The organism is Pseudoclavibacter helvolus (assembly GCF_014191305.1).
GTDB classification, from domain to species: domain Bacteria; phylum Actinomycetota; class Actinomycetes; order Actinomycetales; family Microbacteriaceae; genus Pseudoclavibacter; species Pseudoclavibacter helvolus.
Map to the genome: position 1 here is coordinate 56,805 of NZ_JACHWJ010000004.1, position 447,054 is coordinate 503,858.

The 447,054-nt window shown below is 66.6% G+C and carries 427 protein-coding genes, 3 tRNA genes, 5 pseudogenes and 1 riboswitch (1 of these 436 cut by a window edge); of the genes and pseudogenes, 262 read left to right on the forward strand and 173 right to left on the reverse strand.

Annotated elements, in window-relative coordinates; all coding sequences use genetic code 11:
• The 5 genes from FHX72_RS12520 to FHX72_RS12540 all read left to right on the forward strand — a co-directional run.
• On the forward strand, window positions 1–582 hold the final stretch of the coding sequence (locus FHX72_RS12520; protein WP_183625536.1) for a tyrosine-protein kinase domain-containing protein. The gene continues 882 nt to the left of window position 1, outside the view; the window shows 582 of its 1,464 coding nt (coding positions 883–1,464); the start codon falls outside the window, past its left edge; it ends in the stop codon at window positions 580–582.
• 220 nt (window positions 583–802) lie between these two features.
• Window positions 803–1,828: a glycosyltransferase gene (locus tag FHX72_RS12525; protein WP_221186940.1), complete on the forward strand. Its 1,026-nt coding sequence runs from the start codon at window positions 803–805 to the stop codon at window positions 1,826–1,828.
• Window positions 1,825–3,078, forward strand: coding sequence for a polysaccharide pyruvyl transferase family protein (locus FHX72_RS12530; protein ID WP_183625540.1), 1,254 nt, complete (start codon window positions 1,825–1,827; stop codon window positions 3,076–3,078). Before FHX72_RS12525 ends, FHX72_RS12530 begins: the two co-directional genes overlap by 4 nt.
• A 42-nt stretch (window positions 3,079–3,120) precedes the next feature.
• Entirely contained in the window at window positions 3,121–4,557 is a 1,437-nt protein-coding gene (locus FHX72_RS12535; protein WP_183625542.1) for a lipopolysaccharide biosynthesis protein, read from the forward strand.
• A 138-nt stretch (window positions 4,558–4,695) separates the two neighbouring features.
• Window positions 4,696–5,733, forward strand: a complete 1,038-nt coding sequence (locus FHX72_RS12540; protein WP_183625544.1) for a glycosyltransferase — start codon at window positions 4,696–4,698, stop codon at window positions 5,731–5,733.
• Window positions 5,734–5,827: 94 nt separating this feature from the next.
• Here the strand turns inward: FHX72_RS12540 and FHX72_RS12545 are convergent, their stop codons facing one another.
• From FHX72_RS12545 to FHX72_RS12560, 4 genes are all read right to left on the reverse strand, one after another.
• Complete coding sequence (locus FHX72_RS12545; RefSeq protein ID WP_183625546.1) at window positions 5,828–7,180, reverse strand: O-antigen ligase family protein; 1,353 nt, start codon at window positions 7,178–7,180, stop codon at window positions 5,828–5,830.
• Window positions 7,177–8,037, reverse strand: a complete 861-nt coding sequence (locus FHX72_RS12550) for a glycosyltransferase (RefSeq protein ID WP_183625548.1) — start codon at window positions 8,035–8,037, stop codon at window positions 7,177–7,179. Before FHX72_RS12550 ends, FHX72_RS12545 begins: the two co-directional genes overlap by 4 nt.
• 10 nt (window positions 8,038–8,047) lie before the next feature.
• The gene (locus FHX72_RS12555) at window positions 8,048–9,178 is read right to left on the reverse strand and encodes a polysaccharide pyruvyl transferase family protein (protein ID WP_183625550.1); all 1,131 of its coding nucleotides are present in this window, start codon (window positions 9,176–9,178) and stop codon (window positions 8,048–8,050) included.
• 78 nt (window positions 9,179–9,256) lie between these two features.
• The gene (locus FHX72_RS12560) at window positions 9,257–10,327 is read right to left on the reverse strand and encodes a glycosyltransferase family 4 protein (RefSeq protein WP_276510510.1); all 1,071 of its coding nucleotides are present in this window, start codon (window positions 10,325–10,327) and stop codon (window positions 9,257–9,259) included.
• A gap of 502 nt (window positions 10,328–10,829) precedes the next feature.
• Between FHX72_RS12560 and FHX72_RS12565 the strand changes: the two genes are divergently transcribed.
• Window positions 10,830–12,140 carry a UDP-glucose dehydrogenase family protein gene (locus tag FHX72_RS12565; RefSeq protein WP_183626031.1) on the forward strand — a complete coding sequence of 437 codons (1,311 nt, stop codon included), beginning with the start codon at window positions 10,830–10,832 and terminating at the stop codon, window positions 12,138–12,140.
• Window positions 12,141–12,148: 8 nt separating this feature from the next.
• On the opposite strand, the gene FHX72_RS12570 is transcribed toward FHX72_RS12565, so the two are convergent.
• Window positions 12,149–12,691 carry a YdcF family protein gene (locus FHX72_RS12570; RefSeq protein WP_183625554.1) on the reverse strand — a complete coding sequence of 181 codons (543 nt, stop codon included), beginning with the start codon at window positions 12,689–12,691 and terminating at the stop codon, window positions 12,149–12,151.
• A 193-nt stretch (window positions 12,692–12,884) separates the two neighbouring features.
• Here FHX72_RS12570 and FHX72_RS12575 point away from each other — a divergent pair, with 193 nt between their 5' ends.
• The 5 genes and pseudogenes from FHX72_RS12575 to FHX72_RS12595 form a co-directional block, all read left to right on the forward strand.
• Complete coding sequence (locus FHX72_RS12575) at window positions 12,885–13,802, forward strand: UTP--glucose-1-phosphate uridylyltransferase (protein ID WP_183625556.1); 918 nt, start codon at window positions 12,885–12,887, stop codon at window positions 13,800–13,802.
• A gap of 274 nt (window positions 13,803–14,076) precedes the next feature.
• Window positions 14,077–15,531, forward strand: a complete 1,455-nt coding sequence (locus FHX72_RS12580) for an acid phosphatase (RefSeq protein WP_183625558.1) — start codon at window positions 14,077–14,079, stop codon at window positions 15,529–15,531.
• 203 nt (window positions 15,532–15,734) lie between these two features.
• On the forward strand, window positions 15,735–16,391 hold the full coding sequence (locus tag FHX72_RS12585) for a DUF4760 domain-containing protein (protein WP_183625560.1): 657 nt from the start codon (window positions 15,735–15,737) through the stop codon (window positions 16,389–16,391).
• A gap of 234 nt (window positions 16,392–16,625) precedes the next feature.
• Window positions 16,626–17,012 carry a VOC family protein gene (locus FHX72_RS12590; RefSeq protein ID WP_183625562.1) on the forward strand — a complete coding sequence of 129 codons (387 nt, stop codon included), beginning with the start codon at window positions 16,626–16,628 and terminating at the stop codon, window positions 17,010–17,012.
• 74 nt (window positions 17,013–17,086) lie between these two features.
• Window positions 17,087–17,560 (forward strand): annotated as a pseudogene (locus FHX72_RS12595) (transposase); the annotation flags it as partial.
• 19 nt (window positions 17,561–17,579) lie between these two features.
• Here the strand turns inward: FHX72_RS12595 and FHX72_RS12600 are convergent.
• Genes FHX72_RS12600 through FHX72_RS12620 form a run of 5 tightly spaced genes read right to left on the reverse strand, consistent with a single transcriptional unit; the run spans window position 17,580 to window position 22,156 of the window.
• On the reverse strand, window positions 17,580–18,353 hold the full coding sequence (locus FHX72_RS12600) for an IclR family transcriptional regulator (protein WP_183625564.1): 774 nt from the start codon (window positions 18,351–18,353) through the stop codon (window positions 17,580–17,582).
• Window positions 18,354–18,379: 26 nt separating this feature from the next.
• Window positions 18,380–19,213, reverse strand: a complete 834-nt coding sequence (gene kduI, locus FHX72_RS12605; RefSeq protein ID WP_183625566.1) for a 5-dehydro-4-deoxy-D-glucuronate isomerase — start codon at window positions 19,211–19,213, stop codon at window positions 18,380–18,382.
• 43 nt (window positions 19,214–19,256) lie between these two features.
• Window positions 19,257–20,564: a TRAP transporter large permease gene (locus FHX72_RS12610; RefSeq protein WP_183625568.1), complete on the reverse strand. Its 1,308-nt coding sequence runs from the start codon at window positions 20,562–20,564 to the stop codon at window positions 19,257–19,259.
• Window positions 20,561–21,088, reverse strand: coding sequence for a TRAP transporter small permease subunit (locus FHX72_RS12615; RefSeq protein WP_183625570.1), 528 nt, complete (start codon window positions 21,086–21,088; stop codon window positions 20,561–20,563). Before FHX72_RS12615 ends, FHX72_RS12610 begins: the two co-directional genes overlap by 4 nt.
• Before the next feature lie 3 nt (window positions 21,089–21,091).
• Window positions 21,092–22,156 carry a TRAP transporter substrate-binding protein gene (locus tag FHX72_RS12620; RefSeq protein WP_183625572.1) on the reverse strand — a complete coding sequence of 355 codons (1,065 nt, stop codon included), beginning with the start codon at window positions 22,154–22,156 and terminating at the stop codon, window positions 21,092–21,094.
• A 134-nt stretch (window positions 22,157–22,290) separates the two neighbouring features.
• Between FHX72_RS12620 and FHX72_RS12625 the strand changes: the two genes are divergently transcribed.
• The 5 genes from FHX72_RS12625 (at window position 22,291) to FHX72_RS12645 (ending at window position 27,478) form a co-directional block, all read left to right on the forward strand.
• Window positions 22,291–23,310 carry an alcohol dehydrogenase catalytic domain-containing protein gene (locus FHX72_RS12625; protein ID WP_183625574.1) on the forward strand — a complete coding sequence of 340 codons (1,020 nt, stop codon included), beginning with the start codon at window positions 22,291–22,293 and terminating at the stop codon, window positions 23,308–23,310.
• Between the two features lie 2 nt (window positions 23,311–23,312).
• Window positions 23,313–24,062, forward strand: a complete 750-nt coding sequence (locus FHX72_RS12630) for an SDR family oxidoreductase (RefSeq protein WP_183625576.1) — start codon at window positions 23,313–23,315, stop codon at window positions 24,060–24,062.
• On the forward strand, window positions 24,059–24,700 hold the full coding sequence (locus tag FHX72_RS12635; protein WP_183625577.1) for a bifunctional 4-hydroxy-2-oxoglutarate aldolase/2-dehydro-3-deoxy-phosphogluconate aldolase: 642 nt from the start codon (window positions 24,059–24,061) through the stop codon (window positions 24,698–24,700). Before FHX72_RS12630 ends, FHX72_RS12635 begins: the two co-directional genes overlap by 4 nt.
• A complete protein-coding gene (locus FHX72_RS12640) occupies window positions 24,697–25,644 on the forward strand; it encodes a sugar kinase (RefSeq protein WP_338110128.1) in 948 nt (315 codons plus the stop codon). The genes FHX72_RS12635 and FHX72_RS12640 overlap by 4 nt, the downstream gene beginning before the upstream one ends.
• 64 nt (window positions 25,645–25,708) lie before the next feature.
• A complete protein-coding gene (locus FHX72_RS12645) occupies window positions 25,709–27,478 on the forward strand; it encodes a glycoside hydrolase family 35 protein (protein WP_183625579.1) in 1,770 nt (589 codons plus the stop codon).
• 216 nt (window positions 27,479–27,694) lie between these two features.
• On the opposite strand, the gene FHX72_RS12650 is transcribed toward FHX72_RS12645, so the two are convergent.
• Entirely contained in the window at window positions 27,695–28,144 is a 450-nt protein-coding gene (locus tag FHX72_RS12650; protein WP_068481774.1) for a hypothetical protein, read from the reverse strand.
• Window positions 28,145–28,626: 482 nt separating this feature from the next.
• On the opposite strand from FHX72_RS12650, the pseudogene FHX72_RS19950 reads away from it, so the two are divergent.
• The 3 genes and pseudogenes from FHX72_RS19950 to FHX72_RS12675 all read left to right on the forward strand — a co-directional run bounded on the left by FHX72_RS19950 (window position 28,627) and on the right by FHX72_RS12675 (window position 30,788).
• Window positions 28,627–29,819: pseudogene (locus FHX72_RS19950) on the forward strand (IS3 family transposase).
• Window positions 29,820–30,091: 272 nt separating this feature from the next.
• Window positions 30,092–30,436: a hypothetical protein gene (locus FHX72_RS12670; protein ID WP_068483663.1), complete on the forward strand. Its 345-nt coding sequence runs from the start codon at window positions 30,092–30,094 to the stop codon at window positions 30,434–30,436.
• A gap of 145 nt (window positions 30,437–30,581) precedes the next feature.
• Window positions 30,582–30,788: a hypothetical protein gene (locus tag FHX72_RS12675; protein ID WP_068483660.1), complete on the forward strand. Its 207-nt coding sequence runs from the start codon at window positions 30,582–30,584 to the stop codon at window positions 30,786–30,788.
• Window positions 30,789–30,857: 69 nt separating this feature from the next.
• On the opposite strand, the gene FHX72_RS12680 is transcribed toward FHX72_RS12675, so the two are convergent.
• Window positions 30,858–31,097 (reverse strand): hypothetical protein, encoded by a 240-nt coding sequence (locus FHX72_RS12680; protein WP_183625585.1) that lies wholly within the window; start codon window positions 31,095–31,097, stop codon window positions 30,858–30,860.
• Between the two features lie 195 nt (window positions 31,098–31,292).
• Here FHX72_RS12680 and FHX72_RS12685 point away from each other — a divergent pair, with 195 nt between their 5' ends.
• The 4 genes from FHX72_RS12685 (at window position 31,293) to FHX72_RS19745 (ending at window position 33,894) form a co-directional block, all read left to right on the forward strand.
• Window positions 31,293–31,553, forward strand: a complete 261-nt coding sequence (locus FHX72_RS12685; RefSeq protein WP_183625587.1) for a hypothetical protein — start codon at window positions 31,293–31,295, stop codon at window positions 31,551–31,553.
• Between the two features lie 31 nt (window positions 31,554–31,584).
• On the forward strand, window positions 31,585–32,085 hold the full coding sequence (locus FHX72_RS12690) for a hypothetical protein (protein ID WP_183625589.1): 501 nt from the start codon (window positions 31,585–31,587) through the stop codon (window positions 32,083–32,085).
• A gap of 132 nt (window positions 32,086–32,217) precedes the next feature.
• Window positions 32,218–33,279: a hypothetical protein gene (locus FHX72_RS12695; protein ID WP_183625591.1), complete on the forward strand. Its 1,062-nt coding sequence runs from the start codon at window positions 32,218–32,220 to the stop codon at window positions 33,277–33,279.
• 12 nt (window positions 33,280–33,291) lie between these two features.
• A complete protein-coding gene (locus tag FHX72_RS19745; protein ID WP_338110129.1) occupies window positions 33,292–33,894 on the forward strand; it encodes a helix-turn-helix transcriptional regulator in 603 nt (200 codons plus the stop codon).
• Between the two features lie 11 nt (window positions 33,895–33,905).
• Here the strand turns inward: FHX72_RS19745 and FHX72_RS12705 are convergent, their stop codons facing one another.
• Both FHX72_RS12705 and FHX72_RS12710 read right to left on the reverse strand, forming a co-directional pair.
• The gene (locus FHX72_RS12705) at window positions 33,906–34,502 is read right to left on the reverse strand and encodes a hypothetical protein (protein WP_183625593.1); all 597 of its coding nucleotides are present in this window, start codon (window positions 34,500–34,502) and stop codon (window positions 33,906–33,908) included.
• Between the two features lie 832 nt (window positions 34,503–35,334).
• A complete protein-coding gene (locus tag FHX72_RS12710) occupies window positions 35,335–35,514 on the reverse strand; it encodes a hypothetical protein (protein ID WP_183625594.1) in 180 nt (59 codons plus the stop codon).
• Window positions 35,515–36,177: 663 nt separating this feature from the next.
• Between FHX72_RS12710 and FHX72_RS12715 the strand changes: the two genes are divergently transcribed.
• From FHX72_RS12715 to FHX72_RS12730, 4 genes are all read left to right on the forward strand, one after another.
• The gene (locus tag FHX72_RS12715) at window positions 36,178–36,513 is read left to right on the forward strand and encodes a response regulator transcription factor (RefSeq protein WP_183625596.1); all 336 of its coding nucleotides are present in this window, start codon (window positions 36,178–36,180) and stop codon (window positions 36,511–36,513) included.
• Between the two features lie 50 nt (window positions 36,514–36,563).
• Window positions 36,564–37,427 (forward strand): endo alpha-1,4 polygalactosaminidase, encoded by an 864-nt coding sequence (locus FHX72_RS12720; RefSeq protein WP_183625598.1) that lies wholly within the window; start codon window positions 36,564–36,566, stop codon window positions 37,425–37,427.
• A gap of 284 nt (window positions 37,428–37,711) precedes the next feature.
• Window positions 37,712–38,635 carry a helix-turn-helix domain-containing protein gene (locus FHX72_RS12725; RefSeq protein ID WP_183625600.1) on the forward strand — a complete coding sequence of 308 codons (924 nt, stop codon included), beginning with the start codon at window positions 37,712–37,714 and terminating at the stop codon, window positions 38,633–38,635.
• A 228-nt stretch (window positions 38,636–38,863) separates the two neighbouring features.
• Window positions 38,864–39,883, forward strand: coding sequence for a hypothetical protein (locus tag FHX72_RS12730; protein WP_183625602.1), 1,020 nt, complete (start codon window positions 38,864–38,866; stop codon window positions 39,881–39,883).
• A 138-nt stretch (window positions 39,884–40,021) separates the two neighbouring features.
• Here FHX72_RS12730 and FHX72_RS19750 read toward each other — a convergent pair whose 3' ends face one another.
• Both FHX72_RS19750 and FHX72_RS12740 read right to left on the reverse strand, forming a co-directional pair.
• Complete coding sequence (locus FHX72_RS19750; RefSeq protein WP_183625604.1) at window positions 40,022–40,942, reverse strand: helix-turn-helix domain-containing protein; 921 nt, start codon at window positions 40,940–40,942, stop codon at window positions 40,022–40,024.
• Window positions 40,943–41,230: 288 nt separating this feature from the next.
• Window positions 41,231–42,340 (reverse strand): LCP family protein, encoded by a 1,110-nt coding sequence (locus tag FHX72_RS12740; RefSeq protein ID WP_183625606.1) that lies wholly within the window; start codon window positions 42,338–42,340, stop codon window positions 41,231–41,233.
• Between the two features lie 315 nt (window positions 42,341–42,655).
• Between FHX72_RS12740 and FHX72_RS12745 the strand changes: the two genes are divergently transcribed.
• Window positions 42,656–44,272 (forward strand): sugar transferase, encoded by a 1,617-nt coding sequence (locus FHX72_RS12745; protein WP_235812806.1) that lies wholly within the window; start codon window positions 42,656–42,658, stop codon window positions 44,270–44,272.
• A gap of 109 nt (window positions 44,273–44,381) precedes the next feature.
• Window positions 44,382–44,726 carry a PqqD family protein gene (locus tag FHX72_RS12750; protein WP_068492603.1) on the forward strand — a complete coding sequence of 115 codons (345 nt, stop codon included), beginning with the start codon at window positions 44,382–44,384 and terminating at the stop codon, window positions 44,724–44,726.
• Window positions 44,727–44,753: 27 nt separating this feature from the next.
• Here FHX72_RS12750 and FHX72_RS12755 read toward each other — a convergent pair whose 3' ends face one another.
• A complete protein-coding gene (locus FHX72_RS12755) occupies window positions 44,754–45,743 on the reverse strand; it encodes a nucleotidyltransferase family protein (protein WP_183625608.1) in 990 nt (329 codons plus the stop codon).
• 393 nt (window positions 45,744–46,136) lie between these two features.
• Here FHX72_RS12755 and FHX72_RS12760 point away from each other — a divergent pair, with 393 nt between their 5' ends.
• The 7 genes from FHX72_RS12760 (at window position 46,137) to FHX72_RS12790 (ending at window position 53,210) form a co-directional block, all read left to right on the forward strand.
• Complete coding sequence (locus tag FHX72_RS12760; protein WP_183625610.1) at window positions 46,137–46,793, forward strand: hypothetical protein; 657 nt, start codon at window positions 46,137–46,139, stop codon at window positions 46,791–46,793.
• A gap of 71 nt (window positions 46,794–46,864) precedes the next feature.
• Window positions 46,865–48,013 carry an ATP-binding protein gene (locus FHX72_RS12765; protein ID WP_183625612.1) on the forward strand — a complete coding sequence of 383 codons (1,149 nt, stop codon included), beginning with the start codon at window positions 46,865–46,867 and terminating at the stop codon, window positions 48,011–48,013.
• Entirely contained in the window at window positions 48,010–48,744 is a 735-nt protein-coding gene (gene lepB / locus FHX72_RS12770) for a signal peptidase I (RefSeq protein WP_183625614.1), read from the forward strand. The genes FHX72_RS12765 and lepB overlap by 4 nt, the downstream gene beginning before the upstream one ends.
• Window positions 48,745–49,047: 303 nt before the next feature.
• Window positions 49,048–49,920 carry a glycosyltransferase family protein gene (locus FHX72_RS12775; RefSeq protein ID WP_183625616.1) on the forward strand — a complete coding sequence of 291 codons (873 nt, stop codon included), beginning with the start codon at window positions 49,048–49,050 and terminating at the stop codon, window positions 49,918–49,920.
• Window positions 49,921–50,080: 160 nt separating this feature from the next.
• Entirely contained in the window at window positions 50,081–51,064 is a 984-nt protein-coding gene (locus tag FHX72_RS12780) for a GDP-mannose 4,6-dehydratase (RefSeq protein ID WP_183625618.1), read from the forward strand.
• Window positions 51,065–51,156: 92 nt separating this feature from the next.
• The gene (locus FHX72_RS12785) at window positions 51,157–52,113 is read left to right on the forward strand and encodes a GDP-mannose 4,6-dehydratase (protein WP_183625620.1); all 957 of its coding nucleotides are present in this window, start codon (window positions 51,157–51,159) and stop codon (window positions 52,111–52,113) included.
• 317 nt (window positions 52,114–52,430) lie between these two features.
• The gene (locus FHX72_RS12790; RefSeq protein ID WP_183625622.1) at window positions 52,431–53,210 is read left to right on the forward strand and encodes a hypothetical protein; all 780 of its coding nucleotides are present in this window, start codon (window positions 52,431–52,433) and stop codon (window positions 53,208–53,210) included.
• A gap of 26 nt (window positions 53,211–53,236) precedes the next feature.
• On the opposite strand, the gene FHX72_RS12795 is transcribed toward FHX72_RS12790, so the two are convergent.
• Entirely contained in the window at window positions 53,237–54,469 is a 1,233-nt protein-coding gene (locus FHX72_RS12795) for an O-antigen ligase family protein (RefSeq protein ID WP_183625624.1), read from the reverse strand.
• A gap of 233 nt (window positions 54,470–54,702) precedes the next feature.
• Here FHX72_RS12795 and FHX72_RS12800 point away from each other — a divergent pair, with 233 nt between their 5' ends.
• The 9 genes from FHX72_RS12800 to FHX72_RS12840 all read left to right on the forward strand — a co-directional run bounded on the left by FHX72_RS12800 (window position 54,703) and on the right by FHX72_RS12840 (window position 65,773).
• On the forward strand, window positions 54,703–55,812 hold the full coding sequence (locus FHX72_RS12800; protein ID WP_338110130.1) for a glycosyltransferase: 1,110 nt from the start codon (window positions 54,703–54,705) through the stop codon (window positions 55,810–55,812).
• A gap of 114 nt (window positions 55,813–55,926) precedes the next feature.
• Window positions 55,927–57,528 (forward strand): polysaccharide biosynthesis tyrosine autokinase, encoded by a 1,602-nt coding sequence (locus tag FHX72_RS19755; protein WP_183625628.1) that lies wholly within the window; start codon window positions 55,927–55,929, stop codon window positions 57,526–57,528.
• Entirely contained in the window at window positions 57,528–58,070 is a 543-nt protein-coding gene (locus FHX72_RS12810) for an arsenate reductase/protein-tyrosine-phosphatase family protein (protein WP_183625630.1), read from the forward strand. Before FHX72_RS19755 ends, FHX72_RS12810 begins: the two co-directional genes overlap by 1 nt.
• 16 nt (window positions 58,071–58,086) lie before the next feature.
• On the forward strand, window positions 58,087–58,644 hold the full coding sequence (locus tag FHX72_RS19760; RefSeq protein WP_183625632.1) for an acyltransferase: 558 nt from the start codon (window positions 58,087–58,089) through the stop codon (window positions 58,642–58,644).
• Complete coding sequence (locus FHX72_RS12820) at window positions 58,641–59,639, forward strand: glycosyltransferase family protein (RefSeq protein ID WP_183625634.1); 999 nt, start codon at window positions 58,641–58,643, stop codon at window positions 59,637–59,639. The genes FHX72_RS19760 and FHX72_RS12820 overlap by 4 nt, the downstream gene beginning before the upstream one ends.
• 65 nt (window positions 59,640–59,704) lie before the next feature.
• A complete protein-coding gene (locus tag FHX72_RS12825; protein WP_183625636.1) occupies window positions 59,705–60,667 on the forward strand; it encodes an RNA-binding protein in 963 nt (320 codons plus the stop codon).
• Window positions 60,664–61,419 carry an acylneuraminate cytidylyltransferase family protein gene (locus FHX72_RS12830; protein WP_183625638.1) on the forward strand — a complete coding sequence of 252 codons (756 nt, stop codon included), beginning with the start codon at window positions 60,664–60,666 and terminating at the stop codon, window positions 61,417–61,419. The genes FHX72_RS12825 and FHX72_RS12830 overlap by 4 nt, the downstream gene beginning before the upstream one ends.
• The gene (locus FHX72_RS12835) at window positions 61,416–63,662 is read left to right on the forward strand and encodes an N-acetylneuraminate synthase family protein (RefSeq protein WP_183625640.1); all 2,247 of its coding nucleotides are present in this window, start codon (window positions 61,416–61,418) and stop codon (window positions 63,660–63,662) included. The genes FHX72_RS12830 and FHX72_RS12835 overlap by 4 nt, the downstream gene beginning before the upstream one ends.
• Window positions 63,663–63,664: 2 nt before the next feature.
• A complete protein-coding gene (locus tag FHX72_RS12840) occupies window positions 63,665–65,773 on the forward strand; it encodes a glycosyltransferase family 4 protein (RefSeq protein ID WP_183625643.1) in 2,109 nt (702 codons plus the stop codon).
• A gap of 20 nt (window positions 65,774–65,793) precedes the next feature.
• Here FHX72_RS12840 and FHX72_RS12845 read toward each other — a convergent pair whose 3' ends face one another.
• The 4 genes from FHX72_RS12845 to FHX72_RS12860 all read right to left on the reverse strand — a co-directional run bounded on the left by FHX72_RS12845 (window position 65,794) and on the right by FHX72_RS12860 (window position 70,847).
• Entirely contained in the window at window positions 65,794–66,525 is a 732-nt protein-coding gene (locus tag FHX72_RS12845; protein WP_183625645.1) for a glycosyltransferase family 2 protein, read from the reverse strand.
• Between the two features lie 66 nt (window positions 66,526–66,591).
• Window positions 66,592–67,551 carry a glycosyltransferase family protein gene (locus FHX72_RS12850; protein ID WP_183625647.1) on the reverse strand — a complete coding sequence of 320 codons (960 nt, stop codon included), beginning with the start codon at window positions 67,549–67,551 and terminating at the stop codon, window positions 66,592–66,594.
• Between the two features lie 286 nt (window positions 67,552–67,837).
• Window positions 67,838–69,781: a glycosyltransferase family 2 protein gene (locus tag FHX72_RS12855; protein WP_338110131.1), complete on the reverse strand. Its 1,944-nt coding sequence runs from the start codon at window positions 69,779–69,781 to the stop codon at window positions 67,838–67,840.
• A 31-nt stretch (window positions 69,782–69,812) separates the two neighbouring features.
• Window positions 69,813–70,847 (reverse strand): glycosyltransferase, encoded by a 1,035-nt coding sequence (locus tag FHX72_RS12860; protein WP_183625649.1) that lies wholly within the window; start codon window positions 70,845–70,847, stop codon window positions 69,813–69,815.
• A 174-nt stretch (window positions 70,848–71,021) separates the two neighbouring features.
• Here FHX72_RS12860 and FHX72_RS12865 point away from each other — a divergent pair, with 174 nt between their 5' ends.
• Together FHX72_RS12865 and FHX72_RS12870 are read left to right on the forward strand one after the other, a co-directional pair.
• Window positions 71,022–71,990, forward strand: coding sequence for a glycosyltransferase family 2 protein (locus FHX72_RS12865; protein ID WP_183625651.1), 969 nt, complete (start codon window positions 71,022–71,024; stop codon window positions 71,988–71,990).
• A gap of 20 nt (window positions 71,991–72,010) precedes the next feature.
• Complete coding sequence (locus FHX72_RS12870; RefSeq protein ID WP_183625653.1) at window positions 72,011–72,856, forward strand: alpha-1,2-fucosyltransferase; 846 nt, start codon at window positions 72,011–72,013, stop codon at window positions 72,854–72,856.
• Here FHX72_RS12870 and FHX72_RS12875 read toward each other — a convergent pair.
• Window positions 72,853–74,664 carry an ABC transporter ATP-binding protein gene (locus tag FHX72_RS12875; RefSeq protein WP_183625655.1) on the reverse strand — a complete coding sequence of 604 codons (1,812 nt, stop codon included), beginning with the start codon at window positions 74,662–74,664 and terminating at the stop codon, window positions 72,853–72,855. The genes FHX72_RS12870 and FHX72_RS12875 overlap by 4 nt on opposite strands.
• Before the next feature lie 135 nt (window positions 74,665–74,799).
• Window positions 74,800–75,849: an acyltransferase family protein gene (locus FHX72_RS12880; RefSeq protein ID WP_183625657.1), complete on the reverse strand. Its 1,050-nt coding sequence runs from the start codon at window positions 75,847–75,849 to the stop codon at window positions 74,800–74,802.
• A gap of 115 nt (window positions 75,850–75,964) precedes the next feature.
• On the opposite strand from FHX72_RS12880, the gene FHX72_RS12885 reads away from it, so the two are divergent.
• From FHX72_RS12885 to FHX72_RS12895, 3 genes are all read left to right on the forward strand, one after another.
• On the forward strand, window positions 75,965–76,150 hold the full coding sequence (locus FHX72_RS12885) for a glycosyltransferase family 2 protein (RefSeq protein ID WP_183625659.1): 186 nt from the start codon (window positions 75,965–75,967) through the stop codon (window positions 76,148–76,150).
• 93 nt (window positions 76,151–76,243) lie between these two features.
• The gene (locus FHX72_RS12890) at window positions 76,244–77,554 is read left to right on the forward strand and encodes an ISL3 family transposase (RefSeq protein ID WP_183625661.1); all 1,311 of its coding nucleotides are present in this window, start codon (window positions 76,244–76,246) and stop codon (window positions 77,552–77,554) included.
• Between the two features lie 21 nt (window positions 77,555–77,575).
• Window positions 77,576–78,202 (forward strand): glycosyltransferase, encoded by a 627-nt coding sequence (locus tag FHX72_RS12895; protein WP_183626041.1) that lies wholly within the window; start codon window positions 77,576–77,578, stop codon window positions 78,200–78,202.
• Here FHX72_RS12895 and FHX72_RS12900 read toward each other — a convergent pair whose 3' ends face one another.
• The 3 genes from FHX72_RS12900 to mptB all read right to left on the reverse strand — a co-directional run bounded on the left by FHX72_RS12900 (window position 78,203) and on the right by mptB (window position 82,064).
• Window positions 78,203–79,072, reverse strand: a complete 870-nt coding sequence (locus tag FHX72_RS12900; protein ID WP_183625663.1) for a glycosyltransferase family 2 protein — start codon at window positions 79,070–79,072, stop codon at window positions 78,203–78,205.
• A 176-nt stretch (window positions 79,073–79,248) separates the two neighbouring features.
• Window positions 79,249–80,307 (reverse strand): acyltransferase family protein, encoded by a 1,059-nt coding sequence (locus FHX72_RS12905; RefSeq protein WP_183625665.1) that lies wholly within the window; start codon window positions 80,305–80,307, stop codon window positions 79,249–79,251.
• Window positions 80,308–80,555: 248 nt separating this feature from the next.
• Complete coding sequence (gene mptB, locus FHX72_RS12910; protein WP_183625667.1) at window positions 80,556–82,064, reverse strand: polyprenol phosphomannose-dependent alpha 1,6 mannosyltransferase MptB; 1,509 nt, start codon at window positions 82,062–82,064, stop codon at window positions 80,556–80,558.
• 153 nt (window positions 82,065–82,217) lie between these two features.
• On the opposite strand from mptB, the gene FHX72_RS12915 reads away from it, so the two are divergent.
• The 3 genes from FHX72_RS12915 to FHX72_RS12925 all read left to right on the forward strand — a co-directional run bounded on the left by FHX72_RS12915 (window position 82,218) and on the right by FHX72_RS12925 (window position 84,873).
• Entirely contained in the window at window positions 82,218–83,312 is a 1,095-nt protein-coding gene (locus FHX72_RS12915) for an acyltransferase family protein (protein ID WP_183625669.1), read from the forward strand.
• Window positions 83,313–83,407: 95 nt separating this feature from the next.
• Window positions 83,408–84,007 (forward strand): hypothetical protein, encoded by a 600-nt coding sequence (locus tag FHX72_RS12920; protein ID WP_068483129.1) that lies wholly within the window; start codon window positions 83,408–83,410, stop codon window positions 84,005–84,007.
• Window positions 84,004–84,873, forward strand: coding sequence for a hypothetical protein (locus tag FHX72_RS12925; RefSeq protein WP_183625671.1), 870 nt, complete (start codon window positions 84,004–84,006; stop codon window positions 84,871–84,873). The genes FHX72_RS12920 and FHX72_RS12925 overlap by 4 nt, the downstream gene beginning before the upstream one ends.
• Before the next feature lie 69 nt (window positions 84,874–84,942).
• Here FHX72_RS12925 and FHX72_RS12930 read toward each other — a convergent pair whose 3' ends face one another.
• Complete coding sequence (locus FHX72_RS12930; protein ID WP_183625674.1) at window positions 84,943–85,632, reverse strand: hypothetical protein; 690 nt, start codon at window positions 85,630–85,632, stop codon at window positions 84,943–84,945.
• Window positions 85,633–85,915: 283 nt separating this feature from the next.
• Between FHX72_RS12930 and FHX72_RS12935 the strand changes: the two genes are divergently transcribed.
• The 12 genes from FHX72_RS12935 to lysS all read left to right on the forward strand — a co-directional run bounded on the left by FHX72_RS12935 (window position 85,916) and on the right by lysS (window position 97,670).
• A complete protein-coding gene (locus tag FHX72_RS12935; protein ID WP_183625675.1) occupies window positions 85,916–86,284 on the forward strand; it encodes a hypothetical protein in 369 nt (122 codons plus the stop codon).
• A gap of 538 nt (window positions 86,285–86,822) precedes the next feature.
• Window positions 86,823–86,969: a hypothetical protein gene (locus FHX72_RS12940; protein ID WP_183625676.1), complete on the forward strand. Its 147-nt coding sequence runs from the start codon at window positions 86,823–86,825 to the stop codon at window positions 86,967–86,969.
• 76 nt (window positions 86,970–87,045) lie between these two features.
• Window positions 87,046–87,624 (forward strand): ElyC/SanA/YdcF family protein, encoded by a 579-nt coding sequence (locus tag FHX72_RS12945; RefSeq protein ID WP_183625677.1) that lies wholly within the window; start codon window positions 87,046–87,048, stop codon window positions 87,622–87,624.
• Window positions 87,625–87,725: 101 nt separating this feature from the next.
• Window positions 87,726–88,211: a PH domain-containing protein gene (locus FHX72_RS12950; RefSeq protein ID WP_183625681.1), complete on the forward strand. Its 486-nt coding sequence runs from the start codon at window positions 87,726–87,728 to the stop codon at window positions 88,209–88,211.
• Window positions 88,211–90,874, forward strand: coding sequence for a PH domain-containing protein (locus tag FHX72_RS12955; protein WP_183625689.1), 2,664 nt, complete (start codon window positions 88,211–88,213; stop codon window positions 90,872–90,874). Before FHX72_RS12950 ends, FHX72_RS12955 begins: the two co-directional genes overlap by 1 nt.
• Window positions 90,871–91,608 carry a DUF2520 domain-containing protein gene (locus FHX72_RS12960; RefSeq protein ID WP_183625691.1) on the forward strand — a complete coding sequence of 246 codons (738 nt, stop codon included), beginning with the start codon at window positions 90,871–90,873 and terminating at the stop codon, window positions 91,606–91,608. Before FHX72_RS12955 ends, FHX72_RS12960 begins: the two co-directional genes overlap by 4 nt.
• Window positions 91,609–91,636: 28 nt before the next feature.
• A complete protein-coding gene (panC, locus tag FHX72_RS12965) occupies window positions 91,637–92,491 on the forward strand; it encodes a pantoate--beta-alanine ligase (protein ID WP_183625693.1) in 855 nt (284 codons plus the stop codon).
• A gap of 8 nt (window positions 92,492–92,499) precedes the next feature.
• Window positions 92,500–93,306: a hypothetical protein gene (locus FHX72_RS12970; RefSeq protein ID WP_183625695.1), complete on the forward strand. Its 807-nt coding sequence runs from the start codon at window positions 92,500–92,502 to the stop codon at window positions 93,304–93,306.
• Between the two features lie 265 nt (window positions 93,307–93,571).
• Window positions 93,572–94,360 carry a hypothetical protein gene (locus FHX72_RS12975; protein ID WP_183625697.1) on the forward strand — a complete coding sequence of 263 codons (789 nt, stop codon included), beginning with the start codon at window positions 93,572–93,574 and terminating at the stop codon, window positions 94,358–94,360.
• A 62-nt stretch (window positions 94,361–94,422) separates the two neighbouring features.
• Window positions 94,423–95,118 carry an arsenate reductase/protein-tyrosine-phosphatase family protein gene (locus FHX72_RS12980; RefSeq protein ID WP_183625699.1) on the forward strand — a complete coding sequence of 232 codons (696 nt, stop codon included), beginning with the start codon at window positions 94,423–94,425 and terminating at the stop codon, window positions 95,116–95,118.
• 132 nt (window positions 95,119–95,250) lie between these two features.
• Window positions 95,251–96,030 carry a hypothetical protein gene (locus FHX72_RS12985; protein ID WP_183625701.1) on the forward strand — a complete coding sequence of 260 codons (780 nt, stop codon included), beginning with the start codon at window positions 95,251–95,253 and terminating at the stop codon, window positions 96,028–96,030.
• A 140-nt stretch (window positions 96,031–96,170) separates the two neighbouring features.
• On the forward strand, window positions 96,171–97,670 hold the full coding sequence (gene lysS, locus FHX72_RS12990) for a lysine--tRNA ligase (RefSeq protein ID WP_068483166.1): 1,500 nt from the start codon (window positions 96,171–96,173) through the stop codon (window positions 97,668–97,670).
• A 356-nt stretch (window positions 97,671–98,026) separates the two neighbouring features.
• On the opposite strand, the gene FHX72_RS12995 is transcribed toward lysS, so the two are convergent.
• From FHX72_RS12995 to FHX72_RS13010, 4 genes are all read right to left on the reverse strand, one after another.
• On the reverse strand, window positions 98,027–99,109 hold the full coding sequence (locus FHX72_RS12995) for an aromatic acid exporter family protein (protein WP_183625703.1): 1,083 nt from the start codon (window positions 99,107–99,109) through the stop codon (window positions 98,027–98,029).
• A gap of 182 nt (window positions 99,110–99,291) precedes the next feature.
• Window positions 99,292–100,404 (reverse strand): RCC1 domain-containing protein, encoded by a 1,113-nt coding sequence (locus FHX72_RS13000; protein WP_183625704.1) that lies wholly within the window; start codon window positions 100,402–100,404, stop codon window positions 99,292–99,294.
• Window positions 100,405–101,030: 626 nt separating this feature from the next.
• Complete coding sequence (locus FHX72_RS13005; protein WP_377604640.1) at window positions 101,031–102,812, reverse strand: BCCT family transporter; 1,782 nt, start codon at window positions 102,810–102,812, stop codon at window positions 101,031–101,033.
• A 72-nt stretch (window positions 102,813–102,884) separates the two neighbouring features.
• A complete protein-coding gene (locus FHX72_RS13010) occupies window positions 102,885–103,673 on the reverse strand; it encodes an HAD-IIA family hydrolase (RefSeq protein ID WP_068477198.1) in 789 nt (262 codons plus the stop codon).
• 99 nt (window positions 103,674–103,772) lie between these two features.
• Here FHX72_RS13010 and FHX72_RS13015 point away from each other — a divergent pair, with 99 nt between their 5' ends.
• The 3 genes from FHX72_RS13015 (at window position 103,773) to FHX72_RS13025 (ending at window position 106,670) form a co-directional block, all read left to right on the forward strand.
• Window positions 103,773–103,952: a hypothetical protein gene (locus tag FHX72_RS13015; RefSeq protein WP_068477200.1), complete on the forward strand. Its 180-nt coding sequence runs from the start codon at window positions 103,773–103,775 to the stop codon at window positions 103,950–103,952.
• Between the two features lie 75 nt (window positions 103,953–104,027).
• Window positions 104,028–105,308: an MFS transporter gene (locus FHX72_RS13020; protein WP_183625706.1), complete on the forward strand. Its 1,281-nt coding sequence runs from the start codon at window positions 104,028–104,030 to the stop codon at window positions 105,306–105,308.
• 144 nt (window positions 105,309–105,452) lie between these two features.
• On the forward strand, window positions 105,453–106,670 hold the full coding sequence (locus FHX72_RS13025) for a hypothetical protein (RefSeq protein ID WP_221186943.1): 1,218 nt from the start codon (window positions 105,453–105,455) through the stop codon (window positions 106,668–106,670).
• Between the two features lie 79 nt (window positions 106,671–106,749).
• Here the strand turns inward: FHX72_RS13025 and FHX72_RS13030 are convergent, their stop codons facing one another.
• Window positions 106,750–107,769 (reverse strand): DDE-type integrase/transposase/recombinase, encoded by a 1,020-nt coding sequence (locus tag FHX72_RS13030; protein ID WP_156475621.1) that lies wholly within the window; start codon window positions 107,767–107,769, stop codon window positions 106,750–106,752.
• A 579-nt stretch (window positions 107,770–108,348) separates the two neighbouring features.
• Between FHX72_RS13030 and FHX72_RS19765 the strand changes: the two genes are divergently transcribed.
• The 3 genes from FHX72_RS19765 to FHX72_RS13045 all read left to right on the forward strand — a co-directional run bounded on the left by FHX72_RS19765 (window position 108,349) and on the right by FHX72_RS13045 (window position 114,583).
• Window positions 108,349–110,913, forward strand: coding sequence for a LuxR C-terminal-related transcriptional regulator (locus FHX72_RS19765; protein ID WP_183625710.1), 2,565 nt, complete (start codon window positions 108,349–108,351; stop codon window positions 110,911–110,913).
• Window positions 110,914–111,165: 252 nt separating this feature from the next.
• Window positions 111,166–111,897 (forward strand): hypothetical protein, encoded by a 732-nt coding sequence (locus FHX72_RS13040; RefSeq protein ID WP_183625712.1) that lies wholly within the window; start codon window positions 111,166–111,168, stop codon window positions 111,895–111,897.
• Window positions 111,898–112,051: 154 nt separating this feature from the next.
• On the forward strand, window positions 112,052–114,583 hold the full coding sequence (locus FHX72_RS13045; RefSeq protein WP_183625714.1) for an ATP-dependent Clp protease ATP-binding subunit: 2,532 nt from the start codon (window positions 112,052–112,054) through the stop codon (window positions 114,581–114,583).
• A 65-nt stretch (window positions 114,584–114,648) separates the two neighbouring features.
• On the opposite strand, the gene FHX72_RS13050 is transcribed toward FHX72_RS13045, so the two are convergent.
• Together FHX72_RS13050 and FHX72_RS13055 are read right to left on the reverse strand one after the other, a co-directional pair.
• The gene (locus tag FHX72_RS13050; RefSeq protein ID WP_183625716.1) at window positions 114,649–115,599 is read right to left on the reverse strand and encodes a permease prefix domain 1-containing protein; all 951 of its coding nucleotides are present in this window, start codon (window positions 115,597–115,599) and stop codon (window positions 114,649–114,651) included.
• 3 nt (window positions 115,600–115,602) lie between these two features.
• Window positions 115,603–115,938: a PadR family transcriptional regulator gene (locus FHX72_RS13055; RefSeq protein WP_068477214.1), complete on the reverse strand. Its 336-nt coding sequence runs from the start codon at window positions 115,936–115,938 to the stop codon at window positions 115,603–115,605.
• A gap of 108 nt (window positions 115,939–116,046) precedes the next feature.
• Here FHX72_RS13055 and FHX72_RS13060 point away from each other — a divergent pair, with 108 nt between their 5' ends.
• A complete protein-coding gene (locus tag FHX72_RS13060) occupies window positions 116,047–117,336 on the forward strand; it encodes an MFS transporter (RefSeq protein ID WP_068492848.1) in 1,290 nt (429 codons plus the stop codon).
• A 158-nt stretch (window positions 117,337–117,494) separates the two neighbouring features.
• Here FHX72_RS13060 and FHX72_RS13065 read toward each other — a convergent pair whose 3' ends face one another.
• A complete protein-coding gene (locus FHX72_RS13065; RefSeq protein WP_068477217.1) occupies window positions 117,495–118,424 on the reverse strand; it encodes a Ppx/GppA phosphatase family protein in 930 nt (309 codons plus the stop codon).
• Window positions 118,425–118,491: 67 nt separating this feature from the next.
• On the opposite strand from FHX72_RS13065, the gene FHX72_RS13070 reads away from it, so the two are divergent.
• From FHX72_RS13070 to FHX72_RS13080, 3 genes are all read left to right on the forward strand, one after another.
• Entirely contained in the window at window positions 118,492–118,995 is a 504-nt protein-coding gene (locus FHX72_RS13070) for an amino-acid N-acetyltransferase (protein ID WP_183625718.1), read from the forward strand.
• A gap of 76 nt (window positions 118,996–119,071) precedes the next feature.
• Complete coding sequence (locus tag FHX72_RS13075; RefSeq protein ID WP_183625720.1) at window positions 119,072–119,713, forward strand: hypothetical protein; 642 nt, start codon at window positions 119,072–119,074, stop codon at window positions 119,711–119,713.
• 123 nt (window positions 119,714–119,836) lie between these two features.
• Window positions 119,837–122,080, forward strand: a complete 2,244-nt coding sequence (locus tag FHX72_RS13080) for a bifunctional metallophosphatase/5'-nucleotidase (protein WP_183625722.1) — start codon at window positions 119,837–119,839, stop codon at window positions 122,078–122,080.
• A gap of 113 nt (window positions 122,081–122,193) precedes the next feature.
• Here FHX72_RS13080 and radA read toward each other — a convergent pair whose 3' ends face one another.
• Window positions 122,194–123,522, reverse strand: a complete 1,329-nt coding sequence (gene radA, locus FHX72_RS13085) for a DNA repair protein RadA (RefSeq protein ID WP_068477228.1) — start codon at window positions 123,520–123,522, stop codon at window positions 122,194–122,196.
• Between the two features lie 120 nt (window positions 123,523–123,642).
• Here radA and FHX72_RS13090 point away from each other — a divergent pair, with 120 nt between their 5' ends.
• From FHX72_RS13090 to FHX72_RS13100, 3 genes are all read left to right on the forward strand, one after another.
• Complete coding sequence (locus tag FHX72_RS13090; protein ID WP_183625724.1) at window positions 123,643–124,599, forward strand: diacylglycerol kinase family protein; 957 nt, start codon at window positions 123,643–123,645, stop codon at window positions 124,597–124,599.
• 60 nt (window positions 124,600–124,659) lie between these two features.
• Window positions 124,660–124,746: transfer RNA gene (locus FHX72_RS13095), tRNA-Ser, on the forward strand.
• Between the two features lie 170 nt (window positions 124,747–124,916).
• Window positions 124,917–125,249, forward strand: a complete 333-nt coding sequence (locus tag FHX72_RS13100) for a DUF6301 family protein (protein WP_183625726.1) — start codon at window positions 124,917–124,919, stop codon at window positions 125,247–125,249.
• Between the two features lie 30 nt (window positions 125,250–125,279).
• Here the strand turns inward: FHX72_RS13100 and FHX72_RS13105 are convergent, their stop codons facing one another.
• Window positions 125,280–126,062, reverse strand: coding sequence for an FCD domain-containing protein (locus FHX72_RS13105; protein WP_183625728.1), 783 nt, complete (start codon window positions 126,060–126,062; stop codon window positions 125,280–125,282).
• 251 nt (window positions 126,063–126,313) lie between these two features.
• Here FHX72_RS13105 and FHX72_RS13110 point away from each other — a divergent pair, with 251 nt between their 5' ends.
• Window positions 126,314–127,615: a cation:dicarboxylate symporter family transporter gene (locus tag FHX72_RS13110; RefSeq protein ID WP_183625730.1), complete on the forward strand. Its 1,302-nt coding sequence runs from the start codon at window positions 126,314–126,316 to the stop codon at window positions 127,613–127,615.
• A 102-nt stretch (window positions 127,616–127,717) separates the two neighbouring features.
• Here FHX72_RS13110 and FHX72_RS13115 read toward each other — a convergent pair whose 3' ends face one another.
• A complete protein-coding gene (locus FHX72_RS13115) occupies window positions 127,718–129,232 on the reverse strand; it encodes an FAD-dependent oxidoreductase (RefSeq protein ID WP_183625732.1) in 1,515 nt (504 codons plus the stop codon).
• On the reverse strand, window positions 129,229–130,170 hold the full coding sequence (locus FHX72_RS13120) for a CPBP family intramembrane glutamic endopeptidase (protein ID WP_183625734.1): 942 nt from the start codon (window positions 130,168–130,170) through the stop codon (window positions 129,229–129,231). The genes FHX72_RS13115 and FHX72_RS13120 overlap by 4 nt, the downstream gene beginning before the upstream one ends.
• 219 nt (window positions 130,171–130,389) lie before the next feature.
• On the opposite strand from FHX72_RS13120, the gene FHX72_RS13125 reads away from it, so the two are divergent.
• The gene (locus tag FHX72_RS13125; RefSeq protein ID WP_183625736.1) at window positions 130,390–130,800 is read left to right on the forward strand and encodes a hypothetical protein; all 411 of its coding nucleotides are present in this window, start codon (window positions 130,390–130,392) and stop codon (window positions 130,798–130,800) included.
• A gap of 10 nt (window positions 130,801–130,810) precedes the next feature.
• On the opposite strand, the gene FHX72_RS13130 is transcribed toward FHX72_RS13125, so the two are convergent.
• On the reverse strand, window positions 130,811–131,173 hold the full coding sequence (locus tag FHX72_RS13130) for a hypothetical protein (protein ID WP_235812690.1): 363 nt from the start codon (window positions 131,171–131,173) through the stop codon (window positions 130,811–130,813).
• Entirely contained in the window at window positions 131,170–131,532 is a 363-nt protein-coding gene (locus FHX72_RS13135; protein ID WP_068479482.1) for a bleomycin resistance protein, read from the reverse strand. The genes FHX72_RS13130 and FHX72_RS13135 overlap by 4 nt, the downstream gene beginning before the upstream one ends.
• A 781-nt stretch (window positions 131,533–132,313) precedes the next feature.
• Here FHX72_RS13135 and FHX72_RS13140 point away from each other — a divergent pair.
• Window positions 132,314–133,252 carry a DUF808 family protein gene (locus FHX72_RS13140; RefSeq protein ID WP_183625738.1) on the forward strand — a complete coding sequence of 313 codons (939 nt, stop codon included), beginning with the start codon at window positions 132,314–132,316 and terminating at the stop codon, window positions 133,250–133,252.
• Window positions 133,253–133,340: 88 nt separating this feature from the next.
• On the opposite strand, the gene FHX72_RS13145 is transcribed toward FHX72_RS13140, so the two are convergent.
• The 5 genes from FHX72_RS13145 to FHX72_RS13165 form a co-directional block, all read right to left on the reverse strand.
• Entirely contained in the window at window positions 133,341–134,816 is a 1,476-nt protein-coding gene (locus tag FHX72_RS13145) for a lipopolysaccharide biosynthesis protein (protein WP_082775240.1), read from the reverse strand.
• Window positions 134,813–135,799, reverse strand: coding sequence for a glycosyltransferase family 2 protein (locus FHX72_RS13150; protein ID WP_183625740.1), 987 nt, complete (start codon window positions 135,797–135,799; stop codon window positions 134,813–134,815). Before FHX72_RS13150 ends, FHX72_RS13145 begins: the two co-directional genes overlap by 4 nt.
• 58 nt (window positions 135,800–135,857) lie before the next feature.
• Entirely contained in the window at window positions 135,858–136,616 is a 759-nt protein-coding gene (locus FHX72_RS13155; protein WP_183625742.1) for a glycosyltransferase family 2 protein, read from the reverse strand.
• Between the two features lie 97 nt (window positions 136,617–136,713).
• Complete coding sequence (locus tag FHX72_RS13160) at window positions 136,714–138,897, reverse strand: hypothetical protein (protein WP_183625744.1); 2,184 nt, start codon at window positions 138,895–138,897, stop codon at window positions 136,714–136,716.
• Window positions 138,894–140,024, reverse strand: coding sequence for a glycosyltransferase family 2 protein (locus FHX72_RS13165; protein WP_167349950.1), 1,131 nt, complete (start codon window positions 140,022–140,024; stop codon window positions 138,894–138,896). The genes FHX72_RS13160 and FHX72_RS13165 overlap by 4 nt, the downstream gene beginning before the upstream one ends.
• Before the next feature lie 202 nt (window positions 140,025–140,226).
• Between FHX72_RS13165 and FHX72_RS13170 the strand changes: the two genes are divergently transcribed.
• Window positions 140,227–141,381, forward strand: coding sequence for a glycosyltransferase (locus tag FHX72_RS13170; protein ID WP_082775239.1), 1,155 nt, complete (start codon window positions 140,227–140,229; stop codon window positions 141,379–141,381).
• Between the two features lie 2 nt (window positions 141,382–141,383).
• Here FHX72_RS13170 and FHX72_RS13175 read toward each other — a convergent pair whose 3' ends face one another.
• The 3 genes from FHX72_RS13175 to FHX72_RS13185 all read right to left on the reverse strand — a co-directional run bounded on the left by FHX72_RS13175 (window position 141,384) and on the right by FHX72_RS13185 (window position 144,415).
• Window positions 141,384–142,913 (reverse strand): aminoglycoside phosphotransferase family protein, encoded by a 1,530-nt coding sequence (locus FHX72_RS13175; RefSeq protein WP_068492313.1) that lies wholly within the window; start codon window positions 142,911–142,913, stop codon window positions 141,384–141,386.
• On the reverse strand, window positions 142,910–143,425 hold the full coding sequence (locus FHX72_RS13180; protein ID WP_156475673.1) for a hypothetical protein: 516 nt from the start codon (window positions 143,423–143,425) through the stop codon (window positions 142,910–142,912). The genes FHX72_RS13175 and FHX72_RS13180 overlap by 4 nt, the downstream gene beginning before the upstream one ends.
• 99 nt (window positions 143,426–143,524) lie before the next feature.
• Complete coding sequence (locus FHX72_RS13185; protein ID WP_183625746.1) at window positions 143,525–144,415, reverse strand: LysR family transcriptional regulator; 891 nt, start codon at window positions 144,413–144,415, stop codon at window positions 143,525–143,527.
• A gap of 136 nt (window positions 144,416–144,551) precedes the next feature.
• On the opposite strand from FHX72_RS13185, the gene putP reads away from it, so the two are divergent.
• Complete coding sequence (gene putP / locus FHX72_RS13190; protein WP_068479437.1) at window positions 144,552–146,054, forward strand: sodium/proline symporter PutP; 1,503 nt, start codon at window positions 144,552–144,554, stop codon at window positions 146,052–146,054.
• Between the two features lie 121 nt (window positions 146,055–146,175).
• Here the strand turns inward: putP and FHX72_RS13195 are convergent, their stop codons facing one another.
• A complete protein-coding gene (locus tag FHX72_RS13195) occupies window positions 146,176–147,891 on the reverse strand; it encodes an amidase (RefSeq protein ID WP_183625748.1) in 1,716 nt (571 codons plus the stop codon).
• Window positions 147,888–148,946: an agmatine deiminase family protein gene (locus FHX72_RS13200; RefSeq protein WP_183625750.1), complete on the reverse strand. Its 1,059-nt coding sequence runs from the start codon at window positions 148,944–148,946 to the stop codon at window positions 147,888–147,890. Before FHX72_RS13200 ends, FHX72_RS13195 begins: the two co-directional genes overlap by 4 nt.
• Before the next feature lie 83 nt (window positions 148,947–149,029).
• Between FHX72_RS13200 and FHX72_RS13205 the strand changes: the two genes are divergently transcribed.
• The 6 genes from FHX72_RS13205 (at window position 149,030) to FHX72_RS13230 (ending at window position 155,962) form a co-directional block, all read left to right on the forward strand.
• Window positions 149,030–149,671, forward strand: coding sequence for a TetR family transcriptional regulator C-terminal domain-containing protein (locus tag FHX72_RS13205; RefSeq protein ID WP_183625752.1), 642 nt, complete (start codon window positions 149,030–149,032; stop codon window positions 149,669–149,671).
• The gene (locus FHX72_RS13210) at window positions 149,661–151,481 is read left to right on the forward strand and encodes a DEAD/DEAH box helicase (RefSeq protein ID WP_068492327.1); all 1,821 of its coding nucleotides are present in this window, start codon (window positions 149,661–149,663) and stop codon (window positions 151,479–151,481) included. The genes FHX72_RS13205 and FHX72_RS13210 overlap by 11 nt, the downstream gene beginning before the upstream one ends.
• 179 nt (window positions 151,482–151,660) lie before the next feature.
• Window positions 151,661–153,097, forward strand: coding sequence for a GH1 family beta-glucosidase (locus tag FHX72_RS13215; protein ID WP_338110132.1), 1,437 nt, complete (start codon window positions 151,661–151,663; stop codon window positions 153,095–153,097).
• The gene (locus FHX72_RS13220; protein ID WP_183625756.1) at window positions 153,094–153,765 is read left to right on the forward strand and encodes an HAD family hydrolase; all 672 of its coding nucleotides are present in this window, start codon (window positions 153,094–153,096) and stop codon (window positions 153,763–153,765) included. The genes FHX72_RS13215 and FHX72_RS13220 overlap by 4 nt, the downstream gene beginning before the upstream one ends.
• The gene (locus FHX72_RS13225) at window positions 153,762–154,406 is read left to right on the forward strand and encodes a GyrI-like domain-containing protein (protein WP_338110133.1); all 645 of its coding nucleotides are present in this window, start codon (window positions 153,762–153,764) and stop codon (window positions 154,404–154,406) included. Before FHX72_RS13220 ends, FHX72_RS13225 begins: the two co-directional genes overlap by 4 nt.
• Window positions 154,407–154,531: 125 nt before the next feature.
• Window positions 154,532–155,962: a cation:proton antiporter gene (locus tag FHX72_RS13230; RefSeq protein ID WP_244964284.1), complete on the forward strand. Its 1,431-nt coding sequence runs from the start codon at window positions 154,532–154,534 to the stop codon at window positions 155,960–155,962.
• Window positions 155,963–156,034: 72 nt separating this feature from the next.
• Here the strand turns inward: FHX72_RS13230 and FHX72_RS13235 are convergent, their stop codons facing one another.
• Genes FHX72_RS13235 through FHX72_RS13245 form a run of 3 tightly spaced genes read right to left on the reverse strand, consistent with a single transcriptional unit; the run spans window position 156,035 to window position 159,217 of the window.
• The gene (locus tag FHX72_RS13235; RefSeq protein ID WP_183625760.1) at window positions 156,035–156,931 is read right to left on the reverse strand and encodes a glycine betaine ABC transporter substrate-binding protein; all 897 of its coding nucleotides are present in this window, start codon (window positions 156,929–156,931) and stop codon (window positions 156,035–156,037) included.
• A 43-nt stretch (window positions 156,932–156,974) separates the two neighbouring features.
• The gene (locus FHX72_RS13240; RefSeq protein WP_183625762.1) at window positions 156,975–157,952 is read right to left on the reverse strand and encodes an ABC transporter permease; all 978 of its coding nucleotides are present in this window, start codon (window positions 157,950–157,952) and stop codon (window positions 156,975–156,977) included.
• Complete coding sequence (locus FHX72_RS13245; RefSeq protein WP_183625766.1) at window positions 157,949–159,217, reverse strand: betaine/proline/choline family ABC transporter ATP-binding protein; 1,269 nt, start codon at window positions 159,215–159,217, stop codon at window positions 157,949–157,951. Before FHX72_RS13245 ends, FHX72_RS13240 begins: the two co-directional genes overlap by 4 nt.
• A gap of 484 nt (window positions 159,218–159,701) precedes the next feature.
• On the opposite strand from FHX72_RS13245, the gene FHX72_RS13250 reads away from it, so the two are divergent.
• On the forward strand, window positions 159,702–160,544 hold the full coding sequence (locus FHX72_RS13250) for a CPBP family intramembrane glutamic endopeptidase (RefSeq protein ID WP_082775235.1): 843 nt from the start codon (window positions 159,702–159,704) through the stop codon (window positions 160,542–160,544).
• Between the two features lie 564 nt (window positions 160,545–161,108).
• Here FHX72_RS13250 and FHX72_RS13255 read toward each other — a convergent pair.
• The 3 genes from FHX72_RS13255 to FHX72_RS13265 form a co-directional block, all read right to left on the reverse strand.
• On the reverse strand, window positions 161,109–163,610 hold the full coding sequence (locus tag FHX72_RS13255; RefSeq protein WP_183625768.1) for a glycoside hydrolase family 65 protein: 2,502 nt from the start codon (window positions 163,608–163,610) through the stop codon (window positions 161,109–161,111).
• Complete coding sequence (locus FHX72_RS13260) at window positions 163,607–164,404, reverse strand: HAD family hydrolase (RefSeq protein WP_068492338.1); 798 nt, start codon at window positions 164,402–164,404, stop codon at window positions 163,607–163,609. Before FHX72_RS13260 ends, FHX72_RS13255 begins: the two co-directional genes overlap by 4 nt.
• Window positions 164,405–164,570: 166 nt before the next feature.
• Window positions 164,571–165,227: a helix-turn-helix domain-containing protein gene (locus tag FHX72_RS13265; RefSeq protein WP_183625770.1), complete on the reverse strand. Its 657-nt coding sequence runs from the start codon at window positions 165,225–165,227 to the stop codon at window positions 164,571–164,573.
• Window positions 165,228–165,285: 58 nt separating this feature from the next.
• On the opposite strand from FHX72_RS13265, the gene FHX72_RS13270 reads away from it, so the two are divergent.
• The gene (locus FHX72_RS13270) at window positions 165,286–166,236 is read left to right on the forward strand and encodes an NAD(P)/FAD-dependent oxidoreductase (protein WP_068492340.1); all 951 of its coding nucleotides are present in this window, start codon (window positions 165,286–165,288) and stop codon (window positions 166,234–166,236) included.
• Between the two features lie 30 nt (window positions 166,237–166,266).
• Here FHX72_RS13270 and FHX72_RS13275 read toward each other — a convergent pair whose 3' ends face one another.
• Together FHX72_RS13275 and FHX72_RS13280 are read right to left on the reverse strand one after the other, a co-directional pair.
• Entirely contained in the window at window positions 166,267–168,672 is a 2,406-nt protein-coding gene (locus tag FHX72_RS13275; protein WP_183625772.1) for a PhoX family protein, read from the reverse strand.
• Window positions 168,673–168,807: 135 nt separating this feature from the next.
• Window positions 168,808–169,464, reverse strand: coding sequence for a GntR family transcriptional regulator (locus FHX72_RS13280; protein ID WP_338110136.1), 657 nt, complete (start codon window positions 169,462–169,464; stop codon window positions 168,808–168,810).
• A 394-nt stretch (window positions 169,465–169,858) separates the two neighbouring features.
• Here FHX72_RS13280 and FHX72_RS13285 point away from each other — a divergent pair, with 394 nt between their 5' ends.
• From FHX72_RS13285 to FHX72_RS13295, 3 genes are all read left to right on the forward strand, one after another.
• Window positions 169,859–170,893, forward strand: a complete 1,035-nt coding sequence (locus FHX72_RS13285) for an LLM class flavin-dependent oxidoreductase (RefSeq protein ID WP_068479409.1) — start codon at window positions 169,859–169,861, stop codon at window positions 170,891–170,893.
• Between the two features lie 155 nt (window positions 170,894–171,048).
• Complete coding sequence (locus FHX72_RS13290; RefSeq protein ID WP_068479407.1) at window positions 171,049–172,518, forward strand: NAD-dependent succinate-semialdehyde dehydrogenase; 1,470 nt, start codon at window positions 171,049–171,051, stop codon at window positions 172,516–172,518.
• A gap of 277 nt (window positions 172,519–172,795) precedes the next feature.
• The gene (locus FHX72_RS13295) at window positions 172,796–173,875 is read left to right on the forward strand and encodes a hypothetical protein (protein ID WP_183625776.1); all 1,080 of its coding nucleotides are present in this window, start codon (window positions 172,796–172,798) and stop codon (window positions 173,873–173,875) included.
• Window positions 173,876–174,003: 128 nt separating this feature from the next.
• Here the strand turns inward: FHX72_RS13295 and FHX72_RS13300 are convergent, their stop codons facing one another.
• From FHX72_RS13300 to FHX72_RS13310, 3 genes are read right to left on the reverse strand one after another with little or no spacing between them, the layout of a single operon-like run.
• Entirely contained in the window at window positions 174,004–174,777 is a 774-nt protein-coding gene (locus tag FHX72_RS13300) for a DNA-formamidopyrimidine glycosylase family protein (protein WP_183625778.1), read from the reverse strand.
• A complete protein-coding gene (locus tag FHX72_RS13305) occupies window positions 174,764–175,456 on the reverse strand; it encodes a pentapeptide repeat-containing protein (RefSeq protein WP_068479401.1) in 693 nt (230 codons plus the stop codon). Before FHX72_RS13305 ends, FHX72_RS13300 begins: the two co-directional genes overlap by 14 nt.
• Window positions 175,457–175,483: 27 nt before the next feature.
• Window positions 175,484–180,373: an Lhr family ATP-dependent helicase gene (locus tag FHX72_RS13310; protein WP_183625780.1), complete on the reverse strand. Its 4,890-nt coding sequence runs from the start codon at window positions 180,371–180,373 to the stop codon at window positions 175,484–175,486.
• 126 nt (window positions 180,374–180,499) lie between these two features.
• On the opposite strand from FHX72_RS13310, the gene FHX72_RS13315 reads away from it, so the two are divergent.
• Window positions 180,500–180,679 (forward strand): PspC domain-containing protein, encoded by a 180-nt coding sequence (locus tag FHX72_RS13315; RefSeq protein ID WP_068479399.1) that lies wholly within the window; start codon window positions 180,500–180,502, stop codon window positions 180,677–180,679.
• A 56-nt stretch (window positions 180,680–180,735) separates the two neighbouring features.
• On the opposite strand, the gene FHX72_RS13320 is transcribed toward FHX72_RS13315, so the two are convergent.
• Window positions 180,736–181,434 (reverse strand): alpha/beta hydrolase, encoded by a 699-nt coding sequence (locus FHX72_RS13320; RefSeq protein ID WP_183625782.1) that lies wholly within the window; start codon window positions 181,432–181,434, stop codon window positions 180,736–180,738.
• Window positions 181,435–181,465: 31 nt separating this feature from the next.
• Between FHX72_RS13320 and FHX72_RS13325 the strand changes: the two genes are divergently transcribed.
• The 14 genes from FHX72_RS13325 to FHX72_RS13390 all read left to right on the forward strand — a co-directional run bounded on the left by FHX72_RS13325 (window position 181,466) and on the right by FHX72_RS13390 (window position 195,230).
• Window positions 181,466–182,002 carry a DUF4916 domain-containing protein gene (locus FHX72_RS13325; protein WP_068479473.1) on the forward strand — a complete coding sequence of 179 codons (537 nt, stop codon included), beginning with the start codon at window positions 181,466–181,468 and terminating at the stop codon, window positions 182,000–182,002.
• A 28-nt stretch (window positions 182,003–182,030) separates the two neighbouring features.
• Window positions 182,031–182,573 carry an EVE domain-containing protein gene (locus tag FHX72_RS13330; protein WP_068479395.1) on the forward strand — a complete coding sequence of 181 codons (543 nt, stop codon included), beginning with the start codon at window positions 182,031–182,033 and terminating at the stop codon, window positions 182,571–182,573.
• A 122-nt stretch (window positions 182,574–182,695) separates the two neighbouring features.
• On the forward strand, window positions 182,696–183,385 hold the full coding sequence (locus FHX72_RS13335) for a GntR family transcriptional regulator (RefSeq protein ID WP_244964239.1): 690 nt from the start codon (window positions 182,696–182,698) through the stop codon (window positions 183,383–183,385).
• Window positions 183,386–183,535: 150 nt separating this feature from the next.
• Window positions 183,536–184,735 (forward strand): branched-chain amino acid ABC transporter substrate-binding protein, encoded by a 1,200-nt coding sequence (locus tag FHX72_RS13340; RefSeq protein ID WP_082775232.1) that lies wholly within the window; start codon window positions 183,536–183,538, stop codon window positions 184,733–184,735.
• A 57-nt stretch (window positions 184,736–184,792) separates the two neighbouring features.
• Window positions 184,793–185,683 carry a branched-chain amino acid ABC transporter permease gene (locus FHX72_RS13345; RefSeq protein ID WP_068479389.1) on the forward strand — a complete coding sequence of 297 codons (891 nt, stop codon included), beginning with the start codon at window positions 184,793–184,795 and terminating at the stop codon, window positions 185,681–185,683.
• Between the two features lie 4 nt (window positions 185,684–185,687).
• On the forward strand, window positions 185,688–186,818 hold the full coding sequence (locus FHX72_RS13350; RefSeq protein ID WP_156475669.1) for a branched-chain amino acid ABC transporter permease: 1,131 nt from the start codon (window positions 185,688–185,690) through the stop codon (window positions 186,816–186,818).
• On the forward strand, window positions 186,815–187,816 hold the full coding sequence (locus FHX72_RS13355) for an ABC transporter ATP-binding protein (RefSeq protein WP_183625784.1): 1,002 nt from the start codon (window positions 186,815–186,817) through the stop codon (window positions 187,814–187,816). Before FHX72_RS13350 ends, FHX72_RS13355 begins: the two co-directional genes overlap by 4 nt.
• Window positions 187,813–188,523, forward strand: coding sequence for an ABC transporter ATP-binding protein (locus FHX72_RS13360; protein ID WP_068479387.1), 711 nt, complete (start codon window positions 187,813–187,815; stop codon window positions 188,521–188,523). Before FHX72_RS13355 ends, FHX72_RS13360 begins: the two co-directional genes overlap by 4 nt.
• A gap of 89 nt (window positions 188,524–188,612) precedes the next feature.
• A complete protein-coding gene (locus FHX72_RS13365) occupies window positions 188,613–189,797 on the forward strand; it encodes an NAD(P)/FAD-dependent oxidoreductase (protein ID WP_068479385.1) in 1,185 nt (394 codons plus the stop codon).
• Window positions 189,794–190,072 carry a (2Fe-2S)-binding protein gene (locus tag FHX72_RS13370; protein WP_183625786.1) on the forward strand — a complete coding sequence of 93 codons (279 nt, stop codon included), beginning with the start codon at window positions 189,794–189,796 and terminating at the stop codon, window positions 190,070–190,072. The genes FHX72_RS13365 and FHX72_RS13370 overlap by 4 nt, the downstream gene beginning before the upstream one ends.
• Window positions 190,069–191,553, forward strand: coding sequence for an FAD-dependent oxidoreductase (locus tag FHX72_RS19465; protein ID WP_068479381.1), 1,485 nt, complete (start codon window positions 190,069–190,071; stop codon window positions 191,551–191,553). Before FHX72_RS13370 ends, FHX72_RS19465 begins: the two co-directional genes overlap by 4 nt.
• The gene (locus FHX72_RS13380; RefSeq protein ID WP_183625787.1) at window positions 191,550–192,491 is read left to right on the forward strand and encodes a dihydrodipicolinate synthase family protein; all 942 of its coding nucleotides are present in this window, start codon (window positions 191,550–191,552) and stop codon (window positions 192,489–192,491) included. The genes FHX72_RS19465 and FHX72_RS13380 overlap by 4 nt, the downstream gene beginning before the upstream one ends.
• Before the next feature lie 200 nt (window positions 192,492–192,691).
• Window positions 192,692–193,699: a proline racemase family protein gene (locus FHX72_RS13385; protein ID WP_068479376.1), complete on the forward strand. Its 1,008-nt coding sequence runs from the start codon at window positions 192,692–192,694 to the stop codon at window positions 193,697–193,699.
• A 13-nt stretch (window positions 193,700–193,712) separates the two neighbouring features.
• Entirely contained in the window at window positions 193,713–195,230 is a 1,518-nt protein-coding gene (locus FHX72_RS13390; protein WP_183625789.1) for an aldehyde dehydrogenase (NADP(+)), read from the forward strand.
• On the opposite strand, the gene FHX72_RS13395 is transcribed toward FHX72_RS13390, so the two are convergent.
• Window positions 195,200–196,123, reverse strand: a complete 924-nt coding sequence (locus FHX72_RS13395) for an LLM class flavin-dependent oxidoreductase (RefSeq protein WP_338110137.1) — start codon at window positions 196,121–196,123, stop codon at window positions 195,200–195,202. The two genes, FHX72_RS13390 and FHX72_RS13395, sit on opposite strands and share 31 nt — an antisense overlap.
• Window positions 196,124–196,136: 13 nt before the next feature.
• Here FHX72_RS13395 and FHX72_RS13400 point away from each other — a divergent pair, with 13 nt between their 5' ends.
• Window positions 196,137–196,478, forward strand: coding sequence for a hypothetical protein (locus FHX72_RS13400; protein WP_183625793.1), 342 nt, complete (start codon window positions 196,137–196,139; stop codon window positions 196,476–196,478).
• A 603-nt stretch (window positions 196,479–197,081) separates the two neighbouring features.
• Here the strand turns inward: FHX72_RS13400 and FHX72_RS13405 are convergent.
• The 3 genes from FHX72_RS13405 to FHX72_RS13415 form a co-directional block, all read right to left on the reverse strand.
• Window positions 197,082–197,240: a hypothetical protein gene (locus FHX72_RS13405; protein WP_183625795.1), complete on the reverse strand. Its 159-nt coding sequence runs from the start codon at window positions 197,238–197,240 to the stop codon at window positions 197,082–197,084.
• A 78-nt stretch (window positions 197,241–197,318) separates the two neighbouring features.
• Complete coding sequence (locus FHX72_RS13410; RefSeq protein WP_221186944.1) at window positions 197,319–198,323, reverse strand: ATP-grasp domain-containing protein; 1,005 nt, start codon at window positions 198,321–198,323, stop codon at window positions 197,319–197,321.
• Window positions 198,320–199,723, reverse strand: a complete 1,404-nt coding sequence (locus tag FHX72_RS13415) for a M20 family metallopeptidase (RefSeq protein ID WP_338110138.1) — start codon at window positions 199,721–199,723, stop codon at window positions 198,320–198,322. The genes FHX72_RS13410 and FHX72_RS13415 overlap by 4 nt, the downstream gene beginning before the upstream one ends.
• 135 nt (window positions 199,724–199,858) lie before the next feature.
• Here FHX72_RS13415 and FHX72_RS13420 point away from each other — a divergent pair, with 135 nt between their 5' ends.
• The 3 genes from FHX72_RS13420 (at window position 199,859) to FHX72_RS13430 (ending at window position 201,201) form a co-directional block, all read left to right on the forward strand.
• Window positions 199,859–200,152: a hypothetical protein gene (locus FHX72_RS13420; protein WP_156475666.1), complete on the forward strand. Its 294-nt coding sequence runs from the start codon at window positions 199,859–199,861 to the stop codon at window positions 200,150–200,152.
• Complete coding sequence (locus tag FHX72_RS13425) at window positions 200,149–200,526, forward strand: UBP-type zinc finger domain-containing protein (protein WP_068479350.1); 378 nt, start codon at window positions 200,149–200,151, stop codon at window positions 200,524–200,526. Before FHX72_RS13420 ends, FHX72_RS13425 begins: the two co-directional genes overlap by 4 nt.
• A 99-nt stretch (window positions 200,527–200,625) precedes the next feature.
• Entirely contained in the window at window positions 200,626–201,201 is a 576-nt protein-coding gene (locus FHX72_RS13430) for a TetR/AcrR family transcriptional regulator (protein WP_156475665.1), read from the forward strand.
• A 39-nt stretch (window positions 201,202–201,240) separates the two neighbouring features.
• On the opposite strand, the gene FHX72_RS13435 is transcribed toward FHX72_RS13430, so the two are convergent.
• Window positions 201,241–202,041 carry an alpha/beta hydrolase gene (locus FHX72_RS13435; protein WP_338110139.1) on the reverse strand — a complete coding sequence of 267 codons (801 nt, stop codon included), beginning with the start codon at window positions 202,039–202,041 and terminating at the stop codon, window positions 201,241–201,243.
• Window positions 202,042–202,057: 16 nt separating this feature from the next.
• Window positions 202,058–202,558, reverse strand: coding sequence for a GNAT family N-acetyltransferase (locus FHX72_RS13440; protein ID WP_183625799.1), 501 nt, complete (start codon window positions 202,556–202,558; stop codon window positions 202,058–202,060).
• Window positions 202,559–202,743: 185 nt separating this feature from the next.
• Between FHX72_RS13440 and FHX72_RS13445 the strand changes: the two genes are divergently transcribed.
• Window positions 202,744–202,887 carry a hypothetical protein gene (locus FHX72_RS13445; RefSeq protein WP_156479783.1) on the forward strand — a complete coding sequence of 48 codons (144 nt, stop codon included), beginning with the start codon at window positions 202,744–202,746 and terminating at the stop codon, window positions 202,885–202,887.
• A gap of 24 nt (window positions 202,888–202,911) precedes the next feature.
• On the opposite strand, the gene FHX72_RS13450 is transcribed toward FHX72_RS13445, so the two are convergent.
• The 3 genes from FHX72_RS13450 to FHX72_RS13460 all read right to left on the reverse strand — a co-directional run bounded on the left by FHX72_RS13450 (window position 202,912) and on the right by FHX72_RS13460 (window position 206,074).
• Entirely contained in the window at window positions 202,912–204,387 is a 1,476-nt protein-coding gene (locus FHX72_RS13450) for an HNH endonuclease signature motif containing protein (protein ID WP_183625801.1), read from the reverse strand.
• Window positions 204,388–204,484: 97 nt separating this feature from the next.
• Window positions 204,485–205,003: a DUF6630 family protein gene (locus FHX72_RS13455; protein WP_183625803.1), complete on the reverse strand. Its 519-nt coding sequence runs from the start codon at window positions 205,001–205,003 to the stop codon at window positions 204,485–204,487.
• 27 nt (window positions 205,004–205,030) lie between these two features.
• A complete protein-coding gene (locus FHX72_RS13460) occupies window positions 205,031–206,074 on the reverse strand; it encodes a threonine aldolase family protein (protein WP_338110140.1) in 1,044 nt (347 codons plus the stop codon).
• Window positions 206,075–206,138: 64 nt separating this feature from the next.
• On the opposite strand from FHX72_RS13460, the gene FHX72_RS13465 reads away from it, so the two are divergent.
• Window positions 206,139–207,167 carry a pirin family protein gene (locus FHX72_RS13465; protein ID WP_183625806.1) on the forward strand — a complete coding sequence of 343 codons (1,029 nt, stop codon included), beginning with the start codon at window positions 206,139–206,141 and terminating at the stop codon, window positions 207,165–207,167.
• A gap of 18 nt (window positions 207,168–207,185) precedes the next feature.
• Here the strand turns inward: FHX72_RS13465 and FHX72_RS13470 are convergent, their stop codons facing one another.
• From FHX72_RS13470 to FHX72_RS13480, 3 genes are all read right to left on the reverse strand, one after another.
• On the reverse strand, window positions 207,186–208,391 hold the full coding sequence (locus FHX72_RS13470; protein ID WP_183625807.1) for a mechanosensitive ion channel domain-containing protein: 1,206 nt from the start codon (window positions 208,389–208,391) through the stop codon (window positions 207,186–207,188).
• A gap of 93 nt (window positions 208,392–208,484) precedes the next feature.
• Entirely contained in the window at window positions 208,485–208,958 is a 474-nt protein-coding gene (locus FHX72_RS13475) for a SprT-like domain-containing protein (protein WP_183625808.1), read from the reverse strand.
• A 10-nt stretch (window positions 208,959–208,968) separates the two neighbouring features.
• Entirely contained in the window at window positions 208,969–209,541 is a 573-nt protein-coding gene (locus FHX72_RS13480) for a hypothetical protein (protein ID WP_082775225.1), read from the reverse strand.
• A gap of 218 nt (window positions 209,542–209,759) precedes the next feature.
• Between FHX72_RS13480 and FHX72_RS13485 the strand changes: the two genes are divergently transcribed.
• Genes FHX72_RS13485 through FHX72_RS19770 form a run of 4 tightly spaced genes read left to right on the forward strand, consistent with a single transcriptional unit; the run spans window position 209,760 to window position 212,338 of the window.
• Window positions 209,760–210,347 (forward strand): DUF3060 domain-containing protein, encoded by a 588-nt coding sequence (locus FHX72_RS13485; protein ID WP_183625809.1) that lies wholly within the window; start codon window positions 209,760–209,762, stop codon window positions 210,345–210,347.
• Window positions 210,347–210,658 (forward strand): DUF4190 domain-containing protein, encoded by a 312-nt coding sequence (locus tag FHX72_RS13490; protein ID WP_221186945.1) that lies wholly within the window; start codon window positions 210,347–210,349, stop codon window positions 210,656–210,658. The genes FHX72_RS13485 and FHX72_RS13490 overlap by 1 nt, the downstream gene beginning before the upstream one ends.
• A gap of 49 nt (window positions 210,659–210,707) precedes the next feature.
• Window positions 210,708–211,418, forward strand: coding sequence for a response regulator (locus FHX72_RS13495; protein WP_183625810.1), 711 nt, complete (start codon window positions 210,708–210,710; stop codon window positions 211,416–211,418).
• Window positions 211,415–212,338, forward strand: coding sequence for an ATP-binding protein (locus tag FHX72_RS19770; RefSeq protein ID WP_183625811.1), 924 nt, complete (start codon window positions 211,415–211,417; stop codon window positions 212,336–212,338). Before FHX72_RS13495 ends, FHX72_RS19770 begins: the two co-directional genes overlap by 4 nt.
• Before the next feature lie 22 nt (window positions 212,339–212,360).
• Here the strand turns inward: FHX72_RS19770 and FHX72_RS13505 are convergent, their stop codons facing one another.
• Window positions 212,361–213,257, reverse strand: coding sequence for a spermidine synthase (locus FHX72_RS13505; RefSeq protein WP_282857072.1), 897 nt, complete (start codon window positions 213,255–213,257; stop codon window positions 212,361–212,363).
• Window positions 213,258–213,341: 84 nt separating this feature from the next.
• Between FHX72_RS13505 and FHX72_RS13510 the strand changes: the two genes are divergently transcribed.
• Both FHX72_RS13510 and FHX72_RS13515 read left to right on the forward strand, forming a co-directional pair.
• On the forward strand, window positions 213,342–213,806 hold the full coding sequence (locus tag FHX72_RS13510) for a Fur family transcriptional regulator (RefSeq protein ID WP_183625814.1): 465 nt from the start codon (window positions 213,342–213,344) through the stop codon (window positions 213,804–213,806).
• A gap of 55 nt (window positions 213,807–213,861) precedes the next feature.
• The gene (locus FHX72_RS13515) at window positions 213,862–215,358 is read left to right on the forward strand and encodes a catalase (RefSeq protein ID WP_068479326.1); all 1,497 of its coding nucleotides are present in this window, start codon (window positions 213,862–213,864) and stop codon (window positions 215,356–215,358) included.
• A gap of 86 nt (window positions 215,359–215,444) precedes the next feature.
• On the opposite strand, the gene FHX72_RS13520 is transcribed toward FHX72_RS13515, so the two are convergent.
• The 3 genes from FHX72_RS13520 to FHX72_RS13530 form a co-directional block, all read right to left on the reverse strand.
• Entirely contained in the window at window positions 215,445–216,263 is an 819-nt protein-coding gene (locus tag FHX72_RS13520) for a hypothetical protein (RefSeq protein WP_068479324.1), read from the reverse strand.
• Between the two features lie 233 nt (window positions 216,264–216,496).
• The gene (locus FHX72_RS13525) at window positions 216,497–218,989 is read right to left on the reverse strand and encodes a lamin tail domain-containing protein (protein ID WP_183625815.1); all 2,493 of its coding nucleotides are present in this window, start codon (window positions 218,987–218,989) and stop codon (window positions 216,497–216,499) included.
• A gap of 200 nt (window positions 218,990–219,189) precedes the next feature.
• Window positions 219,190–219,477: a DUF1540 domain-containing protein gene (locus FHX72_RS13530; RefSeq protein WP_068479317.1), complete on the reverse strand. Its 288-nt coding sequence runs from the start codon at window positions 219,475–219,477 to the stop codon at window positions 219,190–219,192.
• Between the two features lie 428 nt (window positions 219,478–219,905).
• On the opposite strand from FHX72_RS13530, the gene rpoB reads away from it, so the two are divergent.
• The 51 genes and pseudogenes from rpoB (at window position 219,906) to FHX72_RS13785 (ending at window position 264,286) form a co-directional block, all read left to right on the forward strand.
• Complete coding sequence (gene rpoB, locus FHX72_RS13535) at window positions 219,906–223,394, forward strand: DNA-directed RNA polymerase subunit beta (RefSeq protein ID WP_068479315.1); 3,489 nt, start codon at window positions 219,906–219,908, stop codon at window positions 223,392–223,394.
• 48 nt (window positions 223,395–223,442) lie between these two features.
• The gene (locus tag FHX72_RS13540; protein WP_068479313.1) at window positions 223,443–227,321 is read left to right on the forward strand and encodes a DNA-directed RNA polymerase subunit beta'; all 3,879 of its coding nucleotides are present in this window, start codon (window positions 223,443–223,445) and stop codon (window positions 227,319–227,321) included.
• 126 nt (window positions 227,322–227,447) lie between these two features.
• Window positions 227,448–229,433: an ICP22 family protein gene (locus tag FHX72_RS13545; RefSeq protein ID WP_183625816.1), complete on the forward strand. Its 1,986-nt coding sequence runs from the start codon at window positions 227,448–227,450 to the stop codon at window positions 229,431–229,433.
• Complete coding sequence (locus FHX72_RS13550) at window positions 229,430–229,918, forward strand: LpqN/LpqT family lipoprotein (protein WP_183625817.1); 489 nt, start codon at window positions 229,430–229,432, stop codon at window positions 229,916–229,918. Before FHX72_RS13545 ends, FHX72_RS13550 begins: the two co-directional genes overlap by 4 nt.
• A 16-nt stretch (window positions 229,919–229,934) precedes the next feature.
• Window positions 229,935–230,453: a hypothetical protein gene (locus tag FHX72_RS13555; protein ID WP_183625818.1), complete on the forward strand. Its 519-nt coding sequence runs from the start codon at window positions 229,935–229,937 to the stop codon at window positions 230,451–230,453.
• A 262-nt stretch (window positions 230,454–230,715) separates the two neighbouring features.
• Window positions 230,716–231,090, forward strand: coding sequence for a 30S ribosomal protein S12 (rpsL, locus tag FHX72_RS13560; protein ID WP_068479306.1), 375 nt, complete (start codon window positions 230,716–230,718; stop codon window positions 231,088–231,090).
• Window positions 231,090–231,560 carry a 30S ribosomal protein S7 gene (rpsG, locus tag FHX72_RS13565; protein ID WP_068479304.1) on the forward strand — a complete coding sequence of 157 codons (471 nt, stop codon included), beginning with the start codon at window positions 231,090–231,092 and terminating at the stop codon, window positions 231,558–231,560. The genes rpsL and rpsG overlap by 1 nt, the downstream gene beginning before the upstream one ends.
• 54 nt (window positions 231,561–231,614) lie before the next feature.
• Window positions 231,615–233,729, forward strand: a complete 2,115-nt coding sequence (gene fusA / locus FHX72_RS13570) for an elongation factor G (RefSeq protein WP_183625819.1) — start codon at window positions 231,615–231,617, stop codon at window positions 233,727–233,729.
• Between the two features lie 120 nt (window positions 233,730–233,849).
• Entirely contained in the window at window positions 233,850–235,043 is a 1,194-nt protein-coding gene (gene tuf, locus FHX72_RS13575) for an elongation factor Tu (RefSeq protein WP_068479300.1), read from the forward strand.
• Between the two features lie 245 nt (window positions 235,044–235,288).
• Window positions 235,289–237,394: an acyltransferase family protein gene (locus FHX72_RS13580; RefSeq protein WP_183625821.1), complete on the forward strand. Its 2,106-nt coding sequence runs from the start codon at window positions 235,289–235,291 to the stop codon at window positions 237,392–237,394.
• Between the two features lie 388 nt (window positions 237,395–237,782).
• Complete coding sequence (gene rpsJ / locus FHX72_RS13585) at window positions 237,783–238,091, forward strand: 30S ribosomal protein S10 (RefSeq protein WP_068479296.1); 309 nt, start codon at window positions 237,783–237,785, stop codon at window positions 238,089–238,091.
• An 8-nt stretch (window positions 238,092–238,099) separates the two neighbouring features.
• Window positions 238,100–238,753 (forward strand): 50S ribosomal protein L3, encoded by a 654-nt coding sequence (gene rplC / locus FHX72_RS13590; RefSeq protein WP_068479294.1) that lies wholly within the window; start codon window positions 238,100–238,102, stop codon window positions 238,751–238,753.
• A gap of 6 nt (window positions 238,754–238,759) precedes the next feature.
• Window positions 238,760–239,407: a 50S ribosomal protein L4 gene (rplD, locus tag FHX72_RS13595; protein ID WP_183625823.1), complete on the forward strand. Its 648-nt coding sequence runs from the start codon at window positions 238,760–238,762 to the stop codon at window positions 239,405–239,407.
• A complete protein-coding gene (rplW, locus tag FHX72_RS13600; RefSeq protein ID WP_068479290.1) occupies window positions 239,404–239,703 on the forward strand; it encodes a 50S ribosomal protein L23 in 300 nt (99 codons plus the stop codon). The genes rplD and rplW overlap by 4 nt, the downstream gene beginning before the upstream one ends.
• Window positions 239,704–239,728: 25 nt before the next feature.
• Window positions 239,729–240,568 (forward strand): 50S ribosomal protein L2, encoded by an 840-nt coding sequence (gene rplB, locus FHX72_RS13605; RefSeq protein ID WP_068479288.1) that lies wholly within the window; start codon window positions 239,729–239,731, stop codon window positions 240,566–240,568.
• Window positions 240,569–240,579: 11 nt separating this feature from the next.
• On the forward strand, window positions 240,580–240,861 hold the full coding sequence (gene rpsS, locus FHX72_RS13610; RefSeq protein WP_068479286.1) for a 30S ribosomal protein S19: 282 nt from the start codon (window positions 240,580–240,582) through the stop codon (window positions 240,859–240,861).
• 24 nt (window positions 240,862–240,885) lie between these two features.
• Window positions 240,886–241,269: a 50S ribosomal protein L22 gene (rplV, locus tag FHX72_RS13615; protein ID WP_068479284.1), complete on the forward strand. Its 384-nt coding sequence runs from the start codon at window positions 240,886–240,888 to the stop codon at window positions 241,267–241,269.
• Window positions 241,269–242,027: a 30S ribosomal protein S3 gene (rpsC, locus tag FHX72_RS13620; protein ID WP_068479282.1), complete on the forward strand. Its 759-nt coding sequence runs from the start codon at window positions 241,269–241,271 to the stop codon at window positions 242,025–242,027. Before rplV ends, rpsC begins: the two co-directional genes overlap by 1 nt.
• A gap of 2 nt (window positions 242,028–242,029) precedes the next feature.
• Window positions 242,030–242,446 (forward strand): 50S ribosomal protein L16, encoded by a 417-nt coding sequence (gene rplP / locus FHX72_RS13625; protein WP_068479279.1) that lies wholly within the window; start codon window positions 242,030–242,032, stop codon window positions 242,444–242,446.
• Between the two features lie 2 nt (window positions 242,447–242,448).
• The gene (gene rpmC, locus FHX72_RS13630) at window positions 242,449–242,778 is read left to right on the forward strand and encodes a 50S ribosomal protein L29 (protein ID WP_068479277.1); all 330 of its coding nucleotides are present in this window, start codon (window positions 242,449–242,451) and stop codon (window positions 242,776–242,778) included.
• Window positions 242,778–243,074 (forward strand): 30S ribosomal protein S17, encoded by a 297-nt coding sequence (gene rpsQ / locus FHX72_RS13635; protein WP_068479275.1) that lies wholly within the window; start codon window positions 242,778–242,780, stop codon window positions 243,072–243,074. Before rpmC ends, rpsQ begins: the two co-directional genes overlap by 1 nt.
• 39 nt (window positions 243,075–243,113) lie before the next feature.
• Window positions 243,114–243,482, forward strand: coding sequence for a 50S ribosomal protein L14 (gene rplN, locus FHX72_RS13640; RefSeq protein ID WP_068479273.1), 369 nt, complete (start codon window positions 243,114–243,116; stop codon window positions 243,480–243,482).
• Between the two features lie 3 nt (window positions 243,483–243,485).
• Window positions 243,486–243,830 (forward strand): annotated as a pseudogene (gene rplX, locus FHX72_RS13645) (50S ribosomal protein L24); the annotation flags it as partial.
• A gap of 134 nt (window positions 243,831–243,964) precedes the next feature.
• On the forward strand, window positions 243,965–244,552 hold the full coding sequence (gene rplE / locus FHX72_RS13650) for a 50S ribosomal protein L5 (protein WP_068479269.1): 588 nt from the start codon (window positions 243,965–243,967) through the stop codon (window positions 244,550–244,552).
• Window positions 244,553–244,677: 125 nt separating this feature from the next.
• Window positions 244,678–245,076, forward strand: a complete 399-nt coding sequence (gene rpsH, locus FHX72_RS13655) for a 30S ribosomal protein S8 (protein ID WP_068479267.1) — start codon at window positions 244,678–244,680, stop codon at window positions 245,074–245,076.
• A 6-nt stretch (window positions 245,077–245,082) separates the two neighbouring features.
• Complete coding sequence (rplF, locus tag FHX72_RS13660; RefSeq protein WP_104286260.1) at window positions 245,083–245,619, forward strand: 50S ribosomal protein L6; 537 nt, start codon at window positions 245,083–245,085, stop codon at window positions 245,617–245,619.
• Window positions 245,620–245,621: 2 nt separating this feature from the next.
• Window positions 245,622–245,993: a 50S ribosomal protein L18 gene (gene rplR, locus FHX72_RS13665; RefSeq protein WP_068479263.1), complete on the forward strand. Its 372-nt coding sequence runs from the start codon at window positions 245,622–245,624 to the stop codon at window positions 245,991–245,993.
• A gap of 32 nt (window positions 245,994–246,025) precedes the next feature.
• The gene (gene rpsE, locus FHX72_RS13670) at window positions 246,026–246,718 is read left to right on the forward strand and encodes a 30S ribosomal protein S5 (protein WP_068479462.1); all 693 of its coding nucleotides are present in this window, start codon (window positions 246,026–246,028) and stop codon (window positions 246,716–246,718) included.
• Window positions 246,718–246,906 carry a 50S ribosomal protein L30 gene (rpmD, locus tag FHX72_RS13675; RefSeq protein WP_068479261.1) on the forward strand — a complete coding sequence of 63 codons (189 nt, stop codon included), beginning with the start codon at window positions 246,718–246,720 and terminating at the stop codon, window positions 246,904–246,906. The genes rpsE and rpmD overlap by 1 nt, the downstream gene beginning before the upstream one ends.
• Window positions 246,903–247,376 (forward strand): 50S ribosomal protein L15, encoded by a 474-nt coding sequence (gene rplO / locus FHX72_RS13680; RefSeq protein WP_068479260.1) that lies wholly within the window; start codon window positions 246,903–246,905, stop codon window positions 247,374–247,376. Before rpmD ends, rplO begins: the two co-directional genes overlap by 4 nt.
• A gap of 72 nt (window positions 247,377–247,448) precedes the next feature.
• A complete protein-coding gene (secY, locus tag FHX72_RS13685; protein WP_183625827.1) occupies window positions 247,449–248,807 on the forward strand; it encodes a preprotein translocase subunit SecY in 1,359 nt (452 codons plus the stop codon).
• Entirely contained in the window at window positions 248,804–249,427 is a 624-nt protein-coding gene (locus tag FHX72_RS13690; protein WP_183625829.1) for an adenylate kinase, read from the forward strand. Before secY ends, FHX72_RS13690 begins: the two co-directional genes overlap by 4 nt.
• A 231-nt stretch (window positions 249,428–249,658) precedes the next feature.
• The gene (locus tag FHX72_RS13695) at window positions 249,659–250,831 is read left to right on the forward strand and encodes an acyl-CoA dehydrogenase family protein (RefSeq protein ID WP_244964241.1); all 1,173 of its coding nucleotides are present in this window, start codon (window positions 249,659–249,661) and stop codon (window positions 250,829–250,831) included.
• A gap of 8 nt (window positions 250,832–250,839) precedes the next feature.
• Entirely contained in the window at window positions 250,840–251,991 is a 1,152-nt protein-coding gene (locus FHX72_RS13700) for a CoA transferase (protein WP_183625833.1), read from the forward strand.
• A gap of 142 nt (window positions 251,992–252,133) precedes the next feature.
• Window positions 252,134–252,352, forward strand: a complete 219-nt coding sequence (locus FHX72_RS13705; protein WP_183625835.1) for a hypothetical protein — start codon at window positions 252,134–252,136, stop codon at window positions 252,350–252,352.
• Window positions 252,353–252,432: 80 nt separating this feature from the next.
• On the forward strand, window positions 252,433–253,272 hold the full coding sequence (gene map / locus FHX72_RS13710; protein WP_183625837.1) for a type I methionyl aminopeptidase: 840 nt from the start codon (window positions 252,433–252,435) through the stop codon (window positions 253,270–253,272).
• A gap of 131 nt (window positions 253,273–253,403) precedes the next feature.
• Complete coding sequence (gene infA / locus FHX72_RS13715; protein ID WP_066056559.1) at window positions 253,404–253,625, forward strand: translation initiation factor IF-1; 222 nt, start codon at window positions 253,404–253,406, stop codon at window positions 253,623–253,625.
• A gap of 69 nt (window positions 253,626–253,694) precedes the next feature.
• A complete protein-coding gene (gene rpmJ, locus FHX72_RS13720; protein ID WP_008361054.1) occupies window positions 253,695–253,808 on the forward strand; it encodes a 50S ribosomal protein L36 in 114 nt (37 codons plus the stop codon).
• A gap of 193 nt (window positions 253,809–254,001) precedes the next feature.
• Window positions 254,002–254,376 (forward strand): 30S ribosomal protein S13, encoded by a 375-nt coding sequence (gene rpsM / locus FHX72_RS13725; RefSeq protein WP_068479246.1) that lies wholly within the window; start codon window positions 254,002–254,004, stop codon window positions 254,374–254,376.
• Between the two features lie 42 nt (window positions 254,377–254,418).
• A complete protein-coding gene (gene rpsK / locus FHX72_RS13730; RefSeq protein ID WP_068479244.1) occupies window positions 254,419–254,817 on the forward strand; it encodes a 30S ribosomal protein S11 in 399 nt (132 codons plus the stop codon).
• Window positions 254,818–254,966: 149 nt separating this feature from the next.
• Window positions 254,967–255,962, forward strand: coding sequence for a DNA-directed RNA polymerase subunit alpha (locus FHX72_RS13735; RefSeq protein WP_068479242.1), 996 nt, complete (start codon window positions 254,967–254,969; stop codon window positions 255,960–255,962).
• A 45-nt stretch (window positions 255,963–256,007) separates the two neighbouring features.
• Window positions 256,008–256,580, forward strand: coding sequence for a 50S ribosomal protein L17 (gene rplQ / locus FHX72_RS13740; RefSeq protein WP_183625839.1), 573 nt, complete (start codon window positions 256,008–256,010; stop codon window positions 256,578–256,580).
• A 115-nt stretch (window positions 256,581–256,695) separates the two neighbouring features.
• On the forward strand, window positions 256,696–257,619 hold the full coding sequence (locus FHX72_RS13745; RefSeq protein WP_183625841.1) for a tRNA pseudouridine synthase A: 924 nt from the start codon (window positions 256,696–256,698) through the stop codon (window positions 257,617–257,619).
• 34 nt (window positions 257,620–257,653) lie between these two features.
• Window positions 257,654–257,983, forward strand: a complete 330-nt coding sequence (locus FHX72_RS13750) for a hypothetical protein (RefSeq protein WP_068479236.1) — start codon at window positions 257,654–257,656, stop codon at window positions 257,981–257,983.
• Between the two features lie 192 nt (window positions 257,984–258,175).
• The gene (rplM, locus tag FHX72_RS13755; RefSeq protein ID WP_068479234.1) at window positions 258,176–258,619 is read left to right on the forward strand and encodes a 50S ribosomal protein L13; all 444 of its coding nucleotides are present in this window, start codon (window positions 258,176–258,178) and stop codon (window positions 258,617–258,619) included.
• A 26-nt stretch (window positions 258,620–258,645) separates the two neighbouring features.
• Window positions 258,646–259,131: a 30S ribosomal protein S9 gene (gene rpsI / locus FHX72_RS13760; RefSeq protein ID WP_082775222.1), complete on the forward strand. Its 486-nt coding sequence runs from the start codon at window positions 258,646–258,648 to the stop codon at window positions 259,129–259,131.
• Window positions 259,132–259,146: 15 nt separating this feature from the next.
• Window positions 259,147–260,511, forward strand: coding sequence for a phosphoglucosamine mutase (gene glmM, locus FHX72_RS13765; protein ID WP_068479232.1), 1,365 nt, complete (start codon window positions 259,147–259,149; stop codon window positions 260,509–260,511).
• A 267-nt stretch (window positions 260,512–260,778) separates the two neighbouring features.
• Window positions 260,779–261,036, forward strand: a complete 258-nt coding sequence (locus FHX72_RS13770) for an HPr family phosphocarrier protein (RefSeq protein WP_068479230.1) — start codon at window positions 260,779–260,781, stop codon at window positions 261,034–261,036.
• A gap of 106 nt (window positions 261,037–261,142) precedes the next feature.
• Window positions 261,143–262,672 carry a PTS mannitol transporter subunit IIBC gene (locus FHX72_RS13775; RefSeq protein ID WP_183625843.1) on the forward strand — a complete coding sequence of 510 codons (1,530 nt, stop codon included), beginning with the start codon at window positions 261,143–261,145 and terminating at the stop codon, window positions 262,670–262,672.
• A 40-nt stretch (window positions 262,673–262,712) separates the two neighbouring features.
• Window positions 262,713–263,147, forward strand: a complete 435-nt coding sequence (locus tag FHX72_RS13780) for a PTS mannitol transporter subunit IIA (RefSeq protein ID WP_068479227.1) — start codon at window positions 262,713–262,715, stop codon at window positions 263,145–263,147.
• Window positions 263,147–264,286: a mannitol-1-phosphate 5-dehydrogenase gene (locus FHX72_RS13785; protein ID WP_183625845.1), complete on the forward strand. Its 1,140-nt coding sequence runs from the start codon at window positions 263,147–263,149 to the stop codon at window positions 264,284–264,286. Before FHX72_RS13780 ends, FHX72_RS13785 begins: the two co-directional genes overlap by 1 nt.
• A gap of 366 nt (window positions 264,287–264,652) precedes the next feature.
• On the opposite strand, the gene coaA is transcribed toward FHX72_RS13785, so the two are convergent.
• Window positions 264,653–265,603, reverse strand: coding sequence for a type I pantothenate kinase (coaA, locus tag FHX72_RS13790; protein ID WP_068479223.1), 951 nt, complete (start codon window positions 265,601–265,603; stop codon window positions 264,653–264,655).
• A 60-nt stretch (window positions 265,604–265,663) separates the two neighbouring features.
• On the opposite strand from coaA, the gene glmS reads away from it, so the two are divergent.
• The 10 genes from glmS to FHX72_RS13840 all read left to right on the forward strand — a co-directional run bounded on the left by glmS (window position 265,664) and on the right by FHX72_RS13840 (window position 275,530).
• On the forward strand, window positions 265,664–267,514 hold the full coding sequence (gene glmS, locus FHX72_RS13795; protein WP_068479221.1) for a glutamine--fructose-6-phosphate transaminase (isomerizing): 1,851 nt from the start codon (window positions 265,664–265,666) through the stop codon (window positions 267,512–267,514).
• Between the two features lie 6 nt (window positions 267,515–267,520).
• Complete coding sequence (locus tag FHX72_RS13800) at window positions 267,521–267,895, forward strand: holo-ACP synthase (RefSeq protein WP_183625847.1); 375 nt, start codon at window positions 267,521–267,523, stop codon at window positions 267,893–267,895.
• A complete protein-coding gene (locus FHX72_RS19775; protein WP_183625849.1) occupies window positions 267,892–269,763 on the forward strand; it encodes an alanine racemase in 1,872 nt (623 codons plus the stop codon). The genes FHX72_RS13800 and FHX72_RS19775 overlap by 4 nt, the downstream gene beginning before the upstream one ends.
• Window positions 269,764–269,776: 13 nt before the next feature.
• Entirely contained in the window at window positions 269,777–270,355 is a 579-nt protein-coding gene (gene tsaE, locus FHX72_RS13810) for a tRNA (adenosine(37)-N6)-threonylcarbamoyltransferase complex ATPase subunit type 1 TsaE (protein WP_082805769.1), read from the forward strand.
• 10 nt (window positions 270,356–270,365) lie between these two features.
• Window positions 270,366–270,974, forward strand: coding sequence for a tRNA (adenosine(37)-N6)-threonylcarbamoyltransferase complex dimerization subunit type 1 TsaB (tsaB, locus tag FHX72_RS13815; protein WP_068494798.1), 609 nt, complete (start codon window positions 270,366–270,368; stop codon window positions 270,972–270,974).
• Entirely contained in the window at window positions 270,974–272,554 is a 1,581-nt protein-coding gene (gene tsaD / locus FHX72_RS13820) for a tRNA (adenosine(37)-N6)-threonylcarbamoyltransferase complex transferase subunit TsaD (RefSeq protein ID WP_068494795.1), read from the forward strand. Before tsaB ends, tsaD begins: the two co-directional genes overlap by 1 nt.
• On the forward strand, window positions 272,551–273,075 hold the full coding sequence (locus FHX72_RS13825) for a hypothetical protein (RefSeq protein ID WP_183625851.1): 525 nt from the start codon (window positions 272,551–272,553) through the stop codon (window positions 273,073–273,075). The genes tsaD and FHX72_RS13825 overlap by 4 nt, the downstream gene beginning before the upstream one ends.
• Window positions 273,076–273,219: 144 nt before the next feature.
• Window positions 273,220–273,831, forward strand: a complete 612-nt coding sequence (locus FHX72_RS13830; RefSeq protein ID WP_156479781.1) for a DUF4190 domain-containing protein — start codon at window positions 273,220–273,222, stop codon at window positions 273,829–273,831.
• A gap of 155 nt (window positions 273,832–273,986) precedes the next feature.
• A complete protein-coding gene (locus tag FHX72_RS13835; protein ID WP_183625853.1) occupies window positions 273,987–274,682 on the forward strand; it encodes a hypothetical protein in 696 nt (231 codons plus the stop codon).
• Between the two features lie 101 nt (window positions 274,683–274,783).
• On the forward strand, window positions 274,784–275,530 hold the full coding sequence (locus tag FHX72_RS13840; protein WP_183625855.1) for a hypothetical protein: 747 nt from the start codon (window positions 274,784–274,786) through the stop codon (window positions 275,528–275,530).
• 101 nt (window positions 275,531–275,631) lie between these two features.
• Here the strand turns inward: FHX72_RS13840 and FHX72_RS13845 are convergent, their stop codons facing one another.
• Window positions 275,632–276,822 (reverse strand): THUMP-like domain-containing protein, encoded by a 1,191-nt coding sequence (locus FHX72_RS13845; RefSeq protein ID WP_183625857.1) that lies wholly within the window; start codon window positions 276,820–276,822, stop codon window positions 275,632–275,634.
• A 137-nt stretch (window positions 276,823–276,959) separates the two neighbouring features.
• On the opposite strand from FHX72_RS13845, the gene groES reads away from it, so the two are divergent.
• The 9 genes from groES (at window position 276,960) to FHX72_RS13890 (ending at window position 287,538) form a co-directional block, all read left to right on the forward strand.
• Window positions 276,960–277,253 (forward strand): co-chaperone GroES, encoded by a 294-nt coding sequence (gene groES, locus FHX72_RS13850; protein ID WP_068479200.1) that lies wholly within the window; start codon window positions 276,960–276,962, stop codon window positions 277,251–277,253.
• Between the two features lie 120 nt (window positions 277,254–277,373).
• The gene (gene rarD, locus FHX72_RS13855; protein WP_244157524.1) at window positions 277,374–278,312 is read left to right on the forward strand and encodes an EamA family transporter RarD; all 939 of its coding nucleotides are present in this window, start codon (window positions 277,374–277,376) and stop codon (window positions 278,310–278,312) included.
• Between the two features lie 129 nt (window positions 278,313–278,441).
• Window positions 278,442–279,947 carry an IMP dehydrogenase gene (gene guaB, locus FHX72_RS13860; protein WP_183625859.1) on the forward strand — a complete coding sequence of 502 codons (1,506 nt, stop codon included), beginning with the start codon at window positions 278,442–278,444 and terminating at the stop codon, window positions 279,945–279,947.
• A gap of 81 nt (window positions 279,948–280,028) precedes the next feature.
• The gene (locus tag FHX72_RS13865; RefSeq protein ID WP_068494782.1) at window positions 280,029–281,153 is read left to right on the forward strand and encodes a GuaB3 family IMP dehydrogenase-related protein; all 1,125 of its coding nucleotides are present in this window, start codon (window positions 280,029–280,031) and stop codon (window positions 281,151–281,153) included.
• 89 nt (window positions 281,154–281,242) lie between these two features.
• Window positions 281,243–283,087 (forward strand): glycerol-3-phosphate dehydrogenase/oxidase, encoded by a 1,845-nt coding sequence (locus FHX72_RS13870; RefSeq protein ID WP_183625861.1) that lies wholly within the window; start codon window positions 281,243–281,245, stop codon window positions 283,085–283,087.
• Window positions 283,087–284,037, forward strand: a complete 951-nt coding sequence (locus FHX72_RS13875; RefSeq protein WP_082805768.1) for an SURF1 family protein — start codon at window positions 283,087–283,089, stop codon at window positions 284,035–284,037. Before FHX72_RS13870 ends, FHX72_RS13875 begins: the two co-directional genes overlap by 1 nt.
• A gap of 5 nt (window positions 284,038–284,042) precedes the next feature.
• Entirely contained in the window at window positions 284,043–284,582 is a 540-nt protein-coding gene (locus tag FHX72_RS13880; protein WP_183625863.1) for a DUF3817 domain-containing protein, read from the forward strand.
• Between the two features lie 52 nt (window positions 284,583–284,634).
• The gene (guaA, locus tag FHX72_RS13885) at window positions 284,635–286,242 is read left to right on the forward strand and encodes a glutamine-hydrolyzing GMP synthase (RefSeq protein ID WP_183625865.1); all 1,608 of its coding nucleotides are present in this window, start codon (window positions 284,635–284,637) and stop codon (window positions 286,240–286,242) included.
• A 405-nt stretch (window positions 286,243–286,647) separates the two neighbouring features.
• Window positions 286,648–287,538 (forward strand): FHA domain-containing protein, encoded by an 891-nt coding sequence (locus tag FHX72_RS13890; protein WP_244964242.1) that lies wholly within the window; start codon window positions 286,648–286,650, stop codon window positions 287,536–287,538.
• 41 nt (window positions 287,539–287,579) lie between these two features.
• Here FHX72_RS13890 and FHX72_RS13895 read toward each other — a convergent pair whose 3' ends face one another.
• The 11 genes from FHX72_RS13895 to FHX72_RS13945 all read right to left on the reverse strand — a co-directional run bounded on the left by FHX72_RS13895 (window position 287,580) and on the right by FHX72_RS13945 (window position 297,992).
• Entirely contained in the window at window positions 287,580–287,774 is a 195-nt protein-coding gene (locus FHX72_RS13895; RefSeq protein WP_183625867.1) for a hypothetical protein, read from the reverse strand.
• A gap of 696 nt (window positions 287,775–288,470) precedes the next feature.
• A complete protein-coding gene (locus FHX72_RS13900) occupies window positions 288,471–289,172 on the reverse strand; it encodes a M15 family metallopeptidase (protein ID WP_167350000.1) in 702 nt (233 codons plus the stop codon).
• A gap of 182 nt (window positions 289,173–289,354) precedes the next feature.
• Complete coding sequence (locus tag FHX72_RS13905) at window positions 289,355–290,263, reverse strand: zinc ribbon domain-containing protein (protein WP_068494774.1); 909 nt, start codon at window positions 290,261–290,263, stop codon at window positions 289,355–289,357.
• Window positions 290,264–290,339: 76 nt separating this feature from the next.
• A complete protein-coding gene (locus tag FHX72_RS13910) occupies window positions 290,340–291,902 on the reverse strand; it encodes an AAA family ATPase (RefSeq protein WP_183625869.1) in 1,563 nt (520 codons plus the stop codon).
• A 51-nt stretch (window positions 291,903–291,953) separates the two neighbouring features.
• Entirely contained in the window at window positions 291,954–292,568 is a 615-nt protein-coding gene (locus FHX72_RS13915) for a hypothetical protein (protein WP_183625871.1), read from the reverse strand.
• 218 nt (window positions 292,569–292,786) lie between these two features.
• A complete protein-coding gene (locus FHX72_RS19955) occupies window positions 292,787–293,026 on the reverse strand; it encodes a zinc-ribbon domain-containing protein (RefSeq protein WP_420892904.1) in 240 nt (79 codons plus the stop codon).
• On the reverse strand, window positions 292,984–294,756 hold the full coding sequence (locus FHX72_RS13925; protein WP_183625875.1) for a hypothetical protein: 1,773 nt from the start codon (window positions 294,754–294,756) through the stop codon (window positions 292,984–292,986). The genes FHX72_RS19955 and FHX72_RS13925 overlap by 43 nt, the downstream gene beginning before the upstream one ends.
• A 20-nt stretch (window positions 294,757–294,776) precedes the next feature.
• Window positions 294,777–295,250, reverse strand: coding sequence for a hypothetical protein (locus FHX72_RS13930; RefSeq protein ID WP_183625877.1), 474 nt, complete (start codon window positions 295,248–295,250; stop codon window positions 294,777–294,779).
• Between the two features lie 236 nt (window positions 295,251–295,486).
• Window positions 295,487–296,560 carry an IS630 family transposase gene (locus tag FHX72_RS13935; protein ID WP_183623125.1) on the reverse strand — a complete coding sequence of 358 codons (1,074 nt, stop codon included), beginning with the start codon at window positions 296,558–296,560 and terminating at the stop codon, window positions 295,487–295,489.
• A 49-nt stretch (window positions 296,561–296,609) separates the two neighbouring features.
• Window positions 296,610–297,464: a Bax inhibitor-1/YccA family protein gene (locus FHX72_RS13940; RefSeq protein WP_183625879.1), complete on the reverse strand. Its 855-nt coding sequence runs from the start codon at window positions 297,462–297,464 to the stop codon at window positions 296,610–296,612.
• 108 nt (window positions 297,465–297,572) lie between these two features.
• Complete coding sequence (locus FHX72_RS13945; RefSeq protein WP_183625881.1) at window positions 297,573–297,992, reverse strand: DUF3054 domain-containing protein; 420 nt, start codon at window positions 297,990–297,992, stop codon at window positions 297,573–297,575.
• 38 nt (window positions 297,993–298,030) lie between these two features.
• On the opposite strand from FHX72_RS13945, the gene FHX72_RS13950 reads away from it, so the two are divergent.
• The gene (locus tag FHX72_RS13950) at window positions 298,031–299,059 is read left to right on the forward strand and encodes a glycerophosphodiester phosphodiesterase family protein (RefSeq protein ID WP_183625883.1); all 1,029 of its coding nucleotides are present in this window, start codon (window positions 298,031–298,033) and stop codon (window positions 299,057–299,059) included.
• Window positions 299,060–299,188: 129 nt separating this feature from the next.
• On the opposite strand, the gene FHX72_RS13955 is transcribed toward FHX72_RS13950, so the two are convergent.
• Complete coding sequence (locus tag FHX72_RS13955; RefSeq protein ID WP_183625885.1) at window positions 299,189–300,145, reverse strand: aldo/keto reductase; 957 nt, start codon at window positions 300,143–300,145, stop codon at window positions 299,189–299,191.
• Window positions 300,146–300,203: 58 nt separating this feature from the next.
• Between FHX72_RS13955 and FHX72_RS13960 the strand changes: the two genes are divergently transcribed.
• The 5 genes from FHX72_RS13960 (at window position 300,204) to FHX72_RS13980 (ending at window position 308,838) form a co-directional block, all read left to right on the forward strand.
• Window positions 300,204–302,663 (forward strand): ATP-dependent helicase, encoded by a 2,460-nt coding sequence (locus FHX72_RS13960; RefSeq protein WP_183625887.1) that lies wholly within the window; start codon window positions 300,204–300,206, stop codon window positions 302,661–302,663.
• Between the two features lie 165 nt (window positions 302,664–302,828).
• A complete protein-coding gene (gene sucC / locus FHX72_RS13965) occupies window positions 302,829–303,998 on the forward strand; it encodes an ADP-forming succinate--CoA ligase subunit beta (protein WP_183625889.1) in 1,170 nt (389 codons plus the stop codon).
• Between the two features lie 32 nt (window positions 303,999–304,030).
• Entirely contained in the window at window positions 304,031–304,915 is an 885-nt protein-coding gene (gene sucD / locus FHX72_RS13970) for a succinate--CoA ligase subunit alpha (RefSeq protein ID WP_068479974.1), read from the forward strand.
• Window positions 304,916–305,113: 198 nt separating this feature from the next.
• Complete coding sequence (locus FHX72_RS13975) at window positions 305,114–306,982, forward strand: ATP-binding cassette domain-containing protein (protein WP_183625891.1); 1,869 nt, start codon at window positions 305,114–305,116, stop codon at window positions 306,980–306,982.
• Complete coding sequence (locus FHX72_RS13980) at window positions 306,979–308,838, forward strand: ABC transporter ATP-binding protein (RefSeq protein ID WP_183625893.1); 1,860 nt, start codon at window positions 306,979–306,981, stop codon at window positions 308,836–308,838. Before FHX72_RS13975 ends, FHX72_RS13980 begins: the two co-directional genes overlap by 4 nt.
• 290 nt (window positions 308,839–309,128) lie before the next feature.
• Here FHX72_RS13980 and FHX72_RS13985 read toward each other — a convergent pair whose 3' ends face one another.
• Window positions 309,129–309,437: a chorismate mutase gene (locus tag FHX72_RS13985; protein ID WP_068494752.1), complete on the reverse strand. Its 309-nt coding sequence runs from the start codon at window positions 309,435–309,437 to the stop codon at window positions 309,129–309,131.
• 32 nt (window positions 309,438–309,469) lie between these two features.
• Between FHX72_RS13985 and FHX72_RS13990 the strand changes: the two genes are divergently transcribed.
• The 4 genes from FHX72_RS13990 (at window position 309,470) to FHX72_RS19120 (ending at window position 314,728) form a co-directional block, all read left to right on the forward strand.
• The gene (locus FHX72_RS13990; protein ID WP_183625895.1) at window positions 309,470–311,035 is read left to right on the forward strand and encodes a cell division protein PerM; all 1,566 of its coding nucleotides are present in this window, start codon (window positions 309,470–309,472) and stop codon (window positions 311,033–311,035) included.
• 61 nt (window positions 311,036–311,096) lie between these two features.
• Window positions 311,097–311,705, forward strand: a complete 609-nt coding sequence (gene purN / locus FHX72_RS13995) for a phosphoribosylglycinamide formyltransferase (protein ID WP_183625896.1) — start codon at window positions 311,097–311,099, stop codon at window positions 311,703–311,705.
• Window positions 311,702–313,357, forward strand: coding sequence for a bifunctional phosphoribosylaminoimidazolecarboxamide formyltransferase/IMP cyclohydrolase (gene purH, locus FHX72_RS14000; RefSeq protein ID WP_183625898.1), 1,656 nt, complete (start codon window positions 311,702–311,704; stop codon window positions 313,355–313,357). The genes purN and purH overlap by 4 nt, the downstream gene beginning before the upstream one ends.
• Before the next feature lie 69 nt (window positions 313,358–313,426).
• On the forward strand, window positions 313,427–314,728 hold the full coding sequence (locus FHX72_RS19120) for a dimethylarginine dimethylaminohydrolase family protein (protein ID WP_244964244.1): 1,302 nt from the start codon (window positions 313,427–313,429) through the stop codon (window positions 314,726–314,728).
• Window positions 314,729–314,837: 109 nt separating this feature from the next.
• Here FHX72_RS19120 and FHX72_RS14010 read toward each other — a convergent pair whose 3' ends face one another.
• On the reverse strand, window positions 314,838–315,314 hold the full coding sequence (locus FHX72_RS14010; RefSeq protein ID WP_183625900.1) for a GNAT family N-acetyltransferase: 477 nt from the start codon (window positions 315,312–315,314) through the stop codon (window positions 314,838–314,840).
• An 86-nt stretch (window positions 315,315–315,400) separates the two neighbouring features.
• On the opposite strand from FHX72_RS14010, the gene FHX72_RS14015 reads away from it, so the two are divergent.
• The 4 genes from FHX72_RS14015 (at window position 315,401) to FHX72_RS14030 (ending at window position 321,738) form a co-directional block, all read left to right on the forward strand.
• The gene (locus FHX72_RS14015) at window positions 315,401–316,618 is read left to right on the forward strand and encodes an NADP-dependent isocitrate dehydrogenase (RefSeq protein ID WP_068479962.1); all 1,218 of its coding nucleotides are present in this window, start codon (window positions 315,401–315,403) and stop codon (window positions 316,616–316,618) included.
• 91 nt (window positions 316,619–316,709) lie between these two features.
• Window positions 316,710–317,708, forward strand: a complete 999-nt coding sequence (locus FHX72_RS14020; protein WP_183625902.1) for a malate dehydrogenase — start codon at window positions 316,710–316,712, stop codon at window positions 317,706–317,708.
• Window positions 317,709–317,724: 16 nt separating this feature from the next.
• The gene (locus FHX72_RS14025; RefSeq protein ID WP_183625904.1) at window positions 317,725–319,563 is read left to right on the forward strand and encodes a MinD/ParA family ATP-binding protein; all 1,839 of its coding nucleotides are present in this window, start codon (window positions 317,725–317,727) and stop codon (window positions 319,561–319,563) included.
• Between the two features lie 24 nt (window positions 319,564–319,587).
• Entirely contained in the window at window positions 319,588–321,738 is a 2,151-nt protein-coding gene (locus tag FHX72_RS14030; protein ID WP_338110141.1) for an anthranilate synthase component I, read from the forward strand.
• Window positions 321,739–321,931: 193 nt separating this feature from the next.
• Here the strand turns inward: FHX72_RS14030 and FHX72_RS14035 are convergent, their stop codons facing one another.
• Complete coding sequence (locus tag FHX72_RS14035; RefSeq protein WP_183625908.1) at window positions 321,932–322,681, reverse strand: NAD-dependent epimerase/dehydratase family protein; 750 nt, start codon at window positions 322,679–322,681, stop codon at window positions 321,932–321,934.
• Entirely contained in the window at window positions 322,678–322,947 is a 270-nt protein-coding gene (locus FHX72_RS14040) for a putative antibiotic biosynthesis monooxygenase (RefSeq protein ID WP_183625910.1), read from the reverse strand. Before FHX72_RS14040 ends, FHX72_RS14035 begins: the two co-directional genes overlap by 4 nt.
• Before the next feature lie 86 nt (window positions 322,948–323,033).
• On the opposite strand from FHX72_RS14040, the gene FHX72_RS14045 reads away from it, so the two are divergent.
• On the forward strand, window positions 323,034–323,606 hold the full coding sequence (locus FHX72_RS14045; protein WP_183625911.1) for a TetR/AcrR family transcriptional regulator: 573 nt from the start codon (window positions 323,034–323,036) through the stop codon (window positions 323,604–323,606).
• A gap of 158 nt (window positions 323,607–323,764) precedes the next feature.
• On the opposite strand, the gene FHX72_RS19960 is transcribed toward FHX72_RS14045, so the two are convergent.
• Entirely contained in the window at window positions 323,765–324,661 is an 897-nt protein-coding gene (locus tag FHX72_RS19960) for an endonuclease domain-containing protein (protein ID WP_377606214.1), read from the reverse strand.
• Between the two features lie 237 nt (window positions 324,662–324,898).
• The gene (gene purU, locus FHX72_RS14055) at window positions 324,899–325,756 is read right to left on the reverse strand and encodes a formyltetrahydrofolate deformylase (protein ID WP_377606217.1); all 858 of its coding nucleotides are present in this window, start codon (window positions 325,754–325,756) and stop codon (window positions 324,899–324,901) included.
• 170 nt (window positions 325,757–325,926) lie between these two features.
• On the opposite strand from purU, the gene FHX72_RS14060 reads away from it, so the two are divergent.
• Window positions 325,927–327,162, forward strand: a complete 1,236-nt coding sequence (locus FHX72_RS14060; protein ID WP_183625913.1) for an MFS transporter — start codon at window positions 325,927–325,929, stop codon at window positions 327,160–327,162.
• Here the strand turns inward: FHX72_RS14060 and FHX72_RS14065 are convergent.
• Window positions 327,134–328,057: a LysR family transcriptional regulator gene (locus tag FHX72_RS14065; RefSeq protein ID WP_068479945.1), complete on the reverse strand. Its 924-nt coding sequence runs from the start codon at window positions 328,055–328,057 to the stop codon at window positions 327,134–327,136. The genes FHX72_RS14060 and FHX72_RS14065 overlap by 29 nt on opposite strands.
• 83 nt (window positions 328,058–328,140) lie before the next feature.
• Here FHX72_RS14065 and FHX72_RS14070 point away from each other — a divergent pair, with 83 nt between their 5' ends.
• Entirely contained in the window at window positions 328,141–331,614 is a 3,474-nt protein-coding gene (locus tag FHX72_RS14070; protein ID WP_183625915.1) for a bifunctional proline dehydrogenase/L-glutamate gamma-semialdehyde dehydrogenase, read from the forward strand.
• 117 nt (window positions 331,615–331,731) lie between these two features.
• Here the strand turns inward: FHX72_RS14070 and FHX72_RS18610 are convergent, their stop codons facing one another.
• Window positions 331,732–332,091, reverse strand: a complete 360-nt coding sequence (locus FHX72_RS18610; RefSeq protein WP_221186946.1) for a hypothetical protein — start codon at window positions 332,089–332,091, stop codon at window positions 331,732–331,734.
• A gap of 33 nt (window positions 332,092–332,124) precedes the next feature.
• Between FHX72_RS18610 and FHX72_RS19780 the strand changes: the two genes are divergently transcribed.
• The 4 genes from FHX72_RS19780 to FHX72_RS14090 all read left to right on the forward strand — a co-directional run bounded on the left by FHX72_RS19780 (window position 332,125) and on the right by FHX72_RS14090 (window position 335,791).
• Complete coding sequence (locus FHX72_RS19780) at window positions 332,125–332,751, forward strand: helix-turn-helix domain-containing protein (RefSeq protein WP_183625917.1); 627 nt, start codon at window positions 332,125–332,127, stop codon at window positions 332,749–332,751.
• A 93-nt stretch (window positions 332,752–332,844) separates the two neighbouring features.
• Window positions 332,845–333,474: a Pr6Pr family membrane protein gene (locus FHX72_RS14080; RefSeq protein WP_068479940.1), complete on the forward strand. Its 630-nt coding sequence runs from the start codon at window positions 332,845–332,847 to the stop codon at window positions 333,472–333,474.
• Window positions 333,475–333,477: 3 nt separating this feature from the next.
• Window positions 333,478–333,562, forward strand: a riboswitch (ZMP/ZTP riboswitch).
• A 49-nt stretch (window positions 333,563–333,611) separates the two neighbouring features.
• The gene (gene glyA / locus FHX72_RS14085; RefSeq protein ID WP_276325697.1) at window positions 333,612–334,907 is read left to right on the forward strand and encodes a serine hydroxymethyltransferase; all 1,296 of its coding nucleotides are present in this window, start codon (window positions 333,612–333,614) and stop codon (window positions 334,905–334,907) included.
• The gene (locus FHX72_RS14090; protein WP_183625919.1) at window positions 334,904–335,791 is read left to right on the forward strand and encodes a bifunctional methylenetetrahydrofolate dehydrogenase/methenyltetrahydrofolate cyclohydrolase; all 888 of its coding nucleotides are present in this window, start codon (window positions 334,904–334,906) and stop codon (window positions 335,789–335,791) included. Before glyA ends, FHX72_RS14090 begins: the two co-directional genes overlap by 4 nt.
• Window positions 335,792–336,048: 257 nt before the next feature.
• Here the strand turns inward: FHX72_RS14090 and FHX72_RS14095 are convergent, their stop codons facing one another.
• Both FHX72_RS14095 and FHX72_RS14100 read right to left on the reverse strand, forming a co-directional pair.
• On the reverse strand, window positions 336,049–336,324 hold the full coding sequence (locus FHX72_RS14095) for a hypothetical protein (RefSeq protein WP_068479929.1): 276 nt from the start codon (window positions 336,322–336,324) through the stop codon (window positions 336,049–336,051).
• 115 nt (window positions 336,325–336,439) lie between these two features.
• Window positions 336,440–337,492: a MauE/DoxX family redox-associated membrane protein gene (locus tag FHX72_RS14100; RefSeq protein ID WP_183625921.1), complete on the reverse strand. Its 1,053-nt coding sequence runs from the start codon at window positions 337,490–337,492 to the stop codon at window positions 336,440–336,442.
• Between the two features lie 76 nt (window positions 337,493–337,568).
• Between FHX72_RS14100 and FHX72_RS14105 the strand changes: the two genes are divergently transcribed.
• Window positions 337,569–338,705: an acyltransferase family protein gene (locus FHX72_RS14105; protein WP_183625923.1), complete on the forward strand. Its 1,137-nt coding sequence runs from the start codon at window positions 337,569–337,571 to the stop codon at window positions 338,703–338,705.
• Here the strand turns inward: FHX72_RS14105 and FHX72_RS14110 are convergent.
• On the reverse strand, window positions 338,626–339,057 hold the full coding sequence (locus FHX72_RS14110) for a DUF1801 domain-containing protein (protein ID WP_183625925.1): 432 nt from the start codon (window positions 339,055–339,057) through the stop codon (window positions 338,626–338,628). The genes FHX72_RS14105 and FHX72_RS14110 overlap by 80 nt on opposite strands.
• A 106-nt stretch (window positions 339,058–339,163) precedes the next feature.
• Between FHX72_RS14110 and FHX72_RS14115 the strand changes: the two genes are divergently transcribed.
• Window positions 339,164–339,236, forward strand: a tRNA-Lys gene (locus FHX72_RS14115).
• Window positions 339,237–339,248: 12 nt separating this feature from the next.
• Here FHX72_RS14115 and FHX72_RS14120 read toward each other — a convergent pair.
• Window positions 339,249–339,725: a hypothetical protein gene (locus tag FHX72_RS14120; RefSeq protein ID WP_183625926.1), complete on the reverse strand. Its 477-nt coding sequence runs from the start codon at window positions 339,723–339,725 to the stop codon at window positions 339,249–339,251.
• A 74-nt stretch (window positions 339,726–339,799) separates the two neighbouring features.
• Here FHX72_RS14120 and FHX72_RS14125 point away from each other — a divergent pair, with 74 nt between their 5' ends.
• The 3 genes from FHX72_RS14125 to FHX72_RS14135 all read left to right on the forward strand — a co-directional run bounded on the left by FHX72_RS14125 (window position 339,800) and on the right by FHX72_RS14135 (window position 344,018).
• Window positions 339,800–340,822: a LacI family DNA-binding transcriptional regulator gene (locus tag FHX72_RS14125; RefSeq protein ID WP_183625928.1), complete on the forward strand. Its 1,023-nt coding sequence runs from the start codon at window positions 339,800–339,802 to the stop codon at window positions 340,820–340,822.
• Window positions 340,823–340,920: 98 nt separating this feature from the next.
• A complete protein-coding gene (locus FHX72_RS14130) occupies window positions 340,921–342,600 on the forward strand; it encodes an alpha,alpha-phosphotrehalase (RefSeq protein ID WP_183625930.1) in 1,680 nt (559 codons plus the stop codon).
• 8 nt (window positions 342,601–342,608) lie between these two features.
• Window positions 342,609–344,018 (forward strand): glucose PTS transporter subunit IIA, encoded by a 1,410-nt coding sequence (locus tag FHX72_RS14135; RefSeq protein WP_183625932.1) that lies wholly within the window; start codon window positions 342,609–342,611, stop codon window positions 344,016–344,018.
• Here the strand turns inward: FHX72_RS14135 and FHX72_RS14140 are convergent.
• Genes FHX72_RS14140 through FHX72_RS14150 form a run of 3 tightly spaced genes read right to left on the reverse strand, consistent with a single transcriptional unit; the run spans window position 344,015 to window position 346,781 of the window.
• A complete protein-coding gene (locus FHX72_RS14140) occupies window positions 344,015–344,824 on the reverse strand; it encodes a GntR family transcriptional regulator (RefSeq protein ID WP_183625933.1) in 810 nt (269 codons plus the stop codon). The genes FHX72_RS14135 and FHX72_RS14140 overlap by 4 nt on opposite strands.
• Window positions 344,821–345,771, reverse strand: a complete 951-nt coding sequence (locus FHX72_RS14145) for an ornithine cyclodeaminase family protein (protein WP_183625934.1) — start codon at window positions 345,769–345,771, stop codon at window positions 344,821–344,823. Before FHX72_RS14145 ends, FHX72_RS14140 begins: the two co-directional genes overlap by 4 nt.
• Window positions 345,768–346,781 carry a proline racemase family protein gene (locus FHX72_RS14150; RefSeq protein WP_183625935.1) on the reverse strand — a complete coding sequence of 338 codons (1,014 nt, stop codon included), beginning with the start codon at window positions 346,779–346,781 and terminating at the stop codon, window positions 345,768–345,770. Before FHX72_RS14150 ends, FHX72_RS14145 begins: the two co-directional genes overlap by 4 nt.
• Window positions 346,782–346,911: 130 nt before the next feature.
• Between FHX72_RS14150 and FHX72_RS14155 the strand changes: the two genes are divergently transcribed.
• Entirely contained in the window at window positions 346,912–347,949 is a 1,038-nt protein-coding gene (locus FHX72_RS14155) for a Y-family DNA polymerase (RefSeq protein WP_183625936.1), read from the forward strand.
• Window positions 347,950–348,068: 119 nt separating this feature from the next.
• Window positions 348,069–349,250 carry a benzoate/H(+) symporter BenE family transporter gene (locus FHX72_RS14160; RefSeq protein WP_183625941.1) on the forward strand — a complete coding sequence of 394 codons (1,182 nt, stop codon included), beginning with the start codon at window positions 348,069–348,071 and terminating at the stop codon, window positions 349,248–349,250.
• A 43-nt stretch (window positions 349,251–349,293) separates the two neighbouring features.
• Here the strand turns inward: FHX72_RS14160 and FHX72_RS14165 are convergent, their stop codons facing one another.
• The 10 genes from FHX72_RS14165 to FHX72_RS14210 all read right to left on the reverse strand — a co-directional run bounded on the left by FHX72_RS14165 (window position 349,294) and on the right by FHX72_RS14210 (window position 356,220).
• Entirely contained in the window at window positions 349,294–349,566 is a 273-nt protein-coding gene (locus FHX72_RS14165; RefSeq protein ID WP_068479890.1) for a GlsB/YeaQ/YmgE family stress response membrane protein, read from the reverse strand.
• Window positions 349,563–350,546, reverse strand: coding sequence for a cation diffusion facilitator family transporter (locus tag FHX72_RS14170; protein ID WP_183625943.1), 984 nt, complete (start codon window positions 350,544–350,546; stop codon window positions 349,563–349,565). The genes FHX72_RS14165 and FHX72_RS14170 overlap by 4 nt, the downstream gene beginning before the upstream one ends.
• The gene (locus FHX72_RS14175; RefSeq protein ID WP_068495431.1) at window positions 350,543–351,049 is read right to left on the reverse strand and encodes a transporter substrate-binding domain-containing protein; all 507 of its coding nucleotides are present in this window, start codon (window positions 351,047–351,049) and stop codon (window positions 350,543–350,545) included. Before FHX72_RS14175 ends, FHX72_RS14170 begins: the two co-directional genes overlap by 4 nt.
• A 9-nt stretch (window positions 351,050–351,058) precedes the next feature.
• Window positions 351,059–351,937 carry a glycosyltransferase family 2 protein gene (locus FHX72_RS14180; RefSeq protein WP_156475705.1) on the reverse strand — a complete coding sequence of 293 codons (879 nt, stop codon included), beginning with the start codon at window positions 351,935–351,937 and terminating at the stop codon, window positions 351,059–351,061.
• The gene (locus FHX72_RS14185; protein WP_068495433.1) at window positions 351,934–352,953 is read right to left on the reverse strand and encodes a glycosyltransferase; all 1,020 of its coding nucleotides are present in this window, start codon (window positions 352,951–352,953) and stop codon (window positions 351,934–351,936) included. Before FHX72_RS14185 ends, FHX72_RS14180 begins: the two co-directional genes overlap by 4 nt.
• Window positions 352,950–354,017, reverse strand: coding sequence for a glycosyltransferase (locus FHX72_RS14190; protein ID WP_183625945.1), 1,068 nt, complete (start codon window positions 354,015–354,017; stop codon window positions 352,950–352,952). Before FHX72_RS14190 ends, FHX72_RS14185 begins: the two co-directional genes overlap by 4 nt.
• A complete protein-coding gene (locus FHX72_RS14195; RefSeq protein WP_183625947.1) occupies window positions 354,014–355,156 on the reverse strand; it encodes a glycosyltransferase family protein in 1,143 nt (380 codons plus the stop codon). The genes FHX72_RS14190 and FHX72_RS14195 overlap by 4 nt, the downstream gene beginning before the upstream one ends.
• 90 nt (window positions 355,157–355,246) lie before the next feature.
• Window positions 355,247–355,468, reverse strand: coding sequence for a hypothetical protein (locus FHX72_RS14200; protein WP_068479882.1), 222 nt, complete (start codon window positions 355,466–355,468; stop codon window positions 355,247–355,249).
• Entirely contained in the window at window positions 355,465–355,773 is a 309-nt protein-coding gene (locus tag FHX72_RS14205; RefSeq protein ID WP_068495442.1) for a DUF7882 family protein, read from the reverse strand. Before FHX72_RS14205 ends, FHX72_RS14200 begins: the two co-directional genes overlap by 4 nt.
• An 87-nt stretch (window positions 355,774–355,860) precedes the next feature.
• Window positions 355,861–356,220, reverse strand: a complete 360-nt coding sequence (locus tag FHX72_RS14210; protein ID WP_068479879.1) for a hypothetical protein — start codon at window positions 356,218–356,220, stop codon at window positions 355,861–355,863.
• Window positions 356,221–356,482: 262 nt separating this feature from the next.
• Between FHX72_RS14210 and FHX72_RS14215 the strand changes: the two genes are divergently transcribed.
• Complete coding sequence (locus FHX72_RS14215; RefSeq protein WP_183625949.1) at window positions 356,483–356,866, forward strand: DUF805 domain-containing protein; 384 nt, start codon at window positions 356,483–356,485, stop codon at window positions 356,864–356,866.
• 103 nt (window positions 356,867–356,969) lie between these two features.
• Here FHX72_RS14215 and FHX72_RS14220 read toward each other — a convergent pair whose 3' ends face one another.
• The 5 genes from FHX72_RS14220 to FHX72_RS14240 all read right to left on the reverse strand — a co-directional run bounded on the left by FHX72_RS14220 (window position 356,970) and on the right by FHX72_RS14240 (window position 360,679).
• Window positions 356,970–357,443 carry a MarR family winged helix-turn-helix transcriptional regulator gene (locus FHX72_RS14220; protein ID WP_167349075.1) on the reverse strand — a complete coding sequence of 158 codons (474 nt, stop codon included), beginning with the start codon at window positions 357,441–357,443 and terminating at the stop codon, window positions 356,970–356,972.
• 10 nt (window positions 357,444–357,453) lie between these two features.
• The gene (locus FHX72_RS14225; RefSeq protein WP_377606246.1) at window positions 357,454–359,175 is read right to left on the reverse strand and encodes an MDR family MFS transporter; all 1,722 of its coding nucleotides are present in this window, start codon (window positions 359,173–359,175) and stop codon (window positions 357,454–357,456) included.
• Window positions 359,176–359,299: 124 nt separating this feature from the next.
• A complete protein-coding gene (locus tag FHX72_RS14230; RefSeq protein ID WP_068479872.1) occupies window positions 359,300–359,503 on the reverse strand; it encodes a CsbD family protein in 204 nt (67 codons plus the stop codon).
• Window positions 359,504–359,573: 70 nt separating this feature from the next.
• On the reverse strand, window positions 359,574–359,975 hold the full coding sequence (locus FHX72_RS14235; protein ID WP_183625951.1) for a GntR family transcriptional regulator: 402 nt from the start codon (window positions 359,973–359,975) through the stop codon (window positions 359,574–359,576).
• On the reverse strand, window positions 359,972–360,679 hold the full coding sequence (locus FHX72_RS14240; RefSeq protein ID WP_068479868.1) for a hypothetical protein: 708 nt from the start codon (window positions 360,677–360,679) through the stop codon (window positions 359,972–359,974). The genes FHX72_RS14235 and FHX72_RS14240 overlap by 4 nt, the downstream gene beginning before the upstream one ends.
• 101 nt (window positions 360,680–360,780) lie before the next feature.
• On the opposite strand from FHX72_RS14240, the gene FHX72_RS14245 reads away from it, so the two are divergent.
• Entirely contained in the window at window positions 360,781–361,410 is a 630-nt protein-coding gene (locus tag FHX72_RS14245) for a DNA-directed RNA polymerase subunit beta (protein ID WP_183625953.1), read from the forward strand.
• 113 nt (window positions 361,411–361,523) lie between these two features.
• On the opposite strand, the gene FHX72_RS14250 is transcribed toward FHX72_RS14245, so the two are convergent.
• The 10 genes from FHX72_RS14250 to FHX72_RS19135 all read right to left on the reverse strand — a co-directional run bounded on the left by FHX72_RS14250 (window position 361,524) and on the right by FHX72_RS19135 (window position 373,615).
• Window positions 361,524–362,843, reverse strand: a complete 1,320-nt coding sequence (locus tag FHX72_RS14250; RefSeq protein ID WP_420874862.1) for an ISL3 family transposase — start codon at window positions 362,841–362,843, stop codon at window positions 361,524–361,526.
• Window positions 362,844–363,289: 446 nt separating this feature from the next.
• Window positions 363,290–364,069, reverse strand: coding sequence for a phosphate ABC transporter ATP-binding protein PstB (pstB, locus tag FHX72_RS14255; RefSeq protein WP_068479866.1), 780 nt, complete (start codon window positions 364,067–364,069; stop codon window positions 363,290–363,292).
• Between the two features lie 47 nt (window positions 364,070–364,116).
• On the reverse strand, window positions 364,117–365,229 hold the full coding sequence (pstA, locus tag FHX72_RS14260) for a phosphate ABC transporter permease PstA (protein ID WP_082775285.1): 1,113 nt from the start codon (window positions 365,227–365,229) through the stop codon (window positions 364,117–364,119).
• Window positions 365,229–366,218: a phosphate ABC transporter permease subunit PstC gene (pstC, locus tag FHX72_RS14265; protein ID WP_068479864.1), complete on the reverse strand. Its 990-nt coding sequence runs from the start codon at window positions 366,216–366,218 to the stop codon at window positions 365,229–365,231. The genes pstA and pstC overlap by 1 nt, the downstream gene beginning before the upstream one ends.
• A gap of 124 nt (window positions 366,219–366,342) precedes the next feature.
• Complete coding sequence (locus FHX72_RS14270; protein ID WP_183625955.1) at window positions 366,343–367,437, reverse strand: phosphate ABC transporter substrate-binding protein PstS; 1,095 nt, start codon at window positions 367,435–367,437, stop codon at window positions 366,343–366,345.
• A 148-nt stretch (window positions 367,438–367,585) separates the two neighbouring features.
• Window positions 367,586–368,668: a phosphate ABC transporter substrate-binding protein PstS gene (locus FHX72_RS14275; protein ID WP_068479860.1), complete on the reverse strand. Its 1,083-nt coding sequence runs from the start codon at window positions 368,666–368,668 to the stop codon at window positions 367,586–367,588.
• A 147-nt stretch (window positions 368,669–368,815) separates the two neighbouring features.
• A complete protein-coding gene (locus tag FHX72_RS14280) occupies window positions 368,816–369,775 on the reverse strand; it encodes an NUDIX hydrolase (RefSeq protein WP_183625957.1) in 960 nt (319 codons plus the stop codon).
• Between the two features lie 4 nt (window positions 369,776–369,779).
• Window positions 369,780–371,909 (reverse strand): RNA degradosome polyphosphate kinase, encoded by a 2,130-nt coding sequence (locus tag FHX72_RS14285; protein ID WP_082775284.1) that lies wholly within the window; start codon window positions 371,907–371,909, stop codon window positions 369,780–369,782.
• A gap of 108 nt (window positions 371,910–372,017) precedes the next feature.
• Complete coding sequence (gene mshD, locus FHX72_RS14290) at window positions 372,018–372,887, reverse strand: mycothiol synthase (RefSeq protein WP_068479856.1); 870 nt, start codon at window positions 372,885–372,887, stop codon at window positions 372,018–372,020.
• An 8-nt stretch (window positions 372,888–372,895) separates the two neighbouring features.
• Complete coding sequence (locus FHX72_RS19135; protein ID WP_235812708.1) at window positions 372,896–373,615, reverse strand: winged helix family transcriptional regulator; 720 nt, start codon at window positions 373,613–373,615, stop codon at window positions 372,896–372,898.
• Between the two features lie 81 nt (window positions 373,616–373,696).
• On the opposite strand from FHX72_RS19135, the gene FHX72_RS19140 reads away from it, so the two are divergent.
• The 4 genes from FHX72_RS19140 to FHX72_RS14310 all read left to right on the forward strand — a co-directional run bounded on the left by FHX72_RS19140 (window position 373,697) and on the right by FHX72_RS14310 (window position 377,080).
• Window positions 373,697–373,987, forward strand: coding sequence for a hypothetical protein (locus FHX72_RS19140; RefSeq protein ID WP_235812707.1), 291 nt, complete (start codon window positions 373,697–373,699; stop codon window positions 373,985–373,987).
• Window positions 373,988–374,194: 207 nt separating this feature from the next.
• On the forward strand, window positions 374,195–374,809 hold the full coding sequence (locus tag FHX72_RS14300) for a heme-binding beta-barrel domain-containing protein (RefSeq protein WP_068479852.1): 615 nt from the start codon (window positions 374,195–374,197) through the stop codon (window positions 374,807–374,809).
• A complete protein-coding gene (gene ygfZ, locus FHX72_RS14305) occupies window positions 374,802–376,007 on the forward strand; it encodes a CAF17-like 4Fe-4S cluster assembly/insertion protein YgfZ (RefSeq protein WP_068479850.1) in 1,206 nt (401 codons plus the stop codon). Before FHX72_RS14300 ends, ygfZ begins: the two co-directional genes overlap by 8 nt.
• Before the next feature lie 2 nt (window positions 376,008–376,009).
• A complete protein-coding gene (locus tag FHX72_RS14310; RefSeq protein ID WP_183625959.1) occupies window positions 376,010–377,080 on the forward strand; it encodes an FUSC family protein in 1,071 nt (356 codons plus the stop codon).
• Window positions 377,081–377,138: 58 nt separating this feature from the next.
• Here the strand turns inward: FHX72_RS14310 and FHX72_RS14315 are convergent, their stop codons facing one another.
• Window positions 377,139–378,017, reverse strand: a complete 879-nt coding sequence (locus FHX72_RS14315) for a class I SAM-dependent methyltransferase (protein ID WP_082775280.1) — start codon at window positions 378,015–378,017, stop codon at window positions 377,139–377,141.
• Between the two features lie 90 nt (window positions 378,018–378,107).
• Here FHX72_RS14315 and FHX72_RS14320 point away from each other — a divergent pair, with 90 nt between their 5' ends.
• Window positions 378,108–378,857, forward strand: a complete 750-nt coding sequence (locus tag FHX72_RS14320; RefSeq protein ID WP_068479846.1) for a phosphoglyceromutase — start codon at window positions 378,108–378,110, stop codon at window positions 378,855–378,857.
• 88 nt (window positions 378,858–378,945) lie between these two features.
• Here the strand turns inward: FHX72_RS14320 and FHX72_RS14325 are convergent, their stop codons facing one another.
• The 3 genes from FHX72_RS14325 to phoU all read right to left on the reverse strand — a co-directional run bounded on the left by FHX72_RS14325 (window position 378,946) and on the right by phoU (window position 380,888).
• The gene (locus tag FHX72_RS14325) at window positions 378,946–379,728 is read right to left on the reverse strand and encodes a cation diffusion facilitator family transporter (RefSeq protein ID WP_183625961.1); all 783 of its coding nucleotides are present in this window, start codon (window positions 379,726–379,728) and stop codon (window positions 378,946–378,948) included.
• Complete coding sequence (gene cmtR / locus FHX72_RS14330; RefSeq protein ID WP_068479843.1) at window positions 379,677–380,033, reverse strand: Cd(II)/Pb(II)-sensing metalloregulatory transcriptional regulator CmtR; 357 nt, start codon at window positions 380,031–380,033, stop codon at window positions 379,677–379,679. The genes FHX72_RS14325 and cmtR overlap by 52 nt, the downstream gene beginning before the upstream one ends.
• A 153-nt stretch (window positions 380,034–380,186) precedes the next feature.
• Window positions 380,187–380,888: a phosphate signaling complex protein PhoU gene (gene phoU / locus FHX72_RS14335; protein WP_068479842.1), complete on the reverse strand. Its 702-nt coding sequence runs from the start codon at window positions 380,886–380,888 to the stop codon at window positions 380,187–380,189.
• A 172-nt stretch (window positions 380,889–381,060) separates the two neighbouring features.
• On the opposite strand from phoU, the gene FHX72_RS14340 reads away from it, so the two are divergent.
• On the forward strand, window positions 381,061–382,233 hold the full coding sequence (locus FHX72_RS14340) for a sensor histidine kinase (protein WP_068479841.1): 1,173 nt from the start codon (window positions 381,061–381,063) through the stop codon (window positions 382,231–382,233).
• Between the two features lie 97 nt (window positions 382,234–382,330).
• Entirely contained in the window at window positions 382,331–383,014 is a 684-nt protein-coding gene (locus FHX72_RS14345; RefSeq protein ID WP_068479999.1) for a response regulator transcription factor, read from the forward strand.
• Between the two features lie 85 nt (window positions 383,015–383,099).
• On the opposite strand, the gene FHX72_RS14350 is transcribed toward FHX72_RS14345, so the two are convergent.
• Complete coding sequence (locus FHX72_RS14350) at window positions 383,100–383,699, reverse strand: hypothetical protein (protein WP_068479839.1); 600 nt, start codon at window positions 383,697–383,699, stop codon at window positions 383,100–383,102.
• A 177-nt stretch (window positions 383,700–383,876) separates the two neighbouring features.
• Between FHX72_RS14350 and FHX72_RS14355 the strand changes: the two genes are divergently transcribed.
• From FHX72_RS14355 to rlmB, 3 genes are all read left to right on the forward strand, one after another.
• Entirely contained in the window at window positions 383,877–384,359 is a 483-nt protein-coding gene (locus FHX72_RS14355) for a CarD family transcriptional regulator (RefSeq protein WP_068479837.1), read from the forward strand.
• 139 nt (window positions 384,360–384,498) lie between these two features.
• Window positions 384,499–385,917, forward strand: coding sequence for a cysteine--tRNA ligase (cysS, locus tag FHX72_RS14360; RefSeq protein WP_082775297.1), 1,419 nt, complete (start codon window positions 384,499–384,501; stop codon window positions 385,915–385,917).
• Window positions 385,914–386,909, forward strand: a complete 996-nt coding sequence (gene rlmB / locus FHX72_RS14365; RefSeq protein ID WP_068479835.1) for a 23S rRNA (guanosine(2251)-2'-O)-methyltransferase RlmB — start codon at window positions 385,914–385,916, stop codon at window positions 386,907–386,909. The genes cysS and rlmB overlap by 4 nt, the downstream gene beginning before the upstream one ends.
• 91 nt (window positions 386,910–387,000) lie before the next feature.
• On the opposite strand, the gene FHX72_RS14370 is transcribed toward rlmB, so the two are convergent.
• The 5 genes from FHX72_RS14370 to msrB form a co-directional block, all read right to left on the reverse strand.
• Window positions 387,001–388,419 carry a hypothetical protein gene (locus FHX72_RS14370; RefSeq protein WP_183625963.1) on the reverse strand — a complete coding sequence of 473 codons (1,419 nt, stop codon included), beginning with the start codon at window positions 388,417–388,419 and terminating at the stop codon, window positions 387,001–387,003.
• Window positions 388,409–389,242 (reverse strand): TIGR03943 family putative permease subunit, encoded by an 834-nt coding sequence (locus FHX72_RS14375; protein ID WP_068479831.1) that lies wholly within the window; start codon window positions 389,240–389,242, stop codon window positions 388,409–388,411. The genes FHX72_RS14370 and FHX72_RS14375 overlap by 11 nt, the downstream gene beginning before the upstream one ends.
• Entirely contained in the window at window positions 389,235–390,287 is a 1,053-nt protein-coding gene (locus FHX72_RS14380) for a permease (protein WP_183625965.1), read from the reverse strand. The genes FHX72_RS14375 and FHX72_RS14380 overlap by 8 nt, the downstream gene beginning before the upstream one ends.
• Before the next feature lie 85 nt (window positions 390,288–390,372).
• Window positions 390,373–390,448, reverse strand: a tRNA-Thr gene (locus FHX72_RS14385).
• A gap of 78 nt (window positions 390,449–390,526) precedes the next feature.
• Complete coding sequence (gene msrB, locus FHX72_RS14390) at window positions 390,527–390,943, reverse strand: peptide-methionine (R)-S-oxide reductase MsrB (RefSeq protein ID WP_068479829.1); 417 nt, start codon at window positions 390,941–390,943, stop codon at window positions 390,527–390,529.
• Between the two features lie 105 nt (window positions 390,944–391,048).
• Here msrB and FHX72_RS14395 point away from each other — a divergent pair, with 105 nt between their 5' ends.
• The 4 genes from FHX72_RS14395 to groL all read left to right on the forward strand — a co-directional run bounded on the left by FHX72_RS14395 (window position 391,049) and on the right by groL (window position 394,204).
• Window positions 391,049–391,342 (forward strand): DUF3263 domain-containing protein, encoded by a 294-nt coding sequence (locus tag FHX72_RS14395; RefSeq protein WP_068479827.1) that lies wholly within the window; start codon window positions 391,049–391,051, stop codon window positions 391,340–391,342.
• Window positions 391,343–391,346: 4 nt separating this feature from the next.
• Window positions 391,347–391,898 (forward strand): LytR C-terminal domain-containing protein, encoded by a 552-nt coding sequence (locus FHX72_RS14400; protein WP_068479825.1) that lies wholly within the window; start codon window positions 391,347–391,349, stop codon window positions 391,896–391,898.
• 257 nt (window positions 391,899–392,155) lie between these two features.
• Window positions 392,156–392,371, forward strand: coding sequence for a cold-shock protein (locus FHX72_RS14405; protein WP_068479823.1), 216 nt, complete (start codon window positions 392,156–392,158; stop codon window positions 392,369–392,371).
• 213 nt (window positions 392,372–392,584) lie between these two features.
• Entirely contained in the window at window positions 392,585–394,204 is a 1,620-nt protein-coding gene (groL, locus tag FHX72_RS14410) for a chaperonin GroEL (protein WP_068479821.1), read from the forward strand.
• A gap of 107 nt (window positions 394,205–394,311) precedes the next feature.
• On the opposite strand, the gene FHX72_RS14415 is transcribed toward groL, so the two are convergent.
• The 3 genes from FHX72_RS14415 to FHX72_RS14425 form a co-directional block, all read right to left on the reverse strand.
• Window positions 394,312–394,602: a WXG100 family type VII secretion target gene (locus tag FHX72_RS14415; RefSeq protein WP_068479818.1), complete on the reverse strand. Its 291-nt coding sequence runs from the start codon at window positions 394,600–394,602 to the stop codon at window positions 394,312–394,314.
• 83 nt (window positions 394,603–394,685) lie between these two features.
• Complete coding sequence (locus FHX72_RS14420) at window positions 394,686–396,419, reverse strand: sensor histidine kinase (RefSeq protein WP_068479814.1); 1,734 nt, start codon at window positions 396,417–396,419, stop codon at window positions 394,686–394,688.
• A 38-nt stretch (window positions 396,420–396,457) separates the two neighbouring features.
• Window positions 396,458–397,156, reverse strand: coding sequence for a response regulator transcription factor (locus FHX72_RS14425; protein WP_068479813.1), 699 nt, complete (start codon window positions 397,154–397,156; stop codon window positions 396,458–396,460).
• 130 nt (window positions 397,157–397,286) lie between these two features.
• Here FHX72_RS14425 and FHX72_RS14430 point away from each other — a divergent pair, with 130 nt between their 5' ends.
• Window positions 397,287–398,102 (forward strand): methyltransferase domain-containing protein, encoded by an 816-nt coding sequence (locus FHX72_RS14430; RefSeq protein WP_183625967.1) that lies wholly within the window; start codon window positions 397,287–397,289, stop codon window positions 398,100–398,102.
• Here FHX72_RS14430 and FHX72_RS14435 read toward each other — a convergent pair.
• The 5 genes from FHX72_RS14435 to FHX72_RS14455 form a co-directional block, all read right to left on the reverse strand.
• On the reverse strand, window positions 398,068–398,544 hold the full coding sequence (locus tag FHX72_RS14435) for a MerR family transcriptional regulator (RefSeq protein ID WP_183625969.1): 477 nt from the start codon (window positions 398,542–398,544) through the stop codon (window positions 398,068–398,070). The two genes, FHX72_RS14430 and FHX72_RS14435, sit on opposite strands and share 35 nt — an antisense overlap.
• Window positions 398,531–399,004 carry a hypothetical protein gene (locus FHX72_RS14440; protein WP_183625971.1) on the reverse strand — a complete coding sequence of 158 codons (474 nt, stop codon included), beginning with the start codon at window positions 399,002–399,004 and terminating at the stop codon, window positions 398,531–398,533. Before FHX72_RS14440 ends, FHX72_RS14435 begins: the two co-directional genes overlap by 14 nt.
• Window positions 399,005–399,086: 82 nt before the next feature.
• Complete coding sequence (locus FHX72_RS14445) at window positions 399,087–400,733, reverse strand: DNA repair helicase XPB (RefSeq protein WP_068479811.1); 1,647 nt, start codon at window positions 400,731–400,733, stop codon at window positions 399,087–399,089.
• Window positions 400,734–400,814: 81 nt separating this feature from the next.
• Window positions 400,815–402,383, reverse strand: coding sequence for a helicase-associated domain-containing protein (locus FHX72_RS14450; protein WP_183625973.1), 1,569 nt, complete (start codon window positions 402,381–402,383; stop codon window positions 400,815–400,817).
• 116 nt (window positions 402,384–402,499) lie between these two features.
• Complete coding sequence (locus FHX72_RS14455) at window positions 402,500–402,769, reverse strand: hypothetical protein (RefSeq protein WP_068479809.1); 270 nt, start codon at window positions 402,767–402,769, stop codon at window positions 402,500–402,502.
• A gap of 142 nt (window positions 402,770–402,911) precedes the next feature.
• Between FHX72_RS14455 and FHX72_RS14460 the strand changes: the two genes are divergently transcribed.
• Window positions 402,912–403,295 carry a cold-shock protein gene (locus FHX72_RS14460; protein WP_104253894.1) on the forward strand — a complete coding sequence of 128 codons (384 nt, stop codon included), beginning with the start codon at window positions 402,912–402,914 and terminating at the stop codon, window positions 403,293–403,295.
• Entirely contained in the window at window positions 403,295–404,500 is a 1,206-nt protein-coding gene (locus FHX72_RS14465) for a DUF3027 domain-containing protein (RefSeq protein ID WP_183625975.1), read from the forward strand. Before FHX72_RS14460 ends, FHX72_RS14465 begins: the two co-directional genes overlap by 1 nt.
• A 130-nt stretch (window positions 404,501–404,630) precedes the next feature.
• Here the strand turns inward: FHX72_RS14465 and serC are convergent, their stop codons facing one another.
• Window positions 404,631–405,746, reverse strand: coding sequence for a phosphoserine transaminase (gene serC, locus FHX72_RS14470; RefSeq protein ID WP_068479807.1), 1,116 nt, complete (start codon window positions 405,744–405,746; stop codon window positions 404,631–404,633).
• A 76-nt stretch (window positions 405,747–405,822) separates the two neighbouring features.
• On the opposite strand from serC, the gene FHX72_RS14475 reads away from it, so the two are divergent.
• From FHX72_RS14475 to FHX72_RS14495, 5 genes are all read left to right on the forward strand, one after another.
• Window positions 405,823–406,560, forward strand: coding sequence for a metal-dependent transcriptional regulator (locus FHX72_RS14475; protein WP_068479805.1), 738 nt, complete (start codon window positions 405,823–405,825; stop codon window positions 406,558–406,560).
• A gap of 275 nt (window positions 406,561–406,835) precedes the next feature.
• Window positions 406,836–407,945: a C40 family peptidase gene (locus FHX72_RS18615; protein ID WP_068479804.1), complete on the forward strand. Its 1,110-nt coding sequence runs from the start codon at window positions 406,836–406,838 to the stop codon at window positions 407,943–407,945.
• Window positions 407,946–408,126: 181 nt separating this feature from the next.
• Entirely contained in the window at window positions 408,127–409,314 is a 1,188-nt protein-coding gene (locus FHX72_RS14485; protein WP_183625977.1) for an NlpC/P60 family protein, read from the forward strand.
• Between the two features lie 197 nt (window positions 409,315–409,511).
• Window positions 409,512–410,555, forward strand: coding sequence for a C40 family peptidase (locus tag FHX72_RS14490; RefSeq protein WP_183625979.1), 1,044 nt, complete (start codon window positions 409,512–409,514; stop codon window positions 410,553–410,555).
• Between the two features lie 336 nt (window positions 410,556–410,891).
• Window positions 410,892–411,386 (forward strand): HNH endonuclease, encoded by a 495-nt coding sequence (locus FHX72_RS14495; RefSeq protein ID WP_068484061.1) that lies wholly within the window; start codon window positions 410,892–410,894, stop codon window positions 411,384–411,386.
• Window positions 411,387–411,440: 54 nt separating this feature from the next.
• Here the strand turns inward: FHX72_RS14495 and FHX72_RS14500 are convergent, their stop codons facing one another.
• On the reverse strand, window positions 411,441–411,896 hold the full coding sequence (locus FHX72_RS14500; RefSeq protein WP_082805781.1) for a type II toxin-antitoxin system RatA family toxin: 456 nt from the start codon (window positions 411,894–411,896) through the stop codon (window positions 411,441–411,443).
• Between the two features lie 33 nt (window positions 411,897–411,929).
• On the opposite strand from FHX72_RS14500, the gene FHX72_RS14505 reads away from it, so the two are divergent.
• The gene (locus tag FHX72_RS14505) at window positions 411,930–413,765 is read left to right on the forward strand and encodes a helicase HerA-like domain-containing protein (protein WP_183625981.1); all 1,836 of its coding nucleotides are present in this window, start codon (window positions 411,930–411,932) and stop codon (window positions 413,763–413,765) included.
• Window positions 413,766–413,925: 160 nt separating this feature from the next.
• Here the strand turns inward: FHX72_RS14505 and FHX72_RS14510 are convergent, their stop codons facing one another.
• From FHX72_RS14510 to FHX72_RS14525, 4 genes are all read right to left on the reverse strand, one after another.
• On the reverse strand, window positions 413,926–414,594 hold the full coding sequence (locus FHX72_RS14510; protein ID WP_068484067.1) for an AIM24 family protein: 669 nt from the start codon (window positions 414,592–414,594) through the stop codon (window positions 413,926–413,928).
• 187 nt (window positions 414,595–414,781) lie between these two features.
• On the reverse strand, window positions 414,782–415,969 hold the full coding sequence (locus tag FHX72_RS14515) for a hypothetical protein (protein ID WP_183625983.1): 1,188 nt from the start codon (window positions 415,967–415,969) through the stop codon (window positions 414,782–414,784).
• Window positions 415,970–416,042: 73 nt separating this feature from the next.
• Window positions 416,043–416,969 (reverse strand): zinc ABC transporter substrate-binding protein AztC, encoded by a 927-nt coding sequence (gene aztC, locus FHX72_RS14520; protein ID WP_183625985.1) that lies wholly within the window; start codon window positions 416,967–416,969, stop codon window positions 416,043–416,045.
• Between the two features lie 29 nt (window positions 416,970–416,998).
• Window positions 416,999–418,114, reverse strand: coding sequence for a YncE family protein (locus FHX72_RS14525; RefSeq protein WP_183625987.1), 1,116 nt, complete (start codon window positions 418,112–418,114; stop codon window positions 416,999–417,001).
• 31 nt (window positions 418,115–418,145) lie between these two features.
• Here FHX72_RS14525 and FHX72_RS14530 point away from each other — a divergent pair, with 31 nt between their 5' ends.
• The 3 genes from FHX72_RS14530 to FHX72_RS14540 all read left to right on the forward strand — a co-directional run bounded on the left by FHX72_RS14530 (window position 418,146) and on the right by FHX72_RS14540 (window position 419,981).
• The gene (locus FHX72_RS14530; protein WP_221186949.1) at window positions 418,146–418,832 is read left to right on the forward strand and encodes an ATP-binding cassette domain-containing protein; all 687 of its coding nucleotides are present in this window, start codon (window positions 418,146–418,148) and stop codon (window positions 418,830–418,832) included.
• Between the two features lie 102 nt (window positions 418,833–418,934).
• Entirely contained in the window at window positions 418,935–419,519 is a 585-nt protein-coding gene (locus tag FHX72_RS14535) for an HdeD family acid-resistance protein (protein ID WP_068478982.1), read from the forward strand.
• 6 nt (window positions 419,520–419,525) lie between these two features.
• Window positions 419,526–419,981 carry a DoxX family protein gene (locus tag FHX72_RS14540; protein WP_068478979.1) on the forward strand — a complete coding sequence of 152 codons (456 nt, stop codon included), beginning with the start codon at window positions 419,526–419,528 and terminating at the stop codon, window positions 419,979–419,981.
• A 151-nt stretch (window positions 419,982–420,132) separates the two neighbouring features.
• On the opposite strand, the gene FHX72_RS19145 is transcribed toward FHX72_RS14540, so the two are convergent.
• Both FHX72_RS19145 and FHX72_RS19965 read right to left on the reverse strand, forming a co-directional pair.
• Window positions 420,133–420,279 carry a hypothetical protein gene (locus FHX72_RS19145; protein WP_235812671.1) on the reverse strand — a complete coding sequence of 49 codons (147 nt, stop codon included), beginning with the start codon at window positions 420,277–420,279 and terminating at the stop codon, window positions 420,133–420,135.
• Between the two features lie 2 nt (window positions 420,280–420,281).
• A pseudogene (locus FHX72_RS19965) lies at window positions 420,282–421,357 on the reverse strand (low temperature requirement protein A).
• Window positions 421,358–421,574: 217 nt separating this feature from the next.
• On the opposite strand from FHX72_RS19965, the gene FHX72_RS14550 reads away from it, so the two are divergent.
• From FHX72_RS14550 to FHX72_RS14575, 6 genes are all read left to right on the forward strand, one after another.
• Window positions 421,575–422,165 (forward strand): GNAT family N-acetyltransferase, encoded by a 591-nt coding sequence (locus tag FHX72_RS14550; RefSeq protein ID WP_183625991.1) that lies wholly within the window; start codon window positions 421,575–421,577, stop codon window positions 422,163–422,165.
• A gap of 149 nt (window positions 422,166–422,314) precedes the next feature.
• Complete coding sequence (locus FHX72_RS19160) at window positions 422,315–423,460, forward strand: peroxidase-related enzyme (RefSeq protein WP_068494863.1); 1,146 nt, start codon at window positions 422,315–422,317, stop codon at window positions 423,458–423,460.
• Window positions 423,461–423,517: 57 nt separating this feature from the next.
• Window positions 423,518–424,609 carry an ABC transporter substrate-binding protein gene (locus FHX72_RS14560; protein WP_244964246.1) on the forward strand — a complete coding sequence of 364 codons (1,092 nt, stop codon included), beginning with the start codon at window positions 423,518–423,520 and terminating at the stop codon, window positions 424,607–424,609.
• Window positions 424,606–425,706, forward strand: coding sequence for a FecCD family ABC transporter permease (locus FHX72_RS14565; RefSeq protein ID WP_068478974.1), 1,101 nt, complete (start codon window positions 424,606–424,608; stop codon window positions 425,704–425,706). The genes FHX72_RS14560 and FHX72_RS14565 overlap by 4 nt, the downstream gene beginning before the upstream one ends.
• Window positions 425,703–426,488, forward strand: a complete 786-nt coding sequence (locus FHX72_RS14570) for an ABC transporter ATP-binding protein (RefSeq protein ID WP_068494861.1) — start codon at window positions 425,703–425,705, stop codon at window positions 426,486–426,488. Before FHX72_RS14565 ends, FHX72_RS14570 begins: the two co-directional genes overlap by 4 nt.
• On the forward strand, window positions 426,488–428,440 hold the full coding sequence (locus FHX72_RS14575; RefSeq protein ID WP_183625993.1) for an FAD/NAD(P)-binding protein: 1,953 nt from the start codon (window positions 426,488–426,490) through the stop codon (window positions 428,438–428,440). The genes FHX72_RS14570 and FHX72_RS14575 overlap by 1 nt, the downstream gene beginning before the upstream one ends.
• A gap of 246 nt (window positions 428,441–428,686) precedes the next feature.
• Here FHX72_RS14575 and FHX72_RS14580 read toward each other — a convergent pair whose 3' ends face one another.
• Together FHX72_RS14580 and FHX72_RS14585 are read right to left on the reverse strand one after the other, a co-directional pair.
• A complete protein-coding gene (locus FHX72_RS14580; protein ID WP_183625995.1) occupies window positions 428,687–429,943 on the reverse strand; it encodes an MFS transporter in 1,257 nt (418 codons plus the stop codon).
• Entirely contained in the window at window positions 429,936–430,376 is a 441-nt protein-coding gene (locus FHX72_RS14585; RefSeq protein ID WP_068478961.1) for an ArsR/SmtB family transcription factor, read from the reverse strand. The genes FHX72_RS14580 and FHX72_RS14585 overlap by 8 nt, the downstream gene beginning before the upstream one ends.
• Before the next feature lie 89 nt (window positions 430,377–430,465).
• Here FHX72_RS14585 and FHX72_RS14590 point away from each other — a divergent pair, with 89 nt between their 5' ends.
• From FHX72_RS14590 to FHX72_RS14605, 4 genes are all read left to right on the forward strand, one after another.
• Window positions 430,466–431,791, forward strand: coding sequence for a GNAT family N-acetyltransferase (locus FHX72_RS14590; protein ID WP_183625997.1), 1,326 nt, complete (start codon window positions 430,466–430,468; stop codon window positions 431,789–431,791).
• Between the two features lie 97 nt (window positions 431,792–431,888).
• On the forward strand, window positions 431,889–433,262 hold the full coding sequence (locus FHX72_RS14595) for a hypothetical protein (RefSeq protein ID WP_183625999.1): 1,374 nt from the start codon (window positions 431,889–431,891) through the stop codon (window positions 433,260–433,262).
• Between the two features lie 242 nt (window positions 433,263–433,504).
• On the forward strand, window positions 433,505–434,020 hold the full coding sequence (locus FHX72_RS14600; protein ID WP_183626001.1) for a hypothetical protein: 516 nt from the start codon (window positions 433,505–433,507) through the stop codon (window positions 434,018–434,020).
• A gap of 111 nt (window positions 434,021–434,131) precedes the next feature.
• Entirely contained in the window at window positions 434,132–435,145 is a 1,014-nt protein-coding gene (locus FHX72_RS14605; protein WP_183626003.1) for a hypothetical protein, read from the forward strand.
• 169 nt (window positions 435,146–435,314) lie between these two features.
• On the opposite strand, the gene FHX72_RS14610 is transcribed toward FHX72_RS14605, so the two are convergent.
• Window positions 435,315–435,458: a hypothetical protein gene (locus tag FHX72_RS14610; RefSeq protein WP_167349050.1), complete on the reverse strand. Its 144-nt coding sequence runs from the start codon at window positions 435,456–435,458 to the stop codon at window positions 435,315–435,317.
• A 60-nt stretch (window positions 435,459–435,518) separates the two neighbouring features.
• Window positions 435,519–435,851: an MmcQ/YjbR family DNA-binding protein gene (locus FHX72_RS14615; protein WP_183626005.1), complete on the reverse strand. Its 333-nt coding sequence runs from the start codon at window positions 435,849–435,851 to the stop codon at window positions 435,519–435,521.
• Window positions 435,852–435,959: 108 nt separating this feature from the next.
• Here FHX72_RS14615 and FHX72_RS14620 point away from each other — a divergent pair, with 108 nt between their 5' ends.
• On the forward strand, window positions 435,960–436,994 hold the full coding sequence (locus FHX72_RS14620; protein ID WP_183626007.1) for an NADPH:quinone reductase: 1,035 nt from the start codon (window positions 435,960–435,962) through the stop codon (window positions 436,992–436,994).
• Window positions 436,995–437,042: 48 nt separating this feature from the next.
• On the opposite strand, the gene FHX72_RS14625 is transcribed toward FHX72_RS14620, so the two are convergent.
• The 5 genes and pseudogenes from FHX72_RS14625 to FHX72_RS19785 all read right to left on the reverse strand — a co-directional run bounded on the left by FHX72_RS14625 (window position 437,043) and on the right by FHX72_RS19785 (window position 441,419).
• The gene (locus tag FHX72_RS14625; protein WP_183626009.1) at window positions 437,043–437,912 is read right to left on the reverse strand and encodes an SDR family NAD(P)-dependent oxidoreductase; all 870 of its coding nucleotides are present in this window, start codon (window positions 437,910–437,912) and stop codon (window positions 437,043–437,045) included.
• A gap of 92 nt (window positions 437,913–438,004) precedes the next feature.
• Entirely contained in the window at window positions 438,005–438,640 is a 636-nt protein-coding gene (locus FHX72_RS14630; RefSeq protein ID WP_183626011.1) for an RraA family protein, read from the reverse strand.
• Complete coding sequence (locus tag FHX72_RS14635) at window positions 438,618–439,778, reverse strand: tripartite tricarboxylate transporter substrate binding protein (RefSeq protein ID WP_183626013.1); 1,161 nt, start codon at window positions 439,776–439,778, stop codon at window positions 438,618–438,620. Before FHX72_RS14635 ends, FHX72_RS14630 begins: the two co-directional genes overlap by 23 nt.
• A 28-nt stretch (window positions 439,779–439,806) precedes the next feature.
• A complete protein-coding gene (locus tag FHX72_RS19165) occupies window positions 439,807–440,544 on the reverse strand; it encodes a tripartite tricarboxylate transporter permease (protein WP_244964311.1) in 738 nt (245 codons plus the stop codon).
• Window positions 440,439–441,419 (reverse strand): annotated as a pseudogene (locus tag FHX72_RS19785) (tripartite tricarboxylate transporter permease). The gene FHX72_RS19165 and the pseudogene FHX72_RS19785 overlap by 106 nt, the downstream one beginning before the upstream one ends.
• 20 nt (window positions 441,420–441,439) lie before the next feature.
• Between FHX72_RS19785 and FHX72_RS14645 the strand changes: the two are divergent.
• The gene (locus tag FHX72_RS14645) at window positions 441,440–442,288 is read left to right on the forward strand and encodes a MurR/RpiR family transcriptional regulator (RefSeq protein ID WP_183626015.1); all 849 of its coding nucleotides are present in this window, start codon (window positions 441,440–441,442) and stop codon (window positions 442,286–442,288) included.
• Window positions 442,285–443,556 carry an MFS transporter gene (locus tag FHX72_RS14650; protein WP_183626017.1) on the forward strand — a complete coding sequence of 424 codons (1,272 nt, stop codon included), beginning with the start codon at window positions 442,285–442,287 and terminating at the stop codon, window positions 443,554–443,556. Before FHX72_RS14645 ends, FHX72_RS14650 begins: the two co-directional genes overlap by 4 nt.
• A 13-nt stretch (window positions 443,557–443,569) precedes the next feature.
• Here FHX72_RS14650 and FHX72_RS14655 read toward each other — a convergent pair whose 3' ends face one another.
• Complete coding sequence (locus tag FHX72_RS14655) at window positions 443,570–444,112, reverse strand: DinB family protein (RefSeq protein WP_068478919.1); 543 nt, start codon at window positions 444,110–444,112, stop codon at window positions 443,570–443,572.
• A 398-nt stretch (window positions 444,113–444,510) separates the two neighbouring features.
• On the opposite strand from FHX72_RS14655, the gene FHX72_RS14660 reads away from it, so the two are divergent.
• The gene (locus FHX72_RS14660) at window positions 444,511–445,155 is read left to right on the forward strand and encodes a hypothetical protein (protein WP_183626019.1); all 645 of its coding nucleotides are present in this window, start codon (window positions 444,511–444,513) and stop codon (window positions 445,153–445,155) included.
• Window positions 445,156–445,189: 34 nt separating this feature from the next.
• On the forward strand, window positions 445,190–445,702 hold the full coding sequence (locus FHX72_RS14665) for a hypothetical protein (RefSeq protein ID WP_183626021.1): 513 nt from the start codon (window positions 445,190–445,192) through the stop codon (window positions 445,700–445,702).
• Between the two features lie 213 nt (window positions 445,703–445,915).
• Here FHX72_RS14665 and FHX72_RS14670 read toward each other — a convergent pair whose 3' ends face one another.
• From FHX72_RS14670 to FHX72_RS19970, 3 genes are all read right to left on the reverse strand, one after another.
• Window positions 445,916–446,332: a hypothetical protein gene (locus FHX72_RS14670; protein ID WP_183626023.1), complete on the reverse strand. Its 417-nt coding sequence runs from the start codon at window positions 446,330–446,332 to the stop codon at window positions 445,916–445,918.
• Complete coding sequence (locus FHX72_RS14675; protein WP_183626025.1) at window positions 446,329–446,781, reverse strand: DUF7718 family protein; 453 nt, start codon at window positions 446,779–446,781, stop codon at window positions 446,329–446,331. The genes FHX72_RS14670 and FHX72_RS14675 overlap by 4 nt, the downstream gene beginning before the upstream one ends.
• 149 nt (window positions 446,782–446,930) lie before the next feature.
• Window positions 446,931–447,041, reverse strand: a complete 111-nt coding sequence (locus tag FHX72_RS19970; protein WP_420892906.1) for a holin — start codon at window positions 447,039–447,041, stop codon at window positions 446,931–446,933.
• Between the last annotated feature and the right edge of the window lie 13 nt (window positions 447,042–447,054).

Genomic DNA, 447,054 nt, shown 5'->3' on the forward strand with positions numbered 1-447,054 from the left:
AAGGTTGTGCTCGTTGACGGTGACCTTCGCAAGCCGAAGGTTGCAACCACGATGGGCATCGACGGGTCCGTTGGTCTGACCGATCTTCTGAGCGGCCGCGCGGAGCCGAAGGACGTGCTCCAGCGCTGGGGTCGCGGTCGCCTGTACATTCTTCCCGCCGGTCGCATTCCGCCGAACCCGAGCGAGTTGCTCGGTTCGCACACGATGCAGCAGGTCCACGACCAGCTGCTCGCAGAGCATGATTACGTCATCATCGACGCGCCTCCGCTGCTGCTCGTCACCGACGGTGCAGTGCTGAGCGAGCTGGCACACGGGACGCTTCTCGTGGTTGCAAGCGGCCAGACTCCGCGCTCGGCTCTTGCTGGTGCGGTCGCGCAGCTTGAGGGCATCGGCTCGGAAGTGTCCGGCATCGTTGTGACGAAGGTACCGACCAAGGGACCCGACTCCTACGCGTACGGCGCGTACGGCGCGTACGGCGCGTACTACGGCACCGACGAAGCTGGAAACACGGTCACCGAGTACCGCAAGATCGGTACCGGGCAGATGCCCATTGTTGGTCGGAGCAAGCCACGGGGCAAGTGACAGCTAGTCACCCGGCGTTCATAGTCCAAGCACCTCAGCAAATTCAGAAGTCGGAAACTGCACCTGACTCTTGGGAAAGAATGCCTACACGATGAGCACCCCAACAGCCGGAGCCTCACGCAGGCGAAAGGCCATGGTTTGGCGTCGAACCGTATTGGCGGGTTCGGAGACCTTTGTCCGAAACCAGACGGATGGACTGCCTACATGGTCCGGAAGCCTCGTGGGCATCGAACGAGTCAACTCGCCCGTGGTTCGTCCTGAAGACACTGTTCTCGAGTTCCCCTCCAGCCTCGCTCGGAGAGTGTTCCTCGCGACCGGCTTTTCGCCGAAGATCCGAGACTTCGTTCGTGCCCAAGGGTTTGAGGTTGTTCATGCTCATTTTTCGACCAACGGATGGCTCATCCAGCGCGTAGCCAAGCAAAACAAGCTGCCGCTAGTCGTGACTGTGCACGGGCACGACATCACGAAGCTCCTCGTCTCGGGTTCCCCCCTCCGCAGGGCCTGGAACAGGCACAAGGTTCGAAGCGTGTTCGGGCAGGCGGCCCGCATCATTGCTGTTTCTGACTTCGTTCGACAGAAAGCTCTCGACGCAGGTGCAGACGCGGAAAAAGTCGTGACGCTCTACACGGGGACACCGATTCCCGAACTGGAAGAAGTTGAGAAGCGCTGGGACGTCGTTTTTGTCGGACGCATGGTCGAGAAGAAGGGGGTCCAGGACCTCCTCAGTGCACTTGCCAGCCCCGGTCTGAGGAACGCGCGCGTAGCTCTGATCGGTGACGGTCCGCTCCGTGAGCAGCTTGAAGCTCAAGCCGCTGAGCTGGGCTTGAAGGTGGCTTTTCTTGGCATGATCCCGCCCCAGCAGGTGCATCGTGAACTGGCCGCCTCGAAGTTGCTTGCGGCACCTTCCGTGACTGCGAGTACCGGGGACACAGAGGGACTACCGACTGTGATCGTCGAGGCGATGGCTCTGGGCGTGCCCGTGGTGGCAACACGTCATAGCGGCATTCCCGAGGCCGTCCGCGAAGGTTTCAGCGGCGAGCTTGTTGATGAGCACGACGTCGCCGGGCTTGCGCAGGCACTCGAAGAACTCATCAACGATGAGGCCTTACGGGCCACTTACTCGGCGAATGCCAGGGAAGATGCAGTGATGAGGTTCAACATGCTCAGGCAGTGCTCGCTGCTTGAAGAGTTGTACGCAAAAGTCAGCGAAAGCGCCTCGGCGAACAGGAAGCAGGAGACCGCGTGAAGACTCGGGTCGCGATCACCAACACAGTACTGTCCAACACCGGAGATGCGGCCATCGCTCTCTCGATCATGGACCAGCTGCGCTCGGAGAACCCACAGGCGGAATTCGAGTTTGTGGTCTTCGACTCTGCCGCTGCGCACACTTCGAAGCTCTACCCCGAGCTTGAGATCGTTCAGTTGCTGTCGCTTCTGCCTCCGTTCCGTCCTGGCAAAGTCTGGCGACGCGTGAATGGGGTTCGGGTCGCCGTAGTTCGTGGACTTGCTTCTCAAAGCGCAGTTCGGCGAGCGGCCAGCAGGCTTTCAAGTGCTCTCTTCGGAGGTGCCTTCCGCCGGGCCATCCGCGCGCTGGAGGGCGTTGACCTGGTAATCAGTAGCGGAGGGACCTACCTGGTCGACCACTATAATTTCTCGGCTCGAGTGGCTGAGTTGAAGCTCGCCAAGAGCCTGAGCAAGCCGATAGTTCTCTGGACCCAATCGCTTGGCCCGTTCGATGACGCGCGGGCGCGAAGAAACGCGACGGAGATAGCTGAAATCGCTGACGCGGTATATTTCCGAGACGAGCGATCCAAACTGAGCAGGGAATCACTCGGCGTCTCTGCGGGGACGCAGGAGCGCGTTGTTGCAGCCGACTCGGTCTTCGGCATTGACACGGGCCGCGAGCGGAGTGTCGACGACCAAGGTGCATTGATCTCCGTTCGAAAGTGGAAAACGACGATCACTGGTGTTCCGTCTGACCTCAAGAACTACCGAGCATCCGTGGTAGCTGCGAGTCGACTGCTCGAAGAGCGTGGGTTGCCAGTCAGGGCGCTCTCGACCTGCCAAGGTGTTCCCTCCTATGGGCAAGACGATTCGCTGGTTGCTCGCGACTTCTTCCATGATTCTTCTCGTGTGAAGGTCGACGGCGATTTCCATGACCCCTACGAGATCCTCGATGAACTGGCCGGAGCCAAGATTGTAATCGCTACTCGGATGCACTTCGCGATCCTCGCGCTCATCAGCCGGGTGCCTGTCGTTGCGATCGCGTACGAGTTCAAGACGGTCGAGCTCTTCAAATCTCTTGGCCTGGGCGACTACTGCATAGAAATCGAGAACGTCACCCCTGAGTGGCTCGCCGAGCGGGTCAACCGGCTGCTTGATGCACCTGAGGGGCCGCAGCTTGCAGCGTCCGTCCTGCAGGACACCAAGCTCTCAGCGGCGACGCCAGCCACCAGTGCGGTGGTTCGTGCCGCACTCAAGAACCGCGTTGGTTAGCCCGCACGCCCGGGCCTCACTGAGCTCGAGGGAGGGGGCACGTTGAGCGGTGCGGTCGCGGTCAAGTGGAACGCGTACGGGCTTATCGGTCGGCAGGTCATCTTGCTGGTCGCGTCAGTCCTACTTGCGCGCATTATTGGCCCGACATCCTATGGAATCGTTGCCCAAGCTGCCGTCTACATCACGTTCACGAGCCTGCTCTTAGATCAGGGTCTGTCGTCTGCCCTGATTAGCAAGCGGGACCTCCAGCCACGCACCATCGGTGCCGTGGCGATGCTGAACATCGTCATGGGTCTCGTGCTTTGCGGGCTCACGCTGCTGCTCTCAGCGCAACTCGCTGGTGCGCTACGGACGCCGGAGCTCGCTCCGGTCCTCGTTGCGCTTGCGTGCTTCCTGCCAATCAAGGCCGGCGCCATCGTGCCGAGGCTACTTCTCATGCGTGACATGAAGTTCAAGCCTCTAGCCGTCGCAGAAATCGTCTCAGCATTCGTTGGATCGATGGCTGCAATCGGGTTTGCACTTGGTGGCTTCAGCTTCTGGGCTGTGGTCTTGCAGTACATCGTTACTGACATCCTTCTGACGATCATGCTAACGATCTCGGCTCGACCGCCTTTGCCGAACTTCAGGTTCAATCATCTTGGCGCCGTTGCAGGTTTCGGGCTCCGCGTTTTTGGTGGGAACTTCCTCTCCTTCCTGGCACGGAACGTGGACACGATCATGGTGTCTCGAGAATTTGGAGCCACCTCTGCCGGGTATTACGGGTTCGCCTACAAGATCCTCATGACGCCACTTCAGATGGTGGGACAAGCAGTCACGCGCGTGCTCTTCCCTGCCATTGCGAAGTCCAGGCACGACATCAAGCGAGTGCGCGGGTTGGTCAGCGACAGCACATCAATGATCGCCTTGGTGTCGTTCCCAGGTATGGCGCTCGTTGCAATCAGCGCCCCGTCGTGGATTCTGGGCGTGATGGGTGCGGAATGGCTTCCGGCAGTCGCCATCGTCCAGGTCTTAGCTGTGACGGGCGCTCGACAAGCAGTCACCACCTTGAACGCGCCGATCCTCCTCGGCATGGATCGTTCTGACTTGCACTTGGTTTTCAACATCATCGCGTCTGTGGTTCAGGTCGCCGGCATTCTTGCGGGGCTTGCCTGGGGTCCTCTTGGAGTTGCCGTCGGCTACACAGCAGCTGGATTCCTCCTCATGCCGCTCGTCTACTCCGTCCAGCGCAGAGCGGCTGGCATCACGGCGTGGGCTCAGATCAAAGCGGTCCTCCCCGCACTGCACGGAACAGCGTGGGCGAGCGCGGTGGCCATTCTCATCGGCATCCTGCTAGAAGGACAGTTCTGGCTCATCGTGCTTTCCGCGCAGGCAGTCGCAGGGGCCTTTGTCTTCGCCGTCGTCATGTGGTTCGTTCACAAGTCGACGTTGCAGCGCGCGATCACTCTCGCATCGTCGATGCGAGGCAAGCGATCCAAGTAGAGTCACAAGACTTTCCGCAACGGTGGTGCCGCCCGAACGCGACACGGAACATCGAGTGATGAAGGAACCAAGATCGTGAACCAGAGCGCAAAGTCCACAAACGGGGAGACGACCACCGCTCCAGACATCCTCGTAGTAGTGCCATGGCTGCAGGGTGGGGGCGCCCAGGGAGCCCTAGCTGGGATCCTTCGGCAGATCCCGAAGGAGCGCATCCGTCTCGTTGTGCTATTCGATGAGAACAGGGACTTTTCGACGCTGACTGAACTCGCCGGCGACGTGGTTTTCCTGAACCGCAAACGGAATCCACTTGGGATCCTCAGCGCGAGGTCTGCGCTGAAGCCTTATTTCAAGCAGGCACGGCGGCTCTATTCGCTCATGCGCGCGAGTCACCTCGTCATTGGTGCTGGTCCCAAGAAGGACCTCAAACGTCTGCGCGTGGCGGCGACCTTCCATCAGCTGCCCTCCCACGATTCAGGTTCATTGCAGGGGCGCATCGAGAACATTCTTGTCAGGCGGGCAACGCTGTCCGCTGATCTCGTAACGACGCCGAGCGAGCGAGCAGTGGAAGAGCTCGTGAGTTTCAGACTAGCAAAACCCTCGAAGGTGAAATTCGAGTCGAACGCCATCTCTGTCAGCAACGCGGATGCCGTCCCTCCCAGGGAGGGCGAGCTGCGCCCTCTGCGCCTCCTCCTGGCAGGCCGTCTGACAGAGCAGAAGGGGATCGACCGGCTGCAAGGGTTGCTCGAGGGCATTCCCGATCCTGTTGACCTCCGCATCGTGGGAGAGGGCGATATGCAGGGCATCGTCGACTCTTTGTGCGCAGATGCTCCCGCTCCCCATACCGTTGAGCATTTTGGCTACAGTCGGGAGATGGTCAAGCACCTCGACTGGTGTGACGCTGTGCTGATGCCGAGCCGCTGGGAGCTGAATCCTCTGTTGGTCTGGGAGAGCTGGGCGCGTTCTCGCCCCGTGGTGGCGTCCAACATCCCGGTCTTTAAGGACCTGGCAGGGCGTGGCCCGGTTCTGCTGTTCGAAGGCGCAATCGATCTCGCCTTCGCCACCCAGAAGCTCCTGGCGGACAGCCAGCTACGCAGGACGCTGGGCGCCGAGGCGAACGACGCGTACTTGGGGTTCCAGAACGAAAAGCGCTACGTGGCGGAGTTCCTGACCTCGTAGCGCCGAGCTTGAGGCTTGTCGCGCGCCGAGTTGGGCCTCACGCCGAGTTGGCCCTCACAGGGCTCGGTAGGCGATTGTGCGCTTCTCTCGGAGGTTAGAGACGTGCCTGGACTGGCAGTTGCCGTGCGTACTTGCCCTGGAGCGACGTGGGCCTGGCCTCAACTGGCTCTGACACCTCTTGCTCATCCTCGTCCACCTCTGCTGGCTTGGACTCGCGAGGCTGTGCCGAGGCCAGTACGAAGACCATGAAGACAAGCAGGCTGAACCAAGTGGTGATGTCGTATGCGAAGGCGCCCACGGCGATGGCCGTCGCCGACATCGACACGTAGATGTCGCGGTTGAAGATGCCACGAGCCAGCATGACCACAAATGCGATGAGTAGCACGAGGCCGTACGACGCGAGAATACGCAAGTAGTCATTGTCGAAGACACTGATTCGTCCATAGCCCGTCACCACTCCCGATGACAGAGCTTCCGCGACGTATCCGGGCCCATCACCGAAAAAGAGGGAAGAGACGTCTCGGTCGAGCAGGTTCACGGCGCTCGCAAAGACGCCAGTCCGGTGCTGGTACGAGGCAGTCTGTTCCAGCTGCCCGCCCAGCCCGGTCCATTCAAGGACAGCAATGCGCAGGGATTCGAAGAGCCCAACAGCGATACCGCCAAGAAGAATGTAGAACGCCGAATGCGAGAGCTTGAAGGACCGGAGGGCCCAGACGCCTCCTGCGGCAAGCAGCATCACGAGGGCGGTTCGGGTTCCCGAGAGGAAGATTGTTGCCACTCCGATAGCGGCAAGCGCAGACCAAACGAACCAGTACTTGCGGTAGGTGCCTGCCAGGTAGAAGCAGGCGACGATGCAGAGAGCGATGACCAGGCCAAGCGTGATCGAGAAACCAGTTGTTCCCATTGCACGTCCACCCAAGTCCGTCAGCAGGTTGTTGAGCCCGACCTGACGGAATGTGACACCGTCGCGCCGAGGCCACGGGTTCGAGACTTTGAAGAACACGTCAGCAACGGAAACCACGAACTGAGAAACGATCACACTGGCGGCAATCACCGCAAGGACACGGTTCCTCTGCTGCCCCAAACGGGAAGCTGCGGCAGCGAGCAAGCAGATCGTCGTACCCAGGAGCAAGTAGATGATCATGGCGGGCACCGAAGCCGCATGAACGATCGAGAGAACTGCGAATACCGCGCCGAAGGCATACACCGCAAACGGGGACTTCGCGTACACGGGGCGCGGGAACCGGATGATCCCGATCAAGAGTGCAAGCGAGGTGCACGCCAGCACGATTGCTCTCGAGATTTCGGTGAATTCGGAGTGGACGCCGATGGCGAGCAACACCGTCGCCACGACGCCTGCTTCGAGGGCTCGTTCCTTCTTGATGAGCAGCGGTGTAAGGACAGCCGCTGCGCAGAAGAGTCCGAGCAAGATGTACTGGAAAGTCATGGATGCGACCTACGCGTGCGTTTTGTGAGTCGCTTGCTAACTGCTCCGAGGATCTTTCCTGGCCCGAAAGCAACCCAGCGAATTGAAGAAACGACACCACCAAGCACGTTGCCGGACGAGAACTGAGCCCGCGCGAGGCGCGCTTGAGCTGCCTGCTTTATCTCCTGCTGGGACATGAGGCTCACCTCGATGCCGTTAGCCTCGGCATAGTAGCGGCGGAGATTTTCCTTCGACTCAAGCGCCTTATTGGCCGAGTGGACTGACTTGCCGCCGTCCATGCAATACCGGCAGGCCGGGTAGTCGCTGACTTCGACGCCACCAACCATGGAGAGCCTGATGAGGAGTTCAAAGTCGTCTGCAAATCGCGGGTAGATCGTTTCGACTGCCAGGGCCTCGGAAGCTCGCAATGACGTGACTCTGACCACCGCATTGCATGGGGGCCATGGTCCGTACCCAATGGTCAAAAGCGAGGAAGTGTTGACCGGCGTGTACCTGATCGGGAAGCGTGTCTCGCGAGAAGAGTTACGGCTGAAGCCGACGACAACTCCCGCGGCTACGGAGAGCGAGTCGTCTGCCTCGAGTACTTCGATCGAGCGGGCGACCCCAGAGGGGACCAGAAGATCGTCCGCGTCGAGGAAGACAACGAAGTCGGTGGTCAGGTGACCCGCACCATTCGTTCGGGCAATCGCCGCGCCGGAGTTTTCCTGAACGATGACAAGTGCCCCGGACTCCTCTGCGACCTGAACCGTTCGGTCGGATGAGCCGTCGTCGACGACGATTACCTGGGTTGCACCACAGGCGCGAGCCGACTCGATGGCCTCCGTGACAAATTTCTCGGCGTTGTAGGCCGGAATCACGACTCCGAGGCTAGAACTCATCGATAGCTCCCTTGATTGTGGCGACTATGTGCTTCTCAGCGGCACCGAGAGCATCACGCGAGGCATCGACCTGCTCCCAGTACTTTTCGGGGTTTGCCGCGAGCTCATTGGCTTGGCGAACGACTTGGTTGACGTCAAAATCAAACGCATTATGGACGTACTCGGAGATACCGAGGTCTTCGAACGCACCCCAGCCCTTGCGTTCGTAGCTCAGATGAACAGCTGGCACGCCATTACGTACGGTTTCGATGGCACCGTGCAGTCGCACAGAAATAACCACGTCAGCCTTCTTGGTCTCGGAAGTGGTGGCTTCCCGGACAGTGCGGCTGGCCGACTCTCCGAAGGCGGTGGCGTAGAAGGCATCGTCGTTGTTGCCCCGGCCTCGAGATTGCAACAGCAACTCAGCGTTGGTTCGAGCGCGAGTCGACTTGATCAACCCCAGATACTTCTTGCGTCGCCGGGCAGGTCCCAGGACGCTCCGGGCTACAAGACCGATGACGCCAGAACGGCTCGCGTCTGGACCCTCGCCTGTGGTGGTGAGCCCAGCAGCAAGCGCAAGCGTCGCCGTGTCGGGAGCCCGCTGGACTGCGACTGCGGGTGCGAGGTCATCGAAGCTGCGCTGGTCGCGGACGAAAACCGTGCTGATCTTCGCGAGTCGACGGGAAAGGAGGCCGGCCGTTCCGAGCCGGAGCGGGCCGATGCTCTGTGACAAGTAGACGGTAGAGCGGTTGAGGGCACCGGAGCGGAGCTGAGGGTAGTGGGAAACAAGCATCTTTAGGGCTTCAACGGGTGTCGAAGCTCGAAGGTATCCGCCGCCGACTCCGATGACAATGTCGGCATCGGCGATCTGCTTTTCCAGAGCGCTTGACAAGCGTGCACCGCGCAACATCGCGCGCAGGGCGGCCAAGAGGAGTTGCAATCTATTGGGACTCGTCCCCTGACCGGTAAGCGGATGGATGTAGTTGACCGTGCTCGAGCGTTCGAAGCTGTCAGGGTCAAGGGCAAAGACTGTCGCCTCAAATTCCGATGCTGCTTGAGAAAGGAGCCGCAGGGACTCTCGGACGAGAAGCCCGTCACCAGAGTTGTTGGTGCTGTAGGCGTGGAGAATAACGGCCTTCAATTGGATGCTTCCTGATCGGAGGGGCCTTCGGCGGGGCCGTGCGGGTGGAGTGGTTCCGAAGCCTGAGGGGGCAAAGGTCTAGGCGATCTCGTAGATTTCGAGCAAGGCTTGTCGTTGCGCGTCGGCGTTGAAATGCCCGAGGAGTCGAGTCCCTTGCTCAAGCAGGGTCTCTAGGTCGGCTTCTGACTTCAGCTTCCTGAGCTCATCGACAAATGCTGAGGGGCTCGTGAACCTGGGGACATCAGTTCCCTCAAAGGCAGGGATGGCACGCACAAGGGTCGGGACCCCCATGGCAACGGACTCCAGCACCGCCACGGGGAAGCCCTCCCACGCCGCGGTGTGGACGTAGAGATCGGCTGCGCTCACCATCTTGAGGTTCTCCTCACGCGCGAGCCATCCAGTCACGGTCACGCCGTATTCCGCAGCTTCGCGAGCGAGTTCGTCATTCCCGCCAATCCACGTTGCTTCGACGTCGAGGCCCGCGTTGCGTGCCGCTTTGACGCACGCAAAGTAGAAGTTCGGATCCTTCTGCTTCGATGCCCGTCCTCCGGCGACAAGACGAAGCGGTGAGCCGGAATCGAACTCAGATCGAGCTCCGGCGAACTGTTCGATACCACTGGGAGCGATGTTGGGGAGGAGCCGAACATCTGGGCTCGCTGCTTTCCAACGTGAGAGACGCAACTCCCGGGGTGAACAGGCTGCGATCACGGTGGTGTTCATGGCCAGGACGTGTTCGAGCGTGTGATAGACCTGGCGTGCGGCTCGCGAGAGGTCTCGTCGTTCGAACGCGTAGCAGTGCGGTGTGTAGACGATCCTGGCGCGCCCTCGGCGGATGGCGGCCCTGGTGTAGGCGCCAGCAAAGCTCGAGTGGGCGTGTACAGCTTTGAAGTCCCGAGCCGCCACGGCCTTCCGGACCGCGCGAACACGTTGCGTGTGGCCGCTTGGCATCTTCTGGACTGAGCTGTAGACCGTAAGATCCTCGACATTGATCGGCGCGTCTGCGCGTGTGGAGTAAAGCAAGTGATGCTCGGCCTCTGGGACTGCCGTCACGTAATCCATGATGGCGGCTCGAACACCGCCCGCGTAGGACTCGCAGACATGGAGGATCGCAGGTGTGGGTCTTGGCACTGGAGCGGTTTGCCTTGTCATCTAGTGGGGCGTTATGACGGGGCGACGGCGGGTGGAGTCGCGCAGGGCGGCTGTTCCTCGTCGATCGATATTCCTTGCCATGCTTGCGCATCCGGGTGCCGGCCGACGTGTACCTGAAGCAGATTGATGTGAGCCAAGGGGCTCTGTCTCAACCGCCGTGCAAGCCATGACAAACCTGTTTTCCGGACATTGCGCCCCAGTCGTGGTCCGACGGGGCGTCCACCTGGGGGCAGACGTTTAGGAGACAGACTAGCGAAAACGACGGCATCCTGTAGATCTGCTGGGACTTGGGGCGTCGTCTGGCTCCACTGCTACACCCCTCGCGTGTCCGGAACTGGACCGGGTTCGGCGGATCGCGAAGGCAGAAGACGCCGCTTGACTAGGCGTGCGACTAGGCTTGAACCTCGACACCTCGGGCGAGTGAGCAACTCGGCCTGGTCAGTTCCTGTCTGGGTGGACACCTGTGGAAACCCGAGACCCACTCGCAAGTAGAGGGATTTTCATGCGCATTTCTGTGATCGGTTGCGGGTACTTGGGAGCGGTACATGCCGCCGCCATGGCATCGATCGGCCACGACGTGGTGGGCGTTGATGTCGATTCGTCGAAGATCGAGGCTCTGGCCAAGGGAAACGCGCCATTCTTCGAGCCTGGTCTTAGCGACCTCTTGGTCGAGGGAGTCGAGTCCGGGCGTCTGCGATTCACGACAGACATGAGTGAAGTCAGCGACGCAACTGTTCACTTCGTAGGGGTGGGGACTCCTCAGCAGCGCGGTAGCTACGCCGCTGACTTGACCTATGTCAACGCGGCCGTCGACGGTCTCTGCGAATTCCTCAAGCCTGGCGACCTCGTCGTAGGCAAGTCGACCGTGCCAGTTGGGACCGCGGAGGGTCTGGTCGCAAGAATTCGCGCAACAGGTGCAGACCTCGCCTGGAACCCTGAGTTCCTCCGTGAAGGCTGGGCAGTTCAGGACACGATCGCACCGGATCGGATCGTAGTCGGTGTGGCAGAGGGCGACGCAGGCGCAAGAGCCGCTGATGTGCTGCGAGCGATTTACCACACAGCCCTGGCCACTGATACGCCATACCTGGTGACTGACTACGCCACAGCTGAGCTTGTAAAGGTCTCCGCGAACGCCTTCCTCGCGACCAAGATTTCATTCATTAACGCCATGGCTGAGATAGCAGAAGCAACCGGAGCTGACGTGACACAGCTGGCTGATGCACTCGGCTACGACGCACGCATCGGTCGTCGTTTCCTTGGCGCGGGCATCGGATTCGGCGGAGGTTGCTTGCCGAAGGACATTCGGGCATTCTCAGCTCGGGCGGAAGAACTCGGTCTTGCAGAGTCTGTCGGGTTCTTGCGGGAAGTCGACGCGATCAACTTGCGGCGGCGTGAGCGAGCCGTCCAGCTCGTTGTTCGAGGGCTCGGCGGATCTGCCTTCGGCAAGCGCGTCACCGTCCTTGGCGCTGCATTCAAGCCTCACAGCGATGACATTCGCGATTCGCCAGCGCTTGATGTGGCTGTGCGCCTGCACGGCCTCGGAGCGCAGGTCACTGTTACAGATCCTGAAGCGATCGCCAATGCCAGGCGAGCGCACCCCCAGCTCTCATACGTGGATGACCGCGATGAGGCTTTGCGCGGCGCTCAGGCAGTAGTGGTGGTGACGGAGTGGGACGAGTACCGCCGCGAGTTGTCACCTGAACACGCCGCCGAGCTGGTGAATCAGAAGGTCGTGATCGACGGGCGAAACTGCCTGGATGCAGTCGCGTGGCGAGCCGCTGGCTGGGACTACTCGGGCATGGGGCGCCCGTAAGTCGTCCTCTAGGGGCAACCGATCATCCAAAACTTGACAAAGCCTGCCGACTGGTAGGCGTACTGATACCCCCACTCACCCAGCGTGAGTGGGGTATCGGCCACTTCCACGCCCGTCTTGAGCGAGGAGCATTGGTCGAAAATGACCTGCGACCTCGTGGCGTGGGCGCTCATCGTCACCAAGGTCACCGTATTCCAGTGGTTGTCTTCGGCGATTTGCGCGACAGCGATAGCCTCACCGCCTGTCGTCAGTGGCTCCGGGACGAAACACTGAACGCGCTTGTCGGTGCAGGCGGCGATGGATTCTGGCTTGTAAGCCGCGTGATTCCACGGTGAAACCGAGATGAGGATCGAATCGACTCCAAGCTCGTCGGCCAACTGGAACGCCCGATCGATTCGCTCCTGCCGAGGCGGTCCGAGGACCACGATCGCGTCGGAATCTGAGGGGGCTTCTGTCTTTGGAAAGACGTAGAGCGGAATGCTTGCGCCAACGAGCACCAGGAGTACGGCCGTGACAGATGCTGCAGCTAGCAGCCAACGTTTCGCAGACATGTGACCCTTCAGAAGCGGCGAATGCACGCCTCTGTGCTGATCAGGAACCAATTATGCATGAGACGCACCTGACTGCTCTGTGAGCGCTCGGGGGGGCCTACTTGGTGTCCTCGCGTTAACGCTGCGTAAACCGGTGAGATCTGCCCGCATCTGAGTTAGCCCCTGAGTCGGCGCGGCCCCTACGATGTTGACCATGCGCGCTCCCATCACCAAGGCCGTTATCCCAGCTGCAGGCCTCGGAACCCGATTCCTGCCCGCCACCAAAGCCATCCCGAAGGAGATGCTTCCCGTCGTCGATCGACCCGCGATCCAATACGTCGTCGAAGAGGCCGTGGAAGCCGGTCTCATTGATGTTCTGATGATCACGGGCCGCCACAAGGCGTCGCTCGAGAACCACTTTGACCGTGTTGCCGAGCTCGAGTCGCTCCTCGAGGCCCGCGGCGAGCACGAGAAGCTGGCTCGTGTGAACGCGGCGACGAACCTCGCCGACGTCCACTACCTCCGCCAGGGTGACCCGCTTGGCCTCGGCCACGCCGTGCTCCGCGCCAAGCAGCACATCGGCCACGAGCCATTCGCAGTGCTGCTCGGTGACGACATCATGTCTTCCGGAGGCTCACTGCTCAAGCGCATGATCGAGGTCCACGAGCAGACCGGCGCGAGCGTCGTTGCCCTCCAGGAGATCGACCTCGACCAGATCTCGGCGTACGGCGTCGCGTCCTACGACACGAGCATCCCGCGCGACCAAGGTGTTGTTGGCCCGGACACGATCCAGCTCACGGGCCTCGTCGAGAAGCCCGCCCGCGAGGACGCGCCGTCGAACCTCGCGGTTATCGGTCGCTACCTGCTCCGCCCAGAGGTGTTCGACGTGCTCGAGCGCACGGCGCCCGGACGCGGCGGCGAGATCCAGCTCACCGATGCCCTCGAGGTGCTCGCCGGCGACCCTGACGCGTTCGGCGGAGTTGTCGGCGTCGTCTACGACGGACGCCGATACGACACCGGTAACAAGCTCGAGTACATCAAGGCGACAGTCGAGCTGGCTAGCCAAGACCCGAAGCTCGGTCCTGAACTGCGCCCCTGGCTGCAGGGCTTCGCCGCGCAGCTGGCCGACTGATCCGTTGATCTCAATGAAACCGCCCCAACTCCTGGAGGAGTTGGGGCGGTTTTGGTCCATCTGGGCAGATGCGGACCTGTCGGCTCAAGTCTGTGGCTGTCGCCGACGCTTAAGTATGCGCACACATATAGTCCAGGACAACTTGGCGACGTAGTCCACGGTCTTCCGGCCAGTCAACCCAGTTCACTAGCCGTCCACCTAACGGACACCGCGCGATTTTCCACGGTCTCTACGCTCGCGGAGTTCATCCCCCGACCGTTAGGCCGAACCCCGCATGCGCATCACGACGTCTCGACGACGCCTCGCTTCCACCATTGCTGTCACGACCGGGCTGGGGGTGTTGCTCTCCGGCTTCGGCGCGGGAGCAGCATCCGCCGCCGAACCGTTCACCGACGACCAGCTCGCCTACGACTACCCGTCGAATGCCGACTACGACTACGTGCCGATCATGGACCAGTTCTCGTGGCTCGTCACCGACCGCGCCGACATCATCGCGCTCAACGACAGCCAGACCGTCGACATCAACAACTCGGCGACCCCTGAACAGGTCGAGCGCGCGATCATCGACCAGTACGACGACATGTCGGTCTCCATGGCTGATGGCCTCGGCGAGAACCTCGGCGCCATCTACACGGAGGCGCGCCTCGCGGGTGAGCTGCCGAAGATCGAAGCCCTGCTCGCGAAGAGCGGCGGCCTCGTCGGCTACTACTCGTCGTCGAACCCCTCGAAGAACTACTTCGACTACGACCGCCCGTACATCCGCTTCCCCGAGCTCCTTCAGTACCGCGACAAGGAGGGCGGCGACGCCTGGGCCTCCACGAGTGGCGCCTACCCGAGCGGCCACACCTCGCAGGCCTACTGGCAGGGCACCTCGCTGTCGATGATGCTGCCCGAGCTGGCACCGCAGATCCTCGCCCGTACGTCCGAGGCCGGCAACAACCGCATCGTCATGGCGGCCCACTACCCGCTCGACGTCATGAGCGGGCGCATGATGGGCCAGCACATCGTCGAGCGCCGCATGAGCGACCCCGCGTTCCGCGAGCTCTTCGCTGAAGCCGAGGCCGAACTGCGCGGCGTGCTCGAAGCTGGCTGCGGCGCGGCCCTCGCCGACTGCATCGCCGCCGACACCCCATACCTGTCGGACGAGGATGCTGTGGCCGTCTACGAGCAGCGCATGTCGTACGAGTTCCCGCAGATCGCTGCATCCGGGGACGCCGTCACGATCCCCGCCAACGCCGAGTCGCTGCTCATCACGAGCCACCCCGACCTCACGCCTGAACAGCGTCGCCAGGTGCTCGAGCTCACGGCGATCGACTCCGGCTACCCGCTGGACGAAGGCACCGAGGGCAGCTGGCAGCGCCTCAACCTCGCGGCCGCCATGGCCGCGCAGGTGCGAGTCAATGCCGAAGGGACCGTGAGTCTCGTGGATGCAGGGGCTGAGCTGCCCGAGCCCACCACACCAGGCACCGCCGAGCCGACCGTGACGACCGCCCCGACCGCGGAGCCGACGGCGACCGCGACGGCCGAACCCACTGCATCCGCAACGGCGGCACCTGCTCAGACGACGACGGCTCCTGCAGCGGGTGGCAACACGGCAGGCGGATCCGACTCGCTCGCCACGACCGGCGCTGAAAACCTCGGCACCGCCCTGGTCGCGGCACTCGCCTTGCTCGTGGCAGGTGCGACGGGGCTCGTCCTGCGCAAGCGCTCAACGAAGTCGAACGGCTAGCAGAAGCCGCACTCCAAGGCCCGCTGCGCGCCGTACCACCGCATCCACCAGATGCGGCGGGCGGCGGGCCTCGCGTGTGCCGCGGGAAGGTGCTGTGGAAACCTCTACTCCTGGATGACCTTCGCCAGTATGGTTTCCTGACAATAGATTGCCTGAGCGCGTCCAAGATTCGAGCAATTCAGTCGAGGCACTTGGAGCTGCTCGTGGCAAAATTCGTTCCCTGGCTTATCGCGTCAATATGCGTCGTGATATCGATGTTTGTCTGGCTACAAGGTCTTGACTGGCCGCAGGTTCTCGAATCGGCACGATTGAACGTGATCTTGATTACCGGGCTGGTCGCGATCTTCTCCTTGATCGTCGCCACGATTTCGTTCGTGATGACGCGCGCAACCGCTCGGAAGCAGTCCACGTTGGCTGCTTGGACGACTTGGAACGACGGCACGACGCAACAACGCAGACTCATCACGCGCTACCTGGGCATGAACACCATGACACACGAACAGGGCCAAGCCCTCGCGCTCAGGGATCGCAAGATTTATGACCTGGAAGGCACGGCATTGTCCGATGACGAGCAACTCAACCTGCTCCATGCGGTCGTCGACGTGCTCAACGGCCTGGAGCGTCTCGCAACGGGTGTCACCTACGGAATCTACGACCGTAAGATCATTCGCGCCGTAGGAGGCACCATTGTGAAGCGCACCTACGAGAGATGTCTTCCCTACATCGTTGCTCGACGGAATGATGGTGATCAGCGGCGGCAACATAAACGTGCCTACATCGAGCTCGAAAATCTAGCCGAGGGGTTCAGTGGGAAAAAGGTCGACGCCGGAAGGCTGAAAGCCCTCCGGCGTCAAGACTAAATCGACGAAAGTCGAGCTAGTCGACGTCCTCTTCTTCGTTCCACGTGTTGAGCATGTGCAACCTTCCATCTCGGAATGATGGCTTGCACAGTAGCACGCACGTACTTGCTGACGGCAGCCTCGCGGCCACCCTGTTGAAGGTTCTCAGGCGAGCCCACGGCCCCTCCCACCGAACTCCCTCCGCATCCACCCCAACCCCTGGTGGTCTCGGCCCCCGCGCGCTGGACTGGACGCATGGCAAAGACAACTCGCGTGCTCAGCGTCTCGGTTCCCGTCTCCGACGTGGATGCGGCGCTCGCTTTCTACACGGACGTGCTCGGCTGCGAGCTCCTCATGGACGTCGAAGCGTGGCCGGGCGCCCGCTATGTGGAAGTGCTCCCGCCGGGCTCGAGCGTCGGCATCGTGCTGCTCCCGCACGACAGCGAGATCCCCATCGCCGTGCGCCTCGGCACCACCGACGCGCAGGAAGCCCACGACCGCATCAAGGCGAGCGGTGTCGAGCTGCACAACGATGAGGTGCTGCGCTGGGATGACGTCGAGCCGATGTTCTCGTTCACCGACCCCGACGGGAACGCGCTCGTGTATCTGGAAGACGCGGGCGACTCGACGCAAGGGGAGTAGGCGGCGGTGGGCGTCAATGCATCCGACCCACCCGACGGCCCGGACACCCACGGCGACCGAGCATCCCGAACGCGCCGCGCCTCGCGAAGCAACTCGAGAACCTCCGCACGCAGCGCGCGGAGATCGCGATCGAGGTTGAGCGGCTCGTCGACGCGCACCCTCTTCAACCGGTCCTGACGAGCATGCCGGGAGTCGGCGTCAGGACCGCAACGTGGCTCATCACCGAAGTCGCCGGGAAGTCGTTCGCGTCAGCCGGCCACCTCGCGTCTTATGCGGGCCTCGCGCCCGTCACGAGACGCTCCGGGTCCTCGATCCGGGGCGAGCACGCTTCCCGGCGCGGGAACAAGATCCTGAAACGGGCCTTGTTCCTGTCAGCCTTCGCAGCGCTCAGAGACCCAGTTTCGCGGTCCTACTACGACCGGAAACGAGCGCAAGGCAAACGTCACAACCAAGCGCTCATTGCCCTCGCGAGACGACGATGCGACGTCCTCTACGCAATGCTCCGCGACGGCACCATCTACCAACCACCCCTAGCCCTTGCCGCTTGACAAGAACCATAGGGACACCCTACGCCTCTGGCGCCCCGAGTTCCCGTGAGATGCGCTCGGCGGCGGCGATCGCGATGGGCGCGAGCTCTTCGATGGTGCGGCCCGGGTACTCGAGTTCGATCGACGACACCGACAGCCCGTAGGTGACGGCGCCCGTGTGGTCGCGGATGGGCGCAGACACGCAGACCGTGCCCACCTCGTTCTCGCCAAGGTCGGTGGAGTAGCCGCGTTCGCGGACCCGGTCGAGCTCTTCGTGCAGCGCGTCGAGGTCGGTGATCGTGAGGTCGGTGCGCCGCGGCAGGCCGACCCGAGCGGCGAGTGCATCCACCCGCTCCGGCGCCCAGTCGGCGAGCACGGCTTTCCCCATCCCCGAGCTGTGCATCGGGACGCCGAGCCCCACGCGCGAGCGCATGCGGTACGGCTTCGCGGCGTCGCGCCGGATGACGTAGACCATCTCGCTGTCCGTGGCGACGCCCACGTGGATCGTGCAGTCGACCTTCGCGGCCAGCTCTTCGACGATGGGGGAGGCGACCTGCGAGATGTCGACGCTCGAGAGCGCACGCCCGGCAAGCGCGAGCAGGTTCGGGCCAGCCCGGTACCCCTGCTCGGCGCCCCCGCCGAGGTACTCCTGCGCGACGAGGGTGCCAAGGATGCGGTGCACGGTCGCCTTCGCGAGGCCAGCCTCGGCGACGATGTCCGTGAAGCGCGGATGCGCGAGGGCCGCGGCGAGCACCAGCAGCGTCTTCTCGCTGGCACCCGCCGACGGAGCCGGTGACCGGTCCAGATCGTCCATCCTGATCACCCTCGCATCTGTCGTTGTCACCGCATCGCTGTGATCGGCACGGAGTCCATGTCGTCGAACGACTGGTTCTCGCCGGCCATCGCCCAAACGAACGAGTAGCTGGAAGATCCTACTCCCGAGTGCAGGGACCAGCTCGGTGAGAGCACGACGTCGCCGTTCGCGACCATGAGGTGGCGCGTCTCCGTGGGGTCGCCCATGAGGTGCACAACCCGCTGATCGTCGTCGAGGTCGAAGTAGTGGTACACCTCGGTGCGGCGGTCGTGGGTGTGGGCTGGCATGGTGTTCCACATGCTGCCGGCGTGCAGGCTTGTGACGCCCATGACGATCTGGCAGCTCTTGACGCCGTTCTCGTGGATGCACTGGCGCAGCGTACGGCGGTTGGAGGTGACCTGGTCGCCGAGCTCTCGGATCGTGCCCTCTTCCGGCGTTACGAGCGTGTTCGGGAACGCAGTATGCGCCGGCGCGCTGAAGCCGTAGAACTTGGCGGGGTCGGCGGCGTCGTCGCTCTCGAAGGTGACGTCGACGGTGCCGCGGCCGAGGTACAGCACCGCCGTCTTGGCGAGCTCGTAGCGCTCGCCGTCGGCGACGACCGTGCCGGTGCCGCCCGTGTTGACGATGCCGATCTCGCGGCGGTCGAGGAAGTTGACGCTGCGGAGCTCATCCACCGTCTCGAGCGTGAGCGGTGCATCCGTCGGGACGGTGCCAACCGTGACGACGCGGTCGAAGTGCGTCGAGACGACGCGGATCTCGCCGGGCGTGAGGAGCTGCTCGACGAGGTAGCGGTCACGGAGCGCCTGCTGGTCGAGGGTGGGGATGTCTTCCGGGCGGCCGGGGCGGTACTGGTGAGACAAGGGGATGCCTTTCGTTGAGGGGTTCAGATCAGGAAGGGTCGGGTCAGACCAGGCCGAAGAGGCCAGGCAGCCAGAGCGAGAGCTGCGGCACGAACACGACCAGGAACAGGACGACGATGAGCGCGAGCAGGAACGGGAGGAGGCGGATGATGACTGGCTCGAGTCTCACTCCCGCGACTTGCGCTCCGACGAACAGCACGGGCGCCGAAGGCGGTGAGATCACACCGATCGACAGGTTCATGACCATCATGATGCCGAAGTGCACGGGGTCGACGCCGTAGGAGATCGCGATGGGGAGGAAGATCGGCGTGAAGATCAGGATGGCGGGGGTCGGGTCGAGCGGGATGCCGATGATGATCAGCACGATCATCATGATGAGCAGCACGACGACCTTGGAGTCCGTCCAGCCGAAGAGCGTGTCAGCGAGTAGCTGCGGAAGGCGAGCGTAGGTCATGACGAACGCCATGATCGAGGACACGGCGATCAGGAAGATCACGATGGAGCTGGTTCGCGCGGACTCGAAGAGGAGGCGCGGCAGGTCCTTCACGGACACCGTCCGGTAAATGAACGACAGCAGCAGGGCGTAGACGACGGCGACGGCCGAGCCTTCGGTCGGGGTGAAGAACCCGGCGACGATACCGCCGATGGCGACGACGATGAGGCCGAGCGCCGGGAGAGCCTTCAGGAAGGTGCCGAGGATGATGCCGAACGCGGGCAGCGGCCTACCGCGCAGCTCCGGGTGCTTGCGGGCGTAGAAGAAGACGACCACGGCGCAGGCGAGCGCCCACAGGGCACCAGGGATGTAGCCAGCGACGAACAAGGCGCCGACCGACGTGCCACCCGCTGCCAGCGAGTAGATGATGAGCGTGTTGCTCGGCGGGATGATCATGCCGGCGGGGGCTGAGGCGACGTTCACTGCGGTGGAGAACGCGGGGTCGTAGCCGTCCTTCTTCTGCATGGGCGCCATCGTGGCGCCGACCGCGGAGGCCGTCGCGACGGCGGAGCCGGAGACGGTGCCGAAGATCGCGTTCGCGATGACGTTCGTCTGCGCGAGCGGTGCGGGCATCCGCCCGACGAGCACTCGGGCGAGATTGATGAGCCGTTCCGCTATGCCGCCGTTGTTCATGATGACGCCGGCTAAGACGAAGAACGGGATCGCGAGCAGAGCGAACGAGTTGGCGCCGCGGAACATCTGCTGCGCGCTGGTGATGGCTCCGTTGTCGAAGCCGAGGATGAGGAGCATGCAGAGCGCCGAGGGCAATCCGATGCTGATGGAGATGGGAGCCCCGAGCGCGAGCAGCAGGACGAGCCCGCCGACGAGGATCAGTGCGATGAGACCTGGCTCGATCATATGGATGCGGCCTCCGGGTCCTCGTGCCCACGCGACCTGACCGAGTAGCCGGGCGAGAGCGTGCGTGAGATGTGCAGGACGATGTAGAGCGAGAAGAGGATTCCCGCGATGGGTAGGGCCAGGTAGAGCTGGCCCTGCGTCACCGGGAGGATGGGGTTGGACTGCCCCCAGGCGAGGATCGCCTGCTTGCCGCCGCCGTAGACGAGGGCGTAGAGGACGAACGCGAGGGTCGCGAGGTAGGCGACGATGTCGGCTCCGCGCTGGAGTTGCCTCGGCAGGCGCTCGACGAGGAAGTCCATGACGACGTCAGCCTTCTGGCCGACGACAACGGCGATGCCGATGAAGCTGACCCAGACGAAGGTGAAGCGGGCGGCTTCCTCGGTCCACGCGCTTGGCGCGTTCAGCACGAGTCTGGTGAAGACCTGCCACACCACGAGCAGCAGCAGCACGCCGAAGAGCGCGATGACGAGTGCTGTCAGGATGCGTCCGAACCACAGCTCGACTGCGGCGACGGCTTGCTTCACGAGCTAGCTCCTCGCTGCTTCGATGGCGTCGTAGATAGCCTGCGTGCGCTCGTTCGTGACGCGCTCCTCGTGGAGCGGAAGCGTCGCCTCGCGGAACGTCTCGACGTCGACCTCGTTGAACGTGGCCCCGGCCTCTTCAGCCTCGCCCTTGGCGGCGTCGACTGCTTCGGCGAAGAGCTCGAGCTCACGGTCGGAGCTCGCTGCGAGCAGGTCCGTCATCGTGGCCTGCACGTCGGGCTCGATGCCATCCCACACCGTGGTGCCCGCGATGAGGTAGTCGGGCATCATGAGGTGCTGCGTCTGCGAGTAGAACGGTGCGATCTCGTCGTGCGAGAGGCTCGAGTAGATGAGCTCATTGTTCTCGGCACCGTCGAGCACGCCCGACTGGATGGCCGTGAAGACCTCACCCTGGGCCATCGGCGTGCCGACGCCGCCCATGAGCTCCATCATCTTGACGTTCGTGTCGGAGCCGATGACGCGGATCTTCTGTCCGGCGAGGTCGGCGGGGGTCTCAACGGCGCCCTTGCTGGAGTACACGTTGCGCACGCCGCCGTGGAACGCGGACAGCACCTTGATGCTGTCGTCCTCGACTGCGCCGTACAGGTCACCCATGATCTCTTCGTCGTTGAGCACCTGCATCTGGTGCTCGGGCGAGTCGTAGAGGTAGGGGAGGTTCACCACGGAGAAGTCGGGCTCGAAGTTTTCAAGCAGCGACCCGGCGATCATCGCGAAGTCGATGGTGCCCGACTGCACCTGCTCGATCGTGGATGCCTGGTCGCCGAGCACCTCGTCGGTGTAGAGATCGAGTGAGAAGCGGCCATCGGTCGCCTCGTACAGCTCGTCGGAGAACTCGAGCAGCGCCTGTGCCTGCGGGTGCTCGACGCTCTGGTTGAAGGCGACACGGAACGCCTTCTCGCTGCCCATGAGCTCGCCGACGCCCGGTTCCGCCCCGCCTTCAGCGCCACCGCCGGCACCGCCGGCACCGCTGCCGGAGCATGCGCTGAGGGCCAGTCCTGCGATTGCGACGCCTGCGATGGCGCCGATCTTGCTGATCTTGTTGATCCGCATGGTTCCTCCTCGTTGAGTACTGGCGGCACTTGCGTTCGCGCTCGCCACGACCGCTATAGTAGCCAGATGAAACCAAGTTCCGCCAGTCGGACCTTGAAATGGAAATAAGTTCCACCAGGCAAAGGAGCATGGGCGTGAGAGCAGCGCAGTACAGCGGGGAACACCGCATCGTCGTCAACGAGGTCGAGCCCCAAGCGCCCGGTCGGGGCGAGGTACAGATCCGGGTCGCCTACACGGGCATCTGCGGAACCGACCTGCACGTCCTCCACGGATCGATGGATTCGCGTGTCGACATCCCGCAGGCGATCGGCCACGAGATGAGCGGCACGATCGAAGCTGTCGGCGAGGGCGTCACCTCGGTCGCCCCCGGCGACAACGTCACCGTGATGCCACTCGACTGGTGCGGCGAATGCCCGGCGTGCAAGGCCAGCAACGCGCACATCTGCCAAAAGCTCAACTTCGTCGGCATCGACTCGCCCGGTTCTCTCCAGGAACTCTGGACCGTGCGCGAAGACCTCGTCGTGCCGCTCCCCGCCGGCCTCTCCCTCGAGCACGCCGCCCTGGTCGAGCCGCTCGCCGTCGCCTGCCACGACGTCTCGCGCTCACGACTCGCTGCAGGCGAGACGGCCGTCATCATCGGCGGCGGGCCCATCGGACAGCTCATCGCACGGGTTGCCGCCGAGACCGGCGCCGTCGTCTACGTCATCGAACCCAACGCGGAACGCCGCGCCCTCGCCGAGCGCCTCGGCGCCCGCACGATCGACCCCGTCTCCAGCGACGCCGTCGCCATCATCGACGAGGCCACCGGCTCGGCCGGCGCCGACGTCGTCTTCGAGGTCGCCGGAGTCGCAGTGACCGCGCTCACCGCCGTCGACTACGCCAAGGTGCGCGGACGCGTCGTGCTGGTCGCCATCCACCCGAACCCCGTGCCGATGAACCTCCACCGTGTCTTCTGGCGCGAGCTCGAGCTCATCGGCGCCCGCGTCTACGAACGCGCCGACTTCGAGCGGGCCGTCGAGCTCCTCGCGGCCGGGGCCGTGCCAGCGGATGAGCTCATCACGAGCGTCGTCGGTCTGAGCGAGACCCAGTCGGCCTTCGATCAGCTCTCTGGCGCCGCCGCCATGAAGATCCTCGTCAACGTCCAGGAAGGCTAACCATGAACAGCTTCGATCTCACAGGAAAGACCGCCGTCGTCACCGGCGCCCGCCGCGGCATCGGACTCGGCATCGCCACCGCGCTCGCGGAAGCCGGCGCGGACATCATCGGCGCCTCCTCGCAGCAGGAGGCGGACGGCGGCGAGGTCGGCGCGCGCGTCCGCACCCTCGGCCGCAGCTTCGAAGGCCACGCCGTCGACTTCGGCGACCGCGCTGCCGTCCAGCAGTTCGGCGAGGCCGTCAAGCACGCCGACATCCTCGTCAACAACGCGGGCATCATCCGCCGCGCCCCCGCCGCCGAGCACTCGCTTGACTGGTGGGACGAGGTCATCCAGGTCAACCTCTCCAGCCAGTTCGTGCTGAGCCAGATCGTCGGCGGCGCCATGTTCGAGCGGGCCGAAGGGCGAATCATCTTCACCGCGAGCCTCCTCAGCTTCCAGGGCGGCATCAACGTGCCCGGCTACACGGCGTCGAAGTCGGCCATCGCCGGCCTCGTGCACGCGCTCAGCAACGAGTGGGCCGCGCGCGGCGTGACCGTCAACGCCATCGCCCCCGGCTACATCGCCACCGACAACACCGAGGCGCTGCGCGAAGACAGCGACCGCTCGCGCTCGATCCTCGAGCGAATTCCCGCCGGCCGCTGGGGCGAGGCCGAAGACCTGGGCGGCGTCGCCGTGTTCCTGGCGAGCCCCGCGGCCGCCTACGTCACGGGGGTCGTCCTTCCCGTCGACGGCGGGTGGCTCGCACGATGAGCACCGTCCTCGACGGGCACCCCGTCGTCCCGCTTTCCACGCCGAGCACGATCGCGCAGGCTGAGGCTCTCGCCGACGGGCTCGTCGAGGGCGGCATCGGCATCGTCGAGATCGCGTTGCGCGGCGACGGGGCGCTCGCCGCGATGCGCCACATCGCCGGACGCCCCGACCTGGTTGTCGGCGCGGGCACGGTGCTCGATGTCGAGCAGGCGCAGCAGGCCCTGGATGCTGGTGCCCAGTTCCTCGTATCGCCCGGCCTGTCCGCCGACGTGGTCCGCGCAGGGCAGCGCGCTGGCGTCCCCGTGCTCCCCGGCACACTCACGCCCACCGACATCACCGCCGCCCGCGCGCTGGGGCTCACGCAACTCAAGCTCTTCCCGGCGGGCGCGTTCGGCGGCCTGTCGCTGCTCGGCGCGTACGCGTCCGTGTTCCGCGACATCACGTTCATGCCGAGCGGCGGAATCACGCCGGCGAACCTCGCCGAGCACCTCGAGCATCCGGCCGTCTTCGCTGTCAGCGGCAGCTGGCTCGGCAGCACGAAGCTGCTCGACGCCGGGGCCGAGGCTGTTGCCGCCGCGGCCCGCGAAGCCGCGGCGATCGCCGCCACTGTGATGCAGGCCAAGGCGGCCGCCGCGTGAGCGGCATCGTCACCATCGGCGAGGCGCTCGGGCTTGTGCTCGCGCGCCGCGCCGGCGGCTTCGACCTGCAGTCAGAGGCCGAGATGAGCTTCGGCGGCGCCGAGAGCAACGTCGCGATCGCCGCCGTACGCCTCGGCTGCGAGGCCGCCTGGATCGGACGCCTCGGCGACGACGCGATCGGCAACCGCATCCGCCGCACGCTCAGGGCCGAGCAGGTGCAGCTGCACGCGACGATCGACCCGGATGCGCCGACCGCGCTCATGATCAAAGACCGGCCCCGCCCCGGCCACAGCCGCGTCACCTACTACCGGCACGGATTCGCGGGCAGCCGCATCACCCCGGCGGATGTTCCAAGCGACGTCGTCGCCGGCGCCGACGTGCTGCACGTCACCGGCATCAGCCTCGCCCTCAGCGACAGCGCCGCCGAGACTGTGCTGAGCGCCGTCCGCCTCGCCCGCGAGCACGGCGTGACCGTGTCGTTCGACGTCAACCACCGAAGCAAGCTCTGGTCGGCCGAGCAGGCCGCGCCTCGCTACCGGGAGCTCGTCGCGCTCAGCGACATCGTCTTCGCCGGCGACGACGAGGCCGCCATGATCGTCGGCGGCGGGACCCCGCTCGAACAGGCCCGCGCCCTGCAGGCCCTCGGGCCGACCCAGGTGCTCATCAAGCGCGGCGAGCACGGCGCATCCGGCGTCGACGGGGAACTCGAACTCGAAGTGCCCGCCTACCGCGTGGACGTCGTCGACACCGTCGGCGCCGGCGACGCGTTCGCGGCCGGCTACCTCGTCGAGCTCACCCGCGGCGGCACCCTCGAGCAGCGTCTGCTCACCGCCGCCGCGTGCGGCGCCTGCGCGTGCCGCAGCGACGGCGACTGGGAATCGCAGCCCAGCTGGGGTGACGTGCAGGGGCTCGTCGAAGGCTCCGGCGACGCCGTCCTGCGCTGAATCCGCCCGCTCGTCATCGAACCCGAACCCTGCCGACGCAGACAGAAGACTGGAGCTTGCCCACATGACCTTCGAGATCGGCGAAGAGCACTTCCTCCTGGATGGTGCACCGCACCGAGTGCTCTCCGGGGCCCTGCACTACTTCCGCGTGCATCCTGAGCAGTGGGCCGACCGCATCCACAAGGCGAAGCTCATGGGCCTCAACGCCATCGAGACCTACGTGGCGTGGAACGCGCACGAGCCCCGCAAGGGGGAGTGGGACGCGACAGGGTGGAACGACCTCGGACGCTTCCTCGACCTCGTCGCCGCCGAGGGGATGCACGCCATAGTGCGCCCAGGCCCCTACATCTGCGCCGAGTGGCACAACGGTGGCCTGCCGACGTGGCTCACCGCGATGCCTGGCATCGGGCTGCGCCGGTCGGAACCCGCGTACCTCGCCGAAGTCGAGACGTACCTTCGCCGTGTGTACAACATCGTCGTGCCGCGGCAGATCACGCACGGCGGACCGGTTGTGCTCGTGCAGATCGAGAACGAATACGGCGCCTACGGCAACGACACCGCCTACCTCGAGCGGCTCGTCGAGATCACGCGAGATGCCGGCATCGCCGTGCCGCTCACCACGATCGACCAGCCCACCGACCACATGCTGAGCGACGGCAGCGTCGCCGGTGTGCACCTCACGGGCTCGTTCGGGTCGCGCGCCGACGAACGTCTCGCCACGCTCCGCCGCCACCAGCCGACCGGACCGCTCATGTGTGCCGAGTTCTGGGACGGCTGGTTCGACTGGTGGGGCGCCTTCCACCACACGACGAGCGTGCAGGATGCGGCGCGCGAGCTCGACGCGCTCCTCGCGGCCGGAGCATCCGTGAACTTCTACATGGTCCACGGCGGCACCAACTACGGGCTCACCAACGGCGCAAACCACAAGGGTCGCTACCTGCCGATCGCAACGTCCTACGACTACGACGCCCCGCTCGACGAGGCCGGCAACCCCACGGCCAAGTACTTCGCGTTCAAGGAGGTCATCGCGAAGTACGCGGCCGTGCCTGCCGAGTCGCCGGTGGCCGCCGTGCCAGCGCCCGAGTTGTCGGCCCAGCTCTCCGTCGTGACGGCGGATGCGTGGCTCCCGTCCCCCTCGACCGTCGCGCATGCCGCCCCGCCGTCCTTCGACGCGCTCGAGCACCTGAGCGCCCTCGTGAGCTACGAAGTCGAGCTGCCTGCCGCAGCTGCATCCGCGCCTCGCTTGCTCGAGTTCGAGGAGGTGCGTGACCACGCGTGGCTGTCGGTGGATGGCATCCCGATCGGCACGCTTTCGCGCACCCTCCACGAGACGGCCATCGTCGTCCCGCCTGGCCGACGCCTGCGAGTGCTCGTCGAGGAGCAGGGGCGCGTGAACTACGCCGAGCGCATCGGCGAGGAGAAGGGCATCATCGGCACGCCGCTCCTCGACGGGGCGCCCCTCGAAGGCTGGACGGCGACACCCATCGACGTCGCCGCCGCCGGAGTCGCGATCGCCGATGCGGGTGCCGCCGACGCCGCGCCCTTCGCCGAGGCCGGATTGCCTGCGGGGCTCTCAGGCCTCCGCGGCGAGTTCCACCTGGATGCGCCAAGCGACCTCTACCTCGACACCTCGAAGTGGGGCAAGGGATACGCGCTCGTGAACGGGTTCCTGCTCGGCCGGTACTGGCGGAGTGGGCCCCAGCACACGCTCTACGTGCCCCGCTCGGTGCTCCGCGCTGGGATGAACACGATCGCGGTCATCGAGCTCGAGGTCACGGCGTCGTCTGTCGCGAGCTTCGTCTCGGCCCCCGTCCTCGGCCCCCTCGAGGAATAGCCCGCGCCCATCGGCCGCGCCCTCGCACCCCTCGCATCACCGCCAGTCAAAGCGCCGTTCTGCGGCTGCGTAAGCGGCGCTTCGACTGGCAGTGTTCGGGATGCGGCGTGACGTCGAGCTCCTCGGTCAGCTCGGCGACTCGCACCGCGCCGGACGCGAGCAGTCGCTCGAGGATGAGATCCCGCCGCTCGGCGGCAAGCCGTGATCCCGGTTCCATCATGCTGTGACCCCCACAGGTTCGGTGTCCCCGAAGGGCAATGTCGAGTGCTCTTGGCGCACGGTGATGGTCATCGTTGACCGGTCGGCGACATCGAGGTCGAGTCGCACGAGTCTAGGGCCCCACACGTCGGCGAGCATCGGGTCGTCGAGCTCGATTGGTGTGAGGGTTGCGGCGGCGCTTGCGGCCCAGGTGATGTGGAGGCGCGGGACACGCTGCGTGGGGGTGACGACGACGCCGCTTCCAACTTCGGTGACTGTTCCCGCGATGAGGAGGCGAAGCTGCACCGATCGGGTCGTTTTGTCACCGAAGTTTGCGCGGTGCGCGGCCGCCTGGTCGTGAACCACGGGTGCGGGTGCGGGCGCGGCGAAGGAGGACGTCGCGTCCGTCGCGTCGGCATCGACCGCGGAGAGGTGTGGCGAGATGCTGTTCAGCTCCTCGGGGACCACGCTTGGCCACAACTCTGCGGAGCTCGCGGCCGTGGGCGCGGCGGCGTCGGGCGCGTGAGGCGTGGCGTCGGGTGAAAGGTGTGGCGAAGTGCTGTTGCCGGCGCCCGGAGCTGCGTTTTGGCCAGGAGACGACCTCGGGGTCGCAAGCGGCCCGAGGTCGTCTCTTGTGCTGCCTCTCACGCCCCCGCCCCGCCTCACGCCTCCGCCCCGCTTCACGCCTCCGCCCCGCCTCACGCCGTCTTTTCCTTGCCTCGCCGTGTCCGCCTGTCAATTTAAGGGCGAAGTGCTGTCCGCACGTTCCGGGACCTGGCTGGAGGCCCATGTTTGCGGGGCTGCCGCGGGCGGTAGCCCCGCGGCTCGCGTGACTTCGCCCCTAAATTGACACGGGACAGAGGCATTGGGGTGTGAGGTTGCCCCCGGATTCCGGACACTGACCAGGCGGGATCCGTGTGTTTGCGGGCCCGTCGGGGAGGATGTCCTTGATGGGCACGAGCAAGAGAAAAACATACACGCCGGAGTATCGACGTGAGGCCGCACATCTGGTGATCGACACGGGTCGGACCGTCGCGGCGGTAGCGCGCGAGATCGGTGTCGGTGAGCAGTTGTTGGGCCGGTGGGTGCACGCCGAACGAGCGCGCACAGGCGGTGAGGCCGACACGTCGCTGGATCTGAACGAGCGCGCCGAGCTTGAACGGTTACGCCGCGAGAATCAGGATCTGCGGATGGACAACGAGTTCCTGGGAAAAGCGGCGGCCTTCTTCGCATCGAAGCAGAACCCGAGGAACGGTTCGCGGTGATCGAGGCGGAGAAGGCCAATCAGACGACGATGACGGTGACACGGATGTGTGCGCTGCTCGGGGTGGACCGGCGCCGGTACTACGAGTGGCGGGCCCGGATAGCTGCCGGCCCGTCGCCACGGCAGCAGCGAGCGGCGGAACTGACGGTGCAGATCCGTGAGTTCCATGCCGCGTCTGACGGGACCTATGGGGCGCCAAGGATCCATGCTGATCTGCAGGACGCCGGGGTGGTGGTCTCGCGCAAGACGGTCGCGAAACTCATGCAGGTAGACGGTGTCACGGGGATCAGCCCCGCTACCTGGCATCCACCGATGACCGTCCATGGTGAGGATCCGTTCCCTGTCCCCGACCTGGTGGAGCGGCAGTTTGACAAGGGTGAACGCGACGTCGCTTGGTTCTCCGACATCACGTAGCTGCACACCGGTGAGGGATGGGCGTATCTGTGCGTCGTCAGGGACGGGAACACCCGCCGCGTCCTGGGCCGGACCGTCGGCGACAGCCTGCACACCGACCTCGTCGAAGACGCGCTGCGCCAGGCGGTCGCGCTGCGCGGTCACCTGCCGCGGAAGGTGATCTTCCACGCCGATAGAGGCACCCAGTACACCAGCGCGCAGCTCGCGAAAGCAGCGAAGGAGCTTGGCGTGCTGCGGTCGATGGGCCGCACCGGGGTGTGCTGGGACAATGCCGCCGCGGAATCGTTCTGGTCAACGTTCAAGAACGAGTACTATCACCGGCACGCCTTCGCCACGATCGACGCCGCGCGACGCGGCGCCTACGTCTGGATCGATGGCTGGTACAACGCCCGTCGCCGACACTCCGCCATCGGCTACCTCAGCCCGCTAGAGTACGAACGACGCCAGCTCGCGCTGGCAGCCTGACCAACCAACCACCTGTCCGGGAATCGGGGTCAGCCTCAGGTGGGAAGGGCGCGATCGGTTCGGGGCGGCGGGCCAGGGTAGCGGGGGAGGCGCTCCTGCGCCAGGAGTCGGGCGATATTGCTGGGGCGGAGGAGACTGGGGAACCCGCCGCGGGCCCCTGGCTCGTTCCCCCGCCTGGGCGTCGCGCATCGTTGACGCCCCTGGGGCAGGGCCCCGTCGGCGGGGTGATCTGAGCAGGTCAGCCCGACGCCCCCGACGCAAAGCCAGGTCCCATGCGCCTCCCGTTCTCCCAGCCGCTCGCGCTCGACGCGAGCAGCTTGCACTCGCTTTTGGCACTGCCAGTTGAGTCGCCGGCCGTTCACGTGTTCCCTTCGTCTCTCGACCTCATGGTCACGGGCGCCGTTGTCAGTATCGCCGTGCTGTTCGTCGTGGCGGTCTGGGCGGCCGCCGCGATGCGGCTTCGTGCCGGCAGCCGACTGCCGCTCGACCTCGTCGGCCGCGTGGAGCGTGCGCAACGCATCAACCGCACGGCGACGATCTCGACGCTGTTTGCGTCCGCGGCGATGATTGTGCTGCTTGTCGTCTGGGTGGTTGTCAGCCTGCTCTGGCTCTCGTAGCCACAGGCCTGTCGTTCAGCCCGTGTCCGGGGAGTACCCAGGCGACCACAGGATGCACGGAGCACTGTGGGGTGCGCCCGACCCCCGGCCGGCGCGCTCACGACCCCCACGACCCCCGCGGCTGCGGCCGCCAGGAAGGAACACGATGTCGCACGCAGATACTCCTCGCACACATGACCACGAGGGCAGTAATGAGTTCAACGACGAGACCACCGACGAGGGGAGTGTGGGCGCCGGTGGCGCGACCGCTGACGGTGCGATCGCGGAGGCGCTTGGCACTGACCAGCCGCTGACCTCAGATGAGGGCAGCGTCGGCGCAGGAGGCGCCAGCGCAGACGGCACGCGGTCGTAGCAGCGAGTACGCGTGGTTCGAGGGCCGGTGGTCAGCTGATGCTGGGCGCCGGCCCTCGTCGAGCGTCGGCTACCGCTCGATGCGGCCGATGTAGTCCCGCAGGTTGCTGATGACGGTCGCCAGATCGGTGCCCGTCGCCTGCGCGAGCTGGCCCGCGAGCCAGCTCTGGTTGAGGAGCGCCGCGCCGAGGATGTGACTGTCCTCGATGCTCTCGTCGAGTTCCGTGTCCGGGGCTCCGAACGGCTCAAGGGCGAGCTGGAAGGCGAGCTCATTGGTGACGGGATCCGAGGTGGCGTGCTGCGCGAGCACGTCGACGGCGTTGCCGGCCGAGTGCTTTCTCTGCTCAATCCGTGTGCCCGCAGTTCCCCGTAAATTCAGTCATGTCCGGTGAATTTCACCCCACCGCTTTCGTGATTTTTCAGCCACTGCTTCACCCACTGAACGGTCGGTGTGTGTCAGGTGAATTCCTAGTGTTGTGCAGTCAGCATCACTTAGGAGTGGAAAATGACTGCGAACAGCCCCCAGAATCCGACCCCCGCGAGCAGATTCGATCGCCGTGCGGCGCTGCGAGCAGCAGCCTGGTCCACCCCCGTCATCGCTTTCGCCGCAGCGGCCCCCGCCCGCGCGACGTCGCAGCCCGACGTCGTCCCTGGACTCAATGGCTGGATTCTCTTCAGCGTCAAGCAGGTGCAGGTCCGCGTGCGCGGCCGCTGGGGGGTGGGAGTGGGCGACGCAGCGAGTCGTTTCGCTGGACGCTACCGGTGACTACCCCAAGCGCGGTCTCTGGGTGAATGACGTGACGGCAAAGACGAAGCTCGCCGATATCCACATCGTGTTCCACCTCGAGGTCGACGCGGGTGCGCCCACCTTCACCAAGTCCGGCGCATCGTGGACGAATCTGACGCTCGTGGGCAGCATGAAGATCGGGCGGAAGACCTTCCACAGCTACCGGGCCGACTTCTCCGGGATGCCGTCGCGGACGGGCACGCGAGCGTTGATCGACAACGATTTTGGCTTCGTGTCCGGCGCCGTCGACAAGCAGGACCCAACCCGCTACATCGACCGCTTCGTGACGATCGACGGTGAGGTCTTCTCCTTCCGGCGTCTGGTGGGAGGGAACAACGAGTTGCTGCCCACGACGTCGTACACGTCCGGCGGTTCGCCGCGATCGCTGCTTTCCGCAGCTCCGAATGTGCAGGCGTCAGGTACAGAGGCGGTAGCGGCACCAGTGGGCGAGTCGGATGCGAGCTCGGCTGCACCTGAGGAGGAGCTCGTCCTCCTCGAGTCGATCGCCTAGCTTCGCCCGATTCCCCGGGCCGTTGCCGGTCGCGGTTCCAGTCCTTAGGCTCACGTGGTCGGTCTTCGAGACAGGCTTGCTCCACGGTCCACTTCTCGCGAGTCCTCTCACCATGACGAAACGAGGTCGCTGTTGACGCACACCGCTCCTATCCCGCTCCCGGTCGTCGTCGACGCCGAACTCGTGGTTAGTGCGTCCAAGGATGCAGGCGCTTCTCTCACTGAAGCCCGCTCGGTGACAGAGCGCATCCATCAGGCGCTCGCCGCTGACGACTGGCAGGCGGTGACTTCGCTCATCGGCGAGAACTGGTCGTCGCTGCTCCGCTCGTCCCGCGAGACCGTCCGAGCGGCGGTGAACGCGCTTCCCGACGCGGTGCTGGATGCGCAACCGCGGTGGGCGACTGCCCGAGAGTTCCTCAACTACTCCCCGCAGGGGGGTGGGTTTCGGCCGGTGAAGTTCGAGACGCACGAAGGCTCGTCGGCCCTGACGGGTGAGCTGCTGGATGCCCTCGCGCAGCTCACGAGCAGGGCGGCGTCCGAACGCAGCCATGGACGTTTTCGGCAGGCGGCTGACGCGGCTCGGGAGGCGATCGCTCGTGAAGGGGGCGCGCCTTCGGATGCGGTCGCGGAGTTTCGTCTTGTGCTCGCTGACCTGCGCGTGCAGTGGGCCATCAGTCTCTTGCTCGCAGGGGCGACGAGGGAGGCGGCCGTCCAGTTCGAGGCGACCTTCGACGACGCGATCACGTTCGACAATTCGAGGACTGCAACGGAAGCCGCCGGGTCGCTGGCGTTCATCCACAGCCTGAATGGCGATCTGCAGGCCGCCAGGGCTTGGTTGGCGCGACAGCCGATTGACGCGGAAACAGGTGGGGCTGCGGCGGATGTGGCCACGGACCAGGTCACGGCCATGGGTGCACTCGCCGCGGCGAACATCGCGATCGACGAGCTTGATGAAGACGCGGCGCGGGCGGCGCTCACCGTCGACCCCGGCGACGAGGTCGCGCCTGAGCAGTGGGCGCTGCGCCTGTACGTCGTGTCACGAGCCGAGGTGTTCTTCGGTGACGCGTACGCACAGCTCATCCGTAATCGCGCTGCGGTTCAGGCGAGGGGGCCGTATCTCTCCGCGAGCGGCCTGAACGCGTGGGCGCTGCATTACTCGGCCTCGGCCATTCTCCTTGCGGTGAACGATGTCTAAGGTGCCGCGGAGGTGGTCGCTGCCCTGGAAGAGGTGCACGCGCATCCGGCGGCGGAGTCGGCTCGAGTCTTCAGCGTGTGGATGATGGCGAACTCGCGGAACGACGCACAGGTGGTCGCGGATTCGGCGCAATGCCTGACGCGGGCCGAGAGTCTTCGGGGGAGTGCCGAAATGATGGCCGCATCGGTCTCCGGACTTCTGCACACGGGGCACGTGGACCAGGCGACGAAGCTGTTCCGCTCGCTTGCCGTGATCGTTGCAGAGCAGGGTCCGCTCTCTGTGCTGACCCGCTTCGATGATGACGCGCTCGGAGCGCTGCTCGAGGGGAGCGGTGTCGACCTCGACGAGCTCGCGTTGGAGCGGCGTGCTCGTGCGAATCCGCGCGTGTTCGCTCGACTGCCCGATGTGCAGCTCACGGACCGCGAACGGGTGGTGCTGCGGCATCTGCTCAGCCCGAGCACGCTCGAGGAGATCGCCGGGGAGGAGCACGTCTCACGCAATACCATCAAGTCCCAGACCAGGAGTCTGTTCAAGAAGCTCGGAGTCTCGTCGCGTGAGGCGGCTGTCGAATTCGCCCTTCAGTATCCGGCGCTGTGGGCGGACACGGGACTCTAAGGTCCTCGCGGTCAGCCGACGGTGACGGGGCCGCGCGTGAAGGCGACCTCGCGGCCGTCCGCCGTGACCGATCGCCGCGCCCAGACGTGCGTCCTGCCAGTGTTCTCCACCGATCGGAACTTGAGCTGGTTGTCGAGGTTCGTCTGTGACGAGGTCGCCGTGATCTGGCGCTGGTAGCGGGTCACGTACACGGAGCAATCGGTGCCGTCGATACGAGTTGAGCCTGTCCGGATTGGGGTCGACCATGCGCCGGAGTTGCCACTCACGGGCTCCCACGTGACGTTCGCATCCGCGTAGAAGGTGATGCTCGCGGCGTCGAGCTTCGTGCGGGGACTCGTGCCGGTCACCCAGAGTCCACGATCTGGGGGAGTGCCGCTGCCGTCGATCGTGAGGTGATTGACCGTGACGCGGCGGGGCCAAGGGGTCTGTACCCATTCCGTGGTCTGCGTCGTCGTCAGGGCCACCCAGCCCTGGAGGCCTTTCTCCAGTTCTTGCGATGCTGCGGCGAGCGGGGCTGCGACGGCGACCGCGAGGATGGGCGTCGACCAGGCTGCCGCTCTGAGTAGTGCTCGGCGCTGGAGATCGGGATTGGGTTTGGGGGATGGCAAGGAAGCTCCTGATGGGGTGTGTTGGCCGTTCGGGTGGGGGTGCGCTCGCCGGGGATCGAGAGACCGTTGCGCGGGATCAGCCGGCAGCAAGTAAATGAACGACGTTCACCACCATATGCTTGTAGCTGCAATAAATGCAAATGCATGCAGTGCGGGATGGCTGGCCTCAGGAAATCCGCGCCGGCGTCGGGATACTCTCGCGGCGGCCTCGCACCGACTGCTGGCCCTGCCGCAGGAGGCGGGCCCGCCGACCAGGTTCCGAGACCGGAGCGCGCGCATCCCGACCCGGATCGACGCGATTTTTTACGAGACGAGTTCCCTTCTGGACGCACACAGCACCCATCCGTCTGCCGAGGTCGACCGATGCGACGGGCATGCTCCGGCGACGGCGCTCCGTCGCGCCGGCACCCATCGAACTGATCGTCGCCGCCCAGGCACGAGGTGACTGGGATGCGGTCACCCAGGGGGTCGAGCAACACTGGTCCTCGCTCCTGTGGACTTCCAGATCCGCCATGCGAGAGGTCGTGAACGCTCTGCCCGACGCGGTGCTGGAAGCCCAGCCACGTTGGTCGGCCGCGCGACAATACCTGAACTTTGCCCCGGACGACGGCCGCGTGCGCCCCGTCCGATTCGACTTCGAGGCGGCGCAGCCGAACGAAGCCGGCGCCCTCATCGACGACCTCGCCGAGTTGAGGGGGCGGACCGCGCACGAGCGAAGCCACGGACGCTTCCGGGCGGCGGCCACGATCGCCGCGACCGCGATCGAGGCGATCAAGCAGGCTGCGTCCGCTGAGCTGAAGACTCTGCGTCCCCTCCTCCCAGGGTTGCGCATTCAGTGGGCGACGAGCCTGCTCTTCGCAGGCGATGTCCGGGAGGCGCTCGCGGAGTTCGAATCCGCGTACGGCGACGCCGTCGAGTTCGACAGCGATCGCATGGCGACCGCTGCCGCGGGGTCGATCGCCCTCATCCACAGCGTCACGGGCGACCTCGTGTCCGCGCGTTCCTGGCTCAAGCGCCAACCCACCGCACTGAGTGGAGGCCCCGACCGCGCGGGCATCGGCGCGCCCGGCTTCGAGGGTGGCTCGGCTGACGCGGCGACGGTGATGGGGGTGCTCGCGGCTGCGAACCTCGCGATCGACGAACTCAAGGTCGACGAGGCGCGCGCGTGGCTGGCGCGGGATCCCGGTGACGAGGTCGCGCCTGAGCAGTGGGCCCTCCGGCTCGGGGTGGCGCCCCGGCTGGAGGTCCTGAGCGGAGATCCGCTCGCGCAATCGCTGCGGAATCGCGCCGCCGTCCTTGCCCGCCCAGCCCGTCTCGTCGAACACGGCCTGAATGCGTGGGCGCTTCGATTTTCGGACGTCGGCATCCGTATCGCACTGAACGACGTGCGTGGCGCCACCGAGGCCCTCGCGGTGCTGGAGGCTGGCGACGGTGAGTTCCATCGTCAAGCGGCGCTGATCGCTCGAGTCTGGAAGCTGGTCAGAGCGGGCGAGCACGTGCAAGCGGTTGCCGTGATGGAATCCGTTCCGACCGAGCAGCGCAGTCTGCGGGTCGGCATGGAGCTGCTGGCCGCCGCCACGATCATCCACCTCAGAGCTGGAGCGAAGGCGCGGGCCGCGGAGCTGTTCCGAACCCTGACAACAATGGTCTCCGAACAGGGGTCAACGGTGTGCTCATGCGCTTCGGAGACGAGGACTACGAGGCGCTGTGCGCGAGCAGCGGCGTTCGGCTCCCCGTTCGTCAGTTGCGACGGGCGCTCGCGAGTGCTCCCGACGCCAACGTGCCCACCGCGGCTCCGGAGATCCGGCTCACCGAGCGCGAACGCGTCGTCCTGCGCCACCTGCTGCAGTCCCGAAAGCTCAACGACATCGCCGCCGCCGAACACGTATCGCCCAACACGATCAAGTCGCAGCTGCGGAGCCTCTTCAAGAAGCTCGGCGTCTCGTCGCGCGACGACGCCATCAAGGTGGGGCGAGGCAACCCGGGGCTTTGGTCCGACGTGGGGCTGTAGGAGCGGCTGGGCTGGCGCGAGTTCGTCTGGTGGTGCCGCATGATGTTTGCATGCGATCCCTCCGCGCTGTCCCCGCCCTGCTCCTTGTCGCGCTCGCGCTGAGCGCCTGCGCAGAGAGCGGTGCGGGTGGGGGTGCGGAAACTGATGTGGATGCGCCGGTCGCGATTGAGCTCCCTCCGACGTCTGGAGTCTTCGACTACCAACTGGGCGAGCCCTACGAGATCGAGGGCGGCATCGACGTCGTAGCCCGCGATTCGAGTGCAGCCCCCGAACCCGACGCCTACAACATCTGCTACGTCAATGGATTCCAGACGCAGCCGGGCGAGTCAGGCGACTGGCTCGCCGAACGAGCGGACCTGCTGCTGCGGGACTCCTCCGGAAAGCCCGTCATCGACCCCGACTGGCCGGACGAGTACGTCCTCGACCCGTCGACCGGCGAGCAACGCGACGGCATCCTCGACGTGATGTCGCCGATCATCGCGGGATGCGCGGCGTCAGGTTTCGAAGCCGTCGAGATCGACAACCTCGACACCTTCACGCGCTTCGACGGCATCGACGAGGCCGGCGCGCTGGAACTCGCCCGCGCCTACGTCGACGCGGCGCACGCATCCGGTCTTGCCATCGGGCAGAAGAACGCCGCAGAACTCGCCGACCTGGGCCGCGAGGAGCTCGGGTTCGACTTCGCGGTCACCGAAGAATGCAGTGCGTACGGCGAGTGCGCGAGCTACTCGCAGGCTTATGGTGAGCACGTCCTGCAGATCGAGTACATCGATAACCTGCCGGCGGCCGGGGCGGCGGCTGTGGTTTCGACGGATGCGGTGTGCGGTGACCCGGATCGGGCTCCGCTCACGATCATCCGCGACCGAGAGCTCACTGCGCCCGGTAGTGAGCTCTACTACCGACAGCAGTGCTGAGCCGTGTATGTGCGTTACGTCAGGCGAGCAGGACGAGTCTCGCTCCGACAACCGACAACAACCAGACGATCTTCATCTCGCAGATGCGCGTCGACCGCGCGTCTACCGTCTGCCTCTGACAGGCGTCCTAAGACCGTAGGGAAGAATGGAGGCGAGAGGCGCGAGGCGAATGGATGGGGTACCGGATGAAGTACTCGCGTCCATGTGGCAACGAGACGCCTACGCTCCGCGCCTGCTCGGCAGGTGCGGCATCGCTGGACAAGTGAGGAAAACGACTCGAATTCATGACGCAACAGGAGTTCGAACGCATACGGGGCAACTGGCTCAATACGGACCAGCCGCCTCCCTTCGTTCGCGCCGCAGCTCACGCCGGCGTGCGCTTTTCGCAGGCCGCGGTTCCGACCCGGATCAGTATCAGTGCGCTTCGTGGCCCCGACTTCATCTCGACCTGGCTCGAGTGCTCACCGGTAGAAGCGACTTTTCTTCGCGATCGGCCTGAGCGACGAGCGCGCAGCGTTTTCGTTTTCGTGAACAGTGGACAGGTGCGGCTGAGCGTCGGTCGTATGAGCGAGACTCTGGATAGAGGCGCAGTGGTGGCCCTGAGGCCGGGGGCCGAAACGATCCGCTTCCAGGCGTTCGGCGAACAGAGTGATGTGCTGGTGTTCAGTATCAAGAGCGTGCTTGGCTTGACGATGCGCCGTCCGGACGAGCCTGCGATTCAGATGCTGCCAGAGCCCTCTCTCAACGCTTTCGCGTTCGGTGCGTGCTTCGGGCTGGCCCAAGCGCTCCCGCCGAATTCGCCCCGGGTGGGACGGGAGCTCCAGGATGCCGCAGATGCGGTCGCTCGTTCCCTCCTCAAACAGTGGGTCATGCCGCGGGACGATCACGCGGATCTTCGGGAAGAGGCGCTGCGATTCATTCGTGTTCACGCCGTAGATCAGGCGCTGACACCTGGAAAGGTCGCGACTGAGTTCGGAGTCTCCGAGCGCAAGTTGCAAGCCGTTTTCCAGCAGGCCGATGAAACGGTAGTTCGAGTCATCAGGCGCAGTCGAGCTGAACTCGCCAGCATTTTGCTCGAAGAGGATCCGGACTGCGAGCCTGCGGTCGCAGCTACCCGCTCCGGCTTCACCTCCGCCAAGTTCTTGCGGGCAGCTCTCGGTGAGCTTGACGGTGAAGAGCGCCCGCCTCGTCCTCGAGCTCGCGATTAGCGCTCGACTTGCTCAAACCGAGCAGATTGTGCCGAGCGACCATCCGGTCTGCGCATTTCTCGCACTATTTCCGCACCGCTCTCCCGAGTTCACAATCTCCCCATACGGTGCTGTTGTGCCCGAGCGAGACGGGCGATCCCCCTACTTGAACTCGATACTTAGTCCCCTCTGGTCGCGCTATCCGGCGCGACGATCCGCGCCGCCTCGCCGCGCGTCAGAAAGGTCATCTTGACGAAGAACTTCGATTCCAACCGACCCGAACTCAACCGACGCAACCTTCTGGCCGTGGCCGCATGGTCGACACCGGTCATCGCGGTCGCGGCCGCGACCCCCATGGCGGTCGCATCGAGCTCCGGCGGAACGCGCACGATCACCACGCCGGGGAACACGACCATCCGCGTCACGGGCCAGGTGCGCACCATCGACTTCACTGTCATCGGCGGTGGTGGAGGTGGAACGGCGACCTCTCCGGCACCTTCTCACCAAGGCTCGCGACTCGTCGGAACGATCACGCTGCCCGCCTCGACTACGAGCCGTAACATCAACATCATCGTTGGCGGCGGTGCCGGAGCCACCGGTGTGGGTGGAACGGGTTACGGAACCGGTGGAACCGCGCCGCTGTATGGCGGTGGCGGTGGGTCGTCGATCGCCATCGACAGCACCGTCGTCGTCGTCGCAGGCGGTGGCGGCGGGCGATCTGTCGTCAGCGGAACACAGAACACGTACACGGTCATCGACCGCTACGCGACCAACACTCAGGTTCCCTCCACTGGGTCGGGCGCCGGCACGGTCAACGGGATGACCCGCCAGGCCACGCAGACGTCTACCACCCAGGTGTTCGTCGGAGCCCCCGGCGCCGGGGCGTCCGGAGCGACCGGCGGCGCGGGCGGAACAGCTGCAGCGAACTTCCAGTCGACAAACGCCTCAGGAACGATCACGCGGTCGGCCGGTGCTGCAGGTGGCAATCATGGAACTGGCGCAAACGGTGGCGGAAACGGTGCGGCTGGAACGACGCACGGTGGCGGAAGCACTGGTGCCGGCGGTGGCGGTTACGCGGGTGGCGGTTCCGGAGGTGCCATCCAGAAGGCGGCCACGAACCTTGCTCTCGACGCCACTGGCGGTGGCGGCGGCGGCTCGAACTTCGTCGCAGCTACCGGGGTTCTCGTGACCACCACCGGCACGAGCAACCTGTTGCCCGTCGGGCCTGGTGGCCACAACGGCAGCGTTGTCGTGACCTGGACTACCTAAACCTTCGAGCGAGGAGTATCTCGCTTCGCACGATGGGGCATCCGCTGAGGCGGGTGCCCCATCGTCATATCGCGTCTCATCGCGATAACCGCGCCGCCTCCGAATCCGGAAGTTCTCTGCGCCGCGAGCAAGCCAGGCTCACTCAGCGCTGACTCGGCCGGTCTCTTCTGCCGTGGCCCGCCGGAACATCCGCATGTTCCTGAAGCCACTCGATGCAGCCGCTTCCTTGAGCTCCTGGATCGTCGGGGTGCCAGATCCGAGGAAATCCTCGGCGAGCGCGATGCGCGTCTCCCGCAGCAGCCTCGCCGGGGTTGTGCCCGTCTCCCTGAAGACGCGGTGCAGGTGCGACTGGGAGATGCCGAGCTGGTGTCCCAGTTCGACGACGGAGAACTCGGGGTTGTGCGCTTGTTGGGTGATGATGCTCTGTGCGCGTGCGAGGAGGCTCGCGGTGGCGCCTTGAGCCGTCGTCTTGCGCATCGACGAACGGACCACGGCGATCACGAGGCTCTCGATAGCTGTGCGCCAGGCGGGAAAGGTGGGGCTGTCGCCATCGATAGGGCCATCGAGCGATGCCATGGCCGCACTCGTGAGCACCTTGCGGAGGTGAGCGTTCGGGATGCGCGGGCCCGTATATCTATAGTTCGGGCCAAGCACAGCCTCAATTTTCCATCGGCGGATGCCGAAGATCAGGCGGGTGGAAGGCTCGGTCGTTTCGATGAGTATCGGTTCAGTCGTGTTGTGCACGAAGAACGGCGGGGGAGTAGCGGCTTCTGTTTCGTTTTGTCGGAGGAGACGCGAGGTGCCCTGCATCGCCAGGCTGATGAAGACCAGGTCGCTCTTCTCGCTCGACGCAGCTGGCACCTCGACTGACATCGGCGAGAACCAGACCCGGCCGATGACGACTGTCGCGCTCGTGGCGAGGTCGGCGAAGATCTTGACTTCGCCGTCGGCCGAGATGAGGGTCGCGCCGCGGCTGACGAGCCACTCGATGGTGCGCTCGCCACGCAGGGCAATATCAAGCTCGGAGTTCACCAGCGCATTCCCTCCAGGTCTCGTCACGATGGGCTTCTATGTAACGGAATCCCTGTGCGCTGACCGCGGACCTACCGGGTGTACATGAAGCCGTGTCGAGTCTCACTGGTCGCCGCGTCGCGTAAAAATGCGTCGCACTTTTCGGCGGAAAATGCCATCTTCTGGCGGTTGTCGACGTGAACGAACTGCGGCGACGGAGACGTGCTTCAACTCGACTGTGCGCCCCGAAGATGTCCGCGTTCGCAGGTATCCCCGAACGCAGATCGCCCCGCGCATCTGAGTGGATGCGCGGGGCGATGAGAAGCGGACGAGCGGCTAGCGACCCGTCGGCTGGTACTCGCTCACCGTGTCGGCGGCGAGGTGCTTCTTGAGCTCGGCGATGCTGACCGTATCGAGGAAGACCACCGACTGATCACCGACCATGCCGGTGCCGTTCGTGGGGAGCGTGAAGCTGCGGATGTCGCTGCCGCGAACGTTGGTCATCGAGGAGACGATCTCGATCATCTTCGTGGGCGTGAGTGTGTCGTCAACACCCACATAGGGGATGAACTGCGTGACGATGTCATTGAGCTTCGCTGGGTTCGTGAGGGTCTCTGCCGTCAGCATCTTGTCGAGCACGGCCTTCACCCACGCCTGCTGATTGCGGACGCGCTGGTAGTCGCCGTCCGTGAAGGCGTAACGTTCGCGAACGAATGCGAGCGCCTCTTCGCCGTTCAGAGTGATGGGGCCGGCGGCGAACTGGTGGCCTGCCTTGTGCGAGGAGGTAAAGGCGACGTCGTTGTTGATCGTCACGCCGCCGAGTGCGTCTGTGATGCCAGCGAAGCCGTCGAAGTCGACCACGGCAACATGGTTGATGCGTTGACCAAGCAGACCTTCCACGGTCTGGACCACGAGGGGCACGCCGCCGTAGGAGAGAGCCGCGTTGATCTTTGCTTCCCCGTGGCCCGGAATCGCGAGCCAGCTGTCGCGCATGATCGACATGACCTGCACGTCGCTGCGGTCGGCGGGGATGTGCACAAGCATCATCGTGTCGCTGCGGCTTCCCAGGTCCGTCATGATCGAGGGGCTGCCCGGTGCTCGGGAGTCGCTACCCAGCAGGAGGATGTTGATCGGGGAGCCCGCATCGGTTTCGATCTGCGCAGGACGTCCCTCGTACTCGCCCGGGTCTCCCTCGAACGTCTCGATGGAGTCGAGCTTGCTCTGCACGTTCCACCAGATGATCCCGGCGCCGGCAACTGCCGCGACGAGGATTCCGACGAGCGTCCACAGAAGGATCTTCGGGCCGCGACGCTTCTTCTTGCCTTCGTTGCGGGCTCCTCGGCGGGTGCCGTCCGAGCCGCCGGTTGCGTCGTGCTCGAAGAGATCTGAGAGGGCGTCGTCGTTGTTTTGGGGGCGCGACGAAGCCTGGCCTGGGGTCTGCTCCATGCAGGCGAGTATGTCACGGGGCTGGTTTCTGGCACGATTCGGGCGCCTGGGCGGTCTTTCTGCATGCGTACGCACGCGAATGCACACCGAATATGTTTCGGGCGGGAAAACACGCCAGCGATGCGCAAAAAAGACCGGGGTAACCCTTTCGTTATGCGTGAACGTTGGGATACTCTCAGGAGGCACCCAGGATCTCTATGACGAGCCCACAGGCCCGGACAGAGCGCGGCCAGTGGCCTCGGAGACCCGAAGCGCATGCCTGGTTACCGACGCGGTGTGCGCGCCAAGAAGTACTCATCTCTTATTGGAGCACACGTGACGCCTCCCACCTCAGGGCCAGCTACTGCGCAGATCCCCGTCGTAATCACGACGGACAGCGATCGCGACAGCAAGTCAGTGCCCTCGGTCGAGCCGCACTTCGCGCAGACCTCGGCTGAACCGACGGCTCGCGTTCAGCGCAGCATCAAGCGTCGCGCGAACTGGCGCCAGGGCTACGCACGACTTCTTGTGCTTACCGACCTCGCCGTCCTTGCAGTGGTCATGCTCGGCGCGCAGCTCATCTGGCTGGGCGGCGGCAACGCGGCTGTTCCTGCCGGTGGCAACGCGGTCATCAGCAGCGACGTCTCCTACTGGCTCGTCTCCGCCGTGATCGTCGCCGGCTGGGCGTGGATGCTCTCCCTCTTCGACACTCGTGACTACCGCATCCTCGGCTCTGGCTTCGAGGAGTACCGCGGTGTCTTCAACGCGTCGCTCATGCTCGCGGGAATCGTGTCGATCTTCGCGTACCTTTCCGCGTTCGAACTGGCTCGTGGTTACGTCCTGATCGCCTTCCCTGTCGGCACGCTTGCGCTCATCCTGTCGCGTTGGATCGGACGCCAGTGGCTGGTCCGCCAGCGCAAGGGCGGCAACCTGCAGGCTCGAGTGCTGCTCGTGGGTTCGCGCTACTCGGTCCTCGACCTCAACCGCGACCTCTCGCGTCGCGACGCCGCCGGCTACAACGTCGTCGGGGCCTGCCTCATCGATGGGAAGAGCGGTGAGCTCGACCTCAACGCTCCCGACTTCCTGCCGGGCACTGAAGTGCCGATCGGTGGCAACCCCGAAGACCTCGCCGGTTCGCTTGATGCCATCGGCGCCGACACCGTGGTCATCGCGGGCAACGACGTCACATCGACGCAGTGGCTCCGCGAGGTGGGCTGGGACCTCGACCCCGACCGTCACTTCCTGATCGTCGCGCCTGGTCTGCTGGATGTGGGTGGCCCCCGCATCGTCACCCGCCCTGTCGCAGGACTCCCGCTGCTGCACGTCGACTCCCCGAAGTTCACGCGCATGGGCCTGCTGCTCAAGCGCGCGTTCGACGTTCTCGTCTCCGGTCTCCTCATCCTGGTGCTCTCGCCGATCCTCATCGGAACCGCCATCGCGGTCGCGGTGACCTCGCCTGGTGGTGTGTTCTTCAAGCAGGAGCGCGTTGGCTACGGCGGCAGCCGCTTCACGATGTGGAAGTTCCGCAGCATGCGCGCCGACGCTGAAGAGGTGCTCAAGAAGCTGCAGAGCGAGCGTCGCGATGCCGGCAACGACATCCTCTTCAAGATGAAGGACGACCCGCGCATCACGAAGGTCGGCAAGTTCATCCGTCGCTATTCGATCGACGAGCTCCCGCAGTTGTTCAACGTCTTCGGTGGCTCCATGTCGCTGGTCGGTCCGCGCCCGCCGCTTGACCGCGAGGTCAAGCAGTATGAGGACCACGTGCACCGTCGCTTCATGGTGAAGCCTGGCATCACGGGCCTCTGGCAGGTCAGCGGACGCTCGAACCTCACGTGGGAGGAGACGGTTCGCCTCGACCTCTACTACGTCGAGAACTGGTCGATGGCCGGCGACTTGGTCATCCTCTTCCGCACGGCCCGCGCCGTCGTCGCGAGCGAAGGCGCCTACTAGCCCGACTTTGCGGTGTGAAGCGGCGGTTGCTCACCAGTGAGCATCCGCCGTTTTCTGTCTCGGTGAGTGATGAACCTCCGTCGTCCCGCGTAAACAGTAGGCTGACGGGATGGACCTGGGGACACGCGATGAGCGACGTGAAAGCGAAGAGCTCTTCGACGCCGTCGTCTTCCCGGTGCAATCGCTGGCGCTTGTCCGCGATGAGGAGACCGGCGACGTCACACTCCTCTCGCTCACGGACACTGACTGCAAGCCGCTCGTGCTGAGCGGTACGGCGGCTGTCATCTGGGATGAGCTTGACGGCGAGCGCACCCTGCGTCTCGTCGTGAGTGAGCTGGCGCGCGAGTATGAGCTCGATGAGCTGGTCATCGGCGAGCAGGTGCTGGCTTTCGTGACGCAGCTGCTGGATGCTCAGCTGCTGCAGAAGCGTGCCTCAGAAGCTACTACCACCTGAGCGTTCCGTGGCTGCGCCGTTGGGGACTCAGCGTTTGTCGAACGCCCGCAGGTCGCGCCTCGCCTGCACGAGCCCGTGCATCCCGCGGCTGACGCGTCGCCACCACGCCTGGCGGAGGCTGATCGCCCCGTTGCGGAGCTCCGGGTCGATGGCCTCGAGGTCCGCGCGTGAGGGGAAGAATGCTCGGACGGCGATGCCCGGCTTCTTGAGCAGCGGTGCCCGCTGGAGTTTGAGCATCCAGCCGGTCATAGCGTGTTCGGCTTTCGCGTTGAGTCGCCACAGGCGCAGCGGTTCGCTCGCGGCGGAGTTGGGAACGAGTGGGACGTCGTGGCCGAGGTCGACGAGGAGCCGTCGCGCCGTCTGCGTAGAGTCGGTGCCCACCGCGTCTTGAAGGATCTGCTCGGTGAGTGACGGCGAGGTGCGGGTGGGGGAGACGTACGCGGCGTCTGTGCCTTCCATCTTCTTGAGCGCCTCGACGAGCTCGGCGTACTCGGTCATCTGACGAGAGTCCTCCGAGACCTGGCCTTCCTCGCGGAGCGAGTGCAGGGCGAGTACCAGTGCGCTTCCTGCACGGTCGGGGGTCTCGATGGGGTGGCCGGCGACGCTGACCTGGATGCGGTGCCTCCACAGGCGGTCGAATGCCTCCTGGGGCTTGCCGAGGAAGCCTGGCCAGTAGTGATGCACGTCGATGTCGTTGGGCCACGACTCGTGGATGAGGGTGCGCGAGTGTTGCTCGAGGAGCTTCGGGAAGTCGGGCCAGGGGCGGGGTGTCCAGCCGTAGGCGCCGAGTGCCTCGATGAGGTCTTTTGTGCGGGCAGGTTCGACGACGATGTCGACATCGGTCGAGTACCTGCGGGTGCGGAGTCCCAGTTCGGCTGAGATGGGCCCCTTGATGACGAGCATGCGGATGCCGTGTTCACGGGCGACGTGCTGCGCCAGGGCAGTCGACAGCGCAACTCCGTCGCTCACCGAGAAAGCGATGGTCGCGGTATCCGGAGACGCGCCGGCTGCTGTCACTGAGGTCCTTACATCTGCGTCGGGAGCCTGGAGAACTCGCAACTGTGAGCATATCGAGGTCTGTGAGCGGATGCGCGTGCTCGGTGCAGGTCAGGGCGGTGCGTCTGGTTGCGTTCGGACGTTCGTGGGTCCCGTGAGTACCCCGGGTGTATCCGGATGCGCGCTGTAAATGCGTGAATCTTCCGCGATTTGTCATGGGGAATAAGGGAAAATCTCCCCATGGCGTCTTGGTTAGCGAGCTACTTGCCGCGTTTTTCTTAAGATCTTTGGTTGCAGGCGTGAAGTTGGGTTCTGTTAACGCAGTACTTAACAAATGGTTGGTCTGTGACTGGCCGTTCCTAGCTCCCCCGCAGACTCCGGCTCTTGACGCCGGGACATCGAAAAGGTCCCCCCATGACGCAGCTCGAAACTTCGAAGCGCAACCAGACTTCCTCTCGTCGCACCCTCCTGAAGGCGGCAGCGTGGGCGACTCCGGTGATTACGATCGCGGTCGCGGCACCGCTCGCGGCCGCATCCATCAATGACGCGTCGCTGGCGTTGCAGCAGCAGGCCAACAACGGGAGCTTTCCGAACGACCTCGAATCGAGCGGCACCACCTTCCCGATTCCGATCTCTTTCAATCGACCTGGACAGTTGCGCCTGATCAATGGTCCTGGAGTCATTTCCGGACCCCTGACGGGGACGGTCACAGTCGCGTTCCTGTCAAGTTCGAACCTGAGCGCCTTGGGTGGAAATGTCACGCTGCGCGGGTTCGGTCCCACGGCCATTCAGGGAGCGACCATGGGTGCGATTACGAAGTCGACTGTCTTCGTGAAAGATGACGGTGGCGGAGACATCTTCGCCACGAACGTGACGCGCGCGTTCACGCTCACGGCTGCTCAAATCAACGGCAACGTCGACTTCGCCTCGACGATCACTTGGGGCGTGACCGTCGCCAGTGGGTCGGCGCTTCCCACAGGCGGCTCCGTCACGTACTCCGTGACCGTGACGCTGAACAGTCCGCTCGGCTCCTTTGACCCGGCGGTAGGGCAGCTCACGCGCACATTCTGATGCGTTTCGCGGGGCAGTTCCGAGCTCCGGGACATCGCCGCAGCGTTGGTGTGCTTGGTAGTGTGTGCAATATGACGAGAACACTGCGCCTGAATCCCCTTGGCGTAGACGTCGAACTCAGGTTTGAGGAGAGTATCTCGGCTGAGTTCGAGGCAGATCTGCGGGAATCGTGGGCGGATGTTTCTGGCCCGCCGGGGGAGGCAGAGCCAGACGAGACTCATCGTCTCTCGCTCGCGCCGCTCGACGAGCCCGAAGTCAGCGATGTTGTCTGCGGTTCGGCTGCTGATCTGGCCTCGCAGCTGTCGACGATCGTGACGCTCGATGCGATCGAGCACAACGGGGGCCGGCTCGTGATGATCCACGCGGCGGGTATCGCCCTCGATGACGGTCGTGTCATTGCCTTTGTCGGGCCGTCGGGTCGTGGCAAGACGACGCTCGCGAGGTCGCTCGGGCGTGAGTACGGGTACGTCACCGATGAGACGCTTGCTGTCGACTTCGATGGCAACGTTCTACCGTACCGCAAGCCGCTCTCGGTCGTTGTCGACCCGAGTGAGCCGAAGGCGCAGTTGTCGCCCGCCAAGCTCGGCTTACGGCCGTTGCCGGACGCCCCCTTGCGGATCGCCGCCATCGTGCTGCTGCACCGCGTCGAGGAGCACGAGCTCGAGAGGGGGCCGCAGCTGTCTCCTGTCGCGACGGGCAGCGCTATCGGCTGGATGGTGCCGGAGTTGAGCTATCTTCCGGCGCTTCCTGACCCGCTCGTGCAGCTTGCTGAGCTCATCGATTCGACCGACGGAGTGCGTCGGGTCACGTATTCCGAAGCGTCGCAGGTTGTTGCGCTTGTCCCGGAGATCCTGAAGTCGCACGGCGACGTACAGCCGTGGACTTCGGGGCACAGCGAGCCGGATTCGACGACGCCGTCGGCGACGGTTGGCGAGGATTCTTACCGCCGTGCAGCGGGCGTGCATTGGCTGTTGTTCGCGAACGAGGTGGTCACGCTCGAGTCGCGCATGGTGCGCCAGCTGGCCGGTATCGCTCCTGGCCTCTGGGAGCTGCTCGGTGAGTGGACCACGCTCACTCAGCTGACGACGGAGCTCATCGAGCAGTACGGCGAAGTGGCCGATGCGCGAGGGCTCGTGCAGGTGGCTCTTGACGGGCTCCTGGAGGCGAACCTCGTCGAGCGCGTTCAGGCTGCTGTCGTCGGCACGTCGGCGGTTCGGTGAGCGACGCAGAGCTCGCGGGCACGCCGGCGAAGCGGGCCCCGCGTTCTCGTCTGCGGCGCGTTACCTCGCATCCGCTTTTTCATCTTGTCGCCGCGTTTGCCGTGCTTGCGCTGGTGCAGGCCTTCTTTGTGAAGGTGTACGCGATCCCGTCGGCGTCGATGGATGACACGCTCGCCGTCGGCGACCGAATCCTGGTGAACCGCCTCGCGTACCTCGGCGACCCCGAACCGGCGACGGGTGACATCGTCGTCTTCGCTGCGTCCGATACCTGGGACGAGGCGCCTCCGGAGCCGCCGAGCGACCCGTTGCGGTTCGCGGCTCGCGTGGTCGGCGAGGTGTTTGGCATCGGCCAGGGCTTCTCGCACATCCTCGTGAAGCGCGTCATCGCCACGGGCGGGCAGACGATGGCGGTTGACCCCGCAACGGGCGGCATCGTCGTCGACGGTGTTGCGCTCGACGAGAGTGCCTACGTCGATCTCGACTTCGAGTTCGTGCCCGGCACCCTCGACTGCTCGACATCGCCGGCTTCGCTTCGCTGCTTCGACGAGTTCACGGTGCCCGAGGGGCAGATCGTTGTGCTCGGCGACAACCGCACGAACTCTTCCGACTCGCTCGCGGCCTGCCGCGGCGGGGGAGTGGATGCATCCTGCCTGCGCACTGTGCGCGACGACGACGTCGTCGGTGAAGTCTTCTCGATCGTGTGGCCACTGCCGAGGTTCGGCGGGGTGTAAGCGCGCTTGTTCTACTGCGCCCACTCGCAGGGCGTGGGTGGCGCCGAGGGACGGTACCGGTGCGCAGCCGGAACACCAGCAGGTGGTCGATAGTCTGCTCAGCCGGATCACCCGCCAAAAAGTGATTCCTAGGGCACATGCTCATTTTCCTCGAATGATCCCGGGGACTTCTGCCCGTGGCGGCGTGGACATGTGAATCGGTCCCTAAGGTGGGGTGATGGGCTTCGCGAACACACGTTGCTGAGGCCCTGGAACGGCGGCCCGATGAGCATCCGTCGGTCATCACACTGCTGGGGGGCAGTTATGAACACACTGGACATCTGCATCGTCTCCGGGGCCGACTTCGTGGCGCTCCACTCATATGTGAATCACTCCGTCTACGCGCGGGAGTTCGGTTACGATTTCCGCTTCGAGGCGGGAGTCGCCGAGGCAGTCGAGAACGTCTTCTTCTTCAAGACTGCCGCTATCGAACGTGTCATCGAGCGGTACGACTGGGTCGTGTGGATGGACGACGACACGTTTGTCACTGACTTCTCCCGAGACCGCATCAGGGACCTGATCGACGGGGCTGAGGCCACTGGCGTCTCCTTTGTCGTTGCGAGCGGGCCGGAAGAACCCAACGGCTTCTTTTCCATGTTGAACAGCGGCGTGATGCTCCTGAAGAACTGCCCCGAGAACGTCGAGATGCTCGGCAACATGAACGACGAGAGCCTCGCACGTGCCCGCGCCTGGTGGGACGACGACAAGTTCGGGGTGTTCACGGGCGGCGACCAGGACATCATCATCTGGATGCTCCACGACCGTGACTGGCTTCCTCGAACCAAGATCGTCAATCATCGCGAGCTCAACTCCCGAACCCACCACTACGAGAACTCACTCGACGACGCCTTCATTTGCCACTTCTGCGGGCACTGGGACAAGGCGCTCTCGATCGCGCAATTCGCGGAACGCTTCCACACGAACCAGGCCCTGGTGCCGAGCGAACTTGCCGTCAAATACTCGATCAAACGCCTGAACCCTCAATCGCGGGCCACGGTGCGTCTGCGCGGGGGAGTAGCGCGTCTTGCCGCGCGGGCCAAGCACCTGCTTCGGCCAGTCCTGGAGCTCAGCGAGCGGTCGGGTCGTCGCTCCGGGCTTCGCATCGCGGCGCACCGGCTCCGAGCCGCTCTGCGGTAGTTTTCTGCTCCACCAAGCAGATAATCGCGTGCCTTTCCGTCTTGGGCCCACAAAGGTCACGCGTCGAGTCCGCTGATCGTGCGACGGGAATCCCCATTCCTACTAGTGTGTTCACCGGGCTTCTCACTCGGGCTCGAGAACGACGAAGCGGAGATTGTTGATGCCACGCGCCCTGATCACGGGAATTACCGGCCAGGATGGCCTTTACCTTGCAGAGTTGCTGCTGGGGAAGGGCTACGAGGTGTTTGGGCTCATTCGTGGGCAGAACAACCCGAAGCTGGAGCTTGTGCAGCGCACGGTTCCTGACGTGAAGATCCTCACGGGTGACCTGACGGACGCCTCCTCGCTTACGCGCGTGCTCAACGCGTCGCAGCCAGACGAGGTGTACAACCTCGGCGCGATCTCCTTTGTCGCTTACTCGTGGGAGAACGCCTCGGTCACGACGGATGTGACGGGCAAGGGTGTGCTGAACATTCTGGAGGCCACGCGTCTGTGGGCTGGGTCGGACCTGGACAAGGTTCGCTTCTACCAGGCTTCCTCGTCGGAGATGTTCGGCAAGGTGCAGCAGGTTCCGCAGAGCGAAGAAACCCTGCTGTGGCCGCGCTCGCCGTACGGCGTCGCCAAGACCTACGGCCACTACATGACGATCAACTACCGCGAGTCGTACGGCATGCACGCCTCGAGCGGCATCCTCTTCAACCACGAGTCGCCCCGCCGCGGCCCGGAGTTCGTGACGCGCAAGGTGACGCAGGCGGTCGCGCGCATCAAGCTGGGTCTGCAGGACGAGATCGTGATGGGCAATCTGGACGCGAAGCGCGACTGGGGCTTCGCGGGCGACTACGTCGACGCGATGTGGCGCATGCTGCAGCAGGACGAGGCTGACGACTACGTGGTCGCGACGGGCGAGACGCATTCCATCGAGGAGCTGCTGGATGTGGCGTTCCAGGCCGCGGAGCTCGACGATTGGCGCCAGCACGTGCGTCAGGCGCCGGAATTCATGCGCCCGGCCGAGGTTGACCTCCTGATCGGTGACCCGTCGAAGGCGCGCGAGAAGCTGGAATGGACGCCGACAGTGTCGTTCAAGGGACTTGTGCAGATGATGGTCGAGAACGACCTCAAGGAGCAGGCTCAGCTGAACCGCTGAGGTTTGCGTTCGCGAGTGCTGAGCTTCAGATGAGGCCGCCACTCGCGACTGCTGTTGGGCACAGGTGAGGTTGCGCGTTGAAGGGAAGAGTCATGTCGAGGATTATGCTGACCGGGGCGACGGGGCAGGACGGCTCCTACCTCCTGGACGTGCTACTGGAGCGGGGCGACGAGGTGCACGCGGTCGTGCGCAGCCCCGAGGAAGCGGAGAGCCTGAATGCACGGCCTCGCGTGACTGCGCATCTCGCCGACCTCTCGAACACGCTGGCGTTGCCGGACGTGGTGGACGAGGTCGAGCCGCAGCAGTTGTACAACATCGGCGGTTTCTCGTCGGTGGCGCAATCCTGGAAGGAGCCCGCGCTGGCAGGGCTGGTGTCTGGGGTCGCGGTCGCTGGCCTCCTCGAAGGAGTTTCGCGGGTTCGCGCGCGCACGGGCAACGAGGCGCGTTTTCTGCAGGCGTCATCGTGCGAGATCTTCGGCGACTCTGCGCCGGCGCCGCAGTCGGAGCTCACTCCGATCGCGCCGACGAATCCGTACGGGGCGGCAAAGGCGTACGCGCAGCACGCGGTCGGGTTCGCGCGCGCGCAGGGCGAGTTCGCCGCATCCGTCATCCTCTATAACCACGAGTCCCCGCGTCGCCCGTTGTCGTTCGTGACGCGCAAGATCACGAACGGTGCTGCTCGCATCGCGGCTGGTCTCGATTCAGAGCTTCGCCTCGGGAACCTCGACGCGAAACGCGACTGGGGATGGGCGCCGGACTACGTGGACGCCATGGTGCGGGTCATGAACGCGGACGAGGCGGGCGACTACGTTGTCGCGACCGGCGTCGCGCACACCGTGCGCGACTTCGTCGCGGCAGCCTTCACCGCTGCAGGCGTCGAGGACTGGGAACAGTATGTCGTCATCGATGAGCGCTTCTACCGTCCGGTCGACGCTGCAGAGACTCGCGGCGACGCATCCCAACTCCGCACCGAGCTGGGCTGGGCACCAACAAAGGACCTCGCCGACATCGTCGCCGCCATGGTCGACCAGGACCAGCGCGAGATCTGACTGGGCATAGGTCGCACCAGGGAAAACATCTTCGTGGTGACATAATTCCCCACATTCTCCGGGCAATATCGGGGGGAGATCGCTCTCGAATCTGATGGTACTTTTCGACAAACCGTCCCCCACCCCGAGAGACGCTCGTGCCAACCAAGTTCTCGATACCCTGGGCCGCGCAGGTCCTCCTCCCCGCAGCCGCACGACGCCTCGCGAAGCTGCGGAAAGAGCGTTGGCGGATTGCCGAGATTCCCTCCAGAAACAGCCCCCAGGCGTCGATCTGGGGCAGCGAGATCGACGCCTGGGCGTCGTCCTCGGTTACCGAGGTGGTCGAGCACGTCACGCCTTCTGACAACTTCTCTGACGTCCTCAAGCGCGCCGTTGACAGAGCCACCGCGCTGCCGGGGCCAGTCACACCACTGACGCACCGCGCCAGGCTCGTCATGGCTCCAGGCGTCTATGGACAAGGGATCGCGTTCGACTACGCCTGGAAATCCAACATCGCGATAGAGCTGATCGCACCCGGGCGAGACGCGATCGTCGAGCCGACCGAGGACGTAGGTGCCCTCGAGCATGCCGGAATCTCATGCCTGATCGTGGGCATCACGTTCCGCAAGACCTCAGGTAACGCCTGGGTCGTGCATGGGTCCGGGCGCGCTGGTCTGGCTCGCGAGATGATCATGCACGACTGTCGCATCGAGGCGTTGAATGGGGCGCACGCGTTTGCGCATGAGAATGCCGCCGCGCACACGCTCTACATGTCGGAGGTCGTGGTGGAAGGGCGCATCTACCAGCACACGATTCGCACGTCGGTCGCCGAACCGACGCTTGCCATCTGGGATGCGTGCGAGGCGGATCTTTGCGACTTCGGGGACGAGTCGGCGCATTCGGACGATCTTCTGGTCGTGCGCGGTGGCAGCTCTTCCTCCGACACCTTCACCATCAGTTTTCAACGCACTGGATCTCCGTGGCGACCACGACTTTCGGCCGGTATCGATCCAACGTCTGGGATCAAGAAGACGAACAGCCGACGCGTCGAGTTCGAGGAGCCCGCCGTCGATGCTTATCCCGTTCTCGATCGGAACGAACGGATGCTACTGGCCTAACGACCTTGAACTGGTGGGTGAACTGCTCACTGAGAGTTTGCGGGTCGTCGGCTGCGGAAGGCCAACTCAACTGCAGGGGCCGACATCAACAACTGGTGCTGTTCCGTCTTCCAGGTATCGTGGCGCCGAAGAGCGATCGCCATCCCGAGGCCGATCATGATGAAGCTCGGCTGAGTAATGAAGACTTCGCCGAGGCGAGAGGCGCATAGCAGGGTCACGACGGCGGCCGCCTCGACTATGCGAGCATCCAGCGTGGATTTTCCCTTTGCCATGAACTGGAAACCTGCGAACGCTATGAGCGCGAGGAATGCCAGGAGGAGCGGATACCCGCCCTCGGCCAGCAGACCCCAGTACGAGTTGTGGAAGAACCAGCGGTCGCCTGCGACTTCAGTGGTCGCTTCGCCGAGTCCGTGCCCATACCAGGGGGCGGCGAGGACCTTGTCTAGTGAGGCAGCATCGATACGCTCGCGCAGGGCGTCAGAACCGGAACGGTCAGCGTACTGACCGGCTTGCGCGAAGTTAGTCTCGATGTAGAGGAACGCCCAATAAAGGAGCGCGGCGAGGCAGATTCGGAAGAACGGCCCGAGATGGCGCGCGATCAGGAGCCAGATGATGCCAGCTGCCAGGGCGGCCATCGACGTACGTGAATCCGTCAGGACGACTGCGCCGCCTCCCGCGGCAACGAGGAGGATTTTCACCCAGGTGCGCTTCACGATGAGCAGAAGCAGCACTGTCATGACTGCGTAGGTGAGGCCGGCCACGTTCTTATCGGTCAGGTAACCCGTGAGCAGGCTGCCGTAGGGCCGCGGCGCTATGCCTGCGTAGAAGAGGGGGATATTCACGGCCAGGCCCACGCCGAAACCTTTGAGGCCGGAGACGATGTCAATGCGACCGCTCGCGATGAACCCCGCGAGCAGCATCATCGTCACGATTCGCACAAGGCGCGTGGCATCGGCATCGGTCGGGCCTGTCAGTACGGCGACAATGCCCAGGTAGGCGACGATGCAGATGCAGATGACAGGGAACCAACGCGCGCCCTCGAGAGACCGTTCGGGGCGCCGGAACATGGAGATGCCGACGAGCGCGACTCCCGCGAGATCGTTAACGGTGAAGCCGATCCCGAGTAAGTCGTCGCGAAGCACGAACATGAACATCAGGACTGCGTCGATGATGCGCGTGTTGCCGACCGCTGCGAAGGAATCGCGGAAGAACTCGGTCGTCTTCCCGGTCGGTTTCGTATCGGTCGCAGTGTCTGTCACAGACTCGATGCTACGGTGTCTTGTTAGTGCTGACCAACAGCACCGCGACAAGTCTGACCGGGGGGTAAGGCTTGGAGCACTTGACCTTCACATAGTTTGCGATCGAGTCCATATCCGGGTTCAAGCCCTAAAATGGCAGCATCGACGTGGAGCAGGTTCACGAGTCTGGTGGCTTCTTGATGGCTGAAAGCAGGAGCGCTCGCGCGCGTGCCGAGACTCGTCAGCGACCTCGAGTGGCAATTGCCCACGACTACATCACACAGCGTGGGGGTGCCGAGCGGCTGCTTCTCTCGATGCATCACGCTTTTCCGGACGCCCGTATCTATACGACGCTGTATGAGCCCGACGCGACGTATCCGGAGTTCAAGGACCTCGACATCGTCGTATCGCCCATCAACAGGTTCAGTGCCTTCCGCAGAGATCACCGCAAGGCGCTCCCATTCCTTGCGCCAGCCAGTTCCGGCATTCACATCGACGCCGACGTGGTGCTGGCATCGACCACAGGCTGGGCGCACGGATTCAAGACCAACGGGCAGATGATCGCTTACTGCAACACGCCAGCGCGCTTCCTCTACCTACCCGAGCAATACCTCGGGGATGCTGGGCCGCTTTCTCTCCGTGCGCTCGGGTTGCGCTTCCTGTCGCCGTTCCTCCGAGCCTGGGATCAGCGTGCAGCGAAGCGCGTCGAAACCTACGTCTCAAACTCCTCTGCGATCCGCGAGCGGGTTCGGACCGTCTACGGGCGCGAGTCGGAGGTTGTGTACCCCGCGCAGAGCGTCAACATCAACGGCCCGCGTGTACCGGCCGTCGGCCTCGAGGACTTCGTCGGCGACGGTGGGCACCTGCTGCTGGTCTCCCGTCTCATGCCGTACAAGAACGTGGACAAAGCGATCGCGGCCGTCGCCTCGCTGCCGAACGAGCGATTGGTGATCGTCGGAGACGGCCCTCAGCGAGCTGACCTTGTAGCCTCCCTCCCCGACAACGTCCGGCTTGTGTCGGGCATCAGCGATGAGGAGCTTCGTTGGCTGTACGCTCGGAGCCGTGCCCTCGTCGCGCCATCTTTCGAGGACTTCGGTCTCACCGTGGTTGAGGCTGCAGCATGGGGTAAACCGAGCATCGCGCTCCGAGCCGGCGGCTACCTCGACACCGTGGCCGAAGGCGTGACGGGCCGTTTCTTCGACGCGGCCGATGCGAAGAGCATCGCCGCGGCGATCGCAGCCTCGCGCTTCGACGTCTGGGACGTGACTCGCATCAAGGAACACGCCCGCGAGTTCTCGGAAGAGGCGTTCGCTCGAAAGCTCCAAAAACTCGTAGATGAGACCCTGGCACGCGCGGGAGCATGACTGTGTCTCCTCGACCGTTTGCCAATCGTGATGAACTTGCTACTGTGGAATCTCCTCGCGTCCGCGGGCACCATGCCCCGGGCGCGAATTGTTGTGTAGAGAGAGGGTTGCGGCGTGACCGTACTTGACTTCCTTCGGCTTACGGGCCGGAACTGGAAGACGTTGGCCATTGGCGTCATCGTCGGCCTCATCGCAGCCTTCGGCTACACCCAGGTTCAGCCTCATGTCTTCGCGGCGTCCTCCTCTGGCTACGTGGTCTCCGGCCCCACTGACGGCTTCTTCAGCGGCTCGGAAGCGTCGATCGCGAAGGCGAACAGCTATTTGGCGCTGATCAACAGCAAGCCCGTCTACGACAAGATCGCTGCCAACCCGAACTCAGGGCTCGCCGAGGGCGAGACTCTCAACGGCCGTCTGTCCGCTGTAGTCGCGCCGAACAGTGAACTCATTCAGGTGAACGCGACTGCAGGTTCCCCGAGCTCAGCGGTCGCGCTGGCAAACGGCGCGCTTCAGGCGATGGCTGATGTCATCACCGACATGGAGACGCAGATGGGTGGGGGTGTGTCCAACGTCACGGTGTTCCCCCTCGAGGATGCCACCGAACCCACGACCCCAGTGAGCCCCAACCTCCGCAATAACCTAATCATCGGCGGCGGTATCGGCCTCATTCTCGCTTACGCCTTCGTTTTCCTCCGCAAGGCGCTCGACGTCAAGGTGCGCAGCTCGAAGGACCTCGCGGCCGCAGCCCGGGTCGGTGCCCTCGGCCGCATCCCGAAGTCACCACAGCTCATGGGCAAGAACCGAGGTACGAACGACGCCGACGCGATCGCCGCCGAGTCGTTCCGCCGCCTCCGCACAAACTTGCGATTTGCCAGTATCGACGAGGAGATTCGCTCCTTCGTCGTCACCAGTGCCAACGCTGGTGAAGGAAAGTCGACGATCGCGACCTCGCTGGCTCAGGTGCTCGCGCAGTCGAACACTCCGACCATCCTCATCGACGCTGACCTCCGACGCCCGACTGTCGCGACGGTCCTCGGCATCGACGGCAAAGTCGGACTCAGCGAGGTGCTGAGCGGACAGGTCTCGCTCGAGGACGCGCTTGTCGCATCCAAGATCCCCGGCCTCTACGTGCTGCCGTCTGGTCGCATCCCCCCGAACCCGTCGGAGATGCTCGGGTCCGAGGCGATGAAGTCGATCATCAAACTGCTCTCGACCGAATACATCGTTGTCATCGACGCGCCGCCGCTGCTGCCCGTCACGGACGCCGCCGTGCTCTCGACCCGCGTTGACGGTGTTGTGCTCGTTGCGACAGCAGGGCGCACGCGCCGCGAAGATGTGGCTTCCGCTCGAGACATGCTCGACCAGGTCAACGGTCGTCTGCTGGGTACCGTGCTCAATATGGTGCCGCCTCGCGACACTGCAGACGGCTACGAGTACCGCAGGAACCGCAGCTACTACGTCACGGCCGACAAGAAGGGCATGCCAGTGCTCAAGTCGGTCAAGGGCAAGGCAACGGACGACCCCGCCGAGGCCTTCGGGCTCCAGGCAGAGGCACCCAGTGCGCCCGCTCGCCAGTCGCTTGCTCCCTCGCGACCGAAGATTGGGCAGGCTCAGGGGTCGGCCGCTCCTGAAGTAGCCCCTGAGCAGGTACCCACGGCCCCCGCCCAGACGGCACCGGAGGCCGAGCTGCCAAGTCGACGCTCGCGTCGAGGCGCTTAGTGCCGAGTCTGCTCTTCGTCTGCCACGCCAATATCGCGCGATCAGCGGCGGCTGAGTTCCTCGCACGCGAACGACTTGGTGCTGACAACGACTGGCAGGTCTCGAGCGCTGGAGTGCGCGCGTTGGTCGGTGAGGACATCGACCCGACCATCGCACAGGCCGTCCACGGCCACGGGGTCGACACTTCCGGCCACGTGGCCAGGCAGGTTGATGCCTCAATGCTTCAGTCTGCGGACCTGGTGCTGGCGTTCGAGGGAACGCATCGGTCGTGGATGCTGAGCGAGTGGCCGAAGTCTGTTAAGAAGACCTTCACGATTCGAAGCGCGGCAACGCTCCTGCAAACCGCTCCGCGGCGCGTTGCTCCGATTTCCTACCTTTCCAGCCATAAGACTCCGCCAGGCGGCGATATCGATTTCGCCGACCCGTACGGTCGCGGCCCGGCTGTGGCTGAGCAAGCCGTGGCAGAGATCGATGCCCTCCTAGCGGTTATCCTTCCTGGTATCGACGCCGTAGCTCGGCCACCCCGTCTGCAGACGGACTGACTTCAAAGGACGAAACGTGAACATCGCACGCTTCCTCACTGAGGCACCGCCGTCCATCCGCTGGCGGATCGGCGTCGCGGCGTCCCGCCTCGTGTTCAGCAAGGCCTTCGCGGCCTTCGGTGCGGGCAGCGTCATCGTCAAGCCCCTCCGCCTCCGAGGCGTCGAGCGCATCCGCATCGGGCGCGACTGCGCGATCTACGAAGGCTCATGGCTCGAGGCCGAGCAGGGGGCGAGCATCGCGATCGGCGACCGCGTCTACATGGGTCACGACGTGCACGTGCACGCGGTTGGTGGCGTCACTATCGGACCCGGCTGTCTGCTCGCCGACGGGGTGCTCGTCAGTTCAGGCGGGCACGACATGAGCGACGACAAGTCGCTGGTGCCAGGAGCTCCGATCTCCATCGGCGCCAACTGCTTCATCGGTCAGCGGGCGATCGTCGTGGCCGGAGTGACCATCGGCGACGGAGCAATCATCGGCGCGGGGGCAGTTGTCACCCGCGACGTCCCTGCCGGGGCTACAGCCGCTGGAGTTCCTGCCCGCATCGTCTCCCCTGACCCGAGCACGACCCAGTGACCCGCCGCCGCGTCCTGCTGGTCAGCCCAGGCTTCCACGGCTACTGGAGCGCCGTCGCCGCGTCCTTCGAGGCGTTGGGGGCCGAGGTCACGACGCACCGCTACGACGAGCATTCGACGTTGGCGAGGCGCGCCCAGAACAAGCTCCTGCACGATCTGCCCGAGGGCCTCCGCTGGCGTGCCGCCGAGGACCAGGCGACGAGGCAAGCCGTCGAGCGTCTCCGTTCGGGGAACTTCGACGCGGTTGTGGTCATCAAGGGCGACCAGCTAGGTGCTGCCTGGTGGGACGCGCTGCAGCAGAGCCGCCTCCCTAGCGTGCTCTGGCTCTATGACGAGATACGTCGTACTCGGTACACGCTCGAGTTCCTCGCGAGCGTCGGCCCGGTGGCTAGTTACAGCCAGCACGACGTCGAGGCACTGCAGACCGCGGGCGTTCAAGCAACTCATGTCCCGCTCGGATATGACTCGCTGCTCGGGTTCTCGCCGGTGCCTTCATCCGCCGTCACTCTTGTCGGCGCTCGCTACCCCAATCGCGAGGCGCTCATGGCGGGCATCCAATCGTCGGGTGTCCCCGTTCGCGCGTACGGGCGAGAATGGTCGCGCCGAATCTGGGACGTCGCCCGCACTCGTCGCCTCCGCGGAGCAGGGGTTCCGGCAGGCGGAGACCTCAACCGCGCGGCCGCGTACGGCGTCATGGCCGGAAGCCTCGCGACACTCAACGTGCACTCGAACCAGGACGGCTTCACGATGCGAACGTTCGAGGCCGCCGGGGTTGGCGCCCTCGAGCTCATCGACCGCGCTGACGTCAGTGCCTTCTACGACGTCGGAAGCGAGGTCCTCGTGTTCGACTCCGTGGACGACATCGTCGAGTCCGCACGCAGGGCGCAGGTCGATGCCGGATGGGCGGCAAGCATCCGTTCGGCCGGACAGAAACGAACGCTCGCGGAGCACACGCTGATCCACCGCGCACGAAACCTGGAGGCCATGTGGGCCTGAAATTCAGCGATGACCTCGAAGCGTGGCACCGCTGGCAGGCGTCGCGTTCCCTGAAGAACCAGGTTATGAGGCGACTCAGGCGCCCCGCCGAGGCGCCCGAGTTTGTTCTCCTGACGAATGGTCCCGAACCGCGACTCCTGGTACCCATCGAAGCGCCGAAGCCGAGCACCATCGCCGCCTACACGGCGCCACTTCGCCTCCTGGGCGACGAACAGATCGCAGTGCTCGCCCCGAGCGACGTGAGCCACTTGCTCGAAGGGGACTGGACTGCCACTCGAGTCAGCGGTCGTGCCCTGCCCGACAGCCTTCGCGGGCTCCGCGCAGTGTTCTCGGCCGGCAACTATCTCCCAGCGGGCGAGCTCGCTTACGAATGGAGCAGAGCCCTCGGGGCACGCTTCGTCGTAGCCCAGCACGGCCTGATGACTCCGCTGGCGCCGCCCCTCGCGCACAACACGCACCTGCTCGCTTTCTCCGATGCGGATGCAGAGTTCTGGAAATCCGGTCGGGGTGACGTCAGTCACGAGGTCGTCGGGGCCCAGATCCTGTGGAACGCTGCCCAGCGTAGAAACGGCGTCGCCTCATCTCCCGACGCGAAGCCGGTTTTCCTCGGTCAACTGCACGGCGCGGAGCTCCCGCGTCGAATCTCAGCGGCAACGGCTCAGGGGTTCTGCCGCGAAACCGGGGCCGAGTATCGACCGCACCCTTCGGAGACCGACCGCCTCTCCCGTATCCAACACGACGTATGGCGGCGGCGAGGAGTTCAGTTCGAGAACTCAGGCCTGCCGCTCGGAGAGTTGCACCGTCCGGTTGTCTCAGTCTTCTCCACGGGAGTGTTGGAAGCGGCAGCATCTGGCGAACGGGCCTGGGTGACCTGCGCCGACGCACCCGATTGGGTGCAGGACTTCTGGGAGCGCTATGGTCTCTCCCAGTGGGGTGCGGAGCCAACGCCCGCCCCGCCTGTTCCCCAGACAGAACCAGCACAGTCGATAGCCGCGAGTCTCGCGCGAATTCTGGAGGGAGCCGCATGAGGATCCTCTGCGTCATCCCAGTCCGGGGAGGCTCGAAGGGCATCCCGGGCAAGAACGCGCGCCGCGTTGCCGGCAAGCCGCTCCTCGCGTGGACCGTTGAGCAGGCATTGGCCGCGCGGCCTGAGATGAACGTCCTCGTCTCAACCGACGACGAACAGCTGGCCGCTATCGCTCGAGCTGCCGGCGCCGACGTGCCGTGGCTTCGCCCCGCGCACCTCGCGGAGGACACGACCGCGACAGAGCCAGTGATCGAACACGCGATTGCGGAGTACACGGCCGCAAGCCGGCGACCCGATGCGGTCATGCTGCTGCAGGCGACATCGCCGTTGCGGCTGCCCGGGACGCTTGATCGTGCCATCGCGCAGTTCCAGACGAGCGGAGTCGACTCCATGGTCGGCGTCGTCCCTCAGGCTCCCTTCCTCTGGCAGCACGGACCGGGCGACGATGATCAGCCGCGCGCGCACTTCACCGTGGATGCTCGGCCGCGCCGCCAAGAGCTCGGGCGCACACAGATGTTCTACCGGGAGACCGGCTCGCTGTACATCACCAAGACCGAGATCTACGAAACGCTCCACAACCGCCTCGGCGGCAAGATCGGACTCTTCGAGATGGACGAACGAGAGGGCGTCGACATCGACACGATGCTCGACCTCTCGATCGCCGACCATCAGCTCACAAACCTCCACACTGACGCGGCCACCGCTGGGTCATCAGAATCAGCAACAACAACAGACAAGGACCCCGCTCAGTGATCATCGAGCGCAACCTCACGCCATACATCGTCTTCGCCGAAGACCCCATCGTTGTCGGCCTCCAGAAGATCAGCGCCAACCAGCAGCGCATCGTGTTCTGCGTCGACGAGCACGGACGCCTCCAGGGCTCCCTGTCTGACGGCGACTTCCGCCGCTGGATCGTCGCGAACCCCACCGCTTCCCTTGACGTCAGCTGCGTCGAGGTCTCGAACCGTCAGGTTCGGACCGCGCCGGCTGAGTCCACGCCTGCCGACCTCGCTCCGCTGCTCGGTCACGGCGGGGTCACCCACCTTCCGCTGGTCGACGAGACCAACCACCTCGTCGCGGTCACCATCGATCGCACGGATGTGCTCCGCATCGGCAACCACGAGATCGGTGACGGCAAGCCGGCGTTCCTGATCGCAGAGATCGGCATCAACCACAACGGCTCCGTCGACCTGGCCAAGGAGCTCGTCGACCTTGCCGCAGACGCTGGCGCCGACGCCGTCAAGTTCCAGCTTCGTGACCTCGACTCGCTCTACCGCCAGTCGGGCGGGTCCAGCGCCGGTGAAGACCTCGGCGCGCAGTACACGCTCAACCTGCTTTCGCGCTTCTCGCTGCCTGCCGAGGAGCTCTTCAAGGTCTTCGACCACGCGCGCGACCGCGGCGTCGACCTCATGTGCACGCCCTGGGACGCAAACAGCGTGCAGGCGCTTGTCGACTACGGCATCGACGGCCTCAAGATCGCGTCGGCCGACCTCACGAACCACGAGCTGCTGCGTGACGCAGGCTCGCGCGGCCTGCCGATGATCCTCTCGACGGGCATGTCCCGCGAAGCCGAGATCCTCGAGACCGTCGGCCTCATGCGCTCGCTCGGGTCGAGCTTCGCTCTCCTGCACTGCCAGTCGACCTACCCGGCGCCTTACAAGGACGTCAACCTCGCCTACCTCGACCGTCTCAAGGAGATCGGCGAGAGCATTGTCGGCTACTCGGGACACGAGCGCGGCTGGCATGTGCCGATCGCCGCGGTCGCCCGGGGCGCGCGCATCATCGAGAAGCACTTCACGATCGACCGCACGATGGAGGGCGTCGACCACAAGGTCTCGCTGCTCCCGGACGAGTTCCGGCAGATGGTGGAGCAGATCCGTGAGGTCGAGAGCGCCATCGGAAGCAACGGTCCCCGCGAGGTCTCGACCGGCGAGGCGATGAACCGCACGAACCTGGCCAAGTCGCTTGTCGCGAAGCGAGCCATCGCGCTTGGCGAGGTGCTGAAGCTCGAGGACATCGACATCAAGAGCCCGGGTCGCGGCCTCCAGCCCAACCGTCTCGGCGACCTGGTCGGTCGTACGACGAACCGCGCGATGGATGCAGGCGACTTCTTCTTCGACGGCGACCTGACTGACACCGCCCCTGTTGGCCGCGACTTCCAGTTCGACCGCCCGTGGGGCTTGCCGATCCGGTACCACGACTACAAGACCTTCATCAAGGACGCGACGCCCGACTTCCTGGAGTTCCACTTCTCCTACAAGGACCTCGAGATCGACCCGGACTCGGTCTTCACCGAGCCGCTCGACATGGACTTCACGACGCACCTCCCCGACCTGTACTCGGGGGACTTCATCGTCGACCTCGCGTCGTTCGACGACGAGCACTGGGAAAGGTCGATCCGCGAGGTGCAGCGCACTATCGACACCACGCGATCGCTGAAGAAGTGGTTCCTGAAGTCGACGGAGCCCATCATCGTGGTCACGATGGGTGGCATCACGACTGACAAGCATGTCGAGCCGCACGAACGTCGCGCCATGTACGACCGCATCGAGGCTGCGCTTGCTCGACTCGACGCTGAGGGTGTGCAGATCGGCGCGCAGACCCTGCCGCCGTTCCCGTGGTTCATGGGCGGTCAGCAGTTCTGCAACCTCTTTGTCGACCCGCGCGACACTGCAGAGTTCTGTGAGCGGACAGGCACCAAGCTCACGTTCGACGTCTCGCACTCGAAGCTCGCCGCGAACTTCGTCGGTGTCCCGTTCTCGGAGCTCACCGACCTGCTCGCGCCGCACAGCATCCACCTGCACCTTGTCGACGCCAAGGGCGTCGACGGCGAGGGCGTGCAGGTCGGCGAGGGCGAGATCGACTGGCCGCTCCTCGCAGGCCAGCTGAACGAGTACACGCCAAACGCCCCGTTCATCCCGGAGATCTGGCAGGGCCACATCAACAACGGCCAGGGATTCTGGACGGCACTCGACCGTCTCGAGAAGTGGCTCTAGGCATGACCAACAACGCCAAGGTCGGCGACCCGCTCAGCCTGTGGGTTGTCCCGGTTGCCGACCTCGGCGGAGTCGCACGCCATGTGCTTGACGTGGTGCGTGAGGGCATCCCCGGCTACCGGCTCGCCGTGCTCTGCCCAGAGGGGCCGCTGGTCCAGCGGCTCAGGGACGCCGGTGTTCAGGTGGCGGTTGGGAAGTTCGGCCCGGATGCGGGGTTCTCGCGTTCGGTCCGGACGCTTCGCACTGCGGTCTCGCGACTGAAACCCGCTGTTGTCCACTCGCATCTCTCGTACGCGGACGTAATCGTGGCTACGACTCCGATGCCTCGTGGAGTCATCCGCGTGACCACCGAGCACGGCATCGCGGGCGACGACCGCGTGTATCACGGCAACGCCGCGAAGTCCCGGCTCATGGCCGCAGTGCACAGCGCGCGGCTGCGCCAGTTTGACGCCGCCATCGCCGTCGCGGAGGCGACAAAGCAGGCCATGATCGAGAAATGGTCACCCAAGCAGGACATCACCGTGATCCTCAACGGCGTCGACCCGGTTGCAGCTGTGCCGCGCGAACCCGGTGGTCCTCTGCGCATCTTGGCGCTTGCGCGTCTTTCGCCGGAGAAGCGCATTCCGCAGCTCCTGAGAGCCTTCCAGCTTGTGCTTGAGCGGAAGCCGGATGCGCGGCTCACCGTCGCTGGAGTCGGTGAGCTCGAAGCTGAGCTCAAGGCCCTCGCAGAGGAACTCGGCGTTGACCACGCCGTCGCGTTCCCGGGGTTCGTCGATCCGGAAGCGGCGATGGCAGAGGCGGACGTGCTCGCGCAACTCTCCGTGTGGGAGAACTGCTCGTATTCGCTGCTGGACGCGGCGAACCGGGGTATGCGAGTCGTGGCTTCACGCGTGGGTGGGAACCCCGAGATCGTGGACCCGCGAGGTCTCGTTGACGCGGATGACATTCAAGAGGTTGCAGATGCCCTCCTCGACGAGAACGCCGTCACGCGCCTGGACTCCTGGCTGACAGTTGGCGAGATGACCTCGAGGATCGCCGACGTGTACAGGACCGCGGCAGGCAGCCCGGTCTATGAGCCGCCGCACCTCCCGGAGCACATCACGATCGCCACGAACAACGGCGACATCGGCGGGGGAGAGGTGATGCTGCTCAGCATCGCGCAGGTGCTCCGCGACTTGGGCGTCGGCGTCACCGTCGTCGGCCCGTCCGAGCCTGGGGCGCTTGTCTCCGAGGCGCGCGAGGCCGGATTTGACACGGTCGAACTCGAGGCGTCGAACCGAAGAGAGTGGATGGTCGCGCTCCGTGACTGGGACCGAACGGAGCGCAAGGGCGTGCTCTGGTGCAACGGGCTCGTGCCAGCGCTTGCGACGGCCACGCGTCCGGATCGCATCGTCCACTTCCACCAGCGTCCGAGCCGAGCGCAGCAGGCCGCCGCGGTGATCGCGCGTGCGGGAACCCTTGTAACGATCGTCCCGTCCGAGTCCATGCGCGAAGTCTTCCCCGGGGCCACGGTGCTCCCGAACTGGTCTGCTCAGGTTGTGCTCGAGTCGCCCCGCCGCGATGCCGGTGTCCCATTGGTGCTCGGTTTCCTCGGCAGGTTCTCCGTCGACAAGGGCGTGCCCGTACTTGCCGAGGCCCTGCGCATCCTGGAGGATCGCCACCCAGGCGAGTTCCGTCTCCGCATGGCGGGGGAGCCTCGCTTCGTTGCTGCAGATGCTCAGTACGCCGTCGAGGCTGCGCTTGCCACGGTCGATGGCTTGGTCGAGTTCGCCGGGTGGGTCGCGCGCGATGAGTTCCTCGCCAGCATCGACCTCCTGGTTGTGCCATCTGTCTGGCAGGAACCGTTCGGGCTGGTTGTGACCGAGGCGATGTCGGCTCGGGTCCCAGTCACGGTGAGTGATGCCGGGGCGCTGCCGGCGCTCGTGAGCGACCGATCAGACGTATTTCCTGCGGGCGACTCAGAGGCACTCGCTCAAATGCTCCTCGCGAAGCATGCTCGCGGACTCTACGTCAGTGTGGATGCCAACTTCGAGCGCTGGATGGAGGAGTTCAGCATTCAGGCAGGCATCGAGAACGTAAATGCGATGCTCAGGGGTGTGACTGCGTATTGAAGCCCAAGGGCTGTGAAACCCTAGCCTTTGATTATGCGACGAGCCAACCGCCTCAGGCGGCGGTACCGGTCGCGTACGGCACGGGCTCTCTCTGCGACGAAGCGTCGCGAGGGGAAGCTTCGACGAAGCGTATCGGGGACGTTTTGGACGTAGTTGGCCGCGTCGGAATCTCGCAGCGGGTTGAACGCAGCATCACCGGAGGACACAGACATGGGGGTCTCGATGAAGAGACCTGAAAAGGTCGCGTTGCGCAATTTCTGCGAGTTGAAAAGGAAGTCATCACCGAACCAAACGAGCAGGTTTTCCGGAATGCTGACGTAGTTTTCCTTCCTCATCATCATGAGCGTGCCGAATCCTGAGTCCCTCAAGAATGTAGGCCGAAGTCTTGGCCCAATAGGTGTGCGCGGATCGAAGCAGTTCTCGTGGGGCCCGATCATTCCCCAAGCACGAGTGCTCAACCAATCGGATGCTTTGTCCAGGATCTGCAGGTCGAAGCTGAGATCATCGTTGGCTATGGCTAGCAGGGGAAACACGGCTTCGGTGGCACCGAGATTCCAGGCAGGATTCACGAAGATGTTCTCGTCCTGCTGGAGCACGCGGAGCTTTTCGTGCGTGTGTGAAAGGGTGGCCTGTGCGTTATTGATGACAATTACTTCGCCAACGAGGGGGTGCTCAAGATAGCGGGGGAGCATTTCCTCCAGTAATGGTGATCGCTGGAGCGTCGGGATGATTACGGAAAAACGCTCGCGCAAGAGAACTCCTGGTTGTGCTGATGGGCCGAAAGAGGACGAATGTCCGTTCAGAAGAATGAGCTGGCGCTAGCGCTTCGCGAGGTTGCGCAGGCGGATGCCGATCGTGCTCGGGAGGCGGCGAACCTTGTCGGCGATGACGGCCCTGCGGCGGGCTTTCTGACCCCGTCGCTTCACGTCCGCCGCGATCTGCCGTCCGGCGACAACTTCCTCGATCGCGCTCTGCAACCGCTCGGCGTAGACCTCGTGGGACCAGATCGGCGAGGTCAGTAGGGAGGCTAGCTTCGGGTTGTCGTCCGCGATCTCGATCGTGCAACCACAGGCCCTCCCCTCGAGCACAGCGCGCTCACCGCCGCCCTGAAGGATGCAGGGCACAAGAACGTTCTTCGCGTCGTTGTAGAGCGCAGCGAGCTTCTCGTGGGACTGGTACGACGAGATCGCAACACCACCGTCGTGGAGCGCCGCTACGAGTTCCGGCTTCGCCGATGCCAGGTCGCCGACCGCCAGGCGGAGCCCGGTCTTCCCAAGGATTCGCTCGGGGCGCTTGAACGCGGCGAGGCGACCGACCATGAGCCAGTCGAATTCCCGGTCTCCCGCGTTTGTGACCCGCATGACGCGTGTGTCGACCCCGAAGGCCTGGACGGCGAACGGGTGCGCGCCGGTGAACTGCTCGTACCAGGGCGTCTCGTAGAAGATGACGTCGAACCGGCGCATCTGCTCTGGGCTCGGCGGCAGCGTCGACCCGGCGATGAGGAGGCCGACGGGGATCTCCGGGCGATTCCAGAGGGCACGGTCGGTTGCCTGCGCCGGATACCAGAGCCAGTCGCTTCGTACGAGGACGAAGTCCGCGTCGGCGATGCGGGCGGCCTGGGACTCGGCGTCGTCGTTATAGGGGTGGATGTTGAGCCAGGTCACGTCGTGGTGCTGGGCGATCAACTCGATGGCCGCGGAAAAACCGTCGTGATCGATTCCGTCTTCACCGAAGGCTTCGGAGATACGTGGGACAGCGTGAACGATGTTGATGCGCATGGGGGTGGCTCTCTGCGCGTGCGGGCCGGCCGTGGACTGGGGTCTACGGTCGGTCCGGAAGGCTGGGACCTCACGGCGCGGGATAGTCGGCGACGCGCCAGGCAGTGCTGAACAGCATGCGTGGCAATCCGAGTGCATCGAATTCTCTGCAATCGAAATGACGCGAGGGATGCGTCACATGAAGTCGACCACAACCGATCACTCCGACGCAAGTCTCCGACTATCACCCCTATGAACACCCGGAGAATACCGCGTACAAACTCGCCAGGATGTGAGTGATACGGGATTACCGCACGCGTCGTGGCGGCAGCAGTGCGTATCCGAACTCACGACGGAGGGTGCCCAGCGCGTCGAGGTCTCGACCCGCCGCCTGCCTGGTCGCATTGACGGGGAAGTTGATCGCAGCGGCGGCCGCAAGGGCGAGCCGGTGCCGCACGGGGCGCTCGCCCCACTTGCCGGCGTATCGCAGCGCCGAGCTCAGCATCCACGATCTCCGCAGGCCAGGATCGGACGAACCGCCGCTTTCGTGGACCGCCCGAACCGTCCCCAAGAACACGGAAGGCAGACCACGTTGGCGGAGGCGACGCTGCAGGTCCACCTCCTCAGAGTTCATGAAGAAGCCTTCGTCGAAACCGTGCACGCTGCGGAACGCGTCCGTCGGGAGCATCATGACGGCGCCTACGACCCAGTCGACGTCAACGGTTGCCCCTGGCGTGGCACGCGTATCGTGTCCAACTGCCTCGTGCCACCACCGTGATCCGCGGAACCGAGCGAAGATGCTCAGGGCGCTCACGAACTGCTGACGTGCGTTCGGGAAGTGCCTGGCCGGCCACTGCGTCGCTCCGTGCTCGTCGACGATGTCAGGGGAGACGACTGCCGGCATCACGGGTGCGGCGGCGTGTGCAAGGTCGTGGATGAACGCCTCATCGATTTCGAGATCGCTGTTGAGGATCAGCAGGGTGCCGTGTTCAGCGAGTCGGGCGCCGCTGTTGATGCCGCTCCCGTAGCCGCCGTTCTCCGCGCGGTACACGATGTGCGCGCTCCCAGCGGAGTCGATGGGATTCGGCGAGTTGTCGTCGACGACGATGATCCGCATTGGCGGCGCGTCCCGCTGAGCCTCGAGTGCGCTGACGAGGGCTTGGGTGGGAGCCGGGTCGCCGTAGTGCGGAATGACGATCGTGATGCCGTCACGCGGATCGTTTCTCGCGAAGGAGGTGGCGTTCAGGCGAGCAGTCTCGCGCGCCAACTCGGCGTCCTTCTGCGCGCTGAACGCAGCGAGATCGGATCCTCCGCTCGCCTTGCCTGCCTGCCCCGCGGACTCCACGAGGAGCGCGACAATCTTCTCGGCGACGCGGGCCGGCGCGACGCGAATGGCGACATCGGCGACTCGGCCCAGTCGCTCGTAGCCTTCGCGCTGCCTCACTCGGCCCGCCAGGGTGTCCACGGCGCTTGTCCAGGCCTTCGCTGCGAAGCCCTGAGAGGCAGATCCCGAGGTGCCCTGCGATTCGCCCGGGTGCCGCGCCTCGAAGGCGGCTCGGGAGGCACCTGCGACGAACGCGCGAGCTGCACGTGACTCGGTGGAGTTGGCTGGGCCGTGGTGGGCAACCTCGAGGTCGCGGTCGACGACGATCGGGAGGCCCTGCGAGTGCATCCGGAAGCCGAGCTCCGAGTCTTCGCCGTACCAGAGTGAGACGTCGAAGCCGCCGGCTGAGGTGATCGAGGTCTTGGGTGCGGAGTTGTTTGCCGCCCAGCCGATCCACCGCTGCTCGGCGGTGCGTTGGTACGCGTTGTCGAGGGCACGCTGGTTCGCGGCATGTCCGTACACGCGAGCGTAGGCCGTGTCTGCGAAGACGTCGCGGGTCGCGCCAATGACGCCGACTCGTGTGCCAGTATTGTGGTGACGCATGTGCGTGCTGATGAATTTCGGCTCAGGCGCCAGGTCGTCGTCGCACCGGATGATGATGCGCCCGCGCGCGGCGTCGACGCCCGTCTGCATCGCTGCCGCGACGCCGCCGTTCGCATCGCGGACAACAACGCGGAGTGGCAGCAAATCGAGGTATTCGTCGAGCACTGCCTGGCTGGGGGCGTCTGGCCCGTCGAGGACAACAACCACTTCCCAAGTGCCGGCAAAGTCCTGGTCGGTGAGGCGCTTCAGGAGCCTGGGGAGCCTGTGTGCGCCTCGATATGACGGGACGACGACGCTGCAATCAAGCTCTTCACCAGTAGACACGCTGATGATCGTAGCCGCTGCGGCAAGCGGATCAGGAGGCGCGGTCGTCCTCAGCCCACACGCGGGCCTCTTCTGCGACTTTTCGGAGAGAAGCGTCGAGGCGCGGAGTGGTGAGTTCGGCCCGTCCTGCGAGTTCCTTCAAGCGGTGGCGCCAGTCGAGGCGCTCGAGCGCGAGGCGGCGGTTGCGGCGAGCGTCGTCCGGCGTCCACGCGGAAACCGCATCCTGGACGACGGCGAGACCCTCGTGCAGCTCCACGCTAGGGAAATCGAGGCACGCGCCGGGCCAGAACAGCGCATCCGCGACCGCCGTGCGCGGTGCGATGCCCGCCACGCTTGCTCCGGCTGCGAGCGCGTCGAGCCATCGCCCGGTGACGTACTCGCGTGTCGGGTGGGTGTAACTGCTCTGGTGGGCACGGTTCGAGAACGCGAGGACAAATTTCGCGTTCGCGGCAGCACCGTCCGCGAGCGAAGCCGACGCCTCGTCGTTGCTGCCGAAGGGAGGTCTGCCCGCGAACGTGAGTCCGAGGGCCTCTGCCGCTGCCGCCGTCACGTTGTCGTCGTCCCAGGCATCTGGCTGACGTCCGATCCGCTGCAGATCCATGGTGCGCTCGCTCGAAAAGGGCATGCCGAGGACGTCGGCGCCCCATGGCAGCGCTGAGACAGTCGCGGCAGTCTGCGTCCTCCACGGCTCGATGTCGTCCGGGTCCATGACAAAGAGATGGTCGTAGTAGCTCGTGCTTCGGGCGACACGCGGCACGCGGTCGGTCCAGAAGCTGTCGATGACCCAGCCGACGACGGTCCGGTACTGCTGACGCCAGTGCGGCGCGGCAAGGATCGCGTTGAGGTGCGCGGGCTGCGGGGCGATGACGATCGCGACGCGATCCGACTTCGCATCGCGTCGTGGCGGGACAAGGGTCCTGGCCACGTGCATCCGCGAATACTCGCTGGACGCAGTGTGCCGATGCAGTTCCGCGTCGAGTTCCGTCGCTGCCAGGATCGCGAGGTTCTCGATCTGTCCCCATCCTCTTCCCCCGGGATGCGAAACGATCACGTCGATCTTCGACATCGGCAAAGTCCTTTCAGGCGACAGCAGGAACCTTCGTGAACTCTAATGGACCGGGTATTCGTCAGGACGAACCTCGCCTGCCGTCCGCCGTGGGCCGTGAGCTGGCCGCTAGATTGGTCGTGCGTGTCTCGTACCCCGGGGATCTGCAGAACGTGTCAAGGCAAGATCGAAGACATGGAGTACCTGGTGGCCGACTGGCATGACTCGCGCAGAAGCGTCGTCCGAAAGACCGTCCAGCGCTGGACAAGCGCAGAGCACTGGCGTCAGCGGAAGCTGGTGAGTCGAGGGTTCGAGCTTCCCGCGGTCCCCACGACACCTGCTTCGGTGTGGGGGATCAGCATGGTCAAGAACGAAGCGGACATTATCGATTCGGTTGTCCGTCACATGCTCGACCAGGACATCGACCGGATTCTCATCGTCGACAACGGCTCGACAGACGGCACCTACGAGATGCTCAAGGAGCTGAGCAGGGAACTGCCGATCTCCGTCGGGCGTGACCGCGAACCCGGCTACTACCAGGCCCACAAGATGACCGCGCTGGCATCTCGAGCCAGACGGGCTGGAGCCGAATGGGTCGTCCCATTTGACGCTGACGAATTCTGGTTTGCCCCTGGCACCACGGTTGGTGCGTATTTGCGAAGCAGCGGTGTCACTCGTGTCCAGGCCGCGATCCACAACGCCTTCCCCACCGCCGAGAACCCGCGCCTCTCGGGGCTCGAGGGCGAGCTGCGACTGGATGTACCTCCACATCTGATGAGAAAGGTCGCGAGTCGAACGTCGCCTTTCCTCTGGATCGGGATGGGCAACCACACAGCGATGAGGTCGGGATCCGGACTCGAAGACCGGCTGCGCATCCTCCACCTTCCCTGGCGCAGCCAGGAGCAGCTCACGCGCAAGGTCAGGCAGGGAGCGGCCGCGTATGCCGCGTCCTCACTCAAAGGGGTCGGCGGGCACTGGATCACACAGGGAGCGCTATCTGACGATGGCCTGCAGGAGGTGTGGGACCGGCTCCTCAAGGGCGAGGGGGAGGCCGATCTTGGGTGGCGACCCATCGGTCCATTCCTGGTCGATCGCTTCGACCATTGGCGTACCTGGGACCCGGATGGCCAAGTCCCTGTGCTCGCGTCCGCCAACAAGTTCTAGGAGTCGCCATGCTGGAGCGGATGAAAGCTCACGCACTGTCCGTCGTTCGCTGGGGCAACCGTGAGGTCCTGTATCCCCCCGAGAAGATCGGCGTGGGGAATCTTTTCTACGTCTGGATGCAGGCGGACCGACGCCGTGCTCGAGGCGAGGACGTTGTCGTCAGGACCTCTGAGGCCTCAGAGCCGTGGCGTGAGTGGTTCCCGGAGCTCTTCAATGAGCTCATCGTCGACGACTCCCAGATCCGCTTCACGGATCGTCGTCTTGTCAACCACTACTACCAGGAGTTCGGTGTCAACTACACGCCGGAGGATCTGTCTCGCTTTATAGACACGTTCGTTCTGCCGAGTGGCGGACGCCTTCGCAAGCTGGTCGATGAGCATGCCTCGCCAAAGCGGTTTGTGCTGAACGTTCGGCGGGGCGACTACTACAGCGTCGAGAAGTTCAGGCACCTCTACGCGTTTGACATCGCGGAGTACGTGCGGGCCGCTGTCGTCGAGGCCTCTGAAGCGGCCCCCATCGACGAGATCTTCATCGTCTCCGACAACGTCGAGTGGTGCCGCGCCGAGTTGCAGTTCCTGACGGACTATGCCGACGTCGCCTACGTCGATCCGGAGTTGGGCCCGGCGGAGCATCTTGCGATCCTCGCCGGCTCGCCTCGTCTGATCCTGGCGAACTCGACGTTCTCGTACTGGGGCGGCTACCTGAGCAACCGCTACTACGCGGACAACGCCGAGGTCAGGCCCTCCGACGTGGTCGTTCCGATCTTCCACAGCCGCCTCATGGAGGACTCGTCCTCTTACCACCTCGACCCCCGGTGGACAGTGATTCGCGACCTCGCGGGCGGCTGGGAGCCTCCGGCCGCCTAGGCTACGTCCGACTTCGTCTCAGCGCCCAGGTTGCCGAGTGCCACGAGCCGAGCGAAGTGCTTGCTGCGCTCCTGGAGTTCCTCGAACGAGCCAGACGCCTCGACTTGTCCATCCCGCATGAAGATGATGCGGTCCGCGTCGCGAACCGTTGAGAGGCGGTGTGCGACGACGATGAGCGTCATATCGCCCTTCAGGGAGTTTATCGTGGCAGTGATCTGGTGTTCTGTCTCATTGTCGAGCGCCGACGTAGCCTCATCCAGAACGAGGATCGAAGGGTTTCGATAGAGCGCGCGAGCAATTCCGACACGCTGACGCTGCCCACCCGAGAGGCGCACCCCACGCTGGCCGAGCCGGGTCTGAAGGCCGTCTGGTAGGTCATCAATGAAGGAGTCGAGCTGGGCCAGCGCGATGACTTCAGCGATCCTCTGGTGATCGATGTGCTCCTTCTCAACCCCGTAGGCGATGTTCACCTCGAGAGTGTCGTCGATCATGTAGACGTCTTGTGGGACGAGGCTCAGAGCTTCGAACCAAGCCACTAGATCGTCGTGGATCAACTTGCCACCACACGTGATGGTGCCTTCTGTCGGCTTGTGGAGTCCGAGCACCAGATCGAGCATGGTGCTCTTGCCGGCGCCGCTCGAGCCGACGATCGCGGTCGTCTGTCCCTCCGGGAGCGTCACATTCAGTTTCTGCAGGACAGGCTGCTTCGCATCCTCATAAGTGAACCCGACGTCGGAGAGGACGATGTCTCCTCGGTACTCGTGATCGCTCGAGCGAATTTCAGAGTGGCTGGCCTCGAAGTTGAGGGTGTCGATTTCTTTCGCGAGGGTCCTGAGAGAGCCTTGCCCCGCCCTCACCGTTCCGATGGTTGCCGTGACTCGGTTCAGCGTCGGCAGCAGTCGCAAGGATGCCGCAGCGAAGACGCCGAGGACCGTCAGCGCGTTCTCCTGGGTTCCGGTTGCGAAGAGAATCGCAGCCATCCCTATGACCGCGAGAATGAACGAGACCTCGAGGGCGTACTTCGGCAACTCTCCGAGCATGGAGGACCGTCGCTGCGACTGCGCTTGGCGGCTTCGCGCGCCTTCAAACGCGGTGACGAAGCGGTGAGCGCTGGATGAAAGGCGCGACTCCCGGAAGCCATCAAAGCCTGGCATGATCGCCGTCCACGCATCCGCGTCAGCGTCGAGGTAGTCCTGCCCGGCGCGAATCGAACGCCGCTTAAGCAGGGCTTGGATGCCCCACGTGGTAATCGAGAAGAAGACCACGGCAAACAGAGTCGCGAGGGGGGACGTGATGAGGAGAACGGCAGCCAGCGCGAGCAAGATGAGCACGTCGCCCATGAGGCTCAGGAGCCCGAGGCCGACACCATTGAAGCTCTGTGCCACTGCCACGCCGATGTTGCGGTAGATCTCGGCGACGTTGCGCTTCTTGTGGGTCGCGTAGCTGGACAGGACGTAGCGGCGCATCAACTCGACAGCCGCTTCGGCGGTGAGGGTCGCGGTGTGGCCGAGGAGCCACCAGCGGAACAGGACGGCCGCCACGCTCTTGACGACGAAGCAGACGGCCACGAGAGTCGCGAGGAGCAGGACGAGCGCCTGGACCTCGTGGGTGCCAAAGAAATCACCGATCTGGCTGACTACCCCAGCGGAGGTGTCGCCGGTCGTGAGCAGGGTCATAAGGGGGAGCATCGCCGCGACCCCGATCATGTCCAGCAGCGCGAGCGCGACGGATCCCACGACTGCCAAGCTCACCCAGCCTCGGATGTTCTCGTTGATGAGTGTCAGAGCAATGCGAAGCTCGCGAATCAAGTCGTCTCCAGAGGTTTTGCGTGCGGTGCCGCGGGCATGGCAATGCCCAGGCGACCGGATCAGTCTAGGAGCTTCTGCCCTGCCGTGGTGAATGTCGAGTCCGCATCCCGACTCCGCATGCGCTTGGGGTGAACTTCACCCCACGACGGCGCTTGTACTATCCGATGGTTTCGGGGTGTGCCAGCTTGCTGGCACGAATCTGCGGAGGCGCATGGCGGGTTGCTCGATGTACCGCCACGACAGCCAGGCAATGCCAGCCGTTACCAGCGTGGCGACGAAGATCGAGCCGATCGGGCCGAGCCAGCTTGTCCCGAGTGCTGCCAGCACCTGCTGCACCGGGAAGGCCCAGATGTAGAGGCCATAAGAGATGTCATTCTCGGAACCGATCCTGACGGGTGGGGCGGCCCCCAGACAGAGCAAAACGAATGCGAACGGGAGCTGGCCGACAGCTTCACCGAGCCCGACGGCCACGAGCACGACGAAGACACCGATCGCGGCGAAGCCGTAGCGACGTCGCAGCATCAGTTTGTCGCCTACGAAGTAGAGGAGCATCCCTGCCAGGAAGAACGTGCCGAGGCGAATGAGGTGGAGGTACAGCTCGGTAGAAACGGCCAGTGGGCCAAGTGCCAGAGGCTGGAACGCGACGAGCCCCGCGAAGGCGGTGGCCGTGACCAAGGTCGCGTGTCGACGCGCCCAGGGCAGAGTGAGAAGGAGCGCGGCTCCGATGTACGCGAGGAACTCGGGGAAAAGCGACCAGAGCGAGCCGTTCCACGCGATCGCGACCGGAACGCTCACCAGGGTGTCGTCAATTCCCCACTGGGCCTGGTAGAGGCCCGCGTTCGAGATCACGTAGGAGAGGGCACTCGACGGTTCGTAGTTCTCACCGATTGCCAGCGCGAGCGCAAACGCGGTCAGGATGAGGACGCTCCAGTAGGCCGGGAAGATGCGCAGGGCCCGATTTGCCAGATACTCGCGAATGCCGAGCCTCATGCGGGAGCCGGCGATGAGGTAGCCCGAGATGGCGAAGAAACCTTGGACAGCCCATCCGCCCAGATCGAGTGTCCACCCTTCGAAACCACCGAGGGGCCAAGCGTGGCCAAAGATCACGACGAAGGCAAGCGTCAGCCGAACGAAGTTGAGGGCGTTGTGTCTTGTTGATAGAGATTCACGCAAGGTCTTAGGCACTTTGTGAAGCTACCAGTGATCCTTTGGCGCCTGGCGTGGTGGGGTGGGCCAGAACGTTGGTCGGCTCTCGTCATGCGGAGTCAGTCGGTCCGTTCGCCTCGGCTAGCATCGGCGCATGTCCTTCGTCACGGTCGTCGTTCCTGCATACAACCCCAACGAGTACCTGATCGAAGCGGTACAGAGCGCGGTCGATCAGTCGTACCCGGATATGGAGGTTGTCGTCGTCGACGACGGCTCCACCGCCCGTGGAAGCGACGGGCACTTCCGCGCAGCGGAAAGATTAGGGGCTCTTCGCAGATGAGGGTGTAGTCAGGATGCGCGCGGCGATTGGTGGATAGGGGTCGAGGTCTTCCAGGATGGAAGTTCCTACGCTGTCCACCGGAAAGACCTCGACGTGTTCCACGCTACCTTTGCCGCGCCCGATCTGACTACCTTCTGTCGCCTTGACGAGCTCGGCCTGCAAGCTGTCGGGCAGCGCCTGGAGCCGGATCGGGCGGTGATCGAGTGCCGGGCCGTTGAGGCTGATCCGTGGTGTCGGGGGTGCGGCGCCGAGGGCGTCATTCGGGATACGGTGATTCGTCGTCTTGCGCATGAGCCGTTCGGTCACCGGCCCACGACGCTGCAGGTTCGGGTTCGTCGATACCGGTGTGATCATTGCAAGCGCACCTGGCGGCAGGACATGTCGAAGGCATCGTCGCCGCGGACGAAGATCTCCCGAAGCGGGGTGCGGTGGGCGTTGGAAGCTCTCGTGGTCGACCATCTCACCGTCTCTCGTGCCGCCGCCGGGCTTGGGGTGTCCTGGCATACCGCGAACAGCGCGATCCTCGCCGAAGGCAAGCGACGTCTAATCGATGACCCTCACCGTTTCGACGGCGTGAGCACCATCGGTGTCGACGAGCATGTCTGGCGTCACACGCGCAAGGGCGACAAATACGTCACGGTCATCATCGACCTCACCCCCGTGCGGGACAAGACCGGCCCCGCGCGACTGCTGGACATGGTCGAGGGACGCTCGAAGGCAGTGTTCAAGCAGTGGCTCGCGCAGCGGCCGAAACAGTGGCGAGATCGGATCGAGGTCGTCGCGATGGACGGGTTCAGCGGCTTCAAGACCGCCGCCGCCGAAGAGCTGCCCGACGCGGTCCCCGTGATGGATCCGTTCCACGTCGTCCGCCTCGCCGGCGACGGGCTGGATCGGTGCCGGCAACGCGTTCAGCAGGCCACGCTCGGGCATCGAGGCCGTTCGGGCGACCCGCTCTACAAGGCCCGCCGCACCCTGCACACCGGCGACAGCCTCCTCACCGACAAGCAACGCGCACGCCTTCAAGCACTATTCACCGGTGATGATCATGTTGAGGTTGAAGCGACCTGGGGAATCTACCAGCGCATCGTTGCCGCCTATCGTGAACCGGACAAGACCAAGGGCAAGCAGATGATGCAGGCCGTCATCGACGCCGTCACCAGCGGTGTTCCCACCGCGCTGATCGAGATCCGTCGCCTCGGCCGAACGTTGAAACAGCGCGCCGCTGACGTGCTCGCTTACTTCGACCGCCCCGGCACCAGCAACGGCCCCACGGAGGCGATCAACGGCCGCCTCGAACACCTCAGAGGCTCAGCGCTCGGCTTCCGAAACCTGACGAACTATGTTGCCAGATCGCTACTCGAAGCCGGAGGATTCAGATCCCACCTACACCCTCGATTGCGATGAGCCAGATTAGGCGCGCGCGTCCTGCGAACCGAGAATCGCGGCGTCGCCGCCGCCCGGAACGCAGGGATCGCCGCCGGACGTGACGACGGCGACTACATACTGCCCTTGGACGCAGATGACCGACTCGAACCCGGCTCTGTCGCGCTGGCCGCCGCAGTCCTCGACGAGGACTCGAGAGTCGGCGTTGTTGCTGGCGCTCAACGCCTGATCGGGGCCCGATCCGGAGAGAACCCGTGCGCGTACAACGGCATCGACTCGATGCTGAAGGCCACCACGATCCCGAACATCTCCATGTTTCGCAGGCAGGACTGGGATGCGGCTGGCGGCTACCCCGAGCAGCTCAAGCTCGGCGAGGACTGGGCGTTCTGGATGCGCATCCTGAAACTGGGTCGTGAAGTGAAAGTGCTCCCACAGGTGCTCCACGAGTACCGAATCTCGGCGGCGCAGACCACGGCGAAGTTCGATCCGATCAACTTCGCACTCGCTCAGAATCTCGTTCTCCAGGAGAATCTTGAGCTCTACGCCAAGCATCCAGAATCGCTGGCGGCGGATCTCGTCGACGCGCGAATGCTGCTAGCGCACTATCGGGAAAACTATCGCCTCGTGGACCTGACAAAGAAGCGAGTCGCCAAGCTACTGCGGCGGTAGCTAGCTGCGTCGAAGGTTCTCAGCAAGGTGCCCGGCGCGAACGAAGATCAATCGAACTGCCGCGGTTGAACCGTAAGCCCGATACGTCCTCAAGAAGTCGCGCGGTACGGTCACCACATCAAGCAGTGAAGCGCGCACGCCCAGGAATTGCCCGCAGATCTCGGGATGCTTCCGCCAGATCATGACCTCGCAGCGCCCGCTCTGGTAGAGCTTGCGGATCTTTGTCGTGAGCCGCGTCGTGGGACGAAAATAGACCATTTGTTCCGGCGCGAACCCTGCCTTCGCTCCCGCCTGGTGCAGGCGGATCGCGAACTCCAGGTCTTCGCCACCGTACGGAGGTAGGTCCTCGTCGAAGCCGCCAACCGCCTCGAGCACTGTGCGCCGCACGGCCATGTTGCAGCCAGTCACCTGCCCACCGCGAGACGTTTCCGTATAGGAGCTATAGGGGAGCTCAGCCGCGGATGGGTCGAAAGGGTCCGCGAGGAGCCGCAGTGGGCCTCCGGATGCTTCGTGGAGATCCAGCGCCTTGACGATCCCCGCGATCCAAGTTGGGCCGACGCGATCATCCGCGTCGCAGAAGCCGATCTTGTTCCCCGCGGCCTGGGCGACGCCGGTGTTTCGTGCATGCGAGATGCCCTTGCGAGAGCTCGCATCCACAAGCCGCAGGAGCACGGGAAAATCCGACACCCTCGACTCGACGTGCACCTTGGTGCCGTCGGTGGATCCGTTGTCCACAACGATCACTTCCCAGGCCGCCGAAGTCTGCTGAGCGGCCAACGCGTCGAGCTGGTGCTCCAACTCCGGCATTCCATTGAGGACAGGGATGACGACGGAGACATCAATGTGGGTGTGTTCTGACTCTGTAGGCATGTGTGTAGCGTTCAATCTTTTCGTTCGCGGAACAGCTCGCGGCTAGACCTAGACAGATCGCCTGCTGAGACGGACTCGCCACCTCGTCCCCGTGAGCTGCGATTCTACGGATATGTTGCACCTTGTATTTCCGCACAATTCACCCGGGGCTTGGGGGCGCGTGGCCAACAGCATGTTCAACGGGAGGCTTCGAGTTTGCGGTCGCGCCATCGAGCCAGCCCGCGTCGCCACGATCGACTCATGCGGTCCTCCGCGAGGGCATGGAGCCCCCAGGCGAAAAGCGTGACGATCAGGGCCGCGCCTACCATCGCGAGGTCGCGACCGAGGAAAGGCCGGAGGAGATCGATAGCGGCGTATCCCACCACCACATGCAGGATGTACAGCGAATAGCTGATCTTGCCGAGCCAGAGGAGGGGCTTGATCCGTAGGACTCGGGTGGACTTCCTCAGTGCCACAAGACCGAACAACAGGACGATGCCCGCGACGACAACTGCGTTGAGCAGCGAGTGCAGTAGGAAGGTGTTGAGGACGGCGACGATCGCCGCCCCAACTGCCAGCCACTCGAACTTCTGGTTGCGGCGAGACATGAAGAGGAGCATTCCGAGGCAGAAGAGCGGCCCGTATTCGGACAGCGCAACGTTCACCATCACCCGAACGATCGTCGGTGCGAGCCCGATATCGACGCCGGGTGCCATGGCCTCGGCGATACCGGCTGTGGCGCCCGCAAAAACGAGCCAGGCTGCGACCAGCCATCTGAGGAGGCGGTCGGTCAGGTGGCACTTGGTGAGCCACAGGATGAGGAACACGATCACGTAGAACTGCATCTCCACCGCGAGCGTCCAGAACGCGCCGTTCACGTCGGGCACAAGCAGCAGCCGCTGGACCATGGTGAAGTTCAGCAGCAACTCGAGCGGCGTCAACTGGGTGCCAGGCACCTGGGCGAGCGAACCCACCACGATGGAGACGATCACCGCGATCCAGTAAGCGGGGTAGAGGCGCGTGAAGCGTGAGATGGCGAAGTCGGATGCTCGCTTGGAGCGCTCTGCGCTCATGAGGATCACGAATCCGCTGATGATGAAGAACAGCTGCACGCCGAAGCCACCGTGCGGAAAGTCGATGGACGCCGTGGGGGCGTCCGGGTAGAGCATCGTGAAAGTCGTCGTGAAGTGCCCGACGATCACGGCAACTGCGGCGAGGCCGCGTAGTCCGTCCAGCTCGGTGAAACGACGTGACAAGTAAATGCTCCCGAATGAGCACCGGGATCAGGGTCTCACCGGCGGAGTGATGTGAGCACTAAGGCTACCCCGATCCCTCAGCCGTGGAAGAGGAGCTCAACTACGCCCTGTTACCAAGAGCGCCCAGGCATAGAAGAACCCTTGGGGCGTCGGTGGGAGCATCCTCCACAGATACGCGCCCGGCTACCCCGGCTAGAAGCGGTTTATCCTGAACGATTTTCCTTGGGTGATGACAGAGCGGGCCCCGGTCAATTGGAGCGGACGCTGACCGCCGGGCGATCTGAAGCAGGCGTGGCGGGCTCAAATGGGTCGAGCTGCCGCGCTGCTTCGAAACGCGTCGCGTAGACAGTGACCGCGCCGATCGCGGCCGCGAGGACGAGCGCGAACCCCTCGTTCAGGAGGTAGACGGCTTGAGGGTTTTTCGCAGCCAGGGCCAGTGTCAGGACGACCGCCAGCGTGGGGACTTTGATGCGGGGACCTATAGGCGCGAGAGCAAGCGGCACAAGGATCCACACCGCGTACCAAGGCCGGAACGCCGGACCCATGATGAGGACCGCGATCAGGAACACCGTTAACATGGTCGCGGGCTGCGTCACTCGAGCGAGGAAGAGGACTAGAGCCGTGGCGACGACCGCGAAGGCGAGGGCGATCGTGTCGAAGTTCGCCCCGATGAAGGAACTGCTGAAACGTTCCCCGAGTGCGGTCTCGAGCGCGATGCGCATCACTTGAAGGGGAGCGCTCGAACGATACCCGGGGGAGCCCGTCGCGCTCAGGAACTCGCGTCCGACGCCCGACAAAGGGCCGACAAACGCCAGGCCAGCGATCGCGAGGATCGCCACGGTGAAACCAGCGAGGTAGTCCTTCGCGGGGCGCTTGAAGAAATTCCCCCGCACGCCCAGCAACAACCCGAACTGCGGGAGAAGCGCAGCAAACGCAATCGCCTGCGGCTTTACCGTTGCCGCCAAGGCCAACAGTATTCCGGCACAGGCAACCTGCACCAACAGCGGATGGTTTCGGAGCTTCACGGCAGCCCAAATGGATGCGACAGCCAGCCCCAGCGCGAGCGCGTCGTTGTGGGCCGCCCCACAGAGCTCGAGAATCGTGACGGGATTCAAGATGACAAACCCGAACAACGCGGGAGAACTCACGCCGACCGCACGGGCGATCGTCGGCAGACAGAGACCGGCGATGACGACACCGAGGACCGCCGGAACATGCATGAGCAGGAGGCTGAGCGCCGGATCAGCTCCCGCGATGAGCACTATTGCTGCGGAAATGAGCAGAGCGCCCGCCGGGTAGCCGACGGTTGTGCCCTCCCAAGCGCCGGTCCAACCCGCGAAGGGTCCAGGTAGCGAGGCTGCGGGAGTCACTGTCGGATCCGCGCCCTGCAGCACCACCCATCCCTGTTCCACGTAGTTAAAGAGGTCACCTGTCAGCGCAAGAAGTTGCGGCAGAGTCCAGGCAATGAAGGCGACCCAGTGCCTGCGGAGCGTGGCGCCGCGCAAGATGAGGAGCCAGCAGGCGACCAGAACAACCACGCCCCAGATCCGCAGGTTGTAGGTGAGCTGCACACCGGTGTTCCCCTGCGCGCGCTCGATCCACTGGCCCAAGGGCAGCATCGATGGAACTCTGGCCGCTTCGACCACGGAAACGAGTGCAAGCAGAAGCGAAGCAGCCGCGCCGAGGAGGATCACGACGACCGGCAGCCAGGATGCACGACGGGTCCGAGATACGGGGACAGAATGACATTCAGTCACGGCTCGGCTCCAAGCGGCGGGGGCGGTGGGTGGCAGATCGGGACCGAGCGTAGTTCCCACGCGGTGCCGTGTCGAAAATCCCCGATGTTCCCCGGGGTAAGGGGAAGCGCCGGTCGCGCGTCCCGGATTGGTGTCACCGCTAGGCTCGCGCCCGTGCCACCCACTCTCCGCGTAGCGCTCTCCACGCGCGACAATTCGCTCAACTTCCTGCGCCTGTGCCTCGCGGCTGCCGTGATCCTCGGCCATGCGTGGACGATCGGTGGGTTCGAGGACAGCCCGTTCCCGGAGCTCGGCACCTGGGCTGTCAACGGGTTCTTCGCGATCTCGGGGTACCTCATCGCAGGCTCCCGGAGGCGCACCGCGCTGCCCGGCTTCCTGTGGCGAAGAGCGCTGCGCATCCTGCCCGCGTTCTGGGCGTGCCTGATCGTCACGGCCTTCATCGTTGCTCCGATCGCGGCGGCCTGGACGGGGGAGCGGTACGAGCTCGGCAGTGCCGTCAGCTACGTCATCTCCAACTTCGCACTCTCGATACAGCAGACCGGCATCGATGCCACTCTGCAGAACGTGCCCCTCGAGGACATCTGGAACGGCTCACTGTGGACCCTGGTCTACGAGTTCGCCGCCTACGTCTTCGCAGCGCTCATACTGACGGTTCCGTTGCTGCGGAAGCATGCGGTCTGGGCCCTTGCGGCCCTGCTCATCGTTGTGATCGCGCTCCAACCCATCGCGCTCGGCCCCCTCGCCGTCACGCAACTCGTCGCGATCAACGTTCTACGCCTTGGCGTCTTCTTCCTCGCAGGGATGCTGATCTACTTCCTGTCGGACCGCATCCGCCTCACCTGGTGGCCGTTCATCGCTGCCCTGGTTTTGCTCGGTGGCCTCGCCGCGCTCGGTCGGGCCGAACACTACGGGCAGCTGCCATACGGATTCGCTCTCCTCTGGCTCGGTGCACGCATGCGAATCCCAATCGGGCGAGACAACGACATCTCCTACGGTCTGTACATCTGGGCGTGGCCGGTGCAGCAGCTCCTTGTCCTTGCCGGCGCCCAGGCGCTTGGGCCGTGGTTGAGCGCCCTGCTCGCACTCGCCTGCACGCTCCCGCTCGCGTGGCTGTCCTGGAAGGGCGTCGAGGAGCCGGCCATGCGACTCAGGCATTTGGTTCCGGGCCGGGCTTCCTCTCGAGTAACGCCGCAAAGTTCGAGCCCGACCGCGCAACCAGCTACTTCTGTGGACGATACGACGCTCTGAGGTACCGCGAGCCACGACAGGTGGCAGGTAAGCGCGGAGATGCTGCTGGCATCAGCCTGTGCCCTGTAGTCGGCGGTGCACCACCAAGGGGAAGTATGCGCAAGACCACCATCGTTGGAGCCGCATTCGCCGCCGCCGCGATCGTCAGCTTGAGCTCTGCACTGTCAGCGAGCGCTGTGACCATGCCCGTCGAGGGCGGTCCGTTCTCGTCGATAACGACGAAGCCAGATCTGAACTGCAGTGCCGAACTCACCGGCATCGTGGATGCTCCGCAGTATCGGGCAAGCGCGAACTGCGTCACCGCGGTCGCTGACGGAACCACCCTCAACCTGCCGGCCGACGAGAGCCTCTACTGGGGCTACGAGAACGACCGCACCTGGACTCCCGTGGCGCAGACAAACACGGGCAACGGAACGTTCTTCGACCCCTACGTCGTCACCACCGTCGCCGCGGGTCCGCTGCTCGAAGTCACCCAGACGGACACCTACGTGTCGGGCGAGTCCTCGTACGCAACGAAGATCAGTGTTCGCAACACGACCGCAGTCGCCCTCACACCGTCATCTACCGAATCATCAACTGCACGGCGGCCGAACCTTGGGATCACGCCGCATGCGGCGAAGTGGCAGCTGGCGGCCGGATCGCGGTTTGCCGCGGAGCACAGGGCGTTGCGACAGGTCCATGGGGGCAAGACATGACGCCGGGCGAAGAGATATTGCAACTCATCTCGCTCACCCCCGGCGGCACCTACGGCGTCGGAATGCGCAGAGATGTTCTGCTCGGCCTGGATGAGCCCAACCCCGAACCGTTCAGCGGTGGCGAGCACTCGAACTGGCAGCCGATCGACACCATCATGGCGGCAAGCTGGCAGCTCGACCTCGAGCCAGGTGCCTCATCGACGATCAAGCTTCAGACGCATTACTCCGCCGCCGGAGAACAAGCCGTCCCTGTCACCCTCACCTCGTCCGAAGGCGGCGACGGAGAGAGTACGGTCACGGCATCCTTCGGGACAGAGGATGCGCCGGCCGCGGTCTCGGGAGGGCCGCGCATCACGCTCCCGGCCGGCACCAGCTACGTCGAGGGTTCGTCCACGATCGGCGAACCGATGGTGATCGGCGATGTCCTGATGTTCACGGCCCCCATCGGAACCACAGACACGAGCTTCTCGTTCCGGGTCGCGGGCGGCGAAGCCGGAGTCGTCGGCGACCTAGAGCTCGTCGGTTCGACAGCAGACGGTGTTGACTACGTGCAGACCACGCTGCCGATCGAGATCGCGCCGTTCACGCCGGAACCAAGCCCGACTCCAACACCGATGTTGGCGCCGACCTCGACGCCGACCGCCTCCGTATCGGCATCACCGACTGCGACTGCAACCACTTCCGCAACTGCAAGCGCCTCGGCAACCACTACCCCCGCATCAACGCCACCGTCAGGCGCGCTCGCCACGACCGGCGTTGACAGCAACCTTGCGCCGCTCGGTATCGGCGCTGGTGTGATTGTGCTCCTGGGCGCGGGACTCGCCATGCTCGCCCTACGCCGCCGCTCGAAGAACGACGCGAGGTAGGCACGCCCAAAGCGAGTCGATGAGCCGGCGTGCCCACACCTGACAGATGAGAGCCCGCCGGTTTCGTCGTCAGAAGAAGATGTCGAGCGTCAGGCGCATCGCTTCTTCCGTCAGCACCGCGGCGGACGACAGGCCCGCCGTGGCGATCAGCGCGCCTGGATGCGCCAGCCCGACCACGACGGAACGCAACCTCGGCTGGCCCGCGAGGAACGCATCCGGAACCCGAGAGCGAACTTTTGAGGGATGCTCGCGCCAGCCCCGCAGCTTCGACAGGAACCAGGCGCAGCGCAGCAGGAAGACGAGCCAGATCGCAAGAACGACGGGCAGCATGAGCCCCGCGAACAACTGCACCCCCGAGTAGGTGATCTCGTCTTCGCGGTTCCCGGCCATGAGCTGCAGCAGCGTGGAGAGGCTCGCGCTCATCACCACAGAGACGGTCCAGGCCGCGAACCCCACGATGAGCGTCACGAACCGCACGAAGAAGTGGCCGAAGACGGAGTCGTGCGCGTCGAGGTGACTGCGTGGGGTGTGCAGCAAGAGGGCAACTGTCGCCGTGAGGGCTGGCAGCGACCCCACGACCATAACTGCGACCCACAGCGCCATCGGCCAGTCCGCGAGCCAGCCGACGACGGTCACGGCCCCGAAGACGACAAACCAGGCCCAGTTCCAGAGCAGCGGATGCGCCACGAGGGTCGAGGGCAAGGTCCGATTGACGGCGATGAGCAGTGGGGGAGCTGCGGCGACCCGCTGGTCATTCATGCGCCCATCGTATTCGCCCGCCCGCGCAGTGCCCACTGCGGAGATTCCCTTCTCCGGACACGCGCGTTTCCGTGCATTTTCAAGTTTCCCAGGGAGATACGGGAAGCACTCTCTGCATGCCGTGAAATTGACCACCGGATAGTCCATCCCTATAGGCCCTCTCAGGCTTTGGACCGGGCAAAAGTATTAGCGTTGCGCTGTCAGAAGGCCGTCGGCGGGGGAACGCCGCGGCCCAATGCGAGGGCCCCCGGCTTTCGCTCTTACATCCCCTGGGTGTTAGCAAATGACTGAAATGAACGCCGACGGGCCGCGCTCCGGCACAATCGACCGCAGGAATCTGCTGGGAGTCGCCGCCTGGTCGACACCCGTCATCGCCTCCGCCGTTGCAACGCCCGCCTCGGCCTCGTCCAAGGTGGAGTACCAGGCTTTCAGCGGCTCGCACATCCAGCTCGTCACGGAAGACATCGAACGCAACGGCGTCATCGTGGCAACGCCCACCTTCGCGCTACGCGGCGAACGGGACAACCCTGTCGTCTACTTCGGCACCAACTCGAGCGGTCTCACCGCGACGATCACCAACTACTGGGCGACCTACAAGCTGCCGTTCGCGGTCGACTGGGACGAAAATCGACCCCGACTGGAACATGAGTGAATCGGCTCCTGTCGATGGCTACTGCACCTACACCGTGACACGAAAAGCATTGCCCGCGACCGCCCTCAATATGGAACTGCCGCTCAGCACGGGCCGCCCAGATCTCGCCGACGACACGAACTCCATCGCAGCACCCCTCTTCCACGGGGTCGCGCGAGCGGGAACCTGGACCGTCGACGGCACGCGTGCGTTCAACGTCTTCAGTGTCAAGCACTTTGGCTTCACCGCGCACCTGCCATCCGGGGACGTCAAGGACCAGTTCCACCGCGAACGCCTCACGGGTGGCGTCTATCCAAGCGGGCAATCAACGGGGCGACGGAGAGCGATCTCTGCCGCCCCATTGTGCATTTCCTCACCTCTCAGCCCAATATCGGAGCCATTCTTGGGCGATGCATCCACAGGGCAGTTCTCCCCACACATGGACCGCACCAGTCGAGTTAGCGTGAAAGCTCACGAGGTCGGCGTACGACGGGGGTCAGTCGCCGACCGGACGCAGCGAGGAGAGTCTTCCTCGCTTCGGAAGCAAGGGGGAACAAACATGTCAGCTCAAGAGAACGAGGAACAACCTGAGGCGTCGGCGGATCGTCGCCGAGTGCTCGGCGCCGCGGCCTGGGTCGCACCAATCATTGCGATGTCCATCGCGGCGCCGGCTCAAGCAGCGTCCGCGAACGAATCGCCGGCCTGACGGGCTCACGCGAAACTGCAGCCATGCGCGGCGGAGCGTCGGTGGTTATCGCCCCGCGCTCCCGTAGCCTGTGCTGGTGAATGCACGCAGACAAAGGCCAGTGCGACGCGCGATCACGATCGCCTGCGTCGCGCTGGCCCTCGTTCTTGCCGTCGTGGTGGCCGGGCTCCCGCTCTTCGTCTACCCGTCAACAGACGAACCGCGGGAAGTCGACGCCATCATCGTGCTCGGGCCTCCACGCGAGGCGCGCATCCAGGCCGCTCAACAGCTGGTTGCCGACGGCTACAGCGACACAATCGTCATCGCCGTCGACGACTACGGCATCGACTCGGCCATCAACATCGAGGCCTGCGCACCGGAAGCGGCGGGGGAGCCGTCCGGAACCGTCACGCGATGCCTCATCCCGGAACCCTTCACTACCGCGGGCGAAGCGCTCATGGTCGAACGGCTCGCGGCCGCAGAAGGATGGGAGAGCGTCGTGATCGTGACAAACGTCACCCACATCTCGCGCGCCCGCATGATCTTCACCGACTGCCTCGGTGGGGGAGTGCTCGCCACCGACGACGGCGCAGGCATCGAAGACTCGAATTGGGCGTGGATGTACGCCTACCAGTCGGCCGCCTTCGTCAAGGCCCTTGTCGCCCCGACCTGCTAAGAACCCAGGGCAGTTCAGCCCGCAACAGCCAGTTCGGCCAGCGATGTCGGTCGTACTCGCTACGGTAGTTGCATGACGACACGTCGCAATGAGGGGGCAGCATGACCGCGCTTGACCACACCACAGTGCAATGGCGCAGGGTGTCGCCCAAGTACATCTGGTCGGAATTGATCTCCGCATTCTTCTGGGGTCTGGTTGCGCTCGCGGGCGTCATTGCCATCCTCGTGATCCCGGAGGTGCCCAAGTGGGTCGTCGTGTTCCCTGGCGCCGGGCTCCTCGCGATCCTCATCTCCATCCCGTTCGAATGGCGACGCGTGCGCGCCATCGGCTACCAGCTGCGTCAAGATGACCTCGTCTTCCGCCGCGGTCTCTTCTGGAGCCGCATGGTCGCCATCCCGTATGGCCGCCTGCAGCTTGTCGACATCCAGCGCGGTCCACTCACGCGAATCTTCGGGCTCTCCTCCCTCAAGGTCGTGACCGCAGCCGCCGTCACGAACGTGACGATCCCGGGCCTCGGGTGGCAGGACGCCGAGAAGCTCCGCGACGACCTCGTGGCCCTCGCCGAGACCCGCCGAGCTGGCCTCTGATGAGCGCACCGACACCTCCGGGCAACTGGCAGCAGCCGGGGACTCCTCCGCCGATGCCGCCTGCGCCGCTCGGCCCGCCTGCGCCGTTCGGCCCGCCTGCGGGTGGTCCGCCGCCCGGTGCAGGCCCTGCCCTCGGTCAGGGCTCCGACCTCATCGATGGCGAGTGGCACCGCCTTCACCCGCTCACGCCGCTGCTGCGCGTCGGCGTCTTTGTCATCGCCATCGGCGCCTTCCTCATCAACCAGTCGTGGCAGACCATCACGAGCTTCCTGTTCCCGCAGCTCGATGAGTACAACTACAACGAGTACGACCCGACCACGATGGTCTTCCAGAACCAGACCTGGCTCCTCTGGGCCGCCATCGGCACGCTGCTCGTCATCCTGCTCATCGGCCTCTTCAGCTATCTCTCCTGGCGCTTCGCGCAGTTCCGGGTCAGCGACACCACGATCGAGCTGCAGAGCGGAGTCCTGTTCCGCAAGAGCAGGCAGGCGCGACTCGATCGCGTGCAAGACATCAATATCCAGCGCCCGCTCGTCGCGCGCATTGTCGGCGCCTCGAAGATCGAAATCGGCGTCGCCGGTGAGAACGCGAACATCCAACTCATCTACGTGCGCACGCGCGACGCCGACGGCATCCGCGCCGGCATCCTGCAGCGCGCATCCGGTGCGAAGCGAAACGAACGGCAGGCGCAGGAGCAGGCTAACTCGCCCGCCGGGCAGGGTCTGGCCTCGCCCGCCGGCGCCGGCCAGACGGCAGGCGCTGGCTCAGGAGCCGGTGCGTCGGTCGAGCAGAAGCCGCCGACCGCCGAGCAACTTCGGACGCGCGCGTCCGAGTTCTTCGCCCAGCGGGTGGAAGAACTCACGAGTCCGGAGCTCGCACCGGGGGAGGCCGCCCCGCAGTCGGTCGTCCGCCTGCCACCGTGGCGCCTCGTCGTCGCCAACCTCGTCAACCCGTGGCTCATCGTGATCATCGTGGCGCTCGTCGCCGGGCTCATCGTGACCTTCACGTTCGGGTTCTGGTGGCTGCTCTTCTCCATCCTGCCCCTAGGCGCCGTGTTCTTGGCCGTCACCGTCGGCCAGATCCTGCCCTCGCTCAACTACAGCATCGCGGCCACCCCAGACGGAGTCCGCGTCGGCCGGGGCCTCCTCACCACGAGCAACGACACGGTCCCACCGGGCCGCATCCACGCCGTGCAGGTCTCACAGCCGCTCTTCTGGCGCCCGTTCGACTGGTGGATGGTCCGCATCACGCGCGCCGGTACAGAGCAGGTGTCGTCCGACGGCTCGCAGAACCAGGCCGCGCTCACGCGCAACCTCGTCCTCCCCGTCGGCACGCGGGCCGAGACCGAGCGCGTACTCGCGCTGCTCCTGCCGATGCTCGTCGACGACGAAGTGCGTCGCCTCATCGAACTCGGCATGTACAGCAAGGGCAACGACGACTACTTCGTCACCGCACCGAAGCGGGCCGCCTGGATGCGCCCCTTCTCCTGGAAGCGCCATGGTTTCCGCCTCGACAACCGGGCGCTCTACCTCCGCTTCGGCGCCTGGTCGCGCAAGCTCACGATCATCCCGGCCGAGCGGATGCAGTCCATCGGCCTCGACCGCGGACCGATCGGCTACTTCGCCAACGTCGTGAACCTCCACGCCCACACCGTGCTCGGCGTCGGCGTGACAACGCGCATCGGCATGGTCGATGGCAACATCGGCATCCGCCTTTTCGACGACGTGTCCGCCGTCGCCATCCGCGCCGCGAGTCTCGACTCGTCCCACCGCTGGCGCGAGGCCGCGACGCTCAGCGCCATCGCAACGGCGCGGATGCGCGTCGCTGACGCCCAGTCGCGTGGCATCCCCGTGGACAGCCAGACGATCGCCGTCCTGCAGGCAGAGCGCGAGTACCAGCACGCGCTGGCCCAGAGCGGGGTACAGGCAACCTCGACGCCGCCCGTCGCCCAACCGCACGCCACACAGCGGTCAGCACCTGAGCCGGACCTGTCGCGGATCCCCGCCCAATTCGGGTCGGCACCAGGAGTTCCTGCAACAGCCGGTGCGCCAATAGCTTCTGTGCCAGTGGCTTCACCGCCACCGCCAGCGCCTTCTGCGCCAGCGGTTATTGCTGGAGACACCACGAGTGCATCAGCCCCCGCCGCCCCGAGCACCCCGGGATGGTCGACGCCGCCGTCCTCTGCCTCTGCTCCGGTCCCGCCTGCGCGTGACGGCGCTACCGCGCCGTCACCGATCGGACCAGTGCCGGGAGCGCCCGCAACCGGCGCCTGGGCACCGGTCTCCTGGGAGCCCGTCGCCGCACCACCGGCCACCCCGGACTCGGCGATCGACACCACTCCGACGCCGATCCAGACACCGGACGCGATCGGGCCGGCCCCGGTGCAGGTCACCCCGGCAGATCACGGCGTGCCGCCGGTCGCCGAGCCGAAGGCACCTGCCGCCGTCGTGCCGCCGTCTGCGCCGCCGTCTGCGCCGCCAGCATCGGCCGCTCCCGCCGCGCCGTCGGCTCCGGCCGCTCCCGCCGCGCCGTCTCCGGCCGATGACGAGGCGCCGCAACCGCTCACTCGGCGCCAGCTTCGCGAGCAGCGCCAGAACGGCATCCTGCCGACAGCTTCCGCCGAATCGACCCGCGAGCAGCAGCAGTCTGAGGGTGAAGCGTGAGCGGCCGCGAAGGACGCCTCGGGATCGGACTCGTGGGTGACTCGCCCACAGGGCTGATCGTCGCGACCGCACTCGCCGGGGCCGGCCACGCCCTCGTGGGCGTCGCCACCGAGTCTGAAGCGGCCACCGAGCGCGCATCCGCGATGCTTCCCGGCGCACCGCAGCTCACGCAACGCCAAGCGATCGAGCGCAGCGAGCTCGTGATCCTCGCCTACGAAGACCACGAGATCGAAGCACGCGTGCTCGAGCTCTCCGAAACCAAGGCCTGGGTGGCCGGGCAACTCGTCTTGCACACCATCGCCGGGCGAGGCACCGCGGTCCTGGGTACAGCCCTCGACCGGGGAGTGATCCCGCTTGCCGTGCATCCGGCAATCGAGATCACCGGCACAAGCCTCGACCTGCACCGGCTCAAGGAAGCCTGGTGTGCAGTCACCGCGCCCAGGCCAGTGCTTCCCATCGCGCAGGCTCTTGTCGTCGAACTTGGCGCAGAACCCGTCGTCATCGCCGAACAGGACAGGCCGACCTACGCGGAAGCCCTGCACACAGCGACCGAGTTCACTCGCTCCATCGTTAAACAGGCGACCGAGCTGCTCACCGGCATCGGCGTCGAAAACCCGGGCTTCATGCTTTCCAGCCTCGTCCGCTCCGCCGCCGACAACGCCCTCGCCGACGCCAACCCGCAGCGGCTCGACCCGCTCGACGGTACGCTTCCTGAGGCGGACCCGCGCTCGTAGCGGCAGCCGCAGGTTCCAAGGAGGGCTCTTGCCACACGTTCTGACCACGATCGCCGAAGCAATAGAAGTGCTCAGGGAGGTCGGCAAAACCGACACGATCGCGCTGGTGCCCACGATGGGCGCCCTCCACGACGGACACCTCTCGCTCGTCGACATCGCCAAGCGAAACGCCACCAAGACCGTCGTCTCCGTCTTCGTGAACCCCATGCAGTTCGCGCCGGGGGAGGACTTCGAACGCTACCCGCGCACCTTCGACGACGACCTCGCCAAGCTCGACGCAGCCGGCGTCGATTACGTGTTCGCGCCCGCAGTCAGCGACATGTACCCCGAGGGTGTCAAGCAGACGCGAGTCGTCGGCGGCTACGCCGCGGGCCTCCTCGAGGCAGCTCACCGCCTCGCGCACTTCGACGGCGTCCTCACCGTCGTCACCAAACTCTTCAACATCGTCCGCCCCAACAGCGCGGTCTTCGGCGAGAAAGACGCGCAGCAGCTGTTCCTCGTGCGTCGGCTCGTACACGACCTCAACCTCGACATCAACGTCATCGGCGCGCCGATCATCCGCGAAGAAGACGGCCTCGCCCTCTCCAGTCGCAACCGCTACCTCTCCACCGAGGAACGCGCCGCCGCGCTCAGCCTTGTGCGCGCCCTCTCCGCAGCCGCATCAAATGGCGACCGCGGAATCCGCGAGATGATCTCCGGCGCCCAGGGGGCGCTCATGGACGAGAAGCTCGTCAAGATGGACTACGTTTCCATCGTCGACCCCGAGACTTTCGCCCTTGTCAATGAGGCGTACCGAGGCAAGGCGCTTGTGCTCGTCGCGGCACGAGTCGGCACGACCCGCCTCATCGACAACATGAGCGCCTACGTCGGCGAGTACCGCTAGACGCGACCGTGTGGGCTCAGCTCCCGCTCCAAGAAGGAGCACACCGAGTCACGACGACCCGCTCCCGGCAGTTCGCACACGTCGCCGTCCAGCAGCTCACGCTCGGCGAGGGCCGAGCCGTCGTGCAGCGGATACACGAGCGACCGCTCACCTCCCGTCTCACCGTGGTTCTCGACGGCGGGCCGGTCACCATCACGAACCAAGAACAGCGCGAGTTGCGCGTCGAGGCGGGGGCCGGGTTCCTGCACCTCGAGGAGACGAAGCTCGAGACCGACGTCACGACACCGACGACACTGCTCTCCCTCATCGGCTCCGCGGGCGAGGGCAATCACGAAGAGAGCGACGTGGCGATCAACGGTCTGCTCTCCCTGAGCGCCTCACCGCTGATCTCCGGCATCACCGGATTCGGCCTCGCCCTGCTCGCCGACAAGCATCCGGGGACGAGCCTCGACGCCAGAGCGCTCGAGCGCATGGCTCGAGTCATGGTTCGTGAACTGCTTGCCTACTCCGAGGGCGAGATCCGGTTCCCCGAGCGACCGTCCACGTACGAGCTTGCCCTCCAGGTCATCCGACGCGATGCGACGCAACCCAACTGCTCGGCAGGGAGCATCGCTACCGAGCTCAACGTCTCGCTCAGGAACCTCGAACGAGAGTTCCAGCAGCACGGGCAGACGGTGCGTCGGGCGGTCCGGGATGCTCGGGTCCTGCACGCCCTGATATGTTCCGTGTTTTGTCAAGGGGCAGGGGTGAGCGGCGCTCTCGCCCGCGCCATGTCGGCGGTTGGGCATGCCAGCCCCAGGAGCTATCGCCTCTAACTCGAATGCGTTCCGTTCTCCCGGAAATATCCGGGGCGGTGGGTCAATTTTGTACTGGTCCAATTCGTTCCTTGAAGCGACAGTTCCCATACTTGAAACGTCACAATTTCCATGAAGACGCGGGGGCTGCCGACCTCGATGCCAGGCTCTTCTAGGCAGCGCTGCCACCCGCGCGCGCCATGCCCCCGTTCCCCCGGCGCGCGAGACGCGCACGTTCCCTGAGGGCCGCACGTCGCGCGCCCAGCCACGTCAGGACAGTTCCAGCATGACTCTCGACGCCTCCCCAGCCGTCCGCTCCATCCCCGCACGCCGCGCGATCTTGACGACCGCCGCCTGGAGCATCCCCGTGATCGCCGCTGCCGTCGCCACCCCGGCGCGTGCCGCATCCACCGCCGTCGCCGTCGACTGCCAAGCCACCAACGGCAGCTGGTCGGTTCCGGGAGGAAACCTCTACGCCGACGGCTCGCAGGGCATCCCGGCCGGCAACGGCGGCAACTACACCACCGGTTGGACGCCGACCAAACCCGGCATCTGGAACGGCAGCTCAACCGAGCAAGACGGGGGCCATGCCACCACCGACTGGTGGAACGGCACCTCACGACCGGGCGGGTCGTCGCCAGTCGGCTTCATGTCGCTGGACGACCGCGACAACCGCGCCGAGGCGAGCGACGAGCCGTTGCAGGTGGTGACCACGTTTGTCCTGCAGGGCGTCTCAGGCTTCACCTACGAACTCGACTTCCCCGTGTACGTCGGAGCTACCTACCTCGGCCAGCAGTACGTCAGCATCGACGCAACTGGCCCGGGAATCTCGGAGACCATCGCGCAGGGTGCCGCAGGCGCCGCATCCATTACCGCGGTCCCCACCGCCTACGCAGGCTACGCACCCCTGGGCGACGTGCAGGTGTTCAACGCCAGCCTGACGCCCACGTCCACCGGGCCGATCACACTCACGTACACGTTCGTCATGCCCAAGGTCACCGGCGGTGCCCGCCAGAACGCTGACATCTGGGTCCAGACCCCGCAGGTCGCGAATTGCCCGGCCAGCACGTCGTAGTCCTCGTCGGGGTCGCGGCGTTGCTACGCTGAACGTTCCACGACCCCTGGGGGAACACACGCATGAGCTTTCGCATCCTGACGGTCTGCACGGGCAACATCTGCCGTTCGCCCCTCGCCGAGCAACTCCTGCGCGACGGCCTCAAGGGCCTCCCGGGCGTGACCGTCGAAAGCGCGGGTACGGGTGCCCTCGTCGGTAGCGGCATGCCGCAGCCCGCGCTGGCCCTCGCCGCCCAGTACGGGGTGACGGATGCGGAAGCCCACATCTCGAGGCAGCTCACCGAGGACATCGCGCGGGGTGCCGGCCTCGTGCTGGCCCTGTCGCGTGACCACCGTCAGCGCATCGTCGAGCTCGCGCCCTCCGTCGTGCGCCGCACGTTCACGCTGCGCGAGTTCGCGCACATCGCCAGCCAGGTCACGGCGGAAGACCTCGAGGAGACCTATGAGGCTCCAGGTGCCAGCCCCGGGTCGCGCCGCTCGCGTCGTGAGGCGCTCGACGGTGCCGCCGACGCAACGGGTTCCGGCGCGTCCGAACAGGACATCGTCGCCGCAGCCCTGGCCGCAGCGGTCGGCGCGGCGGCCCCGCTTCGAGGCGTTATCGCCCCGCTCGAGAACGCCAGCGACTACGACGTCGTCGACCCGTTCCGACGCTCGGAAGAGACGTACCAGCGCTCCGGCCGCGAGCTCGTGCCCGCCGCCGAGACGATCGTCGCTTACCTCGAGGGTGTCGTCGACTGGGCGAAGGCGCGCAGCGCGTAGCGGGCGTCCGCTCGACGGCCGTGCCGGCCCGAATTCTCCGGGCGAGTACCCGTATCTGTTCACCGACCATGTGATCGGCTAGCTTCAGCGCGAACGCGCGATGAGCGCGCGCGACGTTGGGGGACGACTTAGATGCGTGCAGACAGTCAGGCACCACAGGGCAATCAGGAACGACCGGCAACGGCGGAAGCGGGTTTGTCGCGTCGGCGCCTACTCGAAGGCTCCGCCTGGGCGGTGCCCGTCATCGCGATCGCGGCGGCGACCCCAAGCCAGGCAGCCTCGAACTGCGCCCTCTATCCGGGGGTCGTGATCTTCAGCGGGCCCAACGCCAACTTCGGTCCCAACGGTCCCGGGATCGACGCGCAGGGCAGCGTCAACCTCGACGGGGCACCAGTCTGGACACACCCGCCCGTGAGGATCGGCGTCGAGAGCTTCCCCGTCGGACCTCTCCAGCGCGGCCCCGAGAACCTCACGACTGCGGATGACGCGCTGCTTGTCACGCAGTATCCGATCGGCGAGCCGGATGGCTTTGCAGAGCAAGACCTCGTCATCACGTTCGGTCGTGAGGTGACGGACCTGGCCTTCACGATCGGTGGCATCGACACCCGCACGGGCGCTGGTGGCTACGCCGACGCGGTGAGTCTCGACTTCACGCCAGGCGAGACCGTGGTCACCGGCAGCCACGTGGGTGGCACCGGGGACTTCAGCACTCCCTGGGCAGCGATCGTCGCCACCGCGACGCCAGACGTCACCTCGCCGGCGAACTCGGTGCGACTCACCTTCACGTCGCAGGTGACGACCCTTGTGCTTCGGTTCCGCTCGACCGACCTCTCGCCCGCAGCGACCGGAACGCAGCGATTCACGATCAGCGACATGAGCTTCCGAGCGGGCTGCGGCATCGGGTCCGCCTAACTCGCGGGCCGCTGTTGGCTCGTGCCGGTTCGCGCGGCGGCGCGATGTGCACCAAACTGGGGGGAGTGCGATTCTGCGCGGCGTTCGTCGTGCCCAGGATGCGCATCCACACCCAGACGCACGACACGCAAGGAGCCCGAATGGCCGACGCGCCCATCCAAGACGCACTCTCCGAGGCGGAAGCCTCCGAGCAGAAGCAGGTGCGTCTCGACAAGCGCGCGCGGATGCTCGAGTCGGGCATCGCGCCCTACCCGCTGACGCTCCCCATCACGCACACCATCGCCAAGGTACGAGCAGCGCACTCGGAGCTCGAGGACGGCGCCTCGACCGGAGAGCGCGCCGGCGTCGCCGGGCGAATCGTGCACCTCCGCAACACGGGGAAGCTCTGCTTCGCGAGCCTGCAGGCCGGCGACGGGTCGCGCATCCAGATCATGCTCTCGCTCGCCGTGGTCGGCCAGGAGCAGCTCGACCTGTGGAAGGAATTCGTCGACCTCGGCGACCACGTCTTCGCCGCCGGCGAGATCATCTCCTCGCGCCGCGGTGAGCTGAGCATCATGGCCGACGAATGGAAGATGGCCTCCAAGGCCGTCCGTCCGCTGCCGAACCTGCACTCGGAGCTCAGCGAGGAGACGCGCGTTCGTCAGCGGTACCTCGACCTCATCCAGCGCCCCGTCGCCCGCGAGGTTGTGGTGGCACGCGCGAAGACCAACGCGTCGCTGCGCCAGACGTTCGCGAACCACGAGTTCCTCGAGGTCGAGACGCCCATGCTGCAAACGATGCACGGAGGCGCCGCGGCCCGCCCGTTCGTCACGCACTCGAACGCGTTCGACACCGAACTGTTCCTGCGCATCGCACCAGAGCTGTACCTGAAGCGAGCCGTCGTCGGCGGCCTCGACCGGGTCTTCGAGATCAACCGCAACTTCCGCAACGAGGGCGCAGACTCGACGCACAGTCCCGAGTTCGCGATGCTCGAGGCCTACCAGGCGTACGGCGACTACAACTCGATCGCCGACCTCACGCAGGAGCTCGTGCAGAACGCGGCGCTTGCCGTGTCCGGCTCGCACGTCGTCACCTGGACAGACGGCACCGAGTTCGACCTCGGCGGCGACTGGGACCGCCTGTCGATGTACCCGTCGCTTTCCGAAGCAGCCGGCGTTGAGATCACGCCAGAGACTCCGCTTGCCGAGCTCCTCGCGCTCGCCGAGAAGGTCGAAGTCGAGGTCAGCCACCCCACGCACGGCAAGCTCGTCGAAGAGCTCTGGGAGCACTTCGTGAAGGACGGCCTCACGCGCCCCACGTTCGTCATGGACTTCCCCGTCGAGACGTCCCCGCTCACCGCATCCCACCGCTCCATCCCGGGTGTCGTCGAGAAGTGGGACCTCTACGTTCGCGGCTTCGAGCTCGCCACCGGCTACTCCGAGCTCATCGACCCCGTCGAGCAGCGCGCTCGCTTCGTCGAGCAGGCGGCCCTCGGCGCGAAGGGCGACGTCGAGGCCATGCGCGTCGACGAGGAGTTCCTCGCCGCACTCGAGCACGCCATGCCGCCCTCCGGTGGCATGGGCATGGGCATCGACCGCCTACTCATGGCTATCACGGGCCTCGGCATCCGCGAGACGGTGCTGTTCCCGCTCGTGAAGTAGCGCGCAGCCACACGCAAGAAGCCGCCGCCCGAACCGGGCGGCGGCTTTTTGCGGCTCGCGAAGCGTGTGGGGGCGCGCCCCTTACGCCGTTTTCGCGACTGTCGGGGCGCTCACACCGATGTCGTCACCGGTCTGGCTCGCCGAACCGGCGGTGAACCCCCATGCGTAGATGAAGCGAAGACGAGTGCGCACTTGGACGAGGGGGAGGTGCGTTCCAGCAGAGGATTCCCCTTCTGTCGTTGGTTCGTGGGTGGGGCGCCTCACGAATCTCAGAACGAGCCTAACCTTTGGCTATGTCTCCGCATAATATGCTCCCTCGGGCGTCAATGCGGCGGGGCCAGCGCCATCGGATCGAGTCAACTCTCGGAACTTGCGTGCTTTTCCCCATCGACGCGGCACTCGATTTCGGCGACGACCTTCCGGAGCGCGTAGATCGTGACTGATCGGCGTTGAGCGGCCGGGTCCCATCCCGTGTGGTGCTCGAACTCGAGTTGCTGCAGATCTTCGAGAGCGGTGGATGCGGCGCCGAGTCTCGGGGACAGCTCGTCGTAGGACTCATCCCACGCTTGGAGGAGCTGCGCGATCTGCTCGCCGGCCGCAGCGAGAGCGCGGCGCGACTCCGCTCGCGCCTCGCTCCACGAGCTCTCGAGGAACGGTTCCTGCAGCTCTTCGATATGCCGGACGATGCGGCTGATGCTGTCGAGCTCGCCCTGCGCCGAATTGGTGTCGAACTTCGACCGGAGGCGCCGCGCGTTGCCTCGCAAATTGTCTTGCGCCTCGCCGACGAGCGTCTTGGCGTCGGCGAGGTGAGCCTCGAGGCGACGAAGCGAGGCCCGCCACTCATCGAGTGCATCCCGAGGGTGCTCTTCGCCGGGCAGCTCGGTAGCGCGTTTGATGGCGTCAGCGGCCGATTTCTTGACCGTGCTGAGGGCCTCCAACGCGTGCTTGGTCCCGGTCGAGGGCGGGACCAGAAGGTTCAGCCCGACGCCGATGGCCGCCCCGACAGCCATCTGCACGACGTAGCCGATGGAGAAGCCATCCGGGTTCGCGCCGCCGACGACGAACACGAACAGCGCCGCGATCGGGATGTAGTCGCGCCCTGCCCCGAAGGCAGGGATGCCCGCGAGCAGGGTTCCGACTCCGACCGCCACGGGAACAGCGAGCGCCACTGGGGTTCCGATGGTGATGAGCGCACCGGATGCCAGTACGCCGAGGAGAACACCAACCACGACCTGCACACTCGACCGCACGGATCCGGCCACGGTCGGCACACTGGCGACCAACGCACCGAGGGGCGCGTAGTAGGCGTACGCATTCGCCTCGCCGGGGACGAGGTGTCCGGCGTACCAGGCAAGCGTCGCTGCGGCAGCCGTCTTGGCGACGTGCAGCAGGCGGGGAGGCGTGACGGCGGGGACGAGTGCGCTCGCGATTCTATGCATCCATCTCAGGATGATGCCTCGTGCTCACCTTGTGCTGGGACTTGCCAGCCGGTCGTCCGTGATGAGGAGGGATGCAACGCGGATCTTCCCGATCACTCCCGCATCTGTCCTCAGGACGCGCAAGGACGGCCAGGGGCCGGAAGCACGTGCATCCGACCCCTGGCCGCTCTCGTTGGAGCTGGTCAGCAGACGGTGCCCTCGATGACGTAGCCGCCCCCGTAGTAGCTGCCGGCGGTGGGGTGGTAGCCCCACACGTTGAGGTCGATGACATTGTCGCTCGGAACCAGCTTCGGGTTGCCGCGTGTGCCGTTGTCGAGGTTGCCGCCCCACGCGTACACGCCGCCGTCGGAGGAAAGTGCGAGGTACGTGCCGTCGGAGGCGAAGACCTTCGTGACGGCCTTGAATGCATAGTCGACGCTGACGTTCGGGATGCGCGTCGAAGCGTGGAACTGCATGATCGTTCCCGTCGATGTGATGTAGAGGCCACCGACGTAGTTGCGGATCGCCCATGAGGCGAACGCGGCGACGTTTCGGGCGCGCCTCGTCCACGCAGTCCCACCCGAGGAGAAGCCCAACGCGGCGCCGCTTGTCCACAGGTCGCCGCTCGCGGTGCGCACGATGATGGCACCGGAGTTCGCTTCGACCTGGGCGATCCCGGTGGGCGCGCCTGCCACGGTCGTCAGGGTGTGGCCGTTGGTCCACTGGCGGATCGTACCGTTCGCGAAGAGGACCGCGCCGCCGTGTAGGAAGCTGGTTTCGTGCACACCGAAGGTGCTGATCGCCGTCGCACCTGCGGTGCCGCCGATGAGGGTGGCATTGACGGTCGTGCCGCTGGTCGCGTTGCCCCAGTAGTAGAGGCCCGCCGTGGTGAGTACGTAGCTGAAGCCGTCGTTGGACTCGGCAGCGATCACGGTGCCGGATATGCCGGTGACCTTCGCGACCACCGGGTCCCCGACGCCGGTGCCCGTCCGGAACCACTGGTACACCTCGGTTCCGGTGGCGCCGGTCGCGACGCCGCCGGTTGAGTTGTTGCCGTCCTCCAGTGAGGTCCATGCGTCGACGAACGTCATGTTGGCAACGTTCGCGCCGCCGTGCTGCAGCGTGCCAGGGGCATTCTGCGCGGCACCGACGTTGCGGCCCCAGTAGCGGACGAATCCACCGGCGACCAGCACCGCGGCGTTCGAGCCTCCGCTGCTGTTGGCCTGGTCGCCGGAGATTGAGCCGACCGTGGCGGTCGTGAGTCCTGGGACCGTGGACCAGTTGATCTGGGGTGCGTTGCTGCTGGATGTTCCCACATCTCGCGTAATCTGCACGACCTGGCCCGGTGATGCGATGATCGCCCCGTATGCGTAGGCGACGACGCCCGGGGAGCTGGATGGCGACGGTCCCCGTGGCTGGCGCCGGCTTGTCCCCGAGGGTCGCCTCGAAGCGGACCTGCCCGGCGTCGATGGTGCTGCATCGGGAAGCGCCGAACCCGGTGAGTCCGACGATGAGGGGCTCGTTCGACGCTGCCGCGAGGGGGGCGCTGGCGACCGCGGCGAGGACGGGCGTGGTCCAGGCAGCGGTGGCGATGACCGTGCGGCGCGAGAGGCGGTTCTTGGGGTTGGATGCTGCGTTCGGCACAGGGCTCCTGAGATGGATGGTGTGCAAAGCGGGTGCGCGCGACGGCGGGTCCGCATGCCTCGGCGCTAGGAAGAAGACTTCTGAAGGTGAGGGCGGACGCAACGGCCGTGCGAGTTCTGGCGCCCAGGGAAAGGCAACCTACCACTTGGTCGGGAGTGAATCCAGACTGTCAGAAGTGCACGCAGTCCACAATTCTCGGACGGACTAAATCAGTGGCCTACGCGCCGCAGAAACGAAGAAGAGGCGGGGCGGCTGCACGTGCATCCGCCCCGCCTCTTCGTGCAGTCTCGAGCTCCGGCTACCGCTCCGAACGCTCGCCGCCAGTCTCTGCCGCACCGGAACCGACCACCGGGACCTGGCTCGTCTGCGGACCCGCGACGGGAACGCTCATGACCGGGGCTCGTCGGAGCCAGGGGAAGCGCATCCTGCCTGGTTCGCGCTCGACGGGTTCCTCGACCTCGAGGCCGTAGAAGTCTCCGATGTGTTCGACGAAGGCGGCGCGACGGGCACGCTCGTACGCGCGCTTCTCCCGCCCGAACGCGACAGCCGTCGCCCAGCAGGTGAGCAGAAGCACGATCGAGAACGGCAGCGCGATGCTGATGGCCGCCGTCTGCAGGGCGTTGAGGCCGCCCGCGAGGAGCAGGGCCGTCGCGAGCACCGACGTGATGACTGCGAAGAACGCACGTACCCAGTTCTTCGGCTCGGCCTGGCCCCCGGATGCGAGCATGCCCATCACCAGGGCGCCGGAGTCGGCAGATGTGATGAAGAAGATCGCGATGAGGATGATCGCGCCGATTGTTAGCACAGCTCCTCCGGGGAGCTGCGCGAGCATCTGGAACAGCGCGCCTTCGACATCGACGGAACCGTCGGACTGCACGAAATCGGTGACACCGTTCAACTGCATCCACAGGGCGGTGCCGCCGAGCACAGAGAACCAGAGGAACGTCACGAGGGTGGGCACGAGCATGACGCCCATCACGAATTCGCGGACTGTGCGGCCGCGTGAGATGCGGGCGATGAAGACGCCGACAAACGGCGCCCACGACATCCACCAGCCCCAGTAGAAGGTGCTCCACGACGACTGCCAATCGATTCCATCTTCGCCCGCGAACGCGCTGGTCGAGAACGTAAGGCTGACGAAGTTCTGCAGGTAGTTGCCAAGCGACTGCACGAAGTCGCGCAGTAGGAACTGGCTCGGGCCAACAATGAGAATGAAGAGCAGGAGGCCGGCAGCCAAGATGAGGTTGGTGTTGGAGAGCCATTTCATGCCCTTGCCGACGCCCGACAGCACTGAGAACAGCACGAACCCTGTGATGACAACGATGATGCCGATTGATGCGGTGGTCGACGGCTCGAGGATGCCAGCGGCCTGCAGTCCGGAGCCGATCTGCAGAACGCCGAGGCCGAGAGAAGTGGCGACCCCGAACACCGTGCCGACAAGAGCGACGACGTCGATGAGGTTTCCCCAGCCGCCCCGCACACGGCGACCGAGCAGCGGCTCGAGCGCCCAGCGCACGCTGACCGGGCGGCCGCGGCGGTGGATGGCGTACGCGAGCGCGAGGCCGAGCACGATGTAGATCGACCAGGCGTGTACACCCCAATGGAGGTACGTCTGCGACAGTGCCTGCTGTGCCAGCTGATTCTCGGTCCCGGTCACGCCCGGCTTCGGGTTGATGAAGTGGCTGAGCGGCTCGCTCACGCCGTAGAAGACGAGGCCGATACCCATTCCGGCCGCGAAGAGCAGCGACAGCCAGCTGAGGTTCGAGAACTCGGGCTTGTCGTCGTCCTTGCCGAGCTTGATGTCGCCGTACTTGCCGAAGCCCATCCAGAGGCTGAAGACGACGAAGAACGCTGCGATCAGTACGTAGTACCAGCTGAAGTTGCGCACGATCCAGGACTGGACGGCGCTGAAGGCGGTGTCTGCTGCGCTTGGCGCGAGAATCGAGAAGCCGGCGAAGGCGAGTACGACGATCGCAGCTGGCCAGAAGACCCACCTCTTGATCGCCGGAGGGCTCTGCTTTTCGGCGGGGGATGCAGCTGTCTGGCCGGGGGAATCAGGTCTGGGGGAGCTGGAAGTCACTGCGTCAATGGTACGCGAGCGCCGCCAGATTGCTAGTTTGACTAGCAATCGAGGCGATGTGAGCGGTTGAGGTCAGCCCTCGTCGCCGCTGCGCACGAGCTCGTGCACTCCCGAGATGATCTCGTCGGGGCGGAACGGATAGCGTTCGATCTCCCGCTGATCGCTGATGCCTGTGAGGACAAGCACGGTGTGCAGGCCGGCCTCCATGCCCGCGACGATGTCGGTGTCCATCCGGTCGCCGATCATGGCCGTGTTGTGCGAGTGCGCGCCGATCTTGTTGAGCGCGGAGCGGAACATCATGGGGTTCGGCTTGCCGACGACGTACGGCTCGCGGCCGGTGGCCTTCGTGATGAGCGCCGCGATGGCGCCGGTCGCCGGGAGTGGGCCGTCGGCGCTCGGGCCCGTGGCGTCCGGGTTCGTGACGATGAACCGCGCGCCGTTGCCGATGAGGCGGATGGCCTTCGTAATGGCGTCGAACGAGTAGTTGCGGGTCTCGCCGACGACGACGAAGTCTGGGTCGGTCTCGGTCATGATGTAGCCGGCCTCGTGGAGCGCGGTGAGGAGGCCCGCCTCGCCGATCACAAACGCGGAGCCGCCAGGCAGCTGCTGCTTGAGGAAGTCGGCCGTCGCGAGCGCCGAGGTCCAGAGGCGGTCTTCCGGCACGTTGATACCGCCAGCGCGCAGGCGTGCCGCGAGGTCGCGGGCCGTGAAGATGGAGTTGTTCGTGAGCACCAGGTAGGGGGTGTCATCGCGCTGCCACTGCGCGAGCAGCTCGACGGCGCCGGGGAGCGCAGCCTGCTCGTGCACCAGCACGCCGTCCATGTCAGTGAGCCAGCATTCGACGTTCGAGCGATCGACCATGGCCCCAGCCTAAGCGAAAGCACCGACACTCACCCCTGTTGAGATGGATGCGCGCAGACTCGCCGGAGGATGGTAGGCATCGCGTAGACTCCCTCCATCATGGACTTCTTCCTCAATGCACTCTGGTCGCTCATCCCGACTGTGATCATCGGGGCCGCGTTCTTCTGGATCCTCACGTCGATCCTCTCCGGCGATCGCCGCGAGCGTGCCATGGCCGACAAGATCGAGCGCGAAGAACGCGCTCGCCTCGGCCTTCCGCAGCTCGACGCGAACAGCTAGCACTCCTCTCTTCCCCGCTCCATCTCGACCTCCTCGCCGTAGAGGGGGTCACTTCTCGTGGTCTGGACTCGACTCATGTCACTCCTGCTCAACTGGGCATCCCCAAAGCCGCTCGGCACGCCGTTCCGCTTCCTCCTGTCATCTTCCTTGTTCTCGAACCTCGCTGACGGCATCCTCATCGCGGCCGGGCCCCTGCTCGTCGCGAGCCTCACGCAGGACCCGCTGCTCGTCTCGCTCGCCCTGGTCGTTCAGCAGCTGCCGTGGCTCGTGTTCGGACTCTTCGCCGGGGTTGTCGCCGACCGGCTCCCGCGCGTTGCGATCATCGTGACGGGTGCACTCAGTCGTGTGCTGATGCTCGCCATCATCGGCGCGCTGGTGCTGACCGACACCATCAACCTGCCGATCCTCTACGTCGCGCTCTTCCTCGTGGGCTCGGCCGAAGTCTTCACTGACAACGCGTGGACCTCGATCGTCCCCGACCTCGTGCCGTCGAAGGAGCTCGGCGTCGGCAACTCGCGCCTGATCGCGAGCCAGACCGTCATGAATCAGCTCGCAGGCCCCGCGATCGGCGGTGCGATCTTCGCGGTCGGGCATGCCCTGCCGTACGGCGTGACCGTCGTGTCGCTGCTCTTCGCCGTCGTGCTGGTGTCGCGCATCAAGTCGCCGCCCGTCTCGACAGCGACGACGGGCCCGATCGAAACGGTGCGCTCGGTTGCCCGCGTCCGCCGGGACATCGCGAAGGGGTTCGCCTGGCTCTGGCGGAACCCTCCGGTGCGCACGCTCGCGATCATCCTCTTCGCGTTCAACATCACCTACGGGATGACCTACGGCGTGCTCGTGCTCTACGCCAAGGAGCGGCTGGGGCTCGACGACGTCGGCTACGGGCTGCTGCTCGCCGTGTCGGCGCTCGGCGGGCTCGTCGGCACGGCGCTCTACGCACGCCTCGAACGGCGCTTCTCCTACACAAGCCTCATGCGCGCCTGTCTCGCGCTCGAAACTTTGCTGCACCTCGTGCTCGCCGCGACTGCGAACGTCATCGTTGCTGGCGTCACGATGTTCGTCTTCGGCATGTACACGGTCATCTGGGCGACGCTCGCGAGCACCATCCGCGGCAGGGCTGTGCCGAGCCGGATGCGCGGTCGGGTGTCGAGTGTCTACTTCCTCGGGATGATCGGCGGCATGGCGATGGGGTCCTTCATCGGTGGCCTCATCGGCCAGGGCTTCGGGATCGTCACGACGATCTGGGTCGCGTTCGGCTTGAGCATCTTCATCTTGGCGCTCGTCTGGCGGTCGCTCGTCAATGTCGGTCGCGCCGGTGAGATCGTTGAGGAACCGGGGTCTGCTGCCGCCGGCTGATCGCCGGACGACGGCCTCGTCAGTTCACATCGTGGTGCGCTCTGAGGGGGCACCCAGATTGCTCCGGGGAGCGCGGCGTAACCTGATCGGCATCGTGCTGGATCGAGGACGCGGAGGAGGGTGCTGACGATGCCGCGTTCTGCCATGCCCGTCCTCATTGCGGCCGTCATGATGACGATGCTCGCCGGATGCGCATCCGGACCGTTCCCATCCGTGCAGTCGGCGCTCGAGTCCTTCAATCAGACCCTCCGCTCACTTCCCGGCGTAGAGGCGTCCAGTCTCGACCGACCTCCCGTTGACGGGGTTGTCAAAGTGGACCTCATCGTGACCCTGGCGGACGACGTCACGGAGGAGGAGCTCGTCGACATCGGCGAGTACACGACAACCTTCCCGGCCGTGCAATTGGGGCAGGGGCAGTTCCCCGGAGTGGTTGAGCTCCGCCTCGCGGGATCGGCGTACTCCTACTTCGATCTGGCCACCCCTGAGGCTCTCCACGCTCAACTCGCGTACTGGCGGGAGCTGACAACGGTCGGCTTCGAATCCATCTCCACGCGAACGTATTCTGCGCCCGTCACCGCTGGCATGTTCCAGATCACCGACGAGGTCGGTGACGAAACTGCCGCTGGCCTCCCCGTGCAGGAGGGTGAGGGTGAGCAGGCGCAGGCAACTGAGGCGCCTATGGCCGCGAGCTCGTCGCCCTCGCCATCTCCCGACTCGACCGCCCCATCCCTTTCCTCTGCCGCGCTTGGTCGTCTCGTCGTGATCGAGCTCTCAAGTGACGAGCGCGACGACGAGGAACGCACTGCTGAGCTCCTGGAAGCCGCCCGCACGATCGAGGACCCGGGCGCCGCGACGGGGGAGTGGGACCTCATGGGTCTGGCACCGTTCACCACCGGTCAGTTCGTTCAATCTGGGATTCCGTCCTCTGAGCAGATCACCTTCGTCCGAGAGACAAGTGCCGTCTTCGACGCGTCGGAGCAGCTCGCGAGTGTGCACGTCCGAGTGGACGACTCCTTGGCCGGAAGCACGCAGGTCAACGTGACCGCCTTCGACGACACGATGGAGGGGGTCAGGTCGGCGGATGCGGCGAAGAAGTTCAGGGAGACGACCGAGTGGCAGGAGCTTCTCGAGCTCGTTCCCGAACTTCAGCAGACGAACCGCGACTTCAGCGTCAACTTCGTCGGCAACAACCTCACGGGCCTCGGCGTCTTCGAGTTGAAGTTCGGAGTGCGCGACTGTGAATTCTGGTCGGGTTCGCAGTGGCCCGACCTCTCGCGTGAACTTGAAATGAACTGGGCTGCGAGTCTCCAGGGCGCGAATGCGCCGACTGCGGCCGCTCAGATCTGTGCGGCGCAGCGCTGATCCGGCTCACTGCCTGACACCGCCGAGGGGGCATTTCCTCTCATTGCGTCGAATGTCAAGCTGTGTGGAGTCACTTGCGTCATGCTGCGACGGGTTCGTTGGGGAGGTTGATGCCGACTCTGCTGGCTGGTGATGGGGTCTTCGGGCGGGCTCGGAAGCGCGCGGGATGGGCGTCGTGGTAGACCTGAAGTGCGGTATCGCGGGCCGTCCAGATCTGCTGCCAGGAGCCGTCGTGGACCTGCGCGGGCGTGAATAACGCGATCGCGGAATGCCGATGCTCCGTGTTGTACCAGGTCACGTAGTCCTGGATGTAGGCGCGGGCCGCGTCGAGGTCGGTGAACACTTTCGGGTAGCCGGGCCGGTACTTCATGGTCCGGAATCCGGCCTCGGAGAACGGGTTGTCGTTCGACGTGTACGGGCGGTTATGCGACATGCCCACGCCATGCGCGGCCAGGGCATCGCGCAACAGAGTCGAGCGCATCGCTGCCCCGGAATCCGCGTGCACGAATTGGGGCGCGCCATGCGCTCGAATCGCGTCCTCGAACATGTCTCTCGCGAGGGAATCTACTTCCCGGTCCTCGACACGGAACCCCACGATGCGGCGGGAGTAGATATCGATGACCTTGTACGCCTTGAACGTCTTTCCCCGCCAGGGCGAGTAGAGGTCGGTGATGTCCCACGACCACACCTGCCCCGGACCCGTGGCTTTCAGCACGGGTTTGTCCCTGGCCTGCCGGCTGCTCGTCCGGGTCGGGAGTTTCGGGCGCAGCAGCTGATCCTCGAGGCGAGCCGCGATGCGCCACCAGGAGCGCCGCGACGCCAGCATCACGCCAGCATCCCAGGCCGTCGCGAAGGCATGATCCACCGAGTTGTCGGCAGCCCACCCAGCCAGGATGCGCTCCTCGATGCGTCGCTGGTCGATGTCGCTGATCCGCGACTCGTACGCGCGCGCTGCCTGCAGAATCGGGACCGCGACCCGCGCCCTCGGAGACTGCCGGTAGTGCCACGTCGACCGGGACAGACCCACGACCTTCAACGCTTGCCGTTGAGAGCCGGTCGCGGCGGCCAGCTCACGAACGAGCGTGTTCTCGAGCGTCAAGAACTCGATGGACCCTTCGTCGTCGGGTCCTCGTCGGGCTCTCGCTCGTTCCGCTGATGCAAGAGCCCGATAGCTTTTCCCAACGCCTCGTTCGCGGCCTCCAACTCCCGCACCCGCGCGCGAAGGCGATCCTTCTCGACATCTTGCTCTCGCGCACTCGCCACGATCTGGCGGCGCTCTCCTCGTGTCGTCATCTCACCACCCTCGCGCGGAACGAGGCTCCTGTCGAGATCTCCATCGAACACCGCTCGGCGCCATCGGCTCATCACCGTCGAAGAGATACCTCGGTCCTCCAACCACGCACGTTTCGTTCCATACGGGCGACGCTCGTACGCGAACACCAGATCACGCACTTCTTCGTTACTGAACCCCACAGCGATCGACACCACGACCTCCTCCAGATCACGAGCCAAACGACTCACAACCAGCCTGACAAAGAGGGTTGGCATAGCCAACACATGGCAAATCCCCGCAAATGCCCGGTTATCCGGATCTGGTCAAACGCGGATTCTCGGGTTAGATTCATGACCTACCATTCGGTATGTGAAAAGTCATGCTTTTAGATCTGGGGTGAACAAGGTGAACGCAACGACGCGTGAGCTGCTGGTGAGGGAGCGTCTTCTGCGCTCACTCGACGATGACTCGGCTGGCATCACCCTTCTGCATGCTCCAAGTGGCTATGGCAAGACAACGCTCCTACGCATGTGGGTCGACGCTGGCCGCCACGCGGGTCGACTGCTGTGGGTCACCTTCGGCACATCCACAACGACCCGCAACAGCGTGTGGGAGCAGATCGCGCGGGCCTTCCTTCGCGAAGGCCTCGTGACGAGCCTCCAATTCGACGATCTCCTGGCGCTCATCAACAGCGACGACTTCGAGAAGCGCGATCTCACGACTGCGATGCGTAGCGAAGCCCCTTTCACGATCATCCTCGACGGCTACGAGCGTCTTGGTGAGCTCGCCCCCGTCATCGACCAGGACCTCCTCCGAGGTGCCGCGAACGTGCCAGGCATGCGGGTCATCATCGCGGCTCGCGGTCGCACCACGCTCGACCAGTCGAGGCTGCAGCTTCGCGGGCAGGTCAAGGTGATCACGAACGTCGACCTCGAGTTCACGGAGGCAGAGGTCGCCGAGTTCTTCCAGCGGGTTGTCGGGGTCAGTCGCGTCGCGACGCCGAAGGAGGTGCACCAGGCGACCGGCGGTTATGCGATCGCAGTCCGCGCGGCTGTCCTCGAGCTTTCACGATCCGGCCCCCGTGTCGCCCACTGGCGCGAAAACGCACTCAACACGACGAACCTCTCTGGGCAGCTGCCAAGCGAAGAGCTCGCGAACTTCGCGCGCATCACGAGCATCGTGCCGTACTTCGACGCGTCCCTCGCGCGGGTGCTCGTGCCCCAACTCGATCCGGACGCGGCGATCGAGGTCCTCGAAGCCGACGGGTTCGGCAGGCACACCACGTTCACCCGCAGCGGCGGGGCGTTCCAGTACGTCACAGCGCTGCGTGAGGCGCTCCACGAGGAGCTGCGCACCGGGTCGCCAGCTGCGTACAAGCGCGCAGCATCTATCGCCTCGGCCTGGCTGGTCGCGAACGGCGACCCAGACGGAGCTCTCGAGCTGGCGCTCGAAGTTGATGACTACGAGCTCGCGTCGCGTATCTGCTCCCGGCTGCTTCTCTCTGTGGTCGAGGCCTACACCACGGACCGATACGAGGCGCGCCTGCAACACGTCCCGCACGACGCGCTCGTGGCTTACCCAATCCTTGCGTTTGTACTCGGGCTTGCCCGTCTCGCCAACCCCGTGCTGCGAAATGCGGCCAGGCCGTTGCTGCAGATCGCGGCGGGCATACGCATCCCGAGCGACCTGCCTGCGGAACGCCGCTGCGAGCTCCTCTGCTTCAAGGCCTTCGCGCTGCGCACGCTCGGCCGGTACCGAGAGTCGGCCGAGCTTGCCAGGGAGGCGCTTGACGTCGCGAACGCGCAGGGTCCATCCGGTGCTTCCATGCTGACGCCGGTCTTCACGCGAGGGGCTGCCCTCTCACTCTTCCTGGTCGGAGACGTCAAGGGGGCGCATGCCGCCGTCGCCGACACCTTCGTTGTTCCGCAGTCGCAGAGTTCCCGCAATCTGTCCTTCTCCGATGCTGCCGGCTACAAGGCGATCGACGGCGACATGCCAACGTCAGAGGCGATGCTCGCCCAGATCGACGACGGCGCTTGGAAGACGACAAACGAACGCGGCCACCTCGGCTCGTTCGGGCACATCGCGCGGTCCTACGCTTTCCTCGAGCGAGGGGAGTGGGCGCAGGCCCGCGCGACCCTCGAAGGCATCGAGCGCCACTCGGTGACGTCGGATCTCTGGCCCTACTTGCAGGAGCCTGTGATGTTTGCACGGCTCGCGGAGGGTGAAGCGCTGGCAGAGGCGCGCCGCGTCGAGGAGATGCTCGAAGGTCCGCTGGCCGCCTCTGGTGCCGGGGAAAGCCTCGGGCTGTTCCGTGTCAAGGCCTTCCTCGTGGCGCTTTGGCTCGCCGCCGGGCGCCCGGCTCGGGCTCGTAAGCTCCTCGAGGGCTATGCGGCCGACGACTTCCGCACGCTGCCCGCGAGGGCGTTGCTTGCTCTCGTCGATGGTGACGCGGACCAGTCGATGCGCCTCGTCTCGAGGTCGCTGGACTTCTTCACGACTCCACGCATGCGCACGGCAGTCCACGCACTTGGAGCGGCAGCGGCTCTGCGTGCCGGGGACCGCGAGGTGGCGTTGAGCATGATCGGCCTCGCCTCTGCGCTTTCTCGCGAATACGGGCTCATCTCACCGCTGCTGCTGCTGCCGGACCGAGACCGCGACGCGCTCGCGGACCTCAGTCGCGAGTCAGGTGGCGCCGACGACGTGGCAATGTTCGACTCCCTCGATGTTGCGACGACGATCCGAGAAGTGAGCGCCATGCCGCAGTTCACTGAGCGCGAGCGAGTCGTGGTTCACGCACTCGCCAGACACACCTCACCGGCCAGAATCGCCGAGGAGCTGTTCGTCTCGCCGAACACCGTGAAGACCCAGTTGCGTTCGGCCTACAAGAAGCTCGGCGTGCATTCGCGATCAGAAGCCCTCCGCCGCGCGGAATCTCTTGGTCTCCTCCGCGACAGAAGTGACGACTAGTCCGGTCTGAGTATTGCGCACAAGCCACTTCGGGGTGAACCCCGGGGTGGTTTTTTCGTTGTTGGCAAGGTTGCTGGTCAGTCATTTATTTGTAGCTACAAATTAGGGTGAAGTCTGGGGTGACTTCGCGCCTGAGGGGGCCGTGCTCGGGGTGCAATTGATCTGCCTGGCACGTCCTATGGGGCCTGTCAGCGCAGGACGCGCCACTCCGGCGCGGATGCACTTACCCCGATGCGCCGAAGAGGTTCCCCTTTGTCTGAAACCCCCAGCTCCCAAGCCGTTCCCGCCGCATCCAACGCTGCTGGCACATCAACCCGCCGCTCCGTGCTGCGCACTGCGGCCTGGACGACTCCGATCATCGCCACAGCAGTCGCGGCCCCCGCCTATGCGGCATCCCCGGTCAAGACCCCGGGCATCAACGGCTGGATCGTGTTCACGTACCCGGGCCGCGGCGGCTGGGCACGCGTCACTGTGGACGCACGAGGCACCTACCCGGTCCGAGGTCTCTGGATCAATGATGCGATCGCCACGACGACCATCACGAACATCTACATCGTCTTCCACTTCCGGCCGGGAGCCGGCACGCTCAGCTTCACGAAGACTGGCGCAGACGCCGGGTCCTGGTCCAACCTCGTCCTCGTCGGGACCATCACCATCGACGGCCAGAACTACAACAGCTACCGGTCGAACTACTCGGGTGTGCTGCCCGCACCGAATGCAGAATCGCGTGTCCTGCTCAAGAACGCCGTCTTCTTCCAATCGCAGGTGGTCGAAGGCGGCAGTCGCGTCCCGTACATCGACCGCTTCGTGACCGTCAACGGTGCCATCCAGTCGTTCCGTCGCCTCATCGGCGGAGATGGGGCGATCCTCGCGACGACTCCCTACACGCCGAGCGGTGGAAATCTCCGCATGGCCCAGGTCCCCGCGGAGGACACCGCAGAGGAACTCGCGCAGCCCGTCGCGACTGGTCCCCAGGTCGCCTAGCGACTCCTCGACCTGGGCGTGCGCGCATCCGGGGTCCCGCGCACGCCCAGGGCGAACAGGGGAGGGTTTCGGGGGTGGTCGCGGTTACTCTCGGTGTACACGGCCCCCGACCCTGTAGCCAGGTGTCGAGGTCAGGGAGTCGAAGGAGAAACGGATGTTCGAGAGATTTACCGACCGCGCCCGGCGCGTGATCGTCCTCGCCCAAGAAGAGGCGAAGATGCTCAACCACAACTACATCGGGACCGAGCACATCCTCCTCGGCCTCATTCACGAGGGTGAAGGGGTAGCCGCCAAGGCGCTCGAATCCCTCGACATCTCGCTGCCTGCCGTTCGCGAGCAGGTCCAGGAGATCATCGGCCAGGGGCAGCAGCGTCCGACGGGGCACATCCCGTTCACGCCGCGCGCCAAGAAGGTGCTCGAGCTCTCGCTCCGCGAAGCCCTGCAGCTCGGCCACAACTACATCGGCACTGAGCACATCCTGCTTGGCCTCATCCGCGAGGGCGAGGGTGTCGCAGCCCAGGTGCTCGTGAAGCTCGGCGCCGACCTGAACCGGGTCCGCCAGCAGGTCATCCAGCTGCTGAGCGGCTTCCAGGGCAAGGAGCAGGTTGTCGCTGGCGCAGACCAGCCGCAGCAGGCAGCCCAGGGCTCCGCCGTGCTCGACCAGTTCGGCCGCAACCTCACGCAGGCCGCTCGCGAAGGCAAGCTCGACCCCGTCATCGGGCGCGAGAAGCAGATCGAGCGTGTCATGCAGATCCTGTCGCGCCGCTCGAAGAACAACCCCGTCCTCATCGGCGAGCCCGGCGTCGGCAAGACCGCCGTCGTCGAGGGCCTCGCCCAGGCGATCGTCACCGGCCAGGTGCCCGAGACGCTCAAGGACAAGCAGCTCTACTCGCTCGACCTCGGCTCGCTCATCGCCGGCTCCCGCTACCGCGGTGACTTCGAAGAGCGCCTCAAGAAGGTCACCAAGGAGATCCGCACGCGCGGCGACATCATCGTCTTCATCGACGAGATCCACACCCTCGTGGGTGCGGGTGCCGCCGAGGGTGCGATCGACGCCGCGAGCATCCTGAAGCCGCTCCTCGCACGAGGTGAGCTCCAGACCATCGGTGCCACCACGATCGATGAGTACAAGAAGCACTTCGAGAAGGATGCGGCGCTCGAGCGACGCTTCCAGCCAATCCAGGTGGAGGAGCCGTCGATCGCGCACACGATCAACATCCTCAAGGGTCTCCGTGACAAGTACGAGGCGTTCCACAAGGTGTCCATCACCGACGACGCCATCGTTGCCGCGGCCACCCTCGCCGACCGTTACGTCTCCGACCGGTTCCTGCCGGACAAGGCGATCGACCTCCTCGACGAGGCAGGCGCACGCCTTCGCCTCTCGGTGCTGTCCTCGCCCCCTGAGCTGCGCGAACTCGACGAGAAGATCGCGATCGTCCGGGCCGACAAGGAACAGGCAATCGAGCTGCAGGACTTCGAAGGCGCCGCGTCACTGCGCGACGACGAGAAGAACCTGCTCGGCGAGCGCCTCCGCCTCGAGAAGCAGTGGAAGTCCGGCGACGTCAAGTCGACCGGCACGGTCGACGAGGGCCTGATCGCCGAGGTCCTCTCGCAGGCCACCGGCATCCCCGTCTTCAAGCTCACCGAGGAAGAGACCGCACGCCTCGTCTTCATGGAAGATGCCCTGCACCAGCGGGTCATCGGCCAGAACGAAGCCATCGCCGCGCTCTCCAAGACGATCCGCCGCACCCGCGCCGGACTCAAGGACCCGAACCGCCCATCCGGCTCGTTCATCTTCGCCGGCCCCACGGGTGTCGGAAAGACGGAGCTCGCCAAGGCGCTCGCGGAGTTCCTCTTTGACGACGAGTCGGCGCTCATCTCGCTCGACATGTCGGAGTTCGGCGAGAAGCACACCGTCTCGCGGCTCTTCGGTGCCCCTCCAGGGTTCGTCGGCTTCGAAGAAGGTGGACAGCTCACCGAGAAGGTGCGCCGCAAGCCGTTCTCCGTGGTGCTGTTCGACGAGATCGAGAAGGCCCACCCCGACATCTTCAACTCGCTCCTCCAGGTGCTTGAAGAAGGACGTCTCACCGACGGCCAGGGTCGCGTTGTGGACTTCAAGAACACGGTCATCATCATGACGACCAACCTCGGCACGAAGGGCATCTCCGGCGGCCCCGTCGGCTTCCAGCTTGAAGGCGACGCCTCGGTGTCGTACGACAACATGAAGTCGAAGGTCAACGAGGAGCTCAAGAAGCACTTCAAGCCGGAGTTCCTGAACCGTGTCGACGACACGATCGTGTTCCCGCAACTCTCCACCAACGAGCTGCTCCAGATCGTGGACCTCTTCATCGGTCGCCTCAGCGAGCGCATGCTCGACCGCGACATGACCGTCGAGATCACCGAGCTCGCGAAGCGCAAGCTCATCAAGGTCGGCTTCGACCCGACGCTCGGCGCCCGCCCGCTGCGTCGCGCAGTGCAGCACGAAGTGGAAGACCTCCTCTCCGAGAAGATCCTCCGCGGCGAGCTCAAGGCAGGCGACCACGTGCAGGTTGACTACCCGGAAGACGAGTTCGTGTTCAACGTCACGAAGCGCCGCGTCCCCGAGACGGTCGCGGCAGGCGGGGTCACCTCGCAGGCCGAAGGCATCATCGCCGACTCCGGCGAGGGCGACGCGCAGACCGCGTAACCCCCACCGGCAGGTCCGACGAAGCCCCCGCATCCACTGGATGCGGGGGCTTCGTCTGTACCTGCCTAGCGGGTGGCCTTGCGGAAGCCGTCCCAGATATCCCAGACGCTGGTCGCGACAACTCCGAAGGCGATCATGACGGTGACGATCGTCGTCACTGTCGCTGCGCTCTCGGCGCTCGGGATGACCGTGGCGAAGAAGTCAGGGTTCAGCAGGAGTCCGCGACCAAGTGCGGTCAGGAGCAGCGACATGGACAAGACTGCAAGCACCGCATTCGCCCAGGCGAGGGGGAGCGTGACCCGGCCCGAGCGGAAGAGCGCCACGCTGTAGCCCGCCTCGAGGACAAGCAGCACGAGCAAGCCGAGCGCCCACCAGGGCCAGAGCTCGTGGCCGAAGAACGAGAGTCCGGGTTGTGTTGGCACGAATCCAACGAAGCGGTCCCATGCGATCGCGCCGACTGCGAGGCCAAGGAACACGAGCGAGGCGACAAGCTCGGACCTGCCCGCCCCGGTCTGTCGAATCTCCGGCAGGTCGTCGACGCTCCACTTCCCCTGCGCCGATGGGGCTCCGGCGCGTTCGAGGATGACAAACACGAGCGTCGTCCAGAACGCGACGTGGATGACGACGCTGAGGGTGATTGCCACAACCTCACCGATGATCTCGCCGATTCCGCTACCGGCCAGCGTCTGCGCGATCGCGACGCCGAAGGCCGCACACGCGGGCACGATCCAGAGCAGCACCTTCAGCAGCCGCCACCACATGAGGTAGTAGCGCGGGCCGATGAGGTACAGGCGTCGATCGGTGTAGCTCGCGGCGAGCAGCTCGGGGTCGCCGAGCTCCGTGAGTACGGTGATCTCGGCGGTGGTGGCTGGCTCTCCGGAGTCGACGCGTGCATCCACCAGGTCTTGGATGGATGCGCGCAGCTCGGCCTCGAGGTCGGCCCGCTGGTCGTCTGGAACGGTGCGCATCGCGGCGCTGACGTAGCGTTCCGTGAGGGAGTCGTTGATGGTTGTCATGGCTCAGGCCCCTTCTGGGAGGTGCTCGATCGCGTCGGCGAGTGAGCGGAATTCTGTGGTCATCGCGGTGGCGAGCGCCGTGCCTGCTGGGCTCGCGCGGTAGAACTTGCGAGGCCGTGCCTCGTCGGTGTTCCACTCGCTCGTGAGGTGGCCCTGCTTCTCAAGCCTGCGGAGGAGCGGGTAGAGGGTGTTCGCGTCGGTGTCGAAGCCTCGGGACTGCAGTGCTTCAAGGAGGCCATAGCCGTAGCCCGGCTCGGCGAGGAGGCGGAGGCAGGCGAGCACGACGGTGCCCCTGCGCAGCTCCTGCAGGTGGATGTCGTGGGCTTCGTCATCGCTCATGCTTCACACTATAGTGTGTGTCACACAGTATCGTCAATAACGCTGTGGAGTGCAGGGTGTTGGCCGAGCGAGCCGGGGTGTTCGCTATGTGGGCGTACGCTGAAACCCGTGCCCGCATCCCCCTCTTCCTCGTCGAACGGCAAGCCGAAGAAGGAGGCGACGCTCACTCAGGTGACGCTCCTGGCGCTCCTGCCGTCGTTTGTCTTCGCGATCGGCGAAGGCGCGATCATCCCGATCATCCCCACAGTCGCGGTCTCGCTTGGCACTGGTATCGAGTTCGCGGGGTTCATCGCGGGTTCGCTCATGATCGGTCAGATGATCGGCGACCTGCCCGCCGGCGCCGTTGTGCAGCGAATGGGGGAGAAGCGGGCGATGCTCGCAGCCCTCGGGGTCAGCCTCGTCGGTATCCTCTTGTGCGCCTTCGCCGTTGCGCCATGGATGCTGCTCATCGGGGTCGTGATCATCGGCATCTCTGCCGCGAACTTCAACCTTGCGAGGCACGCGTTCCTGACGACGTATGTGCCGCTTCGCTACCGGGCGCGGGTGCTGTCAACGCTCGGTGGGGTCTTCCGCGCAGGCTTCTTCGTCGGCCCGTTCATCGTCGCCGCAATTCTCGTGCTGTTCGATGCACCTCAGTACGGGTTCTGGGTGTTCGTCGTCTGCGGGGCGATCGCCGCTCTGATCTTGCTGTTCGCGCCCGATCCAGAGACCGTGGCGCGGCCTTCGCACTCCGCGAAGCCTGTGGTGGCAGCCGGCGCGGATGGCCCCGGCTTGCACGAACCGAAGCGGCTCGGCGTCTTCGCGACCATCCGGGCCAACGCGGGTGTGCTCCTCCGGCTCGGAACCGGCGCTGGCATCATGGCCGCACTTCGCGCCGCCCGGAACGTGATGCTGCCGCTCTGGGCGCTTTCGATCGGCATGGATACCGCAGCCGCGGTGCTGGTCATCGGTGTGAGCGCTGGCGTCGACTTCGCGCTGTTCTTCGTCTCCGGCTGGGTCATGGATCGCTTCGGGCGGGTCTGGGGCGCGGTGCCCGCGTTGCTCGGTTTGGGGGCCGGCTTCCTGACACTGGCGTTCACCCACGACCTCGCCGGTGACGCCTCGCAGCAGTGGTTCACGGTGCTCGCCGTCTGGTTGGGCTTCGCGAACGGCATCGGCTCCGGCATCCTCATGACGCTCGGCGCCGACCTCGCTCCGCGGCAGGACCCGGCGCCGTTCCTCGGCGCTTGGCGCCTCATCACCGATTCCTCGGCCGCCTCTGTTCCCATCATCGTCGCGGCGGCCACGGCCCTCGTGTCGCTCGCGTTCACGTCCGGGATGCTGGGTGTGCTCGGCCTCGTCGGTGCGGCTCTCATGGGCTGGCAGATCCCGAAGCATGTGCCGCGTCAGCGGCGCTAGAGGGCTGAGTCCGCGACAGCGGCGCTAGCCGCTGAGCCCGCGCCCTGCAACGCTGTTTCGGGATGGGTTCCTCATCTCGGGATGGGTTGCAACCCATCCCGAGATGAGGAACCCATCCCGAGATTCGGCAAGCGGATGACGGAGCGCGCCCGTGGGCGCTACCGCGGCAGGCGGTCGAGGTAGTCGAGCAGCACGCCTTCGCGCATGGCCCAAGGGGAGACGTCGAGCTGCTTGATGTCGAACACGTGCATGACTTCGGAGAGGACAACTCCGCCGGCGACGATCTGCAGCGCGCGGTCGGTCGTGATGCCTGGCAGCGCTGGGCGCGCCTCCGAGTGGAGCTTCGCGAGGCGAGGCACCCAGTCGTCGAGCTGCCACTTCTGGAGCGTCGTGCGCTGGCCGGCTCCGATGCCGTCGATGGATGAGCCGGCGAGGCGGGCGAGCGAGCGGATGGTCTTCGACGAGCCGACGAACTGGTCCGGCCTGGCTCCGCCTTCGAAGGTCTCCGCGGCCTCCTTGATGAGCTTGCGCGCGTACTTGCGCAGCTCATCCACCTGGTCTTCAGTGGGCGGGTCGTTGTGGAGGAAATTGACGGTGCTGCGGCCTGCGCCGAGCGGCACCGAGATGGCGTGCTCGGAGAGCTCGTCGTCGCCGACGGCCAGCTCGAGGGAACCGCCGCCGATGTCGACGAGCATGATGCGCCCCGCCGACCAGCCGAACCAGCGGCGCACGGCGAGGAACGTCGTCCTGGCCTCCTCTTCGCCGCTCATGACCTGCAGGTCGATCCCGGTTTCGCGGTGGATGCGCTTCAACAGCTCGGGGCCGTTCTTGGCCTCTCGGATGGCGCTTGTCGCGAGCGGCATGAAGTGGTCGAGCTTGCTCTTCTTGACCGCGTCGGCGGCGCGATGCATGGCCTCCATGATCTTCGCGACGCCCTCGTCGGAGATCGATCGATCGGGTTGCAGGTAGCGCATGAGGCGCAGGATGCTCTTCTGCGACGTCTCAGGCACGGGCTTCGCGCCGGGGTGGGCGTCGACCACGATCAGGTGGACGGTATTGGATCCGACGTCGAGAACTCCAAGGCGCATGTCCGTGATGTTACCCGTGCTGTCGCGCCCGGCGGTCCGATCGTAGGGGCGCGCGTACGCTTGACGGATGCAGGAGATCACCATCAGGCGGGCCACCACGCACGACATCGTGGGCATCAGCGAGCTGATTCAGCCGCTCGTAGACCGGAACGTGCTTCTGCGCAAGGAACTTGTCACCCTGTACGAGGCGGTGCAGGAGTTCCGTGTCGCCGTGGATGAGCGAGGTGAGCTGGTCGGGTGCGGTGCGCTTCACGTGCTCTGGCGCGACCTCGGTGAGGTGCGCACGATCGCGACAACGGACTCGGTGCGCGGGACCGGCGTCGGACACGTGATCCTGGATCGCCTCATGGCGGACGCCCGCCACCTCGGCCTCGAGCGACTCTTCTGCCTCACGTTCGAGACGGGCTTCTTCGAGCGGCACGGGTTCGTGGCAGTCGGCGAGCAGATTGTCGACGCCGAGACGTACGAGATGATGCGCCGTTCCCCTGATGAGGGTGTCGCCGAGTTCCTCGACCTCGCCCACGTCAAGCCGAACACCCTTGGCAACACGCGCATGCTGAAGGTGCTGTAGTCGCGTAGTCGGTGCCGTCGCATCGGCCTCGGTGCGCCTCCCAGGACTCCCGGGAACGGGTCCGTACCCTTGGCGAGTGAGTTCGACCCGCAGACCAAGCAAGGCCGTCTACCGCCGTCGGCGGCTGGCGCTTCTCATCGTCTGCGCGCTCGTGATCGGACTGCTGATCTGGGGCCTGACAAGTCTCTTCGGGGCCGGTTCTGGTGAGCCCGGCGAAGCATCCGCCACCCCAACAGCATCCGCGGGCGAAACGGCGCCGGCAGAGGCCGGTGAGACTGCAACGGCTTCACCGACACCTACTCCGACGCCAACTGGACCGGCCGAGTGCGCCGCGCCTGAACTTGTCGTCTCTGCGGCTCTCGACGCTACGAGCTACGCGGCGAACGTGCAGCCTCAGCTCTCGCTTTCGATCGCCAACACTGGAGCCGAGGCGTGTGTCATGAACGTCGGCACGGCCGTCCAGGTCTACACGATCTCGAGCGGCGCGGATGTCATCTGGGTGTCGTCGCATTGCCAGACAGACCCTGCTGATGAGGTCGTCACGATCGACGCCGGGCAGTCGGTGTCGGCACCGCCCATCACCTGGGTGCGTGAGCGCTCTTCGCTCGACACATGCGGCACCGATAGGGCGGATGCGGTCGCCGGGGGCGCCTACTACCAGCTTGTCGTGAGTGTCAACGGCATCGCGTCACAGCCAGCCACGTTCGTTCTGGACTGATCCAAGATTTTGACCCGGGGGTTTCGCGATAATCCCCTGAACGTTAACCTTGAAGACAGTGTGAGCTGAGACGATCGTCTCGTTCCGCACGAATCTGTCCTTCCGTCGATCTCCAGGAGACTCATGACGACGCCCACTCGCAAGCGCGCAACAGCTGCCGCTGCCGTTCTCGGCACGGCAGCTCTTGTTTCTGCCTTCGCGGCCCCAGCCCAGGCTGCCGTGCTCTCCCCGAGCTTCATCGAGCCCACCGCCGGCGCGAAGCAGATCAACATCGTGGGCTTCAATGACTTCCACGGTCGATTCCTCGAAGCCGACCTATTCGCCGCGACCGTGCTGCAGGCGCAGCAGGGCTTCGGCGAGGAGAACAGCCTTGTCATCTCCAACGGTGACGCCGTCGGCGCGAGCCTCTTCGAGTCGTCGATCCAGCAGGACCAGCCGACGATCGACGTGCTCAATACGATCGGCGTGGACTCCTGGACGCAGGGCAACCACGAGTTCGACCAGGGCATCGACGATGCAACCGGCCGCATCTCGCCCGCCACCAATGGTCCAGACCTTGCCGCGAACGTCACGCTCGCCGATGGGTCGCACCCGTTCGACACGCACGCGATCTTCGAGGTCAACGGGCTCAAGGTCGCCGTCATCGGCGCGGTCACGGAAGAGACTTCCGCCCTCGTTTCGCCTGATGGCATCAAGGGCGTCACGTTCGGCGACCCGGTCGAGGCCGTCAACAAGGTCGCCGCTGAGCTCACCGCGAGCAAGGCTGCAGACGTCATCATCGCCTCGTACCACGAGGGTGCGCCGAACAGCGATGTGCCGCTCGCGACGAACGAGGAGACGGAAGCCTTCCGCCACATCGTGCAGGACACGGCCCCTGAGGTCGATGCGATCTTCAACGCTCACTCGCACCGCGAGTACGCCTATGACGCGCCCAACGGCGCATCCACTCGCCCCGTCATCCAGGCCGGCCAGTACGCGGAGAACATCGCGCAGGTTGCCCTCACGGTCGACGCTTCGGGCAACGTGACGAAGTCGGACAGCTCGGTTGTGCCGACGCTCGAGGCGGTTCCTGCTGCCCTGGAGAGCGACCCTCGCATCGCTGAAGTCCGCAAGATCCGGGACGCTGCCGTCGCCGAGGCAGACGTGCTCGGCGCCGAGGTTGTCGGAACGCAGACGGGTGACCTCTCGCGCGGCAAGGAATACGAGCCTGGCACCCTTGTGGTCGCCGAGGACGGCACCACGTCCGGGGGCGTCGTGAAGACGGCCGACAACCGTGCTGACGAGTCGTCGCTTGGCGGCATCGTCTCGCAGTCGATGCTCGAGTCGGTCGCCAGCACGGGACGCGACGTCGACGCGGCCATCATGAACCCAGGTGGCCTGCGCGCAGACCTCCTCGACAATGACGGCCAGATCACCTACAAGGAAGCGGCAACCGTCCTCCCGTTCGCTAACAACCTCTCGGTCGTCTCCCTCAAGGGTGTCGACCTGAAGAACGTGCTCGAAGAGCAGTGGCAGCTGACCGCGAGCGGCGCAGTGCCCTCGCGTCCGTACCTGCAGCTTGGTCTGAGCGACAACTTCTCGTACATCTTCGACAGCTCGCGGCCCCGCATGGAGCGCATCGTCGGACTCTCGATCAACGATGAGCCCGTGAAGCCAGACGAGACGTACAACATCGTCATGCCGACCTTCCTCGCAGCCGGTGGCGACAACTTCCACTCGCTGAACAACAACGTGGGCGTCCAGGACACGGGCCTCATCGACCTCGACGCGTTCGTCTCGTGGATCCGCAGCGAGACCGCCGCTTCCCCTGAGGGTGTCACGCCCGACGTGAAGCGCAACGGCATCGAGATCATCGGCCTCCCCGAGAACAACACGTTTGTCGCCGGTGAGACGTACACGCTGACCGTCTCGAAGTTCAACCTCACGTCGCTCGGGTTCAAGCAGAACCTGTTCGTCGTCGGATGGATCGGTCAGATGGAACTCGGCGCCGAGCAGGTCGACCTCGCGACGCCGAACGAGGTGCAGTTCACCTTCACGCTTTCGGAGAATGGCATCGCTGAGACCTCCGAGTCACGCCTCGCCTTTATGGCTAGCCAGTCTGGCGCTATCGCGTCGCTCCCGGTCATCGTTCCGCCGATGGTCGACCCGACCGCAACGCCAGAGCCGACGGCTTCGGCTACGCCGACCGCGACTGCAACGACTGCTCCCGTACCGACCGCGACGACGCCCGCCGCTGACGGAGGCTCGCTCGCCACGACCGGTGCCGACGAGAACGCGATCTTCGCCGCGATCGCTGGCGCGCTTGCGTTGCTCGTCGCAGGTGGTGCAGCGATCCTGCTTCGCCGCCGCGCAGGCAGCGACGCGTAGCACTCGAACGCAACACTGAGTCGCCCAAGGGTCGATTCGCGAAAGGCCCGGAGCACCTGCTCCGGGCCTTTCGGCATGCCCAGGGTGTGGCGCGATGCCACCTTGGTGTGTCCCTAGTTGCCGAGCGCGGCCGCGAGGGCGAGGTCGATGCTGCCGATCGAGGGGTCGACGACGTGAGCGAGGCCCATGCGCTTGGCTTCGGCTGCGCGGAGGTTTGCGGAGGCAACCCGCCGGATCTCGCCCGCGAGGCTGACTTCGCCGAAGACGACCGTGCCGTCGCGCACCGGTCGGTTGCGGATCGACGAGGCGATGGCGATGGCGATGGCGAGGTCGGCTGCTGGCTCCTGCAGCTTCACCCCGCCGACCGTGGAGACGTACACGTCGTATTCGGACAGTTTGTGCTTCGTCCGCCGCTCGAGCACGGCGAGCAGCATCGCGACGCGGCTCGTGTCGACGCCGTTCGTGACTCGCCGGGGATTGGGCGCGTTGGTCTTCTGCACGAGTGCCTGGATCTCGACGGGCAAGGCTCGGCGGCCCTCGAGGGCGACGGTGACGCACGTGCCGCTGACGGGCTCCGGCCGCTCACTCAGGAACAAGCCGGACGGGTCGGGGACCTCGGTCATGCCCTCACCAGTCATCTCGAAGCATCCCACCTCGTCAGTCGGGCCGAACCGGTTCTTGATCGTGCGGACGAACCGAAGTGCCGTGTGCCGGTCGCCCTCGATGTGTGCGACGACGTCGACGAGGTGCTCGAGGAGGCGGGGGCCAGCGATCGTGCCGTCTTTCGTGACGTGACCGACGATGATGACGGGCACACCGCGGGTCTTGGCGACGCGGATGAGGGCGGAGGCGACTTCGCGCACCTGGCTCGGCTGGCCAGCGAGCGAGTCGACGGTGTCGCTCGCGACGGTCTGCACGGAGTCGACGATGATGAGGCCGGGGTCGAGGCGCTCTATCTGGCCGAGCACGGTCGACAGATCGGTCTCGCTTGCGAGGTACAGGGTGTCGTGGAGTGCGTTGGTGCGCTGGGCGCGCATCCGCACCTGGTTCACCGACTCTTCGGCTGACGCGTAGAGCACGGTGGTGCCCTTGGCGGCGACGCGCGACGCGAGCTCGAGGAGGATCGTCGACTTGCCGACGCCGGGCTCGCCGCTCAGCAGGATCGCGGCGCCAGGCACGAGGCCGCCGCCGAGCACGCGGTCGAATTCGCCGATTCCCGTTGGGCGGTGGGCCACGTTGTCGATTGGTGCCTCGGTGATGGGACGCGCGGCGCGCGACTCGCTGATGGTGGCGGCCTGGATGCGTCCGGCTGTCTGCGACTCGAAGCGGTCGACGAGCGTGCCCCAGGCTTGGCACTCGGGGCACTGCCCGAACCACTTCAGCGACGCTGCACCGCATTCGGTGCACTTGAACGCTGGCTGCTGCTTGGTCTTGGGAGGCATGGGTCAAGGCTAGGCGTGACCACCGACACTGGAGCCCCGCTCGGTCCGTGGCGGCTCGATTTGTGCTCGTTGGCGGCGGAGGGCGGTGGATACGCGTTGCTGCACATGCAGAATGGGTCCGTGCGAGCGCAGAGAGTCCTGTACGTGGTGAACCCGACGGCGGGGCTTGGCGCTTCCGCGCACTTGGGCCGGCGCCTCGCCGGGGGAGCTGGTGCGACGTCGTCACCCGATCTTGAGGTGGTGCTTGTTGCGGCCGAGTCGTTCGCGGCTCTTCGAGACCAGGCAGCGGCTGTGCTTGCGGGGGAACCGAGGCCGGATGCGCTCATCGTGCAAGGCGGCGACGGCATGGTGTCCATGGGGGCTGGCCTCGTCGCCGGAACGGGGGTGCCACTCGGTATCGTGCCATCCGGTACGGGCAATGACTTCGCGCGCAGCGCGAGGCTCGAGCGTGGAGCACCTGCTGCCGGGATCGAGCGGATGCTGACGTCGTTGAGGATGGGGACTGCCGGCATCCGCGATGTGGATGTCATTCGGCTGTCAGCTGATGGCGTCGAACATGTGGCCATCAACTCGGTGAACATCGGCTTCGATGCCGTCGTAAATCGTCGCGCGAACGAGCTGCAGAAGTTGCCTGGCACCGCTCGCTACGTAGCCGCACTCCTCGAGTCGGTGCGGCGCTTTTCCCCACTGGAGTTCGGCGTGTCGGTCGATGATGGCCCGATGCGGTCCGTGACCGCGGAGCTCCTCTCGATCCTCAACGGCTCCTCGATCGGCGGCGGAATCAGGGTCGCGCCAAAGGCGGTCATCGACGACGGGGTCCTCGACCTCTTTGCTGTGGGTCGCCTCCCGCGCATCGGTCTCCTCACGCTGTTCCCGCTTGCCATGGCGGGGCTGCACACGCGACTGCCGCCCGTGACCCTCGAGCGCGTCACGAGCATCCGCGTGCAGATACCGGGTGGCGTGCTCATCTACGCCGACGGCGAGGAGCTGCACGGTCCCGGCCGCGACGCGTGCACCCTGGACGTGCGAGTGGATGCGGGCGCTGTGCGCCTCATCGAGCCCACGGAACGGGCTTGACGCGCCGACGACGGCGCTCGATTTGCGAAGCACCCCCATGGTCGTACTAAGATTCCCCACGGTGACGTGTCCGAGCGGCCGAAGGTGCAACACTCGAAATGTTGTGTAGGGGCGACTCTACCGTGGGTTCAAATCCCACCGTCACCGCCGTCTGAAAGGCCCCGACTTCTCTGCAATTGCAGGGTGTCGGGGTCTTTTGCTTTGTTTTCTCGTTCCATCTCGTGCAAGCAAGGAATGCGCGAGCGTGACAGTTCCGGAGGTCGTCCTGAATTCGGGGCGCGCTCGACTTCGGACTTGGAAAGTGGGGGAGACAGGCGATGGTGCAACTCGTCGTGGCCGCCGCTGGAGGCAACCCGCACGCCTTCCTTTCGTTTTCTGACGGCTACCTGTCGGAGGTGAGGCTCAGGCTTTGTAATTTCTCACGGGAGCATGCGGGCAAAGATCTGCTGTCGGTGCGGGAGGACATGGCGTCGTGCGCAACGTCGGTGCTGGGTGAGCCGTCCGGGAAGCAGGACGGGAACGCGTTCTGGGAACTGGAGAACCGCGGACATCTCTGGATCAAGGTGCTGGAAGCTACGGTGCTCCTGCAAGTGCTGCATCCTCGCTACGCGGACATCGAACGTGCCGAGGGGCGCCTCGGCATTCCATGACCGCATCCCAGGGACCGGGGACGAGGGCGACTACCTGTAGCTCGCTTTTTGGGTCGGTGACGAAACGGTCAAATTGGTCGGACCGTCGTCGCGGGGTCGATCCACGGCTCGGACAGCTTCGATGACCTCTCGAACCTCGGCGAGTTGGATGCGCATCGCGTACTCGGACGCCTCGGCATCGCGGGCGGACAGCGCGGCGAGGATGCGGGCATGGCCTTCGTGGGAGACGCGCCGCCCCTCGCCGCCGAGGTGCGAAAGAACGCGAGCCTCAACGGTCCAGGACGCCGTCAGCTCACCGAGGGTGGCCAGTAGAGGGTTCGCGGTCGCCTGGGCTATCGCAGTGTGGAACTCGAGGTCGAGTCTGGCAGACAGGTCAGCATCCGTCTCCTCCGCCGTCTGTTCCAGCAGTGTGCCGAGTGTGTCCAGTTGTCGTCCGCTGATGCGTTCCGCCGCGAGGCGAGCAATGCGGGGTTCGACCAGCGATCGGAACTCCGCCGAATGGTCGTAGTCAGCCTGCACGGCCTGCAGGCGGCCAGCGAGCGTCGCCGTGAGCGGGATCGAGCGGGCGACCCGGTTTGCGCTACCATGTCGACGCTCGAGAAGCCCGAGTCCCTCGAGTCGAGTGAGCGCCTCGCGGAGCGCATTTCGCGAGACTCCGAGCTCGAGGGCCAGAGCGCGCTCGGGTGGGAGCGGCGAGCCAGGCGCGAGGTCGCCGCCGACGATGAGCCGTTCCAGGTGCATCACGATGTCGTCCGCGATGAGCGCGCGGGTCCGAGGCAATGGGCCGAGGGGGCGATCGGACGTAACGGTCACGGAAGAGTCACCTGTTCTCGCGGAAGCAAGGTGGCGGCAGTCGCCACGTACTCAGTTTGGCATGGGCTCGCGCGACGGCGAGGGGCTGCTCGAACACCAATGTAAATGCCCTGTTACGGGATTCGCCCGCGCGTGAACAGCGTGTAACGGTCCTACCAATTCGCGCATCCGCCGCCTCCACCGCCTCTCACTTTGGTCCCACCGCGACGCAGAACTGTGCCGCGACCGCCGTCGGCCGAGTGGGAGCCCCCGTGAAGAAGACTCTGAAGAATCCCGCGCTCCAGATCGGGAGCGCGGCCATCCTTGGCATCGTCTTCGGGCTGCTCGTCGGCGAGTGGGCCGCGAACCTCAAGTTCGTGGGCGACCTCTTCATCAGGCTCATCCAGATGGCGATCGTGCCGCTTGTCATGGCATCCGTCATCGTCGCGACGGGTGCCATGACCGGATCCGGAATGGGGCGGATGGCCTTCCGCACGTTCAAGTGGATGATCGGCTTCTCGGTCGTCGCCGCGGTACTCGCCTGGTGCATCAGTGTCGTCATCCAGCCAGGCGCAGGCGTCGACTTCTCCGGCGGAGTCGACCCCGCGCTCCAGGAATCTGCCGCCGAGGCCACCGGTTGGCAGGACACGATTCTCGGGTTCGTCTCCACGAACATCTTCTCGGCCATGTCGACGGCAACCATGGTGCCGATCATCATCTTCTCCCTGCTCTTCGGCGTTGCGCTCAACGCCTACATTACGAAGACGGGCAACCGCCTCGTGCTGGACTTCTTCGATCAGATCCAGCAGATCGTGCTCACGATGATCCGCTTCGTCATGGTCATCGCCCCGGTCGGCGTCTTCTGCCTGCTCGCGAACCTCGCCGGCACGGTCGGGTTCGCGGTCGTGACAAGCGGCCTCAAGTACCTGGGCTCGACGCTCATCGGGGTGCTCATCCTCCTCGTTCTGTTCGTTGTGGTCGTGTGGCTGCGCACGGGCCTCAACCCGGCAAAGCTGCCGGCGAAGCTGAGCGACCAGACCATGATCGCGATCACGACCACAAGCTCTGCGGTCACCTACCCGACGGTGCTCAAGACGGCCATCGAGAAGTTCGGCGTCAGTCAACCGGTCGCGAACTTCACGCTTTCGGTAGGGCTCACGATGGGCTCGTATGGGGCCGTGTTGAACTACATGATCGTTGTCATGTTCCTGGTTCAGTCGGGCAGCATCACGCTCGACTTCGGCACGATCGTGCTCGGCATGGCCCTCGCGATCCTCCTCAACATGGGCACGATCACAGTCCCTGGCGGGTTCCCGGTCGTCGCGATGTTCCTCGCGACGTCCCTGGGGTTGCCCTTCGAGGCTGTTGGCCTGCTCATCGCCGTCGACTGGTTCGCGAGAATCTTCCGCACCTTCCTCAACGTCAACGGCGACACCTTCGTCGCGATGCTCGTCGCCAACGCCAGCAACGAGATCGACCGGGATGTCTATGACGACAAGAAGCAGGTAACGACGGATGCCCTCGACCTCGAGGAGTTCAAGGGGCAGTTCGAGAAGGCGGATGCCGCCGACTGATGCTTGGCGGCTCAGTCAAGCTGCAGCCAGGGTGGACTTGTGGTCGCCAAAAGTGAGCTTTGACGACCACAACGCCGCCCTCGGCGGCAGGATCGAACGGGCTCAGGAATCCGGTTGCTCGACGCTCGCCAGCCCGGTCGTCGCCGGTCCCTCGATCCTCGTCCCGTCTGGCTCGAACCGCGAGGCGTGCAGCGGGCAGTCCCAGCTGCAGGACTCGTCGTTCCAGACGACCACGCCCCCGAGGTGCGGGCATACCGCTGACACGGCGCGGGTTGCCCCGCCGACCGTGCTGGTGGCGACCGGATGCACTCCCTCGCGTCCCACGCGCCCCTCACCCTCCGCAGGCGCCGAGTCGTCGGTGTGCGTGAGCGCCTTGCCCCACTCGCTCGTGAGCCTTGCCGCCGTGTGGGCGCCTCGCTCGACGAGGCCAAGTGCGCCCTGAACGCTGGGAGACCGGTCGTAGAGCGTCTTCATCCACTCGGTCCGCTCGCCGAGGATGCGCGCGGCCAGATCGTGGGCGGCCGCGACGCCGTTGGTCATGCCCCACTTCGCGAAGCCCGTCATGGCGAGGATGCGGTCGTCGCGCGGGTCGATGGGGCCGACGAGGGGTGTCGCGTCGACGTTCGTGTAGTCCTGGGCTGCCCAGCGGTGCGTCTCAGTGAGGCCGATGAAGCGGTCGTGGGCCTGCGCGATGAGCTCGTCGACGCCCGCTCGCGAGGAGACCGAAGCCCCGACCTGGTGGCCCGCGCCGCCCACGAGGAGGTAGTCGCCGTCTGCGCGACGGAACTGCCGGTACGAGTGGCCGCCCGAGTCCATGGACAGGTACATGCCCGTGGGCACGTCGCCCGCGGATCTGAAGGACACGAGGTGCGAGCGGTGGGCCGTGAGGCGCGTGAAGTGCAGGCCGCGATCGAGCACGGGGAAGCCGGTCGCGAGGATGAGGTGCCCAGCGGAGAACGAGACGAGGTCCGCCTCCTGCCCGGTTGTCGCCTGCACCTCGACGTGTTGCTTGTGCTGCGTCGCGGCCGTGACGGTGACTCCCTCCACGACCTTCGTCCCTGCTCGCCGAGCACGCGCGACCAGCGCGATCGAGAGCTCATACGGGTCCACCTGCCCGTTGCCCGGGACTGCGAAGAAGTTCTCGACGGTGAATGGCAGCCCGTGGTGGCCACCCGTCTCGACGGGGAGCCCGAGCTCTTCAGCGACCGCGCGCTCCTCATCCACCTTCCTGGCTCCTGACCTCGTCGTCGCGAAGTTGATGGCGGGGCGTGTCTGCCAGGCCACTCCGTCTGCCGAGCAGAACGCTGACGTCCAGTCGAGGCCCACTCTGTTCGCCTCGACGTAGGCCGCAGCGATCTCGTGGCCGCGCTTCTGCCGCACGCTCGAGAGTTGGGAGCCCTGCAGGAGCGAGAACTTCGCCGTGGTGTTGCCCGTCGCGAGGTCGGCGACAGTGCGCGCTTCGACGAGCGTGACCTTGAGTCCCGCCTCGCTGAGCAGGACCGCACCGGCGAGGCCGGCGATGCCCGCGCCGGCGACGATGACGTCACTCCTGCTCGGCAGTTCGTCGATGGTGTCGGTGACGGGGCGAGCGGAGGTGTCGCGCCAGATCGAGGTCATGTGGGGCTCCCGGTGTGATCGGGATGAGCGTCGCAGGTGCTTCTGGAGGTTCCCGACCCCTTGACAACGCCGTCTCTCGACGGCGCTGCCCGCGGTGCGCTCCTATTGGGTCGGGGCCAGACGCGGCGTGTCGTCGCCAGCGGGCCGAGCCACCTGCCCCGGATGAAGAAGATCGCCACCAGCCCGAAGAGGATCACGGGGAAGTTGCCGAGGGCGGCAATGGATGCAAGCGGGCCGTCTCCGGGGTGCGCCGTCAGGAGGAAGATGCTCGGGTCGGTGCTCGCGTGCAAGAGGATGGGCCAGATCAGGTTCCCCGTGACGCGCAGCGTCAGGTACATGCAGATGCCGAAGGCGAACGTGTAGAGCACCTGGATGGCCGTCGCGAGCAGGCTTTGCCCGCCGAGGGCGTTGCCGGAGTGCATCGCCGCGAAGAGCGCCGCCGAGACGGTCGCCGTGGCGACCTCGGAGTGGCCGGCTTTTCGCATGAGGTTCACGACGTAGCCGCGTGTCAGCACTTCCTCGGCGAAGCCAATGCAGAGGCCGGCGAGCAGCCAGGCGGCAACGACGTCGAACCCGGCGCCCGCGTAGTCGAGGGACGCGAACCGGAGCACGTTGAAGGCGAGCACGACGGCGACGGCGATCCACATCCACCCCCGCCCACTGATGGGCTGCGGTGCGAACAGCTCTCGCAGCCAGCCGAGCGAGAGGGCGAAAACGATCAGCAGTACCCCGCCGAAAGCGATCGGCAGGGCGAAGTCGACTATGACCGTGCCGGCGGAACCCGGCTCCAGGCCCTCCTTCAGAGGCACGAACAGCAAGCCCCCGAGCTGGTAGACGACGTAGTAGACGACAACGAGCAGCACGGCCTTCCACCACCCGCCACGTTCCCAGAAGGTCTTCCAACGGGAACTCGAAATGGCGTCGGTCTGGGCGCTCATGGGCTTACTCCATGTCGTCGGGGGAGGGGAGAGAGGGGCGGCTGTCGTGGGGGAGTCCGGCCGAACATGGCCGGCGGCCGCCGTCAGCCGCGCCTCTCCGGTCAATTATCGGGCGAAGTGGTGACGCGCCGGGTGCTGGCCTCTGGAGAAGCAGGCCTCGCACCTACGCCGGCAGGCACTTCGCCCGGTAATTGAACGGTCCAGCGCTATGGTCGTGCCATGAGCACTGCAGGCCTCAGCGAGGGCGGCACGTCTGATCCAGCCGACGATGCCGTGGCGAGAAGAATCGAGCCGGCCCAACAGTCGGCAACGCAACGCTCAGGTGCAGAGGTGGCAGACCGCATCACAACCTGGGTCCTCATCGTCGGTATGGCCATCTTCAGCGCACTCGCGAGCTTCGTGGCGCCTGTCTTCGCCATGGCCGCAGACAACCCAGACACAAACATGACCTGGGTCCGAGTGTTCATCGGCATCGTGATGTTCGGCCCCTGGCTCCTCACGATTGGCACGGCCATCCTGTGCATTCATCGTCACCGGCGCGGCAAGTTCGCGTTTTTCGTGCCGCTCGCTGTTCTCGCAGCCTCGCCACTCCTCCTCCTCGCGCTGTCGGGGGTCTCGAGCCAGTTCTAGTCGCCGGCGCTCACCAGCCGTGGGAGTTCATCCACTCGCGGCGCTGGTCTGCTTCCTGGCGAGTGTCGTCGCCGCGCCAGGAGTCGTGCTCGGCGAGCGTGCCATCGCCGAGCTGGACAAACGCGAAGCACACCTCGCAGAGGGCGCGGCCGTCCGGGTAGCCGTCGGCGAGCGTCGGCGCAGGCGTGGCGTCCCTCCCGCTCCCTGGACAGCGCGGCTGGTCGGCATCGATTTCGCTCCAGAGGATGCTCGACCCCGTCCTGTTGTGGAGGCCCAAGTGCCCGGCCCGGCGCGTGCAGATCTCGCCGTCCCGGCGGCTGAGGCACAGCATCCGGGCGGCCCCGGGGAGTGCAGCGAGCGGCCGGTTGCTCATCGCTCCCCGATGAGGTTCAGCTGCGTGCCGTCGATGTCGACGAGGTAGCCGACCCTGCCGCCCCAGTCCCCCCTGGTGACGGGATGGAGGCGGGGGAACCCGACTCGCGCCTCCGGAACGCCGGTTGCTCGGATCGCATCGTAGAGAGCGTCGACATCAGCCACCCGGATGCTGCACATCGCGTTGCTCGCGTAGGGGTCGACGTCCGGAAACGCGAAGAACTCAAGCACAACCGTGCCGCGTGCGAGGATCATCCACCCGTCGTCGCGGTAGGTCTTGGCGAAGCCAAACGAGCCGTAGAAGCCGGCCGTCGCGTCGAAGTCCCTCGACGGGAGATTGGGGACGGCACGGTCGCGCATGCGCACAAGACTAGGCAAGATGCGCAATGTGCGTGGTCGGAAACCTGCAGTTCATCTGCCGGTGGTTACTCTTCAAGTGCGAGCGCTCCCAGCTCGAACTACTTGGTCCCCTGGCCGGCTTGGAGCCTGCGTGGCTGAACTACCGAATTCCCCCACCCGCCGCAGCGTCATGCGCGCGAGTACCTGGAGCGTGCCCGTGCTCGCCGTGGCCGCCGCTGCGCCCGCCTTCGCGGCGAGCAATGCGATCGCCCAGTGCGGGACGGACGACATTCTGTCGTTGGTGACTTGGCCCATCTTCGCTACGAGTCTCAACGGCAACGCGGTGCGGGCCACGAACACTGGCTCGGTTGAACGGACCTATGAGTTCACGCAGGTCGCCAGCGAGGCTCCGTTCAACTTTTTCGTTCGCAACTCTTACAACTCGACGGTGACGCTCCAGCCGTCCACCCCCGGGGATCACACGTTCCCAGCCCCGGTGCCTGACTCCGCTGACCCAACCGCCCCCTCGCCAGGTGGTCCGGCCAGCGGTCCCCTCACTGGTCCGCTCAGCGGACGTTCAAGATCACGATCCAACCGAACTCGTTCCTCGAGTTCGCCGCAGACAGCGCCGATTCTGCCGGGTGCAATGCGTCGACGTCCTTCACCGTGACCTCAGTCGACTGCGAACTGGTCTACATTCGCAACCAGTGCGCGCCTATCTAGGACCGACCCACATTCGCACGGCCCGGGTAAGCTCTGTCTGCCGCGCTTCGCGTGGCGACTGAACACCTAGGAGAACACCGTGCCCGTTGGCCTGCTTGCCGTCGTCGACGATATCCTCACCGCCGCGCTCAAGGCCTCGGCGAAGTCGGCGGGCGTTGTCATCGACGACGCCGCCGTCACGCCGCAGTACGTGCAGGGCATCACGCCCGCCCGCGAGCTTCCCGTCGTCTGGAACATCGCCAAGGGCAGCCTCTTCAACAAGTTCGTCATCATCATCCCGATCGCGCTGCTCTTGACGGCGTTTGCGCCGTGGATGCTGCCGTTCCTCCTCATCGTCGGCGGCGTGTACCTGTGCTTCGAGGGTGCGGAGAAGGTCACCGAGTGGTTCGGCCACCATCATGCGCTCGACGAGGACCACCCGCGCGACGAGAAGAAGCTTGTGTCCGGCGCGGTGCGCACCGACCTCATCCTCTCTACCGAGATCATGCTCATCTCGCTGTCCAACCTCGACCCTGACCTCGGGTTCTGGATGCGGCTGGCCGCGCTGGTTGTCATCGCGCTCGCCATGACTGCGCTCGTCTACGGCGCCGTGGCCCTGCTCGTGAAGATCGACGACATCGGGCTCCAAATGGCGACCCGCAGCGACCGCCGCACGAGGCACCTCGGCGTGCGAATCGTGCGCTCGATGCCCGCCGTGTTCCGCGTCATCAGCATCGTCGGCACCGTCGCCATGCTGTGGGTCGGCGGCCACCTCGTCATCATCAACGTCGGGGAGGTCGGCTTCCACGCGCCGGCTGACCTGCTCCACGAGATCGAGCACGCCCTCATCAACACCGGCCCCGTCGTCGTGTGGCTCGTCGACACGCTCATCTCCGCCGTCGTCGGTCTGGTGGTCGGACTCGTGGTCGTCGGCATCACGCTCCTCGTCGGACGCATCCTGCCGAAGAAGGCAAAGGCCGTGACTTCGGGCGAAGCCCCGGCTACGGCTGGCGAGGCCCCGAACCCCAGCGCCCACTAGCGCTTCAGTAGCATCGCTGCCTGTGTTTCCAACCTCCCGGGGCTCCCCGACGTTGGAAACACAGGCAGCGTTTTCTGTTTCCCGGGGCCTAGCGCTCGCGGCGCAGGAGGCCGATGAGCTCCGAGTAGGTCGCCGTGAAGCCGAAGCGGAGGATGCACCACACGACGGAGACAGCGACGGCGACCGTGATGCCGGCGCGCAGCGTCGCATCCATCGGCACGAGCCACAAGCCGAAGCCGATGAGCGCGACGGCCGCCCCGCACACCATCGCGGGCAGGTAGGAGCGGAGCACATCCAGAGTGCGGAGGCCCATGATGCGGATGGCGACGGCCTGCTTCACGACCACAAACACGGCCACCACAACAAGCTGCCCGACGGCGACTCCCATGATGCCGCCGAAGTGCGCCCCGGCGATGAGGACACCGACGAAGACAAAAAGCTGCGCAGCTGAGAGCCGCATGGCTAGGCCAGGCCGCCCGATCGCCTTGTACACCTCGTTGATGCCGGAGCCGAGCGAGCGGACCGCCGCATAGAGCGACAGCACGATGAGGGGCTCGATCACCATGAGCCAGCCATCGCCGAACAGCAGCGGCACTAGCGCCGGGGCAACCGTCGCCAGACCGATACCGGCGGTCACGCCGAAGATCGTCTGCACGCGAAGCCCGAGCAGGTAGCTGCGCCGGAGCAGCCCCGGTTCGCTCTGCGCCTTCGCGTACAGCGGATACAAGACCGCCGTCAGGATGTAGAGCGTGTTCACGATGCCGAACTCGGGCAGCCGGAACGCCAGCTGGTAGGTGCCGAGCGCCGCGGTCCCGAGGAACGCCGCAACGATCAGGTAGTCGACCTCGAAGTTGAAACGGGAGATGATCTGGCTGCCGGCCGCTGGCAGCCCAAAGCCGGTCACTTCACGGAAGTCAGCTCGTCCCCAGCGCCAGAACCGCCACGGCGTCGAATCGCGCAGCAGGACCCAGCACGAGATCGCGTAAGCGAAGGAGGCAGCGATCGAACCGACGATGAGCGACCACACGCCCGCCCCGCCAAGCGCCAACCCCATCGTCACGGCGCCCGTCACGATGGCGCGCACGATGGAGGCGGTCGTGATGGCGCTGAAGCGCATGTCCTTGCGCAGCAGCGACTCTGGGACGGCGCAGAGCGACGCCCCGACGACAACAAGGCTCGAGACCTGCAGCAGCGCAGTGAGCTCTGGCTGCTTGAACCAGGCGGCGAAGAGTGGCGCGAGCGCAACAAGGAGAACGGCGAGGAGCACACCGAAGCCGAGCGTGATCGCGAGCGAGGCCCGCACGATCGAGGGCCGCCTCGTGAGCACAACAAGCGCCTGCGCGATGCCACCGTCAGCGACGGTCTCGGCGTAGGCCATGATGACCAGCGCCAGCGTGACCAGCCCGTACTGGTCTGGCGTCAGCGACCGCGCCAGGATGGCGGTCGTTGCGAGCAGCACGAGCCTGCTGACCGCCACGGCCCCCGACTGCATGGCCGCGCCCCTCGCCGCGCTGCGCGCGAGCTGACGCGGATCGAGTGCGGACGCAGTCGAATCCTGACTCATGCCCGAGTAGGGGAGGGAGCGAACGCCCGCTGGGCGTTTGCGCCCGTTCCCCTCGCCAGGCGCCCTCGAACGTAGCCGACGCCCGTGGTACCGAGACCGGCCACGATCGCCGCCGCCCCCTGCAACCGGCCGGCGCGCAGCTCGCGCAGCACACCGCGGCCGAGCACTCGAACTACGTAGTCCTTCTCCGTGGATAGCGCTGCGGTTGCACCCTGAAGGCGGGCGATCGACGCCTTCGAGAGGCCCTCCGCGTAGCAGCGCCTCAAGAAGTAGCCCCATGTGCCGCGTACTGCTGCGACTTCATGGCTGACGGCCGATCGCGGCTCGAAGATGACCTTCGCGCTCGGGTTCGCGGCGGCGATTCGGATGCACAGCTCCGTCTCCTCACCACCGAGCGGGATACGACCTACCCGGCCGAGCTCCTCGCCGAAGCCTCCAGCCGTGACGATCATCGATCGGCGCATCGACATGTTGCAGCCCATGAGGTTACGCACCTCGCGGGCGCTCGTGGGCTGACCAAGGTATGTGCATCCGACTACCCAGTCGAACTCGCCGGGGCCGGCGCTCGGGTCGGTTGCGGAGCCCGGAGTCGGGTACATCGGCGGGCGCGAAGCCGGCCAAGCTGGGCGCGCGGACCCACCAACCGCGACCACACCGGCGTCGGCGTAGTGCGCGATCAGTAGTTCGAGCCAATCGGCATCGGCAACAGCGTCGTCGTCGAGGAACGCGACGATCTCGCCGCTGGCCACCTCCACGCCAGTGTTGCGGGCGCCGGAGAGCCCACGGCGCCTGCTGTTCTCGACCACGGTCGCCGAGTCGCCGAAGTGCTGCCTGGCCCGCTCGAACAGCGAGCGGTTGTGGTCGATGACGAGGATCAGCTCGTCAGGCGCCAGCGAACCACCGGTTGCCGACTCCGCCCCGCGCACGATCGTGGACCAGCGGTCCTCCGTGTACGCGCAGATCACCACGGAAACTGTCGGCATTGGCTCCCCCCCCGGAGTTCTCAGCATGATCAAGCGTTCGGCTTGAACAGGGTCGAGCCTAGACCGACGTCACCTCAGGCGTACGACGCTTCACAACACGAGCGCGGCTGCGCTCGGTTGCGAGGGTCCGCAGCACGCGAGTGCCGTCGGTCCACGTGCGCAGGTGGCTCTCTCCGTGGATGCGGCGCTTCTCGACGCTCGGGACCTCACGGATGTGCGCATCCGCCGTCGCCATGCGGCAGTTGATGATCGTCTCGATCTCGAAGCCGTCGCCCCAGAGCATGAGGTTCGGCTGTGCGATGCCGGTCTCCGGCAATTCAAGCACCGGCAGCATGTCGCGCCAGAACGCGTTGTAGCCGTAGCAGAGGTCGGAGAACTTCGTGCCGAAGGCGAGATTCGCGGTCAAGTTCAGGCCAGCATTTCCCGCACGGCGCAGCGGGGTGATGTCCTCGCTGCCGCCTCCAGGCAGGAATCGAGTTCCCTTCGCGAAGTCGGCCCCCGCGACGAGCGCGTCGACGAACGCCGGAATCTCCGCAGGGTCCGCCGAACCGTCGGCGTCGAACATGACGATGATGTCACCCGTCGCCGCGCCGAAGCCGCAGGCGAGTGCATTGCCCTTGCCCATGCGGGTCTGCGTGATGAGCGAGGCGTCCGGGCGCAGGCGGCCGACAACCTCCGCTGTGCCGTCGCTCGAGTTCGCGTCGACGACGATGACCTCGTGATCGCGAGGGAGCTGCGGCAGCATCACCTCGAGGTTCGAAGCCTCGTTCTTGGCTGGGATGACAATCGTCACCGTGGGTGCAGACGTGCGTTCCATCAAGTTCCCCCAAACTTGTAGATGTTTACGCTCAGTTCCCCCCGAGCGTCAACGAGTCGACCCTAACAGCCCGTTTGGCCCGGGCCAAAAGTTTTGGCTATGTGCCCGTATTGGCGGCTTCCCAGGCCCGATATGCCCCGACATCTAGCTGAAAGACGACAGTTCCGGACTTATCGAAGACCGTTTTCCAGTAGCCGGTCCGGCCTAGCGCGTCCCGAAGTTCAGCGAACTGGGATTCCGTCTGCAGGGCGTAAGCCTCGCCGAATCCGCTCTGCGCTGGCGACCAGAGGGCGTAGACGGGCACGTCTGCCTCGAACGGACCGACGTAGCCGTCGAGCGACCGAGTCAGGTCGGCGGCGTACACGTCCATCGACGCATCGGCCCCGAGGTTCTGAACGGGCAGCCCCAGCTCGAGACGTTCGACGAAGTCGACGTTCTCGTCCTTCGTGCGCGGTGACGTCGGCAGGTCGCCCTCACCGAGCAGCAGCGTGATCGGACCATCGCCCTCCCCGTTCACGTCGTCGGTCACGAGGTTGATGGCCTCGATGTCGCTCGGGTGCACGTAGTGGATGCGGTCGAGCGCCGAGTAGGCGGGCAGCCAGCACAGCGCCAGGGCGAGCGTGAAGGCCACGAGTCCCGTGCGCCTCGGCCATTTGGCGCCGATGCTGAACGCGCCAACGGCGAGGCCGGCGAGCCAGGGGATGCCGAAGAGTGCCGCCCGGAAGATGCCCTCCTGCCCGTACGGGGTCAGGACCAGGATGATGAGTCCGGTGGCAGTCGTTGCCGTCGCGGCGAGGCCGAGCGAGAGCGGCGGCCGGTCCTCGCGCTGACGCCCGCGACGAAGGAGGGCGTCGAGCATCCGCTCGAGGATCACCCAGCCAGCGGCGAGGACAAGCAGCAGGATGCCGCCGACCATCCCGTAGATGGACCACGAGACCTCTGCCATGCGCACGAGTGGGTCAGACTCGACCGTGCGAGGCGGCAGGAAATTGCCCGCACGGCCGAACTCGCTGAAGTTCAGGACGGCGCCGACGGCGCCAGAGTGCATGAGCGTCCAGACGATGGCCGGCACGAGCACGAGCGCCGGCAGCCACCAGGGCTTCACGACCCGGAATGCCACGAGCACCGCGACCATGAGGCCCACGATGTACGGGCTGAGCTGGTGCGTCATCGCGAGCGCGCACGAGACGGGCAGGATCATGGCGATCTTCGCTCGTGCCGACGCCGAGGACATGACTGCCGCGACGATGGCGAAGGCGAAGCAGTAGCCGAGCGACTGCGGCGAGAAGTAGTCGGCGCCAATCGTGTCGACGAGCACGCAGAAGCCCACCGCGATCCACGCTGCACGTGGATCCCGCACGATCCGCCCGAGGAACTCGCGCAGCACGACGATTCGGATGAGGCCGACGATGAGCGGCCAGAAGCGCGCGAACGCGACCACGTCCTCGATGCCACTCGCCTCGGCAACCCAGGCGATGGAGCTGAAGAATCCGGGCCATCCGTTGTAGACGCCGACCGACGAGTTTGTGGTGTGGGTGCTGAGGATCTGGTCGACGAGGTCGACGTGCTTCACCGTCGACGGCGAGCGCGGGCCCTCGTAGAGGAGCGCAGTCGTCAGCATGACCACCACGAGGAGTGCGATGGCTGAGACCGCGGAGCTCAGCTCTGTGGAACGACGAGCGAACACGAGGCTCAGCAGCACGGCGAGGAAGCCGATCGCCCACGGCACGCCGAGTACCGGGAGGAAACCGCCGAACTGTGGCTCTGTCGGGCCCGTCACGACGACAGTGGTGATGCAGAGGGCCGCGCCGAGGATCGCGATGACCATGAGCACGATCGGAGCTGCCCCGGATGCGACGTCCGGGCCCTCGCCGGCCGCGCGTCGAGCGCTCCAGGACGTGTGCAGCGCACGGTCGCGCCGTGCGCGGAACAGGGCGATGACGCCGCTTGCGGCCGCCGCGACAGCGAGCACCGCCGCCACGGGGGTCGGTGCCCAGAGTGTGGTGCTCATCATGAGCATGGAACCGAGCACAAGCACGGTCGGGCCAGTCACGACGGCCAACGTCACGCGAGACTGCGCCGAGAAGCGGGGGCCGTGTGCCCAGACAGCCGCGCCGAGACCGACGAACAGGAACGCGATACCCGCCCCGACGCGCACTGCGCCGAAGCCCGAGACGAGGCTCAGCACATAGGCGAGCGCCGTCACGATGGCGATCCACGCGAGCGCTGACCTCGCTGGAGCCGAACGCTTGGCCTGGCGAAGCTGGAGAGCGCTGGTCACGATCGGCGGAGTCCTGCCTGGCGGGCTCGGCTCGCCCGCCTCGCCTTGGCGTAGAGGGCAGGGCCAGCGAAGTAGCCGCGCACCTCTTCCTGCCAGGCGCCCGCTGGCGTCTCGACCCGGGCGAGCATTCGGTCTTCTGTGGAGGACCGGATGCTCGCCATCCGCGCGAGACCGGCGAGCACGCGGCCCGCGATATCGAGCGACGTGGCCGGGTTGGTCAGGTACTTCGTGAGGTAAGCCGTGAGCCCTGTGCCGTAGCCGTACAGCTGGCTCCGCAGCGCGTCGTCGTCGGCGCGGTGCTGGTGCCAAACGAGTGCGGCCGGTTCGTAGGCGATCGTGAAGCCGGCACGCAGGACACGGACGAAGATGTCGAGGTCCTCGCCGCCCTTCGTCTTCGTGCCAGCTCCGAGGGCCTCGTCGAACTCGCCTACACGGTCCATCGCCTCCCGTGACACTGCGAGGTTTGCCCCAGTGCCGAAGATGCCGGCGGAGTACGGGTAGAGCGGCGAGTCGTCGCGGCGTTCCCGCAGGTCGTAGCGCTCCGAGGTCATGCGCGCCGACCATGACGGCGAGCGAGCATCGAAGTAGCCTTCGGCGTTCGTCTCGATGGCGGCGGTCGCGACGAGGCCCGTCACGCAGCCGATGCCGGGCTCGCTGCGGAACGTGCGAGCGATCTCCGTCAGCCAGTTCCTATCGACAAGCACGTCGTCGTCGGTGTACGCCAGGATCTCGCCGCGTGCCCCGATGAGCCCCGCGTTGCGAGCCGCGGAGAGACCGGGGCGGTCCTGCCGCAGGTACCTGAAGCGGGGGTCCATCGCGCAGATCTTCTCGAGGAGCTCGCGTGTCTCCTCGTTGGAGGGAGCGTTGTCCACGACTACGACTTCGAAGTTCGGGTAGTCGAGAGCCTGGATGCGGTCGAGGCAGCTCGTCAGCAGCTCGGTGTGGTCGCGCGTGCAGACGATGACGCTCGCGAACGGGGCGTCGACGAGCGGAGCAGGCGCTTCCGCGTTCACCGAATCGCCGAAGGCAGTACTGGCCTGAGTGCGGAGATCGTCGAGCGAGACAGCGTCTGGGGCTCCGTCGAAGTGCAGGTAGCCAAGAGGTCGGCCGTGGGCTCGCACGAGCACCCTCGCTCGTCGGTGCCTAGAGGCTGCGTGCCTCGGCCCCTGCAGGCCCCCGTCGTCAAAAAGTTCGAATTCGCCACACCAGATACCTGGCGCGGCGGAACGCGTCGCGTGTGTCATCCCGCCCCGACTCTCGTGAACACGGCCCCCCGCCGCGAGCCACAGTCTAGTCAGGCCGTTCACTTGTGCGGCTATCATCACCCGGATGAAGATGCTCTACGTCGTGGAATCCACGCCGACGATCGATGCCAGGACCGGTGACGGCAGTAGCCTGATCCCGTATCAGGTGGCTCTCGCACTTCCTTCACACGTGGATTTGGAGATCATCAGTTTTTCCGGGGTGAATACGGTCGATGGGACTTTGCGGGCCAGGGCGGAGCGCATCCACGAGCTGCCCCAGCGTGGTCTGCGGGACGCGCAGATGCTCTCCCTGCTGGCACGTGAATCGGTCGGAGCCGCCTTGCGCATGACCGCGCAGTCGCGGAAGCTCGTGCGGGAGCGCTCGCGGGCCGCCGACGCCACGCTCGTGCACGGTCCGCACCTCCTGCCGCTGCTGGATGCGGTGGTCGGGCCCTGCGTCTACCAGAGCGTCGACCCATGGTCGTTCCGGCTCGAGATGGAAGCGGCCGCAGTCAGAGGGCCCCGCGCCTTCTACCGACGCCGGTTGGCGAGTGCCAGGCTTGCGCGAGAGCGGGCGCTCGCGCCGCACATCGCACTCGCGACCGTCGGCCGTGCCGACGCCGAGCGCTGGCAGGCCGAGCTCGATCGCGACGTCACAGCTGTCCCGAACGGGGTCTCGGCCGGACCAGAAGCGGGGGAGCGACAGGTTGGGAGACCCGAGCTGCCCACGCTGAGCTTCACCGGGAGCCTCGACTACGCCCCCAACATCGAGTCTGCAACCCGGCTTGTGCGCGAGATCGCTCCCGTTGTCTGGGCCGCCGAACCCGCTGCCCGCATCCTCATCGCGGGGCGCAACCCCGTCGACGAGGTCCTCGCGCTCGCTTCAGAGCGCGTCGAGGTGCGGGCAAACGTGCCGTCCATGGCGGAGGTCTACGAGGCAAGCGACGTCGCGGTGTTCGCCGACGTCTCGGGACTCGGCATCCGCAACTCCGTGTCAGAGGCCCTCGCGGCAGGGACACGCGTGATTGCGACGCCCGTCGCCGCGCGCGAGCAGCCGCATCACCCGCTCCTCACCGTGGTGGATGACGCGGCGGCCTTCGCGGGCCGCACGCTCGAGGAGCTGCGCCTCGCCAGATCGTCGCAGCGCCCAGAGCGCGCGTCGGCGACCGGCGCCCCGATGCGTTCGTGGCAGGACGCTGCGGGGGAGTACCTGGCGCTCCTCGAAGCCGCTGCGCGCTGAGCTCAGCTCGAGTGGTCGGTGCCGCCGAGCCAGTCGAGCGCGTGGCTCCAGAGCATGACATCGCGGTCGGCGGCGATGAGCTGGTCCGCCATCCCCGCCGAATCCGCGTTGGCCTCGAGTCGGTCTGCGAGCGTCGCCGCTGACCTCGTCCAGGCCAGGAGCACAAACGCCGCGTCGAAGCCGAGACCGTGCCCGCCCAGTTGCCGTTCCAGGAGCCGACGTCCCTCGCCGCCCACCGCCCACAGCTCGTCGAAGGCCCGCCGCTGCGCTTCTCGAGTGAACGCGCCTCTTGCCGACTCAGCGCAGTACTGCAGGTAGAAGACGAGGTCATGGCCAGGCAGGCCGTGCTCGCGGGCCCGCTCCCAATCGAGCACCCGCAGTTCACCAGACGGAGCCAAGAGCACGTTCGGGTGGCCGAGGTCGCCGTGCTCGAACACGGCCGGCATTGGGCGCTCGCGGAGTCCGGCAAGAGCCTCGTGCGTGCGCTCGACGAGTCGCGTGATGGACGCCCGCCCGCTGAGCGCTGAGAGGCGCTCGAGCGGTGCCGTGACCAGGGTGTCGAACCAGTTCGAATTCTCCGAGCTCTCACGAGTGCGGGGCATGGCGTCGATGAAGCGCAGGCCGATTTCCACGGCAAGGTCGTGATCCCGGGCGACGGCCGCCGGGTCGAGCGGGGCTCCGTGCATGGCCTCCCGCAAGAGATAGGTCGTCGAGCCGATCATCGTGAATCGCTCGACGCGCGGCACCGAGGCCGCGAGTTCGGGGGCAGCAACCCGAAGCGCCTCGAGCATCCGCCCCTCGCGCCCGATCCCGGAGTCGTCCCCAGGTTGGCGAGGAACCTTGGCCACCCACGAGCCTGAGCCGGACTCGGTCTCACGCAGGGCCACCACGTGCCGTGAGGTGTCGAAGCGGGGCGTGATGATGACGGGGTGCTCGTCGCCGAAGATCGGGTGCGGCGTGCGAGACCTGGTGACCACGACGTAGCCCTGGCGGGCGAACACCCAGTGCGCGTGCATCCTGCCAGCCAAGCGCGCCCCGATCGACAGTGCGCGCAGCCTACTCGAGCCGTCATGCCTGGCGAGGGTCGCGTCAAGCGCAGGGGCGTCGTGCATCGGCACGAGCCTGGCCGTTCTGGCGAGGTCGGGAGCACTCCAGTAGGCAAGGGCGTGAGCGCCGGGGATCCGCTTCGCTCTCCGCAGCGTCTGCCGCAGCGGGGCCGCCGAGGCTCCTGCTGCGAGGGCGCCGCCGACCTCGATGCACAGCGCCCCGTTCTCCGAGAGCGCGGCGAAGCCCCTCACGATGTCGAGGGGAGATGACGAGGCACTGAAGACGAGATCGAAAGCGCCGTCGTCGGCCGTGCCCATGCTTCCCACCGCGCGAGCATCCGGCTGGAGCAGGCGGAGCGCCGCGAGTGCCTCGGGGGAAACATTCCCGATGTAGCCCAGGTGCGCAGGCTCGAGCGCGCCGGTCAGGAAGCGCCAGTCGTTGCGCCGCCACGCGTGCAGGAGCGGTTCGTGTGGGTCGGTCGTCACGCGGCGGCCACCAACTCGCGCAGCCTGTTGGTGACCTCATACGGGGAGTGGGTCACGTCGACCACCGTCGCCAGCTCAGTTCGGCGCGCGAAGGCGAGATACCGGCGGCGCTGACGCTCGAGCTGCTCCGGCGCGTACTCGTCAGTGCGGCTGCCCAGCACGCTGCTCGGCGCATCCAACACGGCGACCCGATCGAGGGCAGGCATGAGACGGGAGCTCGCGCCGCGCAGGAGGCGGCCGCCGATGCTCGGGTCTGCGGAGCCCAGGATGATGTGCTCGTTCGCGACCCGGTCGAGGACAACCGTGCGGCCGCACGCTCGGTGCCACCTGGCCGACACAGTTCCGCGGACGAGTCGGCCGAGGCGCAGCGCGAGGCCGCCGCCTGGAACGCGATCGAGCACGTTCCACCTGGTGTGCGTCCACAGGCCGAGATGCGCTCGGCGGATGTTCGGTTCGCGTGCGACAAGCCCGGCGATGACGGTGGACTTGCCTGATCCGTCAGGTCCGAGCACAGCAATGATCCGCCCTCGCGGCATGGCGATTCCCCCAAATCGAGCGCCGCTGCGGCGCCTCCCCCGACACCAGACTACTGGCCGGAGCATCCCTGGCCGCTAGTGCGCAACGAGTTCGGCGAATGCGGTCCCGAGCGCATCCCGGACGAGCCGCACACGGCCTCGGTCGCGCAGTGCCCCGCGCGTCGCCGCGAAGATATCGCGGTGGGGCCTGCCGGGGAGGTCGAGGAAGCGGAGGCCGCCGCCGGCGTCGGCGCCAACCAGCTGGGACACGAGCCCGACCGCGTGGCCCGCCGCGATGAGTCGCAGGTGCGTGTGGAGGTCGCTCGCCACGTACCTCACCTCGGGCTCGAAGCCCGCGGCTCTGCACTGCTGCTCCGCCCACTCGCGGGCTGCCGTTCCGACTGGCTCCATCACCCATGCCGCGTGGCGGAAGTCTGCGATCGAGTTCGCTCCAGAGGTCTCGGCGGTCGCGAGGGCGATCGCGTCGAACCCGAGGACCTCCCGCTCGATGCCATGCACGTGCGGGCGCGTGTGACCCGGGTACTCCTCGGCGACCACGAGGTCGTAGCGGCGCGCTTCCAGTTCGAAGAGACCCTCCTCTGGCGAGACTGCGTCGACCTCGACTCGCAGCTCAGGGTTCGCCTGCCCGAGCAGCGTGAGCGCCCGGGGGAGGAGCGACCGCACGACGGATTCCAGTGCGGCGACTCGTACGGGCTCGGCGCCGTCGCGCAGGGACGCGAGCTCGTCGCGCGTGCGCGTCTCGAGGTCGAGGACAAGCGCCGCGTGCTCGGCGAGCGTCACGCCCTGCGGCGTCAGACGAACCCCCCTGCCGTCCTGCTCGAGGAGCGTCACCCCCACCTCGCGCTGCAGCTGCGCGAGCTGGTGCGAGACCGTCGACGCGCTGAAATTCAGCGACGCGGCGACCGCTGTGATGGTGCCACGCAGCTGCAGTTCGCGGAGCAGTCGGAGTCGTCGCAGGTCCCACATCTCGAGCAACCTTTCGAATCCATCGACAAGTTCGTTTCGATTATCTTCGCTATTCGTTCACGTATACGCCAGCAACACTGAGAAGGACGCGCATCCACAGGGGTAGGCGCGTCGCTTCCAGAAGGAGTCACCGCCGATGTCCGATCTGACCTTCCAGCTCATCGCTCTCGCGATCTACTTCGCGGCGATGGTGGGCATTGGCCTATACGCGTTCCGCCAGACCAAGGACCACGAGGACTACATGCTCGGGGGACGAAGCCTGAGTCCGGGCACGGCAGCACTGAGCGCTGGTGCCTCCGACATGTCCGGCTGGCTCATGATGGGCCTCCCGGGGGCCATCTTCGTCTCTGGCCTCTTCGAAGCGTGGATCGGTATCGGCCTCCTCATCGGCGCGTACCTCAACTGGCGATTCGTCGCACCGCGGCTGCGCGCATACACAGAGGTCGCGAACAACTCGATCACGGTTCCGAGCTACTTCGAGAACCGCCTGCACGACAAATCGCGGGCACTGCGGATAGCCAGCGGCCTCGTGATCCTCGTCTTCTTCACGTTCTACATCTCATCTGGCATGGTGGCCGGTGGCGTGTTCTTCGAGAGCAGTTTCGACGGCGACTACCTGACGGGGATGCTCCTCGTGGCAGGAGTGACACTCGCCTACACGCTTTTCGGCGGCTTCCTCGGTGCAACGTTCACAGATGTCGTGCAGGGCATGATGATGCTGCTCGCCCTCCTTGCGATCCCCGTAGTCGCGATCATCTCCCTCGGAGGTTTCGGCGGCGTGAGCGAAGCCATTGTCGCCTCTGGCGTCGATCACACGGGTCTCATCCCGGAGGAGCTGAGCTGGCCCGTCATCATCGGCATCATCTCGGCGCTCGGCTGGGGCCTCGGCTACGTCGGACAGCCGCATATCATCGTGCGCTTCATGGCGCTGCGTGACTCGCATTCAGCGATCGCAGGGCGACGCATCGGCATCTCGTGGATGTTCCTGTCGCTTCTCGGCGCAGTCATCGCGGGACTCGTGGCCGTCGCGTACGTGCAGGAGAACGGAGTGGACGTCTCTGACCCTGAGACGGTCGTGCTCCTCATGGCACAGGTTCTGTTCCACCCGCTGGTCAGCGGATTCATTCTCGCCGCAGTGCTCGCGGCCATCATGAGCACCATCTCGAGCCAGCTCATCGTCTGCTCTTCCGCGCTCGTCGAAGATCTGTTCATGGTGGTCGCGAAGCGCAAGCCAAGCGCGAAGACTCTGGTGCTCGCAGGTCGTGGAGGTGTGCTCGGTGTCGCCATCGTGGCCGGCATCCTCGCCCTCAACCCCTCGGATTCGATCCTCGCGCTTGTCGGCTTCGCGTGGGCCGGGTTCGGTGCCGCCTTCGGCCCGATCATCCTGCTCAGCCTGTATTGGAAGAAGCTCACCAACTGGGGTGCGTTGGCGGGCATGGTGACCGGTGCTGCGACGGTCTTCATCTGGTCAGCACTTGGCACTGACTTGTACGAGATCATCCCGGGGTTCATCCTGAACCTCGTCGTATCGGTCGTCGTCAGCCTGCTGACGCACAAGCCGGGAAGCGCGACCGACGACAACGTCGAGCGCGAGTTCGCGGAGACCGGTGCTCTCGCGATCGTCAAGCCGCAGAAGTAGCGTTTTCGCTGCTGCAGGCTGACACAGCTGCAGGGTTGTGGCGTGGTGCGATGCCCGAATGCGGCAAGCGCATCACGCCACAATTCTGTGCGCAGCTGGGCTCGAGTCGCCCGACGTGGACTCAGAGGCGCGGCGTTCGCGGGGGCTCCGTGCGGCGTTCGCCGGTCGCCTCGAAGGCGGCGGCGAGCCGGAGGAGCGACGTGTCGTCGTAGGCCCGGCCGGCGAAGGTCAGTCCGACAGGCATCCCGATATCCGCGGTTGTGCCCATCGGCACCGTCACGGTGGGGATGCCGAGGTGGCGAATGGCGAGGTTGCCGTTCGCGACCCAGACGCCGTTGCGCCAGCCGAGGTCAGCTGACGCCTCGTTGACGTCCATGTCGGCGGGCCCGACGTCGGCGACCGCGGGGAACACGACGGCGTCGAGTCGCTGCGCCAGCAGCCACTCCTCGAGGTCGAGGCGTCTCGTCTCCTCGAGCCCGCGCACGCCTGCCGCGAGCTCCGGGATGTCGGTGAACGAAGAAACCGGATGCTCACGGACGTGGTCGGGGTACGTCGCGATGTCGTCGTCGAACCCCGTATAGCGGTCCGGCAGAGCGCCGTCGGGGTGCGGGAAGATGCGCGCGCCGTCGACCTGGGTGAGCGAATGCAGCCGGGGGTCGCCGTTGGATGCGAGGAAGTCGTCCCAGCCCCACGCGGACAGATCGACGATCTCACGCTTCAGATACTCGGGGGAGACGAGGCCCCGCGTGGAGATGGTCGGAGCTCCCGGCCGGTCGCCCTCGTAGTTCGAGACGACGGGGAAGTCGACTTCCACGACCGTGACCCCCGAGGCTTCGAGGTCGGCGCGCGCCGCCTCCCACAACTCGACGATCGATCGACGCGTATCGATCCTCTGGCCGGTCGGGCCGCCGATACCGGGCCTCTCCGACGTTCCGGCTTCCTGGTCGGCGTTGATGTACATGCGGGGCACACCGATGCGGGTGCCAGCGAGCGTCGCGCGAGCATCCGCCTGATTGGACGGCAAGAGAGCCACGTACGAGACCGGCCGCACCTCCGACGAGCGGGGGATGCGCACCCAGGGCTGCGCGCGCCAGAAGTCGCCTCTCGTGTCAGCGTCGTCGGCGACGACGACCTCGAGCACCTCGAGCAGGTCAGCCATCGACCTCGAGTGGGGCACAACCACGTCCATAGTCGGGACAAGCGGCCAGTTGCCGCGCACGGAGATGACGCCCCGCGAAGGGGTGTAGGCGCACAGCGCGTTGTTGGAGGCAGGCGCGCGGCCACTGGACCACGTCTCCTCGCCGAGGCCGAACGCGGCGAAGCTCGCCGCCGTCGCGGTGCCAGAGCCGTTCGAGGAGCCCGAACCGAAGGCGCTCGTGAGGAACTCGCCGTTGTAGGGGCTCTCGGCGCGGCCGTACTCGCCCCGCTGCATGCCGCCGTTGGCCATCGGGGGCATGTTCGTGAGACCGAGGCAGATCGCGCCGCCCGCGCGGAGCCGCTCGATCGTGAAGGCGTCCCGCTGCGCGACGAGGTCCGCGAACGCGGGGCTCCCGGATGCGGCGGTCAGGCCCTCGACGAGGTAGCTGTCCTTCGCCGTGTACGGGATCCCGTCGAGGGCACCGAGCAGGCGGCCGGACGCGCGCCGCTCGTCTGAAGCTCGCGCCTCATCGAGCGCCGCCGGGTTCTCGACGACGACGGAGTTGAGCTTGGGCCCGGTCGCGTCGTAGGCCGCGATGCGCGCTCGGTACGCCTCGACGAGACCCGCGCTCGTGACCTCCCCGTGCTCGAGGGCCGCGCGCAGCTGCGCGATGCTCGCCTCGACGACGTCGAAGCTCATGGCCGGCCTCGGTCTGCAGTCGAGGCGGTGAGGCTCGGCTGCTGCTGCGTGATGCAGTGGATGCCGCCCCCGCGAGCGAACAGCTCGCGGGCGTCGACCGACACGACCGTGCGACCCGGGTACACGGACTCGAGGATTTCGCGCGCACGCGCGTCTGCTGCCTCATCGTCGAACCCGCACGCGACCACGCCGTCGTTCGTGACGAGATGGTTGACGTAGCTCCAGTCGACGAAGCCCTCTTCGTCGCGCAACGTGCTCGGCGCCGGAATGCCGACGATGTCGAGCTCCCGACCTGCCGCGTCGCGCTGGCCGGCGAGGTGCTCACGCAGCTCGGCGACGACTGCGTGATCCGGGTGCTCTGGGTCGAGCTGCTCGTGCAGCAGCAACGTGCCAGGAGCGGTGAGAGTCGCGACGATGTCGACGTGCCCGTTGGTGCCGAACTCGTCGTAGTCACGCGTGAGCCCGCGCGGGAGCCAGATCGTGCGCGTCGCCCCGAGCGTGCGAGCGAATTCAGCCTCGACGCGAGCCTTGTCTGCGAGCGGGTTGCGGCGGGGGTCGAGCTGCACGGTCTCAGTCGCGAGGACCGTGCCCTCGCCGTCCACGTGAATGCCGCCGCCCTCGTTCACGAGGAGGGAGCTCACGAGTTCCGCGCCGCTGGCCTCGGCGACGACGCGGCCGATGCCTGCCGACTTCTGCCACTCCGCCCAGGAGGGGGCGCCCCAGCCATTGAAGATCCAGTCGACGGCGCCGAGCACGCCTGGCCGTTCGTCGTCGGTGACGAATGTCGGTCCGATGTCGCGCATCCAGAACTCGTCGAGCGGTGCCTCGAGGATCTCGATTCCCTCGCCGAGCATGCGGCGGGCGCGCGTGAGCTCGCTCGGGTCCACGACCATCGTGACGGGCTCGAAGCGTGCGACCGCGTGGGCGACCGCCGTCCAGGCGGCGTAGCCGGCCTCGCGCTGCGCTGCGCTGTCGCCGAGCGTGATCCCCTCGCGGGGGAAGGCCATCCAGGTGCGATCGTGCGGCGCCGTCTCGGCGGGCATCTTCCAGGCCATGTCCGGGTCCTCCAGGTCTCGAAACGAGTCTTATTGATCAAGTGATCAACAATTGCTCGAAGAGTACGTAGACTCGGGACATCGTGTCAAGAGCCATCAGGAAGCCAGCAGCAGAGCGCCGCGCGGACATCACCGCAGCTGCCGTCGCCCTCGCCCTCGAGGAGGGTCTCGCCGGCGTCACCATGCGCGCCGTCGCCACCCGCATCGGCGTCGCGCCCGCCCTCGTCGCCCACTACGAACCCAACATGGACGAACTCGTCACCTCGACGTTCAGGGCCATCGTGGGCGGCGAGCTCGACGAGCTCGAGGTGCAGCTCTCGCCGATAGCCTCAGCCGCCGAAAAGCTCGACCTGCTTGTCAGCACCCTCCTCGACGGCAGTCGCGACGCGGTCACCCACGTGTGGGTCGACGGATGGTCGCTCGGGCGTCGCAACGAGACGCTCGCCGAGGGGGTCCGGGCTGAGATGGACCGCTGGCACGCGGCCATCACGCGCATCCTCGTAGCCGGCAGCGCGACGGGGGAACTCGGCCTGCGAGAGGGTGCGGCCGACGCCGTTGCCTGGCAGATCCTCGGCATGATCGACGGGCTCAACGCGCACGCACTGGTGCGCTGGGGGCGAGACGCGAGCCGCCCTGACCTGCTTCGATCAGTCCTGGATGCGATACTCAGACCTGAAACCGCCCAAAACTCTACAGAAACGACTAGTCTAAAGCGTGACTTCTAGCAATTCTTCCGTTCAGACCGAGGCCGAGGCTCCCTCCGAAGAGGCCCAGGCCGCGCCTACATTCGCCGATCTCGGTCTTGACGGCCCCGTCCTCAAGGTCCTCAGCGACGTGGGGTACGAGACTCCGTCCGCCATCCAGGCCGCGACGATCCCCACCCTCCTCGAAGGCCGCGACGTCGTCGGCCTCGCCCAGACGGGAACCGGCAAGACCGCCGCGTTCGCGCTCCCCATCCTCTCGCAGCTCGACGTCGACCAGAAGACGCCGCAGGCGCTTGTGCTCGCGCCGACCCGCGAGCTCGCCCTCCAAGTGTGCGAGGCGTTCGAGAAGTACGCAGCGCGCATGCGCGGCGTCCACGTGCTGCCCATCTACGGTGGCCAGGGCTACGGTGTCCAGCTCTCCGCGCTTCGTCGCGGCGTGCACATCGTCGTCGGAACTCCCGGCCGCATCATGGACCACCTCTCGAAGGGCACGCTCGACCTGAGCGAGCTCAAGTTCCTCGTGCTCGACGAGGCCGACGAGATGCTCAAGATGGGCTTCGCGGAGGACGTCGAGACGATCCTCGCGGACACCCCGGACACGAAGCAGGTTGCGCTGTTCTCCGCGACCATGCCGTCGCAGATCCGTCGCATCTCGAAGAAGTACCTCAACGATCCCGCCGAGATCACGGTCAAGACGAAGACCACGACCTCGTCGACCATCACGCAGCGCTACCTCATCGTCAGCTATGCGCAGAAGGTCGACGCGCTCACGCGCATCCTCGAGGTCGAGAACTTCGAAGGCATGATCATCTTCGTCCGCACGAAGAACGAGACAGAGGGCCTCGCTGAGAAGCTCCGCGCCCGCGGATACTCGGCCGCCGCCATCAACGGCGACGTGGCACAGGTGCAGCGCGAGCGCACCGTCAACCAGCTCAAGTCGGGCAAGCTCGACATCCTCGTCGCAACCGACGTCGCCGCGCGCGGCCTCGACGTCGAGCGCATCAGCCACGTCGTCAACTTCGACATCCCCACGGACACCGAGTCGTACGTGCACCGCATCGGCCGCACGGGCCGCGCCGGCCGCACGGGTGACGCGATCAGCTTCATCACGCCGCGCGAGCGCTACCTGCTCGGCCAGATCGAGAAGGCCACCAAGCAGGAGCTCACGCAGATGCAGCTCCCGAGCGTCGACGACGTCAACACGACGCGCCTCACCCGCTTCGACGACGCCATCAGCGAGGCGCTCACGCAGACCGACCGCGTCGAGAAGTTCCGCGACATCATCGAGCACTACGTGCGTCACCACGACGTGCCAGAGTCCGATGTCGCTGCGGCACTCGCAATCGTGGCGCAGGGTGAGACGCCGCTGCTGCTCGATGCCGAGGCTGAGCGCAAGGAACGCTTCGAGCGCAACCAGCGCGAGCAGGCCGAGCGCAAGGAGCGCCGTGAGCGCGAGGGCGGCGGCGACAGCCGCGGCGGCTCGCGCGGCGGCGACCGTCGCGACGGCGGCGAGCGCGCACCGCGACGCCCGCGCTCGAACGGCAAGCCCATGGCCATGTACCGTCTTGCCGTCGGCAAGCGCCACAAGGTCGAGCCCCGTCAGATCGTTGGCGCCCTCGCGAACGAGGGTGGCCTCAGCCGCGACGACTTCGGCGCGATCGACATCCGCCCAGGCTTCTCGCTCGTAGAGCTGCCGGCCGACCTGTCGAACGACGTGCTCGACAAGCTCACCGGCACGCGCATTTCCGGCAAGCTCATCGAGCTGACGCCGGACCGCGGCCCGTCGCGCGACTCGGGTGACCGCCCCTACAAGAAGCGCTACGACAGCTAGTCTGCTTCCCCGGAGCCAGCAGGTTCCGACCTGGCGTCGCAGGCGCACGAGAAATGCACCTTCGTTCTCGAACGAGGGTGCATTTCTCGTGTGCCTGTCGGATGCACCGAGGTGCGCTGCGGAGTCTCGCTAGAGTGGGCGTGCGCGACGACGCGCGTTCCACTCAGCCAAGGAGCATCGTGCCTGAACCCACCACGGCCTCTTCCCCTCGAGTCTTCTCCGACGATTTCGTCTGGGGCTCGGCAACCGCTTCGTATCAGATCGAGGGCGGCGCCGCGGAAGGCGGGAGGACCCCGTCCATCTGGGACACGTTCTCGCACACCCCAGGCAAGGTCGAAGGCGGCGACACGGGTGACGTGGCTATCGACCACTACCACCGGTGGCGCGAAGACATCGAGACCATCAAGGAGATGGGGCTGGATGCGTACCGTTTCTCGATCTCCTGGTCGCGTGTGCAGCCGGGCGGCTCCGGCGAGTTCAACGAGGAAGGCATCCGGTTCTACTCCGAGCTGCTCGACGCTCTCGTCGCGGCCGGAGTGAAGCCGGTAGCGACGCTCTATCACTGGGACCTGCCGCAGGAACTCGAGGACGAGGGCGGCTGGGCAAACCGCAACACCTCGTATGCCTTCGCGGAGTACGCAGCACGCATGGCCGCAGAGTTCGGCGATCGGGTGCACACGTGGTCGACGCTCAACGAACCGTTCTGCACGGCGTACCTCGGTTACGCGTCGGGCGTGCACGCCCCCGGTCGCACCGAACCTGCCGCAGCTCTCGCCGCCTGCCACCACCTCAACCTCGCCCACGGCCTCGCGACTCGCGCCATCCGCGCAGCCGTCGGCGAAGACGCCGTCGTGTCCGTGACGTTGAACTTCCACGTCATCCGCCCTGACAACCCGGAGTCGGCCGCCGACCGTGACGCGGTGCGTCAGATCGACGCGCTCGCGAACCGTGTCTTCCTCGGGCCAATGCTCTCCGGGCACTACGACGAAGATCTCATCCACGACACGAGGGATGTGACGGACTGGTCGTTTGTGCTGCCGGGAGACACGGAGCTCATCCACCAGCGCATCGACGTGCTCGGCGTCAACTACTACACGACGTTCCGTGTGAAGAAGTACCTCGGCACGGGCGAGCGCTCGCGCAACGACGGCCACGGCGAGTCGGCCGCGAGCCCCTGGGTCGGCGTCACCGACATCGACTTCGTCGACCAGGGGGCGCCGTACACGTCGATGGGGTGGAGCATCTTCCCCGACGGCCTCACCGAGCTGCTGGTCTCCCTCAGTGAGCGCTACCCAGGGCAAGCGCTCATGGTCACGGAGAACGGCGCGGCGTTCCCCGACGTCGTCAGCGAGGACGGTCTCGTGCACGACCCGGAGCGCGTCGCCTACTACCGCGACCACATCGCGGCGATCGCAGACGCCATCGACGCGGGGGCCGACGTGCGCGGCTACTTCGCCTGGTCGCTTTTCGACAACTTTGAGTGGGCCTTCGGCTACAACATGCGCTTCGGCATCCTGCGCGTTGACTACGACACGCTCGGGCGCACCTGGAAGGACTCCGGACGCTGGTACCAGCAGCTCATCGCGACGCGCACCCTGCCTGGGGTTGGTGCATGAGCGAGGTCGATCTTGTCATCTTCGATTGCGACGGGGTGCTCGTCGACAGCGAGGTGCTCGCAGTGCGGATCGAGCGGCAGATGCTCGCCGAACTCGGCTGGGAGCTCACGCAGGACGAGCACGTGTCCCGGTTCCTCGGCACGTCACAGGCGACCTTCGAGAAGAAGCTGCAGGAAGGCCTCGGGCGTCCCGTGCCAGAGGGGTGGTTCGATCTGCAGCGCGAGACGCTCTTCCGTGCGTTCGACACTGAGCTGACGGCGGTCGCGGGCCTCCCGGATGCACTCGCTGTCATCCAGGATGAGCTTGGCCTCGCGAGCTGCGTCGCCTCGAGCGGCGACCACACGAAGCTCAGCAAGACGCTCGGGCACACGGGGCTCTACCCGCGTTTCGAGGGGCGCATCTTCAGTGCGACGGAAGTGGAACACGGCAAGCCGGCGCCCGACCTCTTCCTGCACGCCGCGGAGCGGATGGGGGTGGACCCCGCGAAGTGCGTCGTCGTCGAGGACAGCAAGTACGGCGTGCAGGCCGCGGTGGCGGCCGGGATGCACGCCTACGGCTTCGCGGGCGGGCTCACGCCGGGCGAATGGCTCGAGGACGCGGGCGCCGAGACGGTCGAGCGTATGGCCGAGCTGCCCGAGCGCATCCGGAGCCGGCAGGGCACCGTGTGACGGAGAGGCCAAAAGCCGACTTCAAGAAGGAGCTCGACTGCTACCAGGCGAAGAGCGGCGCGTTTCGACTGCTCGAGGTGCCGAGCCTCCAGTACCTCATGGTCGACGGGCATGGTGATCCCAACACGTCGGAGGAGTTCGCGAACGCCGTGGAGACGCTCTACCCGGTCGCCTACACGCTGAAGTTCGCGAGCAAGAAGGAACACGGCCGCGACTATACGGTCATGCCGCTCGAGGGGCTCTGGTGGTCTGACGACATGGCGACGTTCACGGATGCGCGCGACAAGTCGCAGTGGAACTGGACGCTCCTGCTGATGACGCCCGACTGGATCGACGAGCGTCGATTTGCTGAGGCGGTCGCGAAGGTCGCGGCGAAGAAGCCACCGGCCTGGCTCGACCGAGTGAGGTTGGAGACGCTCGAGGAGGGCCTGGTCGCGCAGACGCTGCACCGGGGGTCGTTCGAGGATGAAGGACCAACGCTTGCGCGCCTCCACGACGAGTTCATCCCGGCAAACGGCCTGCGGATGACGGGCAAGCACCACGAGGTCTACTTCAGCGATTTTCGCAATACCGCACCAGAAAAGATGCGAACACTCCTTCGCCAACCAGTTGGTCGGTTATCGGGGATTGATCCGGGCTAGCATCCTCGGATGGAATCCATCGCTCCGCTCCTTGTCGTTGGCGTCCTCCTCGTCGTCTCCGGGACCTGGCTCGCAACCAAGATCGCGTCGCCGCACCGATCCTCCTGGTCATCCTCGGCGTCATCCTGAGCTACGTCCCTGGTCTTCCCGAGATCGAGATCGAGCCAGAACTGATCTTGGCGGTGGTGCTGCCGCCCATCCTCTACGCGGCAGCGGTGAACGTGCCAGTCACCGACTTCAGACGCAACCTGCGCGCCATTACTGGCCTCTCGGTTGTGCTTGTCGTGATCTCAGCGGTGGTCGTCGGGTTCCTGCTCACGTGGCTGCTCCCCGGCTTGCCGCTCGCGGCCGCGATCGCCCTTGGCGCGGTGGTGAGCCCGCCAGACGCCGTCGCCTTCGCCGCCATCGGCATCGGCGTCGCAGTCGGCCTCGTGACCGTCTGGGCGCGTTCACGCATCAACCAGCCGACCCTCACGACCGCCATCTCGTTTGTCGTGCCGTTCCTCGCGTTCCTCCCGGCCGAATCCGTCCATGCGTCAGGCGTGCTCTCCGTTGTCGTGGCAGGACTCGTGACGGGCTACAAGTCGGCCCGTCACCTCAGCGCTCAGGACCGCATCAGCGAGCGGATGAACTGGCGCACCATCCAGTTGCTGCTCGAGAACGGCGTCTTCCTGGTCATGGGGCTGCAGATCTCAGGCATCATCGAGAACGTCGAGGAAGAGGGGCTCGACGTGTGGGCCGGCGTTGGCATCGGCCTGCTTGTCGTTGTGGCCCTCACGGTGCTGCGCGCGCTCTTCATGATCCCGCTGGTCATCTCGCTGCGGTTCGAGCAGCGTCGGGCGGTTGGGATGCTCGATAGGGCCGAGGATTTCCTGGCGAACATGTACTCGCCAGAGATGGTGGCGCGGGCGAGCGAGAAGCGCCGAAACGGCATCCAACGCCGCATCGAGAACCAGCGCTCCGACTGGGAGACGCTCGCGCGCGAGGGCCTCGGCTGGCGAGGCGGCGCGGTGCTGGCCTGGTCGGGGATGCGCGGCGTGGTCACGCTCGCGGCGGCGCAGTCTCTGCCGTTCGATGTGCCCTTCCGGGCCGAACTCATCCTCATCGCGTTCACGGTCGCGATCGTCTCGCTGCTCGGCATGGGCGCGACGCTGCCCTGGTTTATCCGCGTGCTGCGCGTACCTGGACCAGACGAGGAGGCCCGCCTGCGCGAGGTCGCCGCGATCACAGACATCATCGTCTCGGCGGGCGAAGACGCGCTGCGGAACCCGGAGCTCGTGAGCGCCGACGGTGACACGTTCGACCCGCAGTATGTTGACTACACGCTCGCGCGTCGCCGCGAGCTGGCCAACTCGTTTGTCGGGAACCTCGCGGCCGAGCCCGGATCCGAATTCGCCCAACGCAGCGAGCTGTACCGTCTCATGCTGGAAGCCGAGCAGGGTGCGATGCTGCTGGCTCGTGCATCCGGTCAGTACTCGTCAGAGACGCTCGAGTACGCGCAGATGGTCATCGACACCGACATGGCGCGCATGGCGCAGCAGGTCCGCATCGCCTGACGTCGACAATTCCGTACGCCAAGAGGCGGGCTGCTCCAGGAGCAGCCCGCCTCTTTCGATGCGGCTTGGGACCTACGCGGTGAGCGAGTCCACGTACTCCTGGTTCTCGGAGATCCACTGCTCGACGATGGGGCCGTAGTCGTCGGTGTCGTTCTCGTTGAACATGAGGTTCTCGAGCGAGTAAAGCTGCTCGGAGTCCATCTTGAAGTTCTTCAGCCAGCCCGCGAACGTCGGGTGCGTCGCCTCGAAGTCCAGCTTGCCGTAGGAGTGGATGCCCTCGGCGTCGCCCAGCAGGCCCTTCGGGTCCTCGAGGTCGCGCACGGGGAACGCGTCGTAGGCCCAGTGCGGGCGCCACAGCGTCACGACGATGTTCTCGCCGTTGTTCGTGGCCGTCTGCAGCTCGGTGAGCATCGCGGCGGTGGACGAGGTCTGGTAGTTCAGTCCCTCGAGGCCGTAGCCGGGGATGACGTCGTCCTGCGTGATGCGCGTGAGGCCAGCACCCGGCTCGATGCCGATGATGGTGTTGCCGAACTGATCGGCGGCACCCGCGAGCTCGTCAAGCGACGTGATGGGGGAGTCCTCGTTGACGGCGATGGTCAGCGAAGCCTCGTCATTCCAGGCGCCGAGATCCACCATGTCGTCGCCGTACTCGTCGACGAAGTCGGAGTGCGTGATCGGCAGCCACGTGTCGAGCGTCACGTCGTAGTCGCCCGTTGAGAGGCCGGAGAACACGGGTGCTGGGTCCGCGTACTCGAGTTCCACGTTGTAGCCCTGCTCCGTGAGAATCGCCTTCCACAGCTCGGACGCGGCGATGCCCTCGTCCCAGCCGTTGAACACGGCGATCGTGACGTCGGCCTGGTCGCCGTTCTCGAGGGTCTCAGCGGCGGTGTCGCCGGAGCATCCGGTGAGGGCGAGTGCGGCAGCGGAGGCCGCCGCGATCCCGGTGATGATTCGTTTCTTGGTACGCATGCGCGTCCTTTCGTTTCTGAGTTGGGGAGTGGAGATCTGGAGGTCAGGCGGTGCCGGCTGTGACCGGAGCCCGAGTGGGCGTCGACTTCGTGTCGACCTGCTCGACATCGCCGGCCGCCTCGCGCTGCTTCGTGCGCTTCGAGCGCAGGAACGAGGGCACGCGGCGCTTCTGGCCCGCGAAGGCGGCCGTCACGCGGTCGAGGAACATCGCGAGGATGACCACCGAGATGCCGGCTTCGAAGCCGAGCGCGACGTCGATTCGGTTCAGGCTCTGCACCACGGCGGCACCGAGCCCACCAGCGCCGACCATGCCGGCGATGACGACCATCGAGAGGGCGAGCATGATGACCTGGTTGACGCCGGCCATGATCGACGGCATCGCCAGCGGCAGCTGGATCTGGCGCAGGATGCGGCCAGGGGTCGCGCCGAACGCGCGGCCGGCCTCGACCACTTCCTTGTCGACGCCACGGATGCCGAGCTCCGTCATGCGCACGCCTGGCGCCATGGCGAAGATGATGGTCGCCACGATGCCAGGCACGACGCCGACGCGGAAGAGGATGAGCGCCGGAATCAGGTACACAAACGCTGGCATCGTCTGCATGAAGTCGAGCACCGGCTTGATGGCGCTGGACGCGGCATCCGACTTCGCCGCCCAGATGCCGAGCGGGATGCTGAAGAGGATCGCCAACAGGCTCGCGACAAGTACAAGTGCGAGCGTCGCCATGGCGTTCTCCCACTGGTTGACACCCACGATGATCAGGAAGCCGATGAGGCTACCGACGGCCAGCTTCCAGCCCTTCGCGAAGAACGCGATGGCGACGACGATGAGGAGGATCGCCCAGAACGGTGGTGTCTCGAGCACCCAGTAGACGCCTTCGTACATTCCCTGGAAGATCGTGCGGATGATCGCGAACAGGCTGGAGAGTGCGTTGGTCAGCCAGTCCACGACCGCCTCGGCGCCCTCACCCAGGGGCAGGCGGAACGTGGCTGGCAGGGTCGTGAGTGCGGTGGCCGCGATCATGCGTGGCTCCCTTCGAGGGTCTCTGCGATGTCCGCCGGGCTGACGCTCGTGACGGGGTCGATGGTCGGGAGCAGTCCTGTTGTGCTCGGCACGTTCGCGAGCGACGCGAGGATCGTCACGCGCGGGACGACGCCGAGGAGGCGCTGGTTCTCGTCGACGACCGCGATCGGCAGCGTCGAGTCGACCGAGAGCTCGAACAGGTCGGAGAGCGGAGTCTCGGGAGAGACCATGGCGATGTCGCGCTTGATGGCGCTCGCGAGGTCTGGCTGGCTGTCCTTCACGAGGCGCATGACGTGGCGGTCGATGACGGCGCCCTCGAGCTTGCGGCCCGCCGAGGTGATGAACGCCCCACCGGTCTGGGTGTCGCGCATGACTCGCAGTGCGCCGCGAGGACCTGCGCTCTGCGGGACAACCGCGCGTGCGGGCTCCATGACGCTGCCTGCCGTGAGGACACGGGCACGGTCAACATCCTGGACGAACTGCGCGACGTAGTCGTTGGCCGGGTCCGTGAGGATCTCCTCCGGGGTCCCGATCTGCACGATCGCGCCGTCGCGCATCACGGCGATCCGATCGCCGAGGAACATCGCCTCGTTGAGGTCGTGCGTGATGAAGATGATGGTCTTGCCGAGCTCGGCCTGCAGTTCGACGAGCTCTTCCTGCATTTCGCGACGGATGAGCGGGTCAAGTGCGCTGAAGGCCTCGTCCATGAGCAGGATGTCGGTCTCGGCCGTGAGCGCACGGGCGATGCCTACGCGCTGCTGCATGCCGCCGGACAGCTCGGAGGGCAGCGAATCCGCCCACTGGCCGAGGCTCACCCGGTCGAGGACCTTGCGGGCACGCTCCAGGCGCTCCGCGCGGGGGACACCCTGCACTTCGAGGCCGAAGGCGGCGTTCTCGAGCACCGTGCGGTGCGGGAACAGCGCGAAGTGCTGGAACACCATGGAGACGTGGTTCTGGCGCACGCTGCGAACCTCGGCGGCGTCGGCCGTGGCGAGGTCGGTGCTGTGGATGACGATGCTGCCGGCCGTTGGCTCGAGCAGGCCGTTGAGGGTGCGGATGAGGGTGGACTTGCCGGAGCCGGAGAGGCCCATCACAACGAAGATCTCGCCCTGCTTGACATCGAACGTGGCGTCGACGACTGCCGCGGTGACTCCGGCGCCGAGTTCAGATCTCGGCGTTCCGGAGCTCAGTCGCTTCGCGGCTTCCTTGGGCTTGCGCCCGAAGACCTTGGTGAGGCCTTTCACAGACACTGCTGTGTCGTTCACGCGTTCTCCCTGCGGTAGATGGATCGGACGCGAAAGATCGCAGCGAATCGCGACGCAGCCTCGGGGGAGAGGTCGTCGCGGTGGCGGCGGAGTACCTGGCGAGGACGGCGCCAGAATCTCGATTGGGCGCAGGTCTCGCCCCGGGGCGCGCGCTGCCGATCGAGATTGCCTCACTGAGGCAGCGGATCAAGCGCTCCGGGATGGTCTTTCGCGGGGAATCGCGGCGCCGAACCGGTGTGGCGGCGATTGCTCCGAGAGTCAACGCTAGCAAGGAGGATTCCCCGGGTATCGCCTGAGAGGGTTGATTTTCCCCCAAAGTCGTCGTATTTGTCAGGCGGCGACCCAGCGTCTCGCCTACGCTCGTGCGGATCGCGGCGCATCCGGCGATAGTTACCGGAGCGTTATATCGGTGGCGAGAATTCGGCCAGGAACTCGGCCTGCAAGGAGAAATCGCTCGCCCAACTTGGCCTGCGAAGATGGGGAAATGAGCGAACGAGCGCAGAACCCGCCCGTCACCGGCACGCCTCAGCGTGCATCCGAAAGAGTCAAAGTCCTGCACCTCCTCTCCGCCCTGCTCGTCGTCTGCAGCGCGACCGTCCTGTTCGCCTTCGAGAACAACCTCGGCTACCTCCCGCTCGCCGCCGGAATCGCCCTCGGGTTCGCTACCGACAGGAGCCTCGGCCGTGACCTGCTGCTCATCGGAATCGGCATGGGCATCATCAGCCTGCACTCGATGAAGGCCGACATCTCGTGGGGCAACATCTTTGTCATGGGCACCGTGCTGTCGCTCGCTGTCGCCGTGCCATACGCCATCTCAAGGTGGGGCTACAAGGACCACGCCGTGCGCTTCCCGCTGCGTCGCGGGACCCCGTGGTCGAGACTCGAGAAGCTCTGGCTCGGCCTTGTGCTTGTGCTCGGCTGGCTCATCCTGCCGTTCTACTTCATCACGTCAGGGGTCTACCAGAACTGGCCAGCGGTCTCCACGGCGTCCGAGATCGGGCGCCTCTTCGTGGGCGTCGGGTTCGTCGGCATCTGGGACGAGCTGTTCTTCATCTGCACGGTCTTCACGTTGCTCCTCAGGCACTTCCCGTTCTGGGTCGCCAACGCGCTGCAGTCGATCGTCTTCGTCTCGTTCCTGTGGGAACTCGGCTACCAGTCGTGGGGTCCGCTCCTCACGCTGCCGTTTGCGCTCATCCAGGGCTGGATCTTCACCAAGACCAAGTCACTCACCTATGTCATCTGCGTGCACCTGCTGTTCGACCTCGTCGTGTTCCTCGTGATCGTCCACGCCCACCACCCCGCCTGGCTGCCGATCTTCCTCTACTAGCCGCCGCGCCGCCGGTCTACGTTCGCGGCATGCCGAAACCGCGACGTCTGCCGCAAGGCCTTCCGATTGACGAAGGGTTCGCCGTCTCGGCCGGGCTGGCGCTGAACGTCTCACGGAAGCGACTTCGACGCCAGCGACCTCGTCACCACGCACCACGGCGTTCGGGTGTCGGCGCGGGCCCTTGCTCCACGAGCATCATCCGGGTCGGAGCCCACTGGTCCCGATGCACTCGCTCGACGAGCTCACCCGGGTGGCGCGGCAGCGGAGAGGTCGGCCGGGAGCAGCGACGCTTCGCGCCGCGCTCGAGCTGTCGAGGCAAGGATCGGAGTTCCCCCAAGGAGACGCAGCTCCGGCTGCTCATCGTTGGCGCCGGGTTCCCCGAACCTGTCGTGCAGCACAAGCTCTTCGTACCCGGCGTTTCCCCCTGTGCCCGACCCGCTAGAGGGCGAAACGCCGGGCAGCGATCGGCGCGGCGGGCTGCGGGGCGGGCGGCGCGGCGCGCAGAAACGGCGACGCCGCCTGCGGGTGCAGACGGCGTCGCCGTTCGGGATGCGCGGATCGCTGCTAGTCGAGGCCGGCGTCGAGGACCGCGTGGTCGACCGAGATCGTCGGGATCGACGCCGTGATGACGGAGCCGTCCTCGCGGATCGAGCCCTCGATGTCGCTCAGCGTCGGGTAGCCCTCGAGCTCCTCGACGGCGCCGAGCTTGACGGTGGTCGGCTCGCCGGGGGCGACCGCGACGCGGCGTCCGCGGACGAACACCTCAGCGCCGTCGCCGGTCTCGGCGGTGAACGTCATCGAGTCCTGCTCGAGGTCCACGCGGATACGCGAACCGCGGAGCGTGATGCGGAACTCGAGGTGCGGCCAGTCGGCCGGGAGGCGAGGGTCGAACGTGATCTTGCCGCCGTGGTCGCGCATCCCACCGAACCCGTAGACGAGCGCACTCCAGATGCCGCCCGTCGAGGCGATGTGGATGCCGTCGCTCGTGTTGTGGTGCAGGTTCGCGATGTCGACGAAGAGCGCCGTGGAGAAGTAGTGCTCCGCGAGGTCCGCGTAGCCGACCTCTGCCGCGATGATCGACTGCACAACCGCGGAGAGCGACGAGTCGCCCGTCGTGAGTGCGTCGTAGTACTCGAAGTCCTTGCGCTTCTGCTCCGGCGTGAACTCGTTGCCCTGGAGGAGCAGCGCGAGTACGACGTCGGCCTGCTTGAGCACCTGGAACCGGTAGATGACCAGCGGGTGGAAGTGCAGCAGCAGCGGGCGCTGCGACGGCGGCGTGTTCTCGAGGTCCCACAGCTCCTTCTCGAGGAACTGGGCGTCCTGCGGGTGGATGCCGAGCTTGTCGTCGAATGGCAGGAACATGGCCTCGGCCGCGGCGGCCCACTCGACGAGCTCCTCCTCGGCGAGGTGGAGGCGCATCGTGAGGCGCTCGAACGACGCCGGGTCCGTCTCGCGGAGACGCTCGCACGCGTTGTAGGCGGCACGGAGGTTCGCCTTGGCCATGACGTTCGTGTACAGGTTGTCGTTGACGACGGTCGTGTACTCGTCTGGGCCGGTGACGCCGTGGATGTGGAAGTGGTCGTCGCCACCCGTGCGCCAGAAGCCGAGGTCGGCCCAGAGGCGGGCCGTCTCGACGAGGATGTCGATAGCGCCCTGTGCGAGCAGCTCGTCGTCGCCCGTGGCGGAGACGTACTGCATGAGCGCGTGGGAGATGTCGGCGTCGATGTGGTACTGCGCCGTGCCGGCCGCGTAGTACGCGGACGACTCGAGGCCGTTGATGGTGCGCCACGGGAAGAGGGCGCCCTTCTGGTTCATCTCGTGCGCGCGCTGACGTGCCGCGTCGAGCATCTGGTGGCGGAAGCGGAGCGCGTTGCGGGCCACGTTCGGTGCCGTGTAGCTGAGGAACGGGAGGACGTAGACCTCGGTGTCCCAGAAGTAGTGGCCGCCGTATCCTGAGCCGGAGACGCCCTTCGCTGCGACGCCGCCGCCATCGGTGCGGGCCGTGGCCTGCGCCAGCTGGAACAGGTTCCAGCGGGTCGCCTGCTGGTACACGGGGTGGCCGTGGATGACGATGTCGCTGCGGTCCCAGAAGTCGTCGAGCCACTCGCGCTGCCACGTGTAGACGTCCTCGACCGGAACCTCGCGCATCCGGTCGAGCGTGCGGTCTGCGCGGTCGGCGAGCTCACGCGTGGGCACGCTCCTCGACGTGTGGTAGGCCACGTGCTTGATGATGCGCACGGGGACGCCGGGTTCCGCGCGAACGCGGAACGCGGTCTCCGCGAAGTCGGCGTCGACGCGGGTCGTCGCGTCCCACTCGTTGTCGGTGATGATGTCGTGGTCGGCGGCGACGGCGATCGTCATGCCAGAGTGCGTCGTCCGGTAGGCGAGCATCGAGCGCAGGCCCTCTTCGCGCGCGATGCGCGACTGCAGGACTCGGTCGGTAAACGACTCAGCCTTGCGGGGGTCGAAGGCGACCTCGGTCTCCTTCTTGCCGCGCTGGAACTCGTCGCCGCCGTCCTGGCGGTTGATGATCTGGCTTGAGAGCAGGATGGATGCTCCGCGGTCGACCATCTCGACTTCGTAGTCGAGGAGCACGTAGTGGCGGTCGGTGAACGAGACGAGGCGGTGCGAGCGGATGCGCACGTGCTTGCCAGAGGGCGTGCGCCAATCGAGCTCGCGGGTCAGCACGCCGTCCTTGAACGACAGAACGCGCGAGTAGGACAGCAGGTCGGCTTCGCCGATGACGAGCGGCTCGTCGTCGACGAAGAGGCGGATGATCTTCGCATCCGGAACGTTGACGATCGTCTGGCCGACCTGGGCGAACCCGAACGCGTCCTCAGCGTGGCGGATGGGCCACGTCTCGTGGAACCCGTTGATGAAGGTCCCGTACATGTACCCGTCGCGGCTCTCTTCGAGGTTGCCGCGGAGACCGAGGTAGCCGTTTCCGGTCGCGAAGAGCGTCTCGACGAGTCCCTGCGAGTTGGCGTCGAATTCGTGCTCGACAAGCGCCCACTCGTCGAGCGGGAAACGATTCCGGTCCAGCGGGTCTTCCGTGGAGAGGTTCATGCGTTGCCTTCCTTGCTGTCAGAGTTGACAGCCGTGCTGGTGGAGTTCGTGAAGATCGGGACGAGCTCGGCGAGGTCGTCGACGACCGTGTCTGCCCCTGAGGACATGAGCTCTTCGTGGCTCGCCTCGCGGGAGACGCCGATGACGAGCCCGAAGTCGCCGTCGCGCCCGGCCTGGACGCCGGAGTGGGCGTCTTCGACGACGACGCACTCGGCGGCCGTGAGCCCGAGGAGCTCGGCCGCGTAGAGGTACGTGTCTGGCGCCGGCTTGCCCGCGATGCCGTTCTCTGCGGCGACGAGGCCGTCGACGACGGTCTCGAACCGGTCGAGCAGGCCCGCCGCGGTGAGCACGGGCACGGCGTTGCGTGAGCTCGAGACGACGGCGACGCGGAGGCCGCTGTCGACGGCTGCGTTCAGGAACTCGACCGACCCCGGGTACGCCTGCACGCCGGTTTCGGCGAGCTCTGCGTTGAAGGTGTCGTTCTTGCGGTTTCCGAGGCCGCAGACGGTCTCGAGCTCCGGTGCATCTTCCGGCGTGCCGTCCTCGAGCGTGATGCCGCGCGAGGCGAGGAACGAGCGGACGCCGTCGTAGCGCGGCTTGCCGTCGATGTAGCGCAGGTAGTCGTCGTCGGTGTAGTCGGGGCCCGCGCCCTTGAGGGCGAGGTAGTCCGTGAAGAGTCTCGCCCAGGCGCGCATGTGCACCTCGGCGGTGGGCGTGATGACGCCGTCGAGATCGAAGAGTATGGCTTTGGAACTGGTGAGCTGTGTCACGTCTCGGAGACGAGGAGCGATCATTGCATCCAACCTTGCATCGTTGGGTGGCGCCGTGACGCCGTTCTATGGTGCACGACAGAATTCACCGGTGTGCTCCTCCCTCGATGCACACCGCAGATCCCCGGCGCGGTGTTCAATATCGTAGGGGTTCCCGGGGGCCGGATGCGCTCATATTCGGACGATCCGTTCAGTCGGTTTCGTGGATGTGGCTGCGCTCGGCTTGGCGGCTGAAGAGCGAGAGGATCTCGAGCGTCGTCTCGCCGTCGTTTGTCATGGAGTGCGGGCGTGTCGTGTCGAATTCGGCGGCCTCGCCCGGCTGGAGAATCGTGACCTCGTCGTCGAGCTGGAGGCGGAGCCTGCCTGCTAGCACGTAGCACCACTCGGTGCCCTCGTGAACGCGGAGTGTGACTGGTTTCTCGCGGTCGGCGGGCTTCTGCGGGGCCACGAGCACTTTGAAGGCCTGCATGCCGTCGGTGGCTCGCGAGAGGGCGAGGTAGACGCGGTCGCCGCGCTTCACCGGCTTGGGGTGGATGCGCGGGTCGCCCGTCGATGGGGCGCCGACGAGGTCGTCGAGGGGGACGCGGTAGCACCGTGCGAGGGGCAGGAGCACGTCGAGGGACGGTCGCCGCCCGCCGGATTCGAGGCGCGAGAGCGTGCTGACGCTGAGGTTCGTCTCGTTGGCGACTTCGCTGAGCGTCATGCCTCTTGCCTGCCTGATCTCGCGGAGGCGGGGCGCGACTCGGCTGAGCGCCTCGGTGATGCCGACCGTCTGGTCCTCGGTCACATCCGGCCCAGCTGGGTGGCCGTGGCCGTGCTCCTGGTTCGTGTGTCGCGCATCCGTCATGTTGCGAAGATAGCAAATCTGTTTGCGGAAAACGAGACCTGCGACCGAGACTCGACGCATGACACAACTGGATGCGCCGCAGCTGGCGGCAGATACCGACACTCAGCTCTGGGACACGATCGTGATCGGCGCTGGGCCTGCCGGCCTGAGCGCCGCCCTCATGCTCACGAGAGGCCGGCGGCGGGTTCTGGTGCTCGACCACGGGGTGCCCCGCAATCGCTTCACCGACCACATGCACGGTGTCCTCGGTCACGAGGGGCTCGCGCCGGGAGAGCTGCGTCGCATCGGACGGGCCGAGGTGGAGGCCCACGAGGGGATCTTCGACGACGCCGAGGTGACGACCGTGACGCCGGTCGCCGCGGACGACGGAACCCGCGTGCGAATCGCCACGAAGGACGGCCGAGTCTTCCGGGCCCGCACCGTGGTCGTTGCGACCGGGTTGCGCGACGAGCTCCCGAACGTGCCAGGCCTTCGCGCCCTCTGGGGTCGTGGCGTGTACGCCTGCCCATTCTGCGACGGCTACGAGCATCGTGACCGACCCATCGCCGTGCTGGCGACCGGCGACCACTCCGACATGAAGGCGCACCTGCTGCGCCAGTGGAGCGCCGACCTCGTTCTGCTGGTTAACGGCTCGTTCACGCTCGGCGAGGCTGAGGCGCGCGCCCTCGCGGCGCGGGGGATCCGCGTCGAGCGATCTGGGGTCGACGAGGTCCTCTCGAGCGAGGACGGGCGCGTGCGTGGTGTGCGCCTTGCGAACGGAACGGAGCTCGAACTCGAGGCGATCTTCACCAACCCAGACTTCGTCCCGCTGACCGGGATGCTCGAGGCTGTTGAGGTTCGCGGCCCCGAGCATCCGGATGCGCGCGTCTGGGTCGTCGGGAACGCAGGAGACGCGCGCGCCAACGTGCCCGTCTCGATCGGGCAGGGTGCAGCGGCCGGGGGTGACGTCGCGTTTGCGCTCCTCATGGACGAGATCGCGGCTGCGACCACGGGCGGGGCGCAGCAGTAGCCACGACCCACCCGCGAGTACCGGTAGCGCCTAGAGCGACTCGCTGTCGCCCTCCCCGGCTTCTGCTGTGCGTTCGCCGCGCTTGCGGATGGCCGCGGCCGTCGCGATCGCTCCCACGGCGAGCACGGCGGCGCCGCCGATGGTTGGTGCGAGCAGCTCGCCGCCCGTGGACGCGAGTCCGTCTGGCGCCGTCGTCGGGGTCGGCGACGACGTTGCCCAACCCGGTGCGGAGGCGCTCGGTGTCGTTGTGCTCGTCGCTCCCGGCGTGCCAGTGGGGGTCGCGGTCGGAGTGAGGGGCGGTGCCGAGGTCGGCGCTGGTGTCGCAGTGGGGGAGACGGTGGGGGTCGGTGTGACCGGCACCTCTACGAGCTGCTCCTTGGGGAGTACCTGCACAATCGTCGGTCGCGGCCCCGCGAACGCACCTGCCGGTGCCTGTGCGCCGGCAGCGACGAAGTCAGGGAAGAAGGAGTTCTGGGTCTCGAACGAGCCGTCTTCGCCGGGATGCTGCACGGCGACGAACACGTGGCGTTCCGCGTCGTGGATGACTGGGCCGCACGTCTCGCTCTCGCGAGGGACGGCGAGGAACTGCTCGACGTTGCCGCGGTTCGGGCCCTCGAGTGTGACGCGGAACAGTCCGTCGTTGTAGCCGATCGTGCTCGGGGCGCCGTCTGTCGAGATCCACAGGTTGCCGACGGAGTCGAAGGCCAGGTTGTCCGGGCACGAGATGGGTGACACCTGCGCGGCGGGGAACCCCGCGAAGTAGGCGGACGAATTCGTGGCAGGGTCGCCGCAGAGCAGCAGCAGGTTCCAGGTGAAGCTCGTTGCTGTCTGGTCGCCGCCTGCCTCGGCGATCTCGACGACGTGTCCGTCGCGGTTTTCGGCGCGAGGGTTGGCCTCGTCGGCGCCCGCGCGGCCAGGGGTGCCGCGGTTCGTGTTGTTTGTGCAGGCGACGTAGACCTTGCCGGTGAAGGGGTTCGGCTCGACGTCCTCGCAGCGATCCATCTTGGTGGCACCGGCCAGGTCGGCGGCGAGGCGCGTGTGCACCAGCACCTGGTCGATCGACATTCCAGAGATCTGGGATGCCCCGTCAACGACGAGCGGCAGCCAGGTCCCGGTGCCGTCGAAGGCTTCGTCGCTCGGGAGCACCCCCGAACCGGGGATCTCGGAGGCTGGGGAGTTGCCGGCGAACTGCGCCACGTAGAGGTCGCCGTTGGCCAGCAGCGTCATGTTGTGGGCGCGGTTCCCCTCGATGTAGGAGTCGCGCGAGACGAACTTGTAGAGGTAGTCGAAGCGCTCGTCGTCGCCCGTGTACGCCACGACCTTGCCGTTCGCGGCGATGGAGATGTTGGCACCCTCGTGCTTGAGGCGGCCGAGCATCGAGTGCTTCTTGGGTGTGCTCGCGGGGTCGAGTGGGTCGATCTCGATGATCCAGCCGAAGCGGTTGGCTTCGTTCTCGTAGCCAGCGTTCCTCGTGTCGAAGCGGGGCGCATCCAGTTCCCAGCCGCGCACGGTTTCGCTGTCGGCGAGTCCGTATCGCTGTTCTTCCCCGGAGGTGCCCTGGGCGCGGAAGTACCCGTTGAAGTTCTCCTCGCCAGAGAGAATCGTGCCCCATGGGGTTGTGCCGCCGGCGCAGTTGCCGAGCGTGCCCTTGACCCACCGTCCCGTGGGGTCCTCGACGGTCGTGAGGAGCGGCGAGCCCGCCGCGGGTCCCGTCATCTCGTAGACCGTGTTGAGGAGGAAGCGACGGTTGCGCGCAGCTCCCACGACGTAGCTCCAGGGGTGCTCGCTAGACGTGCGCTCGAGTTCCACGACGGATAGGCCGTGGGCGGCGCGTCCGACGGCCCGGACCCGGTCCTTCTCGTTCTCGAGTTGGGCGGCGGGGAACATGATGTTCTCGTTCGTGTACTCGTGGTTGACGAACAGCACGGCACGCAGTCCGGCCGAGCCGTCGAGCGGCAGGATGTCGGTGTAGTCGCAGTTGTAGCCGAACTGGCGTGCCTGCGCGGCCTCCGTCTGGTTCTCCGGGTCGAAGGCAGGACTGTCGGAGAAGAGCGGGTCGCCCCAGCGGATGAGCGGTCGCCAGTCGTAGCCGTCCGGCACCGTGAACGTGTCTGACATGGCGTCGACGGGTGAGATGGGCGAGAAATCGAGCGGCGACGCGGCCGGGCCGAACGGTGACGCGCTTGGTGCGGCCTCCGCCCGCGGGGCGGCGCCGACGGCGAGCGTGATCGCGCCAGCGAGGCCCGCGCTCGCCCCGAGCATGGTGCGGCGCGAGAGCTGCGCGGAGACGATGTCGCGGAAGTAGGAGTTCGACGAGGTGTTGCAGACCTCGCCCGTGCAGGCGTTGGCGCACTTGAGCGCGCACGTCACCGGGCTGCGCTTGCCTTTCGTGTGCCCCAGCATTGGGAGGAATGTGCGGCGCGAGACATCGGTCATGGTGAAGCTCCTTCGTCGGGGGACGCGAAGAAGGCAAACAGCGCGCAGAAAACGGGCGGTGGTATCCGGGTGAATGCCCGGTGAATCCGCCTCAGGCTTCCCTAACGTTGCTTGGCGGGGCGCGACCGCCAGGCCCTACAGGCCGAAGTAGGAGCGCAGTGTCGTCTGGTGGTGTTCGCGGACCGTCTTCTCGATGACGCTGGCGCTCGCCCCCGATTCGATGAGGTGGATCAGGTGCTCGTGTTCCGCGATGTATTCGGGCGCTCTGTTTGCGCCGAACCCGAGCCTGGCGTGCTGCAGCTGCCCCAGCCGCCGCCAGGTGCGCTCGACGAGGTCGACGAGGTGCGGGTTGGGGCTCCTCCGGAAGATCAGGTGGTGGAAACGCGCGTTCAGTTCCATGAACCTGACCGAGTCGGCGTCATGGAGCGCGTCCTCCATCTCTCCGTTTGTGTGCCGAGCCTGACAGAGGTCGTCGCTCGTGAGGTGAGGCGCCGCGCTCGCGGTGGCGTACCCCTCGATCACTGCGAGCGACTCCATGGCGTGTGAGTACAGCGCGGGGTCGAGGCCGGCCACCTGCGCTCCAACGTTGCGCTCGAAGGTCACGACCCCTTCAGCCTCGAGCATTCTGACCGCTTCGCGCACGGGGACGGTGCTCACGCCGATCTGGCTGGCGATCGAGCCGAGCACAAGGCGATGACCCGGCGCGAACGTGCCGTCTGAGATGCGCTCGTTGATGTAGTCGTATGCGAGCCGCGCCTTGCCGAGGGAAAGGGAGTCCAGGCTCTCCGCCACGCTTGCCATGATCCACCTCTCGCTACTTTGCCGGGGGTAAGAGTGACCATATACGTTGGCGGCAAAGATTGCTGATCAGTGTGCAAAAAGAACTGGACAGAATCAGAATCTCGATTTGCTCGACTTGTGCCTATCCGGGTCGGCGGCCAGGCGAGGCCCGTCTGAGTTGACGTGCCCGGGTGTTTCTTGGCATCATCATCGAACTTCATTCGATTGCATAGATAGCCGCCCCCGACCTCCACGTCGCGCCGCATCGCAGTCGACCACAAGCCGCGCCGCCTCGGGGATGCCGTGTTCCCCCGGGGCGGCGCTTTTCTTGCGCTCAGCGCAGAACTGGGCGGTGGTCCGCGGCGGGTAGGGTGCATGTAATTGCATTGAAATGGATGGAGCTGCCATGACCGGCACGATCGAGTTCGGCCTCAACACCTTCGGCGACGCGACCAACGACCTCGACGGGCAGCCTCGCTCCCACGCACAGGTCATCCGAGATGTCGTCGAGGAGGGCGTGCTCGCGGAGCAGGTCGGCGTCGACGCTTTCGCGGTGGGCGAGCACCACCGTGACGACTTCGCCATCTCGACTCCGGAGACCGTGCTGGCGGCGATCGCGGCCCGTACCGAGCGCATCCGCCTCGGCAGTGCCGTCACTGTGCTCAGTTCCGACGACCCTGTTCGCGTCTTCCAGCGCTTTTCGACGGTCGACGCCATCTCCAACGGGCGCGCAGAGGTCATGCTCGGACGCGGCTCGTTCACCGAGTCGTTCCCGCTCTTCGGCCTCAACCTGCAGGACTACGGGGTGCTCTTCGAGGAGAAGCTCGACCTCTTCATGAAGATCGCCGCCGGAGGCCCCGTGAGCTGGAACGGCACGGTGCGAGGTGCACTCAACGACGTCATCGTGCATCCGCAGCTGGAAGAGGGACGCCTCCGGACCTGGGCTGCCGTCGGGGGAACACCCCAGTCCGTTGTGCGCGCCGCCCAGTACTCGATGCCTCTCATGCTCGCGATCATCGGCGGCGAGTCAGCGCGCTTCGCGCCTTTCGCGAACCTCTACCGCCAGGCGAATGAGCAGTTCGGCCAGCCGAACGGCCCCATCGGGGCGCACTCGCCCGGCCACATCGCCGAGACCGACGAGCAGGCGCGCGAGGAGCACTGGCTCAACTACCGCACCATGATGATGCGCATCGGCAAAGAGCGCGGCTGGTCGCCCATGCAGTACGAGCAGTACGTGCAGGAGACGGGTGAGCGCGGCGCGCTCTACGTCGGCTCACCGGAGACTGTCGCGCGCAAGATCGCCGCGACCGTGCAGGTGCTTGGCCTGCAGCGGTTCGACCTCAAGTACAGCGCCGGCACGCTCCCCCACGAGCACAGCATGAAGGCGATCGAGCTCTACGGAACCAAGGTCATCCCGATGGTGAGGGACCTGCTCGCCTAGTTGTGCGGATGCACGACCGCAGGCTTCCGGGCTGGGCGAAGTGTTCGTGAAGCGCCCAGCCCGCACGAGTAGCGTTGAGGCCATCATCTCGGCTTGAGCCGCCACACTCGAGCCAGCCATGCTTGAGCCCCGCCATCACATGAGGAGTTTGCACAATGACGTATCCCAACGAAGCGGAACTGCTTGCGAAGGTCCCTGGCCAGCTGTTCATCGGCGGCGAGTGGATCGACGGAGCTGACGAGCCCTTCGCGGTCAACGACCCGTCGACCGGCAAGGCGCTCAAGCACATCGCGAACGCGAACCCTGAGCAGGGAATCCAGGCGCTCGATGCAGCCGTGGCAGCGCAAGAGGACTTTGCACGCATGGCACCGCGCGAGCGTGGCGAGATCCTCCGCCGCGCCTTCGACATCCTTCAGGAGCGCCGCGACGAGATGGCGCTCATCATGACCCTCGAGATGGGCAAGCCGCTCGCCGAGGCACAGGGCGAGGTCACCTACGGCGGCGAGTTCCTCCGCTGGTTCAGCGAAGAGGCCGTGCGTGTGCACGGCCGCTACGGCACGCAGCCGGAAGGTACGGGACGCATGATCGTCTCGAAGCACCCGGTCGGCCCCGCCTTCCTCATCACCCCCTGGAACTTCCCGCTCGCCATGGCGACGCGCAAGATCGCTCCGGCGATCGCCGCCGGCTGCACCTCGGTCGTGAAGCCCGCATCCCTCACGCCCCTCACGACCCTCTACTTCGTGAAGATCCTCGAAGAGGCCGGCCTGCCCAAGGGCGTCGTCAACGTCATCACGACGCGCAGCACCGCCGCCGTCTCGTCGCCGATCATCGCAGACCCGCGCCTCCGCAAGATCTCGTTCACGGGTTCGACGGGAGTCGGCCAGGGCCTCATGAAGGAAGCCACGAAGAACGTGCTGCGCACGTCGATGGAGCTCGGCGGCAACGCGCCGTTCGTCGTCTTCGAGGACGCCGACCTGGATAAGGCCGTCGAGGGTGTCATCGCGGCGAAGTTCCGCAACATCGGCCAGGCCTGCACGGCCGCGAACCGCATCCTCGTGCACACGGACGTCGCCGACGAGTTCGCGCGCCGCGTCACCCAGAAGGTCGCCTCGTTCAAGATCGGCCGCGGCACCGAGGAAGGCGTCATCATCGGGCCGCTCGTCGAGGACAAGGCTGTCGACAAGGTCGCGTCGCTCGTCGACTCCGCGGTTGCCGCCGGTGCCGAGCTGCTCCACGGCGGCAAGCGCGTCGAGGGCGACGGCTCCTTCTACGAGCCGACCGTGCTGAACCGCACCCCTGCATCCAGCGAGATCTTCCGCGAGGAGATCTTCGGACCCGTGCTCTCGATCACGACGTTCTCCGACGAGGAAGAGGCGATCCGCCTCGCGAACGACACGGAGTACGGCCTCGTCTCCTACGTCTTCACGGAAGACCTCAAGCGCGGCCAGCGCCTCATTGACCGCATCGAGACGGGCATGATGGGCCTCAACATCGGCGTGCTCTCCAACGCCGCGGCGCCGTTCGGCGGCGTCAAGATGTCCGGCATCGGCCGCGAGGGCGGCTTCGAGGGCATCGAGGAGTACCTGTACACGAAGTACACGCTCACGCCGAACCCGTACGCGTAGGCAGCGCGGAGTTAAGACTCCCGCATCCGTTGATCCCGCCGCCGGCCTCGCGCCGACGGCGGGATCGTCGTCTTCCGCCCCAGACGCCCCACCCCACCCCATCCCGAGGCGCAGAGTTGTGAGAGAGTGCTGCTCCTGTGCGGAGCAGCAGCACTTCGCCACAACTCTGCTCCGCGCGCAGCGGCGCCCCGCGACGGGTCGGGCGACGAACGCCGCGGTTGTCCACAGCCGGTGAGCGCACTCGTCTCGGTTCCCGGATCGCTCCTAGCCTCGAGCGATGGATGCAGGTGGCGGGCGCGATGCAGGCAAAGGCAGCCGACGAGGCGACGATGTTGGGCGTGCAACGGGACGCGAGCCACGCATCCCGTTGCCGAGTGAGCTTCGGTACTCCGCGTTCAGCGTCGCGGACGCTCGCGCGGCGGGGGTCTCCCGCGGACGTCTCAGGAACCGGACAGAGGGAAGGCCCTTCCATGGTGTGCGGGTTCCAGAGTTGCCGCACGACCCGGGAAAGATTGATCACCTGCTTGGCCCTCACGGTTCCCACGATGAGTTCGAGGCGCTGGCCCAGCGGATGCGAGACCTCGACCGCAGCTATCTGCCGATCATGTCCGAGGGTCAGGCCTTCGGCGGTGTCTCAGCGGCACGTCTCTGTGGCCTCCCGCTGCCGCTCCGTCTGCTTCGGGACACGAGGGTGCATGTCATCGTGCCGAAGGGGCGAAATCCGCCGCGGGCGAGGGGCGTCTCGGCACGATCCGTTCCGGCGCGGTTCTGGAGCGTCCAGGCCTTGCGAGGAGCCAGCATCGCGTCACCTGAGCTCCTGTACTGTCTGCTGGCGCGCGATCTGAGCGTGCACGAACTCGTGCAGTTGGGCGACGCGCTGGTCTCCGAAGCAGGCAACTATCCTGGCCGCACGCTGCCGTGGGCGCTCACGAGCAGGGAGCGGCTGGTTTCGGCAGTCGACGCGTGGGCGGGATGCGCGGGGGCTGCGCGCCTGCGAGCGGCCACTGGTCTGCTTCGGGATGGCGTCGAATCGCCGTGGGAGACGATGACACGTCTGGTGCTCGTGGAGTCCGGCTATCCGGAGCCTGCGGTGAACTTCCGGCTCATGTCGGGGGTGCGCAAGATTGCTCGCCTTGATCTCGCGGATCTGCGCGCACGCATCGCGTACGAGTACGACGGGGACGGCCATCGGAAGGACAAGCGCCAGTGGCGTCTTGATGTCACGCGCAGTCGCGAGATCCAGGGTGAGCGCTGGAGTCACGTCCGCCTCACGGTGGCCGATCTGGAGCCGGCCACCAGTTTGGAGGCGTTCACGTCTTACGCGCACCGACTCCGGGCGGAGCGGCTTGCCGAATGACGTGCGCCCGGGGAACAGCGTTGTGGCAAAGCGTCGTCAGCGTTCGGCGGAGAGGCAAGTTCCCACAACTTTGCAGCGAGAGCGGGGCGGGTCGGGAGCGGGGCGGGTCGGGAGCGGGGACGGGGCGGTCACGGCGAGGGCTGGCAACTGGGGCACCAGGCGGCGACGCGCTCCCGGCCCTGGAGGCCGCGCTGGATGCGAGTCCCGCAGCGCAGACACGGCTTGCCGTACCTGCCGTAGACGTACGTGCGCTTGCCTGGTCGCAGGTCGCCGGTGGTCGTGCGCTCGACGCGGTCGCGGTTCGCGACTATGAGCTTGTGGGCGAGGTCGACCAGGCGGTCGAGGTTGCCTGCCCCGGAGACGGGGGTGTGCGGATGCAGGCCGCGCAGAAAAAGAAGCTCGGTCACGTACACGTTGCCGAGACCCGCGAGGTTGCGCTGCTCGAGAAGTGCGCCCGCGAGTTCGGCACCCGGGTCGCGGCGCAGATTTGCGACGGCAAGCTTCGAATCCCAGCTGGCGCCGAGCAGGTCGGGGCCGAGGTGGCCAACGGCATCCTCTTCGTCCTCGCGGGCCAGCATCTCCACGACGGGGAGCTCGAACCCGACGGCGGTGCCGGCCGCCGTGCCGAGCACTGCCCTCGCGAGGTAGTCGGGCCGCGGCCATCTGCCGCCGACGAGGACGAGCTGCCAGCTGCCATCCATGCCGAGGTGAGTGTGCAGCGTGTGCTCGCCGATGCGGGTCAGGATGTGCTTCCCGCGGGGCACGACCTCGTCAACCGTGAGGCCGGCGAGGTCGAGCGCGGCGTATTTCGGCACGCGCAGTTCGAATCGCGTCAGCTCCCGGCCCGCGAGTGCGCGGCTCAGTCGCGTTGCCGCGCGATAGACGGTGTCACCTTCCGGCATCACGCACCTCGATGCCCAGGTGCGCGGCGAGGTGCGGAGCAAGCGCATCGAGCTGTGACGGCGTGACCGTGACGCCGCGGAGCCCTTCGAGTCCCGTGATGGTCGAGAACTCGAGGCCCCGCAGGTCGACGTGCTCGAGGCGTGCGCCCGTGAGATCGAGGATGCCGGTGCGGCTCTCCGTGAACGCCACGCGCTTGGCCGTCGCGCCGCCGAGGTCGATCTCGTCGAAGGCGCAGTCCGCGAACCGCACGTCGGTGAGCGTCGCGCCGCGCAGGTTGACGTAGCCGAGGCGGTTGTCGCGGAACTCGACGTTCTGGAAGTCGGACTCGTGCAGGTCTGCGGAGCCGAGCCGAGATGCCGTCCAGCTGACGGACCTGAACGACTGGCGCTGCCCCTCGACGACGGGCACTTCGACGCGCTCGAGCACGCACTCGCTCACGCGCCCCGAGTGGAGCAGGAGTCTGCGGGCGGTGAGGCCCTCGATGCGGCATTCGGAGAAGGTCACGCCAGCGGCATCGATCTCCTCGCCGCGCACGTCGGTGAAGTGCTGCAGCTCGTGGACGCGGGCCGTCGCGAACTCCACGGCCCGGGCCTCGTCCAGCTCCGGCAGGAACGGCGCCTCGATCCTCGCCTCGGTACCGCCGGCCCTGTTGCTTCGCCGTCCACGTGCTGCTGCCAATGCGTTGCCTTCCGTCGTTGTTGGGGTTCAGTTGCCTGGTCGCATCCGCAGGCCGCGGGTCGTGAGTGAGAACCCGCCCTCCTGCAGCATGCTGGCGAGCGGTGTCTCAAGGACAAACGTGCCGTCGACGCGCTCGATCACGAGGTTCGGGATGCGCGCCCGCCGCACGGTCTCGGCGAGGGAGCGCGCGGCGGCGCGCAGCACCTCGTCGGAGTCGGTGAAGGTGAGCAGCGTCTTGCCGCCTCGCTCGACGTACAGGGCAAGCTCGCCGTCGATCATCGTGACGAGCCCGCCTGCTTTCCTCCCCGGCCGGTGCTTGGTCTGCGACTCCTCGGCCTCTGGCCAGGCAAGGGCCGCTCCGTACGGATTCGCCGGGTCGGTCGCCGCGAGCGTGAGGGTCTCAAAGCGTTTCTCGGCGTCGAGCTCGTTCGTGAAGCTCCGCAGCCGGTCGACGGCGCCGACCGTCGAGAACTGGGCCGCGCCGAGCTTCTCGATGAAGTAGCCTCGCCGCGCCTTTCCTGACTCCTCGAAGCGGGCGAGTACGCGATACACAAGGGCGAACCCGCCGAGGATTTCCTCCGCCATGACGCTTCCGCGGGTCACGATGCCGTAGCGGTCGAGCAGCAGGTCGCCGATCGCGAGGCCTCGCTCGGTTGCGTCGCTCACGCCGTGTAGCCCGAGGGTCCAGCGCCCGCTCGTGTGGGGCTGCGACGCGGCTGGGCGCTGGGCTGCGAAGGCGGATGCAGTGGGGCTGCCCGCCGACTCGGTCGGCGCCATGGCGACGCGGCCTCGGTACAGCCTGCCTCGTGCGGCTCGGCTCGGGGCTCGGTGCGCCGAGGTGCTCGCCGCGCCCGGCCCACCTGAGAGGAGAGCGCGCAAGGGAGCGAGGGTGTCGTTGGTTACGCGGCCTTGCCACACGAGCGCCCACAGCGCGTCGGAGAGCTCGCGGTCGCTGATGGACTCGGGCTCGAGCATGAGCCGCACGTGCCTGGAGAGCTGGGGGAAGAAGCCTGGGCCAGACCCGGCCAGGGCGTCGAGGATGTGCCTGCCGCGCGCGTCCGGTTCGCCTTCCGGCTGGTCCGGCAGAGTGAGGTGCGCCGTGTCGGCGAGGTGCAGACTGACCCAGCCGTCGCTCGAGCCGATCGCGCCGTGACCTCGCCACAGGACCTCTCCCGCGGTCGTGAGCTCGTCGAGCATGCTCGGGTGGTAATCGCGGACCCGGGCGGGGAGGACGAGGCTCTCGAGCGCCGATGCCGGAACGGGCACCCCCGCGAGCTGGTCAATGACCGTGATGAGCCCGTCGATGCCGCGGAGGTCGCCCCCGACGTGCTGCCAAGCGGGCAGGAACCTCGCGAAGGCTGCGTGGTCGACTGGCTCGATCTCACTGCGGAGCGCCGCGAGGGAACGGGAGCGGAGCCGCTTGAGCACGGTCTCGTCGACCCACTCGGAGCCCTCGCGGTCTGGCCGGAACTCGCCCTCGACGACGCGGCGGGCGAGCTCAAGGCGCGTAAGGGCTTCGCGAACCACGGCCTGGCCTGTGCCGTAGCGCTCGGCGACCTCGGCGACCGAGAAGGGGCCGTGCGAGCGCGCATAGCGCGAGACGAGGTCACCGACCGGGTCTTCGACGGGGTCGACGAACGCGACGGGGACGCCGATGGGCAGCGCCACGCCGAGGGCGTCACGCAGTCTGCTCGCGTCCTCGATGGCGGCGATGCGCTCGACACCTGCGATGCGCACACGCAGGGCCCGCTTCGCAGCCACGAGCTCCGCGGCGTACTGCTCGGCGAGCTCGACGCTCGCGCTTGGGCGCTCCTCGGGAGGTCGCGTCTCGTCGGCCGCATCGTGCTCGGGTTCGTCGCCGCGCAGGCGTTCTGCGATCTCCTCCACGCTGATCGGGCCCAGTACCCGCAGCAGGTCGGCAACACCCTCGGCGTCGCGCGCCCGGCGGTCTGGCGCGGTGCGTTGCAGCTCGGCTTCGAGCTGGGCGATGACCTTGGCGTCGAGCAGCTCTCGCAGCTCGACGCGGCCGAGGAGGTCGGCGAGGAGGCTCGTGTCGAGCGCCAGGGCGGCTGCGCGGCGTTCGGCGAGCGGGCTGTCGCCCTCATACATGAACGCGCCGACGTAGCCGAACAGCAGCGTGCGGGCGAAGGGCGAGGCCTGTTCGGTCGTGACATCCACGAGGCGCACTTCGCGCCCCGCGATGCGCTTCGCGAGGTCGACAAGCGCGTCCAGGTCGTAGACGTCGTGCAGTACCTCGCGCACGGCCTCGAGGATGATTGGGAAGGTCGGGTACTGCTTCGCGACGTCGAGCAGCTGCGCCGCCTTCTGCCGTTGCTGCCACAGCGGCGAGCGCTTGCCCGGGTTGAGTCGTGGGAGGAGGAGGGCGCGGGCGGCGGCCTCACGGAAGCGTGACGCGAAGAGCGCGGAGCCGCCCACCTCTCGCGCCACGATCTGCTCGATCTCGTCGGCCTCGAGAACAAACAGCTCGGCGCCCGGTGGCTCGGCGTCGCCCTCTGGGATACGCACGATGATGCCGTCGTCGCTTGCGACGACCCCGCCGTCGATCCCGTAGCGGTCGCGGATACGCGCGGCGACGATGAGGCCCCACGGCGAGTGCACGGGTGAGCCGTACGGCGAGTGCAGGATGATCCGCCAGTCGCCGAGTTCGTCCTTCGTGCGTTCGACGATGAGCGTGTGGTCGCTCGGGACCTGGCCGGTGGCGTCCTGCTGTTCACGCACGTAGGCGACCGCATTCTGCACGGCGTTCTCGTCCATGAGGGTCGAAAGCGCCTCGGGTACCTCACCCTTCGCGGCGATCTCCCTCGTGATGGCGCCGATCGCCTGGCCGAGTTCGGATGGCCGTCCGAGTGCGTCGCCCGTCCAGAACGGGAGGCGGCCCGGCTGCCCGTAGGCCGGGGTCACGAGCACGCGGTCGAAGGTGATCTCGGCGATGCGCCAGCTCGTCGCGCCGAGCGCGAAGATGTCGCCGACGCGGGACTCGTAGACCATCTCCTCGTCGAGCTCGCCGACGCGCCTCGGGCCGCGCTGCGCGTCGGAGTCCTCGGAGCCGGCGAGGAAGACGCCGAAGAGCCCGCGGTCGGGGATCGTCCCGCCTGAGGTCACGGCCAGGCGCGCGGCCCCCGGCCGCCCCGTCAGCGTGCCCAGGTCCCGGTCCCAGACGAGACGGGGGCGAAGCTCGGAGAACTGGTCTGACGGGTACTTGCCAGAAAGGAGGTCGAGGGTCGCGTCGAACAGGGGGCGCGAGAGCGAGGTGAACGGGGCGGATCGGCGGACGAGGTCGAACCACTCCTCGACGTCGAGGTCCTCGATGGCCGCCGCCGCGATGGTCTGCTGCGCCAGCACGTCGAGCGGGTTGGCGAGCACCCGCATCCGCTCGATCTGCCCCGTCACCATGCGGGACGCGAGCACGGAGGAGTGCAGCACGTCCGCCCGGTGCTTGGGGAAGATCGTGCCCTCTGAGGTCTCACCCACCTGGTGGCCCGCGCGGCCCACGCGCTGGAGCCCGCTCGCGACCGAGGGAGGCGACTCGACCTGCACAACGAGGTCGACATCGCCCATGTCGATGCCGAGCTCGAGGCTGGAGGTCGCGACGACGCAGCGCAGAGTGCCGCTCTTGAGGGCGTTCTCGACCTCGGCGCGCGACTCCTTCGACACCGAGCCGTGGTGGGCGCGCGCGAACGACAGCGGGGCACCGGCGGACTGACCCGCCTGCCCCATCGATACTGCCGGCGGGCGCTTCGGGTCGGCGCTGGGGCGAACGCTGTGGTCGCCGGACGACCAGCGCACCCCTGGGGCCGCGGCGCTGTAGGGGTCGGGGTCGGGGTCGGATACTCCCTCGAGTGCCGGGGCATCCGCAGTCGCCCGTTCCTCCGCGATCTCGTTGAGCCGCGCCGTGAGGCGCTCCGCGAGGCGCCTGGAGTTAACGAACACGATCGTGGAGCGGTGAGACTCGACGACGTCGGCGATCGCCTCCTCGATGTGCGGCCACACCGAGCCACTTTCCTCGGCGTCGCCAGCAGGGTCGCGCAGCGAGCCAGCGGCTGCGCCAGCCTCGAAGTCGGCGAAGGGGTCGGCGTCGGTCGTGGCACCGGATGCGTCTGCCGACGTCGGCGTCGCAGCCCCCGCCCTCGTCATGCCTATGTCGCTCAGGTCTTCGACCGGCACGCGCACCTCGAGCTTGAAGGTCTTCGTGCTCGGGGGAGCGACGACCTTGACGGGCGCGTTGCCCGCGAGGAACCTGGACATCTCGTCGAGGGGCCGGACGGTCGCCGAGAGCCCGATGCGCTGCGCGGGCCGCTCGAGCAGGGCGTCGAGTCGCTCGAGCGTGAGCGCCATATGCGCGCCGCGCTTGCTCGAGGCGACCGCGTGCACTTCGTCGATGATGACGGTCGTCACGCCCGTCAGCGTCTTCCTCGCTTGCGACGTGAGCATGAGGTACAGCGACTCTGGAGTCGTGATGAGGATGTCTGGCGGGTTGCGCAGCTGCTGCCTGCGCTCCGTCGGACTCGTGTCACCCGAGCGCACGCCCACGCGGATGTCCGGCGCTACAGCCCCGAGTCGCCTCGCTGTCTGCGTGATGCCGACGAGGGGCGAGTGCAGGTTCCGCTCGACATCGACGCCAAGCGCTTTGAGTGGCGACAGGTACACGACTCGCGTGCGACGCTCCGCGCTCGCTTCCTTGCTCTGCGCGCCACGCTCGGCGGCCAGCTGGTCGATCGCCCAGAGGAAGGCGCTCAGCGTCTTGCCAGAGCCCGTCGGCGCCACGACCAGGGTGTGGTGCCCATCGGCGATCTCGCGCCACGACGCCTCCTGCACGGCCGTCGGGCCGACGAAGGCGCCGCGGAACCACTCCCGTGTGGCGGGGGAGAACGCGTCGAGCGCGGTCGATTCAGGCATGAGGACAACAGAACCACACACCACCGACATCAGCCTTCAGGGGGACGGGATCAGCCTCCCGAGGGACGAGCATTCAGCCGGCATGGGCGAAGCTGGATGCACCACGTTCTGAAGGAGTGATCTCACATGAAGCGTCTTGTCCGCCCCCGTAGCGGCCGCGTCATCGCCGGTGTCTGCGCGGGTATCGCGCAGCGATTCGGCTGGTCGCCGTTTGTCGTCCGCCTGCTCACTGTCCTCTCGGTGCTCATCCCCGGCCCGCAGGTCATCATCTACCTGGCGCTCTGGCTGCTCATCCCGAACGACTAGAGCCGAACGGGAGCCGGCCGAGAGGCCGACCCCGAGCGTTCGATTCCGAGATCGAGCTAGGCGAGCACCCGCTCGAGGAACGCCGCCATGAGCTGCAGCTCGGTCTCGGAGACCGCGTGTGCGAGGCCCGCCTCGACGTAGATCTCTGCGTTGACGTGGGCCTCAAGCCATGCTGCCGTGTGCTCGACGGCGAGCGCGGGGATGACGGTGTCGGTGTCGCCTCGACCCCAGAAGACCGGCGGGCGGGTCTGCGCGAGTTCGGCGTCGCCGGCGACTGTGCCAACGGCGACTAGCCCGGAGAGCAGCAGCGCGCCCGCGAAGGCAGACGGGCGGTGACGAAGCGCCTGCATTGCGACGATGCCGCCCTGCGAGTAGCCGAGCAGTGCCACGGGCGCGCCAGAGGAAAACACTCCCAGGCCATCGAGCAGAGCCAGGACGGCATCCGCCGCCTCGTTTGCGCCGTTCTCGACCCCGACCAGAGCGTCGGCGTCGACCGCGACCTCCCCGGTCGCAGGGTCGGCGAAGCGCAACGGGAACCACTCGCGCCCGCCCTCTGGTTGCACGTGCGGCGCTGGCACGGAGACGTAGCGGAACGCGCCGGGCATGTGCCTCGTCAGGTCGAAGATGTCGGTGCCGTCTGCCCCGTAGCCGTGCAGTCCCACGACGATCGGGACGGCGCTGGTACCTGCGTCTGCGGCGTCACCGCCGCGCCAGAGGAGGGTGGTCGGGTCGATACCTGTGGATGCTGTGCTCACCCGGGAAACATACATGGTCCACAATGGGGTCATGACGGTGCGCACTCCTGATCCCGAGTCCGGCTGGATGAACGACGACGAGCTCGCGCTCGTGCGGCGTCGCGTGCCGATGCTGTATGTCGAGGCCATCCCGGTACGTGTCGACGCCTCCGGCAAGGTCGAGCACCTCGGCGTGCTGCTGCGCGCCGACAATCAGGGCGTCATGACGCGCTCGTTCGTCTCTGGCCGAGTGCAGTACGGCGAGTCGATCCGGGATGCGCTGCTGCGGCACCTGGAGAAGGACCTCGGCACGATGGCGTTCCCGGCTCTGCCGCAGGCGCTTTCGCCCTTCACCGTCGCGGAGTTCTCGCCGATGCCGGGCTCCGGCCTCTTCGACTCGCGCCAGCACGCGGTTGCGCTCGAGTTCATCGTGCCGGTCGCGGGGGAGTGCAACCCGCGCCAGGACGCGCTGGAGATCACCTGGCTGACCCCGCAGCAGGCCCTCGACCCCGACCTCCTCGAGGAGCTCGAGGGTGGACGCGGCCACGTGCTTCGCACGGCGATCGGCCACCTCGGCCTCTGGCCGTAGCCGCCGCGCCTCTTGCGGCCTCGTTCCCATGGCCATTCGCTACTGGCTCGTCGTGCAGCCCTTCGATCGCGCCCTCGCGATGGTCGAGGGCGGCTTTGTACAGGCGCCGTGGGGAGTGCTCGAGGGAGTCGAACAGATGCGGGTCTCCGATGGGGTCGCCCTGTACTGCCCGCGCGAGGTGAACCCAGACGGCGAGCCGCTGCGCAGCGTCGTGCAGGCGGGGTACGTGCTCGACGACGAACCGTATCGGGCGGGTGGGCGCGGGTCGTCGCCCTGGCGCCGTGAGGTGCAGTGGATGCGCGAGTCGCGCCCCGCGCCCATCCGTCCGCTGCGCGACCTGCTTGATCTGACCCGCAACGACAAGTACTGGGGCGAACGGCTTCGCGCGGGCTGGCTCGAGCTGTCGCGCAGGGACTTCGAGATCTTCGAGGATGCGGTCAGGCGGCCTTCGCCGGAGCCGAGCGCACTCGGCATGGGGCTCATCCGCGAGACGGGCCTCGCGCAGACGGAGCAGTCGTCGGGCTACCGTGACGCTGATCCGGGCGAGGACCCGTACGCGATCCGTTTCTGAGCATCCCGCGCCTGACCATTCGGCGTGCAACCGCGCGTTTGGGGGCGCATGTGACACATTATTGAGTGTGCGTAACGAACACCGCTGAGGTGTGCTTACGCTTTCCGACCACAGTGAGCTCAATGAACGGGGTGTCCATGATCGACGCGTTGGACTTCAGGCCAGCGGCGCAGCAGTCGAGTCTGCGCGCCACGATCGAGGATTCGGTCGCCGCCGCGATCGTCTCCGGGGGCCTGGCGGCGGGCGAGCTTGTCTCGGTCCCAGCGCTTGCGGCCAGGTTCGAGGTGTCGGCGACCCCCGTCCGGGAGGCGATGCTCAACCTCGAGAAGCTGGGGTTCGTGGAGCCGGTCCGGAATAAGGGCTTCCGCGTTACGCACGTCTCGGTCGAGGAGTTGCGGCAGATCGTCGAGGTCAGGCAGATGCTCGAGGTGCCCGTCGTGCGCGAACTCGCCGCAGACTTCCCGGAGGGTCCACGGACGGAGCTGCACGACCTCGCGACCCGGATCGACGCGGCCTCGGCCGCTGGTGACCTGCCGCTGTACCTCGCCGTCGATATCGAGTTCCACGCCAAGCTGCTGAGCCTCGCCGGCAACGACCGGCTCGTGTCGATCGTCACGGCGCTCCGGCGTCAGACGCGGCTCACGGGGCTGACGGAGATGCTGGGCTCCGAGGAGCTCACCGCCTCGTCGCGTGAGCACGCCGAGCTGCTTGTGCTCCTCGAAGCTGGCAAAGCGGATGAAGCTGCCGAGCTCATGCATCGCCACATCGGCCATGTTGTCGGCTGGTGGGCTGGCCTACCCGAAGAGGCTTAACAAACCCTCCACCTAGCGAAACACTTTGTAACAACTGTGTTTCAAGCGTGCGCAGGGGCCTTCTGCGGCACTCCGTCGAACAGTAATGTGTGACATCCCATCACCGGAGATGGTCCGGCGATTCTGACGTCTGTTCGGAAGGAACTCACCATGACTGCACGTCGTTCCACCAGCCCTCGGGGTGCTGGCATCTGGAAGAGAGTGCTCCTCCCAGGAGCCCTCCTCGCAACTGCCGCACTGGCACTGACCGGATGTTCCGGAGGTGTCGCCGGAGGAGGCGACGCCGCGTCCGAAGACGGGCCCATCAAGCTGGGCCTGGCTGCCCCCTTCTCTGGCTCGGAGTCCGCCTTCGGCCCGTACATGGAGAACGGCGCCCAGATGGCCATCGACGAGCTCAACGAAGCTGGAGGCGTTCTCGGCCGCCAGCTCGAGCTTGTCACCGCCGACGACGCCTGTGACGCGACGAGCGCAACGGCCGCAGCGAACAAGCTCGTGACCGACGGCGTCGTCGCCTCGGTCGGCGGCTACTGCTCCGGCGCGACGCTCCCCACGCTCCCGATCTTCAACACGGCCGAGATCCCCATGGTGATTCCGGCCGCCAACTCGAACCAGCTGGTCGCGGCAGGTCTCGACAACGTGTTCCTGATCAACGGAACCGGCACGCAGCAGGCGCAGGCCATGCTCAAGTACGCCGAGAAGCAGGGCGTCAAGACGCTCGCCCTCGTCGATGACAACACCGACTACTCGACCGACCTCGCGAAGTCCGCTTCCGAGCAGGCCAAGGAGCTCGGCATCGAGGTTGTGCTCGAGGAGTCGGTCAACGCCGGCGAGTCCGACTACGCGGCCAACGTCAACAAGGTCGTCTCCGCGAACCCCGACATGATGTATTGGACCGGCTACTACCAAGAGGGCGGCCTGATCACGCAGCAGCTGCGCTCGGCCGGCTACACGGGCAAGATCATGGTCGCCGACGGCTCGGTCGACGCGAAGTTCGCTGAGATCGCAGGCAGCTCCTCCGAGGGTGTGCTCGGCACGTTCACGCAGACCCCGGACATGCTCGAGGGCGCAACCGACTGGATCGACGCCTACACCGAGAAGTTCGGAGCGGCCCCCGGCCCGTACTCGACCCAGAGCTACGACGCAGTCCGCGTCGTCGCCCAGGCGATCGAGGATGCAGGCACCACTGAGGGGCCAGCGGTCATCGACGCGCTCAACGCGCTCGACGGCTTCGACATCTTCTCCGGACCCCTCACCTTCACGGAAGAGGGCACGCTGAGCGAGGGCGGCTTCGCCATCGTCACCGTCGGACCCGACGGCACCTTCATCCTCGAGGATGACCTGAAGAGCTAGTCAGCCACGGCGGGCGGGGAGGGAACTCCCCGCCCGCTTCTGCAGTCAGGAACCACTGTGATTCAACTCATCATCGACGGGCTCTTCGTCGGATCCTTCTATGCGCTCGTGGCGCTCGGCTACAGCATGGTGTACGGCATCATCAAGCTGCTCAACTTCGCTCACGGCGACGTCTACATGGTCGGCGCGTTCGCCGGCCTCACTATCTTCTCCGCGTTCTCCGGCCTCGCCGGGGGCGGCATCCTCTCGATCCTGCTCGTCATGCTCCTCGCGATGATCTTCACCGGCATCCTCGGCGTGACCATCGAGCGGGTCGCCTACCGCCCGCTGCGCTCGAGCCCGAGGCTCGCGGTGCTCATCACGGCGGTCGGAATGTCGTTCATCCTCGAGTACGGCGTGCGCCAGATCTTCGGGCCAGACCCCAAGGTGTACCCGACGCGTCTCGAAGGCGAGACGCTCGATCTCCTCGGCGGCCGCATCACGATGCCGCAGATCGTGATGATGCTCGTCGCGGCCGCCCTCATGTTCGGCCTCAACACGTACATCATGCGCTCGCGCGACGGTCGTGCCATGCGAGCCATCGCGCTCGACCCGACGGCCGCGCAGCTCATGGGCGTCAACGTCAACAAGGTCATCTCGCGCACCTTCTTCATCGGCTCCGCCCTCGCCGGTGCCGCCGGCGTCATGGCTGGCGCCTACTACGGAACGATCGACTTCCTCGCCGGCTTCGTCATCGGGTTGAAGGCCTTCACGGCCGCCGTCATCGGCGGTATCGGAAACCTGTACGGCGCCATGCTCGGCGGGCTGGTGCTCGGCTTGCTCGAGGCGTTCGGCACCCACTGGCTCGGCGGAGAATGGCGAGACGTCTTCTCGTTCGCGTGCCTGATCCTCTTCCTGTCCTTCAGACCGACCGGCATCCTCGGTGCTCGCGTCGTGGAACGGATGTGATCCCATGACCGACATCAGACTCCAGGCGCCTGCGCCGACCGTCGAACGACCGACCCCACGCAAGGGGCTACTGAATCCAAAGACGTTCATGAACCTCGTCGGGCTCGTGCTGTTCCTGTTCGCGTTCCTGCTCCCGTTCATCAACGCGACGCCCTACGTCATCTCCATCGGCACCTCGGCGATGATCTACATCATGCTCGCGATGGGCCTCAACATCGTCGTCGGCTACGCGGGTCTCCTCGACCTCGGCTACTACGCATTCTTCGCGGTCGGCGCGTACACGGCGGGCGTCCTCAACACCCTGCTCGATATGCCGCTCATCGCGACCATCCCGTTTGTCATCGTCGCGTGCATCCTCGCGGGCCTCATCATCGGCGGCCCGACGCTTCGGCTGCGCAGCGACTACCTCGCCATCGTGACGCTCGGCTTCGGAGAGATCATCCGCCTCACGGCCAACAACCTCGAGGTCACGGGCGGTCCCTCGGGAATCTCCGGCATCGACACGTTCGAGTTCTTCGGATGGTCGTTCGCCGACGGCCTCACGATCGGCGGCATCGAGTTCAACGGCAAGATCCTGCTCTACTTCCTCTGTGTCATCGTCGCGGGAGGGGCCGCGATCATCGCCGCTTCCCGGCTCGGCAAGGGCAAGATGGGTCGCGCCTGGCGCGCCATCAAGGACGATGAGGACGCCGCCGAGGCCATGGGTGTCAACACGTACACGACGAAACTCGGCGCGTACGTGCTCGGCGCAGTGTTCGGTGGACTTGCTGGCGTGCTCATGGCCGCGCACCAGACGGCCATCAGCCCGACGTCGTTCGTGTTCCTCAACTCGGCGCTGCTGCTCATGGCGGTTGTGCTCGGCGGCATGGGCTCGATCCCCGGCGTCATCGTCGGTGCGCTGCTCGTCTCGCTGCTGCCCGAGATCCTGCGCGACTTCTCCGACTGGCGCTTCCTCGTCTTCGGCGTGCTGCTGGTGGTCATGATGATCTTCCGGCCGCAGGGTATCTGGCCTGCGACGGCCATCCTGCCGTTCCTCAAGTCGCGCGCCAAGGGCGAGCCGCCGTCTCCGAAGGACGGGTTCTCGGCCCATGAGGCGCCAGACGCCAACATCGACCTCTCGAAGGAGCAGGCATGAGCCAGGGATCGGGCACGGGCGAGGTCTATGGGACCGCGCCGATCGATGTGCCGAAGACGGAGTCGGTGACCGCGGTCGCCGAGGAGTTCAGGCGGGCGCACGCGGGGGATCCGCTGCTGTCTGTGCGCGACCTTCGCCTGCAGTTCGGCGGCGTGAAGGCCGTCGACGGAACGTCGTTCGATGCGTACGCGGGCGAGATCATCTCGGTGATCGGACCGAACGGCGCTGGTAAGACGAGCGCCTTCAACTGCATCACGGGCTTCTATAGGCCGACGTCGGGAACGATCACGTTCGACGGCGTGGACATCATGCGTAAGCAGCCGTCGACCATCACGCGACTCGGGTTGAGCCGCACCTTCCAGAACGTGCGAATGTTCCGGGACATGTCGGTCATCGACAACGTGAAGACGGCCATGCACGCGCGCATCCGACAGAACGTGTTCCAGACCATGCTGCACACGATCGGCTACAAGAAGATCGAGGCGCAGGCGCTCGAGGATGCGCGTGGCTGGCTCGATTTCGTCGGCTACTCGCTCGACGACGACCTGCTCGCGTCGCAGCTGCCGTACGGCGAACAGCGGCGCGTGGAGATCGCGCGTGCCCTCGCAACGCAGCCCAAGCTGCTGCTGCTCGACGAGCCTGCGGCTGGCCTCAACCACAACGAGAAGCAGGAGCTCATCGCCCTGATCCGCAAGATCAGGGACCTCGGGGTCGGCATCGTGCTCATCGAGCACGATATGGGCCTCGTGATGGAGATCTCGGAGCGTGTGATCGTGCTCAACTTCGGCCGGGAGATCGCGGATGGGCTGCCGGAGGACGTCAAGAACGACCCCAGGGTCATCGAGGCGTACCTGGGTGTCGAAGATCCGGAGGACGAGGTCGCGGAAGAGGTCGCAGCGGAGGAGCTCGACTCGCCCGAACGGCCTCGCACCCTCCGCGACCGGATCGATGAAGAGGACATCGCGGAAGAGAGCTCCGCGGAGGAGGAACGGCCATGAGCGTTGAATTGGAAGTGAAGGACGTCGACCTCTTCTACGGCCGCGTGCAGGCGCTGCGTGGTCTGTCGATCGAGGTCAACGAGGGTGAGGTCGTTTCTCTGCTCGGCAACAACGGTGCAGGCAAGACGAGCACGCTCACGATGCTCTCCGGCCTCGCGAGGGCCAAGAGCGGAACGCTCACGTGGCGCGGCAAGGACATCTCGAGTGCCAAGCCGTGGGACCTCGTGCGCGACGGGCTCATCCACGTGCCGGAGGGCAGGCGCATCTTCTCGACGATGTCGGTACACGAGAACCTGCTGCTCGGTGGGTACCAGGTGAAGGACCCGAAGGTCGTGGCCGAGCGCGTCGAGGAGTGCTACGAGCTCATGCCTCGTCTCCTCGAGCGGCGCACACAGCAGGGTGGCACGCTGTCTGGCGGCGAGCAGCAGATGGTGGCGATCGCTCGGGCGTACGTCGGCGGCCCGAAGCTGCTGCTGCTCGACGAGCCTTCCATGGGGTTGGCCCCGCTGGTCGTGAAGCAGGTGATGGAGCTCATCGGGCGCATCAATGAGCGAGGGGCGACCGTGCTGCTTGTCGAGCAGAACGCGCGCGCCGCGCTCAAGGTCGCGCACCGTGCGTACGTCATCGAGCACGGTCACGTGACCTTGTCCGGTCTCGCGTCCGATCTTGCGAAGGACAAGGCTGTCATCGAGGCCTACCTGGGCTGATGGATCCACCTGGCCCGTCCCGAATACGGGGCGGGCCAGGCTTGCAAGGTCCGATGGTGTGTGACATATTACTTAGAGGAGGTGCGGAGATGAGCAACTACGACGTTGTTGTCATCGGCGGCGGCATCGTGGGCGCGGCCTGCGCGGCTGAGCTCGCCGGCCGAGGTCGTCGGGTCGCGCTCATCGAGCGCGGTCGCGTTGCGAGTGGCACAAGTGCCCACTGCGAAGGCAACCTCCTCGTCTCGGACAAGGGGCCAGGCGCCGAGCTGGAGCTGTCGAAGCTCGCGAACGCGGCCTGGTCGAAGCTCGCAGGCACCTTCCGCGATGAACTCGGCGGTGACTTTCCCGATATCGAGTTCGAGGCCAAGGGTGGCCTCGTCGTGGCGACAACCGAGGGGGGAGCCTCCGCGCTCCTCGACTTCGCTGCAACTCAGCGCGGCGCGGACATCGCCGCTGAGTCGGTCACGCTGGCAGAGGCCCGCGAGCTCGAGCCCTGGCTCACCGACCGCGTGACCGCAGCCGTCTGGTACCCGGGCGACAGTCAGGTGCAGCCGACCATCGCGACCGAAGCGCTGGTTGCGCTTGCCCGGGTCCGTGGGGCGAGCATCCTGGAGCACCACAACGTGACGGGGGCTCTCCGTGAGGGCGGGCGCCTCGTGGGCGTGCGTACATCCGCCGGCGATGTGCGTGGCAACGACGTCGTTGTTGCTGCTGGTCCCTGGTCAGGTGAGGTGTCGGCTGCGCTCGGTGTGCCTCTACCCGTCCGCCCGCGAAGGGGAGTTGTGCTCGTGACTGCGAAGATGCCCCAGCGGGTCTTCCACAAGGTGTACGACGCCGACTACGTGGGTGCTGTCGGCTCGGGCGACGTCGGCCTCATGACCTCGAGCGTTGTCGAGTCGACGCCAGGCGGCACGGTGCTCATCGGCTCGAGCCGTGAGCAGATCGGCTTCGACGACGCCTTCCGCGCGAACGTGCTCAGCCAGCTCGCGGCGAAGGCCATCTCGATCTTCCCGTTCCTTGCCGAGACGGCGATCATCCGCAGCTACTCGGGCTTCCGTCCGTTCATGCCTGACCACCTTCCTCTCATCGGGCCGGATGCGCGGCTCTCCGGCTTGTGGCACGCGACGGGTCACGAGGGCGCCGGGATCGGGCTCTCCCTTCCGACGGCATCGCTCATCGGGGACCTCATGGATGGCGCGGAGGCGCAAATTGACGCCGCCCAGTTCTCGCCGTCGCGCGACACGCTGGCCGGAGTGCTGGACGCTGTCGCATGAGTGAGCGCACAGGCGCAGGTAAGAGGGCAGAGAGGCCCGTCCGCATCACGGTCGACGGTGAGAGCGTCGAGGGAATCGAGGGGCAGAGTATCGCCGGAGTGCTGCTCGGCTCCGGTCGCATCTCGTGGCGCGAAACGGCCGTCGCGGGCAAGCCGCGCGGCCTGTTCTGCGGAATCGGCGTGTGCTTCGACTGCCTCGTGACGGTCGACGGAGTTCCGGATGTGCGCGCGTGCCAGCGGCGCGCGTGCGACGGCGACGAGGTGAGCTCACAATGATCTCGACGCAGCGGAATCGGCGCCGGGTCGCCATTGTCGGCGGGGGCCCCGCGGGGCTCGCGGCCGCGCTGGCCGCCGCCGAGCGCGGGGCACGCGTAACCCTCATCGAGTCGGGTCGTGACCTCGGCGGGCAGTACTGGCGGCACCTGCCGGACGACCGCGATGGTGCGGGCCAGGAGGCGATGCACCACGGCTGGTCGAAGTTCCAGGACCTCGACCGACGAGTTCGGTCGCACGTCGACATCACGCTGCTCACCGAGACCACCGTGTGGGCCGTGGATGCGCCGAGCAGTGACCCGTCAGCTCCCGGTGTCGCAATGCCCTCCCTGCAACTCCTCACGGGACCCGCCGACGCGGCAGACCGGGTGACCTCGACGCTTCGGCCGGACGCCATCGTCGTCGCGACGGGCGCGCACGACCGCACGCTCCCGTTCCCAGGCTGGGACCTGCCAGGCGTCTTCACAGGGGGAGCCGCGCAGGCGTTCGCGAAGAGCGAGCGTGTCGCCGTCGGCGACAACGTGGTTGTCGCCGGAGCGGGCCCGTTCCTGCTGCCCGTTGCGGCGTCGCTCTCGCAGGTGGGGTCGCGGGTCCGCGAGGTCGTCGAGGCCAACCGCGTCCCTCGGCTCGCCTCCGGCTGGCTCCCGAAGCCGTGGCAGCTGGCCGGAGCGCCAGGCAAGGTGCAGGAGCTCTTCGGCTACGTCGCTGGCCAGCTGCGCCACCGCATCCCGTACCGCGTGGGCGAGGCCGTCGTGGAAGCCCACGGCGATGGTCGCGTCGAGCGCGTCACGATCGCGAGCGTCGACGCCCAGTGGCGGCCGATTCCCGGCAGCGAGCGCGAGGTCGCGTGCGACGCCGTTTGCGTCACGCACGGGTTCACGCCCCGCCTCGAGGTCGCGATAGCCGCGGGATGCGCGCTGACCGACGACAGGTTCGTCCGCATCGACGAGTCGTGCGCGACAAGCGCTCCCGGCGTCTACGCGGCCGGCGAGGTCACCGGTATCGGCGGGGTCGACCTCTCTCTCGCGGAAGGGCGCGTCGCTGGGCACTGCGCCGCCGGCGGAGCGTCCCGTGACCCGGAGGTCAGCGAGGCCCAGCGCAAGCGCGCAATCTTCGGCTCGTTCGCCGCGCGCATCGAGGCCGCGCACGGGGTGCGCCCCGGTTGGCAGGAGTGGCTCCGCGACGACACGATCGTGTGCCGCTGCGAGGAGGTCACGGCGGGCCAGCTGCGCCGGAAGGCCTCCGCCACCCGATCTCGGAGCCTCCGCTCGCAGAAGCTCTCCACCCGTGCGGGCCTCGGTATCTGCCAGGCGCGCATCTGCGGCCGCAGCGCCGAGGAGCTGCTGCGAGCAGCGACGGGCGCGGCGCGCGAGCTTGACGAGGGCATCGTCGACCGACGCCCCATCCAGACCCCCATCCGGCTCGCAGAGCTGGCAGGAATCTCAGAAGAACAGCATCCCTCGACAGGAAGGCAAGACCCATGACCGCAACAGCTTCCACGCACCTCGACCTCGGCGGTGTCGTCGTCGCGACGGCGCTCCCGTACAAGGAAGACGCCTCGGCTCCTGCCGGCCTCGCCGTCGACTACGACGCGTACGCCGAGCACTGCAACTGGCTCATCGAGAACGGCTGCCGCGGCGTCGGCCCGAACGGTTCGCTCGGCGAGTACTCGTCGCTTACTGACGAGGAGCGCCGCAAGGTCGTGCAGGTCGCCGTGGAGACCGTCGGCGACCGCGGCATCGTCGTGGCCGGCGTGCACGGACCGGGCTGGCACCAGGCGCAGTACTGGACGCAGCTCGCCAAGGAGGACGGCGCACACGGCGTGCTCTGCCTCCCGCCGACCATGTACCGCTCGGCCGATGCCGATGTCGCCGAGCACTTCGCGAAGGTCGCCGAGGTTGGTCTTCCCGTCATGATCTACAACAACCCGCTCGACACGAAGGTCGACCTCCGGCCGGAGCTCGTCGCGGAAATCGCAAAGATCGACGGCATCGTCGCCGTCAAGGAGTTCTCGGGCGATGTGCGCCGCGCATTCGAGATCCAGGAGGCCTGCGAGGCGGCTGGGTCGACGATCGACGTCATCGCGGGAAGCGATGACGTGCTGTTCGAGCTCATGATCGACGGTGCCACCGGATGGTTCGCCGGCTACCCGAACGTGTTCCCCGCAGAGGCGGTCGCGATCTACGACAACATGGCCGCCGGCCGCTACGTCGAGGCGCGCGAAATTTACAAGAGCCTGATCGCCGCGTTCCGCTGGGACTCTCGCACGGAGTTCGTGCAGGCGATCAAGCTCGGCATGGACATGGTCGGTCGCAATGGCGGGCCCTGCCGTCCGCCACGCGCGGCGCTCACGCCTGCCATGGAGGCGCAGGTACGCGCCGACACGCAGCGCGCCCTCGACGCACTCGCCGCCCTCAAGTAGGGTCGCAGCAGACATGGGGGTCGATGTTCAAGCCCCCTGCCGTCTGCTCGCGGGTCTCTTCCCGCACCATGCGACGCAATCCGGCAATAGCGCCGGTTGCGTCTGGCCCGCGGGGTGATCCCCCTCTTCCCGCCGGGCCGGCTGCCCGGGGTGCCCCCACTCCGGGCAGCCCTTTACTTCACGTCACGAGGTCATCTGACATGCGAGCATCACGAGTCATCTCCGCCGTCGATTCCCACACGGAGGGGATGCCGACCAGGGTCGTCACTGGAGGCGTTGGGGTCATCCCCGGCGCGACCATGAACGAGAAGCGCCTTTTTGTCCAGGAGCATCGCGACGACCTGCGCACGTTCCTCATGCGGGAACCGCGCGGCCACTCCGCGATGAGCGGGAGCATCCTGCAACCGCCGACAAGGCCGGATGCCGACTTCGGTGTCCTCTACATCGAGGTCTCCGGCTTGTTGCCCATGTGCGGGCACGGCACGATCGGCACGGCGACGGTGCTCGTCGAGACAGGGATGGTCGAGGTTCACGAACCGGAGACCGTCATCAGGCTCGATACTCCGGCGGGTCTTGTGATTGCTCGCGTCGAAGTGAGCGAAGGACGTGCTGTTAGCGTTACCATCGAGAACGTGCCCAGCTTCTGCGAACGCCTCGACGCCGTCGTCCCGGTGCCGGAACTTGGCATCGACGCGCTCAGGTACTCGCTCGCGTTCGGCGGAAACTACTACGCCATGGTCGACCTCGAGGACGTCGGCCTGCCCTTCGACCGCGCCCGCAAGGACGACATCATGCGGGCCGGGCTCGCCATCATGGACGCGATCAACACGCACGACGCACCTCAGCATCCGACGATCCAGGGCGTCGACCACGTGCACCACGTCGAGTTCATAGCTCCTGGATCCGATGCCGCCCACTCGCGTCATGCCATGGCGATCTACCCAGGCTGGTTCGACCGCTCGCCCTGCGGCACCGGCACGTCCGCACGCATGGCCGAGCTGCACGCCAGGGGTGAGCTGCCGCTGCACACCGACTTCGTCAACGAGTCGTTCATCGGCACGAGCTTCACGGGGCGGCTCATCGACGAGGTGCAGGTGGGCGACCACGCGGCCGTGATCCCGACCATCAAGGGCCGTGCCTGGATCACCGGCATGGGCCAGTACATGCTCGACCCGACAGACCCGTTCCCGGCAGGATTCGAATTCTAGATTGGACTCATCGATGAGCACACCCACCCCGCTCACCAGCGACGCCGAGCTCGAGCAGATTCTCGCGGCGGCAGCCGTCGCCGCCCCCGTCTGGGCGGCGACGCCCCCGACCGAACGCGCCTCGGCGCTCATCGCGGTCGCTGACGCGCTCGACCAGGCCGCGGGGGAGCTCATCCCGATCGGCATGCGCGAGACGGGCCTCGCCCAGGCTCGCCTCACGGGCGAGCTGAAGCGAACGACCGTGCAGATCCGTCTCTTCGCGGATGTCATCCGCGACGGCTCGTACCTCGACGTTCGCCTCGACGAGGCAGACCCCGACTTCGTGCTCGGACCACGCCCCGACGTGCGGCGGATGCTCGTGCCGGTCGGCGTGGCCGTCAACTTCTCTGCCTCCAACTTCCCGTTCGCCTTCTCCGTGGCGGGTGGGGACTCGGCTGCGGCTCTCGCTGCCGGCTGCGCGCTCATCGTCAAGGGCCACTCGGGGCACCCGGAGCTGTCGGTCGCGACGGCGCGGGTTGTTGAGGGCGCGCTTCGCGCTGCTGGGGCACCCGACGGCGTCTTCGCGCTTGTCCTCGGCCAGCAGGCCGGTGTCACCGTGCTCGAAGACGACCGCGTCGATGTCGGCACCTTCACTGGGTCGATCCGCGTGGGTCGCCTGCTCGCTGACAAGGCCGCGGCGCGACCGCGCCCGATCCAGTTCTACGGCGAGCTTGGCAGCGTCAACCCCGTGTTCGTGACGGGGGCCGCCCTCGCTGAGCGCGGCGAGGAGATCGCGACCGGTTACGCCGCTTCGGTTGCCGGCTCCGCGGGGCAGCTCTGCACGAAGCCCGGCTTCCTCTGGGTACCCGCGTCGGATGCGGCCGCCGAGCTTGAGCTCCGCGTCTCGCAGGCCGCCGAGCAGGCCGCCGAGCACCGCCTCCTCAACCCGAGCATCGGACGCGCCTACATCGAGCGACGTGCTGCGGTGCTCGACGCGGAGGGCGTTCGCGTTGTTGCGGAAGGGTCCGTGCGCAGTGGCGACGACGGCAACGTCTGGGCGACGCCAACGATCGTTGCAGTGCCAGCGAGCAAGCTCGAAGCCGGTGACGAGACACTGCTCGACGAGGTCTTCGGACCGTTCTCCATCATCGTCGAGTACGCCGAAGAGGCGTCGCTGGCTCCGAGCCTCGACGAGCTCTACGTCGGCAACCTGACCGGCACGGTGCATGCCGCGGCTGGCGAGCAGTCGCCCGCGCTCTCCTCTCTCGTCGCTGGCCTCGCTAGGAAGACGGGACGTGTGCTCTTCGGTGGCTGGCCGACGGGCGTTGCCGTCACTCCGGCGATGCAGCACGGCGGACCCTACCCGGCGACCTCGAACGACACCTCCACGTCGGTCGGCACCGCATCCATCTCCCGCTTCCTGCGCGGCGTCGCCTACCAGGGCGCGCCGCAGGAGGCGCTGCCGGAACCGCTGCAGGATGCCAACCCCTGGGGCGTGCCGCAGCAGCGTGCCGCCGCCGGTCAGTCGGTCAGCTGGGGCTCGAAGGCCTGAGCTTCGCCGAGAGGCCTGAACTTCGACGAGAGGCGGGAGCGCAGCGTGGGTGCGGTCGGTGAGGCTTCCGCCTCCGGAAGGCGCCCGCGTCTGCGCAACTCGGGGACGACGTATTCGACGAAGTCCGCAAGCGAACCAGGCAGGATGGCGGGAGTCACGACGAAACCGTCGGCGGCTCCGGCGTCCTGCCATTCGCAGAGCTCGTCGGCGATGTCGGCCCCGCTGCCGGTCGGCGACGGCGTGAGCTGATCGAACGACTGCCGCAGCGCGAGGTCACGCACCGTCAGTCCCTCGCGTCGACACACCGCGGCGAGCATGTCCTCGAATCCTTCGCTGCCGGTTGCGTCCCGATGGTCTGCGAGGAAGTCGACGGCAGGGTCTTGGAGCCGGATGCTGGCCGGGTCCGCGTGCATGAGCCGGGCGAGTGAGCGCACGGCGGAGGCCTCGTCGATGTGCGCGAGGAGTGAGGCCCGCTGACTGGCTGCATCGATGTTCGTCGATCCAGCGATGGGCTGAATCGCCGCGCACACCCTGAGCTCGTCCGGGTTGCGCCCGGCAAGGCGCGCGCGCTCGCGCAGCTCGGTGCGCACGGCGAGGTTGCCTTCTATGCCGTCGGCCGCGATGAAGACGAGCTCCGCCCACTTCGCGGCGAACTCCATGCCGCGGGGAGAGGCACCAGCCTGCATGAGCACCGGGTGGCCCTGTGGACTCCGTGGCAGGCTCAGCGGACCAGGGGCCGCAGAACGCTCTCGCGGCGCCGGAGTGCGGGCAACCAGCCTCGGGTCTGCGAACAGGCCGCTCTCGGCTTCCTGAACCAGCGCGTCGGCGTGCCAGGTTCCCATCACGCGGGACGCGGAGTGAGACGCCCTTGAGGACCTCCACGTCGGGCGCATCCGCGTAGGCGAAATGCACGTCGTCGAGGTTCAGGTCGCCAGCGAAGCTCACCTCGCCGAGCGGAGGCACGTGCTCGTCAAGCTCATCGAGTTCGTCGTACTCCTCGAGGAGCGCTTCGACGCCGGGCCAGCACGCCTTCAGGGCGCCGGCCGAGCCGAGCAGACGGACGGCGCTCGGCAGCATCCGCACGCCGGCGACGCCGAATGTCGCGAGGGCGACCAGGGAAGAGCCGCTCCCGCCGGTCGCCGAGAACAGCACTACCGCCGCTCCGGCAAGGACAAACACGAAGACGATCTCGAACACGTGCTTCGGAAGTTCGCCGAGGAAGCCGAGCTGGCGCTGCGCATCCACTGACTGACGATTCGCCCCCTCGAACTCGTCGACGAACGGGCCAGCGTTGTCGCGGAGCTTGACCTCCTGGGCGCCGCCGCAGGCCTGCAGTGTCGCCGCTCCGGCCGCCTGCGCCAGGTGGATGCTCAGGCGACCGAGACGCTCCTGCCGTGCCCGCACGACGCGTTGGAAGACCGGCCCGAGCACTGCGATCAGGAGGAACGAGGCGACGGCCAGGGCTGGCTGAATGATGATGACGGCCACCGCGAGCATGAGCATCGAGAGCATTTCGGCAACGATCCCGAGCACCGTCGAAATGGCTCGGAAGGCCATCCCGACAACTGTGCCGAGCACGTTCGAGAGCTCCGCGTAGCCGCGGCGACGGTGCATCGAATACGGGGCGAGCAAGTGCCTGCGCATGAGGTTCGATGCGACGCGAACGTGCTCGTGGGCGAGGACCCCCGACGCCCACCAGCGGAAGACCAGGCCGAAGACCGCCTTGAGGATGAACGCGCCTGCGAGGAGCCCTGCGGCCGCGAGCATGTAGTCGGGGCTCGCCGGGGAGGGAAGCAGCGGGTCGAGGATCGCGGCTCCCGCGATGGTCGCCGACGAGTCACCGCTGAGCGCCTACATGAGCGGCACCATGGCGAGCACCCCGACCAGGTCGAGCACGGAAGCGAACGTTGTGCCGAGCACCAGAAGGATCAGCTTGCGCCTGGTCGACGCCGAGAAGACCTCGAAGAGCATCCGGCGCAGCTCCTCGACCTGGCGCGGCTTTGAAGTCATAGGTGCATCACGCACCTAGCCAACCACGATTCACATCGTCGTGTGGCAGATGGCCTCAGGGTGCCCTTCGGGGTAGTTTCAGCCCTGCGGGTAGGTCTCGCGCAGGATTCGGCCGAGGTAGGCGGCGATCGCGCCGGGTCCGGAGCCCTCTGCGACGCGCTCGACGTCGGCGTTGTAGTTGGTGTTCGTGTTGATGTCGTAGACGACCTGGCGGCCGTCCTCGGTCTCGATGAACTCGATGCCGGCGATCTCGAGGCCGATGTCGTTCGTGAAGGCCACGAGGCGCTCCACGAGATCGTCGTGGCCGCCCTGACGAAGCGAGAAGATCGAGGTACCTGGCTCCGGCGCCAGCTCCGCGCCTGGCGGGACCACGGGGCGGCCGGTGTCTGGGTCGATCGCGCACGCGTCCGCCGGGCAGAGCTGGAAGCCGCCGTGGATGGTGTCTGCCGCGATCGAGTAGATGTGCTCGCCGCCCACGATCTCGACGCGAGTGATGAACCCGCCAGCGGGCCGCAGGTACTCCTGCAGGAGGGTGATGCCGTCGAGCGGTTCCTCGAACTCGGGGGAGTCCAGGTAGCCCTCGAACTCGGCGAAGTCGTCGAAACGGCGCACACCGAGGCCCTTTCCGCCCTGGTTGTGCTTCGTGATGAACGGCGTCGGGAACTCGCGCGCCGCATCCCGCAGTCCCTGCTTGCCGATGATGGCGAGCGTGCGCGGGGTGTCGATGCCCGCCTTGCGAAGCAGCGTCAGCTGATCGACCTTGCTGACCTCGAGCTCGATGGCGCGGCGGCCGTTGACGGTGCGGCGACCCGCGGCCTCGACCCAGTTGAGCACCGACCGCGCGTAGTCCTTCGCCAGCGCGTGGTCGCGCGTGTGCGATGAGGCGCTGATGCGGGACCAGAAGATGCCCTCTGGCGGCAGCGCGTCGATGTCGAGCACGCCCTCGATGAGTCGCCACTCGACGACCGGCACGCCAGCCTTCTCGAACGCGGCCTGGAACGGCGGCCACCACTCGGGGTTCTCGTGCAGGGCGTAGACGGCGGGCGTGGATGCAGCGGGCTGCGTGGAGATCTGTGTGCTCAAGAGAAGAACCCTTCGACGTCGAGTGCGCCGCCTGCCGCGTCGAAATCGGCGCGGGCGGCAGCACGGAGATTGGAATCGGCGAGGAAATCTGCGGCGACAAGAGCGAGCCCGGAGCTCGCATCGGCGATGGCCGTGCTCGCGGCATCGCTCGTTGCATACTCGGCGAATTCGCGCGTGTGCAGGCTCACGTCGGGTGGGCTGATCGCGATGACCGGGTGGATGCCGGGCACGCGCACGCTGACGTTACCGAAATCGGTCGAGGCTGCGAGGTGCGACGGCACGGACGCCTTGGTCAGCACGCGGCGGCCACGCGTCTCCTGGTGCACGGCCCACCGCTCCGAAAGGGGAGTGTTGTAGCGCAGTGGCATCGTGAAAGGCAGCGGGTCCCACTCGACCTCGACGCCGGTGCCGGTGGCGAGGGCGATGCCGTTGGCGATGTCCTCGAGGCGAAGGCTCAGCTCCTTGAGCGTCTTGGCTGCGTTCGAGCGCACGTAGTACTCGAGCTCCGCGAACTCGGGCACGACGTTCGGGCGCTGACCGCCGTTGACGATGACGCCGTGGATGCGGTCGCCCGGGTAGAGGTGCTGCCTGAGCAGGCCCGTCGCCTGGTAGTTCAGGTTGGCCGCGTCGAGTGCATTTCGGCCCTGGAACGGGGAGGCTGATGCGTGGGCGGGGACCCCGTAGTAGCGCACGCGCAGGATGCGCCGGCCGATGAAGGGCTGGTCCGTCACGTCGTAGCCGAACGGGTGGATCATGATGGCCGCATCGACGCCCTCGAAGGCGCCGGCGCGAGCCATGATCTCCTTGCCGTTTCCGCCCTCCTCCGCTGGGCTGCCGTACAGCAGCACACGTCCAGCGGGGAGCTCGCGCGTGCGGCTCGCCTCGACAAGCGAGAGGAACGCGCCTACGGCCGAAGCCGCGATGATGTTGTGCCCGCAGCCGTGCCCGACACCCGGCAGGGCGTCGTACTCCGCGAGGATCGCCACCGTCGGCGCATCCGGAGCCGCTTCCCCGAGCGCAAGCTCGGCGACCAGGGCCGTGTCGAGTCCAAAGGCACCTACCTGAGCCGTGACACCGTGCTCGGCGAGGAGCTCGGCGATGTCGGCGACGCTCTGCGTCTCCTCGAAGCCTTCCTCGGCGTACTCGAAGATGCGGTGCGAGAGCTCGACGAGCTCTGGCTGCAGGGAGTCAGAGGCGGCGCGGACGGCCGCGGCGTCATCGCCGGACGCACCTTCGTGAGCCGAGGTGATCCGCGGGGCGGCGGCTGCGGCGATCGCGGTCTCGGCCGCCACGAGGTCGAGGTACGTGCTGCTCGGGGTCGTGGGGGATGCGCCCACCCTGATCCCGCGGGTCGCCCTGGATTCTCGGGGTGCGCTGGTCGGGTCCGCTGCTTCGCTCACGTGGTGTGCTCCTTGCCGCCGGCGGCCCCGGGCGAGCCGTCTGCATCCATCGTGCCTCGATTCTCGGGGAGCGTGCAGAGTCGTGTCGGGGTTGCCGTCGTGGGCCGTAACGTGAAGCTCCATTACAGTGGCAGCGTGATGTTCATCGTCGGTGCCGTGCTGCTCGGGCTCAGCCTCGGGCTTACGACCTGGGCGCACTTCCTCGTCGGCAGGGCGGGCGCCGGACGCAGGCTCCCCATCTTCAAGGACCCTCCTGGCACTCCCAAACTCGCGAGCTGGCTGCGGATGGGCGGCGCGCTGCTGGCGGTAGTCGCGGCCGGGCAGCTCTGGCACGTCATCGGGCTCTTCGCGATGCTGCCTGTCGCCCTCGTGCTCTTTGTGCCAGGACTCATCGCGCACTCGCGGCACGAGCGTACGCTTCGCTCATGAGCAATGAAGCTACGGTCCTCTCCACTGATTCCGAGGGCATTGACGTCACCGCACCGCCGCTAGGAACCGGGGGCTGCGTTGAGTGCGACGCCGCGCAGGGCTGGTGGGTGCATCTCAGGCGCTGTGCAGCGTGCGGGCATATCGGATGCTGCGATTCTTCACCCGCGCAGCACGCGACCGCGCACTACCGCGAGACCGGCCACCGCTACATGCAGTCCTTCGAGCCAGGCGAGAGCTGGTACTGGGACTTCACGGGCGAGGTGTCACTGGACGGGCCTGAGCTAGCCGCGCCTACGTCAAAGCCCGACGACGTGGCGACGCCGGGCCCGGCCGACCGACTCCCGGCCGACTGGCGAGCGCACATCCATCAGTAGGTCTGTGTCGCTACGCCCTTCCGGTTTCCCGCTTGGCTACCGGCCGCTGGCAAGCTGTTACTACATCCGTAGTGCTTGTACTACGTCTATAGTGAAGTGGTGCCCTCCACGCGTGATCGCTCGCTTTCTGCCGCCCTCGAGCTCTTGGCCTCAGGCGGCATGCGGGCCCTCACACACGCGAGAGTCGACGCTGAGGCTGGGCTTCCACGAGGGTCCACGTCGAACCACTTCCGGACGCGACAGGCGCTCATCGAGGGGGTCATCGAGAACCTTGAGCGAAGCGACTACGCGGAGTGGCTCCTGAGCTACGAGTGGGGTGAGCCGAACCTCGATCGATTCTGCGACGCCATTGAGGCGGCAGTCGAGACCATGGCAGGCCCCGGCCGCGTGCAGACGCTCGCTCGCTACGCGCTGTTTCTCGAGGGCATCCACAACCCATCGGTGGCCGCGGCGGTTCAGCTCGGACGCGATCGCTTGCGCGGGTGGGCCGTTGGGGCCGTCGCCGCCCTGGGTGTGAGTGAACCAGAGGCGCGCGCCGCAGCGCTCTTCGCGTTCATCGACGGGGTGGTGCTGCATCGGTTGTCGCTGCCCGCCGAGAGTCAGCATGTTGGGGGTCGTCCTAGTGAGTCCATCGACGTGCAGCTCACCGTGCGGCGGATGCTCGCTGACGGGTAAGAACCCTCACCTGCTCGAGGCGGACGCTGAGGTGCAGGCTCAGCCTGCCGGCTGTAGCTCGGCTGCCCAGGCTGCCGTCGCGGCGGAGATCTGCTCGCGCGCGTCAGCGTCTGGGATGGTCGCCGTGCCGTCTCCCGACTGCGGGCCGTAGTTCCCGAACATGGCGTGGTTCGCGCCCTCGATCTCGACGGTCTCGGCGTCCGCGGGGAGCAGGCCGCGTGCATCCGCTGCCTTCTGCGGGGTGGTGAGCCCGTCGGCGCTGCCGGTGATGCTGAGGACGTCGAGCGACTCGTCCGCGGCGAGGTCGTTGGCGCAGTAGCTGCCGAAGAGGAGGAGGCCTTCGACCTCGGGCGATTCTGCCAGCTGGCAGGCGCGGACGCCGCCGAGTGAGTGCCCACCGACTGCCCAGGTGGTGACGCCCGGGGCCGCTGCCGCGTAGTCGTCGATCGTGCGGGTGTCGAAGAACGCCAGGTTGAGGAGAGGCTGCGGAATGACAACCGTCAGGTTGCTGTCGGCGACAAGGCTCGAGAGCTTTGCCGCGTAGGCGGATGGTTCGACCTTGGCGCCTGGGATAAAGACGAGTCCCGTGTCGCTTGGTGCCTCGGCTGGGCTGAGCACGAGCGAGCCATCGACTTCCGTGACCGTGATCGCGGGGTCAGCGGTGACGGCTTCGAGGGGTTCGGGCTCGGCGGCCATGACGCCGACGTTCGCCCAGATGAGGAATGCGGCTATCGCGGCCACGAAGACGGCGGCTATGACGGAGAACGTCCAGATGAGGGCGCGCCGCAGCCGGCTGCGCTTGCGTCGGGGTGGCTGCGTGTTCGGGGGAGTTGCTGGCACCTCCCGAGGATATCCCTCAGTGCCTGAGCGGGTCCGCGGTCGGGGCTGTGCTGACGGGCTTCTCGAAGGCGAAGACGGGCAGGTCGAATTCGGGGATGCGCCGCTCGCCGCCTTCGAAGCCGGAGGCACGGTACAGGGCGACCGCCTCTGGTTGGCGGGAGCCTGTCGTGAGGAAGATGCGCGTGTAGCCGAGCTCTCCTGCGGCGGTGTCGAGTTCACGGAGCACTCGCTGCGCGAGGCCGCGGCGGCGGTGCGAGTCGCGCGTCCACATGCGCTTCACTTCGGCCGTGGTCTCGTCGTAGCGGCGGATGGCGCCGGCCGCGACGAGCAGGTCGCCGTCGAGGATCCCGACGAACGCCCCGTCTGGTGCGATGAAGTCGGTCAGGGGGTAGGCGGCGATGTCGTTCTTGTAGAACTCCCGGTACCTGGCGCGGTACTCGCCGTCGAGGGCGTCAAGCACTTCGCTGACCTCTGCTGAGGTGACGTCGAGGCGGCGGACGGTGAGGGCGGATGTCATGCGCACATAGTGCTCCGCATCCCGACTTCTCGCTCGAGGTAGGTCGTCTCGGTGACGTTGTGTTTCGCCCCGAGAAGTCTGGTGTCGGCGCGCGTACGCGTCTTGCGCGCACCGCTTCTCGTCAGGCCCCTTGGGTTCCTACGCTGGCGGCAAGAGGTCAGGTTGCGACGAACGAGGGGCAGATCATGAGCATTTCACTCCGCACGACCGGTGGTGCGATGGTCGCCATGAAATTGCAGCGGTTCCTCGCGCAGTTCTTCGTTTCCGAGCAACCAGGAGTCGGTGAGCAGCGGCTCCTTCTCCGCGGCGTCGGTATCGAAGAGGTGTAGCCCTGCCTCACCTGGTCGCCCGTGTCAGAACGGCGGTGGGTGGTTGCCTGGGTCTCGTCCCGTGTGAGCTTCGGGTGGACACGCGGATGTGGTCTCGGCCGTAGTTGAGATCGTGTTCGTGGGGGTGGACTCAGCTCCGCTGAGGGTCGCGAGTTCGTCAGTCGGCACGAACCGAACACCCTGTCGCTCGGGTCTGTCGGTGAGCGCTTTGCCGCTTGGTGTCTTCCAATCGAGCACGCCGCCTTCGAGCTGGTCGACCGACCATGGGGCAGCGTGCCGCATGACGTGATGGAAGACGCAGAGGTGTTCCAGGTTGCTGGCGCAGGTCTTGCCGCCGTGCTGCCATTCCTGCGTGTGATCGATTTGGCATCCGCGCGCGGGGAGCCGGCAGCCGGGGAAGCGGCAGTGCACGTCGCGGGCCGCGAGGAATCTCCGCATGGCGGCGGTCGGCTTGTACGTATCAACGGCCAGGACGGTCCCGGTGATGGGGTGCGTGAGAACTCTCGTGAACATCGGAGCCTTGGCTGCGATCCGCTTGGCTTCGTCGATCGGCACGGGGGAGAGGCCGTCGAGGAGCCCTGGCGGATGGCCGGGTTCGCGTTCGTCGGCGAGCAAAGTCGTGGTTGGGATGACCAGGTTCACCGTTGCTTGGACGCCACTCGCTGCGGTTGTCGAAGTGGGGTCGCTCGTGAGGAGCTGGTCGCAGATGAGGTCGGCGCTGACTTCTCCGAGTGTCCTCTCATCGGGTTCGGCCTGTGGTGCTTTGCTGGAGGCTGCGGCAGCCTTCTCGGCTTTTGTGCGTGCCCGCATGACCAACGTTGCCTGTTTGCGGACTCTGTCACGCACCGCGGTGAGCAGGAGGAGCGAGCCGCCGACGTGCAGCACCCCGTGCCCATCGCCCGTGTCTGTCACCGAGACGAAGCCCTTCATGCGTGTCTTCCGGCGGCGCTCGGCGAGGGGGATCTGCGTCAGTTCCTCGGCGATACGCGCCGTGATGCGCTTGAGCGCCGCATCCGTGAGGATCTGCCCGCTCACCTGCTCGAGAGCGAGCTCGACGTAGCGGGCGCGAAGTGCCGCCTGCTCGGCTTCGACTTCGTGGCAGATGAGGAGGCCTGACGAGACGATGGCATCGAGGTGGTGGCCGGAGATGCGTCCGTCGGCGACGGCATCCACCGCCGCGGGGAACTCCCGGACGGCGTTCCAGGACCCGGCGAGCTGCCTGATCACGAGGCCATGCTTCGCCTGCACCTCGAACGAGATCTCCGCCGAGATCGAGCGCACGTGCATGCCCATCCCGGGGTGCCCCTCGGCGAGGTCGAGGAGGTAGCCAAAGTTGTACGCGCGAGCCTCAAGGAGAATCTGCTCAGCAACGATCGCCCGCTTAGCCGACTCGATGCGCGACGTCTCGGACAGAATCGCGGCGCGCTCGGCAGCGACGGAAGCCGGATCGCTGACGTCGAAACGCCACCGCTGCTCGAAGCCTGCCGCCGGTTGGTACATGCTCCGATGCTAGCAAAAATAGAATCTATTTACTAGGAACACGAGATAACTTTTTTGTGCCTCCTGGCGGGCAATCTGTGCCCGACCGGTGCGTCCGCTACGGCAGTTGTCGTGCGACGAACCCGAGCGCGGCGGCCGTGTCAACGATCTCGGTGACGGACTCGCGCGGCACGACAACAAGCGGATATGCGTCGCTGTCCTCCTCGAGGAACACGAGTGCGAGGCCGGACGGGGCCAGGAGTGCGTCCGCCGCAGCCGACGCGGTTGGTACGTCGCCGTCGATGTCGCCGACTTCATCGGTGTCGAGCCCGAGGTGCACGACTCTCGGCACCCCAGCCAGGGCATCCGCGAGTTCCATGGCCGTGTCGTCGGCGTGGAGGTAGGCGAGGGCGCCGCAGTCGTCGAGCGCGTCGATGAGTGCAGCCCAGGCCTCGCCTGCGCCGTCGTCCTCCTCGACACCACTCTCGTCGGTGTCCTCCTGGTCGCCGCCGCCGCCGTCTTCGTCTTCGCTCTCACCGTCCGTCTCGCCCTGGAGTGCCTGCTGGACGCTTGGCCAGATCTCCGGGTCGTCGTCGATGAGCGTGCAGAGGCGTTCCCAGGCGGTGTAGTCAGTCACGGCCCCGAGGGTACCCGCCCCTCTCGCCTACGCGCCCGCGACGGCCGCGATGAGGCCATCCACATCACTCTCAGTCGTGTCCCACGAGCAGAGGAATCGGACGAGTCCCGTGGATGCATCCCAGGTGTGGAACGCGTAGTTCTCGCTGACGCGTTCCGCGATCTCCCCTGGCAGGACGGCGAAGACGCCATTCGCCTGGCGGGGGAGCGGCACGGAGCAGCCGTCGACGGCCTCGATGCCGGCGGCGAGCCTGGCGGCCATGGCGTTGGCGTGTTCGGCGTTCACCCGCCAGAGGTCACCGCCGAACAGGGCAAGCAGCTGCGCCGAGACGAAACGCATCTTCGACGACAACTGCAGATCGATCTTCCTCGCCTCCTCGGCGCCGTAGACGGCCTCCGGGTTGACAACAACAACCGCCTCCGCTGCGAGCGCGCCGTTCTTGGTCCCGCCCAGGCTGATGACATCGGCTCCTGCTGCGCTCGAGACCTCGGCGAGGCTGCAGCCGAAGTGGGCGGCGGCGTTCGAGAGCCGTGCCCCGTCGACGTGCAACCACATGCCGTTCGCGTGGGCGGCATCGGCGAGCGCCCGCACCTCGACTGGCGAGTAGGCAGTGCCTACCTCGGTCGCCTGGCTGATGCTCACGGCGAGGGGCGTCGCGCGGTGCACGTCGCGCCGCACTGCCGCCGCGCGCACGATGTCGGCGGGCGCGAGCTTGCCGTCTGCAGTCTCGACCGTGAGCAGCTTCACTCCACCGACGCGCTCGGGCGCGGCGTTCTCGTCGGTGTTGATGTGCGCGGACGCGGGGCAGACCACCCCGCCCCAGCGGGGAACCATCGACTGCAGCGCGACGACGTTGGCACCGGAGCCGTTGAACACGGGCAGCCCGATCGCTTCTGCGCCGAACAGCTCGCGGCACAGCGCCTGGAACGCAGCCGAGTACGGGTCAGCCCCGTACGCTCCGACGTGCCCACCGTTGGCGGTGACAAGCGCCTCCAGCACCTGCGGGTGCGCACCCGCGGCGTTGTCGCTCGTGAACGTGCGGATGCTGGGGTCGTGCAGCTGCGTAATCACCGACCCATTCTTCCGTACCTCTCGCATCGATGAAAACTCATGCGAACGCGCCTACGCTCGGAACATGAGCAACGCCGAGGCGAACCCCATCGAGGCGCAGCTGCAGGCCGCGTACGAGACCGGGCAGGTGGTCGCGGGCATCGAGCTGCTCCTGCCTCGGGAGGTGCCGCTCGGCGCACCACGTTCGCTGCCGGTGCTGCGTTCGATCCCGAACAGGTTCCGCCACTTCATCGGCGCATGGTGCTTCATCGACCACTACGGGCCCGTCGACCTGCCGTCGGGCACAGGGATGGATGTTGCTCCGCATCCGCACACGGGCCTGCAGACGGTCAGCTGGCTGTTCTCCGGCGAGGTGGTGCACCGCGACTCCATCGGCAGCCGCCACGAGGTCGCGCCAGGCGGTGTCAATGTCATGACGGCGGGCCGAGGCATCGCCCACTCCGAGGTCTCGTCCGAGCGCCCGACTCGCTCTCGCGTGCTCCACGGGGTGCAGCTCTGGGTGGCGTTGCCCGCCGAGGTGCGAGGCATGCCCCCGGCCTTCGCTGGCCTGGATCAGTGTCCGTCGATGCGGTTGGCGGCGTCGGCCGGCGCGAATGCGCCCGTCGAGGCGACCGTCTTCGTGGGGGAGTTCGGCGGGCTCCGTTCGGACGCGCCGAGCTTCTCCCCGCTCCTGGGTGTCGAACTCGCGTTCCAGGGCTGCTCGGAGGCGCAGCTCGACCTGGAGCCGGGGTTCGAGCACGGCATCCTCGCTTGCTCGCCGGGCATTTCGATCGACGACGTCGAGCTACCGGTTGGCGCCGTCGGCTACCTGCCCGTCGGCACGAACCGGGCAGTCGTCGGCGCGGCGGACGGCGGGCGCGCGCTGCTCCTCGGCGGTGCGCCGTTCGACGAGAAGATCGTCATGTTCTGGAACTTCGTCGGCTCCTCGCACGACGATGTCGCGGCGGCCCGTGAAGAGTGGGAGCAGACCAGGTTGGGCCCGGCGGCGGATGCACGCTTCGGGAGCGTCGACAGTCACGGCGGCAAGACCCTGCCGGCTCCCGCCCTCCCGACCGTGCGCCTCAAACCTCGAGGGCGTACCCGCGAGGACTGAGGTGGGCGGAGCAGGACGCTAGCGTTCGGGCTCGTCGTGGTCGACGATGGGGATCGCGTTCGTGAACACCGAAGCACGCTCTTGAGCCTGGACGCTCCCGGTGAACAGACCAGAGCCGCTCGCGCTCGTGTCGTCGCTTCTCGTGTCTTCGTCCTGGGATTCTCGAGTCGCAGACCCATCAGGGGGCGCCGGCTCCGTGATGAGCACCCGCTGCACAGGCAGTGCCGACGGCATGGTTCGCTGCAGCCAGGTGACCATCGCCTCGCGCACGAAGCATCGCAGGTCAAACAGCGTGGGAGCATCCAGCGCCGTCACGAGGATTCGGATGCGGACGAGTCCGCCCGTCGCCTCGGTTACCTGCAGGACCTGCGCACGCCCATCCCAGAGGTCGGTCTGTGTGAGCACCTCGGCGAGGCGCTCCCGCATGAGCGAGGGGGAGACGCGCCAGTCGACATCGAGCTCGACCGAACCGAGCAGCTCGCTGCCCTGTCGAGTCCAGTTCTGGAAGGGCTGCGTCGTGAAGTAGGTGCAGGGGAGGACGAGTCGCCGGTCATCCCAGAGGTCGACGACGACGTAGCTCAGCGTGATCTCGCCGATGCGCCCCCACTCGTCCTCGACCACCACGACGTCGTCGACGCGTAGAGCCTCGCTGAAGACCAGCTGGAGGCCGGCGAAGATGTTCGCGAGTACTGACTGGGCCGCGAGCCCCGCCACGACCGAGGCGATCCCGGCCGAGGCGAGCAGGCTCGCGCCGACCGTCCGAACCGCCGGGAACGTCAGCAGGATCGCGCCGAGCGCGATGATGACGATCACGGCGACGGCCAAACGCCGCAAGATGAGGGTCTGGGTGCGGATGCGCCGCGCAACCCGGTTGTTCGCGACGTCGATGCGATTCCGGCCGAGCGTGATGTCGGTCGAGAAGGCGACGAGACCTGCCATGAGCCAGGCGCCAGCCGCGATCACGGCGATCGTGAGCGCGTGGTAGATGATGTCCCGCCAGGATTCTGCGCCCGCAGCTGGGAAGGCCACAGCGACTGCCGCCCACAGGGCGATGATCAGGACGACGACGCGGAAGGGGCGCCGTGTGTGCCGCACGAGCGGCTCGGGCCAGCGCAGACGCTTCGCGACGAGCCGGATGATGAGGGCGACGAGGGCAGTCAGGGCGACCGCCGCGACGACGGCGATGGCAAGCGAGAGAACAAAGTTGAGCCAGGGATCGAGCACGTTCCTCCTCAGGGAGTGGAGGCCCCTCCTCTCGAGAGCGGAGGGCTGGAGAAGCCACGCTAGTGAGCGAGTCTCCGTGCTCGCTGGCTCGGATCAGCCGTGGCGCTCCGCGTCCGAACGCTCGCGCCACTGGATGAGGAACCTGCGATCGAACGCCGGCGCGCAGCGCAGGCAGGAGACGAGCCTTCCGCGCTGGGGGCGGCGGAACCGGAGCACTTCGTGCCCGTTCGGGCAGACGCCGACCCACTTCGCGAACTCCGAGGCCACCTCGCCGTCGTGCGTGCGCCCGCCGACGTAGCCGAGGTCGTCGGCGATTCGCTTCCACTCAGGCCCGTGCCCTGCCTTGTGGCCGGCGACCGCGTGGGCGACCTCGTGCAGCAGCGTCTGGTGCACCGTGTCGTCGTCGTAACGGGCGGAGAGGTAGCGCGAGACCGTGATGCGCTTGTCGCGGAAGTTGCAAGCGCCAGCGCGCTTCTTGGCGTGGTCGAAGGCGAAGCTCCAGGTGTCGTCGAGGTGCATGCGGATGAGGGCCTCTGCCCACACGCGCACCTTGGCCAGGTCGGCCACTCTTGCCCGGTTAGGAGTCGATCGAGGTGATCGGCTCGCTCAGCTCCGAGGAGGGCTCCTCGTCGCCCTCGAGGATCGCGCGGGTCACGCGGATCGCGAACTTCGACGACTGCAGCTGATCGGCCGCGACTCCTCGCGCGAGGCGCAGCTCGTGCGCGCGCTCGAAGTCGACGAGCGCGTCCGTGTACTCGCGCTGTTCGAATCGCACCTTGCCCCGGTGCTGCAGCGCAAACGCGGCGAGTTCGTCCCACTCGTGGGTGAGCGCCTCGTCGACGCACCCCGTGAGGTCCTGCAACGCCACGTCGTGCTTGCCCTGGAACTGCTGCACCTGAGCCTTGCGGACGCGCGCGGCGAGCGCATCTTCGCGGGCCCCGGTGAAGCGGGACTGGCGGTACGCGGTCTGCGCGGTATCGAACGCCTCGTCGAGGCGACCGAGCATGCGAAGCAGCGCGACCTTCTCGTTGAGGGCGGAGAGGGACCGCAGGACGGCGATCTCGGCGAGGCGCGCCTCCGCAGCGTCGACGTCGATGCGCTCGCGGAGGGTCTCCGGGTCGTAGCCGAGGATGATGGGAGCGTCTGACACCCCAGCAGGCTAGCCGCAGTGGCGCCGGAATGGGCGCATCCCCCGCCGGGATGTGGAGAGGTCGTCGAGGAGCGCGGCCAGTGGGGTGCCCGGGCAGTTGTCCCCATTGCCGGATGCCCGAGCGGTCGGCATCATGACGAGCGGGGGAGGACCGGGCTGTCGCGATACTGCGACAGCGTGACGACAAGCTGACGATGACTCTTTCCTAGCTTGGAAACATGAAGACACAGACACGAATCATCACGAGCCTCGCCGCCGCATCCATTGCAGCGGCCGGGCTCCTCGCACTCACCGGATGCACCGCGAGAGTCGTCGAGGAGCCGGCTGCAACCGCGCCGGCGGCGGAGACCACAGCGCCGGTCGCGCCTGCGCCTGCCGAGACGCAGAGCGCCCCGGACGCGACGGCCGACTCGCCAGCACCGGAGGAGAGCGCACCGGAGGTCGTGAGCACGGATGGCGACGCGACGGGGGCAGCAGGCGCGTCGGAGACCCGCACCGACCTCAGCGAGGGCGTCACCGCGTCGCTCACGTGCAACGGAGGCGCGCTAACGATCGATGGCACGTACACGGCGCAGGTCGTGGAGGTGACGGACGACTGCTCGTCGCTCACCATCAACTCGAACACGACCGTCGTCGTCGCACAGAACGTGGGCACGCTGAACGTCGCGGGGAGCACGAACAACGTGCTCGTCGCGTCCGCGCAGTCCGTCACGATGGATGGAACGGCGAACGTCGTGAGCTGGGAGACGGGAAGCCCTCAGGTCAGTAACTCCGGGAACGCCAACGCAGCATTCCAGGCCGACTGATGAGCATCCACCAGTCGCAGCAGTCGAACGGGCAGGCACCGTACGGAAGTCCGCAGGTGTACGCCGGAGCGCAGCCGAGCATGAACGTCCTTGCCGTCGTGAGCCTCATCGGCGGCATCATCGGCTTCAACGTGATCGCGGTCATCTGCGGGCACATCGCGATGAGGCAGATCCGTCGCACGGGCGAGCGTGGCCTGCCGCTCGCCATAATCGGCACGATCCTCGGCTACTTGGCGCTCGTGGCGCTTGTCGTCTTCGTGGTTCTCGCGGTGGTCGGCGGCGCCGTCGGCATCTTCTACGGTCAGCGCTGAGGTCGTAGTGGCCGTCGAAGGTGGAGCAGGAGGGGCGCTATCGCGAGGGGTGACGGCGCTGCCGAGACTGCTCCTCGTTGACGACGAGTCCTCGATCACCGACTCGCTCGCGCCCTTCCTGTCGCGCTCGGGGTTCGAGGTCGAGGTTGCGATCGACGGGGCGGATGCGCTCGCTCGCTTCGCTGCTCGCCGTCCCGACGTTGTCGTGAGCGACGTCATGATGCCTCGTGTTGACGGTCGCGAGCTCGTGCGCCGCCTCCGGGGTGGCGACGATTGGACGCCGATCATCCTGCTCACGAAGGTGGGGGAGTCGTTCGAGCGTTCCGCGGCACTGGAGGAGGGGGCCGACGACTACCTGAACAAGCCGTTCGACCCGCAGGAGCTCGTGTCACGGGTGCGCGCGGTGCTGCGCAGAGTTGCGGGCGGACAGGCGCAGCTCGTCGCCGCGCAGCAGCTGCGGGCCGGCGGGCTGCGCCTTGATCGCACCGCGAGGCGCGTGTGGCTTGAAGGGCGCGAGGTCACCCTCACGCCGAAGGCCATGCATGTCCTCGAGTACCTCATGGCGCGGCCAGGCGAGGCGCACTCGCGTGAGCGGCTCCTGCAGGCACTGTGGGGGTTCACGTTCGCCGCGAACACGCGCGCCATCGATCACCGCATCGCCGAGCTCCGGAAGGTGCTCGGCGATGACCCGCAGTCGCCGACCTTCATCCACACGGTTCCTGGCTTCGGCTACCGGTTCGCGCATTCGGTGACGCAGTGAGGCGAGCGAAGCCGCTCGTGCTGCTGGCGTTTGCGCCCGCCGTCGTGGGGGCCCTCATTGCCGTGTGGATGCTCGTGGCGGGTGACACGCGAACGCTGGAGCTGGGCATCCGCCTGCCTGCTCTTGTGGCGTTCAGCGCTGTCGCAATGGCCCTCGTCGCCGCCTTGCTGCTGCTCACGCACGCGAGGACGGCGCGAGCCGCAGCGCGTGCGACGGCCGAGGCTCGATCAGCCGCAGGCCAGGAAGCGGCTTTCGCGCACCGTCGCTTCCTCGACAGGCTCGACCACGAGCTCAAGAACCCACTCATGGCAATGCGCTCGGCCGTAGCCGCGAGCGTTCCGAGGACTCCACAGCTCGGCGTCATCGACACGCAATCGAAACGCCTCGGGGCACTCGTCGCGGAGCTGCGAAAGCTCTCCGAACTCGAGTCGGCGCCCCTCGACTTCGAGACTGTCTCCCTCGAGACCGTGACGCGCGACGTTGCCGACGCGGTCCGCGCGCAATTCGGAAGATCGATGCACGTCGATTTTCCGGCGGCACCCTGGCCGCTGCCGACCATCGAGGGTGACCCGGATCTGCTCTACATCGCCATCTACAACCTCGCCGTCAACGCGGCCAAGTACTCGGCCCCGGATGCGCGCATCGAGGTTCGGGCAAGCGAGGAGCTCGCGGGGCAGCCAGGCGCGGTTGTGCACCTCGACGTCGCGGACACGGGGCGGGGGATACCCGTCGCCGACCTGCCAAGCGTGTGGGAGGAGCTCGCGCGTGGAGGAAACTCCAGGGACGTTCAGGGGTCTGGACTCGGCCTCGCGCTCGTGACCGTCATCGTGCGCCGCCACGGTGGTTCGGTCGCGCTCACCTCCCGAGAAGGTTCCGGCACGCGAGTGCGCCTCACCCTTCCCGTCTTGCGAGCCCGCTGAGGCGCGCCACCGCTGAGAGGGCCTACCAGCCGCCCTGCCTGCGCTCGCGGAAGAGGCTCTTGCCTGGCAGCGGAGAGGCCGTGGCCGAGGCGTCGCGAGCCGGGTCGGCGCCGCGAACGAACTCGCGCACTGCCTTCCCTCGCACGACGACGGCCGGCGGGAACCCTGACGCGACTCGTCGCTCCAGTCCGGGAAGCGCCAGCGCCTCTGCGGAGCGTGAGGCGACGGCGGCGATGTTGCCGAACCTGCGGCCTTTGAGCATCGCCGGGTCGCCGACGAGGGTGACCTCGCCGAACACCTCGAGCAACGTCGCAACCTCGGCTCGCGCGAACGAGAGGTCGTGACCGTCCGCGATGTTGACGAGCACCACGCCGTCCGGCCGCAGGAACGGCTCCAGCTCGGAGAAGAACTCCACGCTCGTGACGTGGGCTGGCGTCTGCGCGCCGGAGAAGATGTCGACGACGATGGCGTCGACCGAGCCGAGCAGGCCGCGCGGGAGCCTGCCGAGCTGCTCGCGTGCGTCCCCGTAGCGGATGCGGATGCTCGCCCCTGCTGGCAGCGGAACGACCTCGCGCACGAAGTCGACCAGGGAGCGCTCGAGTTCGACGACCTGCTGGCGCGAACGTGGCCGCGTCGCGTCGACGTAGCGGGGGATCGTGAGTGCCCCAGCGCCGAGGTGGAGGGCCGTGATGGCTGCCGCTTCAGGGAAGGCGAGGTCGAGGACGTAGCCCATGTGGCGGATGTACCCGAAGGAGAGCTCGCGGGGATCGAGCGGGTTGACGGCCGACTGCGGCGTGCCGTCGACGATGAGCGTCCACTCCTCGCCGTCGCGCGAGAACCGGGCCTGGGCTCCGGAGTCGAGCTTGACGCTGGTCTGCGGGCTGGAGCTGTTTGGGGTCTTCTCGCTGGCTGACGGCACCTGGCAAGTCAAGCAGAGACACGCGGCTTTCGAGCAAGGGTCGCCTTGTTTGGAATCATTCAAAAGAAGGGCCAGCATGGATGCATGGCAACCGCAACCGAGCACGCAGCAGGGGAGCGCCGTGACGCCGCCTTCTGGCAGTCGGCGCTGCGTCGGGCCGGCCTTCGCGTGACGCGCCAGCGCGTCACCGTGCTCGACCTACTCGACACGAACCCGCACTCGTCCGCCGAGTGCATCTTCGCCGCCGCGACGCCGAGCCGGGCCGAGCTCGGCTCGCTCACGCTGCAGGCCGTCTACGGGATCCTCGACGACCTCGGGCGCGCCGGCCTCGTTCGCCGCTTCGACGCACCCCGCACCGCAGCCCGCTTCGAGACCCGCATCGGCGACAACCACCACCACGCAGTCTGCGACGAGTGCGGCCGCATCGAGGACGTCGACTGCGCCGTCGGCGAGGCGCCCTGCCTCATCCCCGAGGCGCCGCGAGGCTTCGCCGTGCATACGGCCGAAGTCGTCTACCGCGGTATCTGCGCCGACTGCTCGTCGCACTGATCCACCCAAGTCTCATCCCCCAGTTCACAGCCCAATGAACCCGAAGAGGAGCGCCATGACTGACTACATCGACCCGACAGTCCCATCGACCGAAACCAACGGCTCGCCGACCGAGAGCGACCGGAACTCCCTGAGCGCGGGCGCTGACGGCCCGCTCATGCTGCACGACGTGCGCCTCGTCGAGACGCTCGCGAGCTTCAACCGCGAGCGTGTGCCGGAGCGCAACCCGCACGCAAAGGGCGCCGGCGCATTCGGCACCTTCACGACGACGCACGACGTCTCCCAGTACACACGCGCCGCCGTCTTCCAGCAGGGTGCCGAGAGTGAGACGCTCCTGCGCTTCTCGACCGTCGCGGGCGAGCAGGGCTCGCCGGACACGTGGCGCGACGTGCGCGGCTTCTCGCTGCGCTTCTACACGAGCGAGGGCAACCTCGACATCGTGGGCAACAACACGCCTGTCTTCTTCCTGCGCGACCCCATGAAGTTCCCCCACTTCATCCGCTCGCAGAAGCGTCTCCCGAACTCGGGACTGCGCGACAACACGATGCAGTGGGACTTCTGGACGCTCAACCCGGAGACCGCGCACCAGGTCACCTACCTGATGGGCGACCGTGGCCTCCCGCGCTCGTGGCGTGAGATGAACGGCTACGGTTCGCACACCTACGCGTGGATCAACGCGGCTGGTGAGCGCTTCTGGGTGAAGTACCACTTCATCTCCGAGCAGGGCGTCGAAGTCCTCTCCAACGACGAGGCCGAGAAGCTCGCCGGATCCGACGCCGAGTACCACCGCCGCGACCTGTTCGAGGCGATCGACCGTCAGGAGTTCCCGCGCTGGAAGCTCAGCGTGCAGGTCATGCCGTTCGAAGAGGCGAAGACCTACCGCATCAACCCGTTCGACCTCACGAAGGTGTGGCCGCACGCCGACTACCCGCTCATCCCGGTCGGCACGCTCGAGCTGAACCGCAACCCTGAGAACTTCTTCGCGCAGATCGAGCAGGCTGCGTTCTCGCCCTCGAACCAGGTTCCAGGCACCGGCATCTCGCCGGACAAGATGCTCCTCGGCCGCGTCTTCGCCTACCCTGACGCGCAGCGCGCGCGCATCGGCACGAACTACCAGCAGCTGGACGTCAACCGGCCCAAGAACCCGACGAACTCGTACACGTTCGACGGCAACATGACGGTGTCGCACTCGGGAGCCGCTCCGGTCTACGCCCCGAACTCGTTCGGGCGCCCCTACGCCGACCAGACCGGGCCCGTGGAGAACTCGTGGGAGACCGACGGCGACCTCGTCCGCAGCGCCTACACGCTGCGCGCGGACGACGACGACTTCTCGCAGCCTGGCACCCTCATCCGTGAGGTCTACTCCCAGGAGCAGCGCGACCGCCTCGTGGAGACCGTCGCCGGCGCGCTCGAGACCGTCATCGAGCCGGTGCGCTCGAACGCTTTCCAGTACTGGGCGAGCATCGACGCTGAGACAGGCGCGCGCATCCGCGCCGCGGTCGAGGCGAACGCCGTCGACACCGACCCAGCGCCCGTGGGCGTCGGCCACTAGCAGCAGGTCTGCGCAGACGAGCGTGCCCCCTCGAGTACTTCACTCGAGGGGGCACGCTCGTCTGCTGTCGGCGCTGGGCGAGAAGCTCAGGCTGCTCGCCAGTAGCCGCAGTTCCTGGACTCGAACGTGGCGTCGGTCGCGTCGATCGTCACGACGATCTCCGCCTGGGTTTTGTCGTAGGACGACTCGATCCAGTCGCCCTTGTCGTCGTAACGGAACCAACGGCAGTTGTCGCTTGGGGACTCCGGCTTGTACGTGCCCGGCTTGATCTCCTCGCCGACCTTCCAGGTGCCGTCGTTGAAGCGAGTGCCGTCGTTGCCAGCGGTGACGTTCGCGTCGTACGTGCTGAGCGAGGTCCTGGCCGAGTCGGCGTCCGGTGCCTCGGGGCACAGGATGAGCGCGGCCTCGAGCTGCGAGGCCTGCTCGTCCGTGGAGATCCCAGGCGAGATCGCGAAGTAGAAGCCGGGAGTGGCGCACAACGCGTAGATGTCGGCGAGACGGACGTCGTCCGGTGCCGCCTCCTTGTCGTCGTCGGTCGCGGCCTGCCCGAGGGCGTCAAGCGCCTTTTGCTCGGTCTCGCTGAACGTCGTCCCGCCGTTGGACTTGCCTGTGCAGCGCGTGACGTCGTCGCCGAGCGCCCAGATCTCGCCGAGATCGGAGGGCGCTTCCGTGAAGTTCCGCGAGTCGACCATTCGGCACGAGTAGCTGACAGCGAAGGCACCGGCGTCGGTCGACGTCGACGGGGTGGTCTCGCCCGGCCCGGCGGGCGTCGTCTCCGGCGTCGACGTGGAAGTCGCCTCGACCTCTGGGGACTGCCCGCCCGTCATCTGGTCGACGAGGGCGCACCCTGAGAGCAGGAACAGGGCGGTCAGCGCGACCGCCGACGTACGCACGAGCTTCTTCACTGTTTCTCCTTCGTACCGAGGCCTGGCACGGCCGAAGCTTGGGGGCGGCACGCTTCCTCGCGGTGAAAGCCGACCGTGCTGAGGACCACGCTAACGGAACCTGTCGCCGCGGAACGGCGGCGGGGGAGGAGTCCCCGGTCTGCGATGCGCTCGCGCGGCCTGCGTGCACTGCGGGTGGATGCGACTGAGGGCAGGAGCGAGATCGCTCCTGCCCTCAGCTTCCCGCGGGTGCTCTACGCGTCGCGGCGGCGGGCCAGCGCGAGACCGCCGAGTGCCAGCGCCCCGAGCGCGGCGAGCGTCACGAAGACGAGCTGCTCAGCGCCCGTCGTCGCGAGCGCGTCACCCTTCGGGCCAGCCTCCGTGCCAGATCCGTTGCCGGCGCCGGTGGTTGCGCCGGGTGCGTGCGTCGCGACGGGCGACTCGGTGGAACCGGGCGTCTCTGTCGGGCCGGGCGTCTGCGTAGGAGCCGGGGTCGAGGCCGGTGCGCACGCGATCGAGCCCTGCTTCAGGGCGTCGGCCTTCACGCCGTCCTCCAGCCAGTAGGCGGCCCTTGTGCCGTTGGAGCACGTCTCGTTCGCCGCGATGGCGAAGCCCTCGTTGTTGTTGTCGGGAAGCCCGGCCGGCCGGGCGACGTGGCTCACCGTGTAGCCGGCGGAACCGTCGCTCGCCCCGAACTGGAAGAGCGCGCTGGTGCCGCCGCATCCGTTGTCGCACATGCCACACAGGGTCCGCGTCGATTCGTCGTAGTCGAGCGCCATGACGCCGCCGAGTCCGGACTCGAGGGTGGCGACGCGACCCGCGCTGCCGTCATCGAAGAGCGCGTAGGCGTAGACGCCGGCCGTCTCCTCGACGGCGACGAAGAACAGGCCGCTCGCGCCTGGGTAGTTCGCGGAGTCGTAGGGCGCGCCCGTGTTCTCGTCGAGCAGCTTGCCCTCGAGCTCGCTGTCCGCGACCCACTCGATCGCCTCGATGCCAGTGTTCGCGCCGACCTGCGGCAGGCTCGCCGTGAGGTCCCACTCGGCGGTCGCGACGACGTCCGAGCCGGTCGCGTCGTCGAGGTTGACCTTGAGGATCGTGTTCTTGTTCGTGGACTTGTCCGAGTTGTCGCGCTCAGAGCCGATGTACACGGACCCGGGCTGGTCCGCCGAGACCGTGACGCCCTCGGCGTCTGGGCCGGCGGCCGCCGGGTTGTCCGCATCCGCCTGGAAGCGAACCCGCTTGGGGTCCTCCCAGCCAGCAGCGGGGGAGACGCTGCCATCGGCGGCGACGTCGAAGCGATACAGGTTGCCCGTGCCGTTGTCCACGGCCCAGAGCGTGCTGCCCTCCGCCGAGTACTGCAACTCGAGCCCAGACATGTCCTCGCCGAGGGTGATGCCACCTGCGATGGGGGTGACGTCGGGTGAACCCGACCACGGTGAGGCCTCGGGGGTGGTCGGCGTCGGGGTCTCGACTGGCGCGTCGGAGCACGCGTTGAGCGCACCCTTCGTCGACGCGCTTGTTGCGCGGAAATCGCCGTCGCCGTCGGCGCAGCGGGCCCAGCTCACGTCGACGTGGTCGACCCACGTGGTGGTGTCGACGATGGTTCCGGATGCGTCTGCAAGCGTCGCGCTGTCGCCGCTGCCGAGCCCGAATCCGAGCAGGCTCTCTTCGTAGACGAAGAACTCGCCGGGTGCCAGCACGGTCGTGGCAGGCGCGGGGGCGGGCGTGTGGCCCGCGTTGTTGTCCACGATCGTCCAGCCGGAGATGTCGACCTGCTCGGTGCCGCGGTTGTAGACCTCAACCCAGTCGCCGGGGGTCCCGCCATTCGACTCGACCTCGTTGATGACGACTGGCGACGTGGGGCTGACGCCCGCGAACAGGTTCTCGGCGCCCTTCGTCGGCTCGGACGTCTCGGTGAACGCGCCCGTGCCGTTCGGCGACCGGCCGTAGCTGGTGGCCGCGTGCTGGGTCCACGAGTGCTCGTCGACGAGCGTCGTCCCGTCTGGGGTGAACAGCATGGCGCTGTCGCCGCCACCGAGGCCGAAGTTGAAGTCGGCCTCCTCGATCACGAGGTACGCGCCGGGCTGCAGCGTCGTGCCTGCCGCGAGCTCGTAGCGGTGCGTGGCATCCTCAGGCGAGTTGTCGGTGAAGACGTAGCCGCTCAGGTCGATGGCGCCGACCCCAGGGTTGAAGAGCTCCACCCAGTCGCCAGGCTCGCCGCCAGACGACTCGACCTCGTTGATGACCACGGACCCAATCGCAGGAGCGACGTCGTTTGCCGCGCCTCGGCTGCTCGCGGTCGTCTGAGCGAAGTCACCTGTGCCATCCGGAAGCCGCGCGTAGCTGACCTCGGCGTGCTGCGCCCACGCGTACGCGTCGACGAGAGTCCCTGCCGAGTCGAAGACCCGCGCCTCGTCCTCCTTGCCGAGGCCGAACCCGAACTGTGCGTCATCGACCACCAGGTAGGCGCCAGGCTGGATGCTCGTCCCGGTGGGGAAGCGGAAGTCACGGGCGTCGTCGTTGTCCTTGACCGCCCATCCTGAGATGTCGACGGGCGCGCTGCCGGTGTTCTTGAGTTCGATCCAGTCGCTCGCGTCGCCGTTGGACTCGACCTCGTTGATGACGATGCCGCTTGTGTGGGCCGCGGGGGAGGGCGCAGCGCTCGCCGACAGTGGAACTGCCAGGGCCGCACCTCCGCCGATGATCAATGCGACGGCTGCCGCCAGTGGGGTTCGTTGTGCTTGCACGCACGCGCTCCTCTGCGCTCGGGGGATGAAGCGTTGTGCGCTCGGGGGGAGCACATGCGCCGTGAGCATCGAAGCCGGAGCGGGTGCCGCTGCGGTAGCGGGGAGCTGAACGTGAGGAGCGAGAACTTGAACGGCAGGCGAACGACGAAGCGCCGGCCCCCAAGTGGAGGTCGGCGCTTCGGCGGCGGACTTGGCTGCGGTCAGGCTGCTTCGTAGGTGAGGCAGTCGGCGGCGTCGCTGCCTTGCGCGCCGACCCGGATGGCAGGGGCGCTGCAGGTGAGGTCCTTGTTGAAGCGGCAGTCTGCGGCCTGGCAGGCTCCGACGCCCGCGATGACCTTGTCGAGGCCGCCCTTGCGGTCGAGTGGGATGAACGTGGCGCAGCCCTCGTCGCCGTCGATGGTCACGGCGGGCGCGTGGCAGCCGTCGTGGTTGAACGAGCATCCGGCGACAGAACAGGTGCTGACGTTGGGGAGATCGAGCAGTGTCATGATGTGCCTCCGTTGTTGGGTTGCTTCAACGGTAGGAGCCTCGGCGCCGTGTGTTCAAGCCGACACTGGACTTGGCAGGCGCTTTCTGATAAGGCCAGGTTCGCCTTGCTGAGCACAGCCTCGCCTGCCTCGAGCGCCGATCTTCGAGAGGTCAGCGGGCCGCGTTATACCTGAGAATTCAGATTGAGGCAAGGTCGGGGTAGACACACCACCAAACGGCGCATACACTCGATGTTTGCGCTTCGTCTCACCATGCCTTCATATTGCGGTCGGCCTGGCAGTGCTTCTCTCACCAACATCTTCGCGGGTCTTCTTCGATCGCGGCCGTTGGTGATGGGCACGCCTTGTACATCGTGAAACGTGGCGGAACCTCACCGACGACACTACTGGCATCTCGCGGAATCCGCGGGATCGTGGAGGGAACTTCCTTGGCTGCTGCGCGCAACGCATCTCCGACGCCTACGACCGGTCGGAATGCACGCCGACTCTCATTCGCGAAGATCAGCGACACACTCGATGTGCCAGATCTCCTCGCTCTGCAAACCGAATCCTTCGACTGGCTCGTCGGCAACGACGCCTGGAAGCAGCGCCTCGCTAAGGCGCAGGCTGAAGGCCGCACCGACGTCGCTCTCCGCTCCGGCCTCGACGAGATCTTCGAGGAGATCTCTCCGATCGAGGACCTCGGCGAGACGATGCAGTTGAGCTTCACCAACCCGTACCTCGAGCCAGAGAAGTACTCCCTCGAGGAGTGCAAGGAGCGCGGCAAGACGTACTCCGCGCCTCTCTACGTCGAGGCCGAGTTCATGAACCACCAGACGCTCGAGATCAAGACGCAGACCGTCTTCATGGGCGACTTCCCGCTCATGACGAGCAAGGGCACGTTCATCATCAACGGCACCGAGCGTGTCGTCGTCTCGCAGCTCGTCCGCAGCCCAGGCGTCTACTTCGAGCGCACCCCTGAGAAGACGAGCGACAAGGACGTCTTCTCTGCCCGCATCATCCCGAGCCGCGGTGCTTGGCTCGAGTTCGAGATCGACAAGCGCGACCAGGTCGCCGTTCGCATCGACCGCAAGCGCAAGCAGTCCGTCACGGTCTTCATGAAGGCCCTCGGCCTCACGACCGACGAGATCCGCGAGCAGTTCGCCGGGTACGAGTCCATCGAGCTCACGCTCGAGAAGGACGACATCCGCACGAAGGAAGATGCTCTCAAGGACATCTACCGTAAGCTCCGTCCGGGCGAGCAGGTTGCCACTGAGGCCGCACGCGCGCTCCTCGACAACTTCTACTTCAACTCGAAGCGCTACGACCTCGCCAAGGTGGGTCGCTACAAGATCAACCGCAAGCTCGGCATCGAGTCCGCGATCAGCGAGTCGGTCCTGACCGTCGAAGACATCGTCTCGACGATCAAGTACCTCGTCGCGCTGCACGCTGGTGATGAGAAGTTCGATGGCAAGCGCAACGGTGAGCCGGCTGACATCCGCCTCGACGTCGACGACATCGACCACTTCGGCAACCGTCGTATCCGCGCCGTCGGCGAGCTCATCCAGTCGCAGGTCCGCACGGGCCTCAGCCGCATGGAGCGTGTTGTGCGCGAGCGCATGACGACGCAGGAGATCGAGGCGATCACGCCGCAGACCCTGATCAACGTGCGACCAGTCGTCGCCGCGATCAAGGAGTTCTTCGGAACGTCGCAGCTCTCGCAGTTCATGGACCAGAACAACCCGCTCGCGGGTCTCACGCACAAGCGTCGCCTCTCGGCCCTCGGGCCCGGCGGTCTCTCGCGTGAGCGCGCCGGCGTCGAGGTCCGTGACGTTCACCCGTCCCACTACGGCCGCATGTGCCCGATCGAGACGCCTGAAGGCCCGAACATCGGCCTTATCGGATCGCTCGCAACCTTCGCGCGCATCAACGCGTTCGGCTTCATCGAGACGCCGTACCGTCGTGTTGTCGACACCAAGGTCACGGAGCAGGTCGACTACCTCACCGCATCAGAGGAAGACGAGTTCGTCGTCGCCCAGGCCAACGCGCCTATCGGTGAAAACGGCCACTTCGTCGAGGACGAGGTCCTCGTTCGCCGTAAGGGCGGCGAAGTTGAGCTCGTCCCAGCCGGCGAGGTCAACTACATGGACGTCTCCCCGCGCCAGATGGTGTCGGTCGCGACGAGCCTCATCCCGTTCCTCGAGCACGACGACGCAAACCGCGCGCTCATGGGCGCCAACATGCAGCGTCAGGCTGTCCCGCTCGTTCGCAGCGAGAGCCCCGTTGTCGGAACCGGTATGGAGGGCTTCGCGGCCATCGACGCCGGCGACGTCATCACGGCGAACCGCGCAGGCGTTGTGCAGTCGGTCTCGGCCGACCACGTCGTCCTGCAGCTCGACGAAGGCGGAACCGAGTCCTACTTCCTCCGCAAGTTCGACCGCTCGAACCACGGCACTTGCTACAACCACCGTGTTGTCGTGTCGGCCGGCGAGCGCGTCGAAGAGGGAATGGTCATCGCGGACGGACCTGCGACGGAGAACGGCGAGCTCGCGCTCGGCAAGAACCTCCTCGTCGGCTTCATGCCGTGGGAGGGCCACAACTTCGAAGACGCGATGATCCTCAGCCAGAACCTGGTGAAGAACGACACCCTCTCCTCGATTCACATCGAGGAATACGAGGTCGACGCTCGCGACACCAAGCTCGGCAAGGAAGAGATCACCCGCGACCTGCCGAACGTCTCGCCTGAGCTCCTCAAGGACCTCGACGAGCGCGGCATCATCCGCATCGGTGCAGAGGTTCAGCCCGGCGACATCCTCGTCGGCAAGGTCACGCCGAAGGGCGAGACCGAGCTCAGCGCGGAAGAGCGCCTGCTGCGTGCGATCTTCAACGAGAAGAGCCGCGAAGTGCGCGACACCTCGCTCAAGGTTCCTCACGGTGAAGCCGGCACCATCATCCAGGTGAAGGTCTTCGACTCCGAAGAGGGCGACGACGAGCTCGGCTCGGGCGTCAACCAGCGCGTTGTCGTATACATCGCCCAGGAGCGCAAGATCACCGAGGGCGACAAGCTCGCTGGCCGCCACGGAAACAAGGGCGTCATCGCGAAGATCCTGCCGGAAGAGGACATGCCGTTCCTCGCCGACGGAACTCCGCTCGACATCGTGCTCAACCCGCTCGGTATCCCGAAGCGCATGAACTTCGGCCAGGTGCTCGAGACGCACCTCGGCTGGGTTGCGAAGACCGGCTGGAAGATCGAGGGCGAGCCCGAGTGGGCGAAGAACCTCGTTCCAGAGGCCTACGAGGGAACGCCGGGCGTCAAGCTTGCGACCCCCGTCTTCGACGGTGCGACCGAGGAAGAGCTCACGGGCCTCCTCGACTCGACGCTTAAGACGCGTGACGGCGACCGCCTGATCAACTCGACCGGAAAGACCGTCCTGTTCGACGGCCGCTCCGGAGAGCCGTTCCCTGACCCGATCTCCGTCGGCTACATGTACATCCTGAAGCTGCACCACCTCGTGGATGACAAGATCCACGCGCGTTCGACGGGTCCGTACTCGATGATCACGCAGCAGCCACTCGGTGGTAAGGCGCAGTTCGGTGGACAGCGCTTCGGTGAGATGGAGGTGTGGGCGCTCTACGCATACGGCGCCGCGTACACCCTCCAGGAGCTCCTCACCATCAAGTCCGACGACATCGTCGGGCGCGTCAAGGCCTACGAAGCCATCGTCAAGGGCGAGAACATCCAGGAGCCGGGTATCCCCGAGTCCTTCAAGGTTCTCCTCAAGGAGATGCAGTCGCTCTGCCTGAACGTCGAGGTCCTCTCGGCTGACGGCACCGCGCTGAGCCTCCGCGACAACGACGACGAGGCCTACCGGGCCGCCGAGGAACTCGGCATCAACATCTCCAGCCGCTTCGAGTCCTCGTCCGTCGACGAGATCTAAGCCTCCCCGACACGACGAAGACTCATTCTTCACAAGGAGACAACAGCATTGTTGGATGCAACCAAGTTTGATGAACTGCGCATCGGCCTAGCCACGGCAGATGACATTCGCAAGTGGTCGTACGGCGAGGTCAAGAAGCCCGAGACCATCAACTACCGCACGCTCAAGCCCGAGAAGGACGGTCTGTTCGGCGAGCAGATCTTCGGCCCTTCCCGCGACTGGGAGTGTGCCTGTGGCAAGTACAAGCGCGTGCGCTTCAAGGGCATCGTCTGTGAGCGATGCGGCGTCGAGGTCACGAAGTCGGCTGTGCGCCGTGAGCGCATGGGCCACATCGAGCTCGCGGCTCCCGTCACGCACATCTGGTACTTCAAGGGCGTTCCGAGCCGTCTCGGATACCTCCTTGACATGGCGCCGAAGGACCTCGAGAAGGTCATCTACTTCGCGGCCTACATGGTCATCTCGGTGGACGAAGAGGGTCGTCGCGACGACCTGAGCGGCCTCGAGAGCGAGATGCGCCTTGAGCTCAAGAGCCTGAACGACCAGAAGGATGCGGCCATCGCGGCCCGCATGCTGCGTCTCGAGGAGGAGCTCGGTGCTCTCGAGACCGAGGGCGCCAAGGCAGACCAGCTTCGCAAGACGAAGGACGCCGGCGAGAAGGAGATGGGTCAGCTCCGCAAGGGGTTCGACGAGGACATCACCCGCGTCGAGCGCGTCTTCGAGTCGTTCAAGAACCTGAAGGTTGGTGAGCTCAAGCCGGAAGACACTGACTTCCACGAGCTCGTCGACCGCTACGGCGACTACTTCGAGGCCTACATGGGCGCCGAGTCGATCCAGAAGCGTCTGCAGAACTTCGACCTCAAGGCCGAAGGCGAGCTCCTGCGCACGCAGATCGCCGAGGGTAAGGGTCAGAAGAAGATCCGCGCCATCAAGCGCCTCAAGGTCGTCTCGTCGTTCCTCGCAACGGGCAACAGCCCCGCCGCGATGGTCCTCGACGTCGTCCCGGTCATCCCGCCGGAGCTTCGCCCCATGGTGCAGCTCGACGGTGGCCGCTTCGCAACGAGCGACCTCAACGACCTCTACCGTCGTGTGATCAACCGCAACAACCGCCTCCGCCGCCTGCTCGACCTCGGTGCCCCCGAGATCATCGTGAACAACGAAAAGCGCATGCTCCAGGAGTCGGTCGACGCACTGTTCGACAACGGTCGTCGCGGCCGCCCCGTCACGGGTACCGGCAACCGCGCTCTCAAGTCCCTCAGCGACATGCTGAAGGGCAAGCAGGGGCGCTTCCGCCAGAACCTCCTCGGCAAGCGAGTCGACTACTCGGGCCGTTCGGTCATCATCGTGGGCCCGCAGCTGCGCATGCACCAGTGCGGTCTCCCGAAGCAGATGGCACTCGAGCTGTTCAAGCCGTACGTCATCAAGCGACTGATCGACCTTCAGCACGCGTCCAACATCAAGGCTGCCAAGCGTGCCGTCGAGCGCGCGAAGCCCGAGGTGTGGGACGTCCTCGAAGAAGTCATCCGCGAGCGTCCCGTGCTGCTGAACCGTGCACCAACGCTGCACCGTCTTGGCATCCAGGCGTTCGAGCCGCTCCTCGTCGAGGGCAAGGCGATCCAGCTGCACCCGCTCGTCTGCGCGGCGTTCAACGCCGACTTCGACGGCGACCAGATGGCCGTCCACCTGCCCCTCTCGGTTGAGGCTCAGGCCGAGGCACGCGTGCTCATGCTCGCATCGAACAACATCCTCAAGCCGTCGGATGGCCGTCCCGTCACCCTGCCTTCGCAGGACATGGTTGCGGGCCTGTACCACCTGACTACGCTGCAGGACGACGTCGAGGGCGCAGGACGAGTCTTCTCGTCCACGGCCGAGGCGATCATGGCGTTCGACCAGGGCTCGCTCGCCCTCAACGCGCCGATCAAGCTGCGCCTCACGGGCATCACGTTCGAAGAGGGCAAGGCTCCTGCCGGAGCTGTCGAAGGCGGCGTCGCGCTTGTCGAGACGACGCTTGGACGCGCGCGCTTCAACGAGCTGCTCCCGGCCGACTACCCCTACGTCGAGGACACGATGACCAAGGGACGTCTGTCCGGTGTCGTCAACTACCTTGCAGAGCGGTACTCGAAGGACGAGGTTGCAGACACCCTCGACCGCATCAAGGACTCCGGCTTCTACTGGGCTACCCGCTCCGGCATCTCGATCGCACTGAGCGACCTCGTCACGCCGGACTCGAAGCGCGAGATCGTCGAGCGCACCGAGGCCGAGGTTGCCGAGCTGCGCAACGAGTGGCAGGTCATGGGCGCGATCTCCGAGAAGGAGTACCGCGGAGAGGTCATCAAGAAGTGGGAAGCTGCAACCGCGCTCGTCGCTGACGAGATGCAGGCCGCTTTCCCGTCGACCAACTCCATCCACCGCATGGTGACGGCAGGTGCAAACGGTAACTGGCTGCAGGTTCGCCAGATCGCCGGTATGCGCGGCCTCGTTGCAAACCCGAAGGGTGAGACCATTCCTCGCCCGATCGTGCACTCGTACCGTGAGGGCCTGACGGTTGCCGAGTACTTCATCTCCACGCACGGTGCTCGTAAGGGTCTGGCCGACACCGCTCTCCGTACGGCTGACTCCGGCTACCTGACGCGTCGTCTTGTTGACGTCTCGCAGGACGTCATCATCCGTGAGGACGACTGCGGCACGGCTCGTGGCCTCGACATGCAGATCGCGCACGTCACCGAGGGTGGCGAGATCGTGGTCGACGACAACGTCGAGAACGCGGTCTACGCCCGCAGCATCTCGGTCGACGCGGTTGACGCCGACGGCAACGTCGTCGCAGCCGCCGGCACTGACATGGGCGACGTCGTGATCGAGCAGCTCATGGATGCGGGCATCACCGAGGTCAAGATCCGTTCTGTCCTCACCTGTGAGTCCAGCGTCGGCGTCTGCGCGGCCTGCTACGGCCGTGCGCTCGCCACGGGCAACCTCGTCGACATCGGTGAGGCAGTTGGCATCATCGCCGCACAGTCCATCGGTGAGCCTGGTACTCAGCTCACGATGCGTACGTTCCACTCCGGTGGTGTGTCGAGCGCTGGTGACATCACGCAGGGTCTGCCTCGAGTTCAGGAGCTCTTCGAAGCCCGCACCCCGAAGGGCGCATCGCCGCTCGCCGAGGCTGCAGGTCGCATCGAGATCCAGGACACCGACAAGGCTCGCAAGATCGTCCTCCACCCGGACAACGGAGACGAGCCGCACATCTACCCGGTGCTGAAGCGCGCTGAGCTCCTCGTTGAGGACGGCCAGCACGTCACGCACGGACAGCAGCTGCACGAGGGTCCCATCGACCCGAAGGACGTGCTGCGCGTCAAGGGTGCCCGCGAGGTGCAGAAGTACCTCGTCGGCGGTGTGCAGGGCGTCTACCGTTCGCAGGGTGTGCCGATTCACGACAAGCACATCGAGGTCATCGTCCGTCAGATGCTCCGTAAGATCACGGTCATCGACCACGGCGAGACCGATATGCTGCCGGGTGAGCTGGCTGATGGGCAGCGCTTCGCGTCCATCAACCGCGCAGCCGTCATGTCGGGCCGCAAGCCCGCCACGGGTCGTCAGGAAGTCATGGGAATCACGAAGGCGTCGCTTGCGACCGAGTCGTGGCTCTCGGCGGCTTCGTTCCAGGAGACGACCCGCGTGCTCACGCAGGCCGCCATGGAAGCGACCACCGACCCGCTGGTCGGCCTCAAGGAGAACGTCATCATCGGGCGCCTCATCCCCGCCGGTACTGGTCTGACCAAGTACCGCGAGATGTCGGTCGAGCCGACCGACGAGGCGCGCGCCGAGCGCTACCCGTTCGGTGCCGACGAGGGTAGCTTCGACGAGAACGACCTCACGTTCGTCGACTTCGAGGCATTCTCGAGCGACGACTTCGGCGGTTCGAACTTCAGCTAGCTCTGAAGTGGCGTCGGCTCGCCGGCGTACCAGTGCAAACGCCCCCACCCGTTCCGGGTGGGGGCGTTCGCGCGTCTGCGGCTTGTCACCCGAGAGAAGCGAGCGAGCAGCCCTAACGTTGGCGTCATGAGTGACGACACGCGCGCGCCTCGCCAGCCCTTCGACGACGGCCCCCAGCCGGAAGCAGGCATCGAAGCGGGCGAACCCCGAGAGCTGCCAGACGTCCAGGACCAGCTCGAGGCGGCCCTCGCCCGCAGCCGAGGGATCGGGGAGGACGGCGACGTCGCCGCCGGTGAGGTGCTCGCCGGAGATGACCTCGCGTTCGACGGCCGAGCGGAGGCGCCGACGGACCCGGCGCTCGCACCGCAGGAGGACGTCACCGTCGCCTTTGCAGACCTGCTAGCAGCAGGCAACGCTGGTGAGCCGGACAACGCGGGTGGGCCGGACAACGCGGGTGGGCCAGACAACGCGGTTTGGGCTGACCCGAACGCAACCGTTGGCCTCGACAGGGATGAGCTCGCCGCGGTGCTCGCGAACGGTCCCGTGGAGCGCTCAGGCGAAGGGGAACCAGACCCCGCGCAGTCCTCCGCGGGGGAGGCCCAGGCTGATGGGACGCTCCAGTCCGACGTACCGTCGCCTGTTGCTGGCGCGTCGGACGCTGAAGCCCTGTCACACACCGATGCCCCCTCACAAGCTGAGCCTCACGGGGTGGCCGAGGAGAACGAGGCGCACTCCGGGGCAGACTCCCTTGAGGATTCCGGCTTCGCGGAGGTCCCCGTCGCCGAGCGCGTGATCCCCGAGGAAGACGACGCGGCGATGTTCCCCGTCACGGAACCGGTTCCGGCACAGGACCTCGCGGCCAACGCGATCGACGCCGAGTCGGTCGCCGCCATCACGGTCGACGCAGCCGGCTCCGCAACCGCGCCAGACGACGACACGGACGCGCCCAGACGCACGCTCGAGATCGACCGCACGGCCGCCAGGGTCGCCGCGGTGGTGCCTGCTGCTGCCCTGTCCACCAGCAACGTCGACGGGTCGTTGAACGACACCCGATCGGACGAACCAGGAGCCTCGGACGCCCGTGACGTGGACGGCGATGCGGGACGCACCGAGATGCTCGTCACGGAGACCGTGACCGAGCAGCTCTCCGACGACGGCGAGAGTGTCGAAGCCGTCACCGTCACCAAGCGCGTCGACGTCGTCGACAGCGCGAGTGTCGTCAACGACGAACCGGCTGCACTGGCGACGGGCGCGGACACTCGAGACACGTCCGAAGTCTCTGGGCCCGCTGAATCCAGTGACGCCGCTGACGCCACTGGCGCCACTGAGGCGACCTCGACGGAGCAAGACGGCCTTGGTTCCCCGGCTGCGCTGACAGCCAGCGAGACCGACACCCAGGAGCCTCTCCGCGACGGTGAGACCGACAGTGGGACCGACGGCGGGGCCTCTGCTGGCGCATCAGCCGCATCCGGTGACGACGACTCCACCTTCGCTCCGCTCAGGCTCTCCGCCCCGACCGACAGCGATGACCTCGCGCCCGTTAAGCCGAAGAAGCGCGGCAACCGGATGTTCGCGGTCTTCGTGGCGCTCGTCGCGTCCGTGGTGTTCGCCGCGCTCTACCTGCTCGCGTTCGCGCTCCTGCGCACGGCGTTCAATACCGGTCTCGACCCGATCGGCGAGGCCTCCGAGTTCGCGATCACCGCGGCCTTCACGGTTCCCGTCACGGTGTTCGCGGCGTTCGGAGTCCTCTGGGCCCTCATCGTGAACCGGGCCGGCTGGTGGGCCTACGTGCTCGGAGGCTTCCTCGCCGCCGTGCTTGTCGCCGCCGGCTACTACTTCGGTGCGGCCCTCCAGCAGCACCTCGCCGACGGCCTGCCGATCACGACCATCCAGCTCGACGAGGTACTCGCGAAGTTCCGCGCCTCCGAGCACCTGCTGACGGCGCTCGTCGCCGCCATCGCCGCCAGAGAGGCATTCACGTGGGTGGGCGGAATCGCCGCGGCTCGCGGCCGCCGGGTCTCGCGAGCGAACCGCAGGGCCAAGCTCAGCTACGAGAAGCGCATGGCGGAGCGCGCGGCCGAGACCGCCGAGGCGAACGGCGTCGCGGAGTGAGCGGCGACCAGGTCAGGCGCCTGACGCTGCCGAGCGGCGACTTCCCGGCGTTTCCGCAGATCTCCATCGACGTGCCCGCTGGGTGGGAGCCGCTGCAGTGGGCGGGTTCCGTGCTGGGCGCGCGGCACCTCGTCGCCACTAACGGCTTCAACCCCAACGTGCTGGTCACGATCGAGCGGTGGCCAGGCACCATCTCGCACGAGGATGCGCTGACGGTACTGCGGCAGCGCATCACGCAGGGTGGCGGCAAGGAACGCTCTGCTGAGTCCTCGGCGGAGGGTCAGCCCTCGCACTACGTGGAGTCCACGCAGCAGGACCCGAGACTCGGCGGGCTCGAGGTCCGCTCCAAGATGGTTGTCCTCCATCGTGGCCCCGTCACCGAGATCGTCACGGCGGTTGGGACGAGCACGGCAGCGCAGTCGGCGCACATCGGCAAGGACATCGCGGCGATCGTCCGCGGCCTGCAGGTCGAGGTCGCGTCCTGAGCGAAGCAGTGCAAGCATGATCGAGAGCTCCGACGCCGAGCTGCCCCCAGACCCCGGCTCGTCGTGGGGGAGGGCCGCCACCTGGGGAGCCGTCAGCGGCCTGGTCTTCGCGTCTCTTGTCATCGCCACGTGGGGCTTCGTGGCGCTCGGCCTCGACCGCGACGTCATCGACCTCCCCGGAGTCGGGATCCTCGTCGCCCCGCTGTCCGTGGCCGCGGCGACCGTCATCGTGGCCCTGTCCGCTGCGCTCGCGCTCCGGCGGCGGTTCGGTGGCAAGCCGGGATCCCTGTGGGTCTCACTCCCAGGCAGTCTGCTCGCCTGGCTCGCCTTCGCGCTCGTCTCCGGCATTGTTGCCTCTGGGACGCGACCGGAACCAGGTGAGACGGATGCGCTCTCGCCGCTCGCGAGCGAGGTTGCGGTCGGGCTCTCGACGGGCCCTTTCGGTCTGGCAATCGTGCCACTCGCGGCCATCGTCATCGTCGCGGTGGTGCTTTCCACGGCTCGACCCGCCGGACGCGATCGGGGTGCCGCTTGACCCTGCAAAACTCACGGGGTAGGATTTTTCGGTGCGCGCGCCCTGTCGCGCCCAAAACCGTGCGAACGTTGAAACTGTGAAGAAACTGCAGCTCAACGCGCAACTGTAAGCAACGCCAGTCGCCTCGACTGCCACCGCTTCACCAACCAGCGATACCAGAGATTTTGTACCGCCGGTCGGTTATCAAGAGGCAAACAGTGCCTCGTAGGCACAGGAATCGTGCTTACCACGATCACGCAGTACAAAACCAAGGAGATTATTCGTGCCAACAATTCAGCAGTTGGTCCGCAAGGGCCGCCGCCCCAAGGCGTCGGCGTCCAAGACGCCAGCCCTGAAGGCCAACCCTCAGCAGCGCGGGGTTTGCACCCGCGTCTACACCACGACGCCTAAGAAGCCGAACTCGGCGCTCCGCAAGGTCGCTCGTGTCAAGCTGTCGAACGGCACCGAGGTGACCGCCTACATCCCAGGTGAGGGCCACAACCTCCAGGAGCACTCGATGGTGCTCGTCCGCGGCGGTCGTGTGAAGGACCTCCCGGGTGTGCGGTACAAGATCGTCCGCGGTGCACTTGACACCCAGGCAGTGAAGAACCGCAAGCAGGCTCGCAGCCGTTACGGCGCGAAGATGGAGAAGAAGTAATGCCACGTAAGGGTCCAGCCCCGAAGCGCCCCGTGGTCGCCGACCCCGTGTACGGCGCCCCCATCGTCAGCCAGCTCGTCAACAAGATTCTTCTTGATGGCAAGAAGGGCCTCGCCGAGCGCATCGTCTACGACGCACTCGAGGGTGTCGCTGCCAAGTCGGAACTCGACGCAGTCGCGACCCTGAAGAAGGCGCTCGACAACGTGCGCCCCACGCTCGAGGTTCGCTCGCGTCGCGTCGGCGGCTCGACGTACCAGGTCCCGGTCGAGGTCAAGCCTCACCGTGCCAACACGCTCGCTCTCCGCTGGCTCACGAGCTACGCGAAGAACCGTCGCGAGAAGTCGATGACCGAGCGCCTCACGAACGAGATCCTCGACGCATCCAACGGCCTCGGTGCCGCGGTGAAGCGCCGTGAAGACACGCACAAGATGGCCGAGTCCAACAAGGCCTTCGCGCACTACCGCTGGTAATCCAGCAGCTGGTAGCCCTCACCACTCTCGCTTCAATCCTTTCGGAGGACACCCGTGGCACAGGACGTGCTTACTGACCTGAACAAGGTCCGCAACATCGGCATCATGGCGCACATCGATGCTGGCAAGACGACAACCACCGAGCGCATCCTGTTCTACACCGGTGTCAACCACAAGCTCGGCGAGACGCACGACGGCGCCTCGACGACGGACTGGATGGAGCAGGAGCAGGAGCGTGGCATCACGATCACCTCCGCTGCTGTGACGTCGTTCTGGAAGAAGAACCAGATCAACATCATCGACACGCCAGGTCACGTCGACTTCACCGTCGAGGTGGAGCGTTCGCTCCGCGTCCTCGACGGTGCAGTCGCCGTGTTCGACGGCAAGGAGGGCGTTGAGCCCCAGTCGGAGACCGTCTGGCGTCAGGCCGACAAGTACGACGTTCCGCGCATCTGCTTCGTCAACAAGATGGACAAGCTCGGCGCTGACTTCTACTTCACGGTCGACACGATCGTCAACCGCCTCGGCGCGAAGCCGCTCGTCATCCAGCTCCCTATCGGTGCTGAGAACGACTTCATCGGCGTCGTCGACCTGGTCGAGATGAACGCGAAGGTCTGGCCGAGCGACTCGAAGGGTGACACCACCCTCGGTGCGGCTTACGAGACGCAGGAGATCCCGGAAGACCTCAAGGAGCGCGCTGCGGAGTACCGCAACAAGCTGCTCGAGGCTGTCGCCGAGACCGACGACGCGCTCATGGAGCGCTTCTTCGCCGGCGAGGAGATCTCGATCCCCGAGGTCAAGGCCGCCATCCGCAAGCTCACGGTCACGAGCGAGATGTACCCGGTGCTCTGCGGCTCCGCGTTCAAGAACCGTGGCGTCCAGCCGATGCTCGATGCAGTCGTCGACTACCTCCCGTCGCCGCTCGACGTTCCTGCCGTTGTCGGCATGAACCCGCGCGACGAGTCGGAGGAGCTCACGCGTCGTCCGAGCGCGGATGAGCCGTTCGCGGCTCTCGCGTTCAAGATCGCCGTGCACCCGTTCTTCGGTCGTCTCATCTACACGCGCGTCTACTCGGGACACGTCCCGTCCGGCGCGCAGGTCGTCAACTCCTCGAAGGGCAAGAAGGAGCGCATCGGGAAGATCTTCCAGATGCACGCCAACAAGGAGAACCCGGTCGAGTCGATGACCGCTGGACACATCTACGCCGTCATCGGCCTCAAGGACACCATGACCGGTGACACCCTGAGCGACCCTGACAAGCAGATCGTCCTCGAGTCGATGACCTTCCCTGACCCCGTTATCGAGGTCGCGATCGAGCCGAAGACCAAGGCCGACCAGGAGAAGCTCGGAACGGCTATCCAGAAGCTGGCTGAGGAAGACCCGACGTTCCGCGTCATGCTCGACCAGGAGACCGGTCAGACGGTCATCAAGGGCATGGGCGAGCTCCACCTCGACATCCTCGTCGACCGCATGAAGCGCGAGTTCAAGGTCGAGGCGAACGTGGGCAAGCCCCAGGTCGCCTACCGCGAGACGCTCACCAAGGTCGTCGAGAAGTTCGACTACACCCACAAGAAGCAGACGGGTGGCTCCGGCCAGTTCGCCAAGATCCAGATCAAGCTCGAGCCGCTTGAGATGGACGCTGAGAAGACCTACGAGTTCGTGAACGCCGTCACCGGTGGTCGCGTGCCTCGTGAGTACATCCCATCCGTGGATGCTGGCATCCAGGATGCGATGCAGGTCGGCGTCCTCGCCGGCTACCCGATGGTCGGCGTCAAGGCGTCGCTCCTCGATGGTGCTGCACACGACGTCGACTCCTCGGAGATGGCGTTCAAGATCGCGGGTTCGATCGCGTTCAAGGAAGCAGCCCCCAAGGCCGGTCCCGTCATCCTCGAGCCGCTCATGTCGGTCGAGGTCCGTACTCCTGAGGAGTACATGGGCGACGTGATCGGCGACCTCAACTCGCGCCGCGGCCAGATCCAGTCGATGGAAGATGCCAGTGGTGTGAAGGTGGTGCGTGCACTCGTGCCGCTGTCGGAGATGTTCGGATACATCGGAGACCTGCGCAGCAAGACCTCTGGTCGTGCCGTGTACTCCATGACGTTCGAAACGTACGCCGAGGTCCCCAAGGCTGTTGCCGAGGAGATCATCCAGAAGAACCGGGGCGAGTAGCCCTTGCCGGCTCGGGTGACGCAGCGCGTCGCCCGAGCGGGTAACATTCATCACTGAAAACCCGGAAGTCAATCTGCGTCATTCGCGGACTGGCACCAACGACGTCCTAGGAGGACCACAGTGGCTAAGGCCAAGTTCGAGCGGACCAAGCCGCACGTAAACATCGGAACGATCGGTCACGTCGACCACGGCAAGACCACGCTCACCGCAGCGATCTCGAAGGTGCTTGCTGACAAGTACCCTTCGGCGACCAACGTGCAGCGTGACTTCGCGTCGATCGACTCCGCTCCGGAAGAGCGTCAGCGCGGTATCACGATCAACATCTCCCACGTCGAGTACGAGACGCCCAAGCGTCACTACGCTCACGTCGATGCTCCGGGTCACGCCGACTACATCAAGAACATGATCACGGGCGCTGCGCAGATGGATGGCGCAATCCTCGTGGTTGCCGCAACCGACGGCCCCATGGCTCAGACGCGTGAGCACGTTCTGCTCGCGAAGCAGGTCGGCGTGCCGTACCTCGTTGTTGCCCTGAACAAGGCTGACATGGTTGACGACGAGGAGATCCTGGAGCTCGTCGAGCTCGAGGTTCGCGAGCTCCTCTCGAGCCAGGACTACCCAGGCGACGACGCTCCTGTCGTCCAGGTTTCCGGCCTCAAGGCGCTTGAGGGCGACGAGAAGTGGGCCGAGAAGATCGTCGAGCTCATGCAGGCTGTCGACGACAACGTGCCGGAGCCCGTCCGCGACAAGGACAAGCCGTTCCTCATGCCCGTCGAGGACGTCTTCACGATCACCGGTCGTGGAACCGTCGTCACGGGTCGCGCCGAGCGTGGCACCCTCTCGATCAACTCTGACGTCGAGATCGTCGGCCTCCGCCCGACCGTCAAGACCACCGTCACGGGTATCGAGATGTTCCACAAGCAGCTCGACGAGGCGTGGGCCGGTGAGAACTGTGGTCTGCTCCTTCGTGGCACCAAGCGTGAGGACGTCGAGCGCGGTCAGGTCATCGTCGCTCCCGGTTCCGTCACGCCGCACACGAACTTCGAGGGCACTGCCTACATCCTCTCGAAGGACGAGGGTGGCCGTCACAACCCGTTCTTCACGAACTACCGCCCGCAGTTCTACTTCCGCACCACGGACGTGACCGGCGTCATCACCCTGCCCGAGGGCAAGGAAATGATCATGCCTGGTGACACCACGGACATGACGGTCGAGCTCATCCAGCCGATCGCTATGGAAGAGGGCCTCGGCTTCGCAATCCGTGAGGGTGGCCGCACGGTCGGCGCCGGCACGGTGACGAAGATCAACAAGTAAGCTTCCAGCTCACTTCGGAAAGGGTCGGACCTTCGGGTCCGGCCCTTTTCGTGTCCCCGCGCGATTCGCCCGGTGCCGCTGAATCTCGTATCTTGACCCCGGGTTCGCCGAATCGCGAACCGCGTTAGAATCGCACATTGTGCATCGGGCGCAGCCCCGCGGTCTCCCGAATCTCTTCGACGGAGCCCCGACGCACCAAGCGGAGGAACGCCCACCGCCTCAGCGCAGCCCCAGGAGCTCGACGAATGTCCGTACGCGCAGAACGCCCGACGAGCGCGACGCCTCGGCAGGCACCAAACCGCTACCGGACCGACATTCAAGGCCTGCGAGCGGTTGCATCGCTCCTCGTCGCCTCGTTCCACATCTGGTTCGGCACCGTCTCAGGGGGCGTCGATCTCTTCTTCGTCCTCGGCGGCTTCCTTCTCGCAACGACGCTCGTGGGCGAGCTCGAGCGGCGGGGGAGCATCCGCGCTTGGCAGTACATCAAGCGCACGGCTACACGTTTGTTCCCGATGGCCGGGCTGGTGCTGCTTGTCGTTTCGGTCGTCCTCCTCCTGACGGCCCCCGCGCTCTCCTTCCAGAGGAACGTCACAGACGTCTTCGCCGCGGCGACCTACTGGGAGAACTGGCGCCTCGCTGGAGACGCGACCGACTACATCGCGGCGGGGCACGACAAGTCCGCCGTGCAGCACTTCTGGGCCATGTCCGTGCAGGGGCAATCGACGCTGCTCCTGCTCGGCTTCGTCGTGATCCTGGGGCTCATCGCCAAGGCCGCGAAGTGGCCGGTCCGTCGCGTCGCGGTCGCGGGGTTCGCGCTCCTGACGGTCGCCTCCTTCGTTTACGCGCTCAACGGTGTCGCGATCGATCCCGTGCCCACGTACTACAGCACCTGGGCTCGCCTCTGGGAGTTCGGGATAGGAGCGCTCGCCGCCCTGCTCGTGACGCGCATCCACCTTCCTACGGTTGCGCGAGCGATCCTCGGCAGCCTGGGCCTCGCCCTCGTGTTGACGGCTGGTCTCCTGCCGAGCACCTGGCCGTACCCTGGCCTCATTGCGCTCTACCCGGTCGGGGGAGCACTGCTTGTACTCATCGCGGGGGCATCAGGTGCGCCGGCTGGCGGCAACCGGATCCTGACGTGGAAGCCGCTCGTGTGGCTCGGCGGATTCTCCTACGGGTTGTACTTGTGGAGCTGGCCGATCCTCAAGCTGTTCGTAGAGATCTTCCCGGAGCGCGCAGAACCCGTCTCCTTAGTCGATGGCGTCCTGCTCCTGGCCGTGTCGATCGGCGTCGCCTGGTCAGCGAACAGGGGGCTCAAGCTGCTCGGTCGGATTCGGAATCCCATCGCGCCGATCGACTCGACGGCGCCCAAGTGGAAGCCGAACCCGCGCCTGATCACCTCGGCAACGGTGCCGCTCGTGGCACTCGTCGCGTTCTACGGTGTCCAGATCGCACCCCAGGTGCACGAAGACGCCATCGAGGCGATCGGGGTAGCTCCGGCGGTCGACAGCCAGGAGGACCTCTCCGCGGTCATCGCGGAGTCCATCGCAGAGCCGAGCGTGCCAGACGGAAGGCTCATCAGCGGCGCCGAGGCGCGCAGCGAGGAGTGGGAGCTCGACGATTGCGTTTCCGTCGCATCCGACGAAGCGCTCGAACGCTGCGCGTACGGCAGCGCGGATGCCGACCGCGAGGTCTGGCTCGTCGGGGACTCCCAGGCTGTGACCTGGGCGCCCGGGTTCAGGGAAGCGCTCGGCGACGACACACGGCTGCAGCTCCTCGGCCTCTCGATGTGTCCGTTCACCTCTGGTGCTGGACTCGACAGCATCGAGCACTACAGAGAGACCTGCGAGGGCCATAACAACTGGGTTGTCGACCTCGCCGCTGAGGGGAGACCGGACGTCGTCGTCATCTCCTACGGCGCGTGGTGGGTCGGCGATGGCTATGAGCACCTCGGGGACGATGTCGGAATGGACCTTGGGCGAGGCAGCAGCGAGTACGTTCGCGCCCTCACCGAACTCGGAATCCGGGTCGTCTGGCTCGACTCAGTGCCGCCGACCCGGGACCTCGATGAGTGTATGGAGGCGTCGACGAGCTCAGAGGCTGGACGCTACTGCGAGACGCCGTTCGGTGCGGAGCGCCAGCAGCGCGTCGACGAGCTGGCTGAGGTCATGGGGGAGTCTGGCGCAACAGTCGTTCCGACCACTGCGTGGTTCTGCGACGTCGACGCGGCGGCCTGCCCGAACGTCGTCTCGGGGATGCCCGTGCACAGCGATCCGACGCACATCGGGCGTCAGTACTCGCTCTACCTTTCGAAGGTCATCGCGGACCGCGTCCTCGCCCCGCTCGGCCTCTGACCTCCGGATCTGAGACACGCGACACGCCCGGGTTGCAAGAACGGCCCCGTCCGGTCTAAACTCGGTGAGTTCAGTATTTCGGGGCGCGGCGCTAGTCGTGTGTTCGAATCACTGCCCGGAGTGTGCATAAGCGCCCCGCGTCTACGGCAACTGTCGCAAGACGCCTGGTGTGCAGCTTAGGCCGCCGGCAGCAGAGCAAAGCTCCGGCCAAAGGACAACGCCTCACCGAGGTTGCGTCTGGAAGGCCGTCCATCAGCTTGAGTACACTCCTGTGCTCCGAGCAGGTGAACTTGACAGAAAAACAGTGGTGCGAATCCCGGCGTGAAGACGCCACGGGGTTGCATGCGAAGCCGCAATGGCGGCACGTCATTGAGAGAGAGAGTCAACCATGGCGGGACAGAAGATCCGCATTCGACTGAAGTCGTATGACCACGAGGTCATCGACAGCTCGGCGCGCAAGATCGTCGACACCGTAACCCGTGCTGGCGCCTCCGTCATCGGCCCGGTGCCCCTTCCTACCGAGAAGAACGTGATCGCCGTGATCCGTAGCCCTCACAAGTACAAGGACAGCCGCGAGCACTTCGAGATGCGCACCCACAAGCGTCTGATCGACATCGTCGACCCGACGCCGAAGGCCGTCGACTCGCTCATGCGTCTCGACCTTCCGGCCGACGTCAACATCGAGATCAAGCTCTAGGGAAACACATGTCTACCGCTACCAAGACGTTCAAGGGACTGCTGGGCACGAAGCTCGGCATGACCCAGGTCTGGGACGCTGAAAACCGTCTCGTCCCCGTCACGGTCATCCAGGTGAGCACCAACGTCGTCACCGAGATCATGACCGTCGAAAAGAACGGCTACGAAGCCGTTCAGATCGCCGCAGGCGCAATCGACCCGCGCAAGGTGAACAAGCCGGCAGCCGGCAAGTTCGCAGCAGCGGGCGTCACGCCGCGCCGCCACATCACCGAGCTCCGCACCGCTGATGCAGCCACGTACACGATCGGTCAGGAGCTCGGCGCAGACACGTTCGAGCCCGGCACGAAGATCGACGTCGTCGGCACCAGCAAGGGCAAGGGCTTCGCCGGTGTCATGAAGCGTCACAACTTCTCCGGTGTTGGCGCATCTCACGGTGCGCACAAGAACCACCGTCGCCCCGGCTCCATCGGTGCCTCCGCGACCCCCAGCCGTGTCTTCAAGGGCACGCGCATGGCTGGCCGGATGGGTGGCGACCGCGTCACCGTCCAGAACCTCACGGTTCACGCAGCCGACGCCGAGAAGGGCATCCTCCTCGTCAAGGGTGCTGTCCCCGGCCCCAAGGGTCGTCTCGTTTTCGTTCGCAACGCAGTGAAGGGGGCCTAGTTTCCTATGGCAACCAAGATTGACGTCACCGACGCAGCCGGCAAGAAGTCCGGCTCGGTCGAACTGCCTGCCGCCATCTTCGACGCGCAGACCAACGTCCCGCTGATCCACCAGGTTGTCGTCGCTCAGCGTGCGGCTGCTCGTCAGGGCACGCACAAGACGAAGAACCGTGGAGAGGTTTCCGGCTCCGGCCGCAAGCCGTTCAAGCAGAAGGGCACCGGCCGCGCCCGTCAGGGCTCGGTCCGCATGCCGCAGCACAAGGGTGGTGGCATCGTCCACGGACCGACGCCGCGTGACTACTCGCAGCGCACCCCCAAGAAGATGATTGCAGCTGCCCTCATCGGCGCACTGAGCGACCGCGCACGCGGTGGCCACCTGCACATCGTCGACTCCCTCGTCACGGGCGAGAAGGCCTCGACCAAGGTCGCAGCCGCAGCTATCGCGAAGGTCGCAACGGGACGCAACATCCTCGTTGTCCTCGACCGCAGCGACGAGCTCAGCCTCCTGAGCGTCCGTAACCTCCAGTCGCTTCACGTCCTGTTCGTTGACCAGCTCAACGCCTACGACGTGCTCGTCTCGGACGACATCCTCTTCACGAAGGCTGCTTACGACGCGTTCGTCGAGAGCAAGACCACCAAGGAGCAGGGCGCATGAGCGCAAACAACAAGGACCCGCGCGACATCATCTTCGCGCCGGTGATCTCCGAGAAGAGCTACAGCCTGATCGACCAGGGCAAGTACACCTTCGAGGTTGACCCCCGTTCGAACAAGACCGAGATCAAGCTCGCTATCGAGCAGATCTTCGACGTCAAGGTCGACAAGGTCAACACCTTGAACCGCACGGGCAAGACGCGCCGCACCCGCTTCGGGCTCGGCAAGCGCAAGGACACCAAGCGCGCCATCGTCTCGCTCAAGTCCGGCACCATCGATATCTTCTCGAACGCCGGTTAATCGAGAGCACAGAGGACGAATTCACATGGCTATTCGCAATTACAAGCCCACGACGCCAGGTCGTCGTGGAGCCTCGGTGTCCGAGTTCACCGAGATCACGCGCTCGACCCCTGAGAAGTCGCTGCTCCGCCCCCTGACGAAGTCGGGTGGCCGCAACAACCAGGGACGCATCACGACCCGTCACATCGGTGGTGGCCACAAGCGCCAGTACCGCGTTATCGACTTCCGTCGTAACGACAAGGACGGCGTGAACGCCAAGGTCGCTCACATCGAGTACGACCCCAACCGCACCGCTCGTATCGCGCTGCTGCACTTCTTCGACGGATCCAAGCGCTACATTCTGGCTCCGAACAAGCTCAAGCAGGGCGACATCATCGAGTCGGGCGCTGGCGCCGACATCAAGCCGGGCAACAACCTCCCGCTGCGCAACATCCCGACCGGTACGGTCATCCACGCTATCGAGCTCCGCCCAGGCGGCGGCGCGAAGATGGCGCGCTCGGCTGGAGCATCCGTTCGCCTCGTTGCGAAGGACGGCCCCTACGCCCAGCTGCGTCTGCCGAGCGGCGAAGTCCGCAACGTCGACGTGCGCTGCCGCGCAACGATCGGCGAGGTCGGCAACGCCGAGCAGTCGAACATCAACCTGGGCAAGGCCGGCCGCAAGCGCTGGCTCGGCGTTCGCCCGACTGTTCGTGGTGTTGTCATGAACCCGGTCGACCACCCGCACGGTGGTGGTGAGGGTCGTACGTCCGGTGGACGTCACCCGGTGAGCCCCTGGGGTAAGCCAGAAGGCCGCACCCGTCGCCCCAACAAGGAGAGCGACAAGCTCATCGTCCGCCGTCGCCCTGCCGGCAAGAAGCGTAAGTAGGAGATCAGAAGATGCCTCGCAGTCTCAAGAAGGGCCCCTTCGTCGACGAACACCTCTTCCAGAAGGTGGTCAAGCAGAACGAAGCTGGCTCGAAGAACGTCATCAAGACCTGGTCGCGCCGATCGATGATCGTGCCGGACATGCTCGGCCACACCATCGCCGTGCACGACGGACGCAAGCACATCCCCGTGTTTGTTACCGAAACCATGGTCGGCCACAAGCTCGGCGAGTTTGCACCGACCCGCACCTTCCGTGGACACGAGAAGGACGACAAGAAGGGTCGTCGCCGCTAACGCGGCGACGTGAAGGAGGAAAATATGGTGGAGTCAACCGCACGCGTGCGGCACATCCGCGTCACCCCTCAGAAGGCTCGTCGCGTCGTCAACTTGATCCGCGGCAAGCAGGCGCTTGAGGCGCTCGCAATCCTGAAGTTCGCACCTCAGGGTGCTTCTGAGCCGGTCTACAAGGTTGTTGCATCCGCAATCGCCAACGCACGCGTCAAGGCGGACAAGGACAGCCAGTTCCTTGACGAGCGCGACCTCTACATCGCCAAGGCGTTCGTAGACGAGGGTGCAACCCTCAAGCGCTTCCGTCCGCGTGCACAGGGACGAGCATTCCGCATCAACAAGCGCACAAGCCACATCACGGTTGTGCTGGCGACGCCGGAGCTCGCCGAGGCCGAGAAGGGGAGCAGCAAGTAATGGGCCAGAAGATCAATCCGTACGGCTTCCGTCTCGGAATCACGACCGACCACGTCTCACGTTGGTACGCAGACTCGACCAAGCCGGGTCAGCGCTACAGCGACTACGTCAAGGAAGACATTCGCATCCGCGAATACCTCCAGAAGTCGCTCGACCGCGCAGGCGTTTCCCGCATCGAGATCGAGCGCACCCGTGACCGCGTTCGCGTCGACATCTACACGGCACGCCCCGGCATCGTCATCGGACGTCGCGGAGCAGAGGCCGAGCGCATCCGCGCCGACCTCGAGAAGCTCACGGGCAAGCAGATCCAGCTGAACATCCTCGAGGTCAAGAACCCCGAGGCTGACGCTCAGCTGGTCGCGCAGGGCATCGCCGAGCAGCTCTCTGCTCGTGTCGCCTTCCGCCGTGCAATGCGCAAGGGCCTCCAGGGCGCTCAGCGTGCAGGTGCCAAGGGCATCCGCATCCAGGTCTCGGGCCGCCTCGGCGGCGCTGAAATGAGCCGCTCGGAGTTCTACCGCGAGGGACGCGTTCCGCTGCACACGCTCCGCGCCAACATCGACTACGGCTTCTACGAGGCCAAGACCACTTACGGTCGCATCGGTGTCAAGGTGTGGATCTACAAGGGCGATATGACCAACAAGGAACTCGCCCGCGAACAGGCCAACCAGAAGTCGTCCCGTGGGGACCGTAACGACCGCTCCCGTCGTGGCCCGCGCCGCGACAACGAGAAGCAGGTCGCCGCAGGAGTTGAGGCGTAACCATGTTGATTCCACGTCGAGTCAAGCACCGTAAGCAGCACCGCCCGGACCGCAGCGGCATGTCGAAGGGTGGCAACACCGTCTCGTTCGGAGAGTTCGGCATCCAGGCGCTCACGCCGTCCTACGTCACGAACCGTCAGATCGAGGCAGCTCGTATCGCGATGACCCGCCACATCAAGCGTGGCGGCAAGGTCTGGATCAACATCTACCCGGACCGCCCGATGACCGCTCGCCCCGCTGAGACCCGTATGGGTTCCGGTAAGGGTGCAGTCGACTCCTGGGTTGCGAACGTCAAGCCCGGCCGCGTCCTCTTCGAGGTCGCCGGCGTCAGCGAGGAGCTCGCTCGCGAGGCCCTCACTCGCGCCATCCACAAGCTGCCGCTCAAGGCACGCATCATTTCGCGCGAGGAAGGCGAGTAATCATGGCGATTGGTACCAAGGAGCTCGCCACCACCGAGCTCGACAACTTCGAAGACGGACGTCTCGTCGAGGAGCTCAAGAAGGCCAAGGAAGAGCTGTTCAACCTGCGCTTCCAGGCCGTGACCAACCAGGTCGAAGAGCGTGGACGCATCCGTCAGGTAAAGCGCGACATCGCGCGCATCTACACGGTGATCCGCGAGCGTGAGCTCGGGATCCGCGCAACCCCGGCCCCGGTCGAGAAGCCGGCCAAGAAGTCGAAGGCCACCAAGGCTTCGAAGAAGGCCGAAGCCCCTGCGGCTGCGCCCGAGGCTGAGAACGAGGAGACCAAGTAATGGCTGAAAGCACGACACAGCCCGAGGCAGCGGAAGAAGCGCTCGAGCGCAACGACCGCAAGACCCGGCGCGGCTACGTCACGAGCGACAAGATGGACAAGACCATCACCGTCTCGGTCGAAGAGCGCGTCAAGCACCCCCTTTACGGCAAGGTGCTCCGCCGCTCGAGCAAGGTCAAGGCGCACGACGCCGACAACCAGGCCGGCATCGGCGACCTCGTCCTGATTGCAGAGACCCGTCCCCTCAGCGCTACCAAGCGCTGGCGCCTGGTCGAGATCCTGGAGAAGGCGAAGTAGGCCTCGCCTCTTCGACCTCTCAGCGAAGGAATTTGACACATGCTTCAGCAAGAATCCCGAGTCCGCGTCGCCGACAACACCGGCGCCAAGGAACTCCTCACGATCCGCGTACTCGGTGGCTCCGGCCGCCGCTACGCGGGAATCGGTGACGTCATCGTCGCGACCGTCAAGGACGCGATCCCTGGCGGCAACCTCAAGAAGGGTGAGGTCGTCAAGGCCGTCATCGTTCGCACAGTCAAGTCGACCCGTCGTCCCGACGGCTCGTACATCAAGTTCGACGAGAACGCAGCGGTCATCCTCAAGGGTGACAACGAGCCGCGTGGCACTCGAATCTTCGGACCGGTCGGTCGCGAGCTTCGCGACAAGAAGTTCATGAAGATCGTGTCGCTCGCTCCGGAGGTGATTTAACCCATGGCAACGATCCGCAAGGGCGACCTGGTTCAGGTCATCTCTGGTCCGACGCAGGCTCGCGGTGGAGACCGCGGCAAGCAGGGCGAGGTCCTCGAGGTGCTCCGCGAGGAGAACCGCGTCCTCGTCCAGGGCATCAACTTCGTGACCAAGCACGTTCGCGTCGGTCAGACGCAGCGTGGCACGAAGACGGGTGGCATCGAGACCGTCGAGGCCCCCATCCACATCTCAAACGTCGCACTCGTCGACCCCGAGACCAAGCAGCCGGCTCGCACCGGTGTGCAGGTCGAAGAGGTCACGAAGGACGGCGTGACCAAGACGGTGCGCACGCGCGTCTTCAAGTCCTCGCGCCGCGCAGCTAAGCCTGCGAAGGCCGAGAAGGCTGCCAAGGCCGACAAGGCCGACAAGGCTGAGAAGGCTGAGAAGAAGCCAGCGACGAAGGCTAAGGCCGCCGCACCGAAGAAGAAGGACGACGAGTAGATATGACTGACATCGCCACGGAGGCTGGCAAAATCCAGCCCCGTCTCAAGCTGAAGTACCGCGACGAGCTCAAGGCTCAGCTGCAGGCAGACCTCGGCGTGAGCAACGTCCACCAGGTTCCGGGTCTCGTGAAGATCGTCGTGAACATGGGTGTTGGCGAGGCAGCTCGCGACGGCAAGATCATCGAAGGTGCCATCACGGACCTCACGGCGATCACGGGCCAGAAGCCCAAGGTCACCAAGGCCACGAAGTCCATCGCGCAGTTCAAGCTGCGTGAGGGCCAGCCGATCGGCGCGCACGTCACGCTGCGCGGCGACCGCATGTGGGAGTTCCTCGACCGCCTGCTCTCGCTCGCTCTTCCCCGTATCCGCGACTTCCGTGGTCTCAACGACCGCCAGTTCGACGGCAACGGAAACTACACCTTCGGCCTCACGGAACAGGTAATGTTCCATGAGATCGATCCAGACAAGATCGACCGCACACGCGGTATGGACATCACCGTCGTAACGACGGCGAAGAACGACGACGAAGGCCGTGCCCTCCTGGGCAAGCTCGGGTTCCCGTTCCACGCAGGTCTCCAGCAGAACTAGTCTGAACACCCGAGGGTCACGGCGCATGCCGTGACCCCATCGGGCTGTTGCAACCGCAGCGGCCCGTCCACCACAGGTCGCGGGGCCGTGTACGGCCCCGCGAAACCAGGCGAAAGGCACTCATCATGACGATGACAGATCCCGTCGCAGATATGCTGACGCGACTGCGCAACGCGAACTCGGCGCACCACGACTCCGTGTCGATGCCGAGCTCGAAGCTCAAGTCCCACATTGCCGACATTCTCAAGCGCGAGGGTTACATCACCGACTGGACAGTCGAAGATGCACGAGTGGGCCAGACCCTCACTCTCTCGCTGAAGTTCGGTCCGAACCGCGAGAGGTCGATCGTCGGCATCAAGCGCGTCTCCAAGCCAGGTCTCCGCGTGTACGCGCGCTCGACCGAGCTGCCTAGCGTCCTCGGCGGCCTCGGCATTGCCATCCTGTCCACCTCCTCTGGTCTCCTCACGGACCGCCAGGCCGAGCAGAAGGGCGTAGGCGGAGAAGTCCTCGCCTACGTGTGGTAATCCGTCATGTCACGAATTGGTCGTCTCCCGATCAGCGTCCCAGCCGGCGTTGACATCAAGATCGACGCGCAGAACGTCACCGTCAAGGGCCCGAAGGGCGAGCTCGCACTCGTCGTCTCGAACCCCATCGAGGTCAAGCTCGAAGACGGTCAGGTTCTCGTCACGCGTCCGAACGACGAGCGCGAGTCACGTGCACTGCACGGCCTGACCCGCACGCTCATCAACAACAACATCATCGGCGTCACCGAGGGCTACACCAAGAAGCTCGAGGTCGTTGGAACCGGTTACCGCATCGTTTCCAAGGGCACGGGCGTCGAGTTCGCACTCGGCTACTCGCACCCGATCAACGTTGAGCCCCCCGCAGGCATCTCGTTCCAGGTCGAGGGCAACAACAAGCTCACGGTTGTCGGAATCGACAAGCAGGCCGTCGGCGAGGTCGCAGCGAACATCCGCAAGCTCCGCCTCCCCGAGCCCTACAAGGGCAAGGGCGTGCGTTACGAGGGCGAGCAGATCCGCCGCAAGGCCGGAAAGTCAGGTAAGTAACCATGGGACTCGGAACTCGAGGAAAGAGCAAGCAGGCTGCGACCCGTCGCCGCCACGTCCGCCTTCGCAAGAAGGTCTCGGGCGACGCGCAGCGTCCCCGTCTCGTCGTCACGCGTTCAGCGCGTCACGTCTTCGTCCAGGTTGTCGACGACACCAAGGGCATCACGCTCGCATCCGCCTCCACCATGGAAGCTGAGCTGCGCGCGTTCGAGGGCGACAAGTCCGCCAAGGCAAAGCGTGTCGGCGAGCTCGTCGGCGCACGCGCCAAGGACGCCGGCATCGAAAGCGTGGTCTTTGACCGCGGCGGCAACAAGTACGCCGGTCGCGTCGCGGCCATCGCTGATGGAGCACGAGAGGCAGGGCTGAACCTGTGACCGAGAAAATCGACACCAACACGCCCGACAACATGACCGACACGCCCGTTGAGACGGCCGCGTCGAGCGAGTCGGCACAGCGCGAAGGCGGAAGCGGACGCGACAACAACCGTCGCGGCGGCGGTCGCGGCGAGCGCGGCGGACAGGGTGGCGGTCGTGACCGCAACTCCCGCGATGACAAGAGCCAGTTCCTGGAGCGCGTCGTCACCATCAACCGCGTCTCCAAGGTCGTCAAGGGCGGTCGTCGCTTCGCGTTCACCGCGCTCGTCGTCGTCGGAGACGGCAACGGACTCGTGGGCGTCGGCTACGGCAAGGCCCGTGAGGTACCGCTGGCCATCTCCAAGGGCGTCGAAGAGGCGAAGAAGAACTTCTTCCGCGTCCCGCGCGTCCTGAAGACGATCCCGCACCCCGTGCAGGGTGAGGCAGCTGCAGGCGTCGTCCTGCTCCGCCCCGCCGCTGCAGGTACCGGTGTTATCGCCGGTGGCCCCGTCCGCGCCGTACTCGAGTGCGCGGGAATCCACGACGTCCTGTCGAAGTCGCTCGGTTCGTCGAACACGATCAACATCGTGCACGCAACCGTCGCGGCCCTGAAGCAGCTCGAGGAGCCGCGCGCCGTCGCAGCTCGTCGTGGCCTGCCCGTCGACCAGGTCGTCCCGCAGCGCATCCTGCGTGCCGAGGCCAACGCGGCCAAGGCAGCAGCCGAAGCACAGAAGGTTGGTGCCTGATGGCCGCGAGTCTCAAGGTGACCCAGATCAAGTCCAAGATCAGCGAGAAGCAGAACCAGCGCGACACACTGCGCTCGCTCGGCCTCAAGCGCATTGGCGACACCGTCGTGAAGCCGGACAACTCGGTGAACCGTGGCTACGTCAAGACAGTCGCTCACCTGGTCTCAGTTGAGGAGATTTCCGAATGAGCAAGAACGAGAACGAGAAGGACGTGACCTCCGAGCCTCAGCTCAAGGTCCACCACCTCCGTCCCGCTCCCGGCGCCAAGAAGTCCAAGACGCGCGTTGGCCGCGGTGAGGGCTCCAAGGGCAAGACCGCCGGTCGCGGTACCAAGGGCTCGAAGGCGCGCACGACAGTGCGTATCGGCTTCGAGGGTGGCCAGATGCCGCTGCACATGCGTACGCCGAAGCTGCGCGGGTTCAAGAACCCGTTCCGCGTCGAGTACCAGGTTGTCAACCTCTCCAAGCTGGCCGAGCTCTTCCCCGAGGGTGGCGATGTCACCATCGCTAACCTCGTGGCAAAGGGCGCGGTTCGCAAGAACGAGCCCGTCAAGGTGCTCGGCAATGGCGAGATTGCGGTTAAGCTGAACGTCGCGGTCGACAAGGTCTCCAGCTCAGCAGAGCAGAAGATCGTTGCCGCCGGCGGTTCCGTCAAGTAGCAACTCCAAGCGGGGGTCGGCGGTTGCCGACCCCCGCTTGTCTCTTTCACGAGAAATGAAAGCAGGAACGTAGTGTTCAGTGCCGTCGCACGAGTGTTCAAGACTCCGGATCTTCGTCGCAAGATCCTCTTCACGCTCGCTATGGTCGCCATCTACCGGATCGGCACCGCGGTTCCTGGCCCCTTTGTGAACTACGTCAATGTGCAGCAGTGTCTCGACACGGGTACGCAGATGGCCGGTCTCTACGACATGGTCAACCTGTTCTCCGGTGGCGCGCTGCTGCAGTTGTCGATCTTCGCGCTGGGCATCATGCCGTACATCACGGCGTCGATCATCACGCAGCTGCTGCGTGTGGTCATCCCGCACTTCGAGGCGCTCCATAAGGAGGGTCAGGCCGGTCAGTCGAAGCTCACGCAGTACACGCGGTACCTGACCATCGCCCTCGCGATCCTGCAGGCGACAACGCTCGCCACAGTCGCGAAGTCGGGGACACTGTTCGGAACGGGCAACGCTGCCTGCGAGAACGTCCTCGACATGCTCAACGAGTCGGCCGCGACGCCGGAGAACGCCGTCATCAACATGGTGCGCGTTGTCCTCATGGTCGCAGCGATGACCGCCGGTACCGCAGTCATCATGTGGATGGCCGAGCTCATCACCGAGCGCGGCGTCGGCAACGGTATGTCGCTGCTCATCTTCACGTCGATCGCCGCCTCGTTCCCGTCCGCGTTTGGAGCGATCGCCGCCGGCACCGGTGGAATGACGACGCTTGTCATCGTCATCGCGATCGGCCTTCTCATCATGATGGCCGTCGTCTTCGTCGAGCAGTCGCAGCGTCGCATCCCGGTGCAGTACGCCAAGCGCATGGTCGGGCGTCGCACGTACGGGGGCAACAGCACGTACATCCCGATCAAGGTGAACCAGGCCGGCGTTATCCCGGTCATCTTCGCCTCGTCGCTCCTTTACCTGCCCGCGCTCGTCGCGCAGTTCAACCAGCCCGCAGCGGGGGAGACCCCGCCTGAATGGGTCACCTGGGTCATGAACAACTTCACGACCGGCGACCACCCGCTCTACATGGCGGTGTACTTCCTCCTCATCATCGGCTTCACCTACTTCTACGTGGCGATCGCCTTCAACCCGGAGGAAGTCGCAGAGAACATGCGCAAGCACGGCGGCTTCGTGCCCGGCATCCGTGCAGGCCGACCCACTGCCGAGTACCTCAACTTCGTACTCACGCGAATCACGTTCGCTGGCTCGCTGTACCTGGGTGTGCTCGCGCTCATCCCGCTCATCGCACTTTCCACGGTCAACGCCAACGCCAACTTCCCGTTCGGCGGCGCGTCCATCCTCATCGTCGTCGGTGTCGGCCTTGAGACGGTGAAGCAGATCGACGCTCAACTCCAACAACGCAACTACGAGGGGCTTCTCCGATGACACATCACGACCAGACCTTCCGCCTGCTCATCGTCGGTCCCCCCGGGGCCGGTAAGGGAACCCAGGCCGTAGGCATCGCCGAGGCGTTCGGTGTACCCGCGATCTCCACGGGCGACATCTTCCGTGCCAACATCAAGAACGGCACGAACCTCGGCATCCAGGTTCGCGAGATCATCGAGAGCGGCAACCTCGTTCCCGACTCGCTCACGAACGAACTCGTGCGGGACCGTCTGACCGAGGCCGACGCCGCGGCGGGCTTCCTGCTCGACGGCTACCCGCGCACGTTGGAGCAGGTGGCGTTCCTCACCCAGCTCCTCGCCGATCAGGGAAACGCGATCGACGCCGTCATCGAGCTCAAGGTCGAGGTCGACAGCGTTGTAGAGCGCCTTCGCCGCCGTGCCCTCGAGCAGGGCCGCGCCGACGACACGGAAGAAGCTATCCGCCACCGCCAGAACGTCTACCTGCAGGAGACGGCTCCCTTGCTGGAGACCTACTCGGCACGGGGCGTGCTCGTGAGCGTCAACGGTTTCGGCACGGTTGAGGAAGTTCGCAACCGTATCTTGGCTGCGCTCGAGGAGCGTGGCCTTCGTCACCCGCTGCATCGCCTGAGCGGCAAGTAGCCCGCACTCAGCACCACACGTCAGGACCCGCGCGGAGAACACTCTGCGCGGGTCCTTTCTGTATCCGGCCAGAATCTGCTTCTGGTTAGAACGCACGCGTCGGTCTGATCGCCGTACTTTTCGTCCCTGGCCCGGCGTGGTTCGACTCCGCTAGCTTTGCCGTGGCGGCTCCCCACCCAGCGGGCGCCGCATGAACCCTGCTGACAAGGTTGTCCAGGAATGGAGACGTCTATGTCCTCGCCCGCGGCTGAGCCCCACGACCTCATTGACTTTGATGTGCTGTTGAGCGCTGACGAGCTCGCGCTGCGCCAGCGGGTGCGCCGGCTCGTCGACGAGCACGTCCGGCCGGGCATCGCCTCCTGGTACGAGGACGCAGTCTTCCCGCTGGAGCTTGTCCCTGTTCTCGCCAGCGAGGGCCTGCTCGGCATGCATCTGAGCGGGTACGGATGCGCTGGGCGCAGCGCCGTCGAGTATGGGATCGTCGCGTCCGAGCTCGAGGCTGGCGACTCCGGCATTCGCACGTTCGTTTCCGTGCAGGGCTCGCTGGCAATGAGCGCGATCTGGAAGCACGGGAGCGAGGAGCAGAAGACCGAGTGGCTCCCACGAATGGCGGCCGGCGAGGTGATCGGTTGCTTCGGGCTGACCGAGCCTGGTGCCGGGTCCGACCCCGGGACGATGGGCACTCACGCGAAGCGCGATGGCGGAGACTGGGTCATCAGCGGTGTGAAGCGCTGGATCGGCCTGGCCTCGCTGGCGCAGATCGCGGTCATCTGGGCGCAGACAGACGATGGAATCCGGGGCTTCATCGTGCCGACCGACTCAACCGGGTTCACGGCGACACCCATCTCACCGAAGCTCTCTATGCGAGCCTCGGTGCAGTGCGACATCGTCCTCGACGAGGTCAGAGTCCCTGCCGATGCGATGCTGCCGGGCGCGCGTGGACTGCGTGGGCCGTTCGAGTGTCTCAACGAGGCCCGGTATGGCATCGCGTGGGGCGTCATGGGGGCTGCAAGGGACAGCTTCGAGGTGGCCCTCGCCTATGCGGGGGAGCGGCAGCCGTTCAACCGTGCGCTCGCCGGCTTCCAGCTGACGCAGCAGAAGCTTGTCGACATGGCACTTGAGATCAACAAGGGGTACCTGCTGGCCCTGCAGCTCGGACGCTTGAAGGACGCTGGACGTATCCAGCCGCACCACATCTCGGCGGGCAAGCTCAACAACACGAGGGAGGCCATCGCGATCGCCCGAGAAGCGAGGACGATCCTCGCTGGGAACGGCATCACGCTCGATTACTCGCCGCTGCGCCACGCGAACAATCTGGAGTCTGTGCGCACGTACGAGGGCACCGACGAGATCCACACGCTTGTACTCGGCAACAAGCTCACCGGCATCCCGGCCTTCAGGTAGGGCCCGCCGTGGATAAGGCGACTGGGCACGACGGCGTGCTGAGCGGGGTGAGGGTCGCGGACTTCTCCCGGGTGCTCGCGGGGCCATACGCGACGATGATGCTCGCTGACTTCGGCGCTGACGTCATCAAGATCGAGCCCCCGGGCGGAGACGAGACCCGCGCGTGGTCACCGCCGGTGGATGCGCGTGGGCAGTCGACGTACTTCGGGGGCGTGAACCGGGGTAAGCGTTCGGTGGTCCTCGACCTCACGCTCGCTGACGACCTTGCGACAGCGAGGCGCCTCGCACATGAGTCCGACGTTGTGGTCGAGAACTTCAGGCCGGGAGTCATGGCGCGCTTTGGTCTCGACTACGAGACGGTCTCCGCGGAGAACTCGTCCGTGGTGTTCTGCTCCGTCACGGGGTTCGGCGCCGGCGGGGGAGCTAGTCTGCCCGGCTATGACCTCCTTGTGCAGGCCGTCGGCGGCCTGATGAGTATCACTGGGCCGGTGGACGGTGAGCCGAGCAAGGTCGGCGTCGCCCTCGTCGACGTGCTGACGGGGTTGAACGCGGTCACGGGCATCCTGCTCGCTCTGCGCGAGCGGGATCGCACGGGGGTGGGGCAGCGCGTGGAGGTCGATCTCATGACAAGCCTCCTGTCTGCGCTCGCGAACCAGGCATCGAGCACGCTGGCGACTGGGCAGGCTCCAGCACGGCTCGGAAACGCGCATCCGAGCATCGCCCCGTACGAGCTGTTCGAGGCCCGCGACCGACCGCTCGTGATTGCTGTTGGCAACGACAGGCAGTTCGCTGCGCTGGTCGAGGCCCTTGGATACCCAGGGCTGGCCCGCGACGCCCGTTTCTCATCGAATGAGCTCCGCGTGCACCACCGGGCGGAGCTCAGAGCGCTGCTGGTCGCTCGTCTTGGTGAACGGGACGCTCGCGATTGGGTGGTGCGTCTCACGGAAGCTCGGGTACCCGCAGGCCTGGTGAACGATGTCGCCGAGGCGTTCGACTTCGCGGAGGCGCTTGGCCTCGAGCCCGTTGCCGAACTGGCAAGGGGAGCGGGGGAATCGGTGCGGTCGACAGCCAACCCCATCCACCTGTCACGGACGCCGGCGGAGTGCGGACACCCGTCACCAGATCTTGGGTCAGCGGGTGCGTCCGTCGACTGGCGGTAGCTCTCCGGTTACGTAACCGTGACCGTAGAAACGCCCGTGTTGCAGAAGTGTTGTCGCCTGCGCCCGCTGTCGGGCGAGGTGCCGGGCTAGCGTCGATGAGTGCCTGCAGATCGTGGGTGTTCTGCGGTTACTGGAGGTCCGGATGCGCACACACGATGAACTCGAGGATTCGGTGGGGGAGCCTCTCCTGCACGAGCGCCTGAATCTGCTGACGCGTGTGGTCGTCATCGCATCGGTGTTCTCCGCGATCGTGGCGCTGTGGATGCTTGTCCCGCTGATCCTGAGTTCTTGGTTCGCCGACCTGGTGGGGTGCGGCCTCGTCTTCGGGGGCTTGGTCGGCCTCCAAATGCTGCTCGCTTGAGCCGGCGATCGCCGACCAGAAGGCTCCACCAGGTGGCCGCTTCCGCCAAAGCGCGGCAGACCTGGTCGTAGACTCGTGTGATGCGCAAGAGCATCTATAAGCCCCCTGCTGAGCTCGCGGCCATGGTGCCAGCCGGCCGTATCACCGCCCTCGCGCTCGACGCGGTCGCCGAGGCCATCCGCCCCGGTGTGACGACGCTGGAGCTCGACGCCATCGCGGAGCGAGTCGTGCGGGATAACGGCGCGGTGCCGAACTTCGCGCTTGTCCCCGGCTACCGCCACACGATCTGCGCGTCCGTCGACGACGCGGTTGTTCACGGCATCCCGAACGCCGTGCCTCTCAAGGCAGGGCAGCTCGTATCAATCGATGCCGGCGCGATGTTCGAGGGCTGGAACGGGGACTCGGCACGAACGTTCGTCGTCCCGGGAAGCGATGCTGGCGCGGCTGCGGTGGCAGACGGGGTGCGACTCAGTGACGCCTGCGAGCGCTCCCTCTGGGCTGGTATCGCCAAACTCTCGACGGCAAGGCATCTCGCGGAGGTCGGTGCGGCCGTCGAGGAGTCCATCGAGCAGTCAGGTGACTTCGGGATCCTCGAGGACTTCGCGGGCCACGGCATCGGCCGGAGCATGCACGAGGAGCCGACCGTGCACAACATCCGCGTGTTCGGCCGAGGACCGGTCGTCAAGTCAGGCCTCGCCATCTGCATCGAGCCGATGATCACGCTTGGCGGTCCTGACGTCGTCATTGATGACGACGACTGGACCGTGCGCTCGGCAGACGGCACGCTCGGTGCGCACTGGGAGCACACGATCCTCGTTCACGCCGACGGCATCTGGGTCTCGACAGCACACGACGGGGGAGCGGCAGGTCTCGCACCGTTCGGAGTCGTCCCCGTCCCGCCCGCCGGCGCGGGAGTATAGTCCGCACTTGCACTCCACGGGAAGACCACCTAGAGTTGACGCTTGGTGTCTTTTGCGTTGCGATTTCGCGCGCGTCGTCACCGTCCATCCGCACGACCAGCGTGCATTCAATAGCAAACGACAGTGAGGCTATGGCCAAGAAAGACGGCGTCATCGAGATCGAGGGTTCGGTTGTCGAGGCATTGCCAAACGCAATGTTCCGCGTAGAACTCTCGAACGGACACAAGGTTCTTGCTCACATCTCGGGCAAGATGCGTCAGCACTACATCCGTATCCTTCCTGAGGACCGCGTGATCGTGGAGTTGAGCCCGTACGACTTGACCCGCGGCCGCATTGTCTACCGCTACAAGTAGGCACGCTGTAAGGAACGGCTGGGCATACGTATGCCCAGCACGAGGCCAGCGATCACAGAAGGAACTTCAATGAAGGTCAACCCCAGCGTCAAGAAGATCTGCGACAAGTGCAAGGTTATCCGCCGTCACGGTCGCGTCATGGTCATCTGCGAGAACCCGCGCCACAAGCAGCGCCAGGGTTAATCGCTCGGGGCTCCTCTCTCACGTGCAAGTTTGACGTGAGAGAAGCCCCTGGGTGCTCAGGCACCCGACGTCACAACTGAATACGAAACAGCACCAGTAAGAACCGCCCGGAGTCAAAGCCAGGCGGGGACACCTTCGGACCGAGGCCGGGGCCCATCCGGTGCATCACACCTCAACCCACAGGAGAAATCCCATGGCACGTCTCGCAGGCGTCGATCTCCCACGCGAAAAGCGCGTTGAGATCGCACTCACCTACATCTACGGCGTCGGCCGCACGAGCGCCCTCAAGGCACTCGAGGACACCGGCATCGACGGCAACATCCGCGTCAAGAACCTCGACGACGAGCAGCTCGTTCAGCTCCGCGACTACATCGAAGGCAACTTCAAGGTAGAAGGTGACCTCCGCCGTGAGGTCGCAGCTGACATCCGCCGCAAGGTCGAAATCGGCAGCTACGAGGGTCTCCGCCACCGCCGCGGCCTTCCCGTGCGCGGCCAGCGCACGAAGACGAACGCTCGTACCCGCAAGGGCCCGAAGCGCACGGTCGCCGGCAAGAAGAAGGCACGCTAGTCGCCGCCGCGACAGCGCCCGCAGATTTCGTAGGAGAGAAAATTGGCTACCCCAAAGAGCGCCGCTCGTAAGCCGCGCAAGAAGGACAAGAAGAACGTCGCAGTGGGCCAGGCTCACATCAAGTCGACCTTCAACAACACGATCGTGTCGATCACCGACCCGTCCGGCGCTGTCATCAGCTGGGCTTCCTCCGGTGGAGTCGGCTTCAAGGGCTCGCGCAAGTCGACCCCGTTCGCCGCGCAGCTCGCAGCCGAGGCCGCAGCTCGCCAGGCGCAGGAGCACGGCATGAAGAAGGTCGACGTCTTCGTCAAGGGACCGGGCTCCGGTCGCGAGACCGCGATCCGCTCGCTTCAGGCCGCAGGCCTCGAGGTCGGCTCGATCAACGACGTCACCCCACAGGCACACAACGGCTGCCGCCCCCCGAAGCGTCGCCGCGTCTAGCCTCTCGTCCGCTGCGAGGCTCTCCCGCAAGGGAGAGCCTTGTGGCGGATGTTCGGCGTCCCCGCTCGAACTCCACACCCGGTCGACGACGTGCGTCGGCTGAATCGCCAAGTGTCATATAGCGGACACTTTGCCGAAAGGAACCCATAGTGCTTATCGCACAGCGTCCAACGCTCACCGAGGAAAGCCTCTCCGAGAACCGCTCGAAGTTCACGATCGGACCACTCGAGCCCGGCTTCGGCTACACCCTCGGCAACTCACTGCGTCGCACCCTGCTGTCCTCCATCCCTGGAGCTGCAGTCACGAGCATCCGCCTCGACGGTGTCCTCCACAAGTTCACGACCATCCCTGGTGTGAAGGAAGACGTCACCGAGATCATCCTCAACATCAAGCAGCTGGTCGTCTCCAGCGAGCACGATGAGCCGATCACGGCCTACCTCCGCAAGACCGGGGCTGGCGAAGTGACGGCTGCTGACATCTCTGCACCTGCCGGTGTCGAGGTGCACAACCCGGAGCTCGTCATCGCGACGCTCAACGACGATGCCAAGTTCGAGCTCGAACTCACCATCGAGCGTGGCCGTGGCTACGTGTCGGCGACCCAGAACCGCAACGAGTTCTCCGAGGCCGGTCAGGTCCCGATCGACTCGATCTACTCGCCGGTCCTCAAGGTCACCTACCGTGTCGACGCAACGCGTGCCGGTGAGCGTACCGACTTCGACAACCTCGTCGTGGACGTGGAGACGAAGCCGGCGATCTCGCCGCGCGACGCGATCGCTTCCGCCGGTCGTACGCTCGTCGAGCTCTTCAGCCTCGCCCGCGAGCTGAACGAGCAGGCTGAGGGCATCGAGATCGGCCCAGCGCCGGTCGACGCCGTCCTCAGCAACGAGCTGTCGATGCCGATCGAAGACCTCGACCTCTCCGTGCGCTCGTACAACTGCCTCAAGCGCGAGGGCATCAACACGGTTTCCGAGCTCGTGGCTCTCAGCGAGACCCAGCTCATGAACATCCGCAACTTCGGTCAGAAGTCGGTCGACGAGGTGCGCGACAAGCTCACCGAGCTCGGCCTCTCGCTCAAGGACTCGGTTCCCGGGTTCGAGGGTGCTCACTTCTACGGTGCCGGCGACGACACCGGCGAGTACGTCTAAACAGACGTGCCCGCCAGACCGACTTCACACGAAAGAGAATGACGAATGCCTAAGCCCAACAAGGGTCCTCGCCTCGGAGGCGGCCCCGCACACGAGCGCCTCATGCTCGCTACGCTCGCGGCGCAGCTGTACACGCACAAGCGCATCCAGACGACGGAGACGAAGGCCAAGCGCCTCCGCCCGCTCGCTGAGCGCCTGATCACGTTCGCGAAGCGCGGCGACATCCACGCGCGCCGTCGCGTGCTGCAGATCGTGACCGACAAGACCGTCGTGCACGAGCTCTTCACGGAGATCGCACCGCAGATGGAAGGTCGCGATGGCGGGTACACCCGCATCATCAAGACCGGCTACCGCAAGGGCGACAACGCCCCCATGGCAGTCATCGAGCTCGTCCTCGAGCCCGTCACCCCGAAGGCTTCTGCAGTGAAGACCGCGACCGCCGCGGCACCCGCTGAGCCCGAGGTCGCCGAGGTCGCGGCAGACGAGGTCGACGCAGCTGCTGGCGACACCGAGGCTTCCGAGCCCACGGTCGACGGTGGCACGCAGCCTTCCGAGGCAGCCGACGCGGCAGAAGCTGCTGAGTCGGACGCCGACGAGAAGGCCGACGACGCCAAGTAGTCGAACCTGACACCCGAAGCCCCCGAGCAATCCAACGGACTGCTCGGGGGCTTCGTCGTGTCGCTGGCTTCGTTGTTTCGCTGAAAATCAGGCTCTGGTAGGGAAGGATGTGCACATGGGGCATGGACGAAGCACGGCACGGTTCCGTCTGGACATCGCCTACGACGGGACTGCCTTCAGCGGGTGGGCCGCACAGCCAGAGCTGCGCACCGTCCAAGGCGCACTCGAAGACGCGATACGACTCGTCGCCCGTGACCTCCCGCCAGGGCCGCTCCTCACCGTGGCAGGGCGAACCGACGCCGGGGTCCACGCCGCGGCGCAGGTCGCTCACCTCGACCTCGATGACCTCGCCCTCGAGAACGTGCGACGTCGGTCAACCGACGACGTCGCAGACATCCTGCTCCGCCGAACCAACGGCGTGCTCGGTCGCGACAGCGACGTCGTCCTCTCGCGTGTATCGCAGGCCCCGGCCGGCTTCGACGCGCGCTTCTCCGCCGTCTCGCGAAGCTACGAGTTCCGGATCGCGGACCGACTCACGCCGCCGAATCCCATCGAGCGGCACAGAACCGCCGTCGTCACCCGCACCCTCGACCCCGCGCTGATGCAATCAGCGGCTGACAAGCTCATCGGCCTCCACGACTTTGCGGGTTTCTGCAGGCCGCGCCCGCACTCGACGACGATCCGCACCCTGCAGCGGTTCGACTGGATGAGAGACGAGCACGGTGTTCTCGTGGCGAAGCTCGAGGCGGATGCCTTCTGCCATTCGATGGTTAGGTCCCTGGTCGGGATGTGTGCCGAGGTCGGGGCCGGGCGCATCCGGCTCGCCGATGTGCAAGTCCTGCTCCAAGCCGCCGAGCGCAGCAGTGCCTTCCCGGTCCTTTCGGCACGGGGTCTGACGCTCACCGGCGTCGGGTACCCCGCCGACCACGAACTTCTGGGGCGCCAGCAGATCACCAGGGCCCAGCGACCCGCGCTCCGCCTCGTTGAGCCACTGTCGGGTCCGACGGCGATCGAGGCAGGATCTACACCTCTCGACTGATTCACAGGATGGGTGTAGCAGTCAGACTGGAGGCATGGTCGACTTCCTCAGCTACGCCGCGCTGGCATTGCCTGTCGTCGTGTTCATCCTGCTCAGCCTGACAGCGAAGCTCTGGCCGCGTGCCACCACCACGGGAGCCTGGGTCGCACTCGGAGTCGCCCTGCTTGTCGCCGCGTACGGCGCGCTGAGCGCGATGATTCCGACGCTCGACCCGACGGCCCCAGACATCTTCCTCGGATCATTCTTCTTCTCTGCCTCGCTCATCGCCGGGGGAGTCGGCACGATGCTCATCGTGGGAGTGTTCGGTGCGGCTGCCCGGTTCAGAACGATCCGTGCACGACGCCTTGCCGCCATTTCGCTGTGATATTGCGCACACGCTGTTGCTGACGTAAGCTACTCAAGTTGTCTGCACTTCGGTGTCGGCTTCGAAGTTGAGCCCTCGACTGTGACGTTCGTGGCTGAGCCTCCCCGGGACCTGGTTCTCGGAGCCTCCTCCGCAACCATCACGACAGAGCGGGATTCACGACCTCCTCATTTCGACGAAAGGTGCACATTCATGCGCACGTACACACCAAAGGGCGGTGACATCACCCATGACTGGGTGGTCATCGACGCGACTGATGTCGTTCTCGGCCGTCTCGCAACCCACGCGGCAGCTCTGCTCCGCGGCAAGCACAAGGCAACCTTCGCTCAGCACGTTGACATGGGTGACTTCGTCATCGTCATCAACGCTGAGAAGGTCGCGCTGACGGGCTCCAAGCTTCAGAAGAAGCTCGCCTACCGCCACTCGGGTTACCCGGGCGGCCTCACGGCGACCTCCTACACGGAGATGCTCGAGAAGCACCCGACGCGCGCCGTTGAGAAGGCGATCCGCGGCATGCTCCCCAAGAACACGCTCGGACGCGACCAGCTCAAGAAGCTCAAGGTCTACGCAGGTGCTGAGCACCCGCATGCAGCCCAGCAGCCGAAGCCGTACGTCTTCGACCAGGTTGCCCAGTAGCGGCCCGAGCTAGGAAAGAGAACACAGTGGCAACCATTGCAGAGTCCATCGAGCAGCCGCAGAGCTACTCGACCGAAACCCCAGAGGCAGAGGCAGCCGTTCAGGCTCCTCGTCCGGCGCTCACCGTTCCCGGTGCAGCCGTCGGCCGTCGCAAGCAGGCAATCGCCCGCGTGCGCCTCGTCCCGGGAACCGGCACCATCACGGTCAACGGCCGCGACATCGCCGACTACTTCCCGAACAAGCTGCACCAGCAGCTGATCAACGACCCGTTCACGATCCTGAGCCTCGGTGGCGCGTACGACGTCATCGCGCGCATCTCGGGTGGCGGACCCTCGGGTCAGGCCGGCGCACTCCGCCTCGGCATCGCACGCGCTCTCAACGAGATCGACCGCGAGAACAACCGCCCGGAGCTCAAGAAGGCCGGCTTCCTCTCTCGTGACGCTCGCGTCAAGGAGCGCAAGAAGGCCGGACTCAAGAAGGCCCGTAAGGCGCCTCAGTACTCCAAGCGCTAAGTCCAGACATTTCGAATGCCTAGGCTTTTCGGAACGGACGGGGTTCGTGGGCTTGCGAACGACCACCTCACGGTCGAGCTTGCCCTCAGCCTCGCCCAGGCCGCTGCCATCGTGCTCGCGACATCTGCTCGCGAGCACGGGCGGCGGCCTCGTGCTGTTTTAGCCCGCGATCCGCGGGTCTCAGGTGAATTCATCTCGGCCGCCGTCGCAGCCGGGCTCGCCTCATCCGGTGTTGACGTGCTCGACGCCGGAGTCATCCCGACGCCGGCAGCGGCGTTTCTGACGGCGGAGATCGGTGCCGACTTCGGCGTCATGATCTCTGCCTCGCACAACCCGGCTCCGGACAACGGGATCAAGTTCTTCGCTCGCGGCGGGCGCAAGCTGGCCGACGATCTCGAGAACCAGATCGAGGCGCTCCTCGGTGGCGAGAAGCTCACGCCCACTGGTGCGGGTGTCGGCAGCATCGAGCGATTCGCCGATGCCGAAGACCGCTACGCCCTGCACCTGCTGCGGAGCCTGCCGCTCCGTGAGGACGGCACTTCGCCTCTTCGCGGACTGCATGTTGTGCTCGACTGCGCTCACGGCGCGGCGGCCGGGGTGTCGCCAGAGGTCTTCACAGATGCGGGCGCGCAGGTCACGGTTATAGGCAATGCGCCGAATGGGCTCAACATCAACGAGGGTGTCGGTTCGACGCACCTCGGTGAGCTGGCCCGCACCGTCACGGAGCTCGGTGCCGATCTCGGCATCGCCCACGACGGTGACGCGGACAGGTGCCTCGCGATCGATGCTGACGGGAACGTCGTCGATGGTGACCAGATCATGGCGATCCTCGCGGTCTCCATGCGCAGGCGCGGAGCGCTCCGCGAGGACACGCTCGTCGCAACCGTCATGTCGAACCTCGGCCTCAAGATCGCGATGCGCGAGGCTGGTATCCGCATGATCGAGACCAAGGTCGGCGACCGTTACGTGCTCGAGGAACTCAACGAGCGTGGCCTTGCCCTTGGCGGGGAGCAGTCGGGGCACGTCATCCTCACCGACTACGCGACGACGGGTGACGGCATCCTGACGGGGCTGCACATCGCGGCCGAGATGCGGCGCACGGGCAAGACCCTGGCCGAGCTCGCTTCCGTGATGCGCGTGTACCCGCAGGTGCTCATCAACGTGCCAGGCGTGCGCAAGGAAGACTGCGCCAGCGACGAACCGTTGCAGGCTGCAGTCGCCCAGGTCGCGAGTGAGCTCGGCGAGACCGGTCGAGTGCTGTTGCGCCCCTCGGGGACCGAGCCGCTCGTTCGCGTGATGATCGAGGCGGGGGAGCAGGAAACCGCGCAACGCCACGCCGAAGCGCTCGCCGCTGTCGTGCGTGAGCGTCTCGCGCTCTGAAGAAGACTTCGCGGACCGAATCCAAGAACGGGGTTCTGCTACACCAGTCCCTGGTGTAGCGGAACCCCGTTCTCGTTCTGCGGGAGACACCTTGCATGCTCAGCTTGGCGGCGGGCACCCTCAGGAAGCATTTCGCGAGGTGAGCTCATCCCAGTGTGCGATCAAAACAAACACCGAGGCAAAGTTTTGGTGACAATCTCGCATCTGGGGCTTCCCGCGTGGATATGCTCAACACGCGGAAATCCCGCCAATCCTAAGGAGCTCTCCATGATCGAACGCAAGATCACCGTCGCCTCGGAGCACGGCCTTCACGCACGTCCCGCAGCGATCTTCGTGCAGGCAGCAACCGAAGCCGGCGTCCCTGTCACGATCGCAAAGGGCGACAAGAGCGTCAACGCGGCCAGCATCCTCGGAGTGCTCTCGCTTGGCGTTTCCAAGGGAGACGAGATCACCCTTTCCGTTGATGGCGACGAAGCTGTCGCCGACCAGCTCGTGGCGCTCCTGGAGACCGACCACGACGCTTGAGCCGCTGCGCGCACTCACGGCCGCTCGGCCAATTCTTGAAATCCGGGAACGGTCGCACTGACCCTTCCCCTCCTATCCCCGCGCATGGGGATTGCTTGGAGCAACAATGACTGCAGAAGCCACTACGGCAACCCAGCAGAAGGGCGCCCGCGTCGGGGTCCAGCGCTTCGGTGCCTTCCTCTCCGGCATGGTCATGCCGAATATCCCGGCGTTCATCGCCTGGGGCCTCATCACATCCCTGTTCATCCAGACCGGATGGTTGAACGAACTGTTCCCTGGCGGCGCCGAGATCTGGTCGCAGCTCGGCGGCTGGGCGCTCACGGAAGACGGTGAAGCGCCAACCGGCCTTGTCGGGCCGATGATCACGTACCTCCTTCCGCTCCTGATCGCCTTCCAGGGCGGAAAGATGATCTACGACACGCGCGGCGGTGTCGTCGGTGCGATCGCCACGATGGGCGTCATCGTGGGCGCAGGCATCCCGATGTTCATCGGTGCCATGATCATGGGGCCACTCGCGGCCTGGGTCATGAAGAAGGTCGACAGCATCTGGGATGGCAAGATCCGTGCCGGCTTCGAGATGCTCGTCAACAACTTCTCGGCAGGCATCCTCGCGATGATCCTGGCTATCGCCGGATTCTTCACGATCGCTCCGATCATCACGTGGCTCACCGAGCGTCTGGGTGAGGGCGTCGACTTCCTGGTCGAGGCTGGACTCCTGCCTCTCGCGAGCATCCTCATCGAGCCCGCGAAGATCCTCTTCCTCAACAACGCGATCAACCAGGGTGTGCTCACGCCACTTGGCGTCGCGCAGTCTGAGGAAGCCGGCAAGAGCATCCTGTTCCTGCTCGAGGCGAACCCGGGCCCCGGACTCGGCCTGCTTCTCGCGTTCTGCTTCTTCGGTGTCGGCGTCGCACGCGCCAGCGCTCCTGGCGCAGTCATCATCCAGTTCTTCGGCGGCATCCACGAGATCTACTTCCCGTACGTGCTCGCCAAGCCTGCTCTGATTCTCGCCGTGATCGGTGGTGGCGCAACTGGCGTTCTCACGAACGTCATCTTCCAGTCGGGCCTCGTGGCTCCCGCCTCGCCCGGATCGATCTTCGCGATCCTCATCATGACCGCGCAGGGAAGCCACCTCGGTGTCATCCTCTCGGTCATCCTCTCTGCGGCGGTCACGTTCGCCATCGCAGCGGCCATCCTCCTCGCCTCGCGCAAGAAGGACCTCGCTGCAGAGGCGTCCGGAGCCAACAGCTTCGCCGACGCGGTTGCGCAGACCGAGGCCAACAAGGGCAAGAAGTCCGACGCGCTCTCGGGCCTCGCGACGCAGGCGTCTGGTGGTCTCGCGACCGACACGCGCCAGATCACGAACATCGTGTTCGCGTGCGATGCCGGAATGGGTTCGAGCGCCATGGGCGCCTCGGTGCTTCGCAACAAGATCAAGAAGGCCGGAATCGAGGGCGTGACGGTGAAGAACGTCTCCATCGCGAACCTCGACAACACGCCGGACCTGATCGTCACTCACCAGGACCTCACGGACCGGGCGAAGCTCAAGTCCCCAGAAGCCATCCACGTCTCCGTGGAAAACTTCATGAACAGCCCCCGGTACGAAGAAGTCGTGGCTCGACTCTCCAACCGCTGAGCTGCTGGAGAATCGGACACCCAACGAAAGGAACCCTGAAGTGGCAGACGTACTGAGCCTTGACAGCATCCGTCTCGGCGGAACCGCGCGCACGCGCGAAGAAGCCATCACGGAGGCGGGTGAGCTGCTTGTCGCGGCTGGCGCCGTGACGCAGGACTACATCCAGGCGATGCACGATCGCGAGCAGAGCGTCTCGACGTTCATGGGCAACTACCTCGCCATCCCGCACGGAACGAACGAAGCCAAGGACACCATCCTGGGCTCCGCGCTCTCCGTCGTGCGGTACGACGAGCCGATCGACTGGGGCGGAAACGAGACCCGCTTCGTCATCGGTATCGCCGGCAAGGACGGCGGCCACCTCGAGATCCTCTCGAGCGTCGCAATCGTGTTCAGCGATGAGGACAATGTGGAGGCTCTCCTCAAGGCGGAGACACCGGAGGAGCTCGCGCAGCTCCTCGGGGACGTGAACGAGTAATGAAGGCAGTTCACATCGGAGCAGGCAACATCGGGCGCGGCTTCATCGGGCTTGTCCTGCATGAAGCCGGGTACGAGGTCGTCTACGCCGACGTCAACGCCGACCTGATCGGTGCGCTTCAGGCCGTCGACACCTACACGGTGCACGAGGTCGGACCGGCAGCCAAGAGCCACGTCGTGGATCGCTTTCGGGCGATCAACTCGGCGACGCACGAGGACGACGTCGTGCAGGAGATCGCAACTGCAGACATCGTCACGTGTGCCGTCGGGCCGAACGTGCTCCGCTTCATCGCGCCCGTCATCCGCAAGGGCCTCGCGGCCCGCGCGGCTGACGCGCCGAAGCTGGCCGTCATGGCGTGCGAGAACGCGATCGGTGCCTCCGACACACTGAAGGGGCTTGTCCTCGACGGTGCTGAGGAGCTTGCGGACCGTGCTGTCTTCGCCAACACGGCCGTCGACCGCATCGTTCCGGAGCAGGCTGTGGAAGGTGTCGACGTCACCGTCGAGGACTTCTTCGAGTGGACGATCGACCGGACGCCGTTCGACGGCGCCGAGCCGAGCATCCCGAATGCCCACTTCGTGGACGACCTCAACCCGTACATCGAGCGCAAGCTCTTCACGGTGAACACGGGCCACGCGACGATCGCCTACCACGGCTTCGTCGCGGGCGCCTCGAACATGCAGGATGCGCTTGCGCTTCCCGCGGTCGCGGCGGAGGTCGAAGCGGTGCTCGGCGAGACGAGCCGAGTACTCGTGTCGCAGTTCGGGTTCTCGGAGGACGACCACGCTGAGTACGTCGCGACGACGCTCTCGCGGTTCGCGAACCGGGACTTGCCCGACCAGCCCGCACGCGTCGGCCGCCAGCCGCTGCGCAAGCTCTCGGCGAAGGAGCGCTTCGTGCGCCCCGCGTCGGAAGCCGCAGCAGCTGGTCTGCCGTACGACGCGCTCGTGCGAGCCATCGGAGCTGCGCTTCGGTTCGACTTCGAGGGCGACCAGGAGAGCGTCGAACTTCAGCAGAAGCTCGCGACGCTCGACGCTGAGACGTTCACTCGCGAGGTCACCGGCCTCGAGAGCGGTGCGCTCTTCGCCGCCGTCGTCGCAGAGGTCGAGCAGGCGCAGGCGGCACGCACCGCCGCCTAGGGTCCGCACCAATCACTGCAGGAAGCCCCTCCCGAGTTCGCTCGGGAGGGGCTTCCTGCCGTCTGTTGCCCGGACGCTCGCCGGATGACGCTGGCCGGATGACGCTGGGGTGGCGTCGGTTGGCCGGTCAGTCTCGGGATGGGTTCCTCATCTCGGGATGGGGAGCAAGCCATCCCGAGATGAGGAACCCATCCCGAGTCGAGCGGATGGGGCAATCGCCCCGCCGCGAGGTGTCAGGATGCGTTCGCTACCTCGGGATGGGTTTCGCGCTTCGGGATGGCTTGCAACCCATCCGGAAGTGAGGAACCCATCCGGAGTCGGGCGGATGGGCGGATGCGCGCGCCGAAGACCCCGGGGCTCCGACCGTCAGACCTTGCGGAGGAGGACGCTGCGCACCGTGTGGTCGCTGGCCTTGCGCAGCACCAGCTGTGCGCGCGACCGGGTCGGCATGACGTTCTCGCGTAGATTCGGGCCGTTGATGCGGGACCAGATGCTGCGAGCGTGCTCGAGCGCCTCGTCCGTGCTCAGATCGGCGAAGCGCCTGAAGTACGAGCGCGGGTTCGTGAACGCACCCCGCTGCAGCGACAGGAAGCGCTGCTCGTACCAGCGAGCGATGTCTTCGGAACGCGCGTCGACGTAGATCGAGAAGTCAAACATGTCGCTCACCGCGAGCGAGTGCGCCCGAGGTGGCTGGAGGACGTTGAGGCCCTCGACGATGAGGACGTCTGGCCGATTCACGACGATCTCCGCGTCCGGGACGATGTCGTAGCTCAGGTGCGAGTAGAACGGGGCCCGCGCCTCCGCGGCGCCGCTCTTGACCTTCGTGATGAAGCGCAGCAGCGCCCTCTGGTCGTAGGACTCCGGGAAGCCCTTGCGCTCCATGAGTCCGCGGCGTTCGAGTTCCGCGTTCGGGTACAGGAAGCCGTCGGTCGTGACGAGCTCGACCCTGGGGGTGTCCTCCCAGCGGCGGAGGAGCTCACGCAGCAGTCGGGACACGGTCGACTTGCCGACGGCAACAGAGCCGGCCACGCCGATGACAAACGGGGTGGATGCGCTGCGCTCGCCGAGGAATCCGCTCGTGGCGCGGTGCAGTGAGCGCGCGTTCGAGACGTACAGGTTGATGAGGCGCGAGAGCGGCACGTAGACGTCGCGGACTTCATCGAGGTCGAGGTGGTCGCCGAGCCCGCGGAGCCTGATGAGATCGGATTCGTCGAGCGACATCGGCGTGGAGGGGGCGAGGTCGGCCCAGTCCTGGCGGAGGATCTCGACGAAGGGCGAGTCTCCTCCGCTGCGCGGAATCTGACCAGTTGCGGACATAGAACGCGAGTCTAGTGCGGTGTCCGGCCTCGCATGAGCGGTGCCCCTAAGATGGCCCGTATGTGCGGAATTGTTGGTTACGTTGGTCCACGAGAGAGCCTCGACATCCTGATGGGCGGCCTCGCAAGACTTGAGTACCGGGGGTACGACTCCGCTGGTGTCGCGGTCATCGATGACGAGGGGCAGATCGAGACTCGCAAGCGCGCGGGCAAGCTGAAGGTGTTGCGCGAAGATCTCGAGCGCCACCCGCTGGCCGACGGCCACACGGGCATCGGGCACACGAGGTGGGCGACGCACGGCGGCCCCACGGACGCGAACGCGCACCCTCACCTCGCTGACGACGGCAAGCTCGCCGTCATTCACAACGGCATCATCGAGAACTTCGCCGAGCTCAAGGCCGAGCTGGTTGAGCTGGGCTACACCTTCCAGTCCGAGACCGACACGGAGGTCGCGGCCGTCATGATCGGCCACGTCTACCGCGAGGTCGGTAGCCTCGAGCAGGCGTTCCGAGCGGTCGTGCGCCGCCTCGACGGCGCCTTCACGCTGCTCGCGGTGCACGCAAACGAGCCAGGCCTCGTTGTCGGCGCGCGTCTCAACTCCCCGCTTGTCATCGGTCTCGGCGAGGGCGAGAACTTCCTCGGCTCCGACGTCGCAGCGTTCGTCGAGTACACGCCTCGCGCGCTGGCCGTCGGCCAGGAGCAGATCGTGCTCGTGCGTCCAGACTCGGTCGAGATCACCACCTTCGACGGTGAGCCGGCCACGGCTGAGGCATTCGAGGTCTCGTGGGATGCGTCCGCCGCCGAGAAGGGCGGCTGGCCGAGCTTCATGGCCAAGGAGATCGATGAGGACCCGGAGGCCGTGGCGAACACGCTCCGTGGCCGCATCGTCGAGGGCCGCGTGCACCTGCCCGACCTCGATTCGCTCGGGGATGACTTCTTCAACGACATCCACCGCATCATCATCGTCGCCTGTGGAACTGCCGCGTACTCGGCCCAGGTTGGCGCGTACGCCATGGAGAAGTGGGCCCGAGTGCCCGTGCAGGTCGAGCTGGCACACGAGTTCCGCTACCGCGACCCTGTCCTCGATTCCCGCACGCTCATCGTCTCGATGAGCCAGTCGGGCGAGACCATGGATACCCTCATGGCGGTCCGCTACGCCATGTCGCGCGGTGCGAAGACGCTCTCGATCTGCAACACGCAGGGTGCGACCATCCCGCGCGAATCCGACGCGGTCGTCTACACGCACGCTGGCCCAGAAGTGGCCGTCGCGTCGACGAAGGCGTTCCTCGCTCAGATCACGGCGCTCTACTTGCTTGGCATCTACACGGCCACTGTGCGCGGCACGATGACCGACGAGCGTCGTGAGGAGCTCTTGACCGAGTTCCAGACCATCCCAGAGAAGGTTCGTACCGTGCTCGGCGTTCGTGAGCGCATCCACGAGCTCGCGAACTGGATGGCAGACACCCGTTCGGTGCTCTACCTGGGCCGCAACGTCGGCTACCCGATCGCGCTCGAAGGCGCGCTCAAGCTCAAGGAGATCGCGTACATCCACGCTGAGGGCTTCGCCGCCGGTGAGCTGAAGCACGGCCCGATCGCGCTCATCGAGCCAGGTCAGCCGGTCTTCGTCATCGTGCCGAGCCCTCGCCACGACGACACGCTGCACCCGAAGATCGTCTCCAACATTCAGGAGATCCGAGCACGCGGTGCCCGCGTCCTCGCGATCTGCGAGCTCGGCGACGCGGCGGTCCTGCCGTATGCGGACGAGGTCATCGCGGTTCCGCCGACCGAGCCCTTCTTCGAGCCGCTCCTTGCAGTCGTGCCGCTGCAGATCTTCGCGATCGAGCTTGCGACGGCGAAGGGTCTCGACGTGGACCAGCCGCGCAACCTGGCGAAGTCCGTCACCGTCGAGTAGTAGAGCGTGATCGTCGGGATCGGAGTCGACACTGTGGAGCTCGCGCGATTCGCGCGGGCTCTGCAGCGTGCACCTCGTCTGCGCGAACGCCTCTTCACTCCGGCGGAGCGCGAACGATCGCTCGCGTCCCTCGGCGCGCGATTCGCTGCGCGCGAGGCGGCCGTGAAGGCGCTCGGCGGAATCGGGTCGCTCAGCTTCCTCGACTTCGAGGTTGAGAGCGGCCCGGCAGGGCGTCCGGAGTTCGCCCTGACGCCTGCGCTCCGCGCGCACCTGGCAGCTGTCGGGGTCGACCACCTGCACCTGTCGCTGACCCACGAGCGAACGACGGCAACCGCGTTTGTCATCGCCGAGCGGGCCGCTCCCGCGGGGTCTCGCTCGTGAGCGGGCCCCGTATCGACGTCGACCTCGACGCCGTCCGTGCCAACGTGCGAGCCGTGGCGGAACTCACTGGCACGCCGCTCCTCGCCGTCGTCAAGGCGAACGCCTACGGGCACGGCGCAAGCCAGGTGGCCAGGGCCGCTCTCGAGGGCGGCGCGGAGCGTCTCGGCGTCGTCGACCTCCGCGAGGCTCTTGCGCTTCGCGCGGACGGCTTCACGGAACCGATCCTGACGTGGATGCACGGGGCCCGCACCGACTGGCTCGCCGCTCTGGACGCGGACATCGAGCTTGGTATCTCGTCGCTTGCGCAGCTCGAGCTTCTCGACATCGGGTTGGGGCGGCTGGAGCACTCCGACCATTCCGTGGTTGTGCACCTCAAGCTCGATACGGGCCTCGGCCGCAATGGCATCAGCGCGATCGAGTGGGAATCGGCCTTCACGAAGGCGGCCGAACTCGAGGCGCGAGGGCTCATCCGACTTGAGGGGCTGTTCAGCCATCTCGCCGGTGCCGGAGCGGCGGAGGACGCCGCCCAGCTGGCGTCATTCAAGCGCGCACTCGAGCTGGCTGCTCGCTGCGGCTTGACTACTTCTGTCCGCCACCTCGCAGCCACGGCGGGGTCGATGTCGCTGCCCGAGTCGCGCTTTGACCTCGTCCGCCTCGGAGTCTCCCTCTACGGGCTTTCCCCGTTCTCGGCGGGTACTGAGTGCCCTGTGGTGTTGCATCCGGCGCTCTCGCTGAGCGCGCCTATCCGCGAAGACCCGCGAGGGTTCAGGGTCGACCTCGGCCAGGCCGTCGGCCTGCCGCCGGTTGCTGCGGGCTCCGTCGAGCTCCTCGACGACACCGGGGCCGCGTGGCGTGTGGCATCCGTCGACTCCCTCGAGCTGCGAATCGAGCCCCTCGAGGGTGCCGCTGCTGCGTCCTCCCGACTCGATCAAAGCGAGGAACAGCCCCGCCTGCTGGTCATCGACGCTGCCGGCTCGGCAAGCGCTGACACGTGGGCGGCAGCAGCCGGGACCATCAACTACGAAGTCGTCACGCGGCTCAGCACGCGCATTCCTCGGCACTACTCTGGCGTCACCGCGCCGAGGGGGATGGGTCTGGCGCACGCGCCGGCGCAGCGCGACGGCTGCGAGCTCGCGCTTGCGCCGCGCCGCGAGCTCACCGTCGACGTGGAGCTGCTGCGGACCCGCATGGGCGAGCGAGCTCGCGAGCTTGCAGGGGCACTTGCCGCAGGCATGGGGGCCCGCCACGCGGCCAGGGCCTTCAGTGTCGACGTCTCCGCGGACGCCTACGGGCACGGCGCCCACCTCGTGGCCGGATTGGCGCTCGAGTACGGGCTGCTCCCTCTCGTCGCCACGAAAGCCGACCTGGAGCACGTGGGTGAGGCGGACCGGCGTGCCACGCTTGTCGACCACGAGCGAACCAGCGACGCGGCGAGCCGTGCGGTCTACGGCTTCCACGACCCGAACGCGAGAGTCACGGTCTCCCTCACGAGCGAGCTCGCACACGTCAAGCGGGTAACGGCTGGACACGGAGTCTCGTACGGCTACGACTGGATCGCTGAAGAGCCGACGACGCTCGGGCTCGTTCCGCTTGGTTACGCCGATGCGATTCCGCGCCGGGTGGCTGGCCGAGGCGAAGTTGTTGTCGGCGGCGAGCGGAGGCCCATCATCGGGCGTGTCGCGATGGATCAGGTGGTCATCGACCTCCAGGACCAGGAGGCCTGGATCGGCATGCCGGTCTCGGTCTTCGGTTCGGAACCGCGCGACATCCACCTGCGTGAATGGGCCTCCTGGTCTGGCCTGGAGCCGCAGGCCTTCGTCGCCGCCTTCGGGCCGCGGATCGTGCGCCGGGAGCGGCACGCAGAATGAGAGGCGGGTTCTGATGAGGGATGAGACGACACCCGGTACTTCCGTCGAGCTCGCGACTGCCGACGACATGGTTCGGGCGGGCGAGCTCATCGGCGCGCAGCTGGCGGCAGGAGACGTCCTCGTGCTGACGGGACCGCTCGGCGCTGGCAAGACCACGTTCGCGCGCGGACTCGGCGCCGCTCTCGGGGTGAGAGGCCCGGTAACGAGTCCCACGTTCGTGCTGGCCCGGACACATCCGTCGTTGGTCGGCGGCCCTGAGCTCATCCACGTCGACGCTTATCGCCTCGGAGACCCGGCGGAGCTCGACGACCTCGGCCTCGACCTTGGCGCGAGCGTGACGGTCGTGGAGTGGGGGAGTGAAGCCGTTCCGCTCATCACCGATCGCTGGCTCGAGGTCACGATCGACCGGTCGACGGCGCTGGCGACGTCTGTAGGAGACGACGAGGGCCCAGCCGACCAAGGGCTCGAGGACGACGACGAGCCGCTCGACCCACGTCGCCTGACGCTCACCGCGACGGGCGTCTTCGACCGGCCGCTGGAAGCATCGCTAGGGCGGGCGCTACGGGCAGAGTTCGGCCCCTCGCCCGCGTAGAATCGCTCCCATGCTCTTAGCGATCGATACGTCAGCTGGCACGGATGTCGCGATCGTCACCCCGCACGGCCGTGTGTTGGCAGAACGACGCAGCGCGGACACTAGGCACCACGCCGAGGCTGTCGGCGGCGCGATCGCGGAGGTGCTCGCGGATGCTGGGCTCTCGCCGCAGCACATCTCTCAGGTTGTCGGCGGCATGGGCCCCGGCCCGTTCACGGGCCTCCGGGTGGGCGTCGCCGCGGCGCGGACGTTCGCGTTTGCACGTGGCGTGCGCTTCATCGCCATGCCGAGCCACGACGCGGCCGCCCACGAATGGCGGGCCGCGCATCCTGAGGCCGCAGGGGACCTCCTCGTCACGACCGATGCGCGGCGCGGCGAACTCGCCTGCTCTCGCTACGAGGAAGGGCTCCTCGTCGCGAGCTCCTGTGAACTGCACAGGCCGGACGCCGTCCCCGATTCCGCCAACCGCTTCGACACGAGGACGATCTCGGCGGCCCATCTTGCACTCGCCTGGCTCGACCGCGAGATCCACGGGCTCGAGGCCGAGGCCAACTCGATCATCTACCTGCGCGGCGCTGACGCCGTGCCGTCCAACGGGCCCAAGCGGGTGACGGGTTGATGCGCGTCAACCTGCGGGATGCGGTCGACGACGACATCCCCTCGATGGTTCGGCTCGACGAGGCCGCGTTCCCGCTCGACCCATGGTCGCCATCCATGCTCGCTGGTGAGGTCAAGAGCCAGCACACGCGGTACGTCGTTGTGGAGGACACTTCGACGGGCGAGATCCTCGCGGCCGCGGGGGTCATGGCGCTCCAAGGTGGCGGCGAGGCCGACGTTCAGACGATCGCCGTCGACGAGCGCCTGCGGCGAGGAGGCTGGGCCACTCGAATGCTGGCGGAGCTGTTCGCCTGGGCTGAGTCGCGCGGCGCGAAGCAAGTGTTCCTCGAGGTGCGCGAGAACGGCGAGGCAGCGCGCTCCCTGTACTCGGGCCTCGGGTTCGAGGAGATCGGGCGCCGGCCCAAGTACTACCCACGAGAGGGTGTGGATGCGATCGTGATGCGAGGACAGCTTCCAGGGGTGCGAACCTCCGCTGACGCGCGAGTAGCGGCGGGTGCAACGAGGGCACCGCTCGTGCTCGGCATCGAGTCGTCCTGCGACGAAACCGGCGTCGGCATCGTTCGGGGCCGTGAGCTTCTGGCCAACGAGGTTGCCTCGTCCATGGACGAGCACGCCATCTTCGGCGGAGTTGTGCCCGAGATCGCTGCGCGCGCCCACGCCGACGCCATAGTGCCGACGATCGAAGCAGCTCTCGCGACGGCGGGAGTCAGGCTCGACGAGCTCGACGCGATTGCCGTCACGCAGGGGCCGGGTCTCGCTGGCGCGCTCATGGTCGGGACGGCCGCGGCCAAGGCCCTGCACGTGGCCACGGGCATCCCGCTCTACACCGTCAACCACCTCGTGGGCCACGTGGCGGCGGACGTGCTGCGCGACGACGTCGGGCAGCTCAAGCTGCCAGCGGTCGCGTTGCTCGTCTCAGGCGGCCACACGTCGCTGTTGCACGTTCGGGATCTCGTCGACGACGTCGAGCTGCTCGGCGAGACGATCGACGACGCCGCAGGCGAGGCCTTCGACAAGGTTGCTCGCCTGCTGCGCCTGCCGTACCCGGGCGGGCCCGAGATCGACAAGGCCGCCGCTGGTGGCGACCCGAAGGCGATCCGCTTCCCGCGCGGCCTCACGAAGCCGAAAGACCTCGAGAAGCACCGCTACGATTTCTCGTTCTCCGGCCTCAAGACCGCCGTCGCTAGGTGGGTCGAGGCAAAGGAGGACGCGGGCGAGCCCGTGCCCGTGGCGGACGTGGCCGCGAGCTTCCGCGAGGCCGTCGCCGACGTGCTCACGGCGAAGGCCGTCGCTGCCTGCACCGCGCTCGGTGTGCCGCGCCTCGTCCTCGGGGGAGGCGTGGCGGCGAACGCCCGCGTGCGCGAGCTGGCGGAGGAACGCTGCGCAGCTGCCGGTATCGAGCTCCGCATCCCACCGCTCCGACTCTGCACCGACAACGGAGCGATGATCGCCGCGGTCGGGGCGATGCTGGTCGCAGCAGGCAAGCCGCCGGCGCCGCTCGACTTCGCAGCGGACTCGACCCTGCCAGTGGCGACGCCGCAGGCATTGCACGCGGAAACAGCCATGGGGGAGCGCGCATGACCACGCCAGAGCAGCCGAAATTGCCGCCGCGGAAGCCCGTAGAGCTCCCGCCCATCGATCGCACCCCAGTGGACGACACCAGCAACGCCGCCTATTCTGCGCTCACCCCGCGCCCGCGCGCGGACATGGCTCCTTTCGAGCCGGACGCGTCTGCGGCGCCGGCGAAGTCCGCGTCCAGCAAGGGCGAGGTCGACCCGGCGGTTGCACACGTCCAGGCGACCGCAACGGCAACGGCGCCCGCCCGCCAGACGCCAGCTCCAGAGCCAACCGGCCTCGGCCTCAGCCGTGTCGCACTCGTCGCCTCCGTGGTCCTTTCGCTCGCGGCGGCCCTCGTTGCCCTCCTGCTCTCGGTATCGACAACACCCTCGCCGCTCTGGCCGCTCTACCTTGGGGCGAGCGTGGGCGCGGTTGCCGTGCTGTTGGCAGCGCTCGCTCGTCGCCACCGAGGCTGGATCATCGCGCTCGTGCTCTCGGCGGCCGTTGTCGTCGGCTGTATCGCGTTCGCTTTCGTCGTCGCCTGAACCCGGCATGCGGCGAGGGACGTCTTCGTGGTGTCGGCGAAGTCATCCTCCGGGATGACGGACCCATGGCCGGCGGTATGACGAAGCGCCAGGGTCGCCACCGTATCGTGGGGTGCATCCCAAGACCCCTCGAAAGGAGCGGACATGACCTGGTCAACACCGGATGGCTCTGGCGAGCGGATTCCCGCCCCCAGCGTGGACGCACGACCCGCTGGCGAGGTACTGGACACACGCGTTGACGGTGGCAATGTTGGCGCGCCAGGCGCGCACGCACCCCTCTTCTCGACACCGAACTACCCAGAGCCCGCTCACTCCGAGGCCCCCAACCCCGACCCTCGGTTCCAGCCCGGCGGGCCCGCGCCGACCGGCTACGGGCAGGGTTTCGCGCAGTCAGGTCAGGCGGCACAGCCGCAACACCTCGCGTACCCGGTGGTGCCCTACCTTCCTGCCCCTTACACAGCGCCACGCGCATCAGGCGCCGGAGCGCTGACACTGAGTATCGTCGCGCTCTGCCTCAGCGGTGGCTCGTTTCTCGTCGCGCTCATCCCTGTCCTCCAGTTCGTGTGGTGGATGGTCGGTATCGCCGGAATCGTCTGCGGATTCATCGCACTCCGGCGCGAGCCGCGGGGCCGCGCCCTCGCCATCACGTCGATAGTGCTCGGATTCATCTCCGTCTTCGGGTTCCTGCTCCTCATCGTCTTGGCCCTGCTCTTCTTCGGCGGAATCGGTCTCCTCGGCGGCCTCAGCTCGTACTGAGGACAGCACCAACTTTGAACCTTGTGTGACGGTTCCCAGCCAAACCCTGGGAACCTTGGAGATGGCGGACGCCGCACGGGCAGCGTCGCCTGCTCCACGCACGTGAACACCAACCCCAAACACCGCGAGATCGGTGAATCGGAAGGAGCTCCGCAATGAGCGACAGCAACCAGGTCCCAGGCGACAAGCCGAAGCTTCCAGAAGAGGGAACCACCCCTCCCCAGTACGAGGCGCCTGCCGCTTACACGCCGCCCGCGGAGTCAGTCGACTACTCGGCTCCTGCAGCTTCCGGCACTGATTACACTCCGCCGGCTGCGTCGGGTACCGACTACTCGGCCCCGTCTGCGTCCGGAACGGATTACACCCCACCGGCCGCATCCGGATCGGTGAGCTACACGCCGCCGAGCGAGCCAGCCGCCGCGCCAAACGTGGCCCCGTACGGCCAGGCGCCGTCGGCAAGCCAAGCTCCGGCCGCCGGGGCACCGGCTTATGGCGCACCGCAGGCGGAGGGCCAGCAGCAGGGATACGGCGCGCCCCAGGGTTACGCGACTCCCGGCTATCCGGCGCCATCGACGGCACCCAAGCGAACGCTCAGCATCGTGGCGCTCTCGCTCGGCGGCGTGGGCGTGCTCCTCGGCTTGCTCGGACAGTTCTACCTGGGTCTTCCGCTCGGCATCGCGGGACTCGTGTGCGCAATCATGGCGAAGAAGCGCGAGCCACAGGCCGGCGGGCTCCGCGTCGCCGGGTTCTGGGTGTCGATCGGCTCGATCGTCATCTCCGCGATCGTCGGTATCATCACCATCATCGCCGCGGTGGTCCTCTTCGGCGAGATGTCCTCATACAGTTACTGATCACCAGCTGACAGAACCGCCGAGAGTGCGGGCGGATGCATCCGCCCGCACTCTAAGCTTGATCAGCACCTGCAGGCTTGTCGACGACTGAGAAGGACACCATGTCTGACCCGAACGGCCCCCAGTACCCGCAGCAGCCTCAACAGGGAGGCCAGCCGCAGAACGGGCAGCCCCCTTATGGCGCGCACCAGCCCGGCCAAGCTCAGTTTGGCCAGCCCGGCTACGGGCAACCTCAGGCGCAGTACGGCCAGGACTCGCAACAGAACGGTCAGCCGTTCGGCCAGCAGCCCAACGGCTACGGCCAGCAACAGGGATACGGTCAGGCCGAGGCAGGATATGGCCAGCAGCAGCCTGGCTACCCCGGCGGCTACGGCCAGCAGCAGGCTCCTTCGGCGCAGCAGGCCCCGGCCCAGCGGTCCTACGGTCAGCCGCAGCAGGATCACTACGGTCAGCCGCAGTACGGGGCCCCGCAGCAGGACCAGTACGTTCAGCCGCAGTACGGGGCCCCGCAGCAGGGGCAGTACGGTGCTCCGCAGCAGGCTCAGTACGGCCAGCAACCCGGCCAGCAGTTCGGGGTGCAGGGCTATGGCCAGCAGCCGAAGGCCCCAGCGCCCGTCCTCGGGATCATCGCGGTCGCGCTCGGAGCGCTCGCGCTGCTCCTGCTCCTTCTTCCAGGGTGGGCCTACATCGTCTCGCTCGTGTTCGGCCTCGGCGCCGTCGGGCTCGGCATCGCCGGGCTTCGGGCGCCCAAGGGCCTCGGCCGGACGCTGGGCATCGTCGGACTCGTGACGGGTGGCCTCGCGGTGCTCGTCGCGATCGCGACGCTCATCGTGGTGCTTGTCGTCTGACTCAGACCTTGTGACCGCGGTCAGCGTCCTTGACGATCTGACCGCGGTCAGTGTCCCTATCGATCTGACCGCGGTCAGTGTCCTTGACGATCTGACTCCGGTCAGCTCAAGCGATCAGCCAGCACCGCCACCCGCCTGTCGCCGACCCTCGTGAGGATTAGCACGGCAGACTCGTCGCCCTTGAGCGCCAACTTTCGCCTGAACTCAGCGGGGTCGATGTCGACTCCACGCTTCTTGATCTCGAGAACCCCGATGCCCCGCCTCCGCAGCTCGCCCTTCAACGACGACGCGTGCAGCGGCAGCACCTCACGCACCGAGAAGGCGCTCGCGAACGGCGTCGGCGTGAACGTGTCCGAGGTCATCCACGCGATGCTCTCGGAGATCATCGACGCCCCGAGAGAGCGCGCGAGGTCGCCGATGAGGCGAGCGCGGATGATCGCCGGATCTGGCTCGTAGAGCACGGCTCCCAGCGCGCCGAGGTCGGCATCCTGCGCCTCCTCGACAGTGGTCAGCTCAGCGGTGCCGTGCCTGCCGATCACGAGCGCAGACCGGCGGATGCCCGCCCTCGCTGCTCCGTGCATCCACACTGTCGCCTCGACGAGATCGCCGCCGGACGAGACCCACTGGGTTTCCGCGTCGTCAGGGAGATACGCGTGATCGATGCCAGGGCCGAGCTTGATTCCGGTCGGTCGCTCGCGTCCCGCCGTGAAGACGAAGTCGAGGGCGGGACTCCAGTCGGCCGGATCGAAATGCCGTGCCGTGCTTCCCCCGCTTGTTGTGCGCCTGGCCGGGTCGAACCAGAGAGCGTTGAAGCTGCCGAGGTCGACCTCCTCCGCTCGCCCGTGCTTCACCTGTGCGTTCGGGAACGGCGCGAGGTTGTGGGCGGCGATCGCGGCCGTGACCTCGTCGAGGTCGTAGGCCGTGACCTCGAGGCCAAGCGAGGCAAACGCCATGGCGTCTGCGCCGATGCCGCAGCCGAGGTCCGCGACGCTCACGGCACCCGCCTGCCTGAACCTGTTCGCGTGGTGTGCTGCGACTTGCAAGCGCGTCGCCTGCTGGAGACCGGCATCGGTGAAGAGCATCCGCTCGGCGAACGGGCCGAACTTCGCCACCGCACGGCGTCTGAGCTTCGACTGCGTCACGACGGCGGCAACAACCGCCGGTGAGCCGCCTGCCGCGCGCAGCTTCGTCACGAGGGCAAGCGCGTCGGCCGAGGATTCGACGGCGGGTGCGTCGTCGAGCAGCGTCATCGCCTCGGGGGTGAGGAGGGCCAGGAGTTCGTCGCGCTGCACGTCACTACGCTACCGGCGTACGCCACGAGGCGTCACCGCGTTGCAGTCGCCGCCGCATCGCCCCTACACTCGGAGTTAGCACTCTCATGGGGAGGGTGCTAATTCTGAACTTCCTATCGCTGAGAAAGAGGTCAACCGTGTCGGTGAACATTCAGCCGCTCGAGGATCGCATCGTCATAAAGCAGGTCGAAGCCGAGCAGACCACGGCTTCGGGTCTTGTGATTCCGGACACCGCCAAGGAGAAGCCCCAGGAGGGTGAAGTTGTCGCAGTCGGCCCCGGCCGCATCGACGACAACGGCAACCGCGTGCCGCTCGACCTCGTGGTCGGCGACAAGGTCATCTACTCCAAGTACGGCGGAACCGAGGTCAAGTACGGCGGCGAAGAGCTTCTTGTGCTCTCCGCTCGCGACATCCTCGCGAAGATCGTCTAGTCTCACGCTTCACTGAGACTGCCAGGTCCTCCGGGACCGAACGTCGCGGGATGGCGCCCACCCTCCGGGGTTGGGCGCCATTCGTGTTTCTGGATCTCGGCGCGGGCGTACCATCACGAGGTGACGGAATCTCCTCGGTCCGGCCTCTGGCTGGCGTTCAGCGCCTACGCGCTCTGGGGCTTCATGCCCCTCTACGTGGTGGCGACCGCGCCTACGACCCCAGTTGAGCTGATCGCCTGGCGCATCATCCTGAGCGTCGTCTTCTGCCTGCTCGGCGTGCTCATCATGCGAGCCTGGCGGCCCTTCCGGGAGCTCATCTCGAAGAAGCGTGTTGTGCTTGGCCTCGGGGTCGCAGGCGTACTCGTCTCCGCGAACTGGCTCTTCTACGTGCAGGCCGTTGCGACGGGGCACACGCTCGATGCCGCGCTCGGCTACTTCTTGAACCCGATTGTCTCCGTCGCGCTCGGGCTGGTCTTCCTCCGCGAGAGGCTGCGGCCATTGCAGTGGGTCGCGGTCGGTCTCTCGCTTGTCGCGGTTCTGGTCATCTCGCTCGGTTACGGGCGCATCCCGTGGCTCGGCCTCGGCGTCGCGATGACCTTCGGCTTGTACGGGCTCGTCAAGAAGCGCGTTGGGGTGCAAGCGGATGCGCTCTCGGGCCTCGCGGTCGAGACGACCCTGATCCTGCCCATCGGCGCGATCTGCCTCGTCTGGACGATCCTGTTCGGCGGAGGCATCACGTTCGGCACTGTCTCGCCGGCCAACACAGGCGTCCTGCTCTTCGCCGGAGTCGTCACGAGCGTTCCCCTGCTGCTCTTCGCCGCGGCAGCCAGGCGTCTGCGGCTCATCGAGCTCGGACTCATGCAGTACATCGCGCCGATCCTGCAGTTCGTCCTCGCCGTCGCAGTCTTCTCCGAGCCCATGCCGCTGGAACGCTGGATCGGGTTTGCGATCGTCTGGGTCGCCCTCATCCTCTTCACGGTCGACCTCGTGCGGACGGCTAGACTTGGCGCCAAGATTCCCTCGGTCGCGGACGAACTCGGTCCGCCGACTCGAGGTTGAGACTCGAAGGCTGAGGAGCGCGGCCCCGGGAATGCGTCCGGGGCATGGGCTGTTCCACCACCACTGAGCTGTTTCCCGAACCATGAGGATGCCGCCGAACGGCGCATCCCAGATACCTCCTGGAGCGTAATGACCGAGTCGGACCCCTTTGGCTTCACCGGATTGACCTACGACGATGTGCTGCTGCTTCCCGGGCACACCGACGTCATCCCGTCTGAGGTCGACACGACGACGCAGCTGACGCGCGGCATCAGCCTGCGCGTCCCGCTCATCTCGGCGGCCATGGACACGGTCACGGAGGCGCGCATGGCGATCGCCATGGCTCGCCAGGGCGGCATGGGCATCCTGCACCGCAACCTGTCGATCGACGACCAGGTCGAGATGGTCGACCGCGTCAAGCGCTCGGAGTCCGGCATGGTGACGAACCCCGTCACGACCACTCCGAACGCGACGGTCGCCGAGGTGGACGAGATCTGTGGCCAGTACCGCGTCTCCGGACTCCCCGTCGTGGACGAGGCGACCGGCAAGCTCGTCGGCGTCATCTCGAACCGCGATATGCGTTTCGTCCCCGAGTCGGAGAAGCGGACAACCCGCGTGCACGAGGTTATGACCGGAGAGGGGCTCGTCACCGCGCCGGTCGGCATCTCGGGCGATGACGCGTACAAGCTGCTCGGCAAGCACCGCATCGAGAAGCTCCCGCTGATCGACGGGGAGGGCAAGCTCGCCGGCCTCATCACGGTCAAGGACTTCGACAAGAGCGACAAGTACCCCAACGCCACGAAGGACGACGCGGGTCGCCTGCGCGTGGGCGCTGCGATCGGCTTCTTCGGTGACGGCTGGGAGCGCGCGGAGCGCCTCGTGGCCGCCGGTGTCGACGTGCTTGTCGTCGATACGGCCAACGGTCAGTCCGCGGGCGTGCTCGACATGATCCGCCGTCTCAAGAGCGACCCAGTGCTCGGCCACGTGCAGGTCGTCGGCGGCAACGTCGCGACGCGGGAGGGCGCGCAGGCGCTCGTGGATGCAGGAGCTGACGCCGTCAAGGTCGGTGTCGGTCCCGGCTCCATCTGCACCACGCGCATCGTGGCCGGCGTCGGCGTGCCGCAGATCACGGCCGTCTACGAGGCGTCGCTCGCGGCGACACCCGCCGGCGTACCCGTCATCGCGGACGGCGGCCTCCAGTACTCGGGCGAGATCGCGAAGGCCCTCGTCGCCGGTGCATCCGCCGTCATGGTTGGTTCTTTGCTGGCTGGCACCGATGAGTCACCGGGCGACCTCATCTTCGTCAACGGCAAGCAGTACAAGAGCTACCGCGGAATGGGCTCGCTCGGGGCGCTCCAGTCGCGCGGCGAGCGCACCTCGTACTCGAAGGACCGCTACTTCCAGGCCGATGTGCCGAGCGACGACGAACTCATCGCCGAGGGCATCGAGGGCAAGGTCGCGTACCGCGGATCCATCCGCCAGTCGGTCTTCCAGCTCACCGGCGGGCTGCGCCAGTCGATGTTCTACGTCGGCGCGCGCACGGTGCCTGAACTCAAGGCGAAGGGGCGCTTCGTGCGCATCACCCCGGCGGGTCTCAAGGAGTCGCACCCGCACGACGTGCAGATGGTGTCGGAAGCGCCCAACTACCGTCGCTAGCAGTCTGGACGGCGCGGCGCGTCGGGGTCTCCCCGCCGCCGCGCCGCAGCAGCGAGCACGGGGGAGGGCTAGGCTAGGCACGTGACTGAGATCGAGATCGGCCGCGCAAAGCGAGCCCGCCGCGTGTACTCCTTCGACGATGTGGCCATCGTGCCATCGCGGCGAACCCGTGACCCGGAGGATGTCTCCATCACGTGGAAGATCGACGCGTTCACGTTTGACATCCCGCTGCTGGCCGCCCCCATGGATTCGGTGATGTCGCCGGAGACCGCGATCGGCTTCGGCAAGCTCGGCGGCCTCGGCGTGCTCGACCTCGAGGGCCTGTGGACGCGCTACGACGACCCGGCCCCGCTGCTCGCCCAGATCGCCGACCTGCCGGCGAAGCAGGCCACGGCCAAGCTCCAGGAGATCTACCGCGAGCCCGTCAAGGGCACGCTCATCAAGGAGCGCCTGCAGCAGATCCGCGAGGCAGGAGTGCCGGTCGCGGGTGCGCTGTCACCGCAGCGCACGCAGCAGTTCATGAACGACGTGCTCGAGGCGGGCACCGACCTCTTCGTCATCCGCGGCACGACCGTGTCTGCAGAGCACGTCTCCCGCAACCAGGAGCCGCTCAACCTCAAGCAGTTCATCTACGAGCTCGACGTGCCCGTCATCGTGGGAGGGGCTGCGACCTACACGGCCGCTCTGCACCTCATGCGCACTGGCGCGGCCGGTGTGCTCGTCGGCTTCGGCGGGGGAGCTGCCTCGACGACGCGTCGTGTGCTCGGCATCCACGCCCCCATGGCGACGGCCATCGCAGACGTCGCTGGCGCACGTCGCGACTACCTCGACGAGTCGGGCGGACGCTACGTGCACGTCATCGCCGACGGTGGCATCGGCACGTCGGGCGACCTGGTGAAGGCAATTGCCTCCGGCGCTGACGCCGTGATGATCGGCGCGGCCCTCGCGCGGGCGACTGACGCACCCGGGCGCGGCTGGCACTGGGGCGCAGAGGCGCGCCACGAGAAGCTCCCGCGCGGCAACCGCGTGCAGGTCGGCCAGGTTGCACCCATGGCGGAAATCGTCGCGGGTCCCGCGGACAGCGCAGACGGCATCTCGAACCTCACGGGCGCGCTCCGTCACTCGATGGCGACCACCGGCTACTCGGAGCTCAAGGAGTTCCAGCGGGCCGAGATGGTTGTCGCTCCCTACACCCCGACGGCCTAGCCGCCCTCGCCGAGCCGCTGACGGCCCGGCCTAAGGTTGACCGTTCACACTTCCCCTTACAAGCAGCAACTGAGAATGAGGAGCAGGTTATGGCGAACAGCGTCTCTCGAAGCGACAAGCTCGGCCCGCAGGAACGTGCAGCGGCGATCGAGTCCCTCAAGACCAAGAACCTCGACGTGCTCGTGGTCGGTGGCGGCGTCGTCGGCGCTGGTGCCGCGCTCGATGCCGTCACGCGCGGCCTCAGCGTTGGCATGGTCGAGGCGCGTGACTTCGCGTCCGGCACGTCCAGCCGCTCGTCGAAGCTCATCCACGGAGGCATCCGCTACCTCGAGCAGATGAACTTCGGGCTCGTGCGCGAGGCACTGCTCGAGCGTGGCCTGCTCCTACAGCGACTCGCCCCGCACCTCGTGAAGCCCATCCGCTTCCTATACCCGCTGAAGAACCCGCTTGAGCGCTTCTACATCGGCGCTGGCATGCTCATGTACGACCTCTTCGCGAAGACGGGCGAGGTCAAGCCCGGCGTGCCGATGCACCGCCACTACACGCGCAGCCAGGTCGCGAAGATGTCGCCCGGGCTTTCCAAGAACTCCTTCTCGGGCGGACTCACGTACTACGACGCGGGTGTCGACGACGCGCGCTTCGTCGCGGTCCTCGCTCGTACGGCCTCGTTCTACGGCGCGCACGTCGCGCCTCGCGTTCGCGTCGAAGGCTTCCTCAAGGTCGGCCAGCGCGTTGTCGGCGCCCAGGTCGTCGACCTTGAGACGGGCGAGCGCTTCGAGATCCGCGCCAAGCAGGTCGTCAACGCGACCGGCGTGTGGACCGACGACACGAACAAGATGGTCGGCGAGCGTGCATCCTTCCGGGTGCGCGCATCCAAGGGCGTCCACCTCGTCGTGCCTCGGGACCGCTTCCAGTCAGCCTCCGGTCTCCTGCTCCGCACGGAGAAGAGCGTGCTCTTCGTCATCCCGAACGGTCGCCACTGGATCATCGGCACGACCGACACCGACTGGAAGCTCGACAAGGCCCACCCTGCCGCGACGGCAGCCGATATCGACTACCTCCTCGGTCACGTCAACGACGTCCTCGCGGTGAAGCTCACGCGAGCCGACGTCGAGGGTGTGTACGCGGGTCTGCGTCCGCTACTCTCCGGTGAGTCCGACGAGACCTCGAAGCTGTCCCGCGAGCACATGGTCGCGCACTCCGTGCCAGGCCTCGTGCTCATCGCAGGCGGCAAGTACACGACGTACCGGATCATGGCGAAGGATGCGATCGACGCCGCAGCGGATGCCCTCGACGACAAGATCCCCGCCTCGACGACAAAGGACATCCCACTGCTCGGCGCCGTCGGCTACAAGGCCGCCTGGAACCGCCGAGGCAAGATCGCCCGCGCCTTCGGTCTGCACCGTGTGCGCATCGAGCACCTCCTGAACCGCTACGGCACGCTGACCGACGAGATCCTCGACCTCATCCGTCAGGACCCGAAGCTCGCGGAGCCGATGCCGGGTGCCGACGACTACCTGCAGGCCGAGATCACGTACGCGGCGACGCACGAGGGTGCGCTGCACCTCGACGACGTGCTCGCTCGCCGCACGCGCATCTCGATCGAGGCGTGGGACCGCGGCATCTCTGCGGCTCCCGTCGCTGCCCGCCTCATGGCCGACGCCCTCGGCTGGGACGAGGAGCGCACACAGCGCGAGATCGACACCTACGTCAAGCGCGTCGCGGCTGAGCTCGCGAGCCAGGAGCAGCCGGACGATGAGTCCGCAGACCGCATCCGACTCGAGGCCCCAGACATCGACTCGGTGCTCGGCCATGCTGGCGACAACACGCCATTCGGGACGGCCCCGGCCCTCCCGATGATCGAGGTCGACGAGACGGCCGACGTCGAGGCCGCAACTGCAAAGGCCGAGTCGAAGGACGCCCAGAAGTCGTAATGTCCTCAGCTGCCCGCGCCCAGCCAGCGTCACCGTCGATGGCTCGAGTGCTTGTCCGCCCCAAATGGTTGGGTGTGCTTGCCCTCGCTCTGGTCATCGCGTCGATTTTCGCGTGGCTGGGTCGCTGGCAGCTGGAGTCGGCGTTCCTGTCGCTCGAACACGGCCAGAACGTCGCGCAGGACGCGACTCAGCCTCCAGTCGGTCTCGGTGAACTCGCGCAGCCGCAGGAGCGCGTCGCGGACGCGGCCGTCGGCCGTCAAGTGACGTTCGAGGGCGTCGTGGATGCACGAGACTTCGACGTCGTCGCCGATCGCCTCCAGGGCGAGACGCTCGGGTACTGGGTTATCGGACACGTCGCCGTCACCGACGACGAAGCAGGCGCCTCCGCAGCCGCTGACCAGGCACCGGGGCTGGCCGTCGCGGTGGGGTGGACCCGCGACGAGGCCACGGCCCGCGAGCTCGCGACGCGACTGCAGAGCGCCGCGGGCGCAGGCGAACTCGAGCTCGCAGGGCGGCTCGAGTACGGGCAGGCGCCGCAGGTGAACCGCGGCGACGACCCGCAGGCACTCACCGCGATGGCGCCGACGCACCTGATCAACCGCTGGGCGGAGCCCGCGGCGGAGAACTACGGCGTGTACGTGAGCCTCGACGACGAGTCGATGCGGGCGGTCGTTGGCTCGACTTCCGGTACTGCCCAGATTGAGGCGATCACCCCGCAGGCGCTCGAGGCGCCGCAGCTCAACTGGCTCAACATCTTCTACGCGATCGAGTGGGCGCTCTTCGCCGGCTTCGCAATCTTCATGTGGTGGCGCCTCGCGCGCGACGAGTTCGAGAAGGAACGCCGGGAGGCCTCCGAGGCGCCCAGCGTGCTCGCGGAGCAGTTCAAGCGCGACCGGTTGAAAGCCATGCTCGACGAGCGAACGAAGGGCGAGGCCGTTCGCCTAGACTAGAGGCCATGCTTCACGACGCCCTGCTGAATGCCAATCCCGGTTTCCGACGGGCGCTCCGCTTCTACCAGGTGACGGCGTACGTGACCGGCATCCTGCTGCTCCTGCTCTGCGTGGAGATGTTCCTGAAGTACGTCTTCCACCTCGAGGTCGAGGCGTTCGGCCCGTTCGGGTTCATCGCGCTCGTGCAGGAAGGCACGACGACCGCACTCAACCTGAGCCTCTGGGTGCTCATCGTGCACGGCTGGTTCTATGTCGTGTACCTCATCGCCTCCTACGTGCTGTGGCAGCAGATGCGCTGGCCGATTGTCTGGCTGATCGCGATGGCGGCTGGCGGCATCGTGCCGTTCCTGTCGTTCATCACCGAGTGGTTCATGTCCCGCCGGGCGAAGCGCGACCTCGTGCTCCGCGAAGAGCAGCGACTCGCCGCGGACGGCGAGGAGCTGAAGCTCCGCGAGTTCGAGGCGAGCCTGAGCGAGTCGGAGCGCGAGCAGCTCGAGAGCGACGTACAGCAGTCGCTGGCCGAGCACGAGCGTCGCTCGAAGTAGCGCATCACCCCAACTTTCCAGCAGCATTCTCCGCACCACCCGAAAGGTGTCCATGGCAACCACCGACCCGCAGGCCGTAGCTCCCGAGCAGTCGACAGATCAGCGCCCCGTGCTCGTCGTCGATTTCGGCGCACAGTACGCGCAGCTCATCGCTCGCCGCGTTCGCGAGGCGAGCGTCTACTCCGAGATCGTGCCGCACACGATCTCGGCCGAGGAAGTCGCCGGGAAGAACCCAGTCGGTATCATCCTGTCGGGTGGGCCGTCGAGCGTGTACGCCGAGGCGGCCCCGTCCCTCGACACCGGCATTCTCGAGCTCGGCGTTCCGACGCTTGGCATCTGCTACGGCTTCCAGGTCATGGCGACGCAACTCGGTGGCGAGGTCGCGAGGACGGGCCGCCGCGAGTACGGCTCCACCGCCGTCAAGCTCGAGGCGGGCGAGTCGAGCCTGCTCGACGGCCAGCCAGGCGATCAGACGGTGTGGATGAGCCACGGCGATTACGTCGCCCGCGCGCCTGAGGGTTTCACGGTGCTTGCCACGACGGAGGACACGCCAGTGGCGGCGTTCCAGAACACCGAGCGTGGCCTGTACGGCGTCCAGTGGCACCCTGAGGTGCTGCACTCGGAGCACGGCCAGGCGCTCATCGAGGGCTTCCTGCACCGGGCCGCCGGCATCCCGAGCGACTGGACGCCCGCATCCGTCATCGACGAGCAGGTTGCGCGCATCCGCGAGCAGATCGGCGACGCGAAGGTCATCTGCGGCCTGTCCGGCGGTGTCGACTCCGCCGTCGCCGCGGCGCTCGTCTACAAGGCGGTGGGCGACCAGCTCACGTGCGTGTTCGTCGACCACGGCCTGCTCCGCCAGGACGAGCGGCGCCAGGTCGAGGAGGACTTCGTCGACGCGATTGGCGTGCGCCTCGTGACCGTGGATGCACGCGAGCAGTTCCTCACGGCGCTTGCGGGCATCACCGACCCGGAGGCCAAGCGCAAGACGATCGGCCGCGAGTTCATCCGCAGCTTCGAGCAGGCAGAGGTCGACCTGATCAAGGAGGCCCAGGAGTCGGGGGAGCGCATCCGCTTCCTCGTGCAAGGCACCCTCTACCCTGACGTCGTCGAGTCAGGTGGCGGCACCGGTACGGCGAACATCAAGAGCCACCACAACGTCGGTGGACTTCCGGAGGACATGCAGTTCGAGCTCGTCGAGCCGCTGCGCACGCTCTTCAAGGATGAGGTCCGCGCCGTCGGTCGCGAGCTCGGTGTGCCAGAGCCTATCGTGGCCCGTCAGCCGTTCCCCGGCCCTGGCCTCGGCATCCGGATCATCGGCGAGGTCACCCAGGAGCGCCTCGACTTGCTCCGCGAGGCCGACGCCATCGTGCGCCAGGAGCTGACCGCTGCTGGCCTCGACACCGAGATCTGGCAGTGCCCGGTTGTGCTGCTCGCCGACGTGCGTTCGGTGGGTGTGCAGGGCGACGGCCGCACGTATGGTCACCCGATCGTGCTGCGCCCGGTCTCGAGCGAAGACGCCATGACGGCAGACTGGACGCGCTTGCCGTACGACCTGCTCGCCCGTATCTCGAACCGCATCACGAACGAAGTTGATGACGTGAACCGCGTGGTGCTCGACGTGACGTCGAAGCCGCCGGGAACCATCGAGTGGGAGTAGCGCTCAGCGAGTGCTGATTCGAACGGGGATGCACGATGTGCATCCCCGTTCGTGCATTCTGTGCCAAACAACGTGAAATCTGCGCAGAGTCGTTGAGGGGTTCGGGCGGTCCCCGAACTTGCTTCGGTTGGCTCCGTGCCGCTGGCGGGCGGAGGCTGAAATGCTCCGGGCAAAAGTGCCCGGGCATAAATGCCTGGTAGTAGAGGTCAAAAACGGAGCAGGCGAAAGGTTTTCGGTTCTGAGAGTCGGGATTCCGGATTTCCGGATCGGGGATTTCCGGCGTCCGGAAGGACAAAAATCGCTGTTTGCCTGCCGAAAAGTGTCTAGTCAAGGTCGCTGGGTAGTGGCATGGTTGGGGTGTTCCAAGACTTGCAACTTCACCTCCCCGCTCAGAGAGTTCGCGACATGGCACCACGATTCCCCGCTGACCCGCTTCCCCAGGTACCCGCAGAGACGGGACTGATTCCTGCCTTGCCCCGGGAAGACTCAACGTCTGGCCACCTCGTTGACCACGAACTGCTCCACGACGCCGCGAGCCAGCTCCTCGAGGTGAATCCCGACCACGGCCTTTCCGTCGAGTATCAGGGGCAGTGGGTGGCTGTCATGCCCGGCGAGCGGATCGAGATCGGCCGGGACGCTGATATCCGTCTCGACGCGAACCCGTTCCTGCACCGCAAGCTTCTTCGCATCGCGGCCAAGGATGGTCTCTGGTTCGTGTCGAACATCGGAACCCGCATGACGTTGAGTGTTGTCGACGGGTCGGGGCGCGTTCAGGCGCGGCTTCTGCCTGGCGGACGCCTGCCTCTGGTCTTTGAGCGCACGAGCATCCACTTCTCGGCAGGTGAGCGCCAGTACGAGGTGAAGGTGCACGCCGCCTCGCCGGTCTATATGGACCTCCCCGCTGGCGCCGGGATCGCCGCAGAATCGACCGGCCGAGAGCTCACGCACATCGCGCTGACGCCGGCTCAGCGTCTACTGCTGCTCGCCCTCTGCGAGTCGGTACTGCTCCGGGGAGAGAACGGCCTCGGTGACATTCCCACGAGTGCACGGGCGGCTGAACGGCTCGGCTGGACCGTCACGGCCTTCAACCGCAAGTTGGATAACGTCTGCGAGAAGCTCGACCGCATCGGCGTCGAGGGTCTGCGCGGCGGGGCACGCTCCTACGCGACCAACCGGCGCGCACGCCTGGTCGACTACGCCGTGCGCAACAAGCTCGTCGGGGAAGACGAGCTGTACCTCCTGGATGTGGAACCGGAAGCTGGCTTCGAGGACCGGACGCTGCCGGTTCGTCGGTAGGGCACCTGAGCGAGTGTCGCGACGCGACTCTCCCGTCGGTCTCAGACTGACGGCGGCCAGAGTCGCCTGAGCAGCACTCGAGCCAGCACGTAGGAGATCACGAAGAGGATCAGGACGATGACGCCGTCGCAAGAAGCTCCTCCGCACCGTGTCCCTTCTGTGCTCTCGACGAACAGCAGCGAGGCGAACAGAGCGAGCCCGCCGAGCGCTGTCACAAGTTGGGGGGACAACAACAAGGCCGATGATGGTCGCGAGCCCGCCGAGGACGCCCAGCCAGACAGCCTCTGGCCCGATCTCGGACCACGACATTCCGAGCGGGGTCCAGAAGAATCGAAGAATCTCGAGGCCAGCGTAGGCTGCTAGGAAGCCCCGGAAACCGCTCAGCGCGGTGCCGTTCCCGTTGGAGTTGAGGCCGAATCTCAGGTTCACGGCGACGGACGCGAGGGCGACGAGGCCCAGGACCACCATCACGGTGATGGCCAGTGCCTGCTCGCGTGGGTCGCGGCACGAGAGAGAGCTTGCGCTGAACTGGATGAAGGCCGGAACGATCGCGACGAGCCCCACGAGGCCTTCCACAGTGGCACGGACGCGAGTGTTGATGCGGCTGAGGACGCTGCTCCGGAACACGAAGGCGTAGAAGCAGCCGAGGCAAGCAGCGGCGAGGAGCGACAGCGTCGTCCAGCCGAAGCTCGTGAAGATCGTCAGCACTGCCGCGCTCGTCGTTATTCCGCTCAGGAATGTGAAGAGGTTGGATTCGAGCAGCGAGTCGTCCGAGTAACGCTGGGCGAGGAGGCTTCGCGTTCCCGACTTTTCCTTGAGCACTCCTCTGAAGAGCAGCCAGTAGATGCCGCCCAGTGCAAGAAGCACGACGACGATGCCGAGGCCTTCACCCATGATCAGCCCGGATGCTCACCGACAACCGCAAGTCGGCCCTAGACATAATTCGGTGCGGCAGGGAGAGCGAAGAACTCCTCGAGCGTCGCTGCGGGGCTCGCGTGGTAGGCGGCAGCCGCATCCACGCCGATGTAGCGGTAGTGCCAGGGTTCGAACTCGAAACCTGTGATGTGCGTCATGCCGGAGGGGTATCGGAGCACGAAGCCGGACTGCCATGCGTTCTCGGCGAGCCACTGGCCCGCCGGGATCTGTGACATGCAGTTGTCCTCGATGCCGCAGCGGCCTTCGCTGTCGACGATGTCCATGACGAGGCCAGTCTGGTGCTCACTGTGGCCGGGGCGCGCGCTCGTGAGGTCGGCGCCGTCCTGGCCAAGCGAAGACACGTATCCGCCGTACGTGCTCACCTGCGTGTCGTACGAGCGGTAGCCGCTCACACTCGAGAGCCCGTGGCCCGCGGCTTCCGCAGCGTCGTACAGTCGTCCGAGTGCTTCGGCCGCGTCTGCACGCATGAGCTCACCGCCTCGTGCCGCTACGAGATCGGCAGGGACATAGCTGGACCCTCCCGCGAGGGGTCTCGCCTTGTTCACGATGACGGTTGTGGAAGCTGCGCTATCGATGTCGAAGGAGCCAACGGCAGCGACGGGCGCGGGGATGGCTGGAGCGGCAGGAGTGGGTTCGGCGGCAGGCGGAACCACAGCGGCGTCCACGGCGGTCGGCGAGGGGGCAGCGGCACCAGTCACCTGCGGAGAATCTGCTTCTCCCGCGACCGGCTGTTTGTCAGGCTCACCGGCGCGGAGCAATCCGAAAGCGACCGTGCCTCCGAGCGCAAGGAGAAACACCAGGCTGGCACCGACGACCAGAATCAGGCGACGTCGACGAACGGCTGCGGATACACGGGGCCGGACACGAGCGTGGGCCGGCATTAGAAGGTGCTCACGCCGGCGTCGTACTCCATGCGGAAGCCAGCCTCGTTCGCGTTGAGGCACGTGATGCCTGTCGTGTAGCTGATCGTGCAGGTCACTCCCGCGTGCGTGTAGGGGGTGTCATAGCGCAGTGTCTCCCCGCCCTTGATATTCTCCGCGAGGCAAGGGTAGGTCGTGCCCTTTCCGGTGAGCCCGATCACCATGCCGCTCGCCCCTGCCTTGCAAGCGGCAGCGGGGAGGGCGTAGTTCACGCTTGTCTGCTGGCAGATCACGCCGGGTGAGGCATTGTCGACCATGTGATACCGGCAGACGATGTTGCCTGACTCGCTACGAATTGTCACCGACTGGACGCTCTGGTTCTGTGGTGCGGGCTGCGGCACGACCGGTGCCTGCGTGGCAGGGGCAGCTTCGGTGGGGATGGCCGGAGCCGCGATGGGCGCCAGGTCGCTCTGCGCTTCGGCCGGCGCTGCCGCTTCAGTCGTCTGCGCCTGCCCGGCGGGCGCCACAGCGACGCTCGGTTCGCTGTTCTGGTTCAGGAAGAAGGCGCCGACCCCGATTCCCGCGACAACGAGGAGGACAGCGGCAAGGGCCGAGGCGACGCCGATGACTACTGCCCGATTCGTGTTCGCGCCTGCACGTGCGGGGGCTGGTGCCGGCGCCTGGGGCATTTGGCCGGCGGCCGGAAGAGAAGACGGGGTCACGTAGCCTGCTGGCAGCGGAGAGAGGCTCGGCGCAGCCGGATGAGCCGGCGGCTGAGGCGCCCCGATGATCGGCCCGGTCGTGTGCAGCCCCTCCGCGGACGTCTGCTGGACGCGGGCCCCGCAGCTCGCGCAGAACAGCGATTCGTCTTTCAGTGGGTTGCCGCATTCGGTGCACGCGGCACCGTGGTGATCTGACACGATCGTCACCTCTCTGACTCTCTGAATATGTGGTGCTGAAGGATTGCAGGGCGGATGGGTTTCGTGGGCGTCAGCAGCATCAAGATCACACGCCCGTCATGACGATTCGACGCGCGCTCGGCGCCGCGAAGCCCGTCTCATCGGATCGTTCATCCGCACCGGCGGGTACGGCCCGCTCCATGCCCCACGAGCGGATCGCCGCCACCTCCTCCGGGTTGGTGCGGCTGAACGGCATGACGTTGGCGAAAACCCGCTCCACGTAGGCAGAGTCTGGGAGGCCGACGGCACCTGCCAAGAAGTTGTCGGTCGCGATGTCGTGCACTGCCGCCTCGATGTCAGACCCGGAGAAGCCGCGAGTCAGCTCCACGAGCCTCGCGGACAACGACGCGTCCGGGAGCGAAGCGAGGTACTTCTGCGTGTACAGCTCGACGATCTCGCGGCGCTCGTCGTCCGTCGGTAGGTCGACGAAGAAGATCTCGTCGAAGCGGCCCTTGCGCAGCATTTCGGGCGGCAAGGAAGTCACATCGTTGGCCGTCGCCACGAGGAACACCTTTGAGGTGTTCTCCTGCAGCCAGTACAGGAACTGCCCAACCAGGCGCCGCGTGATACCGGAATCACCGTCGCCGGACGCGAACCCCTTCTCGATCTCATCCACCCACAGCACGCACGGAGACACCCGCTCGGCCGCTTCCAGAGCCTCTCGGAGTTGGCCTTCTGATTGCCCGACATACATGCCGAGCCCTGATCCCATGTCGAGTCGATAGAGCGGAAGCTGCCACTCCGACGCGATGGCCTTCGCAGAGAGCGACTTGCCGCATCCAGGGACACCAACGAGCAGGACGCCCTTGGGCGGATGGAGCGGCGTCGACGTGAGGTCTGCTCGGATGAGCTCCTTCTTTCTGCCCAGCCACGTGCGCAAGTTCGTCAGGCCTCCGACCTGGTAGTCGCCCGGCTTCAGGTTCACGCTCTCAATGCCGTTCAGGTCGCCAAAGACCTGCTCCTTGAACTTCGAGAGCTCGACGATGTCCTCGTTGTGCACGCTGCCTTTGGCAAGCAGCGTCGTGATGGCGTTGACGGCCTCCGTCTGAGTAACCCCGACCAGGATCTCTGACGCGCGGCGAATCTCGTCGGGCCCCCACTCGATCGGCATGAGCGAACGGTGGTCGTCGGCGAGGTCGTTGATCACGTCGGCAAGTTCATCGACGTCGGGAAGATCGAGCGTGACGGTCATGCCGAGCCGCGAAAGCCCAGCCCAGATCGACGAAGACACGACGACGATGATGGAACCCTGCCTGGCCTCGGCGAGGCGCGCCATTTCGGCGAAATGACGTGAACTCGACGACTCGGAATCGAGATCCTCGACATCCATGAAGATGAAGTTGCTGTGGTTGCGCGAGGTGAGCACGCTGGTTGCGTAGTCAAGCGCGCCTACAAGGGAACGGTCGTCCGAGATCGGCGACGGACTGCCGAGCTCGTGGAGGCCCGTTGTTCGTGAGTGAGTGAAGAACGCCATCGAGCGCATTTGGCTCGCTGCATGATTCAGCACGTCCATCGCCCGTCCTCGTTCGATCGACCGAACCGCGATGAAAGGCACCCTCGCCTTGATGTAGCGGAGGAGAATTTCGCTGGTCTCCAGTTGATTTGGCATGCGTGGCTCTCTGCTCGTTCTGTCGTCGTGGGGGTGCCGGGTTTCGGGCCGTCAGTCGAGAAGTACGCGGCGCCGGGGTGCTCGCTCGGTGAACTCCGGCGGTGGTCCGCCGCCGATGACTCGCGGTACGTCGGGTGAGGTGGAGGCGCTGGTGATTCCCTGTTGAGCAATGAACGCGCTCAGCGGGAAACCTGGCTGTATCAGCACAACGAAGCTGTGCTGCTTGACCAGCTGCAGGAGCCGCTCCTGAGCGCCATCAGCGCGCGCCGTCCCGTCGCGTGGGCGCACGACCTCGGTCTCGAGCGTGCGCTGAATGTCCTCGATGTCTCGCGCTGCGGAGTCCCAGAGCGCATGTGAAACTTCACGGGGAAGGGCCGGATGCTTGGCGAGCTCCAGGCGCCGAGCGAGGAGCACGCGCAAGCTCACGAGTGCTCTGGCGCGTCCGTGGTCATCGAGGGCGCTGCCCAAGTCTCGAGTCAGTTGCGCCTGCCAGGTGCGCATCATGGTTGCGATCGCCGTATGCAGGTGCCCGAGGAGCCTGCGGTACGTGTCGGGTGTGAACGAGTCCACAGTGAGAGCGGGGAGTCCACCAAGATCGGCGGTCGGGTCGAGGGCCCAGCGACGCAGACCATGTACCCAGGCCTCGTAGGTGCTTGTCGAAGACATGGCGCGAGCAGATCAGGCGTGTGGGCGGCGGACGTTGAGCTCGCCGGGAGGCAGCGGCTCCCAGGCGGGAAGATCACCGGCCATCTTCCGCTCACGCGACAGCTTGGGTTTCCTCTCGCCGAGGGGACGAGAGCTGCTCCATGTTCGTGAGACCGTCAAAGCATCGACACCTTGCACGGGCGTCGGTGGTTCGATCGGGCGCCGCCCGGCGCGTCGGATTATCTGTGAGGGCTGTGAGGGCTGTGGGAGCTGCGGAGGCTGTGGGGCTCCGTGGGCGGCACCGCCTCGTGTTCGGCTGTCCCCTCGAGGGGCATGGAGATTGACCTTGCAGGCATCAGCGGAGCGCCGCAGCGCATGCAGAACCTCGACCCGTCAGCTTCGAGCTGAGCTTGGCAATTGCCGCAGACGAGTGTTGTCACCGTTCGCTCCTGATCTCGGTGTCTTGCAGCGATGGCCACGCGGCGATGAGGTCAAGCAAACTCGCCTCTCGCGCATCCTCTTCCTGGTAGTCGATCCCCGCGTCAACCCATTCCGCGAGAGCGGACCTGTAGAGGTCGCGTGACACGGCAAGGGCCTGCTCGCGGGTGGCGAGGGCCGCTGCCACGAGTGCATCTGCCTTGCGCTTGAGGTTCCACACGTAGAGCGCGGAAATGCCGCCGACGATCAGCAGCGCAATAAAGAACCCTCCGATGCCCCAGATGGTGCCGATCAAGCCCGCCACGGCTGTCGCGATCGCCGGAGCCACGAAGCTCCGATTCTTGAACGAGACACTGTCGATGTAGCCCTTGACGGCCTGATCCCAGGCTGACGAAAGCGATGCCTCCGCCTCAGCCTGCTGCGTTCGGGTTGTCAAAGACCACGAGCCGAAGCCAAGCGTCGACGCGAAGTTGGAGTGCGCAGGGCCGAGCGCCAGTGTCACGACGTCAAGGTGCGCGGCACGGTACTCCGAGGTGAATCTTCCCAGCCCCGACTCGAAGTCTGACTTGCCAGCACCGACGGCCAGCTTCTGCGTGTTCTGACTAATGCCGAGAAGTTCGGGATGAATAGCCGAATGCGTGACAAGGGAGACCGCGTCGAGGGTGTCCTCGAGCGCTTCGATGTCAGCGTCGGCGGCCTCGCGCGCCCGATCCAGGTCACCGCCAGAGCTCAGCACAGCCTCGTGGAAGACGATCTCGCGACGATGCGGGTGCTCCTCGGCGTCGTACTCGGTGACGAGGATCTCGAGCAGGTCATCCATCTGATCCTCGACCCGAAGCGATTGGTGGATGGGAGCCTTCAGCACCGAGTCGTACTTCTCGAACACGAACCCGACGGCTGACGCACGCTCGAGCACGTCCTTGACGACCGGCCACTCCGGGCAGATGGTGCTTAACGTGGGATAGGCGGCGTCATCGATGGTTCCGCGATGCACGCTCAACTCGCGATACCACTTCTCCACCTGCTCGCGCACGATCGCCTGGTCGTCACGGAGCAGGCGCGACCACTCGCCCAACTGGGTGAACACCAGATCGCGGCCGGCCGGTCCGTAGGCCTCGTGTGCCACGCCCTCCAACACCACCGCGAACTCACGGTGCAGGGCTCGAGGGTCGAGCGAGGTGAAGTAGTGACGCAACCACCTCGTTGCGCCGTCGAGTCGAGCCTGGCGTCGGAGGACGAGTGCGAAGAACAGGCTCGCCTTCTGGCGATCCCTGGCGAATGTCTCTGCGACTGCCTTATCAGTGAGCTCACGCTCGTCTCGAGACCAGGCGGCCAGGGCAACAAGCGCGGGTGCGAGCCAATAGCGAGGGCTCTGGATCATCAGCTCTTCGCTCACGTGCTGGACGGCCGCGTGACTCACCAGGCCAGCATCGAACGCTTGCAGCGTCCCGATCGACGAGCGTCGCACGACGTTGTAGTGGCCGAACTCGCGCTCCAGGTCGGCCTTGAGCGTGCCGAGTTTCGTCTCCGAGCGCTGCACGTTCGCCGTGCGCTCCGCCTGCAGGACAAACTCCGTGAACTGCTTCCGCAGCTCCAGCAGTTCGTGATTTGTGCTCTGCAGGTCCGCGGAAACGCGTCCGACGTCGCTCGCAACCCGGCCGACGCGCTCGTCGACCTCATTCACGCGCTCACCCACGAGCGCGACGAGACCCCCGACCGCCTCCACCTGTCTTGCGATGACCCCGAAGTTGTGGGCGTTTGTGTCCGTCATAACACTCTCCTCGGTATCCGCTAGACCGCAGCGCGGCCATCGGGTCGCACGGGCACAACGGTGCCGTCGTCGTACACTTCGATGTAGTCATAGGCGGCATTCGCTGCCAGGCGGCGCGCGCCGGCGAAGAACACGGGAACCATTTCGGCAGCCGTGTAGTGCTCGCAGATGAAGCCGCCAAGCGACATGGAATGGTCGATATACGGCGAACCCAGGTAGCACCGCGAGAAGAGCCCAACCGGAAGGCCGCCGCCACGGGCGTCGTAGGCGTCACGGATCCAAGTCAGGGCCGCATCCACGGCTGCGCGATCCGGCTCGGTATCAAGCGCCGCGATGGCTGCCATCAAGTCCGCGTTGCGAGGCGCGCCACGGTTCTTCGCGAGGACGGACGGACTCACGTATGAGCTGCCGATGCGTCCCCGGGCCGCGAGCGACGCATCCGTCTGCCCCTCACCCAAGGAGACTCGCCTTCGCGACGAGAACAACTCTGCCATGTCTGTGCTCCCCTTCTGACCTGAATAGTCAGGATTGAGGCACAGGAAATGGGCCCCGTGAATAGCCAGATTTCTCCAGCAATTTGACCGGATATCAAGGAATGCCCGGGTTCACTTAGGTCTTAGTCGGAATGCCCGGATCATTGCCGGGGGAAGCCGTTCGCCGTAGTTTTCGGCAGGAACGCAGAAAGGGCCGCCCCTTCACGGGGCGGCCCTTTCTGATCGTACGGTCTGCGCTAGTGTCGCGTTTCTGAAGTTGGTTGACGGTTCGCTTTCGCGAGGATCTCGTCGCTGGTCTTGGTCCAGACGAATGGGTGCTTTCGGTCGTTCCAGCCAGTGATGAACTGCCGGATCTTCGCGTTGAGGTCTTTCACCGAGGTGAAAATCCCGCGACGGATCGCTTGCCGGTCGATGATCCCGAACCACACCTCGACCAAGTTCAACCACGACCCGGACGTCGGCGTGAAATGAACGTGGAAGCGGGGTCGTTTCTCGAGCCAGGTCTTGACCTCTGGCGTTTTGTGGGTGGCGTAGTTGTCCATCACGAGGTGCAGGTCCCGTTCCGGGTAGGCGCGGTCGAGTTGCCGGAGGAACGAGAGGAACTCTTGCCGGCGATGCTTGGGTTTGACCGCTCCGGTGACGTGTCCGGTCGCGACGTCTAATGCAGCGAACAGTGTGGTCGTGCCGTGGCGCTTGTAATCATGCGTGCGCTTCTCGGTGTCCCCGATCCGCATCGGCAGCATGGGTGCGGTCCGGTCAAGGGCCTGGATCTGGGACTTCTCGTCCACGCAGAGCACGATCGCGTTCTCGGGCGGCGCGAGATACAAGCCGACAACGTCGGTGACCTTCCCGACGAGCTCCGGGTCGGTCGAGAACTTGAACGTCTCCGACTTCCATGGCTGCACCCCGTACTCCCGCCACGCCCTGGCCACCGTCGCGTTCCCAACCCCCAGGCGCTGCGCGAGCAGGCGCGAGGACCAATGTGTCACGCCGTACTTCTTCGGCGGGGCCGTCAAGGTCGCTGCCACGATCTCGGCATGATCGAGATGCTTCGGCCGGCCAGAGCGCGGCGCATCGGAGAGCCCCGCAATTCCGGCCTCGGCATACCGTTTCCGCCACTTCCACACCGAGGTCGTCGTGGTCCCAACCTCGGCCGCGATCCGCGAGTTCGCGACACCTTCCGAGGCGAGCAGCACGATCCGCGCTCGCATCGACAGGCCCGCACGAATACTCGTCGACCGAGCCCACGACACCAACTCAACACGATCCACGTCAGGGAGTAGCAGAGCCGCAGCAGGAGAATTCGCCATTCCACATTCTCCCAAACACAAACCGTTTAGGAACTAACGACACGCAGCACTAGTTGTTGCCGCGCAGGATAGCCAGCATGCGGATGATCTCCACGTAGATGAAGACGACAGTGGAGACGAGGCTGTACGCCCCGATCCAGCCGTACTTGCGGGGGGCGCCACCCTCGACGCCGTTCTTGATGAGCTCGAAGTCCATGACGAGCATGTATGCGCCCATGAGGACTGCGAAGACGCCCAGGATCAGGCCGAGCGGAATACCGAAGACCTCCATGGAGCGGAGACCCCACGGCCCAGCTTCGCCGAAGTTGAAGCCGAAGAGCATCATCCCGAAGTTCACGAGCGAGAACAGCAGGTAGCCGGCCATCGCGATGAGCACGATCTTCGTCATGCGCGGCGAGGTGCGGACCTTGCCGAACCGGAAGAGGACAAGCGTCACGGCGACAACGGAGAACGTCGCGAGAACGGCCTGCATGGCGATACCCGAGAACTGGGCCTCGAGGATCGAGGAGAGGCCACCGACGAGAAGTCCTTCAGCGGCCGCGAAGGCGAAAATGAGCCCCGTCTTCGGCTCGCGCTGGAACGCCAGCACAAGCGAAAGAACAAGCGCGCCGATTGCGCCGACGATCATGAGCATGGGGACAAACCAGGCAACGGCCGCCGCGACGAGCACGATGCCGAAGAGGCCAGCTGTCTTCGCGATGGTGTCCTCGTAGGACATCCGCTCCATCTGGTCCGGCGTCGCAGGCGGCGCCTGGAACTGGGCGTTCAGCTGGTCAGCAGTGAGGGGCGCGGGAGGCTGCTGCCCGTAGGAGGAAGCGGTGGGCGCCTGGCCGAATTGTTGGCCGTGCTGCCTGCGTGCCTCCCCGTTGAAGTAGGGGTTGCGTTCTAGCGCGGAATTCGCCATGGCTGTCCGTGGCTCCGTTCTTTCTCGAGGGTCAAGATGCCCGCCAGAGACGGGGTTCCCGGGATTCTAGCGAAAGAGTTCGTGAATAACGCCTGAAGGTGTGCGCCCTCAGCGGACGCCAGCGGAGCCCTTGACGCTCGGGCGGGCATCCCGGCCCGTGCCGAAGAACAGACGCGGGAGCAGCAGGAACGCACCGAGCACGATGGACGCGACGATCACAAAAGCGATCTCCGCGGTGTCGCCGATAGCAAGGCGCAGGAGCATGCCGCCGCCGACGGTCACGACCCAGACGAAGACGCCGGCGGAGAACGGGCGCCACGGCTTCCAGCGGAACAGCGTCACGAGCACCCAAGCCACGAGCAGCCCGAGCACAAACGGCCAGCCGGTCGTCACGATGCCAGCCAGTGAGACGCCCTCGGCGTGGCTCATCCGCCCGATGATGGCGAACACCACCACGAGGAGGAGATCGACGAAGAGCGGGAGCGCGAAGCCGCCCCCAGCGCGATAGATAGAACGAATTCGCCGCATGACACCAACGCTACGCCGGGGTGCGGCAGACTACGCGCGTGAACGCGCCCAACCGACCCACCTCGCCCCTCCTCATCGGCCACCGGGGTGCCCCCGCCTACGTGCCCGAGCACACGACCGAGGGGTACCGTCTCGCCCTGCGCCAGGGCGCGGATGCGCTCGAGCCGGACGTCGTCCCGACCAGCGACGGTGTACTCCTGATCCGCCACGAGCCGATGCTCGGGACGAGCACCGACATCGGCGCTCGCTCAGTCGAGTTCGGGCCCGCGCGTGAGGCATCGACGCCAGAAGGGGTCGTCACGGACTGGTTTGCGCACGACTACACGTGGGAGCAGCTGCGGTCGCTGCGTGCGGTGGAGCGCATCCCGAGCATCCGGCCTGCAAACGCGGCATACGACGGGGAGTTCCCGCTGCTGCGGCTCCGTGAGCTGGTGGAGTTCGTGGCTGGTGAACAGACCGCGGATGGTCGGCGCCGGCGCCCGCGCCTCGTGATCGAGCTCAAGCACGCGAGCTGGTTCAGGAGTCTCGGATTCGACCTGGCGGAGCTGCTCGAACGAGAGCTCGACGGACTCTGGGGGTCGCCCGCGCTCGACGGCCTCGTCATCGAGAGCTTCGAGGGGGAGGTGCTGCGCGACGTCCGGCGGCGAGGAGTCGCGGCCGGCGCGAGCCTGGTCTACCTCGTCGACAGCGAGGGCGCCCCGCACGACCGAACTGCGCGGGAGGGAGCTGCCGCGCGGGACTATGCGAGCGACCTGACCGATTCGGGGCTGGATGCGGTCGCCGAGTGGGCGGACGGCATCAGCCCAAGCCACCTGCTGCTCGGGGTGACCGACGAAGCCAGCGCCGCGCATCCACACGCAGGCCGGGCGCTCGTCGAGCGCGCGCACGCCAGCGGGCTACAGGTGTTCACGTGGACCTTGCGGCCAGAGGACAACTTCCTGCCGCCCGCGCTCGCAGGACGCCCGGAGGAGTACTGGCGCGGCATCCTGCGCACGGGCGTCGACGGAGTGTTCGCAGATGCGCCCGAGCGGGTCCGCGCGGTCATCGACGAAGCGATCTGGCGCTAGGGACTCGTCCCGACGACACCCGGGCTCATCCGACGACAGAAGTGCGAGAGATGCACGCTCCAGATCGAAGGAGCGTGCATCTCTCGCACTTCTGCCGCTCGAGTGTGTGCGCGAGCGGGCGCAGCGGGCCTAGGCCTTTGCGGAGACCCGGTCCAGGGTCTTCAGCTCGTCCGCGCTGAGCTGCAACGTGAACGCATCGGTGATGAGCGGCAGCTGCTCGGCCGTGCGAGCGCTCGCGATGGGCGCAACAACCCCGGGCTGAGCCGCGAGCCAGGCGAGCGCGACCGTCCCGGGCTGGGTGTCGTGCGCGTCGGCGATGCCGACGATCGCATCCACGATCGCATAGCCGCGCTCGGTCCGGTACTGCTCGACCGAGCTTGCCCGTGCCGAGTCGACCTCAACGTCCTTGCGGTACTTGCCGGTGAGGAAGCCGTGCGCGAGCGCGAAGTACGGCACGACGCCGAGGCCGGCCTCGTGGGCAAGCGGAAGGAGCTCACCCTCGATGTCTCGCTCGAGGAGGTTGTACTCGGGCTGCAGGGCAGCGGGCTTGTGCAGGCCGCCGTTCTCGACAGCCGCCAGCCATTCGCGGAGACGCGCAGGCGAGTAGTTCGAGACGCCGATGGCCTTGATCTTGCCGGCGTCAACAAGTTCGGAGAACACGCCAGCGGTCTCCTCGATGGGCGTCTCCGGGTCGTCGCGGTGCGCGTAGTAGAGGTCGATCTGCTCGACGCCAAGACGCTCGAGGCTGTCATCGACGGCAGCCCGGACATTGTCGGCGCCGAGCCCGGGACGCTTGGCGAACTGCGCAACCTTGGTCGCGATGACGAGGTCCTCGGGGCGGCCGCGCGAGCGGATCCACTCGCCGATGATCGTCTCCGACTCAGCGCCCGAGTTGCCTGGGATCCAGGCCGAGTAGACATCTGCGGTGTCGATGAAGTTGCCGCCAGCCTCGACGTACGCGTCGAGGATCGCGAACGACGCATCCCGGTCGGCCGTCCAGCCGAAGACGTTGCCGCCGAGTGCCACGGGGGAGACGGAGAGCGCCGCGCCGAGCGAGCGGCGGGCGGGGGAGAGCTGCGTGGTCAAGGTGATTCCCTTTCCGCGGCACCGCGATGTCGGTGGCCGCACCTACAATCAACGAGTCATGACGCTACTGCCACCAGTCTTCGATCCCTCTGAAAACGACCTCCTTGACGGACTCAATCCGCAACAGAAGGAAGCCGTTACGTACCGCGGCCCCGCCTTGCTTATTGTGGCCGGCGCTGGGTCGGGTAAAACGCGTGTGCTGACGCACCGCATCGCGGGCCTCATCGCCTCCCGCGAGGCCTGGCCGAGCCAGATCCTCGCGATCACCTTCACCAACAAGGCCGCTGCCGAGATGCGCGAGCGCATCCAGCACATCGTCGGCGGTGCTGCGGATGGCATGTGGATCTCGACCTTCCACTCGGCCTGCGTTCGCATCCTGCGCCGCGAGGCCGACAAGTTCGGCTTCACGACGAGCTTCACGATCTACGACTCGGCCGACTCCAAGGCGCTCATCAAGCGCATCGTCAAGTCGCTCGAGGCCGACGTGCTCGGGTTCACCGTCTCGAGCGTCCAGTCGCGCATCTCGAAGCTCAAGAACGAGCTCACCGACGTCGACGGCTTCGCGCGTCAGGCCAACATGAGCGACCCTCGCGACGCCATGTTCCTCGACATCTACCGGCAGTACACGCAGTCGCTGCGCCGCGCCAACGCCTTCGACTTCGACGACCTCATCTCGCAGACGGTGTGGATGCTCCGCGCATTCCCCGACGTCGCTGCCCAGTACCAGCGTCGGTTCCGCCACGTACTCGTCGACGAGTACCAGGACACGAACCACGCCCAGTACTCGCTCATCCGCGAGCTCACGAGGTCGGTCGAGCCGCAGCATGTGCCCTTCGACACCCGCATGGAGCTCGACGAGCGCGGCGGCATCCCCGGCGCCTCGCTCACCGTCGTCGGCGACTCCGATCAGTCGATCTACGCGTTCCGCGGCGCCGACATTCGCAACATCAGCGAGTTCGAGCGCGACTTCTCGAACGCGAAGGTGGTGCTGCTCGAGCAGAACTACCGCTCGACGCAGAACATCCTCTCGGCCGCCAACGCCGTGATCCGCAACAACTTCGACCGCGTCGACAAGAAGCTCTGGTCCGACGGCGGCGAAGGCGCGAAGATCGTCGGGTTCACCGGCTTCTCGGCGCACGACGAGGCGCAGTTCGTGGCGGACGAGATCCACAAGCTCCGCGACGCTGGCCAGAGCTACAACGACATGGCCGTCTTCTACCGCACCAACGCGCAGACGCGTGCGCTCGAGGAGATCTTCATCCGCTCCGCCGTGCCCTACCGGCTCGTCGGCGGCACGAAGTTCTACGAGCGCGCCGAGATCAAAGACCTCATCGCGTACCTCACGGCCCTCGTCAACCCGGCGGACGAGATGTCGACGCGACGCATCCTGAATTCCCCGAAGCGATCGATCGGCCCTGCCACCGAGACGGCCATCTGGGACTTCGCGAACCGCTACGACATCACCTTCCGCGACGCCATGCGGCGGGCCGGCGAGCTCGGGCTCGGCCCGAAGGTCACGGGCGCCATCGCCCAGCTCGCGAAGCTGCTGGACGATGCCACGGCAGGCCTCGACATCGACTCGCCGACCGGACGCAAGACGGTGAGCCAGACGCTCAAGACCATCGTCAAGGGCACCGGGTACCTCGAGAAGCTGCTCCAGACGGGCAACCCGCAAGACGAGGCTCGCGCCGAGAACGTCGAGGAGCTGATCTCCGTCGCCGCCGAGTTCGACAAGAACAACGCGGGCGGCTCCGTCATCGACTTCCTCACCGACGTCGCGCTCGTCGCGGCCGCCGATGACCTCATCGACGAGTCAGGAGCCGTTGTGCTCATGACGCTGCACACCGCGAAGGGGCTCGAGTACGACTCGGTCTTCATCACGGGCGTCGAGGAAGAGCTCCTGCCGCACCGCATCGCCGCAGACGAGCCAGGCGGACCGGCGGAGGAGCGGCGACTCTTCTATGTCGGCATCACCCGAGCCCGCAAGCGCCTGCACCTCTCGCTTGCCATGATGCGCTCGCAGTTCGGTGAGACGGCGGCGTCGCTGCCGAGCCGCTACCTGCAGGAGATCCCGTCCGAGCTCATCGAGTGGAGAGTCTCGCCCGGCTCTGCCGGCGGCCGCGGCGGCTACGAGCAGCGCTCCGTCGGCTCCGCCCGCAAGCCGCTGGGCAGCGAGGGCTACGGAACGGCGGGCGGCTACGGCCGTGGCACGTCGGACGCCGGCAGCGCAGGCTTCTCGAGCGCCGTCCGATTCCGCGACTCTGACGCCGGCCGCGAGACCGCGCCCAAGGCCAAGCCGAAGCAGAAGTGGATCAACGAGGTCACGGGACAGATGCGTGACAACAGCGGCATGGAGCTCGTTGCAGGCGACCGCATCACGCACGTCGACTTCGGAGAGGGCACAGTTCGCGCCATTCTCGGCAGCGAGGCCAAGCGAATCGCGGAGGTCGACTTCGACAGTGCAGGGCGCAAGAAGTTGCTCGTGAAACTCGCTCCGATCGAGAAGCTGACCAACTGAGGGCCGCGCGGGGACTAGGCTGGACGGCGGACGTGTTTTGCCGGGCGGCGGGCACACACTGCCTGCCGGCGATGCGGTCCGCTCTGCAAATTCTGAAGGCTCGAGCGCGAGAATCCGAAGGCTCGGGCGAACGAACGCGACGACGCGTCGCGGATGGGATGAAACGTGGATCTCTTTGAGTACCAGGCGCGAGATGTATTCGACGCCCACGGTGTTCCAGTTCTCCAGGGACTCGTGGCCTACACGCCCGAGGAGGCCAAGGCTGCAGCCGAGAAGATCGGCGGCGTGACCGTCGTCAAGGCGCAGGTCAAGGTCGGCGGCCGCGGTAAGGCCGGCGGCGTCAAGCTCGCGAAGACCCCAGATGAGGCATTCACCGCAGCCGAGGCCATCCTTGGCCTCGACATCAAGGGCCACATCGTCGAGAAGGTCATGATCGCGCAGGGCGCGGACATCGACCAGGAGTTCTACTTCTCCGTGCTCCTCGACCGCGCCAACCGCTCGTACCTCGCAATGGCGAGCGTCGAGGGTGGCATGGAGATCGAGCAGCTCGCAGTCGAGAAGCCAGAGGCCCTCGCTCGCGTCGCAGTCGACCCCATCCGCGGCATCGACGCAGCCAAGGCCGAGGAGATCGCGCGCGCCGCGAACTTCCCGGAGGAGCTCGTCGGCAAGGTTGCTGACGTCTTCGTCAAGCTCTACGAGGTCTACAACCAGGAAGACGCGACGCTCGTCGAGGTCAACCCGCTGGTCCTCACCAAGGGCGGCGACATCGTCGCGCTCGACGGCAAGGTCACGATCGACGAGAACGCGGAGTTCCGTCACGCAGACCACGTCGCGCTCGCAGAAGCCGCAGGCGGACTCGACCCGCTCGAGATCAAGGCCAAGGCGCACGACCTCAACTACGTGAAGCTCGACGGTTCCGTCGGCATCATCGGCAACGGCGCAGGCCTCGTCATGTCGACGCTCGACGTCGTCGCTGGCGCAGGCGAGAAGCACGGCGGACAGAAGCCCGCCAACTTCCTCGACATCGGAGGCGGAGCATCCGCCGAGGTCATGGCAGCCGGCCTCGACGTCATCCTCGGTGACGAGCAGGTCAAGTCGGTCTTTGTGAACGTCTTTGGTGGCATCACCTCGTGCGACGCCGTCGCAAACGGCATCGTCGGCGCCCTCAACACGCTCGGCGACGCCGCCACGAAGCAGATCGTCGTGCGCATCGATGGCAACAACGTCGAGGAGGGTCGCCGCATCCTCGCCGAAGCGAACCACCCCCTCGTGACCGTCGTCGCCACCATGGACGAGGCAGCCGACAAGGCCGCCGAACTCGCAGCCCGCGCCTGAGCCGCCCGAAGAAAAGCAGAGAAGGAACAACAATGTCGATCTTCCTCGACGAGAACTCCAAGATCATCGTTCAGGGCATCACCGGCTCGGAGGGCTCCAAGCACGCCACGCGCATGCTCGAAGCCGGCTCCAACATCGTCGGAGGCACCAACCCTCGCAAGGCCGGGCAGACGCTCGAGCTCGCGGGCAAGGAGCTCCCCATCTTCGGCACCGTGAAGGAGGCCATCGAGGCCACCGGCGCCAACGTCACCGTCATCTTCGTGCCGCCGGCCTTCGCCAAGGACGCCATCATCGAAGCCATCGACGCGGAGATCCCGCTGGCCGTGGCCATCACCGAGGGCATCCCGGTCAAGGACTCCTCGGAAGCCTGGTCGCACGCGCAGAGCGTCGGCAAGACTCGCCTCATCGGCCCGAACTGCCCAGGCATCATCTCGCCGGAGAAGTCGCTCGCCGGCATCACGCCAGCGAACATCACGGGTGCGGGCCCCATCGGCCTCGTCTCGAAGTCGGGCACGCTCACGTACCAGATGATGTACGAGCTCCGTGACCTCGGCATCTCGACCGCCATCGGCATCGGCGGCGACCCCGTCATCGGCACGACGCACATCGACGCCCTCGAGGCGTTTGAGGCTGACCCCGACACGAAGGCCATCGTCATGATCGGCGAGATCGGCGGAGACGCCGAAGAGCGTGCAGCCGAGTACATCAAGGCGCACGTGACGAAGCCCGTTGTCGGCTACGTCGCAGGCTTCACCGCTCCAGAGGGCAAGACCATGGGCCACGCCGGCGCCATCGTCACCGGCTCCGCTGGTACCGCGCAGGCGAAGAAGGAGGCCCTCGAAGCAGCAGGCGTTCGCGTCGGCACGACGCCCACCGAGACCGCCAACCTCCTCCGCGAGGTCTACGCGGCGCTCTAGCGAGTAGCCTGCCGCCGCCTGGCGGCACAGAACTCGCGCAGAGCAGCAGCTCTGCACACGACGAAGTGGGCTGCAGCCCCGTGGAAACACGGGCTGCAGCCCATTCGTTTCCGATCGAATCGCCCCCCCGCTTCGCTCCGAACGCTGAATTTCGCGCCAGCACCCCGCTAGCGCCCTGAGATCCGAGACAGGATGCACGTGCCTCGACCCGAGTCGGCCCCCGCACGACAGCACGGTCACCCCGGTGCCCCACAGGCGGCGCATCCCGGTGGTCGCCCTGGTGCGCATCCAGGCGGTCACCCCGGTAAAGGCCCTGGCGGTGCTTCCCTCCCGCTCGACGCGCGAGTGCTCGCGGCGACCCCAACGTCGCGGATCGCCGCGCCATTGGCGCTTGGCTGGCTGCAGGCCCTCGCTCTGGCGGGCGTCCTCCTCATCGTCGGGCGAGTGCTCGACGGAATCCTCGCCGGTGAGGCGCCGAGCCCAGGAACCCTGACGCTGCTCGCGGCGTTGGTCCTCGTAGCCGCTGCCGCCTCCGCGGTGTCGACGCTTCTCGTGCAGCGAGGCAAGAACAAGACCGAACGTGCGCTCCGCCGTCTCCTGGTGGGCGAGCTCTTCAACGTTGGGCCCCTCGCGCTCGGCCGGGACCGCACCGGCTCGCTTGTCAGCACTGCCACCGCATCCGTCGAGCGCGCATCCGCCTATCGGGCAGGGTTCCTCGGGCCGATCATCGCGTCACTGACGACGCCGCTTCTCGTACTGGCGGTCATCGCCGTCGCCATCGACCCGCTCACCGCCGGGCTCCTCCTGCTGCTGGTGCCGCTCATCCCGCTCATCATCGTCGGGGTTCAGCGCGCGTTCCGTTCTTCGACCGGCGCGTACCGGCGCAGCGCGGCCCAGCTCTCTGCCGCATTCCTCAGCGCCATCCAGGGCCTCACCACGCTCAGCCTGAACCGAGCGACCACACGCACGGGCGACGAGCTCCGGGAGCGCGGCGAGCAGAACCGACGCCGTGTCATGCGGCTGCTCGCTGGCAATCAGGTACTGATCCTGGCCGTCGATGCGGTCTTCTCCCTCGCCATGATCACGGGCGCGGCGGGCCTCGCCGTGTGGCGCCTCGGGGACGGGGCGATCACACCGGGTCAGGCGGCTGCCCTCGTGCTGCTGTCGACCCTGCTGACCGGGCCGGTCGACATCGTCGGCCAGTTCTTCTATATCGGCATGACCGGCCGCAATGCCGAGCGGGAGCTCAGCTCGGTGATCGCGACTCGACCGGCCCGGCCTGTTGCCACAAGAGGCGAGGGAGTCTCCTCGGGTGCAGGCGCCCGCCCGCCTGCCGCCCTTGAGCTGCGCGGCGTCACCGCCGGCTACGAGCGAGCGCAGGCCGTTCTCTCCGACTTCTCGCTGCGCGTCGAGACCGGCGAACGGGTTGTCATCACGGGGCCGAGCGGCTCGGGCAAATCGACGCTTCTGACACTGGCGCAGGGCCTGCTCCTTCCTCAGACGGGAAGCGTGCTGATCGGGGGAGCTGCCGCGGGGAGTCCAGATGCTCGCGCCGAGCTGGCCGTCGTCGAGCAGAGCACCTTCCTCTTCACCGGCACCATCGCGGAAAATCTGCGCGTCGCCAAGCCGGAAGCGAGCGACGCGGAACTCTGGGCCGCGCTCGACGCGGCCGAGTTGCGCGGCGACCTCGAGCGCGCACCGGATGGCCTCGAGACGCAGGTCGGCGAGAGTGGCCTTGCGATCTCCGGCGGTCAGGCGCAGCGCGTCGCGATTGCCCGCGCATTCCTGCGGGACGCGAGCGTTCTCCTCCTCGACGAGCCGACCGCCCAGGTCGACCTGCGCTCAGAGCGTCTCATCACGAGTGCGCTCACGAGGCTGGCAGAAGGACGCACGGTTGTCATGGTTTCGCACCGACCGACGAGCATCCTCGCCGCCGACAGAGTCATCCGCCTTGGAGCCGCGGACTCGGACACCGGCCGCGCACAGCGAGGTGCGAAGCAACCTCGCGGCGCAGATCAGCCAACTGCAGCTGCAGCTCGGGCTGCCGGAACGGGGGAGCGCCTATGAACGCCGCACTTGCCGAGCCGAACGCGATGTCGGCTCCGGAGCTGGCCACCAGACCGCAGCTGGTCGCGTGGCTGCTGCGCCAGACGGCCCCGCTCCTCTGGCCGCTCGTGCTCGCAACCGTGTTGCGCGTCATCGGCCAACTCGCGGGGATCGCGATCCTCGTCGTCGCAATGCTCGGCGTTTCCGGAGCGCTCGCGCTGTGGCCGACCGTCTGGACGATGGTCGCGCTGGCGTTGTCCAAGGCGGTGCTGCGCTACCTCGAGCAGTTCAGCGGTCATTTCGTGGCGTTTGCGGCTCTCGCGCGCCTGCGGGACCTCTTCTACGCCCGCCTCGCCCCGCAGGCTCCGGCCGCCACGGAGGGGGCCGGCAGTGGGGAGCTGAGCGAGCGTGCGACGCGGGACATCGACAGGGTCGAGGTGTTCTTCGCGCACACGGCGCCGCCGGCGATCTCGGCGGTGCTCGTGCCCGCCATCGCGCTGGCTTGGCTTGGCGCCACACAAGGCGCGGTTCTGGCCGTCGCGATCGCTCCCTTCGTGGTCCTGGTCGTGCTGGTCGTCCCCGCGGTCGGCGGGATGGTGAGCTGGCGCGCGTCCCAGCAGGCCGTCGCCGCGAAGGGCGTCGTCGCTCAGCACGTGAGCGACTCCGTGCAGGGGGTCCGCGAAGTCCTCGCCTTCGAGTACGGCGCGGCTCGCCTCGACGACATGGACGCTCGGACCGAGACCGGAGCCCGATCCTCGTCGCTCGCCTCCCGCATCTCCGCCGTCCGAGGCGCGCTTGTTGTGCTCCTCCAGTGGGGCTCGGTGCTTGCGGCGCTTGTCGTCGGCGGCACGGGAGTTGTCAACGGCGAACTGAGCTGGGCGCAGCTGCTGGTTGCGCTTGCCGTCGCCGTTGGACTCTTCGTGCCGACTCGCGCGGTTGAGAGCTTCGTCACCGACCTGAACGCGTCGTTCGCCAGCGCCGCCCGCCTGTACGAGGTCATCGAGCGGTCTCCGCTCGTGACGGATGCGGACGCACAGCCCATCGGACACGGTGAGTCTCGCCTTGACGTCGACGCGCGCCGAGCGCAGCCGGTGGCTTTGGCCTTCGAGGACGTCACCTTCTCTTACCCGGTGGGGCCGGACGCGGGCTCCGGGCCGAGCTCAGACTCGGCGCGGAGCGGCGCGCCTACCCGGGCCGTCCTCGAAGACATCTCCTTCGAACTGCGAGCGGGGGAGCACCTCACCGTCGTCGGCCCGTCCGGGAGCGGCAAGTCGACCATCGCGTCCCTCGCTCTCCGCTTCTGGGACCCGGATGGAGGCTCGGTGTCCCTGCGTCGTGGATCGGCCGGTCCGCTGGAGCTGCTGCCGCGCATCCCGCTCGACGAGCTGCGGACGCGGACGGCACTCGTCTCGCAGCGCCCGTACCTGAGCGACGGCACCGTTGGGCAGAATGTCGCGCTCGCGAGGCCGCACGCCAGCGACGAGGAGATCTTCGCCGCGCTGCGAGTGGCCGCCCTCGATGAGTGGGTGCGCGAGCAGCCGAAGGGCTTGGAGACCCCGGTCAGGGAGCGGGGCGGAGGACTGTCCGGTGGGCAGCGTCAGCGCGTCGCAATTGCTCGCGCCGTCCTCGCCGAACCCGAGCTGCTCGTGTTGGACGAGGCGACGAGCGCGCTCGATGGCGCAACTGAGCGGACAGTCCGCGAACGACTCGCGGTGTGGGCGAGCGGGCGCAGCATCCTCGAAATCAGTCACCGCCTCGACGCACTCGGCGACACGGATCGTGTGTTGGTCCTCGACGCGGGGGGCATCGTCGAGGTCGGCCCGCCTGAGCAGCTCCGCGACGCGGGCGGCGCGTTCCAGCATCTCCTCGAGCGCTGAGGCGCCAGGCGGCGTCGGCGTCCACAGGCAGCGCCTCCGCTCCGCAGGCGTGCCCATGCGTCTCCGGCTGGCCTGACCAACATGAGTGCAAATTCGCGCTGAATCGGGCTCGCGGCGTCGATTCGGGCCGACTCTGCACTGATGTTGGTCAGCCGCGCGCTGGCTCGCCGCCGCCGGCGTGGCCAACTCCCGTGAGCGACTGCCCCGCACGGGCGTTTTCGTGCCTCCGCGGGGGAGTCGATCACGGAAGTTGGTCAGGCCGATTCGGCAACTGGACCGGAAACGGCAGCTCAGTCCGCGCTGTCCGCGCTGTGCTCGCGAAGCTCGAGCTCGATGAACGCGCCGATCATGGCGCGGTAGGTCACTTCGACGACCTCGGGCGACGCGTCGGCCGCGTCGGCCAGCGAGCGAACCTTGCCAATGACCTGCTCCACACGCGCCGGAGCCCGCACGGCACCTGTGTCCTGGCCCCGCTTCGCGACGGCCGCGCGCTCGACCCAACGCTGACGTTCGCCGATGAGGGCAACGATCTGGGTGTCCAGCGTGTCGATCGCGGCGCGGATGTCCGTCATCTCGTGCGGGCCTGTTGATCCAGTCATTCCGGCAGGTTAGCGGCTATCGTCGGGGTGCTATGCCTCGCCCGATCACGTACCTGTACTCCGCCGTCGATGCGTTTGTCGCGGCCGCGGTCGGCCTCGGCGTCCCACTCGTTGCTGTCGTCGCGGTGCAGCTGGCGACGGCGGGTTTCGGCAGCGACTTCCTGGCGGGCTTCCAGTACGCGGCCGCCATTTGGGCGCTTTCGCTCGGTGGCTTCGTGGGTGCGATGATCGATCCGAGCTCTGGACTCCTGCCAGCAGGCAGCGAGGCTGTCGCATTCACCCTCCGGGTCATGCCGCTGGGGCTCACGCTGATCACGGTGTGGCTGGCACGAGTGACCGGGGTCCGCATCCGTGCTGGTTCGGACGTCATCTGGCCAGGTCTCTTCTTCACGACCGCCGTGTTCGGGGCTTGCGCCGCCGGAGTCTCGGTCGCCGCGAGCGGTCGTGGCATCGACATCGGTGTGTGGCAGACCTCGATCGTCGGCGCCGTCATCTTCCTCGCCTCGGCATTTGTGGGTGCCAAGGGCTGGCAGGTTGCACCGATCGAATCTGCCGTCTCGGCGCTCGAGGAACGTGGGCGGGCCATGCTCACGCAGGGGCTTCGAGCAGCTGGCATCATGGTCGGCGGCGTACTGGGTGCAGGCGCGGTGCTGCTCGTCATCGCTGTCGTGGTCGGGCTCGCGAGCATCCTCGCCTTGTTCCAGTCGCTTCCGCTCGACGGGACCAGCGCCATCGTTGTCGGTCTGAGCCAGCTGGTGGTCGCCGTGAACGGCGTCGTCTGGTCGGCAGCGTGGATGCTCAGTACCGGCTTCGCGATCGGCACGGGCTCGCAGGTCACCCCTTCCGAGACGCTCGTGGGTCCGATGCCGGTGCTTCCGCTCTTCGGCGCGATCCCCGCGTCGCCGCCGCTGCTCGCTATCTCGGTCATCGCCGTCCCGGTTCTGATCGGTCTGGTGGCGATGGTCGGTGTTCGGATGCACGCCCCGGCCGGAGCTGCACGCGGGGTGTGGTCGCGCGTCTCGATCGCGCTTGCCGCCGCCGGTGTCGCCGCGGTAGCCATCGGGGTGCTTGCCCTCGTGGCGGGTGGGTCGGCCGGGCCAGGTCGCCTTGCGGATGTCGGCCCGTTCCCCCTGCTCACTGGGGCGAGTGCGTTCGGGACGCTCGCGCTTGGTGCCCTCGTCGGCGCGCTCGTGCCGCTTTCCGCGGAGCAGTTCGACGACGACGAATTCGGTGACGCTGAACGGCCCAACAGTCCTGGCGAAGCGCGGGATGGCCGTGGGGCTGAGGGAGAGCAAGCGAAGGTGGGCAAGTCACCGGTGCGCGAAGACGCAGCGGCGCCGAACCCACGCGCGAGCAAGCGCCGTTCGGCACGCGAGAGCTCCGACGAGCGACCCTGGGTCGCTGACGCCGTCTCGAAGCGCTTCGAGGATCCGGGTGAGGCTGAGCAAAAGCCGGGCACCGCGCTCGAGATCCGGGCGGACGATCCGCCGGCAGAGCGCCAGACGTCCGAGATTCGCCGCGCGAAGCGGCTCAAGGTCGAGAACCCGCGGTACGACGACGAGCCGGACATCTACGCCGACATCGACCTCGACGACTGAGAGACCCATTGGATGTCCTCTCGAGAGACGACTCGATTGTCCACTCGACTAGACTGACCCGGTGCTCAAGGTAGTTGTCCTCATCTCCGGCGCGGGTTCGAACCTGCGTGCGCTGCTCGAGACACTCCGGATCTCCGCTGATTCCGAGTCGCCCATCGACGCCGAGGTCGTCGCGATCGGTGCGGATACGCAGGCTGCTGGCCTCGCGCTCGCGGAGGAGTTCCGCATCCCGTCGTTTGTAGTGCGGCCGAAGGACTTCGCCGACAGGACGGCTTGGGGTGCGGAGCTGCTCGCCCAGATTCAGCAATTCGAACCGGACCTGACCCTGCTCTCCGGGTTCATGAGGCTCGTGCCGCCAGCCGTGGTGGATGCACTTTCCCCGAGTCTGGTGAACACCCACCCCGCGTACCTGCCTGAGTTCCCCGGCGCCCACGCCGTGCGCGACGCTCTCGAGGCAGGCGTCCCCGAGACGGGCGCCTCCATCATCATCGTCGACAACGGTGTCGACACCGGACCGATCATCGATCGTGTCCGCATCCCCGTGCTCCCCGGTGACACCGAGGAGCTGCTGCACGGCCGCATCAAGGTCGCGGAGCGCCGTCTGCTGGAAGACACTGTCCGAGGCGTCGCCTCAGGCGAAATCGCACTCGAGGAAAGAGCCACCGCATGAGTACCCCCGCCTCCCACGGATCCTCCCACGGATCGCTGGCAACCCTCGAGCGCATCGAGCCGAAGCGCGCGCTTGTCTCCGTAAGCGACAAGAGCGGGCTCATCGAGCTCGCCGCCGGCCTCAAGGCCGCTGGCGTCGAGATCGTCTCGACGGGCTCGACGGCGAAGACCATCCGCGAGGCCGGCTACGACGTCACCGACGTCCAGCAGGTCACCGGGTTCCCCGAGTCGCTCGACGGCCGCGTCAAGACCCTGCACCCAGGCGTGCACGCCGGCATCCTCGCGGACCGTCGCATCGACGACCACGTCCGTCAGCTCGAGGAGCTCGGCATCGCGCCGTTCGAGCTCATCGTGGTCAACCTGTACCCATTCGTTGAGACGGTCGCGTCTGGGGCGGATGCGCCTGCGATCATCGAGCAGATCGACATCGGCGGCCCCGCGCTTGTGCGTGCCTCTGCCAAGAACTTCGCGAACGCCACGATCGTGACGTCGCCGAGCGACTACACGAAGGTGCTCGAGGAGATTTCGGGCGGCGGCGTGACGCTGTCGACGCGCCGGGCGCTTGCCGCGGCCGCTTTCCAGCACACCTCGAGCTACGACCAGGCCGTCGGCGCGTGGTTCGTGTCGCACATCGCCGAGGTCGAGGCCGCAGGCCAGGCGGCCGTCGCCGATGATGCGTCCGAGGTGCTCCCGAGCTCGTTCACGATCGAGGGCACCCAGCTCGCGACGCTGCGCTACGGCGAGAACTCGCACCAGGTCGCCGCGGTCTACGGCCGCGATGGTGGGCGCGGCATCGCCCAGGCGGAGCAGCTCCACGGCAAGGAGATGTCGTACAACAACTACGTCGACGCCGACGCAGCCCTGCGTGCAGCCTTCGATCACACGTCGCCCGCCGTCGCCATCATCAAGCACGCTAACCCCTGCGGCATCGCCGTTGCGCCCGAGGGCCTCGCGCCCGCTGAGGCCATCGCAGAGGCACACCGCCGCGCACACGCCTGCGACCCGGTCAGCGCCTACGGTGGCGTCGTCGCCGCGAACCGCGAGGTCTCGCCCGAGATGGCGCAGACCCTCTCCAAGATCTTCACCGAGGTGGTCATCGCGCCGAGCTTCGCCCCCGAGGCGCTCGAGGTGCTCAGCGCCAAGAAGAACATCCGCCTGCTGCAGCTCCCGGCCGACCCTGCGCTCGAGGAACGTGAGGTGCGCCAGATCTCCGGCGGTTTCCTCGTGCAGAGCGCCGACCGCTTTGAGGCTGACGCGTCGCTGCTCGAGGGCTGGACGCTCGTGGCGGGCGCCCCGGCGTCTGGCCAGACCGTTGATGACCTCGAGTTCGCCTGGCGTGCCTGCCGCGCCGTCAAGTCGAACGCGATCCTGCTCGCCTCCGAGGGTGCATCCGTCGGCGTCGGCATGGGCCAGGTCAACCGGGTCGACTCCTGCCACCTCGCCGTCTCGCGCGCGGGGGAGCGGGCCGCGGGCTCGGTTGCCGCGTCAGACGCGTTCTTCCCCTTCGCGGATGGCCTTGAGGTCTTGCTCGAGGCAGGCGTCAGCGCCGTCGTGCAGCCGGGAGGATCCATCCGCGACGAAGAGGTCATCGCGGCCGCCGAGAAGGCTGGCGTGACGATGTACTTCACCGGCGAGCGCCACTTCTTCCACTGATTCGCGCGGGCCAGCGCCGCCGGGCGCTGGCTTCAGCTCGCCCGCACACGACACCCACGAGAGCAGCAATTGAGCACCAAGAACTCCCAGCCCGTCACCCACGTGAGCGAGCTCGACGGCGGAACGCGCTTCAACGCGGCGCTCGTCGCGGCCATGGGCGTCGCGTTGGCGACGCTCCTCACCTCGCTTGTGGTCATGAACGAGCGAGACCTGACAATGGTGCTCTCGCCGCTCACGACGCTCACGGACACGTTCGACTTCTACTCGCTTTCGGTGCTCATCCTGCTGGTCCTCGTCACGCTTGTCGGTTGGCTCGGGTGGCTCCGCAACTGGTGGATCTCCGCGATCGCCGGCCTTGTAGTGACGGTTCTCGCCGGCACCGTCGGCTATGTGGTGCGGCTCGCGACGGGCGGCGCCGAGTTCACTGGTGAGACCTGGTCGGCGATCTTCACCGAGTTCTTCGGACTCAACTTCGTGTTCCTCGTGTCAGGGACGGTCTTCACAGCCCTCATCGGTCCGGCGCTGTTCCGCCGCCAGGTCGCTGACATGCTCCAGGATGTGTCGGGCCGCGTCGCGCACGCCGGAGAACTCCGCCGGTTCGCGGAGTCGAGCAGGAAGCTCGCGCTTGTGCGCATCCCCGCAGCCAACCCGCAGGACGCTCAGGTCACGTTCCAGGAGCGAGCCGAGGTCGACCGAGATCGCGCCAACGAGCAGTGGGAGTCCTACGTGGCGCTGCTCGACGAGCACGGCTGGGAGACACGCGAGGTGCCAGCGGCTGAGACGATGCCGGACTCGGTCTTCACGGAAGACCAGGTTGTTGTGCTCGGTCAGGTCGCGATCCTGGGCCGGAGTGGAGCAGCATCCCGTCGAGCCGAGCTGCCCGGCGTGCGCGCGTCCCTCTCCGAGACGGAATTCGTGACGATGGAGATCGAAGCGCCAGCCACACTCGACGGCGGCGACGTGCTGCTCGCGGGCGACACGGTCTACGTCGGGGCCTCGACCCGCACCAACGCTGAGGGCATCCGGGCGCTCCGAGAGATCGCCCTCGACCTCGGCTACCGGGTGGTGGCGGTTCCTATCAAGGGTGCTCTGCACCTGAAGAGCGTCGCGACGGCGTTGCCAGACGGCACCGTCATCGCCTGGACGCCGGCGCTCGAGCAGCCTTCGCTCTTCGGCGGCTACATCGAGGCACCCGAACTGCTCGGCGCGAGCATCCTGCCACTCGACGCGGACACCGTCCTCGTCTCGGCAGCGGCCCCCGCGACCGCGAAGCTCGTGAAGCGCCTCGGCTACAACGTCGTCACCCTCGACCTCTCGGAGTTCGAGAAGCTCGAGGGCGGCGTCACCTGCCTGTCGGCCCGCGCCTACTAGTCGGTCGCACGAGCAGTCGCTAGCGCATCCCCGATCGTTGCGCGGCGGTTCGCCCTCTTGCAGTCCTGCGAGAGGGCGAACCGCCGGGCAGTGATCGTGGGGAAACGCTCTACAGCGAGCCGGTCCCGTGCTGGCTGAGCTCCCGCTCGCCGACGGTCTCGCCGTACTGGGTTTCCCCTGTGACGATGAAGCCGAGGCCACGGAAGAAGTCGCCAGGCCCGAGGTCGCCCTCTTCCCAGATGGTGGTCACCTTGTCGAAGCCGCGGCGCGCGGCCTCGTCGAGGATCGCGTTCACCGCGAACGACCCGATGCCGCGACGCTGGAAGTCGGCGTCGACGTTCATCCGCAGGATCGTGGCCCGGAAGAGCTCGTCTGGAGCATCCTCGTCAAAGTTCGCCATGATGAAGCCCACGACGCGACCGTCAAGGACAACAACCCTGGGCCACGACGTCGTCTGGTTGACGTAGGCCTCCGAGATGGAGTTCGAGACGGGCGCAACAAACGCCTCTTGGCCTGGTTTCAGTGTGAGCGTGTTGGCGGCGACGATGTTGTCGGCGGACAGCTCTTCGATATACAGCTCGCTCATGCATGCAGGGTAGCGGTCCGTCTGAGTATTTCTCCGAATGCGGCCCCGGTAGGCTGTAGGCAAACCGCGCGCAGAAGGAGAACTTTATGGCGAAGATCAAGGTCGAGGGAACGGTTGTCGAGCTCGACGGCGACGAGATGACCCGCATCATCTGGCAGAAGATCAAGGACACGCTCATCCACCCGTATCTCGACGTGAACCTCGAGTACTACGACCTGGGCATTGAGAAGCGCGACGAGACGGACGACCAGATCACGGTCGACGCGGCTCACGCGATCCAGAAGCACGGCGTCGGCATCAAGTGCGCGACGATTACCCCAGACGAGGCACGCGTCGAGGAGTTCGGCCTCAAGCAGATGTGGCGCTCCCCGAATGGCACCATCCGCAACATCCTCGGTGGCGTCATCTTCCGTGAGCCCATCATCATCTCGAACATCCCCCGCCTCGTACCTGGCTGGAACAAGCCCATCATCGTGGGACGCCACGCGTTCGGCGACCAGTACCGGGCTACCGACTTCCGCTTCGCGGGCGAGGGAAAGCTCACGGTCGAGTTCACGCCGGACGACGGCTCCGAGCCGCAGAAGTTCGAGGTCTTCCACTCCCCGGGCGACGGAATCGCCCAGGTGCAGTACAACCTCGACGCGTCCATCACTGACTTCGCTCGTGCGTCGCTCAACTACGGACTCACGCGCGGCTACCCCGTGTACCTGTCGACGAAGAACACGATCCTGAAGAAGTACGACGGTCGCTTCAAGGACATCTTCCAGGAGATCTTCGAGGCCGAGTTCAAGGAGAAGTTCGACGCAGCGGGCATCACGTACGAGCACCGCCTCATCGACGACATGGTCGCCGCTTCGCTCAAGTGGGAGGGCGGCTACGTCTGGGCCTGCAAGAACTACGACGGCGACGTCCAGTCGGACACGGTCGCGCAGGGCTTCGGCTCGCTCGGGCTCATGACGAGCGTCCTCACGACTCCTGACGGCAAGGTCGTCGAGGCTGAGGCAGCGCACGGCACGGTCACGCGCCACTACCGCCAGCACCAGCAGGGCAAGCCCACGTCGACGAACCCGATCGCTTCGATCTACGCCTGGACGCGCGGCCTCGCGCACCGCGGCAAGCTCGACGGCAACCAGGAGCTCATCGACTTCACGCAGGCGCTCGAAGAGGTTGTCATCGAGACCGTTGAGTCGGGCAAGATGACGAAGGACCTCGCCGCGCTTGTCGGTGAGGGAACGCCGTACCAGACGACCGACGACTTCATGAACTCGATCGCCGAGAACCTCGCCGCTCGAGTTTCCGCGTAAGCGACGCTCGACGTCCCCAGGGACTGGTGAAGCCCCGCATCCTGCCTCGGCAGGGTACGGGGCTTCTGCGTTGGGCGAATAGGGTGGATGCATGAGCAACTCGCCAGTTCGCATCACTGTCACTGGAGCAGCCGGGAACATCGGCTACTCGCTCCTCTTCCGCATTGCGTCGGGCTCCATGCTCGGCAACACCCCGGTGGAGCTGCGCCTGCTCGAGATCCCCCAGGCCGTCAAGGCCGCGGAGGGGACTGCCATGGAGCTCGCCGACGGAGCCTTCCCATGGCTTCGGTCGGTGGATGTCTTCGACGACCTCGAGGCGGCTTTCGACGGCACGAGCATCGCGTTGCTTGTCGGGTCGATGCCCAGGCGTGACGGCATGGATCGGGCCGACCTCCTCGAAGCGAACGGCGGCATCTTCGCGCCGCAGGGCCGGGCGATCGGGCAGCATGCGGCCGACGACATCCGAGTGCTCGTCGTCGGGAACCCGGCCAACACCAACGCAGCGATCGCACGTGCGGCGGCGCCAGATGTGCCCGCTGAGCGCTTCACGGCCATGATGCGTCTCGACCACAACCGCGCGATCGCGCAGCTCGCAGCGAAGGCGGGCGTCGGGGCCGGCGAGGTCTCGCGCATCCACGTCTGGGGAAACCACTCGAACACGCAGGTGCCAGACGTCGACCACGGCACGATCGGCGGTATCCCGATCCGGGAGCGCATCGCAGACGACGCCTGGATCGACGGCGAGTTCGTCACGACCGTTGCAACGCGAGGCGCATCGATCATCAAGGCGCGAGGCGCTTCCTCAGCCGCGTCGGCGGCCTCCGCGGCAGTCGACCACATGCGCGACTGGGTGCTCGGTACACCAGAGGGCGATTGGACGACGGCGGCGCTGCCCTCCAAGGGTGACTACGGAATTCCCGAGGGCCTCGTGGCTGGCGTCCCCGTGACCTCGCAGGGCGGTGAGTGGGAGGTCGTGCAGGGACTCGAGCTCAGCGAGCTCACTCGGACGCGCCTCGCGGCCACGGTTGCCGACCTCGAAGCCGAACGCGATAGCGTTGTGGGTCTGGGATTCGTCCCGTCGACCTCCTGAAGTGAGAAGAGCTGCAATGACCACTGCCGAACCGGACATCCTCGCACTGGAGGTGCTGATCCGTCGCGACGGCGTCGGCGAGATTCGGGAAGGCGACTCGGTCGAGCGCATCATCGCGGCCGACGCAGACGAACTCCGCAACGAAATCATGACGCGTGTGGTCGACCGTGCGACGCGCGAACAGCTCGTGATCGACCTCCGCACGATAGACATCGACGGTGTCTTCCCGCTCCGCGTCTCGCCGGATGGCAGCCTCATCGAGACCGGGAATGTCGGTGAGCTCGCTCCCGGCGAAGACGAGCTGACCGACCGGCTCAAGCTCGGTGGGACCGAAGGTGACAGCCCCGCAGGCGACAACAACGAGGCGCAGGGAGGCGCGCTAGGGGGTGGCGAGCCGCACGTCGACGGCGGTTACGAGGCCTCGGTCGGAGCGAACAGCGACGGCTTCCTCCCGCAGGGCAATGTGCACGAGACAGTCCGCATCCCTCGAGTCGAGATGATGCACCACGCGCTCGACCACGAAGTCGAGGTCGGACCTGTGGCGCAGGATGCACAGCAGTTGGAACCTGCGCAGCCAGGGCCAGAGCCACAGCCCCAGCCAACTCCAGCACGCGGGTTCGCGCCTGACGGTGCAGCTCAGGGCGCACCGGCCGGGGAAGCAGTCGCGCCTCCCGTGTGGTTCGAGGACCGGATCGACGAGGACGGCCTCGAGGACACGCAGCCGTGGCAGCCGAGGTTCCCCCGGGACGCTCGAGCTCAGCGAGAGCTGGACGAGATCGAGAACGTGGAGACCGGGCCGCGCGACATCATCCGCCCCGGCCTCCCGCCGCAACCGACAAACACCGCTCCTGTTGCCGCATCCGCGTCCGTCGCCCGTGCCGCTTCCACGACGGCTCCAGAACGCCGCAAGAGCGACACCTCGGCCCCGACGCTCGCCGACTTGCTCGCCGACAAGCAGGCGGCTCCGGAAGCGCCAGCGCAGCAGGGCTGGCGCAGTGCCCTCCGCTTCGGCACGGGCGGGCTCATCAAGCTCGGGCCAGGCGAGGCCGAGCGCGTCAAGCGCGACGAGATCCGCCGAGTGCAGCGCCAGTTCGACGGGTCGCGGACCGTTGTTGTCATGAACCCCAAGGGGGGCGCGCACAAGACCACCGCGACGCTCATGATCGCAGCCACGTTCGGCGAGATCCGCGGCGGCTACACGCTCGCCTGGGACAACAACGAGACGCGAGGCACCCTCGGGTGGCGCTCGCATGCCGGCAACCACCGCAACACGGCGGTCGACTTCCTCCGTCAGCTGCCGCGCTTCGAGGTCTCCGGCGGCGCAACCATCGCCGACGTCGACCGCTTCGTGCGTCCACAGGGTGATGCCCAGTTCGACGTCCTCGCCTCCGACGACGACGCAGCATCCGCCGCGATCATCGACGCAGAAGCCTTCTCGCGCATGCACCGCACGCTCAGTCGCTTCTACCGCGTGCTTGTTGTCGACACGGGCAACAACATGCGTGCCAGCAACTGGGAGGCGGCCCTCGACGTCGCCGACCAGCTCGTCATCGTCTCCACGGCGCGCGAGGACACGGCGGCATCAGCCGCCTGGCTCGCCGACGGCCTGCGCGAGCGTGGGTTCGGGGAAAAGCTCGAGAACGCCGTGACGATTCTCTCGAGCCCCTCCGCGAAGGAGGACCAGGCGCTCACGGAACGCCTGCACCACCACTTCGAGCGGCTCACGCGTGCCGTGGTTGAGGTACCGTACGACCACGCCTTCGTCGGCGGCGGTGAGCTGAGCGTCTCCAGCCTCAAGCCGGCGACGCGAGACGCGTGGCGAACGGCTACAGCCGCCATCGCGGAACGCCTCTGACCGAAACCCAGACCTAGGAACCCAGTGCTCACGATCTCCCACACCTCCCGTGCTGCCAGCCCGGAGGAGATGGATGACATCCAAAGCGGTCTCAACGACCGCTACGGTGTTGTCCTCTCGTCCGGCGTCGAGTACCCGGGCAGGTACACGCGATGGGACATCGGGTTCATCGATCCTCCGCTCATGATCGAGGGGCGAGGGTTCGCCCTCCGGATGCGCGCCCTCAACGAACGGGGCAGCATCCCGCTGCGTGCGTTCACCGCGGCCTTCGAGCGACTGGACGGCGTGACCGTGCGGGTGCTCGCCGACGGCGAGGTGGAGATCGACGTCACTTCGCAGCGCGACGAGATCATCCCCGAAGAGCAGCGAACGCGCAGACGGTCGAGCTTCAGCGTGCTCAGAGCCATCATCGAGACCATGCCGGACGACGTGCCGCACCTCGGCCTCTACGGCTCGTTTGGCTACGACCTCGTTCGCCAGATCGAGGCTCTGGAGGCTCCGAACGGCGGCGACCAGAGGGACCTCGTCGTGTTCCTGCCTGACTCCGTGCTGGCCGTCGACCGGCAGCGCGGCGACGCCATGAGGCACGACTTCGAATTCTCCGACGGGGAGACGACCACTGAGGGGATGCCTCGCACAGAGGTCCTGAGCCCCTTTGTCGCGCCCGCCGCATCCGCTCAATCGTCGCGCGATCACGAACCGGGGGAGTACGCGGCCCTCGTCGAGTCGGCCAAGGCCTCGTTTGCTCGCGGCGACTTGTTCGAGGTTGTGCCAGGTCAGGCGTTCCGCCGCCCCGTTCGCACGAGCCCGGCGGACGTGTTCGCGTACCTGAAGCGCAATAATCCAGCCCCATACGCGGCACTGATGAACCTGGGAGGCCAGGAGTTCCTCGTCGGCGCCAGCCCCGAGATGTTCGTGCGGGTCGCGGGCAGCCGGGTCGAGACCGTCCCCATCTCGGGCACCATCGCGCGCGGAGTCGACGCGATCGAGGACGCCGACCGCATTCTGGAGCTTCTCAACAGCGACAAGGACCGCTCCGAGCTCACGATGTGCACCGACGTCGACCGCAACGACAAGTCGCGCGTCTGCGAGCCGGGATCGATCAAGATCATCGGCAGGCGACAGGTCGAGCTCTACTCGAAGGTCATCCACACGGTCGACCACGTCGAGGGTCGACTGCTCCCAGAGTTCGACGGGCTGGATGCGTTCGCCACGCACATGTGGGCCGTCACCGTCACCGGCGCCCCGAAGATCTGGGCCATGCGCTTCATCGACGAGCACGAGCGCAGCCCCCGAACCTGGTACGGCGGCGCCATCGGCGTGCTCCTCGCGAACGGCGACGTCAACACGGGCCTCACGATCCGCACCGCGATGATCCGAGACGGGATCGCCGAAGTTCGCGCGGGCGGCACGCTGCTCATGGATTCGACGCCGGCCGCGGAAGAACTCGAGACCGAGATGAAGGCGTCCGCGCTCCTCGAGGCGCTTGATGCCCCCGCCGATTCCGTGCTGCCTGAGCCAGTCGCCGAGGCGGAGCCCACGCTCAGCGGGGCCGGCCACCGCATCCTCTTCCTGGATCACGAGGACTCGTTTGTGCAGATGCTCGCCGGGTACATGCGCGAGACCGGCGCCGAAGTGCGCACCGTGCGCATCCCCAAGGGCGGCATCGAGCGCGCCGAGATGGCGCGCATCCTCGACGAGCAGCAGCCCTCGCTAGTCGTCATGTCGCCGGGGCCGGGTTCGCCGAGCGACTTCAAGTCCTCCGAACTGCTCGACGAGATCGTCGAACGTTCCCTTCCCGTGTTCGGCGTCTGCCTCGGCCAGCAGGCCATCGGGGAGTACTTCGGTGCATCCCTCGGACAGCTCGGGTACCCGCTACACGGGCAGGAGCGCGATGTCATCGTCACGAACCCGGGCTTCCTCGACGCCCTCCCAGAGCGCTTCGTGACGGGCCGCTACCATTCGCTGCACATCGACCCGGCCACGATGCCCGACAGCCTCGTGCTCGTCGCCTCCGACGACGACGGCATCCCGATGGCCATCCAGCACCGGGAACTGCCGATCTTCGCAGTGCAGTTCCACCCCGAGTCGCTCATGACGCTGCGCGACTCGGCGGGTAAGCGCATCATCGAGGCCGTCATGGAGCGCATCCCCGCGCGCGTGCCCGCGTCCTGAGGTCGCACCCTTGGCCGGGGCTTCTGAGGTCGCGCCCTTGGGCGGGCAAACGGCTGCCTCCATTGCGGCTGCTTGCCGTCGCACGTCGGGCGGCCGCGTCGTGTCCTGTCGGCGCTCCTGGCCAACTTCCGTGATGAATGGCTCGATCCGGCGAGTTCGCGTTCGATCTGCGAGCTCTCATCACGCAAGTTGGTCAAAGCGAGTTAGGGGCGAGCGCCCAGGTGTCGTCGCCGATGGCGGGCGCCGCACTGACCAGGGCCGAGAGCTGCGGGACGGCACCGAAAAGCGCGAGCGCGGCGGTCACCGGCCGCGAGCTCAGTGCCAAGTAGCTTCGGACGCCGTAGCCACCTCCGAGCAGCGTGTGGTCTGGGAAATCGGCCCGCAGGTAGGCGCGGCGCTTGCCATCGCCGCCTCGAAGCGTCCGACGCTCCCGGAAGTTCGTGACCACGCGGGTTTCCGGACGGGAGGTGACCTCGGATCCGGCGAGCGACCGTGTCCAGGCGACGGCCGCCGCCCCGTGCTTCTCGCCGGAGCCGAGCATGATCGCGACGTCGATCTCGTCGCCCTCACGCGCATCCAGATCGCCGACGAGTGCGGTACTGAGGCCGGGTGCCAGCCCCGCACCGAGAAGCACGGATGCTCCGGCCTCGTCCGCGGTGTGCCGGAGGGCTGCGAGGTAGGCCCCGGTCGCTGAGATGTCGACGAGTGTCGCACCGCCGAGGTGGAGAGCGACGGCCGGGGCTTCGACGCCGGAGGCGTTGATGACCACATCACTCTGCGCGGCCAACCGCTCGAAACCTTCGAGGTCTCGCGCCAGGTCCACCCGGACGCTGCCCGGCCGCGGTCGCCTGCCAGCGCGGGTCACTTCGTGCCCGTTCGCCTCCAGGAGCTCGGCGATGCTGGTGCCGACGGCGCCGCTTGCCCCGACGACGAGTGTCTTCACGCCGCGGGCTCTGCTGGCGGAACCGCCACGCCCATGCCGCCGCCGGTGCTGCGGCCTCGGCGCACGACGCGGAGGTGCAGCTTCGTGAGCTGTGGCACCACGAAGTAGACGGCGAGGAGCACCACGATGGCGGTGAGCAGCGCCGTCGCCAGCAGGCCCGGCCAGGTGGGCGTAAACGTGGCGAGAAGGGCGCCGACGATCGAGACGAGCGGGAAGATCGCGAGCCAGGTGATGAAGGCGCGCTCGTGGACTGAGACGGGTGGCATGGGTACTCCAAACGTTCGGTTGGATTTGGAGCTAGGGCCGATCTTCGGTAAAAGCAACTGATTGGTTGGAGTTGGTATCATTGGACATGGCCTGGGACACGGAACGCACAAAGCAGCTGCTCCTCGACTCCGCGACGAGCCACTTCAGCGAACGTGGCTGCTCCGGGGCTCGGGTCGACGCGATCGCCAAGGACGCGGGGGTCAACAAGGAGCGCATCTACCAGTACTTCGGCGACAAGCAGGCGCTGTTCGGGAGTGTCCTCCAGCACGCGCTGCTGCGCATCTTCGACGCGGCTGAGCTCACGGGCGAAGGCCCGGAGGCAGTCGGCGCCTACGCGGTGGCGCTCTTCGACCGCTACGACGAGCATCCGGAGTTGCCACGCCTCTTGGCGTGGGAGGGGCTCGAGATCAAGGGCGGACTCGCGCTCGAGGAGCGCATCGCGCGGTGTGCCGGCAAGGCTGCCGCCATTCGCTCGGCGTGCCCCGGAATGACTGAGGCAGAGTCGCGGCACGTGCTGCTTAGCGTCGTCACACTCGTCAACGGCTGGTGGACGCTCGGCCAGCTCCGCGACATCATGCTCGACGGAACTTCGGACCACGCCGACCGCCGGTCGATCCTCGCCGCGCAGGTCACAGCGGTCGCCGCGTCAGCCACCTGACTCCGCAGCGACGTTCGAGCAGGCCCGCGTTCTCAGTCGAGCAGCTCAGTTGCACCGCCGCCTCTGTCGCGTCGAACTCGCTCTGTCCAACTTGCGTGATGGATGCGCGGCCGAAGGCGTGTCGAGCGCCACGAGGGCCAGGGCATCACGGAAGTTGGTCAGGCGCGGCGCTTCCGAGAGTCTTGAAGGTGGCTGCCTTCGGCGAGAAGCGCCAGGAGCGTGGCCTCCACGCGCGGCCACTGATGCATCACTTGCTCATAGGTCAATCGAAGGACCCGATATCCGAGCCGGTTCAAGACAAGGTCCCTTCGACGGTCGGTCCGGGAATGCCACTCAGACGAATGAAACTCTTTGGAATCGCATTCGATGATGAGGCGGTCTCCCACCAGGAGGTCGACATTGCCAACGCGGGCCACATTGAACTGCGGAGTGACGCGGATTCCACGGAGCTGAAACCACAAGCGCACGATGCTCTCGGTGCCGGATTGGCTCCGCGCGTCCACGAACCTCAGCTTCTCGCGCGCACTCAGCGTGAGAGGGGCAGCCAGTGCGGTGAGTGTGGTTCGCGTGATGAGGCGCAACTGCAAAACGGAGTCGGCGACGATGACGAGGTCGCGTTCGGGGAGGCACATGAGCGCGCATTCGAGAGCAAGGTCGATGTCGTCAACCGCGTGCTTCTCGAGCGGGCGAGCTTGGTGGACTGACGCTCGATGCAGGACCACTTCGGCTGCGCGGGGGCTGGATGAGGCTGTTCGCGTGATTCCGACCGCGCTCGCTGCGATTCGCGCGTGCGGTGCGGAGTGACGTAGGGTCCATGCTCCGTGGAGGCTGAGGGCAGTGAGGCAAGTGGCGCGGCCGTGCAGGCGCACAGTTTCAACGACTGCGGCGGACGCGTCTGGCTTGGCAAACCAGCCAGGCGAAACGCGCCAGAAAGCGCCTTGGCTGAGTGCCGCCTCGAGCTCGCGGCGCGTTCCACCCTCCGCATTCCACTCGGCACGCGAGAAGACCCCTCCGTTGGGTCGCGCGGTCGCTGTGGCAGTTGCTGGTGCTGGCATGCGCCAAGCACAGCGCAGATCTACCGACGGGTGACGGGAAGCGGGCCCCCTGTGGAGGGTTCGCTGTCCACAGCTCTCCCGCTTCGAAGTGCGTGGCCAAGTTCCGTGACCAGAGGGGGTGCTCAGCGCACTGGCGAGCCCGGAGTGGCCAATCCATCACGGAAGTTGGTCAGCAGTCAACGAGCAGCGGCCAGCAGCCTGTCTGACCGCAGAGCCTGCCTGAGCTCCCCGAGGGGCCTAGTGGAAGATGATCGTGCGCTGCCCATCGAGGAGCACGCGGTGCTCGGAGAACCACTTGACGGCCTGCGTGAGGGTTCGCGATTCCTCGTCCTGGCCGATGGCCATGAGCTCCTGCGGTGTGCGCGTGTGGTCGACGCGCACGACGTTCTGCTCGATGATCGGGCCCTCGTCGAGGTCGCTTGTCACGAAGTGTGCCGTGGCACCGATGAGCTTCACGCCGCGGGCGTGCGCCTGGCGGTACGGGTTCGCGCCCTTGAAGCCGGGGAGGAAGGAGTGGTGGATGTTGATGGCGCGGCCGGCGAGTTCAGCGCAGAGCTCGGGGGAGAGGATCTGCATGTAGCGGGCGAGCACGACCAGCTCGATCTGCTGCTCCTCGACGACCTGCAGGATGCGCGCTTCGAAGGCGGCCTTCTCGTCGGGTCCGGTGACGGGGAGGTACTCGAAGGGCACCCGGTAGAACTCGGCGAGATCCTTGAGCGCCTCGTTGTTGGCGAGGACAAGAGGGACGTCGATCTGCAGGTGGCCGGAGCGCTGGCGGAACAGCAGGTCGTTGACGCAGTGGCCGGCCTTCGTCGCGAGGACAAGCGTGCGCACCGGGCGGCCGGCCTCGTCGAGGGAGACTTCGGCGCTGAACCGCTCGGCAACGGGCTCGAGGCGTGCGAGGAGTTCCTCGCGGCTGGCGTCCGTGCGGACATCCACGCGCATGAAGAATCGACCCGTGTCGATCGACGAGAACTGTTGGAGCTCTTCGATGTTGCCCGCGGAGTCGACGATGGCTCCCGTGACGGCGTGCACGATGCCTGGCTGGTCTGGGCAGTTGAGGGTGAGCACCCATCGAGTTGCTTCTTGAATCACCAGTTCAGGGTAGCCGTCTTGTGGCGAACGTATAGACTCATCCGTGGTCGCGCGTATCGCTCGGCCCCCGGCGTGCCGGTACGCACGCAGTCGACTCCCTGACGAGGTTTCCCGCTCGCCCGGAGTGCGCCGTTCGGATACTGCGAATGACTTCTCTCTCTGCTCCTACGATGACGTCTGCCCCCAGGCTGCCGCTCGTTCCCTTGATCGCCCTGGCGTTCTCCACGTTCATCAGCGTCACGATCGAGATGCTGCCCACTGGCCTCCTTGAACTCATGACGGTCGATCTCGGTGCGACTCGCGCGGAGATCGGCTGGCTCATGACGATCTTCGCCTTCACGGTCGTGCTCACGAGTACGCCGCTGACGGCCATCACGAAGCGTGTCCCTCGCCACGCCCTGCTGGTCATCGTGCTGGCGGTCTTCGCGATCGGGTCGATCGCCTCGGCCTTCGCCCCCACCTACGCGTCGCTGGTTGTCACGCGTGTTGTCACCGGCCTCGCACACGGCGTGTTCTGGGCTGTTGTCGCCTCCTACATCTCGCTCATCGCGCCGAAGGAGCTGCTCACCCGCGCGGTGTCCATCACGCTCGGCGGCGGTGCGATCGCGTATGTCCTCGGTGTGCCCATCGGCACCGCGCTCGGGCAGGCGTTCGGCTGGCGTTTCGCGTTCGGCTCGCTCGCTGTCGTGACGCTGCTCGTAGCGGTGCTGCTCTGGTTCTTGCTGCCGCGCGTCAACCACCTCGACGACTCGTTCTACACGCGCCCCATAGCGCTCCCGGACGACTCGGACGGCCCCGCCGTGCCGGCCAAGCGCATCCGCTTCGCACAGCGTTCGCTGCTGACGGTGATCCTGCTGTGTGTCATCACGCTCATCACGATGACCGCCCAGTACGCGTTCTACTCGTATATCTCGCCGTACTCACTCGACGTCATCGGGTTCCCGGTGGAGACGCTGAGCCTCGTGCTCTTCGCGTACGGCATCGCTTCCGCTGGTGGCACGGCGCTCGCGGGTGTCGTCTTCACTGCGCGGCCTCGAGTGGGCCTCGCGACGGGGTACCTGCTGATGCTCGTCGCGGTGACCCTGTTGCTGTTCGCGCACGACACGACGGTCGCGCTCCTCGCGCTTGTCATCTGGGGCCTCGGGATGGGGGTGCTGCCGCCGCTGCTGCAGTCGCGCATCCTGAACGCAGCCCCGTCTCGTCACCGTGATCTCTCGAGCGCGCTGTACACGTCCGGCTTCAACTTCGGGATCGGATCCGGAGCGCTGGTCGGCGGCCTGCTGCTGGATGCGGCGGGTCTCGTCGCGCTGCCCGTGTTCTTCCTCGCTATGGTCGGGCTCGGGCTCGTGAGCGCGCTGGTGCTTGACGCCGTGCTGGCTAGGCGCCCGCTGCAGCAGACGAGCTGAGCTCGGTCGAGCTGAGCTCGTCGGCGACTCGCTGCAGTCCGTCTCGGACTGCGGCGATGGTCGGCGACGCTGCGCTCGCGGTGCGGATGGACGTGAAGATCTCGCGGCGTGGCTTGCCCGCGAGGGGGAGGAATCGCACGTTGGGTGCCGCGTGCGCCCAGGTCAGGTCGTTGAGAATTCCGACGGCGTGGCCGGTCTCGATGAACCGCATCTGTGCCTGGAGGTCGGCGGTCTCGTAGCGCACGTCCGGTTCGTAGCCCGCGACGCGGCACTGCTGTTCGCCCCAGTGGCGGGACGCGGACCCCTGCGGCTCCATGACCCAGGCGAGGTCGGCGGCTTCCGCGAGGCTGGTCACGGGGGAGTCGATCGGTACGGCGAGGCGCAGCGCGTCGCCGGTGAGGAGCCGCTTGTCGAGTCCGGGGTGGTGGGGTGCGGCGTGGCCCGGGTACTGCTCGGCGACGACGACGTCGAAGTCGCCCGCGAAGGTGTCGAATAGCGCCGATTCGGGTTCGTGCTGCACCATCTCGATGCGCAGTCCGGGGTGCTCGTCCTCGAGTATGCGAAGCAGTGGCGGGATGAGGGTGAGGGCGGCCGATTGGAAGACGGCGAGGCGGACGGTGCCGACGGCGCGGCTGGTCGAGGCGAGCACTTCCTGTTCCGCGATCTCGAGTCGTTCGAGGATCTCCGCGGTGTGACCAGCAAGAATTTCGGCTTGCTGGGTGAGCTGCACCCGCCTCCCATGCTTGCGCAGGAGCTCGACGCCGAGCTCCGCTTCGAGGGCGGAGAGCTGCTGGGAGACGGCCGACGGAGAGAAGTTCAGCGCCTTGGCGACTTCGGCCAGGGTTCCCCGCAGTTGGACTTCGCGGAGGAGTCGGAGCTTGCGCACGTCGAGCATGCTCAATCATCACACGAGCTGATGAAAAAAGGTCAATTTCCTTCACTTTACCTAACGGAAGTCGGGTGCTGATACTGGGTCACATGACCGCCACCGTGACGCCTGTCTTCCCCACAGATTCCCTCACCGACCTCGCGCCGGAGGCCATTGCGCTCGTGCGCCGCTGGCTGACGGAGGCGGCAGAGATCCCGGTGGATGCATCCGCCGCCCAGCTCGCCGGTGTCCTCAAGGATCCGCAGGGCCTCGACTTCACGGTTGGCTTCGTCGACGGGGTTGTGCGCCCGGAGGACCTGAAGGTCGCCGCGCGCAAACTCGGCTCGATCGCAGACAAGGTGCCGGGCTTCCTGCCCTGGTACATGAAGAGCGCCGTGCGCGTTGGCGGCGTCGTCGCTCCCGTGCTTCCGGCCGTTGTCGTCCCGGCCGCACGCAAGGTGCTGCGGGACATGGTCGGTCACCTCATCATCGACGCGACGGATGCGAAGCTGGGACCTGCGATCGAGCAGATCCGCGGCAAGGGCGTGCGGCTCAACATGAACCTCCTCGGCGAGGCCGTGCTCGGAAAGAAGGAGGCTGCCCGCCGGCTGGATGGCACCACCAAGCTCCTCGCGCGCGATGACGTGGACTACGTCTCCATCAAGGTCTCCTCGACGACTGCCCCGCACCAGCCCTGGGCGTTCGACGAGGCAGTTGCCGACGTCGTCGAGGAGCTCACGCCGCTCTACCGCCTCGCCGTCAACAGCCCGACGCGCAAGTTCATCAACCTCGACATGGAGGAGTACAAGGATCTCGAGATGACCATGGCGGTCTTCACGCGCATCCTCGACGATCCAGAGTTCTTGAGCCTCGAGGCCGGCATCGTGCTGCAGGCCTACCTGCCGGACGCGCTCTCGGCGATGATCCGCCTGCAGGAGTGGTCGGCGGAGCGTGTTGCCCGAGGCGGCGCGCCCATCAAGGTCCGCCTCGTCAAGGGCGCGAACCTGCCCATGGAGCGTGTCGAGGCGTCGCTCCACGGCTGGCCGCTCGCGACGTGGGGCACGAAGCAGGACTCTGACACGAGCTACAAGCGCGTCATCGACTACGCCCTCACCCCGGAGCGGGTCAAGAACGTTCGGGTCGGCATCGCAGGCCACAACCTCTTCGACGTCGCGTTCTCGTGGCTGCTCGCCAAGCGGCGCGGCGCGACCGATGGCATCGAGTACGAGATGCTGCTCGGCATGGCGCAGAGCCAGGCGGAGGTCGTCAAGCGCGAGGTTGGGGCGCTCCTGCTGTACGTGCCCGTTGTGCACCCGCAGGAGTTTGACGTGGCGATCGCGTACCTCATCCGCCGCCTTGAGGAGGGGGCGAGCCAGGACAACTTCATGTCGGCCGTCTTCGAGCTGGCGGACAACGAGGAGCTCTTCGAGCGCGAGTCGCAGCGCTTCGTGGCTTCGCTCGACGCACTCGACCGCGCGGTGCCTTCGAGCAACCGCGTGCAGGACCGCACGGCCGAGCCCGTTGCGCTTCCCGCCGACCGCTTCGAGGAGACGCCAGACACCGACCCTTCGCTGCCCGCCAACCAGTCCTGGGCTCGGGCGATCCGCGACCGTGCCCAGGAGTCGGTTCTCGGCGCGCAGACAATCGAGGCCAACACGGTCGGCTCGATTGGTGAACTGGATGCGCGAGTCACGCGCGCGGTCGCTGGCAGTCAGTCGTGGGGTGCGCTGTCCGGCGCCGCTCGTGCCGAGATCCTCCACCGGGCGGGGGATGCGCTCGAGCGACGCCGCGCCGACCTCATGGAGGTTGCCGCCTCTGAGGCGGGGAAGACCTTGGATCAGTCAGACCCCGAGATCTCCGAGGCCATCGACTTCGCGCACTACTACGCCGAGCTCGCGCGCGGCCTCGACGACGTCGACGGCGCATCGTTTGTGCCTTCGAAGGTCATCGTCGTGACGCCGCCGTGGAACTTCCCCGTCGCCATCCCCGCCGGGTCAACGCTCGCGGCGCTCGCGGCGGGTGCATCCGTCATCATTAAGCCGGCCCGGCCGGCTGCGCGCTGCGGTGCTGTCATGGTCGAGGCCCTCTGGGAGGCTGGCGTGCCGCGCGAGGTGCTGCAGTACGTGCAGTTCTCGGACCGGGAGCTGGGCAGCGAGCTCATCAAGAACCCGTCGGTCGACCGCGTCATCCTGACGGGCGGCATCGAGACGGCCGAGCTGTTCCGCTCGTTCCGCCCCGAGCTGCCGCTGCTGGCGGAGACGAGCGGCAAGAACGCCATCATCGTCACGCCGAGCGCCGACTACGACCTCGCGGCCAAGGACGTCGTCGCTTCTGCCTTCGGCCACGCTGGCCAGAAGTGCTCGGCGGCGTCGCTTGTTGTGCTGGTCGGGCAGGCGCAGCGTTCGCGACGCTTCCGCGAGCAGCTCCTCGACGCCGTGCGCTCACTCACTGTTGGCTACCCGTGGGATGCGGCATCGCAGATGGGGCCGATCATCACGCCGGCCTCTGGCAAGCTGCTTGACGGCCTCACGAAGCTTGGCGCGGGGGAGCGTTGGGTTGTCGAGCCCCGGAAGATGGATGACAGCGGCAAGCTGTGGAGCCCCGGCGTGCGTGCTGGCGTGCAGCGCGGCTCCGAGTTCCATCTCGTCGAGTACTTCGGTCCGATTCTCGGCATCATGACGGCGGACACGCTCGAGGAAGCCATCGACATCGTCAACGAGGTGGACTACGGGCTCACGTCCGGCATCCACTCGCTCGACCGCGGCGAGGTGTCGCAGTGGCTCGACACGATCCAGGCCGGCAACCTGTACGTGAACCGTGGCATCACGGGCGCCATCGTGCAGCGCCAGCCGTTCGGGGGTTGGAAGAAGTCTGTTGTCGGATGCACCACCAAGGCCGGCGGGCCGAACTACCTGGTCGGTCTCGGAGCTTGGGAGCGGTCGACGGCAGCCGTGGTGGCCCCCATCGCCCACCAGGGGGCGCAGTCGATCCTCGATGCAGCCAATGCGGTTGCGAAGGCGCACTCGGCCGCGCTCACGCGTGAAGACGCCGCGATGCTCGAGCGTGCGCTCGGGAGCGACGCGCAGGCCTGGGCCGAGGAGTTCGGGCGTGACCGCGACGTGCAGTCGCTCTACGCCGAGCGCAACGTTTTCCGCTACCTGACGTTCCCCGGGGAGATCGCAGTGCGCCTCTCCGAGCAGGCTCCCGTCGTCGACCTCCTGCGTGTGGTCGCTGCGGGTCTCGTCGCTGGGGCCAGGCTGCGGGTCTCGACGGGTGTCGAGCTGCCGTCTTCCGCGAAGGCTGCTCTGGCCGGTGCCGGCGTGCCGATGCGGACGGAGACGGACGCTGAGTTCCTTGGAGCCGCGGCATCGCTGCGGTCGGGCCGGATGCGTCTCATTGGCGGCGACTCGGTTGCGCTCGCTCGTGCAATCAACGGTCGTGTCGACCTTGCCGTCTATTCGGGAGAAGTCACCGAATCCGGCCGGGTGGAAATGCTGCCATTCCTGCGTGAGCAGGCGGTATCCATTACCGCGCATCGTTTCGGAACGCCGAATGGCCTTACCGAGGGGCTTCTGTCGCGCTGACTTGCACGCGCTGTCTTGCGCCCGCTGTCTTGCGCCCGCTGAATGGCCCGAGATTCGCCCGTCGAGTAAACCTCGGTATCCTGGTCGAAAGATAGCGCGGGTGGTTCTCGGGGGTATTCAGTGCTGGGGAGTTCGAAGCAGGATCTCAGTGCGTGGATCGCGAGGATCGCGCACTCGGGGGATGCGCTCCCGTATTTCTCCACCGATGAGTTTGCTTCCGGCGCGTTTGAGCAATTCCACGGGGAATTGGGGCTCGCGGAATTCCTGGGCACTGGAAAGCTGACCAGCGCGGCGATTTCCGGCGATTTTCACGCGTACACGCTCAGCACTCATGTTGGCTCGGCCCAGCTTTTCGGCACGCTTCGCACGAGCGCGGGTGTCGAGCGAGACGGTGAGGATTTCAGCCGCGACCCACGCGAGAAACTCATCGCGATCGCCGTGCTCCGCGGCTCCTTGAAGTTTCGCGGAGGCTATCAATCGGGTGTGCTCAATGCGCGAGAGATGCTGGTCGTGAACTCATCGCATCCGCTTGCCACGACGGGCATAGGCGTTGTCGAGACGCTCGGCATGGCCGTTCCCCTGAGCGACATCGCGCACGACACGAGGTTCACGGTGGCAGAGTGGCCCTTTCGGCTGCCCGATACGGCACTCACCGCGGCTTTCGTCGCCTTCATCGGCCGGTACCTGGTCGAGGCGACGACCGCGACGAAGAGCGGGCAGCGCACGTCGGCCGTCGCCGAGCCCGTGCTCCATGACTTGCTGCGTGCCGCCCTCCTGCAGGTCGGGCCTCCGGCGATGACACCCGCCCAGCATTCACTGCACGTGAAGGCGGCTGTCCACGACCTCATCGAGAAGTACCACGCGCTCCAAGGCTTCGACGCGGACAGCATCGCGCGCGCCCTGCACATCAGCAGGAGAAAGCTGTACCGAGACCTGGCGGATGAGAGCGACGGCGTCGCCGGGATCATCGCGGCGCGGAGAGTGCAATCGGCAGCCTCGCTGTTGGTCGAGCAGCCGCAGCTCTCGCTCAGCGAGGTGTCGGCAGCCGCGGGGTTCGGCGATGGGACGACGATGCGACGGCATTTCCTCGCGCGCCTCGGAATGACCCCCGCCGACTACCGTAAGGAGCGCGCCTGACCGCGTACGCTCGTCCGTGCGCCTCCTGCGCGCGCTCGCCGCGCGCACTGAGCTGAGATCTCCGCTTCCCCCGCCGCAGACAGAAGGACTCCAGTGGCCTCTTCGATTCACCGCCCAGCGCTTGTCACCGCGAAGGTCGGGTTCGGCCTGCTCGCGTTCGCGTCGATCGTGTCGGAGATCGCGACGATCTCGGAGCGAGGCACTTGGGCCCCGGAGAACTTCTTCGCATACTTCACGATAGAGACGAACATCCTCGCGGTGCTCTCACTCCTGATCAGCGCCGTGGCGACTGCCGCGAACGCGCAGGGGGCGGGAATCAACGCCTTCCGTGCGGCGGTCGCGGTGTACATCCTCATTGTCGGCATAGGGTTCTCCCTGCTGCTCTCCGGCCTCACCGATGTCGCGTTCACGGCAGTCCCGTGGAACAACCTGGTGCTCCACTACGCCATGCCGGCTGTCATGCTGCTCGATATCCTCATCGACAGGCCGAAGAAACGCATCCGGTTCGGCACGGCACTCATCTGGCTCATCTTCCCTGCGGGGTACGCGGCGTTCTCGCTTGTGCGCGGCAACCTCACCGGCTGGTACCCATATCCCTTCCTCAACCCGGCGAATGGCGGCTACGCGCCCGTCGCGCTCACCATCATCGGGCTCGTCGTCCTCGGGGTAGCCCTCACCTGGCTCGTGACGCTGCTCTCGCGGTCATCGGGGAAGTCGCGCTAGACTTCTAGCGGCCGCGACTGGCGTTCAGGTGGGTCACCACCGGGGAGCGGCTCTTCGGGTTTTCGAGCCGTTCGCCTGGGCTCGCCGGTTCACGACCACATGTTCGCCGTGCCATCCGGTTTCCTGAAGGAGTCTTCGTGACCGATACGTTCAACGCCCCCCTGGATTCATTCAATGCGCCGCTGAGTGAAGTAGACCCCGAGATCGCCGCGGTCCTCGAGCAGGAGCTCGAGCGCCAGCGTTCCACGCTCGAGATGATCGCCAGCGAGAACTTCGTTCCGCGCGCTGTCCTCGAGGCCACCGGCAGCGTGCTCACCAATAAGTACGCCGAGGGTTACCCGGGGCGTCGCTACTACGGCGGCTGCGAGGTTGTCGACATCGCGGAGAACCTTGCCATCGAGCGCGCGAAGTCGCTGTTTGGTGCCGGCTTCGCGAACGTCCAGCCGCACTCGGGCGCCACGGCTAACGCCGCCGTCATGCACGCCCTCGCGCGTCCGGGCGACACGCTGCTCGGCCTCTCGCTTGACCACGGCGGACACCTGACGCACGGCATGAAGATCAACTTCTCCGGTCGCCTCTACAACATCGTCGCGTACGGCGTCGACGCCGAGACCTCGCAAATCGACATGGAGCAGGTGCGGGAGCTTGCGCTTGAGCACAAGCCCAAGGTCATTGTCGCTGGCTGGTCGGCGTACCCGCGTCAGCTCGACTTCGCGAAGTTCCGCGAGATCGCCGACGAGGTGGGTGCCTACCTGTGGGTCGACATGGCGCACTTCGCGGGGCTCGTGGCCGCTGGCCTCCACCCCAACCCTGTGCAGCACGCGCACGTCACGTCCAGCACCGTGCACAAGACCATCGGCGGCCCGCGCTCCGGGTTCATCCTGACGAACGACGCCGACCTGGCGAAGAAGATCAACACGGCTGTTTTCCCCGGCCAGCAGGGCGGCCCGCTCATGCACGTCATCGCGGGCAAGGCGACGGCGTTCAAGCTCGCCGCGAGCGACGAGTTCAAGGACCGTCAGGAGCGCACGCTGCGCGGCGCCAAGATCGTCGCCGACCGCCTCCAGCAGGCCGACGTTGCTGGCGCCGGCATCTCTGTCCGCTCTGGCGGCACCGATGTGCACCTCATCCTCGTCGACCTGCGCAACGCCGAGATCGACGGCAAGCAGGCGGAGGACCTCCTGCACGAGGTGGGTGTGACCGTCAACCGCAACGCCGTCCCGAACGACCCGCGCCCGCCGCTGGTCACCTCTGGTCTGCGCATCGGTACGCCGGCGCTCGCGACGCGTGGCTTCGGCGACGCCGAGTTCACCGAGGTCGCTGACGTCATCGCCCTCGCGCTGCTGCCCGACGCTGACGTGCCTGCCCTCCGTGCCCGCACGAAGGCGCTCGCCGACGCGTTCCCGCTCTACCCTGGCCTCGGCGAAGCATGACGGCTGCCGCACTCGACGGCAAGAAGGCCGCGGCAGAGATCAAAGCCGAGCTCCGTGAGCGCGTAGCCGCGCTCGCGGGGCGGGGCGTCGTGCCCGGCCTGGGCACGATCCTCGTCGGCGACGACCCCGGCTCGAAGTGGTACGTCGCGGGCAAGCACCGCGACTGCGCCGAGGTCGGCATCGAGTCGATTCGCGTTGACCTTCCGACGGAGACTACGCAGGAGGAGCTCGAAGCGGAGATCGACCGCCTCAACGCCGACCCTGCGTGCACGGGCTACATCGTGCAGCTGCCGCTGCCGAAGCACATCGACACGGACCGAGTGATCGAGCGCATCGACCCGTCGAAGGACGCGGACGGGCTACATCCCACCAACCTGGGGCGGCTGGTGCTCAACGCCAACGATCCGATCGTGACGCCGCTGCCCTGCACGCCTCGCGGCGTGATCGAGCTGCTTCGGCGCAACGACATCTCGCTGAACGGCAAGCACGTGCTCGTCATCGGGCGTGGTGTGACGGTCGGCCGTTCCATCGGGCCGCTCCTGACCCGCCGCGAGAACAACGCGACGGTCACGCTCACGCACACGGGCACGCCGGACATCGGCGTGCTTGCGAGGGAGGCCGACGTCATCGTGTCCGCTGCTGGTGTCGCCGGAATCGTTCGCCCTGAGTGGGTAAAGCCCGGCGCTGCCGTGCTCGACGTCGGTGTGAGCCGCGTTGAGGACCCGGAGACCGGCAAGTCGAAGGTCGCCGGCGACGTGGACCCCGGCGTCTGGGATGTGGCGGCCTGGGTGTCGCCGAACCCCGGCGGCGTCGGCCCGATGACGCGGGCGCTGCTCCTCGAGAATGTCGTCGAGCAGGCCGAACGCCTCAACCCAGCCGTCTAGGCACCGCACGCACGGCGAAGGGCCCGAGCAGTTCGATGAACTGCTCGGGCCCTCTGTTGTAGCTCCCGGAACCCGTGATGTGTGCATCCGCCGCTAGAGCCCGGGACTGGCGCTTCGAGGGCGGTGTTGTGGTCGTCAAGATCGAGTTTTTGACGACCACAGGACCGCCATGGGCGAGGCGTGCACGTTCCGGAGCGGAGTTGGGGTCGTTACGCCGCGTCCGCCTCCGGTCAGTCGCGGGTGGCGACTCTGCTCTCTCAGTCGCGGGTGGCGACGACTCGGACCAACGTGATGCGGGTCTGCTTCTTCGGCAGGGCCTTGCCCTCGCGACGGTCGACGTACTCGGTCTCGCTCACGCGGAACGTGCGGCCCGGGCGGTGGGGCGTGTGGAGGTCTGGGAAGACGCCGCGCGCGACCTGCTCGAGTAGCTCAAGCCCCTCTGCCTCTGTGCCGACCGGCTCGGACTGGCCCAGCTTGGTGCCGACCGCGCTGATGCTCACGGTCTCGGTGATGACGACATACTGCTCACTCATGCTGATCCTCCAGTGCTCGGCCGGGTCTGTGATCCCGATACCTCACGGTACGAGCCGGGGGACCGCCAGCGCTTCGGCCGCGCGGCCGATTTACCGCCGAGTCAAGCGAGCCGGATCAGCCCTGCGGCTGAGCCTGACGCTGCGCGTCGAACGAAGCGACAAGCTGCTCGACTCGCGCGGTGATGACCTCGCTGCCGTACTCGGGGGCGGATGCGATGGTCCCGTCGGCGGCGAGTAGGAGCGCCGCTGGCGTGGCATCCGCGTCGAAGAAATCGGTCACAGCCCTCGCCCCGAAGTAGGTGTGGGGGAGCGCGCTCGGGTAGCTCTTTTTGACGGACGCGCGGCTGGAGGAAGTGGCGACGATGATCTGCGCGTCGTCGCCGAGTCGCCGCGACCAGTCACCGATCTGGCTGAGCACGGGACCACAGGAGCCGCATCCGACCCGGGCGAAGATGAGGATGGTCGTCTTCTGCGGGACGACGACGAGGTCGTAGAGCAGCTCCGGGGAGCCGTCACCCGAGACGAGCTCGAGGTTGTGGGGGATCTGGTCGCGGGCGCTCGGGTCGGAAATGAGGTCTGGCCCCTGCTCGACAAGTTCGAAGTCCTGGCCCGATGCGTCGCTGCTGGCCGCGGTCACGGGTGCCGCCGAGGTCCTGACCAGGTTGGCGATGATGCCGATCACGGCGACGACTGCGACCGCGAGGAGCCACATCCAGTCGGAGAGCGAGAAAAGCGCCAGCTGGATCGGGACTCCGAGCCACATCCAAGGGAGGACGAGCGCGAGGAGAGCGGCGAGGGTGAGGCCGGCGTTCCGCCAGATCGTGATCTGGCTGACGGGCTCCGTGCTGAGGGCACCAAAGCAGTTGCAGTCGACCGCTTGGCGCTTCGCGACGCTTCGGGCGACGGCAACCAGATACGCCGCCATGAGAAGCACGGAGAGGGCTGCGGCAACGAGGTAGGCGGATCCGCTCAGAAGCAGGAGCGCGGCACCCAGGATGATCTCGCCCACTGGCAGGGCCACGGCAGTCCACGGCTTGCGCAGGGCAGCAGGCACGCCGAAAGACTCGAACGACTGCAGCGTGCGGGAGCGCTGCGGGAGCTTCAGTGCGCCGCTGGCGATCAGCACGCAGGCGACGAGAACCGGAAAGATCACGAAGGTGGGAATCACTTATCCATTATCGCTGGTACGCGGCGCGTCGAGAGCCCTGCTTGACCCGTGGCTCGGGGCCGTCGAAGATCGACGCATGCGCCTCAATTCCCTCGATGTGGTGCGCGGCTTTGCGATCTTCGCCATGACCATCGCTCACACGGTCGTGTTCCTGGACGACCGCGAACCGCGGATCCTCGAAGTGCTCTTCCACTTCCTCAACGACGCCGCCTCGCCGCTGTTTGCGTTGGTGATCGGTGTGACTGCCGGGTATCAGCTGCGCGACGCCGCGCGCTGGGACGGGCGGCGGAAGAGCTTCTTCGCGATCTCGTGGGTGATCAAGGCGATCGTGCTGATCCTCGTCGGACTGCTGTTGAGCATCAACTTCTCTGGCGTGCTCATCGTGCTGGACTTCCTCGGCATCATGATGCTCGTGGCGACGCCGTTCCTGTTCCTTCCGGCGGCGTGGTCAGCTGGCGCGGCCCTGGCCTTCCTCGCGGCTGCCCCGCTCGTGAATGAGGCGGCGCGCAACTGGGCGCTCACCTCGGCGTTCTCGCCGACGTCGATGTACGACCCGACCGCGCTGCTGCTCGACTGGACGGTGCTCGGGTCGGCCTACCGCCTGACGAACCTTCTGCCGATGCTGTTGATCGGTTTCCTGCTGGCGCGTTGGCAGCTCGGCAACCTGCGCCGCACGGCTTGGGTGTTCGGCGGGGGAGCGGTGCTCCTCGGTGCCTCGCTCTTCATGCGCCGCCTAGAGGAGGCGACAACGGGCATCACCCAGTCAGGCTCCTACGGGGACGAGGCTCGCGACCTCGGACTGGCGCTGCTCGCCTACGCGGGTATCCAACTGCTCGGCGACTTCTCGGGCGAGCGGATGCGCACCTGGTTCAGTCGCCTCACGAAGCCGCTCGCTGACATGGGCACGATGGCGTTCTCCATCTACTGCCTGCACGTGCTCATCCTGACGGCGATCTGGTCGCAGCTGCTGCTCGGCGAGGAGAACTGGCTCGCCGCACCTGGCCTAGTCTATCGGCAGCCGCAGGGCGTGTTGACGATGGTCGTCATCATGGTCGTCTGCATGGTGTTCGCCACCCTGTGGCGTCGCTATCTCGGGGTGGGCCCGCTTGAGCGGGTCATCGGGGTGCTCTCGCTCAGGCATCCCCCGGAAACATTGCTTGCAGGTCCTTCCGCTTCGACCACGCGATCCGAACGAGCTCTTCCAACACCTTGAGGTTGAGCGACGGGAAGCGTCCGGCCCAGATGCAGTCCTTGCCGAGTTTCACCTTGCCGAGCTGCTTGATGAGTCCATCCGGTGCCCACATCTGCAAGCCGTAGATCGACATCGATGCCTTACGGGGCGCGAAGCCGAGGATCATCGCATCACCCGAGTGCCTGCTCTCGTACGTGTAGTGGTACGTGCCGTAGCCGATCATCGTCGGCCCCCACACGACGGCCTCTTCGCCCGTGACCCGATCCATGATCTCTTTCAGGATGCGCGCATCCTCGCGCCTGCCCGCGGGCTCGGCCTGGTCGATGAGGAGATCGGGTGAGACATCGGACGGCTTTGTCTTCGTTTCTGCCATGACGAGATTATGGCCCCAGCCACGGACAAAGTGGGGTCCTGGAGCTCAGGCACCTTCGAAATTCGCGATAGGATTTCCCACGGTCGCCGCACGCCTGGCGACTGTGGGGCCTGTAGCTCAGTTGGCAGAGCATCGGACTTTTAATCCGCGGGTCGTGGGTTCGAGCCCCACCGGGCCCACTGTTTCTCCGGCTACCGCGCCACGACGAAAACGCTGTCGCCGGCGTAGATGAAGGGGCTCTCGAGCTCCACCGTCACCTCGTCGCTCGTGATGGGCTGGTCGAGCTGGATGTCGCTCACGATCCACGCGCCAACGTCCGGACACGCAGTCCCTTCGTCGGAACGTTCGAGGTCGAACGTGACCGACACGACGTCGTCTTCCTGCGTCAGACCGACCGGGACCGATGCGCAGTACGGCGACTCGACGCGTTCGACCCTGAGGGTTGTCCCGTCGTCGATCAACGACACAAGAGGCCCGGTTGTGCTCGAGTCGGGGAACTCGGATGCGTTGTACTGCTCGTACTGCACCGCGTTCGTCGGCGACATCGAGCATCCACCCAGCGCCACCATGACAGAGACGGCCGCGCCGGCCGCGAGCCCCTGACGAGCAGCCCGCAACGCGCTGCTCCGCGACGCAGAGATCGGACCGGAGAGGCTGGATGCGTTCATACCCACAGTCTGGCGTAGGCACCGCCCCGCCGGGCCAAGCTGCCGCCCGCACCCGAGCCGCTATAGTCACGCTCATGGAGCCAGAGGAGACCGCGCCCGTTGGCATGGCGAGCATTGCCGCCGCCGCGGGCGTCTCGGTCTCCACCGTCTCCCGGGCCCTGAGCGGGGTGCCGGGCGTTTCCACCGTGAAGCGCGCCGAGATCGGCCGCATCGCGAAGGCCACGGGCTACCTCGCCGACGAGTCGGGTCGGGATGCGAGCAGGGACGTCCGGGCGACCGGCCGGATCACGGCCGTCATCCCCGAGCCCGATCGCTGGGTGTTCGGCTCGATCCTCGCCGGACTGCACGACGTGCTGACCCCGACCGGCGCGACGCTCACCGTCTTCCAGGGTCTCTCCAGCCGCGAACGCGCCAAGCTCTTCGAGGCCACCGCGCTCTCCCGCGACAGCGACGTCGTTGTGCTCGTGCCGATGCCGCGTCGCCTGCCGGTTCCCGACGTCCGTCGCCTCGGCGTTCCCGTCGTGGTCGCGGGGTCGGTCGTCGAGGGGGTCGCGAGCGTCGGCATCGACGATGTCGTCGTCGGTCAGCAGGCCACGAACTACCTCATCAACAGCGGATGCACGCGCATCGTCTACGCGTCGAGCACCGACCACGAGGGCACGCCCGGCAACGCCTCGCGCCTCCGCGCCGAGGGCTTCGCCGCGCGGATGAAGCGGGCGGGGCTCGACCCAAGCTGGCAGGTCGAAGTGCCGTTCGGGGCGACCGCGGGGCAGGCGGCGGCGGAGCAGCTGCTGGCGGGCGAGAGCCTGCCGGACGCCGTCTTCGCGTCGTCCGACGACCTGTCCTCCGGCATGATGTCGGCGTTCCGGAAGGCCGGAGTCCGCATCCCAGAGGACCTCTCGATCATCGGCGTCGACGACAGCCCCATCGCAAGCCTCATGCACCTGACGACGATCGCGCAGCCGGCACGTCAGCAGGGGCACCTCGCGGCGTCCATGGCGCTGCGGGCGCTCCAGGGTGACCCGGCGAGTGAGCCGGTCACCCTGGAGACGCGCCTCGTCGTGCGTGATTCGACGGGTCGCCCCACCTCGCGCTGACCCCCGCTGCACGCGGGGCCGCCCCGCGTTGCGCAAAAGCGCGCAACAGTCGCGCAACCGCCCGAAATCGCTCCCGGCCCGGTTCTAGGCTTCTGGCGATGCGTACTGAATCCAACGACGGCTTCCAGCAGAGCACCGTCTACCAGATCTACCCGAAGTCCTTCCTCGACTCGACGGGCAGCGGCGTCGGCGACCTCCGCGGCGTCATCCGTAAGATTCCGTACATCGCCTCCCTCGGCGTCGACATGGTCTGGTTTAACCCGTTCTTCGCCTCGCCGCAGGCCGACAACGGCTACGACATCTCCGACTACTACCGCATCGACCCCGAGATGGGCACGATGGCGGACTTCGAGGAGCTCGTCGCCGGCCTCAGGGCAGAGGGCATCGACGTCATGCTCGACATGGTGCTCAACCACACGTCGACCGAGCACGAGTGGTTCCAGCGGGCGCTCGCGGGTGACCCCGAGTACCGCGACTTCTACTACGTGCGGCCCGCGGGCTCGGACGGCGGCGTGCCGAACAACTGGGTCTCGAAGTTCGGCGGTCCGGCCTGGAGCCGCTTCGGCGAGACCGACGACTTCTACCTGCACCTCTTCGACCGCACGCAGGCTGACCTCAACTGGCACAACCCGCGAGTGCGGAGGGAGATGGCGAAGGTCGTCGAGTTCTGGCGACTCAAGGGCGTGCGCGGGTTCCGCTTCGACGTCATCAACCTCATCTCGAAGCCCGTAGACCTGCCGTCGGCCCCGGAGGGCGCCGACGACCGCTTCATGTACACCGACGGCGAGCTCGTCACGACGTTCCTCCGCGAGCTGGCGGAGGCCTCCTACGGGAAGGACGCCGGCTGCGTCACGGTCGGCGAGATGTCCTCGACCTCGATCGAGCGCTGCGTCGAGTACTCGCACCCCGATTCCGGCGCCCTCTCCATGGTGTTCAACTTCCACCACCTCAAGGTCGACTACGCAGATGGGAAGAAGTGGTCGCTCGCACGCTTCGAGCTCGATGACCTACGCCGCGTGCTCATGGAGTGGGCGGATGGCATGCAGGCTGGCGGCGGCTGGAACGCCCTGTTCTGGAACAACCATGACCAGCCGCGCGCGCTCAACCGTTTCGGCGACCCGAAAGAGCTCAGGGTCGAATCGGCGACGATGCACGCGACGGTCCTGCACCTCTTCCGCGGTACGCCATACGTGTACATGGGCGAGGAGATCGGCATGACCGATCCCGAGTACTCGAGCATCGACGACTACGTCGACGTCGAGGCCATCAACGCCCACAAGGCGCTGGTCGGCACCGGGATGTCCGACGCGGATGCGTTTGCTGTCGTTCGCGCGAAAGCCAGGGACAACGCCCGCACGCCGATGCAGTGGGAGCCCGGCCCGGCCGCAGGATTCACGACCGGCACGCCGTGGCTCCACCCGACAAACGGTGACCTCATCAATGCCGCCGCCGAAGAAGCAGGCGGGCGCATCCTGCCCTACTACCGCAGGCTCATCGAGCTGCGGAAGTCGCATCCCGTGATCAGTCATGGCGAGTTGGTGGGCCTGGCCCCAGACCACCCGCACGTCTTCGCCTACGAGCGGAGCCACGCCTCCACTCGGCTGCTGGTCCTCGCGAACTTCTCGGCCGCCGCAACCCACGTCGAGGTGCCGACCGAATTCACGGCGGGCCGCGTGCTCATCTCCAACACCGATCGCCTCGACGCACCGGCCACGTCCGACGTCGAGCTCGCGCCCTACGAGGCGCTCGCGATCATCCTCGAACCTTCCGAAAGCTAGGAGCAGCAATGTTAGAAACCGAACTGAGCGGTGGCATCGTCGCGCCGCTCGCCGGCACGATGGTCGCCATCACCGATGTGCCAGACCCCGTTTTCGCCTCGAAGGCGATGGGCGACGGGTTCGCCGTGGCACCGAGCGCTGACGACGTCGTCGCGCCGTGCGCTGGAACCGTCATCATGGTCGCCAAGACGGCGCATGCCTTTGGGATCCGCACCGACGAGGGCCTCGAGATCCTTGTCCACATGGGCATCGACACCGTCGAGCTCGAGGGGGCGCCGTTCTCGATGAACGTCGAGGTCGACGAGCGAGTCGAGGCTGGGCAGCCGCTCGGCCGCATGGATCTCGCGGCCGTCGAGGCGGCCGGCAAGAGCACGATGACCATGGTCATCTTCCTCAACCTGGCCCAGAAAAAGGGGACCGTGGAGGCAGCGACCGGACCCATCGGGCTCGGCGAGCGTGCCGCGACCCTCGACATCCCCGAAGCGGATGCACCCGCACCGGTCGCCGCACCGGTGGCGGAGGTCGCCGCGACGGGCAAGACGGACGTCGCTTCCGGGCACCCGTCTGGCAAGACGGGCTTCGACGCCGACTTCTTCGGCATTCCCGTTGCGCTCCCGCAGGGCAACGCCTACGCGTACTCGATCTTCCCGATCATCGTCGCCGCCTACCTGGCCTCGCTGCTCGAGCCTCAGCTCAAGAAGTACATCCCGTCGGTCGTGCGAATGATCTTCGCGCCCCTCCTCGAGGTGTTCATCATCTCGACCGTGATGCTCGTGGTCTTCGGCCCGATCATCATGTTCATCTCGGGCGGCATCGCCAACGGCATCAACGGCGTGCTCGAGCTCAACTACGCCATCGCGGGGCTGGTCATCGGCGCCTTCTACCAGTGCCTTGTCATCTTCGGTCTGCACTGGGCGGTCATCCCGCTCGTCGCCTCGCAAATCGCGATCGACGGCTCGTCGCCCCTCAACGCCATCATCTCGGCAACCATGGTCGCCCAGGGTGGCGGCGCGCTCGCGATCTGGATCAAGACCCGCAGCCAGAAGATCAAGACCCTCGCAGGCCCCGCGACCATCTCGGCGTTCGCCGGCATCACCGAGCCGGCCATGTACGGCCTCAACCTCAAGTACGGGCGCGTCTTCATCACCGCCTCGGCGGGTGGCGCGGTCGGCGGGTTCCTCACGGGGCTCATGGACGTCAACATGTACGGCTTCACGGGAGCGTTTGTCGGGTTCCCGTCGTTCGTCAACCCGGAGGGGCTCGACCACAGCTTCTGGGGCTTCCTCATCGCCTCGGCGGCGGCGCTTGTCGTTTCGCTCACGCTCACCTACTTCTTCGGGTACAGCGATAACGACCTCGAGACCGAGCGCGCCGTCAAGAAGGTCCGTCTCGGGAAGCGCGAGCCCGCGGGCGTCTAAGGTTCCCTCTTCGCCACCTCGGTGGCGGTGAGGGGCGGCAGAGCGAAGACCCCGGTGGTCGGTCGAAGATGCGTACTCGAGCGGCTACCGGGGATTTTCGGTCTTGTCTGGCCCCTTGGCTCAGCAGCGATGCAGCCTTTGGCCCATTCACCCCGCACGTGGTCGATGTGCCGCGCGACGAGCTCCTGCATCCGCTCCCGGTCTCGGTCGAGCGCGGCATCGATCATCGCCCTGTGCTCGAGAGTGGATGCGGTGAGCTGGCCGGCCTCGGCGAGCGGGAGCAGGTTGTGGAGTCGGCTGCGCTCGCGGGCTCGGCGGACGATCTGCACGAGCTCCGGGTTGCCGTGCAGCGCGAGGAAGGCCGTGTGGAAGTCGGTGTCCGCGGTCAGGTAGGTGACCATATCGTTTGCCTCCTCGGCACGCTCCATCGCCTCGACGAGCGGCCGGAGCGAGCGGATGCGCGCCTCGTCGTCGTCGCTGTGCCGCTCGGCGATGTCGCCCATGACGGGCACCTCGAGCAGCCGACGCACCTCCGCGAGATTGTCGAGCTCGGCGCGCGTGACCTCCGTCACCCGGAAGCCAGTGTTCGGGACGACCTCCACCATCCCGTCGCGCGCCAGTTCGAGCATCGCCTCGCGCACTGGCGTCGCCGACGAATCGAAGCGGGCAGCGAGCGCGGGGGCCGAGTAGACCTGACCGGGCGCCAGGTCGCCGCCGATGAGCGCGGCCCGCAGCTCGGCGGCCACGCGCTGCCGCACCGAGTCGCGGCGGCCCGCGCCAGGTGAGGGCCGGACGGCCGCGATCATCCGCGGCGCTCCGCGGCCTCGGCGATCGCCTGCGCAAGCACGAGATCCTCCCACGACATGCCAGCGCTCTTGAACACCACCGGCCGCCCACCGAGCAGCCGCTGGTCTCCGCGCACGAGTTCGGCCATCGGGATGAGGTCTTCGGCAACCAGCTCGCCCTCGCCGATGGCCATGATGACGTCGCCGCACTCGCGCAAGGCGGCGCCGGAATCCTCGACGATCACGTCCGACCGCCCGAGCAGAGCCCCAGGCAGCTCGCGTGCATCCGGCGAGTGGGATCCCACGGCGACGACGACCGCGTCGGCACGCACGAGCTTGTCGTCGAAGAGCGGTGTCGTGGCGGTTGTCGTGCACAGGATGAGCCCCGCCGAGCGAGTGGCGGCTTCGGCCTCAGGGCTGCCGACCGCGACCACCGCGTCGAAATCTGTGCCGGGTGTAACGCGCGAGGGGGACCGGACGACCGACGTGACGTGTCCCATGGGGCGGGTGCCGTCGAGCACTGCCGTGACGGTGCGCACGTGAGCCCTGGCCTGCGGGCCTGCGCCGTACACGACGACATCCAGGGGGCCAGCGTCGCGCTCGAGCGCATCCTTGATCGCGGCGACCGACACCGCCGAGGTGCGGATGTCCGTGAGCGCCGGCCCGTCGATGAGGGCTCGCGGGCTGAGCGTCGCCGAGTCGAACAGCACGTAGAGCCCCTGGATGCGCGCGAGCCCCTGCGCGGGGTTGTCCGGTGCGATCGTCAGTAGCTTGATGCCCGTGCTCGTGGCCGTCTCGGCGGGCATGAGCAGGAACTCGCCGTGCTCGAGCGGCTCGAAGATGCGCGCGTGGTCGGTCTTGGGGCTGAAACCCTCGGCGAGTGCGTGACGGAGTGCATCCACTGCCGCCGTCGGCGTCAGCAGGGCCTCGACATCGTTCGCTCCGAGGAAGGGGATGCTCTCGCTCATCGCAGCACAAACCCTGGGGTCATCTCGTCGCGCGGGTCGACCTCGAAGACGTGTTCACCGGTCTTGTGGGCGATGCCGGAGACCTGAGTTGTCGTCGCGCGGCGTCCTTCCTCGACACTCTCGGCGACCACGCGGGCCAGGAACCTGGAGCCGACGATCGAGTCGTGCACCAGCTCGGCGCCAACCGGCAGCTTCCCATCCTCGGTGAGCGTCGCGACCCGGGCGCAGGTGCCGGAGCCGCAGGGCGAGCGGTCGAGCTCGCCGTCGGCGAAGACCGTCGCGTTGCGCTGGCGGACGATCCCGTCCGCGCTGTGGTCGGTGAACAGGATGGTTCCGTAGATGCCGTTCAAGCGACTGTCGCTCGGATGCTCGGCGTGCGCTGAGTCGTTCAGGAGCCATTTGACCTCGCGGCCGAACGCGATGACCTCGCTCACATCCTCCGGCTCGATCGAGAGCCCGACCGAGCTCGCATCCACCTGCGCGTAGGTGGCCCCCGCAAAGGTGATGTCGGCGAGCACCTCGCCGCGTGAAGTCTGCACGGGCACGCGTTTCGTGAGCACGTAGCCTGGGACGTTGATGAAGTCGGCCCCGGTGACAGCGCCTTCGTCGTCGGTGTGCACCCTTGCCGTGACGCGCCCAGACGGGACGTCGATGATCACATCCGTGATGCCGCTCGAGTCGGCGGCGACGATACCGGACTCGATGGCCCACACGCCGAGCGCGATCGTGCCGTGGCCGCACGCCGTCGAGAAGCCGTCTTTGTGCCAGAAGAGCACCCCGAAGTGCGCGCCTTCGTCGTCGGGCGCGACGATGAAGCCGCCGTACATGTCCGCGTGCCCGCGTGGTTCGAAGCACAGGATCTGGCGCACCCGGCCAACCGCGAGGGAGTCGATCGCGGAGACGCGCTTAGCCGCAACATCCGATCCCTCGATCGGGATTCCCAGGTCGGGGACGATCCGGAATGGCTCTCCGGCCGTGTGGTAATCGATTGTCGAGTAGCGCTCGCGCATGGACCCTCCTCGGGTATTGCAATTGCAATAACACTAGAGCAGAAGGGGCCAGGAGGACAGGATGGATTCGTGACACGCGACGCGCGCAGACTTCGGACTTCGCCTAGAACATAGCTACGATGGTGCGGTCATGAACTCGTACCTGCTCCACGCCGACGCGGACGCGTTCTTCGCGTCGGTCGCCCTGCGTGACCGGCCGGAGCTCGCTGCCAAGCCCGTCGCTGCGGTTGCGCACCTGTTCATCGCGAGCGCGAATTACCCGGCGCGGGAGTTCGGCATCCACGCTGGGATGCTCGTGACCGAAGCGCGGGAGCTGTGCCCGCGCATCCTCCTCGTCGAGTCCTACCGCCAGGAGGTCGAGTCGGTGGGGGATGCGCTCTACGCGCTCTTCGACTCCATCGCGCGGGGCATCGAGCCTGGCTCGATCGAGGAGGCCTTCCTCGATGTCGGGGCCCGCACGCTCGAGGAGGCGCTTGAGGTTGCACACGAGTTGCGGCGCCGCGCCGCAACGGAGCTGCGCATCCCGGTCAGTGTCGGAATCGGGCGGACGAAGCTCATGGCAAAGCTCGCGTCGCGTGCGGCGAAGCCGGACGGCGTGCACGTCATCGACGAGGCGCGCGAGCTCGAGCTGCGCACCGAGCTGCCGATCGGGGAGGTGTGGGGCATCGGCGCGCGCACCGAGGCGCGGCTGATCAAGCTCGGAGTCGCGCGCATCGGTGACGTGGATGTCATCCCGCGCGACGAGCTCCTGCGCGTCTGCGGGACAGGGATGGCGAGGCGGCTCTGGCGTATCCGCGCCGGTACCGACGAGGCGACGATCTCGCCCATCAGGCACCGCACGACGCTCACCTCGGAGTCGTCGACCTCGGGCTACGCTCGCGCCGACCGAACACCGGAAGAGGTGCTCGAGGGGTGCGTCGAGCGCGTCTGCCACCGGGCGACCCGAGCGGGTCTCAGTGCGACGGGCATGAAGCTCGAGCTGCGCCCGCTTGGGCTGGGTCCTGTCAGGGAGAAGTACCAGGGCATCGACTCGAGCGCCTCGTTCGAGGTGTGGATGCCCGTCGCGAAGAAGCTGCTCGCCGCGTCGAATACCTCTGAGCTTGAGTCCGCGAGTGTGACCCTGACTGGCCTCGTGCCGGTCGAGATGGTGCAGCCGACGCTCTTCTGAGCTGCGCAGTCTGACGGTTCGCCTCCGCCGCTGCTCTCGCCGTTTCGCCCGCCCGCCGCCCTGGCTCTACGCTGAACTGCAGATCGCGGGATGCGCGAGCGGACGAGACGAGGACCCGAATGGCAAGCAGCACCTCGCCGCGTGAGAGCATCCTCCGCCCAATCTCGGCCGGTGTCGTCTCAGCACTCGTGGCGTTCACGAGCTCGTTCATCGTCGTGCTGACGGGCCTCAGCGCCGTAGGGGCGAGTCCAGACCAGGCGTCGAGCGGGCTCCTCGCGGTGAGCGTCACCATGGGCCTCGGCTGCATCATCCTCGCGACTTGGACGCGCCTACCGATCACGGTCGCTTGGTCGACGCCGGGGGCGGCGCTGCTCGCAGCAACGGGAACCGTGGATGGCGGCTGGCCCGTGGCGGTCGGCGCCTTCCTCGTGACGGGCATCCTCATCGTCGCCACGGGGCTCATCCCGCAGCTCGGCGCGCTCGTGGCGCGCATCCCCGTCTCCGTCGCGCAGGCCATGCTCGCGGGGGTGCTGTTCCAGCTCTGCCTCGGCCCCATCACGGGCATGGCGGAGAACCCGCTGGCGGTCGCGCCCGTCGTCGTGGCCTGGCTGCTCGCGCTGCGATTCCTGCCGCGCTGGGCCGCGCCGCTCGCGTTCCTCGTCGCCGCGGTGGTGATCGGCGTGCATATCGTCTCGTCAGGAGCTTCGATCCAGGCGGCAGACCTGGCACCGCGCGTGCAGTTCACCGCGCCGGAGTTCTCGGTAGCCGGGATGATCGGCATCGCACTTCCGCTGTACCTCGTGACGATGGCCTCCCAGAACGTGCCAGGCGTCGCCGTTATGAAGGGCCTCGGCTACGAGGTGCCTTGGCGTCGGTCGCTCATCGCCACGGGCATCGGCACCGTCGCCGGCGCCCCCGCGGGTGGGCACGCCATCAACCTCGCGGCCATTAGCGCCGCCCTCGCAGCGGGACCGGAGGCTGGTGAGGATCGCTCACGGCGGTGGATCGCGAGCGTCACGAACGGCGTTGTTGTCATTATCCTCGGCGTCGCCTCCGCCGCCTTCGGGACGTTGGTGCTGCTCGCTCCGGCTGGCGTCATCGCGGCCGTCGCCGGGCTCGCCCTCATCGGCACGCTCGCCGCGTCGCTCAAGGCGGCGGTGGCTGACACCGGGGAGCTCGTACCGGCCGTTGTCACGTTCGCGACCGCCGCATCCGGTATCGCCATCGGCGGCGTCAGCGCGGCGTTCTGGGCGCTCGTGGCGGGCCTCATCGTGCGCTTCGTCGTCTGGCCCCGCAGGTAGGGAGTGTCAGACACAAGCTAGGCCCGTCCGCCCAGCCGCCCGCTCAGTCGTTGCGCGGCGCCGTGAGGCGCACGATGACAAGGTACACGGCGAGCGAGACGATGGTGCCCACGATCGCCGAGGTCCAGTTCGGCAGGGAGAACGGGTTGCTGGTGCTGCTCCAGAACAGGACGCTGCCGAGCCAGCCGCCGAAGAGCGCGCCGAGCGCGCCGACGAAGAGGGGAGCCACCCAGTCGTCCTGCCTGCGGGTCGGCAGGAAGCGCTTCGCGATCACCCCTGCAAGCAGACCGATGGCGAGGAAGGCGAAGTAGCTCACGCGTGCTCCTGGGATTCGGGGGAAGATTCGATGGGCTTGAGGTCCCGGTAGGCAAACGACGGGATGTCTGCGACCGGAATCAGGACAACGTCCTGCAGCTTCCAATCCAGCTCACGACAATCCTGCGTGAGTTGCTCGAGCTCCGCCAACTCGAGCGCGTGGCCTTCGTGGGGGACGACAAAGACTTCCGCCTGCAGCTCGTGCCCTTGGTCTCTCACCCGGCAGCCGACCCGCGCGACCCACTGGCGGGCATCCACGAGGGAATTCAGCTGGCCGGCAAGCGGATGCGGGCGCTTGCCGTCATACGTGCGCGCCTGCTCGTCCATGAGGTCGAGGACCGCGATGCGCAGGTTGCGGACCCCGTCGTACATGATGCTCGCGGAGATGAAGAGCGCTGCGACAGAGTCGAGCCACCAGAGGCCGATGCCGATGCCGGCAACGCCGACCGCAGAGCCGACGGCTGTCTGCCAATCGGCCTTGTTCATGTCGGCATCGGCATACAGGACCTTGTCGTGCAGCTCCGAAGCGAGCTTCATCTTGCGGTGCCCGATGATGACGGGGGGCCACGCGATGAACAGCATGACGCCGATCATCAGCCACCCCAGCCAGATCTGCTGCCCGAACAGCTCGACGGAGCCGATCGTCGGATGCTCCTGCGCGAGCAGGCCGGAACTCGAATCGACGATGAGGAACACTGCCATCGACGTCAGCGCGATCCCGGAGACGAGATGCCCGATTGCCACGGCTCGGTGGTAGCCGTACGGGTGCTCGACCGTCGCCGCCTTGCGGCTGATGCGAGCGGCGATGAGGAACGCGAACGGCGGGATGAACGACAGCAGGTCTTCGAGCCAGGCCGCCTTCATCGCCTGCGAGTTGCCGAGTACGAGGTAGACGAGCGTCACCGTGACGGTCAGGAAGCCGATCGTGATCCATTCGAGCCGGATCGCCTGACGCCGTACCTTCTCGCTGGAGTCGCTCATGAGGCCGCCTCGGCGAGGTACGTCTCGAGCTCTACGAGGAACGCGTTCTCGCCCATCGGCGTGAGCATCACGTGGGAGGCTTTGCCGCCCGCGGCGTCCTCCGTCTCCAGGAACGGCCTCGTCGACCCGGCTTCGTCAACGAACGGGGAGTCGTCGCGAAACCCCGCGATCGCCAGGTCGAGGTTTCCGTCCTCGAGACCTTGCACGAGGGCCGCCTCGGAGCCCGCAACCCAGGTGACGGATGCATCCATCTCCTCAGCGAACCCCTCGACGAGTTCGACCTCGACGCCCGTCGGCTCAGTACCCGCGCTAGTACTCGTGAACGGCGGATTGTGTGAGATCCCGACCCGCAGCTCACCACCACGAACTCGGTCGAGCGTTCCGTCCGGGTCGCTGGGGATACGCATCCCGCATCCCGAGATCGTCACGGCGACGAGCACCGACGCGAGCACCGCCAAGACCGGCCGTCCAGCTTTTCTCGCACCCCAAACGCGCAGAGCCATACCCCGAGCCTAGGAGTCGTCGCTGTGGCCGAGCTCAGCGCTCACGAACCCGCCCGGTTCGTGGACGACAACGCACGGCCTCTCATCGATGCCGCCCTCAAGGAGACCCTGTTCCCGGAACGCCTGCAGCCAGCCGACCATCGGCCACACCGACCAGCGTTCCCTGAACAGGTTCGCGTTGCGGGCGATGTCGTGGAGGTGCTGAACCGGCGGGTTCGAGGTGGGATGCCACTGGTGGTACGCGCGTGCGCCGCCGACCCAGGCGAGACCCGCCCCTGCCTGGGATGCGATGCGAGCGAAGTCCGTGTCCTCCGCTCCGTAGCCTTGGTAGCCCTCGTGGAAGCCGCCGATGCTGCGCCAGGTGTCGGCGGTCACGGCGAAGGAGAGCGACCAGAAGAGATTGCTGTCCTGGCCACGCTGTACCTCGCCAGCCGCCGGGGCCGGGCGAGCGGGATGCGGAGCATCCTTCACCTCAACTCGTTCGGCGTCGTAGCCGTCCGGTCCGGGAGGCTCGAGGTAGGTCACCGGGCCGCTGAGCAAGCACGATGCCCACCGCGCATCCCGCGCGGCGTCCTGGTACCCCTCGACGAGCCCACGGCCGGGGATGCAGTCGACGTCGAGGAATACGAGCAGCTCGGCGCCCCGCTCGAGCGCAATGCGCGCGCCTTCGTTGCGTGCTGCTGCGAGGGGAAGCCCGTTCCCTTGGGCGGGCATCTCGACGGTGATTCCCGGGAGCAGGCCGTCGGAGACGAGCTCAGCGATCTGGGGATCGCCCATAGCGACGACGATGGCGTCATCCGCCGGCACCGACTGTCGCAGCAGCCCTCGTCGCTGTTCGAGCAGATGCCGATGGCGCCCGTGCGCCACCGTGATCGTCGCGGTCCTCATCGGCTCGCCATCCGGTCGAGCAAGGCGGCGGCGCGCAATGCCCCGGCGCCGTCGTTCCACGCGACCCAGTTTCGTCCGTCGAGGCCGGCCGCGGTCTCCAGCAGCGCCGCCCAGTCGTCTCGCTCGAAGGTGTCCGTGACGATGACGGGTAGGTCGGGAGTCGACGCGAGCACGCGCGCTGCCGCCACTTGTTCGTCGTGGGGCCTGTCCTGGGGCACGACGATGGCGGGCACCTGCGCGGCCGCGACGTCGGCGATCGATCCTTGGCCGGCATGCGTGATGACGAGGGATGCTTCGCGGATGCGCGGGCCGGGGTCGGCGACTCGGTTGCTCGGGGTGGTGCCGATCTCGTCCCACTCGACTCCTGGAGTCTGCCGTTTCGCCTCTCGGATCTGCGCGGAGGACATCCCTCCACCGCCGACGCCCGCGAGCACGAGGACGCGCGTGATGGGGCCGGGTCCCCGACCCTTCGAGCGCTCCGCCGCGGAAATCGAGCCAACCGCATGGAGGCGGGCGAGGACGCGGGAGGATGCTCCCGGCAGCATCCCCTCAGCGCCGGCCGGCCAGGCCGCAAGAATCGCATCCGAGAGGCCGAAGCCGAGGGTGTGCGGCGCGTCGGTGCGCACGCCGGGCAGTGCCACCGAGACGACGGGCACACCGTGCAAGCGAGCGAGCGCGGCCACCTCGACCGACACATCAGAGACGAAGAGTGTCGGCGCAGTGTCGGCGATCCACGCTGAGATGCGCGCCATGCGGCGCCGCATCCCCTCGTCGTCGACGGGCGCCCAGTGCAGGGACCCGTTCGCCGTCGGCTCGAGCGGCGAGACGGCGAGGTCGTCGCGCTCGAGCCTGATCCACGGGCCGAGCCACGCCTCGGGTTTCGGCAGCGTCGAGAGCCCCGTCACCGGGGTCGTGCATTCGCGCGCGATGGCCAGAGCCCGTCTGGCGTGACCGCCGCCCCGATGGTGCACGTAGTAGCCGATGCTCCCGGCACCGGGCGAGCCTGTTTCGGTCATGCCGCCTCCCGCCTTTCCACCTTGGCGCCCAACAGCGCCTCGTATTCGTCGACCATCCGCTGGAGTGAGCAGAACGCCACGGCCCGCCGCCTCGCACCGTCTCGGGGCAACCGCGCGGCCTCGAGGAGCGCGGCCGCCAGCGCCGGCACGTCGTCGGGCGCCGCGAGCCTGCCGCTGTGTGCGTCGATGATCTGCGGGAGCGCGCCCCGCTCGAACGCGGCAACGGGGGTGCCCGCGGCGAGCGACTCGGCCGCGACGAGCCCGTATGGCTCATCCCACCTTGGGGTCACGAGCGTCACGCTCGCGTGTCCAAGGTGCTCGAAGAGCGTGGCGTGGTCGAGGTGCCCGAGGTAGCGGATGCGCGAGCCGAGGCGCGGCCGGATGGCGCTCTCGAAGTACTCGGAGTCGAAGATCGGCCCGGCGATATCGAGGGCCACCGCGGCCTGTTCCGCGGCGTCGATGGCAAGCTCCAGACCCTTCTCGGGCACGATGCGCCCCGACCAGAACGCCGCCCCGCCTCCTGGGCCGGGTCGAAGTCGGTCGGTGTCGACGCCGTTGAGGATCACCTCGCAGTCGACGCTCGCCGCCCAGGCGTCCCGCATGTGCTCGCTGACCGCGATGAACGTCCCGGTCGAGCCGCTTATGCGCACTGCGGACTCGATCCAGCCGACCGGCGGCGTGTGCAGGGTCGTGAAGAACGGCACCCCGAGCAGGCCGGACATCGCGACGGGGAGGTGGTGGATGCTTACGTTCAGGACAGCGTCGAACCGCGCTGGCGCGGTGCGCGCGAGGTCCAGCATGAGCGCGAGGTAGGCGTGATGCTCGTGCATCCATTCGACCGGCATGGCGCCGACGTCGCGGCGGGCCGTGTCGCTCATCGTGAAGCTCTGGACGGCGAGGTGCGCGACGCCCAGCGCCGGGTCGGAACCAGGGGCCGCAAAGAGCGTCACCTCATGGCCGCGACGCTTGAGCTCGAGGATGAGCGCGTGCGTGTGCGACTCGAGCCCGCCGGCGAAGGGCTCGCTGATGGGGAAGCGGGAGGGGCCGATGACGCAGATCCTCAACGAGACACTCCTTCCAGGGTCAGTACGGACTCGTAGACGGCGGCGTGGGCCGCCGCGATCCGGGTGCGCTCCACCGCTCGCGCGTCGGGGGAGTGGCGCCGAGCCGGCGAAAGCGATGCGGCGAGCACCGCGGCCCGCAGCGAGTCGGCGTCGAGCCCACTGGCTGTGTCGCGGTGGTAGGTGAAGACGGGGCCCTGGTCTGCGTAGTAGCCGACATCCGGGGCTATGACGGCGGTACCGAGATCGAGGCACGCCTCGAGCCAGCCGGAATGCGTGCCGAAGCGGTACGGCAGGACGGAGGCGTCGAGCGACGCCAGGTAGCGCCACAGCTCGGCGTCGCTCAGGTAGTCGTGGATACGCAGCTCGATGCGCCCGGAGTCCGCGAGGTCTCGCAGCCTCGCGGCGAGCACCGGCTCGTACTTCGCGCCTCCCGGCTCGAGGATCTCGCGATGGCCGTTGACGTTCACCGCGATCCGTGGGTCGAGGACGGCGATCTCGATAAGCGCTTCGATGACGGGCAGCGGGTCCATGCTCGCGCGCAGGCTCTTCGCGTGCACGCCGACGCGGAAGCGCCCATTGCGAGCTTCCCGTGAGGCCAGCGCCTTCTCGGCCTCGTCTCGCTCGACGACGTGCGGATGCGGGACCACGACCGGTCGGCGGCCCCAGCGTCGCTCGATCTCGGCAGCAGCCCCGGGCGTGAGCGTGATGAGCTCATCCGCTGCGGGGATCAGGACGTCGAGGTGCGCCGTGTGTGCATCGGGCGTCTCGTGGTGGGGGTTCGTGAGGTCGTGCACGGTGTACACGAGCGGCTTGCCGTGGCGGCGGAGCGCGCCTACCACACCCTGCAGCTTGTCGGGGGAGAGGGCGTCGAAGCCGAAGTGCAGGTGGAAGACGTCGAAGTCGTCCGCGTGCTCGTCGATCCAGGCGGGCTGGAGCATGACCGGCGGCCACCAGCGTTCTTCGGCGACGCGGCCCGAGCCGTCTGGATGCGGGTCAGGGAGGCGGATGACGCGCGGAGAGCTCGCCTCAGCAGCGGTTGCTGCGAGGTGCCTGACATACACGTGCCCTGATGGCACGCTCGCGACCCGGATGCTTCGGCTGGTGTCGCCGACGACGTGTGAAGTGCTGGGGGATGACACTCCTCCACATAACCAGTCGAAGTCGAGAAGCGTCGGCCTCTTGACAGCCCAGGGCCGGCGTGCTTCCGCCGGCTAAGGCTGCTACTTAGCTCAGTCGCCGGGGTACGGCTCCACGATCACGATGCCGATCCCGGGGCCCACCAGCAGGTTCGCCGGCTCGAGTCGGCCCTCGCCGCGGTCACCGCGGACCCAGAACCATTCGCCTGCCGCGACACTGTTGCGGATGTCGTCTCGGAACGCATCGACGTCGTCGACGAGCCTCGAGAAGGTTTCTCCCTGGTAGAGGAGCTCGATCCTGGTCTGTCCGTTCATGACACCCTCTCAGCGGGTTCTGCGATGACGGCCAGTCCGGCCTGCGAGTTCGCACCCTGCACGAGGGCCTCGACCCACGAGCGGTTGATGTGCACCTGCCTGCTGCCGAGGAACTTGAAGCGGATCGGCACGGCGGGGTGCATCCAGACAGTACTCCGGCCGTCGCCTCCCGCGTTGTTGTCTTTCCAGCTGAAGAAGAACGACTCCCCGCGGCGGAGCTTCGTGCCGATCGCGAGCTGGAGGTGTGCGAGCAGGCGGTCTTCGAAGTCGACGGTGACTTCGGAGTTGTAGATGAACTTCCCCACTCTGAATCCTGCTTTCTTGTCACTGGCGCATTGTGTGCGCCGTCCATTATCACTGGGCGGGAGCCGGCTGATGACCAGCCCGCCCTCCTAGAGCTCGTCGAGCCAGTCTGGATGCGGCACGCGGGGGTCGTTCGGGGAGCCATCGTCGACGAGCTCCTCGGGTTTCGATCCTTCCCCGGACAGCGCGCCGCGGAGCTCGGCGAAGTTGGCAAGCGCCTCGCTGTCGTCGAACTCGGGGACACCGGTGCTCACGGTCTCGGTTGCGATCTGGCTCGATGGCCCGACCAGCACTGACAGCACGTTGGCGCTTCCGTCCGCGTGTCGAACGGGGATCTCCACGACACCCGCACGCCGGGCCTCGGCGAGATCAGCGGCATAGCCGACAAGCTCTTTCGCGATCTTCGTGCTCGTGAGGTAAACGCCACCGGCGTAATGAAGCTGGTCCATCGTTCCTCCAGACGGTCTCGCGCGTACAGAACCAGCAGAGTATTTCAGCGCCACTTGAGTGTGCTCGGAGTATTGCGTTCTGCATCGTTGTATGAAGCTGAATCGCATGTTTCCCAAATCGAAACCCTCGATGCGGCTTTCCGGCGCTACGCTCAGTGCAAATCTCTGTACCGGTAGTGCCTGAATGGAGTCCGTGATGTCTGCCCCTCAGCTTGACGCCCCGCTCTACCCACCGCTCTAAGGAGCCAGCTTCGGTCAGGCGGTGAAACGATTCTTCAAGAAGTACGCTGTCTTCTCCGGCCGTGCTAGCCGCAGCGAGTACTGGTGGTGGTGGCTCTTCGGCGTTCTGGTCAACGCCGTCTTCTTCCTCATCGGCTCGCTCACGGGCACGAGCTCGGTCGACACCACCTCGGGCGGGTTCTCCGCCGAGAGCTTGGGCAACCCGGTGGTGACGGTCATCCAGTCGATCTGGTCGCTTGCCATCCTGGTGCCCGGATTCGCGCTGCTGTTCCGCCGCCTGCACGACACGAACCGCTCCGGCTGGTGGTGGTTCATCGTGTTCGTCCCGATCGCCGGACCGATCATCCTCCTCGTCTTCGTGTTGGGTGCCTCGCGCCCAGAGGGTGCGCGCTTCGACACTCAGTAGCGGCCTCCCGCAACGCAGAACCGCCGCCCTCCTGCGAGGGCGGCGGTTCTTGTCGGTGCGCGGGCGTGCGGCGGTCAGCTGCCAGCCGCGAGTCGCGGCGCAGTCAGCGCTCGGGGTTCACTGCCTCGGCGACGGCACCAAAGCGGCCGAGCAGACCTGAGAACACTCGGAGCTCCTCCGGTGTCCAGTCCCGCAGCACCGCGTGCAGGCGGTGCCGGTTGCGGGCTCGAACCTCCGTGACGCGTTCGACCGCAAACGGAGTTGGCGTCAGGATGCGCGCCCGACCGTCGTTCGGGTCGGACCCGACGGTCAGGAGCTCGAACTCCTCGAGCATCCGGATCTGGCGGCTCATGACGCTCTTATCGATCGCGAGCTGCTCGCCCAGTGTGCCCACGTGGGCCGTTCCGTGCTGCACGAGTGCCGAGAGGATCTTGTAGCCGATGGGCTGCAGTGACGGGTGCACCGCGACGGCCGACTCACTCCACGTGGTGCGAACTCGGCGGTAGAACGTGCCGAGCTCCGACTCCACCGAGGCGATCGCCTCGGCGAAGTCGGCGTCGTCTGGAGACTCAGGCATGGTGGCCATCTTAGGTGCGGTCTGCCTGCCGCCCGGAGTCCCCGAGGATGGGAATGGCACCGGTGCGGGGGATGCCGACCATGGCCTCCGCGACCTCGACGAGGTCCTCAGAGGTCGACTCGGCGCCCACACGTTCGGTGGAGCTCTCCTCGCCCTTGGCGCGCTGCACGGCGTTCTGTGTGCCGAGCTGCGCGTTCGGGAGGAACGAGACTGCGATGAGCGTGACGATCGCGAGAGGGAGGGCGGCGAGGAAGATCGCGCCGACCGACGTGCCGTAGGCATCCTCGACGAGGATGCGCAGCCAGTCTGGCAACGTTGCGAGCTGCGGGATGCTGCCACCGGCGAGCGACTGAGCCGCGAGGGCCTGCTGCTCGGGCGGCAGCGCCTTGATGCTCGTGGAGATCGTGTCGGCGACCACGGTTCCGAGGATCGAGCCCATGACCGAGACGCCAATCGTGCCGCCAAGGCTGCGGAAGAACGTGACGGCGCTCGTGGCGACGCCCATGTTCTTGACCTCTGCCTCGTTCTGCACGACAAGCACGAGATTCTGCATGACCATGCCGACTCCGGCGCCAAGCGCGAACATCGAGAGGCCCACGTAGAGGTATGGGGTGTCGTAGTGGAGCCGGCTCAGCAGGAAGAGGCCGACAACCATGAGCGCGCTGCCCGTGACGACAAACGCCTTCCACTTGCCGCGGCGGCTGATGAGGTTTCCCACGATCGTCGACGCGACGAGCAGGCCCGCCATCATCGGGATCGTGAGGATGCCGGACTCCGTCGGAGTCGCGCCGCGAGCGAGCTGCATGTACTGGCTCAGGAAGACGCTCGTGCCGAACATCGCGACGCCGACCGAGACGCTCGCGACGACCGCGAGGGTGAAGGTGCGGTCGCGGAAGAGCGTGAGCGGGATGAGCGGCTCCTTCACGCGGAGCTCGACCAGGACGGCGATGCCGAGCAGGAGGACGCCGCCGATCGCCATGAGGTAGGAAGGGAGCGAGTTCCACTCAAACTGCGAGCCAGCGAGGGTCACCCAGATGAGCAGGAGCGAGACTCCGCTCGAGATGAGCACGATGCCGTAGTAGTCGATGCTCACCTTCCGCTTCTTCGGCTTCGGCAGGTGCAGCGTCACCTGCAGCAGGATGAGGGCGACGACCGCGAAGGGGAGGCCGACGAAGAAGTTCCAGCGCCACCCGAAGGCGTCGGTAATGACGCCACCGAGAAGGGGGCCGCCGACGGTGGCGAGTGCCATGACCGCCCCGAAGAAGCCGGCGTAGCGGCCGCGCTCGCGGGGGCTGAGGATGTCGGCCATGACGATCTGGCTGAGCGCGCCGAGTCCGCCGGCGCCGAGGCCCTGGAACACGCGCATCGTGATGAGCATGGACGTGTCCTGTGCGAAGCCGGCGATCGCCGAGCTCACGACGAAGATGACGAGGGAAATCTGCAGCAGCAGCTTTCGGTTCGTGAGGTCGGCGAGCTTGCCCCAGATCGGGGTCGAGACGGTGGTCGCGAGCAGCGTCGCGGTGACAACCCAGGTGAAGGCGCTCTGGTCGCCCTTGAGGTCGCTGATGATCAGCGGAAGAGAGGTGCTGACGACGGTAGAGGCGAGCATCGACACGAACATGCCGAGCATGAGGCCGGAAAGGGCCTGCAGTACTTGGCGGCGGCTCATTCCTGACTCGGTGAGCTCGCCTGCTGGCTTGCCGCTGGATCTGGGGTTCTTGCTAGACGACATCGACGCGGGCTCTCCTAATAGTTGACGACGGTCAACCATACATAGATGGTTGACCGTCGTCAACTACCAGAAAGGGCCCCGCGAACGGGGCCCTGATCCTGCTGCTCTCGACTCGGTCGGAGGTCTAGTCGATCTTGCGCTTGAGGTTGTCGAGGCCTTCCTTGGCGGCGTCCTTGACGTCCTCGATCTTTTCCTTGAAGCCCGCCTTGGCCTGGTCGGAGCGACCCTCAGCCTTGAGCGACTCGTTACCGGTCACCGCACCAGCGGCTTCCTTCGCGCGTCCGCCGAGGTCTTCTGACTTGTTCTGAATACGATCGTCGATTCCCATGAGGGAATGCTCTCAGCCCAACTTGGGCGGAGTCTGTGCCGACAAGAGCTCCTGAGCCCGTGCTGCGTGTTTAGGCCCGCGGGTGGTGCTCGGCCGAGATCGACAGGGCCTCGAACACTGCGGCGACAGCCTCGTCGTTGCTCACCCCAAGCGTGCGGGCCTCCACGGCAAATGCCCGAGCTGCAGCCGTCAGCCGCACATCCCCGTGCCTGCCGTCAGCGGTCACGAACGTGCCCGCCCGCCCGCGGCCGACAACGACGCCCTGCTCTTCGAGGGCCGTGTAGGACTTCGCCACGGTGCCAGGCGCCACGCCGAGCGTCTCGGCGAGCGCACGAACCGGGGGCAGTCGCTCGCCCGGCTCGAGGTCGTCCCGCTCGACGGCGTCGATGATCGCATCCCTGAGCTGCTTTCCAGGTGCGACCGACAAGTCGCCGCCGATCGAGAGATGCTCGAAGAAATCCCCAGCACTCATTTGCGGGGCCGCTTGCCCGGGCTGGTGTTCTCGTCGATGGCCGTCTCTGAGCCGAGCGAGATCACCTCGTCGTCATCCGGGTCGACGAGGTCGTCGAACATCGCGGCGCTCACGGCCTCGTCATGCTTCTTCGCGCGCTGTGGGCCAAACCCGAGCCACTTGCGAGTTGGGTAGTGCAGCTTCTCGCGCCGCCACCACAGCGCCGCGAGCACAAGCGTCGCGATGCTCGGCACGAGCGCCAGCCAAGCGCCGTAAGCGATCGGGTACTCGCCGTTGGCCGCATCCACTCGCAGTGTCGCGAACGCGAAGAGGAACAGGACTCCGAGCGTCGCAAGAGCCGCGTAGAGCTGGAGGATCTTCGCCGAGATCACCGCGACGCCGGAGATGCGCAAGATCAGCACCACGACAAGTCCGAGGAGGGGCAGGGTCGGGACGAGCCCGAAGAGGAACGTGCCGAACCAGTTGTAGCCGAGCGCCTCATCCATCTGGCTCAGGCCAGTACCGGCCAGGAACAGCTGCCACCCATTCAGCGTCGGCGCGATGCGGTTGAGCGGGATCTCCGAGTTCCACCAGGGGAAGAACATCGTCACGAGTAGCAGCACGGTCAGCACGCCGAACGCGATCTGCTTCGGCCGGTAAGCCGGGTACGACGACATCGCCGCCGTGTCTTCGACCAGCGAATCTTCGTCGTGCGGAGTAGCCATGCCCCCAGCCTACGAGGCAGGTTCGCAATCGTGGCTCCGAACGCGCAGACTGGATGAGGCCGTGACGAGGCCAAACAGTCTCAGGCGGCGAGAGGGGCAGTATGACGGAACGACACCACAGGCCCGTGCGCGTGCCATCGCAGGCGTTCGAAGCGCTCATCGGAGCCGACGACCCCGCGGCCGTGAGCCGCGTTGCGCACGACACCGCGAGGGCGCTTCTCCAGCGCGCGCGCGGAGAGGGCGACCAAGCCGTCGTCGCACGCCTCGTCGCCTACGCGGACGAGCACGGAATCGACGAGATCGCCGAGCTGTGGGCTGGCGCCGCGTCGCGGTCTCTGCCAGGTGCCCTGTGGCGCCTCTACCTGTTGCGTCAGGCCGTACGAGCCAACCCGGCAGAGACGAGCTACCTCTTCCGCCGTGGTTACGACGTCGACCGCTCCATCAGCTCGGTTGTCGCGGGAGCCGCCACCCCGACGGGCCCAGAAGAAGTCGTCGCGCTCGCCGACGTCATCCTGCACGGCGCCTTCTCGGGAGATTTTGCGCTCGCGCTCGAGCGTGCCGCCGCGTTCTGCCTCGTCATGTCGCAGGGCGCGACGAGCCTCGCGAAAGACGAGGAGAGCGTTGCGCCGGCCCGTGCTCGGCAGTCGACGCGGCGCGCCATCCGTTACCTCGAGATGGGTGAGCACCTTCACGCGTCCGCCGGAATGTGGCGCCTCGACACCCTCGATTGAGCCCGGCCGCTGAGCTGGGCGCGCCCGGGCGGGATGGATGTTCGCGGATAGCCGATCCGGCTTCCGATGCGCTCGAGGTTGGGTAAACTGGCTCTTCGGACATTCGGTGGGGGTCATGGGGTGAGTCCGCCGGCGGCGAGGAGCATGCGGAGCCGGTAGTTCTCTCGGTTTCGGAAGCCGCGAGCGAGGCGACGATGCAGCTCGATGATCCCGTTGATCGCCTCGGTGCCGCCGTTGTTTGCCCGGCTGGTGGTGAAGTAGGCGAGGAACGCTGAGCGCCAGCGTCGCAGGGTGCGGCCGAGGCGTGCGATCTCGGGGATCGGGCAGGTGTGGAACGACTCGATGACCTTCTCGGCGATCCGGCGTCCCGTGGTCAGGTCTCTCTGGTGGTAAGCAGCGCGGAGTTGTTGGGCGCACTGCCATGCGACGAACACCTCGTCGTGGGCCGGGTTCGCCTCGATCGCCGCGATGAGGCGGGCCTGCTGCTTCTCGGTCAGGTTCTCCGCCCCGGCGCGGAGGATGGTCTGGATCCCGTAGAGCGGGTCGCCGGTCCGTCCGCGATGGCCGAGGGTGTCTTGCTGGACCCGGCGGCGGACCTCGTCGACCGCTTGAGTGCCGAGCTTGACGACATGGAACGCGTCCAGCACGGCGGTGGCATCTTGCAGTTTGTCGTCGATCGCGGTCTTGTAACCGGCGAACGGATCCAGCGCCGCGACCTTCACCTGCTTGCGGAATGCGTCGCCACGTGCGCTGAGCCAGGTCGCGTAGGCCTTCCCCGACCTGCCCGGCACGAGGTCCAGCAGCCGGGCCCGCGTCTTCCCGGTGCTGTCGCGGGTGAGGTCGACCATCCCGGTCAGCTCCTTCGGACCGCGCTTGCGCGGGTCGACGTGATGCCAGATGTGCTCGTCAACGCCCAGCGTTGTCACGTTCTCGAACCGGGACTCATCGGCCGCGAGCTTCACAAGCTCCGGCTCGACGGCCCGCCACACCGTCTTCCACGACGTGCCCAGCTGGCGACGCAGTCCTTCGATCGTGGCGTGTTCGCGACGCAGCTGACCGACTGCCCAGACGACCGCGCGTCGGGTGAGTACCCCACGCGGGGCGACAAGAGACGGCAGCTGTTCCACGAACGTCTGCCGTGCACAGCCCGACTCGTCACACCGCCAGACTCGCTGCCGCCACACGATTCGCACCCGTGTCATGCCGGGCACGTCATGAAGCAGCCGGCGGCGACGTCCACGGCCGGTCGCGACGGTCCCGCACGACGGGCAACCGGCAGGCGCCGCAGGACTCGAGACCGTCACGATCAGTAGTCCGTTGCGGCGGTCCACGTGCTCGACATGGACGCCCTCGAGGCCGAGCAGGAGGTCACAGCGGGAACACGGGTCAGTGGCAGAGCGCGCGTCAGCGCACACCGAAGTAGGGTGAAGCACGTCGAGGTCCTCGTGATGGATCAGGTGGTTAGCGCTTCTGATCCTCCGGGACCTCGACCCCTACCCGTCGAACCTCACCCGGCGAGCCCTACCCCCACCGAAAGTCCGAAGAGCCGGTAAACTCGACGTCGCCGGGCCGCAGTAACCCCGGGCTCCAATATTCGCCGCTGCGAGCGGCCTTCCGCCGAGAGGCGTTCCTGCGGCCTGGCTTTACTCTTCCCCGCGGGCTCCGCCGTTGCCTCCTGGGTGTCGGCCCCGGGCCACCGCTCCTACGCGCCGTCGCTCCTGCGCTGCTTCGTGTCGGCACCGCGACCGCTCCACTTTCGTTCCGGATGGGGATGAGGGCCTCGCTCGAGGTGGTCTGTCGCTCCGCCAGATGAGCGGATGCGCGACGAAGGCCCCGGCGAGAACGCCGGGGCCTTCGTCATGAAGCCGGGGAGTGCGGTCTAGCCGAAGCGGCCCGAGACGTAGTCCTCCGTCGCCTGGACGGACGGGTTCTCGAAGATCGTCTTCGTCGTGTCGTACTCGATGAGCTTGCCGGGCATGCCGGTGCCGGCGATGTTGAAGAACGCCGTCTTGTCGGAGACGCGCGAGGCCTGCTGCATGTTGTGCGTCACGATGACGATCGTGTACTCGGTCTTGAGCTCCTCGATGAGGTCCTCGATGGCAAGCGTCGAGATCGGGTCGAGGGCCGAGCAGGGCTCGTCCATCAGGAGCACGTCAGGCGAGACGGCGATGGCGCGGGCGATGCAAAGGCGCTGCTGCTGGCCGCCGGAGAGGCCGGAGCCGGGGAGGTCGAGGCGGTCCTTGACCTCCTTCCAGAGGTTGGAACCCTGGAGCGACTTCTCGACGAGGGCGTCGCTCTCGCTCTTCGAGATCTTCTTGTTGTTGAGCTTCACGCCGGCGAGCACGTTCTCACGGATGCTCATCGTCGGGAACGGGTTCGGGCGCTGGAAGACCATGCCGACCTGGCGGCGGACGAGCACGGGGTCGACGCCCGGTCCGTAGAGGTTGTTGCCGTCGATGAGGACTTCGCCGTCGACCCACGCCTTCGGGATGACCTCGTGCATGCGGTTGAGCGTGCGGAGGAAGGTCGACTTGCCACAACCGGACGGGCCGATGAACGCGGTGACGCTGCGGGGCTCGATGACCATGGAGACGTCTTCGACGGCCTTGAACTTGTCGTAGTAGACGTTGAGGTCGTTGACTTCGATGCGCTTAGACACTGTATTTCCCTAACTTCCTGGCTGGTCAGCCTGGTCAGTCTGAACTGTTAGCCCTTGGGGGCGAAGAGCTTGGTGATCATGCGTGCGAGGAGGTTGAGCAGCATGACGATGATGAGGAGGACAAGCGCGCCTGTCCACGCGAGGTTGAGCATGTTCTCGGCTCCCGCGCCGACCTGCTGCGTGTAGGAGCGGTAGACGAACACAGGGAGGCTCATCATGGCGCCCTGCGTCATGTTGTAGTTCATGTAGATGTTGAAGCCGGCCGCGATGAGGAGCGGTGCGCTCTCGCCGATGACGCGCGAGATGGCGAGCATGACGCCCGTCGTGATGCCGGCGAGTGCGGTGGGAAGCACAACCTTGGAGATCGTGAGCCACTTCGGCACGCCGAGGGCGTAGGAGGCCTCGCGGAGCTCGTTCGGGACGAGGCGGATCATCTCCTCCGACGAGCGCACGACGGTCGGGATCATGAGGACAGTGAGGGCGATCGAGCCGGCGAGTCCAGTGCGCACGTTGGTGAGCGGGATGCCGAGTGTCTGCAGGATGAGCATGATCATCGTGTAGGCGAAGAGGCCGGCGACGATCGACGGGACGCCCGTCATGACATCCACGAAGAAGTTGATGGCCTTGGAGAGCCGACCCTTGCCGTACTCGACGAGGTAGATCGACGTGAAGAGGCCGATCGGCACCGAGATGAGCGTCGCGACGAGCGTGATGAGCAGCGTGCCGACGATGGCGTGGATGCCGCCGCCGCCTTCTGTGACGACGCCCACCATGGACGAGGAGAAGAACGTCATGTCGAAGCGGGCGAGGCCGTTCGCGACGAGGGTGAAGAGCAGCGAGAGCAGCGGCACGAGGGCCAGCACAAACGCGGCGGTGACGAGCGACGTCACGAAGCGGTTCGTGGCCTGGCGGGCGCCTTCGATGATGCGGGCGATGATCCACTGGCCCGCGATGTAGAAGATGGCGCCGAGGACGGCGAAGCCGGTCCAGTTGAACTCGCCGCCACCTGCCGCGAGGAGCATCATGATGATGGCCGAGAGGACGAAGCCTCCGACGAGGATGGCGTACGGGCCCCACTTGGGGAGGCGGCCGTGCGTGAGCGGGTTGATCATCTCGGGAGCCGTCTGGTTCTGGGCTGGCTTCTGCAGTGTTGAGGTCATCAGTTGGCTCCTGAGAATTCCTTGCGGCGGCTCACGATCCATCGTGCGAGGGAGTTCACGAGGAGGGTGATGGCGAAGAGCACGAGACCGGATGCGATGAGCACGTTGATGTCGAGGTTCGACGCCTCTGGGAACGAGAGGGCGATGTTGGCGGCGATCGTCGACGGGTTCGTGTTCGACGTCAGCTGGAAGGTGATGACGCCGGTCGCCGAGAGCACCATGGCGACGGCCATGGTCTCGCCGAGGGCGCGTCCGAGGCCGAGCATGACGGAGGACACCATGCCGCCGCGGGCGAAGGGCAGCACGGCCATCTTGACCATCTCCCAGCGCGTTGCGCCGAGGGCGAGCGACGCCTCTTCGTGGAGGCGCGGCGTCTGCAGGAAGACCTCACGGGTCAGGGCGGTGACGATGGGGAGCACCATGACGGCGAGCACGATGGCGGCGGTCAGGATGGTGCGCCCGGTTGCCGAGACCTGGCCCTGGAAGAAGGGGAGCCAGGAGAGGTTCTCGTTGAGCCAGACGTAGAACGGCTGCACGAACGGTCCGAGCACGGTGGCGCCCCAGAGGCCGAAGACGACCGAGGGGACCGCGGCGAGGAGGTCGATGACGTAGCCGAGGGGGGCTGCGAGCTTCCGCGAGGCGTAGTGCGTGATGAAGAGCGCGACGCCGATGGCGACGGGCACTGCCATGAGGAGCGCGAGCAGCGACGCCCAGAGCGTTCCGAAGATGAGCGGCAGCACGTACCAGAAGAAGTTGCCTTCGGCTTCCGGGTCGGTGAGGTTGGTCGCTCCTGCGACGAAGTGGCTGTTCTCGGCCGCGTCGGGGAAGAAGGCCGGGAGTCCCTGGAAGAGCAGGAAGAAGAACACGGCGGCGAGGATCGCGAGGATGAGCGATCCGGAGAACGTCGAGAGGAAGCTGAAGACGCGGTCGCCCGGGCGCGACTTGGCCTTCACCGATGTGCCCGCATCTGGGGCGAGTTCTGCAGTCATCTGCTGAGGGTTTCCCTAAGTCAATTGGGTGGAGCGGGGCGAGCGGCTGGTGAGAGCCGAATCGCCCGGTGCCATGCTTTCACAGCACGGCACCGGGCTGAAACGGAACTTCAGTGCTCGCGGACTACTTGATGGCGTCGACCGCTGCCTGAGCCTGGCCGCGCAGGTCGTCCGAGATGGGCGCGGAGCCCGCGTTCTCGGCCGCAGCGTCCTGGGCTTCTGGGCTGATCACGTAGTCGAAGTACGCCTTGACGTTGGCGCCGACGGCCGGGTCCGTGTACTCGGCGCAGCCGATGAGGTACGAGACGAGGACGATCGGGTAGACGCCTTCGGCCGAGCGGTCGAGCTCGAACGAGAGGTCGGTCGCGGCGCGGCCTTCCTCGAGGGTGGAGTTGTCGACGACGGCGGCTGCCGCCTCGGGGGAGAGCTCGACGAACTCGGAGCCGGTCTGGATCGCAGCCGTGCTGAGGTCGCCGGCAGCGGACGCGTCGAGGTAGCCGATGGTGCCGTTGCCGGAGGTCAGGGCCTGCTGCACACCGGGGGTCTCCTGTGCGCCTTCACCGCCGGAGATGGGCCAGTCATCGCTGTCCTCGAAGGTCCAGACGTCGGGGGCAGCCTCGACGAGGTACGACGTGAAGTTGCCCGTCGTGCCAGAGGTGTCGGAGCGGTGCACCGGCGTGATGGCGAGGTCGGGGAACGTGACGCCCGAGTTGAGGGCTGCGATCTCGGGGGCGTTCCAGTTGGTGATCTCGCCCTTGAAGATCTTGGCGAGGGTCGCAGGGTCGAGGTTGAGCGTGTCGACGCCCTCGACGTTGAACGCGACGGCGATGGGGGAGATGTAGGCGGGGATCTCGACGAGGTCGGTGCCGTCGACGCAGTTGCCGAAGCCGCCTGCCTCGATCTCTTCCATCTTGAACGCGCGGTCGGAGCCGATGAAGGCCGACGTGCCGTTCGTGAAGTCGGTGCGGCCGGCGCCGGAGCCGCCGCCTGCGTAGTTGATCTGGATGCCGGGCTGAACAGCCTGGAAGCCCGCGATCCACGAGGTCTGGGCGGTGCCCTGCGAAGATGCGCCCGACGCGGCGAGGGTGCCCGTGAGTGCTTCTGCGCCGTCTGTGGATCCCGGTGCTGCTGCGGGAGTCTCGTTGCCAGCGCAGGCAGCAAGCGTGAGTGCGGCGATTGCGGCCATGGCGACCGATGCGCCTACTCGCGTGAACTTCATGGAGTTTCCCTTCGGGGACAGGTGACATTCCGTTGGATCAGTTGCGATCCGTCGGTGACGCTATGCGCGAAGGATGACGAGGAGGGGCGGGGAAAATGAACGGAGGGTGAACGGGCTGGGAATGCGCGCAGATGTCACCCGCATCCGGCTACTTCATCTGCTCCAGAACGGGCTCGATCTGAGCGCGAAGGGCGTCTGAGATGGGCGCGGAGCCTGCGGCTTCTGCCGAGGCGGCCTGACCCTCCTCGCTCACGACGAAGCTGAAGTAGGCCTTGGCGTTGATGCCCTCGTCGGCGTCTGCGTACTCGGCGCAGCCGATGAGGTAGGAGACGAGCACGATCGGATACACGCCGGGGGTCGTGCGATTGAGTTCGAATGCGAGGTCGGTCGCGGCGCGTCCTGCTTCGATGGTCGAGTTGTCGACGACGGCCGCGGCGGCCTCTGGCGAGAACGGCACGAACTCGCCGCCCGTCTCGACGGAGGCGGTCTTCAGGCCCGCGGCGGCGGATGCGTCCATGTAGCCGATCGTGCCGTTGGCGCGCAGCGCCTGCTGCATGCCGGCACTCTCCTGGGCCGCCTCGCCGCTCTCGACGGGCCACTCGTCGACCTCGCCATAGCTCCAGGCGTCGCCGGCGGCCTCGTCGAGGTACGCGGTGAAGTTGCCTGTCGTGCCCGACTTGTCCGAGCGGTGGACGGGTGTGATGGCAAGCGAGGGGAGGGATGCGTCTGGGTTGAGCGCCGCGATCTCGGGTGCATCCCATGACGCGATGTCACCGGCGAAGATGCCGGCGATCGTCGGCGCGTCGAGACGCAGCTCGTCGACGCCGTCGAGCGCGAACGCGACGGCGATGGGGGAGATGTAGGCGGGGATCTCGACGAGGTCGCTGCCGTCGGCACAGGTGCGGAATGGGCCCTCTGCGATCTCGTCGATGTCGAACGCGCGGTCTGAGCCGATGAAGGCGGACGTACCGTTCTGGAAATCCGAGCGCCCTGCGCCTGAGCCACCGCCCGCGTAGTTCACGCGCACGTCAGGCTCGATCGGGTAGAAGCCGGCGATCCACGCGGTCTGCGCCACACCCTGCGACGACGCGCCCGACGCGCTCAGCACACCGGAGAGGTGCTGCGATCGCGGGTCCTTGCTGACCGATATCTCGTTGAGCGCGCATCCGCTTGTCGCGAGGACGGTGGTTGCGAGGAGCGCCAGGGCGGCGAGTGCTCTGGAGTGGTGCATCGAGTTCCTTCTGCCATCAGGTGTCAGGCGATCCCGCGACCCACGGGGACCGACTTCGGGCCTGAATCAGTATGGACGAGAAGTGGACGAGATGTGACGCTCAGGTGAACGGATGCGGCCGCGGCCGGGCGCATCCGTCGCCGCAGATCAGGTGATCGGGCCGTGCGTCTCCGCGGCCACGACACCAGCACCCGGGTGGTTGACGGGCACGTGGATGACGGAGCATTCGCCCGTCGAGAGCATGGCGTGCCTCGCGAGTGAGCTCGGGCGCGTCGCCGTGTGCAGTGCGATGGAGCGAACGATGGCAGGCATGACAGGGGAGTGGCTGCAGATGACGGTGCTGCGGCGCCTCGCGATGAGCTTGCGGACGACCTCGTCGAGCTCCTCCTCGTCCCGCGAGTATGACCCCTGCGCGATACTGCGCTCGACCTGCGGCGTGAGCCCGAGGAGCGAGCTGCTCGGGGCGACCGTCGAGCGACAGCGCACAGCGTTCGACGTGACGACGGCCTCCGGCCCGAACGCGCGGAGGATCGGGACGACGGTCTCGGCCTGCTCGAGACCGCGGGCCGTGATCGGCCGCGAGTCGTCGTCGCCCGGCCATGACTGGGGCGGAACGGCGGTCGCGTGACGTAGCACGAGGATCGCGAAGGTCCTGTGCAGGCCGCGGCGGTACCGGTCGGCGAAGACCTCGAGCAGCTCGCGGTCCCTGTCGTAGCTGAGGAGCTTCTTCGCCTTCTTGAGCGAGACCCACTCGATGGCGTCGACCTCGTCGTTCGGTTCGAACACGTGCGCCTGGAAGGACGCCTCGTCGACCTCGGCGGTCCAGTAGTGGACTTCCTTCGGTCGGCCGTTCGGCATGACGTATTCGATGTAGCCGAGCGGGGCCCCGAGCGTCGCCCGGTAGCCCGTCTCCTCCTCGACCTCGCGGGCTGCTGTCTCCGGAAGCGTCTCGCCCGGGTCGACTTTCCCCTTGGGGAGCGAGTAGTCGCCGTGTCGTCCGCGGTGGATGACAAGCACCTTGAGCTTGTCGTCCTCGACGTCTTCGTGCCACAGCACAGCGCCTGCCGCGTAGACGGTGCGCGAGGCGGCAGGGGTGTCGATCGTCATCCGGTCAGGCCAGCGTGGTGGGCCTGCGACGCTTGCTGATGCGGCGCATCATCTCGTCGTGGATGTCGGTGAGCCGCTCGCCGTTCTCGTCGCGCGCGTGGCGAACCCATTCGGCGTCGGGGCCGAGGTGCCAGGTCGCCGTCGTGTCGGCCATCGCGAGGTCGAACATGGCGGCGATGTCGGCCGCGTGGTGCTCGTCGATGATGCGCACGAGCGCCTCGATTCGCCGGTCGAGGTTGCGGTGCATCATGTCGGCAGAGCCGATGAAGACGCGCTCGTCGCCGTCGTTCGCGAAGCAGAAGATGCGCGAGTGCTCGAGGTAGCGACCCACGACGGAGCGGACACGGATGGTCTCGCTCAGGCCAGGAACGCCCGGGCGGAGGCCACAGATGCCACGCACCCAGATGTCGACGGGCACGCCTGCCTGGCTCGCGCGGTACAGCGCGTCGATGATCTCCTCATCCACCATGGAGTTGACCTTGATGCGGATGCGGCTGGGCTTGCCCTCGAGCGCGTTCTTGCGCTCCTTGTCGATGAGGTTGAGGAGGCCGGGGCGCAGGTGCATGGGGGCGACGAGGAGGCGCGTGAACTTGCGCTCGATGGCGTACCCGGAGAGCTGGTTGAAGAGGCGCGTGATGTCGCGCGAGATCTTCTCGTTGCACGTGAAGAGCCCGAGGTCCTCGTAGATGCGGCTCGTCTTGGGGTTGTAGTTGCCCGTGCCGATGTGGTTGTACATCTTGAGCTCGTGGTCTTCCTTGCGAATGACCTGGAGGAGCTTGCAGTGCGTCTTGAGCCCGACGGTGCCGTAGACGACGTGCACGCCGGCCTTCTCGAGCTTGCGCGCCCAGACGATGTTGTTCTGCTCGTCGAACCGCGCCTTGATCTCGACGAGGACCAGCACCTGCTTGCCGGATTCGGCGGCCTTGATGAGCGCGTTCACGATGGGGCTGTCGCCTGACGTGCGGTACAGGGTCTGCTTGATCGCGAGCACGTTCGGGTCGGCGGCGGCAACCTCGAGGAAGGCCTGCACGCTGGTCGAGAACGCCTCGTACGGGTGCTGCACGAGCACGTCGCGGCGCGCGATGGCACCGAACATGTCGGGCTTCTCGTCGCTCTCCGAAGTGCGGAACGCGGCAGCGGTGACGGGGACGTGCGTCGGGTACTTGAGGTCGGGGCGCTTGATCGCTCCGAGCGCGAAGAGGCCGCCGAGGTCGAGGGGACCTGGGAGAACGTAGACCTCGTTGTGGGTGATGTCGAGCTCGGTCATGAGCAGCTCGAGCGTCTCGTCGTCCATGTCGTTCGAGACTTCGAGGCGGATAGGCGGCCCGAAGCGGCGGCGCAGGAGCTCCTTCTCGAGGGCCTGCAGGAGGTTCTCGGTCTCGTCCTCCTCGATCGTCATGTCCTCGTTGCGGGTGAGGCGGAACGCGTGGTGGTCGAGGATCTTCATGCCGGGGAAGACGTGCCCGAGGTGCTGGGCGATGAGGTCTTCGAGCAGGATGAAGCGGGCCTTGCCGTGGTCGGACTGCAGCGGGTAGAAGCGCGGCAGCACCGGCGGCACCTTGAGGCGCGCGAACTCCTCCTTCTCGCTGCGCGGGTTGTAGACGCGTACCGAGATGTTGAGCGAGAGGCCCGAGATGTAGGGGAACGGATGCACCGGGTCGACCGCGAGGGGCATGAGTACGGGGAAGATCTGCTCGTCGAAGAGATCGCCGAGCTCGACCCGCTCGGCGTCGGAGAGCTCGTCCCAGCTGACGATGTGGATGCCCTGCTCCGCGAGCTCCGGGCGCACGCTGTCGTTGAAGATCGCCGCGTGGCGCTTCTGGAGGTCGTAGGCCTTCGAGCGGATCGTGTCGAGCGCCTCCTGCGGCGGGACGCCGGCGGGGGTCGGCACGGCGAGACCAGTCGCGATGCGGCGCTTGAGGCCGGCGACGCGCACCATGAAGAACTCGTCGAGGTTGGACGAGAAGATCGCGAGGAAGTTCGCTCGCTCGAGGAGCGGCGTCGACGGGTCCTCGCCGAGTTCGAGCACACGCTGGTTGAACGCAAGCCAGCTCAGCTCGCGGTCGACGAAGCGGCTGCGCGGCATCTCCTGCGAGTCTGCACCGGCCTCGGGCGCGCGGAGTTCGATAGTCATGAGGTCATCCTTCCAGGTCTGCGGAGAAGAACGGTGCCACGTTGTCCCAGTCCTGCAGGATCGAAGAGTTCCTGCAGAGGTGAAGATCAGCGGAGACACGCAAACGGATCATGAACGGGTGCGTGTGTACTGCACGTCGATCGAGAGCTGCTCGTAGCCGAGCGAGCGGTAGAGCGCGAGAGCTGCTTCGTTGTCGCCCTCCACGTAGAGGGACGTGCGGGTGGCCCCGGTCGTGTGCATCCGCGCGAGGCCGGCCTGCATGAGAGCACGGCCGAGGCCGCGCCCCGCCGCGTCCGGAGCGATGCCGACGACGTAGATCTCGACTTCGTCGCCCTCCCGCTTCAGCCAGTTGTAGCCGAGGAGGGTGCCGTCCGAATCGCGGAGCAAGAGGAAGTCGTCTGCGTCAAACCAATCGGTGGCGCGCCTGGCGTCGAGGCCGTTCTCGTCGAGCGCGCCCTGTTCGGGGTGGCTGCGGAAGACCACGGCGTTCAGCGCGAGAAAGTCTTGAGCATCCGCGGCCGCGAAGGGCGCGATCGTGAGCCCGTCAGGTGGGGGCGTGGCCTCGGCGTCACCCTCGGTGACGACCCGGCCGAGCTTCAGCAGCGTGCGAACCGCGTCGAGGCCTCGACTCGAGGCGAGCGCTGACGCCCCCGCCAGGTTTCCGTGCGCCCACAAGACCGGGGGAGCGTCCGTCGCCGACGCCACCGCGTCGTAGAGCTTCCCGCCGATGCCCTGGCGGCGGCTGTCCGGATGTACGACAAGCTCGCCCTCGACGGTGCCGTCATCCAGATGCCTCCTGAGCGCCGCTGCGACGAGCCTGCCGGAGTCGTCGACCGCCGTGAGGAGGCGCGCGTCAAGCGAGAGCATCGTGTCCTCGTTGAAGGGTGCGACGCCGTCCGCGGCTGTCGCCGCCTCGGCGAGGGCGTGCACTTCCGCACCGCGTGCCTTGGCTGAAGCTGCGGTGGAGAACTCGGGCATGGGGGCTCCTAGGATCTGGTCGACGAGTCGTCGGACGACCCGCCCGTCGACGCCTGCTCGTCGCGCGAACCCTCGCCTCCACGTAGGAGGCGGTAGCCGACGTTGCGGACCGTGCCGATCACGCTCTCCTGGTCGCCGAGCTTCGCGCGGAGTCGACGCACGTGCACGTCGACCGTGCGGGTGCCGCCGAAGTAGTCGTACCCCCACACCTCGCTCAGCAGCCGCTCACGCGTGAACACGTGGTCGGGGTGCGAGGCGAGGTACCTGAGGAGTTCGAACTCCTTGAACGTCAGGTCGAGCGTGCGGCCACGGTATCTGGCCGTGTAGCTGTGCTCATCGATCGTGAGGGGGCCAATTGCGATCGTGCCGCTCGGCTCCTCGACGGCTGCCTGCGGACGAAGGAGACGGATGCGCGCATCCACCTCTGCCGGTCCGGCAGTCCGCAGGATGACGTCGCCGATACCCCAGTCGGAGGAGATGGCGGGGAGACCACCCTCCGTGATGGCGAGCAGCACGGGAACTGACGACTCGATGGTGTTGAGGACACCGCACAGGCGCTTCGCGCTCGGGAGGTCGCTCGTGCCGTCGATGATGTTCGCGTCGGCCTGGGGGGCCGAGGCGAGGGCTGATGCGGTCGGAGGGAGCACCCGGACGCGGTGCGCCAGCAAAGTGAGGGAAGGGAGAGCGTGCTCGACGCCGCCGGCGCTGAACAAGAGGACGTCTGCCAAATGTGGCCTCCTCGATGTTTGGTCGGACTCGCTGGCTAGTCTACGCACCCCGCGGACTGCTCCAGCGTGCACAATGGGGCAATGACCCGCGAACGAGTGAGCATCGGCATCGTCTGGCTGGCCGCAGTGGTCGGAGTGTTCGGCGTCGCCATCCTCGCCGATCCTTCCCGTCACCTGGTCTGGGTGAGCATCCTCATGCTCACGCTCATCTGCCTGACGTGCCTCCTCCAGCTGCGTCTGCAGGAGAGCGACGGGTTCATCATGCGGATGAGCATGAGTCTCGTGGGCGCACTGGTCATCCTCGGCGTCGCGTCCCTCGGCTTCGCTCTGCTCGGCGGAGACGCCGTCGTCGGCACGCCGAACCACAGCTGAGCCGCACCAACCCCTGCGTGGCCACACGGCTAGGATGAACGGCATGGACACCGTGCTTGTTATCGAAATCATCTTCACCGGCCTGCTGGTGCTCGCGCTCGTCGCCATCAGCTTCGTCTCCGTGGTTGTACTCAAGAACCTCTTCAAGGGCCAGAACTAGCCAGCCCCTGCAGGACCACTCAGCTGCCGGATCGAGAGGAACCCCCGATGGTCTACGACATCCCCACTGACCTCCCGCCCGAGATCGTGCCGCTTTCGTGGCTGCTCGGCGTCTGGGAAGGAAGCGGCCACGTCGAGTACAAGGTGGGCGAAGAGACGCGCGAGCAGGCGTTCCGCCAGCGGGTGAGCTTCAGCCACGACGGCCTCCCGTACCTGAACTACTCTGCCCAGCTGTGGCTCGAAGAAGGCACAGGCGATGAGCCTGTTCAGGTGCCGCTGACCGGTGAGACCGGTTTCTGGCGCTTGGCGCGAGCGAGGGACGACGGCGATGTCGGACCCGGTTACCTCCCGCCGACGGCGCCCCCGACCATCACCGACGCTGATGGGGTCGAGGGGCTGCGCGACGAAGAGCAGGCGTTCCCGCTCGAGGTGTCGATCGTGCATCCGACCGGCTTGCTCGAGCGCTACAGCGGCAGCGCTCGCGGCCCACGCATCGACCTGAAGACCGAGGAAGTGCTGCTCGCTCCCGGCGCCAAGGAGTTCACCGCCTCGACTCGTATGTACGGGTACGTGGCGGGCGAGCTGCTGTGGGCCTGGGACATCGCGGCCCTCGGCCAGGAGCTCGCGACGCACGCGTCCGCGAAGCTGGCCAAGCTTGACTGAGCACCCCGTCTCGAATGATTCGTCGGCCAGCGCCGACGAGCCTCAGACGTACCGTTCGCCGTTCCTCGCGCTTCCCGGCGCGGTGGAGGGCGCTGGCATCGATGCCGGCGTCGCGTGGCACTACGGGCAGGTGACGGCCGACCAGCGGGAGCTCGCCGCCGGGCGCTCGATCGTGGATGCATCGCACTTCGGCGTCATCCGGCTCACCGGCAGCGACCGTCTCAGCTGGCTCGACTCGCTCACGTCACAGCGCCTCGTGACCCTGCTGCCTGGCGAGAGTGCGGAGACGCTGTTGCTCGACATCCAGGGCCACATCGAGCACGGTGCCGCCGTGGTCGACGACGGCACTGCGACCTGGCTCATCACCGAGCGCGAGTTGGCGCCAGCCTTCGCTTCCTGGCTGAACCGGATGCGCTTCCTCCTCGACGTGCAGGTTGCTGACGTTACGGAGGAGTTCGCGGTCATCGCGACGCTCGGCGAGCACGACCTCGGCGCGGCAGCGCCGAACGGCACGCCCCTGGTCTGGAACGATCCGTGGGCCACGCCGCCCGCGCACGGCTGGAGCTACTCGCAGTTCCCGGTCGTGCCCGCAGACGGCGCGCCCGACGCGCACCCTGGGGCCGATTTCCCGTTGCGGCTACACATCGTCGAGCGCGCGGGCATCCAGCAGCTCGTCGTACGAGTCGCTGCCGGCGAGCTCCCCATCGCTGGCATGCACGCGCTTGAGGCGCTCCGTATCGCGGCTCTGCGGCCGCGCCTCGGCGCCGAGGTCGACTCGAGGGCGATCCCTCACGAGTTCGACTGGCTCCGGAGTGCCGTCCACCTCGAGAAGGGCTGCTACCGGGGGCAGGAGACGGTCGCGAAGGTCCACTTCCTCGGCCGCCCGCCTCGCCGCATCGTCCTTCTCGACCTCGACGGCTCGCTCGGGGAGCTCCCCGCGGCCGGCAGCACCCTGTCGGTTGAGGGCGACGCCAACGCGCAGACCGTGGGGCGCATCAGCTCAGTGGCGATCCACCACGAAGACGGCCCCATCGCGCTTGCGCTCGTGAAGCGCTCCCTCGCGGAAGATGCGACTCTCGTCGTGCAGCTCGCCGACGGTCAGCAGGTCACGGCGAGCGCGACGACGATCGTCTCGCCGACGGCGGGTCGCGCGGCGGACGTGCCGCGGCTTCCTCGCCTCGAGCGCCGCGGGCAGTAGACATGGCGGCTCCGGCGGCTGGCGTCGGGGCCGCATTCGCTCGCCTGCGCGCGTCACTTCCCGCCGTGCTCCAGATCACGGCGGCCGCCTTCGCGGCGTACGCGATCGCGCACTGGGGGCTCGGGCACCCGATTCCCTTCCTCGCGGTGACCGTAGCGATCACGAGCCTTGGCCTGCAGCGCGACGCTCGGCCGCGGCGCGTGTTCGACACTGCGCTCGGCATCACCTTCGGGGTGCTGCTCTCCAACCTCTCTCTGGCTCTGTTCGGCCGGGGCATGTGGCAGGTCACGGTTGTCCTCGCCGTCGTGCTCCTGCTCGGACGGCTTGTCCACCCGAGTCCGGGCTTCGCGATCGGCGCGGCGGTGCAGGCCTCGCTTGTGCAGCTCATCCCGGTGCAGGGAGTCGGCGAGTACACGCGGCTCCTCGACGCCGTCATCGGGGGAGCCGTCGCGATCGCGGCGACGGCGCTTGTGCCACGCAACGCGGCGGCGCTCGCGAAGAACGAGGCGAAGGGCCTTATCGGGGCCCTGGCGCAGGCACTCGGCGACACGTCGCAAGCCCTCCGCCGTGGAGATAGCGACGCTGGGCTCGCCGCGCTCGAAGAGCTGCGCATGACGCAGGACACCCTCGACGCCTGGTCGACGGAACTCGAGAGCGCCGCATCCATCGCGCGGATCTCCCCGTTCATGCGACACCACCGTGGCAGGGTCGAGCGGATGGCGGAACTCCGCACGAGCATCGACCTCGCCACCCGGAACCTGCGCGTGCTGGCCCGTCGGGCGTGGTCGCTGTCGTGGGACGGCAGGCACCGCGAGGAGCTCGCCGACCTCCTCGGTGACATCCAGTCGGGGATGCTCGAGCTGCAACTCGGCCTCGACGACGAGGCCATGCTGCATCAGGCGAGACAGACGCTGCTCATCGCCGCGGCGAGGCTCGAGCCGGAGCACCTGCACGGTGCCCAGCTCGCCGACTCGGTCCTGCTCATGCAGTGCAGGCCGCTTGTCGTCGACCTGCTCATCGCGAGTGGCATGGACGCCGAGGCGGCACGGACGGCGCTGCCGGAGGTTAACTAGCCCCCGCGCGCCATGCCGGCGCCCGGCCGCCCGCCACCCAGCCGGGCTCTCCCCATGATCACTGCCCGTCGAATGCCCCTCTGCGAGGGCCTCCAGAGGGCGAAACGCCGGGCAGCGATGGTGGCTGCGACGGGGCCAGCGCTCCGGAGGCGGGGGCGACCGCGCTCCACGCGACCGTGATCTCGCCGAGCCGCCAGCGCTTCTGCGAGTCGACGAGCGGCCAGCCTGCCGCGCGCATCCGCTCGCACACGGCGAGGAACCGCTGCCGCGCGCCGAATGTCTGCCGCGGGGCCTCCCGCTGCCAGGCGTCGTCGAGTGCCTTCAGGTAGTCGTGCACGCCCTCGCCTGGAACGTTGCGGTGGATGAGCGCCTTGGGCAGTCGCTCGGCGACAACAAGCGGGGATTCGAGGCTTGCCGTGTGCAGCGAGACCGTGAACGTTCGAGGTCCGCCCGCGTCGACCCCAACCCAGGACGACACGCGGCCGACCTCGTTGCACGTGCCCTCGACCAGCAGACCGCCCGGCGCGAGTCGCGCCGTCATGCGCGCCCACGCATCCGCCACCTCAGCCTCGTCGTACTGCCGCAGCACGTTCATCGCCCTGATCACCGTGGGGGACTCGCCCTTGGGTGTTGGCACCTCGAACCCGCCGACCGCAAACGAGACCCGACCACGCAGCTCCGGCCGGTCTGCGAGCTGCTGCTTGGCGAGTGCGACGCGTCCCGGGTCGATCTCGAGACCGTGGACGCGGACCTCTGGCACGGCGCGCCCGAGTCGCTCGGCCAGCTCGAACGCGGTTGCACCACTCGCCCCGTAGCCCAGGTCGATGACAAGAGGTCGCTCCGCGGACTTCAATGCTGGATGCTGCGCTATCCACCTGTCGACTCGCCGCAGGCGGTTCGTTCCCGTCGTTCCGCGAGTGAGTCGACCCAATGGCATGCGACAAGACTATTGAGCCGACGAGACTATTTCAGCGTGCGACAACTCCGCGTCGCACGCGGGTCACCCCTACTCGGTACGCTTGGTTCCATGACTGAAGCGCTGACGCTCATCCTTGTCCGTCACGGACAGAGCGAATGGAACGAGAAGAACCTCTTTACCGGCTGGGTGGATGTTGAGCTCACCGAACAGGGACGCGAAGAGGGCGCCCGCGCGGGTCGCCTCATCCGCGACTCCGGCCTCAAGCCGAACGTGCTCTACACCTCGCTGCTCACGCGCGCCATCGACACGGCCAACCTCGCGCTCAAGGAAGCTGGCCGCGGCTGGATCGACGTCGAGCGCACCTGGCGCCTCAACGAGCGCCACTATGGCGACCTGCAGGGCAAGGACAAGGCCCAGGTCCGCGACCAGTACGGCGAGGAGCAGTTCATGGAGTGGCGTCGCTCGTACGACACCCCGCCGCCCGCCCTCGACGACAGCAGCGAGTTCTCGCAGGCCCACGACGAGCGCTACGCGGACCTCGGCGACGAGCTGCCCCGCACCGAGTGCCTCAAGGATGTCCTCGTGCGCTTCCTCCCGTACTGGGAAGAGGAAGTCCTGCCCACGCTCGTCAAGCGTGGCACCGTCATGATCGCGGCCCACGGCAACAGCCTCCGCGCGCTTGTGAAGCACCTCGAGGGCATCAGCGACGACGACATCGCCGCCGTCAACATCCCGACGGGCATGCCGCTTGTGTACCGCTTCGACCCCGAGACGCACGAAGTGCTCGGCAAGGGCGAGTACCTCGACCCCGAGGCAGCGGCCGCCGGAGCAGCCGCAGTCGCCTCGCAGGGCAAGTAGTTAGACCAAGCACGAGCCCGAACCGGGCGCAGAAAGAGGAGCTCCTCGTCTCACGACGGGGAGCTCCTCTTCGCTGTCTGGGCGTGGGTCAGTGCCCGTGCCCCTCGTGCCCCTCGTGTCCGTCGTGCCCCTCGTGTTCGTCGTGTGGATGCTCGTCCTCGTCCTCGAGGAGCATCCCGACCGAAGTCGCGCACGCGTCGCCCTTCCACGCCTCGATGCCCTCGCGAACCGCGAAGACGGCGATGACGAGACCCGCGACGGCGTCAGCCCAGGCCCAGCCGAGGAGCGAGTTGAGTACGAGCCCGGCGAGGACCGCGGCGGAGAGGTAGGTGCAGATGAGGGTCTGCTTGGAGTCCGCGATGGCCGTGGCTGAGCCGAGTTCTCGCCCGGCGCGTCGCTCGATGAGTGACAGGAACGGCATGAAGACGACGCTCACGGCGGCCAGCACGATGCCGACGGTGCTGTGCTCAACCTCGGAGCCAGACGTGAGCGTGAGGATCGAGCTCACGCTAACGTAGGCGGCGAGCGCGAAGAAGGCGACCGCGATGACACGAAGCGTCGGCTTCTCCCAGCGCTCCGGCTCTCGCCGCGTGAACTGCCACGCGACCGCGGCCGCCGAGAGCACCTCGATGACCGAGTCGAGGCCGAAGCCGATGAGGGCGGCCGATGATGACGCGGCGCCCGCCGAGAGGGCGATGACCGCCTCGATCACGTTGTAGGCGATCGTGAAGGTCACGACCAGGCGGATGCGCTGCTGCAACACCGCACGACGGGCCTCGGAGGAGGTGGTGCCCGCTGGGTACGTCTGCGCGCCGGTGGTCACGAGGTCGGCTCGCAGCAGCCGGGGACAGGGCAGGCCGAGTCCTGGCATGGGGCGTCTTTGTCGACGTCAAGGACAACCCCGACGAGAGCCGTCAGCGCCCGGGTGAGGTGGGGGTCGGCGATCTCATAGCGCGTCTGCCTGCCCTCGTGTTCCGTGACGACGATTCCGCAGTCTCTCAGGCACGTCAGGTGGTTCGAAACGTTTTGTCGGGTGAGGCCCAGCTCGTCCGCGAGCTTGGCGGGGTAGTCGGGGCCGTCGAGGAGGCGCAAGAGGATGCGTGAGCGGGAGGGGTCCGCCATGGCGCGGCCCAGGCGGTTCATGACGTCCAGGCGGGTTGTGGTCGCGGTGCTCATGCCACTATTAATACAGTGGTCGCTGTATTAAGCAAGCGCTAGCGAGGAGGGTGCTCTCGCAGGCGATGCAAACGGAACTGCACCCCTGCCGCAGTCGCTCCCTCGGAAGCTGCCGCGACTGGGGTGCAGTCTGCGTTGTCGTGCTGGCTCGTACTAGACGCCGGGGGTGATCGGGGAGACGGGCGTGGACGGCTCCTTCTCCTGCATCCACTCGCCGCTCGTCAGGTACTGGACCTTCTGCGCGATCGAGACGGCGTGGTCGGCGAAGCGCTCGAAGTAGCGGCTCGCGAGCGTCGCGTCGACGACCTCGACGCTTTGCGCCTGGATGTCGTCAGCGAGCAGTGCGTCGAACGTGCTGCGGTGCAGCTCGTCGATGCGGTTGTCGCTCGCCTTGATCTCGTCGGCGATCCGGTTCGTCTCCTCGTCGTTGCCGGCGTCGAGCAGGGCCACGAGCTGGCGCGCAACGGCCACGTCGAGACGGCTCATCTCGGCGAACACCGGACGGAGCGTGTTCGGTCCGACGCCGCCAGGGAAGCGGTAGCGCGCGAGTGCCGCAATGTGCGCGGCCAGGTCGCCCATGCGCTCGAGCGAGGAGCTGATGCGCAGCGCGCTCACAACAAGACGCAGGTCGCGCGCGACGGGGGACTGGCGGGCGATGATCTCGATGGTGTGCTCATCGAGGGCGATGGCGAGCTCGTCGATGCGGGCATCATCGGAGATGACCTGCTCGGCGAGGGCGACATCGGAATTCGTGAACGCAACGGCGGCACGCTGCATGGCGGACTCGACGTGGCGGGCGATCTCCACGAGGCCGTTGCTGACCTCAGCGAGTTCCTGCTGGAAAACTTCGCGCATGTTTATCCTCTGTTTCGTGGCAACGGGCGATGTGCCGCTGCCCGTAGTTCTGGGCAGACCGGTCGCCCAGTGCCTCTGGGAGTGACCCTGCCTTCGCAGGCGAGTCTACGGAGCCAAGGTAACCGACTCGTGTACGACTGGTGACGGTTCCGCTGGCCCATATGCTGGACCCATGGACTCGTCCGTCGCAGTGGTCCTTGCGATCGTACTCGGCTTCCTCTTGGGTGCAGGTTTCGTCTGGCTGCTCCACGTTGCTTCGGTACGGCAGGCAAAGGCGCGAGCTGCATTCTCACCCCGCCTCCCTGAGGGCATCGAGCATCTGCTCGGCGCCCTCGACTCGATCGTCATCGTCACCGACCTCTCCAGGAACGTCTACCAGTCGTCCCCTGGAGCTACCTCGAAGGGGCTCGTGCGCCCAGGGGGTCGCCTCGATGAGCGCGTCGGCGCTGTTGTCGACGAGGCGAGAAGGCAAGGGGAGGCCGTCACGAGGGACCTCGAGATCGCCCGCGGCCCGTTCGGGCGCTCCGAGATCCACGTTCGCGTGCGTGCGGCACCCCTTTCGACGAGGTTCTTCCTCGTGCTCGCCGAGGATCGCACCGAGGCGCTTCGCGTCGAGAGCGTGCGTCGAGACTTCGTCGCGAACGTCAGCCATGAGCTCAAGACCCCCATCGGGGCGGTCACGCTGCTCGCCGAGGCCATCTCGGAGTCCGCAGGCGACGAAGAGCAGGTCAAGTACTTCACGGGGCGGCTCAGCAAAGAGAGCCTGCGACTCGCGTCCATCACGAACGAACTGATCGAACTATCGAGGCTGCAGTCGAGCGACTCGCTCGCGCATCCCGAGCTCATTTCCATCCACGAGATCTTGTCGCTCGCCGTCGATCAGTCGAGGGTGCCTGCTGAGGTCGGGGGCGTCGAGATCGTGCTCGGCGATGACGTGGATGCGTTTGTGTACGGCGAACGGGCGCACCTCCTCATGTGCTTCACGAACCTTGTGTCGAACGCCGTCCAGTACTCGTCACCGAACTCACGGGTGGGGATCGGCACGCGCCTCGTCGACGACACGGTCGAGGTCGCCATCTCCGACCAGGGCATCGGCATCGCCCCGGAGGATCAGGGGCGCATCTTCGAGCGGTTCTTCCGCGTCGACCAGGCTCGATCCCGCCGGACGGGCGGGACCGGCCTCGGCTTGAGCATCGTGCGCCACGTCGCCGAGAACCACGGCGGCGACGTCCGTGTCTGGTCGCAGCCAGGCAAGGGCTCGACCTTCACCGTGCGGCTCCCCTCGGCTGATTCCGTGGTCGACGAGATCGACCTGCAGCGCTTCAGCGAGCGCCGCTCTGCCTGACGCCAGCCGATCGCATCCGGGCGGCGCCACGCCGCACAACGCGCGGGGATGCCCGTGCGTCACTCAATGTTCACGAAAGATATGCACAATGGCCCCCGTGACCCGCATCCTCCTCGTCGAAGACGAATCCGCACTGCATGAGCCGCTCTCCTTCCTCCTCGGACGGGAGGGATACGAGGTCGCTGTCGCTGAGACCGGCCTCGACGCCCTCGACCTGTTCGACCGGGACGGCGCCGACCTGGTGCTCCTCGACCTGATGCTCCCGGGCGTTCCCGGCACGGAGGTCTGCAAGCAGATCCGCCTCACGTCCAAGGTGCCGATCATCATGCTGACCGCGAAGGACAGCGAGGTCGACATCGTCGTGGGGCTCGAGCTCGGCGCCGACGACTACGTCACGAAGCCATACTCGACGCGTGAGCTGCTGGCCCGGGTTCGCGCCGTGCTCCGCCGCAACGAGCAGGAGGACGAGGGCGAAGACGACAGCATCATCGAGGTCGGCGAGGTGCGCATGGATCTGGACAGGCATACCCTGCAGGTCTCCGGCAAGGTGACCCCGATGCCGCTCAAGGAGTACGAGCTGCTCGAGTACCTGATGCGCAACTCGGGTCGAGTGCTGACCCGCGGGCAGCTCATCGACCGGGTCTGGGGTCCCGACTACTACGGCGACACCAAGACGCTCGACGTGCACATCAAGCGCATCCGCAGTCGCATCGAGGAGAAGCCGTCGACGCCGGTCCGGCTCGTGACCGTCCGGGGCCTCGGCTACCGCTACGAGGGCTGACCCCGCCGGTACCTCTGAACTCGAAACGCAAGAAGGGCGCATCCACCAGGTGGATGCGCCCTTCTCGGTTGTCTGCGTTGGTCGGCTAGGCCGTGCCGCCCTCTTCAGGCTGCTCGGTCGGTGCCGGCGTGGGGGCAATGCTCGGTGGTGCAGCCGGGGGCTCAGTCTGCGCTGGGCCCGGGACGAGCGTGGAGTACTCGGGGAGCGTGCCGTCGAGCACTGGAACGCTCACGGCCTGGACCGTCTGCTCACCGTCGAGCGACGCCGTGAACGTCACCTCGTGGGTGGATCCCGGTGAGAAATCCATGCCCTCGAGGAGCACGGTGGCGCCTTCGCCGAAGCCCACCTGTGTGACGCCAGCGGCAGCGTCGACCGGGACAGTCACGACGACGTCCTGCTCGACGCCGTTGATGAGACCCGTGTAGGTGATGTCGAGCGAACCGGCGCTGCCCGTGTGGTTGACGAGCGCGAAGATGAGGTTGGCGCGGTCGGTCACGTCAGTGTCGGTGAGCGTGTCGGTGATGAGGATCGCGTTGCGGACCTCAAGCTCGCCGACGTTGGCGTTCGTGCCGTCGCTCGCAGAGTACTGCGTCGTAGTGCGCTGGGGGGAGATGTAGTTGCAGCCGGCAAGCCCAACCGCGACTGCGGCGGCAAGGGTTACGGACGCGACGGCGCGGATCTTCACGTCTGGAGCCTCCAGGTTCGGACCGTGCGGCTGTCGCCACACGAATTCACAGGATGCGGCAAGCCTATCTGATCTAGGTGCGGCTGCCGGACGACGCGGCGGCGGACTCTACCACTCCCACCCTCAGATGGGCCCTTTTGACATGGTACTCTTAGGTGCCGAAAGGGGCTTGTATTTATGCAGTTTGAGGTCGGGGAGACAGTCGTCTATCCCCATCACGGCGCGGCCACCATTTCAGAGGTGAAGATCCGAGTCATCAAGGGCGAAGAAAAGACGTTCCTCAAGTTGAACGTTGCACAGGGAGACCTCGTCATCGAGGTTCCTGCTGACAACGTCGACTTGGTCGGAGTGCGCGATGTCATCGGACAGGACGGTCTTGACCGTGTGTTCGAGGTCTTGCGGGCCCCCATCACCGAGGAACCGACGAACTGGTCCCGCAGGTACAAGTCGAACCTTGAGAAGCTCGCCTCCGGCGACGTCATCAAGGTCTCGGAGGTCGTCCGCGACCTCTGGCGTCGCGACCAGGATCGGGGTCTCTCCGCTGGGGAGAAGCGGATGCTTGCGAAGGCGCGGCAGATCCTCGTCTCTGAGCTCGCTCTCGCGGAGAAGACTGACGAAGAGAAGGCCGGAGACGTGCTCGACAAGGTCCTCGCGTCTTAACCTTTTGACATCGCCTCGCCTCCGGGGCAGTCGCTTCAGCCTCCCTCGGGGCTGGCGCTCAGCACGCATCACGCGCTTCATCGTCGGGGCCGCAGGGACGTTCACGCGTCCGTGCGGCCCCGACGCGTATGCTGGTGCAGTGAATCAGCGCATCTACGACACGCAGACGCAAGCACTCGGCGACTTCACGCCGATGGTGCCAGGCGAGGTCTCGATGTACGTGTGTGGGCCCACGGTGCAGTCGGCGCCGCACGCAGGTCACCTCCGTTCCGCGCTGGTCTACGACCAGTTCCGCTCCTGGTTCGAGGCGACGGGGCTGCGGGTGACGCTCGTGCGCAATGTCACTGATATCGACGATAAGACGCTCGCTGGAGCCACCGCGGACGAGCCATGGTGGGCCCTCGCCTACCGTGTGGAACGCGAGTTCAACGCCGCGTACTCCGCCCTCGGCATCCGCCCGCCGACGTACGAGCCCCGCGCGACGGGGTCTATTCCGGAAATGCAGGAGCTCATTTCGCTGCTTATCGAGCGCGGCCACGCGTATCCGGCCGCCGATGGGAGCGGGGATGTGTGGTTCGACACGGGCAGCTGGGCTAGCTACGGCGAGCTCACTCACCAGCGACCTGAGGACATGGCGGAGGGTGAGGCGCCGAGCCGCGGCAAGCGCAGCGCCGCTGACTTCGCGCTCTGGAAGGGGCGCAAGCCTGGCGAGCCGGAATCCGCGGCATGGTCGTCGCCGTGGGGCGCCGGCAGGCCTGGCTGGCACATCGAGTGCTCCGCGATGTCGACCAAGTACCTCGGGCCGACCTTCGACATCCACGGTGGTGGCCGCGACCTCCGCTTCCCTCACCACGAGAACGAGCTGGCACAGTCGCGCGCGGCCGGGCTTGAGTTCGCTCGCACGTGGGTGCACAACGGGCTCGTGTCGGTCGCCGGACAGAAGATGTCGAAGTCGATCGGGAACACGGTCTCGGCGCTCGACCTGCTCTCGTCGGCGCGGCCGGTCGTCGTCCGCTACTTCCTCGGGTCGGCGCACTACCGCTCGACGATCGAGATCGGACCCGCCTCTCTCGAGGAGGCGACCGCCTCGTTTGCTCGCATCGAGGCGTTCCTTGAGCGCGCTGAGCGTGCAGGGTTGCTGGCTCCGGGTGGGGCGAAGCCGGGTCTGGACGACCTCCCCGCCGCGTTCGTCGCGGCCATGAACGACGACTTCGCTGTCCCACAGGCGATCGCGTCGCTGCACGAGGCGGTGACGAGCGGCAACCAGGCGTTCGACACGGGAGCGACGGAAGCGGCGGCACGAGCCGCGCACGAGGTCACCTCGATGCTCGACATCCTCGGCATCAACCCACGCGCGGAGCAGTGGAGCGGGGGAGCGGATGCGACGGGCGAGACGACCCTCGCGGCGCTCATCGACTCGTTGCTCGTCGAGCGCAAACAGGCCCGCGGCGCGAAGGACTTCGCCCGCGCAGATCAGATTCGAGACACGCTGGCAGCTGCCGGCGTGCAGATTGAAGACTCGCCGAACGGCAGCTTCTGGACGTTGGAGAAGGCATGAGCACGAACTCACGCGGAAATCGCAGTAAGAAAGGCCCGACCAAGGGCACCGGCGGCAATGGCCGCAAGTCCCTCGAAGGTCGCGGCAACACGCCGCGCGCGGAGGACCGCTCCTGGCATGTGGCAGGCAAGCGCAAGGCCGCGAAGGAACGCCTCGAGGCGGCTCGGGGTGGGTCCAAGCCGCGCCCGGCGCAGCGCGAGGGTGGCGCACCTCGCCGTGCCCGCACCGACGACAGCACGGAGCTTGTGACCGGCCGCAACTCGGTTGTCGAGGCGCTGCGCGCCGGTATCCCAGCGACGACGCTCTACGTCGCCGCCCGCGGTGAGATGGACGAGCGCGTCAAGGAGATCTTCAAGATCGCCACGGAGCGCAAGATCCCCATCCTCGAGGTCATGCGCCCAGAGCTCGACCGCATGGCGGGCCGCGACGCTGTCCACCAGGGCGTCATCATCAAGGTGCCCGCGTACACGTACGCGGACCCCATGGAGGAGCTCGACCGCGCCATCCAGCGCCGCCGCAACCCGCTCTTCGTCGCGCTCGACGGCATCACCGACCCCCGCAACCTGGGCGCCATCGTGCGCTCGGTCGCGGCGTTCGGGGGTGACGGCATCATCGTGCCGCAGCGTCGCTCGGTTGGCATGACGGCTTCGGCCTGGAAGACCTCGGCGGGCGCCGCTTCGCGTCTTCCCGTCTCGATGGCGTCGAACCTGACGGCAACGATCAAGGCCTACAAGAAGGCCGGCGTGTTTGTCATCGGCCTCGATGGGGACGGCGACGTGTCGCTGCCGTCGCTCGAGCTCGCGACCTCACCGCTCCTGGTTGTCGTCGGCAGCGAGGGCAAGGGCCTCTCGAGGCTCGTTACGGAGCACTGCGACGCGATCGTATCGATCCCGATCGACGGGGCGACCGAATCGCTCAACGCGGGTATCGCGACGAGCATCACGATGTACGAGGTCGCGAAACTCCGCGCCGCGAAGCGCGCCGCCAAGTAGCGGGATCGTCAGACGCTGATGGGCCTCACCCCCTGTTGGGTGGGGCCCATCGTCGTCCCTGGCGGCTGACAAGCCCCGGGGCGGGTCCTCGTCAGCGGCACCAGGACGTCAGGAAGCCGGTGAGCCGGCGCAGCTCGGTACCGCTCGCGATGTCGATCACGGTGGTCGTCGACTGTTTCATGCCGGGGAGCACTGCGTAGCCGTCTGGGCCCTGCGCGCCGAGGCCCGTCTCAACGGCCAAATACTGACCGTTGGGGGAGATGCAGACGTCTCGGAGCCACTCTCCGCTGTCGCCCGGGTCGAAGAGCGTCCGCTGGCCCGACGCGTCGGCGAGCTCGACCGTGACGTCCGCGAGGCCGGCAGCTGCATCCGCCACCGCCGAGATCTGGGTGCCCTCCGGGTCCAGGACGCTCGTCTGCGTGAGGTACTGGGTCTCGCTGAGCGTCATCGGGGCCGGGGTGAGGGGTTCCGCGGTGCCGGCGCTGAGGTCGAAGAGCGTGTAGCCGCCGACACCTGAAGTCACGGCCGTCGCCGTGCCGGGAACGAACCCGTGGAAGTGCTGCGCCTGCCCGATCGACTCGGCGGGCGTTCCGGCCAGTACGTTCACGAGGAAGAGCTGCTCGTCGAGCGTCTGCGCGATGAGGGCCCCGGTGCGAGGCGCAAACGCCCAGGTCGACACCATGAGCGGCGTTCCGTCGTGGCCCGTGACCTGCTGCGGGCGGAACGACGTGTCGCTCGTGTCGAAGACGTACAGCGAGCGCACGAGCTCGGTCTGCCCGTCGGCGTGCTGGCCGTCGATGACGAACCCGATGAGCCCGCTCTCCGCATCCGCTGCGAGACTCGAGAAGCTGCCCGTCGCGTCCACGTTGAGGGGCACGGCCGGGCCGGGCTCGGCGCGGGGAGCAACCCCGACGGTGCCGAGGCCCGCGGTGTCCTGCTCGATGACCGCGACAAACGCGTCGGTCAGCGCGTACTCCTGGATGCGTGGGGCGGTGAAGAGGATGCGCGGCTCGCCGCCGCCTGAGACGTTCGTCTCGATGACTCGATCCTCGAGGCTGCCGCTCGTGGAGATCGCGCCGCGCACAAGCGTCGACACCTCGAGCTGAGGCGTCGTGAACTCGGCTTCGAGCGTCGAGGACACCCCGGTGGAGGAGCTCACCGCGTCGGCGACAGTGAGCGTGTAGCTCGTGTCGTACGCGAGCAGTTGCTCGAACGTCACCGTGATCGTGCCGTTGTCCTGGGTCAGGCTGTATTCGGCCGCGGGCTCGAGCACAACCTGCGCCGGGTCGATCTCGCGGAGGCGCTGGTTGGGCGTGAGTACGAGGCGCGTGCCCTGCTGCTCGACGGTGCCGACGGCATTGACCGCCGTCGACGCGACGCGGGGCCCCTGCAAGATGTTGCCGACGGCGAGCCCCGCCGCCAGCAGCGCAAGCACGACGACGGCCAGAATGAACGTCTTCCGGAAGCTCCCGGCGGTGCGGCGACCTGGCGAGCCGAGATCAGTAGACATACGGGTCGCTCGGCTGGTCGATGGCGGTGACCGTTGTCGGCATGAGCGCAACAGGCTCCGCGCTGGAAGCGCTCGGGTTCGTGACAAACGCGCCATCCACCTCGACCCACGAGTCGACGGGGTAGTTCGCCTGCCAGCCGGGCTGGTGGACGGCGACGCCGACCGGGGCTGCATCGATGGCGCAGCAGTTCACGACGAAGCGGGCGAGGATGAACGCGTCAGGCGCATCCGGGTCGACGGTCACGAAGCCGACGAGCTTGGCGCGTTCACCCATGACCTGCTGCTCGCCGTCACCCTGGCGGAGCATGGCTGCCCAGTCCTTCACGGTGAAGGAACTTGTGTCCCGACCGCGCAGGGTCTCGCCTTCGTCGATGGGGGAGTCGACGGTCTGCGCGTTGGCGTTGAGGGAACGGTTCTCGACGGCGGCGGAGCTGAGCGTCACGGGTGGCGCGACGATGAGCGCAACAAACGCAGTGGCGACGACGAGCAGCGTGACGGTGGTCGAGGCGATGACGGCGATGCGCTGCCGCGCGCCCAGGCGCGGGCGGCGGTTGTGGCGCCTCGAACGTGACGAACCGAGCGCATCCGACTCGTGCGAGTGGTCGTGGCCGCCCTCGTGGTCATGCCCGTCGCGCGCAGGCGTCACCGCGATCGCGGCGATCGCGAGGATGCCGCCGATGACCGCCATGATCGACGTGAAGACGAAGTAGCGAGGGTGGATGTAGAGCGAGAGTCCGCCGGTCATCGAGAGCCACACGGTCGCGACGACGGTGAAGAGCGTAAGGGCGACGCCGCGCCACCTGGAGAGCAGTCGTTCAAGCAATGAGATTCACTCCGAGTCCAAGCGTGAAGGCCGACAGCGCGACGATGAGGGTGATGCGCGCCAGGACCGCGCTTGTGTAGGTCGTGCGCATGAGCGCGAGCATCTTGACGTCGATCATGGGCCCCATCACGAGGAACGCGACGATGCCGCCTGGCATGAAGGTTCCAACAAACGAGAGGGCGAAGAACGCGTCGACGTTGGCGCAGATCGAGATCACGAAGCCGAGCGTCATGAGCACAAGTACCGAGAGCACAGGATGCTCGCCGAGCGTCGTGAGCAGGTCGCGCGAGACGCCGACCTGAATGGCCCCGGCGATGGCTGAGCCGACAAACAGCGCGGGGAGCATCGTCGAGGTCTCTGCGCCGAACATCGACGCGCTTGCCCGGAAGCGGTCGCGCACGCTCGATCCGTTCTCGTGGCCGTGCTTGGCCTCGAGCTCGCAGGTTGCGGCGAAGCTCGGCGTGAGCAGGTCCTGCGGCTTCGGGTGCCTGCTGAAGAGGAACCCGATGACGTTCGCGATCACGAAGCCTCCGACGATGCGGGTAGCCAGGATGCCGTGGTCCCACCCGAAGGCCTGGTAGGTCGTGACGATCGTGATGGGGTTGAGAATCGGCGCGGCGAGGAGGAACGTGATCGACTCGGCTGGGGTGAAGCCGCGCAGCACGAGTCCGCGCGCGAGGGGGACGTTGCCACACTCGCACACGGGCAGGGCGATGCCGAACAGGGAGATGACGGCGCGTCGAAGCCAGGGAGTCTGGGGCAGGATGCGCATCAGGAACCCGGGCGGGAGCCAGTGCTGCACCACGATCGACAGGAGGATACCGAGCACGATAAACGGCATCGACTCGATGACGACGCTGAGCGAGAGAGTGACGAAGTCGGTGACCGGTCCGAGCGCCGGCTGATCGTCAAGCGACGCCGTCAGGGTCCGGATCGCGATGAGCGTGAGCACGAGTCCTGCGCCGATCGTCAGCCCGAGAACTCCGCGGTTCGCGGGCGTGCGCTGGGGGAGCTTGGTGCGCTGCGCGGTCGGGTGCTCGTGCATCCAGCCGAGTATAGTTTGGCGCGGTTTCGCGTTTCTCTGGCCAAGCGGTCAAAGCCGAGACGTGGCAATGGCGCGTGGCGCGGAGTGGAGCCGACTGCGAGGTTCGAACTCGCGACATCCGCTTTACAAGAGCGGTGCTCTACCAGCTGAGCTAAGTCGGCACGCTGCAGACGCAGCGGCACCATCATAGCCATGCGGCGCACGACTCGTGCACCGCATGGCCAATCAGGCGGGTTGGCCTATTCGGCGGAAGCCTCTTCCTCCGGTGTGAAGGAGAGCGAGAGCGAGTTCATGCAGTAGCGGTCGCCGGTCGGCGTGCCGAAGCCGTCCGGGAAGACGTGGCCGAGGTGGGAGCCGCAGTTCGCGCAGCGGACCTCGGTGCGCACCATTCCGAGCGTGCGGTCTTCGAGCAGTTGGACGGCATCCGGCCGCACCGACTCGTAGAAGCTCGGCCACCCGCACCCGGAGTCGAACTTCGTTCCGGCCTTGAAAAGCTCAGAGCCACAGGCCCGGCACGTGTACAGGCCAGCGCGGCCCTCATCGAGGAGCTCGCCCGTGTACGCGCGCTCAGTGCCTGCTTCGCGCAGCACGTGGTATTCCTGCGGCGTGAGCTCAGCGCGCCACTCGGAATCGGGCTTGTTGACGGCGTAGGACACCGTGCCTCCTGGAAATCGACGAGACCGCTGGGAGCGGCCAGGGAGGAATGAGCATACGCGCGTTGCGTGAGTCCAGTCCGTGAGCCTTCCTCGTACACTTCCTGCATGGCACGGGACGTGGAGCTCAGCGACCTCGAGCGAGCTCTGTTGGATTTCGAAGAGGTGAATCCGCGGCAGAACGCGGCGAAGGCGGCAGCGATCAGAGACCGTTTCGGCTGGTCGACGACGCAGTATTACCGAAATCTCGCTACGCTCATCGAGACACCAGCTGCGCTCGCGCATCAGCCGTTGCTCGTCGGCCGCCTGCGGCGTGCGCGCGAGCGACGTGCGGATGAGCGCCAGCTGCGGCGCGAGCAGCGAATGTCCAGCGCCTCTCCCACCTCAGGACGGATTCGGTAGACACGTGAATTACCCCAAGGATCGCTTCGACGACATCCCACCAAGGCTCGACAGGCGGGGAGCGCATCGCGCTCCCCGAACGCGCCTCGCAAAGCTCGCCTCCTGGCTGTGGGGGTTGCTCGCCGTCGTCGTCATCGTCGCCGTCGCGGCGGTAGCAATGCAGGTCATCAACGGCGTCGTCTCGTTCAGTCCGTCGGCGGAGACCGAGGCCACCGAGACGCCAACGGAAGAGGCTCCCGTCGAGGAGGTTCCGGCTGAGGTCGTTCCGCAGCTCGACCCGAACGTGTCTGTCAGGGTGCTCAACGGCACGGAACTCGCGGGCGTCGCGGGCGGAACCACCTCGGACCTCACGGCCGCCGGGTGGAACGTCACCGAGACTGCGGATGCTCCCACCTCCGACTACGCGACGACAACCGTCTCCTACAGCGACGCGTCACAGGAGGCGGCGGCGCTCGCCCTCGTGCAGTCGCTCGGTGGCGGAACGGCCGTCCTCGACCCGAACGTCGCCGCCGCTGGCACGATCGTGGTCATCGTGGGACTCGACCTCGCCGGATAGTTCTCGGAGGCTCGCTCCGGTCCCCTAGGTACCAGGCTCATTTGCCCCGGGGAATGACACCTCTGTGTTCCAGCAGTGTGAACAATTGGAGTCAAAACGTCGCCAGGTGACGTGATCCGCGCTGAGGGCTTCCACGCTCAACAGGTCGCCACCTAGTATTTTGCTCGAGTCCTGGGCACCATCGTTCGTCCCCCTCGCACGCATGCAGGGCTCCGCTGGCTGGCGCTGGCGAGTACTACTGAGCAATGGAGACAAACATGGCGAACGGAACCGTGAAGTGGTTCAACGCTGACAAGGGCTACGGCTTCATCACTGTGGATGCGCTTGATGGCGCTGCGGCACAGGATGTGTTCGTGCACTACAAGGCCATCGAGATGCAGGGTTACCGCGTTCTCGAAGAGGGACAGAAGGTCGAATTCGAGATCGGAGCCGGCGACAAGGGCCCCCAGGCGGAGTCCGTGCGCGCGCTCTGACCCGCAGCGAGAAACGGCGTCGACCCCTGAAAGGGTCGGCGCCGTTTTTGCGTGTGCGACGCGTGGTTTCCTCTTGTCGTTCGCCCGCAGCGAGAAGGGGCAGGGGTGGCTTGCACTCGACAGGGGCGAGTGCCAATATGGACTTGCACTCGCCTCGTTCGAGTGCCAACCACGAACCTCACGAACCACGTCCGGAAAGGACGCAGTACACATATGTCGAAGATCATTGCTTTTGACGAAGAGGCCCGTCGCGGGCTTGAGCGTGGACTGAACACGCTCGCCGACGCGGTCAAGGTCACGCTCGGCCCACGCGGCCGCAATGTCGTGCTCGAGAAGAAGTGGGGCGCGCCCACGATCACGAACGACGGCGTCTCCATCGCCAAGGAGATCGAGCTCGACGACCCGTTCGAAAAGATCGGTGCAGAGCTCGTCAAGGAGGTCGCGAAGAAGACCGACGACGTCGCCGGTGACGGAACGACCACGGCTACCGTCCTCGCTCAGGCGCTCGTCCGCGAAGGCCTCCGCAACGTCGCTGCCGGTGCAGACCCCATCTCACTCAAGCGCGGCATCGAGAAGGCCGTCGAGGCCGTCGTCGCCGAGCTGCTCGCTTCCGCCAAGGAGGTCGAGACCAAGGAGCAGATCGCTGCTACCGCCTCGATCTCGGCCGCTGACGCACAGATCGGCGAGATCATCGCCGAGGCGATCGACAAGGTCGGCAAGGAAGGCGTCGTCACCGTCGAGGAGTCGAACACCTTCGGCACCACGCTCGAGCTGACCGAGGGCATGCGCTTCGACAAGGGCTACCTGTCGCAGTACTTCGTCACCGACCCCGAGCGCCAGGAAGCCGTCTTCGAAGACGCGTACATCCTGATCGTCAACGGCAAGATCTCCAACATCAAGGACCTCCTGCCTGTCGTCGACAAGGTCATCCAGGCCGGCAAGCAGCTCCTCATCATCGCTGAGGACGTCGAGGGCGAAGCACTCGCGACGCTCATCGTCAACAAGGTCCGCGGAATCTTCAAGTCGGTTGCCGTCAAGGCTCCTGGCTTCGGCGACCGCCGCAAGGCGCAGCTGCAGGACATCGCCATCCTCACCGGTGGCCAGGTCATCAGCGAAGAGGTCGGCCTCAAGCTCGAGAACACGACCCTCGACCTCCTCGGCACGGCTCGCAAGGTCGTCGTCACGAAGGACGAGACCACGATCGTCGAGGGCGCTGGCTCGCCCGAGCAGATCGCTGGCCGCGTTGCGCAGATCCGCGCCGAGATCGAGAACAGCGACAGCGACTACGACCGCGAGAAGCTCCAGGAGCGCCTCGCGAAGCTCGCCGGTGGCGTCGCCGTCATCAAGGCCGGAGCTGCGACCGAGGTCGAGCTCAAGGAGCGCAAGCACCGCATCGAGGACGCCGTCCGCAACGCGAAGGCTGCCGTCGAAGAGGGCATCGTCGCCGGTGGTGGCGTTGCGCTCATCCAGGCCGGCGCTCGCGTGCTCGACAAGCTCGAGCTCAAGGGTGACGAGGCGACTGGCGTGAACATTGTCAAGGTCGGTATCCTCGCTCCGCTCAAGCAGATCGCAACGAACGCTGGCCTCGAGCCGGGCGTCGTCGCCGAGAAGGTCGCCGGACTCGAAGATGGCTGGGGCCTCAACGCCGCAACCGGCGAGTACGTCAACCTCATCGAGGCGGGCGTTCTCGACCCAGTGAAGGTCACGCGCTCCGCGCTGCTCAACGCAGCGTCGATCGCAGGTCTCTTCCTGACGACCGAGGTCGTCGTCGCTGACAAGCCCGAGAAGGCTGGCGCACCGGCGATGGACCCGGGCGCTGGAATGGACTTCTAAGCACCTAGCGCAAGCAGACAGGCGGGCGGCTCCTCACGGAGTCGCCCGCTTTGTTGTGCCCCAAAGGTCTCGACCCTGTGGGTCTCCTGCCGGGTTCTCGGGAGCGGTCAGACGCTGAAGAGCCGCCGCACGTCGCCCTCGACGGTGCCGTAGCTCGCGCTTGCGCTGCCGAGGGCGCTGTTGATTGCGGAGATGCTCGACTCCACTTGCGCCTGCGTCGCTCGCCACTGCTGCACAAGTCCCTGGAAGGCGGTCGCGGCCTCTCCGGTCCACGAGCCTTCCAGAGCGTTCAAGTTGGCGAGCAGAGCGGAGACCTCCGCCTGCACTCGACCGATGGATGCCTGCGTGTTCGTCACCGTGAGCTGCAGTTGTTCGCTGTCGACCATGTAGACGGCCATAGTGGTTCCTCCTTCGTCGGCCGCCGGATGGCTTCCGGCGGCGCCTCTCGAGAAGGCTATGGGGGTCGGCGGTCGGGCCGCGGTTAGGCGTTCGGGGCTGTGGAGGGAGCGCTATCCACAGGCGCTGACATGAGGAGTGGGAACTTTAGACGGAAGGTGGCTCCGCCGCCCGGCGTCTCGAACACGTCGACCTCGCCGTCGTGTGCCTTCATGATCGCGGAGACGATCGACAGTCCGAGTCCTGAGCCGCCCGTCTCGCGGGCCCTCGAAGTATCGGCGCGCCAGAAACGCTCGAAGATCTTCTGCCGAATCTGGGGCGGGATTCCCTCGCCGTGGTCGATGATGTCGACGATCGCAAGCTGGTTCGGCAGATCGACGGTGACGCCGACCTCGAGCGGTGACCCCTCCGGGGTGTACCGCATGGCGTTGCCAAGCAGGTTCGAGATCGCCTGTCGCACCTTGTCCTCGTTCGCGTGGACCATCGCTGGCACGTCACCGAAGTCCTCGTCGGCCTCGGCCCCCTCGACCTCACTCGGCTCGGTTCCCTTTCGCCTGATCGGGAAGCCGCGGAGCGCTGGGCGGGGAAGAGGGCGGCGGCGCCAGATCGCGCGACGCGCGGGGGTGGCCTCTTGCGCACCTGCCTCGTCATCTGCGGCAGGTTCCGCCTCGACGGGGGCGGGCAGCTCGCCGGTTGTCGCCATCCCGGACGAGTCGGCCTCGTCCTGCGGTTCCTGGATGATGCGCACCGGGAGGGCGCGCACGACCCTGTCCTTGGCCGTCGCGTGTGCGTCCATCGCCGCGTCTTCGGCGATCGGTTCGAGGTCGATGACGTCCTTGACGAGCTCGCGGGTCTCATCGAGTCGCGCGAGCTGCAGGAGGTCCTCGACGAGGCCTCCCATTCTTAGGGCTTCCTTCTCGATCCGTTCCATCGCCTGGCCGACCTTCTCCGGGTCGTTGAGGGCTCCCATTCGGTAGAGCTCGGCGTAGCCCCGCACGGTGACCAGGGGTGTGCGCAGCTCGTGGCTGGCGTCGCCAACGAACCTGCGCATCTGGGCGATGGTGCGCGTGCGCTCATCGAAGGCGTGGTCGATGCGCACGAGCATGGTGTTGAGCGATCGGGAGAGCCGCCCGACCTCGGTGTTCGGTGTGCCAGCTGGGAGGCGTTGTGAGTAGTCGCCTGACGCGAACTGCATGGCGGTCGCCTCGACCTGCCGCAAAGGCAGCAAGGTCGCCGAGACGAGCACGCGGGTCAGGGCCGCACCGAAGATGACGACGGTCAGCCCGAAGCCAAAGAAGATGGCGAGGAAATTGACCATGGTCGCGTTCACGCTGGTGAGCGGGGCCGCTATGAGCAGTGTGCCCCGCACCTGATCAGCCGCGTACTCGCCCTCGGGCACCGTGATCGTCCGCCAGCTCGCGCCGAGCGGATCCTCCATGTCGAAGAGGCTCTGGCTGCCGCGGTTGGCGGCGTCGGCAGGCACCTCGGGCGCGATCGCGCGCGGGCGTTGCCACTGACCCCAGTTGTCGACGACGACCTTGCCCTCGGCATCGACGACGGCGACGTACAGCGTCGATGGCGCTATGCGAACCGAGTCGTACGTGAAGAGCTGCGACGACGGATCGGTGGCCAGGAACTGCGTCGGGTCACTCGCGTAGACGCTCAGCTGCGAGTCGGTCTGCGAGACCAGAGTCGGCCGAAGCAGGAGCGTCGTTCCGATTCCGGCGACAACAATGCCGAACGTCAACAGCGTGATGTTGACGATCGTCAGTTTGTTGCGAAGCGAGAGCCGATCCCAGCGCCAGGCCTTGAACGGCACCGCCTAGTTCCCCTCGTGACCGAGCCTGGCCACCTCTGCTAGGCCTTGGCCCCGGAGACCTTCAGCATGTAGCCGAAGCCGCGCTTGGTCTGGATGAGCGGCTCCTCGGTGAACTGGTCGAGCTTGCGGCGCAGGTAGGAGATGTAGGACTCGACGATTCCGGCGTCGCCGTTGAAGTCGTACTCCCACACGTGGTCGAGGATCTGCGCCTTCGAGAGCACGCGGTTCGGGTTGAGCATGAGGTAGCGCAGCAGCTTGAACTCCGTGGGGGAGAGCTCGATGGGCTCGTCACCGATGAAGACCTCGTGAGTGTCCTGGTCCATCGTCAGCTCGCCGGTGCGGATGACCGCTTCCTCTTCGGCCTGCATCGTGCGACGGAGGATGGCCTTGATGCGTGCCACGATCTCGTCGAGGCTGAACGGCTTGGTGACGTAGTCGTCGCCTCCCGCGTTGAGTCCCTCGATCTTGTCGTCGGTGTCGTCCTTGGCGGTGAGGAACAGGATGGGGCTCGTGTACCCGGAAGCGCGGAGGCGCTTGGTGACGCCGAACCCGTTCATGTCGGGGAGCATGACGTCGAGAACGATGAGGTCTGGCTCCTCCTCGATGACAGCGGAGATCGCGGCGGCGCCGTTGCCGACGGCACGCACCATGAACCCTGCGAAGCGCAGGCTGGTCGACAGGAGTTCGCGGATGTTTGGCTCGTCGTCAACAACGAGAATCTTGGGGCCATCAGTCATGGACTAAGTATCTTGACGCCGTCTGAGTGAAGTCTGACGGCGCGCGGTGTCTCCGCTATGCGGGTGCGCTAATGTTCTGGGTCGCCTTCACTCGGCATCCCCACCGTGGCGACTGCACTACTGTGCCGATATGGATGACTCTGCTGCACCCAGGTACACCCACGGGCACCACGGGAGCGTGCTCCGCTCGCACGGGCGACGCACGGCCGAGAACTCGGCCGCCTACCTGCTTCCCGAGCTCCGAGAAGGGATGCGCGTGCTCGACGTCGGCTGCGGGCCCGGCTCGATCACGCTCGATCTCGCCCCTCGGGCCGGTTCGGCGGGCCAGGTCATCGGCATCGAAGTCGTAGAGGAGCCACTTGAGGCGGCTCGTGCGGCTGCGGCGGCGCGTGGCGATACCCGGACGGACTTCCGACTCGGCGACGTCTACGCGCTCGACTTCGCAGATGGCGAGTTCGACGTGGTGCACGCGCACCAGGTGCTCCAGCATCTCGCCGATCCTGTCGCGGCGCTCCGTGAGATGCGTCGAGTGACGAAACCGGGTGGGCTCGTCGCAGTGCGCGACGTCGACTACGGCACGTGCGTGTGGACTCCGCAGCTGCCGGCACTCGACCATTGGCTCGCCGTCTATGACCGCGTCGCCAGATCAAACGACGGCGAGCCGAACGCGGGGAGGCTGCTCAAGAGCTGGTCACGAGCTGCTGGACTCGAGGATGCTCGGCTCACGGCCAGCGCATGGATCTTCGCTACGGCCGACGAGCGCGAATGGTGGGGATCGACGTGGGCCGAGCGGGCCACGCTTTCTCGCTTCGCGGAGGACGCCAAGGCGCGGGGGATCGCCTCGTCGGGAGATCTCAGGCGGATCGTTGACGCGTGGTCCGCTTGGTCGCAGGACGACGATGCAGAGTTTGTCATGACGCACGTGGAGCTGCTTGCTCGGGTGTGAGCCCCGCGCCTGAGTCAGCCTGCACCAGGCTTGGCGACTCTCGGGGCTCCCCAGCAAGCGCGGCGATGATCGGGCAGGCCTCGGTCGGGTCGAGGCACGGATCCGCGAGGAGCCCTGTGGTGGCGATGCGGGTACGCTCCAGATCTCGGATGCGGTGGTCGATCTCGAGCAGCTTCTCGGTCGCAACACGGCGCACGTCAGCAGGATCTGCCGTGCCCGCCCGGGCATCGGCCGACATGGAGACGAAGTCGCCCAGCTGCTGGAGCGTGAAGCTGAGCTCCTGGCCGCGGCGGAGGAAGCGCAGCCGGGCGAGGGCGTGCTCGTCGTAGTCGCGGTACCCGCCCTGCGTGCGCGGCGGGCTCTCGAGGACGCCGCGTCGTTCGTAGAAGCGGACGGTCGAGATCTTGACGTCTGCGTGGGCGGCGAACTCAGCGATGCGCATGAGAGGACACTACGAGCTTGGGCTCATCAGCCTGCCGAGCGCGCCGAGCCGTGATCACGGCGATGCCCTGGACAAGGCCCCAAGCGAGCTCCAGCAGGAGCATGGCCCCGACGAGTGGGGTGGCACCCGCGGCGAGCGCCGTGATCATGCCAAGCGAGAAGAGGGCCCGAGCCACGGTGTCTGCCGCGCCCGCCATGAGCGACGGTCGGCAGATGCGGAAGAGTGCCCACACCGTGACGACGCCGCCCATGAGGTTCGCGAACATCATGGTGGACGGGGAGTCCGCATCCGGGAGCTCACCGCCGAGCCCGAGGCTGGCCTGCAGCGCGCCGAGCCCGGAGAAGATGAGCCCGGTCGTGGGAGTGAACGCGAAGCCGATCGTGACGACGAGGCCATAGATGGCGGAGACCCGAACGATGCTCCGGGCTCGGTCCTTGCTTGTGCTTGGGGTTCGTGTCATGAAGCCAAACTGCGCCATGCACCCTGGTGCAGAGTCAAGTCCGAGTGGCCCCGGGATCGAAGGCCGCCCCGATCAGCAGAGACTAGGCGGGCGCCAGGATCGCGTCGGCGTCCAGGATCTCGTACGAGTAGCCCTGCTCGGCGAGGAAGCGCTGTCGGTTCTGAGCGAAGTCCTGGTCGACGGTCTCGCGGGAGACCAACGTGTAGAACGAGGCGGTCACACCCGTCGAGCTCGGACGAAGCAGCCGGCCGAGGCGCTGCGCCTCTTCCTGCCTCGAGCCGTACGAGCCGGAGATCTGAACGGCGACGGATGCATCCGGCAAGTCCACTGAGAAGTTGGCGACCTTAGAGACGACGAGCACCTTCTCGCGACCTTCGCGGAACGCCTGGAAGAGCTCCTCACGCTCGGCGATGGGGGTCTGGCCGGTGAGCTTCGGAACGCCCAACTCTTCGGCGATGCTGTCGATCTGATCGAGGTACTGCGCGATGACGAGGATGTTCTCACCCTCGTGCTTCGCGATGAGGGCCTTCACGAGTTCGTGCTTCGCGGGCGCCGTCGCTGCGATGCGGTAGCGCTCATCGTCGCTCGCGGCGGCGTACTCCATACGGGTCTCGTACGGCAGATCGACGCGTACCTCGTAGCACTTGGCCGGCGAGATGTAGCCCTGCGCCTCGATGTCCTTCCACGGGGCGTCGAAGCGCTTTGGGCCGATGAGGCTGAAGACGTCGCCCTCGCGACCGTCTTCGCGGACGAGGGTCGCCGTGAGACCGAGGCGGCGGCGAGCCTGCAGCTCGGCCGTGAGCTTGAAGACCGGGGCAGGGAGCAGGTGCACCTCGTCGTAGACGATGAGGCCCCAGTCGAGGGCGTCGAGGAGCGAAAGGTGCGTGTAGACGCCCTTCCGGCGCGCGGTGAGGATCTGGTAGGTCGCGATCGTGACGGGCTTGATCTCCTTGACCTCGCCCGAGTACTCACCGATCTCGTCTTCCGTGAGCGTGGTCCGGCGGAGCAGCTCGTCCCGCCATTGCCTCGCGGAGACGGTGTTCGTCACGAGGATGAGCGTGCTCGTGGACGCTGTTGCCATGGCTCCTGCCCCCACGAGGGTCTTGCCGGCGCCGCAGGGGAGCACAACAACCCCGGACCCGCCCTCGAAGAAGTGGTCGACGGCCGAGCGCTGGTAGTCGCGCAGCTGCCACTCGGACTCGTCGAGCGCGATGGCGTGCGGGGTGCCCGGTGTGTAGCCCGCCAGGTCTTCCGCGGGCCATCCGAGCTTCACGAGTTGCTGCTTGAGTTCGCCGCGCGCCCAGGCCTGAACCCGGAACCCGGACTCGCCGGTCGGTCCCTCGAGGAGTGGCGCGACGTGCTTGGCCTTGGAGATCTGCAGGAGCACGGCCGGGTCGTCGCTCGAGACGACGAGCTCGCCGTCCTCGTCGCGTGAGATCACGAGCTTGCCGTAGCGCGCCACGGTCTCGCGGATCTCCGCCGAGACCGACGCTGGCACGGGGAACTTCGCGAAACGCTCGAGTACATCGAGCATCTCGTCGGCCTCGTGGCCGGCGGCGCGGGCGTTCCAGAGTCCGAGTCGCGTGATCCGGTAGGTGTGGATGTGCTCGGGAGCGCGCTCGAGCTCGGCGAAGACAGCAAGCGCGTGACGTGCGGCTTCGGCGTCGGGATGGGCGACTTCGAGCAGGACAGTTCTGTCGCTCTGTACGATCAACGGTCCAAGTGCCATAACGGTCAATCATACCTGCCGACCTTTGCGCGCCTGAGTGCTTGGCGCTGCCGAGTGCGGGCGACTAGTGTGCGCGGCCGCTTACTCCGTGTCGGGGGTATCTGCGAGCTGCACTTCGAGGATCGCCCTGATCGGAAGCGTTCGCTCGACGTCGGCGGCAAGATCCCTTGCGCGCAGTCGTCCGGCGGCGACACTCATCGGCACGAGGCGCAGGGTTGTCTCCTTGCCACCGCCGAGGTCGACGCGGACCGTGACCTCGCTCTTGGCTCGCCTGGCAACTTCGAGCTGTCGCTGCACCCACGTCTGCGCGTCGTCACCGGCGTCGAGTCTGGTCGCTTCGTCGTGGAGGGCGTCCGCGAATCGCAGTGCGGCGTCGCTCGGCCGCAGGTCGCGCGCCGGGGCGGTCTCCCTCGGACGCAGGGGGACAAGCTGCCCGGTGGCGTTCTCGGCGCTGGCGGGGTAGCGCGCGTCGAGCAGCATGAGCACAACCGTGTCGCGTGACGCGGAAGATACCAGCGCTCCCTCACCTGACTGTCGCAGTCCGAGCGGCGCGACCGCAGCATCCACGCGGAGAGCGTCCATGAGGGCCGGGTCCTGGCTCGTGACGATGGTGCCCGGCCTGACCGGATGCTCGCGGACGCGAACCCGCCCGTGGCGGTTCGCGGCCTCGCGGAGCAGGTACTCCACCGGCTGCGGGATGCCCGTGAGGGAGAGCCTCGCGAGGGTCGCCTCGATTTCGGAGATGGAGAGTCCGGTGCCGAGGGCGTGCGTGACGGATGCCTCCGAGAGCCGGTAGCTCGACGCGAGACCGCGCCGCTCGAGGGATGCGACGGCCTGAAGAGCCTGCTCGTCGGCTGGGGCGAGCGGGCCTGGCGCGATGATCGAGAGGTCCGGCTGCAGGTAGACGCCCGTGACCTCCTCAGGGAGCGAGGCCGCGAGCAGATCGGCCGCTGCGCCGAGATCGTCGTGCGTCAGCAGGAGACCGAGTTGGCTGAGCTGGCCTTCTACCGTCAGACCCAGGAGTTCGGTCTTGGGCGTCGCGTACGACTTGCTGTCGGTCAGTATCCCGGCACGATCTTCCACGCGGAGCTCGGCGAGCCAGCACTCCGCGAGCTGTCGCCAGCGTGAGAGCGGGGCACTCAGCCCGAACACTCTGCCGGCGGCTGTCGGACGCATGGCATCCGCGACGGGACTGCAGAGACCGAGGGCGAGCATCCATTCGAAGAGCGGCGACAGTACGGCCTGCTCGGTGTGCAACTCGGCGGCAATGCGCCGAACGGTGGTGGCACCGAGCTGGAGGCCGCCGCGACCGTCCCGGTAGGCACGCGGCGCGAGGTCGAGAGCAGCGATTGCGTCTGCGGCGAGCTGGGCTGCACCGTGGGCGCGCTCCGTGGACTGGGGGAGCGGCGCCAGGCTCGCCTCGTCGACGGTCTCGCTGCCAGCCGGACTGGCGAGCAGCTCAGCGAGCGCGGCGGATGCAGCGGGGAGCAGCTCGGGTGATTCGGGAGTGCCGACGGCGAGGCCACGGAGCCTCGCTGTTCGCAGCGCCTCCGCTGTCCCCGACGCGAGTCGAGAGGCGTCTCGCCAGCCGAGGCGGGCGACGGCTTCGCGTGTGGCGGACTCATCAGCGAGCGCCTCGGCGATGTCCATGGCTCCGCTCGAGCCGCGCAGCGACAGCCTGCGCCAGGCTGCGAGGCCGGCGAGGTCGGTGCGATCGAGGCTGCGGAGGAGCTGGAGAACCCGCAGCGCGCTCGGGGAGGCGTCTATCAGCTCTCGGACCTGCCCCGCGAGCGCCGGTTCGCGACGATGCGCCAGATGATGAGCGAGAGGATAAGGAGGAACGCGACGGGGAAGCCGATGTACGTGACGAACAGCAGCGTCGGCCAGATCGGGTTGGTTGCGTCGACCTCGATGCCGAGGAGCGGCGTCGCGAGCAGCACGAGGAGCGCGATGAAGGAGATCGCCGCGATGCCGAGGGACATGAAAGCGAGGATGCGTTCGCCCTTCGCGATGGGGGCGCCGTTGGAAGAGGTCACCGAACCAGACTAATCGACATGCGCGCCACCGTAGACTGGTTCGGATCAGCCGCACGCCGCGGCTGACCAGGGGAAGCGAAGATCGCCGCCCCGCCTGTGAAAGTTCGATCTGGTGCCTTGAGCGCCGAACAAGGAGATGGCCATGCCCACCGGCAAGGTGAAGTTCTACGACGAGGACAAGGGATTCGGCTTCATTGCGGCCGACGACGGTCAGGAGATCTTCCTGCACGCGACGGCGCTTCCAGCAGGAACCTCGTCGGTGCGCCCTGGAACGAAGCTCGAGTTCGGCATCGCCGACGGCCGACGCGGCGCTCAGGCGCTCTCGGTGCGAGTTCTTGAGGCGCCCCCGAGCGTCGCCCGCATCCAGCGCAAGTCGCCAGACGACATGGCGGTCATCATCGAGGACCTCGTGAAGCTGCTCGACACCGTCGGCGGAGCAATGCGGCGCGGTCGCTACCCCGAGAAGCCGCAGGGCGCGAAGATCGCAGCGATGCTCCGGCGCGTCGCGGACGACCTGGACGCCTGATGACGAAAGAGGCCGTGCTTCCCGCCCCGCTCGGGGTGGCCCTTGACGCCGCTGAGCTCGAGCCCTCGCGACGGCTCGCGTGGGCGGCGCTGCTGGACGTGACGCCGGCCTCGGAGCTCGGCGAGCTCATCGCCGTCGTCCCGGAAGAGGACGAGGGCGTCTACACGCTCCAGTACACGACGCGCCTGCCCGGTTACCCGGACTGGCGCTGGAACGTCTCGCTCGTGCGCCTGGTCGACCAGGCGGAGCCGACGGTCCTCGAGGCTGAGCTGCTCCCCGGCGACGGTGCGCTACTCGCTCCTTCCTGGGTGCCTTGGTCTGACCGACTCGCTGACTACGAGGCGGCGCAGCTCCTCGAAGCTGGCGAGGCTGTTGAGGGCGGCGACGAGAGTGCGGAGTCGACCAGCGACGAGGTCGCGCCTAAGTCGAGCAAGCGCATCCGGCGCACCCGGACGCGCCGCCGCATCGGTGCAGGCGGGGCAGCCGAGGTCGAGTCGACGGCGCCGGAGGCGAGCGAGGAAGCGTCCGTGGATGCGCTTGCCGCAGACGGCGGCGCACCGGCCGAGGCTCCGACCGATGCCGATGCCGACGCCGAGAAGCCCAAGAAGAAGAAGCGCAAGAAGGACAAGTCAGCCAAGAAGGCGAAGTCAGTAGCTGACCTGAACGCCAAGGCGGACAGCTCCGCGGGTGACGGGCCTGCACGCGAGGAGTCCGGCTCCTCGAGCGCTGAGGGCCCGCCTGCGACTGAGAAGCCGAAGAAGTCGCGCCGCAAGCGCGTCGAACAGGCGACTCCTGACGCCGCCGAAGGCGAGCGGGCCGAGGTCGCGCCGGACGGAGCGTCGGATGAGGTCGCGCCGGTGAAGCCCGAGCGACGGAAGCGTAAGAAAGCCGTCAAGGCGGTCGACGCGACGCCTGTCGTCGAAGCGGCTCTCGAAGACGAGCCCGTCGAGCCGAAGCGTGCTGCAGACGAAGCAGAGATCGCAGAGGTCGCCGAGCCGACCAAGGCGAAGTCTCGCGGCAAACGGCGCAGGGTTGTTGTTGTGCCCCGCAGCGAAGACGAGTTGCCTGCACAGGAGCCTGCCGAGTTCGGTGAGGCCGCCGATATCCGCGAGTTCGCGGACGACATGGACGATGTGCTCGATGGCGTGGACTTCGAGCCTGACGCCGACGAAGTCGTGCCAGAAAGCGACGAAGCAAAGCAGTAGCCCTTGGGGTGCGCAGCGCACCTCAAGAACAGCAGCGGACCTCAAACACACACAAGAAGGGCGTCACCAGCAGTTACTGGTGACGCCCTTCTTGTACTCCTCTGGCCAGCTCCGCGCCCGGAGGTTCGGGTCAGGCCAGGTGCTCCACGACGTAGTCGATGGCGCCTGTGAGGCGGCGCACGTCGTCGGGATCTACCGACGTGAACGTCGCAACGCGCAGCTGGTTGCGGCCGAGCTTGCGGTACGGCTCGGTGTCGACGATGCCGTTCGCGCGGAGCGCCGCCGCGATGGCTGCGGCATCCACGTCGTCATTGAAGTCGATCGTCGTGACGACCTGCGAGCGCTCTGCGGGGTTCGCGACAAACGGGGTCGCGAACTCGGACGCCTCGGCCCAGTCGTACAGGATCCCCGAGGAGGTGCGGGTGCGGTTGTCCGCCCAGGCGATGCCACCGTTGCCGTTGATCCAGTCGAGCTGCGCTTCGAGGAGCAGAAGCGTCGAGATGGCGGGCGTGTTGAGCGTCTGGTTCTTGCGCGAGTTCTCGACGACGTGGCTGAGCTTCAGGAAGTCGGGGATGTAGCGATCAGAGGCCGCGATGCGCTCGATGCGCTCGATCGCGGCAGGCGACGCGATGGCAAGCCAGAGGCCGCCGTCAGACCCGAAGTTCTTCTGGGGCGCGAAGTAGTAGACGTCCGTCTCGCTGATGTCGATGTCGACGCCACCCGCGGCGCTCGTGGCGTCGATGACCGTCAGGGCACCATCGTCGCCGTGAACGCGCCGGATGGGGGCCATGGCGCCCGTCGACGTCTCGTTGTGCGGCCACGCATAGACGTCGACGCCCGCGACGGCCTCGGGAGCGGCGATCGTGCCAGGCGCTGAGGAGCGCACATCCGGGGCCGTGAGCCACGGAGCGGCGGCAGCCTTGGCGAACTTTCCGCCGAACTCGCCGAACGTCAGGTTCTGGGCGCGCTCGGAGATCAGGCCGAACGCTGCCGAGTCCCAGAACGCCGTCGAGCCGCCGTTGCCGAGCAGGACCTCGTAGCCGTCCGGAAGGCGGTAGAGGGAGGAGAGTCCAGAGCGGACGCGGCCGACCAGGTCTTTCACGGGGGCTTGGCGGTGCGAGGTGCCGAGGATACTTGTGGCGCCAGCAACGAGGTGATCGATCTGTGCGGGCCGTACAACCGACGGGCCGCAGCCGAATCGGCCGTCGAGCGGAATGAACTCAGTCGGGATGCGAATGTCAGGCATGCTGCAAGCCTATGCGCGCAAGCGGCCTCGCTCGCCGCTAGGCTTGGCGAACCAATGCAACGGGAGGTGGCGGGGCGTGACCAATCTGGTGGACACCACGGAGATGTATCTCCGCACCATTCTCGACCTCGAGGAAGAGGGCATCACCCCGCTTCGGGCTCGAATCTCCGAGCGGCTCGGCCACTCGGGTCCAACGGTGTCGCAGACGATCGCCCGTATGGAGCGCGACGGACTCGTCTCCGTCGCCAGCGACCGCAGGCTTGTGCTCACCACTGACGGCCGGGCCAAGGCAACGCGAGTGCTGCGGAAGCATCGCATCGCCGAGGGCCTACTCGCCAACGTGATCGGGCTCGACCTCGCGCAGGTGCACGAAGAGGCCTGCCGGTGGGAGCACGTCATGAGCGACGAGGCCGAGCAGAGGATCTTCGAGATGCTCGGTCGCCCGAGCGAATCGCCGTACGGCACTCCGATTCCCGGCCTCGATGAGTTCGGTGCTGAGCCTGCTGAGGAATTCCTTGCTGGAGTCGTGAGCGTGTCGACACTTCTCGAAGAGGCTGCGCGCGGCGCTACGTCGACCGAGCCGGTGCGCGCGAAGGTCCGTCGCCTCGGCGAGCCCGTTCAGTCTGACCTGCAGACGCTGACGCTGCTGCGCGAGGCCGGAGTGCTTCCGGGCACCGAAGTCACGCTGCAGCGTCGCGGCGCATGGATCGGCTTGCTCCCCGTATCCGGTGGCATCGGGGTCGAGGTCTCACTCGAAACGGCCGAGCACGTCTACGTGGATGCGGTCCTGAGCCCCGAAGGTGCGCTAGGCTGAGATCTGGTCACGGCCAGCTGAAGATCTCCTCCGCATTCTGCGGACCTGCAAGCGCCTGACTTCCGCTCCATTCCGGGGTTCGTTACCTCGGCGTTAGGGTTCTGACACCTAAGCGTGACAATTCACAGCTTTTCCACTAGTGTTGTGCGAGTCATGAGCTAGGCAATCTGCCTAGCTGGCAGGCCGAGGCGCCGTATCCCGCTCCTCGACCTAGCTTCCCCTGGTAACAGGCAAGAGCGGGATCGGCTCCCTGAGTCAGGCGCTGGAGGAACGACTTGGAAAACTTTACGAACGCCACGGCACCGCTGACGCGACGTCAGGCTCGTGAGATCGAGCGCCGCACGGGCCAGCGCCCAGTGGCGACTGTCGGTGTCGCGGGTGTGTCCGCGCCGGTGATCGAGGCGTCGGTCGCAGAGATCAACTCGGCGCCATCGGTGCTGGCTGCCTCTGCGCCTTTCGTGCACGACACGGCGCACATCGAGCGCAACGAGCTCGGCGCGCTTGTCTCCGTACTTCCGACGACCACGGCACTGCCGCAGGTCGCCGGCGATGAGGCCGAGGCGAAGCTCGCTGAGGTCATCGAGATCCCAGAGGCATTCACCGGCCGCTCGGTCAGCATCCGTGCCGCGAAGCCCGCAGCACTCGTCACGCGTCAGCGACGCCGCACGGCTGGCAGCTTCGCGGCTGCTGCCACGGTTGCAGCTATCGCAACGGCAGGCGTCGTCGTTCCCGCGGCTGTCGCCGATGGCAACGACGCCAGCCAGGCTCAGGCCAACCTCCTTGGCGCCACCACGGTCGAGACCGAGGCTCCTTCGGCTGAGCCCAGTGCGACCGCCGAAGCCACCGAAGATGCGGCCACCGAGCAGGTCTCCGTCGACCTCGTCGCCGCGCCCGAGGTTGCGGTCGACCGCACCGAGTCCAGCGTCGTCACCCTCTCGAGCGACCAGGTCGCCGAAGTCGTCGCGACTCCGGAGCCCACTGCAACGGCAGACACGCGCGCCTCCACTGGCGGCAGCACGTCGACCGGTGGCAGCACGTCCGGCCAGACCACGACCGCATCGACCGGCGGGCAGAGTGTTGACTCCTCGAGCGTCTCCGCAGCGGCTATGAGCTACGTCGGCGGCTACTTCGGTGTCTGCGACCTGCTCACCCAGGCCGCGTACGCAGCTGTCGGCATCTCGCTCCCGCGTGGCGTGTCCGCGCAGGCAGCAATGGGAACCCCGACCTCCAACCCGCAGCCTGGCGACCTCGTCGTCTGGCCAGGAGAGCACATCGGAATCTACGCCGGCAACGGCATGGTTATCGACGACCCGGGCTACGGCGGACGCTCCGTCCAGTACCGCTCGATCTCATGGGGCAGCCCCTACTACGTGACGCTCCGCTAACGAGCGAATCGCTTCGACTAGCGCGTCCAGCTTCGGCTGGGCGCGCTTCGTCGTTACCGGCGTGTGATCACTCGTGCACTGATTTGTGACCTCACCGTGACAATTCTGTGACCTTTGTGTAGGCTCGGACGTGTCGAGGATGCCGGTTCCAACGGTGTTCGAAAACACCGGAGGAGAAGTCTTGAGCACATCGAGCACGCCGCCCACGAAAAGCACCAAGGTGCTGACCCGCCGCGAAGCCCGCGCGATCGAGCGCCAGACCGGAGTTCGCCCCGCGGCCGCACCCATCACTCCAGCGGCTGTCGCCGGGGTCTCCGCCCCAGTCATCCAGGCTTCCGTTGCCGAAATCGCATCGGCCGCCCCCGCCTTCTCGAGTTCCTCGGCTCCTGCGCCAGCAGCTCACGACACCGCTCGCATCGAACGGAACAAGCACGGATCCCTCGTGTCCGTCCTTCCTGTTGCTCCGACTGCTGGGCGGGAACCCCTCGGGTACGACGCGGTTGGCGACGACGCGCCCACTGCTGAGGTCATCAACATCTCCGAGGCGTTCACCGGACGACCAGTGAGCATTCGGGCTGCCAAGCCCGCTGCGCTTGTTGCCCGTGGTCGTCGCCGCACCGCGGCGAGCTTCGCGGCGGCAGCAACCGTCGCCGCCGCCGCAACGGCAGGCATCGTGGTCCCTGCTGCAGTCGCAGATGGGCAGAGCGAGGTGCAGTCCCAGGCCAATCTCGTTGCCGCCACGTCACCTGAAGCAAGCGCGACAACCCCGGACGCTGATCCAGTTCCGGCTGCCGAAGACACCTCGGGCGAGGAGGCCGCGCTCGTTGCGGCTCCCGAGGTTGCCGTCGACCGTACTGACTCCACGGTTGTCTCGATCTCGAGTGACGACCTCGCTGCTGTCGCCGAGACGCCGACTCCGGCGCCAACCCCTGAGGCGACTCAGGAGCCGGTCGCGGAGTCGTCGACCTCGTCGAGCACCTCGTCCGGCGGTGGCACGAGCGGTCAGAACACATCCACGTCCTCGTCTTCCGGGGCATCAGAGGCGGCTCCGTCTGGGAATGTCGACACCTCGAGCCTGATCGCTGCTGCGCACAGCTACGTCGGCTCGTACTTCCCCGCCTGCACGGACCTCACGAAGGCCGTGTACGCGACGCAGGGGATCTCCCTCTCCGGGTCTGTGAGCAACCAGATCGCCGGCGCTCGTCAGACCTCTAACCCGCAGCCCGGTGACCTCGTCGTGCAGCCGGGGGCGCACCTCGGCATCTACGCCGGCGATGGCATGGTCATCGACTCTCCTGGGTACGGAGGCAAGGTTGTGCAGTACCGCTCCATCTGGTGGAGCAACCCGGTGTACTACACCTTCAACTAGCGCCTGGGGCGGACCGGCCCGCCGACACGAACGACGCCTCACCCAGCAACTGCCGGGTGAGGCGTCGTTTCGTCGTGATCAAAATGTGACTCTTTGACATGCTTCTGTGACCTCAGCGTGACATTCCCGTTATAAACGGTTACGCTCGTTGGAGTCCAGGGCACCGTTTGGTGCTCAGCTCCACCCGAAGGAACTCTATGAGCACCACGCTGACTCGTCGCGAGGCCCGCGCCATCGAACGCCAGACCGGTGTGCGCCCAGTTGCAGATGCCACGCAGGCGCTGAGCGCCCTGACGTTCGCCTCCGTTGCGAAGCCCCAAGCCTCTTTCGTAGCCAAAGTCGAAGAGACCGGGCGCATCGAGCGCAACGCGATCACCTCGCTCCTCTCCGTCGTCCCCGCCGGTCAGGTCCCCATCGCCCAGGCCTCGGCGGGCAAGGATGAAGCGGATGCTCCCCGCGTCTCCGCCGCCTTCACGGGCGAGCGTGCCATGACGGTCCGGGCTCCCCGCCCGAAGCAGCTTGTCGCGCGCCGTCGCGTTGCCGGCGGCCTCGCGGTCGCAGCTTCGCTTGCCGCGGTCACGACCGTCGGCGCGATCGTCCCGAGCACCATGGCGGCCCCCGCCAACGAGGCCAGCCTTTCCAGCGCCGTCACAGCGCAGGACGGCACATCCGACGACACAAACGCGGATGCGCAGAGCGACCAGGCGAGCGTCGAGGCGGCCATCGCCGATGCCGTCGCGGACGCGACTCCAGCCGTGCCGGCGCCTGAGACCGTCACCGACCGCACCGAGACCTCGGTCGTGAGCTTCAGCGCAGACCAGGTCGCCGCGGTAGCGACTCCGGAGCAGACCGCAGAATCGACCGCAGCAGACGCGAGCGGCACGAGCGGCACCGCGGGCCAGAGCGTTGTCGGCGCGAGCGTCGTCGAGACGGCTTCGCAGTTCATCGGCGTCTCTCCGTACGTGTTTGGGGGAGCGACGCCGGACGGTTTCGACTGCTCTGGACTCGTCAAGTACGTGTTCGGCCTCCACGGCGTCGACGTCGCACACGGCGTCAGCGCGCAGGCCGCCGCGGGCACGCGCGTCTCCGACCCACAGCCGGGCGACCTCGTCATCTTCCCGAACTTCCACGTTGGCATCTACGCGGGCAACGGCCAGATGATCGACGCGCCGACGGAGGGCCGCATGGTCGAGCTCGGCGGCCTCGACGCGGGCGGCAGCTACTACTTCGTGCGCCTCTGACCTCCTGCTCCTGCTTCATGCGGGAGGGGCGGCTTCCTGTCTCGTGCCTGTCGGGCTCGTGAACAAGTGAAGACGCCCCTCCCGCATTTTGCATCCGTGGTCTACGCTGATGCCAGATCGACGACACTCGGGAGCGTCAATGAGGGCACGCAGCAGCATCCACGCCAAGGATGCGCGCGCGTGCTCAGCCCTCGACGTCTACCAGAGCGGTGAAGCCTGTCAGACCGTACGAATACAGGCCGACGAGTCTCGTCAGTCCATCTACCTACTCGATTCAAGGGTGCCGCCGATCCGGGCGGTGCCCTTTTTTCGTACGGATGCGAAAGCAGGTCCGCGATGCGAACTCTCGTCCTGAACGCAGGCTACGAACCGCTCGGGGTGGTCTCCGACAGACGAGCGCTTGTGCTCGTGTTGCACGGCAAGGCCAACGTCATCGATGTCGATGAGGAGCACCCCGTGCTCGGGTCGAGCGGCGTGTGGGAGCGACCTCGCGTCATCCTGCTCACCAGGTACGTGCGGGTCCCGATGGCTCGCATGCAGCCCGTCAGCCGCAAGGGTGTCCTGCGCCGGGACGCGAACCGCTGCGGCTACTGCGACGGGTTCGCGAACACGATCGACCACATCCTGCCGCGCTCGAGGGGCGGACGCGACAGCTGGGAAAACCTCGTCGCGTGCTGCCTCAGGTGCAACAACGTGAAGGGTGACAAGACGCCGGGGGAGATGGGGTGGCGCCTTCGCCTCACGCCTCGTCCTCCGCGCGCCACAGGCTGGTCTCCCCGCAGCGTCGAGCGTGAGTTGCCGGAGTGGGCTGCCTACCTGCCCGCCGCCTAGCGAGCCGGAAGCCGGCGCAGTCCTCAATCGGCGGACTCGCGGTGCTCACGCGAGCTAGCGGACTTGGACGATCTGCTCCGCCCGCGTCTTGAAGGCCTCGGCCCGCTGCTGCAGTTCGTGTTCGAAGACGGGCTTCGTCGCCGCGCCGATGGTCGAGGCGAAGAGTGGGGAGGCAAGCTTGTACGTGAACTTCCACGTCGCCTTCGTGCCACTTTCGAGAGCCTCGAATCGCCAGCCCTCGCCGAACGACGACAGCCAGTTCGGGCCCTTGACCATCTCCGCCGCGCTCACGAGCGGAGCGTGCACGACGCGCAGTTCCAGGATCATCCGCCGGCCGCCCGGGGTCTTCGTGAAGCAGTGCGCGCCGACAACCGGCGCGTCTGCACCACGGATGTACTCGCTGCGGACGACGCCGGGATCCCAGCTGCGCGCCTCTCCGACCGTGTGGGCAAGCGCGAAGGCCTCCTCCACGGGGAGGGGCACGATCACGGACGCTTCGAGCTGAGGCATGGAACCAAGTCTAGGAGTGACTAGCCTGGTGCCATGACTGATGCCGACGCCCGTATCGAAGCCGCACGCAGAGCACTCGAAGAGGCCACAGCCGCCCTCGCAGCCGCCGAGGCAGAAGCTGCCGCTGCCGAGCCCGCAGCAGCGGAGCCCGCAGCTGGCGTGCCCGCAGCCGCCGAGGCTGCTGTTGCCGACGCTGAAGCCGCCGAGGCCGTCGCGCCGCCAGCCGAGCCCGTTGCCGCCGCAACGGTGACGGAGGTCCTGGGCCCACTGGATGCGCAGCAGCTCGAGGCCGTCCGTGCTGGCTACGCGTTCGAGGCCCCGGCGCTCGAGATCGGCGCCATCGTGAACGGTGAGGCGGTGCCAGGCGTCCCGGTTCGCATCCCGCTCGCGATGACGAACCGGCACGGCCTGGTTGCCGGAGCGACGGGCACTGGCAAGACGAAGACCCTGCAGGTACTCGCGGAGCAGCTGTCCGCAGCCGGGGTGCCCGTGTTCGCGGCCGACATCAAGGGAGACCTTTCCGGAATCGCGACCCCGGGCGAGCCAAACGACAAGCTGCTCGCTCGCACGCGGGGCATCGGGCAGGACTGGGCGCCCGCAGCAGCGCCCACCGAGGTGTTCTCGCTCGGCGGTCGCGGAATCGGTGTGCCGATCCGCGCGACCGTCTCGAGCTTCGGCCCGCTCATGCTCTCCAAGGTGCTCGGCCTCAACAAGACGCAGGAGTCGAGCCTCGGTCTCGTCTTCCATTTCGCGGATGAGCAGGGCCTCGCGCTTGTCGACCTCTCGGACCTGCGGACGGTGCTGCAGTACCTCACGAGTGCTGAGGGCAAGGCCGAGCTCGAGGGGATCGGGGGACTCTCGAAGCAGACGGTCGGCGTGATCCTGCGTGAGCTCGTGAACTTCTCGGAGCAGGGCGCCGACATCTTCTTCGGAGAAACTGAGATCGACACGCGCGAGTTCCTGCGCGTGACGAACGACGGTCGCGGGGTTGTGAGCCTCCTCGAGCTGCCCGGTGTGGCGAGCAACCCGGCGCTCTTCTCCACGTTCCTGATGTGGCTGCTCGCCGATCTGTTCAACGAGCTCCCGGAGGTCGGCGACCTCGACAAGCCGAAGCTCGTCTTCTTCTTCGACGAGGCGCACCTCCTGTTCTCCGGAGCTTCCAAGGCGTTCGTCGAGCAGATCACGCAGACCGTGCGTCTCATCCGATCCAAGGGCGTCGGTATCTTCTTCGTCACCCAGACGCCCAAGGACGTGCCGGACGACGTGCTTGCCCAGCTCGGGTCGCGCATCCAGCACCAGTTGCGAGCGCACACCCCGGACGACGCCACGGCCCTCCGGCAGACGGTGCGCACCTACCCGAAGAGCGGCTACGACCTCGAGGAGGTCCTTACACAACTCGCGACGGGTGAGGCGATCGTCACCGTCATGAACGAGAAGGGCGCACCGTCTCCGGTTGCCTGGACGCGGCTGCGCGCCCCGCAGGCCTCGATGTCTCCCACCGCGGAGGCGGGACTCCAGCAGCTCGTCGCCTCCTCGTCGCTGTACCCGCGCTACTCGCAGGTGCTCGACCCGCAGTCAGCACACGAGGTGCTCACGGCGAAGATGAACGCCGCGGCTGAGCGCGAGCGGGCTGAGGCTGCGGCGCTCGAGGCTGAGAAGCAGGCGGCGAAGGACGCGAAGGAGCGGGAGCGTGCGGAGAAGGCCGCCCGCTCGCGCACGCAGACACGAACGACCACAACCTCGCGGTCGAGGCAGGACGCGGGGAGCGGCAACGTCGTCAGCGACATGCTCGGCTCGCGCACCGGTCAGACGATCGTCCGAGAAGTTGTTCGAGGGGTGTTCGGCACGCTCTTCAAGAAGCGTCGCTGAGTTCGGGAGCGAAAACGGGGCCAGGGTCGAGATGACCCTGGCCCCGTCTTGCATCGTTAGTACTGCACGCCAGTTGGCGTGCTCGTCAACTCAGGACGACTTCGGCCGCATCGCCTGCGAGATTCGCGCTGCGCTTCAGTGCCTTCTTCGACTTGGCTGCTCAGGCCGTCGCGACGATCGGCGCGCCCTCGCTCGGCTGTACAACGACGAATCCGGGGCCGTGGAAGGCCAGCTGGAACGACTCGCCTGAACCGCGACCGATGAGCGAGCCCATCTTGAAGTCGTTCTTGATGGTCGGCTGCAGGTTCTGCGACCAGCAGATCGCTGCCTGGGGGTCGACGAAGGTCGGCTGTACCGAGCAGTCCAGCACCATGGGCGGGCCGTCGCTCGACACGGCGACCGTTCCGTGACCGCCGAGTTCGAGGTTGAAGAGGCCGCCCGTCATCATGCCGGCGTTGGCGAGCATCTTGATGTCCCACTGCAGGTTCGCGTCGAACGCGAGCAGGTTGGACGTGTTGATGGTGATGCCCTCGCCCTCCAGCGTGAGCGTAAAGACGTCGGCGCCCTGGCGCGCGAAGAAGACCTCGCCCTGGCCGGCAACGCGCATGAGCGAGCCGCCCTCACCCGAGACCATCTTCTTCATGAACTTGCCGAGGCCACCGGAGCCCTCGTGCTTGAAGTCGAACTGGCCCTGGTAGGCGACCATGGCGCCCTTGGCCGCGAGCACTTCTGGGCCGAAGCCGACGCGCAGCATCTTCTTGGACTGCAGCACCCAACGTTCGGTGCTCTGGCTCTCCCGGTTCGTTTCCGCGAATAGTTCGCTGCGCATGCTTAATCTCCTTGTTCTCTGCTTCCCCTGAAGCACGATGCCTGCATTGGCTGGGCTGAGGGGCCCGCTGTTCGGCATCCTATTGCCGTTGGCACAAGGGGCGCATGGGGAGTGCTCCCCATGCGCCCAGGGCACCGTTCAGGCTCGTGCAGTAATGCAGAGCGAGGGGTGAGCGGAACTCCTGCGGCTAGCTCAGGGCGATCTCGTTGGGCACGCCCGGGAGCGCCTCCGAGGTCACGATCTCCTCGGTCTCGAGGTTGACCGCGTGGATGGTGCTGGTCGCTGGATCGGTGACGTAGGCAACGCCGTCCTGCACCTTGAGGGCGGGGTGCGCGTCCTGCCACTCGGCCGGCCCCTCCCACGCGTCGATGACGGGGATGGACGTGACCGGGGAGCCGTCGGTCTCTGAGAAGACGTGCAGGGCGCCGTCGGAGCCGAGGATGATCGCCGCGTTGTCCGTGCCGCGGTCGAGGTCACGGAAGGTGTAGCCGACCCCCTCAGGCAGGTCGTGCACGGAGATCGTGCCCGTCTCGGTGTCGACGAGGCTGAATGCGCTCAGCAGGTAACCCTCGGCGTCCGGGTCGGACTTGTAGTCACCGACGGCGATGGAGGAGTCCTCGGCTGTGAACATGTTGCCGATGCGACCGAACTCATCAGGCGAGGAGAGCTTGGTGATCGTGCCATCCGCGTACGAGAGCGCGCCGTTCTCGCAGCCCACGATGACAACTTCGTCCCTCACGGTGCCCTCTCCGTGCACGCCGGGGCAGTCGGTCGAGCGCGCCAGCTCGTTGCCGTCGGCGTCGGTTGCCACGATGCCGGAGCGGTCGCTGAGCGTCGTGACGAAGGTGCCGTCCGAGAGCTCGGTCGAGACGCCGTGGTGCGCGGCGTCGCTCGCGACCGTCTCGGTCTCCGGCAGCTTCGTGTTGTCGGCGAGCAGCGCGTCCGTGTCGAAGATGACCGAGTCGCCGGTGCCATCAAAGAACAGCACCGTGTTGCCTGCGTGGGGGACCGCGTGGCCGGCCTTCGGCCCCTCGAACGTGACGCCGGTAAGCGCCGGCTGCTGCGTGTCGAGGACCTGGAAGCCGGCGTCGGTCGTGACGAGCACGTTGCGCCCGTCGCCGACGGGGTTGACTCGCGTGAATCCCTCAATGGGCACGTCACCGACAACCTCGAGGGTTGCGGCGTCCAGCACCACGAGTCCGCCGTCGTACGTGAGCGTGACGCGCTCGGAGGCGGGGGTGGAAGCGGAACCCGCGGGAGCCGCCGCCTCGCCGGTCGCGGCAGGGGTGGTCTGGGCGCAGCCGGTGAGAGCGAGGATGCCAAGGGCGGTGGCGGCGATGGCGCCGCGCGTCCTGGAGGGGGAAGCGATGGTCATGGAGACCCTCTCTGTGTTGTGGGGGTGCTGATTGGATTGGGGAACGTGGCCAGGCGGTCAGTAGCGCAGGCCGTCACTCGCTCGTCTGGGCGAGGCCCGCCGTGATGCGCTCCGTGTTGGCGCGCATCATCTCGAGGTAGGTCTCGGCGCCGCCTCCTGCGGGCGTGAGTGACTCGGTGAAGAGCGGCTCGACGCGGACCTCGATGCCCGCCTCGTTCGCGAGGGCCTTGGCGAGGTCGTCGGGGCTCGAGGAGTCGGCGAAGATCGTCGAAACACCCGCGTCGGTGATGTCGGCGCTCAGCTCGGCGAAGTCGGCCGCGCTTGGGGCGGCGAGGGTGGTCCCGCCGGGGATGACCGTGCCGACGACGGTGAAGCCGAAGCGCTCGGCGAGGTACCCGAACACGTGGTGGTTCGTGACGAGGCTCTTCGAATCCGCCGGGATCGTGTCGAACTGGGCCTGCATCCACGAGTCGAGCTCGCCGAGCTGTCCCGAGTAGTCGGCGACCGCGGTCTCGAGCGCCGCGACGTCGATGCCCTCGACGTCGACCGCGAGGCGGTCGGCGAGGGCATCGACGACCGCCGACATGCGCGCGGGGTCGGTCCAGAAGTGCGGGTCATCCATCCCCTCGGCGTCGCCCTCCGTGTATGCGAGCGGCTCGAACGCGTCGCTCGCGACGAAGTGCGGGATGCCGGCCGCGTCGACTTGGCCGAGGTGCCGCGCGACGCCTTCTTCGAGGCCGAGCCCGTTGGACACGACGAAGTCGGCGTTCTCGATGGCGGCCGCCTCCTGGGCGGAGAGGCTGAAGGAGTGCGGGTCTGCGCCCGGCTTCATCAGGGTCGTGACGGTTGCTTGGTCGCCGACAAGCTCGGTCACCACGTCGCCCAGGATGTTGGTCGTGACGACGATCTCCGGCCTGTCCCCGGAGCCTCCCGCGCTGCAGGCGGTGAGGCCAGCGGCGATCGCGACGGCCGCGGCGCCTGAGGCGAGGAGGCGCTGCATGTACCTCCTGGTGGGTGTGATGTTGATGCTCAGTTTCCGGTCTCGAAGGCGAAGGCGGGGGCAGTCGGCAGGTCGAGGGTGCGAGCGACCCGAGCGCCGTCCTTGTAATCGATCTCGTGCAGCGCGCTCGAGCCGGTGCCGCTCAGGTAGGCGCGGCTCGTGTCGACAGAGAGGTGGATGCTCGCCGCCGATTCCGGGGTTCCGACGAGGCCCGCCTGCGTGCCGGTCACCTCGCCGCTCTCCCCGTCGATGACGAGCAGTGTCCCCTGGCTGTCCACAGCGATGACGCGGTTGCTGTCGTCGCCGACGGCAACCGCGGTGAGGGTCGGGGCGGGGGTTGGAATGAACTGCAGCTCCTGCGTCCGGGAGGACGCGAGCCAGATGCCGCCGTCACCTGCGGGGCCGGCGACGGCGGGCCGGTGTGGGCGGCTGTCCAGAGAGGTGGGCGGGGCCGCGCCTGCGCCGTCGGTCGCGGGGTACTCGACTCTGGTGAGCACGGGGGTGGCGTCCGCGGCTTCGGCGTCTGGCTCCGCCGCGAACAGGAGCCCGTCGGAGCAGGCGAACGTGGCGCCGAGGCTCGTCTCGTGCACGGCGCTCAGGTCTGGGCATTCGAGTCCTGTGCCAAGCGCCTGGCCGTCGAGCGAGTACGGAGTGAGGACGGGCACGCCGCCGGCCGCGTCGACGGTGCTCGCGACGACCGCGCCGCCGACCGGCGCGGCGGCTGCAGCGTGCGGGGACGACGCGATGCGCGTGAGCTCCGTCATCTCGCCCTGGCCAAGCGAGAGGCGGTCGAGCACCACGGTGGTTCCCGTCGCCGCGTAGCTCAAGGTCGCGATTCCCTCGCTCGAGGAGACGCGAGCCGGGCCCGATTCCGCCAGCTCACCAGCGGTGCCAGGCGCCGCGCGGTAGTAGTGGACGTGGTCGCCGTGCGGCACCGTCCACACGCCCGTATCGATGATCTGCGTCGGGCCGGAGGCGGCACCCGCGAAGACGAACCGGCCGTCGCTGACGGCCCAGGAGGGATCCGCGACGGAGCCGAGGTCCGTGCTTTCTGCCGTGAGCAGGTTGAGGAGATGCACGGAGCCGTCGGCCCCGATACTCGCGATGCTCGACTGGGCCTCCGTGAGCTCCTCCGCGCCTTCCACGAAACCGTGCGACTGCTCCTCGGGTTCTTCCGTGGCCCCAGCGCTCGCGGGCGTCTCACTCGAGATCGGGCGCGCCGCGATCACCGTCGTCGTCGGCCACAACGGTTCAGGCAAGAGCACGCTCCTCGGCGTGCTGGCGGGGACAACGCAGCTCACCTCGGGCTCGCTCAACTGGCGGCACTTCGACAACTCACCGGGGCGCGTCGCCTTCGTGCCGCAGCACGCGCGCCTCCCGGAGGCTTTCCCGATGACGGTCGGCGCGGCGGTCGCGATGGGCAGGTGGGGGAGTCGGCGAGGTCGACCCCGCGCGCCCCGGCGGCGAGACTGGCGCGAGGGGCGGCGCGGCCACGATGCTCAGCACGTGCGGGACGCCCTCGAACAGCTCGGGCTCGAGCCGCTGCGCGGGCGGCTCCTCGGCGAGCTCTCCGGCGGGCAGCGGCAGCGCGCGCTCGTCGCGCAGGGTATCGCCCAGGACACTGAGCTCCTGCTCCTCGACGAGCCGACCGCGGGAGTCGACGCGGAGTCGAGCGAGCGCATTGCCGCGTGCCTCGCGAGGCTCGCGGCTCGGGGCCGAACGATAGTCGTCGCGAGTCACGACGCGGGGGAGATCGCGGCGGCGGGTGCGGTGGTCGCCCTCCGAGACGGGCGGCTAGTTCCAGGGGATTTGGGCAGGGGGCACGGCCGGTTGATCCCCGGGCCGACGGGCGAACACGGGTGACTCCGGACCCCGCTTCGTCACTAGGATGACGACAACCCCTCGATCCCCGGACGAGGAGCGTCGGCGCCGTCCAAGGCGCATCCCCCGCTGAAGGAGCCTGCAGTGAGCCAGTCCACCCCCATCGTGCGTTTCAACCTCAACCCGAGTCTGCTAAGCCCCAGGCAGGTGACGACGCTCCGCTGGGTGTTCGGCATCGGAGGAGCCGTCGCGCTCATCCTCGGCATCGTCGCGCTCGCGTTCCCCGTGAAGGCGCTCACGGCCATCGCCTGGATCTTCGGCCTCTTCTTCGTCTTCTCCGGCGCGCTCCGGCTCATCCAGGCCATCGTCTCCAAGGGCCTCCCCACGGGGTGGCGCGTCTTCAACGGCATCGTCGGCCTGCTCCTGGTCGCCGGTGGCGTCATCGCCCTGGTCCAGCCGGCGGCGCTCATCGACGCGCTTGGCATCCTCATCGCCGTCACCTGGATCATCGAGGGCATCGCCTCACTCGCGGATGCGTCACCCGACCAGTCGCGCTGGTTCGCGATCCTCTCCGGTGTGCTCAGCATCGTCGCGGGCCTGCTGATCCTGCTGTGGCCGGCCGGGATCGTCGTCGTTGTGCTCTGGATCGTCGCGTTCATCCTTATCATCGGCGGCATCACGCAGCTCGTCATGGCGTTCCGCTTTGGCAAGAACGTCAAGAAGGCGTAGGCGACCATGGCGATCAAGAGTTCCGAGATCCGTCTCGCCGAGGAGGCACCAGCCTCGCGGCTTCGCACGTTCAAGCGAATCCTCCTCGGAGGCTTCCTCGTCTTTGCGGGGGTCACCCACCTGACCGTGGCTCGCGAGGAGTTCACGGCGCAGGTCCCGAAGTCCGTGACCAAGTACGTGCCGGTGACGACCGACCAGGTTGTGCTCGCATCCGGTGTCGCAGAAATCGCGCTCGGGCTCTCGCTGCTCTTCGCACGCCGTGCCCAGCGGCCGACCGTCGGCTGGGTCGCCGCCGGCTTCTTCGCCGCCGTGTTCCCCGGGAACATCGCGCAGTTCGTGCACCGCCGCGACGCGTTCGGGCTCGACACCGACAAGAAGCGCTTCCTGCGCCTCTTCTTCCAGCCAGTGCTCGTCGCCTGGTCGCTCTACTCGACGGGCGCCTGGCGCCGCCGCCTCAAGTAGCTCGCGCACCCACCCACCGACGCACCAACAGTTTCGGGATGGGTTTCTCATCTCGGGATGGCTTGCAAGCCATCCCGAAGCGAGAAACCCATCCCGAAACTCTTTGCTGTGGGTGCGGCGGCCGGCGCCGGTGCGCCGAGACCGCAGGTGGTTAGTGGGTCGTGGCGGCCTTCTCGATTCGCTCGATGTGCTCCGCAGCGTGGCGGTGGCCGACGGCCTCATAGCCGACAACAACCAGCACTGGGGCGAGCATGGCAACGAGGAGGCTGACTGAGACGCCTGCACCGTTCGCCGCCATGATCACGGAGGCAACAAGCACCGCGACGGCCCGGCTGCGAGCGCGATGTGGAACGTGTCGAGGGATCGCACCAGATAGGCGTAGATGGCGAACACGGCGAGCAGGAAGATCAGCACCGGAATGGCGACGGACAGCAGCGCCGTCGCATCGCTCACGTGGTAGTGCTCGTCGAAGGTGTAGGCGACGACGTGGAGACCCGCACCTGTCGCGGCGATGGACGCGAAGATGAAGAAGTGTCCGTAGCCCCACGGGAACGAGCGCTCGCGGTGGACGTGGAGCACCTCGGCCGCCGGCACCATGAAGTAGACCCACCACATGCCGAAGATGAGCACCATGCCGACAATGACGAGGACGATGGCGTCGAAGCTCCACCCATACTCGGTCGTGACCGTCGTGACGGCCGCGATCGTGCCGAAGACGCCTTCGCCCAGCGCGATGATCGCGAGTAGCGTTCGGCGATGTGGTGCGCGTGCCACGGCGTCGCGGTGCCGTTCTTGGCGCCGCGAGTCTCCGCGACGAGCGGGCCCGCAATCTCGACGAGGAGGGCGATGAATCCGCCAGCGAGCGCGAAGACGAGCGTCAGCGGGAGGATCGCGACGACGATCCAGAGGATCTGCGCCACCGACACGAAGACCGCGTACGTGACGGCGGTGGATCGGTACTTCTCGTTGCCCTTGGCCGCGCGAAGCCACTGGCAGACGAGGGCGAGGTGCATAACTACGTAGCCCGCGATCATGACGCGGTTGTCGAGGACCTCGCCCTCGTCGATGGACTCGAACATCGCCGGGAGCCCGAGCGCCAGGATGACCACACCAGCCATCTGCACCATCGTGAACAGTCGGAAGAGCCAGTCGTCGGTCTCGAAGGCCGAGGCGAACCACGAGAAGTTGATCCAAGCCCAGACAAGCGAGAACATCGCGAAGCCGAAGCCGATGATCGCCGGGCCAGTGTGGCCCTCGGCGATGCCATGGGCGAAGAGGTTCCCGGCTGCGCCGAACGATGCCGCGAACGCGAGGTCGTAGAGCAGCTCGAGCGGGGTCGCGGCGCGGCCCTTCTCATGGGTGTCGCGGCCGAGCATCCGCTGCAGCCCATGGCCGAGGCGGCGCGGAGCTGGTTAAAGGGTTTCTGAGGTCAAGAGTTCGTCCGATCTGGCGAAAGTGAGTGGGCTCCGGAGGTCTCGCAGACCGACGCTGATGTTCCCCCACCGGCTCCGGAGCCTGTAGATGTTACGTCCTGCTCGGCGAATCCGCGCGTCGCCCCCGTCTCGGCACATGTGCGGGTGCGACACTGCAGGGGTGGATGCACACCTCCGACCATGGGTGGCCGACGACGCCCCCGCCCTTGCGAACGCCATGCGCACCTCGCCGGACCTCGCCGCACAGTTCCCTGGAGGGGTGCCTTCGACGGAGCTCGACTACGTCTCTTACATGGCGCAGCACCTGGTGTCCGGCACCGCCAAGCACGATCTGGCGATCATCGTCGACGGCATCGCGGTGGGCAACGTGGGGCTCAGCAACATCGAGCACGTGCACCAGACGGGCTGGGCCTACTACTGGCTCGCGAAGGGCGCACGGGGGAGGGGCCTTGCGACGCGGGGCCTCGCGACGATCGCCGACCTGGCTTTTACCGAACTCGGGCTGTACCGTCTCGAGCTCGGCCACCGCACCGGCAACGCCGCATCGTGCAGGGTCGCCAGCCGCGCCGGATTCCGGCCGGAGGGCATCGAACGGCAGAAGCTCCGCTACGGCAACCAGCGGTTCGACGTCGAGACGCATGCGCGCCTGACGCTCGACCCGGTGCCTGACATCGAGCTCATCCCGCGGACGGCTTACCTCGCAGGTCCCAGGCAGCCCGACCTCACGCGGCCGGACCTTGGCACGGTCTGACCGAGGGGCGCCGTCTCGAGCGCTCGCGATCAGGGAGCTGAGCGGGCGGCGACGTGAGTTCATGCGGGGTAACGCAATTGCACGAGGCGTCGCAGGTGGTGGCAGGTTGGTATCTGATTTCCCCCGATCTCCACTGCTAGGACCCCCACTTGCGCATCTCTCCGACTGTTCCTGAGTCGATCTCGTCGCTGACGGCGGCGAAGCCCGAGGTGGTCGAGCAGACGCTCGCCGCCTACACGGCGCTCTACGAGTCCCCACAGGTGATCGAGCCAGCTCTGCTGCACGGCTTCGCCCGAACGGTGGCGCGCTGGCAGGGCAATGCGCAACTCGCCGAGTGGCATCTCTCGCAGGGGGCTGATGAACGCCTCGTCGGCGAAGAGCTGCCAGCCGAGCCGAAGCTTCGGGCACTCGTGGAGCACGTCGACCTCATCACCGTGTCGCCGGCGCTTGCCACGCACGAGGACCAGCACGTGCTGCCGCTCGCCGGCGTCGCGCCTGACGAGATCGTTCTCCTGAGCCAGCTCGTCGCATTCGAGAGCTATCTCGCGCGGCTTCTTGATGGCGATGCCTTGCTCGCGGGCAGGACCCCAGAGCGAGTGGATGCTCCAGCGCGCGACACGGTCGCGGCCGGTCGCTCCAAGGACCTCTCGGGCCGCACGATCTCGGGCTTGCAGAAGCCCACCGAGTACACGCAGGAGCAGCTCGAGTGGTCGCCCTGGGTCGCCGCCCCGGCGGAAGCTGACCTGACGCCGGAGCAGGTGGATTCGTTTGCCGCGAAGGCGACCACCAACAGCGTCTACTTCCGACTGCTCTCGCGAGTGCCTGCCGTGCTCAAGGCGCGCAGCGCCATCGACAACGCCGTCTTCCTCGGCAAGGACGGGCTGCCGCGCGCCGAACGTGAGCTCGCGGCAGCGGTGGCCAGCAAGGTCAACGACTGCATCTACTGCGCCTCCGTGCACTCGCGCAAGGCGACCTTCCAGTCGAAGCGCCACGACGACGTGCAGCGGGTCATCGACGCGGCTCTGCCGCGAGACGCCAACTGGCAGCCGAGCTCGCTCGACGCTCTCAGCGCGGGTCAGGATGCGCGCTGGTCTGCCATCGTCGGCTTCGCCGCGAGCCTCTCGACGCTCCGACCGAGCGCAACCCCCGGCCAGATCGACGAGCTCCGCGCGCTCGGCCTCGACGACGCCGAGCTGTTCGACCTCGTCGGCTCGACGGCGTTCTTCGCCTGGGCGAATCGGCTGATGCTGAGCCTCGGAGAGCCCAACTGGCCCGCGTCGCGCGCCGCCAGCTGAGCACCCACACCCCTCAGCCCACTTCTTCTGCACCGCCCGCCACCGAGAGGTTCCTCCATGCCCATCTCACGCATGCCCATCTCACGTCGTCTTCCCGCCGCCATCGCGGCCCTGGTCGCCAGCACGCTGCTGCTGGCAGGCTGCGGCACCGTCACCCCGGAGGGTGCAGCCGACGCCGAGACGATCACCGTCACCGATGACCAGGATCGTGAGGTCACGATCAACGGACCCGTCGAGCGGGCTGTCGTGCTCAATAGCTACGGCAACGAGTTCGTGCGCGCGATCGGGGCGGGCGACACGGTTGTCGACGTCGACCGCGCATCCATCAACCGACTCCCGTACCTGCCGGTCGACGAGAACGACGTCATCGCCGAGGGCCTCGACCAGATCAACTACGAGGCGGTCGCCGAGCTCGACCCCGACGTCGTCATCATGCCGCGCAACGCGGTCTGGCAGGAAGCCGCGGAGCAGCTCGAGTCGTTCGGCATCCCCGTGGTCGTCGCGACCGCCTGGGACTACGCCGTCTTCGACGAGACCGTGAGCCTGCTCGGCCAGGTCTTCCAGAAGGAAGAGGGCGCGAAGGCTGTCACCGACTTCTCGAACGAGATCCTCGACGTCGTCGCAGAGCGCACCGAGGGCGTCGAGCCAGTGCCCGTGTACTGGGAGACGGTCGACCCGTACCTGACGGTGCTCCCCGGCTCGGGCTTCCACGCCATCATCGAGGCGGCAGGCGGCAGCAACGTCTTCGAGAACGCCGCTGGCGGCGGCGACGAGCAGGAGGAGATCACGGTCGACCCCGCAGAGGTCGTCACGCGTAACCCTGCCGTCATCGTCCACGAGTTCGAGCCGAGCGCGACCCCGACGGTCCAGGAACGCTTCGACACGCTCGGAGCCGAGGTCACCTCCCGTCCGGGCTGGTCGAACATCGACGCCATCAAGAACGGCGAGGTCTACCTCGCGAACGGCTGGGCGATGAGCGCCGTCGCGAAGTCCATCGGCGCGCTGTACCTCGCGAAGTGGCTGCACCCCGAGGAGTTCGCCGACGTGAACCCAGACGAGTTCCTCGAGCGCTGGGTCGTCGACTTCCAGCAGACCGACTTCCCTGGCGCGAGCGAGTACATCCAGCAGTACCAGGCGGGCGCGGAGTGACCGTCACGACAGCGGAAGCCGGCACGGGAGCTGCCGGCGAGCAGAACGCGGTCGCCGTGAGCGAGCGCAAGCGCGCGAACGTCAAGCGCCTCGCCATTATCGGCGGCGTCGCCGTGAGCGCCCTCGCGATCATCGCGGCCGTCACGATCGGCACGGCGGGGGTCACGTTCGGCGACGTCTGGAAAGCCGTCGTGCTGTCGATCTTCGGGGGAACCCTTGAGAACGACTTCGCGCAGAAGTTCTCCATCGTCACCGAGCTGCGCCTCCCGCGCGTGCTGCTCGCCTTCGCGGCCGGCGCCGGGCTCTCCCTTTCGGGAGTGCTCATGCAGGGGCTCCTGCGCAACCCGCTCGTCAGCCCCTTCACCCTCGGCGTATCGCCCGCGGCGGCCTTCGGCGCGGCCCTCGCGATCACGATCGCGGGCGGCACGACGCTGCCATCGTGGGCGATCATCGCGAGCGCGCTTGTCGTCTCGCTGGCCGTATCCGCCCTAGTTCTCGGCCTCGCCTCGGCGAAGGGCATGGCCATCGCCACGCTCCTGCTGCTCGGCATCGCCATCACGCAGCTCTTCGAAGCACTCACCGCGGCCCTGCAGTTCACGGCCAACGAGAACACGCTGCAGGCGATCGTGCGCTGGACCTTCGGCTCCGTGAACGATGCGACATGGGGAGACGTGCAGACGGTTGGCATCCTCGTGCTCGCGACCATTCCGTTTGTGCTGTGGTTCGCGAAGGACCTCAACGCGGTCGCCTTCGCTGGCGACGACGCGGCCAAGAGCCTCGGCGTCAACGTGCAGGCGCTCCGCGTCGGCCTCATCGTCGTGGCGGTTGTGCTCGCCGCCGTCATCGTGAGCTTCTGCGGCGTCATCGGCTTCGTCGGGCTCGTGGGCCCGCACATCGCGCGCCTCATCATCGGCGCAGACCACCGCTACCTCATCCCGTTCTCGGTGCTCACCGGCGGCCTGCTGCTCCTCGTCGCTGACACGGTCGGGCGCACGATCCTCGCCCCTGCGGTCATCCCAGTTGGCATCGTCGTGGCCTTCATCGGAGCGCCGATCTTCATCCAGCTCATCCTCACGAGGAAGACGGCCCTCAAATGAGCCTGACGATCGACGGCATCGAGTTCGCCTACGGCAAGCACAAGGTGCTCAAAGGCGTGAGCCTGGAGGTGCAGGACGGCACGTTCTGCGCGCTGCTCGGGCCGAACGGCTCCGGCAAGTCGACCCTCACGAAGGTCATCGCGAGAGTGCACAAGCCGAGCCAGGGCACAGTGACCTTCGATGGCACGGATGTGCTCAGCCTCGGCAGGCGCGAGCACGCGCGGACAGTGGCGTACGTGCCGCAGTCAGGCGAGGCTCCGTTCGACCTCACCGTTCGGGAGGCGGTGCTGCTCGGGCGCACGCCTCACTACGGCATGGCTCCTGGCGCCGAGGACTGGCGGCACGTGCAGGACGCGATCACTCTCCTGAACCTCGACGAGCTCGTCGACCGCAACATGTCGGAGCTGTCGGGCGGGCAGGCGCAGCGCGTGCTGGTGGCCAGGGCGCTTGCCCAGGACCCGAAGGTGCTGCTCCTCGACGAGCCGACAAGCGCCCTCGACTTGCGCTACCAGATCGAGACCCTGCAGATCGTGCGCCGCATCACGCGCACGAAGGGCATCACGGCGCTCATCGCGATCCACGACCTCAACCATGCCGGGCGCTTCTGCGACCAGATCGTCATGCTCGACCAGGGCACGATCATCAAGAGCGGCACGCCGGCCGAGGCGCTGCAGGAGGACACCCTCAAGCAGGTCTACGGGCTGCGCGTCACCGTCGAAGAGCGCGAGGGCTTCGTCGAGGTGCGCCCCGTCGTTGAGGACGACCTGGAGTACCGCATCTGATGTTCGACGCCGTCATCGTCGGTGGCGGGCCGCGTGCCGTCGCCACGGCTCTTCGCGTCGCGGCTCGCCGCCCCGAGGCACGCATCCGCATCGCGATCGTCGACGCAATCGACGTCGGGGCCGGAGCGACGTGGCGCGTGGACCAGCCCGCCGAGTTCCTCAACAACACGACCTCGGGCTCGACGACCATCCATGCCGACGAGTCGACCCAGATGACGGGGCCGATAGTGCCTGGCCCTGACCTCGTGGAGTGGGCTGCGGGCACCGTCGAGAAGGGCGAGCATCCCACGCCTTGGCTGCTTGAGGAAGCGAGGGCCGTGCGGCCCGGCAGCTTCCCCTCTCGACGGCTGCAGGGAATCTACTTCCGTGAGCAGCTCGAGGCGGCCGAGGCGAGCGGGTTCGTCGATGTGACGCGCATCGACGGCACGGCGGTGGATGTGCGAGCCGACGGCTCAGAGACGCGCACAGTTGTTCTCGCTGACGGCACCGAGTTGTCGGCTCGGATCGTGGTGCTCGCGCAGGGCATGGTGCAGTCGCTGCCGAGCGAGGAGGTGCTCGGCTTCGAGCGGGCGGCTCGCGAGCGAGGCCTCGTCTACGTGGCCCCCGGGATGCCCGCCGAGCAGGACTGGTCGGCGGTTCCACCGGGTGAGGACGTCATCGTGCGGGGGCTCGGCGCCAACTTCTTCGACGTCGTCGCCGTGCTGACTGCCGGCCGCGGAGGAGCGTTCGAACCGGTCGTCGGCGACGCGCGGGGCCGCCTCCGCTACGTGCCGTCCGGCCGCGAGCCGATCCTGCACGCCGGGTCCCGCCGCGGCGTGCCTTACCGTGCCAAAGCGGATGGCTGGGCCGAGGCGTCGCCGTTCGTCGCCCGCCATGCCGACCGTGCCTGGTTCGACGAACTCGCCGCGTCCGAGCCCGCTTCCCTCGACTTCCGCGCGGAAGTGTGGCCCACGATCGCGAGGGAGTTCGCCGCCGCCTACCTGACCGCGCTCGCCGCCTGGGCGCCGAACGCGCTGACCATACCCGTGGACGCCGCCCTCGAGGAGCTCGACGGCGCGCAGGACGTCTACGACATCGACGATGTGCTGACCGCATCCATCGACCAGGAGCTCGACGACGGCGCGCACGCCTTCACGATCGACTCTTTGCGACGCCCTACGAGGGGCAGACCTGTCAGCGCCGAGCGCTGGAAGCAGTTTGTCGAGCAGCTGGTCGAGGCCGAGCTCGGGTCGATGAAATGGCCCGACCAACATCCTCGCGCCGCTGTCAATCGAGCGATGGGTGCTCTGCGGGGTCAGGCCGGTCGCTTGTCAGCCGCCGGCGTGCTCGAGGGGCGGTCCGCGGTTGTCGATTTCGAGGGCTGGTTCAACGCGGACGGGCTCTTCCTCGCGTCCGGCCCGCCTTCGAGTCGCACGCGGGAGGTGCTCTCGCTCATCGATGCGGGAATCCTTCACCTGACGGGGCCGGAGACCGTCGTCGCGTTCGATGACGAGGCCGGTGAGTTCGTGGCGAGTTCGGCGATCACGGGCACGGTTGTGCACGCCAGGACGCTCATAGAGCCGCGCATGTCGAAGGGCAAGGTGCCCGCCACCAACGACCCGCTGCTCCGCTCCCTGCTCGACTCTGGCCGGGCTCGCGTGCACACACGACGCTCGCGTGACGGCGCCTACGTCGAGACCGACAGCATGGAGGCGACCGGCGCGCGGCTCGACGACCGAGAGCCCGGGCTGAACCTCGTGCGAAGCGACGGCTCAGCCGACGACCGGGTTGTGGTGCTTGGGATACCCGCGCTGAGCACGCAGCCCGGCAGTGCGATCGGCGCGACGCCAGGCAAGCCCTCGCCCCTGCTGGCCGGCGCCGACGTCGCGGCGAGGCAGATCATCGCTGCTGCTGCTTCGGCTGCCGCACCTACTGCTACTGTCTCCGTCGCCCGCGCGCACGACCAGGGCTGACCCGGCGCAGATCACCGAGGCGCGTTCCGGGCCCGGCGGTCGCGCCGTGCTCGCCTCGAGCCGCCGCGCTCGCTTCGGGCCGCCGTGCTCGCCTCGAGCATCCACCTCTCCTGCTCGGGATGGCTTGCTCACTTCGGGATGGGTTGCAACCCATCCGGAAGTGAGTAATCCATCCGGAGATCTGCGTGGATACAGGCCGGGGCCGGGGCCGGGTACTGGTTGTGTCGCTCGACGGGGCGAGCTGGATCAGACCTGCAGGAACTCGCTCTTGCTTTGGGGATCGTTCCTGCTCCCCAGGTGGCTCGCGCGGCCTCTTGCCCACGTGAATCCGGCGATGACTGCCGAGGCGAGGCTGACTCCTGCGAGCAGCGCGGCGGTCGGGGCGAGCCCAAGCCAAGCTCCGGCGACGCCCGCTACCGGGTAGCAGAGCATGTAGCACGCGTGCGAGAGCGAGAACTGTGCGGCGAAGACGGCGGGTCGTTCGTCGTTCGTCGCTGCGCGTCGCAGCAGGCGGGATGAGGGCGTCAGCACCAGAGAGGTCGCGGCGCCGAGGATCGCCCACACGGGGAGAGACAGCATCCACGCCCAGTCGTCGGCGGACGAGAGGGCCCCCGCCATTGCAAGGAGGCCTATCGGCACGAGACCAGCGCCCACGAGCATGACCCGGCGGTCGGAGATGCGATCGAGGACGCGGGGGAGTCCAAGCGCCACGAGCATGGAGCCAGCGCCGTAGCAGGCGAGCAGCACGGCGAGGTCGGAGTGCGAGCGGCCGAGATTCGCCTGCACGAACACCACGGTGTTCACGATGACCATCGCCGTCCCCGCGGCGACTGCCAGGTTCAGGGCCAGGAGCGCCCTCAGGTCTCGGGTGCGCCAGAAGACCCGGACGCCCGCCGTCAGTCGGGCGAGGAAGGGGCTCGGCTGCGAGGGCGCCGAGGGTGGGAAGCGTGTGGTGGCGACAAGTGCCGCCGACGCGAGGAACCCCACGACGGTCCCGGCGAAGAGTGAGTTGTAGCTCACGACGGTGAGCAGTATGGCGGCAAGAAGGGGGCTCACGAGCGCCTCGAGGTCGTACGCGAGGCGGGAGAGTGAGAGAGCTCGCGTGTAGCTGCGCTCGTCGGGGAGCACGGCTGGGATGACGGCTTGGAAGGTCGGCGTGAAGGTCGCAGACGCGGCCTGCAGCACGAAGACGAGCAGATAGACCTGCCAGATCTCGCCGACAAACGGCAGCCCGAGAGCGATCGCGGCTCGGATGAGGTCCGCCGAGATCAGAACTCGTCGCCGTGGCCACCTGCTCGTGACAGCCGCCATGACGGGGGAGACCACGACGTACGCCACCATCTTGATCGTGAGGGCCGTGCCGAGCACGATGCCGGCATCGCCACCGGCGAGGTCGAAGGCGAGGAGGCCGAGTGCCACCGTGAGCATTCCCGTGCCGATGAGCGCGATGACCTGCGCGGAGAACAGGCGGCGGAACGCGCTGTTTGCGAGCACCTCACGCATTGTGATCGGCTGACGTGTGGATCTCCGGGTCGGTGGCGCGCGGGGATGACGGGTCGCCCATGTGGTGCGGCGGGATGGCGTCCGCGCCGCCGACTCCCGCGACGGAGTGCTCTGCCTGGAACATGGCGTCGGCGACGAGCCGCTGGGCGTGCCCGTTGATGAGCCGGTAGAAGACGCGAGTGCCTTCCTGACGGGTCGCCACGATGCGCGCGAGCCGCAGCTTCGCGAGGTGCTGGGAGACGCCGGCCGGCGTTTTGCCGACGGCCTCGGCGATTTCGCTCACCGAGTGCTCGCTGTCGCCGAGGAAGAGCACGATGCGCACGCGGGTCGCGTCTGCGAGCATCCCGAACACCTCTGCGGCGAGCTCGACGGTCGGGCTGTCGAGCTCGAACTGGTGCTGGCCTTCGGATGGAATATGCGTATCTGCATGCATACGCAGATAGTGACACATCTGGCACGCTTCGTCGAGTGCAGGAGGCCTCGCCCCAGGGCGGAATCACCCCGGGCCCGTACCCTGGGGGCATGTCTGCAGTTGAAGATTTCGCGCGCCTCCCGATCGACGCCACCTCGAAGGCAAGACTCGCAGAGGCTGGCCTGCGCTACGACACGCTCGACACGAGTGACGCGGCCGCATTCGGCGCGTGGGCGCGTTCAGATCTTCGCGGCTTCCTCGCCGCGGAACCGAGCGAGAAATACCTGGAGGGCATGCGGGCGTCGCTCGGGTACCGACGTACGACGGGTGTCTGGGATGAATCGGCGCCGCTCGCCGACGAGCCCATCGCGACCGCGAGCTCGTGGCCCGCCGAGCTCACGCTGCCTGGGGCCAAGCAGTTGCAGAGCTGGGCGATCAGCTCGGTGACCGTCTCGCAGGCGCGTCGCAGGCGAGGCATCGCCAGGAATCTGCTCGAGGGTGAGCTGCGCACCGCCGTCGCTCTTGGCATCCCACTCGCCGCGCTCACGGTCTCCGAGTCGACGATCTATGGGCGGTTCGGCTTCGGCCCCGCGACCTTCGCCGCGACCGTGAGCATCAGCACGCGCCGAGTGCGGTGGAGTGGCCCGACCCCTGCTGGCCGCGTCGACTACGTCGCCCGCGAGCAGTGGGCCGAGCAGATCGCTGGGCTGTTCGAACGAGCACGGGTGTCGACGGTCGGCGAGATCGAGGGCTGGGATGGCATGTGGCCTCGCCTCGCGGGAACGGTGCACGACGAGGAGAGCGACGGCAAGAAGCTCCGTGCCGTCACCTACACCTCGGAATCGGGTGCACTCGAGGGAGCGGCGCTCTTCAAACTCGAGGGCGGCGACGACGACTACGCGAGCCACACGCTGAGTATCGAGTTCATCCGCACCGTGAGCGACGACGCCTACGCGGCACTGTGGCGCTTCTTCCTGGAGGCCGACCTCGTCGCAACCGTCAAGGCCGAGCAGCTCGCCGTCGACGAGCCGGTCAGGTGGATGCTCGGCGATCAGCGTGCCGCGACCGTAACGACGTCGGACCACCAATGGCTGCGCGTCCTTGATACCAAAGCTGTGCTCGAGGCGAGAAACTACGCGACGGCAGGTGTACTCGGGATCGAGGTCGAGGATGCGCTCGGCTTCGCGGGCGGGACGTACGTGCTGACCGTTGCGGCCGACGGCGAAGGAACCGTGGAAGCTGTCAACGAGCTAACCGGTGACGTGCCCGCGCTTCGCCTGCGAGTCGATGCCCTCGCGTCGCTCCTGCTCGGCGGAGTCGCGCCGACTGCGCTCCGCGCCTCCGGGGCTCTCAGTGAGCTCAGCGGTGGTGCCATTGCGCTCGCCGGGCGCATGCTGCGCGTCTCGCCGGAACCCGCCCCGGGCATCTGGTACTGATGGCGGCCGGCTCTGGTGCTGATGGCGGTCGGCGGGCGCTCCGCCGACGGTGAACATCGCCAGGTTCGGGCGGCGTCTCGCAACTAGAATCTGCGACATGGCATCTGGATTCTGGGGGCGCGCTCGTCGCGCGAAGCAAGAGCAGCAGGCCGAGATCGACGCTCACGACAAAGACCTCGCGATGAAGGCCGGCGTCGCGCTCGTCGATGCGGATGAGCGCATCCGGCTCATGAACGACGAGCTGTCGTTCGCCGAAGCTGAGCTGGGCTCGAGTGCCACGCAGGACCTCAAGGACACTCTCGTCAATGTGCGCAGGTACATGGGCGAGGCGTTCCAGCTGAACCAGCTCAACGTTGACGACATCCCGGACACGCCGGACGAGCTACGAACCCGGAACGCACGCATCGTGCAGATCTGCGAGTGGGCCATGGGTCTCCTCGAGGAAAAGTCGTCGGTGCTCGAAGAGGCCGTCGCGGTTGTGCGCCAGACGCCCGCCGTGCTCGAGGGGGTCAAGCGCGACTCGGAGCGACTGCGCGCGCGCATCCCTGACGCGCAGGCGAGCATCGACAGGCTCGCGCTCCGGTACTCGGACGCCGCGCTGCACCAGGTTGGCGACAATCCAGCCGAGGCCGCCCAGCTGCTCACGTTCGCCGAGCACAGCGCGGACGTTTCGTTGCGCCGACGCGAGGCCGGTCAGAACGAGCAGTCGCGCCTCGCGCTCGAAGCTTCGACGGAGGCCGTGCGCCGCGTGCACACGCTGCTTGATGCCGTCGAGAACTACGAGATCGAGGCGCTGCGAGCGGAATCGACGCTCGCCGCGGTCATCGCCGACTCACGGGGCGACCTGGTCGCAGCGCGTGACGTGCCGCGCAGCCAGGAAGTTGAGGATGCGGCAAAGCGACTCACGGATGCGCTCGCCTCACTCCCTCCCGCGGGGGAGCGCACCGATCCGTTTGCGTCGCTGTCGCGCCTCAGGGCTGCGAATACCGGGCTCGACGAGGCGATCGCAAAGGCGCGGGACAGGGCCGCGCGTCCCATCCCTTCGCAGGGGCAGGTCAGTACCGCGATCGACGACGCGGATCGGCAGATCGCCGTCGCGAACGACGTCATCTCCGGGCACCGCGGATGGATCGGCTCGGCGCCACGCACCCGCCTTGCGGAAGCCGAGCGCATCCGGAACGAGCTCGTCAGCTATCGGGGCGGCGAGGATGAGCGTGAGCAGGCGCTTGCGCTCGCTCGACGCTCGGGCTCGCTCGCGAGCGAGGCGCTGCAGCTCGCGCAGCGCGACATCGATGAGTCACGACCGCAACAGCAGCAGGGCTACGACGAGTGGGGTCAGCCCCGCGGTGGCGGGTACCAGGGCGGCTACGGCGGCCGCGGTGGCCGGCGTGGTGGCGACATGGGGGACGTCGTCGGCGGCGTGCTTGGCGGGCTCATGATCGGCGGGTTGCTCGACGGAATGTTCGACTAAGCGGTCTTCTCGCATCACCTCACCGTTTGGTCGGTCGTGAGGGGTGAAGAGGCGGGTGAACTGGCTGACGTTTCGTTGATATTTGTCAAGGGCTTCAGGGTGCTGTGATACAGCACTATCTTCTGACTAAACGTGTGTCTTCGACGTTTAACTTCCCCGCCGTTCCCCGTGTAATTCGTTCCCCCAACGAAAGAGTGCCGCATGCCTAGCACAGCCACGACCCTTCGCCCCAGAACTCTCAAGTGCCGAGCAGCTTCTCGAGCACGCAGCCTCGGACGGGCACCGTCACGCGGCGCTCGATCGTCGCGGGTGCCGCCTGGACGGCGCCGCTTGTCGTCGCCGCCGCATCCGCCCCGCTCGCGGCCGCGTCGCTGATGACCGCTGGCTACCTCCCCACGGGCACGCTCTTCAACGCGGGTTCCAATGGCCGCCTGCTGAGCGGCACGTTGCTCGGCACGGAGCTCTTGGGGGAGCTGCTCGCTGGCCTCACGGGTGCTCCGACGCAGCTCTCTGGTAACACCGTGCAAAGGCAGAACACGTCGCCACTCGATGGCGTCATCGACCTGCTCTCCGGTGTGCTCCAGATCGTGACGGGCCCGCAATCGCTTGGTCTCTTGAACCAGCTCTCCTACGCGAACCAGTACGGCACGACGGACGGATCGAGCGGCGCAGTCGCGAACGACGGCCTCATCGCGCTGACACCCGCCCAGGGCGAGCTGACGCTCGGCAACCTTGATCTGACGAAGGTCTTCACCTAGCTCGGCACACTCATCGGCGCGCCGGTTGCTGCCGAGCTCCTGAACTCCCTGACCGACCTGGACCTCGACATCGGAGCGGTCGCTGGCCGCACGTACGCGAACGTTCTCTGCGTGCCGCCACAGACCCTTGTCGGCACCCCGCCCGCGCCGTCGGTGACGACGAGGTCCGTCTCCGAGGCATTCCGCTGCGCCACGGCACCGCCCGTCTCCGTGCCGCCGCCCGTCGGAGGAATCCAGCGTCAGTACATCCTGAGCCACCTACGCACCAAGGTGACGTCTGGCGTCGTTGGCACGCTCGGCACGGCGCTTCAGACGACGATCCCCGTCAACCTCCCCGTCAGCACGCAGGACATCTTCGACGTGCTCGCGGGCATCCCGCTGCTCAGTACCCTTGTCGGGTTGCTCGGCGACGCTGCAGCGCTCAACGTCAGCGCGACGGTCGACCTCGCCGCTCTGACGGCCGCACCGATCGGTGGCGCGAACTCCCCGCTGAGGCTCGACCTCGCCAACTGCACAGTCACGGTTGACCTCGCACCGCTCCTGGGCACGCCTGACGGCAAGACCTTCAACAACTTGCCGGGCAACACGCGACTCTTCGCCGACCTGCCGCTCCCTACAAATAGCGTCGTCGCCGCCCTCAACACGCTGGTTGAAGACATCATCACGCGCCTCGCGGGCTCCATCAACATCTCCGTCACGGCGAGCATCCTCTTCGGTGCGACGACGGTCAACATCGGTGGAACCCTCGCTCAGTTCCTGGCCGGACCCGGCGGTGGGGCTACGGCCGTCATCAAGGTCGCTAACGTCACGCTGAACCTCTCCCCCGTCCTCGGCACGCTGCTTGGGGGCATCGCCGGCGTCGTGGCAGGGACTGTGCGGAAGATTCTCGCGCCGAACGGCACGCTCAACGCGATCTTCACGCCGCTCAACAACCTGCTCTCGCTGCTGTTCAACGCGCTCAGCAGTGTCCTGGTCATCACGATCAACGCGCAGAACGACGGCTCGTCGAAGGACCCCTTCAGCGGCATCCGGGTGCCCCTGCCAGTGGCGGGACCATCCCGGCGGCGCAGAACTTCCGCGTCTTCGAGACCGCTGCCCTGCAGGTTGGGGCTATTGGGTTCTTGAACCTGCTCAACCTGTTCGTGGCTCGCGGCACGAGCGGACCAAACCCGCTCCGCCCGTAGGCGTCACGCGCGGAATAAGCCCACAGAACAGGCCCCGACGACGCTTCGCGGCGCGGCGGGGCCTGTTTGCGTCTCGCGGGGCTCGCGCCAGAGGTGCTCGGCCTGAGGAGTTACTTCGCGGAGCGCACCGAGAGCAACTCGTACCCCTCAGGGACCATCGCCTCGATCTTCGCCTTGGCCTCTTCGTACGAGTCGCCCTCCGCCTCGATCGTTTCGCTCGCGACGGGACGGATGACTGCAATGACCTTGACCATCCGCTGATCATATGGCGGATGAGGGCCCCGCTCGGGCAAGACGCGGTGCGACAGGCCCTGTCAGGCGTCGCGGCGGATGCCTGGCGTCGCGCGCGCCTCCCACGCCTCCTGGAGAATCTCGCCGAGTCTCGGGTTTGAGATTCTGCCGAGGCGCACCAGCACACTCGGGTACCCGTCGTAGTGCGGGGTCGTGAAGAAGATCTCGGGCTCGCCCTGCAGCAGCGCCTCGCGCTCGCCCATGTCGGCACGCCAGCACACGAGGACCTCCGGTTGCTCGTGGAGTCGTGCGAACATCTTCTTCCCGACATAGAAGGCCGGGGTGCCGTACGCCGTGCGCTCTTCCGTCTCCGGGAGAGCCAGCGCCAACCGCCGAACATCGTCGTCGTTGCTCATGGCGACATCGTGCCACCACTCTGTGCGGGTGTCCTCGATGCTGAGAGTTGCCTCGAGAGGCGCGCGGGAAGGGGAATAGTCGGAGACGGCCGTTCGCTGCACTCTTCTATGAAGACAATCGTCTACGCATCCACTGGTCCCTCGAACGTGCTCTCGTTGGTCGAGCGCGGGGTCGCGCAGCCCGGCCCGGGCGAAGTCCGAGTGAAGGTCGTCGTGTCCGGCGTGAACCCCACGGATTGGAAGGCTCGCGCGGGCGGCGGCGCGGGCGGTTCACTCGACTTCGACGAGGTGGTCCCGAACCAGGACGGCGCCGGGGTTGTGGACGCGATCGGCGAGGGGGTGCATGGGCTCGCTGTTGGCGACCGCGTGTGGCTGTATCTCGCGGCTCACCAGCGCCCGACGGGCACGGCGCAGGAGTTCACGGTGCTGCCCGTCGATCGCGTTGTGCGCCTGCCAGAGGGCGTCGGCTTCGACGTCGCCGCGAGCCTCGGCGTTCCCGCCATGACGGCGCATAGGGCACTCACGGTGCATGAGCACGGCCCCGCCCGTCTTTCGCCTGGGGCGCTTACGGGCCGCACCATCCTCGTGCACGGCGGCGCGGGCGCAGTCGGGCATGCGGCGATCCAGCTCGCCGTGTGGGCGGGCGCGACGGTGATCACGTCCGTGAGCAGCGACGAGAAGGAGACGCTGGCGCGCGCCGCCGGGGCGCACCACGTGGTCTGCTACCCGGATGCCTCGCTCGCCGAGCGCATCCAAGAACTCGCCCCCCACGGCGTCGATCACATCGTGGAGGTGTCGCCGACGCAGAACGCTGCGCTCGATGTCGAGGTGATCGCCAACCACGGCAGCATCGCCTACTACGCGAACAACAACGGCGACGCCTTCTCCGTGCCGATCATCCCGAGCTTCGCGAAGAACGTCCGCTGGCAGGGGCTGCTGCTCTACACGGTGGGTCCGGATGCGCTGCGCGCGGCCGCCGAGGACGTGACAGCGGCGCTTGTCGACGGTGCGCTGCCGGTGGGGGAGCCGGCCGGCCTGCCCATCACGTGGTTCCCACTCGAGCAGACTGCCGCCGCGCACGACGCCGTCGAGGGTGGAGCGGTCGGCAAGGTGCTCATCCGCGTTGCCGACGACGAGGCCTGACGCCGGGACCGAGGCGCGGTTGCGGCAGAGGCTTCGGCTCCAACGCCGTCACCGCGGGAAGCGCGGGTCGCGGCCGTAGTCGTCGAGACGCAGGCTCAGGGCCGCCTGTGCCTGAGCCGGGGCGTCTTCGCCGATCAGGAGGCGCAGCCGCGTGTCGCTTGGGTCAGCGACGTGACTGAGGATCGCGGCTGCCGCGTCTTCCGGCGAAGTTCCGCTGGGCTCAGGCTCGTCCGCAGACGCTGACCCAGCTGCGGGCGGGTCGGTCTCGTCGGCCGAGGGCGAAGGCCAGGGGACGACCGGCGTGCCGAACAGGCTCGTACGCAGCTCGTCGTAGTCGGCCAGCGGCTCGCTGAACTGCATGCTGCCACTGGCCCAATCGGTGCGGAGCTCGCCTGGCTCCACGATCGTGACGCGGATGCCGAACCCGGCAACCTCTGCGGCCATGGCCTCGCTGAATCCCTCGAGTCCCCACTTCGCGGCGTTGTAGAGCCCGAGCGTCGGCATCGTGCCGACGGCACCAACCGTGGAGATCTGCACGATGTGCCCAGACCAATTCGCGCGCATCCCGGGCAGCACGGCCTGGCTGAGCCAGAGGGGTCCAAGCAGGTCCGTCTCCAGGATGCTCCTGGCCTCCTGCTCGGAAACTTCCTCGGCGGCGCCGATGAGTCCGTAGCCCGCGTTGTTGACCAGCACGTCGATTGCGCCGAATCGTGCGGTCGCCTGCTCGACGGTGCGGAAGGCAGCTGCCCGGTCGCGCACGTCGAGCGGCAGCACGAGCAGCTGCTTGTGCTCGGGCAAGGAGTGCTCGCCGCGGACCGTGGCGACGACCCTATGGCCGGCGCCAAGCGCGGCGAGGGTGATGGCGCGTCCGAGTCCGCGGTTCGCGCCCGTGATCAGCCAGGTCTGCGGTGTGCTCATGTGGCAACGCTAGGAGACGATCCTGCCCGCAACGTGTGTTGCCGCCGCCCGAATCTGGGCGGCGGCAACGACGTTCGCGTATTCGGATGCTCCTAGACGCGCACTCCTGCCGATTCTTCGATCGCGATCCGCTTGCGGCGCTCGCCAGCCTCAATCTCCTCGGCCCGGGTGATGACCTCGTCGGCCTCCTCGCCGCGCACGACAACAACTCCGTCGTCGTCGGCGACGATGAGGTCGCCAGCTTCGACGACCACACCGCTGATCGCGACTGGGATGCCGATGCGTCCCGGGCCGAACTTGAAGGGTCCAGCTTGCGTCACGGCGCGGGCGAAGACGGGCAGCCCGATCTCGCCGAGCCCCACGGCGTCTCGGATAGCGCCGTCGATGACAAACCCGGCGACGCCGAGGCGCAGCGCGCGGAGCCCGATGAGGTCGCCGATCAGGGCGCGGCTCACGTCGCCGCCGCCGTTCACCACCAGCACGTCGCCCGGCTGAGCCACGTCAAGGGCCTTGTGGATGATGAGGTTGTCGCCTGGCCTCGTCCACACGGGCAGCGCGCGCCCGGCGAGCTGCGCACCGTCCCAGACGGGGCGGATGCCGGAGGCCGTGCCCAGCCGCTCCTGCGCATCCCCGATGTTGGCGCTCGGGATGCTCCTCGCGCGTTCGATGACGCCGTCGCTCACTCCGGCGGTGGCCGTTCCTGCGCTACTCGCGTACTCGTTGGGCATGGGCTGTTCTCCTGCTGGTCTGGTGGATGCGGACGGAGCTGGTCGTGTCGGGCTCGTTGGGGGAGCGGACGCTGCGCGACTCACCGGCGATCAGCTCCTCGATGATCGGCTTGGTGGTTGCTTCGCGCTCTTCCCAGAGGGTGGCGACGTCGGCGGCGGGCATCCAGTTGGGCACCGTGCCTGCGTTCTCGAGCGCGGTCACGACGTCCGGGTCCTCCGTTGCGGCCTGAAGCGCTGCCTCGAGCGCGGCGACGGTTGGTGCCGGTGTGCCTGCCGGCACCGATACAGCGAAGTTGTTCGACATCGGCGCGACCTCGAAGCCCTGCTCGCTGAGTGTCGTGACCTCAGGGAAGAAGGGGCTGGGGACGTCGCTCAGGACGGACAGCACGTTGATCTCGCCGGACTTGGCCTGGCCGATGAAGGACGAGACGCCGCCGAGGGCGAAGTCGACCTCTCCTGAGACGAGGGCGGCGATCTTGTCGGCCCCGCTGTTGTAGTGCACGATGTTGAACTCGAGGCCGAGCTCCTTCTCGATCGTGCGCAGGTTGACGTGATCGTCGCCTGCGCGGGAGTCGGTGCCGACCGTGATCGTGCCCGGGCTTGCCTTCACGGCGTCGAAGAGTTCCTGCGTGGTCGCGTACGGGCTGTCCTTGTTGACGCCGATGACGATGTCATTGAGGGCGAACGAGCCGGTCGGGGCGAAGCTCTCCCGGTCGAAGCCAGCCTTCTTGCTCGGGTCGAGGTAGCGGCCGAAGATCGAGGGGATGTTCGTGAAGCCCAGGCTGAGGCCGTCGGGCTTCGCGGAGGCGAGAGCGTTGAGCCCGATGACCTGGTTGCCGCCCTCCTTGTTGACGACCTTGATGTTGACGCCGAGGTCTTCCGCCATGGCGGGCGCCATGATGCGGGCGAGGATGTCGTTGCCGGCTCCGGCAGCCGATGGCACGATCCACTCGATCGTGGACCCGGCCTGCGGGAACTCAGCGCCATCCTCTGCTCCCGCGGCTCCCGGGGTGCAGGCGCTGAGGAGCGAGGCGGCGGCGGCCGCGGCGACAACGGCCGTGAGGCGTGCGCCTCCGCGGGCTCGGCCTCGTCGCGTCCACGATCCCGGAGTGTGCTCGTTTCGGGGTGTGGTGAACATTGACTGACTCCTTCGTCGGTCCGAGGGGCTAGCGGTTGGTGGATGCGGTGGGTTGCGGTTCTGGGGTCTGCGTCTCGAGCTCCTCCGCGAGGCGCTTCGCGGTCATCCGCTTGACGCGCTTCGCGAGCAGCGAGCTGAGGAGCGGCCGGGCGGCGCCGAACAGGATCGCGATGACGATCACGATGAGGAGCGTCACGCTGATGCCGCTGCTGAGGAACACGGAGTAGTCGCCGCGGGACAGCGCGAGCGAGCGCTGGAAGTTCTCCTCGAGCATCGGCCCGAGGATCACGGCGAGCACAAGAGGCGTGAGCGGCACGGAGAACAGGTGGAAGAGGTAGCCGACGACGCCTGCTCCGAGCATCACGAAGATGTCGAACGCGGAGCCGTTGATGCTGTAGGTGCCGAGGAACATGAAGGCGATGATGACGGCCATGAGGTAGTGGAACGGGACCTTGAGGACGGCGATCCACACGCGGGCGAGCGGCACGTTGAGGATGAGGAGGATGACGTTGCCGACGAGGAGGCTCGCGATGATCGCCCAGGCCACCTCGGGGTTGTCTCGGAAGAGCAGCGGGCCGGGGATGAGCCCGTTGATGGTGAACGCGCCGGCCATGATGGCGACCGTCGCGCTGGTCGGGATGCCCAGCGTGAAGAGCGGGATCATCGAGGAGACGGCGAGCGCGTTGTTTGCTGCCTGGGGTCCGGCGACGCCTTCGACGGCGCCCTTCCCGAACTCTCCGCCGCGGCGGGAGATCCGCTTCTCCAGGGCGTAGGAGGCGAGCGAGGTAGCCGCTCCTGGCGAGCCGGGCAGCAGCCCCGCAGGGCTTTTGCGGGGTCGCGACCGGCGAAGCTCGCGACGAGCGCCATTCCGAGCACGGAGACGAGGAAGAGCTCCGGAGCTCCGAACTCGAGGGCGAGGCGGCTGAAGGGTGCCACGAGCACGAAGCCGATGACGCCGATGAGGCCGCCGACAAACGAGGCGAGGGCCGCGATGACGAGGGCAGGTCCGCCTCGCCCTCGCTTCGCCATCTCCTACCCGTCGAGGGTCGTCGCGATGGAGGAGGCTTCGCCGGGAATGCGGAGGAGTACTGCCGTGATGGTCCCGCCGTAGGCAGCGCCGTAGAGGATCGCGGCGAGCATGATGATGGCGGTTGTCGCGTCCAGCCCGAAGGTGACGGGGATGAGGAGCGAGACGGCCGCGGCTGGGCCGAAGCCGGGGAGCACGCCGACGAGCATCCCTATGACGCAGCCGAGGAGCGCGAACAGCAGGTGCTCCGGGGTGAGGACGGTGATGAGTCCGCCGATGAGGACCGCCGCGACGAGGGGCATGAGCCCTGCGCCCACGCCGGTCTCGGCCGTGAGCCCGTAGCTGACGGCGGCGCCGCCGAAGGCGATGCCGGCCGCGACGCAGGCACCTGCGATGCCCCATTCGGCTCTGATTCTGTTCGATGACATCGTTGTCCTCCGCCTCTCTGCGGTTCGAATCCTGGTGTGCTCGGGAGGATGAAGCTCCCAGCGGTTCACTCTTGCGAGCGAACTTGCAACCTTGCACATGTGTGCAGGATTGTGGGAGAGTGTCAAGCAGAGCAAGAAAGCTGGCACTGTGTTGCAGTGAGTACCAGCGCTGCTCGCCAGCAGCATCCACTCAACGAGGAGTCCAGGTGAGTTTCAGATCCGTCATCGCCAGCAGCACCAAGCAGCTGAGCAGCTCGGAGCGCAAGGTCATGGCCGTCCTGCTCTCAGGAGAGCGTGTCTCGGAAGCACCGGCCGCCGAGGTCGCGCAGCGTGCGGGTACGCACGAGTCAACCGTGGTTCGCCTCGCACAGAAGCTCGGCTACCGCGGGTATCCGGACCTCCGAGCCGACCTGCAGCGCGACGAGGGGCAGGAACGGGCGGACCACGAGGCCCACATGCGTGCTGACTCCGGCCACGATCTCTACTCCTTCGCGAGTGACGAGGCCGCCGCGCTGGAGCGCCTCGCGAAGTACGTGCCGCAGGAGGTCATGGAGGCCGCGGCCAAGACCATCGACACCTCGAAGACCATCTACGTGTTCTCGGATGCGGACGACGAGCGTCCGCTGCGAGACCTCGCGGCCCGCAGAATGCGCCGACTCGGGTTCACCGTCGTGACCCTCGAGAACAGTGCCAAGGACCTCGCCGAGAACATGGTCGGCTTCGACTCCGACTCGACGCTCATCGCCTACGCCCTCCGGGAGGCATCCGTGCGGCTGGCGCCGCTCATGTCGGAATGCCAGCGGCGTGGGGGCAGGGTGGTGCTCATCAGCGACGTGCCCGGCTTCCACTTCCGTCCCAACCCCGACCACCTGCTCGCAGCTCCGCGAGGCGACGACAGCGGCTACCGCACGCCGCTCGTGCCTATCGCGCTGACCTATTCGCTGCAGCTTGCCGTCTTCCACCTAAACCGAACCCGCTACGGCGCGGTGCGCAGCCAGATCGATGACCTGACGCGTCACTTCGGCGGCGCCGAGGAGTCGCCCCGGCGTTCATGACCGGTCGGCGTCGCCCGGGGCGTCGTCGAGGCGGCCGTGGCGGCGACGGCGGGCAGCCTTGGCGCCTCGCGCTGAGCATCCAGGCCGCGCTCCTGCAGTCCGCGTGGGTCGGGGCGCGTCTCATGATCGGCTACAAGGCGGTCGAGCTGGGCGCGACCGGATTCGCGCTTGGCCTCGTTGCGGCCTCCTTCGCCGCGCCTGCGCTCGTCGCGGCGCTCCCCGTCGGGCGGCTCTCGGATCGGATGGGGGGGGGCGCCAAGGTGGCGCTGCTCGGAGTCGCCGTCTTCGTGACGGGACCCGTGCTTCTCTGTTGGGCCAGCGAACTCTGGATACTCGTCCTTGCCGCGACGACGACCGGCATCGGGAGTCTGTTCGTCATGATCGGGCAGCAGACATTCACGGCGCACCGTGGGCGCGACGGCTCGAGCGATGGGTCTTTTGCGGTCCTGACGACGGCGGCGTCCCTCGGGCAGCTCGTGGGGCCACCCGTGGTGACGTTGGCGGCCTCGTTCGGGGCGGCGAGTACAAGTGCACCGAATACCGTTGTCGGCGCGATCACGTGCATCGTCCTCCTGCTGCTTGGGCTGTTCGGCACGCCCACCCTGTTGAACGCTGACCGGCGGGCCGCCGCTGCGGCTCGCGAGGCGCAGGCCGGAGCTGCGCGGCAGGACGCGCGACCTGAACGGCGTCCCAAGCTGGCCGAGATCGGCAGGGGGAACGGACTCTGGCGTTCGGTCGCTGTGAGCGCAGCCGTGCTCGTGACTGTTGACCTGCTGTATACCTTCGTGCCGCTGTGGGCGACGGAGAAGGGGGTCTCGAGTGTCGCGGTCGGGATGCTGCTTGCCATCCGGGCCGTCGTGTCAGTGTTCTCGAGGGTTGGCTTGAGTCGTCTGGTCGCGAGGTTCGGGCGCAAACCGCTGCTGCTGGTGGCGATCGCGTGCGGTGTCGCGGCGCTCATCGCGTTGCCATTCATCGGAGCTTTCGGGGCGATCCCCGTGATGGTCGCCCTTGGTGTCGCGCTTGGACTTCCGCAGCCGCTCACGATGTCCTGGGTCGTGCGCATCACGCCGAAGTCCGTGCACGGCCAAGCGCTCGGCCTACGGATGACGGCCAACCGCCTCGCCCAGATCGTTTTACCGCTCGCGATCGGGACCGCGGCTGGCCCGCTCGGGATCAGCGTGATCCTGTGGGCGAATGCCGCGGTGCTCGCGACCGCCCTGATCATCGTCGGCGGTTCCGATATCGACGGCGCAACCGAACAGGACTGATGCGGGGCGGCGACTACTCGCCGACGCTCCCGTCGATGGACTCGCGCAGCAGGTCGGCGTGCCCGTTGTGGCGGGAGTACTCCTCGACCATGTGGATGAGGATCCACCGCAGCCGGGGGATGCGGCCGTCGGAGAAGCCGCTGGCGGCCGGATACTCGAGCCCACCCGCGCGGTAGGCCCGCTCTGCCGCGGCCCGCGCCCGCGTGACGGATGCCTCCCACTGAGCGAGGAGCTCGGCCGGGGTATCCCCGCCTGCGGTGTCCCACTCCCAGTCGGGGGTTGCCTTCCAGTCGACGGATGCCCACGGCTCACGTTGATCTTCGCCGAGCAGCACCACCCCGAACCAGTCGTCTTCGACGTAAGTGAGGTGCTTGACCAGGCCGCCAAGCGTCATGGTGCTCGGGGCAAGCGTCTTCGCCAGGTCTTCGGTGCTGAGTCCGGACACCTTCCACGCCAGCGTGGCCCTGTGGAAGTCGAGGAAGCCGTTCAGCGTCGACCACTCGTCCTCGCCGAGCGGCGGTTCGGGGCGGTTCTGCTCGTCGAAGATCGTCGTCATGTTTTTGAGTCTAGGGACACGCGCGAAGCGAAGGCCGGTCGCATCGGACTGCGCACGCACCTATGCGGAACCGCACCGAAGAACTGGTGCCCCTGGAGGGACTCGAACTGCCAACGGTGGCTAATCACTTGGGCACAGGTGGGTGCATGTGAGTGCCGGAATGGCGGGCCAATCCGCGGCCATGGGTCGTCCAGGATCATCCTGGGGATCTGGCTTCATCCTCGGGAGCACATCGCTAAGCACAACGCGGAGCACAACCACATCGCCCGCCGATCGATGCTGAAGAATGGGACGACCCCTGCCGCAACACCCAGGTCTCCGCGCGGTTCACCGTCGCGGCTATGCTCAGGCCACCGAACGACCCGTCTGACAGCCGGCGACATCCTCAGGAGCGAACGATGACCGAGACACTAGCCAAGCCTCGCAACAGGACACCGATCTTCATCGCGGTCATCGTTGCTCTCATCGCGGCGGTACTCGTGCTCGCCTTCCTGGCCTTCGCGCCGAAGACATCAGCTGGCGTTGCAGATGCCACACCTGCACCTTCCGAGACGCCCCTCGGCGGGGCACCGTTCACACACGAGCCGGATCCGAGCGACCCTCACGCGATCACCGTCACCTACCCGGCGGGATACGCACCGACGTACACGGGCGTCGACTGGACCGAGGGCAAGCCGATGGAGCTCGTGCTGCCCCTGGTGCAGGATGCCTACCAGCTGCAGATCATCGACTCCAAGGGCAACCAGGTTCAGCAGAACGCGGAGCACTACACCGTGCATGGCATCGAGTACGGCGAGGGTGGCGGAGTGGTCATGAACGCGTCACGAGCCGGCTGGGAGAAGCAGCACCAGCTCGAGGACACGTACCGGCCAACACCCGAGGACCGCCTCACGATCGTCGCGGTCGACGCAAACGGGAGCGCGGTCGACACCTACGCGCTGAATTACGTGGTCCTGAGCGAGACCTACGAGATGGAACCGTCAGGTGCGCAGACCACGACGCTCCTCGTGGAGCCGAACAAGGAATACACCAAAGGAGAGTAGCTCACTGTCGGTGGTCGGTGCGAGCATCCCCGTCATGAACGAACCAGCCGTGCAGGTCACCGCCGAAGTCGCCCTCGAGTCCCTGGGCCTGCGGTGCGAGACGGTCGCCGAGCGGGGCGACTCGAAGTGGACGAAGCGCATCGTCTGCTGGCGGCCCGTCGCGACCCGACCCGTCGACGGCATTTCGTGGTTGCTCTGGGGTGAGACTCCCCCTCTGCGCGAAGTGGACGGCGAGCTCGTCCCGGCGCCCGTCACGGTCGACGGGGACACGTACGAGCCGATCCTCCTCGAACCGCTCGAAGTGTTCGACGCCTGGTTGGACATGCTGCAGTGGGTCACCGAGGGCGACGTGCGCGCAGAGGTGCGGCACGCGCTCGAGGTCGGGACCATGACCGAAAAGGAATGGGCGATCTCGCAAGCCCGATCGCAGATCCGCGGAACCGTGACACTCGAGGGCGACGCGGCCGCTGCCGACAAACTCTGCTCGGAGCTGTCGATCGCATTGCTGGAAATGCTGTTGCGAGCGACGAGGAAGAAGGGATGGTGAGTTCTCCACAGCCCCGTCACGGGGCTTCTCGCGCCGCTACGCTCCCGGCATGGACGACGACCTGATCGGCTGGCCGAAGTGCCCGCGCTGCCTCGTGCAACTCAACATGACAGCGCCGCCGCAGTGCCCCGTGTGCGGGGTCGTGGTTACCTCGTAGAACGACGAAACCGCCCCACCTCCCGAAGGAGATGGGGCGGTTCCGTGCGACCATGACTAGGCGGCTACGAGCGAATACTGTCCGATGCGCGTGTTGAAGGGCGAATCCGAGCTAGGGATCGCATCGAGCAAGTTCCGAGCATTAAGGGAGTCGTAGACCATGCCGATCTCGAGGTTGGCATCCAAGCCCTGCAGCGCAATTGCCTCGACAGGGACGTCCTCTCCCTTGACCGTCGAACCTGCAAGAGTGTAGATCTTCTCCTCGCGGCGGATCAGTACGAACAGCTGCTGCGCACCATCCTGGCGCCGCATCATCGCTCGAACCTCACTCACCGTGCTCTCCCACTCACATGCGATGAGAGGCGTCGTTGGCGTGAAGCCGCTGGCGCGTAAGCGCTTCTTGTTCTCTCCGTTGGAGAGGTAGCGCATCACGAATTTGGCTGTCTTGCGCCGTTCGGCGCTCATCTCAGTCATTCACTCCACCTCCGAAGATGTTCTTGCCAGTGGTCGAACATGTCGTCATAGCAGAACTCATACGATTCGTTCACTGTATCCCACGCGGTGCCATCGCTCCTGATCTCCGCGATGACTGTTCGGTTCTGATCTTCGCCCTCTTGCGTGTACTGATGCTTGTGCACTTCACTGTGACAGCAGTCGTACCGTGCGATGTGATCGTACTTGCCAACAGTCTCCTCCGACCGATGGGTCAACGCGAAGTCTACGACTTTCCCCTTGTAGCCCCACTGGACGATGTACACAGACTGCCCCGGGGCGTCACCCAGAGTCAGGGCGCAGTCCATTTCCAACTCCGCGTTGACGGGACGCTTGTACACCCAGTCCACGTCTTCGATGGCAGTCTTCAGGGCTTCCCGAGTCTCGCGCCTACTGTCGCGCTGAGCGTCCCGGCCAAAATTACGTGGCATAGAAACGAACCCTAGCGGGCAACGTCGTTAACTGGAAGCACCGCCCCCTCCCGCGAAGCGTCGTCCCGGGTGTCCGGGATCGCTTCAGCGAGAGGGGGCGAAGCTGTAAAGAACGGCTGTTGGATTATTCGCGATCTATGCAGGCGGCGTCAGCGGCCGGCGGTGAAGCTGGCGTTGCCGATCGACGTGGCGACGGACAGGATCGTCGCGACGCCAGTGACGGAAGCCACACCGAGCCAGTTGATGCCTTCCACGCCCACGGCGGGGATGAGG

Excerpts from the sequence above, each read along its gene's own strand:
- FHX72_RS13145 (WP_082775240.1), bottom strand. The coding sequence starts at position 134,816 with ATGAGTCAGGATTCGACTGCGTCCGCACTCGATCCGCGTCAGCTCGCG.
- FHX72_RS14425 (WP_068479813.1), bottom strand. The coding sequence starts at position 397,156 with ATGACTGATGGCCCCAAGATTCTCGTTGTTGACGACGAGCCAAACATC.
- FHX72_RS14515 (WP_183625983.1), bottom strand. The coding sequence starts at position 415,969 with ATGACCATCGCTTCCCCCTCCAGGACGCGCGGCGCCATCGCCGCCACC.
- rplB (WP_068479288.1), top strand. The coding sequence starts at position 239,729 with ATGGCTATTCGCAATTACAAGCCCACGACGCCAGGTCGTCGTGGAGCC.
- FHX72_RS13580 (WP_183625821.1), top strand. The coding sequence starts at position 235,289 with ATGTCCGTACGCGCAGAACGCCCGACGAGCGCGACGCCTCGGCAGGCA.
- FHX72_RS14285 (WP_082775284.1), bottom strand. The coding sequence starts at position 371,909 with ATGACTATCGAACTCCGCGCGCCCGAGGCCGGTGCAGACTCGCAGGAG.
- FHX72_RS12920 (WP_068483129.1), top strand. The coding sequence starts at position 83,408 with ATGCGCAAGACCACCATCGTTGGAGCCGCATTCGCCGCCGCCGCGATC.
- FHX72_RS14315 (WP_082775280.1), bottom strand. The coding sequence starts at position 378,017 with ATGCCATTGGGTCGACTCACTCGCGGAACGACGGGAACGAACCGCCTG.
- FHX72_RS14125 (WP_183625928.1), top strand. The coding sequence starts at position 339,800 with ATGGAGCCAGAGGAGACCGCGCCCGTTGGCATGGCGAGCATTGCCGCC.
- rpsJ (WP_068479296.1), top strand. The coding sequence starts at position 237,783 with ATGGCGGGACAGAAGATCCGCATTCGACTGAAGTCGTATGACCACGAG.
- FHX72_RS14540 (WP_068478979.1), top strand. The coding sequence starts at position 419,526 with ATGGCGATCAAGAGTTCCGAGATCCGTCTCGCCGAGGAGGCACCAGCC.
- FHX72_RS14460 (WP_104253894.1), top strand. The coding sequence starts at position 402,912 with ATGCCCACCGGCAAGGTGAAGTTCTACGACGAGGACAAGGGATTCGGC.
- FHX72_RS13990 (WP_183625895.1), top strand. The coding sequence starts at position 309,470 with ATGCCTCGCCCGATCACGTACCTGTACTCCGCCGTCGATGCGTTTGTC.
- FHX72_RS13055 (WP_068477214.1), bottom strand. The coding sequence starts at position 115,938 with ATGAGCGATGACGAAGCCCACGACATCCACCTGCAGGAGCTGCGCAGG.
- rpmD (WP_068479261.1), top strand. The coding sequence starts at position 246,718 with ATGGCCGCGAGTCTCAAGGTGACCCAGATCAAGTCCAAGATCAGCGAG.
- rpsG (WP_068479304.1), top strand. The coding sequence starts at position 231,090 with ATGCCACGTAAGGGTCCAGCCCCGAAGCGCCCCGTGGTCGCCGACCCC.
- FHX72_RS14650 (WP_183626017.1), top strand. The coding sequence starts at position 442,285 with ATGACCGGTCGGCGTCGCCCGGGGCGTCGTCGAGGCGGCCGTGGCGGC.
- tsaB (WP_068494798.1), top strand. The coding sequence starts at position 270,366 with ATGCTCTTAGCGATCGATACGTCAGCTGGCACGGATGTCGCGATCGTC.
- FHX72_RS14240 (WP_068479868.1), bottom strand. The coding sequence starts at position 360,679 with ATGGCTACTCCGCACGACGAAGATTCGCTGGTCGAAGACACGGCGGCG.
- FHX72_RS14620 (WP_183626007.1), top strand. The coding sequence starts at position 435,960 with ATGAAGACAATCGTCTACGCATCCACTGGTCCCTCGAACGTGCTCTCG.
- FHX72_RS13910 (WP_183625869.1), bottom strand. The coding sequence starts at position 291,902 with ATGCCAAATCAACTGGAGACCAGCGAAATTCTCCTCCGCTACATCAAG.
- FHX72_RS14665 (WP_183626021.1), top strand. The coding sequence starts at position 445,190 with ATGAACGAACCAGCCGTGCAGGTCACCGCCGAAGTCGCCCTCGAGTCC.
- FHX72_RS13240 (WP_183625762.1), bottom strand. The coding sequence starts at position 157,952 with ATGATCGCGGCCACCGCACTCACGACCCTGCCAGCCACGTTCCGCCTG.
- FHX72_RS12860 (WP_183625649.1), bottom strand. The coding sequence starts at position 70,847 with ATGTCGAAGATCGACGTGATCGTTTCGCATCCCGGGGGAAGAGGATGG.
- FHX72_RS13405 (WP_183625795.1), bottom strand. The coding sequence starts at position 197,240 with ATGACTTCAAAGCCGCGCCAGGTCGAGGAGCTGCGCCGGATGCTCTTC.
- FHX72_RS13010 (WP_068477198.1), bottom strand. The coding sequence starts at position 103,673 with ATGGTCGATCGCTCGAACGTCGAATGCTGGCTCACTGACATGGACGGC.
- FHX72_RS14585 (WP_068478961.1), bottom strand. The coding sequence starts at position 430,376 with ATGCATGCAGATACGCATATTCCATCCGAAGGCCAGCACCAGTTCGAG.
- FHX72_RS14120 (WP_183625926.1), bottom strand. The coding sequence starts at position 339,725 with ATGAACGCATCCAGCCTCTCCGGTCCGATCTCTGCGTCGCGGAGCAGC.
- FHX72_RS14440 (WP_183625971.1), bottom strand. The coding sequence starts at position 399,004 with ATGACACGAACCCCAAGCACAAGCAAGGACCGAGCCCGGAGCATCGTT.
- pstA (WP_082775285.1), bottom strand. The coding sequence starts at position 365,229 with ATGACCTCAACACTGCAGAAGCCAGCCCAGAACCAGACGGCTCCCGAG.
- FHX72_RS14065 (WP_068479945.1), bottom strand. The coding sequence starts at position 328,057 with ATGCTCGACGTGCGCAAGCTCCGACTCCTCCGCGAAGTCCAACTGCGG.
- FHX72_RS13530 (WP_068479317.1), bottom strand. The coding sequence starts at position 219,477 with ATGACACTGCTCGATCTCCCCAACGTCAGCACCTGTTCTGTCGCCGGA.
- FHX72_RS13315 (WP_068479399.1), top strand. The coding sequence starts at position 180,500 with ATGAAGCGTCTTGTCCGCCCCCGTAGCGGCCGCGTCATCGCCGGTGTC.
- FHX72_RS13255 (WP_183625768.1), bottom strand. The coding sequence starts at position 163,610 with ATGAACCTCTCCACGGAAGACCCGCTGGACCGGAATCGTTTCCCGCTC.
- FHX72_RS12940 (WP_183625676.1), top strand. The coding sequence starts at position 86,823 with ATGTCAGCTCAAGAGAACGAGGAACAACCTGAGGCGTCGGCGGATCGT.
- FHX72_RS12740 (WP_183625606.1), bottom strand. The coding sequence starts at position 42,340 with ATGGAGCAGACCCCAGGCCAGGCTTCGTCGCGCCCCCAAAACAACGAC.
- sucD (WP_068479974.1), top strand. The coding sequence starts at position 304,031 with ATGTCGATCTTCCTCGACGAGAACTCCAAGATCATCGTTCAGGGCATC.
- FHX72_RS14145 (WP_183625934.1), bottom strand. The coding sequence starts at position 345,771 with ATGAGCGAGAGCATCCCCTTCCTCGGAGCGAACGATGTCGAGGCCCTG.
- rplR (WP_068479263.1), top strand. The coding sequence starts at position 245,622 with ATGGGACTCGGAACTCGAGGAAAGAGCAAGCAGGCTGCGACCCGTCGC.
- FHX72_RS13985 (WP_068494752.1), bottom strand. The coding sequence starts at position 309,437 with ATGACTGGATCAACAGGCCCGCACGAGATGACGGACATCCGCGCCGCG.
- FHX72_RS12930 (WP_183625674.1), bottom strand. The coding sequence starts at position 85,632 with ATGAATGACCAGCGGGTCGCCGCAGCTCCCCCACTGCTCATCGCCGTC.
- FHX72_RS12610 (WP_183625568.1), bottom strand. The coding sequence starts at position 20,564 with ATGATCGAGCCAGGTCTCATCGCACTGATCCTCGTCGGCGGGCTCGTC.
- rplP (WP_068479279.1), top strand. The coding sequence starts at position 242,030 with ATGTTGATTCCACGTCGAGTCAAGCACCGTAAGCAGCACCGCCCGGAC.
- FHX72_RS12980 (WP_183625699.1), top strand. The coding sequence starts at position 94,423 with ATGAGCTTTCGCATCCTGACGGTCTGCACGGGCAACATCTGCCGTTCG.
- rplE (WP_068479269.1), top strand. The coding sequence starts at position 243,965 with ATGACTGACATCGCCACGGAGGCTGGCAAAATCCAGCCCCGTCTCAAG.
- FHX72_RS14490 (WP_183625979.1), top strand. The coding sequence starts at position 409,512 with ATGAGCACCACGCTGACTCGTCGCGAGGCCCGCGCCATCGAACGCCAG.
- serC (WP_068479807.1), bottom strand. The coding sequence starts at position 405,746 with ATGCCTGACATTCGCATCCCGACTGAGTTCATTCCGCTCGACGGCCGA.
- FHX72_RS12935 (WP_183625675.1), top strand. The coding sequence starts at position 85,916 with ATGACTGAAATGAACGCCGACGGGCCGCGCTCCGGCACAATCGACCGC.
- FHX72_RS13890 (WP_244964242.1), top strand. The coding sequence starts at position 286,648 with ATGGCACCACGATTCCCCGCTGACCCGCTTCCCCAGGTACCCGCAGAG.
- FHX72_RS13080 (WP_183625722.1), top strand. The coding sequence starts at position 119,837 with ATGACGACGCCCACTCGCAAGCGCGCAACAGCTGCCGCTGCCGTTCTC.
- FHX72_RS13490 (WP_221186945.1), top strand. The coding sequence starts at position 210,347 with ATGAGCATCCACCAGTCGCAGCAGTCGAACGGGCAGGCACCGTACGGA.
- FHX72_RS13065 (WP_068477217.1), bottom strand. The coding sequence starts at position 118,424 with ATGCGCCTTGGAGTTCTCGACGTCGGATCCAATACCGTCCACCTGATC.
- FHX72_RS14280 (WP_183625957.1), bottom strand. The coding sequence starts at position 369,775 with ATGACGATCGACACCCCTGCCGCCTCGCGCACCGTCTACGCGGCAGGC.
- FHX72_RS12995 (WP_183625703.1), bottom strand. The coding sequence starts at position 99,109 with ATGCATAGAATCGCGAGCGCACTCGTCCCCGCCGTCACGCCTCCCCGC.
- rlmB (WP_068479835.1), top strand. The coding sequence starts at position 385,914 with ATGAGCACGAACTCACGCGGAAATCGCAGTAAGAAAGGCCCGACCAAG.
- FHX72_RS13025 (WP_221186943.1), top strand. The coding sequence starts at position 105,453 with ATGCCCGTCCTCATTGCGGCCGTCATGATGACGATGCTCGCCGGATGC.
- FHX72_RS12590 (WP_183625562.1), top strand. The coding sequence starts at position 16,626 with ATGGCAAAGACAACTCGCGTGCTCAGCGTCTCGGTTCCCGTCTCCGAC.
- FHX72_RS14175 (WP_068495431.1), bottom strand. The coding sequence starts at position 351,049 with ATGGCTCTGCGCGTTTGGGGTGCGAGAAAAGCTGGACGGCCGGTCTTG.
- rpsE (WP_068479462.1), top strand. The coding sequence starts at position 246,026 with ATGACCGACACGCCCGTTGAGACGGCCGCGTCGAGCGAGTCGGCACAG.
- FHX72_RS12760 (WP_183625610.1), top strand. The coding sequence starts at position 46,137 with ATGACGCAGCTCGAAACTTCGAAGCGCAACCAGACTTCCTCTCGTCGC.
- FHX72_RS14580 (WP_183625995.1), bottom strand. The coding sequence starts at position 429,943 with ATGCGTGAGGTGCTCGCAAACAGCGCGTTCCGCCGCCTGTTCTCCGCG.
- FHX72_RS13200 (WP_183625750.1), bottom strand. The coding sequence starts at position 148,946 with ATGGCCTGGAAGATGCCCGCCGAGACGGCGCCGCACGATCGCACCTGG.
- FHX72_RS14210 (WP_068479879.1), bottom strand. The coding sequence starts at position 356,220 with ATGGACCAGCTTCATTACGCCGGTGGCGTTTACCTCACGAGCACGAAG.
- FHX72_RS13370 (WP_183625786.1), top strand. The coding sequence starts at position 189,794 with ATGAGTGAGCGCACAGGCGCAGGTAAGAGGGCAGAGAGGCCCGTCCGC.
- FHX72_RS14575 (WP_183625993.1), top strand. The coding sequence starts at position 426,488 with ATGTTCGACGCCGTCATCGTCGGTGGCGGGCCGCGTGCCGTCGCCACG.
- FHX72_RS14590 (WP_183625997.1), top strand. The coding sequence starts at position 430,466 with ATGTCTGCAGTTGAAGATTTCGCGCGCCTCCCGATCGACGCCACCTCG.
- FHX72_RS14655 (WP_068478919.1), bottom strand. The coding sequence starts at position 444,112 with ATGACGACGATCTTCGACGAGCAGAACCGCCCCGAACCGCCGCTCGGC.
- FHX72_RS12635 (WP_183625577.1), top strand. The coding sequence starts at position 24,059 with ATGAGCACCGTCCTCGACGGGCACCCCGTCGTCCCGCTTTCCACGCCG.
- FHX72_RS13070 (WP_183625718.1), top strand. The coding sequence starts at position 118,492 with ATGCAGGAGATCACCATCAGGCGGGCCACCACGCACGACATCGTGGGC.
- FHX72_RS14415 (WP_068479818.1), bottom strand. The coding sequence starts at position 394,602 with ATGGCCGTCTACATGGTCGACAGCGAACAACTGCAGCTCACGGTGACG.
- FHX72_RS14435 (WP_183625969.1), bottom strand. The coding sequence starts at position 398,544 with ATGCGCATCGCTGAGTTCGCCGCCCACGCAGACGTCAAGATCTCGACC.
- glmS (WP_068479221.1), top strand. The coding sequence starts at position 265,664 with ATGTGCGGAATTGTTGGTTACGTTGGTCCACGAGAGAGCCTCGACATC.
- FHX72_RS12715 (WP_183625596.1), top strand. The coding sequence starts at position 36,178 with ATGCGCTTCGGAGACGAGGACTACGAGGCGCTGTGCGCGAGCAGCGGC.
- FHX72_RS13835 (WP_183625853.1), top strand. The coding sequence starts at position 273,987 with ATGAGCGACAGCAACCAGGTCCCAGGCGACAAGCCGAAGCTTCCAGAA.
- FHX72_RS14135 (WP_183625932.1), top strand. The coding sequence starts at position 342,609 with ATGTTAGAAACCGAACTGAGCGGTGGCATCGTCGCGCCGCTCGCCGGC.
- rplO (WP_068479260.1), top strand. The coding sequence starts at position 246,903 with ATGAGCAAGAACGAGAACGAGAAGGACGTGACCTCCGAGCCTCAGCTC.
- FHX72_RS12955 (WP_183625689.1), top strand. The coding sequence starts at position 88,211 with ATGAGCGCACCGACACCTCCGGGCAACTGGCAGCAGCCGGGGACTCCT.
- infA (WP_066056559.1), top strand. The coding sequence starts at position 253,404 with ATGGCCAAGAAAGACGGCGTCATCGAGATCGAGGGTTCGGTTGTCGAG.
- rplQ (WP_183625839.1), top strand. The coding sequence starts at position 256,008 with ATGCCTAAGCCCAACAAGGGTCCTCGCCTCGGAGGCGGCCCCGCACAC.
- FHX72_RS14230 (WP_068479872.1), bottom strand. The coding sequence starts at position 359,503 with ATGGGAATCGACGATCGTATTCAGAACAAGTCAGAAGACCTCGGCGGA.
- FHX72_RS13290 (WP_068479407.1), top strand. The coding sequence starts at position 171,049 with ATGACGTATCCCAACGAAGCGGAACTGCTTGCGAAGGTCCCTGGCCAG.
- FHX72_RS14015 (WP_068479962.1), top strand. The coding sequence starts at position 315,401 with ATGGCGAAGATCAAGGTCGAGGGAACGGTTGTCGAGCTCGACGGCGAC.
- guaB (WP_183625859.1), top strand. The coding sequence starts at position 278,442 with ATGACCGAGTCGGACCCCTTTGGCTTCACCGGATTGACCTACGACGAT.
- rplN (WP_068479273.1), top strand. The coding sequence starts at position 243,114 with ATGCTTCAGCAAGAATCCCGAGTCCGCGTCGCCGACAACACCGGCGCC.
- FHX72_RS12545 (WP_183625546.1), bottom strand. The coding sequence starts at position 7,180 with ATGACTTTCCAGTACATCTTGCTCGGACTCTTCTGCGCAGCGGCTGTC.
- FHX72_RS13555 (WP_183625818.1), top strand. The coding sequence starts at position 229,935 with ATGATCGAGAGCTCCGACGCCGAGCTGCCCCCAGACCCCGGCTCGTCG.
- FHX72_RS14595 (WP_183625999.1), top strand. The coding sequence starts at position 431,889 with ATGGCATCTGGATTCTGGGGGCGCGCTCGTCGCGCGAAGCAAGAGCAG.
- FHX72_RS13395 (WP_338110137.1), bottom strand. The coding sequence starts at position 196,123 with ATGCGCCCGACGTGGAGGTCCTCAAGGGCGTCTCACTCCGCGTCCCGC.
- FHX72_RS12825 (WP_183625636.1), top strand. The coding sequence starts at position 59,705 with ATGAGGCGACTCAGGCGCCCCGCCGAGGCGCCCGAGTTTGTTCTCCTG.
- FHX72_RS14275 (WP_068479860.1), bottom strand. The coding sequence starts at position 368,668 with ATGCACCACTCCAGAGCACTCGCCGCCCTGGCGCTCCTCGCAACCACC.
- FHX72_RS13300 (WP_183625778.1), bottom strand. The coding sequence starts at position 174,777 with ATGCCGGAAGGTGACACCGTCTATCGCGCGGCAACGCGACTGAGCCGC.
- FHX72_RS14500 (WP_082805781.1), bottom strand. The coding sequence starts at position 411,896 with ATGCCTCAGCTCGAAGCGTCCGTGATCGTGCCCCTCCCCGTGGAGGAG.
- coaA (WP_068479223.1), bottom strand. The coding sequence starts at position 265,603 with ATGTCCGCAACTGGTCAGATTCCGCGCAGCGGAGGAGACTCGCCCTTC.
- FHX72_RS14150 (WP_183625935.1), bottom strand. The coding sequence starts at position 346,781 with ATGCGCGAGCGCTACTCGACAATCGATTACCACACGGCCGGAGAGCCA.
- aztC (WP_183625985.1), bottom strand. The coding sequence starts at position 416,969 with ATGCAGCGCCTCCTCGCCTCAGGCGCCGCGGCCGTCGCGATCGCCGCT.
- FHX72_RS14110 (WP_183625925.1), bottom strand. The coding sequence starts at position 339,057 with ATGGCAGAAACGAAGACAAAGCCGTCCGATGTCTCACCCGATCTCCTC.
- FHX72_RS13275 (WP_183625772.1), bottom strand. The coding sequence starts at position 168,672 with ATGACCGATGTCTCGCGCCGCACATTCCTCCCAATGCTGGGGCACACG.
- FHX72_RS13135 (WP_068479482.1), bottom strand. The coding sequence starts at position 131,532 with ATGCGCGACCGTGCCGTCCCCAATCTCCCGTCGAGGGACTTCGACGCG.
- FHX72_RS12780 (WP_183625618.1), top strand. The coding sequence starts at position 50,081 with ATGCCACGCGCCCTGATCACGGGAATTACCGGCCAGGATGGCCTTTAC.
- FHX72_RS13125 (WP_183625736.1), top strand. The coding sequence starts at position 130,390 with ATGAGCACTGCAGGCCTCAGCGAGGGCGGCACGTCTGATCCAGCCGAC.
- FHX72_RS13925 (WP_183625875.1), bottom strand. The coding sequence starts at position 294,756 with ATGACGGACACAAACGCCCACAACTTCGGGGTCATCGCAAGACAGGTG.
- FHX72_RS14325 (WP_183625961.1), bottom strand. The coding sequence starts at position 379,728 with ATGCCAGGACTCGGCCTGCCCTGTCCCCGGCTGCTGCGAGCCGACCTC.
- FHX72_RS13115 (WP_183625732.1), bottom strand. The coding sequence starts at position 129,232 with ATGACCTCGATCTGGCGCGACACCTCCGCTCGCCCCGTCACCGACACC.
- FHX72_RS13270 (WP_068492340.1), top strand. The coding sequence starts at position 165,286 with ATGACACAACTGGATGCGCCGCAGCTGGCGGCAGATACCGACACTCAG.
- FHX72_RS13015 (WP_068477200.1), top strand. The coding sequence starts at position 103,773 with ATGGACTTCTTCCTCAATGCACTCTGGTCGCTCATCCCGACTGTGATC.
- FHX72_RS14310 (WP_183625959.1), top strand. The coding sequence starts at position 376,010 with ATGGCGGCTCCGGCGGCTGGCGTCGGGGCCGCATTCGCTCGCCTGCGC.
- FHX72_RS14395 (WP_068479827.1), top strand. The coding sequence starts at position 391,049 with ATGGCACGGGACGTGGAGCTCAGCGACCTCGAGCGAGCTCTGTTGGAT.
- FHX72_RS13545 (WP_183625816.1), top strand. The coding sequence starts at position 227,448 with ATGAGTGACGACACGCGCGCGCCTCGCCAGCCCTTCGACGACGGCCCC.
- FHX72_RS14045 (WP_183625911.1), top strand. The coding sequence starts at position 323,034 with ATGGCCTGGGACACGGAACGCACAAAGCAGCTGCTCCTCGACTCCGCG.
- FHX72_RS14660 (WP_183626019.1), top strand. The coding sequence starts at position 444,511 with ATGACCGAGACACTAGCCAAGCCTCGCAACAGGACACCGATCTTCATC.
- FHX72_RS13235 (WP_183625760.1), bottom strand. The coding sequence starts at position 156,931 with ATGCGTACCAAGAAACGAATCATCACCGGGATCGCGGCGGCCTCCGCT.
- FHX72_RS13465 (WP_183625806.1), top strand. The coding sequence starts at position 206,139 with ATGAGCAACGCCGAGGCGAACCCCATCGAGGCGCAGCTGCAGGCCGCG.
- FHX72_RS14495 (WP_068484061.1), top strand. The coding sequence starts at position 410,892 with ATGCGAACTCTCGTCCTGAACGCAGGCTACGAACCGCTCGGGGTGGTC.
- FHX72_RS14560 (WP_244964246.1), top strand. The coding sequence starts at position 423,518 with ATGCCCATCTCACGCATGCCCATCTCACGTCGTCTTCCCGCCGCCATC.
- rpsS (WP_068479286.1), top strand. The coding sequence starts at position 240,580 with ATGCCTCGCAGTCTCAAGAAGGGCCCCTTCGTCGACGAACACCTCTTC.
- FHX72_RS12840 (WP_183625643.1), top strand. The coding sequence starts at position 63,665 with ATGACCAACAACGCCAAGGTCGGCGACCCGCTCAGCCTGTGGGTTGTC.
- rplW (WP_068479290.1), top strand. The coding sequence starts at position 239,404 with ATGAGCGCAAACAACAAGGACCCGCGCGACATCATCTTCGCGCCGGTG.
- rpsM (WP_068479246.1), top strand. The coding sequence starts at position 254,002 with ATGGCACGTCTCGCAGGCGTCGATCTCCCACGCGAAAAGCGCGTTGAG.
- lysS (WP_068483166.1), top strand. The coding sequence starts at position 96,171 with ATGGCCGACGCGCCCATCCAAGACGCACTCTCCGAGGCGGAAGCCTCC.
- rplM (WP_068479234.1), top strand. The coding sequence starts at position 258,176 with ATGCGCACGTACACACCAAAGGGCGGTGACATCACCCATGACTGGGTG.
- FHX72_RS13050 (WP_183625716.1), bottom strand. The coding sequence starts at position 115,599 with ATGACAACCATCAACGACTCCCTCACGGAACGCTACGTCAGCGCCGCG.
- rplD (WP_183625823.1), top strand. The coding sequence starts at position 238,760 with ATGGCAACCAAGATTGACGTCACCGACGCAGCCGGCAAGAAGTCCGGC.
- FHX72_RS14675 (WP_183626025.1), bottom strand. The coding sequence starts at position 446,781 with ATGCCACGTAATTTTGGCCGGGACGCTCAGCGCGACAGTAGGCGCGAG.
- FHX72_RS13195 (WP_183625748.1), bottom strand. The coding sequence starts at position 147,891 with ATGAGCTTCGACGTCGTCGAGGCGAGCATCGCGCAGCTGCGCGCGGCC.
- FHX72_RS12685 (WP_183625587.1), top strand. The coding sequence starts at position 31,293 with ATGACTGCGAACAGCCCCCAGAATCCGACCCCCGCGAGCAGATTCGAT.
- phoU (WP_068479842.1), bottom strand. The coding sequence starts at position 380,888 with ATGCGCGAAGTTTTCCAGCAGGAACTCGCTGAGGTCAGCAACGGCCTC.
- FHX72_RS14155 (WP_183625936.1), top strand. The coding sequence starts at position 346,912 with ATGAACTCGTACCTGCTCCACGCCGACGCGGACGCGTTCTTCGCGTCG.
- FHX72_RS14635 (WP_183626013.1), bottom strand. The coding sequence starts at position 439,778 with ATGTTCACCACACCCCGAAACGAGCACACTCCGGGATCGTGGACGCGA.
- FHX72_RS13220 (WP_183625756.1), top strand. The coding sequence starts at position 153,094 with ATGAGCGAGGTCGATCTTGTCATCTTCGATTGCGACGGGGTGCTCGTC.
- FHX72_RS14130 (WP_183625930.1), top strand. The coding sequence starts at position 340,921 with ATGCGTACTGAATCCAACGACGGCTTCCAGCAGAGCACCGTCTACCAG.
- FHX72_RS12670 (WP_068483663.1), top strand. The coding sequence starts at position 30,092 with ATGCGCCTCCCGTTCTCCCAGCCGCTCGCGCTCGACGCGAGCAGCTTG.
- FHX72_RS12575 (WP_183625556.1), top strand. The coding sequence starts at position 12,885 with ATGCGCGCTCCCATCACCAAGGCCGTTATCCCAGCTGCAGGCCTCGGA.
- rplC (WP_068479294.1), top strand. The coding sequence starts at position 238,100 with ATGTCTACCGCTACCAAGACGTTCAAGGGACTGCTGGGCACGAAGCTC.
- FHX72_RS14040 (WP_183625910.1), bottom strand. The coding sequence starts at position 322,947 with ATGCCACCCGTCTCAGTCCACGAGCGCGCCTTCATCACCTGGCTCGCG.
- map (WP_183625837.1), top strand. The coding sequence starts at position 252,433 with ATGCGCAAGAGCATCTATAAGCCCCCTGCTGAGCTCGCGGCCATGGTG.
- FHX72_RS13785 (WP_183625845.1), top strand. The coding sequence starts at position 263,147 with ATGAAGGCAGTTCACATCGGAGCAGGCAACATCGGGCGCGGCTTCATC.
- FHX72_RS13840 (WP_183625855.1), top strand. The coding sequence starts at position 274,784 with ATGTCTGACCCGAACGGCCCCCAGTACCCGCAGCAGCCTCAACAGGGA.
- FHX72_RS13690 (WP_183625829.1), top strand. The coding sequence starts at position 248,804 with ATGACACATCACGACCAGACCTTCCGCCTGCTCATCGTCGGTCCCCCC.
- FHX72_RS13915 (WP_183625871.1), bottom strand. The coding sequence starts at position 292,568 with ATGTCTTCGACAAGCACCTACGAGGCCTGGGTACATGGTCTGCGTCGC.
- FHX72_RS14090 (WP_183625919.1), top strand. The coding sequence starts at position 334,904 with ATGACGGCTGCCGCACTCGACGGCAAGAAGGCCGCGGCAGAGATCAAA.
- FHX72_RS13750 (WP_068479236.1), top strand. The coding sequence starts at position 257,654 with ATGGTCGACTTCCTCAGCTACGCCGCGCTGGCATTGCCTGTCGTCGTG.
- rplV (WP_068479284.1), top strand. The coding sequence starts at position 240,886 with ATGGTGGAGTCAACCGCACGCGTGCGGCACATCCGCGTCACCCCTCAG.
- FHX72_RS12985 (WP_183625701.1), top strand. The coding sequence starts at position 95,251 with ATGCGTGCAGACAGTCAGGCACCACAGGGCAATCAGGAACGACCGGCA.
- FHX72_RS12900 (WP_183625663.1), bottom strand. The coding sequence starts at position 79,072 with ATGCCTACAGAGTCAGAACACACCCACATTGATGTCTCCGTCGTCATC.
- FHX72_RS13870 (WP_183625861.1), top strand. The coding sequence starts at position 281,243 with ATGGCGAACAGCGTCTCTCGAAGCGACAAGCTCGGCCCGCAGGAACGT.
- FHX72_RS13450 (WP_183625801.1), bottom strand. The coding sequence starts at position 204,387 with ATGTACCAACCGGCGGCAGGCTTCGAGCAGCGGTGGCGTTTCGACGTC.
- FHX72_RS12975 (WP_183625697.1), top strand. The coding sequence starts at position 93,572 with ATGACTCTCGACGCCTCCCCAGCCGTCCGCTCCATCCCCGCACGCCGC.
- FHX72_RS13185 (WP_183625746.1), bottom strand. The coding sequence starts at position 144,415 with ATGTGGGACCTGCGACGACTCCGACTGCTCCGCGAACTGCAGCTGCGT.
- FHX72_RS13365 (WP_068479385.1), top strand. The coding sequence starts at position 188,613 with ATGAGCAACTACGACGTTGTTGTCATCGGCGGCGGCATCGTGGGCGCG.
- FHX72_RS14370 (WP_183625963.1), bottom strand. The coding sequence starts at position 388,419 with ATGTCTACTGATCTCGGCTCGCCAGGTCGCCGCACCGCCGGGAGCTTC.
- FHX72_RS14180 (WP_156475705.1), bottom strand. The coding sequence starts at position 351,937 with ATGAGGACCGCGACGATCACGGTGGCGCACGGGCGCCATCGGCATCTG.
- FHX72_RS13960 (WP_183625887.1), top strand. The coding sequence starts at position 300,204 with ATGACGCTACTGCCACCAGTCTTCGATCCCTCTGAAAACGACCTCCTT.
- FHX72_RS14185 (WP_068495433.1), bottom strand. The coding sequence starts at position 352,953 with ATGACCGAAACAGGCTCGCCCGGTGCCGGGAGCATCGGCTACTACGTG.
- FHX72_RS14245 (WP_183625953.1), top strand. The coding sequence starts at position 360,781 with ATGACGGAACGACACCACAGGCCCGTGCGCGTGCCATCGCAGGCGTTC.
- FHX72_RS13945 (WP_183625881.1), bottom strand. The coding sequence starts at position 297,992 with ATGCGGCGAATTCGTTCTATCTATCGCGCTGGGGGCGGCTTCGCGCTC.
- FHX72_RS14010 (WP_183625900.1), bottom strand. The coding sequence starts at position 315,314 with ATGAGCGAGCTGTATATCGAAGAGCTGTCCGCCGACAACATCGTCGCC.
- FHX72_RS14630 (WP_183626011.1), bottom strand. The coding sequence starts at position 438,640 with ATGCCCAACGAGTACGCGAGTAGCGCAGGAACGGCCACCGCCGGAGTG.
- FHX72_RS13360 (WP_068479387.1), top strand. The coding sequence starts at position 187,813 with ATGAGCGTTGAATTGGAAGTGAAGGACGTCGACCTCTTCTACGGCCGC.
- FHX72_RS14405 (WP_068479823.1), top strand. The coding sequence starts at position 392,156 with ATGGCGAACGGAACCGTGAAGTGGTTCAACGCTGACAAGGGCTACGGC.
- FHX72_RS13400 (WP_183625793.1), top strand. The coding sequence starts at position 196,137 with ATGCACGTCGTCGAGGTTCAGGTCGCCAGCGAAGCTCACCTCGCCGAG.
- FHX72_RS13385 (WP_068479376.1), top strand. The coding sequence starts at position 192,692 with ATGCGAGCATCACGAGTCATCTCCGCCGTCGATTCCCACACGGAGGGG.
- purH (WP_183625898.1), top strand. The coding sequence starts at position 311,702 with ATGAGTACCCCCGCCTCCCACGGATCCTCCCACGGATCGCTGGCAACC.
- FHX72_RS13330 (WP_068479395.1), top strand. The coding sequence starts at position 182,031 with ATGGCCATTCGCTACTGGCTCGTCGTGCAGCCCTTCGATCGCGCCCTC.
- FHX72_RS13935 (WP_183623125.1), bottom strand. The coding sequence starts at position 296,560 with ATGGCGAATTCTCCTGCTGCGGCTCTGCTACTCCCTGACGTGGATCGT.
- FHX72_RS14505 (WP_183625981.1), top strand. The coding sequence starts at position 411,930 with ATGACTGATGCCGACGCCCGTATCGAAGCCGCACGCAGAGCACTCGAA.
- FHX72_RS13425 (WP_068479350.1), top strand. The coding sequence starts at position 200,149 with ATGAGCAATGAAGCTACGGTCCTCTCCACTGATTCCGAGGGCATTGAC.
- FHX72_RS13485 (WP_183625809.1), top strand. The coding sequence starts at position 209,760 with ATGAAGACACAGACACGAATCATCACGAGCCTCGCCGCCGCATCCATT.
- FHX72_RS13515 (WP_068479326.1), top strand. The coding sequence starts at position 213,862 with ATGACTGACTACATCGACCCGACAGTCCCATCGACCGAAACCAACGGC.
- FHX72_RS13340 (WP_082775232.1), top strand. The coding sequence starts at position 183,536 with ATGACTGCACGTCGTTCCACCAGCCCTCGGGGTGCTGGCATCTGGAAG.
- FHX72_RS13325 (WP_068479473.1), top strand. The coding sequence starts at position 181,466 with ATGACGGTGCGCACTCCTGATCCCGAGTCCGGCTGGATGAACGACGAC.
- FHX72_RS12570 (WP_183625554.1), bottom strand. The coding sequence starts at position 12,691 with ATGTCTGCGAAACGTTGGCTGCTAGCTGCAGCATCTGTCACGGCCGTA.
- FHX72_RS12950 (WP_183625681.1), top strand. The coding sequence starts at position 87,726 with ATGACCGCGCTTGACCACACCACAGTGCAATGGCGCAGGGTGTCGCCC.
- FHX72_RS14200 (WP_068479882.1), bottom strand. The coding sequence starts at position 355,468 with ATGAACGGACAGACCAGGATCGAGCTCCTCTACCAGGGAGAAACCTTC.
- rpsC (WP_068479282.1), top strand. The coding sequence starts at position 241,269 with ATGGGCCAGAAGATCAATCCGTACGGCTTCCGTCTCGGAATCACGACC.
- FHX72_RS13980 (WP_183625893.1), top strand. The coding sequence starts at position 306,979 with ATGAACGCCGCACTTGCCGAGCCGAACGCGATGTCGGCTCCGGAGCTG.
- FHX72_RS13120 (WP_183625734.1), bottom strand. The coding sequence starts at position 130,170 with ATGAGCGCCCAGACCGACGCCATTTCGAGTTCCCGTTGGAAGACCTTC.
- FHX72_RS14465 (WP_183625975.1), top strand. The coding sequence starts at position 403,295 with ATGACGAAAGAGGCCGTGCTTCCCGCCCCGCTCGGGGTGGCCCTTGAC.
- FHX72_RS13775 (WP_183625843.1), top strand. The coding sequence starts at position 261,143 with ATGACTGCAGAAGCCACTACGGCAACCCAGCAGAAGGGCGCCCGCGTC.
- mshD (WP_068479856.1), bottom strand. The coding sequence starts at position 372,887 with ATGCCCGAGTTCTCCACCGCAGCTTCAGCCAAGGCACGCGGTGCGGAA.
- FHX72_RS13045 (WP_183625714.1), top strand. The coding sequence starts at position 112,052 with ATGTTCGAGAGATTTACCGACCGCGCCCGGCGCGTGATCGTCCTCGCC.
- FHX72_RS13020 (WP_183625706.1), top strand. The coding sequence starts at position 104,028 with ATGTCACTCCTGCTCAACTGGGCATCCCCAAAGCCGCTCGGCACGCCG.
- FHX72_RS14380 (WP_183625965.1), bottom strand. The coding sequence starts at position 390,287 with ATGCACGAGCACCCGACCGCGCAGCGCACCAAGCTCCCCCAGCGCACG.
- FHX72_RS13695 (WP_244964241.1), top strand. The coding sequence starts at position 249,659 with ATGTCCTCGCCCGCGGCTGAGCCCCACGACCTCATTGACTTTGATGTG.
- tsaE (WP_082805769.1), top strand. The coding sequence starts at position 269,777 with ATGAGGGATGAGACGACACCCGGTACTTCCGTCGAGCTCGCGACTGCC.
- FHX72_RS12720 (WP_183625598.1), top strand. The coding sequence starts at position 36,564 with ATGCGATCCCTCCGCGCTGTCCCCGCCCTGCTCCTTGTCGCGCTCGCG.
- rpsQ (WP_068479275.1), top strand. The coding sequence starts at position 242,778 with ATGGCTGAAAGCACGACACAGCCCGAGGCAGCGGAAGAAGCGCTCGAG.
- FHX72_RS13940 (WP_183625879.1), bottom strand. The coding sequence starts at position 297,464 with ATGGCGAATTCCGCGCTAGAACGCAACCCCTACTTCAACGGGGAGGCA.
- FHX72_RS13390 (WP_183625789.1), top strand. The coding sequence starts at position 193,713 with ATGAGCACACCCACCCCGCTCACCAGCGACGCCGAGCTCGAGCAGATT.
- FHX72_RS12885 (WP_183625659.1), top strand. The coding sequence starts at position 75,965 with ATGTCCTTCGTCACGGTCGTCGTTCCTGCATACAACCCCAACGAGTAC.
- FHX72_RS14450 (WP_183625973.1), bottom strand. The coding sequence starts at position 402,383 with ATGGACATCGCCGAGGCGCTCGCTGATGAGTCCGCCACACGCGAAGCC.
- FHX72_RS12785 (WP_183625620.1), top strand. The coding sequence starts at position 51,157 with ATGTCGAGGATTATGCTGACCGGGGCGACGGGGCAGGACGGCTCCTAC.
- FHX72_RS14235 (WP_183625951.1), bottom strand. The coding sequence starts at position 359,975 with ATGAGTGCTGGGGATTTCTTCGAGCATCTCTCGATCGGCGGCGACTTG.
- FHX72_RS14020 (WP_183625902.1), top strand. The coding sequence starts at position 316,710 with ATGAGCAACTCGCCAGTTCGCATCACTGTCACTGGAGCAGCCGGGAAC.
- FHX72_RS13170 (WP_082775239.1), top strand. The coding sequence starts at position 140,227 with ATGAAGATGCTCTACGTCGTGGAATCCACGCCGACGATCGATGCCAGG.
- FHX72_RS14355 (WP_068479837.1), top strand. The coding sequence starts at position 383,877 with ATGCAGTTTGAGGTCGGGGAGACAGTCGTCTATCCCCATCACGGCGCG.
- rplF (WP_104286260.1), top strand. The coding sequence starts at position 245,083 with ATGTCACGAATTGGTCGTCTCCCGATCAGCGTCCCAGCCGGCGTTGAC.
- FHX72_RS13445 (WP_156479783.1), top strand. The coding sequence starts at position 202,744 with ATGAGCATTTCACTCCGCACGACCGGTGGTGCGATGGTCGCCATGAAA.
- FHX72_RS13745 (WP_183625841.1), top strand. The coding sequence starts at position 256,696 with ATGGGGCATGGACGAAGCACGGCACGGTTCCGTCTGGACATCGCCTAC.
- FHX72_RS14625 (WP_183626009.1), bottom strand. The coding sequence starts at position 437,912 with ATGAGCACACCGCAGACCTGGCTGATCACGGGCGCGAACCGCGGACTC.
- FHX72_RS14270 (WP_183625955.1), bottom strand. The coding sequence starts at position 367,437 with ATGAAGTTCACGCGAGTAGGCGCATCGGTCGCCATGGCCGCAATCGCC.
- FHX72_RS12765 (WP_183625612.1), top strand. The coding sequence starts at position 46,865 with ATGACGAGAACACTGCGCCTGAATCCCCTTGGCGTAGACGTCGAACTC.
- FHX72_RS12850 (WP_183625647.1), bottom strand. The coding sequence starts at position 67,551 with ATGCGCATCAACATCGTTCACGCTGTCCCACGTATCTCCGAAGCCTTC.
- FHX72_RS13510 (WP_183625814.1), top strand. The coding sequence starts at position 213,342 with ATGGCAACCGCAACCGAGCACGCAGCAGGGGAGCGCCGTGACGCCGCC.
- FHX72_RS13260 (WP_068492338.1), bottom strand. The coding sequence starts at position 164,404 with ATGATCGCTCCTCGTCTCCGAGACGTGACACAGCTCACCAGTTCCAAA.
- FHX72_RS12620 (WP_183625572.1), bottom strand. The coding sequence starts at position 22,156 with ATGCGGATCAACAAGATCAGCAAGATCGGCGCCATCGCAGGCGTCGCA.
- putP (WP_068479437.1), top strand. The coding sequence starts at position 144,552 with ATGTCCGATCTGACCTTCCAGCTCATCGCTCTCGCGATCTACTTCGCG.
- FHX72_RS19145 (WP_235812671.1), bottom strand. The coding sequence starts at position 420,279 with ATGGCGGCGAACGGTGCAGGCGTCTCAGTCAGCCTCCTCGTTGCCATG.
- groL (WP_068479821.1), top strand. The coding sequence starts at position 392,585 with ATGTCGAAGATCATTGCTTTTGACGAAGAGGCCCGTCGCGGGCTTGAG.
- rpmC (WP_068479277.1), top strand. The coding sequence starts at position 242,449 with ATGGCGATTGGTACCAAGGAGCTCGCCACCACCGAGCTCGACAACTTC.
- FHX72_RS13335 (WP_244964239.1), top strand. The coding sequence starts at position 182,696 with ATGAACGGGGTGTCCATGATCGACGCGTTGGACTTCAGGCCAGCGGCG.
- pstC (WP_068479864.1), bottom strand. The coding sequence starts at position 366,218 with ATGACTGCAGAACTCGCCCCAGATGCGGGCACATCGGTGAAGGCCAAG.
- FHX72_RS14225 (WP_377606246.1), bottom strand. The coding sequence starts at position 359,175 with ATGTCGTCTAGCAAGAACCCCAGATCCAGCGGCAAGCCAGCAGGCGAG.
- FHX72_RS14340 (WP_068479841.1), top strand. The coding sequence starts at position 381,061 with ATGGACTCGTCCGTCGCAGTGGTCCTTGCGATCGTACTCGGCTTCCTC.
- FHX72_RS13705 (WP_183625835.1), top strand. The coding sequence starts at position 252,134 with ATGCGCACACACGATGAACTCGAGGATTCGGTGGGGGAGCCTCTCCTG.
- FHX72_RS14430 (WP_183625967.1), top strand. The coding sequence starts at position 397,287 with ATGGATGACTCTGCTGCACCCAGGTACACCCACGGGCACCACGGGAGC.
- FHX72_RS14095 (WP_068479929.1), bottom strand. The coding sequence starts at position 336,324 with ATGAGTGAGCAGTATGTCGTCATCACCGAGACCGTGAGCATCAGCGCG.
- FHX72_RS13770 (WP_068479230.1), top strand. The coding sequence starts at position 260,779 with ATGATCGAACGCAAGATCACCGTCGCCTCGGAGCACGGCCTTCACGCA.
- FHX72_RS14670 (WP_183626023.1), bottom strand. The coding sequence starts at position 446,332 with ATGACTGAGATGAGCGCCGAACGGCGCAAGACAGCCAAATTCGTGATG.
- FHX72_RS13295 (WP_183625776.1), top strand. The coding sequence starts at position 172,796 with ATGGATGCAGGTGGCGGGCGCGATGCAGGCAAAGGCAGCCGACGAGGC.
- FHX72_RS19140 (WP_235812707.1), top strand. The coding sequence starts at position 373,697 with ATGACCCGCGAACGAGTGAGCATCGGCATCGTCTGGCTGGCCGCAGTG.
- FHX72_RS12870 (WP_183625653.1), top strand. The coding sequence starts at position 72,011 with ATGAAAGCTCACGCACTGTCCGTCGTTCGCTGGGGCAACCGTGAGGTC.
- FHX72_RS13130 (WP_235812690.1), bottom strand. The coding sequence starts at position 131,173 with ATGAGCAACCGGCCGCTCGCTGCACTCCCCGGGGCCGCCCGGATGCTG.
- rpsH (WP_068479267.1), top strand. The coding sequence starts at position 244,678 with ATGACGATGACAGATCCCGTCGCAGATATGCTGACGCGACTGCGCAAC.
- glmM (WP_068479232.1), top strand. The coding sequence starts at position 259,147 with ATGCCTAGGCTTTTCGGAACGGACGGGGTTCGTGGGCTTGCGAACGAC.
- FHX72_RS14320 (WP_068479846.1), top strand. The coding sequence starts at position 378,108 with ATGACTGAAGCGCTGACGCTCATCCTTGTCCGTCACGGACAGAGCGAA.
- FHX72_RS14610 (WP_167349050.1), bottom strand. The coding sequence starts at position 435,458 with ATGGTCAAGGTCATTGCAGTCATCCGTCCCGTCGCGAGCGAAACGATC.
- FHX72_RS14220 (WP_167349075.1), bottom strand. The coding sequence starts at position 357,443 with ATGCCTGAGTCTCCAGACGACGCCGACTTCGCCGAGGCGATCGCCTCG.
- FHX72_RS13830 (WP_156479781.1), top strand. The coding sequence starts at position 273,220 with ATGACCTGGTCAACACCGGATGGCTCTGGCGAGCGGATTCCCGCCCCC.
- FHX72_RS14105 (WP_183625923.1), top strand. The coding sequence starts at position 337,569 with ATGCGCCTCAATTCCCTCGATGTGGTGCGCGGCTTTGCGATCTTCGCC.
- guaA (WP_183625865.1), top strand. The coding sequence starts at position 284,635 with ATGGCAACCACCGACCCGCAGGCCGTAGCTCCCGAGCAGTCGACAGAT.
- radA (WP_068477228.1), bottom strand. The coding sequence starts at position 123,522 with ATGCCTCCCAAGACCAAGCAGCAGCCAGCGTTCAAGTGCACCGAATGC.
- FHX72_RS13440 (WP_183625799.1), bottom strand. The coding sequence starts at position 202,558 with ATGACATCCGCCCTCACCGTCCGCCGCCTCGACGTCACCTCAGCAGAG.
- FHX72_RS12750 (WP_068492603.1), top strand. The coding sequence starts at position 44,382 with ATGGACCTGGGGACACGCGATGAGCGACGTGAAAGCGAAGAGCTCTTC.
- FHX72_RS12580 (WP_183625558.1), top strand. The coding sequence starts at position 14,077 with ATGCGCATCACGACGTCTCGACGACGCCTCGCTTCCACCATTGCTGTC.
- FHX72_RS12675 (WP_068483660.1), top strand. The coding sequence starts at position 30,582 with ATGTCGCACGCAGATACTCCTCGCACACATGACCACGAGGGCAGTAAT.
- FHX72_RS14615 (WP_183626005.1), bottom strand. The coding sequence starts at position 435,851 with ATGAGCAACGACGACGATGTTCGGCGGTTGGCGCTGGCTCTCCCGGAG.
- FHX72_RS13250 (WP_082775235.1), top strand. The coding sequence starts at position 159,702 with ATGAGCGAACGAGCGCAGAACCCGCCCGTCACCGGCACGCCTCAGCGT.
- FHX72_RS12925 (WP_183625671.1), top strand. The coding sequence starts at position 84,004 with ATGACGCCGGGCGAAGAGATATTGCAACTCATCTCGCTCACCCCCGGC.
- FHX72_RS14060 (WP_183625913.1), top strand. The coding sequence starts at position 325,927 with ATGACGTCTGCCCCCAGGCTGCCGCTCGTTCCCTTGATCGCCCTGGCG.
- FHX72_RS12630 (WP_183625576.1), top strand. The coding sequence starts at position 23,313 with ATGAACAGCTTCGATCTCACAGGAAAGACCGCCGTCGTCACCGGCGCC.
- FHX72_RS13350 (WP_156475669.1), top strand. The coding sequence starts at position 185,688 with ATGACCGACATCAGACTCCAGGCGCCTGCGCCGACCGTCGAACGACCG.
- FHX72_RS13930 (WP_183625877.1), bottom strand. The coding sequence starts at position 295,250 with ATGGCAGAGTTGTTCTCGTCGCGAAGGCGAGTCTCCTTGGGTGAGGGG.
- FHX72_RS14570 (WP_068494861.1), top strand. The coding sequence starts at position 425,703 with ATGAGCCTGACGATCGACGGCATCGAGTTCGCCTACGGCAAGCACAAG.
- FHX72_RS14300 (WP_068479852.1), top strand. The coding sequence starts at position 374,195 with ATGGTCTACGACATCCCCACTGACCTCCCGCCCGAGATCGTGCCGCTT.
- FHX72_RS14160 (WP_183625941.1), top strand. The coding sequence starts at position 348,069 with ATGGCAAGCAGCACCTCGCCGCGTGAGAGCATCCTCCGCCCAATCTCG.
- FHX72_RS12830 (WP_183625638.1), top strand. The coding sequence starts at position 60,664 with ATGAGGATCCTCTGCGTCATCCCAGTCCGGGGAGGCTCGAAGGGCATC.
- FHX72_RS14170 (WP_183625943.1), bottom strand. The coding sequence starts at position 350,546 with ATGAGCGACTCCAGCGAGAAGGTACGGCGTCAGGCGATCCGGCTCGAA.
- FHX72_RS13380 (WP_183625787.1), top strand. The coding sequence starts at position 191,550 with ATGACCGCAACAGCTTCCACGCACCTCGACCTCGGCGGTGTCGTCGTC.
- FHX72_RS12865 (WP_183625651.1), top strand. The coding sequence starts at position 71,022 with ATGGAGTACCTGGTGGCCGACTGGCATGACTCGCGCAGAAGCGTCGTC.
- FHX72_RS13825 (WP_183625851.1), top strand. The coding sequence starts at position 272,551 with ATGACCACGCCAGAGCAGCCGAAATTGCCGCCGCGGAAGCCCGTAGAG.
- FHX72_RS14025 (WP_183625904.1), top strand. The coding sequence starts at position 317,725 with ATGACCACTGCCGAACCGGACATCCTCGCACTGGAGGTGCTGATCCGT.
- FHX72_RS14510 (WP_068484067.1), bottom strand. The coding sequence starts at position 414,594 with ATGCGCAGCGAACTATTCGCGGAAACGAACCGGGAGAGCCAGAGCACC.
- FHX72_RS13310 (WP_183625780.1), bottom strand. The coding sequence starts at position 180,373 with ATGCCTGAATCGACCGCGCTCGACGCGTTCTCCCCCGCCACACGGGAG.
- FHX72_RS13875 (WP_082805768.1), top strand. The coding sequence starts at position 283,087 with ATGTCCTCAGCTGCCCGCGCCCAGCCAGCGTCACCGTCGATGGCTCGA.
- FHX72_RS12600 (WP_183625564.1), bottom strand. The coding sequence starts at position 18,353 with ATGGACGATCTGGACCGGTCACCGGCTCCGTCGGCGGGTGCCAGCGAG.
- FHX72_RS13100 (WP_183625726.1), top strand. The coding sequence starts at position 124,917 with ATGGTGCAACTCGTCGTGGCCGCCGCTGGAGGCAACCCGCACGCCTTC.
- FHX72_RS13150 (WP_183625740.1), bottom strand. The coding sequence starts at position 135,799 with ATGCCGACAGTTTCCGTGGTGATCTGCGCGTACACGGAGGACCGCTGG.
- FHX72_RS19960 (WP_377606214.1), bottom strand. The coding sequence starts at position 324,661 with ATGCCAGCACCAGCAACTGCCACAGCGACCGCGCGACCCAACGGAGGG.
- FHX72_RS12560 (WP_276510510.1), bottom strand. The coding sequence starts at position 10,327 with ATGACAAGGCAAACCGCTCCAGTGCCAAGACCCACACCTGCGATCCTC.
- FHX72_RS19465 (WP_068479381.1), top strand. The coding sequence starts at position 190,069 with ATGATCTCGACGCAGCGGAATCGGCGCCGGGTCGCCATTGTCGGCGGG.
- cmtR (WP_068479843.1), bottom strand. The coding sequence starts at position 380,033 with ATGAGCACCGCGACCACAACCCGCCTGGACGTCATGAACCGCCTGGGC.
- FHX72_RS13355 (WP_183625784.1), top strand. The coding sequence starts at position 186,815 with ATGAGCCAGGGATCGGGCACGGGCGAGGTCTATGGGACCGCGCCGATC.
- FHX72_RS14070 (WP_183625915.1), top strand. The coding sequence starts at position 328,141 with ATGACCGCCACCGTGACGCCTGTCTTCCCCACAGATTCCCTCACCGAC.
- FHX72_RS12775 (WP_183625616.1), top strand. The coding sequence starts at position 49,048 with ATGAACACACTGGACATCTGCATCGTCTCCGGGGCCGACTTCGTGGCG.
- FHX72_RS13880 (WP_183625863.1), top strand. The coding sequence starts at position 284,043 with ATGCTTCACGACGCCCTGCTGAATGCCAATCCCGGTTTCCGACGGGCG.
- FHX72_RS13155 (WP_183625742.1), bottom strand. The coding sequence starts at position 136,616 with ATGGAACGCACGTCTGCACCCACGGTGACGATTGTCATCCCAGCCAAG.
- FHX72_RS14140 (WP_183625933.1), bottom strand. The coding sequence starts at position 344,824 with ATGATCGCGGCCGTCCGGCCCTCACCTGGCGCGGGCCGCCGCGACTCG.
- FHX72_RS12565 (WP_183626031.1), top strand. The coding sequence starts at position 10,830 with ATGCGCATTTCTGTGATCGGTTGCGGGTACTTGGGAGCGGTACATGCC.
- FHX72_RS14445 (WP_068479811.1), bottom strand. The coding sequence starts at position 400,733 with ATGGCACTTGGACCGTTGATCGTACAGAGCGACAGAACTGTCCTGCTC.
- FHX72_RS13285 (WP_068479409.1), top strand. The coding sequence starts at position 169,859 with ATGACCGGCACGATCGAGTTCGGCCTCAACACCTTCGGCGACGCGACC.
- tsaD (WP_068494795.1), top strand. The coding sequence starts at position 270,974 with ATGCGCGTCAACCTGCGGGATGCGGTCGACGACGACATCCCCTCGATG.
- FHX72_RS13265 (WP_183625770.1), bottom strand. The coding sequence starts at position 165,227 with ATGACGGATGCGCGACACACGAACCAGGAGCACGGCCACGGCCACCCA.
- FHX72_RS12725 (WP_183625600.1), top strand. The coding sequence starts at position 37,712 with ATGACGCAACAGGAGTTCGAACGCATACGGGGCAACTGGCTCAATACG.
- FHX72_RS12645 (WP_183625579.1), top strand. The coding sequence starts at position 25,709 with ATGACCTTCGAGATCGGCGAAGAGCACTTCCTCCTGGATGGTGCACCG.
- rpmJ (WP_008361054.1), top strand. The coding sequence starts at position 253,695 with ATGAAGGTCAACCCCAGCGTCAAGAAGATCTGCGACAAGTGCAAGGTT.